The organism is Neptuniibacter halophilus, from assembly GCF_030295765.1.
Lineage (GTDB): Bacteria > Pseudomonadota > Gammaproteobacteria > Pseudomonadales > Balneatricaceae > Neptuniibacter > Neptuniibacter halophilus.
The window spans coordinates 3108449-3568538 of sequence record NZ_AP027292.1; the positions used below are offsets into that span (position 1 = coordinate 3108449).

Below are 460090 nucleotides of genomic sequence, written 5' to 3' on the forward strand. Positions count from 1 at the left end.
CCAACGTCAATCTGCTGCATAAACACTACCACGCACCCATTTCTAATACCGGTGCAGGCGTGCTGCTGATGACGGATGGTACCGATTAAACGTAAAAGGTTCCTCTGGTTTTTCTGTCGATTGCCCCTGTTCTGCAGGGGCTTTTTTGTTTTTGCTCTTTTCCGCTGAAGGCGTTTGGCCCGCTAACCCGGCTTACCCCAGAGCGGCTTCGATAAACCTGATGCCATTATCACTGATCAGCCAGCTCAGGCCCGCCAGATTCAAAATGACCGTAATCCAGAAGGTGAAGATAAACTCCCGTTTACTGGATTTGTGTCTCAGGGTTTGCCGGGCGAGGTAGGCACCGGGCCAGCCTCCCAGTAGCGAGAAAAGATGTAAGGTGCTTTCCTGCGTTCGCCATTGGCCTTTTTGTGCAGCGGATTTATCCAGAGCGTAGGCCAGAAATGCGATCAGGCTGGCAGCAAAATAGATGCTCAGAATGATGCCGGGTATTTGCCCAAGCAAGCTGCTGATTAGCAGAGCGGAGCAAAAAAGTGCGGTAAAGAGCAGGCCCGGCCGGTTACTTGTTCTGGGCTTTGACTTTGCTGTTTTCAGCCGGTCGGAAGCATAACGGATATTTTTCGCTGTATGCCGGCCATCAGATCCTCTGACTGATTCGTAGACGATGATATCGCCATCTACAGGGCGTCTTCCGGATGAGCGGAAGGCTTTGATATGGACAAAAGAGCGGGTTCCCCCGCCATGGGGTTCAACGAAACCGTATCCTTTAGCGTCATTCCAGTTAGCTATCTTTCCCTGATGCTTCACACTGCTTCCTTAGTTTTGTGTCTGAACCTGAACTTGTGAAGAGTTTTAAAGTTCGCTCTTAAGAAAGGAGATTCTGAAGCAGATGGGTTGTGATTGCCAGTTAACGGAGAGAGTGTGGCTTTATTTACTCCCGGGCCTCACATTCGATTTCGACCAGCGCGTTACTGAGCTTACGGATGGTGCGGGCCATATCCCGGGCGAGGTTGAGAAGCAGGATGCCGAATGCTTCGGGGTGTTGTTGCTGAAGGTCGGCAAACAGGTTGCAACTGATCTTCAGAATCAGGCTGGGTTCACTGGCGCAGGCGTAACCCACATGGTCATGCAGGGCGATCATGGAGACAAAACCAATCTCTTCGCCAAAGCCGATATCGCGGGTATGCAGCAGTTCAGACTGATGTTGTTTATAAAACGCCAACTGGCCGGTGAGGACGATAAAGAAAGCATCGCCGCGCTGGCCCACATCAAACAGCTTTTCGCCGGTTTTAAGTTGCAGAATCTCACCCTGCTGCAGCAAAAAACTGACGCAGTCCAGATCCAGAGCGCCGAAAAGGGAGCCCTGAGCGAGGTAAGCCGGGGTGATCTCCGCCGGGAGCTCCGCCACTGTGATGCATTGCATGGTCTTTACCTTGGCCTTAATTATTATGAAACCTGCGTTCTGTTATCAGCCTAGTACAGAATGGCGGTGTTGCGTTCAACCAGGAAGAAACATCTCTGTTTTCAGTGGCTTGCTCTCACCGAGCCAGACAACGTGCTCAGTATGGTCAGCCAGATTGTCGCCGGTTTCAGGATGCAGAAACACCGTCAGACCGTTGCGGTTGAGGATCAGCCAAGGCAGCATCTCAGCGATTTTTTCAGGCGGGAAGGTGAGCAGGCAGCTCCATTCGGTGTGAGGGCCAACCGGCTTCTGATGCACGGTACCCATGGTGGTCCCCATCTCAGTTTTGGCACGCAGGCAGAGGGCTTCGGCCTGTTTAAGCGTGGTGGAATCAAAGTAGATATGGGCGTGGTAGCCGGTAATGTTTGCTAGTTCTGACATAGGATCTCCTTGCTGGCATCAGGGTAGCTTAAGCGAGGGCACACAGACAGGTGTGTTCGCAAAAAATATTCACGTCTGAGGGATTTTTCATAAGTGATTTCTGTCAGGGCAGAGGATACTGTGTTGCCAGTAACCGATCAGGAGAGTGCATTGTTCGCAAAATGGTTTCGCCGTGGGCGCAGTGATGAGCGTCGCAGGCTGATACTCACCGGCACCGGGCCGGCCAGCTATTCGTTGTTGCGTGAGCTGCAGGAGAGTGGTCGGTTTGACGTGGTGGCCCTGATTAACGAGGAACCCTGGCAACATAAAACGCGGATCCTGAATGTGCTTCTGCATTATCCGAGCGAGCTGCTGGCGTTATGTGCCAAACATCAGGTGGCGGCGGTGGTCAGTATCGAAGGGGAGGGCTGGCAGGTAGACAGCAACAGTGCTGATGCGCTGCAAGCTGACGGGATTAAGCTAATCCGCTTTTCTGAGCAGGAAACGACGCAGCAGAGGCTGGCTCTGCTGCGTGATCAGTTTCAGCTTTCCCAGTAGAGGCGCATCGGGTTGTCGATCAGCAGTTTGCGCTGCAGCTCTTCTGTTGGCGCGATCAACGGGATCACATCGACCAGTTGGCCGTCATCCGGTGTGTGGGATTTCATATTTGGGTGTGGCCAGTCGGTGCCCCAGAGAACCCGGTCCGGGAACCGTTCTACCAGCGTGCGGGCGAACGGTACCACATCGCTGTAATCCGGTGGCGTCAGGGTCAGACGCTCCGGGCAGCTTACTTTCGTCCAGATGTTTTCGTTTTCAGCCATCAGGTTGATAAAGCGCTGGAACTCTTCATGCTCAACGCCTTTAGCGATATCCGGGCGGCCCATGTGGTCGACCACAATGGTGGTGTTGAGCTGTTTCAGGAACGGGATCAGGTCTTCCAGATCCGGTGCCTCGAAGTAGACCACGATATGCCAGTCCAGCTTGCGGATCTTTTCTGCAATCCCCAGAAACACCTCTCTTGGTGTGCTGTCTACCAGACGCTTCACAAAGTTAAAGCGCACTGCACGGACCCCGGCGATATGCATCGCTTCCAACGCCTGCATGCTGATCTCCGGGTCGACGACTGCGACACCGCGAGCCAGACTGCCGGCTGTTTGCAGGGCATCGATCAGTGCTGCGTTATCGGTGCCGTGGCAGGATGCCTGCACGATCACGTTGCGGCTGAAACCGAGGTAATCACGCAGGGCAAACAGTTGCTGTTTGGACGCGTCGCAGGGGGTGTATTTACGCTTTGGATGGTAGGGAAACTTGTCTGCCGGACCGAACACATGACAGTGGGCATCGACGGCACCCACCGGTGCGCGGAAAGTCGGTTTGCTCGGGTTGGCATGAAAAGGTAAGTAATCTGGATCCATTGGGGTACCTATCAAAATCAGTCGGCGAACACGTCGCCATCAAACAGTTTACGGGCTGTGCGCAGAATTGCAGCGTTTTCCGCTTCACCCCGATCATTCAGGGTCAGGATTACGGTCATCTCGCCAATCGGATGTTCTACCGGCATGGTCTTCTGCTGACCTTGCGGCAGGTCAGCCACTGCATTGGCCGGAGAGCCGGGCAGAATGCAGGCGGTTGCGACACTGACCGCACCGAGTACGCCAATTGATGCGTGACAGCGATGGGGAATAAAGGTGCGGGTCGAAACGCTACCGCCGCTCCGCGGGGCACTGACCATGGTCATTTTTGGCACGGATTTGTGGGTCACATCGCCCAGATTCATCATCGGTCCGGCCTGCAGACGGATCGACTCAAGCCGGGTTTTCAGGGCTTCGTTCTGCTCAAGCTGTTCGCGGGATTCCATGCCGGTGATGCCCATATCTTCGGCGCGCATTACCACCACGGGCATGCCGTTGTCGATGCAGGTCACTTCAACCCCATCGATGGTGTCCACCGCATTACCGGTGGGCAGCAGGGCACCGCAACTGGAGCCGGCGGTATCGGTAAAGGTCACCGGAATGGCGGAAGCCGTTCCGGGCACGCCGTCGATGCGGGCATCGCCCTGATAGCTCACCACGCCGCCGGGGGTGGGCACCTCCTCAATGGCGATCTGGCCGGTGTTCTGCATATAGATGCTGACCCGGGTGTTCTCCTGTCCGGCCTGCACCAGTCCGCGCTCAATCGCGAAAGGGCCAATACCAGCGAGGATGTTGCCGCAGTTCTGGGCATCGGTGACGATTGCCTGATCAACAAACACCTGCAGAAACAGGTAATCCACATCCACTCCCTTACGTTGGGATTTCTTGACCACCGCAACTTTTGAGGTGAGCGGATCAGCGCCGCCGATTCCGTCGATCTGGCGCGTGTCCGGTGAACCCATCACCCGTAGCAGGAAGCGATCGCGCCCGGCCGTGTCCGCAGGCAGATCTTCAGCAAGGAAGTAGGCGCCTTTAGACGTGCCGCCGCGCATCCACATGCAGCGGGCTTTATTAGACATATTTCAGTCCTTTCTCTTTCAGACGCGGGCGCATGTTGTAGATATCCAGACCCAGTTCGCCGTTGGCCATGCGTACCCGTTTCTCCTCTTCACGGGCTTCGCGGGCCAGTGCTTCGGCCAGTACTTCTTCGGCTTCTTCACGACGGACGACCACTACGCCATCATCGTCGGCGACAATAATGTCACCCGGATGGATCAGCTCATCGGCGCAGACCAGAGGTACGTTGACCGAGCCCAGCGTCTCTTTGATGGTGCCCTGGGCGAAGATATGCTTCGACCAGACCGGGAAGTTCATTTCGCGCAGAATCCGGGTATCACGGACGCCACCTTCAATGATCAGACCGGCCACACCGCGAGCCTGAGCGGAGGTGGCCAGCAGATCACCGAAAAAACCGAAGTTTGAAGGGGAGGTGGGGGCAAATACCATGATGTCGCCGGCCTGACACTGCTCAATGGCTACATGCATCATCCAGTTATCTCCCGCCGCGCCGGAGATGGTCACGGCGGAACCGGCCACACTGACATCCTGCTGGATCGGGCGCATATAATCGGCCAGCAGGCCACGACGACCCTGGGCTTCATGCACGGTGGCAACACCACATCTGGCCAGCCCGGCAATCACCTCCGGGTCAGCCCGTTTGATAGTCTGTACTACGATATTCTCCTGCATCGGAGGCTCCTGTCTCTCTTATTATTCTGCGATTTTCAGGCGGCTGAAGACACGACGGGCGTTGCCCTCAAAGATCATCTGCTTCTGCTCAGCGCTGAGTTTGCTGTTGTTGTCGATGTAACGCTTGGTGTCATCGAAATAGTGTCCGGTTTCCGGATCGATCCCGCGTACCGCACCGATCATTTCGGAAGCGAACAGAATGTTCTCGGTCGGGATAATATCCAGCAGCAGGTCGATCCCTTTCTGGTGGTAAACACAGGTGTCGAAGTAGATGTTCTTCAGTGCGGAGATCTCCAGCGGTTCGTAACCCTGATCCTGCATCAGGCCGCGGAAACGACCCCAGTGATAAGGCACAGCACCGCCGCCATGGGGGATGATGATCTTCAGATCCGGAAAATCTTTAAACACGTCTGACATCACCAGTTGCTGAAAACCGGTGGTATCGGCACCCAGATAGTGGGAGCCGGTGGTGTGGAAGCAATCGTTACAGGCGGCACTGACGTGAATCATGGCCGGTACGTCCAGTTCGCACATCTTTTCATAAATCGGGTAGAAGGATCGATCGGCCAGTGAGGCATCCTGCCAGTGTCCGCCGGACGGGTCCGGGTTCAGGTTACAGCCGATAAAGCCCATCTCCTCAACGCAGCGCACCAGTTCAGGTACAGATTTAGCCGGATCAACGCCCGGTGACTGGGGCAGTTGTGCTACCGGTGCAAAGTTTTTCGGAAACAGGTCGCATACCCGGCGGATCAGATCGTTCTGATGCTCGGTCCAGTACTGGCTGGTGTATTCGTTCCCGATATGATGGCCCATCCAACTGGCGCGCGGGGAGAAGATAGTCAGGTCGGTGCCGCGTTCCTGCTGCAGGCGCAGTTGGTTGCCTTCAATGCTTTCGATAATCTCGTCATCAGAGACAACAACCTTGCCTTTGCTACCTTTGAAAGAAGGGTCTCTGGCCACAGCAGCCTTCTGTTGATCGCGGTATTCGCCAACGCCGGGTGGGGTGGTGGTGTAGTGTCCATGACAATCGATAATCATCTTCGGAGATCTCCTGTTACCTGTGAAGCCTGTCAGCGGTGTGCTGAACCGGTTGCTTTATGCTCATCAGTATCTGCCTCAATTTGCCTTGCTGGCTATTCAGTTTTTAAAGTGTTGGTATTAGTTTTTGAGATAGGCTATGTTTTTTTAAAGCATTTTCCGGAGCGGTATCATGGCGTTTGAAGTCCCGAATATCAGGCATCTCAGGGTATTTCTTGAGGTGGTTGACTGTAAGAGTATTAGTAAAGCCTCGGAAAAAGTGTTTCTGTCACAGCCCGCGATTACTCAGGCGATCGCGAAACTGGAAGCGGCGTTGGGCACTTCATTGTTCCAGCGTCGCAGTGATGGGATGTTTGCCAGTGAGTCCGGTGAAATCTTTGCCGTGAGGGTGAAGCGGGCCATGGAGATGTTACAGGCCGGGCTGAAAGGTGCCGTCCGTCTGGGAGGGAGTAAGGCTCAGCCGGGGCACCTGCTGCAACAACTCACCACCACCCAGCTCAGGGCGCTGGTGGCCGTCACCGAAGCACATAACTTCAGTATTGCCGGACGTAATCTGGGTATCTCTCAGTCCTCACTGCACCGTGCTGCCCGCGAGCTTGAGGGGGTTCTGGAGGTGGTCCTGTTCGAGAAAACCAGTACCGGTATCAGCTCAAGTAAGGCGGCCCGCGCTTTGGCTAAAGCCTGTAAGCTGGCCTTTGCCGAGATTCGTCAGGGCAAAGATGAGGTGGATGCACTGCATAACCGTGAGATCGGTCGACTGGTGATCGGCAGTATGCCGCTGGCGCGAACCTCGTTATTGCCGGAAGCGATTATCGGTTTCTCGGAGCAGTTCCCGGATTTTCGTATCAAGGTGAACGATGGCCCTTATGATGATCTGCTCTATCACCTGCGTCACGGTGATATCGATATCCTGCTCGGTGCGTTGCGCTTCCCGGCGCCCGCTGATGATGTACAGCAGGAGGAGCTATTCTCCTCGCCGGTTGCGGTGGTGGCGCGGCCTGATCACCCCCTGTCCCAAATGAAACAGGTCGATATCCAGACCCTGCAGAAATACCCCTGGGTGGTGCCGCACAGCGGTACGCCGACCCGGGCGATTTTTGAATCGCTGTTCAGCGAAGCCGGAACAGAGGCGCCGCAACGGTTAGTCGAGAGTGGCTCTCAGGTGCTGATCCGCTCCCTGCTGCTGGGCAGCGACCGACTCACCCTGATCTCTGAACACCAGATTCAGCATGAATTATCACTCGGTATTCTTAAGCCTGTTCCTTATGAGCTTCCGCATGCTTATCGGCCTATTGGACTTACCGTAAGACGTAGCTGGAGGCCAACAAATACGCAGCTTTCGTTTATGGAGCGATTGCGTGGTGCGAGTCAGGCAGGGGATTTAGATGACCAGTAAAAAATATCTGTCTATATAAAAATTGAATAGCCGTCCCGGTTATTTAATTATCCAGCCCCGGATGCCAGTGATAGCTTTTAGGGAAAGATCGACCAGCTATGGCGGGTCAGCGTGACCAATTACGGAGTGAACAAACCATGATGAGAGTATGTATTGCAGGCGCTGCTGGCGCATTTGGTATGAAGCACCTGGAAGCGATCAGCGCGATTGAAGACGCTGAAGTGGTTTCCGTGGTCGGTACCAATGCCGAAAAAATGCAGGCGTTTGCTGCTGAACATAACATCCCTCATTACACCACTGATCTGGCAGAAAGCCTGGCGCGTGATGATGTGGATTGTGTGATTCTGGCAACGCCGACCCAGATGCATGCCGCTCAGGTCGCACAGTGTCTGCAGGCGGGTAAGCATGTCCAGACAGAAATTCCGATGGCCGATAACATCGAAGACGCGAAGAAGATCGTCGCGTTGCAGAAAGAAACCGGGCTGGTCGCGATGGCGGGTCACACCCGTCGCTTTAACCCGAGTCATCAGTGGATTCACGACAAAATTCAGGCGGGTGAGCTGAAAGTCCAGCAGATGGATGTACAGACCTATTTCTTCCGCCGCACGAATACCAATGCCAAGGGCGAAGCACGTAGTTGGACTGACCATCTGCTGTGGCACCACGCCTGTCACACGGTTGACCTGTTCCAGTATCAGACCGGCGAAACCGCCAGCCAGATTCAGGCGATGCAGGGCCCGATTCATCCCGATCTGGGAATCGCCATGGATATGAGCATCGGCATGAAAACGCCGGGTGGCGCACTCTGCACACTGTCGCTGTCATTCAATAACGATGGCCCGTTCGGCACCTTCTTCCGATACATCTGTGACAAAGGCACCTACATCGCCCGTTATGATGATCTGGAAGACGGTCACGGTAATCCGGTCGATCTGTCTGGTGTTGCTGTTTCCTTTAACGGCATTGAGCTGCAGGATCGTGAGTTTTTCGCCGCGATCCGCGAAGGCCGTGAACCGAACAGTAGCCTGTCACAGTGCTTCCCGGCGATGGATACGCTGGATCGTCTGGAACAGTGCCTCAACGCGGCTGAATAAATTATCAAGGAGTTCTTCGAATGATGACACGTAAGTTGGGTTCTTTCACTTCTGCTCCGGTAGGACTGGGTTGCATGAACCTGTCCCACGCCTACGGGGTTCCGCCATCGGAAAAAGAGGCGGGAGAGCTGCTGAACAACGCGCTGGATCTGGGCTACAACCTGCTCGATACCGCTGCGCTTTACGGTTTCGGTCATAACGAGGAACTACTGGGCAAGTTTGTTAAAGCACGTCGCAGTGAGTTTGTCCTCGCCAGCAAGTGCGGCATGTTCCGTAACGCTGAAGGGGTCAGAGAGATCAACGGGCATCCGGATATGATCCGGCAGACCTGCGAAGACAGTCTGCGTCGTCTGCAGACCGACGTGATCGATCTCTACTATCTGCATCGCTGGGATAAAAATGTACCGATCGAGGAGAGCGTGGGTGCGCTGTCTGATCTGGTTGCAGAGGGCAAAATCCGCGATATAGGCCTCTCGGAAATCTCAGCAGACACGCTGCGCAAGGCGCATGCGGTACATCCGATTGCGGCGGTTCAGACCGAATACTCACTCTGGACCCGTAACCCGGAGATCGCGGTGCTGGATGCCTGCGCTGATTTGGGCGTGACCTTTGTTGCGTTCAGTCCGCTGGCCCGGGCTTTTCTGGCCGGTAAGCTGCGTGATGTGTCACTGCTCGCAGAGAAAGATCTGCGTCGCAATATGCCGCGCTTCTACCCGCAGAATTATGCCCGCAACCTGCAATTGCTCGATCAGGTAGCTGTGGTGGCAGAACAGGAAAATTGCAGTCTGGCGCAACTGGCGCTGGCCTGGGTGCTGGGTCGCAGCGACAACATTGTTGCCATCCCCGGCACCACCAACCTGAACCATCTGGAAGAGAACTTCAGTGCCGGGGCGATCAGCCTCAGTGACGAAGCCTTTACCCGGCTGGATCAGATTATCAATCAGCACACTGTGGTGGGCGGACGTTACAACGACGTCACCCAGGCGGAGATTGATACGGAAGAATTTGCCTGAATCTCAGGCTGATTAGACAGACAGAGTTCAAGAGAAAAGAAACTTAACCTGAAAATAGTAATAATAATAATTCTGAGGAGCTTTCTAATGAAAAAGCCAATGCTGAAATCCGCTCTGGCGCTGACGGCCGCCATGATGGTTCAGGCACCTGCTCAGGCTGCCGAGTACACCCTGCGACTGGCGCACTTTTTCCCACCTGTGGCGGGTCAGCATAAAGTGATTGCTGAGGGTTGGGCTGAAAAAATTGAAAAGGATTCCAATGGGCGTATCGAGGTTGAGGTGTATCCCTCTTCCACGCTGGCTAAACCGCCGGCGCAGTACGACGCAGTCAAAAACCGCATCGCCGATGTGACGCTGACCGTTCAGGGTTACACCGCCAACCGTTTCCCGCTGACTCAGGTCGTTGAACTGCCGGGTATTGTAAAAACGGCGGCGCAGGGCTCCTGTGTTTTGCAGAGCCTGTATGACGAAGGCCTGATCAGCGATGAGTATAAAGAGACTAAACCGCTGTTCATGTTCACCCACGGTCAGGGTCATATCCATACCACTGAGAAGCAGATTACAGTCCCTGAAGACTTTGAGGGCCTGCGCATCCGTCGCCCGACGGCGGTGGTGGCAAAACTGCTCGAAGGTCTGGGTGCTCAGCCGGTTGGTATGCCAGCACCACAGGCCTATCAGTCCGTACAGCGTGGCGTGATTGATGGTGTATCCCTGCCATGGGAAGGTCAGTTAGTGTTCCGTATTAACGATCTGACTTCACATCACACGGAGGTAGGCGGTCTGTATGCACTCTCCTTTGTGGTAACCATGAATAAAGATGTATACAACAGCATGCCTGCTGACCTGCAGAAAGTGATCGATGATAACTCCGGTAGTGAGTGGTCTCAGATCTCTGCAAAAGTGTTTGATGATCAGGACGTGAAAGGTCGTGCTCAGGCGGTTGAAGCCGGTCACGAGATCTACACCGTTGAGGGTGGCGGTGAAAACCCTGCCTGGAAACCGGTGCTTGAGAAGGCTACCGAAGAATACCTGACAGAACTGGAAGGCAAAGGTCTGCCAGCCCGTAAAGTTTACGCCCGCGCCCAGGAACTGGCTGCGAGTTGTAACTAATCTACACCGGAGCCCCGGCTAAGGCTGAGGCTCCCGGTCTGGCCCGGCAGGGTCTGCTAAGCTGCTACCGTGCCGGGTATCTGAGATACCGGCTCAGCCCTGCCTGCTATTTGCTGACTGGAGAGAGTTATGAAGGCGTTCAGCCAGCTGTTTGATCGTTTGACCTACACCATGCATGTGATCAGCGGCGTAATCCTTGTTTCTATGATGTTTATCACTCTTGCCGATGTGGTGACCCGAACGCTGTTCAAAATGACAGATGGTTCGCTGGATCTGACCTTTATCGGTGGGGTGGAGCTGATCAAATATGGTCTTCTGATCATGGTGCTGTTTGCACTGCCGTTCTCGGTAGGGCGCTCACAGGTGATTGTTGATCTGTTTACTGAAGCGCTGCCATCGCGGGGTAAAGCGATCCTCGAAGGGTTGTTTATGCTCGGATTTGTCGCGCTGGGTGCCGGAATGAGCTATCGCTTCTGGCATGCGGTCGGACAGGCACAGATGAGCGGTGAAACCACTCAGGATCTGTTGATTCCGCTGTACTACTTCTACGCGATCAGTTCTTTTGCCACCGCCATGCTGGCGCTGGCGGCGCTGCTGATCTCTCTGCGTTGTCTGTTTTTCTGGAGAGGGGATAAAGTCGCATGAGTGCTTCACTGATCGGTCTTATCTGCATACTGGGGATGCTCGGTATGATTGCAGTCCGGATGCCGATCGCTATGGCGATGGCGGCGACCGGGTTTATTGGATTCACAGCCATTGTGGCATTTCAGCCGGCGATGGCGATTCTGGAAAGCGGTCCGTTTGAGACCCTCTCCAACTACAGTTTCAGCCCGATTCCTATGTTTATCCTGATGGGGGTGTTTGCCTCCAAAGCACGGATGTCACAGGAATTGTTTGAGGGGGCACGCAAGCTGTTTGGCAGTTGGCGTGGCGGCATGGCGCTGGCGGGCGTAACCTCCTGCGGTATATTTTCGGCGATCTCCGGCTCCTCTATGGCGACGGCGGCGAGTATGTGTCCCGTGTGGCGCTGCCGGAGATGGAGAAGAACGGCTATGCCCAGTCACTGGCGTCCGGTACGCTGGCGGCGGGCGGTACGCTGGGGATTATGATCCCGCCGTCTATCGCTTTGCTGCTGTATGCGCTGATCACTGAGCAATCGGTCGGTGAGATGTTTATCGCCGGTGTGATTCCGGGCCTGCTGGGGCTGGCGCTCTACTGCGTCACCATTGCGATTGTGGTGTCCCTGAAACCGGAACTGGCGCAGCCGGGTGAACGCACCAGCTTTATCGAAAAGATGGTGGGCCTGAAAGGTCTGGTACCCTTTACCGGTGTCTTCGCGCTGATCATCGGCGGTATCTATGCCGGTTTATTTACACCGACTGAGGCGGCCTCTGTGGGAGCGGCGGGTACCTTCTTTATCGCGCTGTTCCGGGGTATGAACTTTGCCCAGTTTGTCGATGCGGTGCAGGAAACCCTGTTTATGTCGGCGATGATCTTCTTCATGATCATCGGTGCTGAGATATTCGGTTACTTCCTCTCGGTATCGCGCATCTCGTTCAGTCTGGTGGAGCTGGTCGACAGCCTGCAACTGAGCCCTTACATGGTGCTGTTCTGCGTACTGCTGTTGTTTGTCCTGCTCGGCTGTGTGATGGACAGTATCGCGATGCTGCTGCTGACCGTGCCGGTGGTGTACCCGCTGGTTCAGGCGGCGGGCTTTGATCCGATCTGGTTTGGTATTATTGCGGTCATTACCGTTGAGCTGGGTCTGATTACGCCGCCGGTGGGGATGAACGTGTTTGTGATCAAGTCGGTAGCGCCGAGCATCCCGATCAAAGAGATCTTTAAGGGCGTGTTCCCCTTTGTACTGTCAGATCTTGTGCGTCTGGCGTTGATCATTATCTTCCCAAGCCTGGCTCTGGGCCTGCTTTAAGGAGGCAGCGTAAATGGAAACGGTAAAGTGGACCCATGATCTCAGCGTCGGCGATGAAGCGATTGATGATGATCATAAGGATCTGTTCCAGTTAGTTGAGGAGCTGGATCATGCCAACATGAGCCATGACTATATCAACCTGATTCTGGATCGGCTGAAACGCTACACCAAAGAGCATTTCAGCCGGGAAGAGGAGTATATGCTGGCCTGTGGTTATCCCGGGCTGGCCGAGCACCAGCAGCGCCATGCGGAGTTTAACGAATGGCTGGAAACTATTCGTTCAACCTACGCCCGGTTTCCGCAAAGCCCCTTTATTATCGGGGATTCGGTGAACAGCTATCTGAACCGCTGGTGGCGCCAGCATATTCTCAGCGAGGATATGAAATACCGCGACTTTATACTGGCGCAGAAAAAGGCTTAGCGGGTTAACCCGGCGACCAGCTCATCAATATCTTTCTGCGCCCGGCGCAGAGAGTCCTGATGGCGCTGATCGCCGAACTCCTGATATTCCACCCGTACTTCATAAAACTGTTCTACTCCCAGGTACTTGCCCAGCACCTGAATATGCGTGCCGAGATGGTTCATCTCTTCGCGGATACCGCCGGGCTCAAAGCCAAACTCGCCGCTGGAACTGATCAGCACCAGCGTTTTGCCAGACATAATGGGTTCCAGCGGAAAGTCACCACGGGCCAGATCAAATGAGAATGTTTTGTTGATGCGTACCACCTGATCAAACCAGGCTTTGAGCACAGCGGGCATGCCGTAGTTATACATCGGTGCGGTGAGCAGAATCAGGTCGGCCTGATCCAGCTCTTCTATGTACCGATCGGACTCTTCGAGCAGGGCCTGTTGCGCAGCGCTGCGTTGCGCCGGCGGGGTAAATACCGAGGCGATCCAGTCCTGACTGATAAACCCCGGCGGGTTGAGGCCTAGATCCCGTTGCAGCAGTCGCCCGGGCTGATCTGAATTCATCCATTGCTGGATGAATCTGTCACCCATTTGCTTAGAGATTGAATTATGTCCAGCCACGGGGTTATCAGTACGGCGCACGCTTGAATCAATTCTTAACAGGGTTTTCATCGCTATCTCCTTAGTCATCAGTGAGCTCAGTGTGCGCCGGCTGGACTTGACTGACAAAAGGTTATATTTTTCTCATAGATAACTTAAATTCATCTATAGGTTGGCTATGTTTGCACGCTTACCCTCCCTGACCAGTATCCGGACATTTGAGGCCGCTGCCCGCCTGCTGAGCTTTAAAGCCGCCGCAGCGGAGCTGAATGTTTCCCCGACGGCGGTCTCGCACCAGATACGTAGTCTTGAGGAGCGGTTACAGGTGAAACTGTTTCAGCGTCAGACCCGGGCCGTTTCCTTAACCCGGGAGGGGGAGAAACTGGCTGCGGTCAGCCATAACCTGATGCAGGAACTGTTGCTGGCAGTGAACGCGCTCAGCGACACGCCAAATCGGCTTACCCTGAGCACGACCAGTTCTTTTGCTGCCATGTGGCTGGTGCCACAACTGGCTGACTTCCAGCGGCAACACCCGCAGATCGATCTGCAGATAAAAGCCGATGACCGGATCAGCGATCTGGAGCGAGACCGAAGCATCGATCTGGCGATCCGTTACGGTCGTTTTACTCCTCAGCCGGGGCACAGCTTACTGCTGCACGAAGCGCTGGGGTGCTTTGCCACCGCTGACTACTGGACGTCGCTTTCCGGGCGCAGCAATCTGGATTTTTTTGTCACGACCTGGAAAAACCCGAACCTGCCGGCGATAGAGATTGCCCCGCTGTTACGCCAGCAGTTTGAGGGTAAAGCGGGTATCAACCTGCGCAGTTTCGATGATGAAAATCAGGTACTGCAGGCGGCGCTGGCAGGGCAGGGGATTGCCATTCTCAGCCGTGCGTTGCTGCATAACCCGTTGCACAATGGCTGGCTCCAACCGGGGCTGGATAATCTGAGTGCGCAACTGCAGGGGCTCGACTACTATCTGGTAACGCCCCGCCGCAGTCGTGAGAATCCGGCGGCAGAAACGTTTTCTGGCTGGCTGCAGCAGCGTCTGGCAAAGGGCTGCGAATAACAACACCCGGAACCGCGCGTTCCGGCTCAGTATTTTGATGAAGGAGAATCATAACCATGACAGATAAGGCGATTGGTGCCGGTGAAACCACCCGGCGTGAAGTAATGGGTGATGAGTTTGTTGATCGGGCGCTGACCCAGGTGACACCGCTTACCGAACCATTGCAGGAGTGGATCAATGGCCACGCCTGGGGTTCGGTGTGGCAGCGTGATCAGCTCAGTCGCAAAGAGCGCTCACTGGTAACGGTGGCGATGCTGGTGGCGCTGCGGGCAGAAACGGAGCTCAAAGGCCATCTGCGCGGTGCGCTGAATAATGGCTGCACGCCGGAAGAGTTGCGTGAAGTTCTGCTGCAGAGCACTGTGTATTGCGGCGCACCGGCAGCGCAGGAAGCTTTTCGTGCAGCGGCTGAAATCCTGACACCGTTGTTGCACGGAGATGAACCGGCTGTTTCATAGCGCTGTTAGTGCGCTGAACTGACTGGGCTATGCTTTGACTGATGGTATTAATTAACAGCACACCCGATCTGCACCTGTTATGTCTGACTCGTTGAAAAGAGGGCAGAGCCTTGCCGGGGCGGCTGCCGGTTCCCGGATCTCGACCTACTCACTCTACAGTGAGGATACATCCCGTTCTGACCCGGAATTTATTCATATCGAGGATATCCGCACCCGGGCGGAGCTGTTTGACTGGACCATCAATATCCATACCCACCCGAAGATGTTCCAGCTTATCTATGTCCGCTATGGCGAAGTCAGGATTCATCTGGACGGGCTGGAGCAGATCGAACAGGGCCCCTGTCTGATCACCATTCCCAGTGGCGTGGTGCACGGCTTTCAATTCAGTCGTGAGCAAACCAGAGGCTCGGTGATTACCGTTTCTCAGTTGCTGGTGCTGGATGAGCAGTTTCAGCACCGTTTCCCGTTTTACGATGAGCTGTTCAGCCGGGCTCTGGTGATACCGTTGCAGGAACAGGACGCGGACCTTGAGCTGATTGATCAGCAGATCGCCGATCTGAAACGGGAATACCGCGACGATCTTGCGGGAAAAACAGTGATGTTTGAGTGGTTGCTCTACTCATTGCTGATCCGCATCGGTCGCAAGCTGAAAAGTGCTTACGCCAGTCACGACAGCGGCAGCCGCTACGAACAGCGTTACAAAGCGCTGTGTCAGTTGATTGAGCAGCACTACCGCGAACATCGTCCGGCCAGTTGGTACGCAGAACAACTCAATACCACGCCGATGGGGCTGAGTCGTGCCTGCAATGCCGTATCAGGTAAAAAGGTCAGCGAACTGCTGCAGGACCGGCTGGTACTCGAAGCCCAGCGTTATCTGATCTACACCGCCGCGCCCGCCTCACTGATCGCCTACGATCTGGGGTTTCAGGACCCGGCCTATTTCTCACGCTTCTTTAAACGCCGGGTCGGACTCTCACCGGGTGCATTCCGCAAACAGCGTGATAGTGGTTAGTTTCAGATCTGTTCACATAATTCGCGCAGGAATTCGAGAAATACCCGGCAGTTTTTCGACATCAAACGGCGTTGCGGATAGACCGCCGAAAGTACCGCCGCGCTCGCTTCAAACTGAACCTCGGGATACACCTCAACCAGTTCGCCCGAGGCGAGGCAGGGTTTGCAATACTGATCCGGCAGCAAAGAAACGCCGCCACCATTGAGCAGCGCCTCACGAACGGCAATCGGGTCATTTACATGGATGATCCCCCGGCTGAGGTTGATGGTTTTGCGACTCTCTGCCTGACGCACCGGAAAGCGGCTATGGCGGTAGCGCTGTTCACAGATCTGGATATGACCTTGCAGGGCTTCGGTACTGCTGCCCAGTTCATGGCTGTCGCGGTAAGCGGGTGTGGTAACCCAGAGCAGGCGGCTCTGGTAGAGCGGTGTGGCAATCAGTTCCGAATCTGCCAGTTCGCCGATCACCACCGCCAGATCGATCTGATCGCGGATAATATCCACCGGGTGGCTGGTAATGATGATCTCCAGTTCAATTTTCGGAAACTGGCGGCGAAAGCGGGGCAGGTGCCGGGCGACTATTTCCCGGCCAAATGCCATGGGCAGGGCAACCACCAGACGACCGCCGGGCTCCGCCTGCAGACCAGACATAGCGGCCTCGGTTTCCTCAACCTGTTGCATGATCTGCAGGCAGTGACGGTAGAAGGTTTCGCCCTCGGCGGTGATCCTGATATTGCGTGAATTGCGTTCCAGCAGGCGTAAGCCCAGCGCCTGTTCCAGCCGGTTAAGGCCTTTGCTGACGGTGGATTTTGCCAGTTGCAGATGTGCCGCTGCCGCCGACACGCCTTTGTGCTCCACCGTGGCAATAAACAGCGGGATGTCGTCGATGTTCCAGTTCATATGATGTCTGCCTGATGGTGTTTCTGAATAGAAACGAATCGTTCTATTTTAGCGGATTGTTTCTAAAATACTGCGATTTTAAGCTGCTGTTATTCAGGAAATAACAACCGGAGTCGAGTATGGCCAGAATCGTTGGTGGCATTGGTGCCTCCCATTCCCCCACCATTGCCTTTGCAAAAGATACCAATAAACAGAACGACCCAGCCTGGGCGCCTATCTTTGAGGGCTTTTCGGTGGTTCAGACGTGGGTCCGCGAAAAGCAGGTTGATGTGCTGTTTATGATCTTTAACGATCACATTACCTCCTTTTTCTTTGATCATTATTCTGCTTTTGCTCTGGGGATTGATGACCGTTATGAGACCGCCGATGAAGGGGGCGGGGCGCGTGACTATCCGCCGGTGGAGGGGCATCTGGCGCTTTCACAGCATATTGGTCAGGCGCTGGTGGCAGACGAGTTTGATATGTCCTTCTTTCAGAAGAAACCGCTGGATCATGGCTTTTTCTCACCGCTTTCGATGATTGCCGAAGATACGCAGCAAGGCTGGGCCGGTACGGTGGTGCCGTTGCAGGTGGGTGTGTTGCAGTTCCCTGTACCCAGCGCGCGGCGCTGCTACAAATTGGGACGCTCTCTGCGTAAGGCGATACAGAGCTTCCCGGAAGATCTTAATGTGGCGATTGTAGCGACCGGCGGTTTATCGCATCAGGTGCATGGCGAACGCTGCGGTTTTACCAGTGAAGCCTGGGATAACGAGTTTCTCGAACTGCTGCAGCACAAGCCGGAGCAACTGACCGGGATGCGTCTGGCTGAATACGCTGAAAAGGGCGGTATGGAAGGTGCCGAAGTGATCATGTGGCTGATTATGCGCGGTGCCCTGTCAGATAAGGTGAACAAAGTACATCAGACCAGCTATCTGCCCTCGATGTGCAATATCGCCACGCTGATTTATGAGGATCTCGGGGATGCCCCGGATGAAGCCGATCTTGAGGTTTACCGGGAACATATTGGCTCTGAGCTGGCCGGTGTCGAAAAGCTCTCCGGCACCCATCCATTTACGCTGGCGCGCAGTCATAAGGCGTATCGTATCAATGATTTTCTGCACCGGATTGTGATTCCTGAACACCGCGCGCGTTTTGTCAGCGATCTGGAAGGGCTGATGCAGGAATACAACCTCACCACAGAAGAGCAGACCATGATTCGTAACCAGCAGTGGATCGAGATGATTCACTACGGTGTTACTTTCTTTGTACTGGAAAAGATGGCCCCGGTGGTGGGAGTTTCCAATATCGAGGTGTATGCCAGCATGCGCGGCGAGAGCGTGGAGGATTTTCTGAAAACACGTAACGCCCCGATCCGTTATTCGGTTGCCGGAGGCGATAAAGCCAGCGAACTCGACCAGAGCCCGCAATGAGGGCAGATAAGTGGTTGTGCTTCAGCGGCTGCGGCCGCTGACCCTTTGCGGCTTTACAGCGTGGCGTTGCCTGTTCGACCGGATTCAGCGCTGCACGGGTTAACGATCTGTAAAGGGCGTAAAGATGTGTAAAACCGCTTTCACTTTCACCCTGTAGCTTTAGCATTACTGTTAATAAATAAGACTCATGGTGAGAGTTAAGTGGACAATAATTCGTATTACCTTTTGTCTGGTGCTGTTGCTCAGCCCGGCAGAGGCAGGCAGGAAACGCCTCTCTGGCGCTCGCGCCTTCTGACAACGATGCTGCTGAGTTTGATGCTGACCGGCTGTGTCACTCCCCAGACGCTTAAGGTCGATCCTGTCAGCCATATGCCGGAACAGTGGAGCCGGACTGATAACCGCAGTTCGCAGCTATCAGGATGGCTGACAGAACTGAATGATCCGCAACTGACACAACTGGTGGCTGAGGCTTTGCAGTCTAATCCGGAGCTGGCTGCGGCACAGGCGCGTCTGGAGCAGGCCCGGCAGGCTCTGCGTATTTCGGATGCTGATCGCTATCCCGATCTGGCGCTGAGCCTCGGCGCTGAGCGCGCGGAGAATGCAGACGGATCACTCACCCTGAATAGCGAATTAAGCTGGGACCCGGACCTGTGGGGTGAACTGGGGGCGCGGCAACGCCAGACGCAACTGGAATTTGTCGCTGCAACGGCAGAGCTGCGTCAGGCGGAAGAGGAGCTGGCGGTCTCTGTCGCGAACCGTTGGTTTGAGTTACAGGAAGCACAGCTCTTGCTGCAACTTTACACCGAGCGCAGCGCAACTCTGGAAAGTGATCTGGCGGTGATCGAATCGGGTTACCGTCAGGGGCTGTATGAAGCGCTTGATCTGTTTCTGGCGCGCAATGATCTGAATGCGCAGAACTCAACCGTAGCGGAACAGCAGCAGACGCTGGCGGAAAGTCGCCGGGCACTGGAGCAGCTATTGGGGCGCTATCCGCAGGCTGCGCTGATTACAGAAGCGAGTCTGGCGCTGACCGAAGAGGAGCAGATGCCGCTGTTGTCTTCCGGGATGCTGCTGCGTCGTCCCGATCTGCAGGCCAGTTGGCTCAGCCTGCTGGCCGCCGATCAGGCCCTTGCCGCGGCGCATAGTGCGCGTTATCCCTCGTTCAGTCTGAGTGCTGCCTATGGGGGTAGCAGCAGTGCCCTGTCGGAGCTGGTCAGCGGGGGCGGTCTGGCCTGGAGTCTGGGCGCATCGCTGGTTCAGACTCTGTTTGATGCGGGGCGTCTGGAAGCGACGGAAGCTCAGCAACTGGCCGTGCGCCAGGAGCTGGAAAGCAGCTATCTGAATGACCTCTACAGCGCCTTTACTGAGGTGGAGAACGCCCTCGATCAGCGTGCAACACTGAAACAACGCCATGCACTGTATCTGGCAGCCCGCAGCAATGCTGATCAGGCTGAACAGTTGGCGTTTGAGCGCTATCAGCGTGGCCTTGAAACCTATACCACCGTGCTGGAGGCACGGCGTCGATCGCTGGACGCCCAGACCGAAATCATCTCCCTGCGCCGGACCATGCTGCAAAACCGCATCGGTCTGGCTCAGGCGCTGGGCGGCAGCTTTCAGCCTGAATCCGCTAACACTATCTCCCTCGCCGAATCGGAGGCGTCAGACTCATGATCAGAAAATTATTGCCACTGCTGGTGATCAGCGTGCTGGGTGGCGCCAGTTACTTTGTCTTCAGTCACCCACCGGAAGCGCCGCGCATGGCGGTTAAACGCAGTGCGGCGATCAGTGTGGAGGTGGAAACGGTGACGCCTGAGGACTTTCCGATCTGGGTGGAGAGTTATGGCCGGGTACAGCCGCGGACTCAGAGCGAACTGCTGCCGCAGGTGGCCGGGGAGATTGTCTGGATCAACCCGGATCTGCGTGCCGGTGGCTTCTTTGAAGCCGGCGATGAGCTGTTGCGGATCGACGACCGGGATTATCAGGTCGCATTGAGTGAAGCCCGCGCAGCACTGGCCAGTGCCCGCCAGACCCTGAGTGAAGAGCAGGCCCAGAGTGAACAGGCAAAAGCGGACTGGAAACGGCTGGGGTACAGCGGCAATGCCCCGGACCGGGTCGCACGCGTGCCTCAGTTGCAGGCTGCGAAAGCCAGTCTGGCCTCGGCGCAGGCCGCGGTTACTCAGGCTGAGCTGAATCTGGAGCGCACCCATATCCGCGCACCTTATGCCGGCCGGGTACTGGAAAAGTCTGTGGATCGCGGGCAGGTCGTGGCGACTGGCACCACACTGGCAACACTTTACGCAGTGGATTATGTCGAAGTCCGGTTGCCGATTCAGAGCCGTGATCTGGCCTATGTCGAGCTGCCAGAACGTTACCGCTACAGCGACCCGGTTACCGAATCTCTGCCTCAGGTGAGCTTTATCTCTGACCTGATCGGCCATGAAGCGTGGCAGGGGCAGGTGGTGCAGACTGAGGGAGCGATCGATGAAGACAGCCGTCAGCTCTATGTTCTGGCGCAGATTAATGACCCCTATGGCAGTCGCGCTGAAGGGCGGGTGCCGTTGAAGATTGGTCAGTATGTGCAGGCCCGGATTCAGGGCCGCACCCTGAGCAATGCCATTGTTATCTCTAATCGGGTGATCTATCAGGGCAGCTATGTCTACGTGGTTGCTGAGGGTGTTGTACAGCGCCGGGATATCCGGATCGGCTGGCAGGATGAACAGCAGGCACTGATCAGTGAAGGATTGCAGGCCGGGGATCAACTGGTACTGACCACACTGGGACAGGTGGTCTCGGGAACACCGGTCAGTATCCGCCAGCCCGCGCTGGCAGAACAGGGTAAAGTGCCGCAGGCTGCGGCTAAGAAGGCAGGAGACCCGTCATGATCGCCTGGTTTGCCCGAAATCATGTGGCCGCTAATCTTCTGATGCTTGGCATTGTGCTGGCGGGCCTGATCTCGCTTAACTACCGGATTCCGCTGGAGGTATTTCCCAGTGTTGAAGCGGACACGATCAGTGTCAGTGTCAGCCTGCGTGGTGCCAGCCCGGAAGATGCAGAAAGCGGTCTGGCCACCCGGATTGAGGATGCAGTGTCTGATCTGGAAGGGATCGAAGAGCTGACCAGCCGCTCGGTTGAGGGCGGCACCACCGTCACCATCGAGGTGGAAGATGGCTATGATCCGCGTGACCTGCTGGCCGATGTAAAAGCCCGGGTCGATGAGATCAGCTCCTTTCCGGAACAGGCAGAGAAACCGGTGGTGGCACTGGCGACCCGCACCCGTGAGGTCATTACGGTTGCCCTGTCGGGTGATCTGACTGAGCGCGAGCTGCGCAGTTATGCCGAAGGGGTGCGTGATGACCTGTTGCGAATAGACGGTATCAGCCAGTTGGAGCTGGCGGGTATCCGGGATTATGAGATCGCTATCGAGATCTCCAAAGATCGCCTGCGTGAATACGACCTGACACTGGAAGAAGTGGCAGACCGAATCGCCGAGAGCTCGCTGGATCTCTCCGCCGGGAATGTAAAAACCATCGGCGGTGACATTCTGATTCGCGCCAAAGGTCAGGCGTATCAGCGCGATGAATTTGAGTCGGTGGTGGTTAAAACGCAGGCCGATGGTGGATTGCTGCACCTGAGTGATATTGCCAGCGTCAGCGATGGCTTTGAAGAGACTGCACTGCGCAGCCGGTTCAACGGCGAGCTGGCGGTGATGCTGGAGGTGTACCGGGTTGGCAGCCAGAGTGCCATTGGTGTGGCAGATAAAGTGAAGGCCTACGTGGAGTCGCGTCAGGATGATCTGCCGCGAGGCCTGCAGATGCAGTACTGGGATGACGACTCAGAGATCGTTAAGGGCCGTCTGAATCTGCTGATCAGCAACGCGGCTCAGGGCGGTATTCTGGTATTGCTGCTACTGACTCTGTTTCTGCGTCCGTCGATCGCCTTCTGGGTATTTCTTGGTATCCCGGTGAGCTTTATGGGCGCGTTTATGCTGCTGCCGATGTTTGGTGTCAGCCTGAACATTATGTCCCTGTTTGGTTTTATTCTGGTGCTGGGAATCGTGGTCGATGATGCGATTGTTACCGGAGAAAATGTCTATACCCATATGCAATCGGCCGAGAACAGCCTGCAGGCAGCCATTCGCGGCACTCAGGAGGTCTCGGTACCGGTTACTTTCGGTGTGCTGACTACGGTGGCCGCGTTTCTGCCGATTGCCTTTATCGAGGGGGCCCGCGGGCCCATTTTCTCGCAGATCCCCTTTGTGGTGATTCCGGTTCTGTTGTTCTCCCTGATCGAGTCGAAACTGGTATTGCCATCCCATCTCAAGCATATCCGTTTGCGCAAAGAGCAACAGAGCAGCGGATTTTCGCGCTGGCAGAAAAGTTTTGCCGATGGTTTTGAACGCTCGGTTCTGCGTTATTACCAGCCGTTACTGGCGCTGGCGCTGAAACACCGGCTGACCACCCTGTCGCTGTTCAGTGGCACCTTTGTGCTGATTCTGGCGATGATCTTCAGTGGCTGGAGCCAGTTTGTCTTTTTCCCGCGCATTCAGAGCGACACGGCGCGTGCCACGCTGACTATGCCTTCCGGTACGCCGTTTGAGGTGACCGACAGAACGATCGTCAGGATGGTCGCCGCGGCCCGTACCCTGCAGGAGCGTTACCGTAATCAGGAAACCGGCGAGAGCGTGGTACAGAATATCTACTCCACCACCGGCGATGGTGGCAGCGCAGAAGAGGGGCGGGTGCGGTTTGAACTGACCCCTTCTGAGAAGCGTGATCCGGAACTGAGTACTGCACGTCTGGTGCAGGAATGGCGTGAGATGATCGGCGAGGTGCCGGGAGCTGAATCCCTGATCTATCGCGCTGAGCTCGGACGTGGCGGAGACCCGGTGGATATCCGTCTCAGTTCCGGCAGCGTCGCTGACCTGACGGCGATGGCGGAACAGGTGAAGCAGCGTCTGGCGGAGTATCCGAGCCTGTTCGATATCAGTGACAACCTGTCTGACGGTAAAGAAGAGTTGCAGATCGAACTCAAACCGCAGGCGTATGCGCTGGGTCTGACGCGCGATGCGATTATCAGTCAGGTACGGAATAACTTCTTTGGTATTGAGGTGCAGCGGATTCAGCGTGGCCGGGATGAGGTCCGGGTGATGGTTCGCCTGCCGGATACAGAGCGTCAGGCGATCAGTAACCTGCGCAACGTGCAGATCGAAACCGACACCGGTCTGGTGCCGCTGGATGAGGTAGCGCAACTGGTACCGGGTCGGGGCGCTTCGGCGATCTACCGGATCAATCAGCAGCGTACTGTGAGTGTGGTCGCTGATCTGGATAAAGAGAGCACCAATACCACCGTATTGTACCGGGATCTGGCCAGCTATCTGGATGAGCTGATGCTGCAGTATCCGGGGGCCGGCTACAGCCTCGAAGGTGAAGCGCGTGAACAGGAAGAATCGTTCTCCTCCATGGGGCTGGGTCTGGTGTTTGTATTCTTTGCCATCTACAGCTTGCTGGCGATTCCGTTCCGCTCCTATCTGCAGCCGCTGATCGTGATGTCGATCATTCCTTTCGGCGCGATCGGTGCGGTGGTCGGGCACTGGATTATGGGAATGGATCTGACCATTATGAGCCTGCTGGGGCTGATGGCGCTGATCGGTGTGGTGGTGAACGACAGTCTGGTACTGGTGGAGTTTACCAATCGTCGTCAGGCAGAATTAAAATCGCGTCTGGGTTCACACGATGCGGCGTATCAGGCGGTACTCATGGCCGGTGCTGCGCGGTTCCGACCGGTAATACTGACATCGCTGACGACCTTCCTAGGTTTGCTGCCGTTGCTGTTTGAGAAAGCGGTACAGGCGCAGTTCCTGATTCCTATGGCGGTTTCGCTGGGTTTTGGTATTTTGTTTGCCACCCTGATCACGCTGATCATGGTGCCGGTAAATCTGATGCTGCTGGAGGACCTTAAATCTCTGTTTCTGCCATCGCGGGAGGGAGATCAACCCACGGCCGATGCGGAACCGGCGCTGCCTTCGGTGCAGAGTGAGCCCGGTTAATCTGCTGTGCATCGGGCCGCTCAGGAAGCCTGCCCGATGCTGGCCAGAAAGCGGTCGCACCACGTCTGTATATTCTGCTTGCAGAAGGGGATAAAACTGTCCGGGTTGACCTGATGCAGCGCCTCTACCTGCTGAACAAGTCTGTCGATATGGCGCAGACAGCGATGCTGTAGCGCCAGTTCTTCCGGGCTGGCCGGGCTGAAATGGTTTTGCCGGTACGCCCAGTCATCATATGTGGCATCCCAGGCCTCAAAGACCAGATTGTACTGAGGGTCTGTGGTTTCGTCGTAGTCATCCCACGCCTCATCGCTGGCGTTGTGATCCGGGCGCAGGCTGTTAAATGCTGCGGCCCGGATCTTGCCCTCCGGGCTGAACTCCAGAACGATTAATCCCGGTGGCCAGAGTACGCACTGGTAGAGCTTGTCTTCACAAAGCACATAGCTCCAGCGTGCATGGGTTTCCTTGAAGATAGAAAAACTCTGGATGTAGCGTTGATCACTGACAGGGGTTAAGCAGGGTAAAACCTGCGTGTGAAAGTATTCGCATTCAGACTTCTCAAGCGGGGCGCTGTGGTAGAGCCTGCCCTGAGCTTCAAGTTCCTTGGAGATTATATATTTCATCCTGCGATCCTCCGGGTAATAGGGCATGGGCTGGATAAGCCGGTCTGATGGTTACGACACAGGATGTGAACACGCGAAGTGGATTCACCGCATCAGAATCAGGTTAAGAAGAGCCCTGATTAAGCTCTGTAACAACAATTTATTGTAGTCTCTAGGGTATTAGTAACGCATTGTTAGTTAAGGATAAAGCCCTGAAACGCATAATTTAGACTTATGTCGTGCACTAAATTTGAACAATTGTTCTCTGGTAGGTGCTACAGCCCATGCAGGCGCTTCGGCGGGTACTCTGATGAGCGAAGGTAAGCATGTGAGGGGGCTGTTTAAACACAGCCCCCACCCTGAGATCAGGGAGGCGGGCCAGAATCAGATGGGCAGCGTAAACAGATAATAACTGAGGGCGCTGCCGCTGCCTGCCGCCAGTGACAGCTTGATCCAGCTAATGCCTTCATGCGGTTGGGCGCTTTCGGCGTGGGACTTTTTACCGTGAAGCATTGCCGGTGCCAGCGATTCCTTAAAGCGAACCTTGTGGTAGATAATCGCGAAAATATGCAGTCCGACCAGCAGTTGCAGAATCAGTTGCAGTTCGTGATGTATATAGCCGGCCAGTCCGGCGGTTTCCTCATCGACCAGATTGTACAGCGGGCCGTACCAGATAATATCGTCGGTGGACATCATGCCGGTAACGGACTGAACCGCCAGTAATAGCAGCAGGGCAAACACCATCAGCCCGCCGATCGGATTGTGTCCGGCATAAGCCCGGTGTTCTGAACTGAACAGGCTTTTCAGATAGCTGAGGGTCTCTCCCGGATGGAAGACAAAGGAGCTGAAGCGGGCGTAGCGGGTACCCAGCAGGCCCCAGAGCACCCGGAACAGCAGAAGCCCTGAAAGCAGGTAGCCAGCATAAAAATGCCACTCCACCATATCATCACTGTTACCGCTGACGATCATAAAGACAAACAGCGAGGCGAGTGACCAGTGAAACAGACGGGTGGGCAGATCCCAGATTTTAATCATTGAAGACATAAATTGTGCTGCCTGTGGAATAGAGGCCTCAGCATGACGCCTGAGGCCGGATAGTCATGACAACTTACTTGGCGCGGTAATCATCGTGGCAGGATTTGCAGGATTTACCGACCGGGCCAAAGCTCTTCTTCAGCGCATCGGCACCCTGACCTGCATTCGCAGCCAGTTGCTCGGCGGCGGTATTCAGTGCTTTGAACTTCTCCTGTACGTCGGCGCCGTTCTGCCAGATTTCAGGTTTGGCTTTAGTTTCTGCCTGTTCCAGATCGGACCCGGCTGGCCACATCAGGGTGTTGTTAAGCTGGCTCAGCAGATAGATATCCTTAGCAGCGGCGTCGGCGATGGCCGGGTCATAATCCCGTTTTCCTTTCACCATCGAGCCGAGCAGGCCCATGTTGTGCTTCAGAACCTGAAAATAGGACTGGCGGGCTTCAATCTGGTCTTCAAAGGGTGTTTCGGCCACGGCAGGCAGCGCGATGGTTGCGGTGAACAGAGTACATAGTGCGGCTTTTGTCAGGTGCTTCATTGCGAAAATCTCCTTGTTTTCTTGTTCCGAAGATCATGCCATTAATTTATTTAACTCACTACATCTCCTCAGCCCGGAGATTGTAAAGAAAGGTAAATAGCGCCTGAGAAGGCGGTGTAATGGTTTCCTTTTCTCCCGCGCAGATTATCGATCATATGTCGCTTTCGGATAAACGTTGATCAATTTTGCGAGTTAGTCTTGCTCTGAATCTGAAGTGCCCGATGAAGTGTCCGGCACTGAATGCAAAGATCAGATCCGTCGCAGAGGTCAATTTTAGATGCAACAGCTAAGCAGTGTTCGTAGTTTTGGTGGATGGCAGCAGCAGTATCAGCATGCGTCTGAAGTGCTGGGATGTGATATGCAGTTTTCGGTTTATCTGCCGCCTCAGTATGAAGAGTGTCAGGCGGTGCCGGTTTTGTACTGGCTCTCCGGCCTGACCTGCACCGATCAGAACTTTGTGCAGAAAGCCGGTGCCCAGCGGGTTGCCGCTGAACTGGGTATCGCCATTGTTGTTCCGGATACCAGCCCGCGCGGTGAAGCGGTTGCAGACGATGAGTCTTATGATCTGGGGCAGGGGGCAGGCTTCTACCTGAACGCCACTCAGGAGCCCTGGGCGAAAAACTACCGGATGTACGATTACATTGTTAATGAGCTGACGACGATTGTTCAGCAGCATTTTCAGGTGACCGGAAAAGCAGCGATCAGCGGCCACTCCATGGGTGGGCACGGCGCATTGACCATCGCACTGAAAAATCCGGACAAGTTCGTATCGGTTTCCGCATTCAGCCCGATCTGCAATCCGACCCGGGTGCCCTGGGGGCAGAAAGCCTTTGCTGCTTATCTGGGTAATGACCCGGCGACCTGGGAAGAATATGACACCTGCAAACTGATTCAGTACGCGAAGGAAGTGCCGCCGGTACTGATCGATCAGGGTTCACTGGATGAGTATCTGACCACCCAGCTACGCCCGGATGAACTGGTACGTACCGTGGCTTCCAGCGATATCGTGTTTGAGATGCGGATGCAGCCCGGTTATGACCACAGCTACTTTTTTATCGCATCCTTCATAGAACAGCATCTCCGCTTCCATAGCCGGTACCTGTTCTGAAGGCTCAGGTACGGATGCCCGGCTGCTGTCCCGGATAGTCGCAGCCCGATTCCGTGCCCCCACCTCACCCCAGGAAACCCCTGGCATGCCTCGCTCTAGCTCGTTACTACGGGTCTTTTTTACCACCCTCCGGGGTGGTTTTTTTTGTCTGAAAATCAGCGGGGGGCAGGGTGCAATAGCAAGCCTATTGCACCGGCATTGTTCATGTCTTCAATCGTATGCGTGCCACCCGAATCGACGAACTGCCGTGTCAGGCTGCGCTAACCCGGCCGCATGCTTAATTCAAAGGGCGTTCAATCCGTAGGATGCAATAGCAGAGCGTATTGCACCGCCAGATCTGGCTTAATAGGCGCCGGCACTGTAGATCAGCTCATAGCTGTGGCTGTAGATCTCCAGAATGTTTCCAAACGGATCTTCCATGTAGATCATACGGTAAGGCTTTTCACCCGGATAATAGTATCGGGGTTTCTCCATGCGTCGTTTGCCTCCCGCTGCAACGATACGATCTGCCAGTTCTTCCACATTGGGATCCTGTACGCAGAAATGAAAGATCCCGGTTTTCCAGTATTCAAAGTTGTCTTCCGGATTGGTCTGGTTATCGAACTGAAAGAGTTCCACACCTATTCTGTCCCCGGTGGACAGGTGTGCAATTCTGAAACGTTTCCAGCCGGCACCGAAAACATCGGTACACATCTCGCCGATGGCGCTGTCATCTTCAGTAATCTCTGTGGGGCTCATAATGAGATACCAGCCCAGCACTTCAGTATAAAACTTAACGGCTTTCTCAAGATCCGGTACAGAGATACCGATGTGTGAAAAACTTCTTGGGTAGGTGTTGCTCATGTTTATCTCCTCCTCTTATCGGGTTGAGCACAGGTTACAAACATCCATTCATTAGATAAAATTATCATTTATTATTTTTATGATAATTAAGCGTGATGATTAATGTTAATTGCCTGCGCAGCTTCTGCACATTGGTGGAAGTAGGCCACTTTACCCGCACCGCCGAACGTCTTCATATGACTCAGTCCGGCGTCAGTCAGCATGTGCGTAAACTGGAGGAGCAGTTGGGCACTGAACTGCTGTTAAGAGAGGGTAAGCAATTCTCTTTGACAGGGGCGGGGCAAAAGCTCTACAGGGAATCCAGGGAGATTCTGCAGGCGTTATCCAATCTGGAGCAAAAGGTGCGTGAAGATGCACCCTATGAAGGGGTTGTGCGACTGATGTCGCCGGGCAGTGTCGGGCTTAAACTGTATCCGCATCTCCTTGCATTACAGAGCAGGCATCCGGGTCTTGCTATCGATTATCGGTTTGCTCCCAATTCGGATGTTGAGCGAGCGATTGTAGAATCGGCGATTGATATTGGCTTCATGACATCCAAGTCGATGCAGGCCGGGGTCTGCAGCAGAGTCATAGCGCATGAGCCTCTGTTGCTGGTAACGCCAGATACTGTAGAGCATCCGGATTGGGCGCGTCTGCTGGAAATGGGGTTTATCGGTCACCCGGATGGTGAGCATCATGCTGGTCTGTTACTGGCGGCCAATTATCCGGAGTTTCAGCACGTTCAGCAGTTTCCTTTCAGGGGCTTCTCAAATCAGGTTGGACTGATTCTGAAGCCGGTCAGTCTGGGGTTGGGCTTTACGGTATTACCGGCCCACGCGGTTGAAGCCTTTGACTGCCCTGATCAGATACGGGTTCATCAGCTCCCCGAGCCGGTCAGCGAAACGCTCTATCTCTGCAGTCGCTACAACCGGGTGCTGGAGAAACGAATGGACACGGTTATCGAAGCAGCGTTGCGCTGGCTCTGAATGACGTGCGCCGGCCCGGTGAGCTACCGGGTTAGTGCGTTTAATTCAAAGAGGCGCTCAATCCGTAGGGTGCAATAGCAGAGCGTATTGCACCGCATTGTTAATGTTTTAAATCGTATGCATGCCACCGGAACCGACGAACTACCGGGTCAGGCTGCGCTAACCCGGCCTGCGCGTTTAATTCAAATAGGCGCTCAATCCGTAGGGTGCAATAGCGAAGCGTATTGCACCTGTCTGGTCCTCTAATTTCTGGCCTTGGTCTGACTGCGTAGCAGAATCAGGGTTGCCATCACCACCAGGCAACCACCGAACAGCACATTATTGCTCAGCGGTTCGCCGATCAGAGTAACCGCAATGATGATCGCCACCACCGGCTCCAGCGTGGAGATAATCGATGCATTGGCGGCGCCGGTTTTGGGTGAGCCGACGATGAAGGTGGCAATGGGCAGAATCGTGCCGAACAGGGCCAGACCGATAATGGCGTTCCAGCCTACCTGTGTGGCGGGCCAGCTCACCTCCTGAAGAGTGCTGGCCACGGCAAAGGTCAGCATGCACCCCAGCAGTACCAGACAAGCAGACTGAAGCGGGTAGCCGGGACCTGCCTTATGCGAACCGTAAATAATCGCGCTGCCGTAGCTGAATGCGGCAAACAGCGCCCAGAGAATCCCTTTCATATCGCCCTGCAGATCCATACCGGCGGTGACCGCCACGCCGCTGAGTGCCAATGCAATACAAAGGATGTTGCTGCGGGTCAGCGGCTCTTTGAGTACCACGACAGAAAACAGCACCACAAATGCCGGAAACGAGAACATCAGAATCACCGCCAGGCTGAATGAGGTGCTGTAGCTGGCGTTGTAGTAACCCATCGCCGCACCGGAGTAGCCGAGGCCAACCAACAGATATTGCAGGCAATGTTTCAGCGGCGGCATGGGCAGGCGACGCAGGCTGATCCAGCCCAGCATCAGGGCGCTGGCAATGGTGAAACGCAGAAACAGTAAACCGATCGGGTCGGCCTGATCGGCATAGGCAACCTGAGTAAAGAAAGGCTGCAGACCGTATCCGACAGCGGAGCAGAGCACAAACAGAAAGCCGGTCAGTTTCTCCCGGGGTGGAATTACCTGTGTTGCCATAGCGGCGATCTCACGCAAATGAATTTGCCGCACATTAGCAAGGACAAAATATAACCAGCAATCAGAGAATGCTGCGCTGTCGCAGGCAGAATAATGGATGCCGTTTCTATATAAGTGGATTCAGGCTGGAGGCTGGCTGATTGCCTGTAACTTATTGTTATTTTTGGGTTTAGTCTGATTTTTTTGCGTTATTAAAGCGGTCTTTCAGGCCCTTTTCAGGGTATCTGAATGGCCTGTCGTAAATTGACATTAGCAAGACGTATACGAGCATAGTGCCGCATCAGAGACTGGTTACTATGGCTGATATGGGAGTTGTTTAGCAAAACCTTAGGGTAATGAAGTCAGGGCTCTGTGTCGCAGATGCACCAAACGGCGTTTACCTCCCGGACCGTTGCTCACTGCTTTAAGCAGGATCAACAGGAAACAATAACTACAACCCGATTAGATCTCGCCTGTTGGGTGAGGAGGTTTAAATGTTTACGAAGAATGATCAGATTCAGGGCTACGATGACGCACTTTGGGCGGCTATCGGTAAAGAAGAAGTGCGTCAGGAAGAGCATATTGAGCTTATTGCCTCTGAAAACTACACCAGCCCGCGTGTCATGCAGGCGCAGGGTTCGGCGCTGACCAACAAGTACGCAGAGGGTTATCCGGAGAAGCGTTATTACGGTGGTTGCGAGTACGTCGACGTTGTAGAGCAGTTGGCGATTGATCGTGCAAAAGAGCTGTTTGGTGCTGAGTACGCCAACGTACAGCCACACTCCGGTTCTCAGGCTAACGCAGCGGTTTACATGTCTCTGTGTGAGCCGGGCGATACGGTGCTGGGTATGAGTCTGGCCCACGGTGGTCACCTGACTCACGGTTCCCACGTTAACTTCTCCGGCAAGATTTACAACGCGGTTCAGTACGGTCTGAACGAAACAACCGGTGAGATTGATTACGATCAGGTTGAAGCGCTGGCGCTGGAACACAAACCAAAAATGATCGTTGCTGGCTTCTCTGCTTACTCCCGTGTGGTTGACTGGCAGCGGTTCCGCGATATCGCCGACAAAGTAGGCGCTTACCTGTTTGTTGATATGGCTCACGTGGCAGGTCTGGTAGCGGCGGGTCTTTACCCGAACCCGGTTCCGGTTGCTGATGTTGTTACCACCACCACCCATAAAACCCTGCGTGGTCCACGTGGTGGTCTGATTCTTTCCCGCGACAATGAGCTGGAGAAGAAACTGAATTCTGCCGTATTCCCGGGCGGTCAGGGCGGTCCTCTGATGCACGTGATTGCAGCGAAAGCGGTAGCGTTTAAAGAAGCGCTGGATCCTGAATTTAAACAGTACCAGGCGCAGGTTGTTAAAAACGCCAATGCGATGGCTGAAGTGCTGGTGGAGCGCGGTTTTGAAATCGTTTCCGGCGGTACCGATAACCACCTGTTCCTGCTGAGCCTGATCAAGCAGGGTCTGACCGGTAAAGATGCGGATGCGGCACTGGGTCGCGCCAACATCACTGTGAACAAGAACGCGGTACCGGGCGATCCGCAGTCTCCGTTTGTGACCTCTGGTCTGCGTATCGGTTCTCCGGTTGTAACCACTCGTGGCTTTAAAGAAGCGCAGTGTCAGACACTGGCGGGCTGGATCGCTGACATTCTGGATGTGCTGAATCAGCCAGAAGCGCTGGAAGCCAGGATCGCTGAAGTCAAAGAGCAGGTGAAGGCGCTGTGTGCTGATTACCCAGTATACCGCTAAGCCAGTTATCAGAAATTAGAGAACAATAGGGCGGCTGGTGAGGCCGGTCGCCCCAGAACGGGAGCTGATATTATGCAGCACTATTCAGGTTTCGGACTGTTCAAGCACAGTCTGAGTCATCATGAAAACTGGCAGCGCGCCTGGCGTAACCCAACGCCAAAGAAAAAGTATGACGTCATTATTGTCGGTGGCGGTGGCCACGGTCTGGCGACAGCATACTATCTGGCGAAGCAGTTTGGTGTGACCAACGTAGCGGTAATCGAGAAGGGTTATCTGGGCGGTGGTAACACAGCACGTAACACCACTATCGTACGTTCTAACTACCTCTGGGATGAAGCAGCTCACCTGTATGAGCACGCGATGAAGTTGTGGGAAGGCCTGTCTCAGGACCTGAACTACAACGTCATGTTCTCCCAGCGCGGAGTGCTCAACCTGGGCCACACCCTGCAGGATATGCGTGATATCGAGCGTCGTGTAAACGCTAACCGTCTGAACGGTATCGACGGCGAAGTGCTGGATGCCAAACAGGTTCAGGAACTGGTGCCACACATGGATTGTTCTGCGAATACCCGTTACCCGGTCATGGGTGCATCCTGGCAGCCACGTGCGGGTGTTGCCCGTCACGATGCGGTAGCCTGGGGCTTTGCCCGTGGTGCGGATGCGCATGGTGTTGACCTGATTCAGCAGACCGAAGTGACTGACCTGATCATTGAAGATGGCACCATTACCGGCGTTAAAACCAACCGTTACGGCGAGATCAAAGCGGATCGCGTAGGTTGTGTTGTGGCCGGTAACTCCAGTGTGCTGGCGAATATGGCTGGTTTTGAACTGCCGCTGGAATCTCACCCGCTGCAGGCGCTGGTATCTGAGCCAATCAAACCGATTCTGGACACCGTTGTGATGTCCAACCACGTACACGGCTACGTCAGTCAGTCCGATAAGGGCGATCTGGTTATCGGTGCCGGTATCGATGGCTACAACGGTTACGGCCAGCGCGGTTCCTACCCGACGATTGAGCACACCGTGCAGGCGATTGTAGAGCTGTTCCCGATCTTCAGTCGTGTGCGCATGAACCGTCAGTGGGGCGGTATTGTAGATACCTGCCCGGATGCCTGTCCGATTATCAGTGACACCCCGGTTAAGAACCTGTTCTTCAACTGTGGTTGGGGTACCGGTGGCTTTAAAGCGACGCCGGGTTCCGGCAACGTTTTCGCCGCATCTCTGGCGAAAGGTGAAATGCATGAGCTGGCTAAGCCATTCTCCATGTTCCGATTCCACAATGGCGCGCTGATCGATGAGCACGGCGCTGCTGGTGTAGCACACTAAGGGGAGGTTATCCGATGTTTCATATCTACTGCCCGCATTGTGGCGAATACCGTGAAGAAGAAGAGTTCCACGCGGCTGGTCAGGCGCACATTGCGCGTCCACTGGACCCGGAAGCCTGCTCCGACAAAGAGTGGGGCGAATACATGTTCTTTCGTAAAAACCCGCGTGGTATCCACCATGAGCTTTGGGTACACGCTGCCGGTTGTCGCAAGTTTTTCAATATGACCCGCGACACCCAGACTTACGAAATCAAAGAAGTTTACAAGATTGGGGAACAGCCAACCGTGGTTGCCCAGTCTGCTGCTAAGTAAAGGAGCGGCGAGATGACACAGCAAAACCGCCTCCAGAACGGAGGTCGAATTGACCGTTCCAAGCCACTGAAATTCAGCTACAACGGCAAAAATTACAGCGGCTTTCAGGGTGATACGCTGGCCTCAGCGATGCTGGCAAACGGCATCGATATTGTAGGTCGTAGTTTTAAATACAGCCGTCCACGCGGCATCGTTGCGGCGGGTGCAGAAGAACCGAATGCGGTACTGCAGCTCGGTGCGACTGAAGCGACTCAGGTACCGAACGTCCGTGCGACCCAGCAGGAGCTGTTCGACGGTCTGGTATCGCAGTCCACTAACGGCTGGCCGAGCGTTGAAACTGACGTGATGAGCATGGTCGGTAAAGTGGGTGGCAGCATGATGCCACCGGGCTTCTACTACAAAACCTTTATGTTTCCGCAGTCTTTGTGGGATACCTACGAGTCGATGATTCGTAAGGCCGCGGGCCTTGGTCGTTCGCCTCTGGAAAATGATCCGGATACCTACGACAAGGTAAACCAGCACTGTGACGTACTGGTAGTCGGTGCAGGCCCTGCGGGTCTGGCAGCAGCGCTGACCGTAGCGCGCAGCGGTGCCCGTGTGATTATTGCCGATGAGCAGAGCGAATTCGGCGGTAGCCTGCTGAGCAGCAAAGAAACCCTGGATGGCAAGCCTGCCTCCGATTGGGTTAACTCGGTAGTTGAAGAGCTGAGCAGTTACAACGATGTTCAGATGCTGCCGCGTTCTACCGTAAATGGTTACCACGACCACAACTTTGTGACGATCCATCAGCGTTGCACCGATCACTTTGCGGATCGCGCACCGGACGGCCAGGTGCGTCAGCGCCTGCACCGGGTACGTGCCAAGTGGGTTGTGCTGGCGACCGGCGCGCATGAGCGTCCACTGGTTTACGCCAACAACGACGTACCGGGCTGCATGGTCTCTAACGCGGTTTCTACCTACATCAACCGTTACGGTGTGGTGCCGGGTAATGAACTGGTGGTGATGACTACCAACGATTATGGCTATCAGGCCGCACTGGACTGGCACGATGCGGGTCGTAAAGTGGTGGCGGTTGTTGATACCCGTACCAACCCAACCGGTGACCGGGTGGCGGCAGCGCGTCAGCGAGGCCTGAATCTGGTAACAGGTGCGGCGGTAATCGAGGTTAAGGGCAGCAAGCGTGTTAACTCCGTTATGATCGCTCCGATCAGCCCTGAAGGCGATCGTGTTACAGGCTCTGTGGTTAAACTGAATGCCGATACTGTAGCTTCCTCCGGTGGCTGGAGCCCGGTCATTCACCTGTCATGCCACACCGGCAGTCGTCCGGTATGGAATGAAGATGTCGTGGGTTTCCTGCCGGGACCTACCGTGCAGAAACAACTGACTGCAGGTGGCATTAACGGTAGCTATACCACCAGTAAAGCCCTGTTTGAAGGTATGAACGCAGGTCTGCAGGCGATCAATGAGCTGGGCCTCAGCGCATCTGAAGTGTCTCTGCCGGCAGCGGAAGCGGTGAAAGAGGGTGCACCAATGACCCTGTTCCACATTCCGCACCTGAAACCGACTTCACAGGCGCCTAAGCAGTTTGTGGATTATCAGACAGACGTAACCGCAGCGGGCATTGAAGTGGCGTGCCGCGAAGGTTATGAGTCGATTGAGCACGTTAAGCGTTACACCGCGATGGGCTTCGGTACCGATCAGGGTAAGCTGGGTAACATCAATGGTATGGCGATTGCTGCGGCGGCGCTGAACAAGTCGATTCCGGAAACCGGTACCACAATCTTCCGCCCGAACTACACGCCGATTACGTTCGGTGCGATTGCCGGTCGTGACTGTGGTGAGCTGTTCGATCCTAAGCGTTACACCGCGATGCACAAGTGGCATGTGGAGCAGGGTGCCAAGTTTGAGGATGTAGGCCAGTGGAAACGTCCATGGTACTACCCGAAAGCAGGCGAGAGCATGCAGGACGCGCTGAACCGTGAGTGTCTGGCGACCCGTGAGTCCGTTGGCATTCTGGATGCATCCACACTGGGTAAAATCGATATTCAGGGCCGTGATGCACGTGAATTCCTGGGCCGTGTTTACACCAACGCATGGGCTAAACTGGCGGTGGGCAAATGCCGCTACGGTCTGATGTGTGGTGAAGATGGTATGGTCTTCGACGACGGCGTGACCTCATGCCTCGGCGAGAACCACTTCCTGATGACAACCACATCGGGCGGTGCTGCCCGTGTACTGGAATGGCTGGAGCTTTATCACCAGACTGAATGGCCGGAAATGGAGGTGTACTTCAACACCGTGACCGATCACTGGTCTACGCTGACCATCTCTGGTCCGAATAGCCGCAAACTGCTGTCTGAACTGACTGACTGTGATCTGGCGAATGAAAACTTTGCCTTCATGGACTGGAAACAGACCAGGGTTGCAGGGGTTCCGGCGCGTGTATTCCGGATCTCCTTTACCGGTGAGCTGTCTTACGAGATCAACGTTCAGGCTAACTACGGTCTGCATGTATGGGAAAAACTGTTCGAACACGGTGAGAAATACAACCTGACCCCATACGGTACCGAAACGATGCACATTCTGCGTGCTGAGAAAGGTTTCATCATCGCCGGTCAGGACACCGATGGTTCGGTTCACCCTTACGATCTGGGCATGGGCTGGTGTGTATCCAACCAGAAACCGTTCAGCTTTATCGGTAAGCGCGGTATGTCCCGTGAGGACTGTGTACGTGAAGACCGTAAGCAACTGGTCGGCCTGAAAACCACCGATCCTAAAGTGGTGATCCCGGAAGGTGCACAGGGTGTATTTGATCCGAAAGCACCGATCCCGATGCCGATGGTAGGGCATGTCACTTCCAGCTACTGGAGTGCCAACCTGGGCCACAGCGTGGCGATGGGATTTGTTAAAGGCGGCCTCAACCGCATGGGTGAAAAAGTTTACTACCCACTGGCGAATGGCACTGTAATTGAGGCTGAAATTTGCAGCCCGATCTTCCTGGATCCAAAAGGGGAGCGTCAAAATGTCTGATATGAATGTACTGACACCAGAACAGATTGCAGCCACGAAAGCGGCGATCATGAATCAGGTCCCCGGAGCTGAGATTCAGGGGCAGTCTCCGCTGCACCACGCTGATCTGGAAGGCTTGGCTAAGCTGGGCCCGACTCAGGGCGGCGTGACCCTGCGTGAACAGAAGCTGCTGGGTCATCTGACCCTGCGCTGCAACCCACAAAACCCAGAGCAGGTTGCTGCTGTTGAGAAGGTGCTGGGCGTGGCGCTGCCACTGCAGCCACTGACATCGGCAGAAAATGGCGACTATGCTATTCGTTGGATGTCACCGGATGAGTGGCTGATCACGGTACCGGGTCTGGAGACCTTTGATATCGAGACTCAGTTCCGCGACGTGATGACCGGCCACTACTCGCTGGTTAATGGCAGCGGCGGTTCCACCGTACTTGAGCTGTCCGGCCCGAACGTGGTGGATCTGCTGAAGAAATGTGTCCCGGTGGATCTGCACGCGTCTGAGTTCCCGGTAGGCAAAGTGGTTTCCACGGTGTTTGCCAAGAGCACAGCGACCGTTCGACGCAAGTCTGAACAGCAGTTTGAGCTGGTGATTCGTCGCAGCTTTGCTGACTACATCTGGCTCTGGATTCAGGATGCCAGCCGTGAATACGGCCTGGTGGTAGAAGCCTGATACCCGGATAACGCGCACGTGTCTGGCCCGGCAACGGGCCAGCACACAGAATAATAATGAGGTTGCTATGAACAGCCAAAGCAAACCCTGGATCTTTACCGCCAGTTGTCCGAGCCGGCTGGGTACCGTTGATGTGGTAACCCGGTTTATGGCCGAAAGCGGTAACTATGTTGATGAGATCCACTCATTCGACGACCGCGAAGCGGGACGTTTCTTTATCCGCATTGAATTTCAGCCGAAGGAAGAATCCTTCAGTGCCGAGTCTTTTGCGGCGGATTTTACACCACGGGCAAAACCGTTTGAGATGGAGTGGGAGCTGACCCCTCCGCAATACCGCCCGCGGGTCGCGATTCTGGTGTCGAAGTATGATCACTGTCTGAATGATCTGCTTTATCGCCATCGTACCGGCCAGCTTAATATCGAAGTGCCGGTGATTATCTCCAACCACCCGGATCTGGAACATCTGGCCGAGTGGCACGATATTCCGTATTACCACCTGCCGATCAGCGCTGAAACTAAGCCTTATCAGGAAGCGGAGATCGTTAAACTGCTGGAGCAGTACGATATCGATCTGGTCGTGCTGGCGCGTTACATGCAGGTGCTCTCGCCCTGGTTGTGTGAGCGGCTGGATGGCAAGGCGATCAACATTCACCACTCGCTGCTGCCGGGCTTTAAAGGCGCACGACCTTACCATCAGGCCTGGGAGAAGGGCGTGAAAATGGTGGGTGCAACGGCCCATTATGTGAACAACGATCTGGATGAAGGCCCGATCATTGCTCAGGGCCTGCAGCAGGTAGATCATGCCCATTACCCGGAAGATCTGATCTCCAAAGGGCAGGATGTTGAGCGTATTACGCTGTTTAACGCGGTGCGTTACCACGTTGAAAAGCGCGTGTTTCTCAATGGAAGCCGCACGGTTGTTTTCAGCAACTAAACCGGTTTTCTGAGTCCCTGTTTGAACCCGACCGGGCGTTTGCCGCAACTCCCAGAATAGCGGTTATTACCCGATCCGCCCGGTCTGGTTCATCCTTTCTGGTACTGCCCGAATCTCATAGGGCAGCGCTGAGGTCAGCGTGTTCCGCTTCAGCCATGAGCGCTGTTTGGGCTTGTGAATTTTCCAGCTCCGCTTCAAAGCACGCTCTCGCGAGTGGTTTACTGAGCAGGTACCCCTGATAAAAGTCGCAGCGCTGCTGACTCAGGTAATGCAGTTGCCCGCTGGTTTCTACACCCTCTGCGATCACTTTGAGGGACAGCCCGTGCGCCATCAGGATACAGGCTTTGACCAGTTGCTGATGGCTGTCATCCTGCTCCATATCCATAACAAAGCTGCGATCGATTTTCAGGTAATCAAACGGATAGCGCTTAAGGTAGGACAGCGACGAATAACCGGTGCCAAAATCATCAATTGCCAGATGCACGCCTGATGCTTTGATCTGGCTGAGTATCTGGCCCGCGAACAGATCATCTTCAATCAGCATCCCTTCGGTAATCTCGAGACAGAGCCGGTTGGGGGGAAAGCCGCTCTCTTTAAGAATCTGTTTCAGGGCATCGATAAACTGTTTCTGCTGTAGTTGTCTGGGTGAGATATTGACCGCCAGACGGAAGTCAGTGTGGCCCTGTGCGGCCCAGATTGCACCCTGATGGCAGGCTTCACGCAGAATCCAGTTGCCAATCTCCACAATCAGCCCTGAGCTTTCGGCAATCGGAATAAACTGATCGGGCCCAACCATGCCCAGTTCTTTGCTGTGCCAGCGAACCAGCACTTCGGCGGCGCACAGCCGGGGTTGCTGATGCAGGTAACTGTATACGGGCTGGTAGTGCAGGCTGAGCTCATCTTCTTCCAATGCATGACGTAACTGCTGTTCAAGATTGAGCCGATACTTTGCCTGCGCGCTCATCTCGTTATTGTAAAAAGCATAGAAACCCTGTCCGCCCATCTCCCGGCAGCGGTACATCGCCAGTTCCGCATTTTGTAACAACGCCTTAGGGGTGGAGCCGTGCTCAGGATAGGTGGCGATGCCAAAGGTCGCCGACAGGCTGATATTGCGGTCATCGATCAGGCAATCTTCATTAAGAATGCGTATGAGCTGCTCGATGCGGGTGAGTGCGGGATTATGCTGGTCGACGTGTTGGAGTATCACCACAAACTCGTCGCCACCAAAGCGGATCAGGCTGTCTTTGTCAGAAAGCGCAGCGCGGAATTTCTGGGTGATAACGGTAAGCAGGCGATCCCCGAAATCATGTCCCCAACTGTCGTTGAAGCGTTTGAAATTATCCAGATCGATGTAGAGTATGCTGAGCTGATGGTGATCCTCACGGGCGATATGGATCGCCTGAGAGAGCCGGTCGGTCACCTGTTTCTGGCTCTGGGTCAGGTCACGTATACAACAGACCCGGATCCCTTTACCCCGTAACAGGCTGTCACGGGCGCAGATCTGCATCGGGAATATTTCACCATCCCGGCGCCGGCCTTCAATATCGTATGGCCGTTCATAACCGCTCTGCATATTGTGTACCGCTGTAGCGACGCTCTCGGGCGCCATCAGTTGCCAGATATCGGTATCGATCAACTCCTCACGGGAGAGGCCGAAGATCTGCTCCGCCGCATGGTTACTGTCGATTATCGTGCCCTGATGGTGGATCAGAATACCTTCGCTGGTCAGCTCTGTGAGCTGGCGCAGACGGATCTCACTGTTCTTCAGCTCCTCCTCAGCCGTAACCCGGCGTTTCAGATCACCCATGCCGACCCGGAAGAGCAGTAACGAAGTGATGCAGGCGACCAGAAACAGCAGGCTGACCACTGCGATAATGGAACCGGAAAAGGGGCTGGCCTGGTGCGGGTCCTGCAGGTGCATCACCTGCCAGCCGGGCAGGTTTTGCAGCGGTGCGGCACCGATATAGTAGGCCTGTTCTTTGTTGTTCAGCAGATAGTGGCGGTCGGGGTTGAAGCGGAATCCCAGATCGGCGATGTGCAGTCCGGCATATTGCAGGTTGGTTTTCTTTTCTGCCTGTTCCTGTGCAGACAGGGGCCAGAGGCTGCTGAGTACCCACTCGGACCGGTTAGCGGCAAAAATCACACCCTCCGGGTCCAGCAGAAGGGAAGCACCGGAGAGCCCTGCCAGTGATCGCTCAAAGTTCTCCATCGGGACTTTAACGACCGCCACCCCCAGTGTCTGATTATTCTGATCGGTGATGCGATGACCAAAATAGATACCCCGCTGGCGGGTGGTAATACCGAAGGCGGCGTACACGGTTTCCTCTGCTTTCAGTGAGTGGCTGAAATAAGGCCGAAAGGCATAGTTCTTACCCTCAAGGCTCTGTTCAGGGCTGGCACGGTTCTCGACAATCACCTCGCCAAGAGGCGACATCAGGTAACAGAGGCTTGCCATATTATTGATGCAGAATTTGTTCAGCAGGGCTTTGGCCTGCGCATAATGGTGCTGACTTGTTCGGTTCTCGGGGGCCATCACCGAGAGTGTGGCCGACATCGCGGCCATGGTTGAGGTGACCTTGCGGTAGTTGTTAAGTGCGGTTTCCAGCTCAACTGCCAGCAGCTTGGCGGTGGTGTTGATGTTGTTCTCCTCCCGCGCCAGCACGGTCATCTGTGATTGATGATAGGAGAACAGCACGCTGAGCCCGGCCACAAGGCAGCAGAACAGGGTCAGTGTCAGAAGAATGGTTCGGATCTGCATCAGCGTACCCTCGTATCCGGAGATGAAAGTACCGCAGAGTAGGGGGCGGCATAGCACTGCATAGTCTTGCTCTTTGTTTTTGTTATAGGAGACGGTAAAAGCAAGATGAGGGCCAGTTGTAAGACTAAAGTCGCAATCCCCTGAATCGCAACGGTATTTCCATTTATCTCTGTCGCGGGCTTTGTAAAGGACTGTTCTATTTGGGTGTAATTTCGCCGAGGCGGCTGGCTGAAATGGGTGGTTTCCGGCAACTTTTGAGGTTTTCAGGCTGGGGGTGTGACCAGAGCATCATTGCAGATCGAGAGGGTCCTACGGGCACTGAGTTTGAAGTTGTCGTTTCTTATAATGAATCGAGCAGCAGATCCGGGACGACCGCAGTGTGCCAAAAGCGGACATTCATGCATCTTGCCTGAGGCGGGGTAACGCTTTTCGTAGTCCTTCTAATATTCGGCTCCAGCCAATACGCTCTTTCCAAAGCTTGCCGTCAATCCAAACACTGTAGCAATCAATCCGCGAGGTACGATATAGTTCAAAGCGGTGGGTAACCGGAGTACCCGAATAAAAGTCTGTGATTTCGATCAACCTGCGCAGTGTAGGTAGTTCAGGCGGATTTATCAGGATGATGACCACACTTCTTAAGTCTTTTCCTTTCTTTTGCCGCCCGCGCGCTCGCCATGCGATCGAGTTGATTCTGGTACATCCGTGTTCTTTGGTTCATAAAAGTTGCCCACTCTGGGTCGCGATTGTGGGTAATGCATTTGCATTTAAGAATGGTCGACAACTTTCAGCATGGTTAGGCCTAGTACCACGACAGCACTCCAGTGGCGGTAAAACTGTGCTCAGAGAAATCAATAATCGCGGTGACGGGTACATCCGAAGGATGTTGATTCATTGTGCGCGCGCAGTGCTTAGGCATTCAACGACCAGGAAAAATGTCACAAGTAACTGGTTACATGCGTTATCACTGCGAGCAAATAAGAACGTGGTCATTGTTGCAATGGCGAATAAGTTGGCCCGAATAGCATGGGCGCTACTGAATAAAGGGCAGCGGTATATAGAACCGGCTGTAGGATAAAACGATAACAGGGCACGCTGAGGTTTGCGTGGGCAAAACTGTTTGATGACAGACAGGTAAAACCTTGACGGGGTAATGCTGCGACTAACATCGTTCGTAATAGAGGACGTTAAAATGATTAGCACCCAGTCAGCGGAATTCATCAGGGGTAGAGGTAAGCACCTCATTTAAAACCCGGATAGATGGCTGAAATGCCTTTATGTCATGAAAAATTTTGCTTGCATAAAACGGGGTGTCCATAGATGGTTTTTAGGAGATGTATATGGAAATAATTCAAATAAAAAGCTTGTCTGGGTATTTAAATGCTATTAAAAAAGTGAAGAGATATCTCCTAAATAATGGTGCAGAAATATGGTTTAGAGGGGTATCGGATAAATCCTATGAACTATTGCCTGGCGCAATATGGAGAGGTATAGAAGAAGGTAGGCATCAAGCAATTATAGAAGAGTGGGTTAATGAATATCTTTTGTACTCTTCTGAAGAGTTAAGCGATGGATTTGATGTCTATGCTCTTGCGCAACATTATGGATTGCCAACTAGATTATTAGATTGGACTACATCGCCTTTAATAGCATTGTTCTTTGCTTTGGAAAAAGATGAGGTGAATGAGAATAGGGTTATATGGGCGATTGATCCTTTCGAATTAAATAAAAAATCGGTCGAATGGGAAGGGCATATTTCTATTTCAGATCGGTATTTGCGGAAAAAATTTGATTTAGATAAGTATCTACCAGAACCATTAGGTGGCTATGAAGATAGTGAGATGTTGGAGGGCCCTATTGCAATAAGGGTTCAGCCAAGAAATAGAAGGCTTGTTTCTCAGAAAGGCTGCTTTACACTTCATGGAACATCTACTGAAAAAATAGATCATGTTTTGTCTCCAGTTAAAAAAGGTATAGTGAAATTGGAATTAAATGGTAAAAGAACGCGAGAAAAGATACTTGACGAACTATACATACTTGGTGTTTCAGAAGATACCATTTTTCAGGACTTGGATGCTTTTTCGAAAAGGTTGAAAAGGGTTTGGGGAATAAACAACTAACAAGTTTCAGTATTTGGTCGCTATGCGGATTTTACCTTTACAGGATGTTTTCATTTCGGGCGGTTTGCTAATTGTTATGTACTTAAACTCACATTGCCTTAGTCGAGGTTAATAGTGGACGAGAAATCTTCGGAATATTATCCGTCAGGGATAAGAGAAATAGTTTTTATAGTTGTTGGTATTGTAGTGACAGCTATTTCCGTTTTTTTGGATCAAGCAGGCTTCATGTCCCCTACATCTTGGTTCCAACGGTCTGGATCAATTCTAGTAGTTTTGGGGGTTATAAGTGAATCTAAGTATGTAGCCAAGATTATTACTGACGAGTTAGTTGAGCTAGAGAGCATTTCTACTCGGCAAAAGCTATCAATTCACTCTGGCTTTTTGATGGCAATACTCGGAACCATCATATGGGGTTACGGTGACCTTATCAGTCATACATAACAAGTGACTGTTGTTGTCGCTTCGTGGCGGGACTGTCTTTTAAGCGCTCCGCAGCAAAAATTTGTCCCAGTTCATGGCAGCTAAGTGTCGATCTGAGACGTTGAAATAAGAGTAAGCCCGCTGCTGCATGGAGGCTAATTGTTGATGGCAGAAACAATACTTTTTTTATTTATCGGGCTTGTGGTTTACCTCAACATTGTTGCCACTTACCACCTCAACCAAAGTGAGCTGTATAGCTTAGGTCAGAAACGAGCACAGTTTTTTCTTATTTGGTTAATACCCTTAGTTGGTGCTTCACTCGTCATAATGATGCTCATGGAGGAGATTAAAGCGAAGAGGCACCCTAAAGGTCAAACATTTATCATGCGTTTCTTAATGCTATCGTTCATATTTGCAGATGCATCAAGTAATGGCTCTAGCCCTTCTGACTCAAATAAAGTGGAAAGTACAGGAGGCGACGGAGGTGGCGGTGATTGAATGGTGTCCGCTAAGTGTCGTTAGAAGACCTCAGGTCAGATGGGCATAGCCTGGGTGGTCTACACCGTGTCACGCACCGACATGTGCCCATTTCCACAAGCGATACCTCAATAATCAAGCAGCCTTAGGGCTGCTTTTTTATGTTCGTTTCTTTTGTTTTATACGTCGTTTATTGCTTTTCAGAAACGGCGCAGGTTGTCGCCGTTGCGGGGTGATCGGCCTCCGGCAACAGGTTTTTTCAGCAAACTACAGGTCGTAATCTGACATACGTGATTCTGGGGGGAGCGCATAATCCGTTCTTTATCACAACAAGAATCAGCGCACCCCTGCGCGGCGGAGTCAGTATGTCTATCAGTGTTTTTGATCTTTTTAAAATAGGCGTAGGCCCATCCAGTTCTCATACGGTGGGACCGATGTTGGCTGCAGCGGAGTTTGCCGCAGAGCTGGAAACCCGTGGAGTTGCGGCGGATGTCAGCCGGGTTGAGGTGGCGCTGTATGGCTCCCTGAGTGCAACCGGTGTGGGTCACGGTACTGATAATTCGGTGATTGTTGGTCTGATGGGGGAGCGCCCTAACAGTATCGACCCGGAGATGATTCTGCCGGAGGTGGAAGCGCTTAAGGCCAACCATAAGCTGAAGCTGCTGAACCGTTTTGAGATCGATTTTGTCTGGGAACGTGATATGCGTTTCCTCGAAGAGAATCTGGATTATCACCCGAATGCGATGCGCCTGAGTGCGTTTGCAGCAGAAGGGCAGATCCTGTTCGAAAATACCTACTACTCCATCGGCGGCGGGTTTGTTATCGATGAGAGTCAGGCTACAGCGGATGCGCATCTGGTGCCGCAGGTGGAGCTGCCTTACGAATTCAACAATGCGGTTGAGCTGCTGAATCTCTGTCAGGATAACGGCCTGCGTATCAGTGAGCTGATGATGGAGAACGAAAAGGTCTGGCGCACTGAGCAGGAGATTCGCGACGGGCTGATGGATATCTGGGCGGCGATGAAAGAGTGTATCGCCAACGGCCTGCACAAAGAGGGTACGCTGCCGGGTGGTCTGTTTGTAAAACGTCGGGCCATGGGGCTGCATAAATCCCTGATCCGCTCGACCAAGCCGAATGTTATCAGCTCCACACTGGGCGCAATGGACTGGGTTAACCTTTATGCGCTGGCGGTGAATGAAGAGAACGCCGGTGGCGGCCGGATGGTCACAGCACCCACCAACGGTGCGGCGGGCATTATTCCGGCGGTACTGATGTATTACATGGAGTTCACCCCGAATCCGAGCGAGGAGAATGTGGTGGATTTTCTGTTGGCAGCGGCGGCCATTGGTGCCCTGTGTAAGAAAAATGCCTCTATCTCCGGCGCTGAAGTGGGCTGTCAGGGCGAGGTGGGTTCTGCCTGTGCCATGGCGGCAGCAGGTCTTTGCGAAGTGCTGGGCGGCACACCGGCTCAGGTTGAAAATGCGGCTGAGATCGGGCTTGAGCACAATCTGGGGCTGACCTGTGACCCGGTGGGCGGTCTGGTGCAGGTGCCGTGCATCGAGCGCAACGCGATTGCTGCGATGAAGGCGATCAATGCCACGCAGATGTCCCTGCGCGGTGACGGCGAGCACTTTATCTCGCTGGATAAGGTGATTAAGACCATGCGTGATACGGGCATGGATATGCAGGATAAGTACAAGGAAACATCGCGCGGTGGCCTGGCGGTCAACGCGATCGAGTGTTAACCCGAGACAGGCGACAAGGCTGATTAATCCGGCTAAACTCGTTGTTTAAAGCACTGCCACCCCGCGTCCTGTGGGCTGGCAGTGTGTCTGTTTCTGGTTTGGGTTAGATGTTAATGGCTCACAATATCGACGATGCGCAGCGTCAGCCTGCGCGGCATATCGGCTTTCTGCTTCTGAATAATTTCACCATGATCTCGCTCGCTTCGGCGGTCGAGGCGTTGCGTATGGCTAATCAGCTCAGTGGCGAGCAGCTTTATGCCTGGTCTACCCTGAGTGTCGGTGGTCAGCCTGTCAGGGCCAGTGATGGCATTCTGATCACCCCGGATTCATCGGTTGATGAGGTCTCTGATCTGGATACTGTTTTTGTCGCCGGTGGGGTGAATGTATCCAAGGCCTATAACAAATCCCATGTGCGCTGGTTAACCGAGATGGACCGTAAAGGGTGTAACCTCGGCGGGCTCTGCACCGGTTCTTACCTGCTGGCGGATGCGGGGCTGATGAACGGGTATGAATGCAGTATTCACTGGGAGTATCTGGCGGGTATGCAGGAGCGCTTCCCTCTGGTGAAGTGTACAAACCGGCTGTTCAGTCTTGATCGTAATCGTTTTACCTGCAGTGGCGGTACCGTGCCGTTAGATATGATGCTCACGCTTATTAAGCAGGAGCATGGTCACCGTCTCTCCGCCGCGATATCCGAGATGTTTATCTGCGAACGGGTGCGAGACACCAGCGATCAGCAGCGTGTCCCGCTGCGTCATGTGCTGGGTACTGCGCAGCCTAAGCTGCTGGAAGTAGTGGCGCTGATGGAGGCGAATATCGAAGAGGTGATCGAGATGGATGAGCTGGCCAGCTACGTCGGTTTGTCCCGCCGTCAGCTTGAGCGCCTGTTTCAGAAATATCTGGAGTGTTCGCCGTCTAAATATTATCTGCGTCTGCGCCTGCTGCGTGCGCGACAGTTGCTGATGCAGAGCAGTATGCCGATTATCGATATCGCAGCCGCCTGCGGTTTTGTCTCAACGCCGCACTTCAGTAAATGTTATCGCGAGCAGATGGGTGTTCCTCCGAGCGAGGAGCGGGCAACGGTGAAAAAGCAGCAATCTGCACTGCCGGATCAGCCTGAAGCGATTACCGAAAAACCGGTGTATGGCGCCCTTAAACCGGTGCTGGATGAACAGTCTAAAGAGGTATTCAGCGCCGCGAAGCAGGAATCCACCTTCGGTTCGGTTAACCTTAAAGACAAGTAATTTCGGGCCCCGTTCGGGGCCTGTTTCAGTCTTTCTCTCTCTTCTTATTGTCCTCTTCTTTTCAGGTCTGTGCCGCCACCTGTGTGGCTTTGCGCCCTTTCTTTCTGTTTGCGCCGTCGGTTTTGGTAATGAGCTAGTCGTTTCCAGCCTCTAATGGTTTTTTTTGAAAAATTACACTGAAGGAAATCTGGGGGAACTCCAATATCACCCCAGCCTGTCCCCTGAGCCGTATGGCAAAGGGCGTTGTGGTGAAAACCCCGAGTAACAGAACAAAGGATCGGAAAGATGAACGCAGCTGAACTGCATAAAGATGCCATCGTGATCGATGGTTTGATCTGCGCGAAGTGGAATCGTGAACTGTTTGAAGATATGGCAAAGGGTGGCCTGACGGCTGCTAACTGCACGGTTTCATTCTGGGAAAATTTTGAAGGTACGGTGCGCAACATCGTCGAGATGAATGAGCTGATCGAAGAGAGCAGCGACCTGTTGATGAAGGTGCGCACGACTGCAGATATTCAGCGTGCTAAAGACGCCGGTAAAACCGGTGTGATGATGGGCTTCCAGAATGCCCACGCATTTGAAGATCAGATCGGTTACGTCAAAGTCTTTAAAGATCTGGGCGTGGGTATTGTGCAGATGTGCTACAACACCCAGAACCTGGTCGGCACCGGCTGCTATGAGCGTGACGGCGGCCTGTCCGGTTTTGGTCGTGAGATCGTGGCCGAGATGAACAAAGTCGGCATGCTCTGCGACCTGTCCCATGTGGGCCCTAACACCGCGAAGGAGGTGATCGATGAATCCTCCAAGCCGGTTGCCTACTCCCACTGCCTGCCGGCCGGTCTGAAAGAGCATCCGCGTAACCGTTCCGATGAAGAGCTGAAATATATCGCCGACAACGGCGGTTTTGTCGGCGTCACTATGTTTACTCCGTTCCTGCGCGCGGGCGTAAACGCCACCATCGATGACTATGTAGAAGCGATTCAGTATGTCTACAACATCGTCGGTGAAGATGCGATCGGTATCGGTACTGACTTCACTCAGGGCCACGGCCACGATTTCTTTGAATACCTGACCCACGACAAAGGCTATGCCCGTCGTCTGACCCGCTTTGGCGAGATCATTAATCCAAAAGGTATCCGCACGGTGGGTGAGTTCCCGAACCTGACCGAAGCGCTGCTGCGCCACGGGTTCTCCGAGACTCAGGTTCGCAAAATCATGGGTGAAAACTGGGTCAGTCTGCTGAAAGAGGTATGGGGCGAGTAACCCGTATAAGCAGGACACTAACTAATTTAGCAATAACAAGAACAGGTTTGAGGAAAGAGATATGGGTGTACATGCGCCAGAAATGCCAATTGAAGTAGATGATGTAACCGGCGTTTGGACCACAGACGCACTGCCGATGCTTTACGTACCGCGCCACTTCTTCGTAAACAACCATATGGGTATCGAAGAGGAGATTGGTGCTGAGCGTTACGCAGAGATTCTCTACAAAGCCGGCTACAAGTCAGCTCACTACTGGTGTGAGAAAGAAGCGGAAGAGCACGGCTTTACCGGTGAAGAGGTGTGGCATCACTACATGAAGCGTCTGTCCCAGCGTGGTTGGGGTTTCTTCATTACTGAAGAGCTGGATATCGAAAAGGGTACCGCAAAAGTACGTCTGGAAAACTCCGCGTTTGTTTACCAGTACGGTCAGGTTAACCGCAAAGTGGATTACATGTTCACAGGCTGGTTTGCCGGTGCCATGGATCAGATCGCTGAAAGCCTGGGTTACGACGTGCGTACCAAAGCTGAGCAGACTCAGTGCGCCGCCGAAGAGGGCTGTGAGGTTGGTTACTTTGAGGTAACCCCGCTCTGAGCCGAATGGCGCAGAGCCGACAAGAGTATCTGCGGGCGGTCAGGGGCCGCCTGCACATAAAGAATAATTAAATACAGGTCTATGCCTGTTAAGCAATGATGGGGTCTATGACTATGTCCCAGTTTGACGTTCTGTTTGAGCCGCTCAAAATCAATAACCTGACCATTCGTAACCGTATTGTCAGTACTGCTCACGCTGAGGTGTATGCCACCGATGGCGGTATGACCACGGATCGCTACGTAAAATACTATGAAGAGAAAGCCAAGGGTGGTTGTGGTCTCTGTATTTGTGGTGGTTCCAGTGTGGTATCTATCGACAGTCCACAGAGCTGGTGGAGTTCGGTTAACCTGTCAACTGACCGCATCATTCCTCATTTTCAGAATCTTGCTGATGCTGTTCACAAGCATGGCGGCAAGATCATGATTCAGATCACTCACATGGGCCGTCGCTCCCGCTGGGATGGCGAAAACTGGCCGAACCTGATGTCGCCATCCGGTATCCGTGAGCCGGTTCACCGCGCAACCTGTAAAACCATCGAAGAGGAAGAGATCTGGCGCGTTATTGCTGATTTCGCTCAGGCGGCACGCCGTGCCAAAGAGGGCGGTCTGGACGGTGTGGAACTGTCTGCGGTTCACCAGCATATGATCGATCAGTTCTGGTCTCCACGTGTAAACAAGCGTACTGATCAGTGGGGCGGTTCCTTCGAAAACCGTATGCGTTTCGGTATGGAAGTCCTGAAAGCGGTACGTGAAGAGGTGGGTCGTGATTTCGTGGTTGGCCTGCGTATTACCGGTGACGAGTTCCACCCGGACGGTCTGAACCACGATGATATGAAAGAGATCGCCGCCTACTACAACGCTACCGGCCTGCTCGACTTCTTTGGTGTGGTGGGTTCCGGTTGTGACACCCACAACACGCTGGCCAACGTTATTCCTAACATGAGCTACCCACCTGAGCCGTTCCTGCATCTGGCAGCGGGCATCAAAGAGGTGGTGGATGTGCCGGTTATTCACGCTCAGAACATTAAAGATCCGAACCAGGCTAAACGTATTATCGAAGCCGGTTACGTTGATTTTGTCGGCATGACCCGTGCGCATATTGCTGATCCGCACCTGATCGCCAAGATCAAGATGGATCAGGTAGACCAGATCCGTCAGTGTGTCGGTGCCAACTACTGTATCGACCGTCAGTATCAGGGTCTGGATGTACTCTGTATCCAGAACGCGGCGACCTCCCGTGAGTACATGGGGCTGCCACACATTATTGAGAAAACCACCGGTCCGGTGCGCAAGGTTGTCATCGTCGGCGGTGGCCCGGGTGGTCTGGAAGCTGCGCGTGTTGCGGCTGAACGTGGTCACGAAGTGATCCTGCTGGAGAAAGCTGAAGAGCTGGGTGGTCAGATCACACTGGCCGCTAAAGCGCCACAGCGTGATCAGATCGCCGGTATCACCCGCTGGCTGGTGATGGAACTGGAACGTCTGGGTGTGGATATCCGTCTGGGTACGGAAGCCAACGAAGAGCTGGTTCGTGAACTGAAGCCGGATGTCTGCATCATCGCAACCGGCGGTCGTCCGTTTATCGACCAGAACCCGGAATGGGGTGCGGCCGAAGGTCTGGTGGTGTCTAGCTGGGATATCCTCAGCGGCAAGGCGGAGCCGGGCAAAAACGTACTGATCTACGACACCATCTGTGAGTTCTCCGGTATGTCTGCGGCGGATTATCTGGCGTCTAAAGGCTCACTGGTTGAGCTGGTGACCGACGATATCAAACCGGGTGTAGGTATCGGTGGTACAACATTCCCGACCTACTACCGCTCTCTGTATGAGAAAGAGGTGATCATGACCTCGGACTTCCTGCTGGAGAAGGTATACCGCGAAGGCGACAATCTGGTCGCCGTGCTGGAGAACGAATACACCGGTCAGCGTGAGGAGCGTGTGGTTGATCAGGTGGTGGTTGAGAACGGTGTGCGTCCGAATGAAGAGCTTTACTACGGCCTGAAAGCGGAGTCCCGCAACAAAGGTCAGATCGACAACGACACCCTGTTCGATATCAAGCCACAGCCGGTTCTGGCTGAATCCGGTGACGGGATGATCCTGTGGCGTCTGGGCGACTGTGTTTCCCAGCGCAACACCCATGCAGCAATGTACGACGCGCTGCGTCTCTGCATGTTCCTGTAAACCGCCTGTGCCTGCGCACTCCGGCACTCGCCGGGGTGCAGAGCAGGCGCTTAGCTGGCTTTTATTAAGAATAACAGGGCAGGTTCACTGCCCGTCCACCTGTGTTATGAGGGTGAATTATGAACTTGGAATGGTTACACCCGTTGCTGATCTCTGTTGTGCTGGTGCTCGCAGTGATCGGTGCTGTACGTCGGGTTAATCTCTGGCGTGCCGGTCAACCGGAGCCGGTTAATCTCATCGCCGGCCTGATGGCGATGCCTAAACGCTACCTGCATGACCTTCATGATGTGGTTGAGCGCGACAAGTATATGTCGAAAACCCACGCCGCAACCGGCGGTGGTTTTGTCCTTTCTGCAGTGCTGCTGATTCTGGTTCATCTGTTCGGCATCGACAGCCAGATTCTGGCCTGGGCATTACTGGCATCTCTGGCACTGATGTTTGTCGGTGCAATTTTTGTCTACAAACGTCGTCTTAACCCGCCAAGCCGGATCTCCAAAGGCCCGTGGATGCGTCTGCCTAAGAGCCTGCTCTCCTTTGCGTCCGGCTTTTTCATTCTGACCCTGCCCGCCGCAGGCATCCTGCCAGAAGGCACGGGCGGTATCGCTCTGACACTGGTGCTGAGCGCACTGATCGTCTGGGGTATGGGTGAGCTGTTCTTCGGTATGACCTGGGGCGGTCCGATGAAGCACGCCTTTGCCGGTGCGCTGCATCTGGCGTTTCATCGTCGTCCGGAGCGTTTTGGTGGCGGTCGTTCTACCGGCCTCAAGCCGGTGGATCTGGCAAAAGCCGAGCGTGGTGAAGGGGTACTGGGTGTCTCTAAGCCCAGCGAATTTAAGTGGAACCAGTTGCTCGGCTTCGATGCCTGTGTTCAGTGTGGTAAGTGCGAGGCGATGTGCCCGGCGTATGCTGCAGGACAGCCGCTGAACCCGAAAAAGCTGATTCAGGATATGGTGGTCGGTCTGGCTGGCGGTACGGATGCCAACTACGCTGGCAGCCCTTATCCGGGTAAAGAGGTGGGCTACGCTCAGGGCGGTCCGAATCAGGTAATCACCGAAGGTCTGGTCGATCCTGAAACCCTCTGGTCGTGCACTACCTGTCGTGCCTGTGTGGAAGAGTGCCCGATGATGATTGAGCACGTGGATGCGATTGTTGATATGCGTCGTTTCCTGACCATGGAGAAGGGTAATACGCCAAACAAAGGTGCTGAGGTACTGGATAACATTATCGCCACAGATAACCCGAACGGTTACTCACCGGCGAGCGGTACCAACTGGGCAGCGGATCAGAACCTGCCGCTGATGAGCGATGTGAAAGAAGCGGACGTGCTGTTCTGGGTATCTGACGGTGCCTTCGATATGCGTAGCCAGCGTATTTTGCGCTCTTTTGTTAAGTTGCTGAAAGCCGCGAAAGTGGACTTTGCAGTACTCGGTGATGAGGAGCTGGACAGCGGTGATGTGGCCCGTCGTCTGGGTGATGATGCGGCGTTCCAGAATCTGGCGAAACGCAATCTGGAAGTGCTGTCGCAGTACAAGTTCAGCAAGATTGTTACTACCGATCCCCATGCGTATCACTGCCTGCGCAATGAGTATGGTGACTTCAACAGCCGTGCGCTGGAAGGTGTTGAGGTCTTGCACCACACCACCTACCTGAACCAGTTGGTGCAGGAAAAACGCCTCAATCTGGAAGCGTTCAGTGGTGGTACGGTGACCTACCATGACCCGTGCTATCTGGGGCGTTACAACGGCGAATACGAAGCGCCGCGTGAGCTGCTGCGCAGCCTGGGTATTGAGATTGCCGAGATGGAACGTTCCGGTTTCCGCTCCCGCTGCTGCGGTGGTGGTGGCGGTGCGCCGATCACGGATATTCCGGGTGAGCGCCGTATTGCGGATATGCGTATGGAAGATGTCAACACAACCGGTGCCGAACTGGTAGCGGTGGGCTGTCAGCAGTGTACAGCGATGCTGGAGGGTGTGGTTGAACCGCGTCCGGAAGTGAAAGATATCGCTGAAATTCTGGCCGGCCAACTGATTGAGGAGGTTCACTGATGTCTGATCTGTTTCGACGTGATCCCCGTGCCGAATGGATCGCCCGTAACCGTTTGCATCCGCTGCACGGTACGGTCAATCCGGCCGGTGAACAGGCTGAAGTACGTGGCCCGAGCGGTCTGCTGCGCAAGAACCCGCATAAGGTCGGTTTTATCGGCCCTAACGGCATCAAGCGTATTGACCGGCTGAAAGGCAACGCCACTGTGAGCATGGTGGGTCGTCGCGGTGCTGCGGCTCAGGAGGTGCAGTTGCCACTGCATCAGGTTGAGCAGCCCGATTTCTACATTATGGTGGTGCCGGATATGGTGGGCGGTCGTCTTACCAGCCAGGATAAAGATATCCTTGGTCAGGCACACCAACTGGTTAAACAGTACGAAGGTGAAGGTGCTGTAGTGGCTGTTGTGATGGGCAGTTGCAAAGAGGAACACTTTGATACCGCCGGTGTTGATCGCCTGATCCTGCTGCAGGATGAACAGTACGAAGGCTTCTGCCCTGAGCAGAAACTGGCTGCACTGGAAGCGATCGAAGCCGGGTATCAGCCGAAACACTGGTTGTTCCCGGACAGCGTCAATGGCGGTACGGATCTGGGCTGCCGCCTGTCGGCGCGTCTGGGCGAGCGGGCGGCAACGCAGGTCTGGCAGATTAATGGTGATACCAGTGTCAGCCGGGCAGCGGGCAGCAGTGTCGATATCAGCCGTACAACACCACGCCTGCTGATTCTGATGGAAGAGTGTGCAGATCCGATCGACGAAACCCGCCATGAAGCAACCGAACTGAGCCTTACTGCGGTGCCGGTGATTGCGGCACAGTTGCAGGATCAGGGCGAAGTGGCGGTGGATCCGAATGCGATTCCGCTGGCTGAGGCTGAATTTATTCTCTCGGCCGGTAACGGTATCCGCAACTGGGATCAGTTCCATGAGACAGCCGCTACGCTGGGGGCGACCGAAGGTGCCAGCCGTGTGGCGGTGGATGATGGCTTTATGCCACGCTTCCGTCAGGTGGGTGCTACCGGTACCTGGGTTACTGCACGGGTCTATCTGGCGGTGGGTATCTCGGGTGCGATCCAGCATATGCAGGGTATCGGCCAGTGCGACAAGGTGATAGCCATTAATACCGATGCCGGTTGTGACATGGTTAAACGGGCCGCGCTGAGTGTGATCGCTGACAGTGAAGAGGTATTGGGCGCCTTGCAACAACTGGCTCAGGAATACCGTGAACAACAAGCGCAGGGGGAGGAGCAGCATGCAGCCTGATAACGCTAATCTGAATATCGTCTCTCTGGTTTCCGTGGGACGCCATCCGCAGTCTGGCCGTCAGCGCCGGGCCGAGCAGGATGCCCGTGCGGTAGAGCTGGGCATGACGCTGAACGCCGAACGTCTGACCGTGCTTCATGCCGGTGACCCGCAGGAACCGTCACTGCGTAGCTACGCCGGAGTCGGGCTCAGTGCCATGCAGGTACTGAAGATCGGTGCCAAAGATGATGCGGTGATCTCCATTGCGGATTACCTGCAGGGCAACAAACCGGATATTCTGCTGACCGGTGTGCGTGCCGAGAGTGGTGAATCTTCCGGCATGATGCCGTATCTGCTGGCTGAGAAACTGGGCTGGCCTGTAGTACCACGCATTGCAGATATCGTCTCGGTAGAGAAGGGTGTGGCTGAAGTCCTGCTGGCGTTGCCTCGCGGTCAGCGACGTGCGCTTAAAGTAGCGCTGCCGTTTGTAGCCAGCGTTGATAACGCGGCGCCGGAAGCACGTCAGAGTGCTTATGGCCCCGGTATGCGCGCCGAGATCAAGGCTCAAACCGTAGCTGCGGTAGCAGACACCGCGCGCAGCGAATGGATTGAAGCGCCGGCTAAACCGAAGCCAAAACGCCTGAAGGTGGTGAAAGCAAAAACCGCGGCTGACCGATTCAAAGCGGCGACCGCGAAACCACAGGGGGCCTCCGGTAAGGTGGTTAAAGAGGGGTCTGCCCGTGAGATGGCGCAGGAGATCTTTAATCTGCTGCTGGAAGAGAAAGTAATCAAGTAATAACCTGTAAGGCCCGGAACCTGTCTCCGGGCCTTTTTTTACAGGGGAGTGATGGCGATGATGATTGTTGAGCTGATCGATGAAATCGATCTGATTGAGAAACTGAAAGCGTGCGGCGTACCGCTCAAATCGGATGAATCTCTGGCGGAGAATCTGGACGCGGTGATCGCCTGGTGTGAAGCTGATTCAGCACAGTCTGCGTTGGTTGAAGCGCAGTTCAGTACGCTGGAGAAGGGTGAAATTACCCTGTTACCTGAAGTTCAGCAGTTTATTGATCAGATCCGGGAAACGACCCATGCAGGCTAAAGGCTCCGGCCCGCAGCGAGCCCGCCCTGTGTGGAAGAAACGCATCGGCGAGCTGTTGCTGCTTTATATCAGCCTGAGTATGGCCTGGCTCGCCTGGATGGATCTGCAGCCCCTCTGACCGCTTCGGCCGGCTGCTGATTTTCCTCAAAAAAGCGCCTCTTTTTGGCGCAAACCTCTGCACTTCTCCGCTTCTGTTGCCCTGTTTTGCGGCACTTTTCCTGTTGGTTTTTTTCTCTCTATCTTCCTGTTTATATTGGATTTTATTTTTCAAGTTTGTCTGTTTTGCCAATGTCGATTTTAGACAGAAGCGGCGCTTATCTGTCGCAACCAGTCAGCATGGCCGGGACAGGGGCTCGTATGATAGATCAGGCCTGATCAGTTTCTGTTCAGGTTTCGCAGAATGGCAAGACTCACAAGTGGTAACTCTTTAATAGTGACCTGAGATCGGGAAGGGACGGAAAGAGCTATCTAATACAAGGAAGCGATACCTGCGCCGCGAAGGCAATGCAGTGCTTCTAATAATAAAAACCGGAGGAGTTCTATGAACCAACAAGTTCTAAACCGCCCTAAGTCGTCTGAGTATACCTCTGACTATAAGGCCGGACAGGACAATGTGCAGGTAATGGGGATGGATATCCATAACCCCGTCTTTACTACCAGCGCGCTGGCAATTCTCACCTTTATTATTCTCGCTCTTATGTTTCCCGCCGATGCCAAAGATATGCTGGTGGGTGCGCGGACCTGGTCGATCGAAACCTTTGACTGGTTGTTTATGATCGGCGGCAATATCTTCGTCCTGTTCTGTCTCGCCCTGATTGTACTGCCCGTGGGTAAAGTACGCCTCGGCGGTGCAGCAGCCAAACCCGATTTCAGTCGTCTCTCTTGGTTCTCAATGCTGTTCGCAGCAGGTATGGGTATCGGCCTGATGTTCTGGAGTGTCGCCGAGCCTGTGGCTTACTACACCGACTGGTGGGGTACGCCTCTGAACGCGGCAGCGAAGACACCGGCGGGTGCGGATGCGGCCATGGCGGCGACCATGTTCCACTGGGGCCTGCACCCCTGGGCAATCTACGGTGTGGTCGCGCTCGCACTGGGTTTCTTCACCTACAACAAGGGCCTGCCACTGACCATCCGTTCTGCTTTCTATCCGCTGTTGGGTGAGCGGGTCTGGGGTCTGACCGGTCATATCATTGATATTGTTGCGGTACTGGCGACGATCTTCGGTCTGGCGACTTCACTGGGTCTGGGTGCTTCTCAGGCGGCCAGTGGTCTGAACTTCCTGTTTGGCGTTGATAACAACATCTCCACACAGATTGCGGTTATCGTGGCGGTGTCTGCGATTGCGATCTTCTCCGTGGTACGTGGTCTGGATGGTGGCGTTAAAGTGTTGAGTAACATCAACATGCTGATCGCTGCTGCACTGCTGCTGTTTGTAGTGATTGCCGGCGGGCTGACAGGTTTCTTCGGTCACCTCTTCAATACGGTGGGTAACTACGCGACAGACATTCTGCCGCTGAGTAACTGGATGGGCCGTGAAGACGAGAAGTTCTACACCGGCTGGACCGTGTTCTACTGGGCATGGTGGGTATCCTGGTCACCGTTCGTTGGTATGTTTATCGCACGTGTCTCCAAAGGCCGTACTGTACGTGAGTTTATGACCGCTGTTCTGCTGATTCCGACACTGGTATCCGCAGTCTGGATGTCTGCTTTCGGTGCACAGGCGCTGGATCAGGTACAGGGTGGTGTAGGTCAGTTGGCGAATGGTCTGGGTGATGTATCACTGGCGATGTTCCAGATGCTGGAAAACCTGCCTCTGGCTCAGATCACTTCAGCGATGGCGATTATTCTGGTACTGGTGTTCTTTATTACCTCCTCCGACTCCGGTTCTCTGGTAATCGATTCCATCACCGCAGGCGGTAAAGTGGATGCGCCAGTTCCGCAGCGTATCTTCTGGGCGGTTCTGCAGGGTGTGATTGCCGGTGTACTGCTTTACGGTGGTGGCTCTGAAGCACTGACTGCACTGCAGGCGGGAGCGATCACAACCGGTCTGCCGTTCACTGCAATTCTGCTGCTGATGTGTGTCAGTATCTACAAAGGTCTGAAAACCGAGATCTGATCGGCTCAGCCACTGAAACAGCGAAAACCCGGCCTCTGTGCCGGGTTTTTTATTGTTTTAAAGTCCATTATTTCTGATTGTGCTCAGGGTAGCAGCGCTGTCTCAGCGCGAATTATTTACGTGGATATCGCGGTGAGACACCGCTCCTACATCCAAACCCAGGCAGCGAGTAAGTAAAAAAACCGCCATGCGGGCGGTTTTTTAATGGCGCTTACGCGCCTGTCAGGTGCTCTCTGAAGAATCTATCCAGCTTATCAAATGGGATCAGCTCTACCCGGTCATACAGATCCACATGACCGGCACCCTCCACCAGATACAGCTCTTTTGGCTCAACCGCTTTTTCATAAGCGCTCTGGCTGAATTCAATCGAATGTGCCTGATCACCGCTGATAAACAGCAGTGGGCGGGGAGAGATCGAGTCCATATCGTTGAACGGGTAGAAGTTCATAAACTTACTGTTGCTGCTCAGGGTTGGCTTGGTGGTCAACTCCGGTTGCGCACCTTCCGGGGTAAACTTGCCTCGTGGGGTGCGGTAGAAGTCGAAAAACTCTTTGGCGATCGGATGAGAATCTTCGTCGATCTCGTTGGGTGTTCCGCCGGTGTACCGGGTTTCACCGCCGTTGAACTCGATATAACGCTGGGCTGCTGATTCAGCGATCATCTGCTGGCGCTGTTCCATGGTCAGGCTGTTGCCGTAAAGGTGACGGCTGAAGGCGCCCATATCATACATGCTGACGGTAGCAACCGCCTTCAGGCGCGGGTCTATCTTCGCTGCGCTGATCGCAAAACCGCCGCTGCCACAGATGCCCAGTGCGGCAATTGCTTCGCGTTCGACAAAGTCGCGGGTGCCCAGGAAATCGACGGCAGCGCTGAAGGCTTCGGCATACATATCAGGCAGTACGGCCTGACGCGGTTTACCCTCGCTTGCGCCCCAGAAGGAGAGGTCGATCGCCAGGGTGATAAAGCCGCGGGCGGCGAGTTGTTCGGCATAGATAACTGAACTCTGTTCTTTTACGGCACCCATCGGGTGGCCGATAATAATTGCGCCTCGTTTCTCGCCCTCTGCCATATCTGCGGGCAGATAGAGATTACCGGCGACTTTCATCTGGTACTGATTGTTAAAGCTGACTTTCTGCATCATGTTTCGGGTATTCCTGTGTCTGGGCATTGTTCGCGGACAGTGTTTGGCTGAAGGGGAAATACAGCAACGGTTGTCTTAGTACTGAATGCCAGATAGTTAAAGGTAGAGTTTGCGCCAACTTATTCAGCGAGACGGAAGGTGACTTCGAACTCACTGTGTTCGGTCAGAGCGCTGATCTCGCCGTTCAGTTGGCCGAGCCTGAGAAGCCCGGTTGAGTAGCTGAACGGTTTATAAAAGATCGCCAGATTGCCCCAGGGAGCGTAGTAGGTGATATCACCTGCTTCGGGTTTATATCCCCTGGCTGAGCCTTGCTGGCTCAGGCTTTTTGGCAGGTCGGCAATTTTTTCGGTTTGATGGTAATCCTTCAGCCGGAGTGTCAGTGGCAGCAGAGCGCAGAAATCCGATGCTGCCGGGGTGTTGTCCAGCGTTCCGGGGATGATCTGCTGACCTATCACCAGTTCTATCTTCATGGGAGTCTTTCTGCCTGAGGTTTGTGCTGTTCCGCAACGGGATAACTGCGGGTCGGCCTGAAGGGGGAGGGCCGTGCTGAGTATCAGGACCGGTAGCCAATGGGGTCGGTGCAGGCTCATCGACGTTTCCTCCCAGTAATAAGAACGGATTAACCCGCGAACGCGGCCTTGAATGCGTCTGCTGCTGTGGTGCCCTGCTTATTACCGATCATAGCCTGAATAACAGCGATGACTTCCTTCAACTGGGCTTCTGTCAGGCCGGCATTGGTGGCGATATGCATATGGGCTTTCAACTGTGCTTCAGCACCTGCGATGCCAGACAGTGCTCCCAGTGTGGCCAGTTCGCGATCTTTGTAGTCGAGCAGGTCACGGGCAAAAAGGTCGCCAAACAGATGGGCCTGCAGGAAGGTGTTGATCGCCGGCGCAAAATCGAACAGGGGGCCGGTTACCGGACGGCCTGCCATCTGTGTCTGCACCGCGAGACCCTTCTCCAGGCTGCCGAGGTTAGCCTGTGTCGTCACAAATTCAGGGCCCAGCTCATCTTTAATGCCCTGTGCCTGACGCGTTTCCATCAGTTGCATAAAACTGTAAAGCCCATTCAGGGCACGCGGGAAGCCGCTGTAGGCATAAAGATGGATCTGGATCTCTTTGATCTCATTCACGCTGAGTCCGGCTGCAAGCCCTTCAGTGATCGCCTGTTTCAACTGAGGAAGATTACCGCTGGCAGTGTGTGCCGCGATCGGAATAATCCACTGCTGACGCTCAGTCAGGGTGGTTGCTGCAGGCATGACCGGGCGCTGGCTTTCTGCGGCTGCGGCGTAGGTTGCGTCGTCAACCAGCTCTTTCCAGATCACATTTTTTTCATCTTTACTGCCGGTGATCACCAGATGGGTCATCGCAGAATGGGGTGTGGCACCATGCCAGTGATCGATATCCGGTGGGCACCAGATCGCGTCTCCCTCCTGCGCCGCAATCACTTTGCCATCGCGGGTACCGGTCAGGGCGGTGCCTTTGGTGACTACCAGATGCTGGCCTGCCGGGTGCAGGTGCCAGGCGGAACGGGCGCCGGGTTCAAAGTGAACGTAGGCGCCGGAAAATGGTGTATTAGGGGTTTCCGGGAAGAGCAGATCCACATCGACCTGACCGGTAAACAGGTGATCAGGTCCGGCAAAGGACTTCTGGGTGGCAACCGGGTAAAAAGATTGTTCTTCTGCTTCTGTCGCCTGTGCCGGGCCAATCAGGGCCAGGCTGCTGCTCAGGGTCATCAGCAGTTTTTTCAAAAACGGACGGTCCTTGGTTTTCATATTCTATGCTCCAGTACAGTGAGTTTAAAAATGACCTTTGAATTCCTCTGCCGGTGTCTCGGTATCTGGGGGCAGAGCTGACTGTTTTTTTTGCTTTATCTAAGATAATCACCGGCGGTGAAAAATCATTAGAACGATCATTTTGATTTCTTGCCTATTTATCTAAGGGGACAGGGGGAGTGGAGGGCGTGACTGCAAGCACTGATTGTGACGATATTGTGACTGTCACAATACTCTGTGATTCTTGCCTGATTCTGTTTTTAGGTCGTGCTTTGATTGTTGCCATCCGAATGGCAGTGCTAGTCTTGGAAAGGTATATGTCTTTCTTTTGAGACCAATAAACGCAGTAATTACGGGGATAGTTAAGATGCCAGACGAGCAGAAAATGTTGGATTCCGGTGATTCTCTGCTGGCAGACAGAATTGCCCGATGGACTGCCGGGCAGGAGCGGTTTGATACCCCGATTGCGGGCTTGTCGCTGCACCACTGGCGACATAAAACCGAGCCGGAGAGCTACATGCTTCCGCCGAGTATTTGCCTGATCGGCCAGGGCCGCAAGCGTCTGCTCTTAGGGGAGGAGGAGTTCTGTTATGACAAACACCAGTTTCTGATCACTTCGGTCGACCTGCCGGTGATGACTCATATCACTGAAGCCAGTGAAGAGGCTCCCTATCTCGGGCTGACCATGGAGATGAATACCCGGGTGATCACCCAGATGCTGGTGGAACAGAAAATGGCCGATAGCCGGGTCGGTAAAGGCCAGCCGGGTGTTGCTGTGAGTCAGATTACGCCCTCGTTGCTGGCCGCCTTTATTCGTTTGCTGGATCTTCTGGAGGAACCTGAAAATCTGGCGGGACTGGCACCTTTGATTCAGCAGGAAATTTACTATCGTTTGTTGGTGGGAGAGCAGGGCCCGTGGCTGCGGCAGATTGTGTCTGCTGGTCATCACGGTTATCGGATGTCGCGGGCGATAGAGTGGCTGAAAAGTAACTTTAAAAAGCCGGTTAAGGTTGAAGAGCTGGCGGAGAAAGCGGGTCTGAGTTTGTCGGCATTTCACAGTCATTTCCGTTCCACTACGGCGATGAGCCCGCTGCAGTTTCAGAAACGGATGCGCCTGAATGAAGCGCGGAGGCTGATGCTGACAGAACATCTGGATGCTTCAAGTGCGGCCTTCGAGGTGGGTTATGAGAGTCCGTCACAATTCAGCCGCGAGTACAGTCGGCTTTTTGGCGCACCGCCAAAACGGGATATCAGCCGGTTAAGTCAGGCGAGCTCTGGTTGAGAGCATGGTCTGGCAAAAATGAGCAATAAAAAAGGCCCCTGTTGAGCAAGCAGGGGCCTTTGATGTTATGAAGGCTTAGCGGTTTTTCAGGTTCTTCTGAACGGTTTCGCCGTACCACTCCAGGAAGTTGATAATGCCGAACTCGAAAGTCTCAGAGTAAGGGCCCGGCTGGTAACCCACGGAGTTGATGCCCAACTGGTTTTCTTCACCCAGAATGCGGTCCTGATCGTTGGTGGCATCCCATACCTGACGCAGGCGTTCCGGATCGTAGTCGACACCTTCTACCGCATCTTTGTGGACGAACCACTTAGTGGTTACCAGTGATTCCTGAGCGGAGATCGGCAGTACGCGGAACACGATAAAGTGATCGGACTGCATGTGGTTCCAGGAGTTTGGCAGGTGCAGGATACGCATGGAGCCCAGGCTTGGGTTCTTGATCCGGCCCAGCAGTTTTTTACAGCCTGCTTCGCCGTCGATGGTCATGACGCTGGTACCTTTCTTCAGCGGCATACGGACAATGCGGTTACGCAGGCCCGGGCCGAAGCTGCGGTGCTCGTGAGGAATGCCTTCTGCATCCCACTCGGCAGCCTGTGCAGCATAGTGTTCTTTAAACTCGTCTGAAGCACGTGGGTCGTTGGTGTCGTCCCATTCCAGCAGGGTGTTCAGCAGTTCCGGGTGGTTACCGGCACAGTGGTAGCACTCGCGGTTGTTTTCGATTACCAGTTTCCAGTTGGCTTTTTCGTACATGTTGGATTCCACCGCCAGCTTGGTGTTCTCCACATCGTACGGTTCCATGTACTCTTCCAGCGTGGCCAGAAACTCATCGAAATCGCCCTGCGGTTCTTCTTTGCCCAGGCTGACAAAGATAAAACCACCGGCGGTTTTGCAGTGAGCTTTTTTCAGGCCGTGTTCTTTCATATCGAAGCCATCGCCCATCTCGGTACCGGCGAACAGCAGGTTGCCTTTCAGGTCGTAGGTCCACTGATGGTAAGGGCAAACCAGATTCGCCACTTTGCCGCGGTGTTCGGTGCAGACACGGGAGCCACGGTGACGGCAGGTGTTATGGAAAGCATTTACGCTGCCATCAGCGTCACGCACGATCAGTACCGGGTTCTGACCGATCTCAACAGTGAAGTAGTCGCCACGTGCAGGGATCTCGCTGGTCATACCCACAAACAACCACTCTTTCTGGAAGACCTCTTCCATGTCGACGCGGAACATCTGTGGATCGTTATACAGAGGCTGTGGCAGAGAGTAGTTTTGCGGGCGTGCTTCAAGCAGTTCCGCCATCTCTTTGCGGGCATCTTCAATGGTGGCGCTGGTGGTATTCAGCAGGTCATTCAGGTTCATTTATTCGTCCTCACAAGCACACATGTGCTGCTAATCGTTGTTATGCGCGTTGCTCTGTTGGGTTGGTTGACCCGGGTAAAACCTTATAAATCGTGACGGCATTGCCGATGGGGCTATGCTCGCCCAAGTTGGCTGTCGCGGAATGACCATTTGCGACATCTGCGCGTACTCAAATCGACCTATGCCGCCGTAGTTCTGAGGCTTGACTGCAATAAGCAAGTTTTTGTCGCGAAAAGCCAACTTTGCAAAAGAGGTTGGGATAACAATGCAGCCAATAGGTGATGAGATGCACTCGCAGCTCCTGTTTCACTGAGTGACAGGGAGCCTGCCGGCGCAGAATAATGAGAGATGAGCTATGACTAATTCCGTTCCTGTGGCTGTTAATAGCGACAGCTTTATTCCGGTAAATACCCAGACCTGGACCAATGGTCGTCACAATGTGCGTTGCGTAAAAGTGATTCAGGAAACCTGGGATGTGCGCACCTTCTGCTTTATGTCTGAGCAGCCGGTGATGTACTTCTTTAAACCGGGTCAGTTTGTCACCCTGGAGCTGGAGATCGACGGTAATCAGGTGATGCGTTCCTACACCATCTCCAGTTCTCCTTCTGTGCCTTACAGCTTCTCGATTACGGTTAAACGTAATCCGGGTGGTCTGGTGTCTAACTGGCTGCACGATAATATGAAAGAGGGCGATGATCTGGCGGTGCACGGCCCGGTAGGTCTGTTTAACTGCATCGATTTTCCGTCTGAAAAAGTGTTGCTGCTCTCCGGTGGTGTGGGTATCACTCCGGTGATGTCCATGGCGCGCTGGTGGTTTGATACCAATGCGGATGTAGATATGGTGTTTGCCCACAGTGCACGGACACCGGGCGACATCGTGTTCCAGCGTGAGCTGGATCATATGGCGTCGCGTATTGGCAACTTCAGCCTGCATCTGATCTGTGAGCGGATCGAAAACGGTCAGGCGTGGCACGGTTACCGTGGCTATCTGGATCTGCCGAAACTGCAGTTGATTGCGCCGGACTTCCTCGAGCGCGAAGTGTATTGCTGTGGCCCCGAGCCGTATATGGCTGCTGTTCGCAACCTGCTCAAGGATAACGGTTTCGATATGAGCCGTTACCACGAAGAGTCCTTCGGTGAGACGCCGGCGGGTGTCGAAGAGGAAGCGATTGAAAACGCCGAACAGGCACAGGAAGAAGCGGATGCGCTGACCCTGTCCGATATGAACCGGGTAGAATTTGCCAATAACGGCAAGAGCGTCCAGATCGCACCGGGCGAGACTCTGCATGCGGCGGCGGCCAAGCTGGATCTGCATATTCCTAAGGCCTGTGGTATGGGGATCTGTGGTACTTGTAAGGTACTGGTTAAAGAGGGTGACACGACCATGAGTCACAATGGCGGTATCACCGACGATGATGTGGCCGCAGGTTACGTGCTCTCCTGTTGTAGTGTTCCTAATGGCGATGTCGTCGTAGAATACTGAGCGACATGATTTCACTGCAAAAAATCGTCTTCGGGCGATTTTTTGCTCTCTGCCTTTAGTTGTGTGTGGAGTGCCGAGTTAGCTGATGGAAGCTGAACAGATCGAAATTGCAGGGTTTCTTGCCCAGTACCCGCCGTTTAACGACCTGCCGAAAGAGGCGGTGCAGGAGGTGGCCTGTCAGGTAGAGATCAGTTACTACCGTGCCGGCACAGACATCTTTAAATTTGGTGATGAAATCCACGAACTCTGCGTGATTCGCAGCGGTGCGGTGGAGATCTACCGACGTAACGGCGAGCTCTATAACCGTCTGAGTGAAGGGGATCTGTTCGGTCAGCTCGGTATGCTGATGAACAACCGGGTGCGTCTGCCGGCCCGAACGCTGGAAGACTCCCTTATCTACTTTATTCCGGAAAATGTGTTTACCGAACTCTGTGACCGGTTTGAGAGTTTTGCCTACTTTGTCGAGATGGATGACAACAGCCGTCTCAGCCATGCCGTGTCCAGCCAGAACGCCAGCAATGACCTGATGATCTCTAAAGTCACCGCGTTGTTCAGTCGCGGCCCGGTGGCGCTGGATGAATCGGCGACTATCCGCGAAGCCGCACAGAAGATGACCGAGGAGGGGGTTTCCTCGCTGCTGATCATGCGTCGAAACCCTGAAGATGAGGGGCCAGAGGAGCTGCTGGCGGGGATTATTACCGACCGCGATCTGCGTACCCGTGTGGTAGCAACCGGCATCGATCTGGATACTTCGGTAACAGAAGTCATGACCCGCAACCCGGTAACGCTGGATGATGATGCCTACGCCTTTGAGGCGATGCTGACCATGCTGCGTTATAACCTGCACCATCTGCCGATTCTGGATAACCAGCGGCCGATCGGGGTGCTGGCGACCTCGGATATTGTGCGTTACGAATCCCAGAGCAGTCTGCATCTGGTCAGCACCATTTTGCGTCAGAACAGTGTTGAAGAGCTGGCGATGCTGCAGCCCCAGGTGAATGCCTGCTTTGTCCGGCTGGTGAACGAGGATGCCAATTCGCATATGATCGGCAGTGCCATGTCGGTGATTGGCAGAACCTTTAAGCAGCGCCTGCTGGAGCTGGCCGAGGAGAAGCTGGGCCCGCCGCCGATTCCGTATTGTTTCCTCGCGCTGGGTTCCATGGCGCGGGATGAGCAACTGGTGATTACCGATCAGGATAACGCCCTGATTCTGGATAACCGCTATCAGCCGGAGAAACACGGCGACTATTTTGAAGAGCTGGCAGCCTTTGTCAGCGATGCCCTGAACACCTGTGGTTACAGTTACTGTACCGGTCTGATTATGGCGACCAACCCGCGCTGGCGTAAAACCCGCGATGAGTGGGAGGCCTGCTTTGCCGACTGGATTGATAACCCGGACCCGGAAGCGTTGCTCAACTGCTCAATTTTCTTCGATCTGGATGGGGTCTGGGGCAAAACCGAATGGGCAGATCAACTGAACACCTATATTGTCCGTAAAACCCGGCGTTCACCCTACTTCCTCGCCTGTCTGGCGCGTAACGCCCTCAGCCGGACACCGCCACTGGGCTTCTTTAAAAGCTTTGTGATGGAGCAGGACGGGCAGCACCGTAAGTCGATCAACCTGAAACGTCGTGGCACCGCCCCGACTGCCGATCTGATCCGGGTTCATGCGCTGGCGGTAGGCTCGCGGGCACAGAACTCCTTTGAGCGGCTGGATGATGTGATTAAAGCGGATATTCTGCCCAAGGGGCGTGAAACCGACCTGCGTGATGCGCTGGAGTTTATCTCCATGGTGCGTATCCGTCATCAGGCGCAAGATCTGGAAGCGGGACGCGAACCGGATAACCGGATCGAGCCTGAAGACCTCTCCGACTTTGAACGGCGCAACCTGAAAGAAGCATTTCAGGTGCTGAGTAACAGTCAGCGCTTCCTCAAATTCCGTTACCCCTACACCCGGAAGTGATCGATGAGCGTGAATCTGAGTGATGCAATGGACTGGCAGGCGTTCTTCCGGGATCAGGCGCTGGTCTGTGATGATGACCGCCTGCGGCTGTTCTATGAGACCGGCTGTGTCGCACCGCAAACGCCACTCAGCGAAACGCCTTTTATCGCGCTGGATTTTGAAACCACCGGGCTGGATGCCGATAAAGATGAGATTATCAGCATCGGTGCGGTGCCGTTCGATCTGAATCGAATCCGGGTGCGTGAAGCGCGCCATTGGCTGCTCAAACCCCGGCGTAAACTGACGGAGGAATCGGTCGTCATCCACGGTATTACCCATTCCGCCATTAATGAAGCACCGGATCTGGAATCTGTTCTCGGTTCGCTGCTGGAAGCGATCGCCGGCCGGGTGGTTGTGGTTCATTACCGCTACATCGAACGTGAATTCCTTGATGCGGGCCTGCAGCGCCGACTGGGTGAGGGGATTCGCTTTCCGCTGGTGGATACCATGGAGCTGGAAGCCCTGCTGCATCGCAAAGGGTTCTCGAAATTCTGTAATCGGGTATTGGGTCGAAAACTCACCTCAATTCGCCTTGCCGACAGCCGCAGTCGCTACAGCCTGCCACACTACGCCCAGCACGATGCGCTGGTCGATGCGATCGCCACTGCTGAGCTGTTGCAGGCCCAGATCCGCCACCGTTACCGGCCACACACACCGATCTCCTATCTCTGGCTCTGAGCCCTGAGCTCTATAGGCGCTTGGCGCCTGTTTGCGATAGAATTTTGCCAATTCAATCGCTGCGCTCGCACCCCGCTGCGCGCAGGTGTGAGGCTGGCAGGCTGGAAGGAAATCATGCGAAAAACCGATAAGAAGTTAGAGAGAAGCATCGTCTTAGCGCTCACCGATGCATGCGAAGAGGATCTAAAGGCATATGAGGGATTTCAATGGCTTACGCATCTGGTTAATTTCCATGCGTTTCCGGAAAGCTTAACGGTTATCTGCGTTTTTGATACGCAGGATAATTTGAAAAAAACCATTGGAAATGAAGCTGTAGAGCAATTCAAAGCCGCGATTGAAACCAGACTTTTATCACAGCAGATCAGGGTAAAGGACATTAAAAAGCGTATCCTGTTTGATACCGAAGAAGCATGTGATGCTGAGCATGAGGGTAATTGGAATAAGAGGCTGGAGGGGCTGCAAAGCGCCCGTCATGTCTGAAATTCTGCAACGCTTATCATACGCTTGTTTGAACTTCTGCTTATGAAGCCTGTTTATTTACTTTTATATTTAGCCTCATAGGCAGTGACAGCAAAAAAAGGAGGCAATCGCCTCCTTTCATTTCATTAATCGCTATTCAATCAGGCAGCCACGCTACCGTGCGGGTCGATAACGTATTTCTTCGCGGCGCCGCCGTCGAAGTCAGCGTAGCCATCCGGTGCCTGATCCAGTGAGATCATCTGCACGTTTACGGCTTTGGCGATATCGACTTTATCGAACAGGATCGCCTGCATCAGGGCGCGGTGGTATTTCATTACCGGGCACTGGCCGGTGTGGAAGGAGTGGGATTTCGCCCAGCCCAGACCAAAGCGCATGCTCAGGGCACCCTGTTTAGCGGCATCGTCTACTGCACCCGGATCTTCTGTTACGTACAGACCCGGAATGCCGATCTGACCGCCGGCGCGGGTGATGCTCATGGCAGAGTTGAGTACCGTTGCCGGGGCTTCTTTACCGTGGTTGCAGCCACAGGCGTGGGCTTCAAAGCCTACGCAGTCAACGAAGGCATCAACTTCACGCTCGCCCAGAATCACCTCCAGCTTATCTTCCATATCGCCATCCTGACGCAGGTCGATGGTCTCACAGCCAAAGCTGCGGGCCTGTTCCAGACGCTCTTCGATCATATCGCCGACGATGACGCAGGCGGCACCCAGCAACTGGGCAGAGACCGCAGCCGCCAGACCCACAGGGCCGGCACCGGCGATGTAAACGGTGGAGCCCGGGCCTACGCCTGCGGTAACGCAGCCGTGGAAACCGGTCGGGAAGATATCAGACAGCAGGGTCAGACTCTGGATCTTCTCCATTGCCTGATCGGAATCCGGGAACTTCAGCAGGTTGAAGTCGGCATAAGGCACCATAACGTATTCCGCCTGGCCGCCAACCCAGCCACCCATGTCAACGTAACCGTAAGCGGCACCCGGACGGGCAGGGTTAACATTCAGACAGATACCGGTTTTGCCTTCTTTACAGTTACGGCAGCGGCCGCAGGCGATGTTGAAAGGCACGGAAACAATGTCGCCCGGCTTGAGGAACTCTACATCGTTACCGCATTCGATGATCTGGCCGGTGATTTCGTGGCCCAGTACCAGACCTGACGGGGCGGTGGTTCGGCCGCGCACCATATGCTGGTCGGAACCGCAGATGTTGGTAGTGAGTACACGCAGAATAACGCCGTGATTGCATTTGCGGTTGCCGAGCGCCAGTTCCGGGAAGGCGATTGACTCGACTGCGACCTGGCCTGGTCCTTTATAAACAACACCGCGATTGGCATGGTTGCTACACATGGTAACTACTCCTGTTATTGTTGTTGTCCGGCTACGACAGTAGCGTGCGCAGCCGCAAGTCACTCTAACCTGCACGTTTTTTGTGCGGCTGCCTCAGGCCGCACCAGAATTGATCATCCGCGACATCTCTGGCGCTTTGATGCTGCTGTGGGTGGAACTGGCAGCGGTGATTTCTGGCGGCATAAAAAGGGCCGGTTCTGGTCGTTTTTGCTGCCGGTTCGGATGAGACCAAAAACGTCGTTTTTGTTGCGATAAATCAATTTTTAACGGGTGGGCTGTCGCAAACAGGTATGCCTGAATTCATATGTGTCGTTTTTGTGGTGATCCGGATTTTCCAATTAGCTTATTGTTAGGCTCATGTTAGTGTCGTTAAAAGGCACGGCATTTCAGCAGCTTAGAACTGTGAGGTGGGGTGGTGAACACCGTCCGGTGCACCATCTCAGTAGTAGTCCTACATAATAAAAAATAGCGTTTTTCGGTGAGTGGCATGCAGGTTGCAATGCAGGGAAAAAACGCGATAGAGGGCATCTCAATGCTAAAAGTAGTATCTCAGCCAGCCGCACAGGCAGGCAAAAAAGTAACCCGTGTCGGTTTCCTCCTTCTGGATAATTTCACCATGATGGCCCTGGCTTCTGCCGTGGAGCCTTTACGTATGGCTAATCAGCTCTCGGGTGAAGAGCTGTATAGCTGGCATATGGTGTCGGAAACGGGTGCAGCCGTGAGCGCCAGTGACGGGCTCAGTTTTGCTACAGACTATTCGATTAAAGATGCGGCCGATCTGGATATAGTGATCGTTGCCGGTGGTGTCGATATTACTCGCAGTTACACGCCAAAACAGACCAGTTGGCTCCAGTCTATGGCGCGCCGTGGGGTCACGCTGGGGGGCATCTGCACCGGTGCTTATGTGCTGGCTAGTGCCGGGCTTCTGGATGATCACGATTGCAGTGCGCACTGGGAGTGTATGGCAGCGTTGCAGGAGCGTTATCCGAAAGTACGTTGCAATAACCGTCTGTTTACCATGGATCGTAAGCGCATGACCTCCTCAGGTGGTAACGCACCACTGGATATGTTCCTGCAGATGGTGTCACGCGACCATGGCCCTAAATTGTCGAATGCGGTATCCGATATGTTTATCTGCGACCGTATCCGCAGTGAATTTGATCAGCAGCGTGTTCCACTGCGTCAGTTGCATAATGGTGGCGAGTCTAAACCTAAGCTGGTCGATGCGATTGAGCTGATGGAAAATAATCTGGAGGAGCCGATCTGTCTTGATGAGCTGGCGACCTTTGTGGGGGTCTCCCGCCGTCAGCTTGAGCGGATGTTCCTGAAATATCTGAACTGTTCACCTTCCCGTTACTACCTGCGACTGCGGCTGGATCGCGCGCGCCAGTTACTGAAACAGTCCAGTATGTCGATTGTTGAGATCTCTGCGGCCTGTGGCTTTATATCCACGCCGCATTTCAGCCGCTGCTACCGCAAGCATATCGGTATTACGCCGCGGGATGAGCGTAAGGTGGCCTGGAGCCCGGGGGCAGATCAGTCCCATATCCGCGAGCCGTTGCAGGAAGAGGGCCTGATCTCCAGTATCGCGCGTTCAGCGGCGGCACTGAGCAGTGCAAAAGTAGAGCCAAGCTTTGGGTCGATTGCTGTTTAATTAATTGTTTTTGCACTAAAAAAGCGCATCGTCCGCACAGGTCTGATGCGCTTTTTTTTGGTTTGAAAATCCCACCCAAAAGCTCGGTTTTTTCATTCTCATCTGCACCACTTCAGCGAGTATTTCAGAAACGACACTTGCCCCTACTGTTTGCGAACTCCTGCTATTGGCGGGAAAAGTCGATGGAATTACCGCACAGAAATTAAGTGTAATATAGGCCTGTTTTTGCGCTGCAAAATAGTGTTATTAGCTGGTTGAATTGCGTTTTTGTGGTGTTTAATGCTTTTTTATTGGTTTTTGACCGAGTATTCATAGTTTTGTTACTTATTCACCATCGTCCGATAAAAACAAAATCCTGAGGTGGTAACCATGGCAAAACATAAACTCGGAATGAAATCCCTACTGGCAGGACTGGTCACAGCCTGCGCATTAATGACAGCCCCGCTGCACGCTGAAACCCTGAAAATGGCGACGGACTCCGGTGCCAAAGGTTCGCCTGCTGGCGACACGCTGGAGCGCTGGGCTGAGCTGATTGAGAAGAACTCGGGTGGCGACATCGACGTTAAGGTGTTTTACCAGAATGAGCTGGGCAGCCAGAATGAGGTCTTTGACCTGCACGTGGCAGGTGATGTAGATGTGATGCTGAACTGGCCGATGACCTCTTATGACAAACGTATCGGCGTGATCTACACCCCGTATATGACGTTGTCCTGGGATGAAGCGCTGAAAGCCTACAGCCCGGGCGGCTGGGTCAACAACATGCTGGGTGATATCTACGCGGATATCGGTTTAAAGTTCTTCGGCCCATGGCCAGAAGGTTTTAACGGTGTAGCTACCCGGGGTAAATACGCGACTAACATCGCTGAAGCTGAGGGGCTGAAAGTACGTACCATGACTGTATTCCCGGCTCCGCAGACAATGCAGGCACTGGGCTATCAGACGGCTGCAATCGACTGGGGTGAGGTCTACACCGCACTGCAGACCGGCGTTGTTGATGGTGAAGCGGGCAACGTCATCTACTGGGATTACGAATACTTCCGCGATCAACTGGACTACTACGTGCGCAGCAAGCATTTCTTTATGACTGGCGTTCTGAGTATGAACGCAGAGTCGTTTGAATCCCTCTCCGAAGCGCACCAGAAAGTGGTAGCTGATGCGGCGAAAGAGGTGATGATGCAGCAGTTCAGCGCGGCTAAGGCGCAGGACGAGCATTACGTTAAAGAAGCGGAAAAAGCCGGCATGAAGTATTTCGAGCTGTCTGATGAGCAGATTAAAGAGTTCGCCCGTGCTGCCCGTGAAAAAGTTTGGCCTCTGATGGACGCAGAGGTAGGCACCGAGATTATGGATACCATTCGCGGTAACGCTACACAGCTTTAAAACCGTATGACTGGCGAACGGCGGCTGCTCTCAGGTTGTCGCCGTTCTTTCCTTTAAGGTGTTCAAGATGCGTTTATTACTCTCACTTGATAAAAAATTTGGTTGGTTACTGGATGCCACCGCTCTGATCAGCAGTCTGATGCTGGTGGGGCTGATGCTGTTTCTGGTGGTGGCCCGCTATGTGTTTGGCTGGTCGATTATCGGCCTGCTGGAACTGATCATGGTGTTTGGCATGTGGCTTTATATGGTGGGCGGCCTGATTGCCAGCCGCAAGCGTGAGCATCTGGTTGTTGATTTTGTGCAGAGTAATCTGCAAGACCAGATGATCCGTCGTATCCATCAAAGTTTTCTTTCTCTGATCACGCTGGTGATCACCCTGTTTTTTGTTTATCTCTCTTACCGGATGCTGAAGTGGGGTATGCGGCGCCCGCAGCACACGCCGGGGCTTTCTATCCCGTTATGGGTGCCACAGAGTGCCATTATGTTCGCCAGCGTCGGCTGTGCCCTCTATGCGCTGCGTGACTTTATTCAGAGTGTACTGGGTTACGCCTTCAGTACGTCCGCTGATGCAACATCCGATAAGGAGGGGAACTGATGGAAGGATTAATTGCGGTTGGCATCCTGCTGTTCCTGATGATTGTCGGGGTGCCGGTTGCCTGGTCATTTGCCGGGGTGCTGGCTTATCTGACGTTCGCTTACGACGCGAACTTTAATACCCTGATGTTGCAGGGGTACCGTTCGATCGATTCAGTGATCCTGATTGCGCTGCCCCTGTTTGTGTTAACCGGTTACCTGATGCAGAGCGGGGGGATCGCCCACCGGCTGGTCGATTTTATCGAGGTGCTGGTCGGCAAGCGTAAGGGCGGTATGGGTGCCTCTATGGTGCTTGCTTCCGGTATCTTCGGTGCGATTGCCGGAACGGCAACCGCGGCGGTGGCATCGATCGGTACCATTATGATCGATCCGCTGGAGAAACGTGGCTATCCACGGGGCTACTCATCGGCGCTGTTGGGAATCTCCTCTTTGCTGGGGATTCTGATTCCTCCATCAATCACCATGATCCTGTTCGCGGTAGTCACCCGTCAGTCTGTGGCGGCCTGCTTTGCGGCGTCTATTGGCCCTGCGCTGTTGCTGATTGCCGGTCTGATTCTGGCGAACCGTTTCAGTGTCAGCCGGGTGTTCAGCGAGGCCTCTGCCGGTGCCAAAGACGGGCTGGAAAACCTCCCCGGTAAGGGCCAGGCGACCCTGAAGGCGCTGCCTGCGCTCTCATTACCGGTGGTGATTCTGGGCGGCATTTATGGCGGTATCTGTACACCAACCGAAGCGGCAGCGATCGCAGCATTTGTGGCGATTGTGATCGGCTTTTTTGTTTATCGTGATTTGACCATTAAGCGCCTTAGCAGCAGTGTCATTGCGGCAGCAGAAACCACCGGCACGGTGATTCTTATTTTGCTGTTCAGCTTTATGATCGGGCGTATTCTGGCCTCTGAGCGAATTCCCCAGGAGCTGACCGAGACGATCACGGCGCTGGTGAAAGACCCGTTGATGATTCTGATTGCGGTGAACCTGTTCCTGATTGTCACCGGGATGATCATGGACGATGTGTCGGTCACGGTGGTGGTGGCTCCGCTGTTTATGCCACTGATGGTCGCCAGCGGGGTAGACCCGATCCACTACGCGTCGATTGTTGCCTGTTCGGTGGTGATTGGTGCTAACAGTCCACCGGTTGCGCCGATCCTCTATATGGCCTGCCGGATTGGCAAGGTGGGTATTCATCATGCGGTGATGCCGGCGATCTATCTGATTCTGTTTGTCGGCCTGCCGGTGATGGCGCTGACCAGTTTCGTGCCGGAGATTTCGCTGTTCCTGCCACGATTATTCGGTTTGATCTGATTGCTTTTATACAGCAAAGCGGGGCCTTCATGGCCCCTTTTTGATATCTGATCTCAATCTGCTTTCGCCCTGAGGCGAGTTAAGACTTTTGTTCGGCCAAAAGTCTTAACAATCTAAAGGCCGCCCCGCATCTTGTCCTGCTGCGCAGGATTCCCTGCGTGTTTCGCTTAAAAAGGGGGCTGCGGAACTCGGCCTGACAGCGGCCTCAGACAGTCCTCGCCCTTGATCCTTTTTTAGCTCCAATACTCGGCTACGCTGAGGGGGTAAAGGTTCGTGCCACTCGAACTGATGTCGATGTAACTACCTGTTATGTCCTGGAATTAAATTATCAAATGACAGATTTTGGTGCTCAAATATAAGACGTTACCGTTCTTCGTTTTTTAGTCGCCTAAGTGTAAGTTTCTGTCGTGTTCGCAACATCAGTCATATGCGCAAAGCACGAGAATAACGGTGTGTCCTGTGCTCATGGTGTGCAAGCTTAAGGTGTCAGGATATGGTAGCGACTAGGCGTTACCGCTGATCTTCTGTTACAGGGATCAGGTCGGGGTGTTACAGGTATGCGCGTTCCTGTAACACCCCGGCAACTTCTTTTTCCCGTTCTCTGCCCATACTCACTGCGGCAAATTTCCGATACTCTAAGCTCAGTTTTTCTAATCCACGGTTGGAGCTGACCATGTCGATCACTGTTTACGGTTCATACCCTTCGCCTTTTGTGCGTCGTGTGCGTATGACGCTGGAAGGAATTGAACACCACTTTGAGCCGGTTGATGTCTATAACGATCAGGGGCGGGCGGAGTACGCCAGAATCACGCCGATCCGCAAACTGCCGGTACTGGTTGAGGATGACCAGACGATCTTTGATTCGCATGTGATCTGTGAATATCTCCGGCAGAAAAAGGACCTGCCGCCGCTGAGTCTGGATCAGCATAACCTGATCAGTGCGATTGATGCGGTGACCGATTCGCTGATTGTGCTGTTTATGGCAACCCGTTCTGGTCTGGAGCCGAGCGCCGGGCAGTTGATGTTTAAACTCCAGTTGGAGCGGATTCCCGACAGTCTGAACTGGCTGAATCAGCAGGCAGAGCAGGGGGCTTTCGCTGACTGGGATATGCCGGTGATCGCCCTGATCGCGACGCTGGACTGGGTTGAGTTCCGGTCACTCTATGATTTCAGCCCCTATCCGGCGCTGCTAGCTGCACGTGAGCAGTTCCGTGATCGCCCGGTAGTATCTGAAACTTACCCGAAGTAACCGGGCGCTGATCTGATGTTGGATGTCAGGGTCTGTCCTTCCTGCCTGACTCGTCGTGCTAATGGCTTCAGCCGGGTCTCAGAGAAGATCTGGCAAGCCTGTCTGGCATACCTGCCGGTGAACTATCCGGATGCCCTGATTGAGCAGGATGACTTTATTGAGGTCTATCTCAGTGCGCAGTGCCGTCAGTTGCTGATGAGCAGCGAGGAGGGGTTTAACGTTGAGGATGGCTTGCTGCAGGAGGTGATCCGGCAGGGGTTTGTCAGTTATCGTATGAGCGATCCGAAACAGCGTGATGCGCCCACCGGCCAGTGTCGGGGGCGCCTTGAATGACTGCAGCGTGATTACTTCAGTAACAGTACGGCAGACTGAGCTTCCGGGCTCAGTTCGTTGCCTTCGGTGGTTTCCTCCAGGTAGCTGCGGATCTGCTGCTTCATGGAGCGGGCCCAGAACTTCTGCATATGGCCGGCGATAATCTTCGCGACTTCATCGTCAGAACCCACATGGGCATTGTTGGCGGCAATCTGGTTCGCCATTTTAATCAGGCTGGCCAATTGATGGTTTGCCATAACAGTTCCTCTTACTCTGAAAGGTCAGCGTCGGGCTGACTTGCATGATAAACAACGTGGCGGCCGCTGCGGGCGAAACCGATCAGGTTGAGACCGGACTCTTCCGCCATATCGATCGCCAACTGGCTGGCGGCGGAAACCGCAACCAGCGTTGAAACACCGCAACTGCTGGATTTATGAACCATCTCATAGCTGGCGCGGCTGGAAACCAGCACAAAGCCATCACTCAGGTCCTGATCGCTGAGGCAGAGGGTGCCCAGCAGTTTATCCAGTGCGTTATGCCGGCCGATATCTTCGCGCACTAACTGAATATTACCGTCCCGGTCACACCAGGCGGCGCCGTGACAGGCGCCGGTCAGTTGTTGCAGTGGTTGGTGATCAGCCAGAGAAGCGACCGCTTTTTCGATGCTTTGTGCTGCCACCAGTGGGGTCGGTTTAACCGCTGCCAGGGGGCGAATCGCCTGATGCAGGGATTCGGCGCCGCAAAGGCCACAACCGGTACGGCCGGTGAGATTGCGGCGGCGCTCCTTCAGCGCCATTGCCCGCTGGCTGGTGATCGAAATATGGATCTCAACACCCTGATGTACCCGGCCCGGGTCGGCGACCAGCTCCAGCTCATAGATCTCATCCGCTTTCTGAATGATCCCTTCACTGAGGCTGAAACCGATGGCAAAGGCTTCCAGATCGCTGGGGCTGGCCATCATCACCGCATGGGAGATGCCATTGTAGACCATTGCCACCGGTACTTCGGCGGCAATCTGATCCAGCGTACTGATCTGGTTGCCCTGATAGCGACGTTCAACCCGGGTCTGGGCATGGCAATGCTCCAGACCCAGATTCAGTTCGTCACTGCTGCTTTTTTCCATGGAAATCAGTGCCATTTTAGCCTCCTGAATTACGCGGGTGCTTTGTCCCGGGCTTGTTTCAGCAGGCCCAGTTGCTGCTCCTTGAATGCGTTGTAGCGTTGTTGCCACTCAGAAGGCGCATTCACTTTCACGGCCTGTACCGCGGTTACCTTGTACTCAGGGCAGTTGGTTGCCCAGTCTGAGTTATCGGTGGTGACCACATTGGCACCGCTGGCCGGATGATGGAAGGTAGTATAAACCACCCCCGGCTGCATCCGGTCGGAGATCCGTGCCCGCATGACGGTTTCACCGGCGCGGCTGGCGATGCCAACCCAGTCGCCGTCAACGATACCGCGATCTTCCGCATCCTGTGGGTGCAATTCCAGTACATCTTCGTCATGCCAGACCTGATTGTCGGTACGGCGTGTCTGAGCACCTACGTTGTATTGCGACAGGATTCGGCCGGTCGTCAGCAGCAGTGGGTACTTGCGGGTGGAGCGTTCTTCGGTGGCCACGTACTCCGTGATCGCAAAGTGACCTTTGCCAATCGGGAAACTTTCCAGATGCATGGTCGGCGTGCCTTCCGGTGCCAGGTCATTACATGGCCACTGGATGCTGCCGAGCTCGTCCAGACGGTCGTAGCTGACTCCGCTGAAGGTAGGCGTCAGGCTGGCGATCTCATCCATGATTTCGGATGGGTGCTGGTAGTTCATTTCATAGCCCAGTGCATTGGAGAGCGCCACAGTAACCTCCCAGTCCTGCAGGCCGGCCAGTGGTGGCATCACTTTGCGAACCCGGTTGATACGGCGTTCGGCATTGGTGAAGGTGCCATCTTTCTCAAGGAAGGAGGAACCCGGCAGGAAGACATGGGCAAACTTCGCGGTTTCGTTGAGGAAGATATCCTGTACTACCAGACATTCCAGTGAGCGCAGAGCGGCTTCCACATGGTTGGTGTTCGGGTCAGACTGAGCGATATCTTCGCCCTGACAGTACATGCCCTTGTAGGTGCCATCGAGTGCGGCATCAAACATGTTCGGGATACGCAGGCCCGGCTCGTTATCCAGTTTTACACCCCAGACGGATTCAAAGCGTGCCCGCACTGCATCGTCAGAGACATGCTGGTAGCCCGGCAGTTCGTGCGGGAAGGAACCCATGTCGCAGGAGCCCTGCACGTTGTTCTGACCACGCAGCGGGTTAACACCTACGCCTTCACGACCGATGTTTCCTGTGGCCAGCGCCAGATTGGCGATACCCATGACCATGCTGGAGCCCTGACTGTGTTCGGTGACGCCCAGACCGTAGTAGATCGCCGCGTTTTTCGCACGGGCATAGATCCGCGCAGCGCTGCGCAGTTCGGCTGCCGGGATACCGGTGATCTCTTCGGTGCTTTCAGGAGAGTGGCGCTCTTCTGAGATGAAGGTGCGCCATGCCTGATAGGCCTGCTCTTCGCAGCGATCAGCGATAAAGGCCTGATCTTCCAGCCCTTCGGTAATGACCACGTGGGCCATCGCATTGATAAAGGCGACGTTGCTGCCCGGACGCAGTTTAAGGTGGTGCTGGGTTTCTACATGAGGGCTTTTTACCAGATCGATACGCCGTGGATCAGCAACGATCAGGCTGGCACCCTGACGCAGACGTTTTTTCAGCAATGAGCCGAATACCGGATGGGCATCGGTCGGGTTAGCGCCGATTACCATAATCGCATGGGCCTGCATCACCGAATCGAAAGTCTGGGTACCTGCTGACTCACCCAGCGTGGTCTTCAGGCCATAACCGGTGGGTGAGTGGCAGACCCGGGCACAGGTATCGGTATTGTTGTTACCGAACGCGGCACGGATCAGTTTCTGCACCAGATAGGTCTCTTCGTTGGTACAGCGGGAGGAGGTGATACCCCCCACACTTTCGCGGCCGTATCTTTCCTGAATACCCTTCAGTTTTGAGGCGGCGAAACTCAGTGCTTCCTCCCAGGAGACCTCCTGCCATGGCTGATCGATGGAGTCACGGATCATCGGCTGAGTGATGCGGTCAGTATGGGTGGCGTAGCCAAAGGCAAAGCGGCCCTTAACACACGAGTGGCCATGGTTAGCCTGACCATCTTTATACGGCACCATGCGAACCACTTCGCTGCCTTTCATCTCGGCCTTGAACTGGCAGCCAACGCCGCAGTAGGCGCAGGTGGTCACGACGGAGTGTTCTGGCTGACCTTTGTCGATAACGCTTTTCTCCATCAGGGTCGCGGTCGGGCAGGCCTGTACGCAGGCGCCACAGGAGACACATTCGGAGTCGAGGAAATCTTCTTTCTGACCCGGCGATACCGTGGATTTGAAACCCCGGTTATCGATGGTCAGGGCAAAGGTGCCCTGAACCTCTTCACAGGCACGAACACAACGGGAGCAGACGATACATTTGCTCGGATCGAAGGTGAAGTAAGGGTTGGACTCATCCTTCTCGGCGTGGAGGTGGTTGTTGCCCTCAAAGCCGTAACGCACTTCACGCAGACCAACCGCACCGGCCACATCCTGCAGTTCGCAGTTGCCGTTGGCGGGGCAGGTGAGGCAATCCAGTGGGTGATCGGAGATATACAGCTCCATGATATTGCGGCGCAGGCGGGCCAGCTTGTCATTTTGCGTGGTAACCTGCATCCCCTCTTCAACCGGGGTGGTGCAGGAAGCCGGCGTTCCGCGACGGCCGCTGATCTCTACCGCACAGATCCGGCAGGAACCAAAGGCTTCCAGATTATCTGAGGCGCAGAGCTTGGGAATATTGATGTCTGCTTCGGCTGCGGCACGCAGCACCGAGGTACCTTCCGGTACGGTAACTGAAACGCCGTCGATCTCCAGAGTGATCAGGTTTTCTGACAACTGGGCCGGGGTGCCGTAATCTTTGTTCGGATCGAAATACTGCAGCATGATCAGGCTCCTTGCTCAGTCTTAGGTTGGAAATCTTCCGGGAAGTGCTTAACCGCGCTGTTCACCGGGAACGGGGTCATGCCGCCCATGGCGCAGAGTGAGCCGTCGATCATGGTGTCGCACAGATCGCTGAGCAGTTCTAGATTGGCTTCACGGTTTTCGTTGTTGCGGATACGGTCGATCACCTCGACACCACGGGTAGAGCCGATTCGGCATGGGGTGCATTTACCGCAGGATTCTTCAACGCAGAACTCCATGGAAAAACGTGCCTGTTCCGACATGTCTACGCTTTCATCGAAAGCCACTACGCCACCGTGGCCGAGTACCGCACCGATGGCGGCAAAAGCTTCGTAATCCAGCGGGGTATCCCACTGGCTTTCCGGCATATAAGCGCCCAGCGGGCCACCGACCTGTACTGCACGCATCGGCCGGCCGCTGAAGGTGCCGTCGCCGAAATCTTCCAGCAGCTCGCGAAGGGTAAGGCCAAACGCCAGCTCAATCAGGCCACCGCGTTTAATATTGCCAGCCAGTTGGAACGGCAGAGTACCCAGCGAGCGGCCCATGCCGTAGTCAGCATAGGCCTGACCGCCCTGAGAGAGAATAAACGGAATCGCCGCCAGAGAGAGGACGTTATTGACTACTGTTGGCTGGCCAAACAGGCCGACAATTGCGGGCAGGGGAGGCTTCGCCCGTACCAGTCCGCGCTTGCCCTCAAGGCTTTCCAGCAGGGAGGTTTCCTCGCCACAGATGTAGGCTTTGGCGCCGAGGCGTACTTCCAGATGGAAACGTTGACCGCTGCCGAGAATATTATCGCCGAGGAATCCGGCTGCTTCGGCTTTTTCGATCGCCTCGTTGAGAATCTGGTGTGCCACCGGATATTCCGAGCGCAGGTAGATGTAACCCTGAGTTGCGCCGACCGCCAGACCGGCGATGGTCATCCCCTCAATCAGCATATACGGGTCGGCTTCCATTACCATGCGGTCGGCAAAGGTGCCGGAGTCGCCTTCGTCGGCGTTGCAGACGATATATTTCTGATCCTGTCCGGACACCGCATCAAGCACGGTCTGCCACTTAATACCGGTTGGGAAGGCGGCACCACCGCGACCACGCAGGCCGGAGCTTTTGACCTCATCGACAATGGCCTGAGGATCCATCTGCAGCGCTTTTTTCAGGCCGTTGAAGCCATCCAGTGACTGGTAGTCTGCAAGGGACACCGGATCGGTGATCCCGGCACGAGCGAAGGTCAGGCGCTGCTGTTTCTTCAGATAAGGGATCGCTTCGGTCAGACCCTGACATAGCGGATGATCGGTTGAGCCCTGCAGAAAGCCGGAATTGAACAGGCTGTCGATATCGGTGCGCTCAACCGGGCCATAAGCGATACGCCCGTTCGCGGTTTCCACCTCGATCATCGGTTCCAGCCAGAACAGGCCGCGTGAACCGTTACGCACGATCTCTACGGGCTCGCCGCGCTGTTCTGCTTCGGCGGCGATCTCTGCGGCAATCTGGTTGGCGCCCATCGCCAGTGCTGTTGTATCGCGGGGGATATAGATCTTGCTCATGACAGCACCTCCAGCTTCTGGGTCTGCAATTCGCTGACCAGTTGATCAAACTTATCGGCGGTGACCCGGCCGACGATCTCGTCATTCACTCTGACCGAAGGCGCGCAGGCACAGTTGCCGAGGCAGTAAACCGGTTCCAGTGTCAGAGTGCGGTCTCCAGTGGTCTGGTGATAATCGATCCCCAGACTGGATTTTGCATGAGCCTCTAACTGGCGTGCGCCCATCGCCTGACAGGCTTCGGCACGGCATATCTCGACCTGATGCTTGCCCGGCGGGGTGGTGCGGAACTGATGGTAAAAGCTGATCACACCGTGAATTTCAGCACGGGACTGGTTCAGGGCTTCGGCGATGCTGCCGACAGACTCCGGCGGAATGTAGCCGAGGCGCTCCTGAATGGCATGAAGGATCGGTAGCAATGCACCGGGCTTATGCTTCAGTTCAGAAATTACTTCGGATACTTGCTGCTGCAAAGGCTCATGGAAGACGGTCATGTTTATTCTCACTTTAAATATGAACTTTCGTGCATATTTGGTGGCTCTGGTAGCCAAAAGCGCGCTACCTGTACTTTTATTATGGATTTAAAGTAGCATTTAGTGTCTTTTTTAAAAATATGAAATGTCGTGCATATGAAAAGGGTTCAGGTCGTTCCAACATGGTCGTTCCGTGATTCAGAGGGTAACCGTCTGAATCCTCAGCTATTTTCGCTGCTGGGGGCGATCCATGAATACGGAAAACTCACCGAGGCAACGTCGCAAACAGGCATTTCCTACCGTCATGGCTGGAATCTGCTGAATACTTGGGCCGCTTTTTTCGGCTTGCCGCTGGTTGAGATGCAAAAGGGCAAGGGAGCACGGCTGACCGCACTGGGCGAGAAACTGCTCTGGGCGGAACAGCGTGTTGTTGCACGTCTGGAACCGCAATTGGAAAGCCTGGCTTCGGAGCTGAATCTTGAGATTCATCGGGCGCTGGAAGGGGTTAATCCTTTGTTGCGCTTACACGCCAGTCACGGTTATGCGGTGGCGCTGTTACCGGATTTCACCGATGAAATACAGCTTGATCTGCAATACAAAAGTGCTGAAGAGGCGCTGGCCTCGCTGAGCCGCGGCGCCTGTGATGTGGCGGGCTTTCACCTGCCGATGGAGGGGATGAGCGAATCCCTGCATGAAACCTACAGCCGCTACCTCAAACCCCGGGTACATCGGGTGATTAAATTTATTACCCGGCGGCAGGGGCTGATGGTAAAGCCGGACAACCCGAAAGGCATTGAAGGGTTGCAGGATCTGATCCGACCCGAGATTAAGTTCATTAACCGGCAGAAAGACTCCGGTACGCGGGCGCTGCTCGATCACCTGCTGAAGCGCAATAAAGTCAGCCCGTCCAAGATCAGCGGCTATAACGATGAAGAGTTTACCCACTCTGCGGTTGCTGCTTTTGTTGCCGCCGGCATGGCCGATGTGGGCATGGGCGTTGAAGCCGCCGCACGGCAGTTTGGTCTTCATTTTATACCGTTATCTTGTGAGCGGTATCTGTTGGTTTGCCACAACAAAACCCTTAAACAGGAGTCGGTGGTGCGGTTGCTCACGGCAATCCGGCAGCCTGAGTTCCATGAAGCAGTCCTGCGTTTACCGGGCTATACACCGGATGATTGCGGCAGTGTGGTGGGGTTAAGTGAGGTCTTTTCGCAGGGATAGCACCGTGGTTTGATTGACGGTGCAATACGCTGCGCTATTGCACCCTACGGTGATCCCGAGCTCGAAGGCATGCAGGTTGGGTTAGCGTAGCGTAACCCGACAAAAAGTTGGTGTGGAAAGAGGTTTGGTGCAATACGCTGTGCTATTGCACCCTACGGTAAATGCCAGTTTGGCAGGTATGTAGGTTGGGTTAGCGCAGCGTAACCCGACGAAAAGGTTGGTGTGGAAAGGGATTGGGTGCAATACGCTGCGCTATTGCACCCTACGGTGATCCCTAGCTCGAAGGCATGCAGGTTAGCGTAGCGTAACCCGACAAAAAGGTGGGTGTGGAAAGGGATTGGGTGCAATATGCCACGCTATTGCACCCTACATTACTGCCATATCAGGTGGGGCTGGTTTACGTTGTTAAATCTCACTGGCCGCGGGGATTTCAGCGAAGACGCTGTTATCCATCCAGTCGGTGACGTTGCTGGTCAGCTCCCGGGGGCCAATGATCTGTAGCTTCTGTTCGCGGATGGCAGCTTTATAGCTGAGATCGCCCATCCAGATTTCGATCATGGTTCTGAGATCGGTGTTGAACCAGATATCCACCTCGCGGCCCGGATCCAGCGTGCACATATCCAGTTGTTTCTCTTCGACCACAATCCACCACTTACTCAGTTGTTCCAGATCGCTGAAGTTAAAGCAGATTGTGGTGGTACCGCCGGGGAGTTTATCGGCATTGATGCTACGTTCGAGATAGAGCATCAACAGTTCCACATCCAGTTCCGCATCGGAGATCTGGCCCCGGGTACAGCGCATTCCCCACTCGCCGATCTGCTGGATGATGGGCGCCAGTTCTTTACCTCGCTGGGTGAGGAAGTATTCGTAGCCGCGCTGGCCGGGTATTTTTTTGCGGATAATCAGCCCGTGCTCGCAGAGTTCACTCAGGCGTTTGCTGAGCATGGTCGGGGAAATAGTCGCCATGCCGCGCTGAAAATCGTTAAACCGCCTGCCGCCCATGATCAGCTCTCTGATAATCAGCAGAGTCCACTTTTCACCCAGAATTTCCGCCGCTTTGGCCACCGGGCAGAATTGTAAATATTGCATATAACACTCTGTATTTTCTTGGTTTTTATTCTTACTACAGATTCTGTAGTGAGCTGCTACGGATTAGGAATAAACCCTGCCGCAGGCTTCGTACTAGCATCGGGGCCTCAAACAAAAATAAGAGGGAGTAAACCACTATGCCTAAATTCATCATTGAGCGTGACATCCCGGAAATCGGCTCTGCAGATCAGGCGGCTTTAAGTGCCGCGGCTGAGAAGTCCAATTCTGTGCTGTCGGCGATGCAGGCAGAGCAGAAGGCTATTGAGTGGCAGCACAGCTATGTGGCAGGGGATAAAACCTACTGCGTTTATGAGTGTGCTTCTGAGGATCTGATTCATGAACATGCCCGACGCAGCGGGTTTCCCGCCAGCACGGTAACTGAGGTCAGAAATCAGATTGATCCTTCCACCGCAGATCGCTGATTCAGCCAAAGCCGGTTTGTGACCCAGACTCACATTAGCACCGGTAACAAGGGCCTTAATACTGTACTTAAGGCCCCTGTATTTAGAACTTTCATATAGTTATGGCGGAGTGGAAACCGCTCTAGCATAGAAAATTAAGCCAGCGTCGATCTCATGGTTATGTGCTATCTGAATTCCTTTCTGTTGCGTCTTTACGCTTTCCTGCTTCTGTTGATGGCTTCTATCCTGATTCTGTTGATGAGTCCTCTCTCGCTTCAGGCGGGAGTCATGGATAAAGCGATGATGGAAAAGGCTTTTCCCTCGCCCTACATTGTGGGTGACAAAGACAGCGTTCTGCCGATCTGGCCGCTTTATCAGCAGATTTCTACCGACACACCGCTGGTGGGCTATGCCTTTGAGTCAATCGATATGGCGGCCGTACCGGGTTTTGCGGGTGTTCCATATAACCTGTTGGTGGCGATCGATCCGGACGGGGTGTTTCTGGATGTGAAGGTGCTCTCTCATCATGAGCCGGTGTTTCTTGAAGGGCTGGGTGAGAAGCCGCTGGTAGATTTTGCCAGACAGTATCAGGGCATCTCGTTGATGCAGAATATCAAGATTGATGCGAATCCCTCGGCTGCGGCACGTGCCAATACCGCAAATGCTTATATAGACGGCGTGACCAAGGCGACCGCCTCGGTGCGTATCTTCAATCAGTCTGTGCTGTCGTCGGCGCTGGTTGTGGCGCGTGAAAAGCTGGGTTTTGCCAAGGGGCGGGATCCGGAACTGATCGCCCGGCTTAACCGAGATCTTTACAAACCGATGGCGTGGCAGACACTGCTGGATGAAGGGCTGATCAGACGTTTCCGCTTCGCTAACCAGGATGTGGAGAAGCTGTTTATCGACACCATTGGTGAAGGTCAGGATGAGGTGGCGCTGGAGGCGCCGGATGAGACTTTTATCGAGCTTTATGTGGCTAATCTGGCGTTGCCGGCGGTCGGACGTAATCTCCTTACCGAGAGGGCATGGCAGTATTTGCGCGAAAATATCGGCGCAAATGATCAGGTTCTGCTGGTGATTGGTAACGGGCGTTACTCTTTTGTCGGTGAGGATTTTGTTCGTGGCAAAGTACCTGAGCGGATCAGTCTGCAGCAGGCGGGGCTGCCTATTGAGATGCGTGACTTTGATCTGAGTGATCGTCTGGATCTGTTCGATCTGGCGTATCAGATTAAGCTACCGGAGGCGCTTGAAGACTATGAGTGGAAGGCGTTTCATGTGATCGCGCAGGCGGGACTGGATCCGGCTTTTCCTTACGAATATCAGTTGCATGTCACCCGGCAGAAGGGCTGGCTTTATCCGGATAGTGTCAGCAAAACGCTGGATTTTGAAACCCGGTTACCGGATGAGTATTACATTGCCGCTGAAACCGATAACAAAACCTGGCACAGCCTCTGGTCGGGCCGTACTGCAGATATCGTGGTTCTGCTGGGTGGATTACTGCTGCTGACGCTGGTGCTGATCCGCCAGCCGCTGCTGACCCGTGGCAAACAGCATCTGAGCTGGTTTCGCCCGGTGTATCTGGTTTTCACGCTGGTATTTATCGGCTGGTACGCTCAGGGGCAGCTTTCAATCGTCAATATCACCGGCATTTTGCAGGCATGGCTGGCGGATCGCAGTCTGGAGTTTTTCCTCTACGATCCGATGACCGTGATTCTCTGGGCGTATATCGGTGTGACGTTCTTTATCTGGGGACGCGGCACCTTCTGCGGCTGGTTGTGCCCGTTCGGCGCTTTGCAGGAGTTGATCGGTAAGCTGCTGGCATTTCTTAAACTGCCGCAACTGAAGGTATCCGACAAACTCGATGCCCGCCTTAAATGGATCAAGTATGTTGTTCTGTTCGGCATTCTGCTGACGGCCGTGCTCTCAGTGCCTCTGACCGGATCGGTGGTGGAGATTGAGCCGTTCAAAACCAGTATCACACTGATCTTTGACCGATCATGGCCCTTTGTCCTCTGGGCGGTGACGCTGCTGGTACTGAGCCTGTTTGTCTATAAAGGCTACTGCCGGTATATCTGTCCGCTGGGTGCGGCAATGGCTATCTTCGGAAAACTGCGCATCGTTAACTGGCTGCCCCGTCGGCAGGAGTGTGGCTCTCCCTGTCAGTTGTGTAACAAACGCTGCGAGTATCAGTCTATCGAGCCAGACGGCAAAATTGATTACGACGAATGCTTCCAGTGTCTGGATTGTGTGGTGATCTACGAAGACAGCCAGCAATGCGTTCCCTTGATTGTTGAGCAGCGCGGCGGACGCAAGCTGAAGGTGAAGAATGTGGCTTAGAAGGATGTGATGTTTTGTTGCTATATGCGACAAATTGTTGCATTCTTCGTTCTGGTAAGTGCTAAGTTGCAGAGAGGTGTTATCTATAATCTCTGCTGAAACACGCGCAATAAACGAGTGGCAGAATGGAGTATGTGCTGATGGCTACAAGTGTCCGTTTAGACGATGCGTTCGTAGAAGACGTAAAAATTTACTCTGAAGTCTCAAGCCGGTCGGTGCCAAAGCAAATTGAACACTGGGCAAAAATTGGCAAGATCGCTGAAGAAAACCCCGAGCTATCCTATGCGTTCATAAAAGATGCGTTGCTGGCTCGTGAAGAGATGACTGCGGGTAAGGTGACCAGATATGTCAGGAGATCATCAAAGGATTGAGGTTTATGAATCCAGGCTCTTCAAAAGGGTCATGGACTCATTGGATGAAAAAACGCTTACAAGGGTGGAAGATGAGATCGAGAAAATCATCGAAAACCCGGAAATCGGCATCCGGAAAAAAGCTGATCTGAAGTTTCTCTGGGTTCACAAATTCAAAATAGATGGGCGGGAGATGCTGCTCGGTTACCACTGGAACGAGGGGCGTCTGGAGCTTTATCTGCTTAATATCGGCCCACATGAGAATTTTTACCGGGATGCGAAGAAGCGACGGAAATCGGATTTAAAGCTGCTAAGATGATCCGCAACCTTCTGGTATTCAGAGCCCGCCATTGTGCGGGTTTTTTATGACTGGTGGGGGAAAGTAAAACGGCTGCACAGAGCAGCCGTTTAGTCGGATCGAGCTTAGTCTTTTTGACAGTGTCTGAATTGCACTAGCTTTACTGTGAGCACTATTTGTGAATTACTTACCAAGTACTTTATGAAAATAGTGACTATGCTTCCTCCGTCACTGTAGGTGAAGTCTGATCTTGGCTTTCCCTGATCATTTGTAACAGGCTGCTCATGAAGGGAAGAACATCTTCATCAATGGTTTTATCGATGGAAAGTATCAGGTCTTCCTCTAGTGATAGAGCAGGTTGCCAAAGCCCAACGATCTTAGTCTTAGCCCAGTTTGTAATGCTGCATAGCCTTAATACTCTTAGAATGTCTTTCGAAAGGGTATCAAGCATTTCTGCCTTGGTGTCCCCCAGCTTTTTTTCGAGTGCATCGGAGACAATCTGCTGGTTATCTGATTCAAGACTCGTGTTTTCCATAACTGTTTCTAGATGAGATTCCATCAGCTCGAAAGTTTTATCCCAATTAGCTCTGCTACTGATTTCATACGCCAGCATGGGTTCAACTTTAGCTAGATCCTCAATTGCAGTTGAATACAGTATTTTGTAGTTGCTGTTTATCACTCCATCAACAATTTTTGTACCGAGTCCGCTTAGTAATACCTCCCATTCAGAATTGTAGCTTTCTTCTACGGCTTTTCGAAAGCCAGGTAATTTCAGCTCTATTCTTTCGGTAAGAATTCTAGGTATATCCAGAGCTTGGAATTGAGTTGCTCTTTGTGCCGCCCATCTGCATTCGAGTAAACTAAATAGTACTCTGTTTAATGCTTCCTTACGTTGGTAATCACGCTTAGCAAAGAGGGTATATCTGGCAAGAATGAACGTTGCAAACAAACTTACTGTTGTTGTGACAATAGCGCTGAATTCAATCGGAGCTTCAAAGTTAATTTCCAACATAGTAATCCTTTACCGAAGGGAGCATCGTTACTTACATTTTTAGGAGGGTATTTATTATGATGGTATCCTGCCCAATCAATTATGACCAATGCAGAGTTTGGGACGTTGTGTAAATGCGTGTGAATTTTTGGAAATATAGAGGCAAGCAATAGAAAGAGGAGGAAAGCGGCTGTAGAACACAACCGCTTGATTTGAAAGGTCTATCTCTTTCTATTTCTTTCTGAGCTTACAAACCCAGTTTGTCCGCAACGTAGTCGGCGTCTTTGTCTCTGGTTAATTTAACTTATTGAATTTTCTTGTTTATTTTAGGTACTTATTTTATTTGTGTGATAATCGTGTGAATTTGATACCACTTTTTCCCAATTGCCCTTAGCCTCGTAGCGGCTCTTATTGTTGTCCTGTATCCACTGACCGTAAACGCGGTTGATCATATCGACGCCTTTGTGTCCGAGCTGCTGAGCCAGCCACCATATGTCATTTCCTTCGGTGAGCATCTGGCTGGCAAAGGTGTGTCGAGCTTGATACTGGTTACGGTATCGAATTTTAGCTCTTGCTATCGTTGGCTTCCAAACATACCGCCCGAGATTGCGATGATCCAGAAAGCAGGTTTTGCTTTTTTTGGTTCGAAAGACCTGCCCGTCCTCACCATTCAAAAAGAGTGTTTTCTTTCGCTGTTCTATTAGAGCGTCATAAACGGGTGGGAGCATATCAATCAACCGGACGGAGCTTTCGGTCTTTGGTGTCTGTCGGTCACCCAGTACGTGCCCCTTATTAACATCAATAAAGCGATCCTCCAGATTGATATCTTTCCAGGTCAAGGCGATCAGTTCACTGGGGCGCATGCCGGTAAATAGCCAGGTGATGAGCATGGGGCGGTACCATTCGTCAGCGGCTGCGATGATCTTGCTGATCTCCTCCTTGTTAAATGGGTCTGGCTTGTAATCAGATTTCTGCCGCTTCTTTGGCAGTATATGCTCTAATCGAAGCGACTCCGTTGGGTTGCGCGATATAATTCCATCTTGGACCGCCATGTTCAGTGCCATATCCAGCAGAATGCGATGATTGCGCAGCGTTTTTGCGGATAGGCCGCTCTCAACGAACCAGTCCCTGACTATGGCTGGCGTAACCAGATCAACACGAAGATGACCGAAAGCCGGCATTAAATGAGTAGTTAAACTGGTATGGTAGGCCTTGATAGATGACGGCTTGACCTGATCTTTTTTGATTCCAAAAGCTCTGGTTAGCTGATCTTTCATCAAGGGTTTTTGGGTGTTAAAGCCAAACTTGGCGGCTCGCTTACTGTCAGGAAACTTCTCAATATAGCTGAACGTGCCTCGCTCTATCTCAGCTAATATTTCATGCCTCAGATTGGCTGCATACTTCAAATTGCCAGCCGTAGCTGGCATCTGAAGCAACTCTCTACACTGAACGCCTTTATAGGTAAAAGCTATCTGAATACTTTCTGATGTCTTGCCCTTGCGAATCTTTATGCCGCGCGGGAGTTTGATTTTCCTTCCAGCCATCGTTTTGCTGCCTTTAAGTTAACCATTGATCGCCCGCCTCTGGGTTTCACAACATGAACTCCTTTCTGCCAAATTCCTTTGGATAGACGAACGGTGATTGCGTTTGTTGTAACACCTTCAAATTCACACCAATCTGCCAAGGGGATATACCCGATTGCTTCCGCTATATCACTTTTCATGCTGCGCCTCCCATTTCAGTTACCGCTTCAGCGTTGCTTGAAGAAGGCTCAGTGGTTTTATGAACTACTTCACATCGTGTCTTATGCATCTTTCCATCCTTTTTATGAGGCGGGTGTCCAGGCCGCCTTTGTTGCTTTTGTGCTACGCAGCTGCTTCTTCAATGAGCTTGATGGGTACAACCTTCCATCCACCAAGCTTTTCAAAAATTTCGGATGCCTGGCCCTCATCCCACTCAATAGGGAAGGGCGAAGAGATCCAGCCGACGTTGATAATATGCTTGTCATTGCAGGCCTTAATCAGGTCAAAGTGCATATCATTTAAGTGCAGAGCTAATTCGTTTTGCTTTAGCGGGATATCAATGTCGACGTGCTCTGACTTCATGTAATGTTGACCGAATTCATCACAGCACATCACGGCGATCAAAGTAGACCACTTAAAGCTTAATTCGGTCATGACATCGATGAGAGTTTGATCGGGAGTGATGGTTAGCCTGGATTTGTGGTTAACCATATGGGAATACCCATTGTTCCCGCCTACAAAGGCTGCAGCTACATGATTATGCCTCAGCACTGCAGCAGCAGTTCTTCTGAGCCGCTTCTGCTTGTTGTACTTGCTTCTACGCATGGCGCTTCTTCCTGTTCAAATAGCGTGAAACCGCTCTCCAATCCCAATAATTCGGGTTCATGCGCCCTCCTCAACTTCTACATAGTCAGAAACCTTGACAGTGATCGGGTCGCCAGTGCGTTCACAGCCCCAAACCGGATATTCAGCAGCAACCTGTTTGGCAAACTCATTGAATAGCGCTTTCGCTTTTTCTGACAGGTCATAATCAGCATCACCGTCAGGGGCGCCATAGTTTTCATTGAGGCATTCGATAAGGTGTTCAACTGCAAATTCAAAGCAGCTGCTTTCTGTCAGGCAAGCTGGATCCCAGCCCTGAACCTTAACATGCTCAGAAATTGGCGAATCCCAATCAGTTCGGTCATCCACATATTCCTGAACTGCTTCGGCGATACTGGTGGCGGTCAAAATGTCTTTTTCGCCTACCGAGTAAAATTTTGCGGTTTCGATCTGTGCTTGCTGGTTCATGCTGCCTCCTCGATTACTCGATCCACATTGGCTTGAATTACCTCAAACTCGACAACCCAGACCCAAGGGTTGGATGCCCAGTTGTCCTCGCTATAAGTGCTTTCCCATAGCCTTTGAAAGGCTCTGACTGGCTTTTCGTACCAACCAGTAGAATTAGCGGCGGCGCTTTCGGAGCTGTCGCAACCTTCTGCAATTGCATCTTTCTGGCTGATGTCCTGTAGGCGCTCTACTCGAACGGAAGTGATGCGAAGAGTCAGGCGGCTAGCCCAGCGCGGCATGTGAATGGAGGGCTTCCATGCACTCTCCCCATCATCATGAGTGGCGCGGAATATAGGTGCACCATTAGTCGGACAGGAGCACGGAAAATCCATGTGGTCGCATTCATCAGCAGAATCGAATTGGCGCCATGTTTCCCGCACGTAAAGCAGGTCGCCGGCGCGCGCAGGTGGGCGGGCATAAACAGCATCACTAAGCGAGGTTCTACCAATCCCATCGGAAGACCAGCGTGCGCAGCCTATCTCTTTGCGGCTTGTGCTTTCCATTACCCAGCCTGACCACTCCTGATGAGGCAATGGCTGCGGTTTGATAATTCGCCGAGTTTGCGTTTTCTGTCCATTCAGAAGGGCGCGGACCATATCGGCTGAAAATAAAATTGGTTTTGCATTCATGCTGCCTTCTCCTGTTCGGCGGTTGAGTTGCAGATTGACCAAATTTTTAATGGTCGATTATTGCGTTTGGCTGTACCTACCACCTTCGCTTTTCCTTGCTTATTGAGTAGGTAGAGAATGGTGCAGACCTGAACCTGCTTTATACCTGTACGCTCTGCGATGTCGCGAGAGGTTCCCGGGATCATGATTGATTCCAGCACAAGATCTTTCTGTGATTTACTGCCGTCTGACAGCTCAAGGCCTATGGTTTTAGCCTCAAGGACCACCAAGGCCCAGATCGCGCCTTTCAGCTCGTTAGGCGCATTAAAATAATCCCGGATATTGAGCAATGAGAGTTGGCGGCGAGTGATTGCAACCAGATTCTCCGGATCAAAGTTACGACGGTCCCCATCTTTGAAAACGACTGTTTTCCCTTTGGGGATCTCGCCATGGTGTTGTTCGTATACCCATCGATGCTTTGCCAGGTATCGGGTAGCACGCCCTGTATAAGGGTCATTCTGTGGAATTTTGATTTCTACATAGCCGTCTCTGTTTATTCGTTCTGTGTACAGAGGCTTCTTGTTGACTGGCTCGGAACCGGGTTTAAAGCTACCACTGTTTGGTTTGCAGATTCCTTTGCCGGCAGTTCCCGCGTTCCAGCCTGGCTTGGTACCCCAATGCCCTGTGCGACCACTTTTGATTTTATTGTTTTTCAGAAACCCAATAATCTGGCTCAGCTTCAAATTGGTACCGAAATTTTCATTAAACGCACTGCATATCTCTTTGCGAGACAGATGCAAGTAATGATCGCGCAACCACTGAGCTTGCTCAGAGGTCATTAGCTTGTATCTCTGTTTAAGTAAATCACCAGGACTTCGTCCACAACGAAAGCCATATCGTTTTAATATCCCTCGAATCTGGCCCTCAGTTTTATCGGTATCAAACGTCTCATTGAACATCATCGTAAGCTCTGGAATACCATGTTCTTTGTATCCAGCTTCAAGATATTCGAGCTCTTCTTTTGTGTAGGCTCGCTTTTTCATTGTGATGTACCCGACGTGAGCAACGCTGGAATATCATTAGCCTGCAATCCCTGATATTCAGCTTTCAGTTTGATGGCATCCAGCTGGAGAGAGGCGTTGCTAATGATCTCTTTGGCTACACCTGTGACGGCCCGCGAGCGATCAATCTCTGCTGACAGCGCTTCGCCTTCGAGGGATTCATCGTTCAGGCGCTCAAGCTGTGCGAAGAGGTGGTTATTGAGATCGGTCATTTTGTTTTTCATTGTTTCGTCCTTTTTGTGGGCGCGCGTGCCGAGAAATGCACCCGGAGGTGCAGATCCCGTCTATGCAGGTTGGGCAGGGCATTAGGCTGCCCTGTCTTCCATTTCAGGAAGATCTGGCTGATCAGCGTCAGCGCCAGGTTTCATCTCTTCGCTGGATTCGTACTGCTCCAGATCCGGAAGTATGATCATCACCATCTGGCCCTGCTGGTCAGCTAATTCGTGTGCACCGGATGGTGCGCCATCTTCATGCGGGTTTTTATCCAGCTTCAACTTGGCTTCGATACCGCCTTTAAAAACCACTTGGTCCACTTTGGCGAAAACATAAGGGCGGCCATCAGCTGCGATAAGCTTCACGCACTTTTCAACGGTGCTTTTAACCTGGCGATCAATGGATTCCAGAAAGTCACTCTGGGTCTCTTCCGACATTTTCTGCCAGACATCCGGCATTGCCTTGCAGGTGTTCACGATAATGCCCATGATGTCGGCCTGCATGGTGTGGCAAGAGGTCACAAGAATGTCATCCTCTGGCATCTCTACCATGGCTTCTTGAAGCGCTTCGCTCAGAGCTTCTGTTACTTCTTCTTTGCTAATTAGATCTGTCATCGATTTGTCCTATCTGTCCGATTGGGTGGGGATTAAGCTGCTTGATCTAACATTTCCATTGCCACTTCATAGCCCTGCCAGTTGTTCACGCCGGCAGCACGAAGGGCGGCGAGTACTGCGCTGTCTGCTTGCAGCTGCTGATACTCTGATTTAGGGATGGTGACGCTTTTCTGCGTCTTCTGAGCCGGAGGCGTAAACCGTGGCGCTTCCTGAGTTGCTTCTTGGCGAGCCTCTACTGAACGCTGTTGAGTTTCACCCCGGGCGGCAGCATCGGCTTTAGCCTGGGCCTTGGCTTTTTCTTCCTGACGGATGCGCTCGCGTTCTTGCTCTTGGCGCTGGCGTTCCTGCTCTTTATGGTCAGAAATGCGGGATTTTATCTCTGCTTTGAGGTGGCCGGCGTCGAGCAGTACCAACTGCTCACGATCGCTGAAGAGGAATTCATAACCGGTGCTATCTTTGGTCAGCAGGTTGATGTTGTCGGTCATGCTTTCAGCAAAACGATTGGCTTCAATCTTTGCCCGGGCCAGTTCGTCATCTGCAGCAGACTGCAGGCTGGTGACCGTGCGTTTACCTTTGATGGCTCCCGCGAAGTCAGCCGCAACCGTCGGGAGGTGATAGCCACCCATGTGTTGCTCAATGAAGCTGATATGCTCCGCCAACTCCTGCTTAGCTTTCAGGATGATGCTGGTTTTGATCTCTTCCTTACGGGATTTGACCAACTTATTCAGCGACAGGCGCTTGGTACGCATCGCTTCCTTCAGTTCATCGATCGTCCGGAACATCTCATCGATAGAGGCGGTTTTAGCCAGAGCCTGTTTCTTCGTGGCTTCAAGCTCCTTTTCACCCTTATCAAAGAATTTCACCGCGGCTTCAGCATCAGCAAAATCCTGATCAGTGGTGAGATCGGTATTCACGGATTCAATGCGCGCCAGAATGATCTGCTTTGCGGGTCCAAGGTTTGAGCTGCGCACTTCGCCTACCAGGTCGACGACCAGAGCAGGGAGGTCAGCTTGTTGAGCCGCGACAACCTCAGCCTTTGGTGCTTCGGGCTGATAGCCTGCCAGATCGTCAGCAAACTGGTTCCAGCCTGCCAGCAGCTCTTCGCGCCGCCCATCAACCGGGTAGTACCACATCCACGCCATGTTCTCTTCAGTGCCGTCGGAGCACATAAACAGGCAACGTTCAGCTCCGGATACCAGTAACTGCTGCTCCAACTGCCAGAAGTAATGTGGCTCCAGTTCATCGGCGGTGATGCTTGCAGCCAGACTCTTATTCCAAAGCTTATGTTCCCAGCAGACGTCTTCCATCATAGTGATGCCATCGAAGGAGGCCAGCAGGTTGAGCGCCTGATCATCAGGTGTTGCGGTAGCCGGGAACAGCTCCTCGCCGATAATGCGCTCAGCCAGTGGGCGCGCCTTCGCTTCGGCCTCGTGGCCATTGTCGAAGATACGTTGCTGATGCTCAGATACATCCGGGGTGATACCGGTGGCTTTCTGCTTCAGCAGGTCAGAACGAGTCTGGTATTTCGATGCACCCATCATGGCTGGCGCTTCTGAAGCGGTGAAGCGGGATGCTCTGGCCTGATGCCACTCTGGCGATCCCTGTACTAAATCGAGAATAATCATGCTGCAACCTCCATGATCTGTTGTTTTTGCTCATCGCTGAGCAGGGCTTTACTGCTCACCATCTGAATGATCTGCTCCGGGGTTTTCTTGCCGGATTCAATGGCATCACGCCATTTGGGGAAGTTCTCGCCAAAGCTCTCTGCCGGGTAGTATTCAAGGGCAGGGCGGGCGGCTGGTTGAGGGTTAATCTCTTTCTCCTCGGCATTACCCTGCTTGATGCGTTCAGCTTCGTCTGGGTCCACGATGCCGGACAGGCCAAAGGCATATCGCGCTGCCTGAATAGTGGCCTTGTGGCGAAGCATGCGAGCAGGCCATTTCTTCCAAGGTTCTGAGCTGCCCATGCATTCCGACAGGTACTCGGTTACCTCTGTAGGGCGATTCCGGTCCTTGCGATGAATACGGCAGGTGATCGCTGAGAGGTTGCCGCTGCCGTCCAGCGTGTCTTCAAACTCCATGCCGTCGAAATGAGGATTGGAGTTAATGATGGTTAGCCAGCCATCAATGGAGACAATCGGCTGAATGGCTCCGCGATTCGAGAAGGCATAGATCTCTTTCGAAAGAGGATTCAAGCCGTATTCGTTGGCGATCGCCAGAAAGGTTACGAACTCCTCATTGGTGACCTGAGCGTTATTGCCTTTGGCCTTCATAAGCGTGTTCATCACAATGCCCTGCATCTGCTCCTCATCAATGCTGAGGCGTGATGCCATGGCTGCAATCGGTGATTGCTGTACTGTTGCTGGTGCGTTCATCTTTCCCGTCCTGTCAGGTTAATGAGTTGAGCGGATCTCCGGTTCGATCAGTGGAGCTGGGCCACGTTCCTGTAAGCCTTGGCTCCGATGTGAATAATCTCTGCAGTGCGTCGCTTACCCCGGCGCACGTAGTAAAAGGCTTTGCCGGTGCCGTGTAGGGCGCTCATGATCTCGCCCTGAGTCTTGGCTTTGATGTAACGGTCGAGTTTCATGATCAGGCTGCCTCTTGGTTACCGGCTGACTGTTCCAGATACTCAATGCGTTCAATCAGCTCCAGCACCTGCTGAGGGGTGGCAATGGCCGCCCACATTTCCTGCTCACTACGGTTCTGCTCTGGCTTGCTGGCCAGATACTCAGCAGCCGCTTTGATTCGCTGTAATGGCATCATCAGAAGCCCTCCGCTGCAGTGATCTCGGCTGCCAGTACGTCTGCCGCAATTTCAGAAGCCAATTCCACCCGGGTAATCTTCATCTGCGCTACGTATTCTTTGCTGATCTGCATGCGCTGAATGTCCGTTCCTGCCATCTGGTACCGTGTGGCAAAGCGATCGATATGACCGGCTTCCTGCATCAGGGCCAGCACATCGTTGTCGTCGTACCATTTGCTTCCGTCCCAGACGCGGCCACTCGCTTCCAGTGTTTCAGCGATCTGCTCGGCTTTACGCTCCAGCTCAATTTCCTCTGCCATCTCGCGGCCTTGGTCATCAGCATGAAGGCCAATCAGCCGGTCAACGTAATTGTGAAGTGATGCACTCATTGCCGTGTCCTCAGATTTGTCCGTTTGCGATTTGATAAAGCATTAGCGCCAACAGTGCTGCCGGTGTCAGTAGTGCAATGAAGGCGCATATCTTTTCAGTCATGTCTAAATAGAGGTTTAGTTAATTTAAACAAAGTTTAGAAAGGTTAAATTTATCAGTCAAGAATAAGTTTAAAAAAAATAAACTTTTGAGAGGGCTGATATTTAGGCGTGTGCAGTCAGATCGCAACGGGGGTTGTAATTCGCTCTCATTGGAGCGCAGAAAATGAGGTTAAGCAGAAGGAGAGGGTGGGGGGCGAATTGCAGGCACAAAAAACCCGGCAGAAGCCGGGTTACTGAGTCACGGTGATCGATCAATCTTGTTGTGAGTACCTATGGTACGAAAGACTGCTACATCACCTTGTATTTCAAAGGAAGCTTTGTAATTACCATCCAAGTGTATTGTATATATGTCGGGCCTTCGGTAACCCTGAAGCTTTTCGAACCTGAGCCCTGGAGGACGAGGGTCCTTCAGGAGGTCTTTAAGCTTTGCAGCGAATATAGATTGATAATGCGGGGTCAGCTTTTTGAAGTCTTTTTCAAACTTCTTGGTTTTATCAAATCGTTTGATTGCTACCCCGCCGCTTCCTACGACAGTCATACTAGTGAGTTTATGAAATCATCCGCTGTTTCATACGGTCCACCTTCAGACAAGCCTGCAGCGTCCGCGTTATGCTCATTAATCCACACTAGTGTATCGTTGTGTAGGTGGTTTAGTGCAATAAGTTCTTTATTTAGACGGGAGGAGAAGAATCCGTTGCGCTTATTAGCGCGCTCTGGGCTGCACAACTCGTAAGTGGTGACAGCGATCTTCTCCAAAGCTTCCGTTAGCTCGCCGGAAGGATCGATTATCTCGTCCTCAGGTACTTCCTTGACTGCTTTCAGTGTCTTTTCAGCAATACGCTTGGCTAATTTGCACATCACTAATGCAATTGAGCCATAGAAAGCGACACATGCAGATACCCGAGCAAGCTCAATATAACTGATTGCACCGCTGGAGGCGCTACTTGAAGCCTCCAATTGTCTTACAGTCATAGTTGCCATGTTAGTCCCTTCTTAACTAGGGTGTTGCAATAAAAAAGATACCTTTAGCGGTATCTTGGGTGCAGTTTAGTAAATTAAAGGTCCGCTTGTATAGGCTACGGCAAGGATTTTTAGTCGTATTGTGTATTTATCCAGTAGTTTAAACTACACGTAACTTACAGACAGAGCTGTCCTTATATAGCCTATTCACTCCCTTAGACTATCTATCGGCAGCAAGTTCACCAGGATAAGCCTAGCAATGAAATCGTCTGCAATTTCGATACTTAATTACTAATCATCTGCCATTGTCCGTTGACGCATGGACCAACGGAATAGCCAATAGGGGGTAAGGGCTTTAGCCCGCAATTTGTTGTGTCCATCCAGCCATTACTTACCATCTGCCATTGGCCATTTACACAGCCTCCGATGGAATAACCCGCAGGCGGAACCGGTTTAACGCCGCAATTATGAAGCTCGATACCGCGATCACTCACCATTTGCCATTGCCCGTTTATGCAACTGCCAACGTTATAGCCAGGTGCCGGAATAGGTTTTACTCCGCAGTTGAATGCGCTTAGGTCGCCACCTTTTCTCTGAGGGCTTTCATAATCGTAAATTTTCGGTGAAGAGTATGCAGGTGGGCGGTAATAAGGTGAGTTACCGGTGTATCCCTGGACAAACGCGCTGAACATTCCTGCAACAATTTCAGCATCTCTTTTGGCTTGTTCAGCAGAAGCGCGTTGTTTGGCGTTATATAAGTCTGGCGCTGGAACCTCGTAGCCAAAGTGTTTAAGGTTTTTAACGGCAAGAGGATGCCCGTTTCTTGCTGCTAGATTGAGCCATGATCGGCCAGCCTCTTTGTTCCCCGCTTCGATCTGTAAAACGCCAAGGTTATTCATGGCGCTAAGGTGGCCTTGTTTGGCAGCCTTGAGAAACCAGCCGGCGGCTTCGTTTTTATTGATTGGAGTATTACTGAGGCCTTCGAGCCATGCGAGCCCAAGCCCGTATTGGCTATCCGGATGATTCTTGCTTTTATTCCAGTATGTAATTGCCTCAGCATGCTTGCCTGCGTTATACATATCATTTCCCAGTTTGGGATTAGATGCGTAACAGCCGGCAAGGGCTACCGAAAGAAAAATTAAAGCTGCACTCCTTAGCATGATTGAATTCCTTGTGGTCTCAATTCCATGAAGCGATTAGATCTGTTCTTTGCCTGCTTTAATTCTTAATGCCTGAACAACCATGAGCCACTTGTCATAGAATTTTGCCGCTTCAGGGGGCTCATCTGCGCCATACTCTTCATAGATCCACCAAGGTGCTTCGTTATTAAGAACGAGTTCTACAAAACGTTCGTACCTGGTTTTTGGGGTGTTCTTTTCGCTTGCCTTCCAGTCTCCCGAAAGGGATATTGTCCAATCCGTATTGCTTAAACGGTCGATATCATCGCTATCTATTTCAATCGTGTCCTTTATTTGGGAAAACGATCCCTTCAGAACTTTTCCGCTTTTGCTGCTACCTGCGATTTTAAAGCCATCACGATCAGTTAAATCTAACGAAATGGTAGCTACGTAATTTGTTTTTGGAGAAGTATTCATAACTTCGTACTGCCAGCCAACTAAGGCCTTACCATCTTTTACCTTTAGTACCTTGTAGCCCGATCTCATCAGCACCATGGGGTAGCGCTCATCAGATACCGCGACATCATTGTAGGCCAGCCACTTCCACTTCTTCGTTAACTCCAAGCTGACCCGATCATGCTGTTGCTGCTTTAGGTCTAGGTCTGATCGTATAATGTGATTGAACTGAGGGTCTGTAGCAGTAAGGTAACCAAGCCCCCCAATCACTGCTGCAAGGGTAAGAAAAAGCAACGCCAGGGAAAGGCGCATGATTGATTCGGTCTTCACGGTGTAGCCTCCTTGCTAAATATCTCCCATCAGGACTTTAACCGCTCGTCCAATGATGCGGAGGTTGTTGAGTTCATAAGGCGGAATAATTTCGTCTTGGTATGCCGGATCCATCTTGTTATCCGAACTAATTACCCAGCTTCCATCCGTTCTTTTAAGCAATCGCTTTACTCTTAGGTCTTCATCAGTAGCGATCGCATAGACCTTTCCGCTTACCGGGCGCTTATCTGATGTGTCGACCAGGATGAGTGAGCCATCAGATAACGTGCTTGCCATCGAGTCACCTACAACTTTCACGATAGCCAAGTCACCAGCAAAAAGGTTGTTTTGAAATAGCCAGTCAACCGAAATCGGCAGGTGCTCTTTTACTCGTTCGCAATCGATATGCATGCCACTCCCTGCTGCCAATTCAACATCAAGTACTGGGATGCTTACAAAGCGATCTGCATATCCATCATCATCACCTACACCGAACTGCAGCCACTCAGGGGTACAGCGAAGTACCTCTGCAAGCAGATCTAGGTTTTTTCCTCGGGGCTTGGTGTGACCATTGAGCCATTGGCTTATCGCGCCTTTCGATAATTGCGTTCGGTTCACAATATCAACGGACTTCAAGCCAAGCTCTGCCATGCGTTGCTGTATACGTTCGTACATTTCCATATTTAAGGATTCTAAACTTTAGTTGTTTAAAGTTCCTTGACCTGATTGTTTAAAGTTTCTAAACTCTGTTTATGATTTAGGAGATCACCATGACTTTCGAAGAAGCAATAGGTTTTTACAAAACCAACCGAGCTATCGGGAAAGCGCTGGAGCTATCTGATGCGCGGATTTCGCAAATTAAAAGCGATGGGGGATTTGCTTATCCGGAACAGTGCGTTCTTGAGAAAGATAGCAAAGGGGAGCTGATTGCTCGTAAGCAGGATGCTCCAACAACCCCGTCTAAAGCTGCTTAGCAAAGGACTCAAAACCATGACTAAACCCTACGACACCGCAGAAAAGAAGCTTGCCCATAAAACCGTCCATTTGACTTTGGATGAAGAGCGTCAGCTGTGTGCGATCGCTCAAGAACAGGGCTACCCATCGGCCTCTGCTTATCTTCGCTACCTGGTATGCAGTGATATTGAAGAGAAGCGTCGGCACTTCTTGAAGTTATCTGAGGTTTTTTCGGTAGACGAGCGTGCGGTCCGTGCGGATAGCTCAGATGACATGGGGATGACCAGTTTTATGCGAGTGCTAAAGCATCAGATTGGGGATCGAATTCACTAGTAGGGGATGCGTGGCCGTTCGCCATGCTGACCTGTTAGCGGGAAGCACCTATTCCCCGTTCTTTTAACTCCAAGGAGCGTCAAAGCGCAGGTTAGTGAATAAACGGCAAGCTCACAGGTTTGAATTCCTGCATTGATGGTTGCCTCCCACCTAATGAGCGAAACGGGAGGGCATATACGTGAGAGCGTTGAGTTTGGTTCCGATTGCCCAAACAGACAATCACCCTTCAACGGCAGCAGCACTTTCCCGGCCACGCGCCGGGCTTTTTAAAGCCTATTCCCGAGTGGGCTTCAAAAAGTAAGTGGACGAACTGAGGACGAGATCATGAAGAAAAGCATGGTGACATTAGGTATTTCTGGTGCGCTTGCGGCACTGATGGGGCATCAGGCAGTGCCTGCTGAAGTAACAAATAGCAATCCACGCCCGCTGCATCTTACTCGCCGGCAACGGAGACAGGCAGCGAGCAATCGAAAGAACCCGCACTGCAAAAGAAATACCGGCCGCACCAAGGGCTGCAGGAACGTCACCGCCGTATTGTCCAGTTCAAGCTGGATCAGTTTAAAGCGGCAGCATAAAGAACCAGTGACTGAGCACACAGTAAAGCCGATTCACTGCCGTAAGCAGTGCGTAACGCAAAAGCAGAGAGTGATCAGGTTGCCAGTGTGCGTAATTCGCCTGATTAACAAGGGACAAACCCTATAGGCTCTCTGCTTCTGGTTGCGATGAATGCGCAGGCTGATGCGTAACGTGTTCACGGTTGGACTGAGAGTAATCAGGCGCACAGATAGCGATAGGCGCACCTATAAAGGCCAGCTACATGCCGGAGATCAGCACCGGCCATCGCAACATCTTTTTCAGCATCTTTTGCACGAGGGCAAAAGACTTCACAGAGAGGATGGTGTGATGATCCATAGCAATGACAAACAGAACCAGCGCAAGCACCGGAAAATGAATCGCCGCAAGAGTGGTGATCAGTCGTTTGGTGGTAAAGGTGAACTTAACCCTCGCAGTGCCTGGGCTAAGAAAAACGGATAGAAAAGTTGGCCCCTCACATCTTGCCGGAAGGAAGGGGCCTTCCCAGATCGGACAAATCTGAGTGCCGAATGGAAGGATAGGCAAACCATTCAGCGGCACCAAAAGAAAACCCGCCTCAAACGGTGTTAGCGCACCATCGGCGGGTCATCAGATGATGGAGTAAGTATGAATCAGGTCAATCACGCTTGCAAGGAAACCGCGCGTGCGCGCCGCTCTGAGCGCCCTTGCAAGCTACAAACTAACGCTGTGAAGCGTGAGGAGGGGGCAATATGAGCTCGTCTACCGCGCAAGTTCTGAAGTTCCCTGAGGGGCAGTCTGTGAACTACGAGGCCAAAGGTGGCTTCATCTCTCTACACCGCTGTCTGGAGGATGAGCCGTGGGCTAAATGTCCGGTAAAGCGTGTCATCTGGGAGCACCTACTGCTCAATGCTACTCATAAACCCTACAAGACAAAGCTGGGGGCTCGCAATGTCATTCTGCAGCCTGGCCAGTTGATCTCAGGACGCACTCAAATATTGAAGAATTGCTTTGATCAGAAGCTGATTCGGGTTACTGAGGATATGGTTCGTGGTGCACTCAATTTCTTCAAAAAAGAAGGAATGATTTCTGTAACTGGCACACGGTTTGGCTCTGTCATCACCATCGTAAAGTGGAGTAAATATCAGACAAAACCGGGTGAAAAATCTCCCCAATACACTCCCCAACAAACTCCCCAGCAGAAACCCAGTAACCACGGGGCTTACAGCGAAGGCCTCCCCAGCAAAACCCCCAACTCATCCCCCACTATACAAGAAGATAAAACCTTATATAGAGATACTAACGTATCTCTTGATTCATCTGACGATGAAACCCCTTCTGTAAAAAAAGTACCTATGAAATCTTCGTTTGTATATCCGAAAGAATTTGAGTGGATTTGGAAGCATAAGCCTGAGCGTGAAGGAGCTAATCCAAAGCGTAGGGCGCTCTCTGCTTGCAACGCCCGAATCAAGCAAGGAAGCACTTGGCGAGAATTGGCTGAAGGCATGATGCGTTATCAGCAGTACTGTCAAGCCAAGGGCATCCTGAACACCGAATACGTCAAGCAGATGGCCTCATTTTTTGGCCCTGATGAGCACTTCAAAAACAGCTGGGAGATCAATCATGCACCCCAAGTCAATTCAGCAGGTCTTACCGGACAACCCCGAAAGCTTTCAACGGTCGATCGCCAGCACGCAGCCGCAGCAGAGTACATCGCGCGACTCGAATGTGAAGCTGGAAGTGCGCCAGACGCTAGCTCAGTTGTGGCTTCGCATGAGTGAGATCTACGGCGCTCAGTTTGCCAACCAGTATGGTGAAGTTGGCGGGGAAGCTTTTCAGACATGGGGCTTGGGTCTGCGGGGTATGACGGCGGAGCAGATCAAGCACGGGTTTACGAAGCTGCTGGAGCGTGAGCGCACTTTTGTGCCGAACTTGAACGAGTTCAGAAAGCTGTGCCAGGTCTCGCCAGAAGAACTGGGTATGCCTGATCTGGAAGCCGCTTATCAGGAAGCTGCAAGCAAATGCCGATCTCCGTCAAAGAAGCCATGGAGTCATCCCGGTGTGTATCACGCTGGCAAGGCTGTTGGCTGGTTCGAGTTGGGATCGAATACCCGTGAAAAAACATTCCCGGCATTCAAGACAGCTTACAACGACATTTGTGATCGGATAACCAAAGGCGAGCAGTTGGAGCTACCCGATCGTCTTGATCGAACCAAGCTTGAACAGCACCAGCATGGTGACCGGGTTGCTACCGAAGAGAACAAGGCTGCAGCCCGGAAGGCGCTGGCTGAAATGAAGGAGGCGATGGGACTGTAATGAGCGAAGTATCAGCGGAAGTTCAGAGCTTTTTCAATGCCTGCCGGTTTTGCGATACGCAGGATATTTCTGTGCGTCAGAAGTTCAGTGTGCTCTCTGAACTACTGGATATCCCGGTGGGGTATGTACCGGTCATGCTCAAGGTTCGTTCAGCGGCTAAGGGTGGGAAACATGCTACGCCGCGGATTGATGCCGTAGGTGTGTTTGTAAAGCTTTTCCCTCGCTCAGCAGGCAGTCGCACTGAATTGGCGAACTACTTAGGCATTGATGTGAATACGGTCCACGCCTACGCAACCAAGTACCGCAAGCTGATAGAGGTTCACGGTGAGGCACCGCTTAAGACCTCGAAGGAGGAATTTGAACGCAAGCAGATGCGCGAATCTTCTCTGTGGCAAAAGCAGGGCCTGAGTCTGGATCTGCTAAGACTGCCGTTCAGTGAGTTTGGTTCTGCGCTTCAGGCGCTGAAGGCGGCAGAGCAGTGATTTGCTTTGCAGGGACATTAACCATTATCGCGCTATCTGTAGCGCTATGGAGGCTGTGATGCCCGCTAACCTCATGCTGGTAAAAGGCCAAGGCAATACGCTCATGCCAATGACCGCAGCTGATTTTGAAACGGTTCAGAAGATCAAGATCGGCCGGCCTGTTGCTGCAAGTATCACTCAGCCGCGTAACCCGGTATTTCATCGCCGGTTCTTCGCGTTACTCAACCTAGCTTTTGATTACTGGGAGCCAGAGGTGCAGGAGTGGAAAGGCATTAAGGCGGAGAAGTCGTTCGAGGTATTCAGGGAACAGGTCACCATATTGGCCGGTTACCGTGAGGTCACTTACAACCTGGACGGCTCAGTCAAGGTAACAGCGAAAAGCATCAGCTTTGGCCGCATGGAAGAGCAAGAGTTCCAGAAGCTCTACAAGGCTGTATTCAACGTGTTATGGCGGATGGTGCTCAGCAAAACCGATATGAATGAGCCGCAGATTGAAACCATCCTTGCTCAGATGCTGGAGTTTGATTCATGAGCCTATTTCAGTGCCCTAAATGCGGCTGTAGAGAGAACACAGCAACCGGTTACTACTGGGAGGCTGAGCTGGATGATAAAGAGCCATTGTGTTCCGCCTGTCACACAGGTGAATGGCATAACAAGTTCCCTCGAGTCTTTTATCCGAAAGGCATACTGAAAACCAATGAGGTCGGAAACCTTCAGCATATCCAGACAGGTGTGGGCGGTCGGCAACTGGAGCAGTACGAATCTGAGGAAGAGCAGGCATGATCAAAAGCAAAGCGCTTAGAGATTCAGCCCGGGGAGAAAACTGCACCATGCGCCTGCCGGGCGTCTGCAACTTCAATCCTGAAACTACGGTACTGGCGCACGTCCCTTGCGGTATGGGCGGTATGGGTATGAAAGGCCCGGACCAGATTTCAGTTTATGCCTGCTCTTCATGCCATGACGCTCTCGACAACCGTCAGCCCGGCCATCACATCAGCGGCTGGCACATGATTCACGCCATAGCTGAAACGCAGGGCAAGATGATTGAGAAAGGTCTGGTGACCGTGAAGGGGGTGAAGCCGTGATCGAGCTTCTGAACGTGGACTGCATGGAGTACATGCGATCGCTTGAGGATAACGCTTTCGATCTTGCGATAGTGGATCCGCCCTATGGTCTTGGCGAGGCAGGCAAGCGCAGCGGTACCAGATCCTCTAAAAGTGGTGCTCAGAAGTTTTGGGGTACAAAGAACACTCGCGGCACAGCGATTAAGAGTACTCCGTTTGCTGATAAAGACTGGGATAATGAGCCGCCTTCTGCTGAGTATTTTGAAGAACTGAAGCGAGTGAGCCGTAACCAAATTATCTGGGGAGCAAATCATTTCGCCGATCGCTTCAATAGCGCCTCATCATCTTGGCTGGTTTGGGACAAAGATAACGGTACCAGCAACTTTGCAGATTGCGAGCTTGCTTACACCAGCTTTCCGACAGCGGTTCGCATGTTCAAGTATCGCTGGTCGGGCATGCTTCAGGGGGACATGAGGAACAAAGAGAAGCGGATCCATCCGACCCAGAAACCTGTGAAGCTGTATCAGTGGCTTCTGTCCAAGTACGCCAAGCCGGGTGACCGAATTCTGGATACGCATTTGGGGAGCGGTTCCAGCGCGATCGCAGCTCACATTGAGGGTTTGGATTTCGTTGGCACTGAATTGGATAGTGATTACTTCAAGGTAACGAAGGAGCGAGTGGAGAAAGAGACAATGCAAGCAGAGCTAATGCTGGCTTACGGCAACTCTACGGCATGAACCAACTCGGTAACAAAACAGGCAATTGCAGCAAAGACCATCTGCTCGATTGCCTGGCAGTGCACTTACAACGCCAGTGGTCGAAGAATTGCCGTTCTATCGATCTGCTGGCCAAACATATGTTGACCAACTGGACATTGGATCAGCGAAGGGAATACCTCGCAGGGCTGCCGGACACAGCTCGCGGGGATTTACAGAAGCGATTGCTGGATGCGCACAAAGCACTGAAGGCGGCATAACTGAAAGGATAGGGCAAATAATGAGTAAGCGATTTGGCAGAAATCAGAAACGAAAGATGAGGCAGGAGTTTCAGCACCTCCAAACCAGATTCGATGAGCAGGGGAAGAAGGCAAAGAATCTGGAAAATAATTTAATCAGCAGCGAGCTTCAGCTTCGTCGATTTGCGGAGGTTGTAGATGAGCGATTTATTGGCTTAGAGCCGCAAGTCATAAATATTCGTCATGCCTCCCAAAGGGTGCGTGTTGAGCGTATTGAAAGCCTTGGCATGCCGGTTATTGGTGATGGCTCGCCACTCAGAATGATGCCGTATTACGTAGATGAGCTCGGGATTATGGAAACCCGGGTAAAGATGGGAATGGATCAAATGATTCATCTTCGGGTTTGTCACCCTGACACCGGTGAATATGGATACGCCATCTCTCGCTTCACAATGGAGCAGGCGCCTAAAGAGTACATGGTAGAGCGAATTGCTATTGAGTTGGCTGAACAAATTATGAGAGGCCTTACATCGGTGGGTGTGGAGGATGCCGCTCAATGAAAATGACCGAGAAGGAATATCAGGATCTGATGGTCAACCGTACCCGCTGGAATGCAAAGCTGGGGCATAAGGGTAAGCCAAAGCCTGCACCAATGAGAAAGCCAAGCGGGAAGCCAGAGGTTCAGTTGGATCTGAACATGGGAGCTGCTGATTTTGGTATTGAAGACGATAAACCGCAGTTCTTATGCGGCGTTCTTCCTTCAGCTCAACTGGCGGCTGAGGAGCAAGAGCATCAAATTCCCCGAACAGAAAGCTTTTTTGTTCCATACATGGCGCCCAGCCTTAATGCGATCTATGCCGGGATTCATTGGGCTAAACGGAAAAAGCATGCAGACGCCGGCCACCAGGCTTGTGAGCCATTACGTATTACTCCGTTTTATAAGCCTGTGCACATCATCTTTCTGCCAATTGTTGGTAAACGAGCGATTGCCAGAGACTGTAGCAACTACGCCTACGCAGCCAAGGTGGTTGAGGACGGTTTGGTGCAAGCAGGGATTTTGCAGGATGACACGAATGAATTCGTGAAATCGATCACCATTGAAGAGCCTGTGAAAGATCGGTCGGTTGAGTCCGGCATGTGGGTTCACATTCAGGAAGTGGGAGAGTGGAGCGGACAGCGCTGGATGGAAGGCGGGAAGTATCCTTGGCAACAGGAGATAGCGTGATGAATGAACAAATGAAAGATCGGATTGAAGACCTGGTGGGGGTATACGTCGGCTTTCTTTACAGCACAGATCGCGAAGCCGGCTGGCATCAGCCTTCTCAAACTGAGTGGTGCAAGGACAAAAACAACAAGAAAGTCCCGTCCTTCAGGAAGAAGCAGCTCACAGCAGGCTTTGCTGCAGATGACTCCGGCGGCTCTACGCGGTTGCCTGAGGACAAGATGCTTATGGAGACGAGCTTCCTGCGAAAACAGAGCAGTAGACTCCCGCTGGCCAAATGGCTTCTGGGTGAGGTCGCTCTTAAGCATGAGAAGTACTATGCCGCACTCATAGCTGAACGCTGGTACCAGACCGTTTACAAAGCAACGCAGACCGATCGTGATTGTGCTGCCCGAATGGGTATCAATTTGCGTCAGTATCGGCACAATAAGAAGCTTGCGATGCTCAAGGCGCAGGAGCTACTTGAGTCAGAAGACAGGAAAAAGGAATACCAGAGAGAGGTGGCATGAAGGGAGATCAGGAGGTTGTGCTATGGGTTGCTGTGTCGTTATTCACTTTTGTTATGGGTGGTGCAGTCATGTCTGAGATAGATTGGACGCTTATTAAGGATTTGATCACGACCGTGTGCGCCATTGGAGCGCTCTTGATTGCTGTCAGCGGTCTGTCGACATGGAAGTCTCAGCTCAAAGGTACCAGTGAGTATGAGCTGGCAAAGAAAATAATGCTTCTTACTTACGAATTACAACAGGAGTTCGGGAGTGTTCGGAATCCGATGTTGAGGTATTCCTGGGACAAAAGCCAAGGACTCGATGCTCAAATTAATGCCGAGATGGAAATTTACCAAAATAGATTGAATTCCATGCACGGTAAATGGGCAGAGCTTCAATCAGCGCGACTTGAGGCTAAGGTGATTTGGGGGGAAGAGTCTTATGCATCATTCAAGGGCCTTGAAACTGTTGTAAGAGAGCTCCATGTGGCTGTGACAAAGCATTTTCGCCTCATGCGTAAGACAGGGGAGCGCTGGGTTGACCAGAGAATAGAGAACGAGAAGATTCTTTATACCCATTATGATGATAACGAGACATTTGCTAAAACCATTTATAAAGCTGTTTCTGATATTGAAAGTTACTTTCAAACTAGGATGCGTTAACAGTTTGACGTGACGCGAATTTGTGTTATTTTTTAACCCAAGTTAGATACATTGGCCTCAGTGCCTCAGGAAAAAACCTCGCTCTCAGCAGCGGGGTTTTTTTATGCCTGAAATTTGGGGCTATCGGCGAGCATGCCGCTGTTAACTGTTTCTGTCCTGTCTCAGTTGACCTCTGTCTGCGGCGGTATGCTCACCTATAGCTCTCGATTTCCTCTCTTTGACAAGCCAGCTGTGAAGCTCGTTGCGTCGAACCTCTGCCGGTCAAGCCAGCTGTGAAGCTCGTAAACATCGGCCCCTATGGATGATCATCATGCTTGATAAACAAGACGTGACCGTATCGGTGCTGAAGCATGCATGCGAACGGAAGGGTTACCAGTTCTTCGAGCGTGGTGACTATAACCTCAACTTGATCGGTATCCGCAGCAGCGATCTGGAAGCAAATAGCTTCAATGACCTGCTGTGCGTTGCATTTAGGCAGAAAGGGCACTGGGTGCTCTTCACTTTTGACTGCACGACTGACCCGGGCGTGTATTGGCGCAAGCATCCAATGAACCCGCTCGGTACAGCGGTACTGGTCCCTGGTCAGTATTCCGGAGCTTATGTGTTGGGTATGCACAAGGGCCGGTTTAAGGCGCTGACACAGTCCAAGGCGCTGCCGGTTTACCGGGATGCTGATTTGGATGCTGAGGTTGATTTAAGCGGCACCATTGATAACGGCTGGCATGGCATCAACATCCATTCTCGAATGGAAGGTTTGAAGTCTGATGACATTGGCAAGTGGTCAGCAGGATGCCAAGTGCTGAAGAATTACGATGAGCATATGCTGCTGATGCAGCTGTGTGAGATTGCTCAACCAAACTGGGGCAATCGCTTCACTTACACGCTTTTGGAAGAGGGTGATTTGTGGTGAAGCAACAAGTTGAATCGGATAACTACCAAGGCCCCGACCGCAGGGCTCAGCAGGGATGGCATGTGGATAAGACAGTATCAATCAGTCACATTCTGACCACGCTGACCATCGTTGTGGCCGGCATCCTCTACTTGGCAGATCAGGATAAGCGGATCTCTCAGAACACTACGGCGATTCAGCACAATACGACCAGTATTGAGCGGCAAGAAAACCGCAATAGTCGCAGCCTGGATTCAATCAACCAAAAGCTGGATAGGCTTACAGAGCTTTTGATCCAGAGGAAGTGATGTATGGACTGGCTTAAGAAAATAGCGGCGTATGCCCCGGATATCGCAGCAGCGATCGCAACGGGTGGCGGTAGTGTTATCGCATCCACTGCGTTGAGAATCGCAGCGAAAGAACTGACCGGTGATGAAGGGGCTGATGTACATCGCCTGGCAATTGCGGCCAATGATGCGACTACCGAGCAACTGACCGCGCTGGCCCGGGCTAATAATGAGTTTCTGATCGCCCTTGAGGAGCTGGATGTTGAGCGACTGAAGGCAGTGAATCGCACCATGCAGGTTGAATCTCAGTCAGAGCACTGGTGGCAATCAGCTTGGCGCCCGTTTTGGGGATTTATTTCTGCGCTCGCTTTTCTGGGGCTAGTAATTGCTGTCGGCTTTCTGGCTTTCGAAGCGATCGAAAAAGGGAATCAGAACGCCATGGTCATGATTCCTCAGCTTATCTCATCGGCAACCATGCTGTTTGGTATTCCCGCTGCCATTCTTGGCGTTGCCTCTTGGCATCGCGGTAAGGAAAAGCGCATCAAAGCTGGCGAACATCAACTGAATTCAAGTTCTGTAGAGCAACATAAATAAAGCGCTGATAAGCGTCCTGGAGTACATCATGTCAGTTAATTACACTGCCGCTGTGAAAACAGCACGAATGACAGCAACCAGAGACCACTTTGCTGATGGTATTTTGGAAATCGGCACTGCTGGTATGGGCACGGTGCTGGCTACCTTTGGTCTGTCTGTAGCCGGTGGCAGCATTTCAACTGATACATGGACGCTAGCGTTTGATAACAACACGGTGTCTGCGTCAGCCGCTGGGGTCGCTGCTGAAGCCCGAATCAAGACCAGTGGTGCAGCGAGTGATTTAACTGGTTTAACGGTCGGCACTTCTGGAACCGATGTGGTGCTGGATAATACCAATATAGCAAACGGTCAGGATGTGACGCTGACCTCAGCCGCAATCCAGCACGCATGATGGAGCTTATCGGGCTGGTGCCTGCAGAGAATGGCGGCATGCGCTGTCAAGTTGAGATCTGCAAAGCAGCCTGCTGTCGGTGCTCATCCTTTCGCCCAGATAAGCCGGGCCCTTGTGAGTATCTTACTGAGCGCCACACCTGTGAGCTTCATGAGGTAGGCGGTGATGCCTGCAAGCCAAAAGGGTGCGCCGACTATCCGCAAACTCAGTCAGATATTGACGGCATGAATCAGCAACTGGAGTCGGCCGGAATTCAGGAGCGCTGCTTACTGCAATTCAAATGAGGTAAGCCATGGCTCAGTCATTACAATCGGTCTCGCTTACTTCGCCAGCCTCAGACCCGAATATCGATACGGGCAACTCGTTCACCATGTCGGCTGCAATGACCTGGGGTGGCGGTCACGGTGGTAATGAGACGGTAGAGCTGCATTTCGAGTACTCGAGTACTTCGGGCGGCCCTTATGCAGATATACCGGTCAGCGGTTCGGAATTAACCACTTCAAGCACCAACCCGGTGTCGGTCACCAGTTCACCTGCATCGATCACCGTTAGTGGTTCTGGCGCAGGCACCTACTACGTTCGCGCCCGAGGCATTGGCGGCAGCACTTTTAGTTCAGCAGAGCAGGTAGTCACAGTTAACCAAGGAGCCATAACCGGTTCTTTGAATGCTCAGGAGAGCGGTTCAGATACCGCTTCTGCTTCAGGCTCAGTCTTGTTGAATGGGTCACTAGCAGTGCAGGAAAGTGGTGCTGATACGGCATTAATGCCTGGTACCGTGCTCATTGATGGAAGTCTTGCAGCTCAAGAGAATGGAGCGGACATAGCAAGTTTTAATGGCACGGTATCGGATCCTGCGATCACAGGGGCCCTTTCTGCTCAAGAGTCGGGCACTGATGCTGCAGCGTTCTCTGGATCTGCAACAGTTACCGGAACATTCAGTGTACAAGATGGCCCTGCTGATTCAGCTTCATTGAGCGGATCGGTTGATATTACCGGTGGTCTGTCTGCACAGGAATCAGGTGGAGATAGCGCCAGTATTACCGGCGGTGTATCTAATCCTGGTCTTAATGGAGCGCTGTTAGCCCAAGAAAGCGGGAGTGATACAGCAGGCCTGTCAGGCAGTGTAGAAGCCTCAGGCTCGGTAGCCGTCCAAGAAAGCGGTTCTGATATCGCGATTATTGCTGCCACGGTCACAGTGTCAGGCACACTTTCCGCACAAGGCGAAGGCTCGGACGCGGCTTCCATTAATGGCTCAACCAACCCGGGAGTTTCCGGCGGCTTATCTGTTCAGGAGTCGGGATCTGATATCGCGAACCTTACGGGTAGCGTAACAGTAAACGGAGCATTCTCTGCGCAAGAATCAGGAGGTCTACCACCAGGTAACTGGGTAGATATTGATGATCCCGTGACTATTCAGCAGATAGCAGATGAGGTCGTGAGCCGGTTCAACTTCAATGGCCAGGGTGATGTATTGGCCACGCTGGATGACGAGCAGGTTAATGTAAAAGGTGTCGTTGGTAACAGTGGCGGCGCTGGCTTAACCCTCCAGACTGGCGGCGTTAGTAAGGAGATGGAGAAGCAACTCAAGTCGATCGGTGAGCAACTGGCTCAATTGAGCACTCTGAAGCCCGATGAACGTATTGATGCGATTCAGCAGGCCATCAAAGCACTCTCCTTTGACTTAACACCCGCTATTGATGCTGTCAGTGTGACTGAGCGCCGAGTAGAAGGTCGAATTACAGAGGCTGTTAATGACATCACTCGAAGTCTGAAAGCGCTGCCTCAGCCAGCAGATCAACTCCAGTCCATTGAGCAAGTGCTTGCTGGGGTGACTGAGCGGCTGGAAGATGTGGGTCAGGCGGTTGCCAGCATTGAAATCCCCGAGATGCCGGAAGCTCCATCCATCGATCATCTGGCAACGAGTGACCAAGTAGATGACGTTGGGGAGCTGGTTTACAAGCTGCACAACTTTGACGATTCCGGTCTTAGAAAACAGCTAAAAGCAGTCTTGGCAGCGCAAGGGACTATTAACGAACAGCTTCAAATTATTAAGCGGCTGCAGGTCTCTGGGCAGCTGAATCAGGATTATCAGTAACTACCTGACCAGGGGGTGATCTGATCTCCCGGGGGCTGAGCCGGGTCAACAAGGGCAGCAGGAATACGAGGAGTCCTAATGAGCAATAAGTTGACCCCTAAGCAGGAGGGATTCTGTCAAGACTTTCTGGTGCTGCAGGATAAGACTGAGGCGTACAAGAAGAACTATAACTGCGCCAAAATGAAGCCTGCAACGATCAACCGAAAGGCTGTTGAGGTGTCAGAGCATCCCGCAGTGATGGCCCGTATTGCTGAGCTGATGGAAGCAAGAATGGAGCGTACCCGGGTGGATGCAGATTATGTCCTGAATCGTCTCACTGAGATCGATAGGATGGATTTTGCTGACATTCTGAATGATGACTTTTCTTTCAAACCAATCAGTAAGTGGCCGAAGATCTGGCGGCAATTTATCACCGGTTTGGATCTGGCAGAGCTATACGAGGGTCGCGGGGACGATCGCAAGATTGCCGGCGTTCTCAAGAAAATTAAATGGCCAGATAAGGTTAGGAACCTTGAGCTCATCGGCAAGCACGTCAATGTTCAGGCATTTAAAGACAAGCTAGACGTAGAGGTAGGGGCCAAAAAGTCTCTGCAGGAGTTGCTGAAAGAAGTGCGTCAAGATGGATAGAGCGGAAGAGGTTTCACTGGCTGATAAGTACATTGAACTCTACGACAGCGGCCAGCTACAGGATAAGCGTGATCTAATCTATGCGCTCAGCTTTAAGTGGTTTCGCCTAAACGTCCTGTACAAAATTAAGGTTAAGACCTCATCCAGCAAAGACGGCAAAGAGATTTCTCGGGTAGAGCGCTTCAGGCCTAACAAGGCGCAGAGAAAGCGATATATCGAGGGCTGGTCTAGAAACATCATATTGAAGGCCCGGCAGTTGGGATTCACCACGTTCGAGATGATCGACTCGCTGGATGATTGTCTTTTTAACGCCAACTTCGCAGCAGGCTGTATTGCTCACAAGCTGGACTCAGCAAAGGATATCTTCCGAAACAAGATTAAATTCGCTTACGAGCACATCCCTGCTGTGTGGATGCAGATCTTTGAAGAGATTGAGCTGGATTTCCCGACGCCGGTGAACGATAAGGGTGAGGGGTATGTGTTCTCGAATGGCTCATCCATACAGGTTGGCACCTCATATCGAGGCGACACCCTGCAGCGCCTGCATGTCTCTGAGTTCGGTAAGATCTGCGCGAAGTTTCCGGATAAGGCTGAGGAGATTGTAACCGGTGCCTTTGAGGCGGTGCCACTGGACGGCCAGCTTACGCTGGAATCAACCGCCGAAGGCAACGAAGGGTATTTTTTTGATTACTGTCAGGAAGCTCAGAAACTGGTTGAGATGGGTATTCCGCTCACCGATCTGGATTTCCGGTTCCACTTCTTTCCTTGGTGGGATGAGCCAGATTACACGCTGCCGCCGGATGCGGTCATTATCACGGCGAAGGATAAAGAGTACTTCGAAAAGCTCGAGATCAAAATTGACCGCAAGCTGACAGCCGGACAGAAAGCCTGGTATGTGAAAAAGGCTTCGGTGCTCAAAGACAAAATGAAGCGGGAGTATCCATCCACGCCGAAAGAAGCCTTTGAGCAAGCAATCGAGGGGGCTTACTACGGATCAGAGATGGCCCTGGTTCGTCAGCAAAGCCGGATTCGTAGCATCCCCTATGATCCAAGACTGCCAGTACATACCTTCTGGGATTTGGGCCGCAATGACTCGACCTCAATTTGGTTCATGCAGCACGTCCATATGGAATACCGGTTCATTCGCTATTACGAGAACAATGGCGAAGCAATCCAGTTCTATCTGAAACGGCTGCGTGAATTCGGGTATGTGTTTGGGACGATGTACCTTCCACATGATGCGGAAATTGTCGATCTGACCCGAGAGGATAATAAAAGCCGGAAGATGATCGCGCAGGACGCTGGCTTTGATGTGCGTGTCGTGCCCAGAGTGCAATCCAAGGGCGAGGCTATTCAGGCGGTGCGCGATATTTTGAATCTGTGCTGGTTTGATGAAGAGAACGCAGCGCAGGGCATTAAGTGCCTGGATCACTACCGGAAAGAATGGGATGACAAGTTAGGTGCGTTTAAGGACTCACCGCGGCATGACTGGGCATCCCACGGCAACGATGCTTTTGAGCAGTTTGCCCGCGGGTATGTTGAGCACACGATGCCTGAATCATTTGAGCCGGAGGTATGGGGATGAGTACGGCACGAACCGTTAGTTTCAAAACGTTGGTAAACCTCGCAGAGAAAGGGCGTAAGGAAGATAAAGAGCCTGCCTATGAGTTCTCAAAACGTAACTTCCAGAAAAAAACCGCCAAGCCTGGCAAGCATGTGAAGACGTATCCATGACAGATGAATTTATGCCTCAAGAGTATCAGGGGGAGTTCCTGACCCAGGCTGATGCTCAGCGCGCGATTATTGATATGGAAAAAGCCAAACAGATTGCCGAGAAGCTTTGGAAGCATTATCCGGGACATCTGTGGGCGGTTCATGCGGACACCGTAAACAATGTCGCGACGGTTCAGCTGCTGGGCGTTAGTGGCCAATGGGGTTTTTATCTTCATCTGGATAAGCTGGATCCCGGTTTGCGTAAAGTCATGCAGGCCGGCGGAGAGATCTTGGAGCGTTTTAACCTTCATCGCGGCCAGCGCCGAGATGATGAATATGCCGGGCTGGTAAGGGATTTTGCAGGACGAGTACAGCATGCAGAGTGATGAGCAGAAACAAACAGATAGTGGAGAGAACTACTGGCTGCAAAGAGCTCGGCAGATCTATTCCAACTCATCTGATTTCTTGGATGCCGATATCCGTCGCCAGGTTGAGAAGAACTTGGCGCACTTCAACAATGAGCACGCCCGTGATTCGAAGTTTAATAGCCCGAATTACCGTAACCGAAACCGTTTGTTCCATCCAAAGAGCCGTCAAGGGGTTACCAACAACGAGGCTGCATTTGCGGCAGCGATGTTCTCAACCGCTGATCTGGTATCGGTATCTGCCGGAGATGATGGTGATCCGCGCCAGCAAGCCTCAGCAGAGATTAATCAGGAGCTTTTGAATTACCGGTTAGCCCACAGTATTCCGTGGTTCTTGACCTCTGTAGGGGCTTATCAGGCGGCTCAGGTCTATGGCATCGTTGCTTCCTACAACTACTGGCGGTACGAAGAAAAGGCATATGTTGAAAGGGTTCCTCTGGTTGATGCATATACCCGACAGCCCGTTCTGGATGATCAAGGCCAGCCGGCTTATCAGGAGATAGAGCACGCGGAAGTGCTTCATGATAAGCCGTGTGTTGACCTGATTCCTTTTGAAAATTTGCGTTTTGATCCTGCTGCTGACTGGCGAGACCCAATCAGTACCAGCCCTTACGTGATACGTGAAGTACCAATGTTTGCGTGTGATGTGTTGGCGCGAATGGGAAGCGAAGATAGCAAAACAGGGCGTCAGGATTGGAAGAACTACACCATTGAGCAACTGATTTCGGCATCACAGGAAGACAATTCCAATGATGCGACACGTAAGGCGCGAGAAGGTGAGAAGCGCAATGACTCCACGGAAGTCACTGATTATGGCGATTACACAATCATTTGGCTGCGTGAGAACTTTGTTCGCATACAAGGCGAAGAGTTTGTTTACTGGACCGTGGGAGACATGCTTCTGCTGTCGGACCCTGAGCCGCTTGAGGACGTGTACTTGCATGGTATGCGCCCGATTACTCTGGGCATCTGCAACCTTGAAGCGTTCAAAAACTATCCCAAATCCCCCGTAGAATTGGCGTCAGGCCTTCAGGAGCGCGTGAACAGTGTTATCAACCAGCGTGCTGATAACGTCGATTTGGTTCTGAATAAACGTTATTACATTCGCCGTGGTGCCAAGATTGATACAGCTGCCCTGGTGCGTAACACCCCGGGCGGCGGTGTCATGATGGATGACATTATCAAGGAGATCCGGACAGAGAGTACGCCGGATGTTACCAGTTCCAGTTATGCAGAGCAGGACCGGCTTGATGTACTGATGGATGAAGCAGCAGGTGCTTTCAGCCAGGCGAGCGTGCAAAACAACCGAGCCCTGAATGAAACCGTTGGCGGGATGGAGTTGATGAATGGCAGCGCTTCTGCAGTCAGCGAGTACCGTATCCGGACGTTTGTTGAAACTTGGGTGGAGCCAACTCTGCGACAGCTCGTTCAGCTCGAACAGAAGTATGAAACAGACGAAACCATCATGGCGCTGTGTGCCCGCAAGGCAGGCATGTATCAGAAGTATGGTGAAAACCTGCCGTTGGATCAGCTGCTTGAGGCTGAGCTCACGGTTCGCGTTAACGTAGGAATAGGGGCAACCAATCCACAGCAGAAACTGGATCGCATGATTACCGGTTTCGGCGCACTGGGTCAGATCGCTCCAAACTACTTGGTCCGAGTGAAGCCTGAAGAGGTGGTAAACGAGATCTTTGGTGCCGTGGGATACAAGGACGGTCAGCGTTTCTTTATGAACGAGCAGGAGTTTGCTGAGTTTCAGGAGCAGAATGCGCCGCCTCCGGATCCTGAATTTGAAATTAAGCGCATGGAGCTGGAGCAGAAGGGGCAAAAAATTGCTCAAGAAGGCCAGAAGCTTCAGTTCGATATGCAGTTTGCCCTGCAAGAGCTTAACCAGATAGCACAGCTCAAGCGTGAGGAACTGCAGTATAAGCGCACGGACAAGGCTGAAGACTTGCAACGCAAGGCGCTAATTGAAGAGCGTCGTATCCAGACTACCCGAGATATCGCAGCAGGCCGTAACCTGAATGATCAGACACGGATACAACTGCAGGCTCAAAACCTTTCACAGGGGAATGATACGTTCTGATGAATGAGATTGATCGCCAGATGGACTTCCTGTTTGCTGAGGCAAAGCTGGGTGTTGAAGTTGAAACATTTCTGTCCTCGAATGTGGGGCGCTATATTACCGGTCGGGCCAAGGCGGAGCTTGAAGAAATTCAGCATGAAATGCTTTCGATGCCAGCATGGCGGGAACAGTCAGTCAAAGAACTGCAGATAAAAGCCAAGGGATTGCAGCAATTGATGACCTGGCTGGATGAAGCCATTAATAACGGGCGCCAGTCAGAGCAGAGCCTGCACGAACTGGAAGAGATTGATCGGCGCTAACCCACCCTTTTAAAACCTCGCTACGGCGGGGTTTTTTATTAATCACAGCAACCAAGAGAGATATATCATGGGCGAGAAAGATGACTCTATCATCACCGACGAGTCTGCTCAGCATGATGCGGCAGGCAATCCATCATCTACCGACCAGCAACATGATGTTGTAGAAGATGAAATCAATGATGAACCTGCTGAAGCGCCGGCGGACCCGCGGGCGGCACGTCTGGCAGAGATAGCGGGTAACGTTCGCCGCGGGCGCCAAGAGGAAAATCAGGAAGAATTATCGGGTGAAGAAGACGAAAGCTCAGACCCTAATAATGACCTTGGCGATAATTCTGATCCGGAACCACTTCCTCAGGCGGCCCAGTCTCCTGTATATGAGCGTGATGGTCAGTATTTTGTGAAGGCCAAAGTGAATGGGGAAGAGAAGGAAATTCCTTGGGATAAAGCTCTTCGCAACATTCAGATCAATGAGTCGGCTGATCAGCGCATGCAATCAGTTGCGGCTCGGGAAAAGCAGCTTACAGATATGGAAATGAAGCTGAGCGAGCGTGCACAGGCTCAGCAATCTTCGTTATCGCCAGCGCCGCCATCCCCAGGGGACGCGGACATCAGGGCGAAGCAGAAGGAACTGGCTGCGCAGTATCGAGAAGCGATGCTGCATGGTGAAGATGAAAAGGCTGATGAGATTCTTGTCGAAATGAGCACATTGGGGCGCACTCCAGCCACCCCAGCCGTCGATGTGAATCAGATAGCTCAGTCCGCTGCAGAGCAGGTAGCACTGCAGAATGAACGTGCGCGACGCAGGGATGAAGCCAGCAAGGCTAATGACGATTTCAGGAATGATTTTCCAGATATTGTCGGTGACCCTAATCTTTATGCCCTGGCTAAAAACCACGCAAGGGACTTGTGGAATGAAAATCCTAATCTGACGCCTGAACAGGTCATGCGACAGACAGGAGAAAACATTCGGGACTGGAAAAAGAAGATGACAACACCGGCACCAAAGGATCAGCGAACGAATCGCAAGCGTCAGGCTGCTGGAAAAATCGCTGCTGGTAATAATCAGTCAGCAAGTTTAGGGCAAGACCCTGCGCCACCTAAAACACGGTCGCAAACCATTGCGGATATGCGCTCTCAGCGACCGGGTGCCGCAGGTTAATAATCTTATTGAACTAACGTTGTGAAACGTAAGGAGAAGTAAAATGGCTGGACAAGTATGGGAAACCGATGTTCTCGGTGGATACATGTACTCAGACGAGCTTTCCGACACTCTGCGCCAGGCGCTGCAGCCAAACTGCCGCTTCCGTCAGGCGTGCGACATCGAGGAAGGTAAGGGCCTGAACGCAGGCGATAAGCTTTACTGGAACGTCTATTCTGACGTGAAGGAAGCGGGCGGTGAACTGGATGAAAACACCGCTATGCCTGAAACCAACTATGAGATTCGTCAGGAATCCATGACCGTGACCGAGTACGGTAACTCTGTACCTTACACCGGTAAGCTGGATAACCTGTCGAAACACCCGGTTGAAAAGATCATCAAGAAGGTGATGAAGAACGATGCGCGCAAGGTGCTGGATGGCGCGGCGCACGCACAGTTCAATGCTACACCGCTGCGTGTGGCGCCAACCGGTGGTAACAATGCGAGTGCGGTAACCGTAGAAACCGGCGGCACTTCAAGTATCACCAACGATATCGCTATGAGCAAAGAGCATATCAAGTCCATTGTGGATGAGATGAAAGAGCGCGATATCATCCCGTTTGACGGTGATAACTACTGCTCCATTGGCCGCCCAAGTACGTTCCGTAATTTCAAGAACGAACTGGAAACGATTCACCAGTATGTTGAGGCTGGCTTTGGCATGATCATGAACGGAGAAATTGGCCGTTATGAAGGCTGCCGCTTCATTGAGCAGACCAACGTCGGCTCCTCAAGCTGGTCCAACGGCAAATCCGATGCTGCATACTTCTTCGGCGGCGATACCGTGTGTGAAGGTATCGTTATCCCTGAAGAGGTGCGCGGTAAGATCCCGACCGATTACGGTCGCTCCAAAGGCGTTGCTTGGTACTTCCTGGGTGGTTTTGGCATCAGCCACACTGACCCGGCTCAGGCACGCATCCTGAAGTGGGATAGCGCGGCATAAGCCGTGCTTTTCCTTTAACAGCCAGTAAAGAGGGCATGACTCATGGCTAAAGCTAAAAAAGGCACCTCTGGTGGCCTGCAAAAAGGCGTATCTTTCTGCGAATCAGCTTCTCAGAAAAGTACTGAAACCCACAACAAGGGTGGCAACCAGCGCCCCAAGAAAGGATCTGACCGCATTTAAGCGGCTGGATCTCAGATGAAATAAGGCTCCTTGATGGGGCCTTTTTTATTGGGAGATTAAAGCGATGTATGACAATCCACAGCGTGATACCTATGTGCTGCCAGCACAGAACTTTGTGAGCGGTAAGACGCTGCGCATCAAAGCACCGAAAGGCAAGCGCGGCCGTGTCGTTGATATGCAAGTGTCTGCAACCACGACATTTACTGCGGTGACCACACCTGCCTATCTTCAGGCCGGTTTGAGTTCCGACGCTGATAAGTTTGGCAATATGAATATGGGGACGCTGGCGGCGGGTTCAGCCAAGTCTGCGACCGATACCGCTGGCGAGCTGACCGGCGTGGAGATTGAGAAGGGTGAGACCCTTGAGATCTCTCAGGTTGCACCTACTGGAGGTTCTCCAGCTGGCGTGGGTGATATTCACGTAGCAGTCGAGTGGTTCTGATCTAAGGGGGCATTTGCCCCCTTATTCTTTGGGAGGCGTGTTATGCGCAAGAACCAAGATTATCGCTGGGCTGAGGAAGGCTGGGGCGAGCAAATGGAGCGTGAAGGGGTGAATAAGCTTCCTGAGCGTGATTCTGAATCAGATGGTGTTGTCGGCCGGGAACGCCTGCACCCTCATCACCGTATTGGTCGTGATACCGACCGTGCACCAGGGGATTACTACGATGATTGATCCGAAGACAGCAACCTTTGACGAAATGAAAAAGTTCGCTGAGGAGACGCTGAATGTGCGTGTCGCTCACAACATCAGCGAAGACAAGTTGCGAGCAAAGTTGACGGAAGCTATCGCCGCCATGCGGAAGGAGCCAGAGGGTGAATCCGATCCTGTTGCAGCAGCTGAAGCTGTGAGCTCAACGGCCGAATCGAGCGACCTCGATCCTGACGCAGAGCCAGATGATGGCAATGACGAAGAAGGTGATATTGAGCAGGATCCGGAGCTGCCGTTGCAACTGAACCGTTCCAAGGCCTTTGGCACGGTGCGGGGTCTGCCGGGCGTTGCTTTCTATCAGGATGGTGAGTACTTCGACAATCACGGCAATCAGGTTGAACTGGAGAGTTAATCCGTGAATTTCCTCGAGCTCTGCCAGGATGTGCGCCGCGAGTGCGGCGTTACTGGTACCGGTCCTGCAGCCGTGACCAGCCAAACCGGCGAAATGCAAAATATCGTTAAGTGGACCAACAAGGCCTACATCGATATTTGCAATCGTTGGTTTAACTGGAAATTCCTTTGGGCGCAGAAAACGATTGCGGTTCAGCAAGGGATTGCACTGTACTCTGAGGCTGATATTGGCATCTGGGATAAGCGAACCTTTTATTTGAATGGCGAACCACTCAACGTCATCGAGTATGAGCAGGCGGTGCGAGATGGGTGGACCGTGGACACCAACGAATCTACACCGGATACCGTGGTGCTGATGCCAGATGGGCAGTTAAAACTGAGCCCGGTACCGGATGCGAGTTATTCGCTGACTGCTGATTGCTTTATTGAGGCGTCAGAGATGGCTTCCAATAATGACCAGCCACTGATCCCTGCACGCTTCCATGAAGTGATCGTAGCGCGTGCGATGATCTACTACGGATCATTCGAAGACGCGCCAGAAGTGAAACAGGAAGGCGCTGAACGGTTTTCTATTGCGATCGAGCAGTTGGAAAGTCATCAGTTACCAGATGATGGTAATTCAAGTCAGGTTAACACCGGCGGTGATGCCATTGTGGTGGTGCCTCAATGACCACGCGCAACAAATACACTGCTCTATCCGGCGGGTTGGATCTTATCTCGCCGCCCATTGAAATGAATCCGGAGAGAGCGCTACTGGCGCTGAATTATGAACTGGATGCCAATGGCAAATTTGTGTCCCTTGAGGGGTATTCCCAGATAGGCGGAAGCACACTTGCAGGTTCTGGTGATGTGCTTGGATTGGAGGTTTATAAAGGAGAGCTCTACGGAATTCGAGAAGATGCTGGAGCTGCCAAACTTTATAAGAATAACGCTGGCACCTGGAGCGAAATAGCACCCGCTGCCGGCACAATGCCGATCGGCCCTTATGAACTGGATACGGCGACGTTTAAAGCGCTGGCCAACGCTCAGGTCATGATGATGCAATGCCGAAATAGCGGCAAGCCATGGCAGTATGACGGGACAACCTTGTCTGAACTGACAAATGCGCCTGCAGGAGGGCGATTCCTCAAGGAGCACTCAAACCACTTATTCATTGGTTTTGAAGCGGGCTCGGTTCAATTTTCAGCACTGGGTGACCCGAGCGACTGGCAAACAGCCAATGGAGCCGGTGAGTTTGGCGTATCGGATAGCTTGACGGGTTTTGCTCCCCTGAAGAAAGCGCTGGCTATTGCATGCGAGAAGTCTGTCCAAATCCTTTACGGAACCATTAGCGCTGATTTTCAGCGTGAATATCACAGTGGCACTGGCGTTATCTCGGGCACTACCCAGAGTCTGGGCGGGTCTGCTTTATTTCTGGCAGAAGCAGGCCTATCGAGCCTCGATACAATTGATGACTTCGGTGACTTTGCGCTTGGTAATTGGGGGGAACGGGTTAAGCCTCTGCTGGACCTGACTGCCACGCCCACCTGTTCCGCAATATTGAAACGTAAAAATCAGTACTGGCTTTTTTACAGCGATGGTACCGCGCTGATTTGCCGATGGTACGGCGGGGCGACATGGGGTATTACCACGGCAAAACTGCCTGTTGTTGTTAAGGCAGCCTGCTCTGGTGTCGTTGCCGGACAAGAAGAAATGTTCATTGGAACGGATCAAGGTGATGTCTTCCAAATGAACAGCGGCACTTCGTTTAATGGCGCTGATATCCAGACAACGCTGGCAGTTGCATACAACCATCTCGGAAACCCGGATATCCGTAAGCGTTTTCGGCGAGTCTTCCTTGATATCCAGGCCGAAAGCACAGTTCAGATTTCAGCGCTTCCACAGTTCGATTATGGCGATAACGAAATAGCCCGACACTTGGTGCTCTTCAAGGATGCACTGGCGCAAGGCGGTCAGTGGGGAATTTCCAACTGGAGCGAGTTTGCTTGGGGATCACCTATCGTGGATCGCTTCAAGATCGATACGATCGGTACCGCAACGGCCATCAACTTCATCATTAATACCAAATCTGCACTTGCAAAGCCGCACCGCATTGCTGGCTATTCAACCCATTTTTCAGCTCGGAGATTGAAGCGTGGCTAACGAATATTTTGACAACTCAGAACTCGGTCAGCGGTTTGTTGAAGGCGAAACTGCCCGTGGTTCTGATGTCGATAACAAGCTCGATTCTGTGGAGGCTGGCTTTGATAAGCTGCCAACCGAAACCCAGTTAAAAGAAGGCCGGGTAACGTTAGGTATCGACACCGGAACGGCTAACAACTACTTGATTGCGATGCCTTATGCACCTACCGCTTATTCTGCGGGCATGACGCTGCGGTTTAAGGTGGTAAATGCAAACACCGGTCCTTCTACAGTAAACGTGGATAGTCTTGGCGCCAAAACCATTAAACGACCTGATGGCACGGCACTCAAATCCGGAGACCTGTCAGCAGCAGCAACTGTCACACTTACTTATGATGGAGTTAATTTCCGTCTTGATAGTCCATCCATGAATTCAGTAGCAGATGCAGAGGCTTCAGCTGCTAGCGCAGCAAATAGCGCATCTGCAGCTGTAACCAGTGAATCTAATGCAGCAAGCAGCGCATCGGCATCAGCTTCCAGTGCTTCTGCTGCAGGCAGCTCAGAAACCAATGCAGCGGCCTCCGCAGCGTCTGCCTCATCTTCGGCAAGCAGTGCCGCAACCTCAGCCGCGAGCGCCTCCAGCTCTGCTAATGCAGCGAGTAGCTCTGCCGCTAACGCATCCACATCAGCAACTGCTGCAGACACCTCGAAGTCAAATGCTGCCATTTCCGCGAATGCGGCAGCGGCATCAGCTTCCAACGCAGCAAGCTCTGAGACAGTGGCATCTGCTTCTGAGATAAATGCAGCCGCCTCTGAGATTAACGCGGCTGCTTCGGAAACTGCCGCAGCAGGCTCCGCTACTGCCGCAGCTAACTCGGCTGCCAGCATTAACAAGGTTCCATACTCTGCGCGCAACTGCGTACTGAATCAGGCGGCTGTTTCTCAAGATGACTCTACGCGAGTAGGCCAAAGCTCTACCCTGTTTACAGGCGCGCCCGATTTAATTGTTAACACTGGTGTCGATATGACAAGCCAATGGGGGGTGGCCGGTGAACAGTTCGGCGGTTTGACTTGGATTAAGTCCCGTACTGGTACAACAGGGCATTACTTATTTGACACCGTGCGAGGTGGGGATAATCGACTTCGTTCGGATTCAACGCTTGATGAGGCTGCAGTTGACGGTGTTGCGTTCCTTAATAATGGTATTTCTCTTGGAACTGAAACCGGCATAAACAGCACAGGCGTAGCGCATGTAGTGTGGTCATTTCAAACTTCGCACCGTACTAAAGGTGTCACCAATCGAAATAAACCATATACCTGTCACTACAACCCTCAAACTGGCTTCTCTATGGTCGGATATGAGGCGGACGGGATTGCTGGCCATGAGCTACCATATCACCTCCCTATACCACCAGAGCTGAGCATTTATAAAAACGAGGCAAGCGGGTACAACTGGCTGGTTAAGATTCCTGAGTGGGACGGCACTTTGAACGCCATATTGCTAAACACCACAGGGGCTTTGACCACCAATACCGGGAGTGATTGCGTTACAACTGATAGCGTTATCTCATTAGGATCTTCCGGACATCTCAATGCCAGCGGCGCTCAATACATGTCCTACCACTTCGCCTCTGTTCCGGGGGTGTCTAAAGTGGGTCAGTACATTGGTACAGGGCTGCCGGGTAACTACGTAGATTGTGACTTTGGTGATGATACTGCTGGTTGGCTTTTGATTAAAAACCTGACTACAGGGACTACGCAATGGGTTCTTATTGATGCAGTTCGCACGGATAAGTACCTGTTAGGGGGTGTTGATGCTGAAACTAGCGGCACTCCGGTGGAGTTTGTGCCGGGAGGTTTTGTTGCCACCTCTACAGGCTCTTGGTATAACACGCTGGACAATAAATACCTGTTCCTGGCATTCGCAAAAACCTCCTCAGACGGCACTAAAGCATGGGCCGAGTACTCTTACCCGGTAGCTCCTGACACCGTATCAATCAAAGAGAACAGCTTAATTAGCTACGCTGGCGGTTTCGATGCGCTAGGCCCTGTTGATTACGTTGAGCAAGTAGGTGCAGGGGCTACATTCAAGACGCGATCCAATCAACTGACTAACGGTTCTTTTGATACGGATGCTACCGGGTGGAATGTAGCTAACAACGCAACTGTTACAGTTGATGCAAACGGCGTTACCGTAACCAACACTGAGGCTAATGGTTATATATACCAATCCTTTGCAGCAGAGGTAGGTCGGAATTACGTACTACAGTTTGATATTACTGATGATGTTGGCCCTGTAGGTGCCCGTGTGCGGGTGGGTGAGTCTACCAGTGGTACAGAAATGTATACAAACACCACGGCGCTACCTGTTGGATACTACAACATAGAGTTCACAGCGACCTCTAGCACAGTGTTTGTCCGGCTGGGGTGTCATGGTGGTACTGCAGGCGAGTCCATGACCTTTGACAATGTTAGTGTTCTTGAAGCAGATCAACTGTCCCGCCCCGTGTATCTCTATAAAGATCGGAACGGCTCATATGGAACCACTGAGCATCGTCCACTTATCGGAACCTCCCGCGACAGCGCTGATGAATGGGGCGTAGAGTCTCCGCTTGATCCAAGCCTGAGGACTACCGCCAAGCATAGTGGTTATGAGAGTTCCACAGGTGTTGTTAGTGCGAGCGGGGAGACTTCTACTAACTATGCTTGGAAGGCGTTTAATAAAGACCCTAACAATATGCTAACCAGTTCTTTCTGGACGGTTGGCTCTCAAGTTTCTCAGCTTCAATATAAGCTTACTGAGAAGCGAATCCTCAAGTCATGGCGCTTACGTGAGTACAATGCCATAACCGAGACACCTCAACGCTTTACTATTGAAGGCTCTAATGATGGGCTGAATTGGGTAGTTATTGATGGTAGTTACTCAACCGCTAATTATACAGGTAATGGCGCATACTTATGGGGAGATCTACAAGATACCTCTTATAATACAACACCCTACCTATATCACCGTATAAATGTAACTCAAACTTCTAGTGGTACTGTCACAGCTCTAGCCGAACTAGAATTTAACACCGTCCTACCGTCTGACTATTACAACATCTCTGAGGGGGTGATGTATGAATCAGCTACTGAAAAGCAGACAAATGGTGGCTTCGATACGGACACTGTTTGGACTAAAGGGGATGGTTGGTCTATCTCAGGCGGTGAGGCGCATAGTGACGGCTCTCAAACCAATACCTCTACCCTTGGCTATGACATGGCTCTTACCGTAGGTGATTCCTATCTGATTGAGTGGGAGGTAACTGCATATACTTCAGGTTCTATCCGTGGACGGTGCGGGGGTGTGAATGGTGCGCTCCTGAATGGATTAGGGGTTAAGCAGCAGATCATTGTAGCAGGCGCTGGTGCCAATACAGGCGTTAACTGTAGCGCAGACTTCGTGGGTAGTATTGATAATATCCGCGTGATTCCAATCAACCACTTGGAGCACACGGCTACCGAGCGAGTCTACCTCGCCAAGCTGATTCTTGATGCCGGGGGAGGCATCTCCTCTATTGAAAACTTCCCGATTTCCAAGGGAATGCTACAGGACACTGAGGTGCATGGTGATCTGAAGGTAAGGGGAGGCATTGAAAGCGATCAGGTGCTTCGGGCGTGGGTGTCATTTGACGGTACCCAAAGCCCTGCTCTGATCAAGTCCAGCTATAACGTAGACGACATTGTTAGAACCTCTGCAGGTATCTATAAAATCATCTTCTCCGAACCTCAGCCGGACAGGGACTATTTAGCTCTAGGAAGTGGTGGCAACGAGGGTCTATCAGCAGGTGACTTGAGTCGCGGACTATCTACCGAGAAGGAATGCACGGTCGTTGTCTATAACTCCGCAGGGGCGGCTGTAGATCGAGAGCATACAGATATCATCTTTATCGGGAGGGCTAAGTAATGGGCTTTGCATATATGCAAGACGGTCTATTCCAGACCTGTGCTAAACAGTCCAGTGTCCCTGGTGGTGTTGAGCGTGTGGAGTTTGAAAGGGGTAGCCTACCGGCTGCTCCTGAGTTCCTGACAATCGTAGATGGTGTGATCGTTGTTGATAATGATAAGGCTAACGCTGCATCGATTGAAACTGTAAAGCGGGCTGTTCAGGCCCTGCATGACAAAGAGGCGCGTGATCGCGGCTACGACAATATCAATAGCTGCGGGAAATACTGCGGTTACGAGAATGGCTACCGCGCCGAGTGCGAGGCGCTTGGTGCCTGGGTGGCTGCGTGCTGGGATCTTTGTTACTCAATGCTGGCTGATTGGCAGGCTGGCAATATTCCCGATCCAACCCTTGAAACCGTGATGGAGGCTATGCCTGATGCGCCTGCTTAAGTATGTGTTGCAGTTGATCTTTATCGACTGCATTTTGCTAAACCTGCTGCCCGCCCTGATTCTGATCCCGGCGGGCTTTTTTTTGATACCTATTGCCATGTGCTGGCGCTACGAGGCTGAGCCAAAAGCCGGCCATCCGGTTCACCAGGCGCACTGGCGCTATATCCGGCTGCCTAAGTGGGCGCTGATCTGGGAAGGAGAGAATGGTTTGATGGGCGATGGTACCCGGATTCATTCCGCCCCTGATATCGATGGTGATGATATTCCGGATCCGGGTTCATGGTGGGCAATGTATTGCTGGGCTGCTTTCAGGAATCCATTAGGTGGCTGGGATAGGCTGGTTTCAGGTTTCCATCTGAATGCGACAGATATGATTAAGTATTATGGAGCCTTTGAGGTTGATGATGTATCTGGCCGGTACGGTTGGCAAATGGTGATCACTCACGGCCAGCGCCGAACGGTAACTGGTTTTTACTGGGTGGTGCGGATCTCCTCGGGGAAATGCTTTCGGTTGAGAATGGGGTATAAAGTGAAGCCATCCTACAAAGGGAAGGCCCGACTAATAGATGCCACACCGATGAGCGTTTCTATCAAGAGTGTGAGCCGAGCATTTAGCTGATAAATCAATCCACACACTCAAGAAAAATCGGTTACACTTTGATCAAACCACTGTTGTGATAACAGAGGAATCGTATTATGACGACCACCGCAACACCTGGGTATTCTATCGACCCGCAAAAGCAAACAGTATCCGGTCAGTTAACGGATCTGCTTGATCAAGACAACCCCTATATGAACCAAGCTCGTAAGCAGGGTGAATCCTATGCTGCGCAGCGAGGTATGCTTAACAGCTCCATGGCTGCAGGTGCATCTCAGGATGCGGCAATCAAAGCTGCTTTACCTATTGCGCAAGCTGATGCAGCGACCCATAACCAGTTTGCCTCTCAAAAATATGGAACTGAGCTTCAGAAAGATCTCAATACTCAGAAAAACTTATTTGACCACGGTTTATTAGATCGTGAGCAGGCGTTTGCAGCTGATCAAAATAATGCAAAGTTTGATCAAGAGTGGCGCTTGGCATTGGCTGATAGCGCGACTCAGCGTGAAGTGGAAGCGCTGAAGCAGCAAGCTGGCTTGTATGCACAGTTCACCAAAGGGGTGGCAGACATCAATGCGGCGGATATGACGGGATCTGAAAAATCAGCAGCGGTCGCTTCGCTATGGGAGCAGTTTCAGAAAGGCTCCGAGATTTCTAATACGCTGCGAAACATCCAAATCAACTCAGATGGCAGTGTTACTCGAACCGGCGGAACCACAAGTTCCACAGATGGATCTGGATCTTATCAAGAGCCTTCTATCCAGCCTACAACTCCATCATATACGTTTGGTGATGGCGGTATGTATATCTCAGGCATTACAACCGACAGTAGTGGCAATCTGGTGAATAAGTACGGTGAAACCAAGCCAGCAGATAAGCAGGCCAGCTTCAATGAAGAGGGGTACACCTGGTCGCTTAAAGCAGGCGAGTGGGTTAAAGAGCCAACACCGGTGATACCTATATGGCGTCCCGGTGGGGGAGATGGTGGTAACTAATGATTCGTCACGCATGCATGGCTGATATTGAGGCTGTCATTGAGTTGTGCAAAGAAGGCCGAGATACCTCGGCAACCTTGGGCGTAATTGATGGGTGCCGAGAGACAATTACTGCCAATCTGAAGTCCGCTGTGTTGAGTCCGTATCAGCTTTTCTTAGTCAAGGACGTCGAAGGGAAACTGGTTGGTATGCTGCTCGGTTTTCTTGCACCTGGTTGGTGGCATCAGGGTTTTGTGGCTTCAGAGCAGTTCTTTTACATCCAGCCCGGCTTCCGCGGGGACGGTGTCAGAATGCTGGATCGATTCATTGAATGGGCCTGGGGCTTTCCGGAGACCAAACAAATTTTCTTATCAATATCCTATGGTGGCGAAGAAGGACGGCGCACAGAAAAACTGTACGACCGACGCTTTCCGGGTGCCCGGGTAGGTGCAAGTTACTCAATCGTGAAGGAGTGAGTTATGAGCGTTCAAGCTGTAGTGCCGTTGCTGAAAGTAGTTGGCGGCGTAATGGCGGCGAAGACTGCCGTTGAGGGCATCAAAGAAGGGAACTTGCTGAAAGCTGCCCTGGGTGGAGTAGGGGCCTACATGTCTTTTACTGGTCTCTCTGCTGGGGCTGAAAGTGCTGGCGCTGGGGCAGGAACAGCTACTGTCCAAGAAACGGTAACCGGTGGAGCAACAGCTAGCGCGTCAGGTGCTGAAGGCGTTACAGCGCTTACAGAGATGCAGAATGGTATTGCTGATGCTATGGCAGGCAAGGCGGCAAGTGGGACATTTACTGAAGCTGTATCAACAGGGATATCAAATGCGAACAACGGGATTGTCACCAATGGCTTTCTTGATTCCGTAGGTGGAGCAATTGGAGATAACAAGCTGGGTAATTTTGTTGGGTCTTTGAATGACAAAGGAAACCTCTTTGGTGATGAGGGGCTTTTGGATTTCTCAGGCGGTGCGGCCTCTTCAGCGGGCTCTGATTCCGGTTTGTTTGATGGCTTGCTGGGCAGTGATTACGTCAAAGGCCAAATGGTCTCAGGCGGCTTGCAGCTATATGGCGGCAAGATGGCAGGAGATGGCTTACAGGAAAGAGCGGAATGGGAACTGGAGCAGCAGCGTAAGGACTACGAAGAACAAAGGGCGCGAAGAGCCTCCGTTGCAGACACCTCTTTCTTGAAGGGGCTGCGATGGGATGAAGCACAAGGCCGGTACGTGCCGGTAATGACCGCATAAGGAGCATTTATGAATGATATGAATCCACAGCAGGGGCAGCCTCAGGCGGATGGTGGGCTGCTGAGTCTTGCTGAAGATCTGAACCCCGGCCAGGTTGAGATGATGAAGAAAGGCTTCCAGATCGCCCAGCAAATCATGTATGACGAGCAGGTGTTTGGCTCCATGATGCAAGAGGCGATGCAGGGCGGTGAACCTGCGGAAGCGCTCGGCAACATGGTTGTCCAGGTTGTGATGAAGCTACAGGAGCACTTTGGCAAAGTGGACTTTGTAGTGCTGTTGGCACTGGGCATTAAGGTCATTGATGATCTCGCGGATGCCATTAATCAAACCGGGCGCCTGCAGATTGAAGAGCAGGATATTCAGCAGGCCATGAGCCTTGCGGTTCAGATGTGGTTGACCGCAAATCAAGGAAGTTATGACCCTGCGGAAGTGCAAAGTTTGGCTGGCCAAGCAAAGCAAGGAGGGCTGTAATGGGTTGGGGATCCGCTATTGGGATGGGCCAAGCCATTCAGGGCATTGGCCAAAATGTGCAGGATGATCTGAAGCAGCAGCGCGTACAGCAGTGGCGCCAGCAAGAAGCGCAGAACGATCGCCAGTTCCGTAGAGAGCTTTCTGACAATGAGCAGGCGAGGGCTGATGAACGACTTGACCAGGAAATGCAATTTAAAACTGAGCAGAGTCAGCTGGATCGACAGTCGGCAGAGAAGATAGCAAGCATGCGAACCGGTGTCAGTGGCGGGAAGGTTGGCCGTTTTAAACCGGTAACCAATGACGCAACTGGCGAGACTCGCATATTGGATACGATGACCGGGCGCTACATGGATGGTGGTGAGGGCGGCGAGCAAGCTCCTTTTGATCCCGATGCTTTCATCCAAAAGTACCAGCAAAGCAAGGCTTCCGATGGAGCTGCTGCCCCGTCAGAGCCTGGTAAGCACATCCCTCTTTCTGACCAGCACCAGAATGAACAATCCACGCAACAAGCGGCGCAGAATAATGCCAAGCAGATCCGGTATTTTGATGCTCAGCTTGCCAATGTGGCTAACCGGGTTGACGATCTGGCAGGTCTGGCATTGCCAGACAATAGCGGTCTTTTTAATTCGGCATCGGCAGGCACAAACGATCAGAATGCGAAAAAGCATTTCATGACAATGCTTGAAGATATTTACCGCAACGGCACAGATACGCAAAAGCAACAAGCAAAGGCGCTTTACAGTAGATTGATGGGCGCTAATTAATACTATCCCGGCCTGTCGAGAGGACACCCGTGAGCTACATTGAAGATCTCCGAAATGAGTTTCCCGAGCTGAATCAGATCTCTGATGATCAGCTTATTTCTATCTTGCCTCGCCTTGAGCCTGAGCAGTTTGGCAGCCTTTCCCAGGAGCAGTTGGTTTATGCTGCGACAAATAATGACTCCCAATTTACAAAGGGTGTAAAGGCTGGGGTGGATCAGATCCAAGCGATGGGCGCCGGCGCCGCTGCTGCACTGGGTGACCTGGCTGGTGCAACTGATCTGAAATCCTGGGGTATAGGTACCTATCAGAAAAATACCGCTGAAGCCGGCCAGTATGCCCCGAATGTTGAGGGCTTTACGGAAATAGAGGGTGTTGAGGACGCGCTTGATTGGGCGGGCTATACGCTGGGCAACCTGGTACCGACCATGGCCACCGCTATTGCGGGCGGTGGTATCGGAGGTTTGGTTGGTAAGCAAGTCGCCAAAAAAGCAGCAGCTGAGATCATGGCCAAGGAGTTGGCTAAAGGCACGGCCAAGGATGTTGCCGCTAAGCTAGCCGGCAAAGCGATTGCACAGCGTGTGGCTGCCGGGCAGGGCATAGGTGCATTTGGTGCATCGGCCGGTATGGAAACGGGCTCGATTTACGGCGAAACCGAAGATGCAGGGGTGTCGCTGGCACATGGTGCTATAGCAGGTGCATTTGATGCCCTGCCTGTGGCTCGCATACTGGGTAAGTTTGGCATTGCGGGCGCGGCAAAAGAGCAGGTGAAGCGCTCTGTTGCAGGTGAGCTGCTTAAGCAGGGGGGATTTGAAGCCGGTACCGAAGCACTGCAGACGCTTGTTGAACAACATGCGAAGCATTGGGTGGAGACAAATGGTAAATCCTTGCTGGTCAATCTGGGAGAGGTAAACACCAAGGAAATCATTAACGCCGCCGCAGCTGGCGCACTGGGTGGTGGGGCAATGGGCGGTGCTGCAGGCCTTATCACCCGTAATCCGATGGCAAATGCAGACGAAAAAATCAGACAGGCTGGTGAACAAGCGGCCGCTCAGGGTGGCGATATACTGGACCAGTCGCTTGCTCAAGCTGAAGTGCAAAGCAAAGTTACCCCGGAAGCGGTCGGGGAAACTCGAGCCCGGCAGGCTCAAGTGCAGACAGCCGAAGATCTGGGCGTTACGTTTGAGCAGTATGAGACACCGTTGGTCGATGAACAGCATAGCAGTCGAGACATGTCGGGCATTGATGGGCTGATTATTGCTGCCGAGCGCATGGGGTTTGATGAGGAGTCGGCCCGGCTTCGCAATGCCAAGAAATTGTATGAGCGCGCAGACGGGTTCCGTAACCGCGGGGAGCATGATTTTGCCAATCGACTTTTCCAGAATGCCAATAAAATTTACCGTGATGTCACTGAGGCGAGTGAGCCGCTAAAGCAGGAGGCAGCTAATTACCCTGTTGCTTATGTGGCGCAGGGCGAGGTGCTGGGAGGGGATGTTGTACCAACTGCCCCCCACCCTGAAGGCAGTGTATACGATCAGGCCCCAAGCCCGGCTGGTGTAGGAAACCCAACTCAGCGCATTACGGCCCAAGGCCCTGTTAATCGCCTTGAAGACGGGAAGATTATTTATGGCGATATACCTGCAGATGTTCGTGCAGCTAAAGCGCAAGCAGAGGCCAACACGTTTGGGGCTCTTTACGGGCAAGAAGGGCAGACGCCTTATGCCCCGAGTGCGATTGAAGGTGAACTGGATCGAAGCGGTGAGCTTCCGGACAACCGCGTTAAGCAGCTTCCACCGGGGACAGGTCAGATCAACATGCCGTATATGGCACCTGAGGCGGAGCCGTTAAACCCGCTTTATGAGGGAGTGGGAGAAAGCATTGTAAAGCGTCAGGCGCCGGGTACAGCCCTGCCACAGCCGGGCATTTCTCAAGAACAGATGATCGATATCCAGCAGCAGGCGCGCGAGCCAGCTCAGGATATGGCCGGTGTACCTCTCAACAGTGAATGGACGGCTTTCTCAAATGAGACGGGAACCAAGGGTGTTCCGCGTGCAGAAATGCCGCAAATCAAAGCGGAGCATCGCGGGGCTATGACGAACTTCATGAATGCTCGAGGCGTATCGCATCAGCAGATGGAATTGCCGGCGAACAGTCTGAAGCCAACCCAGGCTGAATTTTCGCCTGAGAAAGTGAGGAAGGCCATGGAATATGAGGGGGGAGACCGCTCAATCCTGGTCTCCTCTGATAACTTTGTGTTGGATGGGCATCATCAGTGGCTGGCTAAAAGAGAGGTTGGCGCACCGATCAAAGTGATACGCCTTAATGCGCCTATTGATGAGTTGATTCCGTTAGCGCGCGAGTTTCCAAGCTCTGAAGCGGCGGGTGGCATCACTCAGGTTAGTACTTCAACCCTTGCTGAATCTGAGACACAAGCCGATTTGAGCCTCAAAGATGAGGCGCAAGGTTCCGATCAGGCAAAAAGGATCCTGCACCCTGAAAAGGTTACGACTCCCCCTAATGAGCAAGAACGTCAGGCGCAGTCAGCGATAGACCTGGATGACTTTGGGCAAAAACTGGGGCGCGCACGGAAGGATGAGATGCCAGCGGTTCGTGAGCGCCTGGATAACATGGATGACGATGCGATAGCTGCCAGTTCGCTGAGTAAAATTTGGCCCAAGGCAGAAATTGATGGAATCGAAGATACTGGCCAGGCGGCCGTTGCCTTTGTTGCACGTGATCTTATCCCTGCAAAACCACGCAAAAAATACCGCTTGCAGCGCTGGGTTGAATCGGTACGTAGCGCCCGGGATATGCTGGTGATGTTGGATGAATCCGGTGCTTCCGTGGAACGATTTCTCGAGCACCTTCGCAAAAGCAAAAGCCGTCAGTTGGGTGCAATCGCCAATCGGATTGAATTGCTAACCATGCTGGACCGCACGAACTGGTCCCGTATCGGTGAAGTACAGGTGATCGAGGCAAATGAATCCATTGGTACTGAAGATCAGATCTGGGTGCGTATTGATTATCGCAGCCACCCATTCAAAGGAGCAGCAGAGCTGGATCAGATCCTTGATCAGGTGAACGAAAAGTTGGGAGAAAGTGCTGTCAATCTGAAGATGAAGTTTGAAATCCGCAGTACACGCGGTGAGTACTTCATTAATAAGACCGGAGATAAAGAGCAGCGAAGGCTGAAAACCTTTGATGAGCTTGGGGCTGCGCGCAAGTACCTACGGAATCATCATGAGGCACTTGTTTCTGAATGGGAACGTGTAAAAGAGCGCGATAATGTCAAAAAGGCCGATGTTCGCTCCAAAGAAAATCGTCCTCGGACCGGCCAGGATTATCGTCAGGGGAAGGACATAACGGTTGATGAATTTCAGGATGCATTTGGTTTCCGTGGTGTTGAGTTTGGAAACTGGGTAAAACAGGGCGCAGGTGGTAAAGAGCGCCAGGGTATGTTGAATCAGGCATATGATGCCTTGATGGATCTAGCCGGCATCCTCGATGTGCCTTCTCAAGCGATCTCTCTTGAGGGACGCCTGGGGCTCGGCTTTGGCTCTCGGGGTAAGGGAGGAGCTTCTGCGCACTATGAGCCTGACTTGCTGGTTATCAATCTCACCAAAACTAAAGGGGCGGGTGCGCTTGCTCATGAGTGGTTCCATGCACTTGATAACTACTTTGCTCATAAGCGCGGCGGCGTTGATCTGAGCGATCAGACTGCAGACGGCTACCGAAAAAACAATTATGTAACCTACAAGCCTGAACAGCTGTTGATTCATAAAGATCATCGCCAGTACAAAATGAGTGCAGCGGATCTCAAGCGACGGCGTGAGCAACATCCTGATTCGGGCTACCTGGACCCCAAGAATTGGATTCCAGATCCTGATCACAAAGCAGGTGTGCGCCCTGTTGTGGAGAAGGCATTTGCGAACTTGGTGGAAGTTTTGAACCAGTCGCCAATGAAGCAGCGCGCAGAGGTTATTGATAAAGGAAAGGTAGATGGGTATTGGTCACGCATCATAGAACGCGGAGCGCGGGCATTCGAAAACTATGTCATTACCAAAATGGATCAATCTGGTTTTGATAATGATTATCTGGCCAATGTGATTAGTGAGGATAAATTCCCGAGAGATTCCGGGCGCTACCCCTACCTGAAGAACGAAGAAATTGAGCCAGTTGAACGAGCCTTTGATGAGCTGTTTAGCACGCTTGAGTCCAAGGAAACCGAATCAGGTGTCGCGCTTTTCTCCCGTTCGGCGGGTCATGGTGCTGATAACAGTACCGTCCTCACAGTGGATGCAACGGAAGCCGTAGCTCGTAGAATCGCTGCCCGACTTCGGTTGAGCGATGGTGTCGGTATCCGGGTTGTCGCTACTGAGGCTGACCTGCCGGCTGCGATTCTTGAACAAGCGGCCGAGCATGGAGCGGAAGGCGAGGTACATGCTGTTCTTCATAAAGGCGACATCTTCCTTGTTGCTGATCGAATGGCAGATGAAACAGCAGTTGAGACTGCAATCCTGCATGAATCTGCCCACTACGGTGGGCGCGCGGCTTTCGGAAAGAATATCACAAAAGCCTACCGCAAGGTGATGTTGGGGTTGGGTGGCATTAATGGAATGAAAGCGAAGGCCAAAGAACTCGGTTTTTATGAAGATATGCAGCCCTATTTTGAGACAGCAGCAGGTTATGCTGCCTCTCAGGGTGAGCCATATCTGGTTGATGAATTCCTGTCTCATGCCAATCAGCAACGAACCGATGAAAAGCTCGGCGCTAAAGTTAAGCGGATCCTGAATGAGTTCTACGGCGCCATCAGGGATATGCTACGACGCTACAATTTTAAGTCGCTTGAAAAGCTGACGAATGCAGATATAGCGTTCCTGTTGAAGCAGATTAACAAGGCGGCCAGAGAGGGAGATGGAAAGGTAGATACGCCTCATTTTATGCGTGTAACCGACGGTGATGAGCTGGCCATGTTTTTTGCCGACCTTGCTGAAGGGATTGAAGAGGGTGACAGTCATATCGAGGATGCTCCTGCATTCTCACGTAAAGCCGCTCCTGACAATGAGAGCGGCTTTGCAGCGCCAGATGAAACACTAAAGCGTCAGGCCATGTCTTGGCTGGCTGATAAATTCCATGTCCTGAAACAGCTGCAGCAGAACATCAAGGATGCGGGCGGAAAAATTAATGAAACCTCTGATGCTTATCTGGCAGAAGAGCTCTTTCATGGTAAAGCGGAAAACGATCTGCGCTTGATGCGGGAGAACTTCGTAGAACCACTGGCTAAAAAAATGGCGGAGTTTGGTATTACCCAGAAGGCATTGGATGAATACCTGTATGCTCTGCACGCCCCAGAACGAAATGCTCATATTGCTGAGATAAATCCTGATATGCCGGATGGCGGCTCGGGCATGACTAACCTGGAGGCGGCTGAGGTTGTCGCCAAGGTGAATGCATCTGGTAAGCAGGATAAGTTTGATCAGGTGGCTGCCATTGTTTATGACATGCTGGCGGCACGCCGTGATGCTATCAGCAACGGCGGGCTTGAAGAGGGCGGGATGATTGATGCATGGGAGGAGACGTATAAACATTACGTTCCTCTCAAAGGGTACGCTGATAATGAGCAGGATGACACCCTTCCTCGATCCGGAAAAGGCTTTACCATCGGTGGCAAGGAGAGCAAACGCGCTATGGGTCGCCAGTCAGAGGCCGCTAGTCCCTCTTCTTATGCCATTCAGGATCTGACCGAAACGCTCGTGCGGAAGCGAAAAAACCAGGTCGGGAATGCTTTTCTAGAGTTGGTTGAAAACAACCCGAATCCCGGCTACTGGGAGGTATTCACCGACGAAAACCCAGAGATGGATCGTCGTATTGTGAAGCGGAAGGATGCTGAGGGTGAAGTGTATGAAGAGGTTGTAGAGCAGCCTATTCCTATGGCGATGATGCAGGATCGCTACTTCACTACCAAGCGGGATGGCATTACCCACTACATTAAACTGGAAGATCCGCGTTTAATGAAGGCGATGAAGAATCTGGGACCGGACACCTCCAACTTCATTATTCAAGGGCTGGCTAAGGTTAGTCGGTTCCTGTCTGCTGTGAACACTTCCTACAACCCTGAATTCGTAATAGGTAACTTTGCTCGAGATATCCAGACTGCTATTTTGAACCTGCAGGCAGAGCAGTCCGCCGCGGACGGCAAGGCCAAGGGAGAGAAGGTAGCTGCAAAAACGGTGCAAGATGTCCCAGCTGCGATGCGTGCCATTTATCGCTCTTTACGGGGCAAAGAAAAAGGCAGTGAGTGGAGCAATTGGTTTGATGAGTTCAGGGAGCAAGGGGGTAAAACTGGCTACTTCGACATGAAGGACATTGATGGCCAGGCGGAAGATGTTCAGAACCTTGTGGATATAGCTCAAGGGGGATTTAAAGGTAGTTTCTTTAAATGGACTCGGGCAAGCGCTCAACTGGTTGAGGATATTAACCAGTCAGTGGAAAATGCCGTGCGACTGTCAGCTTATGTTAACGCTCGAAAAGCTGGTGTGAGTAAAGCACAGGCAGCATCGCTGGCGAAAAACATGACAGTAAACTTCAACCGTAAGGGTGAAGCGGGTACGACACTGAACGCTTTGTATATGTTCGCCAATGCATCTATTCAGGGAACGATGAACTTCGCTCGGACGATGGGAAGCATGAAAGGTCAGCCCGGGGATCCAGTTTGGGAGCGATTGAACACGGCACAGAAAATAAGTATCGGTTTAATGGCTGGCTCTTATGCACTCTCAATGGCTAATCGCAATGGCGCTGGCGAGGATGATGACGGCGAGAACTGGTATGACAAAGTCCCTCAATACGTTAAAGAGCGAAACCTGGTCATCATGAAGTCCTTGCTCGGCGGGGAACAGGATGGTTCATATTGGAAGATTCCTCTGCCATATGGTTACAACATTTTCCATGTGGTTGGTTCCTCAACGGAAGCGGTGACCAGCGGAAGTACTGGGCCCGGACAGGGCGCAGTAGATCTCACCCTTGCGGCACTCGGAAGTTTTTCACCGATCGGCTTTCAGGACAGCAATACAGCTACTGGGACGGTGTTGAAGAATATTGCGCCTACCCTTACCAAACCAATTGTTGATGTGGTTGCTAACGAGAACTTCATGGGAGGCAGTATCTACAATGATAACTTCCCGTTTGGTACACCTAAGCCAGATAGCAGTCTGGCGCGGCGCTCTACACCGGAAGGTTACCGTGTTATTGCCGAGTTTCTGAACGAGGTCTCCGGCGGTTCAAAGTACCGATCTGGTGCGATCGACATTAACCCAGATGTAATGCGTTACTTTGTCGATTATTTCGCAGGCGGCGCTGGAAAATTCGCATTCAGCAAGATGCCTGATAATGCATTCAAGCTTATGAATGATGTTGAACTGCCAGCACATCGAACCGTGTTCCTTAGCCGAATCAATGGGCAGGTTTTACCTTACGAGGACCAGACGAAGTTTTATGATCGTAGGGATGAAGTTGATCAGATTAAAGCTGAGCTGGAGTCTCTAAAGGGAGGAGATAGGCAGGCTTTCTACCGTGAAAACTACAAGCTGCTTAAGCTAAAGCCATTGATCAAACAGACTGAGAAACGATTAAAGTGGCTGAGGAAACAGCGAAATGCAGTTTATGCAGCTGATCTAAATCCTGCTGAAAGGGATGAGAAGCTGAAGCGGATCGAACTGGAAATGAAACAGGCCGTTGATCGATTCAACAAGGCTTATAGCAAGGCCTCTAGCTGAGCACCTTAGAGATCGTTTTGATGATAGGGCCAAGGATGGCCGCCGCAACGCAGAGCATAAAGGGAACGATAGCGAGGCCAGCCAGGCCAGCAAATACATGCCAATCCGTCAGGCCGTATAAAATGGCGAATACGATGGACCCAATGAATCCACCTGCAACGGAATCGCCAAGCCAGTCTCGCTTAATCTGATTCATCGATCCATGTCCAAAGTGCGATATTCCCCTTTGTCGTAGTCGTACACCTCTATCTCTACCGAAGACCCGTAACTTTGAACGGATTGAACTTCGACGTCTTTATAACTCCCGTCACCATAGTCATATATCTCTATGGTTTCCCCGGAGCGAACCAGATTGCCATCCTGAATTTCAACATGGGATCCACTGTCATAGTCATAGCCATCCCATGAATGCACGGAGGCAGATAGAGCTGCGAAAGCAATGGCCAAAATGTACTTCATAATCTCTCCTTGTACCGGACTTTCCTTGTTGTGAGATTCAGTATACGTCCTCATATGCAGCATTCAAGCAGTGTGCGCAGCGCACGAAATTGCTATTTTTTATTATTCTTTAGTCTAATGCCTTGCCGATATTGTAATTAATAAATTAGTGGCTTTAATTGAGATGCTTTAGAAAACCCTATCAATTCAAGCTTGAAAACCTATGGGAACTAGGAAGGTTGGAGGGATTTGAGTGAGGTTTATGTCAAATTAATTAGACGCTTTCTTACTTGAATTTCCTAGCGATTTTGCGTTTGTTTGCCTAGGTTGATTGATGGAAAACGCATGGTTTTGACTGATTTTTTTTAGCTATCCTGTTGTTTTGTTTAATTTTTATGCTTTGTTTTTGTCCATTTTTGAGAATCAATTTTTTAATTGATTAATTATAATGGTAATTAAATGTCTTGCTTTAATGTTTTAAATAATAAGGGTTTATTGACAAAGTGATTAGACGGTTAAAATTAATATAACTGGAGTTATTGCTAAGTGGGCTTAAACTGAAAATGCAAAATTTTTTCAGGCTTCTCAAAAGGAAAATTCGCTGATATTCTTCGCTGACACTTAACAACTGAGGTAAGAAAAATGGAAGGGACGAAGCAGCAACAAGTAGGAGTGAAGTCCGAGGCAGTTTTGGCGGCCACCTCGAACTCCAGTGCTTATTCGCAAAGAATTCGCAAAAACAGTGTACCACACAGCGAGGCAGAGATGGATAGAAGTCTTTTGAGGATTGGTGTTATCGCCTGCTCTGGCTGGCAATATTCTGTGGATCTCTGCAATGGGGATCAGTTCGCTGAGAAAAGCCGTGATGAGTTAGCTTCTATTCTGGATGATCTGCAAGGGAAGTTCCGTAAGATACAGATGCTTGCTTGGGGCCATCACTAAATAAGCCTCGCTAAGGGGGTTTATGGGGCGCCGTGAACCTCCTTGGCTGCCTGGCGTTATTTGCATCAACTGATAGCGGGTTTGCATAGGCTGGTAAGCCCTGGAGTCTTTAGGGGAAGCTTTATTGACTCTATGAGCGCTGAATTTGTTCGACCTCTGAAGTGGAGAGAGGTAAGGGATCAAAGGAAAGGATTTGTGTGATATTTGTGTGAATTGTGTGAAATATTTAGAATGGCTCTAGAAAGGTTTAGAAATGATGAGCTTGCGCAAACCTCATAAAAAACAATAACTAAACCTTTCTAGATGTTTCTAAATCACAATCCAAGCTTCTCTTGTACGTAGTCGGCGTCTTTGTCACCGCGGCCGGACAGGTTGACCAGAATGGTCTGGTCTTTGGACAGCTCAGGTGCCTTGCGCATCGCCCAGGCTACTGCGTGGGAGCTTTCCAGTGCCGGGATAATGCCTTCAACCTGAGACAGGGTCATAAAGGCGTTGAGGCACTCTTCATCAGATGCGGTTTCGTACTGAACACGGCCCAGTTCTTTCAGGTAGCAGTGCTGCGGGCCAACGCCCGGGTAGTCCAGACCGGAAGCGATGGAGTGAACCGGCATCGGCTCGCCATCTTCGGTTTCCAGTACGTAGCACTTCATACCGTGAATCGCACTTGGCTTACCCAGGGTCAGGGTAGCGGAGTGATCCGGGGTATCCAGACCTTTACCGGCCGGCTCTACGCCAACAATGTTCACGCTGTCGTCGTTGAGGAAGGCGGTAAACAGGCCCATGGCATTGGAGCCACCACCGACACAGGCAGTGATGTAGTCCGGCAGTTTGTTATGACGGGACTGGAACTGTTCACGGGCTTCTGTGCCGATGATGCTCTGGAAGTCGCGGACCATTTTCGGGAACGGGTGCGGGCCTACCACAGAACCGATCGCGTAGATGAAGTTGACCGGATCTTTCAGATACTCTTCAAACGCACTGTCAACGGCGTCTTTCAGGGTCGCGGTGCCGCGGGTAACCGGTACCAGCTTGCAACCCAGAATCTTCATTTTGGTGACGTTCGGGTGCTCTTTTTCGATATCAACCTGACCCATGTGGATCTCGCAGGGGATACCTACCAGAGCGCAGGCGGTGGCCAGGGCAACACCGTGCTGACCGGCACCGGTTTCGGCGATGACTTTGGTTTTACCCATGTATTTCGCCAGCAGGGCTTCGCCCAGACAGTGGTTGATCTTATGCGCACCGGTGTGGTTCAGGTCTTCACGCTTGAGATAGATCTGCGCGCCGCCGAGTTTGTCACTCAGGCGTTTGGCATGGTAGATCGGGCTCGGACGGCCAACATAATCGGCGAACAGGGCGTCCAGTTCCTGCTGGAACTCCGGCTTGCTGCGGATCTCTTCGTAGGCGTTGTTGATTTCATCCATGATCTGCTTCAGTTCAGGTGGTATTTCCTGACCACCAAATTCACCAAAGAAACCATCCCGGTTGGGCATCTCAGCGTATTCAAATTTACTCATCGTTTATCCTGTCGAATCAAAGTGGCTGCGGCTTTTTCCTCCGTTTTGAGTGGCGAAGGCTGGCCTGACCGCAGGCAGCGAACGGGCTTTTTCAACGCCCGTTTTTATTAATATGTGAATCGATTATATCGATTTGCCCGGATATTCAAACCCGGGCGAACGGAAAATAAGTTCTGAGAGAATAACGGCTTAGTTCTGATCCGGCCAGTAGCCGATACGCAGGCCACCCCAGTGACGGCCGTTAACGTAGATAGGCACAGAGAGGTCATGCATGATTTCGCCCGTATCACGCTTGTAGGTCTGCAGCAGCATGGTCTGGGTGTGGCAGCCGCAGCGTGCACCGGTACGGTCGTTGAACAGACGCTTACTGCGGCTCTTCACCAGATCCACTTCATAGTCACCGCAGGGCGGTGCGGCAAACTGGTTGTTATGGGTCGGGATATAGCCGTTAGGGTCGGTGGTAATCGCATATACCAGTTTGTCATGCAGGCTGAGTACCGGTTCCTGAAGACCCGGTAGTATACGGTCGGCAAAGCTGTCGTAACGGGTGCTGTATTTCTGCGGGTTGGTGCCTTCAATTGGCACGTAGTTGCGGTCAAACAGGTTGCTCTCGCTGATCTGGCCGCTGCTGATGGCCTGCTCATAGGCACGCCCGATCCGGTCAGCCGCTTCGCGGGCAATCTTAAAGAATGGCTGGTGGTAGTTGTCTTCAGAGGCGGAGGCGAGAATCGCATTGGAATCTTCCGCGGCTTCCATCAGGGCGGAGGCCTGACGCGCCAGTTGGCTGACCTCTTCATCGCTCTGTTCCAGCTCACCACGCACTGTCTGCAGGGAGTTAAAGATCACCTCAAGATTCTGACGATTGGCCAGCGCGCCTTCGGCAATCACCGAAATCTGGGCTTCTACTTCAGCGGACTGATGGCTGATTCCGCCAAGCTGTTCGCTGATCTGTTCCATGGCCGCCGTGCCGGATTCTACATCTGCAGAGAGGGACTGAATGCGCTGGACAACCTGCTGGGTTTCGGTGCGAATCTCTTCAACGATGGTTTCCACCTCGCCGGTAGCGCTCGCGGTGCGGGAAGCGAGCATGCGTACTTCGTCGGCTACCACGGCAAAGCCGCGACCATGATCGCCGGCGCGGGCGGCTTCGATAGCTGCATTCAAAGCCAGCAGGTTGGTCTGTTCGGCGATCTCTTCAATCACCTGAGTGACATTCTGAATCTTCAGGGATTTTTCATTTAACTGCTCGATCAGACTGAGGGTCTCTGCGGCCTGAGAGTTAAGTTCGCGGATCGTGGCCATAGCACCGGTCAGGGCCTGCTGGCCGTCAGCGCTTGTATTTTTTGCGCTGATCGCCATTTCGGCGGCGATCTCGGCCTGCTGAGCCGACTGTTGCACGGTCACCGTCATCTGTTCAGAGTTCTCGGCGATCGCGCTGATCTCCTGAACCTGAGTGTCCAGTTTGGTCTTCAGTGTATCTGCAGAAAAGGAGACTTCAGCAGCGGCAACGGCATTGGCATTGGCGCTGGAGGAGAGGCGTTTACTGGTGTCGTCTGCGCGTTTGCTGCTGAGTTTATCGCCCAGAAGTGCCGGCAGAAGTTCCAGTTGATCGTTCTCAACAGAGCCGAGATGCTGGAAATCGCGCCTGAGCTTGCCCAGCAGACTCTGGTGCAGCACGCCTAAGGCGATCAGCGCTGCGATCAGGCTGGTCACCATGATGATGATCAGCTCGGTGGTACCTGTGCCCATCGAGTAAGCTGCTGCGGCGGCAACAAGGCTCAGTAGCAGAACAAGACAGATTGCTTTGACATAGTAGGCAACAAAATTTCCGCTCATAACTCTTTAATATCTTATTGTTTTATAAAGATTGGCGTGTACACATACACAGTAGCAGCAATCTATCAGAGAGAGGCTTCGAGCGGCTTTGGACTTTGGTCGAAGATGCTGTATAAAGCGGGGGATTATTGATTTAGGTTCGGTGACCGGAAGAGGAGAGGGGACTGCGTACCAGCAGACTGCTCGAGTTCCTGAAGCTGGCAGGGGTCAAATTCGAATCCAAGCTGGGTCTCTTCCCGTACAACGAGACGAAAACCTTCGGATTTCAGATGCTTACGTATTTCTCGCACGAGAACGCGCGCGTCCTGACAGGATGACATAACGGTCTGGCTACAGGCATTTTTCTGCTCCGGTGAGCTGCCCCAGCTTTGGGCGACGATCCAATCGCCAACCAGGTCCTGATACATCCTGACGATGTAGTAGTCCTGATCTTTCTGCCAGCGTATTATCACCTGAAAATCCGTACCTGTTTACGGCGGTTGGGCCGTGGGTTAAATGCGTCGAAAACCGCGCATTGAGCCTGATCTGAGCCTGTTTGTAAAGCCCGGAGAGCGATAAATTGCAGAACAAAAAACTGAAAATTCTGGCCGACGAAAATATGCCGATGGCCCGCGAGATTTTTTCCCGCTTTGGCGAGGTCATACTGCGTCCGGGACGGGAGATCGGCGCGGCTGATCTGGTGGGGATCGATGCCTTGCTGGTCCGCTCCGTGACCCGTGTCGATCAGGCGCTGCTGGCAGACAGCCCGGTGCAGTTTGTGGGCACGGCAACCATCGGCACCGACCATGTGGATCAGGCGTATCTGGCACAGCGTAAGATTTGTTTCAGCAACGCGCCGGGCTGTAATGCTGATGCGGTGGTGGAATATGTACTCAGTTGTATCTTTCTGCTGGCTGCCCAGCAGGGGTTTAACCCGGCAGAGCGGGTTTACGGCATTATCGGTGTCGGTAATGTGGGAGGCCGCTTGCAGCGCCGTTTACAGGCACTCGGATATAAGGTGCTGCTGAATGATCCGCCGCGTGCTGAACAGGAATCTGGTTTTGTTGAGCTGGACAGCTTACTGCAGCAGGCCGATATTATCTGCGCCCATACACCTCTGACCCGTTCCGGTAAGCATCCCAGCTATCATCTGCTCGGTTCTGAGCAACTGGGCCGGTTACGCGAAAACGCGATATTACTCAATGCCGGTCGTGGCCCGGTTATCGACAACACGGCGTTATTGCAGATCGGCCGGCAGCGCTCTGATCTGACCTTTGTACTGGATGTGTGGGAGCACGAGCCTGCGGTCGATCCGGCGCTGGCGCAACGCTGTGCGATCGTCTCGCCACATATTGCCGGTTACAGTCTGGATGGCAAGATTCGTGGCACCTATATGCTCTATCAGGCGCTGTGCCGGCATCTGGGTGAAGCGTGCGGGGAATCACTGAACGACTTCCTGCCCGAAGCGGAGTTGGCCTGGACCCCGGAGGAGGGTCGAAGTCCGCTGGAGATTATGCAACTGATTTATGATCCGCGTGAGGATGATCGCTTGTTGCGTGAAACCCTTAACCTGCCGCTTGATGCACAGAAAAAAGCGTTTGATCAGTTACGCAAAGGCTATCGGGTGCGGCGTGAATTTGCGGCTCTGGAAGTGGCTGATTCCCGGCAGCCTGAGTTGCTCAAGGGGCTCGGGTTTCGGCTCGCAGAGCGCGACTAAATCCCGTAAGCTATAGCACCTTGTTTTACCCCGAATACTGAACCCGCAGATGGCAGAAGCGCTAGAACAATTAAAAACGGTCCGTACACTGGCCGAACTCAACCCCCGTATTGGCGAAAAGGTACAGATAGAGACCCGCAGTCCACGGGGCCGCTACAGCGTTCAACTGCTGGGCTACCGTGAAAACGGCAGCATGATGGTGACGGCACCGCGGATGAATGGCGCTATTAATGAAGGTGCCCGGGTTACGGTGCGTCTGATGAGTGGCAACTTTATCTGCGCTTTCAGCGCCCGCATTCTGAAGATTCAGACCGCGCCTTTCGCCTACTGGCATCTTGAATACCCTGAGGATACTGAGGTACGGCGAATTCGCAGTCATACCCGTGTCCCGGTCAACCTGCTGGTCTCTGTCGATGAATTTGAAACCGGTAAAGGCCTGCGTCTGGACTGGCCGGTCAACGCCTACTGTTCCGATATCAGCCTGAAAGGCGCTTGCATTGATGCCCCGGCAACCCTCGGTAAGCAGGGCGATAAACTGTTTGTGACCACCCGGTTTAAGGTGGCGGGTGTGGATCAGGTGGTGCTGGCACCGGCCCTGATTCGCAGCGTGCAGCCGACCGAGGGCGGGATCACTAAGGTGGTTCGCCACGGCGTTGAATTCCTTGAACTGGATGATGAGACGCATCTGATTCTGGCGGGATTTGTTTATCAGCAATTTTTAATCGAAACCGGACATCTGGAGATTATCGGTGTTTAAGCTTGGCCTGATTATTAACCCCCTGGCGGGGCTCGGTGGCAGTGTGGCACTTAAAGGCAGCGATGGTGAGAACACCGCGCGTCAGGCACTGGCGCTGGGTGCGGAACCCAAAGCCGGCTTGCGAACCCTGCAGGCACTTGAGGTGTTAAAAGGGCTGGAACTGGAACTGGTAACTTATCCGGCCGAGATGGGCGCAGATATCGCCCGTGAGGCCGGTTTCGAGCCGACCGTGATCGGTGAGATTAAAAGCGGCGAAACCACGGCTCAGGACACCCTCAATGCAGCCCATGATCTGGTCAGGGCCGGGGTGGATATCATCCTCTTTGCCGGCGGTGATGGCACAGCGCGGAATATCTGCGAGGCGATCGCTGAAGAGGTTCCGGTGCTGGGGGTTCCCGCCGGGGTTAAGATCCACTCCGGGGTTTATGCGGTCACACCAAAAGCTGCGGGTGAGATTATTGCCATGCTGATAAAAGGTGAGCTGGTCACACTGGGCGATCAGGAGGTGCGGGATATCGATGAAGAAGCCTTCCGCGCCGGTACCGTTCGCGCCAAATATTATGGTGAACTGCGGGTGCCGCAGGAACATCGTTACCTGCAGCATGTTAAAAATGGTGGCCGCGAATCAGAGGAACTGGTGCTGGATGATATCGCAGCCGATATGATCGAGCGGATGGACCCGGAGAGCTATTACATTATGGGTTCCGGCTCTACCGTTGCTGCGGTGATGGAGCAGATGGGGCTGCCAAATACCCTGCTCGGTGTGGATCTGGTGCGTGATGGTGAACTGATCGCTGCGGATTGCACGGCGCAGCAACTTCTCGAACTGACCGACGGTGAGCCCTGCCAGATCGTCATTACACTGATCGGCGGTCAGGGACACATTATTGGTCGTGGCAACCAGCAGCTCAGCCCGGAACTGCTGCAGCGGCTGGGAAAACAGAATATCCATGTGATCGCCACTAAAACCAAGCTGCAGGAACTGGAAGGCCGGCCACTGATCGTGGACAGCGGCGTGCCTGAAGTGAACCAGATGCTCTCAGGTGTGATTGCCGTGACCACCGGTTACCATGATTCCGTGCTCTACCGCGTGGCAGATTACTGATCGATCCCCTATGCTGATAGAAGGTTTTCTGTTTGCGTAGGGGGAGCTTGTGTTCCGACATCTTCTGGCCTTTCTGCTGATGCTGCTTGCTCCGGGCTGGATGCGGGACAGGACCCCTGATGAAAAACACTTTTATCGCCGCTTCTTTACCCGGCGCCATCGTGCCAAGCGCAGTAAGGCCAAACTGTTGTGGATTGCTGCCCTCTGTCTGATGTTGTTTTTCCCCTATCCGCCACTGATGGTGGCGTTGTTGCTGTTTACCACCTTTATCACGTTTAGTTTGATGGATGAGTCAAACTGACATCGTTTTGTAATCTTTGCTCAGTAAAGTGCCTCTGATTTTTATTGATGATTTATGAGGCTTCTCCCATGAAAAAACTGATCGCAGGTGCTGTTGTTGCAGGCGCAATGATCGCGCTGACTGGTTGCCAGTCAAACCAGGCTAAACAGGAAGAGACAAAAGAGGTAGCAGACCTGAACAACCAGGATCTGTACGAAGTACAGCACGAAGGCCGTCACTATGTATTTGACGATTTTGCGACTTACCAGTCTTTCCTGGAAGTGGGTGAAACTTCTTACCGTAAAGTCTTCATCGGCGGTGGCCCAAAAGGCGAGACGCTGGTTTTCGGTCTGACCGGTAAAGACAAGAAGAAAACCTCCGGTATTGCCGGTATCGACATGTACAACGGCAAACTGGAAGCGTCTGAAGCGTTCTACGGCGAAATGCGCGGCGAAGATGGCCGTCTGTACGTATTCAGCACACTGGAAGATATGGAAGACGTACGCACCGTAGGTGAAGCGCCTTACCGTTTCACTCAGATCGCTGCAGGCCCACAGGGTCAGACAGTGGTTTACGTGCTGAACAAAAGCAACAAGAAAAAGCAGCCAGTTGAGCTGATGGCTAAGTTCAAAGCCATGAACAACATGAAATAAGCAGCCCTGATTGAGCAAAACCCGCCCTGATCGTCAGTGCGGGTTTTTTTTGTTTCTGAAGGGCGGGGGAGCAGGTCAGAGACAGGCGCAGAAAATAAATGACGGGGAGAGGGAACTTTCTTAGTCAGCGCTGTTCTACATACTATCCAGCGAATGGATGACTGATCAGTAGCTGTTTGGGGATTTTGGGTTTCTTTCTCTGATTGGTCTTTTTTGCGGCGCTACAGAACACTCTGTAGCGCCGTTTTTATTTGTCCGGTTCCTCAGGAAATATTGCTCAGTCGAGAGGAAATTTTTGCTTTTGGTGGAGTACTCGCATGACGTGGATGTTACCACCGTCAACCCAGTAAGATACGATCATTGAAATTTCAGGGATGATCAGTAGTCGCCCCGGAATTCCTTCTCTCTGCACGCCCATCAATGTTTGCAGAAGCAGATTTTCTACTTTTAACTCAATCAGTTGGTCTGTTCTTTCTGCTGCGTCGGGATTGAAATCGTAGAGAAATTCAAAAATCTTTTCCCGGTCGTTAAGCGATGCTTCCTCCCATAAAATCATTACCTGCTCCGGTTACGGATTCTGGCTTTGCGTGCCTCCATTTGAGCTTTTGCAGATTCATGGTCGACAAAGGTTGTCTCTCCGGCATCCAGCGCTTTGAAAGCCTGGTTTATCTGCTCAGTTAACCAGGCGTCATGAGACAGTGCTTTTCGCTGTTGTTCTGCCAGTTGCTCGGTCAGTTCGCGGCAGGCATCACTCAGAGTTCGACCCTGACTTTCCGCCATCTGCTGAGCCAGTCGCTTGGTTTCTTCATTTACACGGAACTGGATTCGGGTGTCCATGATCGTTACCTCTTGCTGTGCTAACAAATGTTAGCACTGGTATCTGGTGTGGGCAATTCGGGGTCGCCATGGGTTATTCGACCGGACAGGGCCAATAAAAAAGAAACCCCGGGATTAGCCGGGGTTTCTGTTGTTTACTGATCGCGGATCAGACTTCAGCGTTGTGGTAGATGTTCTGCACATCTTCCAGATCGTTCAGCATATCGATGAACTTTTCGAACATCGGCATATCGTCTTCGCTGACCGGAGAGGTGGTCTGCGGTACGAACTGAATCTCATCCACGTCCAGATCCAGACCTTCGATGCTGTCCTGCAGGGCTTTTTTCGCTTTGAAGTAGTCGGTGTGAGGCGCGAATACGGTGATCTTGCCATCTTCACATTCGATATCGCTGACATCCACATCTTCCATCATCAGCGCTTCCAGCACGGCTTCTTCATCGTCACCGTCAAATACGAAGATCGCGCTGTGGTCGAACAGGTGGCTTACGCTGCCCTGAGAACCGATTTTACATTTGGTTTTGTTGAAGCAGTTACGCACATCACCAAAGGTACGGTTCGGGTTGTCGGTCAGACATTCCACAATCACCATGCAGCCGCCGGGGCCAAAACCTTCATAACGGGCCGGGGAGAAGTCTTCACCGCCGCCGCCTTTTGCCTTATCCAGTGCTTTATCAATAACGTGCGCCGGTACCTGGGCTTTCTTGGCACGTTCGATCAGGCTTGCCAGTGCCAGGTTACCTGAGGGATCTCCCCCGCCGGCTTTGGCACATACATAGATTTCGCGGCTGAATTTACTGTAAACCTTGGCCTTGGCGTCAGACGTTTTCGCCATAGACTCTTTACGGTTCTGATAAGCACGACCCATTCTGCTCTTCCATACACTGATAATTTTAGGGTGAAAATTCTACCGTTAAGTGGCCCGAGTTTAAACCTCAAGCGCTATTCAAATGCCGCAGCGCTCGGGAGGCTTAAGCGCAGGCCAAAAAAAGCCCTCCGACAGAGGGAGGGCAAACGGCATCTTGCTTTATACGACGAGCAAGAAATCAACGGGGAATCCTTTCCCCGGGATGTGAAAAAGCCGGTTACAATCAGAGCTGATCAATATCCAGCGCAAAGGTGTGGCGCAAACCGCTCAGCAGCGTTTCTGCATGACCACCTACACGAGGCAGGTAGTAATCGGCGTAGAACGCAGCGGTTGAGATTTTGGCGCTAAGAAACGCCGGACCAAAGTCGTTCTCGCTGCTGTTTAGCTGGTGGGCGAGCAGGGCGCTTTTTGCCAGCAGCCAGCCACCGCAGAGATAGCCCTGCATCATCAGGTTATCGACGCTGACATTACCCATCAGTTGCTTATCGCTTGCGGCACTGTCCAGTATCCAGCGGGTGGCTTGCTGTGCCTGCCCGAGTGCTTTGTTCAACTGTGTAGCAAGGGTGCTGAGGGTCGGGTTGCCGGCTGCGCTGAGTTTCTCAACAGTGGCCTGAATTTCGGTTTCCAGTTGCTGCACCGCGGCACCTTTATCAAAGACCGTTTTCCGACCGATCAGATCGAGTGCCTGAATGCCGGTGGTGCCTTCATAGATCGGCAGAATGCGGGCGTCGCGGTAGTGCTGTGCTGCGCCGGTCTCTTCGATAAAGCCCATGCCGCCATGAACCTGAACATTCAGCGAGGTGAGTTCCTGCGCCAGTTCGGTCATCCAGCCTTTAACAATCGGGGTAAACAGTTCAACCCGGCTCTGGCTTGCAGTATCGCCGTGATGCGCACGGTCAATGTCGGCTGCAGCGGTGAGAGCCAGTGCCCGCATCGCCTCATTACCGGCTTTCATGGCCATCAGCATCCGGCGCACATCCGGGTGGTTGATGATGGCGATTTTGTTGCCATCACGGTCGCTGCCCTGAAAACGTTCCTGACTGTACAAACGGGCCTGCTGGTAGGCGCGTTCAGAGATGGAAAGCCCCTGCAGGCCGACTGACTGACGGGCATGGTTCATCATGGTGAACATGTAGCTCAGGCCTTTGTTGGCTTCGCCTACCAGATAGCCGGTGGCACCGCCGTTATCGCCAAAGCTCATAACGCAGGTCGGGCTGCCGTGAATACCGAGTTTATGTTCCAGTGATATGCACTTCACATCATTTAGCCCGGCGGGCTCTCCCTGCTCATCCAGCAGGAATTTAGGCACGATAAAAAGGGAGATCCCTTTAACCCCGGCCGGTGCATCCGGCAGGCGTGCCAGCACCAGATGAACGATATTGGAAGCCATCTGATGATCACCCCAGGTGATAAAGATCTTCTGACCGCTGATCTTGTAGTGATCGCCTTCTGGCACGGCCTTAGCGGCGACGGCGGCCAGATCGGAACCTGCATTGGGTTCGGTCAGGTTCATGGTGCCGGTCCATTCACCGCTGATCAGGTTGGGCAGATATTGCTGCTGCAGGTTTTCATCGCCGTGCGCAATCAGCGCTTCTACGGCGCCCTGACTGAGCATCGGGCAGAGCGCAAACGACATATTCGCACTGTGCCAGAGTTCGTTTACCGCCGTGCCGAGTACGTTGGGCAGGGCTTGTCCGCCAAATGCTTCGGGGCCGGTCAGTGTGGCCCAGCCGTTCTCTACGTACTGCTGATAGGCATCGGCAAAGCCGGGGCTCTCTTCAACTTTATCGTCGCTCAGAGCGGGCGGGTTCTGATCGCCGGCCAGATTCAGCGGGGCGAGCACATCCGCCGCCAGTTTACCGGCCTCTTCAATCACAACACCGGCCAGTTCACTGTTAACCTCGTCGAGGTTCAGGTCGGCACATAGCTGATCGAGACCGATCAGTTGCTGCAGTACAAAGTTAGAATCCTGTAGTGGTGGCGTGTAGGTGCTCATATTCTTCTCTCTTAAAAGAGGAGCGCGGGCATTATTCCCCTGGCCGTTGCTCCGTAACGGGTTAAAGCGGCTAAAAAGGACGAAGCGAGTCACAGCAGCGCGATCCCGCCTCGCCAAAGCGCTATAAGTCGTAAAGCTATAGTTTCTGTTGCAGCTCCGGTATCAGTTCAAACAGGTCGCCGACCAGACCGTAGTCCGCCACGGAAAAGATCGGGGCTTCCTCATCTTTGTTGATCGCGACGATCACCCCGGAGTCTTTCATGCCCGCCAGATGCTGGATGGCGCCGGAGATACCTACCGCAATATAGAGCTCAGGGGCGACGATCTTGCCGGTCTGGCCCACCTGCATGTCATTGGGTGCAAAGCCTGCGTCTACGGCAGCACGGGATGCGCCCACGGCCGCGCCGAGCTTGTCGGCTACCTGCTCCAGCAAGCGGAAGTTTTCACCGTTACCCATGCCCCGCCCGCCGGAGATTACTACCGGAGCAGAGGTCAGTTCCGGGCGTTCGGATTCAACCAGCTCGCAGCGCACATACTCGGAGAGCCGGGCATCATGGAACGCATGAAGTTCATGGATGGGGGCGGGGCTATCAGCAGAGGCCTCTGCTTCAGTAAAGGCACTGCTGCGTACCGTAATCACTTTGATCGGATCCAGCGACTGCACCGTGGCGATCGCATTACCGGCATAGATAGGCCGCTGAAAAGTATCAGCGGATTCTACGGCAGTGATATCGGAGATCTGAGCCACATTCAGCCGGGCCGCGACCCGGGGCAGAATATCTTTACCGCTGCTGCTGGCAGGGGCAACGATATGGCTGTAGCCCGGCGCCAGTTCCAGAATCAGTTGCGCCATATTTTCTGCAAGATGGTGCTCATAGGTGGTGGCATCGGCCAGCAGAACTTTGGCAACACCTTCTATTTCGGCGGCCCGGGTAGCAATCACCTTACAGTTACAACCGGCCAGCAGCAGGTGCAGCTCTTCGCCCATCTGGCTGGCAGCGGTAACGGTGTTGAGGGTTGCAGTTTTGAGGCTGCGGTTATCATGTTCAGCAATAATCAGAATAGCCATGCAGCCCCCTAAATCACTTTGGCTTCGGTTCTCAGCTTGTCGATCAACTGATCGACGCTGCTGACGGTGATGCCCGCCTGCCGGCTGGCCGGTGCGGTTACTTTTAATAACCGGGTATGGGATTTCAGGGTGATGCCGAGCTGTTCCGGTGTGGTGACACTGAGCGGCTTTTTCTTTGCCTTCATGATATTTGGCAGGGAGGCATAGCGTGGTTCATTCAGGCGAAGATCGGTCGTGACGATGGCTGGCATGCGCAGCTCAATCGTCTGTAAACCCCCGTCTACCTCGCGGATGACCTCAATCCGGTTATCACTGACTTTCAGATCGGAGGCAAAGGTGCCCTGAGGCATATCCAGCAACGCCGCCAGCATCTGACCGGTCTGGTTGTTGTCGGAATCGATCGCCTGTTTTCCACTGATGATCAGATCCGGTTGTTCCTGCCGGATCACTTCCGCCAGCAGTTTGGCAACAGAGAGTGAGTCGAGTGACGCATCGGTCTCAATCTGAATACCGCGATCAGCGCCCAGCGCGAGGGCGGTACGAATCTGTTCCTGACAGGCTTTGGGCCCGACAGAGACAACGATTATCTCGCTGGCAATTCCTTTCTCTTTCAGTCGCACGGCCTCTTCAACGGCGATTTCGCAAAAGGGATTGATCGCCATCTTGGTGTTGCTCAGATCGACATCCGTTTGATCCGCCTTTACCCGCACTTTGGCGTTGTAATCGATAACACGCTTTACGGTGACTATTATTTTCATCCGGGTACCTCGCAGATCCCCGCAGGCCGGAGCAGGCCGGCCGCAGGGAGCGTTGAACGCTGTCAGTTATTGAAGATCAGTTTTCCTCAGGGGCTTCGCCGTTGGCGCGATCCCGCAGCAGGAACTTCTGGATCTTTCCGGTCGAGGTTTTAGGCAGCGGGCCGAAAACAATGTCTTTTGGCGCCTTGAAGTGCGCCATGTGTTCGCGGCAGAAATCGATAATCTCTTTCTCGGTAATATCCCGGTCGGCGCTGTCTTTCAGGGAAACAAAGGCGCAGGGGGTTTCACCCCATTTTTCGTGATTTTTGGCAACCACGGCGGCTTCCTGAATCAGCGGGTGACGGTAGAGCACATCTTCCACCTCAATGGAGGAGATATTTTCGCCACCGGAGATGATGATATCTTTGGAGCGGTCTTTGATCTCGATGTAGCCATCTTCATGCCACACCGCCAGATCACCGGAGTGAAACCAGCCACCGTCAAAGGCTTTGGCGGTGGTGGATGGGTTTTTCAGATAACCCTTCATCACCAGATTGCCCTGCATAAAGATCTCACCCATGGTGGTGCCATCTTTAGGTACCGGTTTCATGGTGACCGGATCGGCGACCATCAGGCCGTCCAGCATCGGTGCACGCACCCCCTGACGGGATTTAAGGCGGGCTTTGTCATCCAGAGACCGGTCATCCCACTCTTCATGCCAGGCGCAAACTACGGAAGGGCCGTAGGTTTCAGTCAGGCCGTAAACGTGGGTTACGCTGAAGCCGAGAGATTCCATACCGGCGATGACTGCGGCCGGTGGTGCTGCGCCGGCGGTCATCACTTTAACCTTATGCTCGATACCGGCTTTGAGTGCATCATCAGCAGAGTTGAGCATGTTCAGAACGATCGGCGCACCACAGAAATAGCCCACTTGCTCGTTTTTGATAGCATTGAAAATATCATCGGCACGGACATGGCGCAGACAAACGCTGACCCCGGCCATCGCTGCGATGGTCCATGGGAAACACCAGCCGTTACAGTGGAACATCGGCAGGGTCCAGAGGTAGACCGGATGCTGTTCCATACCCCAGGAGATCGCATTGCTGACCGCGTTCAGGTAAGCGCCACGGTGGTGATAAACCACCCCTTTAGGGTCACCGGTGGTACCGGAGGTGTAATTCAGGGTGATCGCGTTCCACTCATCCTGAACCCGGTAAGGGGTGAAATCGGCATCGCCCTGTTCAAGGAACTGATCGTAGGTCATCTCGCCGATGAACTCGCCTTCGGTCCAGTAGGGATCATCAATATCGATCACCAGCGGTTTCTGCTCCAGCAGCTCCAGTGCGGCTTTAACTACCGTGCTGAATTCGCGATCGGTAATCAGTACCCGGGTTTCGGCATGGCGGAGAATAAAGGCGACCGCTTCAGCGTCGAGTCGGATATTGATTGAATTCAGTACCGCGCCACACATAGGCACGGCAAAGTGAACTTCAAAGTGTTCCGCCAGATTCGGCGCCATGATAGAGACTGCATCACCCGGCATTACCCCTTGCTTCTGCAGTGCGCTGGCAAGCTGTTTGCAACGGTTGTTGGTTTCCGCCCATGTGCGGCGGATCTCACCGTGAACGGTGGCGGTGCGGTTCGGGTAGACGCTGGCGGCGCGTTCCAGGTAGGTCAGCGGGGTCAGGGCTGAATAGTTCGCCTGATTCTGGTCAAGATCCTTTTCAAACGCTGAATCGGGATTCATGGTCATGCCACTTACTAAAGAGTCGTTCACACTGATTTCCTCATCGCTTCCCCCTTTGGGCTGTTACCCAGCCTGGGGCGTTGTTATTACCTGTCGCCGGGGCCACAGGTGCTCCACTCATTGTTGTGCTGAAATCGGTAACAATTCTGACCGGCATCCTGCCGTTGTGGGCGTTAAGCCAGGAGATCCACCCCGCAATCTGGCACAATGACAAGGTGGATCCCCCGGAACCCGCTGTCTGATTCAGTGCTGCTGGCATGACCTTCTGCGGTCCACACTGCACCACAGGCTGAATCAGAAAAAGCTGAGGAATGGTGCAACAACCCGGGCTGCGACAGCGCAAATGGATGAACAATTGCGGGCAGGGCTGTTTCTATTCCTGTTACAGCGTGGCAGCCGGGCTGACGATCTCGGATCGTGCACCCGCTGAGTCGCTTTGAATTGTTATTTTGTTGGGCCTTACCCTAGGCAGAAACCTTTGCGTAACTGTTTGCCGAATCTAACCAAATGTAACAACCGGCTAGCGGGGGCTTCACTTTGTGATACATTTGAGCGAATACGCAGCGGATTCGGTCATATCGCCAGGCACCGGCCAGTGCTTTTCCGCCTGCCAATAAAGATAAAAATTATAAAAAAAGTAACCGGATGCGCCGTCAATCTTCGATCACCCTCCGTCTCTTTGTTGTATTGCTGGCACTGATCAGCAGTATCTTCGGTGCTATCTACTGGTTCAGCGTTCCCCTGATCAAAGACAACGTTTTCAAGCTGGAACTTAACGCTAACCGGCAGATGCTGAATGTTGTGTATGATCTGGCTAACCGCATGTATGCCAGCACTGAAAACTATGTTGACCGTACCCTGCAGACCCATGAACAGCGCCTGCAGTCGGTGCTGGATCTGGCGCAGCAATATATTGCCCTGAGCCTGCGTGACGGAAGGGCTGCGGGGCTGCCGGACGAACAGATCTGGGAGAAAATATTCGACGATCTGCGCCAGTTCGAGTTTGGTAACGGCAATTACATCTGGGTGGCCAGTTACGATGCCAAGCTGCTGTCCCATCCTGACCCTGATCTGCTGCACAGTGATATGGCGGATATTCGCGATGAAAAGGGTAATCTGATCATCCCCGGCCTGCTGGAACTGGCAAAAAGGGACGGCGAAGGGTTCTATAAATATCGCTGGAACCGCCTCCAGCAGCAGACCATTCTTGATAAATATTCCTACGTGCGGAACTACCCCGAATGGCGTTTTGTGATGGGGGCCGGCGTCTATCTGGATGATGTTGAAGCGGAGGTTGCCGCGCGTAAGCAGCAGGCGATTCTGGAGATCAATCAGGCGCTCAAGGATATCAAGATTGCCCGCAGCGGCTATCTGTTTGTGTTTGATTCTGACGGCAATATGCTGTTCCACCCTAATCCGAATATTCACGGTATTAACTTCAAAACCCAGCGTAATCCGGTTACCGGGCGGCCGATCTATCAGGACCTGATTGATGTGGCGGATACCGGAGCCGAGCTTTATTACAAGTGGGACCGGCCGGATGATCAGGGCAATTACATCTATGAGAAACTCTCGCTGGTCAGGCATCTGTCCGGCTTTGACTGGTATATCAGTTCTTCGGTCTATCTGGATGACCTGCAGAGCAGTTCGGTGCAGTTGAGCCAGCGGATTCTGGCGATGGGCTTTTTCGCCTTGCTGGCGGCGGTGGTCGCGGCATTTCTGTTTGCGGAGTGGCTCACGGCACCGATCAAACGGTTGTCCCTGACTGCGTATAAGATCAGCCGGGGCGATCTGTCGGCAAAAACAGCGATTCAGCGTGATGATGAACTGGGTGTACTGGCTGAATCGTTTGATTTTATGGTCGACCGGCTGCGCGACAATATCCAGACCCTGAACAGCCGGGTGCAGTCCCGGACCCATGAGTTGTCCGAGTCGAACAGTCAGTTGCAGGAGGCGGTGGACTCACTGCAACTGGCGCAGGATGAGTTGCGTGCGGTAGAAACCCGGCAGCGGCTGATTCTGGATGCGCTGCCTGCGCAGGTGGCGTATCTCGATACAGAGCAACGCTATATCTTTGCTAACCGCCCCTACCGCGAGATGTTTGGTCAGACTAAGAGCGGCATCGTTGGCAAAACTTTCAGCGCAGTAGTGGGTGAGAAAATGAGTGCCGACCTGCAGCCCTATCTGCAGAAGGCGATGCAGGGCGAGAGCCCGGTGTATGAGTATCGCCTGAACCATCAGGGTGAGGAGATGATTACCCGGCGAACTGTGCTGCCATTTTATAATCTGCGCAGCGAAGTCGAGGGGATGCTCAGCCTCTCCATCGATATTACTCACGAACGCTTAGCGGAGAAGCGGATGGCTGAGGCCAGTAAGATGAAAGCGGTCGGGCAGATGTCCGGTGGCCTGGCCCATGACTTTAATAATCTGCTGACCATTATTCTCGGTAACCTTCTGGAGCTGCAGCAGAACCGCGAACTGGGTGAAGAGGTACAGCAGAATCTGGTTCCTGCGATCCGTGCAACCCGGCGTGGGGCGGATATGACTAAACGCCTGCTGGCTTTCTCCCGGCGCCAGCCACTGCAGCCCGGTCGTGTTCAACCAGAGCAACTGATCAGTGAACTGGTCGATCTGCTGGCTGCTCCCTTGCCGGATAATATCCGGCTGAAAACTGAGATCAGGCCGAATACACCGGATCTGTTCGCCGATCCGGCACAGATGGAGGATGCACTGGTTAACCTCAGCCTTAATGCGGCGGATGCGATGCCCCGTGGCGGGGAGTTGCTGCTTCAGGTCAGTGGTTTTGACTGCCGGCGAGCGGAAGATCACAGCGCTTTCTGGGGAGATGAGGTCAAACCGGGGCACTACGTACTGATCACTATGCTCGACAGCGGTGAGGGTTTCAGCCCCGAAGCACTGGAAAAAGCCTGTGAGCCTTTCTTTACCACCAAAGCAACTGGTGCTGGTTCAGGCCTCGGGCTGAGTATGGTTTACGGCTTTGTCAGCCAGTCGCACGGGTATCTGCGCATTGGTAACCGCGATCAGTTGGAAAGCGGCGTGCAGGGGGCGCGGATCGATATCCTGCTGCCCGCGGTCGATGTCACGGATGAGCGCAAACCGGTGAGCTTACCGGCACCGGAGCAGACCCTGTCGAAACGACCGGAGAGCGCGCTGGTACTGCTGGTGGAAGACAATGAGGATGTGCGCAAACTGGTACGCCGGCAGATAATGGCTCAGGGCTTTGCGGTGATTGAGGCCGCCAGTGGTGACGAGGCGCTGGCGCTGCTCACCGGGCTGGAGCAACTGGCGGGGGTGGTATCTGATGTCATCATGCCGGGCAGTGCGACCGGCCACGATGTGGTGGGGGCGGTTAAACTGCTTTACCCCGACGCGTTTGCCATTATTATGACCGGCTACAGCGAGACACCCCCCGAGACCGAATTTGGCTATATCCTGCTGCAAAAGCCATTTGATAGCGCCGCGCTGGAACGCGCAATCGCCTCTCAAATGGCTGCGATGAGTGATGAGGGAAACAGATGACATCGGCTATTACTACTCCGTTGATCTATGTAATTGAGGATGAAGAAGATCTGGGTCAGTTGATCTGTTCTACGCTGACCGGTTTTCGTTATCAGGCCCGCTATTTCAGTAACGCAGAAACCGCGCTGCAGGCACTGGAGCGAACCCTGCCATCGGTCTGTATTGTTGATCTTAATCTTCCGGATATGGATGGCATGGAGCTGGTGCGCCGACTGGAGAGTAAAGAGGTCGGGGTGATTATTGTTTCCGGACGGGATGGACTGGCGGATCGCGTGCTGGGCCTTGAGTTTGGCGCCGATGATTACATTACTAAACCGTTTGAACCCCGCGAACTGGTCGCGCGGGTGCAGAGTCTGCTACGCCGGATACGCAAACAGCAAAGCACTCAGACCGATCAGCCCAGAGTGGCCTGTTTTGCCAACTGGACCTTTCAGCCGGAATCGCTCAACCTGAAGCACCCCGAGCGGCCGGACGAGTCTCTCAGCCGTGCCGAAGGCGATATGCTGCTGGCGCTTCTGCGCCATCCCTACCAGATTCTTTCCCGGGATCAGTTGCTGGGCGAGAACTGTGTACCTTATGACCGCAGTATCGATGTACGTATGTCCCGTTTACGCAAGAAGATTGAGTCTGACCCGCAGCACCCGGAGCTGATCAAAACCGTTTATGGTGCCGGGTATATGTTTACCACTGAGGTGCGCTGGGAATAGGGCGTTAATGTCATCAAAAAAGCCGCCCCAATACCCTGACTCGCCAACAAGGCGAACCCGAAAGGACAACCAACAAGGCTAAACGGAAGGGACGAATCAGCAGCGTATGCTTAAGACAACGCCCCGGCTCGAAGATCACTGCTTCCAAAGAAAAGGGTTAAGGCTAACCAGAAAAAAACGGGGCCATCAGGCCCCGTTTCTGAATGCGATGAGTCGGGATTAACCGTAAAACGCCATCTTAACGATAAACAGCACAGGCAGGATCAGCATCGCTGAATTCAGCGCGCTGATACGACCGGTCAGGATCTTCAGAGCTGAGTAAGAGATAAAGCCCAGTGCAATACCGGTAGTAATGGAGAAGGTCAGGGGCATAGTCACTGCCGCAATCACAACCGGTGCCGCTTCGGTGATGTCATCCCAGTCGATCTTAACCAGACTGTGTGTCATCAGTACCGAAACGAAGAACAGCGCAGGCGCCGTTGCGTAAGCCGGAATAGTACCTGCCAGCGGCGACAGGAACAGCGACAGCAGGAACAGCACACCTACCACTACGGCGGTCAGACCGGTACGGCCACCCGCCGCAATACCTGCGCCGGATTCAATATAGCTGGTGGTGGTTGATGTACCCATAACGGCACCGGCCATGGTGGCACCGGAATCCGCCATCAGCGCACGGCCCAGACGTGGCAGCTTGTTATCCTTATCCAGCAGATCACCTTTCTGCGCCACGGCAATCAGCGTACCAGAGGTGTCGAACAGGTCAACAAACAGGAAGGAGAAGACGATCGCGATCAGGCCCACTTCAAGCGCAGCGCCGATATCGAGCTGAGCAAAGGTAGGGGCCAGACTCGGTGGCGCAGAAACCACGCCGTGCAGCTCAACCTGACCCGCCAGAATACTGATGACGGTGATCAGCAGGATACCGATCATCACCGAGCCGGTGACGCGGCGGTGGTAAAGTGCCGCAATAACGACAAAGCCGAGGCAGGCCATGATTGCGCTCCAACTGGTCATATCACCGATATGCACCAGTGTGGCCGGGTTATCAACGACAATACCGGCGTTTTTCAGCGCGATGAACGCCAGGAACAGCCCGATACCGGCACCGATGCCGCCACGCAGTGACAGTGGAATGCTGTGAATGATCCATTCTCGGATGCGGAAGACCGACAGGAGGAAAAAGCATACGCCGGAGAGAAATACCGCTCCCAGCGCGACCTGCCAGCTATAGCCCATCTGGCCGACGACCGTGAAACTGAAGAAGGCGTTAAGACCCATACCCGGTGCCATGGCAACCGGATAGTTGGCCCAGAGACCCATGATCAGACAGCCGATTGCGGCGGCCAGACAGGTGGCAACGAATACGGCGCCCTGATCCATACCGGCTGCTGCCAGCATGCTCGGGTTAACGAAGATGATGTAAGCCATGGTCAGGAAGGTGGTGACTCCGGCAATCACTTCTGTTTTTACATTGGTGTTGTGCTCTTTGAGCTTAAACAGTTTTTCCAGCATGATTAATCAGTGCTCTGTGGGGGAACAAAGCAGTGCATTTTAGCCGTAAATTCGCCAAAAGTCGTACTAAAATCGTTCAGAATTAGCGCAATTTCGGTCAGAACGGAAGGGTGTATATACGCGGAGAGGATGGGCAGAGGCGGACGTGAGGGCTCAACAAAACGGGCCGGATACCCTCCGCCGCAGCGAAAGGTATCCGCAGGGAGATCAGGCTTCGGCCTTCTCTTTCTCTTTGTTCTGCATCTGAGCGGCTTCCTCTTCGCCGTCAGCAAAGATCACCTCATCCTTAGGGTTGTGCTTGCCCAGCAGTTTCGGACGCTCGATCAGGAAGTAAAGAATCAGACCAATCGCTACCGCATATACGGTGGATTTCGGATCCGGCATGGCCAGTGTGACCGCCACAATACCGGCGACACCTCGCTCGACAGAGTTCTTCAACTGTTCCATACCCACCATGATGCAGATATAAGCGGTCAGAACCAGTGTTAGCGACAGGGCAATCGGCAGCACCGGTTTAAACAGGGTCACCAGCGGCAGGATAAACAGCGCGATCATACCGGTCACCCAGAAGGTGCCGCCGCCACTGTAAATTGAGTCCATTGCTTTGCGGCCCATCGCATAACGTTCAGCTACGGTGGCGTGGGCAGCCGTCCAGAGTGGACCCGCCAGACCCGGCCATGGCGCGAAGAAGGCGTGCAGGGCGTTACGCAATGCAGTCACAATGTGTACCCGGTCGACGTTATCTTCAATCACTTCATCGGTACGGATATGGTCAACACGTTTCACCAGCGTAAAGCCGACAATAATGTCACCGAAGGCGATAACGTAAGCGATCAGCGCCGTTGGGATCGCCAGCAGGAATACATCCCAGCCGGGGAAGCCCACCGTGAAGGTCAGGTACTGCCACATCAGGCCGAAGTCAGGCTGCGTGATACCCCACTGGATATCCGGCAGCGGGTATTCGCTGACCATCCAGCCAACGACCATCGCCAGAATCATCCCCGGAACCATACCGAAGTTAGCAATTTTCTTCGCCAGCGGGTTGGATTCAACCACGTTTTTAAAGGAGAGTGAGAACAGCACATAGGCGGAAACCAGTGAGCCGATGATCAGGGAGATCGGGGTCGAGTCGATACGTCCGCCCACTTTCAGCTCGCCCATCATCGCCGCAATACCGGCACCGATGATAATCCCGGATTTAAGCGAGTTCGGGATCACATTCACCAGTTTGGAACCCAGACGGGTAACCCCGAGAAACAGGAAGATGATGGTTACTTCCAGTTGCAGGGCAAACAGTGCCTTGATGGCTTCCGGCCCTGGCTCAAAGCCTTTCAGGTAGAGCAGTACTACCGGAATGGCCGGGGTGATCCAGCCGGGAACCAGCGGTACGCCGAGCAGGGCGGGCAGCATGTAGCCGAGGCCTGCGACAAAGGTGAATGCCAGCGCCGCTTCGTAAGGCATACCCAGGTATTTTTCCAGCAGCGGAATCATGGCCAGGCCAACAACAAACATGACCAGGCCCTGGATCATCTCCGGGGTTTCCCAGCGGTAGTGTACGAACGGCAGACGGATTTTGAATGGGCCGGCTTTCCAGTAGGGTTGCTCGGCGCCAACCTGTCGTTTCAAGAGTTGCATAGGGTCTTCCTTTTCACAGCGTTATTTTTATCGGTGCAGAGTGCAGGAGCAGAATGGCAACTGAGGCAGGGTTAACGGCCGCCCGGAAAACCGGCGGTCAGGCCCGGATTCAACTGCCTTCTTTTTGTGCAGCTTTAGTAGACAGGAAGAGTTTTTCGGAATGTTTTCGAAAAGTTAACCAAATGTAACAAGGGGCTTATGCTTTAGGCTTATGCGCTAAACCTCCCTCAGAGAATCGCCGCGGCCAGTCTGAGAAAGACCGGAAAGCCCAAAATAGTGGGCGGGGTCAGGGACTCAACCCGTGTCAGCTTCGGCGACCGGGCCTGTTTGTGCAGCCAGAGATCGACCTTCTATGACAATAAAGGGACAGTCAGGCGGCGCTGATCAGGTGGCACGGTTACGGCAGAACAGCTTCTGACCCAGTGTTATCAGCAGCACCAGAATGGCACCGGCGAAGACACCGGAGAGGGCTTCCAGCAGAGTGCTGAGCAGTACCGCTGTGATCCCGCTCAGATTGTGAGTCAGCGCCTCTATCGCATGATGAAGAAAAGGCAGGCCATGGGCGAGAATGCCGCCACCGACCATAAACATGGCAATAGTGCCGACTACGGCGAGGGTTTTCATCAACATCGGCGCGGCTTTGAGAATACCCAGACCGACGCGTTTCTGGAGATCAGAGGCATCGGCTTTCTCATACAGATAGAGCCCCAGATCATCCAGTTTGACGATGCCCGCGACCAGTCCATAAACACCGACTGTAATCAGAATTGAAAGGCCGATCAGCACGCCCAACTGGGTGATCAGGCTGGCACCGGCGACGGTTCCGAGGGTGATGACGATGATCTCTGCAGAGAGGATAAAGTCGGTGCGGATCGCACCTTTAATCTTCTGTTTTTCAAAGGCGACCAGATCGACCTGCTCATCACTGATCGCCTGATTCAGTTCGCTATGGTGCTGTTCCCGCTCTTCGCTGCTATGCAGAAATTTATGCGCCAGCTTTTCGGCCCCCTCGAAGCAGAGAAACAGGCCGCCGAGCATCAGCAGCGGGGTGATCAGCCAGGGAATAAAGTAACTGATCGCCAGTGCTGCCGGAACCAGAATTGCCTTGTTCAGCAGGGAGCCTTTGGCCACTGCCCAGACCACCGGCAGTTCCCGGTCGGCCCGCACTCCGGAGACCTGCTCCGCATTCAGGGCCAGATCATCCCCGAGTACACCGGCGGTCTTTCGCGCGGCTACTTTGCTCATCGCAGCCACGTCATCAAGGAGGGTGGCGATATCGTCAATTAAGGCAAGCAGGTTTGAGGCGGCCATGAAAATCCCTGTCTGGTTCCGGTCAGTTAATGGTTCTGATCATACTCAATCCGGGTGATGCTTGTCTTACCTGATTTGACGTTTCAATCCTGATGCAGGCTGCGCTTGCGGCAGGAGAGAATCAGCGCCCAGAATTCAGCAAAGTCATTGACTACCACATCGGGTTTATAAGGGTAGCGCTCGTTACCCGGAAAGATCTTATTCAGCCAGGGCTGATCCCATTGGGCGCCGTTGAAGAAGACGCTGGTGATGCCGGCGGATTTCGCGGCGATCACATCGGTGGTGCTGTCTCCTACATACCAGATATCCGCGTCCGGATTGAAGTTGAGGTTATCGGCGGCCTTGAGAATCTGATCGGTATGGGGTTTGCGGCGCCGGGTGTCATCACCACAGATTTCGGTATCAAACAGATGAGCCCAGCTGCCATCCACCGTATTCAGTTCGTGCAGAAAGAACTCCCGGTCGCGGTTGGTAATGACACCAACGGTCAGGCCGAGTTTGCGCAGCCCTTCCAGCATCTGTTTGACCTTGGCTTCAAAAGGCAGGGCGTTGCCATAGTATTTGCGGTAATGCTCAGTAAAGCCTTTATGCGCCAGTTGTTTGGCTATTTCGTTGTCGGCAAACAGAATTTCGAAGATATCGGTGCGGGAGATCTTACGGTCGAGTTTGATTTTCGGGTGCAGGCTGAGGTTGTCACGAACATACTCGACCAGACGCTGATCGTCCGGTGATTTGCATTGTGCGGAATCCACCAGTTGCTCCAGCAGGCCCATCTGTTTCAGTTCTTTGAGCATATCGTCGACGGCGTGATACATCGCGTCGAGGGTATCTACCAGCGTTGCATGCCAGTCGAACAGCACCACTTTGGGGTAGGTCAGTCGGGCGACAGCCGGATGCCAGTCCGGTTCCTGGCGGGGAGGCTGAAGCTGTCGCGGCGGCAGACGCGGCGGGCGCTGCTGGCGCTGTTCCTCAGTGAAGGGGTTATCCTGACTCTGCAGCACCAGATCGAGCAGCTCATCAAAATCATCGATGATGATGTCCGGGTCACAGCGGTGCTGGCCCTGCTGCGAGAAAGTCTGCTCAAACCAGTGTGGCGTCCACAGGGCGCCGTTATAGAATACCTTGCTGACTCCGGCACGGGTTGCGGTCATCATATCGGTAACACTGTCACCGATATACCAGAGCTGCCGGCTGGCCCGTTCGCCAATCGATTCGGCGGCCTGCTGCATAGAATCCGGCGCGGGTTTGTAGTGCCACATTTCATCTCCGCAGAGGGTGACATCAAACAGCCCCTGCCAGCGCCCCTGCTCGACGCAGGCCAGTTCCGGGTCGAGAAACTCCCGGCTGCGGTTGGTAACTACTCCGAGTTTAATGCCCAGCTCTTTCAGGTAGCAGAGGTATTCGTACATGCCCGCCTGAAACGGTTTTACCTCGCCGTAATGGTTCCGGTAGCAGTCGTTGTAGGCCTTATGTGCAATGGCGTTGGCTTCCGGGTTATCGCCAAACAGTACCTCGAAAACATCGGTGCGCGAGATTCGTTGCTCGGCCAGCACCCGGGGGTGAAGGTGGCGGTAGATACGGATATAGCGGATCAGTTTTTCATCATCTTCGGTGTTGGCGTCCTCTTCCGGCAAAATATGCCGAACCAGATCCAGCTCATCAAGCTGGGCCAGCATCTCTTCAATTGCCTGATACATGGCGCCATGGGTATCGACCAGCGTACCGTGCCAGTCGAACAGCATCACTTTGGGGTAGGGGAGTAAAAGGCTATCCATTACTGATCTCTCCTGAGCCGAAAAAGGGACGGTCCGGGTTTCAGTATAGACAGCAGAAGGGAAGGTCAGCGCCGGAAAAACCAGCGCTGAGTCTTTAGCCGATCAGATATTGGCCAGAAGCTGTTCCAGTTTGATCTGGTCGGCAGCGAAGTTGCGAATACCTTCAGCCAGCTTTTCAGTGGCCATGGCATCTTCGTTCATCATCCAGCGGAACTCCGCTTCGCTCAGGGCCAGTTTGCCCTGCTCAGACTGTGCCGTAGCAGCCGAGAGTTTGGCTGGCAGATCGTCACCGGATTCTTCCAGTTCCTGCATCAGTGCCGGAGCGATGGTCAGGCGGTCACAGCCTGCCAGTTCCTGAATCTCACTGATATTACGGAAGCTGGCACCCATCACGATGGTGTTGTAGCCGTTGGCTTTGTAGTAGTTGTAGATACCGCTGACAGACTGTACACCGGGATCGTTGGCGCCGCTGAAATCACCTTCACGGTTGGCCTTGAACCAGTCCAGAATACGGCCAACAAAAGGTGAGATCAGGTAAACACCGGCATCGGCACAGGCCGCCGCCTGAGCAAAGCTGAACAGCAGAGTCAGGTTACAGTTGATCCCTTCCTGTTCCAGTTCGCGGGCCGCCTGAATGCCTTCCCAGGTAGAAGCGATTTTGATCAGAATGCGTTCACGGCTGATATCGGCTTCTTCATACAGCGCGATCAGTTTACGGGCGCGCTTCAGGGTGGCCTCTTTATCGAACGAGAGGCGGGCATCAACTTCAGTAGAGATGCGGCCCGGAATGATCTTCAGGATCTCTTTACCGATTTCAACCGCCAGACGGTCAGTCATGTTGTCCAACTGATCCTGATCGCTGCCGCCCTGTGCCTGCGCCCAGCTTTTAGCAGCGGGTAGCAGATCTGCGTACTGTGGCAGTTGCGCCGCTTTCAGCAGCAGGGAAGGGTTGGTGGTCGCGTCTACCGGTTTGAACCGGGCAATCGCTTCGATGTCGCCGGTATCAGCAACAACCGTGGTGATCTGTTTTAGCTTCTCTAACTGACTCATCTTTTTCCTAATCCATGACTAATCGGGAACGCGTTCCAGAGCGGCCAGTAATACTTCGCTACCGGCGCCGGGTTTATGGGCGTTCTCGCTGATATACCGACGGAACTGCTTTCCGCCGCGCTGAGCATGAAACAGCCCCAGCATATGACGAACGATATGGTTGATCGGGGTTCCCTTTTCCAGCTCCTGCTCAATGTAGGGCAGCATGGCCAGCGCCGCGGCCTTTCGGCTGATCGGTGCTTCTTCGCAACCGTAGAATTCACGGTCGACCTCTGCCAGCAGGTAGGGATTCTGATAGGCTTCACGCCCCAGCATTACACCATCAACATGTTGCAGGTGTGTGTGACACTCTGCAAGGGTTTTAATCCCGCCGTTGATATGTACTTCCAGCTCAGGGTAAGCCTGCTTAATCCGGTAGACCCACTCATACTTGAGGGGCGGAATGTCGCGGTTCTCTTTTGGGCTGAGTCCCTGCAGGATCGCTTTACGGGCGTGGATGATAAACACCTCACAGCCGGATTCGCGCACGGTTTCAACAAACTGCACCAGCTCTTCGTAGCTGTCCATATCGTCGATACCGAGGCGATGTTTAACCGTGACCGGAATATCCACCCCGGCCTGCATCTGGCGCAGACAGTCGGCCACCTGTTGCGGGTGAGCCATCAGACAGGCACCGATCATGTTGTTCTGCACCCGGTCACTGGGGCAACCCACATTAAGGTTCACCTCGTTGTAACCGTACTCCTGCGCCAGTCTGGTACACTGCGCCAGCTCGGCAGGGTTACTGCCACCCAACTGCAGCGCAACCGGTTGTTCCTCAGGGTTGTAACGCAGGAAACGATCCGCTTCCGCATGGATCAGCGCACCGGTGGTGACCATCTCGGTATACAGCACTGCCTGCTTGCTGAGAATACGGTGAAAATAGCGGCAGTGACGGTCAGTCCAGTCCATCATCGGAGCTACGGTAAAACGGCGGTTGAGATCGGTAGTAACTTGGGTCATTGAAGCTGTGCTGGTGTGGTTAACGGCTTGAACAAAGCGGCGATTATATACTGTCTGGGCCGTTTACGCTGCACCGGGTTGGGCATATTCTGTTTAAGTGATAGCCTTGTGTGCCATCAGGTATCGGAGACGATCAGGAATTGTGAATCTTATGACTGAACAAACAAATGGATACACCACCAAGATTACCGGTTTTAAGCGGTTTTATCTGGCGACCATCTACTCCTGGCAGGGGCTGAAAGCGGCTTATGCGCAGGAGCCTGCTTTCCGCTATGAGGTCTGGGGCAGTGCGGTGCTGATACCGCTGGCGTTTTTTGTCGCCCAGTCGCCGATGCAACTGGCTGCGCTGATCTGTACCTGTCTGTTGGTGATGGCTTTTGAACTGGTCAATACAGCGATTGAAGCGGTGGTAGACCGCGCCGGTACCGAGTTTCATGAACTGGCAGGGTTGGCGAAAGATCTGGGGTCTGCTGTTGTTCTGGTATCGCTGGGTATGGGTGCCCTGATCTGGTGGGCCGTGCTCTGGCAAAACTACGCCTGATTGCTGACATGAGATAGTCTTTTGCTAGTGGCCCCGTAAGGGCCACTGCGTATATAATTCCCGCCACTGTTTTTCATTTCTGATTTCCAAGGACACCAATGACAACCGTTCGTACCCGTGTTGCACCTTCTCCAACAGGTGACCCTCACGTAGGCACCGCCTACATCGCGCTGTTCAACCTCGCATTTGCCCGTCAGCACGGCGGCCAGTTTATTCTGCGAATCGAAGATACCGATCAGACACGCAGCACGGCGGAATCGGAACAGAAGATCCTGGATTCCCTGCGCTGGCTCGGTCTGGAGTGGGATGAGGGGCCGGATGTGGGCGGTCCACACGGTCCTTATCGTCAGAGTGAACGTAAAAACGATTACGCTAAATATGCGCTGCAACTGGTGGAAGAGGGTAAGGCGTTTGTCTGCTACCGTACCGCTGAAGAGCTCGATGAACTGCGTAATGCACGCCGCGCGGCGGGTGGCCACACTGCGCTGAAACAGAGCGATCTGGCGCTGCCGGCTGATGAAGTTGAAAAACGTCAGGCGGCGGGTGCCTCTTATGTGATTCGTATGGTGGTTCCGGAAGAGGAAGGTGCCTGCGAAGTGGAAGATATGCTGCGTGGCACGATCGAGCTGGACTGGGGCATGGTGGATGCACAGATTCTGCTGAAATCCGATGGTATGCCTACCTATCATCTGGCGAACGTGGTCGATGACCACCAGATGCAGATCACCCATGTGATTCGTGGTGAAGAGTGGATCAACTCCGCGCCTAAGCACAAGCTGCTGTACCAGTACTTTGGCTGGGAGATGCCTAAGCTTTGTCATATGCCACTGCTGCGTAACCCGGATAAATCCAAGCTGTCTAAGCGTAAGAACCCGACCAGTATCCTTTACTACCAGCGCATGGGCTTCCTGCCGGAAGCGCTGCTCAACTATCTGGGCCGTATGGGCTGGTCGATGCCGGATGAGAGTGAAAAATTCACCCGTCAGCAGATGTTCGATAACTTTGATATCCAGCGTGTTTCTCTGGGCGGTCCTATTTTTGATCAGGACAAACTGAGTTGGTTGAACGGCCTGTGGTTGCGTGAAGATCTGGATGCGGCGCAGTTTGCCGCTAAGTTTCAGGAGTGGGCGCTGAACCCGGAATACCTGATGCAGATCGTGCCGCTGATTCAGCAGCGGGTTGAAAAACTGTCTGATGTGGCACCGCTGGCGAGCTTCTTCCTGTCTGGCATGCTGGATATCTCTGAAGCTGATTTTGAGCACAAATCACTGGAGAAAGACGATATCCGCCGGATGCTGCAATATGCAGTATGGTTGCTGGATACTGAAAACCAGTGGAATAAGGACCGTTTGTTCTCACAGCTAAAACAACTTGCCGAAGCGATGGGCTTTAAGATTCGTGACTTCCTGTTCCCGTTGTTTATTGCTGTTGCCGGTACAAACCAGACCGTTTCGGTAATGGACTCCATGGCGATTCTCGGCCCGGATATGACCCGTGCCCGTCTGCGTCACGCTGTGAATGTGCTGGGTGGCCCTTCTAAGAAGGAAGCCAAGCGCTGGGAAAAAGAATACCGTGATCTGAGTAGTCAGATCGAAGGCTAACAAGGTCTGGAAGAAACCCGCTACGGCGGGTTTTTTTCTCTGCGGTGCATCAATTAAGCAGAATTTAGTCAAAAAGCAGCCTTGTGTGCTGTACTGAAACTATTATAACTAATGACTGTTGCTGTCTTTTCGAGGTTCTGAGTGGGGTCGTTGCGCAGTTTAGTCTGTTTTCTTGTCTTTATCGGCGTTGCAGCTTCGGGTTGTTACGGCGTTCTCCTGTTCGATTCCGCCTGGAAAAAAGAGCAGAAACTTCATCTGAACCAGATCACTAATGCTCAGGCGAGTGCCATCGAGCGGCGTCTGGGGCGCTCCCTTTCGGCCACCTACCTGCTATCTCTGCAGATCCGTTTTGCCAACGGCAACATGGAAAACTTTAACAGTTTTGCAGATGAAACGATTAAGGCGCTGGGCGGGATATCCAACCTGCAGCTTGCGCCCAATGGCGTGATTGAACGTATTTATCCCTTAGCCGGTAATGAAAAAGCGATTGGCCATAACCTGCTGAAAGATGACAAGCGGCGAGAGGAGGCTGAGCTGGCGATCCGTGAGCGCCGTCTGACGGTGGCGGGGCCTTTTGAACTGGTACAGGGCGGCGTGGCCGTGATCGGGCGCAATCCGGTATTTATCAGCGAAGAGGGTAAAGATAAGTTCTGGGGTTTTGCATCGGCGCTGATCTTTCTCGAAGACCTTCTGGCAGTCACGGATCTTGAGCAACTGGAAAAAGACGGCTACGGCTTCACGCTTGAGCGGGTTCACCCTGATACCGGTTCCTGGGAAATTTTTTCGCAGTCTGAAAAGGCTCTGGATAACCTTCACGTCAGTTTCCCCATTATTGTACCTAACTCCAGTTGGCGCCTGACTCTCAGCCGACCTCTGCCAGACCGGCCTCTGCTGATTGAAGAAGGGTTTGTTCTGAGCATTCTGCTGGCGGCTATGCTGGCTTCTCTGCTGGCTTATATCATGCGCGAGCCGGATCGTTTACGCGCCGTGGTGGCGGATAAGACCGAGCAGCTCAATGAGCTGGCGTTTTATGATGTGCTGACCGGGCTGGTAAACCGGCGCCTGTTTATGGAACAACTGGAATACGAGGTTAAAGTGTTGCAGCGCACCGGTAAAAAGGCAGCACTGATGTACCTTGATCTGGATGATTTCAAGCGCGTTAACGACAGCCTTGGCCATGCCGCAGGGGACCGATTACTGGTAGAGGTTGCGCAACGTCTGCAAGCTACCATGCGTGAGAGCGACATCATCTGCCGGTTGGGTGGCGATGAGTATGCCATTCTGATGATGAACGTCACGTCGGGTGAAGATTGCCAGCACATGGCGGATAAACTGATCAGCAACGTGCGCAATGAAATAGTCATTGAGGGGGTGCCGCTGAGGGTTAGCCTGTCCATCGGCATTACCCTGATTCCGGATGACTCTTCTTCCCTGCAGCAGATGCTGAGTAATGCCGATATTGCCCTGTATGAATCGAAAAAACTGGGTAAAAATCGTGCCACCTTCTTTAACCACGATCTGCAGAAGATGCTGGTTCAGCGCTTGCAGATTGAGCAGGAGCTTAAATTTGCGCTGGAGCACGATGAACTGGAACTCTATTTCCAGCCGATTGTGCGTCTGGATAATCGTCAGATCGTTATGCTGGAAGCCCTGATCCGCTGGAACCATCCTGAAAAAGGTCTGGTGTCGCCGATGGAGTTTATCTGCGTAGCGGAACAGTGCGGCCTGATTATCCCGATAGGCGACTGGGTGCTGGAGGAGGCCTGCCGGCATATTCGTCAGGCTGTCGATCAGGGTGAGCCTCTGGTACCGATTGCGGTAAATATCAGTGCCCACCAGTTTGTTTCCGGGGACTTTGCGGATAAAGCCAAATCCTTGCTGGAAAGCTATCAGGTCGACCCGGCGATGATCGAATTTGAGATTACCGAGACCGTCCTGATGGAGAACCTGGATCTGGCACTTGAGCAGATGAATGAACTGCGTCAGATCGGCTGTCGCTTTGCCATCGATGATTTTGGTATGGGTTACTCCTCGCTGGCCCAGCTTAAACAACTGCCGGTGGATACCCTCAAAGTGGACCGGACCTTTGTCCGTGATATTGAACACGATCATCACGACCGGCAGATCGTCGAAGCGATCATCGCCATGGCCCACCGTCTGGGGTTACATGTGATTGCCGAAGGGGTTGAGAACCAGAGCCAGCTCGAGTTTATTGATCAGGCAGGCGGCGATATGGTGCAGGGGTTCCTGTTCAGTAAACCGGTCCCTTATTCCGAAGTTTACCGCCATGAGTTACTGGTTTAAAAAATAGAAAAACTTTTTTATTCAACGCGTTGACAGCTCTGTAATCGACGATTAATATACGCCCACTTCCTGATGTGGGGCCTTAGCTCAGCTGGGAGAGCGGTTCGCTGGCAGCGAACAGGTCAGCGGTTCGATCCCGCTAGGCTCCACCAAATCCTTACAGGAATGCACTTAGAAACCAGCCTTGAGCTGGTTTTTTTGTGCCTGACTTTCCCCGGTTTAATTCCCGCCATTTTTTCAGGTGATCTCTAATCGGCTTGCCTCTGGCTTTATTCCAGAGGGGCTGTCGGTGCAATGCATTACTCCCTGCTAATGCTCCGGGGAGAAGATACCGGGGGTCATCCAGTTGTAATTGCCGATAAGCTGGGGGCAGATGTTTTCAAAAAACAATCCCTGAAGAGCCTCGTTAATCTGCGTGGGTATTGAGCCCAGTTCCCCTTTACGTGCAATGAGGTAGATACTTCGGGAGTGTTTGCTTTTATCCAGTTCCAGTACTTTGATGCGATCCAGGTTGTAGAACGTTTGTGCCAGACAGAGCGCACTGAGAACGGCCCAGCCGTGGCCATCCCGCACGAAGTTCATCAGGGTGTGGGTGTCATCTGTTTCGTAGCGGATATTGGCCTGAATATGCATTCTGCGCAAAACGACCTCCGAATAGATGCCGATATTCGTTGAGCGGCTGTATTTGATCATCGGTGAATGCTCGGCGAGTCTTTCCAGTGAGGCTTCCTTTTCCGGCAGAAGTCTAGGGGAATAGGCCAGAACCATCGGGTCACGAAAGACCTTCAGCCGGTCCAGCCCCTCTTCACCTGTTAACGGGTCGTCTGAGATCAGTATATCAATCTCCCTGTTCAGGAAAGCTTCAATTAGCTGTGGCGTCAGGCCGCTTTTCAGACTGAGGCGCTCCGCCTTTTCTTTCAGCACCGTGATCAATTTGCTGCCAAAAACCTCGGAGCAGGAGGTTACCAGACCAACACGACACTGGACGACACCTTGCTGAGCAGCTTCCCGTACCGTGGTATTTAAGCGCCTGAGATCTCCCAGAATACTGGCGGCATGTTTACGCAGGACTTCTCCGGCCGGGGTTAGTTGAAGCGGCGTGGTACGACGAACAACCAGTGTAACGCCGGTGTGTGTTTCGAGCTGTTTTAAGCTCTGGGAGATGGCCGATTGAGAGACGCCGAGCCGGTGAGCGGCATCGGTCAGAGAGTCGGATTCAGAGAGGGTGACAAAGGTGTTTAACGCAGCAGTGTCTAAAGGTCGGCGATCCGGTTGAGGCATAACGGGTCTTCTTTTTGAAAATAAGTATTTCTTATATTGAGGCTTAGAATGCCTTAATTATGCCTTGTTGTGTAGAAATAATTATTTATGTAAGCAAATATGCCGCTTCAAGAGGCTGACTGTAGCCCAGTAGAAGAGAAGTTGAGGCTTACAATGATACTACCTGAATACGACAACCAGTGTGGTTGGTATGAGCTGCTTAATAATGTCAGTAGCTTTCCGCCGCTGGAGGATCAAGCAACATTCCATACCGTTGTGATCGGGGGAGGATTTGTAGGTAATGCGGCAGCCAGACGGCTGGCGGAGAACTTACCCGATGAGCCGTTTCTGCTGATCGATGCGCTGAAGATCGGTCAGGGTGCATCCGGGCGTAATTCCGGCTTCGTGATTGATCAGCCGCATAAGCGGGAACTCGAGCTCAGTAGCGATGCACATAAAGCGAAAATTGTTCGCCTGAACAGGACAGCCATCGAGTATTTTGAGACTCAGATCGACAAGTACGGTATTGAGTGCCAATGGTCCAAAGCAGGTAAATATCAGGCTGCGGTAGGGGAGCGTGGTGAAAAGCATCTCGCTAATTACGAGCATCTTCTGAAGCAGGGGAATGAGGTCTACCACCGGCTTTCTGCGGAGGAAATGCGCAATGTGTTCGGAACAGACTATTACAGCGCAGCTATCTATACACCCGGTGGCATGCTGATGCAGCCGGCCGCCTTGATGCGTGGTCTGGCTGATAATATGCCCTCTAATGTAAGGGTCGTGGAAGAGACGCCGATCAGCGAAATTGAACGCACCGGAACGGGTTTTGTCCTGACTGCTAATAATGGTGCTAAAGTCCGCTGCCGGCATATTATTCTGGCGACCAATATCTTTACCCCTGAGCTGGGCTTTATGCGTAACCGGATTCTCCCGGTAATGACCTTTGCCAGTATGACAAGACCGCTGAGTGAGGCCGAAATGTCGGTGTATGGCGGGCAAACTGACTGGGGCCTGACGCCGGCTGATCATGCAGGGACTACGGTCAGAATGACTCAGGACCGCCGTCTGATTATTCGTAACTCCTATCGATATGCTCACGATTACAACACGCCTGCACACTTGTTGCCTAAGATGAAATTACGCCACCGGGAGGGGTTTCTGGCCCGTTACCCGCATCTTAAGGATGTTGAATTTGAGTATACGTGGGGCGGCGCAAGTGGCTTATCAGGAAATTTTGAAACCTTCTTTGGCAAGGTAGAAGAGGGGGTTTATGCATCGTGCTGCGACCAGAGTGTGGGGGCGGCAAGAGGGACGATCTCCGGCATGATGCTGGCCGATATGGTCGCGGGCCGTCATGGGCAGCTATTGCAGGATATGGTCGAGGTATCAGGTAACCCGTCCTGGTTACCCCCCAAAATTTTTCTCAGGGTTGGAGTGCCTCTGCGTATGCAGATGGCTCGTTTTGCTAGTCGTTCAGAGCTGTAAATGTTCTGTCGGTTGATAACTAAAAATAACAGGTGTTCGAATGAAACTAAAAAAACTACATACGTTTCTTTTTTCAGCGGTTGCAGCGTCTGCGCTGAGTTTGTCTGCTCAGGCAGAGCCAGTGGAGTTGAAGCTGGCTACCGATTCCGGTGCCAAGGGGTCTCCGGCTGGCGAAGCGATTGAACATTGGGCTGCTCAGATCGAGCAGCGTACTCAGGGCACTGATGACGAAATTACCGTCGATATTTTCTATCAGGATGAGCTGGGCGATCAGAAAGAGGTATTCGATCTGCTGGTGGTCGGCGAAGTCGATATGATGCTGAACTGGCCTCTGACCTCTTACGATAAAAAAATGGGGCTGCGCAACACTCCTTACCTGTTTCTCAACTGGGAGCAGGCATTTGATGCGTATAAAGATGGCGGCTGGCTGAATAAGATCAACGGCGATATTCATGCTGATCTGGGCCTGAAATACTTTGGTGCATGGCCGGAAGGGTTTGCCGGTGTGGCGTCAAAAGGCCGCTATGCCACCACGATTGAAGGGGCGAAGGGAATGAAGGTTCGTGTGCCTTCGAACTTCCCTAACCCGCAAACTCTGCAGGCCATGGGGTATCAGGCGACCGCCATTACCTGGGGTGAGGTTTATACCTCGATTCAGACCGGCGTAGTTGACGGTGATGCAGGGAATACCATCTATTGGGATTATGAGTATTTCCGTGATGTTCTGGACTATTACGTGCGCACTAAGCACACCTTCGTCACCGGAGCGCTGTCCATGAATATGGAAGTGTGGGATGAGCTGTCTGACAACCAGAAGAGCATTGTTTCCCAGGCGGCGGCTGATGTAATGGCCAAGCAGTTTAAGGAAGCGAGGACGCGGGACCAGTACTACATTGACCAGGCAACGGCTTCCGGTATGGAGTATATCGAGCTGAACGACGAAGAGCTGAGAACTCTGGCGAAAGTTGCGCGTGAAAAGGTATGGCCACTGATGGTGGATGAGCTGGGCGAAGAGATCGTTCAGAAACTGAAGGACCAGGCTCCAGCCCTGTAATGTCAATCGTGCCTGACTCTGGCCCGGTCGGAGTCAGGCGCATCCGGAGAAGTCCTATGAAAGTGTTTTTGACTCAACTGGATAAATGGTTCGCCGCCATCTTTGAAACGCTCACGCTGTTCACCAGTGCGGCAGTGGCCGGACTGGTTTTCTTTCAGGTGATTACACGTTATGTCCTTGAAATATCCATTATTGGTCTGGACGAACTGGCGCTGATCGGTGCGATGTGGCTGTACATGATGGGGGCATTAATCGCCAGCCGTCGGGCGGAGCATCTGGTTGTCGATTTTGTACCGCAACAGATTAAGTCATCGTTCTGGAAGAAGGTTCATCAGCGGGTTATCGCGCTGATTATGGTGGGGACGTGCGCATTTTTTGTTTATCTCTCCTGGCGCATGTTGTCTTTCTCTTTGCGCAGACCGCAGTACACCGAAGGTCTGGATATTCCGCAGTTGGTTGCTCAGTCGGCCATTATTCTGGCGAGTGTGGGGTGTCTTGTATATGCGCTGAGAGATCTGATCAGCGGTCGTGCTTGTCATAATGTTAAAGAAGCAGAGGAAGAGTAATGGCTATCTGGGCTGTGTTTCTGTTGATTTTTTTGATGGCTATCGGGGTTCCTGTAGCCTGGTCCTTTGCCGCTGTGCTTGGATATCTGGTTTTTGTTTTTGATGTAAAAATGACAACTCTGTTGTTGCAGGGGTTTCGCTCGCTAGACCATATCATTCTGCTGGCGCTACCGCTTTTCGTACTTACTGGGTATCTCATGAAGAGTGGCGGTATCGCCCGTCGGCTGGTCGATTTTATTGAATTGATTGTGATGGGGCGCAGAGGCGGTATGGGAGCCTCAATGGTTTTTGCCTCGGGCATCTTCGGCGCAATCTCCGGAACCGCGACCGCAGCCGTGGCGTCCATCGGAACCATTATGGTCGGTCCTCTGGCTCAGCGGGGTTATCCCCGTGGGTATTCCAGTGCGCTGCTGGGTATGTCATCTTTGCTTGGCATTCTCATTCCTCCTTCAATTACGCTGATTCTGTTTGGTGTGGTCACCCGTCAGTCCATTACTGCGTTGTTTGCTGCCACAATCGGGCCAGGCCTGCTCCTGATTATCGGCCTGATTCTGTTTAACCGGTTTTGTGCCGGGCGCTTGTTTAAAGAGGAAGTGACCAACTTTAATCTGGGTGATCGTACCCGTGGCAAGATTTTCAAAAGTGCGATTCCGGCCCTGTCGATGCCGTTTATTATTCTTGGGGGTATCTACGGTGGGATCTTTACACCAACCGAAGCAGCTGCGGTTGCGGTTGTTACGGCAATCTTTATCGGATTCTTTGTCTACAAGGATCTGACACTGCGGCAGTTACGCGAAAGTGTAGTGTCTGCAGGCGAAACCACCGGAACGATTATTCTGATCCTGCTGTTCTCGTTCATGATCGGACGTATTCTGACTGCAGAGCGGGTTCCTCAGGAGCTGACTGAAGCGATTACGACGCTGGTACAAAACCCGATACTGATTTTGCTGATGGTGAACGCCTTTCTGATTTTTACCGGGGCAATTATGGACGATCTGTCGGTAACGGTCGTGATTGCGCCTCTGTTTATGCCATTGATCACCACCATTGGTGTCGATCCGGTGCATTACGCCTCAATTGTCGCCTGTTCAGTCGTTATTGGGGCTAACAGCCCGCCGGTGGCGCCGATTCTTTATATGGCCTGCCGTATAGGTCAGGTGTCGATTCACAAATCGATAATGCCTGCCCTCTACCTGATTGGTGCTGTGGGTATTCCGGTGATGCTGGTAACCACCTTTGTACCTGAACTCTCGCTGTTTATTCCCCGAGCGCTTGGAGTGCTCTGATCGCCTGTTCTCCAGCAGGTTTAACCCGGACAGGGAAGTCCACTTCTTGAGGTTGATATGTCTGTAAAACTAATTAAGTCGAATTCCATCGAGTTTTATCATCGTGGTGGGCCGCCGGGCCATGCTGAAGTGGGCCGTGCAGTGTCTACGGATATCAGTTCCACCATGGGCGCAGGAATCGCCCGATTCGATCAGTGCTCCATCGCCTGGACCGTGCTCTATGATGAGGTTGTCTATGTGGTGGAAGGTTGTTTTCGGCTGGTCACCGCGGATGAGACTTTTGCTGCCGAGGCGGGAGATATTCTCTGGATCCCGGAAGGTACCGAGCTCAAATATGAAGGGGATAGCGCGACAATTTTTTATGCGGTTTATCCGGGTAACTGGAAAGAGATGCTGCAAGGCTGATCGATGATACATATTGTCTGTGATCAACCTCTTTTCAGTTATGGGCTTGCTATGTTGCTGAAGGAGATTGATCCCGGACAGTATTGTAGCCAGCATCGCTGTGTTGACAGCCTGCCAAGGATTGACGCGGGTGATACCCTGATTCTGGTAAGCGTCAGACAGTGCTCCCTTAACTCGCTTAAAAGGCTCTGCGAACATGGTGTTACGCCGGGCCAGTTGATTCTCTTCTCTTCCGTATTCGGACGCTCCCATCAGCAACTGGCTGAATCCGGTGTGCGGGCAATTTTACCTATGTCTATAGGTGTGGCTAAAGCGAGGGTATACCTGAAGGCGTTACTCCGTGAAGAAGCGCCAGAGCCCGCCGTTGCTTCTGAATTAATGCCGCTTTTTTTGCCCGATCTGAAAGATTTAACACGCTCCGAGCAGAAAATTTTGCGACATCTGGGGTGTGGCCGGGGCAATCAGGCGATCGCAGATATCCTTGGTATCAAGAAAAGTACCGTGAAGGTTCATCTGGTTAACATATACAGCAAACTCAAGGTCCGGAACCGCACGGAACTGGTCAGTCGTTTTCTCTCGCTTTCGCTCCTCTAATCACGGTCTGGACAAAGGTCACGTGGCTGCGCTGATGCGACTGGCTTTATACTTTGCGCAACTTTATCCAATCAATCTATCTTGAAACGGTATATAACCTTACTCTGTTTTGAGACGCGTTCAGTTAAGGATTATCTGTGTTTATACCGAAGCGATTCCAGCAGGAAAATACCGCCGAGCTGCTGGCTTTAATGCAGCAGTATTCGTTTGCAACTCTGGTGACACCCACCGAATCAGGGATTGAGGCAACTCATCTGCCGATGCTGGTGGAGTCTGAAGGGGATCAGTTATATCTGCGGGCACACATTGCTAAGGCGAATCCGATCTGGAAGACGGTAGCGGCAGGTGCTGAGGTACTGGCTATATTCAATGGCCCTGACTGCTATATCTCCCCGAGCCATTACCCCACCAAAAAAGAGCATGGTAAAGCGGTGCCCACCTGGAATTACGTGGTGGTGCATGTGAAGGGGGTGATTAAGTTTATCCAGGATGATCAGTGGAAGTACGGACTGGTCGATCGCTTAACCGCTCAGCATGAAGAGGGAGCCGCTGAGCCCTGGGCGATTACGGATGCGCCTGAGGCGTATATTCAGAAGATGTTGCCTGCGATTATCGGGTTGGAGATTGAGGTCGCTGAGATCACAGGGCAGTGGAAACTGAGTCAGAATCAGCCTGAAATGAACCGGCAGGGGGTAGTCGATGGGCTTTCTGTGAGCCCGGATGATGCCGCCAGAGCGATAGCCCGGCTGGTTGATGCGCAAAGGTAATGGGCAGGTTCCTCCCCGGCTCTGAGGGTGAGCCGGAGAGGAGGGGCAGAGGTTACTCCTCGATTTTGCCGCTCTTGATCCGTTTTTCGTAGATCACTTCGAGTTTGTAAAGATCCTGTTGCAGCTCAAAGAAACCATGCCAGTGGGCATAGTCTGCTGCGCCCATCATCGCACCGTGACGTGCGCGACGGCCCTCATGGTGCCAGAGGTGGTAGAAGGTGATCTGGAACTCATCGATCCATGGGTTATCTGTCAGCAGGCCTTTCGCTTTCAGGTCATCCAGCATCTTCTTAGCCGGCGTATAGTACTCTTCGTTATACAGACGGACCGCTTTATCACCCTGAGCGAAGAAACCTTTGGTGTGGGTGCTGCTGTGGCAGGAGCTGCACACCTGTTCCATTTTCTGTCGCCCTGCAGGGCCGTCACCCAGCAGCGGGCTGAGCACATCGGTTGAGTTACGCACCTTGGATTCTTTCGCCCAGAGGTTCCAGAACAGGCGTTCGGTAATGTTATGGGTGGTATTGAGTTTGCCGATTCCGCTCATATGGCAGGTGGCGCAGGTCGGGGCACGGTAATCGCCCGGCTCCCAGCCATCGGACGGGGAATCCCACTTCCAGGTGTAGCCTTCGGCGTTAAAGACGTGGCCATGCTTACTGTTGTTGAACACCTCGATGTCCGGGTGGTCCGGCCCCAGATGGCAAGAGGCGCAGGCCGCGGGCTTACGTGCTTCTGCAATCGAGAACTTATGCCGGGTATGGCAGGTGGTACAGCTACCGGTCGCACCATCAGGGTAGATATTACCCATCCCGGCGTTAGGCCAGGTGGTCGGGTCCGGTTTGCCATCTGCGGTCAGTTTAATCTCGGTGCCGTGACACTGCATGCAGCCGGTTTCATTCGGGGCATTACCCAGCTCTTTGTTGTTGCGTCCTTCATGGACGGCAACCAGTGCATGCAGGCTGTCTTTCGGGATGATCTGACGATAGGCGCGGAAGTGGCCACTCTGGTTAAACTGTTCCTGCTCGGCTGAGTGGCAGCGTCCGCAGACATCCGGAGAGACCAGCGGGCTGATATAAACACCTTTCAGGTCGCCTTCATTGTGAAGCTGGGCATCGGGTGCATCGGCGGTGCGCGCGTGACAGTCATTACAGCCGACCCCCACGTGACTGTGCCGGCTGGCTTTCCAGTCGGCTACCACGCCCGGTTGTTCATCCTGATGGCAGCCGATACAGGTCTTATCCAGTTCGGACAGGCCGCGTTTGAAATCCATCGTCTTAACCGCACTCAGGTCGAGACCTGATTGTTCCTGGGCCTGGCCTGTCAGGGGCAGAAGTATCAGCCCTACCAGCAGCAGGTACCTTTGTAATATCAGCTTATTTATCATTTTGACTTCCCTACTTCCTGTAGATGAAACATCAGGTTTTTGTGCCCGACATCGTGGCAATCGATACAGCTTTTGCTGACCGTTTTCTGAAAATATGGCTTATGTGCAACGAACTGTTTGTTGTCCAGCTCGGAACCCTGCTCCAGGTTGTTATGACACTTCAGGCAACCGGAATCATAAACATAGCGGTTGGCGTGTTTACGTTTCTCAACCCAGTCTACGTCTTCGGCACCGGCGATATACTCCTTGTAAACATCCCAGGCGCCGCTTTTAGCTTTGACGTAAAGGTAGTTAATGTAACTGTCATGGGGGAGGTGGCAATCTGTACACAGTGCCTGAACGCCAACAGTCGATTTCCCGCCATGCACATCATCGAGGAATGATGCCTGCATCGGCTTCATGCTGTGGCAGCTCCCGCAGAACGCCTGTCCGGAGGTCTGGTGAAGTGCAGTGTCCATACCCATCCAGACAAACACCGACCCCAGCCCCAGGAATCCCAGTACAACTACCAGTGCGCAGAGCCTGACTATGACGCTGCGACGTTTGCGCTTTTTAAACTGCATGTTGGTCCCTCATCAATACATCAACCTAGAATAGTCCAAATATCCTGATAGAAAAGAGGGACTTATAAAAAAACACAAAATATTTACAGACCGGGGTGTCGTTTACTCTGGCCCACCGGGGGCAGAGGGAGCCCGCTAAGGTTTAACTAAACACTTTATGCCGATTTGGTTATCATGCGGGGAGAAGCAGCATGGCAGGTGGGAAGGCCTCTCCCGGTTCAATGTTTCCTACAGGGGGCATTTGCGCCACCGTCTGGCGGTTTATGCAGACGGAAATAATTACCATGTGGTAAAATAAGTTTCGAATGTTACTTTTTATTATTGGAATTGTTCAGCATGCCAAATTCAGTGGATGAAGCTGTAGTAAAGAAACCCCGTCGACGCTCCCGTATCCGGGAAGCGCATGAAGAGGGGATTCTCCGTGCCGCAGAGGATCTGTTTTCAGCCAATGGCTATAACGGTACGGCCATCGAAACCATCGCCGAAAGGGCGGGGATGTCGAAGCAGAACCTGCTTTACTACTTTCCTTCAAAAGAGGTGCTTTATCAGCGGGTTCTGGAGAATATCCTGAACCTCTGGGTTGATAAGATGCAGTTACTGGAGCAGCAGGGTAAAGATCCTGCTGAGATGGTGCGCAACTATATCCGCGGAAAAGTGGAGCTCTCGCGCACCAACCCGAATGCATCCAAGGTGTTCGCTATCGAAATTATTAATGGCGCACCTTATCTGAAAAATTATCTGAAGAACCATCTGGTTCCGGTTCTGGAAGAGGATGTAAAGCTGGTTAAAAGCTGGATCAGCGAGGGGTTAATGGATCCGGTTGATCCTTATCATCTGTTCTTCCTGATCTGGTCCTCCACCCAGACCTATGCAGATTTCTCCTCACAGATCAGCCTTTCTCTGGGCAAAAACGGTCTGGAGGATGAAGACTTTGAGAAGGCTACCGAGTTCCTGACCCATATGATCATCAAGGGGCTTGGTCTGCAATAAGACCCGATTTTTACCTTTCTCTGATAAAACCGCTGCCATCTGCGCAGCGGTTTTTTTATGCGCTCGCTTAATCTTTTCAGTCAATCGCGGCGTTTTTTGCCTCGCTCAATTCATCTCTTTTCTAAATTTAATCTTTTTTAAATCAATGGCTTGCCTTGTTTGGTTCTGGGCCGGTATTAGCCGATAAATTCGTTCAGATATTTTTCTTGACCATCTGGTAAAAGTTGATCTAGTATTATTTTACCGTTTGGTAAAAAGTTTGTAGGCGCAAACCTGATACCGAGAATAAGAATAAATACGGAGAATGGATTTGATGGATACGCGGCGTGTTTCCGTACCTCAACCAGCAATCATTTCAGGCTGCTATCGCGGTGGGTTTAAGGCCCCGGCGCTGGATTCTGTAAAGCCTGAGCCCCTGCTTCATTTCCCGATTGATTCAGATTCCCGATCAGTGAGTTCATTGCCAATGCCGCTTCAGGGCGTTGCGACAGGGCAGGAACGTTACGTCTTTTCTTATGGTTCAGCGAAATAGGTTAAGGAAAGAATTATGAATGCTCCGAATATTTTGAGTCTGAAGAGTGATGCAGCGGCCCGCCGGCAGTTGCTGAAAGGGTTTGCTGCGGTCAGCCTGCCGGTGCGGGAGATTCTCAGCGCGGTGGTGGACGGCGAAGAACTGTCAGAAACCGATGCGGTCACGCTGTTTTCGGCCGAAGGGCCGGATCTGGATGCATTGATCGCCACCGCAGACTTTATTCGTGAGCGTGCTGTTGGCAATCAGGCCAGCTTTGTGATTACCCGCAATATCAACTACACCAATGTGTGTTACATGGGCTGTAAGTTCTGCGGTTTTGCTAAACGAAAAGACGATGAAGATGCGGAGTTTCTGCGTCTGGAAGAGATCGCCAAACGGGCCGAGGAAGCCTGGAACCGTGGAGCGACTGAAGTTTGTATTCAGGGCGGTCTGCACCCGGATATCGATGGCACGTTTTACCGTGAAATTCTGAAGGCGATCAAAGCCCGTGTACCGGCGATGCATATCCATGCGTTCTCTCCCTTTGAGATCTGGTTTGGTGCGCTCAAGAGTAAGGTGTCGGTTGCAGAATTTATTCAGGATCTGATCGATCATGGTCTGGGCTCCATGCCGGGAACCGCAGCGGAAATTCTCGATGTAGAGATCCGTCAGCAACTGACCCGCGACAAACTCACCACGGAGCAGTGGGTCGAAATTATCACCACGGCGCATCAACTCGGTCTGCCGACCACCGCCACGATTATGTATGGCCATATCGACAGCCCGGAACACTGGGCGGCGCATATAGGAAAGATCCGCGACATTCAGAAACAGACCGGCGGTTTTACTGAGTTTGTTCCGCTGGGTTTTGTGCATTATGAATCTCCGCTCTATGTCGAAAACGGCGATGTACGTCCCGGTCCGACGCCTGAGGAAAATATTCGCATGCATGCGGTCTCCCGCCTGATGCTGAACGGCTGGGTCGATAACATTCAGGCGTCATGGGTCAAGATGGGCCCTGAATATGCCCAGCAGATGCTGCGCTCCGGCGCCAACGACCTTGGTGGCACGCTGATGAACGAGAGTATCTCGCGTGCGGCGGGGGGCAAAAACGGTCAGGAGATCGTACCGGAAGATATGGTGCGGATGATTGCCGAAGCCGGCCGCCAGCCGGTTCGACGTAACACCCTCTACGATGTGGTGCAGGCCTATGATTATCAGCCAGCCCGGTCAGCACCAAATCTGATTGCCCGCGCTTCAGCCTGTTCGCTGGAGCTGATCGCGACCACGGGAGGGGCTGCATAATGAATGCTCAGACGCCCCTGAAAATCCTGCTCCTCAGCGGTGGAGTAGGTGGCGCCAAAATGGCTGAAGGGTTCGCCTACAGCCGGTATGCCGCAGCGTTCAGTGTGCTCGGTAATGTGGCCGATGATCAGATGTTTCATGGTCTCTGGGTCTCACCGGATATTGATACTCTGACTTACACCCTGTCAGAACAGATCGACCGGGAGAAAGGCTGGGGGCTGAAAGGCGAAACCAATCGTGTGCTGGAGCAGTTAAAGAAACTGGGTTCTGATACCTGGATGTATCTGGGCGATCAGGATTTTGCCACCCATATCTTCCGCACTGAATTACGTCAGCAGGGGGTGCGAGCCAGCGAGATTGCCCGGAAAATCGCGGCTTCGTTCGGTCTTGAACTGCCCATCCTGTTACCCACCGATGACACCATTCAGACCCGTGTGCGCACAACGGATGGTTGGATTCCCTTCCAGGACTACTTTGTTAAACAGGGCTGTCAGCCCGAGGTACTCGAGGTGCGGATCGAAGGGATCAATGAGGCCCGGCCTACACCCGAAGCGATCAGCGCGATTGCCGAAGCCGATCTGATTGTGATTGCGCCGAGTAACCCGATCGTCAGTATCAACCCGATTCTCTCGGTTCCCGGCATCGCCGATGCACTGCTTGATTCGACTGCGTTTAAAGTGGCGGTATCGCCCATTGTTGCCGGTAAAACCGTTAAAGGGCCCGCAGACCGGATGATGCAGGTGGCCGGTCACAGCGCCGATGTGCTCGGCGTGGCGGATTATTACCGGGGCCTGATCGATGCGCTGATCATCGATCAGCAGGATCTGGAACATCTGCCCGCTCTGGATGAAAAAATCGCCAACGTGCTGGCCACCGATACGCTGATGTTCAGCCGGACCAACAAGGTGCGTCTGGCAGAAACCATCGTTCACCTGTATGAGGCGGTGGCGCAGCGTAAAGCGGCTAAGGCCCGGCAGCGACAGGCTGAAGTCACTCCATCTTTAATTGATGCGGTCGGCAGTCTCAATCCGGCTTTTCGGGAGGCGTGACCATGAAACTGTCTATCGTGATTCCTATGAAAAGCCCGGAGCGCTCGAAGAAGCGGCTTTCCAAGGTACTGAACCGGCGTGAACGCAAAAAACTGGCAATCTCGCTGTTTGAGAAGAACCTGCACTTTTTCCGCGAGCATTACCCCCAGCATAACCTGCTGGTAATCACCGGCTCCACGGTAATCAAAGAGATCTCGGAAGCCGCCGGCGCAGAGGTGCTGACTGAACATCGTGAGATGGCGGGGCTGAATAACGTCGCGCGAATTGCTGCGGAATATAACGCCGCTCGGGGGTACGACTCTCAGTTAATCGTCCCCGGCGATATTGAAACCCTGGAAAAGCATGAGGTTGAGCAACTGCTGAACCATCCGCGGGGTGAGCGCTCGGCGATTGTCTGTCCCTCATACGATGGCGGCACCAACGCTATTCTGACCACGCCGCCGGATGTGATGCCGTTCAGCTATGGCCCGAACTCCTGCCAGATTCATCTACTGACTGCGTTTCAGTTGGGGTTGCAGACCAAGCGCCTGTATCTGGAGAAGCTCTCCTTTGATATCGACCGCCCCGGGGATCTGTTCCGGGTCGATTGCGGCTTAGACAAAAAATTTGCATAGGGGATATGAGCATGGCTACGCAGGACGTTGTAATCAAAGTGCTGGAGGGGATTCCCGATATTAAACCGGGCGATCCGCTGGCACAGATCATCCTTCAGTCTCTCGATCAGAACCGGGTCTCACTGGATGACGGTGACATTATCGTGATCGCCCACAAAGTGGTCTCCAAAGCGGAAGGCCGGATTGTTGATCTGGCAGACGTAACCCCTTCGGCAGAAGCCGGAAAGCTGGCAGCGGAGCTGCATAAAGACCCGCGCAAAGTAGAAGTCGTGTTGTCTGAATCCAACCGTCTGGTGCGTACCTCAAAGCGTCCTGAGCAGGCCGAAGGCACCATCATTGCTGAGCATCGTCTGGGCTTTATCTGCGCCAATGCGGCGGTGGATGAATCCAATGTCGACGCAGCAGGCAAAGTGATTCTGCTGCCGGAAGACCCGGATCGCAGTGCCCGGCAGATCTGCGCTGAACTGGAACAGGCCAGCACGAAACGCCTTGGCGTAATTATTACCGACACCTTTGGTCGCCCCTGGCGCATGGGGCTGGTCAATGTCGCGGTCGGTCTGGCCCATGTGCCGAGCAAGATCGATCTGGCCGGCGAAACCGATGCTTATGGCCGTCCGCTGATGGTGACCGTTCCGGCGCTGGCCGATGAGATCGCAGCGGCGTCCGGTCTGCTGATGAGTAAAGAGGGTAAGAAACCCGTACTGATTTTTAAAGGCGTTGATTGGCAGAAGAGCGACAGCTCAGCACGCGATCTCGTCCGTCCACAACATGAGGATCTTTTCAGATGAAAATAGCAATTTTAGGTGGTACAGGCCCACAGGGTAAGGGGCTGGCTTTACGTTTCGCTGCGGCGGGTGTGGATGTGGTTCTGGGTTCCCGTGACGGTGCCCGTGCAGAGGAGATCGCTCAGGAACTGAATGGCCTGCAGCCGGATGTGAGCGGTGTGATCAGTGGAACAGATAACTCCGCTGCGACCTCGGCCGCAGATGAGCTGGTGATTCTCGCGGTACCGTTCTCTGCCCACAACGCCACGCTGGAAGCGATCAAGCCGGATCTGGCCGGCAAAGTGCTGGTGGATATTGTGGTTCCACTGGCAGATGGCGATCCGAAAGCGCTGAACATGCCACCTGAAGGCTCTGCCACTGAGGCCGCACAGGCCCTGCTGGGTGAAGAGATTCCGGTGGTGGGCGCACTGCACAACGTATCGGCCACCACGCTGAATAATCTGGAGCATTCCATTAACTGCGACATTCTGGTGTGTGGTAACGATCTGGCGGCGAAAGAGAAGGTGATCGACCTGATCAATATGCTGGATATCAAAGCCTATAACGCGGGCCCGGCGGTTAATGCCCGCTGTATCGAGGCGATCACCCCGATTCTGATTCGACTGAATATTTCCAAGAAGGTGCCTTTCTCCCATGCGGGAGTGAAGATCTGGGCACCTGACCACTGAACGACCCCCCGACTCAATACTGAAGATTAGGAGAATAATTATGGATTTCGGTATTACTTTTAAAGGCTTCATCAGCCCTGAGCGTGCGCGTAATCTGGCCAAACAGGCTGAAGAAGCGGGTTTCACCCACTGCTGGTTCTACGACTCCCATGTACTGTGGCGTGAGTGCTACCCGGCGATCGCTATGTGTATGGAGCACACCTCAAAAATCAGTTTCGGTCCCTGCGTAACGCACCCGAATGCCCGTGACTGGTCACAGGCGGCGAGCCTGTTTGGTAGCCTGGCGTTGCAGAGTAATGGTCGTTTCCACATCGGTCTGGGACGTGGTGACAGTGGCGTGCGTGTACTGGGTAAAAAACCGGCCAACCTGGCGCGTGTGGCGGAGTTCACCGAAAAAGTTAAAGCCATGGTTCGCGGTGAAGAAGTGATGTACGGCGATTGCCCGGCTCCGGTTAAATTCCCATGGGCAGAGGGTTATGACCTGCCGGTTTACATCGGTGCTTATGGCCCGAAAGCACTGCAGACTGCCGGTGAATACGGTGATGGTGTAGTGCTGCAGATCGCCTCACCATCGCTGGTGAAATGGTTCACCGATCAGGCGCTGGAAGCGGGTAAGGCTGCGGGTCGCGACATGAGTAACTATCAGGTAATCGCCTCAGCACCGGCTTACTTCGGTACCAAAGAGCGTTGTATCGAAGCCACTCGCTGGTTCCCGGCGATGGTCGGTAACCATGTGGCAGATATCGTTGAAAAATACGGTGCCCATAGCGGTCTGGTGCCGGAGAGTCTGACCTCTTATATCGAGAACCGTAAAGGCTACGACTACTCCAAACACGGTCAGAGCGATAACCCGTATTTGGACTTTATCACCGAAGATATTGTGAAAGACTTCTGTGTACTGGGCGGCGTAGATGAGCACATCGCTAAACTGCGTCATCTGGAAGAAGCAGGCACAACCCAGTTCAACATCTATCTGGACAGTGGAGATGAAGAGAGCATCGTAGAGAAGTACGGCAAGCACATTATTCCTCACTTCACCAAGTAATCCCCTTTCAGCACTCCGGCAGTAATGCCGGGGTGCTGACTTTTCAACCGCAGACTGCTCAGGGGGAACGCTGTCATGTCTGATCAAAATCAACAGCAACAACCCGAACTGATCCGATCCGTAACCGTCCCTATGCCCACCGATTACGGTGACTTTGCCATGACCGTGTTTACAGAAGCCGAAACCGGTAAAGAGCACATGTTGCTGGTATTGGGTGATGTGGCCAGTGAAACCGCTCCGATGGTAAGAATCCACTCAGAATGTGCCACCGGCGATCTGTTTGCCTCCGAGCGCTGCGATTGTGGCGAGCAGTTGCAAGCCTCTTTGCGCATGATGAGCGAGCAGGGAAGCGGCGTGCTGCTCTACCTTCGGCAGGAGGGGCGGGGTATCGGTCTGGCGAATAAACTCAGGGCCTATCAGTTGCAGGATCAGGGGCTGGATACGGTGGATGCCAATCTGGCGCTGGGATTACCCGCAGACGGCCGGGATTACCGGATAGCAGCGATCATGCTGGAAGAGCTCGGGATCAGCGAAATCCGCCTGCTGACCAACAACCCGGCTAAGCTGACCGGATTACAGGCACTGGGTATCAGGGTACGACAACGCCTGCCATTGCAGGTGCGCTACCGGACAAGAAACCTCGGATATATGAAAACCAAGCAGCAGCGAATGGGGCACCGGGTTCTGCTGTGAGCGAATGATACGCCGAATTTATTCGGATCAGCCTCGGATAAATAGCATTAACATACTCAAATTAAACGGGTTTTAAACGGCACAGTATTAATTTGAAATATTATTTGACCATATGGTAAAAATATTCTAATTTTTACCATGTGGTTAATTTTTGGTCCTCCTTATTAGGCCATTGCCAAAACAACAAAACAGGAGCTTATCGGCGATGAAAAATATAAAAACGAATCAGCAGAGACTCTGGGACAGCCTGATGCAGATGGGTGAGATCGGTGGCACGGAGAAGGGCGGTTGTTGCCGTCTGGCGCTGACCGACCTGGATAAGCAAGCCCGTGATCTGTTTATCAAGTGGTGTGAGGATGCCGGTTGCAGCATCCGTATCGATAAAATCGGCAATGTGTTCGCGCGTCGTCCGGGCAAAAACAATGACCTGCCACCGGTGGTGATGGGCAGCCACATCGACACCCAGCCAACCGGCGGTAAATTTGATGGTGTCTACGGTGTGCTTGCGGGTCTTGAAGTGATTCGTACCCTGAACGATAACAACATCGAAACCGAGCATCCTGTTGAAGCTTCTATCTGGACTAACGAAGAGGGTTCCCGTTTTGCGCCGGCAATGGTGGCTTCGGGTGTGTTTGCCGGGGTGTTCGATCTGGAATATGGCCTCAGCCGTGCCGATCTGGATGGCAAAACCATGGGCGAAGAGCTGGAGCGGATCGGTTATGCCGGTGAGCATGAAGTAGGCAGCCCGGTGAAAGCGTTCTTTGAAGCGCACATTGAGCAGGGGCCGATCCTTGAAGAGGAAGAGACCACGATTGGCGTAGTGACCGATGCTCAGGGCCAGCGCTGGTATGAAGTGACTCTGACCGGTCAGGAAGCACATGCAGGCCCTACGCCAATGCTGCGACGTAAAGATGCGCTGGTCGGTGCCGCGCAGATTATTGATGAAGTGAATCAGATCGGCCTGACTAACCAGCCAAACGCCTGTGCCACTGTAGGTTTGCTGCAGGTATTCCCGAACTCCCGTAACGTGATTCCGGGTGAAGTGTTCTTTACCGTTGATTTTCGTCATCCGGATGATGCGGTGCTGTCGAAAATGGATCATCAGCTGCGTGAGATCAGCGCCAAGATCGCCGATGAGCTGCAGTTAGAGATGAAATTTGAGCAGATCTGGTACTCGCCACCGGTTCCATTCAATAAAGGCTGCGTGGAGTCAGTGCGTCAGGCGGCGATCGATGCAGGTTACAGCCATCGCGATATCGTCAGTGGTGCCGGACACGATGCCTGCTACATCTCGCGGGTAGCGCCGACCGGCATGGTATTTGTGCCCTGTGAAAACGGCATCAGCCACAATGAAGAGGAAAATGCTAAACCGGAACATCTGCACGCCGGATGTAACGTGCTGCTGCAGGCTGTGATCAACCAGGCCTGCAACTGATCCCATTCCATAACGACTCTGAGGCCCCGGCAAACACGTCTGCAACACACCCTGTGTTCACTGTAAGTCCTGGACAGGTTTGCGGGGCCTGACAATAAATCTAAAAAAAGCTGAGTCCGTTCCTCACATAGTTTCAGTCAGTCATTCCTGTCTGTGCGTGATTTTCACGCGCATGGACAGCTATTGCCTGAAATAAGGACGGCTCGGGGAGTGTAAAAATGAAAATAGGACTACCTAAAGCGCGTCAGGCCGGTGAAAACCGGGTGGCGCTGATTCCGGAAAATGTACAGCGCCTGACAGAGCGCGGCATTGATATTGTGGTTGAACGCGGAGCCGGTAGCTCTGCCGGGTTCAGCGATGAAGCCTATCAGCAGGCGGGAGCAGAACTGGTCGGTTCTGCCGGTGCCTGCTGTGCCAGCGCAGATATTGTCGTGGCTGTGAATCTGGCGGGTGAGGCCCTCACCGAAACCGCTTCCTTGCTTGACGAGGGGCAACTGCTGCTCGGCATGATGGACCCGTTGAGTGATCAGGAACGCTTCACGGCACTGGCGCAACAGGGGATTACCAGTGTGGCTCTCGAGCTTGTGCCGCGGATCAGCCGGGCTCAAAGCATGGATGTGCTCTCTTCAATGGCAACACTGGCCGGATATAAGGCAGTCCTGCTGGCGGCCAATGCCAGCAAACGAATCTATCCGATGATGATGACGGCCGCCGGTAATCTCAGCCCGGCGCGGGTCTTCATTATGGGGGCGGGGGTTGCGGGCCTGCAGGCGGCGGCCACCGCAAAACGCATGGGTGCGGTGGTTGAAGCCTACGATGTGCGACCTGCCGCGCGGGAACAGATTCTCTCGGTCGGGGCTAAACCGGTGGAGCTGGAACTGGAGGCTGAAGCCACGGAAGGTCAGGGCGGGTACGCCCGGCAGCAGAGCGAGGCGTTTTTGCAGCGCCAGCGGGAGCAGATGACGAACATACTGGCTGAACAGGATATCGTGATCACCACAGCCGCGGTGCCGGGGGCAAAATCGCCGGTGCTGATCACCGCCGATATGCTGGCGCAGATGAAACCGGGGGCAGTGATTGTTGATCTGGCATCTGAACGGGGCGGTAACTGCGAGCTGACCTGTCACGGTGAAACCCGTGTGGTCAACGAAGTCACTCTGATCGGCCCGGACAATATCGCCTCAACGCTGGCAAATCATGCCAGCCAGATGTTCGCGAATAATATCGAGAACTTCCTCAACAACATCCTCAACGAAGAGGGCGGTTATCAGCTCGACTTTGATGACGAGATCATTCAGGCCTCGGTGATCACCCATCAGGGGGAACTGGTTAACAGCCGTATTCGCGATCAGCTTGGATTGTCTCCGTTGCTGAATGAGCCGGTTATGGAGGAGGTCGCCTGATGGAAAGTTTCGTGATTTTACTGTCGCTGTTTGCGCTGGCAGTGTTCCTCGGCGTTGAGCTGATTACCAAAGTACCACCGACATTGCATACGCCGCTGATGTCCGGCAGTAACGCAATTTCCGGTATCACCGTGGTGGGTGCGATCCTTGCTGCCGGCTCCGGGCCGGATTCCGGTGCATTGGTACAGGCACTGGGTTTTATCGCCATTGTCTTTGCCACCATCAACGTGGTCGGCGGATTCTGGGTGACCAACCGCATGCTCAGTATGTTTAAGCGGAGGGGCTGAAGATGAATAGTATGGTAATCAATCTGTTCTACCTGCTTTCCGCACTGCTGTTTGTGGTGGGCATTAAAGGGCTGACCCGGCCAAAAACCGCCACGCGGGGGAACCGTCTTGCGGCACTGGGTATGTTGCTGGCGATTGTGGTCACCCTGCTGGATAAGCAGGTGATTCGTTATGAACTGGTCGCTGCTGGCCTGCTGTTGGGCGCTGTGATCGGTGGTGTACTGGCGGTTAAAGTCCAGATGACCTCGATGCCACAGATGGTGGCCATCCTTAACGGTCTGGGTGGGGGCGCGTCACTTGGCGTGGCGGCTGCCAGTTATTTCAGCCTGCTGGCGCAGGGCAGTGAACTCTCCGGTTCAGCCATGCTGGTGGCCAACGCATCTATGATGCTGACGGTACTGATCGGCACCCTTACCTTCTCCGGCAGCGCGGTAGCCTTCGGCAAGCTTCAGGAAATTCTGCCCGGGCAGCCGATGGGCTTCAGCGGCATAAAGTACATCAACCTGATGCTGCTGGTTGTTGCAGTCGCTACAGGCTGGATGCTGACCACCGGCCAGCTTGGCAGCGGGGGTTTTGTGTTGCTGGTGGCTGTGGCGCTGGTGCTGGGCGTCACGCTGGTAATGCCGATTGGTGGTGCGGATATGCCGGTGGTAATCGCCCTGCTGAACTCCTACTCAGGTATTGCGGCAGCCGCGGCCGGTTTCATCATGGGCAACAATGTCCTGATCGTTTCCGGCGCACTGGTCGGAGCCTCCGGAATTATCCTGACCCGGATTATGTGTGTGGCGATGAACCGGTCACTGGCCAATGTACTGTTTGGCAAAATGGCCGAAGCGGATGGCAATACGATCGACGCCGATGAGGTCTACGCCGGAAAGGTGACCTCCTCAACACCGGATGAGGTGAGCATGCTGCTGGAAGATGCCGGGCGGGTGGTTATTGTACCGGGCTTTGGCATGGCGATGGCGCAGGCGCAGCACGCGGTGCGTGAACTGGCGGACACCCTGCAGAGTCGCGGTACGGTGGTGGAGTTTGCTATTCACCCGGTGGCCGGACGCATGCCGGGCCATATGAACGTACTGCTCGCGGAAGCAGAGGTGGAATATGACGCCATGAAGACCATGGAACAGTCCAACCCCAACTTCAGCAAAACCGATGTGGCGATCGTCATTGGTGCTAACGACGTGACCAATCCAATGGCGCGCGAGGATAAAGGCAGCCCGATCTATGGTATGCCGATACTCGATGTGGATCAGGCGAGGAATGTAGTGATCGTCAAACGCAGCCTCAGCCCCGGCTTTGCCGGCCTGCCCAATCCGCTGTTCGCCAGAGATAATGCAGTGATGCTGTTTGGCGATGGTAAGCAGGCGATTATGGATCTGACTGCAGCGCTGCACGAAGCGGCCTGAACAGGCAGAACGCAACTGCCCGGTTGGTGTGTACCGGCCGGGCTTTCCTGTTTTTAAAATGGGCAGATAAGACCATGGAAACGCAGCAGATCCGCGGAATCATCTACATGCTTCTGGCCATGCTACTGATCTCTGTGCAGGAAGCACTGGCGAAATATCTGGGTGAGCGTCTCCCGGTAGGGCAGGTGGTCTGGGCGCGCTACGTGGGGCACCTGTTTTTGATCTTCTGCTGGCTATGGCCCCGCTATGGCCGCAGTCTGATCCGCGCCGTTCAGCACCGGGTGCAGATCGGCCGCTCGCTGATCCTGCTGTTAGATACCTTACTGTTTTTCTATGGGCTGACGCTGCTCGGGCTGGCCGAAGCGACCGCGATCTTCTTTACGGTTCCACTGCTGGTACTGCTGTTATCTGTCCCGCTGCTGGGAGAGCGTGTTACTGGCGGCGCGTTGCTGGCGATCCTGATCGGATTCGCCGGCACACTGATCATTGTCCGGCCCGGCGGTTCCGCTACGCTGGATTCAACAGCATTGTCAGGCGCGCTCTGTATCTTCGGCTCTGCCTGCTGTGCTGCACTTTATAACGTGACCACCCGTAAACTGGCCGAGCAGGACCCGGTGCAGGTTACGCTGTTTTTTACGGCGCTGGTAGGCACGCTGGCAACCACGCTTTATGTCCCTTTCATCTGGGTGACGCCAACAGGAACCCTTGTCTGGTTGGCACTGACCTGCATCGGTTTTTTTGGTGGTATGGCCCATAGCCTGATGATTATCGCCCACAAACACGCCCGCGCTACCGCACTGGCCCCGTTTATGTATTCACAGATTATCTGGGCGCTGGCGCTCGGCTGGCTGCTGTTTAATGAACTACCCGATAAGCTCGCCTGGCTCGGTGGCAGCATCGTGATTCTCAGTGGTCTCTACCTGTTCTGGCAGGACTGGAGGCGGGTGAGGAAACAGCATGCTTAACCCCCACTGTTTATTGACCTTTAAATAACCCTTGATGCGCCGGACGTATGGTAGGCGAGGGATTGATGAAGACGGTTCGTTAACTGACAAACCTGTTGGAAACGGTGTGGGGTAGAAGAATAAAAAAACAGCCCGGAGGCTGTTTGAGATAAACCTGTGGTGAAGAACCCGGTCGTTAAGGGTTCTCGGCCACTAGCTGACTGCGCTCAACGGAATAAGGTACGGTGCGGGTGCTGAGCCAGTAGATCAGCCCGCCGAGCAGTGAGCCGGTGAACCAGCCGTACTGGTAGAACCAGTTGAGTTCGCCGGTGAGCAGGGCAAACAGGGTCAGGGTGACCGGAACAAAGAACGCAGTCAGGCCGTGACGGTTAAAACCGCTGTAGGCACCGTGAGTCGAGTAGAGTTCGACCAGTTCAAACTGCTGTCGGCGTACCACAAAATAATCGGTAATCATAATGCCCGCGATGGGGCCCAGCAGCGAGGAGTAGCCCAGCAGCCAGCCACTGTACATCGCTTCTACACTGACATCGGATTCGATCATGCCCAGCTTTTTGAGCAGCTCCCAGCCCATCAGCAGAATACCGATCAGGCCGGTCAGCAATACACCACGGGTCTGGTTGATCTTCCTGGGCGCAATATTCTGAAAGTCATTGGTGGGGGAAACGATATTCGCCGCTGTGTTGGTCGAGAGGGTCGCAACAATGATGATCAGCATAGCGATCACCACCCAGACCGGGCTGTCGATTTTGCCGATCAGGGTAACCGGATCAGAGATGGTCTCGCCAACCAGTGCCGGGGACGCGGCAGTCATTACTACACCCAGTGCCGCAAAAAAGAACATGGTCAGAGGCAGACCGATGGTCTGGCCGATAATCTGGTCTTTCTGCGAACGAACGTAACGGCTGAAATCAGGAATGTTCAGCGAGAGGGTCGCCCAGAACCCCACCATCGCGGTCACACCGGCAAAGAAGTAACCCCAGAAGGAGGCTTCTTCCGGGCGGTTGGCGGGAATTGCCAACAGCGCTTCGTAGGAGATTTTCGGGCTGGCCCAGAGCATCAGGCCGATACCGACACCCAGTAAGAGCGGGGCGGCCAGGGTTTCCATCAGTTTGATCGACTCAGCTCCGCGGATCACGATATACAGGTTGAGTGCCAGAAACAGAAAGAAACCGATCACCTCGCCGGTGCCTCCGAGACTTTCCCAGCCCGGCAGGATATTCGACAGCAGGATATGGATCGCCAGCCCGCCAAACAGGGTCTGAATACCAAACCAGCCGCAGGCAACCAGCGCCCTGATCAGACAGGGGATATTCGAGCCCAGAACGCCGAAAGAGGAGCGAAGAACCACCGGGAACGGCACGCCAAATTTGGTGCCGGGAAAAGCGTTCAGGGTCAGAGGAATCAGAACAATAATGTTGGCAATCAGAATTGCCATCAACGCTTCCATGACTGACAGGCCGAAATAGGCAGTCAGCACGCCTCCCAGCGTGTAAGTCGGGACACAGATCGCCATGCCAACCCAGAGGGCCGCGACATTCCACAGGTTCCAGTTCCGTTCTTGTACCCGCGTCGGGGCGATATCCGCATTATAGTGCTGGCTCTGTTCCAGATCGGAGCCGGGGCTGAGTTCGTAGAACTCACCCATCTTCAGCATGGTTGAGGGTTGGTTAGTGGCGTGCGTCATAAATGATCCTCTGAAGCAGTCTCAACAAAGTTTCCTTAGCATCTGCAGGGGATATGCCAAAATTTTACCTAATGGAAAAATTAATGATCTTTATGAAGTTAATTCATTGTTTTATATGGGTTAATAAAATTGGTTAGGGTGGGGTGGAGCTGAAGTATGCTCCCGGAGCCGGTAGCAGATGAACCGTTTAAGGGCGAAATGCATCAGGCTGGTGCGTGCAGTATTGTTAATTGTATCCTTTGGGATACAATTGATGTATGTCTGACCTGATGATTACAGTGAATGAATACGTTGATGAAAATGGCAGAAGCCCTTATGCCGATTGGTTGGGGAGCTTACGCGATGTCAGAGCCAAGGCTCGTATCATTCTGCAGATAGATAAAATGGAGCTCGGTTTATTCGGAGATGTGCAGCCTGTTGGTGATGGGCTTAGTGAGTTACGTATTCACTATGGCCCGGGCTACAGGGTGTACTTCGCCAAAGAAGGTCAAACAATTTATTTGTTACTCTGTGGCGGTAATAAATCCAGCCAGTCCAGAGATATAAAGTAAGCCAAAAAGTTCTGGAAAGACCATAAACGGAGAAGTAGGTATGGCGCGTAATGTGAGAACTACACACAATGAGCAGTTGCGTGACCCGGATATTGCGGCTGAATATTTAAACGAAGCCCTGCGTGATGGGGATGCTGCTGTCATTCTGATGGCACTTAGAAATCTGGCAGAGGCTCAGGAAGATGGTATTTCAGGTCTCGCAAAGCGCTCGAGTTTAGGGCGTGAAAGTATGTATAAGATGCTTTCGGCTAACGGAAATCCGAAGCTGTCTAGTTTTACTCAGTTAATACATGGGCTGGGGCTTCGTCTGAAGGTTGAATCAATTAGCGATCAAAGAACGGTGAGCTGAAAACCAGCCTGTGTTGTTGATGTTACTTCCCCCCGACAATACCGGGGGAAGCCCAGGGATGAGTTCATATAGAGCTGTCTGATCAGAACCGGTGGGTCAGATACGCGCCGACGCCGACCAGAACCAGCCCGGCAATGCGCGTCAGGCTGGTTTCGGACACTTCATAACCCGCCAGACCGAAGTGATCCAGCAGGACTGCTGTGACCAGTTGACCGCCGATCACCAGCGCGACCAGCGTGGAGGCACCGAGTTTTGGCGCGAACATCGCCATGGCGGTAACAAAGAATGCGCCCAGCAGGCCGCCTATCCAGGCCCAGGCGGGTGCGTCTTTCAACTGAATCATGCTGGGTGTGGTGGTACGCAGGGCCATGTTCACGGCGATCAGAGCCACACAACCAATCATAAACGAGATAGCGGAGGCCCAGAGTGCGCTGCCGCTGAATCGTGCGAGGTGGGAGTTGATACCCGCCTGCAGTGGCAGCATTGCACCTGCCAGAAGAACCACACAGACACCGATCAGATACATTATCCCACTCCTTGAATTTAAAAAGGGGTCAGCGTAGACCCCTTTATCTTGCTTATGTCAGAACATTCAGCCCCGTTTTACCGGCTGTGGTGCATTCAGCTCAGCCTGCTTATTCAGAGCATCGAATACCGGGTTGAAGGCGGGCCGGTCGATGTAGCGTCCTGCGCCTTTCTCGACATTCAACTGGCCATTTGCCCAGACAATTTTACCACGGCTGACCGTGTGGGATGGGATACCTTTAACGGTACGGCCCTCAAAAATATTAAAGTCCACGTTCTGATGATGGGTCTTGGCAGAGATCGTCCGGCTGCCTTCCGGGTCCCAGACCACAATATCCGCATCCGCACCGACCGAGACAGAGCCTTTACGCGGGTAAATATTAAAGATCTTGGCGGCGTTAGTGGAGGTGGCTGCGACAAACTCGTTCATGGTCAGTTTGCCGCTGTTAACGCCGGCATCCCAAAGCACAGCCATCCGGTCTTCAACGCCGGCGGTGCCGTTCGGGATTTTGGTGAAGTCATCTTTACCGGCGGCTTTCTGTTCTGCACAGAAGGCGCAGTGGTCAGTAGCGGTGGTGTGCAGGTTACCGCCCTGCAGGCCTTTCCACAGCGCCGACTGGTGCTCTTTGGAGCGGAACGGCGGGCTCATCACATGGGCCGCGGCAAACTCGAAGTCCTCATTGCGGTATACACTGTCATCGATCACCAGATGACCGGCGAGACACTCACCATACACACGCTGACCGTCATTGCGGGCCCGGGTAATTGCATCCAGCGCTTCCTTACAGGAAACGTGTACCAGATAGATCGGGACATCCATTACCTGAGCGATCTGGATGGCACGGTTGGCGGCTTCACCTTCTACAATCGGTGGCCGGGAGAGCGGGTGGCCTTCAGGCCCGGTGATCCCTTGCGCCAGCAGCTCCTGCTGTAACTGGAATACCAGCTCGCCGTTTTCGGCATGTACGGTAGGCATCGCGCCCAGCTCCATGCAGCGGCGGAAGCTTTTTACCAGCGTTTCATCGTCTGCCATGATGGCGTTCTTGTACGCCATAAAGTGTTTAAAGCTGTTAACCCCGTGCTTTTTGACCAGAGTTTCCATATCTGCCGAAACGGTTTCATCCCACCAGGTGATGGCGACGTGGAAGCTGTAATCACCGGCAGATTTTTCTGCCCAGTCGCGCCATTTGTGATAGGCCTCCAGCAGCGGCTCCTGTGGTGCGGGAATCACAAAATCGATGATCGAGGTATTTCCCCCAGCGAGACCTGCTGCGGTACCGGTGAAGAAATCATCGGTGGCAACCGTGCCCATAAATGGCAACTGCATATGGGTGTGCGGGTCGATACCGCCGGGCATGACATACTGGCCGGACGCGTCGATTACTTCGGCGCTGGAAGGTACCTCCAGGTTTTCGCCAATGGCAACGATCTTGCCGTCTTCACAATAGATGTCTGCACTAAACGTCTGGTCAGCGTTAACGATAGTGCCATTACGGATAACAATGGACATAGGCACGACTCCTTTAATCATGTCAGAAGGTGCAGATCACTGTCTGCAGATAGGGTAATTAACAGGGTATGGGCCCCGTGCTGGCACGGGGCCGGGCAGAGCGGTCAGTCGTTCTGCGGTACCAGTTGAGACACCGGTACGCTGCTGGTGCGGGCGATCAGCCAGTAGATCAGGCCACCGGCAATGGAACCGGTAAACCAGCCATACTGATAGAACCAGTTCAGTTCACCGGTCAGCAGGGAAAAGACGGTCAGGGCAACCGGCAGGGCGAAGGCGATCATGCCGTTCATATTAAAGCCGGAATAGCAGCCGTTGGTCAGATACAGGTCGGGCAGACTCAGGTGCTGACGTTTGATAACAAAGTAATCGACGATCATGATTCCGGCGATCGGCCCCAGCAGGGAGGAATAGCCAAGTAACCAGCCGCTGTACATCGCTTCAACACTGACATCGGATTCGATCATGCCCAGCTTTTTCAGCAGCTCCCAGCCCATCAGCAGGACACCGATCAGACCGGTGAGCAAAACACCACGGGTCTGGTTGATCTTTTTCGGTGCGATGTTCTGGAAGTCATTGGTAGGGGAAACGATGTTCGCTGCGGTGTTGGTGGAGAGGGTCGCGATGATAATCAGGATCATAGCGATCACTACCCAGAACGGGCTGTCGATCTTACCGATCAGCGTGACCGGATCAGAAATCGTTTCACCAACCAGCGAGGTCGATGCGGCGGTCAGCACGACACCCAGCGCAGCAAAGAAAAACATGGTCAGGGGCAGGCCGATGATCTGTCCGGAGATCTGATCTTTCTGCGAACGCACGTAACGGCTGAAGTCGGGAATATTCAGGGACAACGTTGCCCAGAAGCCGACCATCGCGGTAACGCCAGCGGCAAAGTAGCCGAAGAATGAAGCGCCTTCCGGACGGTTAGCCGGCATGGCCAGCAGGGCTTCGTAGGAGATTTTCGGGCTGGCCCACATCATCAGGCCAATACCGACTGCCAGCAGCAGAGGGGCGGCCAGTGTCTCCAGAATCTTGATCGATTCTGCACCCTTGATCACGATATACAGGTTCAGGACGAGGAAGATGAAGAAACCGATCACCTCGCCGGTACCGCCGAGGGATTCCCATCCCGGCAGCAGATTAGAGAACAGTATATGAATCGCCAGACCACCAAACATGGTCTGAATACCAAACCAGCCGCAGGCGACCAGCGCACGGATCAGACAGGGGATATTGGAGCCGATCATGCCAAAGGATGAGCGCAGCAATACCGGGAAGGGGATACCAAATTTAGTGCCAGGGAAGGCGTTCAGCGTGAGGGGGATAAGGACGATGATATTGGCGATCAGAATCGCCATCAGGGCTTCAACAACCGATAATCCGAAGTAGGCGGTCAGTACACCACCAAGGGTGTAGGTCGGTACGCAGATGGCCATGCCCACCCAAAGGGCTGCTACGTTCCATACATTCCAGGTTCGCTCTTTTACTTGGGTAGGCGCGATGTCATCGTTGTAATGACTGCTGTTCTGTATGGTTGAATCGGTTCTGAGTTCGTAGAACTCCCCCACTTTCACCGCGGATGCAGAGTCTGCTGATCCAGTCTTCATTTTACTTCCTCTTATTCTTATTCTGGCGAAGCTCGGTGAGAACTTCTGAGTTTATTAAGAGTGCTGTTAACGGTTTATTAAATTTTTACCGTGTGGTCAATATAAAGCGACATTTTTGCCTTGGCAAATATTTTTGTCCATTTGGTAAAAATAAATTCATTCTCCTTTTACATAAATAATTCGGGCATAAATGTTGCTATTTTCTATAAAAGTGGCGCATTCCGTAATGGGCGAATAAGTCAGGGTGCGCTGTCAGTTTTATTCAGGCGGCCTGTAGCTGGATCTGCAATACATCAAGAAAATTCGCCAGAATCAGGTTCGGTGCCAGGTCTTTCCGGGTGATGGCCGCGTAGGGCGTGACAAAATTAAACCGTTCCGGCTGAAGCGGTTTCATCATCCCGCGGTCGACCCACTTCTGTGCAAAATGAGTGGGCAGATAGCCGATATAACAGCCTGTTAAAATCAGAAATGCGACCCCTTCCCGGTCGGAGGCTTTGGCCCCTTTCTGAAACGGCTGGAAGTGACTTTTGACCTCCGCTGATTGCTGGTAGGAGGGGAATACCACATCACACTGGGCGATCAGTTCTTCGGAGAGCTCATCAGGGGTGTAGTGGAAGAGGGGATGTTCGCGGCTGCAGTAGAGGTGAGATTGTTCGTCGTAGAGGTGTATGTAGCGGAGGTTGGGATTATGGCCGACCACCGGGGCGACGCCGGTTTGTATTCTGCCATCGAGCGTGGCTTTGATGACATCGATCGCTGGTATCATCTCGATGTTGATATTTACCTCCGGCGCCCGGGCTTTAAGCTGCTTCAGTGAATCGGTGATAAACATACCGGGCAGGGTCACCAGGCAATCGGTGATGCCGATATCGAGATCGCCTTTCAGCTCCGAGTGAATACTGTTGATCTGCCGCTGAAACTCCTGATGGGAGGAGAGCAGTTGCAGCGTGGCCAGATAGACCTGCTCGCCCTCATCGGTCAGTGAAAAGCCACTGCGCCCCCGGTTACAGAGTTTGAGCGACAGTCTTTGCTCCAGATCTGATATCGCCAGACTGATCGCTGCGCGGCTGATGTTGAGTTCTGACTCGGCAGCCGAGAACCCCCCACAACTGACCACCGCTCTGAATATTTTCAGCATGCGGATATCAGCGCCCGCAATATGTCCCACAATCTTTTTTTTCGTCATATGCACCTCACTCGCCCGTTCGGGCCGGAATTACAAACTGATCACAGAATATACTTAATTTTACCGTTTGGTAAGTATTTGCTTGACTGAAGGTAAGATCTTTTGGATTTATTCACCCTGAGGCGTAACCGAAGATGAAATTCATGAATGCTCATTAGCGAACACTGAAAACCGCCACGGGCATACCTGACATCGACTGAGGAACAAGCCATGTTTGATTTAGATAAACCTGATTTTGCCGGCATGAGCCGGGAGCAACTGGAAGCCTACTGGATGCCTTACACGGCTAACCGCCAGTTCAAGGATGATCCGCGCATCTTCACCGAGGCGAGTGGTGCCTACCTGACAGACAGCCGCGGGCGTAAAGTGTTTGATGGTCTGTCCGGTCTGTGGACCTGTGGTGCCGGTCACTGCCGGCCTGAAATTGCAGAAGCGGTGGCGCAACAGCTTAAACAACTCGATTACGCCCCGGCCTTCCAGTACGGGCACCCTAAAGCGTTTGAGCTGGCAAACCGGATCAAATCCGTGACGCCTGAAGGTCTCGACTATGTGTTCTTCACCGGTTCCGGCTCAGAGAGTGCCGACACCTCGCTGAAGCTGGCCCGTGCCTATTGGCGCAAGAAGGGGATGCCGGGCAAAACTAAACTGATCGGCCGCAGCAAAGGCTATCACGGGGTCAACTTCGGTGGTTTCAGTCTGGGTGGTATCGGTGCCAACCGGGCACTTTATGGTCAGGGTGTGGATGCGGATCACCTGCCGCACACACTGCTGAAAGAGAATGCCTTCTCTCAGGGGATGCCGGAGAACGGCATTGAGAAAGCGGACGAGCTGCTGGAGCTGATTGCACTGCACGATGCCTCGAATATTGCTGCGGTCATTGTCGAGCCGATGGCGGGTTCTGCCGGGGTGATCCCACCACCGAAAGGCTACCTGCAGCGTCTGCGTGAGATCTGTGATCAGCACAATATCCTGCTGATTTTTGATGAGGTGATCACCGGTTTTGGTCGCATGGGCTCCTGGACCGGAGCTGAAGAGTTTGGCGTAACGCCAGATATGATCAACGTGGCTAAACAGCTCACCAACGGTGCTGTGCCAATGGGCGCAGTGATTGCCAAAGGCGAGATCTACCAGACCTTTATGGAAAACGGCGGCCCGGATTACATGATGGAGATTCCGCACGGCTACACCTATTCCGGTCACCCGGTAGCCTGCGCGGCGGCGCTGGCGTCTCTGGATATTCTGGAAAACGACAAGCTGATTCCCCGGGTTAAAGAGATGAGTCCGATCTTCGAGCAGGCGTTCCACGGCCTGAAAGGCACGAAGTATGTGAGTGATATCCGTAACTACGGTCTGGCCGGAGGTATCACCATCGAGTCTGCACCGGGTGAGCCTGCGTTGCGTCCTTACCAGATTGCGATGAAGTGCTGGGAGAAAGGCTTCTACGTGCGTTACGGCGGAGACACGATTCAGCTTGGCCTGCCATTTATCGTTGAGCGTGAAGAGATCGATAACGTGGTTAACGCGATAGGCGAATCCATCATGGAGCTGGACTGATCCGGCTCCACACAGATTAAACATTCCTTTTGAATAAGAATAATGAGAGGTCACCCATGACAATGATCGGACATCTGATTAATGGCGAGATCCGCACTGATGCGGCGCGCACCCAGGACGTTTTTAACCCATCTACCGGTGCCGCAGATAAGCAGGTTGCACTGGCAAGCGTTGCAACCGTAGAAGAGGCGATTGCAGCAGCAGAAGCCGCTTTCCCGGCATGGCGCAACACGCCACCGGCGAAACGTGCACAGGTGATGTACCGCTTCAAACACCTGCTGGAACAGCATGCAGACAAAATCTGCGAATTGATCGGTGAAGAACACGGTAAGATCCACCACGATGCGATGGGCGAACTGCAGCGCGGTATCGAAAACGTTGAGTATGCCTGCGGTGCGCCTGAGCTGCTCAAAGGCGAGCACAGCCGTAACGTCGGTCCGGGTATCGATTCCTGGAGTGAGTTCCAGCCACTGGGTGTGGTGGCCGGTATTACGCCGTTCAACTTCCCGGCGATGGTACCGCTGTGGATGTACCCGATGGCGATCGTTTGCGGTAACACGTTCGTTCTGAAACCATCTGAGCGTGATCCTTCCTCCACTATGTTCATTGCTGAACTGCTGGAAGAAGCGGGTCTGCCAAAAGGCGTGATCAACGTCGTTAACGGTGACAAAGAAGCAGTTGATGTACTGCTGACCGACGAGCGTGTTAAAGCGGTCAGCTTTGTTGGTTCTACACCGATTGCTGAGTACATCTACAGCACGGCGAACGCGCACGGTAAGCGTTGTCAGGCACTGGGTGGCGCGAAAAACCACGCCATCGTGATGCCGGATGCGGATATGGATAACGCCGTAAACCAACTGCTCGGTGCGGCTTTCGGCTCCTCCGGTGAGCGCTGCATGGCCCTGTCTGTTGCCGTTGCCGTGGGTGATGAAGCCGCGGATACGCTGGTCGCTAAGTTGAAAGAAGCGATGGCACCACTGAAAGTAGGTGCGTTCAGCAACCGCGAAAACGACTTTGGCCCGGTGATCACCCGTGCTCATCAGGAGAAAGTGAACGGTTATATCAGCAGTGCGGAAGCCGATGGTGCGAGCGTGGTGGTTGATGGCCGTAACCCGCAGGTTGCCGGCTATGAAGAAGGTTTCTATGTGGGCGCAACGCTGATCGACAACGTCACAGCAGAGATGCAGAGCTATCAGGAAGAGATCTTCGGCCCGGTGCTGCAGGTAGTGCGTGCTGATTCAATGGAGGCGGCGATGCAACTGATCAACGATCACGAATACGGTAACGGTACCTGTATCTTTACCCGTGACGGCGAAGCGGCGCGTTACTTCTCTGATCACATTCAGGTGGGCATGGTCGGTATCAACGTACCGCTGCCAGTACCGGTTTCCTACCACAGCTTTGGTGGCTGGAAGCGCTCCCTGTTCGGTGACCTGCATGCGTATGGCCCTGACTCAGTTCGCTTCTACACCAAGCGCAAGACGATTACCCAGCGCTGGCCATCCAGCGGTGTGCGTGAAGGGGTAAGCTTCTCCTTCCCGAGTTAATCTCTTTGCATAACCCCCGGTCACCGACCGGGGGTTATGCTTTCAGCAGTAGAGGAATGATCTTATGCGGTTTAAGAAAGTTCTGCTCGCTGATCCCAGCGGGTTGTCCCGGGAGGGGCTGAAATCAATTCTCGGCGGGCTGGATCTCTCATTGGTATTTTCCGAAGCAGCCAATGAAGAGCAGTTTGCCAAAGCGATTCGTCAAAGACAGTGTTTTGATCTGATTCTGGTTCATGAAAGCCTGTTGTCTGTCGGCGAGTGCCCGCAGGTGACCTCCTACCTGTACAGCACATCCAGCCCGATTCTCATCCTCTGCGGTGAACTGACACCGGGCCTTAATCTTAAAATTAAATGTTTTGGCGCAGAGGGAGTGATTCGTTGTAACGACCCGTTGCGGCAGATTGAAGCGCGTCTGTTCACCGCATTAGCGCCAGATGGGATTGCCGGCGTGGAATCACTCTCCGGCGTGGATATGAGTGATGCGCAGGATCTGAAGTCGGGTGCACAAACCCGGATGGAATACCTGACCGATAAACAGAGCGCGGTGCTGCACTATCTCAGGGCGGGTCTGATGAATAAAGAGATTGCCTATGAGATGGGAATCCAGGAGTGCACAGTGAAACGGCACGTTTCGGATATCCTGAAAAAACTCCAGATGAAGAACCGCATTCAACTAATAGCGTCGTTAACTTATTGATAAAAATGCCTAAAATTATTTATTTGACCGTTTGGTAAAATAAACATATATTGAATATCAACGCTTCAACGCGGCAGTAAGACACGTATACCGAACAGAAAAATAAATAACCGGGAGGCTGAGCGATGTTGTCAGTTGAGCAAGCATACAAACTGGAAAATGCCGACAGTGATCAGATACTGGCGCTGCGCAGACAAGCGTCTGCACTGCGCGATATGCACTGGGGCGATGTGGTGACCTATTCACGTAAGGTCTTTGTACCCCTGACCAATATGTGTCGGGATACCTGCGGCTACTGCACCTTTGTTAAAGCACCGGGTTCGCCTGACGCGCATATCATGAGCCCGGAAGAGGTGATGGATGTGGTGCGTAAGGGGGAGGCGCTGGGCTGCAAAGAGGTGCTGTTCAGCCTCGGTGAAAAGCCGGAGAAAAAATACCCGGAAGCGCGTCAGCGTCTTGCTGAACTGGGTTACAGCACTATGGTCGATTACCTGCAGGCCATGTGTCAGATGGTAATTGAACACACCTCCATGCTGCCCCATGTCAATGCCGGGACACTCTCGGAGGAGGACGTCATTAAATTGCGTCCGGTATCTGCCAGCATGGGGATGATGCTGGAGAACGTCAGCCGGCGTCTGATGGAGAAAGGGCAGGCGCACTATGCCTGTCCGGACAAAGTCCCGGTACAGCGTCTGCGAACGCTGGAGCTGACCGGCAAACACAATGTGCCTTTTACCACCGGTATCCTGATCGGTATTGGCGAGACCTGGCAGGAGCGTGTCGACAGCCTGCTGGCGATCAACGAAATCCATCAGCGCTACGGCCATATTCAGGAGGTCATTGTGCAGAACTTCCGCGCCAAACCGGGTACGGCGATGGCAGACTGGCCGGAGCCGGATCAGCAGGATATGCTGAAGACGCTGGCGGTTGCCCGCCTGATTCTCGACCCTACCATCAGCCTGCAGGCACCGCCGAATCTGCAGGAGCATTATAAGGACTACATCTTCTCCGGGATCAATGACTGGGGTGGGGTATCGCCACTGACCATCGATCATATTAATCCGGAGCGGGCCTGGCCAAAGATCAAGGCACTGGAGTTTAAAACCTCTGAGTCCGGGTATCGCTTGCAGGAGCGGCTGGCGATCTACCCGCAATATAAAAACCTGCCGGAGAAATATCTGGCCCAGCAGATTGCAACCCGGGTGGATTCTATCGAGTCCCAGCTTTTCTCCAACTTTATATAAGGGAACCTGCGCATAAGTCCTGTTAGTGCTCTGTAAGCCAGAGGGCTACACGACTGATTCGCAGATTCCAGAGTTTCTTCTTAGTTCTCTTCGGAAGCTATAAACCTCTTACCGCCTTATTAAAGGCGGTTTTTTTATGCACTTAAAAAGGTCATAAATAATAAACGGATGCACCGCTTTGAATCAGTTTTTTAACGTTAGTTAAATAAATTCAAAACTAAATGTTTTTTATAGATAAAGACTGGGTATAAGGTTTAGTTGACCATATGGTAAAAAAATTTAATATCCTTAGGAGCGGCATTAACGCTAACACTTGTGGGTTATTAAAACAGAGGTCGACAATGAATATAAAAACAAAACATATGGTTTGCGCACTCAGTCTTGCTCTTGCCTCTTCTGCTGCCAGTGCAAAGCAGGAGTGGAGTGATTTCAGTATCAGTTATCTTAACGGTACTGACTACGAGCTGGGCGACGAAGACCGGCAGTACTTCACCTTTGAACATGCCAGCGGTCATAGCTGGGGCGACACCTTCTTCTTCATCGATCGTGAGATGGGAGAAAACGATACCGATTCGCTGTACTTCGAGTTCTCTCCGCGTCTGAGTCTGGGTAAGCTCACCGGCAATGATCTCTCCTTCGGTCCGGTGAAGGATGTCCTGATTGCCGGTACCTGGGAGGGTGGAGACGGCTTTGACAACGTCATGGCGGGTATTGGTTTTGCCCTCGATGTACCGGGTTTCCAGTACTTCAATGCTAACCTCTACCGGGTTAAGAACGAGCTCTGGGATGACGATACCATGGTCACTCTGACCTGGGGTCTGCCATTCAATATCGGCAATGCTGAATTCCTTTACGATGGTTTTGTTGACTGGTCTACATCCACCTCGACTAACAATGAAGAGGTTAACTTCACTTCGCAGTTGAAGTGGAACGCCGGCAAACTGATGGGTACCTCGTCTCCGCTGTATGTGGGCATCGAGTATGCGCACTGGACTAACAAGTTTGGTACCGATGTAGATGAGCGCAGCCCGTCACTGCTGGTTAAGTGGCACTTCTGATATCTGGCTGTGGCAGCATTGCCCGGTCTGAGTTCCCCTTCACTGACCGGGTAGTCGCTGCTGAGTCACATTGTTTGTGAAGGTGCTGAGCGCCACCATTCAGGCCACTTTGAGCTTCAGTCTAAAGTGGCTTTTTTAATTCTGAAATGAACGATAAATAATTTGACCTGACGGTAAAATGGCCTATATTTTACCTAATGGTAAAATAAACATAACAACATCAGGTTCAGGCCTATGTCTGCGATTCATCAATCAGCCCGGTTACTCAGGGAAAACCAGGTGTATGCTGCCAGCGGAGGCGTCAGTGCCGGCAACCGGCATTGCGGTTTTCGCCCGGCCTTCATGGATTCACTGACCGGTGAGACAGTGCTCTGCTGCTTTGCTGACGGGCGTCCATCGCCTTGCCACTATCTTGAGACGGTGCCCGCTGACTGGGTGACCCGGCGCGATGAACAGGGCAGGGTGACTGAAATAAGGGAGAGTATTGTTTCTGGCTTTGTCAGTCAGGGGCAGTTTTACACCCGGCAGGAAGCGGCTGATTTCGTGGCCGCCACAGAGTCACAGTAAACGGAAAAAAGTGTTGACCTTAAACCCGCCTGAGCGTAGTTTTTAAACAGGTATTTAACCCTGATAAATGACGAGCAGGGTATTAATAATAATTCCGGTATCCGGCAATGCAGATTAAATTAATCAGACAGCAGGTTTTATCAGGCTTAACCATGGCGGAGCACATCATTGCTCTGTTCTGGATGAGCTTCCTCTGTTTAATTAAATCAAAACTGCACTCTCTGAAAATGTTTTTTAATATATCGGCTGTTCGATCCGGATCGTTTAAATACCCTCCCTGTCTGCCTTCTATCTACCTTTATAACCTTAAGCAAACCAAAATCTTTGCGTTTGTGATCATCTGATATCTCTTCTGTTTTTCTCAATAACAGGCTGTTCGTCTGTCTGAGAACGCTTATCTGTAACCGACATTAGTGCCTTTAATCAGTGCCGTCAGGTGTGGGTTATGTCAGCTATTTCATCTTCCAGATAATTCAGGAGCGTAGCATGTTAGATATGCTGGTTCGTAATGCCACTCTGCCCGATGGCCGTAAAGGGATCGATATTGCGGTAGAGAACGGCAAAATCAGTGCCATTGGTGAGTCGATTCAGACGCCGGCAAAACAACAGATCGACGCGGCGGGCTGTTTGGTCACTCCGCCTTTTGTCGACAGCCACTTTCATATGGATTCTGCCCTCAGCCTCGGACAACCGAGACTGAACCAGTCCGGCACTTTGCTGGAGGGGATTCAGATCTGGGGCGAGCTCAAGCCCGATCTGACGGTGGAAGCGATCAAACAGCGGGCATTGCAGATGTGTCGCTGGTCAATTGCCCGCGGCACACTCTGTATCCGCAGTCACGTGGATATCTGCGATGACCGGTTACTGGCGGTACAGGCATTGCTGGAAGTACGTGAAGAGATGAAGCCCTACCTTGATCTGCAACTGGTGGCCTTCCCTCAGGATGGTTTCCTGCGTTATGGCCGCTCCCGCGAAAACCTGCTCAGAGCGCTGGATATGGGCGTTGATGTGGTGGGGGGCATCCCGCATTTTGAGCGCACTATGGACGAGGGTGCCAGTGCTGTACGCCAGTTATGTGAGATCGCCGAACAGCGTGGGTTGCAGGTTGATATGCACTGCGATGAAAGTGATGACCCGCACTCCCGGCATATCGAAACCCTGGCGTTTGAGACTCAGCGCCTCGGATTACAGGGCCGGGTTACTGGCTCCCACCTGACTTCAATGCACTCCATGGATAATTACTATGTCAGTAAGCTGCTGCCGCTGATGCGTGAGGCGGGTCTTCATGTGGTGGCTAATCCACTGATCAATATCACCTTGCAGGGACGGCATGACAGCTATCCGAAACGCCGCGGTATGACCCGGGTTCCTGAACTGATCCAGGCCGGGATCAATGTAGCCTTTGGCCATGATTGTGTGATGGACCCCTGGTACAGCCTGGGCAGCCACGACATGCTGGAGGTGGCGAATATGGGGCTGCATGTGGCACAGATGACCGGACTTGAGCAGATGCGACAGGCCTTTGCTGCGGTCACAGAAAATGGTGCCCGGGTACTGGGGCTGGAAGGCTATGGACTCGACGTTGGCTGCCATGCGGATTTTGTGGTGCTGCAGGCGCAGAGCCCGGTGGAGGCACTGCAACTGAAACCAAACCGGCTGTTTGTGGTGCGGCGTGGTCAGGTGATCGCGCGAACCCCGGCTCAGGAAAACTTTGTCTCGCTGGGCGCGGGAGAGGAATCACTGAGCTTCTCTACCGGGCGCTTCTGAGCCCGGAAATTTTCTCAATACGAATAAAAACAAGACAGGAGAAATACAATGTCTGACCGGCAAAACTCTGAGAACTACGCTGCTGTGCACGAGGACTATGCGCTATCCCCGGTCCCCGAAAGCGCACGGCGTGGTCTGCTTTCCATGTCTGCGGTGATGCTTGGCTTTACCTTTTTTGCCGCCAGTATGTGGACCGGAGGCACATTGGGTCAGGGCTTCAGGCTGTGGCCGGATCTGTTTATCGTGATCTTTGGTGGTAACCTGATTCTCGGGCTGTATGGCGCGTTGCTGGGCTACGCCGCAGCCAAAACCAACCTTTCCACGCATATTCTGGCGCGTTACGCCTTTGGTAAAAATGGCTCTAAGTTACCCTCGATGATGCTGGCGATTACCCAGATCGGCTGGTTTGGTGTGGGGGTGGCGATGTTTGCCTATCCGATCAACAAGTTTCTCGATATTCCCAATCTGCCACTGATTATCGGCGGCGGGATTCTGATGACCTACACCGTAGTCATCGGCTTCAAAGCGATCGAATGGCTGAGTACGATTGCAGTGCCGGCCATCCTGATACTGGGGTGTATGTCGGTGTACACCGCAATCTCTGATACTCAGGGGGGGCTGGATGCACTGTTGGCGGTGGCGCCGGCTGAACAGCTCACCTTTGCGGTAGGGATCTCGCTGGCGGTTGGTTCGTTTATCAGTGGTGCTACATTGACGCCGGATTTCGTTCGCTATGCGAAAAGCCGCAAAGTCGGGGTCTGGGCAACCATCATCGGTTTTACTTTTGGTAACAGCCTGATGTTTATCTTCGGTGCATTCGGCGCGGCGTCTACCGGGCTTTCAGATATTGCCGAGGTGTTGGCACAACAGGGGCTGCTGGGCGCAGGGATCGCACTGCTGGTGCTGAATATCTGGACTACCAATGATAATGCGCTGTATGCCTCGGGTCTGGGGCTGGCAAACATCACCGGTCTGAAGCGGGTACACTTGGTGATTGTCGCCGGTGCGATCGGGACGATTTTCGCGGAGTTCCTCTACAACAACTTTGTCAGTTGGCTGGTGTTTCTCAGCGTGTCGCTGCCGCCAATCGGCGGGGTGATCATTGCTGATTTCTATCTGCGCTGTAAAACCTGTTACGCGCAGCCGGATCAGCATCAGTTCAAATCAGTTAACTGGGCGGCGATTATCGCCTGGGCAATCGCCATCGGTGTTTCGTTTGCATCACCGGAGCGTGGTCTGTTCAGCGTCGCACCCCTGAACGCCATTATCAGTGCGATGCTGGGTTACTGCCTGCTGTATCGTCTGATCTACGGTGCCAATCAGCAAGAGCAGTCTGCCGTAGCCTGATCTGTAAAAAATAGCCTCTGAGTGCTGTAAACCTTGCCGCTACCTGTTCAGGTGGCGGCTTTTTTTTGGCGCAACGGGTGTGCATGGAATAGGCTGAAGGGCAGGCAAACATAAAGGAGTATTCAATATGCCGGTTTATGCCCTGAACCTTTTTGATATTTCAGATCGTGATGAATATCTTGCTTATGCTAGGCGCTCGGTTGATGCGGTGGCACGGCATGGTGGCAAGGTGATCTCGCTGGGTAAATTCCGTGAGTCCGTGCAGGGGGATATGCTGCCGCGCACGGTGATGATTCTGGTGGAGTGGAAATCTAAGGAGTCGTTCGAAAGCTATCGTTTTGATCCTGAACTGGCGGATCTGCACCCCCACCGGGAGAACGGTACTGAACATTATATCTGGCATCTGTTTGATAAACTGGATGACCTGCGGCCGATTTTGAAAGAAGATTGAGCCTTAACATGACAGTTTAAGGACAAAATAGTGGTTACCTGTTATCTGCGTTACGTGATTGACCCTTACAAACTGGCCGAGTTTGAACAGTATGCTCAGATGTGGATTCCGCTGGTGAACAAGTTCGGCGGTCAGCATCATGGCTACTTCCTGCCTTCTGAAGGGGCCAGTAATATCGCGCTGGCGCTGTTCAGCTTTCCGTCACTGGCTGAATATGAACAATACCGCAAAGACTCCATGCAGGATGAGGCTTGCCTTGCGGCTTTTCGCTTCGCAGAAGAAACCCGTTGTGTAATCAGCTACGAACGTAGCTTTATGCGTCCGCTGTTACCGGCCTGAACGGTTCCGGGCCATTGATATACAGGCTTCGTCACACGATGAGACGTTATTCAGTCGTTCTGTGCATCCTCCTGATGCTGCCTCTTTCAGTGCTGGCAGACCCGATCCGTCTGACGGCGGATGTCTGGCCGCCATACACCATGGACCCGCGACAGGGACGCGAAGGCTACCTGATTGAACTGGCCCGGGCGGTGTTTGAGGTGGCGGGTTATCAGGTGAGTTATGAGATCCGGCCCTATGCCCGGGGCATCCAGCAGACTCAGAATGGACAGATGGACGGGGTCGTGGGCATCTACCGCGAGGATGCACTGGCACGTGATCTTCTGGTGCCGGGCGAAATACTCGGCGTCAGCGAGAATGTGTTTTTTGTCAGAAAGGGGGACCGCTGGCAATATGATCCTGATGATTCAGAACGCTCTCTGCAGCGGCGTAAAATAGGCGTGATCAAAGATTACGTGTTTGCCGAGATTCAGACTTATCTGCAGCAGCATAAACACAGTCCGAAGGTTCAGTATGTTCATGGCGAAGCGCCGCTGGAAAAAAACCTGAAAAAACTGCGTAAAGATCGTATCGATACCCTGATTGATGACCGGATTGTGGTGTTATACACCGCCACAAAGCTGGGAATGGCGCAGGAGATTGCAGCAGCAGGGAGTCTGCATGCGCTCAACCCGGTGGTCATCGGCTTCTCCAGAGCCAACCCGGATAGCCCGGATTATGCCCGGATTCTTTCTGAAGGAATCCGCGCGATGCGGGCAAACGGGCAGTTGCAGTTGATACTGGATCGCTATGCTATTGACGACTGGCAGGGCGCTGTGAGCGAATAGCCGGGTAACAAAAGCGGGAATGGGCCTCGGTTAAGAAACGCCATCCCCGCTGTTTCGGTTGTGCAGAATCAGTTCAGATCGAAGCGATCCGCGTTCATCACTTTGACCCAGGCTTTAACGAAGTCATGGACAAACTTTTCACGGTTATCATCCTGCGCATAAACCTCAGCGTAAGCGCGGAGTATGGAGTTGGAACCGAACACCAGATCCACACGTGTTGCTGTCCACTTCACAGAGCCGGACTGACGTTCGCAGATCTCGTACAGGTTTTTACCGGCCGGTTTCCAGGTGTAATTCATATCCGTCAGGTTGACGAAAAAGTCATTACTCAGCACACCTTCGCGATCGGTTAAGACGCCCCGCTGGCTGCCACCATGGTTAGCGCCGAGCACCCGCATACCGCCGATCAGTACCGTCATCTCCGGAGCGGTCAGGCCCATTAACTGGGCGCGATCCAATAACATCTCCTCGGCTGAAACCACATAATCATCCTGCTTCATCCAGTTGCGGAAGCCATCATGCAACGGCTCCAGCACCTCAAAGGATTCTTCGTCGGTCATTGCCTGAGTCGCATCACCGCGACCCGGGGTGAAAGGCACATCGATATTCACGCCGCCGTCGCGGGCTGCTTTCTCCAGTGCTGCACAGCCGCCAAGTACAATCAGGTCTGCCATTGACACCGGTTTATCCAGACTGGTCTGAAGGGTTTCCAGTGCGCTCAGCACCTTCTGTAACCGGGCGGGTTCGTTGCCCTCCCAGTCCTTTTGCGGAGCCAGACGAATCCGACCACCGTTCGCGCCGCCACGGTAGTCCGAACCACGGAAGGTACGGGCGCTGTCCCAGGCGGTGGCGATCAGTTCTGAAACGCTGAGGCCGCTGGCCATAATCTGCTGTTTCAGGTCGGCAATTTCAGTGTCGCTCAGATGATAATCCACGGTCGGGATCGGGTCCTGCCAGATCAGATCTTCAGCGGGTACGTCGGCGCCCAGATAGCGGCTTTTCGGCCCCATATCCCGGTGTGTCAGTTTGAACCAGGCGCGGGCAAAGGTTTCCGAGAAGTAGGCCTGATCCTGATGGAAGCGCTCGGAGATTTTGCGGTAATCCGGGTCCATCTTCATCGCCATGTCCGCATCGGTCATGATCGGGTTATAGCGGATTGAAGGATCTTCCACGTCAACCGGTTTGTCTTCCTCTTTAATAGCTACCGGTTCCCACTGCCAGGCGCCGGCAGGGCTTTTCTTCAGTTCCCACTCATGGTTCAGCAGCAGGTTAAAATAGCCGTTATCCCACTGGGTCGGATGAGTGGTCCATGCGCCTTCGAGACCACTGGTCACCGTGTCCCGACCGACGCCGCGACCCACTTTATTGTTCCAGCCAAGGCCCTGTTCTTCGACATCTGCAGCTTCCGGTTCAGGCCCCAGATTGTCGGCGTTGCCGTTACCGTGTGCTTTACCCACGGTGTGGCCACCGGCGGTGAGGGCCACGGTTTCTTCATCATCCATACCCATGCGGGCGAAGGTGACGCGTACATCCTGCGCGGTTTTAAGCGGATCCGGCTTACCATCAACCCCTTCAGGGTTAACGTAGATCAGGCCCATCATCACCGCCGCCAGCGGGTTCTGCAGGTCGCGCTCGCCCGAATAACGGCTGTTCGGGTTTTCCGTGGGTGCCAGCCACTCTTTCTCGGCACCCCAGAACGTATCTTTCTCAGGATGCCAGATGTCAGGGCGGCCGCCGCCGAAGCCAAAGGTTTTCAGGCCCATGGATTCATAAGCCATATTACCGGCGAGGATGATCAGATCTGCCCAGGAGAGGTTGTTGCCATATTTCTTTTTAATGGGCCAGAGCAGACGACGGGCTTTATCCAGATTGGCGTTATCCGGCCAACTGTTCAGTGGAGCGAAACGCTGGTTACCGGTGCCACCGCCACCACGGCCGTCGGCAATACGGTAACTACCCGCTGCGTGCCAGGTCATGCGGATCATCAGGCCGCCGTAGTGCCCCCAGTCGGCAGGCCACCATGCCTGGCTGTCAGTCATCAGGCTTTTCAGGTCCTGTTTAACCGCTTCCAGATCAAGCTTTTTGAACGCCTCGGCGTAGTCGAAACTCTCGCCTAGCGGGTCGGTTTTATGATCGTGCTGATGCAGGATGTCCAGATTGAGGGTTTTGGGCCACCAGTCGACATTGGTGCTGTCCGAGGTGGTATTACCACCATGCATAAACGGGCATTTTCCTGCGCTTTGATTACTCTGGCTCACGGCGTATTCCTTTCGTTGGTTGGCATCTCTTATCAGTAGGTACTGCTCTGTTTTGCTGATATGTTTTCCGGTCCTTTCAGCCTAGTCTCACCGGTTCACTTATAGAAATATCAATTTCCAATACCGTTGATAGTGACTGGCAATCACAGCCGTTACGCAGTTAGCCCCATTTCAGATGTGTATGGATGCACCGGGATAGGGCAGGCTCGGCTGCGCAGGCCCATAAATATAGCGGTCGCTGTGCGCAAAAATGGCAATTCTTTAGCTAACCATCTGATTAATAAGGTTTTTTCATAGTTGGTACGATTCTTCGATATTCCTATTAAGAAATAAATATTCTTAACGGGAGTTTCAAAGATGAAGTTGATAAGCGCGATCATACGCCCCCACAAGCTGGAGGACGTTCGTGAAGCCCTGCAGGAGGTGGGGGTCAAAGGAATTACGGTGTCTGAGGTCAGGGGTTATGGCCGCCAGTCAGGCCACACCGAGCTTTATCGTGGTGCCGAGTACAAGATTGAGTTCCAGCCCAAGATAAAACTTGAGGTAGCCGTTTCCGGGGATCAGGAAGAGGCTGTTGCAGAGGCGATCTGCAATGCAGGCGCCACCGGCAAGGTGGGCGATGGAAAGATTTTTGTTTTTGATCTGGAACAGGTCGTCCGTATCAGAACGGCAGAATCCGGCGAAATGGCGTTGTAAGGAGTAAACCATGGAAAACCTTTCTTTAGAGCTGGCCTATGCGCTGGACACCTTTTACTTTCTGATGTGCACCGTACTGGTGATGTGGATGGCCGCAGGCTTTGCCATGCTCGAGGCCGGTCTGGTTCGGGCTAAAAACACCGTTGAGATTCTCAACAAGAATGCGCTGCTTTACGGTATCGCCTGTATTGTTTATCTGCTGGTCGGCTACAACGTCATGTACCCGGCTAATCCGGTGAGCAGTTTTATTCCGGGCCTCGACTTTATGCTGGGCGCGGATAACAGTGCGGAATCTGTGCTGGCGGGCGGTGACGATGCGCCGTACTACTCCGGTATGGCTGACTTTATCTTCCAGGCAGTATTCGCGGCAGCGACCATGTCGATTGTATCCGGCGCGGTGGCTGAGCGGATGCGCCTCTGGCCGTTCCTCACCTTCGCCATCTTTATGGTCGCTTTTATCTACCCGGTAGAGGGTTACTGGAAGTGGGGCGGTGGTTTCCTCGACCAGTTGGGCTTCCAGGATTTTGCCGGATCTGTTGTGGTGCATATGGCGGGTGCTGCGGCGGCGCTGGCGGCTGTGATTCTGGTGGGGCCACGTAAAGGCCGTTACGGAAAACAGGGCGAAGTGAATGCAATTCCGGGTGCGAACCTGCCCATGGCGACACTGGGCATGTTTATCCTCTGGATGGGCTGGTTTGGCTTCAACGGTGGCTCTGAGCTCAAGATCGCCAACGTGGATGAAGCCAATGCGGTTGCGAAAATCTTTGTCAATACCAATGCGGCCGCGGCTGCGGGTATGGTGGCTGCGGCGCTGCTGGCTCGGGCACTGTTTGGCAAAACCGACCTGACTATGACCATTAACGGTGCGTTGGCAGGTCTGGTGGCGATCACCGCTGAACCGCTGGCACCTACGGCGGGGCTGGCGACCGTTATAGGCGCTATTGGCGGCCTGGTTGTGGTGGGTTCTGTGCTGATGCTGGATAAGCTGAAGCTCGATGACCCGGTCGGGGCGATCTCCGTTCATGGCTCTGCCGGTATCTGGGGGATCTTCGCGGTACTGTTAAGTAACCCCGATGCGACCTTTGCCGGTCAGTTGATCGGTACGGTGGCGACCTTTGTCTGGATGTTTGCCGCTTCCTTTGTGGTGCTGCTGATCATTAAAAAGACCATGGGTCTGCGGGTCAGTGATGAGGAAGAGATGGAAGGTATGGATGTGTACGAATGTGGTATGACGGCTTATCCGGAATTCACCAAAGATAAATAAACACCTTCGCCGACAAAAAAACACCGGCCCTGTGCCGGTGTTTTTTTTGTGCCGTGGCGCTGAACAGTGAGCGTTTTATTCGTTGTCGTAGTGAATGATCGAGAGCAGCTTGATAGGGACTTCAACCAGCCGCTCCGGGCCGTGAGGAACTTCGGCATCGAAGGTCAGGCTGTCGCCGGCTTCCATCTCATAAAGGTGGTTGCCGTGGCGGTAAACCAGACTACCGGAAACCAGATAGATAAACTCCTCACCCGGATGGGAGAAGGTGGGAAATACCTCTGAGAGATCGTCCATGCTCACCATAAACGGCTCAAAGTTGGTTTTTCCGCCGCGTTTGTATGTGAGTAGCTGGTAGGTGTGACCCTTCTCGGTGCCGCGCCGGACCACTTCCAGCCCTTCACCGGCCTTGGTGAACTGGGCTCCGCCATCGGGACGATCATAGTCGGTAAACAGTTTCGAAATCGGCAGGCCAATCGCGTTACACAGTCGGCTCAGGGTTTCCAGACTGGTTGAGACCTGAGCGTTCTCTATCTTACTCACCATCCCCTGACTGATACCGGATATCCGTGCTACATCGACCAGTTTCAGCCCCTCATCAAGACGGGCTTTTTTGACCTTCATGCCGATGTACTGGTCAAGATCAAACTTGGTGTCCTTTGTGTCGTTCATCGCGAAACGTGCCTCTATCTGGTGCCATGTGTGCTAAACCGGTGCGCTTTATCGGTGTGCAAACGGGTGTCGCTGAATCCTCATAATATTCCCACAAAGAAAATAATTTTACCAATTCTTTGTAAATCAACGGCTTATCGCATTGGGAAATAAATATTCCCAATAGGAAATTCGTTGGCACGCTCTGTGCTTTCCTATTAGGTAAATAAATTTACTGAAATGAAAGTGCCTGATTCTGGCCCAGCAAGCGGCAGGTACGAAAAGCATGGAGTAAGGAAATGTCCAAAGATATAGATAAGTTCATCAGTGACAATGAGATCAAATATATCCTGGCTCAATTTGTGGATATTCATGGTGTTGCCAAGACTAAATCAGTGCCGGCTCACTGTCTGATGGACGTGGTTGAAAGCGGTGCGGGTTTTGCCGGGTTTGCGGTCTGGGGTCTGGGAATGGAGCCGCATGGTCCTGACTTCATGGCACGCGGTGATCTGGATACCCTGTCGATTGTTCCCTGGCAGCCGGGTTATGCACGTATTGTCTGCGATGGTCATGTGAATGGCGAACCCTACCCATATGACAGCCGGGTGGTTCTGAAGAAGCAGTTGAAAAAGCTGGCCGATAAAGGCTGGACTCTGAACACCGGTCTGGAACCTGAGTTCTCTCTGTTCAGCCGCGCCGAAGATGGCAGTCTGGCCCCGGTTGATGAGACCGACCAACTCGATAAGCCCTGCTACGACTATAAAGGCCTGTCCCGTTCCCGCGAGTTTCTGGAAACGCTGGTGGAGTCTCTGCAGAAGCTGGACTTCGATGTCTATCAGATCGATCACGAGGACGCTAACGGCCAGTTCGAGATCAACTACACCTACGGAAATGCGCTGGAGTCTGCGGACCGTTTCACCATGGTGCGGATGGCGGCCGGTGAGATCGCCAATGATCTGGGCATGATCTGCTCCTTTATGCCTAAACCGGCTTCCGACCGCACCGGTAACGGCATGCACTTCCATCTCTCCATTACCGATAAAGATGGCAAAAACCTGTTTAACGATGACAGTGATGTGAACGGTATGGGCCTGTCGAAGATGGCGTACCACTTCACCGCCGGTCTGCTGCATCACGCCAAAGCGCTGTGCGCCTTCTCTGCACCGACCGTGAATTCATATAAACGACTGGTTGTTGGCGGTTCGGCTTCCGGCGCCACCTGGGCACCGGCCTATATCGCTTACGGTGACAATAACCGTTCCGCCATGGTGCGGGTGCCTTATGGCCGACTCGAGTTCCGCCTGCCGGATTCCGGCTGCAACCCGTATCTGGTTCACGCTGCGCTGATTGCGGCCGGTCTGGACGGGATCGAGCGGGAGCTGGACCCGGGCGCGCCGAAAAATATCAATCTCTATGCCCTGAGCGAAGCGGAACGCGAAGCCGAAGGGATCGAAATTCTGCCGCAGAACCTGAACGAAGCACTGGATGCGCTGGAAGCAGACAGCGTACTTAAAGAGCGTCTGGGCAGTGAAATTGTTGATGAGTTCCTGAAAGTGAAACGCGCGGAGTGGATCGATTACAGCCGCCATGTTTCCGACTGGGAACTGAAGCGTTACGCCGAATTTTTCTAATTTACCTGGCTGAGAAGAGTTGAGGTTTTTATGTGTGGAATAGTGGGTCTTTATCTTAAAAACAAAGCACTGGAGAGCCAGCTGGGTGAACTATTTACTCCCATGCTGATTGCGATGACGGACCGTGGTCCTGACAGTGCCGGGTTCGCCATTTATGGTGATGAAGTGGCAGAGGATGCAACCAAGCTGACCCTGCGCCATAGCGATGAATCTTATGACTGGGATCAGTTGGCGATCGCACTGCAGGACAGCCTTGGCTGCGGTGTTGAGTGGTTCAAGAACAGCAAAGTCGCTGTGTTTAAAGTACAGACCGATGCGGATCAGGCGCTGGCAATGGTGCGCTCGGTAGCACCGGATGTGCTGGTGCTGAGTGCCGGCCAGTCGATCGAAATCCTCAAAGAGGTGGGGCTGCCGGAGAATATCGCCGGAACCTTTAACCTCTCTGGAATGAAGGGCAGCCATATCATCGGCCATACCCGCATGGCGACAGAATCTGCGGTCACCATGGAGGGCAGTCACCCGTTCTCAACCGGAATGGATCTGTGTCTGGTGCACAACGGCTCCCTCTCTAATCACAACCGACTGCGTGAAGAGCTGAAACGTGCAGGTGTTGAGTTCCAGACTGAGAACGATTCCGAAGTTGCAGCAGGTTACCTGACCTGGCGTCTGCAGGAAGGCGACACGCTGAATCAGGCACTGGAAAACGCGCTTAAGGATCTGGATGGTTTCTTTACCTTCACCATCGGCACCCGCGACGGCTTTGCCGTGGTACGCGATCCGATCGCCTGTAAGCCTGCGGTTCTGGCGGAAACGGATGACTACGTGGCGATGGCTTCAGAGTATCAGGCGCTGACAACCCTGCCGGGAATCGAGAATGCCAGAGTCTGGGAGCCGGAGCCGGCCACCATCTATGTCTGGGAACGTGATCAGTAAGAGCTTAGTGAAGGATAGAACGATGAAATCGATCAATTTAGCAGAAAAGACAGTTCGTGACCTGAATCAGGCTCTGCATGAACAGGCAGTTGAGTGTACCGAACGGGAGTGGGAAGTGCTGGAGCCGAAAGGGCAGCACAACCTGGCCTGCGGTCTTGACCAGAATCTGTCCGTCGATATTAAGGGGCACGCCGGTTACTTCTGTGCCGGTATGAACAAAAAAGCCCATGTTACGGTGCACGGCAATGCCGGTCAGGGTGTGGCAGAGAACATGATGTCCGGTACCGTCCGGGTCAAAGGCGATGCGTCTCAGGCGGCAGGTGCTACCGCTCACGGTGGCCTGCTGGTCATCGAAGGCAATGCCGGTGCGCGCTGCGGTATCTCCATGAAAGGGGTCGATATCGTGGTTAAAGGCAACGTCGGTCATATGAGCTGCTTTATGGGCCAGGCGGGTTCGCTGGTGGTTTGCGGCGATGCGGGTGATGCGCTGGGCGATTCCCTCTACGAGGTGCATATCTACGTGAAGGGCAGCGTGAAATCACTGGGTGCCGACTGCGTTGAGAAAGAGATGCGCGATGAGCACATTGAGGAGCTGACCGCATTGCTGAACCGCGCCGGGGTCGATGAAGATCCGGCTCAGTTCAAGCGCTACGGCTCCGCCCGTGGTCTCTATAACTTTAAAGTTGATAACGCATCAGCCTATTAATGCTGGATCTTGAGGACAGAACAATGAGTGAAGATATTAATGTGAAAGATGGCCTGCGGGAATCAGCAACCTTTGACCGCACAACGATGGCCGAAATCCGTCGCGCTGCCGACACCGGTATTTACGATATCCGTGGCTTTGGTGCAAAACGTAAACTGCCGCACTTTGATGACCTGCTGTTTCTGGGCGCAAGCATGTCGCGCTACCCGCTGGAGGGTTACCGCGAGAAGTGCAACACCTCCGTTACACTGGGTACCCGCTTCGCGAAGAAGCCGATTGTGCTGGATATTCCGGTCACTATCGCCGGCATGAGTTTTGGTGCGCTGTCGGCAAACGCCAAAGAGGCGCTGGGGCGTGGCGCCTCTCTGATGGGCACCTCCACCACCACCGGTGATGGTGGTATGACACCGGAAGAGCGCGGTCAGTCGAGCAAACTGGTGTATCAGTACCTGCCATCGCGCTACGGCATGAACCCGGATGATCTGCGCAAAGCGGATGCGATCGAAGTCGTACTCGGACAGGGCGCGAAACCCGGTGGCGGCGGCATGCTGCTGGGGCAGAAGATCACCGATCGTGTGGCACAGATGCGTACCCTGCCAAAAGGCGTGGATCAGCGTTCTGCCTGCCGTCACCCGGACTGGACCGGCCCGGATGATCTGGCGATCAAAATTCAGGAACTGCGCGAAATTACCGACTGGCAGGTACCGATCTACATTAAAGTCGGTGCTACCCGTACCTACTACGATGTGAAGCTGGCGGTGAAAGCCGGTGCCGATGTGATCGTGGTGGATGGTATGCAGGGCGGTACTGCCGCGACTCAGGATGTGTTTATCGAACACGTGGGTATTCCAACGCTGGCCGCGATTCCTCAGGCGGTACAGGCACTGCAGGAGATGGGCATGCACCGTAAGGTACAGCTTATTGTCTCCGGTGGTATCCGTAACGGTGCCGATGTAGCCAAGTGTATGGCACTGGGAGCCGATGCGGTGGCGATTGGTACCGCAGCGCTGGTGGCGCTGGGTTGTAACCACCCGATGTACGATGAAGAGTTCAAAAAGATCGGTTCCGCCGCAGGTTTTTACGATGATTACCACGAAGGTAAAGACCCGGCCGGTATCTCCACGCAGGACCCGGAGCTGATGAAACGGCTCGATCCGGTGGTGGCGGGTCGTAAACTGGCAAACTACCTGAATGTACTGACGCTGGAAGCACAGACCCTGGCCCGCGCCTGCGGTAAAAATGATCTGCGTAACCTGGAACCGGAAGATCTGGTCGCGCTGACGGTTGAATCCGCAGCGATGGCGCGTGTGCCACTGGCCGGTACTACCTGGATTCCCGGTCAGCAATTCTAATTAATTAATCGAATCAATATGTTACGCGAGGTGCGTGGCGCCTCGCCGGGGTTCTTTTGTCTCGAAAAACCCGGACATAGCCAATCAGGGGGGCCGTAGGGGCTGCTGTTATGACAAACGAGAGTACAAACAAAGAATACATTCTGAAGGTGAGCTGCCCGGCGCGCAGCGGCATTGTGTCAGCTATGAGCGTGTTTCTGGCGGATCGGGGCTGCTACATCAGTGAGATGAGCCAGTACGATGATCCGGACAGCCATACCTTCTTTACCCGTTGCCGCTTTCATGTGGAGCAGGGCGCCTATGGTCTGAGTGACCTGCGCGGCGAGTTCGAAGCGATCGCGGAACAGTTTGATATGGACTGGAAACTGGTGGCAGCCGATCAGCCGACCAAAGTGCTGATCATGGTCAGCAAGTTCGACCACTGTCTGGATGATCTTCTGTACCGCCTGCACAAAGGCGAAATCAACATGGAGATCACCGCGATTGTCTCCAACCACAAAGATCTGCGGCCCATGGCCGAGCGTGAGGGGATTCGCTTTATCCACCTGCCGGTGAATAAAGAGAACAAACGCGATCAGGAAAACGCGCTGCTGGAGATTGTTGAGGAATCCGGTACCGAGCTGGTGGTGCTGGCGCGCTACATGCAGATCCTCTCCGACAACCTGTGTGCTGAGTTGAGCGGTCGTGCGATCAATATTCACCACTCCTTCCTGCCCGGTTTCAAAGGTGCCAAGCCTTACCATCAGGCCCATGAGCGCGGTGTGAAACTGATCGGTGCCACGTCGCACTATGTGACCTCCGATCTGGATGAAGGCCCGATCATCGAGCAGGCGGTTCAGCCGGTGGATCACACCTACAGCCCTGAAGCGCTGGTTGCGGTGGGCCGGGATACTGAAACCGTGGCGCTGGCCAAGGCGGTGAAGATGCATGTGGAGCACAGGGTATTTCTCGACGGCAACAAGACGGTTGTCTTCAAGTAGGGGTGATTGCAATGGCATCGTTAATAGACGGCAAGCAGATATCACAGCAGGTGATCGATGAGGTGGCCCTTGGGGTCACCGCATTCAGACAACACTATGCACGTACACCGGGCCTCGCCGTGGTGCTGGTGGGGGAAGACCCCGCCAGCCAGGTGTATGTCCGTAACAAGGTGAAGCGGGCCGGTGAAGTGGGGATGAACTCCATCGAGCACAAGCTGCCGGCGGACTGCTCGCAGGAGACACTTAACCAACTGATTGCTGAGCTGAATGCGAACCCGGCAGTCGACGGCATTCTGGTGCAGTTGCCTCTGCCAGATCATCTCAACGAGGCGGAAGTGATCGCAGCGATCTCACCACAGAAAGATGTGGATGGCTTTCACCCGATGAATGTCGGTGCGCTGGCCTGTGGCGAACCTGCGCTGGTGCCCTGCACCCCACTGGGTTGCATGATCATGCTGCGTCAGGTCTGTGACGATCTGAGTGGAAAACATGCCGTGGTGATCGGTCGTTCCAACATCGTCGGTAAACCGATGGCGGCACTGCTGCTGCAGGCGAACTGCAGTGTCACGGTGGTGCACTCCCGCACCCGCAATATCGAAGCGATCTGTTCTCAGGCGGATATCGTCGTTGCGGCAATCGGTCGCCCGGAGCAGGTCAAATCGAGCTGGATCAAACCGGGCGCGATTGTGATTGATGTGGGTATCAATGCCATCGAGCGGGACGGTCGCCGGCGTCTGGTCGGGGATGTGGACTTTGCCAACGCAGAGCCACTTGCCAGCGCGATTACCCCGGTTCCGGGGGGCGTGGGGCCAATGACCATCGCCTGCCTTATGCAGAACACACTGACCGCAGCCCGGGCAATCGAAGCACAACGGGAAGCCCGGCTGAAAGCCGGTTAATCATTCAGTTTTATCTATCTGAAATAGATTATGGAGGCAGGGCTTATGCCTTTCTCATTACTTAAGTATGGTCTGAATAAAGACTATCCATTTGAAAAACACGCCGATCTGCCGGCGCCTGCGGAGCTGAAATCCAGCTACGATGTGGTCATCATCGGTGCTGGCGGCCACGGGGTTGCCACCGCCTACTATCTGGCAAAGTACCATGGCATTACCAATGTTGCGGTGTTAGAGAAAGGCTATCTGGGCGGCGGCAACACCGCACGTAACACGGCGGTGATCCGTTCCAACTACCTGACTCCGGAAGGGGTAAAGTTCTATACCGAATCGGTCAGACTGTTTGAAGGCTTATCCAACGAGTTTGATTTCAACATCATGTATTCGAAGCGGGGTCAGCTTACGCTGGCGCATACCGATGCGGCAGTGCGCGGATTCCGCCAGCGGGCGGAGATCAACCGTCACTATGGCGGTAAAACCGAGCTGATCGATCCGCAGCAGATCAAAGAGCTGGTGCCAACGCTGAATATGAACCCGGGGCATCTGCCGGTTCTGGCCGGGCTATGGCACATGGACGGGGCGACCGCACGGCATGATGCGGTGGCCTGGGGCTACGCCAAAGGCGCTACCCAGCGCGGGGTTGAGCTGCACCAACTGACCGAAGTCACGGATATTGTGGTGACCAATAACCGGGTAACGGCGGTGAAAACCAACCGTGGCACGATTCAGTGTGGCTGCGCCATTCAGGCCGTGGCCGGACACAGTTCACTGCTGGCAGCTAAAGCCGGATTCCGCATGCCGATTCAGTCCTATCCGCTGCAGGCGATGGTGACCCAGCCGGTGAAACCCTTCCTTGATCCACTGGTCAGCTCGCCCTCGCTGCACTGCTATGTGCAGCAGACCGGGCGCGGAGAGCTGGTGTTTGGCGGCGGCTCTGATCCCTATCCGCTGTATAACACCCGCTCCACCATGGATCTGAAAGAGAGCCTGCTGGCCCATGCGATTGAGCTGTTCCCGTTTATGGCGAACATGCGCCTGATGCGGCAGTGGGCGGGCCTGACCGACATGACCTCGGACTACAGTCCGATTATGGGGCTGAGCCCGGTTGAAAATTACTATCTGGATGCCGGCTGGGGCACCTGGGGCTTTAAGTCCACCCCAATCTGCGGCAAGACCATGGCTGAACTGGTCTCCAGCGGGGGCAAGGTGCCTGAGCTGATCCAGCCGTTCTCTATGGCCCGCTTTGACAGTTTCCGTCAGGTCAACGAGATGGGCGCTACGGCTGCCAGTCACTAAGGGGGATGTGATGAAAATTATGAACTGTCCGATGAACGGACCCCGCAATATCAGTGAATTTGTCCACGGGGGTGAGGTGCGTGAAATGCCTGATCCGAATCGCTGCAGCGATAAAGAGTGGGCGGAGTATGTGTTTTATCACGATAACGCCGTTACGGTGATGCGCGAATGGTGGCTGCATGCACCCTCCGGTTACTGGTTTATTGCCGAGCGGCATACCGCGACCGACGAGATTATCCGTACCTATGACCCAGCAGAGATTTTCAGCCAACGGGTTGAGTTCAGTTCGCCAGTCGAGGAGTCTGTGGCATGAAACAGTCAAGGTTAAACGCCCCGATGGGGCTGCTGATCGATCGCGATAAACCGGTCAGCTTCAGTTTTGAGGGCCAGCGCTTCAGCGGTTATGAGGGCGATTCCATCGCCAGTGCACTGCTGGCCAATGAGCAGTGGTTGCTCTCCCGTTCTTTTAAATATCACCGTCCCCGCGGGCCGCTGACTATGGCGGGTCAGGATGCCAACACGCTGGTACAGCTGGGTGGCGAGCCGAATGTGCTGGCCGACCGGGAGAACATCCGTGAAGGGATTCAGGTTGAGGGCCAGAACTACAACGGCTCACTGGAAAACGATCGCGATGCCTATCTGGGCTACTTTGGCCGCTTTATGCCGGTCGGTTTCTACTACCGCTCCTTCTTTAAACCGATGGGGGTGTGGGATAAGTGGGAAGGCTTTATCCGCGAGAAAGCGGGGCTCGGTAAACTGGATCTGGAATTCACACCGGAATACTACGACAAGCAGTACCGTTTTTATGATCTGGTGGTGGTCGGCAGTGGCCCTGCCGGGCTGAGTGCGGCACTGACCGCTGCCGAAGCCGGAGCCAGTGTGCTGATTGTTGAGGAGCAGCCGATTGCCGGTGGGGCGCTGAGCTATCATCGCTTTGACCGTAGCGGCCGACAGGCCAGCGAACTGCGTGAGGATTTGCTGGCCCGTGTTGAGGCAGAACCCAGAATTGAGCTGATGACGGAGGCGGTGTGTAACGCCTGGTTCAGTGATAACTACCTGCCGGTGATTAAGGGCAAACGGATGTACAAAGTTCGTGCTGCCGAGTGCATTGTGGCATCGGGCGCCTTCGAACAGCATGTGGTGTTCCGCAATAACGACCTGCCGGGCATTATGCTCTGCAGTGCGGCGCAGCGTCTGATGAAGTGGTACGCGGTCAAACCGGGGAACCGGGCGGTGGTCCTGACCGGTAACGATGAGGGTTACCTGACGGCACTGGATCTGCTGGAACAGGGAGTGAAGCTGGAAGCACTGGTGGATATGCGCAGCGATGGCGCTGCACCGGAGCTGGCAGCGGCCCTGCGCGATCATGGAGTACGGATTATCGAAGGCAGCACCGTTTATGAAGCGCTGCCGACCCGGGGTAACCGCAAGCTGCGCGGTGTGGAAGTTCGTCGAATTGCCGGGCAGGGCAAGGTGGCGGAACACGCCCAGCAGATCGACTGTGATCTGCTCTGCATGAGTTCAGGTTTTATGCCGGCTTACCAGTTACTTTGTCAGGCGGGGGCACAACTCAGTTACAGCGATGAGGCAGCAGCCTTCAGCCTAAGCGGTTTGCCTGAGCACCTGCACATCGCCGGTTCGGTTAACGGGGTTTATGAGCTTGAAGCGGTGCTGGCCGATGGTCAGCGTGCCGCACTGCGCGCACTGAAAAATCTGGGGCATCCGGTCGATGAACCCGGCAAGGTGAGCTGTCAGCGTCAGGTGAACTATCACTGGCCGATCTTCAGCCACCCGAAAGGCAAAGATTTTGTCGACTACGATGAGGATCTGCAGGCCAAAGATATCGTTAACGCCACCCGTCTGGGTTACCGCGATGTGCAGTTGGTGAAGCGTTTTTCTACGGTCGGTATGGGGCCTTCTCAGGGGCGTCACTCGGCGCTGCCAACCGCGCGTCTGGTGGCGAATGCAACCGATCGCAGCGTGACCGAAACCGGTGTAACCACAGCACGACCACCCTTTGCGCCGGAAAAACTCGCCCATGTGGCCGGTCGTATCTTTGATCCGTACCGACGCACCGCGATGCATCGTCGTCACCTGGCGCTGGGTGCAAAAATGATACCTGCCGGTAACTGGCAGCGCCCGGCGTTTTACGGCCCGGCCGATCAGCGGGATCAGTGTATTCATGCCGAAGCCAGCCATGTGCGCAACAAGGTCGGTCTGATAGACGTCAGTACCCTGGGCGGCATCGAGATTCGTGGCCCGGATGCGGCCGAGTTTATGAACCGTATCTACACCTTTGCGTTTCTGAAACAGCCGGTGGGTAAAACTCGTTACGCCGTGCTGACCAATGATCACGGGGTGGTGATTGACGACGGGGTGGCCTGCCGGATCAGCGATGATCATTTTTATGTCACCGCGACCACCAGTGGCGTTGACCGGGTTTACCGCGATATGACTCAGTGGAATGCCCAGTGGCGTCTTGATGTTGATATCTACAACGTGACTTCGGCGTTTGCGGCGGTCAATCTCGCCGGACCGGACGCGCGTAAGGTATTAGAGAAACTGATCAATGATCTGGATCTCAGCTCGGAAGGGTTCCCTTATCTTGCTTATCGCGAAGGGCAGTTGCACGGCATACCGGTGCGCCTGCTGCGGGTCGGTTTTGTTGGCGAGCTGGGTTATGAGCTGCATGTGCCATCCTCCTATGGCGAAGCCCTCTGGGATCTGCTGATGGAGGCGGGCGCAGAGTTTGATATCCGGCCGTTTGGGGTTGAAACCCAGCGTCTGCTGCGGCTGGAAAAGGGGCATATTATCGTCAGTCAGGATACCGATGGCATGAGTCATCCCGGCGAGCTGGATCTGGGCTGGGCGATCAACCGCAAGAAGCCGTTTTTCGTCGGCTGCCGCTCGGTGGATATCATGATGGCACAACCTCTGAGCCGCAAGCTGGTGGGCTTTACTCTGCCGGCCGAAAGCCGCAAACCGGAGGAGGGGCATCTGGTGATCAAAGGTGATGATGTCAGTGGCAACGTCACCTCATGTGAGTATTCGCCGGCGGCGGGCTGCATTATCGGAATGGCCTACGCTGCGGCCGATGATGCCGAGCCCGGCAAGCAGATTTCGATTCGGGTAGATGGCGGTGAAATGGTACAGGCCGATGTGGTCAGCCTGCCATTCTATGATCCGGATAACCTCAGACAGGAGTTGTGAAGATGAACCCAAATAGACCTGAGTCCTATGCCCGGCGCAGCCAGACCTATCACCTGCACCCGGCCACAGCGTATGAAGTGCACGAAGATGCGGCCGTAATTACGCAGTATTCAGCACAGGACAGTCTGCAGCAACTGCAGGCGTGTGCGCTGCTCGATCTGTCTGAGCTGAGTCGGTTCGGTGTTCGTGGCCCGCAGGCGGAAAAAATCCTGACGAGCGAGGGGCTGCCGTTTCCTGCCGCGATCAATCAGGCGGTGGTGAGTGAGCCGCGCAGTCTGGTGGCCCGGTTGGGTAAAACCGAATGCTGGGTGCTGGCAGACCCGCTGGCCGATAAGCCGGCACAGGGGATGCTGGATATCCGGGTGATGAACGAATCCGGGTGTTATCCGCTTTATTGTCAGGATTCCCATGCCTGGTTTGCCCTGACAGGACGGCATCTGCCGGACCTGATGGCCAAACTCTGTGGTGTCGATCTGCGACCGGATCAGTTCCCGCCGGGAGCCGTAGTGCAGAGCTCGGTGGCCAGAGTCAGTGCCATTATCATCCACCATGAGCTGGAAGGTATTCCGGTGTTCTATCTGCTGAGTGACAGCAGCAGCGCCGAGTATCTGTGGAAGGCACTGCAGGATGCGATGCAGGAGTATGCCGGGCAACCGTCCGGGCTTGCCGCTTTCACCTCCTGAACCGTCTGAATCTGTACCCGTCCGGGTTCTACCCGGGCCTAATCAAGCCAGCTACCCGAAGGTAGCTGGCTTTTTTACGCGTTATGTTCTTACGGGTTTCGTAGGAGCGGTGTCCTCACCGCGATTGTCCGGTTGGTTCATAAGGAGTTCGCAGGGTCGGTATCCCCACCGCGATTGGCTGTGCTCAATAATTCGCGGTGAGACACCGCTCCTACAACAGACAGGCGCAGGATGAATTACTCCATTCCTGAACGCACATCAGGCGATACCATCGCTCAGGTTGCCTGTTTCAATGCATTACCCAAAACAGGGTACCCCTTCCAGAGGATTGTTAATAAAACCTCAGGAAATAGTATTTCTCTATAGGAATTTTTTGATCAGGCAAAGTGATCTGAACGCTTAGGAGGGGTGCTATGCAACCTGAAGATATATCTGCGGTGATGAGCCGCCCGGTTTACCAGCCCGTGGTTAAAAACAGCCGTGCTGCCCGGCATCTGTTTATCGTACAGGCGCAGATGACGGAGGAGCTGGCGCTGGCTTTTGAGAGCTGCCGGGAGGAGCAGCGCTCGCTGCTGACGCTGGCCGATCAGGCCGAGGTCGAAACCCGACTGAATGGGCAGATCAGCGAGCTGCCACTCTCCAGTATGGTCTATGTGGCGGGTGATGAAGCCTATCTCTGGGGCGTGTTTGAGTACCTGCGCAGTGCCGGCATGCTGGCGGAACAGATTCGTCTGAGCCAGCCAGTGGTATCAGCACGACAGATTTTCTGCTGCCACTGCTACAGCATTACCGGAGGCGTTACGCGCAGCCCGGCAGTATGCGTTGGGTGTCAGCGGCATCTTGCGGTGACTGATCATTTTGCGCGAAAACACGGGGCTTACTTTGCCTATCAGGCGAACGCTGAAGATCCTCAGGATCTTCCTGAACAGATGGAGTTGAGCTAATGAATATTGAACAGATCAGTGTTCGGGTCAGCGCAGTGGAGCAGGTAGCACCGACCATCCGCGAGTTTACCCTGCGTCCGCTCTCAGGTGAGTTACCGCCTTTTTCTTCGGGCTCCCATGTGGTGGTGGAGATGCCAGGTGCGCAGAAAATACATCGCAATGCCTACTCCCTGATGAGCGATCCCTGGGATACCTCGGAATACCGCATTGCGGTGCGCCTGCAAGAGGATTCGCGGGGCGGTTCGCGGTTTATGCATCAATCGGTTGCGGTGGGTGATCGGCTGAACATTACCCCGCCGGCGAATATGTTCGCGCCACAGTGGGAAGCGAAGAAACATATTCTGATCGCCGGTGGTGTGGGGATCACGCCATTCCTCTCGTACCTGCCGGAGCTGATGCGCCGCGATGCGGACTTCGAACTGCACTATCTCTATCGGGGCAGTCAGACCGGTGCTTACCGCAAGGAGCTGGCGGCTGAATTAGGCGCGCGTTACTTCGCCTATGACTCCGATGCCGCTGAGCGCTGTGAACTGACCGAGCTGTTTCAGCAGCGCCCGTTAGGCACCCATTTTTATATCTGCGGGCCGCTGTCTCTGATCGAGGGGATGACCGGTCTGGCAGCAGAATTCGGCATCCCGGCCAGCGCGATCCATTACGAGGAGTTCGCTGCACCGCAGCCGGGCAAACCGTTTGAGATTGAGATCCGGCACAGCGGTCAGGTGATCCGGGTCGGCGAAGAGGAAAGCATGCTGGAAGCGCTGGAAGCGGCGCAGATCAACGTGCCAAACCTCTGTCGCGGCGGTGTATGTGGCCAGTGTGTCTGCAGTGTAGAGAGCGGTGAAGTCGATCACCGGGATAATTTCCTGTCGGCAGAAGAAAAAGCCTCAGGACGGGTCGTTATGCCTTGTGTATCACGGGCGAAATCCGAACGACTGATTGTTGATATTCAGGAGTAGAGCCATGCGAGTAGCACCTAAAGAGATTCAGACATTCCGAAACGATTTTACCTACAGCAACAGTCCCGATGCGATAAAGCGCTTCCCGTTTCCCTTTCCGGAAGATGACTACCGATACTCGGTGAACATGGAGCCGCACCTGCCCAAAGGCGGCGAAGGCTCGGCCTATGAGAAGTTCCTCGATATTGATGAACACTACCTCTCGGAGATGGAAGAGCGGGCGCTGGTGCTGAAAGATATGCCGCACCGCTGTCTGGCCATGGAGCATATGGATCTGGCCTGCTGGGATATGATCGAGCGGTGTATGGTCTCGTTGGCAGAAGACTACCCGGAGCATTTCAGCCTGACCCGGGAGGGCGACCAATGGCGCTGGCAGAACCACCTGCTGGATATTGATGATCAGTTTACCTTTGCCGACAGCAGCTCACTGCCGATGCCGCCACTGGAATACATGGGCCGTCAGTTGCAGGGGGATTTTGCCCTGCTCGATCAGCGGGATGGTGACCTGTTTCTGGATGCCGGCATTATCACCTGTCCGGCAGACTGGTCGCTGGCGTTCGATGCCGGCATGAGCTTCACCGAGTGGCACGGCCCGGTACCGATGGCTCACAGCGAAGGGATCTTCGAGCGGGCACTGAAGTACCTGACCGCCATTCCGGTGGGCAAACCGGTACGCCGTCTCAACTGGACGCTGACGGTGAATGCCCGGATGGACACCTCCCCCGAGACCTACCACGAATGGGGCCATGAGCGGACATCCGTAACCCCGGAGAATGTTGGCAGCAAGGTGTACCTGCGGGTTGAATTACAGGTGCTGGACCGGATGCCACGCAGTAATGCGCTGATGTTCAGTATCCGTACCTACCTGATGAGTCTGGAAGATATAGTAACCAACCCGGAGTGGGCGAAACGGATGCACCGGGTGATGAAAACCCTGCCCGCACCCTTGATCGACTATAAAGGCTTAACCCGCTATCACAGCACGGTGGTGGATTATCTGGCCCAGTTCGATCCGGCTAACTGAAACCGCGTAGTGAGGTGAAACCATGGGTTGGATCTATCTCTGCATCGCCGGGGTTCTGGAGTGTTTCTGGGCCATAGGCCTGAAATACAGCGACGGTTTTACCCGGCTCTGGCCGTCGCTGATCAGCGGGGTGTTGATTGTCGTCAGTCTGGGCCTCCTCTCGCTGGCGATGCGTACCATCCCGGTCGGCACCGCTTACGCGATCTGGACCGGCATCGGCGCGGCCATGCTGGCCAGTTACGGCATCCTGTTTCTCGGTGAATCCGCAGCACTGCTGCGGATCAGCTGTATCTTTCTGATTATTGCCGGTGTGGCGGGGCTTAAGTATTTTGCTTAGAGGGTAATAGCTATTCTATTGATGGAGAGGTTCTTAGTGATTCGTTATGGACGTGCTCAGTCTTTGTCGAACGACAATGTGCCAATAGCAGACTTGCCTGAGCTGGAGCAGTGCTTTTTGTAGACAGACTTAAATACCTTTTCTGGGGTGATTAGCGTTTAATCGAGGTTATGCCGCAGAGTGAGGTCTTATTTTTCGATTCCGCTTTCGCCTTGCTGGCGAGTCAGGGTATTTGGGCGTCCAAATACCCTGACAACCCAAAACCGCCCAAAACCGCCCCTGCTGTTTGGTTGGCTGCGCCAACTTCCCTGCGCGTTTCAGTTTTCAAATGGCGCTGTGACAAGCTTTGCTTGAACAGCTTCAGCTGGCCCGGAGGGCCGACACACAGTGTCGGTAAACTCGGTCGCAAGCGACCTCAAACAGTGCTCGCGCTTTTTCATTTGAAATCTGAAATGCTCGGCTGCACAGAAGGGGAATGGGGTGCCACTTTCACCTCAGTGCCAGTTGATTCGGTAATCCTTCCACGATCCGGGGCCAGTAAATGCAGCCATTTCAATGCTCACCGTCAGCTTATACGCTGTAGCAATCAATCCGCGAGGGCGATATAGTTCAAGGCGGTGGGTAACTGGAGTACCCGAATAAAAGTCTGTGATTTCGATCACCCTGCAAAGTGCAGGTAGTTCAGGCGGATAAATCAGGATGATGACCACACTCCTAAATTCTTTTCCTTTCTTTTGCCGTCCGTGCTCTCGCCATGTGATCGATTTGATCCAGATACTTCCGTTCTTCGGTAAATAAAAATTACCCACCCTTGGATAAAAAAACTGGAAGCTTGCAGGGCCCGATTATTAAAATCTTATAAGTCTTAATCAGCATGGAGCACAAAATGACAGAATCATGTATTTGCGGTGACAAAGCTGAAGTCGGTGCAACAGTCGAATTTCAATGTAAGACCTGTGAAAATGTTATAGAGAAATTTACTGTTAAGAAACCACTTAAAGCAGCTGGTATAGCCGCCATACTAGCTTATGGTGGAAGTCAATTTATAGACTACGCAATCACCGATAATCGTTATCCGTTGGCCGTCGAATATGCAGTTTTGGAAGCGTGCTCTAGCTCATATGAGGAACCATTATCGTATAGCAGTTATGGCTCTAAGAAGAAACTGTGTCTTTGTGCCCTAGAAGACACGATGAACGAAATTTCGTATATACGTTATAAGATAAATGAAGAAGGTTTTTTGAAAGCCTTTGAGCAGAATGCAAAGTCATGTAAGTAGCTTGGGCAAGCCCAAGCTACTTTTGGGTTAATCCTCCAAATAATCGTCGTTGTTTGGATTATGGGCATCGGCCCAGTCATCCATATCCGCATCATTATTCGGATTGTTGATGTCTGACCAAAGATCTAACTCATCATCAGACATTGTAGAGGTATCAGGCATAAATCCTCCTATTTACTTTTTGGTGGATTGTTGCCTCGACCACCACCAGACGGATTGCCGGTTTTACTTGGCCCATTAGGCGGTGGTGTTGATCCCGATTGACTTGCTGCGGATTGCGCTCTTGCGGCAAATGATCCTTTAGGGACAGCTCCACCGTTTGCTTTTGCTGTAGCTGACTGAATTCGAGCAGCAGCGGCTTTTGACATTGAGTTTTTAGACATAATTTACTCCAATTGAATTTAAAATTACTGTCCCCGCTGGGACAGCAAATTAAAGGTAACAGAGGTATAAGAGACAAATGGGGACAGCGGAGCTTCAGGAAGAGATTAAAAGGGTGCTAGGTAAGTTAAAGTGGTCGCAAAAAAGGCTTGGCCGTGAATTTTATTATGCAAAACATGATGACGATGACTCTGTTGAAATTAGTCGTTATGAAGAAAAGGCGAAAAAAGACCTTTCACGACAAAGTACAAGGCCTGAGGTGTTGCAATCCTATCTAGATCTCATTGTGCAGCATAATGAATTTAAGAAACTTGATATTATTGTCCCTATATACCGAAGAAGTGATGTACTAAGTGAAGGCATGGAGCGTGGTATGGTAAAAATATCAAAGCTTATTAGCGAGCTAGCTTCTGAGTAAGCGACTTATTAACAAGGCGCTGTTGCCGGGCAGTTTTTCCGCTGCGCTTCAAGTTTGCCGCAGAGCTAGGCGTTCAAATTTTAAGGGAGTACTATGCCATACCCAATTGAAAGAAAGCTGGTTGTAGCGGTATCCTCAAGCGCCTTATTTAATTTGTCTGAGTCACATTCGGTTTTTGTCGAGCAAGGGCCGAATGCTTATAAGAAATTTCAAGAAGAGAATCTGGATAAGGTGCTTGAAAAAGGCGTTGCCTTTCCTTTTATTAAGAAGTTCTTGAAAATTAATCAGCGTTTTCCTGAAAAACTACCAGTCGAAGTAGTGTTATTGTCAAGGAACTCGGCGGCTACGGGTAAAAGGGTTTTTAGGTCAATAAAACATTATGATCTTGATATTTCCCGAGCCGCATTTGTGGAGGGAAAGTCGCCATTTGAGTATATCCCGGCATTTAACGCATCATTATTTTTATCGGCAAACGAGGAAGATGTTCAAAATGCAATTGACGCTGGTTATCCTGGTGGATTGGTTTTACCTAGCAAGAATATTAGTGATGATGAAAGCGATGAACTAAGAATTGCATTCGACTTTGACGGAGTTATCGCTGATGACGAAGCCGAGGCAGTATTCAAGGGGGGAGACCTTCCAGAGTTTCACGCTTATGAGGTGGCAAATTCTGAAATACCTCACAAGCCCGGGCCATTAGCAGATCTTTTTAAAAAGCTCGCTTTCCTCCAAAAACTTGAAGATCGTGAAATAGAAAGAGATCGGGATTATAAACGGGTTCTAACTACCGCAATCGTTACGGCTAGAAATGCACCAGCTCATGAGCGTGTTATCACAACCCTTGAGGACTGGGGTGTAAGTGCAAATGAGATGTTTTTTCTAGGAGGAATGGAAAAAAATAGGATATTGTCGAAGCTGAAGCCTCATATGTTTTTTGATGACCAGAGAAGCCATTTGGAATCAAAAGCAGGTGATATTCCAATGGTACACATACCATTTGGTATCGCGAACAAATAAACTGAGCAAGCGAAGGCACCGGCAGCTAACGCTGCGTGTTGCTTTGGGAGTTAATGACCGCTGAGCGTCGTTAGCCACCCCAGCAACAGACACAAAGATACAAAAAAACGCCGCATTGAGCGGCGTTTTTCATTGGGGCAAAGCGGCTTAGCCGTCGGCTGTGATTTTGTCGATGAGTTGTTGCAGGCTTGCTTCGGCTTTGTCGTTTTCAACTTGGCAGGTGCCGGCTGCGTGGTGTCCGCCGCCGCCGTATTGCAGCATCAGTTCGCCGACGTTGGTTTTGGAGCTGCGATCGAAGATCGACTTACCGGTGGCGAATACGGTGTTTTGCTGTTTCAGGCCCCAGAGTACGTGGATGGAGATGTTGCACTCAGGGAACATGGCGTAGATCACGAAGCGGTTGCCGGCGTAGATGACCTCTTCGTTGCGCAGGTCGAGGACGACCAGATTGCCGTGTACGGTGGCGCAGCGTTTGATCTGGTCTTTGAATTTCACTTCCTGTTCAAAGTAGAGTTCTACACGCTCCTGTACATCCGGCAGTTGCAGGATCTCTTCGATGCTGTGGTTTTTACAGTAATCGATCAGATCCATCATCAGGTTGTAGTTGGAGATGCGGAACTCGCGGAAACGGCCCAGACCGGTTCGAGCATCCATCAGGAAGTTGAGCAGTTCCCAGTTTTTCGGGTTCAGCACTTCTTCGCGGTTGTACTGGGCGGAGTCGCCTTTGTCGACCGCCTCCATCATCTCATCCCACTCGGCCGGGAAGGCATCGTGGCCGCCGTAGTGGCGCCATACCACACGTGCCGCTGAGGGTGCGTCCGGGTCGATAATATGGTTGTCAGGCTGGCCGCTGTTACGCAGGGTTTCAGACAGGTGGTGGTCGAACACCAGATGGGCACTGGCTACGTAGGGCAGGTTGGTGGTGATATCGGCAGATGTGATGTCGATCGAGCCATCCTGCATATCCTTGGGATGGACAAACTTGATGTCGTCGATCAGATCAAGGTGTTTCAATAAGACCGCACACACCAGGCCATCAAAGTCGCTTCGGGTAACCAGGCGGAATTTTTCTACTGACATACATCTATTCCTTTAATTCTGAATTCTGAGGGTCTTCCAGCGCTACTGCATAGATAGAAAAGTATAGTAGAGAGAGGACAAGGGCAAGGGCAATTGACCGGTGACAATGGATGGTCTGATTCAGTGGCGTCGTGCGGGCACAGAAAAGGTGCAGGGCGCGCGGGCCCTGCCTCTGGTTACTTCAGTTTGATGGCAAAATGCTTAAAGATTTTTTGTTTAATCTCCCAGGTGCCAACAAAGTCCGCTTCCAGCATCAGCGCATCGCCGGCTTTGATGGTTTTGGGCTCGCCGCCATCGGGGGTGATGACCGCTTCACCTTCAATAATATGGATAAACTCCCAACTGGCGTAGGTGGCATGGTAGGTGCCGGGGGTGGCTTCCCAGCAACCGGTGATCATCGATTCGTCGGGGCTGGTGTACTCAATCCAGGTTTTCATGCCGGGGTTACCGGCGATGACTTTCCAGCCATCCAGATCGGCAGTCATGGGTTCAACAGAACAGTCTGTCATTGTGGTGAGTGTAGTCATTAGGTTCAGTGCTCCTGAAAGTAAACGCTCCCGCCGGGTGACGGGAGCGTGAGGCATTTAACCGGCTGCGGAAATTTCGCTTTTATCGGAGAGGTAGGCTTCCAGTGAGTCGTCCAGCGCATCGATCCATGGCGTGTGGTGCGGTGGCGACATGGTGCCGGTCATCAGTGAGCGGTAGGAGTGATCACGGAAGGTCATAATGTTTTCCTTCTTGTGATGTTTCCACTCAAGGAAGGTCTGGTTAACGGCGGCGATATCGAAGCTCGGGTAATCGGTGGCATCAATCAGTTCCTGAATGTAATCACCCTGATAGGTGTACATCTCTTCCGCGGTTTCCAGCTCCAGTTCACGTTCGCGCCACTGCATGCTGTGAGCGGTCATCTCGGCTTTGGTCTCGGGTAATTGAATCCGGCCGAGGATGATGTCGCGCACATACCAGGCCTGAGCATCAAACATGTTGAAGGTGTACCACTGATCCTGCATGCCCAGATAGAACAGTTTAGGGTTGTGCTCCCAGACTACCCCTTTGTAGAGGTCGAGCGGCCAGAGGCGGTTATCGGTCTTCAGGCGCAGGCTCTCGTCAAGGAACGGGAAGTGGTGCAAGTAACCGGTGCAGAGAATGATGGCGTCGACTTTGCGGCTGGTGCCATCGGCAAAGTAGGCGGTGTCGGTATCCACCCGCAGCAGGTTGGGTTTTTCATCCCAGTTTTCCGGCCATTTGTAGCCCATCGGGCTGCTGCGATAACAGCTGATCAGGCTGCGTGCGCCGTATTTATAACACTGGGAACCGATATCTTCCGCCGAATAGCTGCTGCCAACCAGCAACACGTCTTTATCTTTAAACTCCAGCGCATCGCGGAAATCATGGGCATGCAGAATGCGCCCGCCAAAGCCTTCGAAGCCTTCAAAGTAAGGGACGTTGGGGGTGGAGAAGTGGCCGGAGGCGCAGATAACGTAATCAAACTCTTCGGCGTATACGGTGTCGTTGCTGTGATCGTGTACGGTTACGGTGAACATCTCAGTGTCGGCATCGTACTCCACATTTCGCACCGGGGTGTTGAAGCGGATGTAATCGCGGACACCGGCTTTCTCTACCCGGCCCTTGATGTAATCCCAGAGCACTTCGCGAGGCGGGTAGGAGGCGATCGGTTTACCGAAATGTTCATCGAAACTGTAATCTGCAAACTCCAGACACTCTTTAGGTCCGTTGGACCAGAGGTAGCGGTACATGCTGCAATGAACCGGTTCGCCGTTTTCATCCAGCCCGGTGCGCCAGGTATAGTTCCACAGGCCGCCCCAGTCCGATTGTTTTTCAAAGCAGACCAGTTCAGGAATTTCAGCGCCTTTAGCCTGGGCTGACTGGAAAGCGCGCAGTTGAGCAAGCCCGCTGGGGCCGGCACCGATAATCGCGATACGTGTAGTCATAGGTCACTCCATAATTGTTTTTCTAAATCAATCAGGAAGCTGCGTATAGCAGCGTTATGACCTAACGGTAGAGGGCTTTACCCGGTAGAAAAATTCCCATGATTGGGTAAGCAAAACGGGGTAATCCGGTTACCCCGGGCTTAATGACACTCCAGAATGATGCCTTCAACGCCAAGCACCATGCCGCTTTCAGAGTAGAGGCCGCAGCCTTTATCACGCACCCGGATCTGTACCCCGTCTGCTCGGGTCAGGCGATATTCCAGATCAAAACTCTGTTGTGATTGCAGCGCGGCCTGTACCGCTTCCCAGACATAATCGGCATCGTTCGGGTGAATCATGGAACCGAGGCTGATCTGAGACTGATTCAGCAGGCTTTCTGCCGGGTAGCCGGTGAGCAGTTCGCAGCCGCTGCTGACATATTCCATAGTCCAACTGGCGTTATTACGTGAGCGATAGAGCATCGCCGGGAGACGATCGACCAGGCTCTGCAGGCTGCGGTGGCTGGCATCACGGGTCTGCTCATTACGTACCTGAGGCGTTATATCGCAAAGGGTGGCTGATAGAGGGTAGGGCTCAGGCGGGTTGATGGGTTGTAAGCGCATTTCGCACCAGCGTATCTCGCCGGAATGATGCAGCAGGCGCAGCCAGCCCGGGCCGGGGACTGTTCGGGTATCTGCGGTAAACAGCCGGTTCCAGAGGGGAATGTCTTCAGGGTGGAGAAAATCGGCAAAGGTACGCTGCAGTGTGTCGTTGCGCGGGTAGCCGGTAATCCTTTCCCAACTGGCATTAACGCTGCTGATCTGCTGCGCGTGGTCGATTACCATCACCACATCACTGAGACTGTCCAGCAGGGTTTGCAGTTGGCTGCTGTCCTCTGCCGGAACTTTTCTGCCGGGCCACTTAAGCAGGTTCATAATGAGTCTCCTCAGTTCAACTGGTCTTGCGGCAGGTTCTGGTGTGCCCAGGCTGCCAGCTCCAGTCGGGAGTGCATGTTCAGTTTGCGCAGCAGGTTCTTTACGTACACCTTAACGGTGCCGTCACTGATGCCCAGTTCGCGGGCGATCAGTTTATTGTTGAGTCCCCGGGCGATCAGGAACAGGGTTTCCCGCTCGCGCTCAGTCATCTCTTCAAACACGGCGTTCTTCTGGCTCGATTCTTCGGCGTGGTGCTGCCGTATATGGGTGGCAATTGAGGTAATGGCATCGGCATTGAGCGCAGTCTTGCCCTCGGCAACGGCGAGCAGGTGGTCGAGAATCTCATCCGGTGGGGTATCTTTCTGCAGGTAGCCATTGGCACCAAAGCGCAGCGCTTCGAGCAGCTTATCCTGATCATTGCAGGCGGTGATAATAATGATTTTAAGGTCGTCGTCGCATTCGCGGATCTGCTGCAATAGTTCCAGACCGGTCTGATCCGGCATCTGCAGATCCAGCAGGAGGATATCCGGGTCATCCGTTTGCAGATTGTCCAGCAGGCTGAAGCCATTGTCATATTCGGCGGTGACGCGCATCTGGTCACTGTCGTTTACCAGCTCAACCACACCACGGCGGAAAAGAGGGTGGTCATCCACCACTACAATCGAGATCGGCTTGTCACTCATTTTCCTCTCCAGCATCTAAATTCAGTAAGGTCCGGGTGCCGCCGCCGGGACGGGGTTCTATGCGCAGTTCGGCATTTATCCGTTCGGCCCGTTCATGCATGATCTGGATGCCGAAGCTGTCGTTACGGGCGGCATCAGGGTTAATGCCCTGTCCGTTGTCTTCGATCAGAATCTGCAGATAACGGTTGTTACGCAGCGTCATGCTGACCCGGGCGTGAGAAGCGTGGGAGTGGCGGACTATATTGCTCAGGCTCTCGCGGATGATATAAAGCACCTGCATCGACTGTCTGGCCGTCAGCAGGTTCAGTTGTACCCGGTTGTCCAGTTCAAAGACGATCCCCGATTGCTGTTCAAACTCGCGAATCGAGTTGATCACCCCTTCAGACAGGCTTTCCGATTGCAGGGTCAGGCGGGAGGAGGTGATCAGCTCCCGCGCCTGACGGTAAGCGCAGTGGGTGTAGGCGGCCAGATCTTCGGTAATCGGTTTCAGCTCCGCATAGTCGGGCTGCTGGCAGAGTTTATCGAGCCGGGCGCTTTTCAGGCGCAGATAGCCGAGTACCTGAGCCAGAGAGTCGTGCAGTTCGGCTGCGTAAATGGCGCGTTCGGCTTTAAGTGCCGCCTGAACTTTTTCTTCACGCTGATACCAGGCGCCAATCCCTCTCTTCAGCGCCTGCTCTATGGGGCTGGTTCGCCAGATCAGTTGCTGCTCGCCCGGCGCTTCACCACGAAAGGTATAGAGCAGCCAGATCTCCTGATTGCCGGTTTTCAGCAGCGGCTGTGGGTCAACGGTCAACTCAGAATCCTGCAGGGGAAGTTTGAAACGTGTGGCCGGCGTGGTCTTGCTCAGGGTAAAGGTGCGATGTAACTGCTGAATCAACCTCGCGGCTGGTGGTTGTTCATCGGCATGGTGGAGAAAGGATTCTGCGGTCAGTGAATTACTGAACAGCACCAGCAGGCGGGCATCGGGCTGCGCCGGTAATCGCTGTTGTAACTGTTGCTGGCAGCGGCGAATCACCCCGGGCAGGGTTTCGCTGATCTCATTGGCCGTTGCCAGTTCAAATGCCAGATCATCCAGCGTTGATTCCTGCGCCGCAGGAGATCCCGTCGGTTGTGAGCGGCTTAAACCAAACAGGCCTGCGATGCCCGGCCAGCTCCTGAAGTTAATCCCCATCTTGCGGTTGTCTCCTGTTAACGGAACATTCACTGCATTTGAAGAAGTTAAAACCTGTTCAGCAGTTTTCATGCCATTTTCCGTGCCAGATAACGACTTATCCCTAATGGGGTATCTCTGATGGAGGATTGTCCCAAAAATACTGATGGTAAATATTTATTAGCAACAGGAAAGTCTGTGAGTCACTAATAAAACAGACAGAAGTTGTGCACATAAATGGAACATCAGATTTGTGTTTGCACTAACTCAGAACAGTTCCGGGCTCTGTATTCAGGGTCTGACATCGGGGTGAGTGATGCTGAAAAAGACGAATGTGGAGCGGACAGAGAGCTGCTATCTCAATATGAAGACGGGGGGCGACGCGCACTGTTTTCGTGTTGAGGGGCAGCAGATTGAGTCCTTCGCACTTGATGCCGGCGACCGGCTGGAACTGGAAGCGGCGGATGGCGTACAGGTGTCTGAGTTGCTGATTATGGATGCTCAGAACCGGCCTGCACCGCATCTGCTGGATGGGTTCTTTCCGGTCGAAGCGGCGGAGATCACCAATCAGTTGCAGGGGGAAGGGCAGTCTGCTGCGCTGCTGCAACAGCGGCTGGATGCCTTAGGGGTTACCCCGGCACATCTGCGCAATGCGCTGCGGATTCCGGGAGAAGCCCGGATCACGCTGCAGGCTCCTGAGCCGGTCACTGTGATTGTCTCTGCAGCCGGTCCCGATATGTTAGTCGATGAGCATCAGCCAGCCACAGAGGTGGTGGTGCGCATTACACGGCTGCTGGCACCACAAGAGCGGCTCCCGGCGCCGCTGGCTGAGGTCAGGCAGGAGTTGCGGATTCCCCGGGCAACGGCGAGAACCTATGAGGTGAAAGCCGGCGAGTGGATTCAGATTATCGATGTGGCCGGCAAGCAGTGTTCTGACTTTCTGGCGTTTGACCGGGCGGCGCTGGAACAGCAGGTTGAGGTCGGGCTGGATGCCACAGCGACGCGCACCGTGCAGGGTTTAGATAACCCGCAGCCGGGGCTGCACTCCCGCTTTCTGGCTGCTGATATGCAGCCGATGGTGGAGCTGGTGCAGGACACCGTTGGCCGGCACGACAGTTTTCTGATGGCCTGCTCGCCCAAATACTACGAGGACAGCGGCTACTTTGGCCATATCAGTTGCAGTGACAATTTTAATCGTGCGCTGACCCGCTATGGCATCCAGCCACGGGCTGCCTGGCCGGCGATCAATTTCTTTTTTAATACCGGCGTAGAGCCCTGCGGCAGCATCTATATGGACGAGCCCTGGTCACGTCCCGGCGACTATGTGTTGCTGCGCGCGAACCGGGATCTGATCTGTGCCTCTTCTGCCTGCCCGGATGATATCGATCCGGCCAACGGCTGGAACCCCACGGATATTCATGTCCGCATCTACGATTCTGAACTGGAATTTCCCCGGGCTATCGCTCACCGAATCACACCTGAGGAGCTACCTCGCATGACTAAAACTTCCGGCTTCCATCCAAAAATTGCAGCACTCACCAAGCGATTGATTGAATACCGGGGCTACTGGGTGGCAGCCGAATATGAGGGCTGGGGCGCGCAGGCAGAGTATCTGGCCTGCCGCGAGCGGGTGGCGATGATTGACCTGTCACCGTTGCGCAAATTTGAGGTAACGGGGCCCGATGCAGAAGCGTTTCTGCAGTATGTCCTGACCCGCAACGTGCGGCGTCTGGCGGTGGGAGAGATCGCCTATTCGGCGATCTGTCTGGAGACCGGAGGGATGATCGACGATGGCACCGTGTTCCGCATGGGCGAGCAGGCTTATCGCTGGGTCTGTGGTGACCCTTACACCGGCAACTGGATGCGTCAGCAGGCCGGGGAGAAATGCTTCCGCGTGAGTATCCGTAATTCAACCGATCAACTCCACAACCTTGCGGTACAGGGGCCACAGAGCCGCAACCTGCTGCGGGAGCTGATCTGGACACCTGAGTCGCAGCCGGATATGGATTCGCTGGCCTGGTTCCATTTTCTGATCGGCAAGCTCGGCGGCCCGGACGGGATTCCGCTGATGGTTTCCCGCACAGGCTATACCGGCGAGCTGGGGTTTGAGGTCTGGTGTCATCCGGACAACGCGACGGAAGTCTGGGAGCAGATCTGGCAGGCAGGGCAGGTTCACGACATCGCACCGATGGGGTTCGATGCGCTGGATATGCTGCGCATCGAAGCGGGGCTGATCTTTGCGGAGCATGAGTTTTGTCCTGAAACCAATCCATTTGAAGCGGGTATCGGTTTTACCGTGCCACTGAAAACCAAAGAGGAAACGTTTATTGGCCGCGAGGCGATTGCGCGTCAGGCACCCGAGAGCCGGAAAAAGCTGGTCGGGCTGGTGCTTGAAAAGAACGAGGCGGCGGCTCACGGAGATCCGGTGTTTCACGGTCGCTATCCGGTGGGTGTTGTGACCAGTGCTACCGCATCACCCCTGATGGGCAAACAGATAGCACTGTGCCGGGTGGCACCTGAATTTGCCGAAAAGGGCACCTGTCTTGAGGTAGGCAAACTGGACGGTCAGCAGAAACGGCTGGCCGGTGAGGTGGTGAGCCTGCCTTTTTATGATCCTGAGCGCACCCGGGTGCGCGCCTGAAATACACCTTATTTAACTCTCATAAATCGAGGAACTTAACTATGTCTTCTGCAATGACTTACTACAAACAGGCGATCAAAACAGATCTGCCAAGCATGGGCCAGCCGGGTATTAATGCTTTTCTCGGCGATGTGGCGGTCTCTGATGATGCGGAGAAAACCATCGTTGCAGGCTTTTACCGGATGGAGAAATCCGATGAGCCGCTGGTATACGAGTACACCTACCACGAAATGAAGATCATCGTGGAAGGGGAGATGATCATTAAGGATCAGACCGGCAACGAGGTCCATGCCACGGTGGGCGATGTGTTCTATTTCCCGAAGGGCAGCGTGATCACCTTTCAGTCACCCACCTATGGCGTTGGCTTCTTTTGCGGTCAGCGTAAAGAGGGTGAAGCCTGATCAGTAAACAGGGGGCGTATCAAAGTGGGCCGGGGCAGTGCAAGCGGAACCACTTTGGTGCTTTGTTTAAGCATCAGGAAACCCGTCTTGATTCTAGTTGATTGAAATATAAAGGGATTTGTTTTTAGGTACGATGATTGCATTTCCTGAAGAGAAAATTTTATTACTGTAGGTGTTGTTTTTAAGGGGTATGAAAGCTTCGCCTGCAGTCAATACAGACAGTTCTTATCACAATAGGGGGTCGTTATGGACCAGGCACAAGTAGCAGAGAAACTCGCGGAGTTGCAAACTCTGATCGAGATGTCCGGCACTATCAATATGGAAGTGTTCTATTGGTGGTGTACCGGTTTGATGGTGATCATCCACGCAGGCTTTCTGGCCTACGAGATGGGGGCATCACGTCTGAAAAACGCGTTGGCATCCGGGGTGAAAAATATTCTGGCGTTCGCGTTCATTATTCCCACCTTCTTCTTTTTCGGCTGGTGGATCTACCTGGCAATGTACAACGGTTTTGTACCCGATTTTGCTGCAGCGGAAGCGGGCCTGCCCTGGTCATCTGCAATGGGGCCGAACCTGACCGATAATGCCAGCGGTATCTTCTGGGGTGCGTTTGTACTGTTCGCCGCGACCACGGCATCGATCTTTTCCGGTGCGGTGATTGAGCGTATCCGAATGAGCTCCTTTATTATTCTGGCGATTATTCTCGGTTCGGTGGTCTGGATTCTGGGCGCCGCCTGGGGCTGGCATCCACAGGGCTGGCTGACCGTAGAGTGGGGCTTCCATGACTTTGGTGCAGCGGGTGCAGTGCATATGGTCGCGGGCTTCTTCGCGCTGGGTGTAACCATTAACCTGGGTGCACGTATCGGTCGCTTTGCGCCGGACGGCACACCGCAGCCGATTACCGGTCACAGTGTACCGATGAGTATTATCGGCCTGATGCTGATTATTGTTGGTTTCTTCGGTTTCCTCGGCGGCTGTATCATCTACAGCACCGGTGCACAGTGGACCACGATCTTCGGTACACCGACTACCCTGTCTTCCATCAGCTTTAACACCCTGATGGCATTCTCCGGCGGTATTATCGGTTCTTATGTGATTACCCGTCAGCCATTCTGGATGATGTCCGGTGCACTGGCCGGTATCTTCTCTGCGGCTCCCGGTCTTGATCTGTACTACCCGCCACTGGCGTTCCTGATGGGTATCACCGGCGGTGTGGTTGCACCTCTGGCAGACAAGTTCATTACTGAAAAATTCAAAATCGACGATGCGGTGGGCGCCTTTGCGGTACATGGTGTGGGCGGCCTGATCGGTATTATCGGTCTGGGCGTATTCAGTGGTTTCCCGAATGTGATCGAGGGTGCGCCGGCGATCAGCTTCTTCGGTCAGCTTAAGAGTGCCGTCGTCATGGCACTGCTGGGCTTTGTTCCGGGCTTTGGACTCTCCTTCCTGATGGCAAAAGCCGGCTTCCTGCGGGTACCGCCGAAAGCGGAAGAAGCGGGTCTGGATCTGGTTGAAGTACCTCTGGCCGCTTACCCGGAATCGGTTCCGGCAACAGCGGATCACTCAACAACACCTGGTAATGCAGTGACTGCATAAGGAGCAATACGATGAATGTAAGTCCAATTACAACCTGGGAAGGGACAGAAGCGGTATTCACCTTTGCGGACAGCCCGCTGGCGATTACGGTGATTCTGTCGCTGTCGATTGCAGTGACCATCGGCACGGTGATCGCGTCGATCAAGCATGAGAATGACACCTATATTGACTATAAATAGATAACGGCCCTGAGTGGCTCACTCTGAACAACGCCGGCACGGTGGTGTTGTGTAACAACCGGATCAGCTGCTTCGGTTTAACACAGGCCTCTCTGCTGGCGTTTTCTGTTAAGGAAAGTCTATGGCGTATTCAATTATTGCCGGGGGGAATCGCTGGCAGTTTGCCGATCTTAAAACGGTCATGGCCAAAGCCAGCCCGGAGCGTTCCGGTGATCGGCTGGCAGGGGTGGCGGCGGACACGGCGCAGGAGCGGGTGGCGGCGCAGATGGTACTCGCCGATCTGCCGCTGAAGCAGTTTCTTAATGAAGCACTGATTCCCTATGAATCCGATGAGGTTACCCGCCTGATTATCGACCGCCATGATGCGGGTGCGTTTGCGCCGGTAGCTTCACTGACCGTAGGTGAGTTTCGCAACTGGCTGTTGAGTGAGCAGGCCGATACGCAGACGCTGAGCAAGCTGGCACCGGGCCTGACACCGGAGATGACTGCGGCGGTGAGTAAAATCATGCGCTTGCAGGATCTGATTAAGGTGGCCGCTAAATGCAGCAACACCAGTGCATTTCGAAACACACTGGGTCTTCCCGGACGCATGGCAACACGTTTGCAGCCGAATCACCCGACAGATGACCCGACCGGCATCGCTGCCAGTGTGCTCGATGGGTTGCTCTACGGTAGTGGTGATGCGGTGATCGGGATTAATCCGGCCAGTGACAATATCAGTGCTGTAGTCACGCTGATGAAGATGCTGGATGAGGTGATTCAGCGCTATGAAATTCCCACTCAATCCTGTGTGCTGACCCACGTGACTACCCATATTGAAGCGATTAATCGGGGGGCGCCGGTTGATCTGGTTTTCCAGTCGATTGCCGGAACCGAGCAGGCCAATGCAGGCTTCGGGGTCGATCTGGCTATCCTGAAAGAAGCTCACAGTGCAGCGCGTTCTCTGAATCGCGGTAGCTGTGGTCAGGATTGTATGTATTTTGAAACCGGGCAGGGCAGTGCGCTGTCATCTGGTGCGCACTTCGGGGTCGATCAGCAGACCTGCGAGGCCCGTGCCTATGCGGTTGCCCGTGAATTTTCTCCGCTGCTGGTGAATACCGTGGTGGGGTTTATCGGCCCGGAGTATCTCTATAACGGTAAGCAGATTATCCGGGCGGGTCTGGAAGATCACTTCTGCGCCAAGCTGCTGGGCCTGCCGATGGGTTGTGATATCTGCTACACCAACCATGCGGAAGCGGATCAGGACGATATGGATAACCTGCTGACCCTATTGGGCAGCGCCGGAGTCAACTTTATTATGGGGATTCCGGGCTCCGATGACATTATGCTCAACTATCAGACCACCTCTTTCCATGATGCACTGTATCTGCGTGACCTGCTGGGGCTCCGGCCGAGTCCTGAGTTTGAGCAGTGGCTGGTAAAGATGCAGATCTTCAACGAACAGGGCAGGTTGATGGTAGGCGATCAGCTACCGCCGGCCCTGCAGCATATTCAAAGCCGGTTGGGAGGTTGATATGGCGGAGAAACCATTGCAGCAACCATTCGGGCAACAAGCCGGTACCGGCACGGAAAATAGCTGGTCTGGCCTGCGTCGCTTTACCGATGCCCGCATCGGTCTGGGGCGAACCGGCTCCAGCCTGACGACGCAGCAGATGCTGGCGTTTCAGATGGATCATGCCAATGCCCGCGATGCGGTGCATATACCGCTTGATCTGAACAGACTGCAGGCGGAACTGCCTGCTGAAACGGAACGGTTGCTGCTTAACAGTCAGGCAGTGAACCGGCAAACCTATCTGCAGCGACCCGATCTTGGACGTGCACTGAGTGCTGAATCCCGGCAGTGCCTGCAGCAACTATACAGCGCTGATGCGCCGGTTTATAACGCGGCGATTGTGATTGCCGATGGCCTTTCATCGACGGCGGTTCAGGCCCATGCGGCCCGTATGACCCGTCATATCGTGGATGCACTGAGTGAGCGGGATTTCAGGATTGCGCCCTTGTGTCTGGTGAATCAGGGCCGGGTGGCGATCGGCGATGAGATTGGCCAGCTACTGGGGGTGGAACTGCTGATTCTGATGATTGGTGAACGGCCGGGGCTCAGTTCACCGGACAGTCTGGGGATCTATTACACTTACCAGCCGCGGGTCGGGCTGCAGGATTCAAGCCGTAACTGTATCTCTAATATTCGCCCGGCCGGTCTGTCATTTCAGGATGCGACCGACAAGCTGATCTGGCTGATCGGACAGTCGATCCGCATCCGCCAGTCAGGGGTCATGCTGAAAGATGAGTCTGAGCCGGTGGAGGCGCTGTCAGAGACTGAGAGGCCCTGTTTTCTGCTCGATGGATGAGTCTGCGCTGCAAGGTCATAAAGGCCATTCAGCAGGGTGAATTTTCTTCTTTCCCGGAGTAAGCTTGTCGGGCTGATCCTATACTGTATCTCAGCCCGAGCGCAGATTCGGGCGAACAGACCATTGACCGGGAACATCCCCAGATGAGTGAACTGACCAGGCTGTCCAAAGCCAATTCCCTTAAGCTGATTAAGAAAATCACCTTTTTCGACACACTGGATTCAACGGAGCGGTATTTTCTCTCGAATCTGGATTGGTGTTTCGAGAGTTATCAGAAGGGAGAGTTGCTGACCCGTGAGGGGGAGAAAGATGGCCGTATCTTTGTTCTGATCAGCGGCCGGGTGAACGTGATTAAGGGCACGCCGGCTGCGGTTATCACCCAACTGGTGCCGGGTGAGGTTTTTGGTGAGGTGAACTACCTCACCGGTGATCCCCGCACTGCGGGGGTGGTGGCTGCCAGTCAGTGTTCGGCGCTGGTGCTGGATCAGGATATGATGGCGGAACTGCCGATAGAGATCCGGGAAAAACTCAAAGATAAAATTATCTCGATTCTGATCAAGCGGCTTCAGTTAATGAACATTAAATTCAGCCTGCTCCCGGCGCCAGATGGGGTGGTTGACTAACCGGGCTGGCAGCCCCGGCACTCCGCCGACTGGTCTATAATCCGCATAGGCCCGGCCTGCATTATTCAGGCTGGAGGAGCTCAGAATGCGTTTGTTGTTAGCCCTCTTGCTATTAACCACCGCTCCGTTACTGGCCGCCAGTCCGGTGATCAGAATAGCGGTGATCGACTGGTGTCCCCAGCTCTGTCCTCAGCAGGAGCGTGAAGGCTATATTCTTGATCTGGTGCGGGAGGTCTACCGGCCTACCGAGTACCGCTTGCAGTTGGATGTCTACCCCTGGAGCAGGGCGCTGGCGATGGTGCGTCAGGGAAAGGTGGATGCGGTACTTTCGCCGGCCAGAGCCGAAGCACCGGATCTGCGTTTTCCGCGACAGGAGGTCGGCGTGCAGCGGATGTGCTTTTTTGTCAGCCGAAGCGATGACTGGCATTATCAGACACCGCAGGATCTTGAGGGCAAGCAGTTCGGGCTCGCCCGGGATACCTCGCTTGAAGAGCTGAACCCCTATGTGCAGAGCAATCCGCAACAGTTCCAGTATCAACCCTACAGCGAACGCTTTATTGCCCAGCAGGTACGCAAGGTGCTTAAAGGCCGGATTGATGCCTTTCTCTTTACTTATAACAGTACCCTGTTTGAGCTGAATAAAATTGGCGCGGCCCGGCAGTTAAAGAGTGCAGGCTGCGTTACGAGTGCAGACGTTTATATGGCGTTCTCTCCGGCGGCCGGACTGGAGCCGAGGGTGAACCGGATGATGACGATATTTGATCAGCGGATGCAGCAGATTAAACAGACTGACCTGATTGGCCGGGTGATGGGACGTTATGGATTGCAGGATTGGCGGCTGAGCGAGCAGCCTGATCCGATCGGAATGCAATAAAGCAGGAGGGTATCGATTATGAAGATTGAATACGCATCAGATATCAGTGTCATTATTCTCCAGCCGGAAGGGCCGCTGACAGAGCAGGATTTCAGAGAGGCGGCGGCACGTATCGATCCGATCATCGAAGCCAGCGGTATGCTCAAGGGCATTATTATCCGCACCGAAAGCTTTCCCGGATGGCACTCCTTTTCCGCCTTGCTGGAACACCTCCGGTTCGTCAATGATCACCACCACCTGATTCGCCGGGTAGCGCTGGTCACTGATTCTTCGGTGGTTTCACTGGCGGAGCATGTCGCGGCACACTTTATCTCGGCGGAGATTAAAGCCTTTGCTTATCCGGAGCTGGAGCAGGCGCGGGCCTGGACAGGCAGGCCCGACTGAATCAGCGGCGCAGCTCTGCGCTCAGACTCTTATGCAGACTGAAACAGATCAGCAGAATCACCAGACAGAAAGGCAGCCCGCTGGAAACCGTGGCTGCCTGCAATGCCGCCAGCCCGCCGCCAAGTAGTAATGCGATAGCCACCAGACCCTCAAAAGAACACCAGAACACCCGCTGTGGTACTGGCGGGTTGATGATGCCCCCGGCGGTAATGGTATCGATCACCAGAGAACCGCTGTCAGATGAGGTCACAAAGAAGGTCAGAATCAGCAGCAATGACATGGCCGATAGCCAGGTGCTGAAGGGCAGGGCCTCAAGCATCTGGAATAACGCCTGCTCAGGGGACTGGCTGAGGACGATCTCTTCCACGTCGCTGTAGCCGGTGCTGATCTGTTCCAGTGCCGTTCCGCCAAACACCACCATCCACAGCAGGCAGCACAAGGTTGGAATCAGCAGTACGCTGATGACAAATTCACGAATAGTGCGGCCACGGCTGATGCGGGCGATAAACATGCCGACAAACGGTGACCAGGCGATCCACCAGGCCCAGTAGAAGGTGGTCCAGCCATGGAAATAATCGGTGTCTTCGCGGCCAAACGGATTCGACAGTGGAATCAGATAGCGACCATAGTCGAGCAGGGCATCCAGATAACGCTCTGCAACCGCTGGCAGCGAATTATTAAACAGCACAAGCAACAGCAGAAGCAGCGCCAGAGCGATATTGATCAGACTGAGGCGCTTGATCCCCGCATCCATTCCGGCAACCACCGAGATGATCGCGATCAGGGTGATGCCGAGAATCAGCCCGACTTTGAGCAGATTAGATTCGGGCAGGGCAAACAGTTGTTGCAGACCGGCAGCGATCTGTTCGGCGCCATAGCCCAGCGAGGTGGCCAGCCCGAATATGGTGGCAAAGACCGCGAGGATGTCTATCAGATCACCGGGCGTGCCCCAGACCCGGTCTCCCAGCAGCGGGAAGAACGCCGAGCGCAGCGTCATAGGCAGCTCATGGTTATAGCAGAAGTAAGCCAGAGCGAGGCCAATAATTGCGTATACCGCCCAGGCATGCAGGCCCCAGTGGTAGAGGGTTGCAGCAATGCCAATGCTGGCAGCATCCGGGCTTTGCGGGCTGATCCCCAGCGGCGGCTGAAGGCTGTGATTGACCGGTTCCAGTACGCCGAAAAACATCAGGCCGATTCCGATGCCGCAGGAGAGCAGCATCGCCATCCAGCTCAGATAACTGTAGTCCGGACGGGCTTTTTTACCGCCGATCCGGATTCGACCCAGTGGCGAGAAGGCCAGATACAGACAGAACAGCAGAAACAGGTTCATGCTGCTGACAAACAGCCAGTCCAGATGGGTGGTCAGCCAGGGGCGCAGGGATTGAAAAAACGGCGCGGCCTGATCCTGAAATATCAGAGTCAGGGTAACAAAGATAATGATGCAGCAGGCGGAAACAGGGAACACCGCGTTATGGATATCCAGACCAAAAGGCTGAACGTTGTCCTGACCTATCTGGTAGTCGGTGGTGTCGGCTAGTTTTCTGCGTGATTGTTGCTTACTGGAGTAAGACATGGGGTTCCTGCTTTAAATCCTGTTGCCAGCTTGTTTCAGCCGAAAACCGCCCATGATAGGACAGATAACCGCTTACTGCAGCAGTCCGGCCGCCGATAACGAAAAAAGAAACAATAAATGTCGTAAAACGGAACAGTCAGGCGGTTTAAATTACTGCAAAGGCCCTGCTATGCTGTTTCAGACGAGTTGAACGTAAAGGCTGGTAACAGCCCGGACAACCGGCGTGACAGATCGCTGGCGCTTCCCCCGTCAGACAGGGAATTGTAGTGTGAAGTCATATTGGTATGTTTATTCGTTAACTCCGGCATAAATACTAATGTTTAGTGGTTGAAAACGGGTTTTTATTCTGAAAATAAACGGATATCCGGTTTTTGTGACTTTGGCTTTTCTTCGCTCCGGCAGTATGATCTGACAGTCGGACACACAGATGGATTTGATTTAATGATCGCAGTTGTTGCTCCTTTGTCTTCCCTTTTTATCAGTTGTTTCGTGATGATGCTTGGCTTCGGTCTGGCAGGCCTGTTAATGCCCGTACGAATGACTGCGGAGGGTGTTCCGACCGAAAGCATGGGTATGATCCTGGCGATGTATGCCGTAGGTATGCTGATCGGCGGAAACTACAGTCGTTTGCTGATTGGGCGGGTCGGTCATATCAGGATATTTGCCGCCTCCGCAGCCCTTGCGGGCATAGCCGTTTTGGTCTGCAGCCTGACCATGAACCCCTGGGTCTGGGGGGGCATGCGTATGCTGATGGGGTTGAGCATTGCCTGCAGCCTTGCGGTTATTGACGGCTGGCTGAGTGATGTTGCTGACGAGAGCAACCGGGGACGGATACTGGCGACCAATCAGGTGGTCATCACCCTTGGTTTTTTTGTCAGTCAGTTCCTGCTCAATCTGGCACCGGTCAAAGAGATGACGCTGTTTGTGCTGGGCGGGATTCTGATGGCTCTGGCGCTGTTACCGCTGGTGATGAGCCGACGGACCGGTCCGGTTATTGCCGAGATGAGTTCGATGAGTTACCGCCAGTTGATACAGGCCTCGCCTCTGGGGGTTGCCTGTACAGCCTTCTGTGGTGTGCTCTACGGCGCCTTGATCAACATGCTGCCGGTCTACGCGGATCACTATGAGATCAGTGGTCTGGCGCTGTCGGTATTCATGGCTTCCGCGATGCTGGGGGCGTTTATTCTGCAATATCCAATCGGATTATTGTCCGACCGTTTTGACCGTCGAACCATTCTCCTCTACCTGTTGCTGGTCTGTTTCGGTGTCACCCTGCTGACCCCTATGCTGGCTGAGGGTGGCCTGATCTATCCGATGATGGCCGGGGTGGCGATTATTACCGGGATTATCAGTTGCCTGTATCCAATGGGTATATCTGAAACGTTTGACCGTATTCAGCGCTCTCAGGCCGCATCGGCCATGGGCGGTCTGCTGACCATCTATGCCCTGGGATATATTGTCGGCCCGCTGTCATCCTCCTATTTTATGGGTGTGTTCGGTACCGAATCGCTGTTTAACTTTATCCTGCTGGCGCAGGTACTGTTGCTGCTGTTTGTAATCTACCGGATGCAGGCCCGTTCGGCGCTGCCGGTGGACGAACAGGAGCCTTACGTACCGCAGCAGGCGATTGTGGTTGATTCGGCGGTTGAACTGGATCCGCGTACGCAGGCCAGTGTTGAGCTGAATGAAGAGGACGAAGAAGCCAGCGCGCTGGTTGAGCTGGCCGAAGATAACCCGGCTCACGCGATGAATATGCTGAAAGATCTGGCGGACACCAGTATCGAAGATCTGCCGGCTTACTGCGCCACGCTGGCTCAGGTGGAAGGGGTAGATATTGTTCGCCTGTATAAAGCGATCAGTGCTGAGATCGACAGTGCCGAGCTGGAAGAGGAGATTCTCTATCAGTTGATGGTGCAGTTGCCGACTCAGATGCAGCCCATGATCGACTGGTTGCTGGATGAGCAGCCTGCGCGTCTGGGACGGGTCACTAACCGCTTGCTGGATGATCGGACCCGACAGCCGGATGAATAACCTGAATGCTGCTGAATTTAAGCTAAGCTTATGATTCAAAGGCTGGTTGTACTGAAATTATAAAACGATGGCGACTGTATCTCTGGCAGATCAGTCAGCCATTGGCCAAAAGTAAAGAAGATGGATGCTTGTCCTCAGTAAAACGCTGTGGATGCCAATAACTAACCCTGGATTTGAGGTTAAAAAATAACAACATGTCTGACCGAGTCTGCGACAGCAGTGAGTTGCTGTCACCCTTGTACGAAATGTTCCAGCAACGACTGCCTGCCGATGTGGCCACGCAGGTGACCGATTTTTCCCGTCATTACTTTCAAACCGCGACCCCGGAAGAACTCGCAGAGCGCAGCGTAGATAACCTCTACGGTTCGACCCTCTCGTGCTGGCAGTTCCTTGAGCAGTTCGAGCCGGGTAAACCGAAGATTCGTGTGTATAACCCGGATCTGGAGCAGCATGGCTGGCGGGCCAACCACACCGTTATCGAAATTCTGCAGCAGGATATGCCGTTCCTGGTGGATTCTGTGCGGATGGCCCTGAACCTGAAAGGGCTGGTGATCCATACCATTCACAATGCGATTATCTGGACGCAGCGTGACGCTGAAGAGCTGAAGGCGGTAGTCGGGCGTGATGCTGATCAGGCCAGTGCCGAATCCGTGATCTACCTTGAGGTGGATCGCACCAGTGATGATGCGGACCTGAAAGCATTGCAGAGTGAGCTGGCCAATGTGCTTAAGCATGTGCACGCGGCGGTTGGTGATCATGCGGCGATGCGGGCCCGGGCAGAGGATATTCTGCAGGGGCTGGAGCAGGATCAGAATCAGACTGAAATTCAGGCGTTCCTGCGCTGGATGCTGGACGATCACTTCACCTTCCTCGGTTACGATGAAGTAAATGTTGAAGGCGATAAGCTGGTGCCGGTGTCCGGTGCTGAGCTGGGTATCTTAAAGCTGGAGAAGAAAAAGCGCACGGTCACGATTGATTCCCTGCGTGAGGTGGAGCGAGAGTTCCTGCTCGAACCGTCAACGCTGATGTTCTCTAAGGACTCGCGCTACTCGCTGGTGCATCGTCCGGCCTACATGGACCGGATTGTGTTCAAGCGTTTTGATGCAGAGGGCAATGTAATCGCCAAACTGCGTTTTCACGGTCTGTACACCTCGTCGGTTTATACCGAGTCACTGCTGTCGATTCCTGTGATCCGGGATAAGGCGCGTCAGGTACTGGCACGAACCTGCTTTGACCCGCACAGCCATAACGGCAAGCACCTGCTGCAGATTATGAATGACCTGCCCCGGGATGAGCTGCTGCTGTCGACTGAGGATGAGCTGCATGAGATCGCGATGGGGATCTTCAGCCTGAACGAGCGGCGTAAAGCGCGTCTGTTGCAGCGTCGTGATCGATGTAACCGCTTTATGACCTTCCTCTATTTTGTACCGCGGGATATTTTCAATACTGAGCTGCGTCTGCAGGTACAGGATCTGCTGGTAAAAGCGACCAACGCCAGTGAAGTTGAGTTTACGACTACCTTCAGCGAGTCGGTGCTGGCGCGGGTACAGTATGTGCTGCGGATCGACCCGGACAATCCGCCGCAGGTGGATATGGCTGCGCTGGAACATGATGTGGTCAAAGTCTCCCGCGACTGGAGTGAGGAGCTGTTTGCTGCGCTGAATGAAACCGTCGGTGAAGAGCAGGGCAACCGCTTGCTGCGTCAGTATCGTTACGCGTTTACCAGTGCGTATCGCGAACACTTCACGCCGGCTAACTCGGTCTACGATATTCAGAAGATTGAAGCGCTGGGTGAGGCTACGCCTATCACCATGAGTTTCTACCGGGTTCTGGAGCAGAGCGCCGAGCTGTTGCGCTTCAAACTGTTCAATGCGGGCAAGCCGCTGGTGCTGTCCGATGTGATTCCGGTACTGGAAAACCTCGGTATGCGGGTAGTGGGTGAGCATCCCTACTCGGTGCGTCGGGCAGATGGTGCACAGTTCTGGATTCATGACTTCACCCTGATCTACCGTGGCGGCGAGCCGGTGGTACTTGAAGAGGTGCAGGATGTTTTCCAGGAGGCCTTTGCCAATATCTGGAGTGGTCGTGCCGAGAACGATGAATTTAACCAGTTGGTGATCGGCGCTAACCTGAACTGGCGTGAGGTGGCAATGCTGCGTGCCTACGCCCGTTACAGTCAGCAGATCCGCTTTGGTTTCTCTCAGCCGTATATTGCCGGTGCGCTGTCTGCTCACATTCAGGTGACACGGCTGCTGGTGGCGCTGTTCCGGGCCCGATTTGAGCCGGGTCGTCAGAGCAGTGATAAAGTCGCTGCGCTGGCTGATCGGATCGAAACCAGCATTATCGATGCGCTGGATAAGGTGAATAACCTTAACGAAGACCAGATTCTGCGCCGTTTTCTGGAGCTGATCAAAGCTACTTTGCGTACCAGCTTTTTCCAGCGTGACGGGCAGGGCGAGCTGAAAGATTACTTCTCCTTCAAACTGAGCCCGAAAGCGATCACAGGGATTCCGCTGCCGCGGCCGATGTTTGAGATCTTTGTTTACTCAGCCCGGGTTGAAGGTGTGCATCTGCGAGGTGGTAAGGTGGCCCGCGGTGGTCTGCGCTGGTCTGACCGCCTTGAGGATTACCGTACCGAAGTGCTGGGTCTGGTAAAAGCGCAGCAGGTGAAGAACTCGGTGATTGTGCCGGTGGGTGCAAAGGGCGGCTTCGTCGCCAAGCAACTGCCTGCTACCGGCGGCCGGGAAGCCTGGCTGAATGAGGGTATCGCCAGCTACAAGATCTTTATCAGTGCACTGCTGGATGTCACCGATAATCTGGTTGCCGGTGAAGTGGTACCTCCGGTGGATGTGGTGCGTCAGGATGAAGATGATCCTTACTTTGTTGTAGCGGCGGATAAGGGCACCGCCACCTTCTCTGATATTGCGAACGAAATTGCTGAAAGCCGTGGTTTCTGGCTGGGCGATGCCTTTGCCTCGGGTGGTTCTCAGGGCTACGACCATAAAGGGATGGGGATTACAGCGCGGGGTGCCTGGGAGTCGGTCAAGCTGCACTTCCGTGAACTGGGCCTTGATACGCAAACGCAGCCGTTTTCTGTGATTGGTATCGGTGACATGGCGGGCGACGTGTTTGGTAACGGCATGCTGCTGTCTGAGCACATTCAGCTCTGCGCGGCGTTTAACCATATGCATATCTTTATCGACCCGAATCCGGATGAAGCCAGCAGTTTTGTTGAGCGCAAGCGGATGTTCGAACTGCCGCGTTCTACCTGGGAAGATTACAATCAGGAGCTGATCTCTGCCGGTGGCGGTATCTTCTCCCGTGCTGCGAAGTGGATTGAGATCAGCCCGGAAATGAAAGCGCGGTTTGAGATCAGCGCGGATCGTATGGCTCCGAATGACCTGATCAACGCACTGCTGAAAGCACCGGTTGATCTGATCTGGAACGGCGGTATCGGTACCTATGTGAAAGCCAGCCACGAAACCCATGCGGATGTGGGTGACAAGGCGAATGACGGCCTGCGCGTTAACGGTAACGAGCTGCGCTGTAAGGTGCTGGGTGAGGGCGGTAACCTTGGTTTTACCCAGCAGGGCCGTATGGAGTTCTGTGCTAAGGGCGGTAAATCGAATACCGACTTTATTGATAACGCCGGTGGCGTGGATTGCTCCGACCATGAAGTTAACATCAAAATTCTGCTGAATGAGGTGGTAGCTAACGGTGATCTGACTGTTAAGCAGCGTAATGCGCTGTTGCGTGAGATGACCGATGAAGTGGCCGATCTGGTGCTGCAGAACAACTACAAACAGGCTCAGGCAATCAGTATTGCGCATGCCCAGGCGAAGCGTTCGATGGATGAATATATCCGTCTGATCGATCGTCTTGAGGCGGATGGTAAGCTGGATCGGGCGCTGGAATTTATTCCGCCTTCCGATCAGTTACTGGAGCGCAAGAGCAAAGGGCTGGGTCTGACCCGTCCGGAGCTGTCGGTGCTGATCTCCTACGTTAAGGCCGAATTGAAGGAGAAGTTGATCAACTCCTGGATTACCGGCGATGAGTACCTCAGTCAGGAGGTGATGACAGCCTTCCCGCAACGCCTGATCAAGGATTACCGGACGCAGATTCAGCAGCATCGTCTGCATCGCGAAATCATTGCGACTCAGGTTGCGAACGGGCTGGTTAACACCATGGGGATCACTTTCGCAGAGCGGCTGATGCAGATGGGCGGCGCAAGCTGTGCGGATGTGGCAGCAGCCTACGTGATTGCCCGTGACGTCTTTGATATTCCGCAACTGTGGAACGATATCGAAGCACTGGATAATCAGGTTCAGGCGGAACTGCAGCAGCAGATGATGGCCGATATGGTGCGGATGATGCGTCGTGCAACCTACTGGTTTATGCGTCATCAGCGCAATGAGCGAAATGCGGCGCTGACGGTGGAGAAATTCCGCCCTGCTGTGCAGCAGATCAGTCGTCAGTTGGAGCATCTGCTGGAAGGTGAGCATCTGGAGCGCTGGGAAGGTCAGCATTCCGATCTGGCCCGTGTCGGTGTGCCGAAAGGGCTGGCAGATATCGTGGCGGCCTCCGACAGCCTCTATACCCTGCTCAGCGTGATTGAAGCGTCAGAACAAACCGGAGAATCACTGGATCGGGTTTCCCGTGTCCACTTCGGTCTCAGCGATCGTCTCAATCTGCACTGGTTTGATCACCAGATCAAACAGCTTGAGATTGCCAATCACTGGGAGATGATGGCGCGTGACGGCTTCCGTGAAGACCTGACCCGGCATCAGCAGTCGATTACCATCGCCGTGTTGCGGGCCCGGGATACCCAGGCTGAAGCTACCGAGCAGGAGAGCGATCCGTTGCTGGATCGTTGGTTAGAAGCCAACTCGGCTCTGCTGAAACGCTGGCAGAACCTGTTGCTGGATATAAAAAACAGCGACCAGCAGGATTTTGCGATCTACACCGTGGCGATCCGCGGTCTGATGGAGCTGGCTCAGGCCAAAGGCGCTGTATGAGTGTCAGGTTAGCCTGATTATAAAACCCGCCTGACTGGCGGGTTTTTTGTGGGCTGTAACCATAGGTCGACGGGTTGCGGTTGGATGGCGTTGAATCATGTGATTATCAGAGGACAAAGGATTGCTCACGTACGTCTTGACGTACGTTGGCTTAGGCGTACAATTTGTATGATATTTAAACAGATGTGAGGCCGTTTATGAGCGGAATTACAGCCACTGAAGCTCGCAGTAATCTTTACCGGCTGATTGATGAAACCGCAGAGTCACATCAGCCTATTCACATAACGGGTAAGCGCAATAAAGCGGTGCTGGTATCTGAGGAGGACTGGTCGGCGATTCAGGAAACGCTCTATCTGCTGTCTGTGCCCGGTATGCGTGAATCGATTCGGGATGGGATGGATACCCCGGCAGCCGACTGCGATGAGGACCTTGATTGGTGACATGGACGTTGGTTTATACCAGGCACGCTCAGAAAGATGCGAAAAAGCTTGCTTCTGCGGGCCTGAAACAGAAAGCGCAGGCTTTGTTGGCGGTATTGGCTGAAGACCCTTTCCGCAAGCCGCCGCCTTTTGAAAAACTCGTTGGAGATCTGGCCGGGGCTTACTCGCGGCGCATCAATATTCAACACCGGTTGGTCTATCAGGTGCTTGAAGCCGAGCGTGTAGTGAAGGTGCTTCGGCTGTGGAGTCACTATGAGTAACCCAGAATCTTTTTAGCCGCAACAAAAAAGGCCGTCAGGTTTCCCTGACGGCCTTTCTGTAAGGTCTGTCTAAACTCAGAAGTCGAATTTAGATGCAGTGTAGATGCGGAACGCCTGTTCCCAGATTTCGCCTACTTTGCCATCGCCTACAGGCTGGCCGTCCAGTTTGGTCACAGGGGCGATCTCTTTGGAGGAGCTGGTGATCCAGATCTCGTCAGCGTTGCGTGCTTCTTCCAGCGTGATGTTACGCTCTTCCAACTTGAGGGAACCGTCAGCTTTGATGCTGTCGATGATAATGCGGCGGGTGATACCCGGCAGAATCTGGTTGTCCTGAATCGGTGTTGCGATAACGCCATCTTTTACGATGAATACGTTGCAGGAGCTGCCTTCGGTCAGGTCGCCTTTGGCGTTGTACAGCAGCGCTTCGTCGTTGCCGCTGGAGTAGCCTTCCTGGAAGTGGATGACGTTGCCCAGCAGAGCAGTAGATTTGATGTGGCAACGCTGCCAGCGCAGATCTTCAGTGCTGATCAGGCTGTACTGAGATACCTGTGTACGGTCTACCGGCTCCGGATCTTTGATCTTGAAGCAGAATGCAAAAATTGTCGGCTCAACATTTTCCGGGTAAGCGTGGTAACGCTTAACATCGGTGCCGCGGGAAACGTGAACGTATACACCCAGGTTGTCGCCCAGATCGCTGTTGCGTGCTACCAGATCGTCCAGCAGGGTTTTCCACTCGTCTGCTGTTTTGGTGCTTTTGATCTCAATCGCTGCCAGGCCGTTGATCATACGTTCAATGTGAGGCATCAGGCCGACAGATTTGCCACCGTAGTACGGGATCACTTCGTAGATACCGTCACCGAACAGGAAGCCGCGGTCCAGAGGAGAGATGCGTGCTTCTTCCAGTGGCATGTAGTCGCCATTCAGGTATGAGATGCTCATAGATATTTACCTTCCACTCGTGTTATTTGGAAACCGGATGCCAGTGTTGCTGCCAGCCAGCGACTGACCGCGTTGGCCGTTTGGTTTCGCGTATGCCTAAGTGTAATTCAGTTCCCAGGCTTATGGTGTTCCGGCTTGCTTGTTTGTGCATTCAACATCATGGGGATGTTACACAGCCGGAAATTTGGTCGCCTGAAGTTTCCTTAAAAAGTGGATTGCTTGCAATAGCTCCTGAGATTTAACGATATAATCCTGAAATAGGCTGCAAAACAGATTTATCATCTGAATATTGTGTATATAACAGGGCTATCTTCTGCTTTAAATGGGTGCGTGAGGTGCTCAGGCCCTGATCAGGTGATGATCTCTCTGCCGCTGTCAGCGAGCAGTTTTGGCAGAATTCGCTCATCATTCAGGCGCCAGCAGAAGGCGAAATTCAGTGCGGGTGGTTCAGTGCTGATGTGTAACTCCCTGAGTTCGCCGGTGGCGATCGCATCTTCAACCAGGGGGGCCGGGAGCAGGGCGACCCCGACACTCTGATGGGTCAGTGCGAGCAGATTGGTGACCGAACCACAGGTGTGGAACTGCGGGGTCTGGGTTTGCTGCCGGAACAGCTCCTGCAAGTAGTCCCAGGGTTTGGTGTCCCGCGGGAAACTGAGAATCGGATAGCCGGCCAGATCATCAACGTTCTCAATCTTTGCATCTCCGATCAGCGCAGGTGATACCACCCATTTTTGCGGGTAGCTGCAGATGGGTTCAGACACCAGTTGCGGATGGCTGTGGTAGTGCTCGACGACCAGTGCCAGATCCAGTTCATGTTGTTGCAACTGGTCGAGCAGGCGCTGGGTCACGTCACTGGTGAGTTCAAAGGAGATCAGCGGATGTTGTGTCTGCCAGTGTTTCAGCAGGGCGGTCAGCCAGAGGTGGGCCAGGGTGTCGGTGACGCCGATGCGGATACTGCCTTTTTGCGGTTGCGGATCACAGATCTGTTCCTTCATCTCCTGGCTGATTGCCAGCATCTTCTCCGCGTAGGGAAGTAGCTGAACTCCTTTGGCCGAGAGACGGGTGCCGCTTTTATCTCGCAGAAACAGGGTGACGCCAAGTTCCTCTTCAAGCGCATTGATGCGCGCAGATACACCGGGTTGGGTGGTATGCAGTTGCTGGGCAGCGGCATGAAAACTACCCAAGCGGGCAACTTTGACAAAGGTGTTCAGGTTTCTCAGGCGCATATCGGGCTCTTTTGTTCAGCGTGGCACCACTATAGCCGAGAGAGCCGGGCGGGGAAAAGGGAAACAAAGCAGGGCAGGCCCGATCAGGCCTGCCCCTGAGGATCAGGCGAAGCCAGTCAGCTTGCGCAGTTCGGCGATAATGCTGTCGCCCTCTTCAACCGGCAGACCATCTTCGGTCAGTTCGTTGATTCGGGTTACGCCATCAACGCTGCCCAGTTTAGACAGGTAGCGCAGGATTTCGATCGGCTTGATCTCATCCAGCAGATCACGCTCGTTCCACAGGCTGAGCAGGGCGATGATGCCATACGCGCCCCAGTTGGATACGTCTGCGATCAGCAGTTCATCAACCGTTGTGGCTGAGGCCATGATATCCAGATCTTTCAGGGCGTCCTGAATGTTACCCATGCCGATCTCGTTGCCACCGTCGCCGATGCCGATCGTCGGGCACTTAGCGTTGCGGACGAAAGTGTCGAAACAGGCGGTACGTGCGCTGATGCTCTCGCCGCGCATGTTGTAGTAACCGCCATCAGCAGCCTGACCCGGGCGCTCGATAGAGAGAACGGCATCCGGGTTGTAGTGGTACAGCGCCTGGAATGCTTCCAGAGTCCGTTCCTGATGTTCACCAACACGGATCTCGTGTACCCGGTAGTCATCCATCAGTGCCTGAGAGACCGGCGGGCCGCAGACGATAACCGGTGTTGCGCCCAGTGCTTCCAGTGCATTGTAAAGCGCAATCGCACCCACCGGGCCATCGGTTTCAAAGGTGTCGACTACCGGGAAACCGGTGCCGATCAGTACATGGCCTTTGCATTTGTTCAGGATGCGCGCTGCGCGCAGGTAGTAGCCGGGAGACAATGCGGGCTGCACGGTTTTCATGCCCCGCAGGTTGCGGGCTACCAGCAGGTCTTCAATCTGCTTACTCAGTTCTGCTTCGTTAATTTGCGTCTGCATATAATTTTCCACTTGTATATTCGCCGGCGGGGCCAGCGAAGCGTTATTCTTGAGCGCTGTTGTTAATCAACCGAATCGGGTTCGGTGCGCTGGAATTTGACGTGCGCCAGACAGTGCAGATTGTGGGCATCATCAATGGTGATCTCTTCAAACGACACTTTTGCACCCGGCAGGCGTTGTGCCATACGTGCCGTGTCCTGAGCGATCATGGAGCCGATCTTCGGATAGCCGCCAATGGTCTGGCGGTCATTCAGCAGGACAATAGGCTGGCCATCCGCCGGAATCTGGATGGCTCCGTGACAGATGCCCTCAGAAAGAATGCCATCGACCGAGGCGTTGACTTCCGGCCCGGAGAGGCGGTAGCCCATGCGGTCGGCACGATCGGTTACCTCATACTCGCTGCTGAAGAAGCGTCGTTTGTCCAGATCACTGAAGGCCTGTTGCTGGTATCCGGTGATCACCCTCAGGCTGATATCGTCGCTGTAGGTCGGACGGTGTTGCTCGGCGAGCCGGAATGCTTTGCGCTCAGTGATCTCTGCGCAACTCAGGTAGTCGCCCTGCTGCAGCTTTTCACCGCTGAGGCCACCCAGCGCTTCACGGGTTACGGTCGCGCTGCTGGAGAACATGTGCTCCACATGAAAGCCGCCGCTGACAGCCAGATAGGCGCGTGCGCCGGAGCTGGAAAAGCCGACCTCGATCCGGTCGCCTTCGCGTACCTGATGAGCGTGCCAGCGATCCTGCTCAACGCCGTTAATTTTCAACGGCATCTCGGCACCGGTCAGGACCAGACAGGTGTTGACCTGGGATTCCAGTACCAGTCCGCCGATACTGATCTCCAGTGCGGTGCTGTGCAGCGGGTTATCGACCAGACGGTTGGCCCATTTAAACGCCTCTGCGTCCAGCGGGCCGCCTGTGGTCAGGCCAATACGGTGGTGACCGTAACGACCGGCATCCTGAATCAGGGTCAGCAGGCCGGGCTGGAGTACTTTAAAGCCGCTCATAGCTCACCTCCCAGTTCAAGGAACTCGTCCCGGGTGATCGGCCGGAACTTAACCCGGTCACCCACCTGAACCGGCATGGTCGGGGTGGCTGCGGGATCAAACATACGGGTCGGGCAGAGGCCAATCAGGTTCCAGCCACCGGGGGAGACGGCCGGATAAACAGCCGTCTGGCGGTCGGCTATAGCAACAGCACCACGAGGTACTTTCTGTCGCGGCGTGGCCAGACGGGGAGCGGCGATGCGTGGATCCACTTCACCCAGATAAGCGAAGCCCGGAGCAAAGCCGATGGCATAGACCCGGTACTCCATCTCGCTGTGAATCTTAATCACTTCATCCGTGCTCAGTTGGGCGCGTTCCGCCAGTGCTTCCAGATCCGGGCCGGATTCTGTGCTGTAATAGGCGGGCAGGGTAACCAGCACGCCTTCGCTTGCGCTTGCCTGATCCAGCTGACCGAGCAGTGCGCGGATTTTGCTGCGCACATGCAGGTGGTCGCAGGCCAGCATATCGAAAATCACCAGCAGGGAGGCGTAGGAGGGCACCATATCGATCAGGCAATCGGCCAGCTCGGTTTCCAGCATGGTGACCGCCTGTTGCACCTGGGCTGAAACCCGCGGGTCAGTCTGCTCGCCAAAATAGATAATCAGGGCGTTTTCGCCCGCTACTTCAACCCGCATTAGCTGATCAGCTCCCGTATCTCCTGAATGGCGTTAACGCCGTCCATGTTGTCTCCGTGAACGCAGAGGGTGTCTGCACGCAGGTTCAGGGTGTGACCGCTGACCGTTGTCACCGTACCCTGTTCCTGCAGTTGTTTAACCTGAGCCAGCATCTTCTCTTTGCTGTGGACAGCACCCGGTTTGGTGCGCGCCAGCAGTTTGCCGTCATCGTCATAGCAGCGGTCGGCGAAGATTTCGAACCACAGGCTGATACCCGCCTGTTCGGCTTCGGCCAGATGTTCTTCCGCCTGAGGTGTGCTCTGCAGCATCAGCACCAGTGGGCGGTGATATTCGGCAATACCCTGCATAATAGCGCTGCGCACCTCTGCGTTGGCCATCATGTCGTTGTACATTGCGCCATGGGGCTTTACGTATTCCAGTGTCAGCCCCTGTGACGCGGCCATGCCATCCATGGCCGCGATCTGGTATTGCAGCATTGCTTTGATTTCAGCGGCGCTGGCTTTGATGCTGCGACGGCCAAATCCAACCAGATCCGGATAACCCGGGTGCGCACCAACGGTGACGTTATTCTGTTTTGCCAGAGTCAGGGTTTTCTGCATGACCAGTGGATCGCCGGCGTGGAAACCGCAGGCGATGTTGGCCTGATCGATATGCGGCATAACCGCTTCATCCAGACCCATTTTCCAGGAACCGAAGCTTTCACCCAGATCACAATTTAAACGTAGAGACATGCTTCCTCCTTACAGAATAGCCAGACGGCTGTTTGGCAGATCGGTAACCAGCATGTGGCCCGGGCTGTGGGTGATGCAGAATGGAGGTTTGGCCTGTTCAATCGCTGCTTGCGGGGTGACGCCGCAGGCCCAGAAGACAGGCAGTTCACCCGGCTTGATGGTGACAGCATCACCAAAATCCGGTGTGTTAATGTCGCTGATGCCAATCTCCGCCGGATCGCCCAGATGCAGAGGCGCGCCGTGGACTGACGGGAAGCGGGTGCAGATCTGGATGGCACGGATCGCGTCGGCGGCTTTCATCGGACGCATACTGACCACAGTGTTACCACTGAAACGGCCCGCAGGTTTGCAGGCGATGTTGGTGCGGTACATCGGTACGTTGACGCCTTCAGTAATGTTACGGACTTCCAGACCGTCAGCGATCAGCGCTTCTTCGAAGGAGAAGGAGCAACCAAGGACGAAGGTCACCAGATCGTCGCGCCAAACCTCTTTTACATCATTCAGCTCACGGATCAGTTCGCCGTTTTCGTAGATCCGGTATTTGGGTACATCGGAACGGATATCAATATCTTCGCCCAGATCAGGCAGCATAAAGTCACCGGGCTCGCGGGACATGCCGACAATTGGGCAGGGTTTAGGGTTCTGCTGGCAGAACAACAGGAAATCGTTAGCCCACTCTTTTGGCATGATCGCCAGATTACCCTGGACAAAGCCCTGGGCCAGACCGGAAGTGTTGGTGCTGAACTCGCCGCTGCGAATCTGCTGGCGAATTTCACGAGGTGTCAGATTTAAATCCATAATCGCGCCTTATCTATGTTGCTCAGGCTATAGCGCTTGTGTGCGCAGTAGTATTGATAATAGAAGCTCTCGCCTGATATCCCAGATTTCTGCAGAACTGAGGAGCCTGTGAACCGCGTTCCGCCTCTGCATGAAAAGGGTGTGCAGCGCATTAACTGCTCTGGTTGGCCGCTTCTCTAATAAAAAAGTGTGATTAACCGATCATCTAACAGGGGCTGTTAATCTGTCTAATGATTTATTTTTGCTTCATCTGATAATTTTTTGTTATCAGTGGTTGGCTAAGGTCATTACCGGATTTGTCTCTGCGGCCGGCCTGGCGGCTAACGATGGCGCGAATCGGCAGTGGGGTTATCAGTGCAGGCTGGGGGTTATCATGTCTTTGGAAGGTCTGATTGTAAGGCCGGGAGGCGGGCTGCCGGGGGCGGGTTGGTTGGGGTTTTATCTGCTACTTTGTTAGTATTGCAAAATATTAATTATTCAAAGTAATACCACAAGTGCAAAACCATGGAGCAATTTTATGACGGAGATGGCCAGAAAACGCCATAAGTCGTCAGAGTATACCTCTGACTATAAAGCCGGACAGGATAATGTTCAGGTGCTGGGTATGGATGTTCATAACCCGGTTTTTACCACCAGTGCGATAGCCGTTGTCACCTTTATCGTTCTGGCGCTGATTTTCCCCGCGCAGGCTAAAGAGATTCTGGTCGGGGCGCGTACCTGGTCAATCGAAACCTTCGACTGGCTGTTTATGATTGGCGGCAATGTATTTGTTCTGTTCTGCCTGCTGCTGATTCTTTTGCCGGTAGGTAAGGTGCGTCTTGGTGGTGCGGACAGTCAGGCAGAGTTCTCGACGCTTTCCTGGTTCTCCATGTTGTTTGCGGCAGGTATGGGTATCGGCCTGATGTTCTGGAGTGTTGCTGAGCCGGTGGCTTACTATACCGACTGGTGGGGCACGCCTCTGAACGTGGCGGCGAACACCCCGAAGCGGCTGCTGCAGCGATGGGGGCTACGATGTTCCACTGGGGGCTGCACCCCTGGGCTATCTACGGTGTCGTGGCGCTGGCATTGGGCTTTTTCACCTATAACAAAGGGCTTCCGCTGACCATCCGATCAGCTTTCTATCCTATTCTCGGCGAGCGCTGCTGGGGGCCGATCGGTCATGTTATCGATATTATTGCGGTGCTGGCGACGATCTTTGGTCTGGCGACTTCGCTGGGGCTGGGGGCTTCACAGGCTGCGGGTGGTCTCAACTTCCTGTTTGGCATTGAGAATAACATTTCTACTCAGATCGGCATTATTGTCGGCGTGACTTCAATTGCCGTGTTCTCCGTTGTTCGTGGCCTTGAGGGTGGTGTTAAGGTGCTGAGTAACATCAATATGCTGGTGGCTGCAGCCCTGCTGATATTTGTAATTCTGGCCGGTTCTGTCAGCGGTTTCTTCGGCAATTTTTTCACAACGGTAACCGCGTATGCCACGGATATTGTACCGCTGAGTAACTGGGTTGGCCGTGAAGATGAGAAGTTCTATACCGGCTGGACGGTGTTTTACTGGGCCTGGTGGGTTTCCTGGTCGCCTTTTGTCGGTATGTTTATTGCCCGGGTATCCAAGGGGCGCACGGTTCGTGAATTTATGATTGCGGTACTGCTGGTGCCAACGCTGGTTTCTGCGGTCTGGATGTCGGCTTTTGGTGGTCTGGCGCTGGATCAGGTACAGGGCGGTGTAGGTCAGTTGAGTAATGGTCTGGGTGAAGTATCCTCAGCTATGTTCCAGATGCTGGAGAACCTGCCATTTGTTGAACTGACTGCGGCGCTGGCGATTCTGCTGGTGCTGGTGTTCTTTATTACGTCCTCAGACTCCGGTTCGCTGGTGATCGATTCAATCACGGCGGGTGGTAAAGTGGATACGCCTGTTCCGCAGCGTATTTTCTGGGCGACGATGGAAGGCCTGATTGCCGGGGTGCTGCTGTTTGGGGGCGGTGCTGAAGCGCTGACTGCACTGCAGGCCGGTGCGATCACGACGGGCTTGCCGTTCACCGTTATCCTGTTGCTGATGTGTTTCAGTATCTATAAGGGTCTCAAGACCGAACTCTGAGTCCTGTCGTTCAAGCCGGTCCCTGACCGGCTTGTGTCTTTTAAAGCGTGACAAGGCAATAGGGTTAGAGCCCGGTTGGCTTTATAACGCTGGTTTGATAAGAAAAATATTTAGATTAACTAAATAAATTATCGAACCTCTGCAGCGAGATCATTTCTGTGGAGGATGGAGCAATATGCACGCAGAACAAGTTGAGATCGCTGGCTTTCTGGCACAGTTTCCCCCCTTTGATGAGCTACCGGAAGCGGTGGTCAATGAGATCGCCTGCCAACTGGAGATCGCCTATTACCGTGCCGGCAGTCAGATTCTTGAGTTTGGTTCCGAAATTCATGATCTGTGTATCATTCGCAGCGGTGCGGTTGAGATCTACCGCCGAAATGGCGAGTTGTATAACCGTTTAAGTGAAGGCGATCTGTTTGGGCAACTGGGCTTGCTGATGAATAATCGGGTTCGTCTTCCGGCGCGTGCGCTGGAAGATTCGCTGATCTACTTCTTACCAGAGAGCCTGTTTACTGAGCTTTGTGATAACTACGAGCACTTTGCCTATTACGTCGAAATGGACGAAAAAAGTGCGCTCAGCCGGGCGGTATCGACCCAGAAAGAGAGTAATGACCTGATGGTATCCAAGGTCACTGCGCTGATCAGCCGTGAACCGGTTGCGCTGGATGATACCGCGACAGTACGAGAAGCCGCCCAGAAAATGTCGGCAGAATCGGTTTCCTCACTGTTGATCATGCGATCAGAGTGGGATGAAAGCTCCATCGAGCCTTTGCTGGCTGGCATTATCTCCGACAGGGACCTGCGTAACCGGGTGGTGGCAACCGGGCTTGATCTGGAAACGCCGGTCAGTGAAGTAATGACCCGTGATCCGGTGACACTGGATGATGATGCTTATGCCTTTGAGGCGATGCTGACCATGTTGCGGTTTAACCTGCATCACCTGCCGATTATCGAAAAGCAGCGCCCGATCGGGGTGCTGGTGACGTCGGATATTGTTCGCTATGAATCCCAGAACAGCCTCTATATGGTGAGCAACATTATGCGCCAGCAGAGTGTAGAGGAGCTGGCGCAACTGGTGCCTGAAGTGCAGGCCTGCTTTGTAAGAATGGTCAATGAAGATGCCAACTCGCATATGATCGGCAGTGCCATGTCGGTGATCGGGCGCAGTTTTAAGCAGCGTCTGCTGGAGCTGGCAGAAGAAGCGCTGGGCGCGCCACCTTTGCCTTACTGTTTTCTCGCGCTGGGCTCAATGGCACGGGATGAGCAACTGGTGGTGACGGATCAGGATAATGCACTGATTCTGGATGATCGCTATCAGCCCGATTTACACGGAGAGTATTTTGCCCGGCTGGCTGAGTTTGTCAGCGACGGCCTGAATGCCTGCGGCTATAGCTATTGCAATGGCGATATCATGGCCACAAACCCGCAATGGCGTAAGACCCGTTCTGAGTGGGATGCCTGTTTTGCCGACTGGATCGATAACCCGGACCCGGAGGCGTTGCTGCACTGTTCGATCTTTTTCGATCTGGAAGGGGTCTGGGGTAAGACCGAGTGGGCGGATAAGCTGAACGCCGGTATTCTGCGGCGGGCGGGCCGATCTCCTTATTTTCTCGCCTGCATGGCGCGTAATGCGCTGAACCGGACGCCGCCACTGGGTTTCTTTAAAAGCTTTGTCATGGAGCAGGATGGCCAGCATCGTAACTCGATCAACCTGAAACGGCGCGGAACGGCACCGACAGCAGATCTGATCCGTGTGCATGCGCTGGCGGTAGGCTCTCGCGCGCAGAACTCTTTCGAACGTCTGGATGATATTGCTGAAGCCAATCTGCTGCCAAAAGGCCGTGAGGCGGATCTGCGGGATGCGCTGGAATTTATTGCCATGGTGAGAATCCGGCATCAGGCGCTGGATATTCAGGAGGGCAGGGAACCGGATAATAATATCGAGCCTGAAAATCTCTCGGATTTCGAGCGACGTAATCTGAAAGAGGCGTTTCAGGTGCTGAGTAACAGTCAGCGTTTTCTCAAATTCCGATACCCCCAGACACGTAAATAACCCGACCGGAGAGCACGATGCCTGAAAGTAACATGCGCGCCCCGGATGACTGGAACCTGTTCTTCAGAGAGCAGGCGCTCTCTGTCGCAGACCCCCGGTTGCAACTGTTTTATGCCAATGGTGTGATTGCCGCAGATACCCCTCTGGCTGAGGTGCCCTTTGTGGCGCTGGATTTTGAGACCACCGGTCTGGATTTCGCCCGGGACGAAATTGTCAGCATTGGCTTAGTTCCATTTGATCTGCAGCGTATTCGTCTGCGAGAGGCACGTCACTGGTTGCTGACACCCCGTAAGGCGCTGGCCGAGGATTCGGTGGTGATCCATGGAATTACCCACTCGGATATCGCCGGAGCGCCGGATCTTTCAGAACGGCTGGCCCCCTTGCTGGAGGCGCTGGCGGGGCGGGTCGCGGTGGTACATTATCACACTCTGGAGCGAACTTTCCTGAATGCGGCTTTGCAGCGCAGGGTGGGCGAAGGCATCTGTTTCCCGCTGGTTGATACCATGGAAATTGAAGCGCGCCAGCACCGGCAGGGTTTCAGTGCTGGTCTGCGGCGCTTTTTTGGGCGTAAACCGGCCTCGATCCGTCTGGCTGACAGCCGTAGCCGGTATCACCTGCCGCAGTATCCGCTGCATGATGCGCTGGCGGATGCGCTGGCAACTGCGGAGTTGCTGCAGGCGCAGATTCGCTATCATTTCTCCGCGGATACGCCGATCTCAGAGCTGTGGCTGTAAATTGCAATTTTTTACAAGGCAGCGGTTATCGTAACCGGGCATACTGACGCGGATTGATGAAGGAGAATCCGATGTTGGCGACCAATCAACGGCTGTCCCGGCCGATCAGTTTCAGCAGTGATAATGTAACGGGTGTTCAGCCTCAGATCCTGCAGGCATTGCAGGATTGCAACAGTGGCATGGCTGCGCCCTATGGGCATGATGACTATACCGCTGCGTGTGAAGCCCGTTTGTCGGCACTGTTTGAGTGTGATGTATCATTGTTTCTTGTGCCGACCGGTACCGCAGCCAATGCGCTGAGCCTGAGTGTGCTGTGCCCTCCCTGGGGTGCGGTATTGTGCCACCCTGACAGTCATATCAATAACGATGAATGCGGTGCGCCAGAGTTTTATACCCACGGCGCGAAGATCATCGGGATTGGCGGTGCCGATTCTAAAATCGACCCGCAGCAACTGGCCCTGCGTGCCGGAGTAAAAAAACAGGATGTGCATTCGGTTCAGCCTGCGGTGGTCAGTGTTACTCAGGCAACAGAAACCGGCAGTGTTTACACCTTAGATGAGTTACAGCAGATCAGCGGCGTGTGCCGGGAGCACGGGCTGCGCCTGCATATGGATGGCGCACGCTTTGCCAATGCGCTGGTTGCACTGGACTGCACGCCGGCGGAGATGACCTGGAAGCTGGGCGTAGATGCGCTTTCATTCGGCGCGACTAAAAACGGTGTACTGGCGGCAGAAGCGATTCTGTTGTTCGATGCCGGGCTGGCTCAGGAGATGGGTTATCGACGCAAGCGGGCGGGCCACCTGTTCTCAAAGATGCGTTTTATGTCAGCACAGATGCTGGCGTATCTGGAAGAGGATCTATGGCTGAATAATGCCCGCCACAGTAATGCGATGGCCGCCCGCCTCGGGGCTGAGCTGGGCGCTATTGAGGGGATTGAGCTGTGTGGTGAGGTGGCGGCGAATATCCTTTTCTGCAAGATGCCGCAGGCGTTGAGTGCTGCCCTGATTGAGCAGGGGTTCCAGTTCTATTCTGACCGTTGGGCGCCTGGCGTCGTGCGTCTGGTGACCTCGTTTATGACCCGGGAGGAGGAGGTTACGGCGCTGGTTGAAGCCTGTAGGTGCTGGTTTGATAATCAGGCTATACTGGGCAGCTCCTGAACGGGTATCTGAGGCCGGATTTTGAACGCAGAAGTGCAGTACCACAGGGTAGCGGATACGCCGGAGCTGATTCTGGCCGAGGCCCGCTATCACGATCACTGTTTTAATCCCCATTATCATCTTGATTACCATATCGGGCTGGTGGTGGACGGGGTGCAGAAACAGTCATGCCGTGGTCAGTCTGAACTGCTCGGGCCGGGGCGGGTGGCAATTATGCCGCCGGGTCAGGTGCATGATGGAGCTTCGCATCAGGCTCGTCCCTACCGGCTGAAAACTTTCCGCATCTCTGAGGCAATGATGCAGAGAGAGTTTGCAGAGATATTTCAGCGTGGCGGTGAGCTGTCGTTTGCTGCCAGTGTCGTTGAAAGCCCGCAGTTGTCGGTCCGGTTGCAGCAACTCTACACCATGATCAGCCATCAGGGTTCGTTGTCTGTACTGGGGGTGGAGCAGCAGTGGCTGTCGATTCTGCAGCAGTTGTTACCGCAACTGACGCCGCTACGTGCTCAGTCGCTTAAGGGGCAGTTGTCCGAACCCGACTGGCAGCGGGTTCAGGAGTATTGTCGCGAACACCTGGCGGATAAGGTCAGTCTTGAGGCGCTGGCCGGTTTGTGTGGTCTGAGCCGGTATCAGTTTCTGCGCCGCTTTGAGAAGCGGGTAGGATTGACACCGCATGCCTGGCTGACCCGGTTCCGGCTGGAGCAGGCTTGCGCTTTGCTGCGTCAGCCGGGGCAGATGATTGCAAACGTAGCGGCTGATGTGGGCTTTTATGATCAGAGCCATTTTAACCGCGCTTTTCGTCAGGCCTACGGGGTGGCCCCTTCGCATTATTAACGGTACGGCTGTTAACGGCAGGCATAAAAAACCGGCCGTGAAGGCCGGTTGATCAGCAAGCTGAAGTGATCAGCCGCCCAGATAGGCTTTACGCACATCGTCATTGACCAGAAGCGCAGCGCCGCTGTCTTCCATAACCACGCGGCCGTTTTCCAGAACGTAGCCACGATCGGCGATTCGCAGTGCCTGGTTGGCGTTCTGTTCCACCAGAAAGATGGTTACGCCCTCATCACGCAGCTTTTCGATAATGTCGAAAATCTGCTGGATGATGATCGGTGCCAGACCCAGTGATGGCTCATCGAGCAGGATCATGCGCGGCTTCGACATCATTGCCCGGCCGATCGCCAGCATCTGCTGCTCACCACCGGACATGGTGCCAGCGCGCTGGTTAAAGCGCTCGCCCAGACGGGGAAACAGCTCCAGTACGTGATCGGCAGTGGCTTTGGCATCGGCCTTATCGCGGAAGTAGGAACCCATGTACAGGTTTTCTTCCACGGTCATGCCGCTGAATACACGCCGGCCTTCCGGCACAATGGCCAGACCTTTACGCATAATCTCCGGGGTGTGCAGGCCGGTAATCTCTTCGCCATCAAAAGTGATGGTGCCGGAGGAGGCCTGTGGATCACCGCAGATGGTCATCATCAGGGTGGTTTTACCTGCACCATTGGCGCCGATCAGGGTGACGATTTCGCCCGGATTCACTTCCAGAGAGATGTCGTGCAGCGCCTGAATCTGGCCGTAATGGGTATTAACCTTGTTTACGCTCAGCATCATCAGTCTTCTCCCAGGTAAGCTTTGATCACGTCCGGGTTGTTCTTGATCTCATCCGGGGTGCCGTTGGCCAGAGGGGTGCCCTGGGCGATAACGTAGATATGATCAGAGATTCCCATTACCAGACCCATGTCGTGCTCGATCAGCAGTACGGAGATCTCATGCTCATCCCGCAGTTTGATGATCAGCTCGTCGAGCTCTTTGGTTTCATTCGGGTTCAGACCGGCTGCCGGTTCATCCAGCATCAGCAGTTCCGGCTGGGTCACCATACAGCGGGCGATCTCCAGGCGGCGTTGCTGGCCATAGGAAAGGTTACCCGCCTGACGGTTCGCTACATCGAGCAAGCCTACTTCTTCCAGCCAGTGTGCGGCCTGATCCATCGCCTCACGCTCCTTACGACGGTAGGAGGGGGTTTTGAACAAGCCGGAGAACAGGTTGGTGTTCAGGTGACGGTGCTGGGCAACCAGCATATTTTCCACCACGGTCATGTTGGAGAACAGGCGCACGTGCTGGAAAGTACGTACCAGGCCCTTGCGGGATATCTGGTAATCCTTCAGGCCGGCGATCTGCTGATTGCCAAACATAACACTGCCGCCGGAAGGGATATAGAAACCGGACAGGCAGTTAAACACTGTGGTCTTGCCTGCACCGTTGGGGCCGATAATCGAAACGATCTGGCGGTTTTTAACCTTCAGGTCTACGCCGTTGACCGCAACCAGCCCACCAAAACGCATGGTCAGTGCGTTCACATCAAGTAGTAACTGACTCATCGATTCAACTCCAGGTGTGGGCGTTTCATTGGTACCAGACCCTGTGGGCGCCAGCGCATCATGATCACCATCAGCAGTCCGAACAGCAGCATGCGGTATTCAGAGAATTCGCGCGCCAGTTCCGGCAGGATGGTCATAATAATAGCGGCAAGGATGACCCCGACCTGTGAGCCCATGCCGCCCAGAACCACGATGGCGAGGATGATGGCAGACTCGATGAAGATAAAGGATTCCGGGCTGATAAAGCCCTGACGTGCAGCGAAGAAAGCGCCGGCAAACCCTGCGGTAGATGCACCCAGCGTAAAGGCTGACAGCTTGATCACTGTGCGGTTCAGGCCCAGTGAGCGACAGGCGATTTCATCTTCGCGCAGTGCTTCCCAGGCGCGACCTACCGGCATCCGGATCAGACGGTTGATGACGTAGATAACGAACAGCGTCAGGATTACCGCGATCAGATACAGGAAGATCACCTTGTAGGAGCTGGAGTAGTCGATACCGAAAAACTCATGGAAAGGTACGGTCCCTTCCTCTTTAGCACGACGGCTGAATTCCAGGCCAAACAGGGTTGGCTTATCGATACCGGAGATGCCGTTAGGGCCACCGGTAACGCTGGTCCAGTTGTTCAGCAGGATACGAATGATCTCGCCGAAGCCCAGCGTCACAATCGCCAGATAGTCGCCGCGCAGCCGCAGTACCGGGAAGCCGAGGATGAAGCCAAACAGTGCAGCGAGACCTGCTGAGATCGGCAGGCAAGCCCAGAAAGACATGCCAAAGTACTGAGAGAGCAGGGCGTAGGTGTAGGCGCCGACCGCATAGAATGCAACGAAACCCAGATCGAGCAGACCCGCCAGACCCACCACAATATTCAGGCCCAGACCCAGCATGATGTAGATCAGCGCCAGAGTGGCCAGATCCACTGAGCCACGGGAGACCATAAACGGCCAGACCAGCATGGCGACAATGACCAGAGCCATCATCCATGGTTTAAGCGTGGCCATTTTCTGCTCTTGTGGCAGCAGTGTAGCCAGATCCGGCTTAGGCACTTTACTGAAAAGTGCATCGATCTTGTCAGCGAAAAGCTGGGAGAGAAATACCAGACCGATACCCAGACCGATCCAGAGCCACTGCTCCTGAGTTGCGCCTTTAATCGCAAGCTGCGTGCCTTCGGTATCCAGTTTGATACCGATCATCATGCAGCTGAGAATCAGTGCGATACCGGCAGCGAAGATAGCGTTGTAAAACTTGCCAGTCATTACACTTTCTCCACTTCAGGTTTACCCAGCAGGCCGCTTGGGCGGAACAGGAGAATCAGTACCAGCAGACCGAAGGCCACCACATCTTTATATTCAGACGGGAAGAACGCGGCAGTCATCGCTTCAGTCACACCCAGTACCAGACCGCCAAGCATCGCACCGGGAATCGAACCGATACCGCCGAGTACGGCTGCAGTGAAGGCTTTCAGGCCGGCAATAAAGCCCACAAACGGGTTAACTACGCCGTAGTAAAGACCCAGAAGGAGACCGGCAATAGCCGCCAGCGCAGCGCCGACCACGAAGGTCAGGGCGATGATCCGGTTGGTATCGATACCGAGCAGATTGGTCATGCCCAGATCTTCAGAACAGGCACGGCAGGCACGACCCATCCGGGAACGGGAGATGAACAGGGTTAGCGCGGTCATGGTGGCCAGTGTCGCGATCCAGATCATAAGCTGCATGTAAGAGACGGTGACTTCAAATACAGAGGGATCACCGAAGGTCCAGCCGCCAACGACCTGTGGTGGCAGAGCAACGTCACGGTAACCCTGAGAGATACCGACAAAGTTCTGCAGGAAGATCGACATGCCAATCGCAGAGATCAGCGGGATCAGGCGGTTAGAGCCACGCAGAGGCCGGTAGGCCACCCGTTCCACCGTCCAGCCGTAGGTACTGGAGATGACGACGGCAACGATCAGCGCGACGATAAGGATAATGGGAAGACTGACAAGGCCCATGCCGAGCAGGCCGGCAATTACGATAAAGGCGACATAGGAGCCGATCATATAGATCTCGCCGTGGGCAAAGTTGATCATACCGATAATGCCGTACACCATGGTGTAACCGATGGCGATCAGAGCATAGGTAGATCCGATGGTCAGTCCGTTGATTAGCTGTTGTAGCAGATAAAGAGAAAATTCTGACATTTACAGGGACCAGATAGCATGACCCCCCGACCCCGGATCACAGGGTAGGGGGGTAAGGATCTCTCCGCGGCGTTCTGGTAGATAGCCGCAGAGTAATCCGCAATGTGATTAAAAATTACTGCGCAGGGGTTTTAGAACCATCTTTGTGCAGCTGGTAAACCAGGAAGGTAGACTCAGTCAGGTCACCTTTCTCGTCATACTTCACTTTACCGATGGCAGTATCCAGCTCAGTAGCGCGGATGTGGTCAGCCAGTTCGAAAGGATCGGTTTTACCGGTTTCCTTAATCGCATTGGTCATTACCTCAACCGCAGCATACGCGGTGAATACAAATGGGCCAGTCGGATCTTCGCCTTTGGCTTTGATCGCTTCTACACGGGCCTGGTTAACTGCATTCTGGTCAAAGCTTTTCGGTGCTGTTGCCAGTACGCCTTCAACTGCTTCACCGGCAATTTTGGCCAGGTCGGAGTTGACGATACCTTCAGGGCCCATGAACTGTGCATCGAAGCCTTTCTCTTTAGACTGACGCAGGATCAGACCCAGTTCCGGGTGGTAACCGCCGTAGTAAACGAAGTCGATGTTGTTTTTCTTCAGTTTGGCAATCAGGGCAGAGAAGTCTTTGTCGCCCGGTGTTACACCTTCGAACATAACCGGAGTCAGCTTGTTCTCTTCCAGTTTGCCCTTAACCGCAGTTGCCAGACCTTCACCGTACTGCTGTTTATCGTGGATCACGGCAACGCGCTGAGGCTTAACGCTACCCAGAATGTGATCCGCTGCCAGACTGCCCTGCAGGCTGTCCAGACCGATGGTACGGAATACCAGTTTGAAACCTTTTTCAGTGATGGTCGGAGAGGTTGAGGCTGCGGTGATCATCAGAACACCTTCCTCTTCGTAGATATCTGCAGCAGGCTCAGTAGAGGAGGAGCAGAGGTGACCTACAACATGCTGTACGCCGTCATTAACGATTTTGTTGGCTACGGCTACTGCCTGTTTCGGGTCGCAGGCATCGTCATAGATTACGCCTTCAAGCTGCATGCCGTTGATGCCGCCCGCTTTGTTGATGTCTTCAATAGCGGCCATAACACCAATTTTCTGCATGTCACCATACTGGGCAACAGGGCCGGTTGCAGGTCCGGCCAGACCAATTTTCAGAGTTTCCGCATTCGCAATGGAAACGGCACCAGCCAGTGCAGCTACAGTGCCGATTGTCATCAGCTTCTTGGCGAATTTATTCATTATATGCCTCGAATTTTTATTATTTGAAATCCCTTGTGGGGATAGGAAATATTTGGGGTTATTTCTAAATCGGGCTCAAAGATACCCTCTGCATCAAAATGACACAATGATCTGATACAGGAACTTGAGGTTAATCCCAGATGAAAGCTAGGCGATGTGACCTCAATTAGCAATTTTAACCTTCGTTATTTCGTGGAATAGTTAAAAAATCAGTCATCAAGCGATTTTAGCCAGTGAAAACACATTTTTTGAGCCAGTGTGACAGTATTTCATGTCGGGGAGGCTGTGACCTCCCCGACCGCTGTATGTCCCGTGAAATCAGAGCGTGAAGCGTTGTAGCAGGTCTTGTTGTTGCTGCGAAATGTTGAGCAATTGTTCGCTACTGCGTGAAGCCTGCTCAGCACCTTCGGCTGTCTCGCTGGCCGAACAGTTGATGCTGTTCAGTTGGGTACTGACCTCCTCAACCGCGAGCCGTTGTTGCTGGGCTGCGTCTTCGATCTGTATATTCAGCGAGCGGATGTTCGCAATGGACTGGTTCATGCTCGCCAGCGACTGCTGAGAATCGTTGGCATGGCCGACACAGGCCTGAGCCTGATCGTAGCTGCTCTGCATCACGGCAACGACTTCCTGAATGCTGGTCTTCATATTCTCGACCATCTCCTGGATTTCATCGGTGGAGTTACGTGTACGGCTGGCCAGGCCACGTACCTCATCGGCAACCACGGCAAAGCCGCGACCATGATCGCCGGCGCGTGCAGCCTCGATGGCGGCATTCAGCGCCAGCAGATTGGTTTGTTCAGCAATGGCATGAATCGTTTCCAGAATGGCATCGATCTCAGTGCTGTAGTTGGCCAGGCCATTGCTGACATCAACTGCATTGTTGATCGCTTCAGCCTGAGCCTGAATGCTGCTCAGGGTGCGGTTCACATTCAGGTTCACGGTCTGGCTTAAGTCTTCGCACTGATGCACGGCATCCAGTGTGGTGGCACTGTGGCCGGCCACTTCTGTGACGCTGCTTTCCATCTCAACGGCAGCGGATGAGGCCAGCTCAAGTTGCTCACTCTGGTTGCGCATAGCGCGGGTGGTCTGATGACTGATTGCAGAGTTCTGTTGTGCTACATCGGAGAGGTTTTCTGATCCGTTAGCTACTTCCTGCAGAATATCCCGCTGGCTGGAGACCACGGTATTGAGTGAAGCAGCGAGGGTGCCGAACTCATCTTTGCGGCTTTCATCAAAGCTTACGGTCAGATCACCGTTGCGCAGCTTGTTCAGCTCCGCAGTGAACTGGGCCAGTGGCTTGCGGATACTGCGCACGGTGACGTAGGCGATCAGCAGGGCAAACAGTGTCGCGCCGGCAACCAGCAATATGATCAGGCTCCGGCTCAGGCTATGGGTGTTCTGTGCTTTACTTTCGGCAGCGGCAGCCTCTGACTGGGCATACTCGATAAATTGATTGGCTGCTGCGCTGACAGCTTTCAGGGTCTCATGGGTCTGTTGCAGTTGCTGTTGCAACTGGCTCAGTGTCTGCTGCTGGCGGTTGTAGAGATCGAGCAGGCCGTCTTCTTTATAAAAATGGTTATTCAGCGCGGGAATCAGGCTGGTGATCTGATTGGCTTTCAGGTCAGCCTGCTCAAAGGCGGCATATTTATCGGTCAGATCCCCTTTGAAACCGGTGATCCGTTTATTCAGGCTATCGAGATCGCCATTACGTTTAAAATTGCTTACCTGAATGCGCAGCTTGTTCACACTGCGGATCAGGTTACGCGCTGCAATGACCCCATCGCTGTTGTCACTGTTGCTGATATAGCGTTGGGTCCAGGCGGATACTGAGTCTCCTTTTCCCTGCAAGTCGAGTTCCTGCTCGGTGACCCGCTGGTTGAGTTCGAGACGCTGGCTGTGCAGCAATAAAACCTCGCCTGCGAGATTACGATAGCCCTGGCTCAGGCTGTTGATCTGATTGAGCTGCTCGCTCAACTGCGGATTGCTTTCCAGCCGGGGGGCGAGCTCCTGCAGTTTGCTTTCAAACAGGTCCAGACTGCTGAGAAACGTCTGGCTGCTCTGTTCCACCAGTTCGCTGTCACTTTCGGCCAGTGTGATGTAAAGCTGCTGATTGGCCTGTTGCAGCGCAATCATCTGGTTAAAACTGTCCTTCAGAATGGGCAGGGTGTCGCTGGTGATTTGATTGAGGCGATCATAAATATTGCTGTTACCCAGCAATCCGCCACCGCCGACGATCAGGATCGAGAGGACCAGTGCGGCGAAACCCAACATGATTTTGTGGGTGAGATTTAAACTCATCTGACTACTCCAGTGCAGTACGACTTGTTGTTTTTATTCTGCTCCCTTCTCTTTATACAGATGCAGATAGGGGAATGTACTTACTTTAACTGTAACGGCATTACACACTGAATTTCAACAAAAAGTTGGGTTTTTCTACGACCTTAGAACTAGAGCTGGTGGGACGGTAAGGTAAGGGGAAAGGGCAAAAAAAATCCCCGGCTATTGCCGGGGATTCAAACAAAACTCTGGAGTTTACTGGTTTCGTAGCGCTTCGATGCGCTGATCCAGCGGCGGGTGCGTGGCGAACAGTTCGCTGACCCGGCCACCGGAGATGCCAAAGGCGGTCAGGGTGCTTGGCATCTGGTTCGGCATCTCTGACTCTGCCTTCAGGCGCTGCAGGGCGCCGATCATGGCATGGCTGGATGCCAGGCTGGCGCCGGCGTGGTCTGCGCGGTATTCGCGGTAGCGGGAGAACCAGGCAACAATCGCGTGGGCGATAATGCCGAACACCATATCCAGAACGAAAGTCAGGGCCATCTGAGCGATAAAGCCAAGACCGCCTTCGCCTTCTTCGTTACGGGTGAACTGATCGATGGCGTAAACCACGATGCGGGTCAGGAACAGAACGAAGGTGTTCATCACCCCCTGAATCAGGGTCATGGTGACCATATCGCCGTTGGCAACATGACCTATCTCATGCGCCATTACTGCTTTGATCTCTTCTTTCTTGAAGCGCTGCAGCAGACCAAGGCTGACGGCAACCAGAGCATCGTTTTTATTCCAGCCGGTGGCAAACGCGTTTGCCTGCTGAGCCGGGAAGATACCCACCTCAGGCATTTTGATTCCGGCGGCTTGTGCCAGTTCGGCCACGGTATCCAGCAGCCACTGCTCATCTGCATTGCGTGCCCGGGTGATGATCTCGGTGCCGGTCGACATCTTAGCCATCTTTTTAGACAGGAACAGTGAGATCAGCGAGCCGCTGAAACCAAATACCGCACAGTAGATCAGAAGAACCGGCAGGTTGAGGCCTGCACTGGTGATGTAGCTCCCAAACAAAAAGTTGAGAGAGATACCTGCGACAAGCAATACCGCAAAGTTTGTCGCCAGAAGTAAACCGATACGCATCATAAGTGTCGTTTTCCTGTAAATGATACCTATAAAAAAACTGGAGCCTGTTGTGCTGCTCAACTGACGCAGTGTGCCGTTATTTGCGCCGGCGCTCAATAAAAATAAAGGCCTGTTGGCAGCCATTTTGCCCCGGTTCTGAAATGAGTATTCATTGCCCGGCAGGCTGGCTCAGGAATTAGATGAGGGTGGACGCAAAAAGTTTCAAGGGGCGTCGCATGTTGACTGGTTTCCTTAAGAGCCCCTCTCTATAATCTGACCCCCGATTTACACCTTTAGTACAGGTATCTGAATGCAGCAGGTTATTGCAGAAGTGAACAGGCAGCTGGCGCTGTCCCATGGCGAGTCGCGAAGGATTTTTCATGGTCGTGGGCACTGTTTTCCCGGTTTTGAACATCTGGTAATCGATTGGTTTCCACCGGTTGCGGTGGTGCGTCTGTATAAAGAGGTTGAGGAGAGCTGGGTTACTGAGCTGAGTGATTCACTGAAGACCCTGAATGCTATTCAGGGGTTAGTGGTTCAGCGCCGTTCACGGGGGCAGGAAGCTCAGCAGAGTCTTGCCTGGGGCGAGGTGCCTGAACAGATGAATACGATGGAACTGGGGTTGTTCTATCAGGTCAAACCTCAGCGGAATCAGAACAGTGGTCTGTTTCTGGATATGCGTGAAGGGCGGCGCTGGGTGATGCACAACGCCGGCGGCAAGCGGGTGCTTAATCTGTTTTCCTATACCTGTGCGTTTTCAGTGGCTGCCCTGGCCGGTGGCGCTGAACAGGTGGTCAATGTCGATATGTCGCGTGGCGCGATTAACGTGGGTCGTGAAAACCATCGGCTGAATGGGCTGGCAGATGAGCGGGCTAAGTTTCTCGCCTATGATCTGTTCCGTTCCTGGAAGCGGGTACGCCAGTATGGCCCCTATGATCTGATTGTGATTGATCCGCCAAGTTTTCAGCCGGGCAGTTTTGTTGCAGAAAAAGACTACCGCAAGGTGATCCGGCGTCTGAATGAGCTGACCCGGACGGGTAGTGAGGTGCTGGCCTGCCATAACGATCCGAAAAACAGTACCGGGTTTTTACGCCAGCTGATGCAGGAGGAGTGTCCGGATTTTCGCTTTATCGAGCGACTGTCTAACCCGGATGATTTTCCCGAGGCTGAGGCGGAAAAAGGGTTAAAAGTATTGCGTTACGTCAGGGAGAACTGAGTGGAGCTTATCTGTATCGATCTGGAAGCGAGCGGTCTGGGTGCTGAGTCTTACCCTATTGAGGTGGCCTGGGTGAATGATCAGACCGGGGAGCGTGACAGCTTTCTGATTAATCCCGAATCAGCGGATGACTGGCATCATTGGGATGATCATGCTGAGGAGATTCATGGCATTGAGCGTTCGACTCTGCTGCAGAAAGGGCTGGATATTGGTAAAGCCTGCCTGCGTCTGAATCAGAAGCTTAAAGGTAAAACTCTGATCAGTGATGCGTTTGAGTTTGATCTGTTCTGGATCACCCGGTTGTTTGAGGCGACGGGGATTCAGCCCAGTTTCCGGGTGGCCGGTCTCGACAGAATTCTGAATAAAGAGCAGCGGATTCAGTTTGGCTTTCTGGCCCGGGCGCAGTTCCGGCGTCACCGGGCGTTGCAGGATGTCGAGGATATTATTCAGTGTATTAAAGCGGTTCAGACCGAGCCGGGTGGGTGTTAGGGGCCGAGGTCAGCCCCTGTCAGTCACATTAATCATTCAGTCCGTCGAGGCCTGATTCCATATTTAATGCTTCGTCCAGATTGCCAATCGTATCCGGCGAGGTTCCGGCCAGCTCTGCTATATCGGCCGGGAATTTACTCTGCAGGGTCGCCAGATCATCGCCGCGGCGGATGGAGGCGTTGACTACACAGGCCAGATTAACCACGGCAGCAAGGGCGGATGGGTCTTCGAAGCTGGCGGGTTGTTTGTGCTGGCGTACAGCAAGACCCAGCTCGGACGGGAATTTCCACATATCGAGCAGTGCCTGTCCTGCTTCCGGTGTGGTAAAGCCGAGGCGCTCTGTCTCGGCGTCGCTGCGGCTGCAGCCTTTTTCTTCGATCAGGGTCTGAATTGCCTGCGCCCGCATCGGCTGCGCCAGATGCAGCAGTAATCGACCGATGTTATGGATCAGCCCTGCGGTAAACGCCATATCCGGCTCCACCTGAGTGCTGCGTTCTGCAAACCATTTGGCCAGTGCGGCAACGCGAAAGGATTCGCTCCAGAATTTTTTCAGGTCCAGTCCTTCAACCTCTTTCACAGAACCGGAAAGCCCTGAGGCGATTACCAGCGTTTTCAGACGTGACATGCCGAGCAGCACAACAGCCTGATCGATCGATGAGACTTTGTTACTGAGGCCAAAATGTGCGGAATTAACAAGACGTAAAATTTTCAGAGAGAGGGTTTGGTCTTTGCCAACTTTTTCGGCAATTTCACCGTAATCAGCGGCTGGATTGTTGAGCTGCTGTATAAGCTGGCGGACGACTTCAGGAACATTCGGTAAGCGGTCAGTTTGTTCTAATAACGCTTGAATCTCCATATCTACTCCTTAGAGATCAGATTCCGAGGGTCAGGCCTGCTGCGCCGTACCGGCACTGACAATGCCTGTATAGGATAACTAGATTCTGTGCGACTGTTTTTCAAGCACTTTTTGATTCGCGGGCAAAAAAAAGCGGCCAGTGTGGCCGCTTCAGAATGCTAGTCCTGGTTAATTACCAAGCCTTCAATATGGCTGCGAATCGCTTCGTACTGGCCCATCTCTTCAGGCATGAAGTAGAGCTTATAGTAGCAGCGGTCTACCAGGCGGCCTTTCTTGTCGCCTACGGTTTCTTTGTAGGAGCCGAACAGGTAGCTCATCTGCAGGTGGATCACGCGAGTATGAGGCGGAACCGTAACGGCGTGATGCTCAAGATCATAGCGGGTTTTGCTCTCCTTGATTGTGTAGAAGGAGACCTCTGCCACCTGATTCAGGTTGATCAGGAAGTTGGACGTGACGGGAACCAGATGGCCCTGTTCCAGGCCGTTATGTTCCATGTAGATGCCGCAGTTTTTTCTTACCTTGATAAACATTTATGAGTTCCGTTGTTGCATAGGGCGAAATGATTCTGCTTTTGAGTATAAGACGGTTTGATGACGTTGTCTTGACAAAAAGGCCACTGAAATCAGTGGCCTTTTTGGGGGGAGGGTTACTGCTCGTATGTTTTGAGGAAGATGCGGATCCGTTCAATGGCATCGCGCAGTTCATCTTCCCGTGGCAGGAATACCAGACGGAAGTGCTGGGTATCCGGCATGTTGAAGCCGCTGCCCTGAACGATAAGCACTTTCTGCTGCAGCAGCAGGTCCAGAGCCATCTTCTCGTCGTTTTTGATCGGGTAGACTTCCGGGTCCAGTTTCGGGAACAGGTAGAGGGCTCCCTCGGGTTTGGTGCAACTCACGCCGGGGATTTCGTTGAGCATCTCCCAGGCCAGATTGCGCTGCTCATAAAGGCGTCCGCCTGGCACAATCAGTTCATTGATACTCTGATAACCGCCAAGCGCCGTCTGAATCGCGTGCTGGGTGGGTACATTGGAGCAGAGACGCATGCTGGAAAGCATCTCCAGCCCTTCGATGTAATCGCGGGCATTATGTTTCGGGCCGCTGACAATCATCCAGCCGGAGCGGAAGCCCGCAGCACGGTAGCTTTTAGAAAGTCCGTTGAAGGAGATGCAGAGTACATCGTCAGCCAGTGAGGCCAGCGCGGTATGCCGGGCTTCATCGTAGAGGATCTTGTCGTAGATCTCATCTGCGAAGATGATCAGGTTGTGTTCCCGCGCCAGTTCGATGATCTGCTTTAGCACCGCATCCGGGTAGACTGCTCCGGTTGGGTTGTTCGGGTTGATGACGACAATGCCCTTGGTGCGTTCAGTGATCTTGCTGCGCATATCTTCGATATCGGGGGCCCAGTCCTGTTCTTCGTCGCAGCGGTAATGGATCGGGTTGCCGCCACTGAGGCTGACAGCGGCTGTCCATAGCGGGTAATCAGGCGCCGGGATGAGCATCTCATCGGTATCATTGAGCAGGCCCTGCATTGCCATAACGATCAGCTCAGACACGCCGTTGCCGATGTAGATATCCTCGATGCCGACATTGCGAATGCCTTTTTTCTGGCACTCCTGCATCACCGCCTTACGGGCGGAAAACAAGCCTTTCGAGTCGCAGTAACCCTGCGAGGCAGGCAGGTTCAGGATAACATCCTGAACGATCTCCTCGGGTGCCTCGAAGCCCCAGGGGGCCGGGTTACCAATGTTCAGTTTCAGAATTCGCTGGCCTTCCTCTTCGAGCCGTTTGGCTTCCTGAAGCACGGGACCACGAATGTCATAACATACATTGATCAGCTTGTTTGATTTACGGATAACTGGCATTTTTATGTCCTGCTGGTGGCCGCGGGGAATTAACCCGAAGTGGCCTTGTCCTATTGCAATGAAACCCTTGGTTTATGATGTTTCGCCTTGAAAAAAAGGACACAATCATACGCCGATTATTATATGAAACCTAGAGAAATAGCGTTCTGCAGGCTTTTTTCTTGTTTTGGAGGAATTATGAGTGGAAACAACCAGAAGTTTGTTCGCTCCGAACAGGAGTGGCGTGATCAGTTGACCGCGGAAGAGTACCGGATCTGCCGTGAAAAAGGCACCGAAAGGGCCTTTAGCGGAGAGTACTATGAGAATCACAAAACGGGATTGTATCGTTGCCGTTGTTGTGGCGAGCCGTTGTTTCAGTCTGAGCATAAATATGATTCCGGTAGCGGCTGGCCAAGTTTCTGGCAGCCGGCAGAAGGGGATATCATTGACGAACATCGTGACAGTACCCACGGTATGATCCGCACAGAAATTACCTGTGCCCGTTGTGATGCCCATCTCGGGCATGTATTTCCTGACGGCCCGCAGCCTACGGGGCTGCGCTACTGTGTTAACTCCGCCTCACTGAATTTTGAAGAGAGTGAATGACCCTTTATGAAAAGCTTTAAGTGGCTGTATGAACATGTTCAGGCACACCGGTCCGGTGAGGATATCGAGTTATTGTTGCCGCAGCCCTTAGTGCCGGAGGTGCTGGCAGAGCAGGCGGATGACCGGTTGTTAAGTGATATGGCACGACGGGTATTCAGAGCCGGACTCAAGCACTCCCTTGTGGATGCAAAGTGGCCGGCCTTTGAAGAAGCGTTTTTTGGTTTTGACCCGGAAAAGATCAGCCTGATGAGTGATGAACGGCTGGAAAACCTGATGCAGAATGACAAGCTGATCCGTCACTGGGGAAAGATCAAGTCCGTAAGGATCAATGCCATGATGGTGCATGAACTGGCAGGGCAGCATGGCAGTTTTGCCCGCTTTCTGGCGGACTGGCCACAGAGCGATATTATTGGTCTCTGGGCGCTGCTGAAAAAGCAGGGTAACCAGTTGGGTGGGAACTCCGGTGCGTATTTTCTGCGTATGATTGGCAAGGATACGTTTATTCTGACCGATGATGTCGTTGCGGCTTTGAAGGCACAGGGAATTGTTGAGAAAAAGCCAACGGCTAAACGTGATCTGCAGCGGGTGCAGGATAGCTTTAATCAGTGGCAGGAGGAGTCTGGCAGGCCGCTCTGTCAGATCAGCCGGCTGTTGTCATATACCGTAGGCTGGTAGCTGTTGCTGCCGGGAGTGATTCAGCCACTCCCGGCAACGGTTTACTTAAACTGGAGAAAATCCAGAAGCTGCTGGTCGTTCATTGCCAGTGTGAGTGTCTGGCCTGCCAGCTCCGCAATCAGTTTTTCATTTTCTGCCTCGGACGGTGTGCCAAGGAATATCTGGCTCTGTTCGGCTGCGTAGTCGCCGCGATAGCTGTCATTTTCTTTCTCCAGCTCCACGCGTAATTTCATGTTGACCTTCACCTCTTGCTTCAGAGCTGATTTCTGTACCTGATAAGTCAGGTCGATAAGGCTGACCGTCATTTTGAATTCTCCGGCATACAGGCGGCTGATGCCCATATCCTGAAGTGCATGCTCAGTACTGTGCTTCAGTAGCTGCAGGCTGTCCTTGAGACGGATTTCGGGATAGGGGAGCTGATTGGTCAGGCGCAGGCCGATCACCTCTGAAGTTCTCAGGTCTTTTGCCTGGACATCAACCCTGGTGGTGGGCTTCAGTTGGCGGCTGACTGAAATTTCAGGATGCAGATCAAGCACCTGAGTATTGAGTGGGGCGCAGCCGGCAACGGCAGCAAGCAGCAGTGTCAGGCAGGTGGTTTTAAAGCTAATGGGTCGCAAAGGCATCTAATTTACTCCATATCCATTATGGGGCGGGGCTGTAATGTATTCAGAAAGTCGCTCAGGTTGTCGGCCAGTTTACGTAACGGTGGTTTGCCGGGGGCTTCCAGCCAGACTTCGCCGCTGAAGTTATCGAGGCTGATAAAAAAGTTTTCGTCAGGCTCCGGGCAGGCAAAGAAAAAGGTCAGGGGGCGTTTCTGCTGACGCTTTGAAAGGGCGTGGCCGATCAGGTTGCTGCGAAGGCGTTCCATATCTTCCGGGTTCCATACCTGTAGAAGGCTCAGGTCACCGTCACTACAATGTGCTGGCAGCGGGTCTGACCAGAAATGGGTATAAAAAGCGACGAGGTCCGGGTGGACATCTTCTTCGAGTGCTTCGCTCAGGCGCTGAAACATATCCTGTGGCTGCGTCTGCAATGCGGGGCGCCAGCCGACGGGCGTGCCTGCTGACACAGTATGCAGATAGCAGTCAGAAGGCCAGTCGCTGTTATAGGGGATCAGCGGAGCTTCGGGCTGTAGCTGCTTTAGGCGGCTGACAAACTGTTCCAGTGCCTGATGAACACTTTCTGCGGACATGTAATGGCTCTCTTATTTCAATATCAAATACAGTTAAGGATTCTACCTGATCTGTGCCTGGGCTGTATTGTGCCCGGAGTAATTGTTATCGGCTTGTATTCGGGAGAAAAAAGAGCCGGTTCGACAAGGGGTTAAGCGGGTCTTGAATAAAGGGCTGTATGAAACATAACCTACTGATTTTGTACAAAGAATGGCCAGTGAAAATAATTTAACTTTTTTTATTTAAACGTTTGACATGCCCATTAAAACCCGTAAAATTCGCACTCCGTTTGGGGCGGTAAGCAAATCGCAGCAGACGAATGGAAAGGGTAGTCAATTTGATGATTGCCTGGCTGTCTTCTCTCAGTAGAAGGTAGTTGCGGGTTAGAGTCCCGTATATATGTGGAGCGGTAGTTCAGTTGGTTAGAATACCTGCCTGTCACGCAGGGGGTCGCGGGTTCGAGTCCCGTCCGTTCCGCCACTATCTTAACGTGCTGAGATAGTGAGATAAGCCACTTGATTGGGCGTGTAGCTCAGTTGGGAGAGCGTCGCCCTTACAAGGCGAATGTCGGGAGTTCGAGCCTCTCCACGCCCACCACTCAAGTGCAGCCCCGGTCGCGGTTACGAATGGAAAGGGTAGTTAATGAGTTGGCTGCCTGACTGTCACCTCTCAGGAGAGGATGGTCGCGGGTTAGAGTCCCGTATATATGTGGAGCGGTAGTTCAGTTGGTTAGAATACCTGCCTGTCACGCAGGGGGTCGCGGGTTCGAGTCCCGTCCGTTCCGCCACTATCTTAACGTGCTGAGATAGTGAGATAAGCCACTTGATTGGGCGTGTAGCTCAGTTGGGAGAGCGTCGCCCTTACAAGGCGAATGTCGGGAGTTCGAGCCTCTCCACGCCCACCACTCAAGTGCAGCCCCGGTCGCGGTTACGAATGGAAAGGGTAGTTAATGAGTTGGCTGCCTGACTGTCACCTCTCAGGAGAGGATGGTCGCGGGTTAGAGTCCCGTATATATGTGGAGCGGTAGTTCAGTTGGTTAGAATACCTGCCTGTCACGCAGGGGGTCGCGGGTTCGAGTCCCGTCCGTTCCGCCACTATCTTAACGTGCTGAGATAGTGAGATAAGCCACTTGATTGGGCGTGTAGCTCAGTTGGGAGAGCGTCGCCCTTACAAGGCGAATGTCGGGAGTTCGAGCCTCTCCACGCCCACCACTCAAGTGCAGCCCCGGTCGCGGTTACGAATGGAAAGGGTAGTTAATGAGTTGGCTGCCTGACTGTCACCTCTCAGGAGAGGATGGTCGCGGGTTAGAGTCCCGTATATATGTGGAGCGGTAGTTCAGTTGGTTAGAATACCTGCCTGTCACGCAGGGGGTCGCGGGTTCGAGTCCCGTCCGTTCCGCCACTATCTTAACGTGCTGAGATAGTGAGATAAGCCACTTGATTGGGCGTGTAGCTCAGTTGGGAGAGCGTCGCCCTTACAAGGCGAATGTCGGGAGTTCGAGCCTCTCCACGCCCACCACTCAAGTGCAGCCCCGGTCGCGGTTACGAATGGAAAGGGTAGTTAATGAGTTGGCTGCCTGACTGTCACCTCTCAGGAGAAGATGGTCGCGGGTTAGAGTCCCGTATACATGTGGAGCGGTAGTTCAGTTGGTTAGAATACCTGCCTGTCACGCAGGGGGTCGCGGGTTCGAGTCCCGTCCGTTCCGCCACTTTCCCTTAAGGGATGCCTTTCAAATTTGCCGGAAAGGTTCTAGAATTGGCACTTCTGAAGTGGGCGTGTAGCTCAGTTGGGAGAGCGTCGCCCTTACAAGGCGAATGTCGGGAGTTCGAGCCTCTCCACGCCCACCACTTCATATCATCTCTCCTCAATTTAAGTTATCTGATATTTGACTGGCTACCTGAAAGGGTGAAGGCTTCTGCTTGCATCAATACATGTTGTTTTGCGTAACCCTAATAGGATTCTTTCGTGAATAGTGTCGATGAAACAGTTCTGGTATCGCTCTGTCCTGACCCGGTGATCGGCGTCGATGGGAAGGGAGTCGTGCGTCTGTTCAATGCGGCGGCAGAAAGATTGCTCGGTTATGCGGCAGCGGAGGTGATTGGCCTCAAAAGTATTGCGGAGATCTATCCCAGCCTTGAAGAGGCCAGAGCGATCAAGCGAATGATTCACTCGGACCAGCAGGGTGCGCCCGGCAGTCTCGAAGGCTATGGAACCAATCTGGTTCGTAAAGACGGGCAGGAAGTACCGATTCGTTTGTCGGCAGCCATTGTTGACCCGGACGAGGGAAGTAGCATTGGCTTCTTTCATGATCTGACCGAGCGGAAAAAGCTGGAGCAGCAACTGCACCGCCTTTCTGTTACCGACGAGTTGACCGGTCTTTTTAATCAGCGCTATTTCTATCAGGTGATGGGTGGTGAGCTGGAGCGGGCTAAGCGTTACCGGCACCCGCTGAGTCTGATCTGTTTCGACCTGGATCACTTTAAGAAGGTCAATGACCTGTACGGCCACCTCGAGGGTGACCGGGTTTTGAAAATCATCGGTGATATTCTTTCGGAAACGCTGCGTAGCTGTGATGTGCCGGTGCGTTACGGTGGTGATGAATTTATGATTCTGTTGCCTGAAACCGGTATCAGTTCAGCGGCGAAAACGGCAGAACGGATACGGCATAAGTTTAATCAGCGTTGCCCCTATGCGGCTGACAATGCGGACGGTGCTGTGGTCAGTGTCTCGATCAGTCTGGGTGTTACAGAGAGTAATGGTACCGAGAATCCCGATCAGATTGTTCAGCGCGCTGATCTGGCGATGTACGAGTCGAAAAACTCAGGCGGTAACAGCACTGTGCTGATTAAGCAGCATCTGGGCAGTAAGTTGCGCTCGGACTGAAAGCGTTAGTCAGAGCTCTTCCGCATCATCGGGATAATCTTCATCCTCATACTCGTCACGGTTCAGGCAGAGTAGTTCTTCGTTATAATCTTCCATTCTTCATTCCTTAATTATTCAGGTGCGGCGGTAGCATAGAGCTGTTTGGTGTGCGCCCGATGACAAAATGATGACTGTTTTATGACTGCCTCACCTTCTCTGTTCGACGCCTGCCCCCGCGTGCCTTTGCAGCACCTGCAGCATCCTGTTTTGTTGCAAGCCGGCGTATCGGTGGCACTGTTGCGTCTGGATCAGACGGATGCAGTGGTCAGTGGTAACAAGTGGTACAAGCTTAAATATAACCTTGAGTGGGCCTGTGAGCAGGGTTTCAGGCGTGTGCTCAGTTTTGGCGGGGCGTACTCTAACCATATTCATGCGCTGGCAGATGCCGGCAGGGCGATGGGGTTAGAAACCATCGGCATGATCCGGGGGGAGCCGGCTTATGCCGCTAATCCTACGCTGCGGGATGCTGCGCAGTGGGGGATGCAGCTTCATTTTGTCAGTCGGGATGAATATCGTCGGCGACATGACCGGGCTTATATTGAGGAGCTCGCTGAGCGATTTCCCGATGCCTGCATAGTGCCTGAGGGCGGGAGCAATGCGCTGGCCGTAAAGGGGGCGATGGAGATAGTTACGCCTGATCTGCTGGACAGTGTCCGGCCCGATCAGATTGTACTGGCCTGCGGGACGGGCGGCACACTGGCAGGGGTGGCGTTGAGCTGTCCGCAAGTTGAGGTGCTGGGTATCCCTGTACTGAAAAATGCCGGTTTCTTACGCCAGGATATTGCTGACCTGATGGCTCAGGTTACTCCGCAGCCTGCAGGTAACTGGCGGCTGGATCTTGAGGGGCATGGTGGTGGCTACGCCCGGACTTCGGCAGAGCTGCTGCAGTTTATCCGGGAGACAGAGCGGTTGTGTGCCGTGCCACTTGATCAGGTGTATACCGGGAAGATGCTGATGCGTCTGTTTCAGTTGATTGGTCAGGGGGTGTATCCCCGGGGCAGCCGGATTCTGGCGGTGCACACGGGTGGTCTGCAGGGGCGCAGAACGCTTCCTCATACTTGAGTCGCTTCTCTTTGCATACAATTACTTATTGAAATGACTGTAAAAAATCAGTTAGATGGACTCAATCACAGACAGTGTTAATCCGGAGAAAAAATGGATTACTTTCGTAATATTGGCCTGATTGGCCGCCTGGGCAGTAAATCAGTTATTGATACTCTGAAGCACCTTATTCGTTTTCTTAACGACCGGGGGCTGAATACGATTCTGGATGAGCGTATTGCTGAAGTGATGCCCGGCCATGGTCAGCAGACCAGTACCCAGAAAATGATGGGGGAGATCTGTGATCTGGTCATCGTCGTTGGCGGCGATGGCAGTCTGTTGGGCGCCGCCCGCTCTCTGGCGCAGTATCATGTTCCGGTACTCGGTGTGAACCGGGGTAACCTGGGTTTCCTGACCGATATCTCACCGAACGAGATCGAAGAGAAGGTCACTGAGGTGCTGGAAGGAAAATATACCGTCGACAGCCGCTTTCTGCTGGATGTGATTGTTAAGCGTGACGGTGTACCGATTGCAGAATCCACCGCGTTGAATGATTGTGTGCTTCATCCGGGTAAAGCCGCGCGAATGATTGAGTTCGAGCTGTATATCGAAGGGCAGTTTGTTTACACCCAGAAATCTGACGGTCTGATTGTTTCGACCCCAACCGGCTCTACCGCGTACTCGCTTTCCGGTGGCGGGCCGATTATGCATCCGAAACTGGATGCGCTGGTGCTGGTGCCGATGTTCCCTCACACCCTGTCCAGCAGGCCTATTGTGGTAAACGGAAACAGTGAGCTGAAACTGGTGATCAGTCCGAATAACAGCGCTTATCCGACGGTTTCCTGTGACGGTCAGACCGATATTGCCTGTGCACCGGGTGATACGATAACGGTGCATAAAAAGCCGCATAAGCTGAAGCTGCTGCATCCACTTAACTACGATTTTTATACCACCTGCCGTGAAAAACTTGGCTGGGGTACCAAGCTCGGAGATTAAGGTGACGCGTAGATACCAGGGATATGATCTGATTGGTGATGTTCACGGCTGCTGCCTGAGTCTGGAGCTGTTGCTGGAAAAGCTCGGCTACAGCAAGAAAAATGGCGTTTACCAGCACCCTCAGCGGCAGGTGATCTTTCTCGGGGATATAGTCGACCGCGGCCCGCGGATCCGTGAAGCCCTCCATCTGGTTTATGATATGGTTGCCAGTGGCGCAGCCCAGATCGTCATGGGTAACCATGAATTCAACTTCCTCAGTTACTGTACCCGCGGCCGTGAGGGCAGTGGGCTGAGCTTTCTGCGTGAACATAACCCCCGTCATCACCGTATTCTTGCTGAGACGCTGGAGCAACTGGCGAACTATCCGCAGGAGCAGGCAAAGTTTATGCAGTGGATCCGGGAGATGCCGGTCTACCTCGAATTTGAGCATTTCCGGGTGGTGCATGCCTGCTGGCATCAGCGTCTGATCGATCGGTTTGAGGCGGAATACCCCAATCATGTGATCGATGATCGTTTTCTGCATCGCTCTTCACAGCGCGGTACCTTCGAGTGGGCGTTGATGGACCGGCTGTTGCGCGGTACTCATCTGCGCCTGCCGGAAGGCGAAGTGATGGTGAGTAAAGATGGCTTTGAGCGGCGTTTCTTCCGGACAAAATTCTGGGCAGAGGAGCCGGAGCTCTATGGTGATGTGGTATTCCAGCCCGATCCGCTGCCGGAGCATATTGCGCTGATGCAGCTCACAGAGCAGGACTATAATGATCTGCTCTATTACGGGCCGGAGCAGAAAATGCTGTTTATCGGGCACTACTGGCGCGAAGGGGAGCCTGCCCCGATTACCTCAAATATCGCATGCTTAGACTACAGTGCGGTTAAATATGGCAAGTTGGTGGCTTACCGGCTTGATGATGAAACCACGATCCAGCCGGATAAGTTTGTCTGGGTTGATGTCCGCAAGGAGATTGCGGACGAGTTGGCTCTCTGATGATTAAGCTGCTCACTGTGCCACTGGATGAAGACCTGACGGAGTTCACCCGTCTGCTGTGGCGCTATGAGGTGCCGCATCGGGTGGTTGAGCTGGAAACGACACAGGAGCTGTGGGTTGCCCGCAGCGTAGACGCAGAGCAGTTGATTCTGCTGTATGAGCACTGGCGCAATGGCGCTGACCTGAGTCGGATAGAGCTGGTCGTGAACCGCCCCGTCAGTGCCCGGCCGGGGTTTCTTGAGATGGCTCGCCGGGCCTGGTTCAGTGTGGTGCTGATTGCGACGGCGATTATGCTCTCGCTCCTGATCGGCTTTGGTGAGAACCTGAATCTGTTGCGTCATCTGACCCTGTCGGATCTGATCCTGCGCAACGGCAATATTTACAGTTCCGGTCTTGGGGCAACGCTTGAATCGATGCAATGGTGGCGCCTGGTCACCCCGGTGTTCCTGCATTTCAGTATGCCACACCTGTTATTCAATGTGCTCTGGGTCTGGGTTGTAGGTTGCCGGATAGAGATTGAGCAGGGGCGCGGTCTGCTGATTCTGCTGGCGCTGTTTTCCGGCTTGAGTTCTAATCTTGCGCAATACTGGGTCAGCGGGCCACGGTTTGGTGGATTGTCCGGTATCGTGTTTGCCCTGCTGGGCTATGCCTGGTGCTGGGATAAGTTTAACCGGGAGAGGCAGATCGGTCTGCCGCCGGCGCTGATGGGATTGATGCTGTTCTGGCTGGCGCTTGGCTACACCGGGGTGCTGACCGCACTCGGCTTTGGTGAGATTGCTAACACGGCCCATCTGGTTGGGTTGATTGCCGGGGTCGTTTTTGTGCCCGTGGCCAGAATGGTTCTGAAAAGGCGTGACTGACGATGGAGATTGACTGGCTCAGTGCCGAGCTCAAGCAGCGTTATCAGGCTCAGTGGCAAAGGCTGCAAGGCTTTGAAGGTGCCCGGGTGGATGGTCGATACCTGCAGACCAGTATGGGGCCGGTGTGGGTGCTTGAGGCAGGGCCTGAGGATGCGCCGCCGCTGTTTGCTGTTCATGGCCTGCATACCCCTGCGCCGTTTACTCTTGAGTTGTTCTGGCCGTTGACACAGCATTATCGGGTGATCTGTGCGGATATACCCGGTCAGGCCGGGAGAACGCCCGGCGTGGCCCCGCTCCCTAACACACCGGGCTATGGTCTCTGGCTCGATCAGCTACTTAGTGCGCTGGATATTCCGCGCTGCCCGATGGTGGGGCTCTCTTTTGGTTCTGCGGTTCTGCTGGATCTGGCTGCACAGCAACCTGAGCGTATCAGTGCTGCATCGCTGGTCGTACCTGCCGGGTTTTTCCGGCCACTGTTGCGGCCGATGAAGCGACTGGTGCTACCGTTGCTGAGTTTCAAACTGCACACTGATCAACTCCATTTCGATCAGTTGATGAAACCACTGATGGGGGATAACTGGCCGGAGCTCGAGGCGTATTACTTTGCTGTCTTTCAGGCAGGCATGCCGATGACTCTGATTCCGCCGGGGCCTTTTGCCATCGAGCATCTGTCTCGTTTCAAGGCTCCGGTACAACTGATCTATGCCCTCGATGATCTGTATTTTGATCCGGAAAAATTACAGCGAAAAGCGCAACAGGCCCTGCCTGATCTGGAGCAGCAGATCGCCATCGATGATCTGCATATACCCAATGCGCAAAACCGCCGTCAGATTCAGGATCAGGTACTACAGTTCATGCGGAATAAAAACCGGTTGTGGTAAACTCTCTGCTATTCCGGGTTGGAGCTTAAGCCAACCCTCTGGTTAGGAAGCGCAGATGACATACGAAGAACTGATCCAGGCGATGACGCCGGATATGCACCAGTCCCTGAAACGTGCAGTAGAACTGGGCAAATGGCCTGACGGTCGCCGCCTTACCCCCGAACAGCGTGATATCTGCATGCGTGCAGTGATCGCCTATGACCTCGAACATAAACCGGCCGAAGAACGTGTCGGGTTTATCGACCGCACCAAACAGGATGGAAGCCAGCACGGTAAAGACCCGTTGGCAGCCGATACCATCCGTATTCTGACTGACGATAAAAACTGATGCAGCAGTTAGGTTGTGGCGCGTTGCATAAAATGCGCACTGAACTGTCTGCAGAGGGTGTTCGTTACTACCTGCCACTGGGTGAACAGGAAGTTTCGATGAATGAGCTGCTGGGGCAGCCGATCAGTCTGGAATACCTGGGGGCAATCAACTGCACCCACTGTGGGCGCAAAACCAATAAAAGCTTCAATCAGGGTTATTGTTACCCCTGCTTTAAAAAACTACCCCAGTGCGATCAGTGCATTGTTAAGCCCGAACTGTGTCATTTCCACGAAGGCAGTTGCCGGGATGCGACCTGGGGCGAGCAGTTCTGTTTTCAGGACCACTACGTTTATCTGGCTAACTCTTCCGGCGTAAAAGTCGGCATTACCCGTGGCACGCAGATTCCGACCCGGTGGATGGATCAGGGGGCGGTTCAGGCTTTGCCGATTCTCAAAGTGTCGACCCGTCTGCAGTCCGGCAAGGTAGAGCGTCTGCTGGGTGAGCACGTGGCAGACAAAACCAACTGGCGCAAAATGTTGAAGAATGAGGTCGACGATCTCAATCTGGCGGAAATTCGCGACCAGTTGTTTGCCCAGTGCAATACCGGGTTGATGGCGCTGGAGCAGGAGTACGGTCTGGAAGCGATCCAGCGAATCTTTGATGCGGAACAGGTCGAAATTAATTACCCGGTTTTGAACTATCCGCAGAAAGTCGGCTCTTTAAACTTTGATAAAACGCCACAGGTGAGTGGGGTTTTGCAGGGTATCAAAGGTCAGTACCTGATTCTCGACAGTGGCGTGATCAACATGCGTAAATTTACCGCTTATCAGGTAGCGTTATCTGCCTGACAGGCCAGCAAGGTGTAGTTATGTCCCAGGAACCGAAAGTAATCTATCTAAAGGACTATCAGGTCCCTTCCTATCTGATTGAAGCCACAGAGCTGCGCTTTGAATTGTTTGAGCAGGAAACCCGGGTGTCTGCGGAACTCAGGGGCCGGCGTAACCCTGAGTGCAAATCACAGGCACCGGAGCTGGTGCTGTTCGGCCATGAAGAGGTGGAGTTGCTGAGCCTGAAGATCGACGGCCGCACCCTGGCTGAAAGCGAATATCAGCAGCAGGCAGAAACCCTGACGCTCTCATCGCTCCCGGAGCAGTTTGTGCTGCACAGCGAAACCCGGATTCATCCGGAGAGCAACACCGCACTGGAAGGGTTGTATAAGTCTGACGGAATGTTCTGTACCCAGTGTGAAGCGGAAGGCTTTCGTCGTATCACCTTCTTCCCGGATCGCCCGGACGTAATGTCGGTTTATCGCACCACGATTGAAGCGGACCGTGATAACTATCCGGTGCTGCTCTCCAACGGCAATCTGGTCGCTTCCGGTGAGGCCGAAAATGGGCGTCACTGGGTAACCTGGGAAGATCCGTTTCCTAAGCCTTCTTACCTGTTTGCACTGGTCGCCGGTGATCTGCAGTACATTGAAGACAGCTACACTACGCTTTCCGGACGGGATGTGCGTCTGTTGATCTACGCGGAAGAGAAGGATCTGGATAAGCTCGACTACGCCATGCAGTCGCTGAAGAAAGCGATGCAGTGGGATGAAGAGGTGTATGGGCGCGAATACGATCTGGATATCTATATGATCGTTGCGGTCGACTTCTTCAATATGGGCGCAATGGAAAACAAAGGCCTGAATATCTTCAACACCTCCTGCGTTCTGGCAAATCCGAAAACCACCACGGATGCCGCTTTTCAGCGGGTGGAAGGGGTGGTTGCCCATGAGTATTTCCATAACTGGTCGGGTAACCGGGTGACGTGTCGTGACTGGTTTCAGTTAAGCCTGAAAGAGGGTTTTACCGTCTTCCGCGACGCGGAATTCTCTGCCGATATGAACTCACGCACGGTAAAACGGGTTGAAGATGTCGGTGTGATGCGTACCGCGCAGTTTGCCGAAGATGCCGGCCCGATGGCACACCCGATCCGCCCGGATTCCTTTATCGAAATTTCCAACTTCTACACTCTGACCATCTACGAGAAAGGGGCAGAAGTGGTGCGCATGGTTCACACCCTGCTGGGGCCGGAACTGTTCCGCAAAGGCAGTGATCTCTATTTCGAGCGGCATGACGGTCAGGCGGTTACAACGGAAGACTTTATTCAGGCGATGGAAGACGCTTCGGGCCGTGACCTGAGTCAGTTCCGTGCCTGGTATCATCAGGCCGGAACGCCACAGCTTGAAGTCAGTGATCAGTTTGATCCCGAAAGCGGCGAGTATCAGCTTACCGTCCGGCAGAGCTGCCCGCCAACGCCCGGACAAGAGAAAAAAACAGCCTTCCATATACCGCTGGCGATCGGACTGATCGATCCATCCGGTGCCGAGCTTCCGCTTGCCGAAGGGCAGGGGACACAGGTTCTGAATCTGACCGAAACGGAACAGGTGTTCTGTTTTACCGGTTTAAGCCAGAAACCAGTACCTTCTCTGCTGCGCGGTTTCTCTGCGCCGGTCAAGCTCTCCTACCCCTACACCCGTGATGAGCTGATGTTTCTGATGGCCCATGACAGCGATGGTTTCTGTCGCTGGGATGCGGCGCAGAAACTGGCGGTGGATATCATGCAGGAACTGATTGCGGCTTATAAGCCGGATCAGACGATGCAGTTGGATGAGCGTCTGATCACCGCCTACCGCGCAGTGCTCGAGGCTGAAGGGCTGGATCAGGCGATGGTCAGCAAGGTTCTGAGCCTGCCTTCTGAAGCCTACCTCTCTGAACTGGCTGAGGTGGTGGATGTGGATGCAATCCATCAGGTGCGCAATTTCGTGCGCCGCACGCTCGCGGCTGCACTGGAAACGCTGTTGCTGCAACGTTATCAGGAGACGGACATTGCTGAAGAGTACTCTCCTGAAGCGGATGCGATTGCGCGTCGCAGCCTGAAAAATCTCTGCCTCTCTTACCTGATCAGTCTCGAGAAGGAGGAGTACCTTGAGCTGGCTAAAGCTCAATATGCCAAAGCAGACAATATGACCGATATGCAGGCGGCGTTGTCACTGGTGGTGCACTCGGTATTTGCTGCTGACGCCGAAGCCATGCTGGCTGATTTCTATGAGCGCTGGTCAGGCGAGAGTCTGGTGGTGAACCTCTGGCTGTCGATTCAGGCATCGGATCCGAAGCCTGGTGCATTACAGCGGGTTGAAGCGCTGATGCAGCATCCGGCTTTTGATGCGAAAAACCCTAACAAGCTGCGTTCGGTGATCTCGGTGTTCTGTGCGCAGAACCCGGTTAACTTCCACGCCGCGGATGGTTCAGGTTATCGTTTTCTGGCGCAGCAGATTATTCAGCTTAATAAGCAGAATCCGCAGATCGCTTCACGTATGCTGACACCGCTGACCCGTTGGAAAAAATTCCCGCAACAGCGTCAGAAACTGATGATTGAAGCGCTGGAGTCGGTTCGCGATTGTGGTGAGCTGTCTAAGGATGTGTTTGAAGTAATTAGCAAAAGTCTGGCATAAAAAGTCGTTTTTAGCCTTTCGCCGGGGGGACGTTTAAAGTTCCCTCGGCTATACTCGCAAAGAAGTCAGAGAATATTGTCCGAACTTTTTCTGCGGGGAGTGTTCTCAGGCTAAGCCAATGGTCGGGTGATAAGGTAGGGCCCGACAGGATAACCAAAAGAATAAGTATACGTTTTACCAAGGATGCAACATGTCACAATTACTGTCTGCAGAAGATAAGTTCGACATTCAACAAAACTTCCGCCGTTACATGCGCCTCAAGGACAGCCACGAATCGGCGACTGATGCTTTCAAAAATGCCAAAGCTAACCGGATATGGATTGCCGGGATTGTCCTGATGCTGTTTGCGCTGGCCTCTGATTTCTTCCTCGGCGCTGCCGCAGGTTTGTTCGGGGTGTATTTCTACAATGTAATTACCAGTTGGCTGGATGCTAACTCCAGTGACGAGCGGCTCGAAGAGCTGGATCGCTGGTTCTCCTCCAAATCTCTGAAATTCGAAGGTCGTATTCTGTATTTCAAACAGGATGACCTGCTGGAAAACCCAATCGACCCTTTTAATGAGGGTTGTTACGCAACTGCAGAGTAAGCTGTAGTTTTCTGTTTTCATCTCTGATGCCGGAAGCCTTGGCTTTCCGGCATTTTTGTATCGGTTACGCTGATGACTGCTCTGCGCGACAAACAAGCCTGGATATTTGACCTTGATGGCACCCTGACTGAGCCGGTGCATGATTTCGCTCATATCCGTCAGGCGCTGGGTATGGCGCCGGAAGCTGATATCCTGGCGACTATCGCCGCTCAACCAGAGCCGATCAGGCGCACCACAATGAAGCGGTTAGATGAGCTGGAGCGCCATTATGCGGCGCAGGCGCGGCCTGCAATGGGTTTATTGCCCTGTTTACAGCGCTTACAGGCGCAGGGGTGTCGCCTCGGTATACTGACCCGGAACAGCCGGGAGCTGGCGTTGTTATCTCTCGATGCCATTGGTGCCGCGCAGTTTTTTGACCCAAAAGATGTGCTGGGTCGGGATGAAGTAGACCCTAAACCTGCGCCTGATGGTATAAAATATCTTTTAAATCAATGGGATATTGGTTTTCGTAAGGCGGTTATGGTCGGAGATTTCCACTTTGATCTGCTCTCCGGGCGTGCTGCGGGTGTGACTACGGTGCATGTGGATCCTGCGGACAGACACTGGCCGGAGGTGACCGACTATCGATTACAGCGGCTGGATGAGCTTTTGCGACTGCTGGATTAAAAGTTGGCCCGGCAGTTGCTATATACAGGTTGAGGAAGCGTTTGCTTTACTCTTGGCCTAAGCACCGGGCAGAAACCGCAGGTTTCTTCCAAGTGTGAATCTTCAGACCAAAGAGCGTGGCTCTTTGGTCTTTTTTTTGCCTGCACAGAACCGGCGCAATGCCGAGTTTTTTCTTCGCGGCTGCTGTCAGCGGGATAACGGGTTGCTGATTTGAGCGACCTTATGGTTTTTGATTTTCCTAAAGCATGCCTTGCTTGATCCTCATCAAAATGTGCCTGCGCTGTTTCTCTATATATTAAGCAGAAATGTTTCCGTGGAGGTATCAGAATGACGATTCTTACTGAGTTACACCAGGACCATGTCAATCTGAATAAATTGTTGCTGATGCTTCAGCAGCAGGTCGACAAGCTTCGCAAGGGCGAACAGCCCAGTTTCAGTTTGATGGGGGATGTGGTTGAGTATATCGCCAGTTACGCAGATGGCTTTCATCACCCCCGGGAAGATAAGTTGTACGAGGCTCTGGCGCAGCGCAGCCACGGGTTAGACGAGAAACTGCAGGCCTGCCGGGAGGAGCATGACGCGCTGAAAATCGCCAGTACTCATCTGAGCGACGCCATTGACGGGGTGCTGCATGATGCGGTTATGCCGATGGCAGAGTTTGCTGATCTGCTGGAGGAGTTTGTTACGCTGCAGGTTCGTCATCTGAACTATGAAGAGGGTGAACTGTTTCCGCTGATTGCCGCGCAGGTGAGCGATGAAGAGCTGGCAGTGCTGAGTCAGCAGCTCCCCATGCCATCCGACCCGCTCTTCAGTGAGAAGCGGGCACATGAATATAACGATCTTTACCGTGAGTTGATTGAAGAGCTGAATCGAAGCTGAGCCAGACAGGGCTCCGGGCCGGGTCAGGCTTGTCTGATCCGGCTGATGTTCTGTTCAGAAAAAGGGCTGAAGCTGATACGATCCCGGCCGTTGCGTTTCGAGTTGTAAACCGCCTTGTCTGCGGCCTGAATCAACTGATAGGCAATATCTTCGAGTTTGGCCTGAGGGAATTTGTCCGGGTTGCAAAGCGATACACCAACGGAGGTGGTCATGCGGAATGGTTTGGCATCCTCATTGCGGAATACCAGCCCGGCCAGTTTCTGACGCAGGTTATCAGCAATTTCCAGTGCGCGTTCCTGATCGCAGTTGGGCAGCAGAATGGCAAACTCTTCACCGCCGTAGCGGGCGACAATATCGGTCTTGCGTAACTGCTTGTTCAGGAACAGGCCAACGGTTCGCAGTACCCGGTCACCGGTCTGGTGGCCGAAGGTGTCATTGACCATTTTAAAGTGGTCGAGATCGATAAACAGGCAGGCCAGCGCATAGTTGCCTCGACTGGCCCGGGAAAGCTCCCGGACGATCTCCTGCTCAAAAGAGCGGCGGTTATGCACTTTGGTCAGCATATCGATACTGCTGAGGCGGTGCAGATTTTCCTGATTGATGCAGTTCTCGATACAGACGGAGATCACCTGCGCGAGGTGCTGCAGATAATCGTAACGCACGTGCTCGGTATACCGGCTGGCGTCATGGCTGCCCAGATGCAGGCTGCCAATCAGACAGTTCTGACGGATCAGCGGTAGCAGGGCGCAGGATTGCACCGGGCTCTCGGATACCGGGAAAGCCTCCTGTCGCAGTTCTTCGCGCGGTGTGCCGATGATCATGTTCTGGTTGGGGTAGATGGATTTCAGTAAGCGCTGGCTCTGGACAAAACGCAGCGTGTTGCCGGGCGGAGGAGGTACGTAATCATCCAGCAGAGTGCGGGCTGCGTGTTCGGGGTCAAACAGGATCAGGTTGACATGGCTGAGACGAAACAGGGATTTGAATTCAACCAGTATCAGATCGAGCAGTTCAGACAAACGCGAACATGAGAGCAGACGCAGTTCTACCTCAAAAAAACTGTTCAGGACTGACTCGTTGCGTTCGGCTTTGTTGATCAACAGTCGCAGAGTACGCTTAAGTTCCTGATTTTCCTTTTCCAGTTCGTCAGATCCCATATTCAACTTAGCAGCCGGATGTTATCCGTTATTATCGGCAGATACGCTTAACTATAAAGGATTGTTTGCATTTTTCTGTGAGAAATTTTAATGACAATTTTAATTAAAATGTCAGCTCTCACGATTATTCATATAACGCTCTACCGTATCCACGACGGCCTGAGTGTGAGAGTCCACTTCCATATTCACTTTAGCGCCCACCTCCAGTTGCCCGAAGGTTGTGACCGACAGGGTTTCGGGAATCAGGAAGACGTTAAAACGATTACCCTTCACTTCGCCTATGGTGAGGCTGCAGCCATTCAGCGCAATAAAGCCTTTTGCAAAGAGGTAGTGGCGCCACTGTTCGGAGGTTTCAAACCAGATAACCCGGTTGTTCTCGGGTGTCTCGATGTTGACGATCTCCACCTGCTGGTGGATATGCCCGGAGAGCAGGTGACCGCCGATCTCATCGCCAAAACGTGCGGCGCGCTCAAAATTGACCGGGTCTCCTTCTTTGAGCAGGCCGAGATTGGTTACCCGCAGTGTCTCCATGATCAGGTCAAAACTGATCAGATTGCCCTCAAAAGCGGTGACGGTCAGGCAGGTACCATTAATAGCAATGCTGGCACCGAGTTGCAGATTCTGGCTGTATTCCTCGGGAAAGCGAGCCTGCAAACGCATGAAGTCGGTTTTTCTTTCAATGGAATGGACAACCGCCTGACCCTGAACAATTCCGGTAAACATAAGTGCACTCTTACAAATTTTCACTAATCTAACTGTATTCGGGGATCGTACCAATAATCGTTAAGCGGCGCAGTCACAATTTAAGGATAAAACGATGAAAATATTGATCACAGGTGGAACGGGTTTTATCGGTCAGGCGCTGATCCGGGAGCGGCTGAACGCGGGCGATGAGGTGGTCTGCCTGAGTCGTCAGCCCGCTAAGGTAAAGAGCCTGTTCGCTGATCGGGTCAAAGGGATCAGTGAGTTGCCGCCTGCCGGCAGTGACCGGTTCGATGCCGTGGTTAACCTTGCTGGTGCAGGCATCGTTGATCAGCGCTGGAGTGATACACGCAAGGCACTGCTGCGCGACAGCCGGATAAGCCTGACCCGCCAGTTGGTAGAATGGATCAGCCAGCAACCGGAAAAGCCCGAAGTGCTGGTCAGTGGTTCGGCCATCGGGTTTTACGGCAGTCAGGATGATCAGCCGCTGAATGAGGAAAGCCCGGCGGTGGAATGTTTTACGCATCGTCTCTGTGCTGACTGGGAAGCGGAAGCACTTCAGGCAGAAGCGCTGGGTGTCCGGGTCTGCCTGATCCGGACCGGGGTTGTACTCGGAGCGGGGGGAGGCGCGCTGGCTAAGATGCTGCTGCCGTTTAAGCTGGGACTGGGCGGCCCGGTGGCCAGTGGCCGGCAGTGGATGTCCTGGGTGCATCTGGATGATGAAGTGGATGTAATCAGCATGCTGCTGACCCACAATCAGTTGAGTGGTGTCTTTAATCTGACGGCGCCGGGGGCGGTCACAAACCGGGAATTTTCAAAAACACTGGGGCAGGTGTTGCATCGGCCCGCCTGTCTGCCTATGCCGGGTTTTGCCTTGCAACTGATGCTGGGGGAGGGGGCGGAATTACTGACCGAAGGGCAGCGGGTCTGCCCGCAGCGCCTGCTCGATCTGGGGTTCAAATTTAAATACCCCGAATTAAAACCGGCGATGCAGGCCTGCGTTTCAGCAGGCCAATAGCGGGTTCAGGAAACGGACCGCCTACGGGGCTTCATCTTCTTTTTTGGCTGAATGGGGTGCGGCTGCGTTTACCGGGTCTTGCGGGGTACGGCTCGTGCAGTCCAGCTTATTAAGGACTTCGAGGGCCTTGTCGAGCTGGTTTTCAATGCGCTCCAGTCGGTTTTCGAGCTGTTCAATGCGGAGGATGTTTTCCTCCTCTTTTTCGGTAATTTCACGTTCATCCTGTTCGATAAAGAACACTGAGAAGCTGGCGGTGAGCATGGAGAACATGCCCAGCCCCATGAGAATCAGCAGCGAACCGAAAATACGGCCTTCGGTGGTTTCCGGGACCAGATCCCCGTAACCAACTGTTGTCACCGTCACCCACGCCCACCAGAGGCCGTCCATCGGGCTTTCAAACGCGGGGTCTATCCCGGAGATCAGCAGACCCGAGATCACCAGAATGATAAAGCAGATAAACAGGGTGATGCCCAGGTTGTGGCGTGACAGCAGATCGCGGGTGTCTTTGGATACCCGCAGAAATACACCGATGGTCAGGGCCAGACGCAGGGAGCGGATAATGCCCGCGTAAAAAGTGTTAACGCCCCACAATACCGGAAGACCGCCCAGTACAATCAGCGGACTCATCCAGTTCTGTTTCAGATAGCGGAGTCGGTCATCTACCAGACTGAGCATCAGGGCAAGTTCTGATGCAAACAGTAACCAGATCAGCCAGTCAGAAGCAAAAGAGGCGTAAGGGTTACTCAGGTTTTTCGATTGCAGGTACCATTCAACCAGTATCCATACGGCAGCAATCACCATGGGGCCTTCAAAGCGCCGTCCCCAGCGCAGAGCGCGTTCATTTTCGCTCTCATCGACCCCACCCAGGCCAAACAGACGCATAAAGGCGGCGTGTTTCTGGTATTCCATGGTGATTCCTTTTTTTGGCTGACCGGCCACCGGGCCGGTTTCTGTTCGACTGACTAGGTTCGATGTTGCTGGCGCTGACGTATCCGGCTGAGTGCTTCAAACAGCAGGTCTCCCTGCCAGAGCTCCGGGGTGGCGCTGTACAGATGTTGCTCCAGATCCAGAATCAGCACATTAATGGTTTTATTATTTGCCAACTGACAGAACTGCTCAACACTGTTCAGTGATTCATCCTGCCAGAAGCGCTGCGCCCAGGCGATCAGGTTGATCCGGGTCTCAGCGGGATTGTTCTGGTTACAGGCTTCAGCCAGCGCAGAAAAGTAGCGCTCCTCTGTACGGTCATATACCTGATTCAGGCCGGGCTGTAACAGAGGGGGATCGATCTCCCGGTTTGGCGGGTGTGTAGCCGGGCTCCCTTTGCGTAACTGTTTCAGCTTATGCCATGAGTAGATAAAACCCAGTGTGGTGAGCATGGTGATGGCCGTCAGTAGCCAGATCAGCAGGGAAGAGGAGTCGCTGTCGCTGCTTGCTTCAGCCATGGAAGGCCGAGATGCGGCTGCGGCGTTGAGGACATTCAGGCTACGTTGCGGAATCTGGGCGTGCTGGCCCTGCTCTTTCTCAATATCCCACCAGGGAATGTCGATTGCGGGCAGGTTAATCTCGCCGGCAGCATGGGGGGTAATCAGCAGCTCTTCAACCCGTTGGCTGACCAGTCCGGTTTCGCTGACCCGCTCTTCAAGCACCACGTTGATCAACTGGATCTGCGCAGAGTCGTGCAACAACCCGGACATGGAAGGCAGGTCTGCGGCAGGCAGTCCCTCCGCTTCCATGCTGATGATCCGGCGCAGGGACTGTCCCTGATTTAACTGGCTGCGTTGCTGCAGGTTGTCTTCGATGTACAGGGAGTTGGCAGGAAGCCAGTTGCCCTGGCTGCTGGTATAGGCGGCGGGTAACACTGAGAGCAGGCGTGGTTCACTCTGCAGTTCAAGTAAGTTTCCGCCGGGCAGGGTGGCAGAGAAAAACAGCGGAGATATCTCGACCTCACCGGGCTCGCGGGGAAAGATAGCATAGCTGGATTCTGTCACGGTATAGCTTTGACCGCGTACTTCCTGAGTGTACTGCCTCTGCTCATCGAGAGGCTTAACCAGAGCATCCTGCGATTGCGGGGCGCTCAGGCTGGCGTCGGTTGGAAGCGTGCTCAGATGATACAGTTTGGCTTTCAGGATCAACTGGCTGTTGAGGTAGAGCTCATCCCGGTCTGTTTCTACTTCGAGAAAAATAGCCCGGTCTGTTTCACCCAGACCGGGGTTCTGGGTCGCCGGCAGTACGGTGAAGTTCAGTGCCGGGCTGAGTTCGCCGGCGACTTCCAGTGCCGGGATTCTGATTTCGCCCTCACGTTTAGGCCGTAGCTGCACGACCCAGCGAGTGGTCGTGGTGACAGCGCCGGTAGAGTGGCTGGATACAGTGACCTGACGGGTGCTGAGAATCAGATGATCGCGCTGCAACTGCTGCAAGTCTGGCCGGCTGGCATTTTGCTGATCAGTTTCCAGTGTCAGGGTGAGTTTTTGCCCCTGGAATAACTCCGTTTTATCCAGTTCAGCCGTGACGGCTGCCATCAGAGGAAGAGGCAGGAATAAGATCAGAAACAGGTAGCATGGGTTCATCAGCAATCGAAGGTCTCACTTTGCCGGCCGCTGAGCGCAATGGCGGGGCCGTACTCCAAAGATAGGCCATTATGGGTAATGTTAACGACCTTAGCAATTGCCTGTGTCTCAGGTTTTTATGCCTACGTATTGATTTCACACAATAATTTCTGCTTTTCAAGACAAACACAGAGAAGGGTGGGGGCGGTTTGCCGCAAGGCGAAACCGGAACCCGGCAGGCTCAACAAGATTATCTATACTGTTGAATAGTCGGTAAATAAATCAGTCGCTTAGGTTGGTTTCGCCCGTCAGGTGAGCATTCGGCTGGCCCTTTCTGCTACCGCTGAGGAGATCGCATGGAATATATAGGTCTGGAGAACAAAGACAGCCTGCTGCAGGCGCTGCATCAGGAGCTGCGTAATCGTCTGGCCGAAAAGCGGGCCGAGGAGCTGGTTGAGTTTGCCTCTTTGTATTATGCCTCTGCATCGGCTGCGGATCTGCTGGAGTGGCAACTGGAAGATCTGTACGGCTCCACGATCGCCTGCTGGCAGTTTATTCAGCAACGTAAAGCAGAACAGGCCAAAGTCAGGGTTTTTAATCCTGATATCGAGCAGCACGGCTGGCAATCGACCCATACCATCATCGAAGTATTGCAGGAGGATATGCCGTTTCTGGTGGATTCCCTGAGGATGGAACTTAACCGCCGTAACCTGACGATACATGCCATCCATAATGCCGTGGTTTGCCTTAAACGGGATTCTGAGGGTGGGCTGGTTTCTCTGTTAAGGAAAGACAGCCGGTCGCGGCAGGCCCAGCGTGAATCGATGGTGGCCATCGAGGTGGATCGTCATACCGATAGCGAAGACCTTAAAGAGCTGGAGCAATCCCTGCATGGGGTGCTCGAAGATGTCTCCATGGTGGTGCAGGATTTTGAGCCGATGGTGGCCCGTTGTGACCATCTGACTGAGGTATTCGCCAGTCCGGTTGCAGGGATAGAGCCGTCACTGGTGACCGAAGTGCATGATTTTATCCGCTGGCTCAAGGAGCATTTTACTTTTCTCGGATACGATGAATATAAACTGGTTGAAAAGGACGGTAAACAATCGCTCGAAGCCATTCCGGGCAGCCAGTTAGGCTTACTTAAATTCTGTGATGAGCACTGCCGGTCGGCGCTGGTCAGTGAGAATAACCGCGACGCCGGGGGCTTTGTACTGATCCCGGATATCCTCTCCTTTACCAAGTCTGTCCGCCCCTCCAGTGTGCACCGCCCGACCTATCCGGACTACATCAGCATCAAACGCTACGATGAGCAGGGGAAGGTCACCGGTGAATGCCGTTTTCTCGGTCTCTATACCTCCAATGTTTATGTTCAGAGTTCGCGCCAGATACCGATCGTGAGGCGTAAAGTGGATGCGGTGATGGAGAAGTCCGGGCTGCATCGTTATGGCCATGACTGGAAAGAGTTACTGCAGATTCTTGAGATCCATCCGCGCGATGATCTGTTTCAGGTCAGTATCGACGAGTTGTATCAGACGGTGATTGGTATTCTGCAGATACATGAGCGGCGTCAGATCCGCCTGTTTATGCGACGTGATCACTTTGGTCAGTTCTATTCCTGTCTGGTGTATTCGCCCCGGGATATCTACAGCACGGATTTCCGCAACAAGGTACAGTCGCTTTTGCTGGAACAGCTGGGCTGTGATCAGGCGGACTTTACCACGTATTTTTCGGAATCTATCCTCACCCGAACCCAATTCATTCTGCGCGGCGAAAATATTCAGGAAGCGTTTGATCAGACCCGGCTGGAAGCGCTGGTGCGTCAGGCTGCCCGCAGCTGGAGCGACGATCTGCGCGATGCGCTGGTGGAGGCGCTGGGTGAAGAGGTCGGAACCTCGACCTTCAACCGTTTCGGACATGGTTTTCCGCCCAGTTACAGCTCAGATTTTTCGGCCCGCACAGCGGTGGTGGATCTGCAGCATATGGGATGCCTGAATGAACAGGAGCCGCTGCAACTGAGTTTTTATCAGGCGCTGGACCGGGAGGCGGGGGATTTTAACCTGAAGCTTTTCAGTTACGGTGCTTCGCTGCCGCTGTCAGATGTGATCCCTATTCTGGAAAACCTCGGACTCAGGGTGATCGATGAGCACCCCTACCGGATTAACAGTAAGCGGGAATCTATCTGGATTCACAATTTTAAACTGCACTATACCGGCGCGGCGGCCCTTGAAATTGAGTTGCTGAAAGAGCTTTTCGAAAGTGCCTTTATGAGTATCTGGCAGGGTCGGGCCGCCAGTGATGATTTTAATCGTCTGGTACTCGCGGCACGCATCAACTGGCGTGAGGTGGCGATGCTCAGAGCTTATGCCGCTTATATGAAGCAGATCCGTTTTCCGATCAGTCAGGAAGCGATCAGTGCGACACTGAATACGCATGTGGAGATCACTGCGCTGTTGGTGAAGCTGTTCCAGGCCCGTTTTCAGCCGGACAGCGAATTGCAGCAGAAACAGCAGGAACAGCGGCTGATGGAAAGTCTCGATCAGGTGAACAGCCTGAATGATGACCGGGTTATCAGGCAGTACCTGATTCTGATCAAGGCAACGATGCGGACTAATTTTTATCAGACCTGTAAGGGGCAGCCGAAGCCGTATTACGCGTATAAACTGGCGCCCCGTAAGATCCCGGAGATTCCTCTGCCGCGGCCTGAGTTTGAGATATTTGTCTTTTCACCCCGGGTAGAGGGGGTGCACCTGCGGGGCGGCCGTGTGGCCCGGGGTGGATTGCGCTGGTCTGACCGGCTGGAAGATTTCCGCACCGAGGTGCTGGGGCTGGTTAAGGCGCAGCAGGTGAAAAATGCAGTGATTGTGCCGGTAGGTGCTAAGGGTGGTTTTGTGGCCAAACTGCTGCACGAAGGGATGAGCCGGGAGGAGATCCTCGAAGAGGGAATCAGTTGCTATAAAACGTTTATCAGTGGTCTGCTGGATCTGACGGACAATCTGGTAGACGCACAGGTGGTACCACCTGAACAGGTGGTGCGTCACGATGATGATGACAGTTATCTGGTGGTGGCGGCAGACAAAGGCACAGCGACGTTCTCAGACACCGCCAATGAGATTGCTAAGGCTTATGGCTTCTGGCTGGGTGACGCATTCGCCTCGGGTGGCAGTCAGGGTTACGACCACAAGAAGATGGGTATTACAGCGCGCGGCGCCTGGGTTTCAGTGCAGCGTCATTTTCGTGAAATGGGCATCCATACGGAGCGCGACCCCTTCACAGTGGTGGGGATTGGCGATATGTCAGGGGATGTGTTTGGTAACGGAATGTTGTTATCGAACCGGATTAAGCTGGTGGCTGCATTTAACCATATGCATATCTTTATCGATCCGGAACCCGATCCGGAGCAGAGCTGGCAGGAGCGCCAGCGGCTGTTTAATCTGCCGCGCTCCTCATGGAGTGATTATGATCCGGCACTGATCTCTGAAGGGGGCGGAGTATTCGAGCGTCGGGTGAAATCGATCAGGCTGACCCCGCAAATGAAGCGTCTCACCGGTCTCAGGCAGGATCAGGTCACGCCCAATGAGATGATTCAGGCACTGTTGCGCGCCGAGGTGGATCTGATCTGGAACGGGGGGATTGGCACATACGTCAAAGCCAGTGATGAGAGTGATGCGGATATCGGTGATAAAGCCAATGACGGGGTGCGGGTAAATGCCAGTGAGCTGCGCTGCAAAGTCGTGGGTGAGGGCGGTAATCTTGGCTGGAGCCAGAAAGCGCGTATGCAATATGCACTGCTTGGCGGCCGTATTAATACCGACTTTATCGATAACGCAGGGGGGGTGGACTGTTCCGACCATGAGGTGAATATCAAAATTCTGCTCAGCCAGATTGTTGCAGCAGGGGATATGACGGAGAAACAGCGTAACCAGCTATTACAACAGATGACCGATGCTGTTGCAGAACTGGTGTTGCGTAATAACTATCGTCAGGTACAGGCGATCTCGATGGTTGAGGCGCGAAGCCTGGAGAGTATGGCCGAATTTCAGCGCTATATCAGTGGCATGGAGGGCTGCGGCAAGCTGAACCGGGAGCTGGAATTCCTGCCTTCCGATGAGGTGCTGAATGAGCGCCGGGGGCAGCAGAAAGGTCTGACCCGGCCAGAATTGTCGGTGCTGATCTCCTACAGTAAGGCCGAGCTGAAGGAGACCCTGAGTCGCTCGGCGGTTCCGGATGACCCCTATCTGTCAAAAGAGCTGTATACGGCTTTTCCTGCCAATCTGGTGCGTGATTATCCGCAGCAACTGGAATCCCATCGTCTGCGCCGGGAGATTGTGGGGACACAGATTGCCAACCATATAGTGAATATCATGGGGATCAATTTCGTTGACCGGTTGCGTGTCTCTACCGGTGCTGATGAAGTGGCAATTACCCGCGCGTTTGTACTGGCAAGGGAGATCTTTGCACTGGAAGCCTATTGGCGTCAGTTGGAAAAGCTGGATCATAAAGTTGATAGCCGCCTGCAGATAGAGATGATGCATGAGCTGCAACATATGATGCGTCGGGCAACACGATGGCTGGTGCGTAACCGGCGTTCAGAGCTGGATATCGACAAAGAGGTGAAGCGCTTCAGTTCGGCGCTGAGCAAAGTCACGGCAAAACCAGAGTCGTTGTTACGGGGGGAGCCGTTGCAGCGTTGGGAGAAAGCACTGAGCCGTTATCAGGAGGCGGGGGTGCCATTGCGCCTGGCAAAAATGGTGGCGGGAGCCCGCAGCCTGTATGCGGCACTGGGGATTATTGAAGTGGCAGGGGATGCCGGGGTACCGGTCGATAAAGTCGCACAAATCTACTTCGGTCTGGGGGAGCGGCTGGAGCTGGACTGGTTAGCACAACGCCTCAATCGGCTCAGTGTGGACAATAACTGGCAGGCACTGGCCCGTGAGGCATTTCGTGATGACCTTGACTGGCAGCAGCGAGCCGCAGTTGCAGGCGCGATTCACGGGCGAGTAAAAGGCTGTAGCGTTGATGATGTGATCGACAAGTGGTGTGATGAAAACCGCTGGCTGTTGCAGCGCTGGAAAACCGTATTATCCGAGTTGAAAAGTGCAAAAAAACAGGAATATGCGATGTATACTGTGGCGCTGAGAGAGTTATTCGATCTGGCTAAGTCCAGTCAGTTCAGTCGCTGAGGTTAGAACAGGGCCGATTTGGCCCATGCAACATCTATGAAGACGATTATTGTTGATCTGCATATCAGTCCGGAAAAATACAAGCTGATGTATCAGGGGGTGGCGCAAAGCGTCATCACCCGCGCCATTGACGGGCGCAAAGTCCGTTTTCCTGCCAATATTCTTCAGCCTTTTCTGCTGCGGGATGGTATACGGGGCCGCTTTTGTATCCGCTTTACGGATCAGGGCAAATATCAGTCTATCGAGAAGATAGCTTAACGCGGCAGCCGCTATTTCTGCACCCTGATGGTGCGTGATGGTGCGAGTTGAAGCTTGCCCCTGTTATTCATGTTTGGCCTCGCCTATAATCGGGCAAATTTTTCCACCAGGAACCGATATGTTGTATTCACTGACGCGATCTCTGATGTTTCAGCTTGATCCGGAGCTTTCCCATAACGTAGCCCTGCATTCTATGAATCTGGCGGCTGCTCTGGGAGTTAACAAGCTGCTGGGCGCTGAAAGTCTGTCAGATCCGGTTCGGGTTATGGGAATCAACTTCCCTAACCGTGTAGGTCTGGCTGCAGGTCTGGATAAGAATGGCATCGCGGTGGATGGCATGGCCGCTATGGGGTTTGGCTTTGTTGAAGTGGGCACCGTGACACCAAGACCACAGGCCGGTAACCCGAAACCACGTATCTTCCGTCTGCCGGAGCAGCAGGCGATTATTAACCGCATGGGCTTCAATAATGACGGTGTGGATACGTTGCTGGCCAATCTGGAAAAGAGCCGCTACAAAGGTGTTCTGGGCATCAATATCGGAAAAAATAAAGATACGCCTAATGAGCAGGCAAACGACGATTATCTTTACTGCCTGCGTAAAGTCTATGGTCGTGCTTCCTACATTACGGTGAATGTGTCTTCACCGAACACGCCGGGGCTGCGAACCCTGCAATACGGTGAGTCTCTTAACAGTCTGCTGGATGCCCTGAAAGCAGAGCAGGCTAAGCTGGCTAAATACCATGATCGTTATGTGCCGATTGCCGTGAAGATTGCACCGGATATGACGGATGAGGAACTGGCGCTGGTGGCAGCTTCCCTGAAGGCCTACGAGATGGATGCGGTGATCGCAACTAATACCACGCTATCCCGCGACGGAGTAGAAGGCCTGCCTTATGCCGACGAGCAGGGCGGCCTGTCCGGTGCGCCGGTACGCAATAAATCGACTAAAGTGATTCGCACTCTGGCGCAGGAGCTCGATGGTGCGTTGCCTATTATTGGTGTGGGCGGAATTACCGAAGGTTTTGATGCGGCCGAGAAAATTGAAGCGGGCGCCAGTCTGGTTCAGATCTACTCGGGTTTCATCTATCGGGGGCCACAGTTGGTAACCGATTCAGTGAAAGCCATTATGCAGATTCCGGCGAGCTGATCGCCTGAGCAATAAAAAGGCTCCCCGAGGGGAGCCTGCTTATTTAAGTAATTCGGTCAGTGAAGTGCTGGATCGGATTGAATGGCAGAAACACCGTCCATACCATTCCAGTGCGCCTCTCGCCCCTGGCGCCAGCCACTCATCCAGTGGCTTCTGAGATCTGATGTGTTAACTGGGCAGTTGTCCCGGGATTTTCCACTTAGTCCGGCCTGAAAGCCGCGGTTGAAAAGTGTGCTGGTACGATCACGCTTTTGTCTCTTCATGTAGTTGAGCCTCTCTTGATGCATTAGTTTTGAGAGCAGCGGTTCCTTGAGACGTGGTATCCGCTTAAAATCAGTCTGCTTGTTGTTTTTGTTACAGAGCAGACTTCTATAAATATCGGAAAACAGGCCCGGGTGCGATTGAATATGACTATCAGGTTACAGGTTATAGTAAATCCAGTTAGTGTGTGCCTGCAAAAAAACGATTGCTTTCATTAAGTTACTTTGGTGCTGTAATTTATTACACGGCATTGAATTGTTTTCATGTTTTTGCGATTTAATTGAATCTAAAGCGAGTTGAATACCCTATGAAACTGTTTCTGACCTGCCCTAAAGGCCTTGAGTTGCTGCTTGAAGAGGAGCTGCATCAGTTGGGGATCACTGAGACCCGGCAAACCGTTGCGGGGGTTCAGTGCGAGGCAGAGCTGGAACAGGCCTATCGGGTTTGCCTCTGGTCGCGGCTGGCGAATCGGGTGCTGATGCCGCTGCATGAAGCCGAAGCGGAAACCGCTGACGATCTTTATCGTGAAGTCCAGCAGGTTGACTGGCTGCAGCATATGCGCAGTGAAGGCACGCTGTTGATCGATTTCTCCGGTCAGACCCGTGAAATCAATAATACCCATTTTGGGGCGCTGAAGGTTAAGGATGCGATCGTTGATCAGATCCGGGATACCACCGGTGCCCGGCCCAGCATCGATAAAGTAGCGCCGGACCTGCGAATCAATGTGCGTATGCATCGTGGCAAGCTGACCGTAGCGCTGGATCTGTCGGGTGACAGTCTGCATCGTCGTGCTTACCGCTTACAGGCGGGCGAGGCGCCGATGAAAGAAAACCTGGCGGCTGCGGTACTGATACGTGCCGGCTGGCCACAGCAGATGCAGGAGAACGGGGTATTGCTGGATCCGATGTGCGGTTCCGGTACCTTGCTGATCGAGGCGGCGCTGATGGCAGCAGATATTGCACCGGGGCTGCAGCGTAAACGGTTTGGTTTCTCACGCTGGACCGGACACCAGCGTGAATTGTGGGAGAACCTGCTGGCTGAAGCCAAAGCACGTAAAGCTAAAGCGCTGTCTGAGCTGGATATCTGCCTGACAGGCTTTGATCAGGATGGCAAGGTGCTGCGGGCTGCGCGGCAGAACGCTGAACGTGCAGGTGTAGCCGATCTGATCGAATTCACTACCCAGCGACTGGAAGATCTGGGGGCGGAGCAGATTCCGCAGGCACAGGGCTTGCTGGTCACCAATCCGCCTTATGGTGAACGCCTGGGTGAAACGCAGCAGTTGATGTTCCTTTACCGCCATCTCGGAGACAAGCTTAAATCGCAGTTTGCCGGCTGGACGGCTGCGATCTTTACGTCTAACCCGGACCTTTGCAAGGTCACCGGGCTGCGTGCTGACAAACAGTACAAGCTGTTTAATGGAGCGCTGGAGAGTCGTCTGTTTATCTATCCGATAGCGGAGCAGCGTGCAGAGCCGGTTGCTGAAGAGAGCGGTGAGGTGAGTCTCAGCGAGGGTGCGCAGATGTTTGCCAACCGTCTGCTGAAAAACCGTAAACAACTGGGTAAATGGGTCAGGCGTGAAGAGATTGAATGCTACCGTCTGTATGATGCTGATATCCCGGAGTATGCCGTGGCGGTTGATGTTTACGGTGATGAAATTCATGTTCAGGAGTATGCCGCGCCTAAGAAGATCGATCCGGTGAAAACCTTCTCCCGGTTGCAGGAAGTTATGACAGCGCTGCCGGTGGCGCTGGAGTTGCCGGCTTCGCGCATTATTCTGAAGCAGCGGAAAAAGCAGCAGGGCAAAAATCAGTACGAGAAACATTCTGAAACCCATCGCTATAAAGAGGTGGTCGAGCACGGTTGTCGTTTGCTGGTTAACCTGCATGATTATCTCGATACAGGTCTGTTTCTGGATCATCGTCCGATTCGGCGCCGGATTCAGGAAGAGGCGGCCGGCAAGGATATGCTCAACCTGTTCTGTTATACCGGCACTGCTTCGGTGCACGCTGCAGTGGGCGGGGCGCGTTCTACCACCAGTGTTGATATGTCTGCTACATATCTCAACTGGGCGCAGCGTAATATGGCGCTGAATGGTCTGGATAATCAGTCGAATCAGCAGGTGCAGGCGGACTGTCTGAAATGGCTGAGGATGCAGCGTGGTGCCAGCTATGATCTGATCTTTATGGACCCGCCGACCTTCTCCAATTCAAAGCGGATGGCCGGTGTGCTTGATGTACAGCGTGATCACGTGGATATGATTGAGGGGGCAATGCGCCTGTTGCGTCCGGAAGGTGTACTCTACTTTTCCAACAACTACCGACGTTTCAAGCTGGATTATGAAGCGCTGTCAGAATTTGAGATTAAGGATATCAGCGCGGCCACGCTGGACCCTGATTTCCGTCGGAATAATCGAATACACTGCTGCTTCGAAATCCGTCACAAAGGCTGATGAGCCTTTTAAGTGCGCGAGCACTGTTTTTTGGCATGCTATGTGCTTCTAATTGACGCACATGTCAGGCCGGGCTGCACCGCTTTGGCGCCTTAGCCCCTGCAGGCCCCATGTTATCAGGGTTTTTACTTTGAGCATGCGGGTCATGTTGCCTGACTATAATAATGAGCACATCAAAAATGCACCATATTGGTGCCGATCTTCCGGGGTCGGTCTGATCTGGTGCATCAGGCCAAGAAACAGGAGACTGCAGTGGAAAACGTCAATAGCGCAGTAGAGACGCTTATCCAGAGTTCGAATACTCTATTTATTCTGATGGGTGCCATCATGGTGTTTGCCATGCATGCCGGATTTGCTTTTCTGGAAGTGGGTACCGTAAGGCACAAAAACCAGGTTAATGCTCTGGTAAAAATTCTCACCGACTTTGGCTTTTCTGCCATGGCTTACTTCTTTGTCGGTTACTGGGTCGCTTATGGCGTGACCTTCTTCTCGCCCGCGGCTGAGCTGGCTGCAAGTAACGGATATGAGCTGGTTAAATTCTTCTTTCTGATGACATTTGCGGCTGCGATTCCGGCAATTGTTTCAGGCGGTATTGCGGAGCGCGCTAAGTTCTGGCCGTTTCTGGTCGCTTCATCGCTGGTGGTGGCGCTGGTCTACCCGTTCTTCGAAGGTATTATCTGGAACGGTAACTACGGTTTCCAGGCCTGGCTTGAAGAGAGTTTTGGTGCAGGTTTCCATGACTTTGCCGGCTCTGTTGTGGTGCATGGTGTAGGTGGCTGGCTGGCGTTGGTGGCCGTTATTATGCTGGGTATTCGTAACGGGCGATACAAAGGCGGCAAGCTGGTAGCGTTTCCACCGTCTAACATTCCTTTTCTGGCGCTCGGTGCATGGATCCTCTGCATAGGCTGGTTTGGTTTCAACGTGATGTCTGCGCAGACGATGGATGGTATTTCAGGTCTGGTTGCGGTGAATACACTGATGGCGATGGTCGGCGGTATTATCACCGCATTGATCTTTGGTAAAAATGACCCGGGCTTTATCCATAACGGCCCGCTGGCAGGCCTGGTTGCTGTCTGTGCGGGTTCTGATGTGATGCACCCGATGGGTTCGCTGGTTGTTGGTGCAGTGGCGGGTGCGATCTTCGTTATTCTGTTCACCATCCAGCAGAACAAGTGGAAGATCGATGATGTACTGGGCGTCTGGCCGTTACACGGTGTTTGTGGTGCCTGGGGCGGTATTGCGTGCGGTATTTTCGGCAGTGAGATGCTGGGTGGTCTGGGTGGTGTCAGCCTGACTTCACAGTTGATCGGTACTCTGGCGGGTATCGCTGTTGCGCTTATCGGCGGTGCCATCGTCTATGGTGGGGTCAAGGCTGTGTCAGGTTTACGTCTCTCTCAGGAAGAGGAGTACAACGGTGCTGACCTGTCCATCCACAAAATTGAAGCGACCTGCGATAACTGAGCGTTGCTTTTGATCTGAGAGCCGGGCTTTTGCCCGGCTTTTTTATTCTGCTCAGGATGGCAGCCTTCTATAGGCTCTAGCTATCAGCTCTGTTGTGATAATTAAATTTAGTTAATGATAACTATTATCGATAATGACTTAACTGAATGATTTGACGTATAGAGGGCAGGGCATGAAGAAGACGCTGAATTTCGCTGCGATCCATTTCACAATCGCATTTACGCTGAGTTATCTGCTGACCGGAGACTTGCTGATCGGTAGTCTGATTGCGCTGCTGGAACCTGCTGTGAATACTCTGGCCTTCTATCTGCATGAGAGGATGTGGCTTAAGGCGGCTGTGGTAAATACACGAAACAAGACACTGAGCTTTGCTCTGTTGCACTTCAGTGTGGCCTGGGGTGTTGGCTTTGCCTTGTCGGGTGATCTGTTCGTAGGTGGTCTGCTGGCGATCATAGAGCCCTGCTGTAACAGTGTGGCTTATTACTTTTTTGAAAAGCGCTGGAGGGAAGGTGGCACCACCGCGTGGGTTGCTGCCTGAGGTATAGGGAGCACGCCTGATCGTGGCTGACAGGCGTGCTCTGTGCTGTATCAGCGGAAAAGCTGGCCGAACCGCGGCAGTATTTCAGAGCGCAGTCGGCGTCCTTTATGCAGATAATGATCGGTATCTACTGCGCCGCTGGCCGTGCGTTTTAGCTTTCTCTCATATTGAGTCTTACCATCGTAACCCCAGTCGGTAGCGGGAATCTCGGTCAGTGCTGCGTAACTGATCGGATTTATATGGCCGAGTGTGGTTTCAAGTAAGCGGTGGAGTGCGGCTATTGCGTTGCGTTTCTCTTCTTCTGTATTACTGCCTGCGCTGATCCGTGCGTCAATAAATGCGCTCATGCCGGAGCTGGCTGTGATCTGTTCAGCGTTGATGCTCCAGTGTGATGAGCCTTGCGTGGTGATATGTACGGCCGTCAGTTTGGTTTCCTTGCCGAGAATCTCTCCCATGATGTGGGTAATGCCCCGGCTGAGGCGGGATTTCTGATCGGCTGAAATGTCTGCTGAAAGTTGAACTGAGATGTAAGGCATGATCCGGCTCCTCTGAATAAGTGCTTGTTGTCAGCTTAGCCTTGGTTTATCTTTTAAAATAACGATTAGTTTTTATTGATTTGATCGTTAAATGCGATCAAAGGGGCGGAAGATGGCACAGCCTAATCTCAGTAGTGATCTTTTACGGACCTATATTGCGGTGATCGAGCATGAGGGCTTTATCAGGGCGGCCGAGGTGTTGCATAAGACTCAGTCGACCGTGAGTCAGCAGATAAAGAAACTGGAATCTGAGGTGGGCGTTGATCTGTTTCGCAGTGCGGGTCGCAAGCGGGTGCTGACCGGGGAGGGTGAGATGCTGCTGGGTTACGCACGCAGAATGCTGGCGTTGCAGGATGATGCTATAGCCTCTTTGCAGGTCAGTGATGCATCCGGAGAGCTGCGGCTGGGTGTGTCTCAGGGAATGTCTGAGGGTATTTTGCCGGGCTTGCTGGCCAATTACAGCCGTTCTCATCCTGCTATCCGGTTCAACGTTGAAACGGCTTACAGTCCCGATCTGAACGCCGGTTTCGAGCGGGGTGAGTATGATCTGGTGCTGACGTTGTCGATGTCGGAAAGTGATGGTCTGGGATGTTTACTGGGGGCAGAGCCGCTGGCATGGATTGGCGCTGAGGGATGGCAATGGAGTGGGCATCGTGAAGTACCGCTGGCGATGTATAGCAGTCAGTGCCAGTTTCGGCGGGTGGCGATGCGGGCGCTTGAGAAAGCCGGTATACCGAGCCGGTTGATGTATACCACCAGTAGTTATCAGGGGCTGATGGCTGCCGTAAAAAGCGGGCTGGCCATTACAGCCCGGCCGCAGAGTGCGGCAACGGAAGGGACTGAATTTGTCGGTTCCAGGCTGGGGTTGCCTGAGCTGCCTAATGTTTACAGTTGGTTGCGTTATGCCCCCGGGCTGGCGGCAGGGCCGGAGCTTGAAGAGTTGTTCCGGTCATCGGCGCTGAAGGCGCATTAGCTACAAAAAAAGCCGCGTTAAGCGGCTTTTTTGCTGATAACCCGGAGGTTATTTCGGGTAGCTGCGCTGAGTAGGACCGGTGTATAGCTGACGCGGACGACCGATCTTGTTCGGGCTGCTGTGGAATTCATTCCAGTGAGAGATCCAGCCGATTGTACGGGACAGGGCGAAGATCACAGTGAACATGTTGGTCGGAATGCCGATCGCTTTCAGGATGATACCGGAGTAGAAGTCTACGTTCGGGTAGAGTTTACGCTCTACGAAGTATTCGTCTTCCAGTGCAATCTGTTCCAGGCGCTTGGCAATGCGCAGCAGAGGTTCGTCCTCTACGCCCAGTTCAGCCAGCACTTCGTCACAGGTTTTCTTCATAACTTTGGCGCGTGGGTCAAAGTTACGGTAAACACGGTGACCAAAGCCCATCAGGCGGAACGGATCTTCCGGATCTTTTGCTTTGGCAACAAACTCTTCGATGTTGGATTCGTCACCGATCTCTTCCAGCATGGTCAGTACGGCTTCGTTTGCACCACCGTGGGCAGGTCCCCACAGGGCTGCGATACCGGAAGCGATACATGCGAACGGGTTGGCGCCTGAGGAGCCGGCCAGACGTACAGTAGAGGTGGAAGCGTTCTGTTCGTGGTCAGCGTGCAGGACAAAGATACGGTCCATGGCGCGTTCCAGTACCGGATTCACCTGGTACTCTTCACAAGGTGTGCCGAACATCATCTGCAGGAAGTTACCCGCGTAGCTCAGGCCGTTGCGTGGGTACATGAACGGCTGGCCGCAGGAGTATTTGAAACACATGGCAGCGATGGTAGGCATCTTTGCGATCAGGCGGTATGCGCATACTTCACGGTGGTGGGCATCATTGATGTCCAGAGAGTCGTGATAGAACGCGGACAGGGCGCCGACCACACCACACATAATAGCCATCGGGTGCGCATCGCGACGGAAGCCATTAAAGAAATGGCTGATCTGCTCATGCACCATGGTGTGGTTTTTAACAGTGTTTACGAAGGTTTCTTTTTGTTCCGGAGTTGGCAGTTCGCCGTTCAGCAGCAGGTAGCACACTTCCATGTAGTCTGATTTCTCTGCCAGCTCATCGATTGCGTAGCCGCCATGTAGCAGCACACCCTTGCCGCCGTCGATGAATGTAATACCTGAGTCGCAGGCTGCTGTGGAGACAAAGCCCGGATCGTATGTGAACAGGCCTTTGCCGGTCAGAGGGCGCACATCAATTACGTCTGGACCCATGGTGCCGGAATAAACTGGCAGCTCAATGGATTCATCCAGACCGTCGACCGTTAAACGTGCTTTCTTATCAGCCATTAAAAGGCTCCTATCATTATGTTTTAGTTCTGTATATGACTTTTTATAGTCAGATCTAAGAGTCTTGGCCCGATAAATTGGACCCACCCAATATAGAGACTGGGAAAAGTTTGTCAATCAGACTAAATGGGTTAATTACCGCATTGCAGCAATTAGAATTTTTTCTAACAGGATTGTACAAATGACTGAATAATCATTTGGTTGTACGACTTTTGATATGCCGCGTAGTGCTAGACAAAAGGCGAACTGCGCTGTGTTTGCGTTGTATTGTAAAGGTTAAATGCTTATACTCTCGCCCCGAAGTTCACCTCCCGTGACTACCTATCTTAGTAGAAAGTCAGGGGAAGTGAGCTTGAGGAGCGAGGTACTTATCTTCAACACTTCCGAACAACTGAGCCCTGCAAAGGGGCCGAAAAAAGTGTGAACAAGAGCCGTGAATAAGAAAAGACCTGTAAACTTAGATCTTCGAACTATCAAGCAGCCGCTTCCGGCGATTACATCCATTCTGCATCGTGCGACAGGTGTAGCACTCTTCTTTGGTGCTGTATTTGCGCTCTATGCTCTGGGTTTGTCCCTGGAGTCTGAAGCTGGCTTTAATGCCGCTGTTGATATGTTTGAAAATGGCTTCTTTGCGAAGCTTATTGCGTGGGGATCTGTGTCAGCACTGCTGTATCATTTCTTCGCGGGTATCAAACACCTGGTAATGGATTTTGGCCACTGCGAAGAACTCGAGAGTGGTCAGAAGGCAGCTAAAGTAACAGTCGCACTGGCTGTTGTTGCAGTCCTGATTTCGGGAGTATGGATATGGTAACTAGTATCACTAGCTTTGGCCGTAGCGGCCTGTATGACTGGATGATTCAGCGTGTAACCGCTGTTATTCTGGCAGTCTACACAATCTTTATGATTGGTTATCTGGCGTTTGGCGCAGAACTGACCTACGAAATGTGGGCGGGTCTGTTCCAGGGAACCGCCATGCGTATCTTTACCCTGCTGGCACTGCTTTCCTTTGCTGCACACGTCTGGATCGGTATGTGGTCTGTTTCTACTGACTATATCAAACCAACCGGTCTTCGTTTCGTGTTCCAGTCTGCTTGTGGTCTGCTGACGTTTATCTACGTTGTGTGGGGCATCCAGATTCTGTGGGGTATTTAATCTATGTCTAAACTACGTACGCTTACTTTCGACGCAATTGTAGTCGGTGGCGGTGGTGCAGGCATGCGTGCTGCACTTCAGCTGGCACAGAGTGGTCTGAACACTGCCTGTGTAACTAAAGTATTCCCAACTCGTTCTCACACTGTATCTGCGCAGGGTGGTATTACCTGTGCGATTGCGAGTGCTGATCCGAATGATGACTGGCGCTGGCACATGTACGATACCGTTAAAGGTTCCGACTATATCGGTGACCAGGACGCTATCGAATACATGTGTTCTGTAGGCCCTCAGGCGGTATTTGAACTGGACCATATGGGTCTGCCGTTCTCCCGTACTGAAACAGGCCGTATCTATCAGCGTCCTTTCGGTGGTCAGTCGAAGAATTTTGGTGAAGGTGGTCAGGCTGCACGTACGTGTGCTGCTGCTGACCGTACCGGTCACGCGCTGCTGCATGCTCTGTATCAGGGCAACATGAAAGCGGGTACTACCTTCCTTAACGAGTGGTACGCTGTAGATCTGGTTAAGAACGATGATGGCGCAGTTGTAGGCTGTATTGCTATCTGCATCGAAACCGGTGAGACCGTATACATCAAAGCGAAAGCGACGGTTCTGGCAACCGGTGGTGCGGGTCGTATCTACTCTTCTACTACCAACGCTCTGATCAATACCGGTGACGGTATGGGTATGTCTCTGCGTGCAGGTGTTCCTGCGCAGGATATGGAGATGTGGCAGTTCCACCCAACCGGTATCGCCGGTGCGGGTGTTCTGGTAACAGAAGGTTGTCGTGGTGAAGGTGGTTACCTGATCAACAAAGACGGCGAGCGCTTCATGGAGCGTTACGCGCCGAACGCTAAAGATCTGGCGGGTCGTGACGTTGTTGCGCGCTCCATGATTCTGGAAATTCTGGAAGGTCGTGGTTGTGGTGAAGACGGTGATCACGTTTACCTGAAGATGGATCACCTCGGTGAAGAGGTTCTGCATTCTCGTCTGCCGGGTATCTGTGAACTGTCCAAGACCTTTGCGGCGACTGATCCGGTTGTTAAACCGATTCCGGTTGTTCCGACCTGTCACTACATGATGGGTGGTATTGCGACCAATATCGGCGGTCAGGCAATCGCTCCGGATGCAGATGGCAACGATAACATCGTTGATGGTCTGTACGCTTGTGGTGAAGTGGCCTGTGTATCGGTACACGGTGCTAACCGTCTGGGCGGTAACTCTCTGCTTGACCTGGTGGTATTTGGTCGTGCGGCAGGTATGCAGATCGAACAGCAGATGCGTGAAGGTTACGAAGTTAAAGACGCAACCGAAGCTAACATCGAACAGGCTATGACGCGTCTGAATCGTCTGAATACATCTACCGGTGGTGAAAGTGTTGCTGAAGTTCGTAAAGAACTGCAGAGCACCATGCAGCTGTACTTCGGTGTATTCCGTGATGGCGAAAGCATGCAGAAAGGTCTGGAGCTGCTGAAAGGTATTCGTGCCAAAGTTGAAAACCTGCATCTGGAAGACAAGAGCCAGGCATTCAATACTGCGCGTATTGAAGCGCTGGAGCTTGAAAACCTGATGGAAGTTGCTGAAGCAACTGCGATTGCTGCGGAAGTACGTAAAGAATCTCGTGGTGCGCATGCACGTAACGACTTTACTGAGCGTGATGACGAGAACTGGCTGTGCCACTCTGTCTTCTTCCCGGGTGAAAAACGTATTGGTAAGCGTGCGGTTAACTTCGCGCCTAAAACCATGGAACCGTTCCCACCTAAAGTTCGTAGCTACTAATTTAAGGAGCTTCTATCATGTTGGTTAGTGTATATCGCTACAATCCTGAAACTGACGATGCTCCTTACATGCAGGATATCCATATCGATATTCCTGGTGGTAAGGACATCATGGTGCTGGATCTGCTGCAGCTTCTGAAGGACAAAGATCCGTCTATGGCGTATCGTCGTTCCTGTCGTGAGGGTGTCTGTGGTTCTGACGGTATGAACATGAACGGCCTGAATGGTCTGGCGTGTATCACTCCGTTGTCTGCTGTTGTTAAAGATGACAAGCTGGTTCTGCGTCCACTGCCTGGTCTGCCGGTTATCCGCGACCTGGTGGTTGATATGACTCAGTTCTACAAGGCTTATGAGAAGATCAAACCGTTCCTGATTAACGACACGCCGCCACCGGCAATCGAGCGTCTGCAGTCACCTGAAGATCGTGCTGAGCTGGATGGCCTGTACGAGTGTATTCTCTGTGCATGCTGTTCTACTTCTTGCCCGTCTTTCTGGTGGAATCCGGACAAGTTCATCGGACCATCTGGTCTGCTGCAGGCATACCGCTTCCTGGCGGACAGCCGTGACACCGCTACCCGCGAGCGTCTGGCTGATCTGGATGACCCGTTCAGTGTCTTCCGTTGCCACGGCATCATGAACTGCGTCAACGTTTGCCCTAAAGGTCTTAACCCGACCAAGGCAATCGGCAAAATTCGCAACATGCTGTTGTCTCAAGCGACCTGATGAAATGCAAAAAGCGGTGCCTCTGGCGCCGCTTTTTTTTGTCCGTAAGAAAAAAATAGTATTTTTGTAAAAAAATTACGGTATTCGCATAAAGACTTATTAAAGCTTGCGAATAAAAGCTTTAAGATAGCACTCCCGAGACAGTTAAAGCTGTTTTGATCGGGTAATGAAGGTAACTCAAAGAGGGGCGATGCTGGCCGGAGATCCCGGCAGAATCGACTAAGCTCCCAGAGCCAGGGTGATCAAGAATGCAAGAAAGCATCATGGATCTCATGTGGAAGAACGCTCACCTCTATGGTGGCAACCTTTCATACGTTGAAGAACTGTACGAAACATACCTGATGGATCCGAATGCGATTCCTCAGGAGTGGCGAGAAGAATTCGACCGACTGCCTAAAGTTGGCGAAAACCTGACACAGGACGTGCCACATTCCGCAATCAGAGAACATTTTCTCTATCTCTCCAAAAACCAGAAGCGCGCGGCCCCTGTAGCGGTCAGCTCAGTCAGCTCTGAGCATGAGAAGAAACAGGTCCGTGTTCTGCGTATGATCAACGCGTACCGCGTACGTGGCCATCAGGTTGCGCAGATCGATCCGCTGGGTCTGATGGAGCGCGAACAGGTCCCTGACCTCGATCTGCGTTTCCATGAGCTTTCAGAAGCGGATTACGACACCGTGTTCCAGCTGGGCTCTCTGTTCTTTGGCCCGGAAGAAGCACCGCTTCGCGATATCATGGCGGATCTGAAGAAAACCTACTGCACCACCGTTGGCGCTGAGTACATGCACATTGTAGATACTCAGGAAAAACGCTGGATTCAGTCACGCCTTGAGCCGGTACGTTCCCATCCTGAAGCGCCGGTTGAGAAGAAAAAGATGATCCTTGAGCGTCTGACTGCCGCTGAAGGTCTGGAAAAATACCTGGGTTCACGTTATGCCGGTGCCAAGCGTTTCGGCCTTGAAGGTGGTGAATCCATGATCGTGTGCCTGAACACGCTGATTCAGCGTGCGGGTAAGCAGGGCGCGAAAGAAGTTGTGATCGGTATGGCACACCGTGGCCGACTGAACACGCTGGTTAATATCTTCGGTAAAAATCCGGCTGACCTGTTTGACGAATTTGAAGGTAAGCGGGTTGTTGATACTTCCGGTGACGTTAAGTATCACCAGGGTTTCTCTTCCAACGTTGAAACCGCCGGTGGTGAAGTGCATATCGCCATGGCCTTCAACCCGTCTCACCTGGAGATTGCAGCGCCGGTAGTTGAGGGTTCTGTACGTGCCCGTCAGGATCGTCGTGGAGATTATGTCGGCGATACTGTTGTTCCGGTCAACATCCACGGTGATCAGGCGTTCTGTGGTCAGGGTGTGGTGATGGAGACATTCCAGATGTCCCAGACCCGTGCTTATAAGACCGGCGGAACCATTCACCTGGTGGTGAACAACCAGGTCGGCTTCACCACATCCAAGCAGGAAGACTCACGTTCTACTGAGTACTCCACTGATGTGGCCAAAATGATTCAGGCACCTATCTTCCATGTTAATGGTGATGATCCTGAAGCGGTGCGTTTCGTTACGCAACTGGCGGTCGACTACCGTAATGAATTCAAGAAAGACGTGGTAATCGATCTGTTCTGTTACCGTCGTCGCGGCCATAACGAGGCGGATGAACCATCCGGTACTCAGCCGCTGATGTACGCGCAGATCAAGAAACAGAAAACCACGCGTGAACTCTACGCTCAGAAACTGATTGAAGAAGGTGTAATCAGTGCTGAAGAGAGCAAAGAGATGGAGAAAGAGTACCGCAAGCTGCTGGAAAACGGTGAGCATGTGGTTAAATCTCTGGTTCACGAACCTAATGCTGAGCTGTTTGTAGACTGGAAGCCGTATCTGGGCCATGAGTGGTCGTTCGACTGCCCTGAAACCAAGGTCGACTTCAAGCTTCTGCAGGAGCTGGGTAACAAAATCTGTGAAGTGCCTGAAGGTTTCGCAGTACAGCGTCAGGTTCAGAAAATTATCGATGACCGTAAGCGAATGGCTCACGGCGCGATGGAGCTGAACTGGGGCATGGCAGAGTCTTTGGCTTATGCCTCGATTCTGGCGGAAGGTCATCCGGTACGTATCACCGGTCAGGACGTGGGCCGTGGTACATTCTCTCACCGTCATGCTGTGCTGCATGACCAGAAAACCGCAGAAACCTTCGTTCCGCTGCAGAATCTGTCTGATGAGCAGCCGGCTATGACGATCCATGACTCCTTCCTGTCTGAGGAAGCAGTACTGGCATTCGAATATGGTTATGCGACGACTACACCAAACGCGCTGGTCATCTGGGAAGCTCAGTTCGGTGACTTTGCCAACGGAGCTCAGGTTGTAATCGACCAGTTCATTACCTCCGGTGAGCATAAGTGGCAGCGTCTCTGCGGTCTGACTATGCTGTTGCCGCACGGCTTCGAAGGTCAGGGGCCAGAGCACTCCTCTGCGCGTCTGGAGCGTTACCTGCAGTTGTGTGCTGAACATAATATTCAGGTTTGTACACCGACCACGCCAGCGCAGATCTTCCATCTGCTGCGTCGTCAGGTTGTACGTCCATTGCGTAAACCACTGGTTGTCATGTCGCCGAAGAGCCTGCTGCGTCATAAGCAGGCTATCTCCACACTGGAAGAGCTGGCAGAAGGTTCATTCCAGCCGGTGATCAGTGAAGTAGATCAGCTTGATCCGAAGAAGGTGAAGCGACTGGTTCTCTGTGGCGGTAAGGTTTATTACGACCTGTACAACCGTCGTGCCGAGCTGGAGAAAGAGGATGTGGCTATTGTTCGTATTGAACAGCTTTATCCGTTCCCTGAAGTAGAGCTCGCAGACGCGATTGCTGAATACACCAACCTGGAAACGGTGGTCTGGTGTCAGGAAGAGCCAATGAACCAGGGGGCGTGGTACTCCATGCAGCATCATATGCGTAATGTTATGCATAAACATGACAGCAAGCTGTACCTTGAAGGCGTTGCCCGCCCGGCATCTGCTGCACCAGCGGTCGGATATATCTCCGTCCACGCTGAACAGCAGGAAACCTTAGTAAATGAAGCACTCAACGGTTGATCAGGCGATTAACCAGAAAAAATGAATTTAATCGCCTGACGGTGATAACGATAAAGGAAAAAACATGTCTATCGAAATCAAAGCGCCGACGTTCCCGGAATCTGTAGCAGACGGCACCATCGCAACCTGGCACAAACAACCTGGCGAAGCTTGTTCTGCCGACGAACTGATTGTTGATATCGAAACCGACAAAGTAGTACTGGAAGTAGTAGCACCGGAAGATGGTGTGATTGCTGAGATCCTGAAAGGGGAAGGCGATACAGTACTGAGTGATGAAGTGATCGCTAAATTTGAAGCGGGTGCTGCAGGTTCTGCTGCTGCGCCGGCTGCTGAAGCAGCGGCTGCCCCTGTAGGTGATGCCGACAAAGTTGGCCCGGCTGCGCGTAAGCTGATCGAAGAGAACGGTCTGGATGCTTCCCAGATCCCGGGTACCGGCAAAAACGGCGGTATCACCAAAGAAGACGTACAGAACTTCATGAAGAGTGGCGCTACGGCTGCACCTGCTCCGGCGGCTGCGCCTGCAGCGGCAGCTCCGGCTCCGGCGGCTGCGGCTCCTGTGAACGTTGCGGCGGGTGAGCGTGTTGAAAAACGTGTTCCAATGACCCGTCTGCGTGCCACTATTGCTAAGCGTCTGGTTGAAGCACAGCAGAACGCTGCGATGCTGACCACTTACAACGAAGTTAACATGAAGCCGGTAATGGAGCTGCGTAAGCAGTACAAAGACCTGTTTGAGAAAACTCACAACGGTACCCGTCTGGGCTTTATGTCTTTCTTCGTAAAAGCTGCGACCGAAGCGCTGAAGAAATTCCCGGCTGTGAATGCGTCTATTGACGGTAATGACATGGTTTATCACGGTTACCAGGATATCGGTGTGGCTGTATCTACCGACCGCGGTCTGATGGTACCGGTTCTGCGTGATACTGATGCGATGAGCCTGGCTGATGTTGAAGCGACTATTGCTGACTTCGGTAAGCGTGGTCGTGAAGGCAAGCTGGGTATGGACGATATGCAGGGTGGTACCTTCACTATTACTAACGGTGGTGTGTTCGGTTCCCTGATGTCTACGCCTATCCTGAACCCGCCACAGACTGCGATCCTGGGTATGCACAAAATCCAGGAACGTCCTATGGCTGTTAACGGTCAGGTTGAGATTCTGCCGATGATGTACCTGGCTCTGTCATACGACCACCGTATGATTGATGGTAAGGAAGCGGTACAATTCCTCGTGACTATCAAAGATCTTCTGGAAGATCCTGCACGTATGCTCCTGGAAGTCTAAGTCGACCCTCAACAAAAAACAGAGTGAAGATAGGATAAAACATGTCTGATAAATTTGACGTTATTGTCATCGGTGCAGGCCCTGGCGGCTACGTTGCGGCGATTCGCGCAGCTCAGCTGGGTCTGAAAACTGCATGTGTTGAGAAGTGGGTAGACGACAAGGGCGCTGCGGTACTGGGTGGTACCTGTCTGAATGTTGGTTGTATCCCTTCCAAGGCACTGCTTGAGTCTACTCATCAGTTCCATAACGCTCAGCATGCCGACGTGCACGGCATTCAGGTTGCAGGTGATGTGACCATGGATGTTAAGGCGATGGTTGCCCGTAAGAACAAAATTGTTGGCAACCTGACCGGCGGTATTACCGGCCTGTTCAAGGCGAACGGCGTCACATTGCTGCAGGGTGCGGGTAAACTGCACGGCGGTAAAAAAGTTGAAGTGACGGCTGCTGATGGCAGTTCTGCAACTTACGAAGCTGAAAACGTGATCCTGGCGTCCGGTTCTGTACCGGTTGAAATTCCGCCAGCACCGCTGACTGAAGGTCTGATTCTGGACAATGCGGGTGCACTGGATATCGATGAAACGCCAAAACGTCTGGGTGTTATCGGTGCCGGTGTTATCGGTCTGGAGATGGGTTCTGTATGGGCGCGTCTGGGGACTGAAGTTACTGTACTGGAAGCGATGGATGACTTCCTGGCTGCTGCTGATAAAGACGTAGCCAAAGAAGCGGCCAAGCTGTTCAAGAAACAGAATCTGGATATCAAACTGGGTGCCCGTTGTACTGGCACTGAGATCATCGACGGAAAAGAAGTGAAGGTTAAGTTCGCTGATTCCGAAGGTGATAAAGAGATCATCGTAGACAAGCTGATTGTGGCGGTAGGTCGTAAGCCTCAGACTCAGGGTCTGCTGGCTGATGATTCCGGTGTATCTCTGGATGAGCGTGGCTTCATCTTCGTCAACGAGCAGTGCCAGACCGGTGTACCGGGTGTATACGCAATTGGTGACTCTGTTCGTGGCCCGATGCTGGCGCATAAGGCTTCCGAAGAGGGTATTATGGTTGCTGACATTATTGCCGGCCACCACGCACAGCTTAACTATGATGTTATTCCAAGCATCATCTACACCCACCCTGAACTGGCGTGGGTAGGTAAAACTGAGCAGGAACTGAAAGCCGAAGGCGTTAAGATCAAAGTGGGTAAATTCCCATTTGCTGCATCTGGCCGTGCAATGGCTGCTAACGAAACCGAAGGTTTTGTTAAGATGATTGCCTGCGAAGAGACCGACCGAATTCTGGGCGTTCATATGGTTGGCGCAATCGCGTCCGAACTGATCGGCCAGGCTGCAATTGCCATGGAATTCTGCTCTAGTGCAGAAGACCTGCAGATGACTGTATTTGCTCACCCGACTGTGAGTGAAGCGGTACATGAAGCTGCACTGGCAGTTGATGGTCACGCCATTCACATGGCGAACCGCAAAAAACGCTAATTTGTAGCGTATCGATTCGACCGGCTGCCTAAGGGCTGCCGGTCGTTTAGTAAGACTTGTTGTTGACCCAACAGGGCTGCTACAGGGGCACACTTAGACTCCTGATGCAGAAAACATTAGTGACAACACAACGGATTAGAGCATGAACCTTCACGAGTACCAGGGTAAACAACTGTTTGCCGAATATGGTCTTCCGGTTTCCCAAGGTAAAGCGGTAGATACTCCGGAAGCAGCTGCTGAAGCAGCTAAAGAGATTGGCGGTGACAAGTGGGTAGTTAAAGCCCAGGTCCACGCCGGTGGCCGCGGTAAAGCAGGTGGCGTTAAGCTGGTTGATTCTCCGGCTGAAGCGCAGGAATTTGCTGCAAACTGGCTGGGCAAAAATCTGGTAACTTACCAGACAGATGCAAACGGTCAGCCTGTTTCTAAAATTCTGGTTGAAACCTGCACGGATATCGCTTCTGAGCTGTATCTGGGTGCGGTTGTAGACCGTTCCACCCGCCGCATCGTTTTCATGGCATCCACCGAAGGTGGTGTTGAGATCGAGAAGGTAGCTGAAGAAACTCCGGAAAAAATTCTGAAAGCGACCATCGATCCACTGACTGGCGCACAGCCATATCAGGGCCGTGAACTGGCATTCAAACTGGGTCTGGAAGGCGATCAGATCAAGCAGTTCGTTAAGATCTTTATGGGCCTGGCGCAGATGTTCCAGGAGAAGGATTTGGCGCTGCTGGAGATCAACCCGCTGGTTATCACTGACGCTGGCAACCTGCACTGTCTGGATGCCAAAGTTGTGATCGATGGTAACGCGGTTTACCGTCACAAAGACCTGCAGGCAATGCACGATCCATCTCAGGAAGATGAGCGCGAAGCGCACGCTGCTGAGTGGGATCTGAACTACGTTGCTCTGGATGGCACGATCGGCTGCATGGTTAACGGTGCGGGTCTGGCAATGGGTACAATGGACATCGTTGCTCTGCACGGTGGCTTCCCTGCAAACTTCCTGGACGTAGGTGGTGGCGCGACTAAAGAGCGTGTAACTGAAGCGTTCAAACTGATCCTGGCTGACGAAAAAGTTAAGACCGTACTGGTTAACATTTTCGGTGGTATCGTACGCTGCGACCTGATCGCAGAAGGTATCATTGGTGCCGTTAAGGAAGTAGGTGTAAACGTACCGGTTGTTGTACGTCTGGAAGGTAACAATGCTGACCTTGGTTCCAAGCTGCTGGACGAGTCTGGCCTGGATATCATCGCAGCAACCAGTCTGACTGACGCTGCTCAGCAGGCGGTAAAAGCAGCGGAGGGTAAATAATGTCCGTTCTGATTAACAAAGACACCAAAGTAATCTGTCAGGGTTTCACTGGTGGTCAGGGTACCTTCCACTCTGAGCAGGCGATTGCATACGGCACCAAAATGGTTGGTGGTGTAACTCCGGGCAAAGGTGGTACTACTCACCTGGGTCTGCCTGTATTCAACACTGTAGCTGAAGCGGTTGCTGAAACCGGTGCTGAAGCTTCTGTTATCTACGTTCCTGCTCCTTTCTGTAAGGATTCTATCCTGGAAGCAGCAAACGCAGGTATCAAACTGATCGTTTGTATCACTGAGCACATTCCGGTTATGGATATGCTGGAGTGTAAAGTTAAGTGTGACGAGCTGGGCGTTCGCCTGATCGGTCCTAACTGCCCGGGTGTTATCACTCCGGGTGAGTGCAAGATCGGTATCATGCCAGGTCACATCCACCTGCCAGGTAAAGTGGGCATCGTTTCCCGTTCCGGTACTCTGACTTACGAAGCTGTTAAGCAGACTACAGACGCTGGCTTCGGTCAGTCTACTTGTGTTGGTATCGGTGGTGACCCGATTCCGGGTTCTAACTTCATCGACATTCTGGAAATGTTCGAGAAGGATCCTCAGACTGAAGCGATCGTTATGATCGGTGAGATCGGTGGTACTGCGGAAGAGGAAGCGGCTGCTTACATCAAAGCAAACGTAACCAAGCCTGTTGTTTCTTACATTGCGGGTGTAACTGCACCGGCTGGTAAGCGTATGGGTCACGCAGGTGCGATCATCTCTGGCGGTAAAGGTACTGCTGATGAGAAGTTCGCTGCTCTGGAAGATGCAGGCGTTAAGACTGTACGTTCTCTGGCGCAGATCGGCGATGCACTGAAAGAGCTGACTGGCTGGTAAGCTGACACTCTTTCGGTTTAAGAAAAAGGCAGCCACGGCTGCCTTTTTTTGTACCCGCTGACCTGACATCCCGGTTATACGCTTGCCGCGACTTGTATTTGCCGGGATTAAATGTGATGGTTTTTAGTAACGGATTCTTTTGCGGAACGATGGGTTGTTATGAAAAATATGCTGTTAATTGGTGGTGTCGTCGGCGTATTACTGGTGCTGATAGGCCTGGGCGGCTTTTTTGGTTTTAAGTTCTATTCTGAGCTCGCCGCATACCGTGAACTTGGCCCGTTACAGTCGATGCAGAATTTCAGTCAGGAAAACTTTGACCTGCAGAAAGAAAATAAGCGGCTGAAGCAGGATATGGCAATGATCCAGAGTGGCTTTGCCAATTACCGTAAAGCCCGTCTCGAGCAGGCTGAAAAACGTGCAGAGCGACGTGTAGCAACGGCTGTGGCGTCGTTTACACCGTTGTCTGGCCCTTATGTGCTTGCAGCCACGACTACGCTGGATCAGCAGGAGTTGTGTCAGGATACTCAGGATCTGATAGAGCTTGAGGCTGAGCTGTTTACTACGTCAGATCCGACTGTGGTAATGCAGCAGGATAAGATCTGCGGTACCTATATTGAGCGCAAGCTCATTCCGTTGTTTAAGTATCAGATGCTCAGGGCCCGGGTCAGTATGTCTGGCTCACTGGGTCATTTGCGCGATGATGCAGAAAAAAAGTTTGAGGATGCACGATCCTTGCTACAGCGTTGGCAGGTACCGGTGGCGCCTGAGCTGGATTCTTATACGCAATTCTGAATTTTCAACGCTGTTTAGCTATGCTTTTCGGGTGGGATCAGGGAGTAGAGGCCTGTGTTTGTAATTGATGGCTATCTGTTTTGTTATCAATCTGTTGAGGTTTCAGGGAGATGATGCGCAGGCGTCTTGCAGCTCATTCGCGCAGTAAGCTATGGCTGACGCTTTCTATATGCCTCTTTTTGGTGCTCGACTGCACTATTTTAGGGATTAATTACTCTATAACCCGTCAGGTAGAAGAGGATGCCCTGTCAATCAATGTTGCCGGCCGGCAAAGGATGCTTTCACAACGTCTGACCAAGGTGTTGTTGCTGATGGCACAGGACGCTTCGTATATTCATCCCGGCAGGGAGGAGCTCGCTGAGGTATATCATCTGTTTGTCAGTACGCTGGATGCGTTTGAGTCAGGTGGTTCAGTGATCGACGGTCATGGTGTGTCGCAACCTTTTTCTGCATCTGATGATATGCGGGTGCTCTTTTTGATAAATAAGGCCCGAGTATTGCTTACTGATATGCAGCCTGATCTTGAGCGCGTGTTGCAACAGCCCGATGACCGACTGGCGCTGCAGTCCGCGCTTAATTTCGCGAAAGAGAATAATCTGGCGCTGCTTAATCTGATGAATGAGCTGACTTCACGTACAGAGATGTTGTCACAGCAGAAAACGCAGAGCTTACGCTGGATTCAGACGCTGGCTTTTGGCCTTGCGCTGTTTAATTTTCTGGTGATTATCCGTCAGTTTCAGCAGCGCTCACGACAGGCCGAATCGCAGGTTCAGGACTTTATCAATCTGGTGGATACAGCAGCAACGAGCCTTATCCTGCTGAATCAGCGGAGACAGGTTTTGTTGGCCAATAAAATGAGCCAGGAGTTGTTTGGTTATACTGAACAGGAGTTTCTCCGGCTGACTGAAGGGCAGTTGTTTAGTCAGAAAAACAATGGGCTGGTCGCGCTCAGCCGGGGGCGGGGACCGACCCGGGTCGAGGTGACTGAGCGTCAACTGACCCTCAATGAACAGGATTTTATCATCCTTACCGTGAGTGATATCAGCCGCTATGCCGAACAGCAGGCTCAGCTCTCTCATCTGGCCAATCATGATGCGCTGACCGGGCTGGTTAATCGCCGGGCACTGTTTGATCGTCTTGATATGGAGCTGGCGAGGGCAGAGCGTAGTGGTACCGGTCTGGCGGTTATGTTTATCGATCTTGATCGTTTTAAACCGGTCAATGACAGTCTAGGTCATGCGGCGGGTGATGAGGTTCTGGTTCAGTTTTCCCGGCGTCTTATAGCCGTATTCAGGGCTTCGGATACTTTGTGTCGCTTTGGTGGTGATGAATTTGTTCTGCTCCTGCCGGGTGTTACAGAAAAGGAGCAATTGCTGGCATTCAGGAATTCCATTTGTGCTTTGCTGGATGAGCCGTTCTGCTACGAAAATGAGACGATCAGTCTGGGGGCAAGCATCGGCGAGGCTGTCTATCCCGAGGATGCAACCACCGCGGCAAAACTTATTGAACTGGCTGACCAGCAGATGTATCAGAATAAGCAGAGCAGGCAGGAACAGGTATAGTCTGCAAGCTATAGAACCGCTTACCCACGGGCGTTGAGTCAGGCGCTCTGAATTAACTGAGTTATCGAAATATGAATGTTAACGTTTTTCCCTATTTTCAACCGATCGTAGAAACAGCAACAGGTCGGATTGCCGGTTATGAAGCATTGGCACGTATGCAGGATGATGAGGGCAATGTGGTTTCTGCTGGTCATCTTTTTTCAGACCAGACTCTGGCGGTCAGTGAGCGTATGGAGCTGGATCGTTCAGTGCGTATGCTGGCGCTGGAGCAGGTCAGTCAGTTGCCTGATGATACATTCCTCAGTATTAACATCTCTCCCGAGTGGATGCAGTACCTTGATTCAGAGGATGATATCCCGACGCTGTCTATGATTCGTCAGTTGGGAGTTGATCCGGGCAGAGTAGTGGTTGAGATTACCGAACTGGATGGTGACCTGTCGATTATTGAGCGAGTGGTTGAGCGTTATCGCAAACACGGTTTTCGTATCGCTATTGATGATTTTGGTACCGGTTTCTCCCAGCTTGACCGGATTGCACTGCTGAAGCCGGATATTATTAAGCTGGATATGACACTGCTGAAAAATGCCAGTCGTGACAGCCGGGGCTCGTCGATGGTGCAAATGCTCGGTGAGCTGGCATCTAAGCTGGGCAGCAAGGTGCTTTGTGAAGGGGTTGAGGATGAGCAGGAGTATTATCTGGCGCTGAGTTGTAATGCGGTGTACGTTCAGGGCTTCCTGTTTTCACCTGCGGTGGCAGAGATGGAAGCGCCTGAGGTGACTACAACTACGGTGCGTAATCTGCTGAGTCACTTCCGTGATATGGCCATCAACGCGACCTCCTTGAGTCACTGGCGGGCAGAGAAGGTTAAGGCTGAGCTGCTGGCTTTACGCGAGGTGTTGCGTGCTTCGGGCAGTGATGAGGATCTGCAGCATTTTGCCGCGGCTGATCATCTGTTACGTTTTTATATCTGCGACCGGTTGGGTAACCAGACTTCACCAAACTATGAAAACAGTGACAGGGGCTGGATTCTGAACGAGCGTCATCGCGGTTATAACTGGAGCTGGCGGCCTTATTTTTTCGAGCTGCTGGGCTCTGCGGATACGGAAAACCGGTTGGTGTTTTCTGAGCCTTATCAGGATATTCATACCGGTCAGCGGGCGCAGACTGCCGTGCTGTTTATCGATGAAAACAGGATTCTGCTGGCTGACCTCAGCGACGATCACAAAGGTGAGGATCTGTTCAGTGGTTTCCGGCGGATGCCGGCAAGCTGGATACCGGATCTGGATTAAGGAGCGAGTTCTCTGAGGAGAAGGGTATAGGCTTTATCCTTCTTCTCAATCTGCTTCAGCTTGATGATCTGATAGTCCAGTTCGGGGGCAAACCAGATATAGGTCTGGCGATTGCTGTCTTCATCTCTTACCCGGATAACACGGATGGCTTCATAGCTGCCGATCGGTGCTTCAATCTGCTCCCGTCCATCTACCTTAAAACGGTATTCTTTCAGATGCCCGCCATCGGCGACGCTGTAGTTGAAATCCTGCTTGCCGGCAGCGACTTCCTGTTGCAGTAGCAGTTGGTAGCTGATCTTGTCCTGAACCCCCTCGCTGATCTCCATTTTCCAGGGCTTGTTTTCAACCTTGTTAGTTACCAGGCTGTTCTGCCAGTCGAAATGAACTTCGGCCAGACGTTTTTTGCCCAGTACGCTGCGTTTAAAGTTGTATTCAAGGGGTTGGGGGATCTGGTTGTGCCAGGTGAATCGGCTGGATTCGTAGATGCTGGCAAACATTGCAGAAGCTTTGGATTCGAACTGCCACTGCTGCTCCGGGCCCTGCTTGAGCTGGCGTACTGTGTCGCCACTCAGGGAGATGCTGCCATCCCAGTCGATCTCATATGAGGCAGTAAACGGTGCCAGCCCCGGGCTCGGTTGCCCGGCTTGAACGGCGCTCGAGAGCAATGCTGTACTGAGTGTTGTAAGCAGCAGTTTTCGCATTATTCCGGGCATGACTGGCTCCTGAATTATTCCTGATCTAGCTGGTAGCCCTGTGCGGGAAGTGGTGCGCCATCAAGCAGAACGCCATCGGCGCTCCAGCTCAGTCGGTCAGCACAGAACCAGGCTACAGCAAGAGGATAAAGGATGTGCTCGACCCTGTGAACCTTCTGTTGCAGGCTGTCTGCAGTGTCCTCAGCAGAGACAGAGACACGGCCCTGCATTGCCAGTGGGCCACCGTCCAGTTCTTCGGTCACGAAATGGACGGTGCAACCGTGTTCGGTGTCGCCGGCATCCAGTGCCCGTTGGTGGGTGTTCAGGCCTTTATATTTCGGCAGCAGGGAGGGGTGGATGTTAACCATGCGTCCCTGATAGTGACGAACAAAGTCTGCGGTGAGAATGCGCATGAAACCGGCCAGTACCAGCAGGTCGGGCTGGTAGCGATCGATCTGTTCGATCATCGCCTGGTCAAACTGTTCGCGGCTTTCAAAGTCCCGGTGGTTGATGCTCAGGGCAGGGATGCCTGCCTGACGCGCCCGTTCCAGGCCGTAGGCCTCTGCTTTGTTGCTCAGAACCGCTTCGATGCGGCCATTAATCTGGCCGGCATCGATCGCGTCGATAATCGCCTGCAGGTTGCTTCCGCTGCCTGAGATCAGAACGACAATACGTTTACTCATACTGCGGGTTAAGCTCCGAGGCCAGCCAGTTCAACCTGTTCTTCATCGGCGGCTGCGGCGGCGATAGAGCCGATTACCCAGGCATTTTCGCCCGCGTCTGCCAGAAGTTTAAGTGCTTCATCCTGTTTTTCAGCAGGCACGCAGATAACCATGCCCACACCGCAGTTAAAGGTGCGGTACATTTCAGTTGCATCCACATTGCCCTGTTGCTGCAGCCACTGGAATACGGCTGGCATTTCCCAGGACTGGGTGTCGATCACAGCTTTGGCATCGGCAGGCAGAACGCGAGGAATGTTTTCCAGCAGGCCGCCACCGGTAATGTGGGAGAGGGCGTTTACCTGAGATTTTTTAATCAGTTTCAGCAGAGACTTCACGTAGATCCGGGTCGGTGCCATCAGTGCGTCGGCAAGTGGCTTGCCGTCAACTTCTTCGCTCAGCTCGGCGCCGCGCACTTCAATGATCTTGCGGATCAGGGAGTAGCCGTTAGAGTGTGGGCCGGAAGAGGCGAGACCGATCAGACAGTCGCCAACCTTCACCTGACTGCCATCAATAATTTCATCTTCTTCTACTACGCCTGTGCAGAAACCTGCCAGGTCGTAATCTTCACCTTCGTACATGCCTGGCATTTCAGCGGTTTCACCGCCCACCAGTGCTGCACCTGCCTGTTTGCAGCCTTCACCGATCCCGGTTACTACATCGGCGGCTGTTTCAACATTCAGCTTGCCGGTGGCGTAATAGTCGAGGAAGAACAGCGGCTCTGCGCCCGCAACAACCAGATCGTTTACGCACATGGCCACCAGGTCGATACCGATCGTGTCATGTTTGCCCAGATCCATAGCCAGACGCAGTTTGGTGCCTACACCGTCGGTACCGGATACCAGTACCGGCTTACGGTAACCTTCCGGGATACGGCAGAGTGCGCCAAAACCACCCAAGCCACCCATAACTTCAGGACGGGATGTGCTTTTCGCAACACCTTTAATACGATCAACCAGGGCGTTACCCGCGTCAATATCAACGCCGGCGTCTTTGTAGCTCAGGGAGCTGTTGTCAGAACCAGTAGACATGGAACAGTAAACCTTTCATGTACAAGGAAAGAGGGAAGAAAAATAATTCGCGTATTCTACCGTTTCTTGCGTCTGTAATACACTCATCTGGGCAATGAATATGAAATATTTATGTGTGATGTTACAGTTACCCTCTTTATTATTGAGCAACATTTCGGGCGATCTAATGGACTTGATGCGGACCTTTTTTACAGCGCTTCTGATTATCTTATCCCTGCCATTAAATGCAGCGACGGTCACTGATCTGTATCGGGCCACGCTGCCGGTCAGCCAGCAGAGTGCGGCACCGGATCAGGCTGCGTTGCAGCAGGGGCTTCGTCAGGTTCTGGTGAAGGTCTCCGGCAACAAGGCGTTGCTGGGCAACCCGTTGATTCAGAGCCAGCTTTCGGCTGCGCCCGGATTTCTGCAGCAATTCAGCTATCAGGGTACGGTTGATGCTCAGAAACTGGTACTGGATTTCAGCCCGGCTGCGGTAAATGAACTGCTCTCGCGCAGCGGATTTAAACCGCTCGGTGAATCAAGGCCTGCCGTTCTGGTCTGGCTCGCAACAGAGCTGCAAGGGGAGCGGGACTTCGTCCTTGCCGAAGATTCATTGCAGGATCAGTTGTCTGATAAGGCAGCACTGCGCGGTTTGCCATTGCAGTTTCCTTTGCTCGATCTGACGGATCAGGCTGCGTTGCCAGTGAGCGATCTCTGGGGCCTGTTTGCTGAGCCTGTCGCTCAGGCATCAAAGCGTTATCGCCCTGATGCCGTTGTTGCCGGGCGTATTACCCCAACCCCGGCAGGCAAGGTACAACTCGACTGGAGCCTGTCCGGTAGCAGCGATCCGCAGCGCTTTTCCAGCACGGGGACGCTGGATGAGGTGTTAACTGAACTGGTTGAAACCACGGCTGACCAGATCCTGCAGCCGGTGGTAACCCATGGTCTCAGTTATTATCAAAAGGGCATCGCTGTTCGGGTCAGTAACGTGAACAGTCTGGCGGCTTATATTCAACTGAATGATTTCCTGAAAAGCTTGCCGGTTGTGCGTGAAGTGAATACAGAGCGTGCCCGGGGCAGTGATCTGGTGCTGCGTGTGCAACTGGATGGCAGCGAAGCGCGTTTGCAGCAGGCGATCAGTGTTGATCAGCGGTTGCAGCCTGCTGACCTGATCGCTAATCCGGATGGTAGCCGCTCACTGAGCTACCGCTGGCAGGAATAGATGACCTGTTACAGGAGCTCACTAGGATGACTGAGTCACAGCGCTGGTTTTTTCTGATTGTTGCACTGGTACTGGGCGGGCTGGTTTACCTGTTAGCGCCGATTCTCTCGCCATTTCTGGTGGGGGCGCTGCTGGCTTATCTGGCTGATCCGATCGCAGACCGGCTTGAAGCGGCAGGCCTGTCACGGACTCATTCAGTCGTGATTGTGTTTATTGCCATGACCACAGCGCTGGTCCTGTTGATCCTTTTACTGCTGCCGAAACTGGGCTATCAGATTCAGGTGCTGATAGAGAGTGTCCCGCGGGTGGTGGAGTTGTTTGAAACTGTGATAATGCCCTGGTTGCAGGTGACGCTGGGTCTGGCACCGGATGCATTTGATTTTGCGCATATTAAGCAGTTGCTGATCGGCGACTGGCAGAAAACCGGCGATATTATGGGGCGCCTGCTGGGTGGGATTACCCGCTCCAGTATGGCGGTGGTCGCCTGGATTGCCAATCTGGTGTTGATTCCGGTCGTCACCTTTTATCTGCTGCGCGACTGGGATGTGATGATGGATCAGGTAAAACACCTGTTGCCACGGAATATTGAACCCAGAATCTCACTCTGGGCGCGGGAGTGTGACGAGGTGCTGGGCGCATTTATGAAAGGCCAGTTGCTGGTCATGATGGCGCTGGGTGCTGTTTACGCGATCGGTTTATGGATACTGGGGCTTGATCTGGCGCTATTGGTTGGTATGATCGCGGGCCTTGCCAGTATTGTTCCTTATATGGGCTTCTTTGTTGGCATTGTAGTGGCTGGCGTGGCCGCCTTTATGCAGTTTCAGGATCCGGTAGTACTGGCTTACGTAGGCGTGGTCTTTATGATTGGTCAGGCCCTTGAAGGGATGTTATTTACTCCGCTTCTGGTTGGCGATCGGATCGGCCTGCATCCTGTTGCGGTTATTTTTGCTATTATGGCCGGCGGCCAGCTTTTTGGCTTTGTTGGCGTGCTGTTAGCACTGCCGGTGGCCGCTGTGATTATGGTACTGCTGAGGCACCTGCATGATGGTTATAAAACCAGTAAATTGTATGCCTCTGAGCAGCCTGAAGACCCTGAACAACCCGAACCATTGATGAATGACAACTGATCACCCATTTCAGATTCCGCTTTCCGTTGGACTGCGTGATGATGCCCGCTTCGAAAACTTCTATGCCCAGGGTAATGAGCTGCTCTGCGCCAGCCTGAAGGCGGCTGCGTGTGGTCAGGGCGAGCAGTTTGTGTATATCTGGGGAGGCGCCGGTGTCGGCTGTACACATCTTCTGCAGGCCGTGTGTCACGAAGCAGAACCGGTGGGACGCAGCGCCGGTTATATTCCTCTGGATGAGCTGAAGCATCTGGGTAGTGGCATTCTCGAGGGGATGGAGTTTCTGGATCTGGTCTGCATTGATGGTGTTGATGCAGTTGCCGGAGATAAAGTCTGGGAAGAGGGGTTATTCCACTTCTTTAACCGCATTCGGGAACAGGGCAACACCCTGATCATTGCCGCTTCAGCCGCGCCACGCCAGTTGGGAATTCTGTTGCCGGATCTGGCTTCACGTCTGAGCTGGGGAATCGTGTTTCAGGTACAGGCACTGGATGATGAAACCAAACTCAAGGCGATTCAGATGCGGGCCAGCGCGCGCGGACTTGAATTTTCGGATGAGGTTGCCCGTTTTCTGCTGCACCATGCCAGCCGCAATATGAATGATCTTACCTTCCTGCTGGATACACTGGATCAGGCGTCACTGAGCGCCAAGCGCAAGGTCACTATCCCGTTTATCAAGGAAGTGACAGGCCTCTGAGCACTTTCAGGCGCTGAGGCTTTTTCGGCTTCTGGCGCTATCTCTTCTGCCGGTCTACCCTGACCTTTGTTATCCATTCTTCATGGTTTTGTCATGTTTTTTTGCAATTGCGTAAAGCAGAATGGAGGGCATCTGGAAAGCCCGGTTTAAGGAGCGATTATGTATGAGTAAGAAACACATGACCGACAAACTACAGGCCAGGATCGACAAGGAAGGGCTTGTATTCATGGAAGAGTCTGTGCGTTTTACTGTGACCCATACCAGTCCTAAAGGTAAGCTTTTAGGCCGTGACTGGCATAAAGGTGATCTTGTGGTGACGTCAAAACGTCTGCTGCTGGTGTCTGAAAAGGTTAAATACCTTAATATTAAATCCAGCGATGAGCGTTTTTCGGCGACTAAGTTTTTCGAAGATAATGTTGCCTGTCTCGAAGTGGACTTTATGAAAGATCCGGACAGCAAGCGCAGTCTGGTGTTCCATATCTATACCCCCGGCGTTGATAAACTGATTAAGCTGATCGAGGCGCTTTAGTCGGCGTCTGTTTCTGTAACCCTGGCACCTGATACGGCCGGGGTCTGTCACTTGAATTATCCCGTCATCTGCCGCATCATGCCGCTTTTTTGCGGAAGATCGTGTGTACCGTATTGTTGAACAAAATGACCAGTTCATCCTGATTAACAAATCGGCAGGTATTGCCGTACATAAGGATCAGGAAGAGGCGGGTCTGGCGATGCTGCTGAAGCAGAATCTGGGGCTGGATGCTCTGTTTCCGGTGCACCGGCTGGATAAGGTCACCTCGGGGTTGATGCTGTTTGCCAGACAGGCATCGGCTGCGGCTGAGTTGTCGGAGCAGTTTCGACTGCGTCAGGTCGAGAAATACTATCTGGCGATTTCAGCTACGAAGCCTCAGCGTAAGCAGGGCCTGATTGTCGGTGATATGGTTAAAGCGCGCAGGGGGAGCTGGAAGCTGCTTAAAACCCGGGAAAACCCGGCTGTGACGCAGTTTCTCAGCCGCTCACTGAAGCCGGGCTATCGCCTGTTTTTGCTCAAACCTGCAACCGGAAAAACCCACCAGATCCGGGTGGCTCTGAAAAGTGAAGGGGCTCCGATTCTGGGGGATCCGGCCTATAATGGAGCGACGGCAGATCGCACCTATCTGCATGCATATGCCCTGCGATTTCAGCTTAACGGGCATGAGTACTATTTTACCTGTTTACCGGATCAGGGTGAGCATTTTGATGCGCCCTGTCGCGATCTGGTCTGCACTGAGTTCGCTGACCCCGGTTCCCTGAACTGGCCCGGGCTGCCAAATAATCTGATTAAGGTTACATCATGACTGAAGAAAACGAACGTATCGAACGTGACTTTAACCTCCGGGACGCGGATGAAAAGCATGCATTTCTGAATGAGACCTGGTGCGACAATTGCCAGGAGGTCAATCTGGGGATGGTTGATCCGGTGGAGTATGAGTTGAATTCAATTATCTTCATTGAAGGTAAGTGTGCTAAATGCGGTTCAGTGATTCTGACTGAACTGACTGATGATGAATTCTGAGCGGAGTGTCTGAGTTGTCTGCGGATTACGATAATCGTTTTGGCGGTACCCGCCGGCTCTACGGTGTGGATACAGTGGATCGGTTTCAGCAGAGCCATATCTGTGTTATCGGCATAGGCGGAGTCGGTTCCTGGGCGGCCGAAGCGCTGGCCAGAACCGGTATAGGTAAGATCACTCTGATCGATCTGGACGATGTCTGTATCACCAATACCAACCGGCAGATTCATGCGCTGGACGGCAATGTAGGTCGGGCTAAAACCGAGGCGATGGCGGAGCGTATCCGGCTGATCAATCCGCAGTGCGAAGTGCATGAGATTGAAGATTTTATCACCCGGGAGAACATTCCTGAGCTGATTACTGATGCCTTTGATTATGTCATTGATGCGATCGACAGCGTCAAAGAGAAGGCCGCGCTGATCGCTCACTGCAGCTATCGAAAAATTCCGGTCATTACGGTGGGTGGGGCCGGTGGTCAGACAGATCCTACCAAAATAGAGATTTGTGATCTGGCGAAAACCAGCCATGACCCGCTGGCGGCTAAAGTGCGCTCATTTTTGCGCAGGCACTATCGCTTCAGCAAAAGTGGCCGGCGTTTTGCGGTGGACTGTGTTTACTCCACCGAGCAACTGGTCTATCCGCAACCGGATGGTTCGGTCTGCGCGCAGAAAAGCATAACTGACGGAAATACCCGGCTGGATTGTGCCGGCGGTTTCGGTGCCTCTACCTGTGTTACCGCCAGTTTTGGTTTTGCTGCGGTTGCGCGGGTGCTGGAGAAGTTGCAGCAGCGTTGGCAGAGAGAGGCTGAGCGCGCAGCAGGGCAATAAAGACACAAAGACGGAAAAGGGAGCCAATGGCTCCCTTTTTTAATTGTTTTACAGGCGGTGCGGTTACTGGGTGTTGTAACCGGGGCGCCCGATCATGATAGAGATCAGTGCGGCCAGACCAAGGAACCAGCAGTACTGGACAGAGGTCACCAGTTCCAGTGGCGAGACCCCGGCAATGGATGAAGCCAGCAGAATCTGTGCACCCCATGGGATCATGCCCTGCACAACGCAGGAGAAGATATCCAGCAGGCTGGCGGAGCGTTTAGGGTTCACGCCATAACGCTCTGCGATATCTTTCGCCAGTGATCCGGTAATCACAATGGATACTGTGTTATTGGCGGTACAGAGGTTAGTTGCAGACACGCTGGCAGCAATGCTCAGTTCGCCTGCACGACGGCCGTTGTTGCTGCGGGTCAGCTTTTCAATGCAGGCCGCGATAAAACTCAGGCCTCCCTGATGTTTAATCAGTGCACCCAGACCACCGATCAGCATCGACAGGATCATAATCTCCTGCATGCCGGTGTAACCGTCATAAATCTGCTTGGACAGTTGCGCCACGCTGTAATCCGCTACACTGATAAAACCAACGCCGCCTGCCAGCAAAATACCGCTGAGCAGCACCAGCATGACATTTACCCCGGCTACCGCCAGTACCAGTACGGTCAGATAGGGCAGTACTTTGATCAGCTCATAGTCGGTCTGACTGACTTCGCCGGTGTTGCTCTGGAAGGCGAGGAGGATCATGGTCAGAATGGCGGCTGGCAGGGCGATCATCAGGTTCAGTTTGAATTTATCGCGCATCTCACAGCCCTGAGTTCGGGTGGCTGCAATCGTAGTGTCTGAGATAATTGACAGGTTATCGCCGAACATTGCACCGCCGACAACAGCGCCTACAGTCAGCAGCAGCGGCAGTTCACTGGCTTCGGTGATCCCGACAGCCACCGGCGCTACCGCGGCGATGGTTCCCATTGAGGTTCCCATTGAGGTAGCAATAAAGGCGGCAATCGCAAAAATGCCCGGCAGCAGAAGCCACTCAGGGATGATGCTCAGGCCCAGATTGACCGTGGCATCCACGCCGCCGATCGCTTTGACGACAGAAGCAAAAGCACCGGCCAGCAGAAAGACCACGACCATGGTGATGATAGTGGAATCACCAATGCCGCGAATAAAGTGTTCGAGGCGCTCGTTGAGACTGCCTTTGGCTAACAGAAGAGAGAGTGCAACCGCAGGCAGAATCGCTACCGGTGCGGAGATCTGGTAAAACGCAAACTCAGTCCCCTGAGCCTGATAGTAAAGACCGCTGCCAATAAACAGGGCCAGAAACAGCGCCAGCGGTAGCAGCGCCAAGGGATTGGAGGTGTTCATGGTTGGTGTTCCTAAACAGTCGACCCGGGATAGCAGGTCTGCTTTGGGTGCTGTGCCGGGATCGTCCGGCAGCAGCCTGATAAAGGTCGCCAACGATACCGTTTTAAGCCGCTAAAATAAATCAAATTTAGCTCATATTGATATTAATAAAATTTCTTTAATTCTGTTTAGTTATAACGAGAGAGGGAGCTCAGAACAGCTCAATATCGCCTTCGAAGGTGTTGGCGAGCTGCACCTTGCCGGAACTGGCCAGGGCCTCAAAGCTGTGCACCTGATTGCGACCATTTTCTTTGGCAAAGTAGAGTGCCTGATCGGCCCGGTCGATGAGCAGGGGTAAGGATACGCCGTCTTCTATGGCGGTATAGCCGATGCTGACGGTTACCTGTCCCAGTTGCGGGAATTCAGCCTGAGCAACCACTTCGCGAAAGCGGTTCAGGACCTGATCGGCAGTGTCCAGCGAAATGCCCCGCAGGGCAACGGCAAACTCTTCGCCGCCATAGCGGAACAGCAGGTCATCTTCACGGAAGGTAGACTGCATCAGTTGGGCAAAAATCAGCAGCACTTCATCGCCAAACAGGTGGCCATAGTCGTCATTAACCCGCTTGAAATGGTCAATATCCAGCAGGGCAAAGCACCACAGATCCGGTAATTTGTCGCTGCTGCGTCGTTTTGCGCTGTTCTGTTGCAGTAGGTGGCTGATCTGCTGATCAAAGGCCTGTCGGTTGCTCAGCCCGGTAAGTGCATCATTCAGGGCGGAGAACATAAAGAAGCGCTGGTTGGAGTAGACCCGTACCAGCTTTTGCATAATCGGGTGTAGTTCACTGGATTGCTCCACCCGATCACAGACCAGTACACCGCTGAGGGAGTGGAGAATACCAAAACCGTAATAGGAAAATTTCTCATCCTGCGAAAAGAAAAAACGTGCTTCCTGTTGTGGCAGAAGTCGGTGATTGAGGTCTGGTGCAGCGTCGGATAAGGGTTCCGTACTTTTTATCAGACGGGGCGCACTCTGGTCTGCTTCCTGATAATCATACAGCCAGTATCGGCTGTCGGGATTCAGTTTTCGCGCAGTATCCACCAGACAGTCAGCCAGTGAGTTCTGGTCCCGCTGTTCGGTGAGTGCCACAAGCAAGTCGCAGTAGTCAGAATCAGTGACAGCGGCTGATGACATGTAAAGGCGCCCGTAAGAATAAAAACATAATATTAGCCTTTTTTGCCTGATATTTTAAGCGTGTGTAGCCGGTTGTCGGCTTGTACGGATAAGCGGTGGGCGGAAAGTACCCGGCAGGGACATTCGGTTAGTTATGTTGTCGCTGCTGTGGTACCCGGCGGATAAAAAAAGCCCCTCACGCAGAGGGGCTGAAAAATGCGTTAACTCGTGGCGAGGCCAGAGTTGAAGATGGGATGCAGATGAGCTTCAGAACTGCCCCATGTCCCGGGCAGATCAAGCCGCAATTGCCATTTTAGTATGGCACGCAATTGTGCGGTGCAGCATTGAACTTTAGTGTCTTTTTTGAATGATCCTTCTGGTACTAAAGTTCTGTCATTAATATTTACTCGATGATCTGGTCATCCCGGGTACGGAACGGATGCCAGGGGTAGGTGCCCATAATCCGGACATCCTTGGCAAAAAAGTCCAGTTCCTGCAGCGCATACTGCATTGCCTTCTGTTCCGGGTGCCCTTCGACATCAAGATGGAAGCTGGTGGCCGTCATGCTGTCGGATGCCATATAGCTTTCCAGTTTCAGCATGTTGACGCCGTTCGTTGAGAATCCGCCGAGTGCTTTGTACAGCGCCGCAGGAATATTGCGCACGGTGAACATAATTGAGGTCATAAAGCGGATATCTGAAACCAGTTCCGGCATATGGCTGTCGCGGGCCAGAATCAGAAAACGGGTGGTGTTGCCGCTTTTATCCTGAAAGTTATCCTGCAGGATATCCAGATCATAGAGTTCTGCGGCGAGGCTGGAGGCGATAGCGGCATGGCCGTGTTTCGGTTCTGCACTGAGATCGGCCGCGGCGCCTGCGGTGTCGAGGCTGGCCACGGGTTTAATACCCAATTGGTTGATGTTGCCGTCACACTGCGCCAGGGCCTGTGGATGAGAGGCGACGGTGGTGATCTCTTCCAGGCGGCTGCCACGTGGCGCCAGCAGGCAGTGATTAACCGGCTCAAAGTGCTCACCTACAATGTGCAGTTTGGTTTTTGGCATCAGGCGATAGATCTCTTCAACCCGGCCCGCAGTGGAATTTTCCAGAGGAATCATCGCCAGGCGGGCTTTACCGCCTTCAACCATAAACATCGCCTCAGCAAAGGTGGCACAGGCCCGGGCATCCAGTTCCGGATGCGCTTTGCGACAGGATAGATGGGAGTACGCACCGGGTACACCCTGATAGGCGATGATGGCTGGCAGATTGGTCATATTCGTAAGTCTGTTTACTTAAGGGCTGAATTGAGGCGCACATTATTACACAGAGATAAAAACTCTGTTACTGTTCCTGAGTTTAATCAGCGATAAACCCGTATCTATGACCCCCGAACGTACCCAACGCCTGCTTCAGGTGCTGCACCGGCGCCAGCCTGATCTGAGCCTGATCGCGGATCAGGTGAATAAGCCTCGTAATCTCTCTGCCCTGATTCGCAACTGCGATGCGGTGGGGATCCATCAGGTGCACACCGTGGTACCGAAAGAGGGCTACCGTACCTACCGTGGTACCGCCAAAGGCAGTGATTTTTATGTAAAAACCTGCCAGCACGGTGATGTGGAGTCGGCTATTGCCCGGGTTCAGGGCGAGGGTATGCAGGTGGTGGCAGCCCATTTTTCAGACCGGGCGATCGATTACCGTGAATTTGATTACACCCGGCCCTGCGCGCTGCTGATGGGGGCTGAAAAACAGGGTGTCAGTGAGGCAGCAGCGGCGCTGGCAGATGCCCATGTGGTGATCCCCATGATGGGGATGGTTCAGTCGCTGAATGTCTCGACCGCTGCCGGAATTATTCTGGTCGAAGCGCAGCATCAGCGTCAGCAGGCCGGGCTCTATGATCAGCCCCGGTTAGCAGAGGAGGAGATCGTCCGCTCGCTGTTTGAATGGGGCAATCGTGATCTGGCCCGTTACTGTCGTGAAAATGAGCTGGCATATCCTCAGTTAGACGCATGGGGTGATGTGATTGATGCACCGGGTTGGTACCGTTCTGTACGTGAAGGTCGCGCGGCCCGGTTTGACTGGCGCGAGGTTGCGGTTTAATGCGCCAGACCAGGGCTGAAGGCTGACATGGATATCTCCAGACGATTGCTGATCGCCCTGGGCTTCACCCTGTTCAGCATGCTGTTCACCTGGCAGGTGGTTAATCTGACCCGGGACTGGACGCTGCAGCATATTCACCGTCAGGGTTCAGATGAGCTGCTCAATGTGATCTCCCAGCTACGTGCAGCGCTGGATGAGTATCGTTACCTGCCTTTTCTGATCTCGCAGGATACGGATGTGCGCGAGCTGATTCTTTCCTCAACGGAGGAGCGGAGCGAGGAGGTCAGTCTTTATCTTGAGCAGACCAACCTGGTGGCCGGTTCATCATCGCTGTTTCTGCTTAACCGCAATGGCCGTGTGACCGCCTACAGCCATTGGCGTGATGAACAGGATTTTTATCTGCGCAGTCATCAGGATCAGGCCTACTTTCAGCAGGCTAAGAGTGGTCACCGCGGGCGTCAGTTCAGCCTGAATCCGCAAACCCGTAGCCCGGCTTATTACCTTTCTTCTCCGATTTATGATGGCACCCGGTTCAGCGGTGCTGCCGTGGTACGTATTGAGCTGCAGAGGCTGGTGAGCAAGCTCCGCTCGACCGGCGCTTTGCTGTTGCAGGATAACAGCGGTGTGTTGTTTTACAGCTCAGCGGTGTTGTCCCGGTTCAAACCGATGCAGCAGCAGGTACAGATCGAGACAATTCCCCTCAGCGATGGCATCAGCGCAGAGGTGTGGCAGGCGCAGGGGCGACACTGGCTGGCACGGAGCGTACGTCTGGATGATCTGGACTGGCAGGTGACGGTGCTCAACGATGCCAGCATGGTGCAGAAAAATATTCGCCACGCGACCCTGTTTTCGCTCGGTGGCTGCCTTGCCTTTGGATTGCTCGGGCTGTTGCTGCGCGAGCGCCAGCTCAAGCTGCGTTCACAGAACGAAACCCGCGCCGCACTGGCGCGCAGTGAAGCGCAGCAAAAAGCGATTATCAATAATGCTCAGGTAGGCTTGCTGCTGGTTAATGCACAAGGGCGCATTACCTTTGCCAATGAGATGGCGCTGCAACAGTTTGCGGTATCGATGGCGCTGATAATCAATAAGCCGGTGATTGAGTTGCTGGTAGCCGAGGGCGAGACGCCGCTGGCACGGATGCTTGGCCGATTAGGTGAAAAAGGTTTCGCGCCGCTGGTGGGCTACGAGGCGGTGGGTAATCGCGGCGATGGTTCGCAGTTTCCGCTGATGATCTCGGTACGTAAGATGCAGGGGCAGCAACCGCCACAGTTTCTGGTGACCTTAATCGATATTTCACGCCGCAAAGGGCTGGAGCTGGCGCTGCAGAGCGCTAATGAATCGCTGGAGCAGAAAGTAGAGGCCCGCACTCAGGCACTGAAAGAGGCGCAGGAGGAGCTGGTTCAGGCCGGAAAACTGGCGGTGCTGGGGCGTATGTCGACCGCAGTGGTACACGAACTTAACCAGCCGTTGACCGCGATCCGCAACTATGTGGCGATCTGCAAGCAGTTGACCGCGCAGCCGGAGATGCTGGCCGAGAGCCTGCTTGAAATAGAAGATCTGACGCAGCGTATGGCGCAGATTACCAGTCAGCTAAAAACCTATGCATTTAAAAAGCCGGAGCAGACCCGTCCGGTCTCGCTGCAACTGGTTATCGAGCAATCGTTGCAGTTATTCCGCCAGCGGCTGGCCGATGAGGCCGTGCAGTTAGAGCTGAATCTGCCAGCGCAGGGGCTGTATGTCATGGGTGATAATGCCCGCCTTGAACAGGTGCTGGTAAATCTCATTAAAAACGCGCTGGATGCGATGCAGGAACAGCAGCGTAAAGTCCTGACCATCCGTCTTAAGGGTTCGGCCAGACCGGAGCTGGAGGTGATGGATACCGGCAGTGGCATTTCACCGCAGATGCTGCCGCAGCTATTTGATCCCTTCGCCACGTCGAAACCCATTGGTGAAGGGCTGGGACTCGGACTTGCAATTGTGAAATCCATTGTGCGTGATCTGGGGGGCGATATCAGTGCTGAAAACCGTGAAGGGGGAGGCGCCTGTTTCCGTCTCTGGCTGCCGCCTTGTCAGGCGCAGGTTGAGGTAGAGGAGAGTTACAAGTGATTAGCGATTCGAGTCAGTCCCCACGGGGCAAAGTGCTGCTGGTGGATGATGAAGCCGCGGTGCGCCGTTCCACAGAGAAATGGTTGCAGATGGCGGGCTTTGAGGTGATTGGCTGCAGCAGTGCCGCCGAGGCGCTGGCTCAGTTTACCCCGGAATTTCCCGGTGTGGTGGTGAGCGATGTGAAGATGCCGGAGATGACAGGTCAGGCGTTGATGGCTGAGCTGCTGAAGCAGGTTCCCGGCTTCCCTGTGGTGCTGGTCACCGGTCACGGTGATGTGGATATGGCTCTGGCGGCGATGCGTCAGGGCGCTTACGATTTCATTGAAAAGCCATTTAACCCCGAGCGATTAGTGGAAACTATTCAGCGCGCCTGCGAAAAGCGCCGTCTGATGCTGGAAAACCTGCGCCTGCAGCAGCATCTCTCTTCATCCAGCGGTATTGATCGTCGGCTGATCGGTATGTCGCCGGCGATTCAGCGTCTGAAACAGGAGATCCTGACCCAGGCAGAGCTGGATACCAACGTGATTATTTATGGTGAAACCGGTACCGGCAAGGAGCTGGTCGCGCAGTCTCTGCATGAGTTCAGTCCCCGCAGCAGTAAAAACTTTGTGCCGATTAACTGCGGCGCGATACCGGAGTCGCTGATCGAGAGTGAGTTGTTCGGGCATGAGGCCGGTGCATTTACCGGTGCCAATAAGCGCCGGATCGGTAAGTTTGAATACGCCAGTGGCGGCACCTTGTTTCTTGATGAGATCGAGAGCATGCCACAGCACCTGCAGATAAAATTGTTACGGGCTTTGCAGGAGGGCGTAATCGAACGCCTCGGTGGCAACACCCCGATCAGTGTCGATCTGCGGGTAATTGCTGCTGCGAAAACCGATCTGCGGGAAGAGGAGAGCTTCCGTGAAGATCTGTTCTACCGCTTGAATGTCGCTCAGTTGCATATCGCACCGTTGCGCGAGCGGCTGGAAGATGTGCCATTGCTGTTTGAGCATTATGTGCGAATGACCTCCGAGGAGCATGCCCGCGAACAGCGGCTGTTGCCGGATCAGGATATCCGCACCCTGCAGAGCTATGCCTGGCCGGGTAACGTACGGGAGCTGAAAAATATCGCCATGCGCTATGCACTGGACCGGCGCATGAGCGTGGCGGATATTCTGTTCCCGGAAGAAAAACCGCTACAGCTTTCTGCGCTGAACGACGATCCCGGTCAGCCACTGGCGGTGCAGGTGGCTGCCTTCGAAGCGGAGGTAATCAAGCGTTCACTGGAACTCCATCAGGGCAACATTAAAGCCGTGATGGAAACCCTGGATCTGCCACGCCGTACGCTGAACCAGAAGATGGCCCGCTACGGCATCAACCGCTCCGATTTCACCTCAACACCGGATTGATCCTCTCTGTCTGACGGCGCCTGCAGTGATCATTGGACGGCATAGGCAATTTTTTGCTTACCGCCGATTTCCCGCTGCAGTCGCGGCTGATATGGCCCCGAAACAGCTTATCTCCCGTTTTCTTTTCCGGGTTTTGGCAGCGAAAAACCGGGGATGAGCTATATTTTGCCTATGTTTTTTCTGGCCGATCGGCAATTTTTTGCTTATGGCGTTGTCGGTGTTTCTGTTCTGCTCATGTAACTTGCTGTTTCTTAAGGGATAAAATTAATTTTTGTCGTTGGCACCTGCTTTGCTATACCAGTGGGTAACAATCTGAAAATGAAAAACCTCAAACTGCAGAAGGATAAGAGGATGACAATAACAAAACGCACTTTTATCAAAGGGATGGGTCTGGCACTGGCGATGGGTACCGCAATCGGTAGCGCCGGACTGGTACAGGCGGACGAAAAACGCTCCTACATTCTGGCGACCGCTTCAACCGGTGGTACCTACTATCCGGTAGGTGTAGCACTGGCAACGCTGACCAAGGTGAAACTGGAGCCTCAGCACAAAATTTCTATGTCCGCGATTAACTCCGCAGGTTCCGGGGAAAACGTCAAACTGCTGGGTGAAAATGAAGCACAGTTTGCCATCCTGCAGGGCCTTTACGGTGCCTGGGCCTGGAACGGTGAAGGTCGTCTGAAAGAGAGCGGCGCGAATAAAAACCTGCGTTCTGTGACCATGTTATGGCAGAACGTAGAACAGTTTGTTGTGAAGAGCGACTATGCCAAGACCGGCACTATCTCCGATATCAACGGTTTTGCCGGGAAGAAGTTTTCCATCGGTAAGAAAAACTCTGGTACAGAGGGTTCAGGCAGAACCATTCTGAGCAATCTGGGTGTTGATGCTGATGGCTTTAATCTGGCACACATGGGCTATGGTGCCTCTGCCGATGCCCTGCAGAACGGTACTATCGACGGCATGAATATCCCGTCCGGTGTGCCGACCTCGGCTATTACCCGCGCGCATGCCGCACTGGGCAGTGACATTACGGTACTGGATTTTACCGATAAGCAGATCGAACAGGCCAATGGTGGCTATAAGCTGTGGACCCGTTATGTGATTCCGGCCAATACCTATCCGGGTCAGACCAAAGAGATTCAGACCATGGCGCAGCCAAACTTCCTGGCGGTGCGTGATGATATCTCCGAGGAAGATGTTTATCTGCTGACTAAGACTGTGTACGAGAATCTGGCTTTCCTCAACGGCATTCACAAAGCCACCAAAGCGATGGCGCTGGATAAAGCGATCGCCGGTCTGCCGGTTCCTCTGCACCCGGGTGCGGCACGTTTTTACAAAGAAAAGGGCATTCAGATACCCGATCACCTGATTGCCGACTAAACTGGAGTGACGGTTGCCGGATTTTCTTCTCAAAGATGTCCGGTGCCAGGCAGGGCCTGCTGGTCTGAGACCGGCAGCGCCGTCCCTCTCCTGAACCGTGTTCAAACCGGCGCGGTCTGGCTACCAGCGAGGCCAGGCCCGCGCCAATCTTCAGCTCTCCTTTTGCACACTGCTATTCTTTAACCGGAAGAGGCTGAGCTGTCTGTTATCTGATAAGTGAAAAACCTATGGCTACTGATACCCCGGCAACGGATCAAGAACTGAGTGATAAGCTGAAAAGTCTGGAACTGGCCAAACGCCCTGACCAGTCACTGACAGGAAAGCTGATCTACTGGATTGGTGTGGTTTTCGCACTGGCTCACATTTATTTCAATACTCTGGGAACCTGGTCGGAACTCTATGTTTCGGCGTTGCATTTCGGTGGCTTTGCGCTGATCTGTGCGCTGATGGTCCCGATGTTCAGTGGACAGAGCGCGGCCAGCCAGAAGCTGGCACTGGTGCTGGATATACTTCTGGGCCTGGCGGCTATCATCTGCGCACTTTACCTAATCGGATTTGAGGATGCGCTCTATGACCGGGGGGTGAAATTTGCCGGTCTGGACTGGGTATTCTCGATCAGTGCAATCTTTATCGCACTGGAGATGGCAAGGCGCACGACCGGCTGGTTCATTCCCTGTCTGATACTGGTTGCCCTGACCTATGTGTTCTGGTGGGGTAAGTATGTAGACGGGATCTTTGGTTTTGCCGGGCTGAGTCTGGAAACACTGCTCTACCGCTCCTATTTCTCGTCTGAAGGGATGTTTGGGCAGATCGCCCGAATCTCCTGGACCTATGTTTTCATGTTTATTCTGTTCGGTGCTTTTCTGGTCAAATCCGGCGCCGGTGATTTTATCATCGAGCTGTCGCGCTGTGCGGCAGGGCGTTTTGTCGGCGGTCCGGGGTTTGTCGCAGTGCTGGGCTCTGGCCTGATGGGGTCTGTATCGGGATCCTCAGTAGCGAATACCGTTTCAACCGGGGTGATCACCATCCCCCTGATGCGCCGGGCCGGTTTTCCGGCACGTTTTGCCGCAGGGGTCGAGGCTGCGGCGTCCACCGGTGGTCAGTTGATGCCACCGGTGATGGGCGCGGGCGCTTTTATCATGGCGTCTTACACGCAGATCCCCTATCTGGATATTATCGCTATCGCGGCGTTGCCTGCGCTGCTGTACTTCCTCTCGGTGGGCTTCTTTGTCCGGGTCGAAGCCAAACGTAGCCATGCGCATGCGGTTGAGATGGACACCCGGCCGATTGGCGAGGTATTTCGCGAAGGCTGGCACTTCCTGTTGCCACTGGTGGTGCTGGTCGGGTTGCTGATCTATGGGTTTACGCCAACCTATGCGGCTGGTCTGTCGATTATCTCCGTGGTGGTCTCCTCCTGGTTGTCGAAGCATCCGATGGGGGTGAGTGATATTCTTGATGCGCTGGCGCAGGGTTCTAAAAATATGGCAACCACGGCCATGTTGCTGATCTCTGTTGGGCTGGTGGTGAATGTGGTAGCGATGACCGGTATCGGCAACACCTTCTCACTGATGGTGACCGACTGGGCCGGAGGCAGCCTGCTGGTAACGCTGGTTCTGGTGGCGCTGGCTTCGTTGATTCTGGGTATGGGGTTGCCGGTAACGGCGGCTTATATCGTACTGGCAACCCTGTCTGCACCGGCGCTGTATGGTCTGATGGCCGAAAGTCGCCTGCTGGATATGCTGGTGTCCGGTACGCTGCCTGAGGCTGCTAAAACCATCTTTATGCTGGTGGACATGGAAAAGGTGGCGCTGTTGTCAGCCCCGATGAGTGCGGTGGATGCTCAGGCGTTACTGGCTATTGTGCCGGCTGATTTCAAAGGGCAACTGCTTGAGCAGGCGATGGCGCCGGAAACGCTGGCGATGATCCTGCTTTCCGCGCATATGATTATCTTCTGGCTGTCGCAGGATTCTAACGTGACGCCACCGGTGTGTCTGACGGCCTTTGCGGCTGCAGCGATTGCTAAAACCCCGCCCATGGCTACCGGCTTTACCGCCTGGAAAGTGGCAAAAGGCCTGTATATCGTTCCCTTGCTGTTTGCCTATACCAACTTTATTGGTGGTACAGCGATAGAGGTCTTCAGCATCTTTATCTTTGCTGTGTTCGGTCTTTATGCCTTTGTCGGTTTTATGGAAGGTTATCTGGAAGGGCGTCTGAATCTGGTGCTGCGTATCTTGTGCGGCGTGTTAGCCGTGGCGCTGCTCTGGCCACATGGGCTGTTGTTACTGAATCTGCTGGCCAGTGCTGCGTTTGTTGGCATTTTCATATACAGCCGCAAGTTCTTCGTCGAACAGGCTGAACCGGCTGAATAAGCCATCTCAACACAGCCACCGTCTGAAAGGTATCAGCGGTGGCTGTTCAGATTGACCCCCTTTGGTCGTCGGGCCGTCCAGTAGGTCTGATTCCAGTAGGGGTTGCTTAATCGACTCAGGGTGACGCCGCGGCTGGTGGAGGCGTGAAGAAATACGCCCTGTTCCAGATAAACGCCGACGTGGCGTTGTTTGCTGCCGGTTCTGAAAAAGACCAGATCGCCGGGCCGCAGGTCTGCGCGGGCAACACTGACTCCGCTATTAAGCTGATCCTGCGTCGTTCGTGGCAGATCAACAGCAAACTGTTCATTAAACGTGATCTGTGTGAAGGCAGAACAGTCGATGCCCTCACGGCTGGTGCCTCCTAACTGATAGCGGGTTCCCTGCCAGCGGCTGTGTTGCTGCATTAACGCCTGGCTTACGGGCGAGTCAAAGCGGGGCAGAGGCGGGCTGGCCGGTCCGGTAGCGCTGCTGCAACCAAACAGCAGGCCGCTGAGTAATATAAGGCTTAAACCGTTGTGACTGGTCATACTGACCTCCTGCGGAAAAACTCACCTCGTTTGCGCTTAGTATAACCCCAACTAATATTTACTGAAGGCTAAGAAACCTGCGAACAAATCGGGCAGAGCGCTATCGGGACGGATTCGCAGGTTGCTTAAGTGAACGATAGCCGGGCAGGGCCGGGTGAATTGAGGTTTGTCAGCAGAATTTTGCCAAAAGCGTTTGGCTTTCCGGGCCTAACTGCCTATCATGCCCAGCTCTTTTTTTTCAGCCAGAGTAAGCGATTTTATTAATGACCGAAGAATTTCAGATCGGCCAGCGCTGGTACAGCTATACCGAAGCAGAACTCGGCCTGGGTGTTGTTACCGGGTTGGTCAATCGACGCGTAACCCTGATGTTTCCGGCAACCGGAGAAGAACGAACCTACGCGCAGAGTAATGCGCCTCTGAGTCGAATCGTATACCCCCTGGGGGACATGATTACCGATGAGGATGGTTTGAGCATGACCGTAACCCGGCATGAACAGAGCAACGGCTGCGTGATCTACCTCGGTGATGATGAAGCGGGTAATGAACAGGTTATCCATGAAGCTTCTCTGGAAAGTTCCGTACACTTCAGTAAACCCTACGAGCGTCTGTTTGCCGGACAGATCGATAAGCTGCGTCATTATGAACTGCGTCAGGAAACGCTGAAGCTTGTGCATCAGCATCGCAACTCTGACGCTTACGGTTTGCTTGGCCCCCGGGTCGAGCTGTTACCGCACCAGTTTTATATCGCCTCTGAGGTGGGTAAGCGTGAGGCACCGCGGGTACTGCTGGCGGATGAAGTAGGTTTGGGTAAAACCATTGAGGCGGGGTTGATCCTGCATCAGCAGTTGGTTCTGGGGCTGGCACGTCGGGTGCTGATTGTTGTGCCTGACAGCCTGATTCACCAGTGGCTGGTGGAGATGCTGCGCCGTTTCAATCTGCTGTTTACGATCCTTGATGAGGGACGATGTGTTGATGCTGAGGGCAATCCGTTTGAATCTGCGCAACTGGTTCTGAGCCCGCTTTCTCTGTTCAGCCGTGATGAAACCTATCTGCAACAGGCGGTGGCAGCCGGTTGGGATCTGATGGTGGTGGATGAAGCGCACCATCTGGGCTGGAGTGAAACCGGCGCGAGCCATGCCTATCAGTGTGTTGAGCGTCTCGCTGAGCACAGTCGCGGATTACTGCTGTTGACCGCGACACCGGAGCAACTGGGCGTAGAGAGCCACTTTGCCCGGCTCCGGCTGCTGGATCCGGACCGCTACTACGATCTGGAAAAATTTATTGCTGAAGAGCAGGCGTTCAGTTGTGTGAATCAACTGATTGAAACCCTGCAGCAGCCTGAATCCTGGGAGCGCTCATTGAGCGATCCTGAATTTACCCGTTTACTGCATCAGTATCTTGGCGATGAGATGGCGGGTCAGTTAGAGCAGCATAAGAATGATGATTCAGAAGCCCGTGATCAACTGATTCAGGCGACGGTTGACCGTCTGCTGGATCAGCATGGTACCGGGCGGGTGCTGTTCCGTAACACCCGCGACAGTGTGTCCGGTTTTCCGCAGCGTATCCTGCATACCTATGAACTGACGATGCCGGAGGCGTATCGCCCTCTGGTGGCGGATGCACCGATGGAGCAGCGCCTGCATCCGGAAACCCTGATCGGCGATGGTCAGGGTTCGGCCTGGTTGCTAGAAGATAACCGGGCAGACTGGCTGATTCGCTGGCTTGATGATTATCGTAACAGCAAAGTGCTGGTGATCTGTGCCCATGCGCAGACAGCGATCACACTGGAGAAACAGCTGCGCCTGTTCGAGGGCAAACGTACCGCACTGTTCCATGAGGGGATGAGCCTGCTGGAACGAGACCGGGCTGCTGCCTATTTTGCTGAGCCGGAAGAGGGCGCCCAGTTGCTGATCTGTTCTGAGATCGGCAGTGAAGGCCGTAACTTCCAGTTTGCCCAGCATATGGTGATGTTCGATCTGCCACTGAATCCGGATCTTCTGGAGCAGCGGATCGGGCGTCTGGACCGTATCGGTCAGTTGCGTGATGTGAACATTCATGTGCCGTACTTTACGGACAGTGCTCAGGCGGTGCTGTTACGCTGGTTTGCAGAAGGGCTCGGTGCGTTCGAGCAGGTCTGCCCGACAGGACAGACCCTGATGCGTGACTTTGCGCCAGCGTTGCACCAGTGTATGGAGCAGCCTGAAGATCAGGTTCAACTGGAGCAGCTAATCGGTGAAACCGCATCTGCCCAGCAGGCTTTACTGCAGCAGTTGCAGGAAGGGCGTGACCGGTTGCTGGAGCTTAACTCCTGCAAACCGGAAGTGGCCGAAAGTCTGCTGGACGCTGTCAAAGAGGATAGTCAGGCCGGTCAGCTAAGCTCCTACATGGGCCGGGTATTTGATCACTTTGGTGTTGAGCAGGAGACAACCGGTGCCGCCGGGGTAATCCTGCATCCGGGAGATCACATGCTGAATGCACATTTTCCGGGATTACCGGAAGATGGTATGACCGGCACCTTCCTGCGGTCTGAGGCTCTTTCGCGAGAGGATATGCATTTCCTGAGCTGGGAGCATCCGATGGTCAGTGGTGCCATGGAGATGATGCTGGAAGGCAGTTACGGCAGTTCAACACTCTGTACAATGAAGCTGTTACCGCTCAAGGCCGGCAGTCTGCTGATTGAAGCGATCTTCCGTATTCACTGTATTACCGACAGCACACTGCAACTGCAGCGTTATCTGCCGGAAGCATTTGTGCGCCGGGTAATCGACAGCAGTGGTAACGATCTCAGTGGCGTGATTACAGAACAGCACTTTGCAACGCTGGGTAAACGGGTTGGTAAAAACGTTGCCTATAATCTGGTGAAGCATACCCGGGAAGAGATCAGTCAGTTGGTTGACAAGCTGGAGTCCGGTTTGCTGGATACCGAGCAGACCCTGCTGGATGAGGCCCGGGAAAAAGTTACCCGGCATCTTCAGGCGGAACGTTCCCGTCTAGAAGCGCTGGCGGCGGTGAACCCGAATATCCGGGACGAAGAGATCAGCGCTCTGCAGCGGCAGGAAGATGATCTGTTGCAGGCGTTGGCCGGAGCCAGCCTGAAGATGGATGCAATCCGCGTTGCCGTGGTGACTCACGACTGAATATAAGTGGCAGATCAGCATTCGCTCAGAATCCGCAGAGGGCGGTGCTGATCTGCTAATTTTCAGGTTTAGATATAAATACCAATACCCCTTTTGCGGATTTTCCTCCATTATTAAGCCTTACGTGGGGCTTTCTGGCTCCTGACCTGTCGAATACGGTTCTGTTCTCGTGACTCATGGAGGGAGTATGTTCCAGTCACTATCCGGTGTAGCTGATAAGCTGTTGCGCAGTCTCGGCTTTAAAACCATTAATAGTCAGTTAACCCTTTCTTACGCGCTCATCTTTCTGCTGGCTGCTGCCTCGGGCATCAGTCTTTATTTCAGCATGGCGATAAACCCGCAGACCATTAACGTGGCCGGACGACAGCGTATGCTGAGCCAGAAGATTGCCAAAGAGGCGTTGCTGGTTGCGGCGAATGTGGAACAGAGGACAACGCTGGAAAAGACCATGCAGTTGTTTGAAAGCTCGCATCAGGCGATTCTTAAAGGGGATGCTAAGTTAGGCATGAACGCCCTGAAAAATCCGGCGATCATCAGCCAGATGCAACACGTCGGTGACCTCTGGGTCGGCTATAAAAAGCTGATACTGGGTCATATTCAGACGCCCGGGGAGCAGAGTCTGGCGGAGATCACCAAACAATCTCCGGTGATTCTGAAAGAGATGAACAAAGCTGTGGTGATGATGACGAACGAGGCCAGTGAGCGAAATCAGAACCAACTGATGGTTGCACTGATCTGTATCACCGGCATTCTGATTCTGGTTATCTTCAGCCGTATTTTCAGTCTGAGTGCGCTGATGGCCAATATTTCACGTCTTAATGCACGGATGTCGGAAGTCGGTCAGGGGGATTTCTCGCACCGCTTCAATGTCACCCATACCGATAATGAGATCGGTCAGATGTTTTATGCCTATAACCAGATGCTTGACCATGTGGGGCAGTTGCTGAACACGGTGCAGACGGTGGCGCAGAATACTGAGCAACACATTAACAGCGTGGCAGAAGCGACTGCCGATGCCAGCAATGGTGTCAGCCAGCAGTATGAGGATATAGAGCTGGTCGCCGCCGCTATGACAGAGATGAGTGCCACGGTGCAGGAAGTGGCGAACAATGCAGTGGAAGCTGAAAGGGCTGCTCAGGAAGCCGACAATCATGCCAAGCGAGGCGGGGAAGTGGTCAGCCAGTCGGGCGCACAGGCTCAGGAGATGCTGGCGACCCTGAATCAGACGGCCACGATTCTGAAAGAGCTTGAGGAAGAGAGCCTTTCGGTTGGTAATGTTACTTCGGTCATCAATGGTATTGCTGATCAGACCAACCTGCTGGCTCTGAACGCGGCGATTGAGGCAGCGCGAGCCGGTGATCAGGGCCGTGGTTTTGCTGTGGTTGCAGATGAAGTACGCACCCTGGCACAACGCACCCAGCAGTCGACGCAGGAGATTCAGCAGATCATCGAACGTTTGCAGAATAAAGCGCAGACGGCAGTTAATTCGATGGACTCAAGTATGGGAATGGCGGATCGCAGTAGTGAGCTTGCGCGTTCTGCGGCCGAGGTGCTGGAGCAGATCATCGAGTCTGCCAACACCATATCCTCGATGAATACCATGATCTCCACAGCCGCGGAAGAACAGTCTTCGGTGGCATCAGATATTGATAACCGGGTAGTGAGTATTTCGGATGTGGCCGCTCAAACCAAGCAGGATACAGATCGGGTTGTGATGGCGACGGATCAGATCCGGCAGGAAGCTCATCAACTGACCCAACTGGTTAAACAGTTCCGCCTCTGACGCTGATCTACAAGATAAAAAACCACCTTTATTAAGGTGGTTTTTTTTGTTTCAGTAACCGGGCTGTTTTTCCGCTGCTGGAATTAACGCGGCGGGTGGCGCTTGGTTTTTGCTGTGGGCAGTGCCTGCAGGGGGTCATCCGGCCAGGGATGTTTCGGGTAGCGCCCCTTCATCTCCTTTTTTATTTCCGGGTAGCCATTTTGCCAGAAAGTGGTCAGATCCTGAGTGACCTGTAAAGGTCTCCGGGCCGGGGAGAGCAGATGCAATTGCAAAGCGATACCGTGACCGATCGTGGGCGTCGTTATGCAGCCAAACATCTCCTGAAGCTTAACCGCCAGAACCGGCGGGTTGCTGCTGTAGTCTATCCGGATGCGCGAGCCTGAAGGCACCTGAAAACGCTCCGGAGCCAGTTTATCGAGTTGCTGTGGCAGTGGCCAGGGCAGCAGTGCCTGCAGAATCTGGCCCAGATTTAACCGGTTCAGATCATTGAGCTCCCGCACCTGACCCAGATACGGCCCCAGCCAGTGCTCAAGGTTTTGCTCCAGCCAGGTATCGCTGAGGTCGGGCCATTCGGGGTTGTCAGTGGCCTGATTGCGGATAAAAACCACCCGTTGCTGCCATTGCCGGAGTTCATCCGACCAGGGCAGCAGGTTAAGACCGCGTTGCCGTATCATCGCGATGATTGCCTTGACGACACTCTCCTCCGATGGACTGGGCAACGGTTTTTCAAGGTACACCAGATCACCAATACAGCGCTGCTGTCGGGCGATGAGGCGGTCGCTCTGACGATCCCAGCGAACCTGCTCCCGTTCACTGCATAGTTCTGGGATGTGGGTCTCCAGCAACGCAGGGTTGAGCGCTGCCGCCAGGCTGATAAAGTCGTTCCTCTGACCCTGTTTACCGCGTAGTTGCGCAATACTGATCCATTGATGCCGGGTCAGGGAATCGTAGGCTTGCATCTCGGCTGCACGTCCCTGATTGAGGCGGTAAGTGGCAGCGCCTTCACTGCGTTGAGAGGCGATCCGGTCCGGATACGCCAGTGCCAGCAGTAGCCCCGGTTGCTCCGGCGGAGGAATGTTGCTCTCCGTGCCCGGAGGCAGGGTTTGACACTGGCGCAGGTATTGTTCGGCTTGTTTGTGCAAACGCTGGTGCAGTGCCCGGTGCTGACCGGGCTTATGATCCAGCCAGTCGAGTCGATGCTGCAGGTCAGCGCCCTGATCAGAAAACGGGTCACGCTCGAGTAACAGAGCAGCAATGCGGCAGGCTAATCGTTCCAGATTCAGCTCGCGAGCCCTGATCAGCATATGGCTGATGCGTGGATGGGCAGCGAAAGCCGCCATCGCTTCCCCCTGTGCTGTTGTCGCGCCCTGAGGGGTAATGGCGCCCAATTGCAGTAACAGATCTCTGGCCTGCTGGCAGTGCGCAGCTGGGGGTGGGTCCAGCCAGATCAGACTGGCCGGATCTGTCACTCCCCAGCAACTGAGCTGTAGCATTAACTGACAAAGATCTGCCTGCAGAATTTCCGGTGGAGCAAAGGGGCGAAGCTGTTGTTGCTGGCTCTCGTTCCACAGCCGATAGCAGACCCCGGCGCCGAGACGCCCGGCACGGCCCTGACGCTGCGTGGCTTCAGCCAGCGCTACCCGACGGGTGTGCAGACGGCTCATGGCACTGTTAGGGTCAAAGCGTGCCTCACGGCTGAGGCCGCTGTCTATCACCACGCTGATGCCCTGAATTGTCAGGCTGGTCTCGGCAATGCTGGTGGCCAGTACCAGCTTTCTCTGACCCTCCGGTGCGGGTTGAATCGCTGCCTGCTGCTGGTTGAGGTTGAGATCGCCGTACAGCGGAGTCAGCATGACTGATGGCCAGGAACCCGCATCAATCTGCTCCCGGATGCGGGATTCAACACGCCGGATTTCGCCGATACCGGGGAGAAAACAGAGAATGCTGCCACTGTGTTCAGTGAGCGCCTGTTGCACAACCTGCATGACTTTATCTTCCAGCCATTGTTGACGATCCGGTTCGCCGGCATAGATTGTCCTGACCGGATAACTGCGTCCCTCGCTGCGAACAACCGGTGCCTGATTCAGCAGCGCAGAAAGCATCGCTCCATCCAGAGTGGCCGACATCAACAGCAATCTCAGGGGGGCCTCCTCACGAAAGATCGCCCGGGCTTCGAGCGTCAGTGCGAGGCCTAAGTCCGCATCAAGGCTGCGCTCATGAAATTCATCGAAAATAACCAGCGCATAATCTTCGAGGCTGGGGTCATCCTGAAGTAAACGGATCAGGACCCCTTCGGTAACAATTTCAATTCGGGTTGCGGCGCTGATCCGGCTATCGAGTCGTACCCGATAGCCGACACGCTGACCTACTTTTTCGCCCAGCAGGTCCGCCATATGCTGGGCCGCCGTTCGTGCTGCCAGCCGGCGGGGCTCCAGCAGGAGTATCTTTTTACCCTCCAGCCAGGGCTGATCGAGCAGGGCCAGGGGCACCCGGGTGGTTTTACCGGCACCCGGTGGTGCTTCCAGAATGACTTCATGGTGTTGGCTGAGGGTGTGGATCAGTTCCGGCAGAGCGGATTCGATGGGCAAAGAGGTCATAATCCGGATGAATAGTTCAGAGCGATAAAGAGTGAAGCAGTTTAACAGTATTTTGCTGATTGTTTGGCGCAGCTCCACAGGAAAGCTACAATGACAGAGCTGTCGGCACTGTCTGGCAGCAATGAGTCTGAAATGAAGTTAACTGCTAAGGAGCCTTAATGGCTGGTAATTTTGCAGGTCGCCGGGGCGGCTATAAAAAAACACCCAAACTGTCAGGTCGTGGTGTACTGGAAAAAGTAGAAACTGACGGACCTCACGTAGAGTGGGTGGGAATGCCTCCGTACTATATCCACCTGATTACCGTGGATGGTGAGGAGTACTCCTATATGTCAGGGGATAAAGAGCTGGAGATTGAACTGGGTAAAAAAGTGACCTTCCGTTACAAAGAAACCAGCAAAGGTAAGTTTGTCGATAAGCGCTCCTTAGGGGTGGTGATTGATCCCAGTGAACTGGGTTATTAATCCGCAACCACGATAGGGCAGCCCAAGGGCTGCTTTTTTTGTGCCTGAAGTTTGCCTGCAACAGAATTAAGATGTATTTATAATATATCTTAATGATTTCAACGTCGGGAGGCCGCCATGCTGATCAATCAGAAAATCAGGCTCACGCTGAGCAGCAAACGTTATCTGACGCCCCGATCACTTGAGCTGACTTATGATGCGCAGGAGGCTGTTCGCTATCTGCCCGGACAGTTCTTTTCGCTGACCTTCCCGCTTCAGGGAGGCAGCAAAACTCGCAGTTACAGCATCGTCAATCAGGCTCTGGATGTCCGGGAAAATCGGACCTTCAGTTTTGTGATCACTCTGCTCGAAGGAGGGCAGGCCAGTGAATATTTTCGTGATGCATCAGTGGGGAGTCAGGTTGAGCTGGCCGGACCTTTTGGTAATCTGATTCTGCCGCGGCAGGATCCCGACCGGTATCTGCTGATTGCCACCGGCGCCGGGGTTGCGCCTTACCGCTCCATGTTGCCGGAGCTTGAGCGCAGAATGAATACGCAGCCCGGGCTCAGCATTGAACTCTTACTCGGGGTTCGTGACCGGGAAGATCTGCTTTACGAAGATGAGTTTCTGGCATTTGCCGAACAGCATTCGCAATTCAGTTTTTCTGCCTGCTATAGCCGGCAGAGCCGTGTGCATCACGCCTTTGAACACGCGGGATATGTCTCCTCCCGGTTTGATGCGTTAAAGCCTGATGCTGAACAGGATATGGTTTATCTCTGTGGCCATCCGCAGATGGTAGACCAGTCAGTAACCTATTTTGAGGCACTAGGGTTTACCCCGGCACGGTTGAAACGGGAAAAATATCTGCACAGCGCCATGTAAAGCGCGGGTTCAACGTGCGCGGGTAGAATCCCTGTCTATACTTTTCTGTATACAGAGTATGGCGTATCAGGAGATACCAGCATGTTAGAAGCATTCAGGCATATCAGACTACAGGACACGGCTGATGTGGATTATGTTTTCACCCCGGAGTTAGCTGATTCCAGAACAACGCTGAACAGTCCTGCGATAGATGTGTTCACTGATTTCCATCAGGTCAGACCGGTAACTGTTTCTGAGTCGATCTCGGTTCAGGAAGCGCTGGAATATATGAAAAGTCAGCATGTGCGTTTGCTGTTTGCCATAGACAGTCACGATAACTTTACCGGTATCGTCACTTCGGCAGATATTCTCGGGCGCAAAGTGATGGCCTTTATGCAAAAAGACGGGATCAGTCGTGAACAGGTTCAGGTGCGGCATATCATGCTGGGTAAGCTGAGTATAAGGGCGTTGACCTATGATCAGTTGGTTGATGCCCGGGTGGGAGATGTGATGCTGACCCTGAAAAACTCCGGCGATCAGCATGTGGTGGTCGTAGAGCAGAATCGGGAAGGTAATTCAGGTATTCGGGGTATTATTTCGGCCAGTGATATTTCGCGCTGTCTGCGCATCGGATTTAACGTGATGTATGAGGCTAAGAGCTTCGCAGATATCGAAAAAGTTATCGCCGGTGATGGCGAAATGTAGCGGTCATTGTAACGCTGGACTTGCGCATATTTTACTGACTATACTTCGCCCGCTTCACATACCCTGCTTCTCTGGCGGGGTATGAACTTAACCTTCATTTTTTCTGGTGAATAGTGGCATGATCTTACCGCAGCATTTCTCTGAGGGTGCCGAGTCTCGTCTCAAGACGCTGACTGACCAATATCCTACGCCGTTTCTGGCGCTTGATCTCTCCGTAGTGAAAACACGCTACGATGAACTGGCCGGGGGCTTCCCCGAGGCAGATATCTACTATGCGGTAAAAGCAAATCCGGCGGACGAAATTATTGAGCTGCTGGCTGCATCAGGCTCCAGTTTTGATATTGCCTCCCCGCAGGAGCTCGACAAGGTGCTGAAATACGGCGTAGAGCCAGGTCGTATCAGTTACGGTAATACGATCAAAAAAGCCTCAGCGATTGAGTACTTTTACACGCAGGGTGTGCGCATGTTTGCCACCGACTCTGAAGCGGATCTGAGAAATATTGCGCGCTGTGCTCCGGGTTCTGATATCTATATCCGGGTGCTGACAGATGGTTCCGAAGGTGCGGACTGGCCGCTGTCGAGGAAGTTCGGCTGCAATCCGGAGATGGCAGTGGAATTAGCGGTCCTTGCCAGAGAGCTGGGCCTGAACCCATACGGTGTCTCATTTCACGTCGGTTCTCAGCAGCGGGATATTGACGTCTGGGACGGGGCGATTGCCAAAGTTAAGGTCATCTTTGAACGTCTCCTTCAGGAATACGATATCCGCCTGGAAATGATCAATATGGGTGGTGGTTTTCCGGCAATGTATCTGCAGAAAACCAATGAGTTCAGCACCTATGCAGAAGAGATTACCCGCTTCCTGCAGGAGGATTTCAGCGACGAAGTTCCGCGGATTATTCTTGAGCCGGGCCGGTCGCTGGTCGGGGATGCCGGTGTCATTGTTTCTGAAGTGGTGCTGATTTCAAGGAAGTCATCCACCGCACTTGAACGTTGGGTTTACACCGACGTTGGGATGTTCAACGGACTGATCGAAACCCTGGGTGAGGCCATTAAATACCCGCTGGCGACCAGTCGCAGTGGGCCTGAAGAGGAGGTGATCCTTGCCGGGCCTACGTGTGACAGTCTCGACATTATGTATGAACAGCATAAATATGAGCTGCCGTTATCGCTTGAGATTGGCGATCATATTTACTGGTTATCTACCGGTGCCTATACCACCAGCTACAGCTCCATAGAGTTTAATGGCTTTCCTCCGCTTGACTACTACATATTGTAAGTCAGTGAGAATAGTCGTTGTGAATCAATAAACTGCATAGAAAAATCTGCAAACAGGTTGTTCATAGCGTGGCAAACGGCTATCTTTTTGTTAAGCCATTTTTTTGTCTGGTTAATTGGAGAATAGTGGATGTCCGATAAACAGATTCAAGCGCGCTATGACGCACTGCTGAATGCAACCGCAGATGTCGTAATGGTTCTCGAACCCTCGGGTCTGGTATTGTCCTGCTCGACCGGGACCGCCAACTGGATTGATGCGGATGCAGTTGCTGGCAGGCAGCTCAGTGATCTGTTGCCAGCGGATATCAGTGGCGAGATTGTTGCCGCAGCCGTTAAAGCATCGGAACAGGGTAAAACCACCAAGGCTGATCTGCAGTTACGTCCTGAACATGTACCTGTTCTGCGGGAGCAGGGCCTGTCTGAAACCAAGTGGCTGGAGCTGCGTTGCAGTCCGGCAGCGGGTCAGGTGGTTGCGGTGTTCCGTGATACGTCTGCGAAAAGGCGCCTCGAGCGTCAGGTCACCAGTCAGGCACAACGTGATCCACTGACCGGTGCTTATAACCGCCGCGCACTGCGACCGGTACTGGAGCAGGCAATAGCGCAGGCACAGCGTTATGACTGGGTCTGCAGTCTGATGGTCATCGATGTGGATCATTTCAGTGACCTCAACGACAACTATTCCTGGGATTGTGGCGATCAGGTATTACAGCAACTGGTTACCTCCATTCATGGTATGAAGCGAACATCCGATTTTCTGGCCCGTTACGGTGACGATCAGTTTGTGATGTTCATGCCGGAAACCAACCACGAGCAGGGTATGGCTGCGGGAAACCGCGTGCGTAAATTGATGGAGGAGATGGAGATCCCCTATGCAGCAGGTGATGTGCATTTCACGGTCAGTGTCGGCGTTGCTGCCCTGAACGGACCTGATGACGATTCCGATAACATGCTGCGCCGCGCGAGTGAAAATCTGTTTATTGCCAAGCAGAGCGGGTACAACCGTGTTGAGGGTGAAGCTTGATTCCGACCGGATCAGCACCTGATTACAGCTAAGGGAGCCGGTGCTCCCTTTTTTAATTCCGGGCCCCGGCGGGCCCGGTATCAAAGAGTATAAAATGAACTATTTACCAATGGAGCAGTACAGCAAAGCCTGGATCTTCCGTCATCGCGACCTGCCGGTTCCGGCCGAGGCGCTGGAACAGATTCGGCCGCTAACCGAACAGCGCGCAGAGCAGATCTGGGCCGAGCATATCAGTCGGGGCTGCTCTCACCCTGAGCATTTTTCAGCGGAAGATTGGGCCGGTAAAGACAGCAGTTGGGCTGAAGGGGATTACTGGCAGTCTGCGTGGGATTCGAATAAGCCGGATCTGCCGGGCCTGCTGGCTGAGTATCTGCAAGACTGGGATGATAACACCCGGGTTTTTTTCTGTTATCACAGTGATCATATTATCGAAACCAGTTGGGGTGTATGGCGACGTTACTGGAAAAACTTCCTGTTCTTTGACAATGGCCCGCTACTGATAGGGCGTAAGCGCAAAAAGGTCGTTCAGTTTTTTGATAACGGTAATTACCGTATCGGCGAACGGAACTGATCTGTTTGCAGGCGGTGCGATGGCGCTCTTAACAGGGCCCGGCATGTCGGGTTGTAAAGCGATCCTGGGTTAAGACCTCAACCCGCCTGAGATCTGTTGTTTCATCTCCACGTATATATGTCGACGCAACAGGGGGTATTAGCCTGTTGATTGTTGCGTATTACGGCTGGTCTGATTTACGTCTGAACACTACGTAACAGCGATTTTTTCAGCGTTCTGTAAAGGTCATGTGAGGAGAGGGAAATAATAGCCCTTACATGGCTATGGTTTATTTTATGCTGCGAGGAAGAGTTATTTAGTTTTTTTTCAAAAATATTATTTGTTTACCGAAAAATAACCTATCATACTATAGGTTTTGGTACTACTTCATATTAAGAATAGGCTTATTATTAGTATGAAGATAGGGATGTTTTGGTGGTAAATGATAAGGATCGCTGCCTGCGACGTCTCTCTGTATGAATGTTGAATCAGCCACTTCTTTGGGCTGCTTTGTTTCCAAAGTTGATCTTTTCCCGAAGAAACCCGGCGTACATTGCTATGGAGTGTTTTAGTGCAAGATATGGAGAGCCTGATTCTACAGCTAAAGCAGCAGCCTGATTTTAAGGAAGCGCCCGTTCTTGCTGTAGAGTGCACATGGGATAAGCTGCTCAAAGAGCTTGATGAATTGTTGAATCAGCTCGATTTTCCTTATTTCACCTATTCGGTGCTGACCCGCAAACCGGTGGCCAATACTCTGAGCAGCGAAAGCTACCGCCAGCGTTGGGAAAATGGTTCGGATATTATCGGTTCCTTACCGGACTCAGTGGTCAAAGCTTACTACAGTGATGTGGTTCAGCATGATCTTATCTGGGATTATCTGCCGGGTATTACCAAGCCTTTCCTCGCTGATGATATGGCAGGTGGTCAGGGCAGTTATGCTGAAACCTTCTGGCAGAAGCAGGGTGTGAATTCCAGGGTATTTATTCCGGTTCCCGGCAATGCAGATGCCTACTGGTTTCACTATTTTGGCCTGTACCATAAACTGCCGGCCGATGAGTTCCGTGAGTTTTTCAGTCGTGTTAGTGAATGGCTGGTGCCTATTCTCTGCCGATACCATGCGTTGCTGCAGGCCGTCGCTGAAAAGCCGCAAAACCCTTACCTGACTCAGGAAATTCTCTCACCTACCTGTCTGCATATCATCCGTATGACAGCACACGGTATGCCGGTTAAAAGTATTGCGGATAAACTGGCGCTGACCGAAGAGGGGATTACCTATCATATTACCCGTGCTAAAAAGCTGTTCGGAGCCAGAAATAAAACTCAGCTCATCTCCATTATGTATGAGGTCGGTTTGTTCTGATCGGAATGAATCGGCTCAGGCAGCCTGCAAATAACCCCTTTTAGTGCTCTGTATCTCCTGAAGCTTGCAGATGCACGACTTATTCGCAGGTCTTTCGCAGGATTCTTAACTTGCCTGTTGGCTGAGCGGATAGAGGTGTTGTTCGCCGTTGCTGCATGGTTCTGAGTCGTTCCGGATCTTCTGCTCGCGCTGTTCCGGCGTTCCGCAAAATTCCCCTGCGCTGATAATCTCCCATTCGCCGCGTTGCTTATGCAGATACGCGTTGCAACAACAGCACTTATACAATTCGCTGTCTCGCAGTTCGCTGATTTTTTTAAGCTCGGAATGGGGCTGGTAATGCAGTACCAGGTTGTAGCAAAGGTTGCAGGCGTTCTCCATGTTACAAATCCTCCCTGATTGTGTTTTAACACAGGCCTTAATCTATCACAGAACGGGCAGGATTAGCTTAGGAATATTTCCTATTTTGCCGGAGGCGAAATGAATTTTTTTTGGGCAGCGAGGTTGAAAACTGTTAGGCTTTGCCCCTCGGAACGATTTAAAAGCTAACCGGGCTGACGTTTGTTTTTTGTTTGCTGTTTTCGGCATTCCCTTTTCAGCGCCTCCCTCAATCAATGAGTATTCCCCATGCAGATTGCAGAAAATCTAGTAGCACTGATTCACTATACCCTGAAGAACGAGGAGGGCCAGGTACTGGATTCCTCTGAAGGCCAGGAGCCTTTACCTTTTCTGTGCGGCGCTAACAATATTGTTTCCGGTCTTGAAAATGCTCTGATTGGTAAGGTTGCAGGCGACAAACTGGATGTGCTGGTTAAGCCGGAAGAGGGTTATGGCGAAGTGCGTGCAGAGCTGATCCAGAAAGTTGACCGTAACAACTTCCAGGGCATTGATGATATTCAGGTGGGCATGCAGTTTATGGCTGAAGCGCCATGGGGTCAGCAGCCGGTGACTGTGGTAGCGGTCGAGGAAGATGGTGTCACTCTGGATGGTAATCACCCGTTGGCCGGTCAGGCGCTGCAGTTCAGTGTTGAAGTGACTGAAGTGCGTGCTGCTACAGAAGATGAACTGGCACACGGTCATGTTCATGGTGAAGGTTGCAACCACGACCACTAAGCCTGAAAAATAGTGATTAAGCCCGCCTGTCTGTGCGGGCTTTTTTGTGCCTTAAATATACGCCTGAAAAATTTATTAGCGTTCATTAACGCCATAAATGGTCTGTGTGTGTCTTTATTACGTATATTTTTTAACTATCCTTTATGGGTGTCTGTTTACTGCAGTGATCGTCGTCGGGGGTGTTGAAATGAATATTGAGCAACTGGATCATCTTAATCAGCAGCATAAGTTGAAGGCGGTAAATTTTATCGAATCTGGTCATGGTCCCATGGTCATTGAGGTTGAGTTTACTCAGGACGAAGCGGTTCAGAAAGAGTTGATTAAAGACCGAAGCGGTAATGTGGTGACGTGCCAGAATGTAAAAGAGGGTTACCAGATCTGCCTGAAGGCCGGTGTGCATGAAGCCAATCTGGTTCAGATCGAAACCCATGATGAGGCCTGTCGATCTGATTTTGCCGATTACCATAAGGAATCAATCCCGCTGAAATTCTGAGCAGGTTTTTAACTCAGCTCTTTTGGGTTCTGGGGCTAGGCAGCCCCTTCATTTTGCTGGCATAGTTAATCCTCATGCTGACATGAGGTTAGGGAGTTATGCGTAACAAGCTGGATCAGGTCATCGGGTCGGTTGGGCAGGTGCTGTATGGCAAGGAGTTGCAGATCAGGCAGGCGTTAACCTGCCTGATTGCAGGTGGTCATCTGCTGATAGAAGACCTGCCGGGTATGGGGAAAACAACCCTGGCACATGCGCTGGCTCAGGTGCTGGGCATGGATTATCAGCGGATACAGTTCACCAGTGATATGTTACCGGCGGATATACTCGGTGCGGCGATCTTTGATAGCAGTAACGGCCGGTTTGTTTTTCACAAAGGCCCGGTATTTACACAGCTATTGCTGGCCGACGAAATTAACCGTACCAGCCCGAAAACCCAGAGTGCGCTGCTTGAGGCGATGGAGGAGCGTCAGGTCAGTATTGAAGGGGAAACCTATCCGCTGGTCGATCCCTTTTTTGTCATTGCCACGCAGAATCCTGTCTCTCAATATGGCACCTTTCCGTTGCCCGAATCACAGCTAGACCGGTTTTTGATGAGAATCCGGTTGGGTTATCCCTCTAAGGAGGCGGAGCGGGATCTGCTGTGCGGCGGCGATGCGCGACAAAAAATTCCTCAGCTATCGGTTGGCCTGAGCGTTGCAGAACTGCAGCAGTGCCGTCAGGAGGCGGCCGGAGTCTCAGCGTCGTCCAGTTTAATTGATTATCTGTTGCGGCTGGTGCGATACAGCCGTGAATCTGCTGATTTCGATTACGGTATCTCGCCCCGCGGTAGTCTTGCTTTGCTGAATACGGCAAAAGTGTGGGCCTACCTCAGTGGGCGGGAATATGTTGTGCCGGAGGATATACAGACGCTGCTGGAGCCGGTATTCGCCCACCGTCTGCGTGCCGCCGAGGATTACACTGAACAGGGTGGCACCGCGCTGATTCGCAAGCTGCTCAGTGACGTTGACGTGGTTGGCTAAGATGCTGACCGGGTTGATCACTCCTCTGCGGGAGGTTGTAAACCGCTGGGCGGCCTCGCGCCGTCCCAGTGGGCGCTCAATCCTGCTGAATCAGAAACGGATCTTCATTTTCCCCAGTGCGGCCGGGTGGGCCTATCTGCTGCTTATTGTGGTGTTGTTTCTGATTGCGGTGAACTACCAGAATAATCTGATCTACGGGGTCAGTTTCATGCTGGTGGCGCTGGGTATTCTTACCATCCATTACACCTTCCTCAATCTTTCCGGCCTTCGGGTGCAGGTACTCAGAGGGGAGAACTGTTATGCCGGCGATATGGCAGAGTTTTACCTTAGTCTGGATTCAGATAATCAGCGTCATTACGAGAGTATCCGTCTGAACTGGCAGGGCCAGCCTGCGGAACAGGTTTATCTGAGTAAGGGCAGCAGTCAGCAGGTGATGCTCAACGTAAAAGCCCGCCAGCGAGGTATTCTCAGGCCGGGTCTGTTGCGCATCGAAACCCGCTATCCGTTTGGTCTGGTCTGTGCGTGGAGCTGGCTGGAGCCGGATATCAGCGCACTGGTGTTTCCTAAACCACACCCGGGCAGGGTTCCGCAATCACAAGGGGGAGATGGCGAGGGCGAGCTGGGCAATGACAGTAGCGGAGAAGATTTTTCCGGGCTGGATGAGTATCAGCCTGGTATCTCCAGCCGGCATATCGCCTGGAAACAGTATGCTCAGGGGCGTGGCCTGCTGATTAAACGCTTCCTCGGGCAGCAGAGCCGTAAGGTATGGCTGAACTGGGAATCATGGCCGGAACTGGCTACAGAGCAACGACTCTCGGTGCTTTGCTACTGGGCTATCCAGCTTGAACATGAAGGCGTTGAGTATGGCGTGCTGTTGCCGGGTCAGAAGATTCTGCCAGCCAGGGGGCCGCAACAACTTGAGCGGGTTTTGACTGCGGCTGCACTCTTTCCCGGAGGTGCGGGCCGTGATCAGTAATCTGCAACTGAGCCGTACCGCGCTGCTCTGGCAGATGCTCAGCGTGCTGCTGGTGATTCTGCCGCATCTGGGCCATTTACCACTCTGGATTCCGCCACTGGTACTGGGGGCATTGTTCTGGCGGTTTCTGGTGTTTACCGGGCGCGCATCGTTCCCGCCACGCTGGGTTAAATTGATCATTGTTGTGGCGGCCGGGCTGGGGGTTTTAATCAGTTTTCGCTCCGGTGGGGGAATCAGTTCTACCGTATCGCTACTGATCATCGGCTTTGGCCTGAAAATGCTCGAGATCTATAAACACCGGGATGCACTGGTTGTCCTCTACGTGGCTTATCTGGTTACGGCGATGACCTTTCTTTTCAGCCAGACCATGTTGATGGGGCTTTATGTGCTCCTGACCCTGCTGGTGATCAGTACCGCCTTGCTCTGTGTTTATCTTCCCCGTAACTGTGCATTCTGGCTGCCCTTCAAACGTGTCTGCCTGATGTTTGTGCCTGCACTGCCACTGATGGTGGTGTTGTTCCTGGGGATGCCCCGGATTGGCCCTCTTTGGGAGATGGGGCTTGACCAGTCGGCTGCAAAAACCGGTCTGGCTGAAGAGATGTCACCGGGGGATATCAGTCGTCTGACCCGTTCTGCCGAGGTTGCATTTCGGGTCGAGTTCGATAAGGCGCCGCCGCCCCAGTCTGAACTATACTGGCGTGCACTGGTACTCAACGATTTCGATGGGCGGCGCTGGAAAAATCTGCAGGCACCGGCACTGGCCGTTGAGCAGAGAACCCGTACAGCCGGGTCAGGCTATCGCTATCAGTTAATTCTTGAGGCCACAGGAAAGCGCTATCTGCCAGCACTGGATTACCCGGGTCAATGGCCCTCAGAGGTACAACTGAATGCTGATCAGACGTTGCAGAGTCGCCGGATTATCAATGAGCGGCGGCAGTGGAGGTTAAGTTCTGTTACCGGCGTTGCTATTGATGCAGATCTGGAGATATTTGATCTGCAACGACAGTTGGTTGTACCGGACGGGAATCCGCAGACCCGTGAACTGGCTGCACGCTGGTGGCGTGAAACCGGCAGCTATGAGGCTTATCTCGACAGAATTCTGAGTTATTACAATCAGCGTTTCACTTATTCGTTGCAGCCGCCTCTGCTTGGGCGGCAAATGGTTGATCAGTTCCTGTTTCAGACGCAAACCGGGTTTTGTGGCCACTTTGCCGGCGCAACGGCGCTCATGTTGCGTCTGGCGGGGATTCCAGCCCGGGTTGTAACCGGCTATCAGGGAGGAGAGTGGAATCCTTATGATCAGTATCTGCTCGTGCGCCAGTATGATGCTCATGCCTGGGTAGAAGCCTGGCAGCCGGGTAAGGGCTGGCAACGTATCGACCCGACAGCGGCTGTCGCGCCGCAGCGCGTAGAGCAGCCGGCTGAGGGTACCTTGTCCCTGGAAGCAGGGTTTCTGGCCGATAATCCGCTGGTAGGCTGGACCCTGAAGCGCAGCGGTGTGATCAGTAGCCTGCGCCTGCGACTGGAAGCACTCAACTACGGATGGCATCAGTGGGTACTCAACTATCACCATAATCAGGCTTCATTACTCAGTTCGCTGCTGGGGCAGATTTCCTACCTGAAACTGGCGTTGTTTCTGTTGCTGCCATTCACACTGGTTATCGGTGTGACTACGTTACTGATGATGCGCAGCAACCGTCCGAAATCCAGACATAAAGATGATCTGGAGATTATCCGGTTTTCTGAAGCACTGGGCCGGCACGGACTGTCCCGTGCGCCGGGCGAGACAGTGCAGCACTATTGCCGGCGGCTGGCTGAGATTCGCCCGGAACTGCAGAGCAAGCTGACTCAGTTGGCGCAGCGTTACGAACAGTTGCGTTATGCGCCAGTGCCGGTACAGGGGGCTCAGGCATCCCTTAAACCGCTGGTTGATGATTGTCTGGCTGGTTTTCGTTAGTCATGGAGCTTCAGTTCGGCTATCCGTTGTTGTAGTAGCGGAAGCGTTTCCAGCTCAAACCATCGGTTTCGCTGCAGCCATAGCTGATTTCTGGGTGAGGGATGGGGCAGCAGAAAATACCCGGCAGGCCACAGCGTATGATGACGAACTCTCTCGGTCAGTGTTTTATGCTGCTTCAGCAGATCTGTTCCGGCGAGATAGTATTGCTGTGCGTACTGCCCGATCAGCAGCGTGAGTTTAACCTCAGGAAGATGTGCCAGCAGTTGCGAATGCCAGGCCGGTGCGCATTCCGGGCGTGGTGGCAGATCACCGGAGCGGCCTTTTCCGGGGTAACAAAAACCCATAGGCATAATCGCGACCCTGGCCGGGTCGTAGAATGTTTCTGTATCTGTATTCAGCCACTGGCGCAATCGATTGCCGCTGGCATCATTCCACGGAACGCCCGATTCATGGACACGGGTACCCGGTGCCTGACCAATAATCAGCAGCCGGGCAGACGGCGAAGCCTGAATCACCGGGTTAGGCCCCAGCGGTAAGTGGCTTTCGCAGAGGCGGCAGGCCCTGATTTGAGTGAGTAGTTTCTGCATTATTCTCCCACCTGCTGCCTGATCCAGTATCATAGGCACTCTTCAGTTTACAGCTTCGGAAAGATAATTGTGGATTTTGATTACACCATCGTTCGCAGCCGCCGGCGCAAAACCGCAGCGATTCATGTTGGCAGTGAGGGTGTCGTTGTCAGAGTGCCTGTATGGGTGACGGATCAGTGGGTTGCTTCGTTCGTCGCTTCACGGTCTGACTGGATCAGTAAGCACGAGCAGGCTGTGCGGGAGAACCTGCAGGCGCATGCTATAACGCTTAAACCCGGTGCAATGTTGCCCTATATGGGGGACAGTTTTCGACTGAGCTGGGAAAAGGGCAGGGCCCGCGCGGTGAGTAGGGTGGCTGATAAGATCCATGTGACAATCGGTGGGCGTTCACGGAAACCTGAGCTCGAGCAGGTCGAGGCCTGCCTGAAAAGCTGGTACCGCGATCAGGCGCGTACCCAGTTGCAACAGCGCGTTGAATACTGGCAGCAGGTAATGGGCCTCAGGCCGAAAAGTTTAACGGTTAAGAGCTTCCGGCGCCGCTGGGGAAGTTGCAGTGCAGGCGGTGATATTCAGCTTAACTGGCGTTTGATTTTTGCATCTCAGGCACTGCAGGATTATGTGGTGATACACGAGTTAGCACATCTGGTTCATCTGAATCACAGCCCCGATTTCTGGCAGTTGGTGGGTGAATATTGCACAGAATGGAAAACTAAACGTAAAGAACTACAAAACCGAACGGGATGGGTACTTTGGTAGAGCTTTGTTTGAAAGTAAAACGTGTTATGTTCCTTTATGAGCAATTTCATAGTGTTATAGGGCATTGAATCCATGGAACGGAAAACGCCTGTTCGGGAGGCTGCCAGGTAAGCTGGCCCGGACTCAAAGGAGGAACACTATACTTGCGTGACGGCGGCTAAGCATAACAATAACGAGAGTGAAGATGAGCCTTTATACAAGTATCGAAAAAACATTTTTCAATACATTGACCAAAAAGATCACCGGTAACGTGATTTTTTTGTTGTTACCCCACATTGCACTTTTGATTCTGGGTTACGACCATTTCCGTAATTTAGAAGCCAGTCTGACCGCGGCAGGACCCGATGCCGTTCCGGTAGAGATCCTGCAGTCAGAGTTACAGTCTTTTGGGCTTTATGGGCTGATTACTGTCAGCTTTGCCCTGATCTCCGGTTTCTTCTCAATATTCTTTATGCGCCATTTGTTCCTGCGCCCGATCCGTGCGATGACGGATGTGCTGCAGGCGATCAAAGATAAGGATGGTGATATCTCCGCGACGCTGCCTGAATATACCCATGATGAAATTTCCGAAATGGCAGAGAGCTACAATGGATTCTCTGACAGCCTGAAGGCGATGATTGCCGAGAGTCGTCGTCGTAGTGTCAGTGTCGCTCTGAGTTCGACACGCCTGCAGAAGGTGCTGATTGAAGCGCAGGACTCAGCGGTAAAACAGGAGGAGCAGGCGCAGAAGGTGTTCCAGTCTTCCTCTGAAGCCACTCAGGCGATCGATAATATTGCTGGCAGTACACTGGAGATCTCCGAGCGTAACTCGCGCAATCTGGATGAGATTCGCAGCTCCAGTGAGGAGTTGGGTCGGGTTAAAACGCAGGTGGAAGCGATTCGCGAGCAGGTGACAGACTTTCAGGATACCGTGCATAAACTGGAGGTAAACTCGAAAAACATCACCGACATTCTCGGTATGGTCAAAGACTTCTCTGATCAGACCAATCTGCTGGCGTTGAATGCATCCATCGAAGCGGCACGTGCCGGTGAGGCCGGGCGGGGTTTCTCGGTGGTTGCTGATGAGGTGCGTAATCTGTCGCAGAAGGTGAGTACCGCAACCAGTGAAATCGATCAGAATATCGGCGAGATGTTTTCGCTGGTGGGCAGTACCCGATCCAGCGCATCAACCATTCTTGAATATGTAGGCTCCACGGAGGAGTTTATTGGTAACACCAATCAACAGTTCCGTAGTCTGGTCGGCGACTTCGAAGACCTGAACAGCCAACTGAGCAGTATCAGTGCGGCGATTGATGAGCTGGCGTATACCAACCGCGAATCCCATACACATGTGTCTGAAATCACCAATATCTCTACCGCCATGCATGGTGAGATTGAACAGTCACGACGCTTCTCAGAAGAGCTGGAGCATTCTACTGAAGAGACTCAGGAGCTGCTGTCGCGCTTTATTATCGGTTACGGTGGTTTTGAAGGAATGATTCAGACCGGAAGACAGTGGGGGCAGCAGGTGCAGGATGCACTGGAGCAGCTTGCATCGCGCGGCTGTAATCTGTTTGATACTAACTATGTACGTAGCAATGACGGACAGCGCCCGGAGAAGTATGACACCAGTTATGCGGATCAGTATGAAGCGCTGTTACGGCCAATGTTCGATGGCTTCATTGCGCAGCGCCCTGAGTTTATCTACGCCATCGCGGTGGATCGTAACGGTTATGCTCCGGCGCATCACAGTAAAGTGTCTGAGCGCCTGACCGGTAACTTTGAGATCGATAACCTGCGTAGCCGCCACCGTCGGATCTTTGCCGGAAACCGTGCTGAGGTACGCCGTGCATCGTCTACAGCGCCTTTCCTGTTACAGACCTTTATTCGTGATACCGGTGAGGTGCTGAATGATCTGTCTATCCCGCTGTATATCAATGGTCAGCACTGGGGAGCGCTGATTATGGGGTTTGCACCGGAAAACCTGCTTGATGATAAAAATTGAGTGCTCAGCGAGCAGATATAAAAAAAGCGGCAGGTGCCGCTTTTTTTATATCTGACGTTTTGCTCAGAGGTCGTAATCGGTGACCAGTTGTTCAATCAACTGCTTGACCGTGTCATAGGAGAGCGGTTTGCTGCAGATTGCTGATACCCCGGCGCTCTGAACCGCAGCCAGGCGGCTCTCATTCTGCTCACTGGTAACCATCAGAATCGGTACGGTTGGTTGCTCGCTGTGGTTGCGGATATGTTCAGTGAGTTCCTGGCCGTCTACATTCGGCATATTGTAGTCGGTAATAATCAGATCGTAGCGGCGGCCGTCATCGATCATCTGCAAGGCTTCTGCACCGTCTTTGGCGGTGTCTACCGAACTGATGGAAAGTGAATCCAGCATCTGCTGTATATATTTTCGTGACAGTGTGCTGTCGTCGACAATCAACACTCGCAGGGCATCGTATTCGTCGCTGTCGCTGTCGGACTCAAAGTCAGAGATATAGTCCAGCGTACTGCGCAGTGCGGTTCTCATCTCTTCGCGGCTGAATGGTTTGGGGAGTATGGCAATGGCGCCCGCCTGACGGATCGGCTCCAGATAACGATAATGGGTTTCGGAGGAGATCAGCAGAAAAGTGATGTTCTCCAGCGAGTCCAGACCACGCATCTGGGTGACCAGGTCGGTCCCGGTCATATCTGGCAGGTGCATGGCGGAGAGAACCAGATCAGGAGGGGTGCTAAGCATATGCTCCAGGGCGGGCTTGCCCTCCTCAAACTCTTCTACCTTCTCGATACCGAAGCTGTTGAGCTGATTGATAATGATATGTCGCTGAACTTTGGAGGGTTCAATGACAGTGACATAAAGGTTGCTTAGTTCCATATCCTGAGATCCATACCTATAAATCGGGTCGGGATAAATGATGAGGTCTTTTGAATACCTATTCAGCTTAGATCATGACAGAGAAAAAGTGCTCAGAAAAGCTAAAACCCGGTTTTTTAAGACCTTTATCGGTGTATTGATCAGAGAGTGAACAGTGCAGCGAATAATCCGTGTCTGGCTTCGTTACTGTTTGATCACCTGTTTGAATTTTAGACACATTTTCAGCGGAGCGAAGTGACATTAGTGAGGAATATGACAGGCTAACTTCTGTGCCGGGATGACAAACGGTCAGAGTGATCTCTTTTGATGCAGCGCAGAAAGGAGTTTGCCAGCGTTTGACTTGTGTCAGTTAAAGGTTGAGCCGTTGGGCGTAGCATAAGATTGAAGAGGGAATAAAGCTGAGTAGTGACTTGTTTGAATCTCTCAATAAGTTCACAAATATAAGGTATTTACGCATGTGCCCAAATGGAAATGCAGATCTTACACGTAGTTTAATCTTACATGCGGCTACAGCAATCATCAGCAAGGACGGCTTAGAAGCGCTCACGGCGGGTCGTCTCATCGCTGAAGCTTCGATCAGCAAAGGGGGCTTGTACCATCATTTCCGGACGATGTCTGAGGTTGAGATGGAGGTGCTGGATCTTCTGGCTGAGAACCTGCTGATCAGGCTGAGTGCTTTACCCGTTCCCCGGGATCGGGAGGACTACCTGCAGAGGATTGAGCAGGAATTGTTTGAAAACTTTGCGGCTGATACCGAATCGGCACGGGCGTTGTATGGTTTTATGTCCTCTGCCGCGCACAGTGCCCGGGTGAGAGTCAGGCTAAGGTTGCTGGTCGAGGATGTTTCTCTGCTGCGGCTGAAACTGCTCACCGCGATCTCGCCAGGGGTTTCTCAGGCTGAATTGAATAATACAGTGCAATTGATCGCTACTTTGCAGATGGGGCTGATGTTCCGCTCATTTGTAACGGAAGACCGTACCAGCCTGCAGCAGTACTGGAATGGCTGTCGTTCAGTGCTGGAAGGGATGCTGGGCCTTGCAGGATTACCCGGCTCGGTTGAGACGGCGGGTGTACAGACTAAAATCATAACGCCTCTGAAGCAGGCCTGAAAAAGCGCTCAGCTCTGGTTGCTGTTGCGGTCTTCAATGGCCTGCTGTAACTGCCGCAACAACTGATCCTGTTGCTGCATACCTCTGATAAGCACCGGGCCCTTGTCATCGCGCATGACAAGGGCAAAGGTGTCCAGACCCTCCCGTTTATCCGTTTCGAGATGACTGATCTCACGAAACGTAATCCGTTGCTCCTGATTGTTCAGCGTGCGCTTCAGTAGCAGAGATTTCGGTGCAAGACTGATCTGCAGGCCACTGACTTCCCGACGGATTCGATCCAGCCGTTGTTTCTGCCAACTGATCCACATCAGGCCGCCAGCCAGCGGTAGCAGAAAATACCAGCGGGAAAGGTCCATCATCAGTAACATCAAAGCCGCACCAACAAAACCAAGTTGCAGATTTGTCAGCAAACCCAGTTTACGTTCGAAAAACGCCTGATCCCAGTGAAAGGTAGAATCCGAAAGGCTCACAACGGGTCTCCAGTAAATTTACCCGGAGTCTCTCTTTATAGAGGCTATTTTGCAACACCCTTAGCGGGGTGGTGTTGTTTAATCAGTGAAAACGCAATGTTGGTGTGCATCGGTTGTACGCTTTAGAATAGGCCTGAGCGACAGAGTGAGGTGTTTATGAAACGGCTAATCCCGGCCATGGCGCTGGCCAGCCTGATGTTGGTTCATCCGGCGCAGGCTGCAGATCCGGTTTGGGCTGAAGGGGCGACTTCAGTTCAGTATGAGATTGATGTTTACCACAGCCCGACCTGCGGCTGCTGCAAAGGGTGGATCGAGCATCTGCAAGATCATCACTTTAAGGTCAACAGTATTGAGATGAATGATCTCAGTGCGGTAAAGCAGAAATACGGGGTTCCTCCTCAGGGGGCATCCTGTCATACCGCTGTGGTTAATGGCCGGGTTGTAGAAGGGCATGTACCTGCGCAGGATATCAAACGGTTATTAACGGATGAGGGGTATCGGAACATTCGTTTGCTGACGGTGCCGGGCATGCCATCCGGCGGGCCGGGGATGGATATGCCGGGTGCCAGAAAGGATGATTTTTCGGTGTTTGCGGTATCGAAGGATGATCAGATCAGCGAGTTCAGCCGTTACAGCGATTATTAGACAGGGCTGAAGACACAAAAAAAGCGAGCGCCAGTGCTCGCTTTTTTTGTGGGAAGCGGATCTCTTACTGACGAATACCTTCGATATTCAGATCCAGATAAACCGTTTCAGCCGCCGGGCCCAGATTGTAGTTCAGACCGAAATCCTTCGCTTTAATCTCGGTTGTGCCTGAGAAACCTGCGCGGTAATTACCCCATGGGTCCTGACCTTCACCCACTTTTGCCACCTGAATGGCAATCTCCTGAGTGTTGCCGTAAAGGGTCAGCATACCCTTCATCACGCCACCGCCATTAGCGTCAGGGGTGAAAGAGGTGCTCTCAAACTTAGCTGCAGGAAAATCACCGGTATTGAGGTATTTATCACCGCGCAGATGTTTGTCGCGTTCTGCGTGGTTGGAGTCGATTGAGGTTACATCAACGTCCACTTTAACCTGAGAGGCTTCCGGATTCTCAGCATCGTAGCTGAATGTGCCGTTGAACGTGTTGAAACGACCGATTAACCAGCTGGTGCCCAGGTGGCTGATGCGGAACTGGATGGAAGCGTGGGCTCCCTGGGTATCAATCACATAATCAGCCGCCTGCAGCGGAGCCGCGCTAATGGCAGTAGCCAGGGCAAGACCGGTAATAAATTTAGCTTTCATGAATGTTCCTCGCGTAGCGCCAGCATGCGCTTAAGGGTTGAGTCTTTATCAATAAAATGGTGTTTAATCGCGGCACCCGCATGGAGTGTCGCCAGAGAGATCAGTGTGGTGGCCGTTATGAAATGTACTTCGCCTGCAATATCTTCCTGATTTTCAAAAGCAAAAGGTAAGGCTGGGATACTGAACCAGGAAAAAAGTTCAATTGCCCGGCCATCGGCTGTTGATATCAGGTAACCGCTGATCAGTGTGGTAGCCAGCAGGAGATAGAGCAGATGATGGGTCACGTGAGCAATCTGTTGCAGTCTGACCGGTTGCGGTAGGGGCCGGGGTGGTTTGTTGGCCAGGCGCCAGACAAATCGCATCAGCAGGGCTGCCGCGACCAGCAGGCCGATGCTTTTGTGCCAGACAGGTACGGTTCGGTAGGCCGGATCGTAGTAATCGAGTGCTTCTATATACAGACCAAGCGGGTAAAGCCCAATGATGGCAAAGGCCATCAGCCAGTGCATGAGTACAGGCCCCCAGCCGTAATTTGTTTCATCGTTCAGTAGCTTATGGTTCAGTGCCATGACTCAAGATCTCGTTAATGACCGCATATCTGTTATGGGCCTTCAGGCACCGTGCCTGCCTGGTTACAGATAAAACTGGGTTAATCGCCATTAAGGCTGGGTTTTCGGCACTTTAAGGTTTATGCTTTCATGCGTCTAATGCATATTAATTATTATCACGATGCGTGAAGTGAATTTAAGGTCGGTAGATCTGAATCTTCTGGTGGTGCTAAATGCCCTGATTCAGGAACGGCATGTTTCTAAGGCAGCGGAACGGCTGCAGATGAGCCAGCCTGCGGTGAGCCGGGCTTTGCAGCGGTTGCGACAGACGCTGGATGATCCTGTGCTGGTGCGGGTGGGCACGGGCTATGATCTCAGCGCCAGAGCGGAGACACTGAGGCCTCAACTGGCCAGCCTGTTGCGCAATGTTGAGCAGATCATGCAGGCCGATCAGTTTGATCCGAAACAGTACCGGGGTGTTCTGCGACTGACCGGGCTCGATCTTGAGCTGATTCTGCTGATGCCTGAAGTGTTACAGCGGTTGCGACAAAAAGCGCCACAACTCAGAGTGGAGATCGTACCGCAGATTCCTGAGCATTTTGAGCTGCTGGAGCAAGGGGATGTGCATTTTTCGATTACCGGCCTCAACCCGCAGACCGGACAGGATCAGTTTCGACGCTTTGAGATTGCACGTACCGGGCAGATCTGCCTGATGGATCGGGATAACCCGCTTGCTGCAAAAGAGATGAGCCTTGAAGCTTATGCTAAGGCGTCTCACGGCTTGGTATCGATCACCGGTAAAGGCCCCGGTTTTATGGACGATGAGCTCCAGAAAATGGGGTTGAAACGGCAGGTGATGTTACGGCTTGCTAATTTTCTGTCGGTCGCCAACTTCTGTCAGGGAACCGATCTGGTCTTTACCCTGCCTGAGATCATCGGCCGTTATCTGGTGAAAGACAGCCGGTTGGTACTGCGTCCCTTGCCGGGTGAGTTTCGTTTACCGCAGGTGGTGCTTTATCTTTACTGGCACGAACGTTTTCACCATGATCCTATGTGTCGTTGGGTAAGAGGCGAGTTAAATCAGGCGCTTACCCGGGTCTCACAGGTTTGAGCCCTGCATGATCTGCATGGTTTCATTACTCCAGCGCAGCGCTTCGTAATACCCTTCAGAGTAGATCTCCTGCACTTCTGGTGGCAGCCTGAAAGAGGATTGGCCGATCATATAAAAATTTACCGCCTGGAGTAGCTTTCCGGCTTTACCTTCATAACCGGTGATGGCTTCCGCAATTTCGTCTGCAACGGATATCTGGGCCAGCAGACTGGACTGATCTACCCCCAGCAGTGCATCCAGCAGGGACATAACCCCACAGATAAAAGCCATCTCGGGCGCAACTTCACGGGTTCTGGAAGCCACATATTCGCACATTCTGGCAGTGATCAGGATCTGCCGGATCAGTTCATTGGGTTTATCCTGATTACTGGAAAGCGCGAGCAAAGTGGCCCATTTGTTAACTTCGACCAGTCCCAGCGCGATGATGGCCTGAGTCAGGCTATCTATCTTCTGGGCCGGGTTGTAACGCGCTGAGTTCACGATTCGCAGCAGTTTGAATGTTAATTGCGGATCTCGGGAAGCCACCGATGCAAGTTCATCCGGTGTTACATCCGGGTTTTGCAGGGCGGCCAGCAGGTGGATGAGAATCGCCTGATTTGAGGTGAATTGCCGCCCTTCAAGCAGAGTAGGGCGGGAGAGGAACTCGCCCTGAAACAATCTGAAGCCGAGTTTGTGACAAAATTCATACTGTGTGTAGTTATCAATATGCTCGGCCAGCGGAGTGACTTTGAATTTATGCAGCGTTTCCAGATGTGGCTGTAGTTCTGATTCTGTTCGCTTGCGGATATCTACCCGGACAATTTTGGCCAGATTCAGCAGCGCGTCATACTCCGGGGCGTAGTCAAAATCATCCAGCACCAGGCGATAGCCGGCTTCAACGTAGCGTTCAAGGGAGTGCAGCAGCGCAGGTGAAACCTGATGCAGTTGTTTGATATCCACGACCAGATTATGCCGTGACAGTTTAGGCAGACTGTCACTGCGAAGAAAACCTTCACTGACGTTAATAAATGCAGGGAGCGCACGGAGCGAGCCGGAGTCATAGATGCTGGTAAAATTATTAATCAGGGCATCACAGGCATCCTGATCTGTCTGCAGAAATTTATGCGCAATCTCCGAGTCTTTATCTGAGAGGTAGAGTAGCTCATAAGCGACAACATTAAGGTCACGGTCGAAAATCGGAGACCGGGCCAGGCCCAGATGCTTGAGATGCGCTTGCATAAGTGTGCACTCGGTCAGAAGAGTAGTCTCATTGTAGGCAGCCGGATATTGATACTGCAACCAATGCGTTGTGTGTCAGGTCAACTGAAGAGAATAATGGTTCACATCTGGAACTGAATCCATTGATTACTATAAGTTTTAATGATTAAACCTTAGTATATATCAAACCAGTCCAGCCATCGGGAAGTCCGTTAATGCAGAATCACCCCCTGCGCCAGCAAATTTCAACTGAGGTACATGCCAGACCGTTCCAGAAACTCGAGCCTGAGCTGGGACTTTTACATATTGCAGCCAGTTACGGGCAGGGTGGCCGGGAAGCGTTGGCAGAGGCCGTTGGACGATTGCTCAGGCAGATGGATATCAACTGTCCTCCCAGCCTGACAAAGTTTTTCTTTACCCGTAACCAGCATCTGGCCTTGCGATACGAGCCACATAACGAATTTTATACACTCACGCTATATCAACTGGATAAAGCCGACACCCGTTACCTGAAAACTCTGTGGCAACAACTGCCCGGCGAGTTTCTCTGTGGTGTGGAGATTCTTTTCAGTAAGCATCGGGGCGCCACTCCGGACCTGTTACAGCAGTTTGATGACCGGCAGGTCTCCGGTTCATTTGTTATGGGGCGTGCCGCCAAAGTATGGACCGATTTCTGTCCGCGTGGGGAAGATGGCTTCGTGCGTATGATCGTGCATGATGATTCGCTGAAATCGTTTCAGGCCGGACGACTGCTGCAGCGGCTCTGTGAAATAGAAACATACCGGCACACGGCGTTGCTTGCGCTGCCGATTGCGCAGAACTCCATGCCACGTCTCACGGAAATGGACAGGGAGCTTGCTGAGATAACACACCAGATCTCTGTCAGCCCTAACGAACCGGACCTGCTGAAGAAACTGATGAACCTCGCCGCGCAGGTGGAAGAGCTTTCGGCGGATACCGCCAATCGTTTTTCAGCATCCCAGGCTTATTTCGCGCTGCTTGAAAGCCGCATTGATGAACTGCGTGAAGAGCGTATTGAAGGATTACAGACACTGGATCAGTTTATGGAGCGGCGTCTGGATCCTGCCAAGCGAACCTGTCTGGCTGCGAATGACCGTATTGAGCGTTTATCGCGCCGGATTGCCCGTGCTACCGATCTGATCCGCTCTCAGGTTGATCTGTCGATTGAGAAGCAGAACCAGCAACTGCTGGAAGGGCTGAACAACCGGTCACGCAGGCAGCTACGCTTACAGGCTAAACTGGAGAGTTTCACGATTATCGTGGTGACCTACTATGCTTTTGACCTGCTGGAGCGCTCTATCCGAAATATGGTGCCGGGTGATGAGATGCGTGATCAGTATCTGATGTGGGTGAGTTTTTCGGTGCCGCTGATTGCAGGTGTACTGTGGTGGTATGTGCGTCGCCTGCTGAAACATTACAGTGAAGATTAACGCCCCGGAACTGTCTGAATTTTAAACAGAACCGATAAAAAACAGCGACTTAACATAATTGCATTTGCATCTGTAAACAGCGCTGGTATACTGCGCGCCTGTCCTGAGAGATCACTCTTACGGACTGAGGCTGACAAGCCGCGTAATGGTGGCCCTGCTGGTCCTCCCGCAATGATACATCGTGAACCTGGTCAGGCCCGGAAGGGAGCAGCCACAGCGGTCGACTCATGTGCCGGGATGTGGCTGGTGGGGTCATCTCCAACTTCTCGTATCACATCGCTTTTTCCCTGATTTCTTGCTCTGCTGGCGCCAAGTGCGACACAAAGTGAGACACATAGCATCCTCCAGAACTACTGCTTACATCGAACCGTCCCGGCACGACGTCTTTTACGTCCGTATCTGTTTGTCACTTGCGCTGATACAGGCGTTTCCATAGCTTTATTACAGGCGTTTATCTGAAGCTAATAAACTATGGCCTGCAGCCTTTCGGGTACTTGATGAGTGCGTCAAATAGAGTTCAGGCAATACGTTGCAGTAGGTTGGGGTAACGAAATTTAAGTCGGTCAAAAGCCCCTTAACGCTTGTCAGTTCATGAGCTGGTGTATCGAAAACAACAGGATTGTCTGACGAACGTTACATGACACTTACGCCCTGCACCTTCTGCGATAATATGCGGGGTGACTCACGGTGAGCGGACAGAGCATACACCGGTGACGGGGGATGCCTGAGGCGGATGTAAATGAGGGTCGTTAAACGACCCTCATGCTCAGAGCGATCTTCAAGGAGCGGAATGGGTTACTGACAGTGTGTTGCCTAGTTCATCCAGAACCATGTAAAGAGACCGTTTACTGGCATCTTGTTCTGCATCGTTGAGGTACTCAATAACCCACACTTTTCCCTGGCTGGTGTCGCGCTGTGCAGTTTCGACACGTTTCGCGTTTGACCAGGACTCATCGAGCCCGCCTTGCTGAATCAGGCTGTGAACGAATTTCCGGGTTTTTGTTTCGACCTGTTCCTGTGCTATTGGCCCCTTTGGTCCGTGGTTGGAATGTGCATGGGTTCCTGCTGAAAAGGTCAGTGAAAGCAGCGCGATCACAAACAGCTTTTTGATATTCATTAAATTATTTTCCTGATTGTATTCTGTAAAAGTAACCTGATACCGCTTGGGTGTTACGGCATGTAAAGATCGCCATAAAAGCCGGTGGTCGTGAGCTTGATTGTTACCGGTTCGGTACCGGTATTTTGCCAGTACCAGCCATGTGTTCCGGCAAAGGGTGCCGTGAAGTTACCACTGGCTTGCTGTTGTTCCTTGCCGATCCAGTAACTGGTGAACTCGTCTTTACCTGCACTGGGTGGTTCTCCGTGCATGTCAAAGTAAACGGTTCCACCTTCTGCCTTCCAGTGAAAGATGAAGTTATCTCCCTGTTCCATCGGTGACTTGATTTCAGCGCCTTGCCGGGGCAGCAGAGTCAGCGTCATAGTATCGGAACGGGGCTGTTCCTGGCCTTTCCATACCGGGGCAGCACTGCCGAGAATGAGATTTTCCAGATCAGCTTTCACGGGGAGTTCTTCCAGTTCGGCGTCATTGGCCTCGTTCAGGACTGTCAGGCCCAAAGCCTTGCCAATACCGGTTGGGTCAATGCCGTACTCGGCCGGCAACACAGTGGTCAGCAGAATGACTGAAGCCGCTGCACCGGCTGCTACTGTAGCTTTGATCAGGCTTTTCGTGGACGGCAGTCCATCTTTATTGATATGGGTAATATTAGTCATGGTATAGCTCTCCTATGCCGTAACCCAGTAGCCGGTTAACTGATAGCCGATAAGTAAGAAACCTGCTGCCATCAGGATGACATTGGTTGTAAATGCGTGGTAATCAAACGAATTCGATTTACGCCAGAAGTTCATCAGAATCAAAATGCCTGCGAGTGCGAGCAGTTGTCCTATCTCGACCCCGACGTTGAAGGCCAGAATGTTAGCCACCAGACCGTCTTCGGAGAGGGTGAAATCCTGTAGTTTGGTCGCTAAACCGAACCCATGGAAAAAACCAAAGATCAGTACCGCTGCTTTTGTGCTTGGCTGAAATCCGAACCAGCGACGGAAGGCGCCGAGATTATCAAGGGCCTTATAGACCACTGACAGGCCAATGATTGCATCGACGATATAAGGATTAACATGGGTCTCGCTCAGTACGCCGTAGAGCAGCGTTACACTATGACCCACAGCAAACAGGGTTACGTAGATCGCCACATCTTTCATGCGAAACAGAAAGAAGATAACGCCGAAGAGAAACAGCAGGTGATCGTAGCCGGTCACCATGTGTTTTGCTCCCAGATAGACGAACGGCAGCAGTTGCATACCACTGGCCGATTCGATGAAAACGGCATCACCCTCGGCTACACCGTGTGCTAAGGCTTGTATTGGAAAAACCATCGCTAAAAGTACGATAAAAAACTTGCCCGCGCCCACGAGAGCTGCTTTGAAAGCAGGCGTGTTGGCAGGCGAATACACTGGATTCATACCAGTTTCTCCATTCGTATTTTATTAACTTGATTGCGCAATGCGCTGTGTCGTGGTTAAGCGAGTGGCGCGCGCGGAGGCCTGTAAGGCCCCTTGAGGTAAGGAGGCGTGGGGGTAATGATCCGTGACGCAAAATAAATATCATGAAGCGCGTCAGGGCGTTCGGGGAAAGGCATCAGAAAAGAATGATGATCCAGTGCAAGTACAGTATGCACAAGGGGGTGTTCATCGTCGGAGAGGCCTGAAGACTCATCGTGCAGGTGATCAAGTTTCGGCGCATGGTAATGCCCGTGCGCTATCGCTATCTCTTCAGGGTCAACCAGAGGCGCAATATCATGCTGGGCCAACTCGGCAGCCCAGATTCCGCGGAACAGCGAGGCAATAAGCAGTAACGCAGTAATTGCGATACGTAGCGCTTTTCGGGCGTGGTTTCTCTGCCGCATTATATAGAATATGTCCGGTGACGTTTAACTAACACGCCCGATTCTAGCTGAGCCGGCATCGGAAAGAAATGATCCTCAAGTTGCGTTCTGTTGACCTGAAGTCGTATGCGGTTGGGTTACTCAGAGCGCTGAACCGGTTTGCGCAGGAATGAATAATTGTGGAATGCCTTCCTCGTGTAACGTCCGTGAACACGACCATCGCCCTGATGGGAGGAAGGGGTTTCCAGCGAGGAACTAAAAAACTTATATAACCCCGGTGAGTTTGGCTACTTTACCGACAGACAGGTCCAGATCGACGGCGACAGGTCGGTCTGTTGAGCGCCGGCCAGAGGAAACGGGGTTTCGTTTGGAGCTGATGCTGTCACGCATTGGCCCGTTAGGGTGCCTGCGATCATAACGGGTTTTACGTCGCTCAGTGCCTTCATGCTGGTCGTGATGATAAGTGACCAGCCATTCATGGGCATGGCTCAGGGTGGGCAGGTTTGGGCTGATCTGTTGATTACTGTCATCAATCCAGTAATAGGTAAACTGATAATCACCGAAATCTTTAACTAGCTTTGACATGACTACAACCTGAAATGTCTCTGCACCAGAGTCTCTTTATAAGGCTAGTTTATTTAATTATCTGATCGGTGTTTATAGGAAAAATTCTTAATTTTGTTGCGCTGCACACTAAAGTGTATAACGGGCTAAAACAACACCCTCACAGCAGCAGTGTTACGTAAACACGCTGTGGAGAATCGGAGGCGGGTTATTGGTCAGGGTTTATGTTGATTGAGTAAGATAGACCGATAGTTTGTCTGCTGCCAGATCAATATCCACCGTTACCGGGATATCAGTGATGCGCCGGCCCTGGGGGCGTATTCTGGCGACGTAAAGGGCAATGTCCATCGCGCGTCGTGAGCTCTCATCCTGACGTCTGTCGATAACTGAACGCCTTCTTTCTTCGCCTGCATAAAGTGAAAACAGGTAGGTGTCGCGCCACTCTTTGGCAAGATTAAGGTTTGCAAGGTGCGGGCTGATCATTACGTCATCGGTGTCATTCCAGTAGTAGACAATACTGGACCGATGCAGATCTTTAACCAGTCTCATCTTTACCTCCGTGAGTCAGGATAAAAGAGACCCTCCGTGGTCAGAGTATTCGCTGGTTAGTTACTGAAGGATGGTTCAATAAAGGGAGCTGTCAAAATCTGATCAGGGCTCCGGGGTATCTGACAGGGGAGCGGAGGCGCGATTCGTTGGTTTACCATTGTTTGTCAGGCGGTTTTAACCTGATTCTTCAGGACCTGAATTTTCTGTATGGCAAGATCGACATCGACTTTGTTTAACTGGTCTGTGAGACGACGCCCTTCATTGGAACTGTAGCGGCGGCAAAAAAATGCGGCTTCGGGGGAGGCTGGTTTTTGTAAGGCTCTTCGATCGTTGCGATATCGTCGGCGTTCAGTGAAAGTATAAAGCGAATAGTGGTAGTCGATAATCCATTCTCTGGCATGAATGATGGTTTTCATCTCAGGGCTGATTTTCTCCTGTTGGCCATCAATCCAGTAAAAAATGACCTCGTACTCTTTGAGATCCCTGACCAATTGATACATAGCATCCCACCTGAACATACTGAAAATATTGATGCGGTTTGTGCAAGCTCAGTAGTTTCAGTATAGAAAAGCCTGATTAAATGGGTGCCCGGGAATGGGCAGGGCAGAAAAACGGGGCGGAGCAGGTTCAGAGGAGATATGGCCTGAGCCCCCGGAATATCGGCTTTCAGGGCTCAGACAGGATGAGTAAGATTACGCGGATTCTGAAGTGTCTATACAATTTTTCAATTTATCGGCCGACAGATCCAGGTCAATTTTAATGGGACGGTCACTGGCCCGACGGCCAACCGATGTGGTGATTCGACGTGAGCTGGGCTGCCCCTCTTTTTTACTGTCGGTCAGCATCCGTCTGTCCGCTTTGCGCTGTCTTCTCTCAGTGCCGGAGCGTTGCTTAAAGTCGTACTCAACCAGCCACTCTTTGGCGTGTATCAGGGTGCGCAGGTTGGGGCTGACTTTATTGGCATCATCATCAATCCAGTAAAAAACAAACTGGAATTCTTCAAAATCTTTTACAAGTCGGAACATTACAGGTGGACCTAACGGATACAGCTTAGAGAACTTAATACATGGGTGATCTGTATGATCACGCTTCTTATATTTTTGAATGGGCGATTATAGGGATAAATCAGGAAAAATTCCTTATTTCTGTGCTGTTGACTAAGCTATAAGTGACAGGTTCTGGATTGTAGCCAGAAGTATCCTCCCACCCTGTGGGTGTATTGGAACTATTTGCCATAGCGTAAGACTAAAAATCAGGTGTCCCGGTCGGCGAAAATGTCGCTCTGTACAGAGAAAAACGGCTGTTTCCGACTGTTGGGCCAGGCTAGAGGCAGGGAGGTTTATCCAAATTACGTTCGAGCGTAACGGAGTGAATGGTGAGACTTGTTAAAGATCTAATCGATTCGGGTATTGTTTACTTCTGGGTAGACAATGATTCGGAAAAGTTAAGCCCGGATATAGCCACATTGGCACTGGCTGAAGAGTGGCGCACCCGGTATGTACACTCGCAGTACCCGGGTGATGAGCGTCGAAAATCTCATATTGACCGGCGTAAAAACAGGGATAAGCGTATGGAGCTGGATGAGACCCTTTTCGCATCCCGCCTGTTACCTCATGGACGGCGTAAAACTGATGTGCCAGTTGAAGTGGATATCGATCAGGCAGCAGAAAAGTTGAAGGTGTTCTACTGCTGATGGAGTAAGTCAGCGTCCGTTCTGACGGCTTAACCCGGTCTATCAATCCTTCCGCTGTAAGGCGGGATCTCTTCACTTGTCTTCGATCTTTGCCCCTTTCCGATTCTCATATTTCCCCCTGTTTCTGCTATCTGTTTTCCCCTGCTGCTTTTCAGTCACTCAGTACATTAGTCGTTCAGAGCCCCGGCCAGCATCATCAGCCCGGTGTAGGTGAGCAGGCATCCCATCGCCAGATTAATCACTCTGAACAGGTACAGGGCCTGTAGCTTCTTGCCGAGTAATTGCCCCAGCAATAGATAGGTGCCCGGCGCACCGAAAGCCAGAATGCTCAGTATCAGTGACCAGAAAGCAATGCCGCTGCCACTGATATTGGCTTCTGGAAACTGGATGGTAACGATGGGCAGGATCGCGACCGGTGCCTTGGGGTTTAACAGTTGCAACAGCAAGCCGTGGTGAAAACGATGTGAAACCTGACGTGACTCATCCTGCCGGGCGGTCAGCGCTGATTGCCGCCAACTGGCGTGGAGTATTTTACCGGCGAGATAGAGTACATAAGCACTGCCGAGAATCGCGATCGGTTGCTGCCATTGGGGTGATATGAGCCACACACCGGCGTAGCCAAAGAGCAGAAACAGAACCAGCATCGCGCTGCCGACACCGAGGCAGAACCCAAGATACTGGCGCGCCTGCCCGTTGAGGCCGGCATTCATGCTCAGCAGGTTAACCGGGCCAGGGGTATACATAATGCCGAAGGCATAGAGCAATATCTCCACCATCGTGAATTCCTTTTTCGTTGTGAGGTGAGCGTTGTGTCAGCGACCGAGAACCAGTTGCTGATACCTTTTCGGGGTCATGCCGTATACCGGCTTGAAGCGCCGGTTAAAGTGGCTGAGGTCGGTAAATCCGTAATCGAACACCACATCGTTCAGGTCAGCACCGTTCGCCAGTGCCTCACGGGCACGGTTAATACGGCTGTTGAGCACATACTGGTGTGGGGTGATACCAAATTGTTGCCGGAACAGGCGCAGAAAATGGTATTTAGACAGGTTTGCTGCGTCGCTGATCTGGTCAAGCGAGAGTTCATCTTTAAGGTGGGCTTCTATATAGTCCCGTGCCTGCAGCAACAAGCGGTCAGTTTTACTGCGGCGGATATCCCCGTTCCAGCGGGCAAAGCGTTGGGCAATCCGGCTGGCTATCTGGTAGAGCTCGCACTCCTGCTGCAAGGGATCAGCGCCCGGGCTGTCAATCATTGCCGCCAGATTAAGCAGGGTCTGTTGCAGTGGCTGATCCTGCAACAATGTGTCAGGCACCTGAAAATCTTCGCTGTTGGCAATGCCGGCTGCCTGCAGCATCGGTTGCAACTGAGTTGGATGAATATAAAGCATCCGGTACTGCAGCGGTGTGCTGTCACCGGAGTGGCCATCATGAATCTGTCCGGGGTTGAACAGCATAATGTTACCGGGTTGGCTGCTGTGGAAAGCGCCTCCGGAGAAAAAATTCTGCCGGCCTTTTAGGGTAACCCCTAAGGCATATTCCTCATGGGCGTGTTTGCCATAAGAGAAATCGGCCATCTCCGCCTGAAGCAGGGTGACCTGATCCAGGTGTGGGCTTTTCTGATAGTGGAAGTTATTACTGGAATCCATCCGCTTACGACTCTGTTCAACAGGCTTAATTTAACCGACTTTGAGTCTTAAGTTTAGGGCCTTACCGGGAACAGGAATTGGACAAAATTGCTCGATTGAGGGGAATCACTCAGTCAGCACAGCTAAAGGCCCTGTCATTCGCGCAGACGATGGCAGTTTTCAGGCCTCAATTGGGCAGCAGTCAGATCCGTTCTCCTCTGCGTTACCTGCGAAAACACACTTACAGCGAAGAGTTACTTGCAATTTTGCAGGCAGCAATTATTATTCTCGCAAATGAGAATCGTTATCATTCAATTGTAAATCCCTAATGTAGCTGGTTGTAATTAAGATGAACAAGATAAGCGGGTTAAGTTTAAAGAGTAAGGTGGGACTGAGTTTTGGCTTTGTATTACTGCTGTTAGTAGCTGCGTCGTTCTCTGGCATCTCCGGATTGCAGCATTCGGAAAGCGGTTTTATCCAGTACCGGGAGCTGGCAAGAGATACAAACCTTGCCGGGCGCTTGCAGGCCAATATGCTGGAGGTTCAGATGGAGGTAAAAAGCTACCTTATTCATCACGATGAGGAGAGTCTGGCGCGCTACCAGCAGCGAAAAGCTGCCATGAATACGTTTCTTGAACAGGCACGGGTGGAGATTACTCATCCCGAGCGTAAATCGCTGATCCGGGAAACAAGTGACCTCTGGCAGGCCTATGAAAACACCTTTACTGCCATGATTGATCTGGTGAATAAGGAAGATCAGCTCTATTACAACGTACTGGCCCAGCAGGGGCCGGTGATGCGAAAAAATATCACCCAGTTACGTGAGTACCTGAAACAGCAGGGCGAAACTGAAAACGTTTATATTGTTGCTGATCTGCAGGAAGACCTGTTGCTGGCTCGCCTGTATCTGGTTCGCTTTATGGAAAAAAACCATCAGGAAGATTTCGATATCGCAATCAACAAGCTTGAAGGGGCCTTACCGGCTCATAGTATCCGTCTGCAGGAGAGGGGGCTGGATACTCAGGCTAATACCTATCTGCAACAGTTCAATCAGGCGAGTCGACAGTATGCTGAGGCAACACGCCAGATTCATGAGGTGATCAACCAGCAGAATCTGATGATCAGCAAAAAGCTGGAAACGATCGGTCCGCAGGTGGCGGATAATGTTGAGGAGGTCAAACTCTCTGTTATGGCGCAGCAGGATGAACTGGGGCCACAACTGCAGGCGCGGAATCATCAGGATCTGGTATTGGTCAGCAGCATTTCAGCTCTGGCGGTGGTACTCGGTGTGATATTTGCGTTTGCTATTACGCGTATGATTACCCGGCCGATACTGCGTGTGGTTGAGTTTGCCAATGTACTGGCATCGGGAGATCTGACCCAGCAACTGAATATCACCAGTCGGGATGAGGTTGGTAAATTGCAGGGTTCGCTGGGTGAGACCAGTGCCAGCCTGCGGGATATGCTGCAGGAGATCAGCAGCGCCAGCTTCAATATGAGCTCATCAGCGGAGGAGCTGGCGGTACTGACCGAACAGGCCCGCACCGGCACTCTGCAGCAGCAGGAGGAGACTGATCAGGTGGCTACCGCCGTGACGGAGATGGCGTATACCGCTCAGCATGTATCAGATAATGCCGCCGCGGCTGCTTCTTCTGCTGACAGTGCCAATCATCAGGTAGATCAGGGGCGGATGAAAATGCGTACCGCCACTGAGGGGATGACCCGACTCTCTTCCAGCCTGAACCGGACGTCCCAGGAGGTGGAGCACCTGCAGCAGAAAACCCGGGATATTAACGCCATTCTGGATGTGATCCGGGAGATTGCCGAGCAGACTAATCTGCTGGCACTGAACGCTGCGATCGAGGCTGCACGGGCCGGTGAGCAGGGCAGAGGCTTTGCGGTGGTGGCTGACGAAGTGCGCGGCCTGGCTCAGCGTACACAGCAATCTACAGAGATGATCCATCAACTGATCGGTGATCTGCAGGAAAGGGCCAACCTCAGCGTATCGGTGATGAGTGAGGGTACCCGTGAGGCTAGTGAATGTATCATTCTGGTGGATCAGGCGGATTCTGCACTGAACCAGATCAGTCTGGCGGTGAAACAGATGAATGATGTGAACGCCCAGATTGCCAGCTCTGCCGAGCAGCAGAGCGTAGTCGCGGAGCAGATTAGCAACAGTATCAGTAATGTCAGGGTCATTGCCGAACAAAGCCGGGCGGCAGCGGACGAAACAGCCAATTCCAGTATCGCACTGAGTGATGTGGCTAACCGTCTGCGAGAGATGGTACAGCGCTTCAGATTAAGCGCTTAATCGCTGGCATAACAATACATTATTAAGAATCATCAGCGCGGTCAGACGGGTTAAGGCGTTTCAGCCAGTCTGGCCGCCAGGTGGTCAATCAGCATTCTTACCTTGGGCGAGACAAAACGGTTGTTGGGAAACAACGCCCAGATGCCTTCATCTGAGGGTTGGTAATTAGCCAGTACGGCGATCAGCTCCCGGCTATCGAGGTAGGGCTGTACGTAGTAATCAGGCAACTGAACCAACCCAATTCCTTTTAAAGCGGCGTCCGTCAATGCCTGTCCGCTGTTATAGCGCAGGCTTCCTTTAATCTTGACGTTACGTTCCATCCCATGTTGCTGAAAACGCCAGAACTCAAGTGTCCCCTGCAGACAGTTGTGCTGATCCAGCTCTTCGAGCAGGTGGGGTTCACCGCGGGTTGCCAGATAATGCGGGCTGGCACAGACATAAAGCCGGCGTGAAGAGAGACGTTTGGCCATCAGACTGGAATCCTCCAGCCGGCCCAGACGAATAGCCAGATCATAACCGGAATCCACCAGATCGAGTTTCTGATTGGTGAAATGGATCTCTATCTCGACCGCCGGATAATTGACCGAAAATTCGTTTATCAGCGGGGCTATCCGGCTTTCGCCGAAGGTAGTGGGAGCGGTCAGCCGCAGCCGACCCCGGGGGGCGCTCTGGTACTGGGTGACGGCCCGCTCAGCTTCCTCCAGCCCATCGACCAGTTGCCGGCAATGCTGGTAATAAAGGTCGCCGGCTTCTGTGATCGATACTTTGCGGGTGGTTCGATAAAACAGTTTGGTGGCAAGGCGATCTTCCAGCGCGCTGATCTGGCGGCTGACCTGTGCAGTCGAGATCCCAAGTTGACGGGCAGCCTGGGTGAAACTGCTGGTTTCTGCAACGGCAACAAACTCAGTTATTCCATCCCATTGAATCATTGTTACACCACAGAAAAAGTAATTTGCAGAAGCGTCATATTATCACTTGTGAGTAATTAACTACAATGAATGCATCTGAAGGAGTGACCTGTCTGGCAGAACCGCCGGGCGGTGTGCCCCGAAACGAAATCTGTGTTTAAAGCGTCTGAGGTTGTTATGAGTGAAGGAATGATCAAATCAAAAGCGGCGATTGCCTGGGGCCCAAACCAGCCACTGTCGATTGAAGAAGTGGATGTGATGCCACCGCAGAAAGGCGAAGTGCGGGTGCGTATCGTGGCTACCGGTGTCTGCCATACGGATGCTTTCACCCTTTCCGGTGAAGATCCGGAAGGTATCTTCCCGGCGATTCTGGGACATGAAGGTGGTGGTATCGTTGAAGCGGTGGGTGAAGGTGTGACCAGCCTGGAAGTAGGTGATCACGTGATCCCCCTGTATACGCCGGAGTGTGGTGAATGTAAGTTCTGTCTGTCAGGTAAAACCAACCTCTGTCAGAAGATTCGTGAAACGCAGGGTAAAGGCCTGATGCCGGATGGCACGACCCGTTTTTATAAAGACGGTCAGCCGATCTATCACTACATGGGTTGCTCCACGTTCTCTGAATATACCGTGCTGCCGGAGATCTCTCTGGCCAAGGTTAACAAATCTGCGCCGCTTGAAGAGGTCTGTCTGCTGGGTTGTGGTGTGACCACCGGTATGGGTGCGGTAATGAACACGGCTAAGGTGGAAGAGGGGGCAACCGTTGCGATCTTCGGTATGGGAGGTATCGGCCTTTCTGCGGTGATTGGTGCGGTAATGGCCAAAGCCAGTCGTATCATTGCGGTAGATATTAATGACAGCAAATTCGAACTGGCCAAACAGTTGGGTGCGACAGACTGCATCAACCCGAAAGAGTACGACAAACCGATTCAGGAAGTGATTGTAGAGCTGACCGATGGCGGCGTTGATTACTCTTTTGAATGTATTGGCAATGTTGATGTGATGCGCTCCGCGCTTGAGTGCTGCCATAAAGGCTGGGGCGAGTCGGTGATCATCGGTGTAGCGGGCGCGGGTCAGGAGATCTCTACCCGTCCGTTCCAACTGGTTACAGGTCGTGTATGGCGCGGTACCGCTTTTGGGGGTGTTAAAGGCCGTTCAGAACTGCCGCAGATCGTTGAGCGCTACCTCGATGGTGAGTTTAAGCTGAGCGACTTTATTACGCATACCATGGGACTTGAGCAGATCAACGAAGCGTTTGACCTGATGCATGAGGGTAAGAGTATTCGTAGTGTGATTCACTTCGACAAGTAATCCCAGCGCGCAGCCCCGCCCTGTGCGGGGCTGCAGGAGTGCTTATGAGTGTAGAAAATCTGACCCAGAACCGCTGTTTTGGCGGCTGGATGAAGCAGTATCAGCATCAGTCTGCAGTGCTGAATTGCAGTATGCGATTCAGTATCTATCTGCCACCTCAGGTCAATGAGGGGGAGCGGGTGCCGGTACTTTACTGGCTATCGGGGCTGACCTGCACCGATGAAAACTTTATGCAGAAAGCCGGGGCGCAGCGCATTGCGGCCGAGCTCGGTATCGCCGTAGTTGCACCCGACACCAGTCCACGTGGCGAAACCGTCGCCGACGATGCAGACGGTGCGTATGACCTGGGTCTGGGGGCAGGGTTCTATCTCAATGCCACAGAGCAACCCTGGTCAGAGCACTATCAGATGTATGATTACATCACCCGGGAGTTACCTGCGCTGGTGGAGGAGTTGTTTCCGGTGACGGATAAGCGTGCCATCTCCGGACACTCCATGGGCGGTCACGGTGCGATTACGATTGCACTGAAGAACCCGGCAGCTTACTGCTCGGTTTCTGCGTTCAGTCCGATCTGTAATCCGATGCAATGTCCGTGGGGGCAGAAAGCGTTCACGGCCTATCTGGGGGCCGATAAGCGTCTCTGGCAGGCGTATGATGCCTGTTATCTGCTGCGTGAGAGCCAGGATCAACTGCCGATGCTGGTCGATCAGGGCAATGCGGATCAGTTCCTTGAAGAGCAGTTGCGTCCTGAAACACTGGTAGCTGCGGCAGAAAGTCGTGATTATCCGCTGCAGATGCGTCAGCACGATGGCTATGATCACAGTTATTACTTTATCGCCAGCTTCATCGAAGATCATCTGCGTTTCCATGCGCAGTATCTGAATCAGGCCTGAGCCTGCCAAACCCCAGCCGGTGGTCGATTTGCTGGCTGGTGTTGTCGCCGAATCACTCCGGGCGACTCTCTGCGGGGCTTACCTGCCTCCAGTTTCCAACCGCACAAGCCTCATCTATGCTTAACTGAGTTACCTCAGCCGGGCCCGGGTCCGCATGCATACAGGGTATTTCGGTCATAAAGCCGCAGTTTGGCGAGCCTCTGTTTTTGAACGCTTAATAGGGACGGAACCATGATTCCAGCGCAAAAACCAGCTACAGAACAGCAGCGACTGGCTGCCTTGCAGAGTTATCATATTCTGGATACTCCTGAGGAACAGGAGTTTAATGACCTCGCACGGCTTGCATCAGAAATCTGTGAAGCTCCCATTGCACTGGTCAGCCTGATTGATGCAGAAAGGCAGTGGTTCAAGGCGCATATCGGTTTAGACAGTTGCCGTGAAACACCCCGGGACTGGGCTTTTTGTGCCCACGCGATTCTTCAGGATGGGCTGTTTGAAGTCGAAGACGCCAGCAGTGACCCACGTTTTACAGACAACCCGCTGGTACAGGGCGAGCCGAACATTCGTTTCTATGCCGGTGCCCCTCTGATCACTCCCGATGGAGAGTCACTGGGAACCCTATGTGCCATCAGCGACCAGCCAAAACAGCTCGATGATTTTCAGCGCCGGGCTTTGCAGGTGCTCAGTCGGGAGGTGGTTGCCCGGCTGGAACTGCGCAAAAAGGTGGTTCAACTGGCGCAGGCTGATGAATTCAAATCGATCTTTCTTGCAAATGTCAGTCATGAGATCCGCACCCCGCTGAACGGTGTGATGGGGTTAACCAATCTGCTGCTGACGACCCCTTTATCGGAACAGCAAACGCAGTATACCCACTCGATTAAACGCAGTGGTGAAGCCCTGCTGCGAATCATCAATGATGTGCTGGATCTGTCGAAGGTGGAATCAGGCAAACTGGCGATTGAATCGATTCCGTTCGACCTGAATCAGTTGCTGGACGATGTGGTGGACTGTTTCAGCCAACTGGCAGCAGAGAAAGGCATCAGGCTGATTAACCGGGTCAGCACCCGAGATCACATGTTGCGTGGTGACCCCCACAGGATCCGCCAGATTCTGAGTAATCTGGTCAGTAATGCGATTAAATTTACGGAAACCGGCAGCGTCGAAATCAGTGATACCAGTCGCCACCCAAAAGAAGGGCTGGAGCTGCTGAAGCTGACTGTCACCGACACCGGCATTGGCTTAACCGTGGAGCAGCAGCAACGGCTGTTTAAGCGGTTTGAACAGGCAGATTCCTCTGCCAGCCGCGAATATGGTGGCAGCGGTTTGGGTTTAAGTATCAGTAAGCATCTTTGTGAACTGATGCGGGGTGAGATGGGAGTGCACAGTGCCCCGGGAAAGGGCTCGGCCTTCTGGATTGCACTGCCTCTGCATACTACGGATGAGGAGGTTATCAGGCAGGCACCTCAGCCGGATAACCCGACGCAGCAGTTTATGGGGCGGGTGCTGGTGGCGGAAGATAACCGGGTCAATCAGATCGTTATCCGCGGTTTGCTGACACAGTTCGGGCTGGATGTGGAGTGTGTCGAAAATGGCGCACTGGCGCTCAGTAAACTTAAAACGAATTTCTACGATATGGTGATGATGGATTGCCAGATGCCCGTTATGGATGGGTTTGAAGCGGTGCGAAATATCCATGACGTCAACACCTCGGTGCTGAACCCCCATGCACCGATTGTAGCGATGACCGCCAATGCCATGGAGTCTGACCGGCAAGCCTGCCGGGAGGCCGGAATGGAGGAGTTCCTGCCTAAACCGATCGAGCCTGAGGCATTGCGAGATGTGTTATCCCGCTGGCTGACACCGGCACCGGCTCAGGTCTCGCAACCGGCACCGGCCCGGCCTGAACCTGATCCTACGCCGGTGCAGAGCCCTTTAGATGCACCAACCGAACTGCACAAAGTCCTGAATTACGCCGCCTACCGACCTGAGTGGGTAGAGCCGCTTAAGGGACAGGGCGATAATCTTGAAAACATCTATCGGGTGTTCTGGAATAACGCGCCGCAGGAGATAAACGAGTTGAGTCAGGCGCTGATCCGGCAGGATCTGGTTGCGGCGGGCCGGGTAGCTCATTCGATCAAAGGCAGCGCCCGTATCCTTGGCGGCGAGCGACTCTGGGCACTGGCACACTTCATCGAGCAGCAGGCCAGCGCCGGGGTTGAAATGTCTCCCCGGCAGTTAGTCGGTTATCTGGAAAACTGCCTGGATGATTTCAAAACTGCGGTTAATGACGCGAAATAAGATAAGCCCCTGCCGCGGCCATAATTGAGCCCGCGCTGCGGTTGAGACGTTGCATGGCCCGTTCTGATTTGAACCAGTTACGGGCTTTGCTGGCAAACAGGGCGATCATCATCAGACCCAGCATCAGGCCGATCAGAGTGAGCAGGGCGGCCAGCCCGATATCGCTGTTGTCCAGTACGCTCAGATCCATAAAAGTGGGCAGGAAAGCGATATAGAACAGAATGACTTTCGGGTTGGAAGCTGAGATCAGAAAACCCTGAAGAAATCCCAGCAGTGCGCCACGACGGCCCTGCTGGTGCTGTTCTGCACTTTCAAGATCCAGTGGGGCTGTCCACATCTTCCAGCCCAGATAGACCAGATAGATAGCACCGACCACCCGGATCAGGGTAAACAGTTCACTCCAGTTGCTGGCGATTACTGCCAGACCATAGCAGGCCGCAATCAGGTAGAGAATATCGCTGATTGTCATACCCAGCGCCAGAAACAGGCAGGAACCTGCACCTTGCATCAGGGCACGGGCGAGGATCGCGAACACCCCGGGACCGGGCGTGATGCCAAAGATAAAAATAGCAATGAAAAATGAGATCGCACTTTCTACGCTCATGATCAGTATCCGGTCAGCATTGAACGTTACATAAGAACAGGAAGTGTGAATTTAACTCCCCAGCAGGGAAAGTACCAGCCCCCGGTTGGCATTGGCCTGAGCCTGAACGGCAATGCCGGCCTGCTCCTGTATCTGGGCTGCGGAGCGCTCAGACAGCGCTTTGGCATAATCCGTATCACCAATCCGGGAGGCGGATTCAGCCTGACTTAGATTGGATTCGGTGAGACGGTTGATACCGGATTCAAGCCGGCTCTGGCTGGCGCCGATCTCACCACTGACGGTACTGAGGTAGCTCTGGCTCTGGTCGATAATATCCAGTGCACCGGGGTCACTGATATTCAGACTTAACAAACCCAGATCGCCCAGCTCGCCGGCAACATTAAACCGCTGTATATCCTGACCATCGTCGGCGGAAGACCCGGTCTGCAGACGCACGGATCCCTCTTCACTGAGTAATGACTGGTTATTGAACTGGCTCTGGGAAAGGGTGTCGCTGATGCCGGAGAGGAGGGCATCGGCTTCTTTCTGCAAAGCTGCGCGGTCGCTGTCGTTGAGAATGCCATTCTGAGCCTGCACCGACAGCTCCCGTATCCTCTGCAGGGAGTCATTAACCTGATTAACCCCGCCATCGGCAATCTGCAGGGCAGAGATGCCGTCCATGCTATTGCGGATTGCACTGCTGTTGCTGAGGATATCGCTCTGCAGATTGATCAGAACCTGTAGTCCGGCCGGATCCACAGCCGCATTGTTGATGCGCTGCCCTGAGATGAGCTGTTTCTCATTCTCTTCGATGCGGTTTCGCACCTGATTAAACAGAGAATAGGATTGGCTGCTGCTTACACCTGTTGGATTAATCGGCATGGGGGACTCCTGAACAACTGCCTACAGTATAGTGCGCGAATCTTCTGCCGAAGTTGATTAATCTTCATACGTGCCGTAATCATAATGGCGCGCAGGAACCCTTACAGCCAGCCCAGAAGCTGCCACCACAGATAGTCCAGCGGAAACAGTATCAGCAGGGTAACCGGGGTCATCGCCAGACAAAGTCGCAGGGCGTGACGCAGGGGCACTTTTGCCAGCGACATACCGACAATCAGCGGCGCCGACTGAAACGGCAGAACGATGGTCGAGAAGCCCAGTACCTGTGTCATCAGTACTGCCTGCAAACTAAAACCGCTGTTCTGGCTGAACTGTTCGGCAAAAGGCGTCAGCACGGCCGGTACGCCGGCCAACGTGGTGAAAATACTGGTAACAAAGGCCGTCAGCGAGAGCGAGAAGAAGCTCAGCAGACTGTTTTCAGGTGACAGGGGCAGCCATTGATTAAGCTGACTACCGACCAGATCGCCGAGTCCGCTATGGTTGAACAGGGTGCCAAGGCCGAGAATACCGGCCACAAAGATCAGTGAGCTGATATTAAACTGGTTGTTGAAGCTCTGCTGACTGACCAGACCGATCCCCGGCATTAACAGAATACAGGCGGTTGCCAGCCCGATCCAGGCAGCGGAGATATGGTGCAGTGAATCACTCAGCCAGAAAAGCAGTGTGATGGTCAGCAGTACCAGCAGCCGCCACTCCGGTGCTGACAGGGTTTGCGCTGCGCTGGTGTCGTCATTGCGTCTGGGATGATCCGGGTAGAGCCAGAGAATGGCCGCAACAATCAGGATGCCTTTGAGCAGGCCCAGCACCGGGAAATGCAGCAGCAGGTATTCACCGTAAAGCGGAGTCCACTGGTGGATGGTCTCGGCCGCGCCGATCATCACCATATTCGGGACGTTAGCCGGGAGAATTGCAAAAGTAGGGATATGGCAGCCGAAAATAGCCGCCAGAGCGACGCCAATATACCCATTACTGCCCGCTGCAAACCCGCAACGCTGAGCAATGGCCATCGCAATCGGAATACACAGCACCGCCCGGCCCATGGAGGAGGGCATCAGGAAGCCGAGCAGGGTCGTCATCAGCACGATGCCGCCAATCAGTTTCAGGTAACTACTGTCGAGATGGCTGGAAAATCCGGCAGCAATCCGTTTTGCCAGCCCGGTTTCATTGATGGCGATTCCAATAATTAAACCGGCAAAAATCAACCAGCAGGCAGTAGAGGCAAACCCGGAAAACACGACATTGGCAGGCGCTGCTGCTGTGAGCATGGCCAGAGCCATAAAGATCAGCGCGGTCAGATGTTCCGGCAGGGCGCTGGTGGCAAAGAGAATGATGGCACCGAGGATAAGCGCGGCTGAGAGTTGTTGCTGCAGAGTCAGCGAACCGGTCAGAGGGCTGAAGAAAATACCCAGCAGCATCAAGACAAGGCTCAGCAGGGCAAACAGATGGGAGCGGCTAAGGGACATGGTGATCACTCTCTTGGGTCAGTACCGGATCATTGTGCCAAGAAACGGAACTATATATAGTCGATAAAAAGACAAAAAGTATCGAATATAGGACAGGCTTGTGTCACCCAGTCATGCATCAAAGCGTCTGCCTTCACAGATAGGCCAGCGAATCGATCCGGACCGGCCCATCATCGGTTTACGGGGTCGTCTGGCGGCGAATGTGGACATGGATCCACACGCCCATCCGCGGGCGCAGCTTGCCTATGCGGCTGAAGGCATTATCCGGGTCTATACCAATGCCGGTGTCTGGGTGGTGCCGCCGAGTCAGGCGGTATGGATACCGGGAGGGATTGAACACCGCACCACGGCAGATGTCAGTGCTGAGCTGCGTCATCTGTTTATTGATCCGGCCTATCAGCAGGCGCTGTCATCGCAGTGCAGTGTGGTTGAAGTGTCACCCCTGTTACGGGAATTGATACTGCGGGTGGCGGACTTTGGGGAGGACTACGCTGCTGATAGCCCTGCGCGGCGGATCTGTGCCGTGATTCTGGATGAACTGCAGGCACTGAAACCCTCTCTGCTGCATCTGCCGGGAGCATCTGACCGGCGTTTGCAGCGGGTGATGCAGGCGATGATTGCAGCACCCAATGCGGAGCTGGGGCTGGATTACTGGGCCGGACGCAGTGGCGCCAGTGCGCGGACTATCAGTCGTTTATTTACTAAGGAGACCGGAATGAGTTTTCAGCAATGGCGACGTCAGTTGCTCTTGCAGGAGGCGGTTGATCGGCTGGGTAAAGGGCAGGCGGTAACGGATATTGCACTGGAACTGGGTTATCGCAGCCCCAGTGCATTTGTCGCCATGTTTCGTAAGGCTCTGGGCAGGCCTCCGGGGCAGTATTTTCGTGAATCCCCGGTTTAACGGGGATCCATAGAGAAAATGTCCGGATGCTGTGACAGGGTATCGACCAGTAGTTGCATCTCTGCATCGGTACCGATACTGATACGCAGGTAGTTATCGATGCCTGGTTTACTGAAATGGCGAACCAGCACGTTCTTGCTGCGCAGAAAACCCATCAGCTCAGCGGCTTCGATAAAACGGTGGCGGCTGAACAGGAAGTTGGTTTTTGAAGGCAGGCTGACAAAGCCCAGTTCTGCCAGACGGTCGCAGGTCCATTCACGGCTGGCAATAATCTTATTGCAGCTCTCCTCGAAGTACTCCTGATCTTCAATCGCTGCCACGGCGGACTCGATTGCCAGCATATCCAGCGGATAGGAGTTAAAACTGTTTTTAACCCGTTCCAGACCCTCGATCAGGGTTTCGTGCCCGATGGCAAAACCCACCCGCATACCGGCCAGTGAGCGTGATTTAGAGAAGGTCTGAATAACCAGCAGGTTGTCGTATTGACGGGTCAGTTCAACAGCAGAGCTAGCACCGAAGTCGACGTATGCTTCATCGACGACCACAACGGACTCGGTATTACGCTGCAGCAGGGTTTCGATCTCACCCAGTTCAATCGCCCGACTGGTGGGCGCGTTGGGGTTGGCAAAAATAATACCGCCGTTAGGCTGGTCATAATCACTCAACTCCAGCGTAAATTCATCCCGCAATGGGATCTGCCGGAACTCCACATCATAGAGATTGCAGTACACCGGATAAAAGCTGTAGGTGAACTCTGGCATCAGCAGCGGCTGAGGTTGCTGGAAGAACGCTGCAAAGGTATGTGCCAGCACCTCATCAGAACCATTACCTACAAAAACCTGACCGCGCTCAACCGCAAAATGGCTGGCAATGGCGTCTTTCAGCCGGGTGCAGTCCGGATCGGAGTAGAGACGCAGACGGTCGGTGTCGAACTCCCGAATAACCGCTGCGGCTTTGGGCGAAGGCGGGTAGGGGTTTTCATTGGTATTGAGTTTGGTGATACCCGCCTGTTTTGGCTGCTCGCCGGGGACATAGGGGGTAAGGCGCTTAATTGCGTCACTCCAGTATTTGCTCATTATCTTATCCGTTGTCATGGTCGTAGCGCGGGCGCCGGACCTTAGGTACTTAAGCGGTGCCCAGCATAGCAAAAAAGCGGAAACGGCATAAGCCTGAACTTGTACGGATAGATTTAATTATACCGTTATCTTATTGAGTTTTTTTACTTAGTAAAAACCGGTCGACAGGGGCGGGGGCACCTGTCGATCCCGCCACTTATGCGCGCTGGCTATCGATATAATGTGCAGTAACGCTGTCCATGGTGCTGACGTGATTGATAAACCAGGGGACGAGGGTGTCCTGCAGATAGTGCTGAAGCGCTTCAGCATCAGCGAGTTCATGCCAGCGCAGAATAACCCCGGAGAGTTCTTCAATTACCCGTTCATGTTCCCCTTTATGGCATGCATAAGGCGGGAAACCCACTGCACGCATCTGTTCCTCTTCACGGGCGAAGTGATCCTGATTGTGCTGGAGGAACTTATCGAGCGTATGGCTGATTTTCTCCTGATCCGCATCACTGAGGGCCGCTTCGATCTGGTTCAGCAGATCTACGGCTTCATGGTGATCATCATTCATAAAATCGACCTTAACCCGGGGGACGGTCTGGGGTTCAATCATCGGCATAGCAGCCACTCCGTACAAAATGAGGAAGGCTATCTTAGCCTCATGTGGGGGGGAGCCGTGTTGACCCGTGTCAAATAAGGTATATTCAAAATACATCTTAATGTTTGCAGGTAACTGCAATATCCCGCTGCGACGTCAATAAGATCATCAAGGGTGCAGACAGCCCTCAGACTGGCAGTTTCATTCACAAAAAAACCGATGTTCAGGCTGGAAAAACAACCGTTTTGGGGGATTTATGCGCAGAGCCGCCTGCCGAGGTGAAAGGACTGGTAGGTGCAGTCCGGGCTTTCAGCGCCAGTTTATCCAGTAGCTGTAATCGACCCGGCTGGATTGTTGCAGGGTTTGCCAGAAGGTTGTGCTGGGCTTGCCTGCACATTCAACGCCGCTGAACTCAGGTTCTGCCCAGCCTGTCTGACCACCCATATATTCACGCTGATAACCCCAGCTTCCGCAGGCCAGTACGCTGTCATAGCCTCTGTCCCGCTCACATACTGCACAGGTTTCAAAGCTGACCTGAATATCTTTTCCTTCTACCCCGTAGGCATCGGAGACGTAAGGGGTGTCGTAGATTGACACATCGGAGCGGCGTAAAGGCTGCCCCTGCCAGGGTTTGTCTGTGTCATCGGTCGGCGTATTGTGCCAGCCGTAGCCGTGTTCGAGCGGCGCGTTATCGTAAAACGGATTACTGAAGTTGTCGGGTACATCCACCTGAACCCGGCTTTCTCCGGGCATCAGGCGAGCGCTGGTTTTACGAATCTGAAGAATACGGTAGCGATCACAATCCGCCAGATTCAGTCCCTCGACCTGACCGCTGTAACTGTTCTGGAGGTGGATCTCGATGCCGATACCGGTGGCATTATCGCCGGGGATGTAGCGCGCATCAGAGCGGCTGCTGTGATACCACTCCCGGGAGAAAATCAGGATTCCGATCGGTTCCTGCTGGTAAAGTACCGGGCAGACTTTGCCGATCTTCAGCGCTTCTGCACTCGCAGAGCTGAAAGTAAGCAGGGAAAATAGTGTGGCGATGACTATTCTGTAATACATCCGGTCTCCCATTGCTGGTTTAAAGCGCGGGATTTCTGGTTAAATGTATAGTCAAAGCCTAGTCAATATTGATGATTAATCCAGTTGGGAGTCGAGGAGGGATCCGATGACACAGCACCATAAAATCGATTACGTGGAATTACCCGCTGCCGATCTGAGCGCCACTAAGCGCTTTTACAGCAGCGTATTTGGCTGGAAGTTTACGGAATACGGTGAGGGTTACTCAGCGTTCAGCAGTGCCGGACTGCTCGGTGGTTTCTATCAGTCTGAACAGACCTCAAGCAGTGAGCAGGGGGCGGCGCTGGTGGTGATCTACAGCGATGATCTGGCGACCACACAGGCCCAGATCGAGGCTGCCGGAGGCCGCATCTGCCGGCCGCTGTTCGAATTTCCCGGCGGTCGCCGATTTCACTTTAAGGATCCTTGCGGCAATGAGCTGGCGGTCTGGTCAGATCAGTAGATAGCGCTGCGGGTTATAGCTGATTGGCTTTACGGTAGCGCCCCTGATAATCAAACAGCCGGGTCTGCACCCGCCAGAAGCGATTTTTCTGGCGGGCAATCACAAAGTCCGGAGCGGTCAGGAAGGCCGCAAATGACACGGCCTCTTCTGCTGTGTTGAATGTCTGTGGAGCGCGCCCCTGTGCAAACCGTCTGGCGAACAGGCGGTTGAAAAGGCGACGCTGAGCCTGTTTGGAAAAATCAAATTGCTCCCTGAGCTCTTCTCCATCTTCACCGTGATAATTGACAATCAGTTTGCTGCCCTGATTTTCAAGACTGATCCCGGCGCAACGCATGACCATGGCATCCTTCAGCTTAAGTGCATCTCTGAGCTGATCATCCGGGTCAATGATTGCCTCGCTGCACTGGTGACAGTTGCGCGCGGCGATATCATTTTCTGCATTGCAATGGGGGCACTCCTTAAAGCGGAACCGGTAGTCGCACTGCATCGGCTTGATGTTAGCTGTCTCTGAGTCCAGCAGACCCTGACAACGGCGGCCGAAGTGCTCGAGCACGTTGCCCTGATCATCGCTGCGTCCCCAGAACACATTGGCGAATCCACAAGCGGGGCAGAACACCTGTACCGGTTTGGTATCTTTGGCCGGACGTTTCTCACCCACTTCGGGATGGTGCAGATTAAACTGGTTGCCGGCGTAATCAATCACCAGACAATTCTCTTTACCTTCAGCCAGCCGCAAACCCCGGCCGACAATCTGTTGATACAGGCTGACTGACTGGGTTGGCCGGAGAATAGCAATAAAATCCACATGGGGCGCATCGAATCCGGTCGTGAGCACCGCCACGTTGACCAGATACTTAAGCTGTTTGCGTTTAAAGCGTGAGATCAGATCATCGCGCTCCTGCTGGGGCGTGTCCCCGGTAATCAACGCACACTGACCGGCGGGCAGATAGTCGGCTATCTCGGCCGCATGCCGGCGCGTGGCTGCAAAGATCATGACGCCCTGTCTTGCCGCCGCCTGTTCTTCTACCTGCTCGATGATCGCCCGGGTTACCCGAGTGTACTTACCCAGCAACTGGTTGATATCGGCTTCGCTGTATTCGCCGAAACGGTTCTCCGGCAGCACCGAAAAGTCATATTGGGTGACCGTGGCATCGATCAGAGTGGGTTCCGTCAGGAAGCCGTGGCGAATCATATAACTCAGCGGAAGCTCGTAGATACAGTGCTGGAAGGGCTTATCCTGTTCGCTGCGGACAAACCCCCGGTAGTGGTATCGATAGATCCAGCCCATAGCCATACGGTAGGGTGTTGCGGTCAGGCCAAGCACTTTCAGCGTCGGGTTGGCCTGTTTCAGCTTTGCAATGATTTTGCCGTACTGACTGTCATCGTTGTCGCTGATACGGTGGCACTCATCAACAATCAGCAGAGAGTACTCGTCGGTAAAGTGCTCAAGATTAGCGGCCACAGACTGGACGCTGGCAAAGGTAACCTGCTGCTGCACCTCTTTACGCTGCAGGCCTGCGGAGAAAATCCCACCACTCAGGCCATAGCTTTCGTACTTGGCGTGATTCTGTTCAACCAGCTCCTTAACGTGGGCCAGTACCAGTATCTTACGCCGTGCAAGACGCGCCAGTTCAGCAATCACCAGACTTTTTCCGGCCCCGGTGGGGAGGACAATCACGGCGGCTTCGTCACTGCGGCGAAAATGTTTCAGGGTGGCGTCAACGGCATCCTGTTGATAGGGGCGGAGTTGGAATCGACTGCTCATGGCGCGGGATTATATAAAAATTACGCTGCAATAGGGCAGAGATTGCTGAGCTGTTACCTGGCATAAAAAAACCGGCCTGGGGAGGCCGGTTTAAAGTAATCAGCAGCGATTAAGAAGGGGGATTAATCGTCTGCTTCGTCCTGATCAAACCGGGTCATAAGGTCGCGTAATACACCGAAGTTATCATCCAGTCTGGTCTGGGATTCTTCATCTGCGTCCTTGTAGCGAATATCCTGGTGGATCAGATTATCCAGCAGGTCGGCACCAAAGTCGGTGCTGTTCTGCAGGAAGCCAAGGGCTGGGCTGCTGGCAAACCGGTCAAAGTTGTTCATCAACTGACCCAGATGCCGGCCATTGTTACCCAATGGCTGCTCCATCTGCTGGACCTGTTCATATGCCGCAACGGCCGAGTAACTCATCGACTGGGACATAGTTACATTCAAGTTCATTAACTGAGATTTGTCCATCTCAAGTTCCGTTGCCTGCTCAAAAGCGTCCTGTATATCACCGCCGTAAAAATCGTCGGCGATCAGGCTCAGATCCTGCATCAGTTCTGTCAGTGCATCCAGCTCCTCTTCGTTGAGATCACCTTTGACGCTGAAGCTGTAGTTGCTGCTTGCGCTGCGCTCCATACCGAAAGCGATGGCGCTGCCATTTTCATCGGAATAGGCGCCCAGCGAGGCAGTTTCACTGGCCCGGGCAGAGAAGCGAATAGACACTTTGTCACCTTCCCGGGTCATGACATCCATGGAGAAGGATTCAGCACGGGAGAAGCGTTCTGCAGCGGCAATGGAGGTCTGACGGGCGGGCGCTGTTTGATTAGCAGGCTCCAGGCCAGCCAGCGCTTCAAAGGTCAGATCCTGAGTTTGTTCCAGAGTGGAGTTCAGCTCCGGGGTCAGGGCTCCCAGCCCGTCCAGAATTTCAGTGGCTTCTTTAAAGCCTTTTTCTACGCCACTCAGGGCGTCCTGGTACATGCGGTTAAGTTCTGCATCAGATGCACCGCGGGAGCGGGCCTGTTCAAGGCCCTGAGCGACAAAACCGGCAATCCGGGAGGCTACTTTTTCCGGTGAATAGTCATCAGCATTCAGGCCCTTCATTTCTGAAAGGCTCATGCCCGGAATATTTTCAGCCAGTTTGGAGAGCATCTGGTCGGTCGCTGATGCAGAATTACCGCCGCTTTCCTTGCCGTCAGCAAACCCACCGCTCACCAGCGTATCCTGGCGCATCTGGGAATAGGCTGTATGGCTGCTCAATAATACTTGCACGGGATTCCTCCAGACAAAGCAGATCAGTCAGATCTCCATTGTCGAAATAAGTTACTGTAGGCGGGTTATCGACCCGGCCTGAAAACACTTTAATAAAATTCCCTGCAGTTGAAATTGTTTCAACTGCAGCCAAAAAGAGCGGGAGAAATTTTGTGTGTCGGTCAGGGGCCGTCCTGAAGCAGCGCTTCAACCGTTTCGACCTGATCCGCAGGCCCCTGAAGCACCAGAATATCACCACTTTGCAGGCGCACTTTCGGCCCGGGATTTTGTTCGGAGCGGGAATCACGGCGAATCATGACAACTCTGACCTGATAGCGCCTGAGTGCCACAGCCTGCAGGCTTCGGCCCTGAGCGTAACTGTGCGGGCCAAGGCTGACTGGATGGAGAATTTCTTTCATATTGCCGCTGCTGTCAAACTTTTCAGATGTCTGGCCATGATAATAACCATGCAGTAACTGGTAATGCTCAGCTCGTATCTGATCGAGCTGCTGCCGGATCTTTTCCGGTTCGACATCGAGCAGCGTTAACGCCTGAGAGCAGATGATCAGGCTGGCTTCGAGCGTTTCCGGAATCACCATACTCGCGCCCGCCTGCTGAAGTTCCTCCAGTTGCCGGTCATCGCGGGTTCTGACCAGTACCGGCAGTTCCGGATAGCGACGGCGGATATTCTGCAGCGCAGTCAGTGAAATATCCGGGTCGGGAAAGCTGAGGACAACCATCCGTGCATCGGCTGCGCTCAGGGTGTCGAGCAGGTCATCGCGACGGGCATCACCAAAACAGATATGTTCGCCCGCGGTTGCGGCTTCCGACACTCTGAGCGGATCACTGTCAACAATGATATAGGCAATTCCTGATCGATTCAGGAACCGGGCGATCACCTGTCCGACCCGGCCGAAACCACAGATGATCACATGCCCGCTGAGCGGCGCAGTGGTCTGGGGTGTATTGGAAAGGGTATTCGTTTTCGGACTGATGGCCGGTTTACGGTGCAGCAGGCGGCTGAGTTGCTCGGTATGATTCATCAGGATCGGTGTAATGATCATACTGCTGATAATAGTGGAGACGATGATTGCATTGATTTCAGAGCTGATCAGATCACTGCTCAGCGCCAGCGCCAGCAGGGCAAAACCAAATTCGCCCCCCTGACTCAGGCTCAGGCCAGCACGTAGTGAGCTGGCCGGGTCTTTATGCATTAAACTGCCCAGTAGCGTGATGATCAGGGTTTTCAGCAAAATCAGGCCCACTGTAAAGATCAGCACCCAGTGTCCGTTGAGCAGCAGCGCCTGCAGGTCGAGTTGCATCCCTACGGAGACGAAAAAAAGCCCCAGCAGAACATCGCGGAACGGACGTATATCCGCTTCCAACTGATACCGGTAGTGGCTCTCACCCAGCATCATGCCAGCAATAAACCCGCCCAGTGCCATCGATAATCCGGCGGTGTGGGTCAGCCAGGCCGCAAGCAGTGTGGCTGCCAGAGATGTCAGCACAAACACATCGCTGGAGCCACTTCTGGCTGACTCGTGAAACAGTATGGGCATCAGGATATGCCCGACCAGCAACAGCACAATAAGCAGGGTTGAACCTTCGAGCAGCAGCAGGGCTAGCTGGGTGCTGTCAGCCGGAAATTCACTGCTGTTCCCCATGGTCGGTACGATGATCAGAAAGAACACCGCCGCCAGATCCTGAAAGATCAGGATGCCGACGGAAAGCTGGCCGTGGGTACTGCCCAGTTCATCACGCCGGATCAGCTCGCGGCTGACGATCGCCGTGGAGGAGAGCGAGAGCGCGCCGGCAATGACGATGGTCGTGATTAAAGGCAGATCGAAAAGAAAGCCGATTCCGATCAGACAGCAGGCAGTGATGATCACCTGCAGACTGCCCAGCCCGAATACCGTGCGACGCATGGCGATCATGCGCGAGGCAGAAAACTCAAGCCCGAGCATAAACAGCAGGAACACAACCCCAAGCTCACTGAGCAGAGCGATACTGTCGCTGTCTTCAACCAGCGCGAAGCTGTATGGACCGAGCAGGGCGCCTACGCCGAGATAGGCGAGCAAAGGCGGAAGGCCAATGCGGCGAAACAGGGTGGTGGCGATCACAGCACAGCAGAGGATAATCAGAAACTGCTCAAAGAAACCCTGTGACATCGCCGCTCCCTTGTTACGGTTGTGACCGGATTACCACATCAGGTCGTCCGGAATCTTATAATCCGCGTATGGATCATCCTCATCCGGTTCTTCTTCCGGTTGTACCCGGATCACATACTCCGGAAGCCGCTGCTCGATCTTTTCGGCAAATTTATCCGGTATCAGATAGAACTTGTCCTCGAGCACGGCAATGGCCACCTGACCCCGTATCAACTGGGCCTGAAGCTTATCGGTGACATAGAGGGTTTTCACCTTCTTCTCATAAACAAAATTGTAGGCGACCTCGGCATCGGCGGGTAATGTCAATTGCTGCTGAGTGATCATCTGGCGGCACTGTGCTTCGATTTCGCGATTACGACGCTCTTCGTCACGCTGCTTATTCAGTTCACGGTCCCTGGCCTGTTTTTCCTGACGCTGCTGCTCCAGCGCCTGCTGCTTGACTGCGCGCTCATCAACGACGGACTGACCGGATTTACGGGCCTTATTCGCCTGCTTTTTCTGTTTTCGTTTTTCTGTATCTGCCTGTTTGGCCTTCTTCTTGTCGACCAGGCCGATGTTGAGTAGCTGGTCTTTCAGTGAACCTGACATAATGTTCTCGTGCTGCTAAAGGTATAAAAGAGATGATGGCCGCCACTATACCAAAACCGAGCCCCGGACCGGAATGATTCGCCCGATTTCAGTCAGCCATTTTTGTCGGCTTGCAGCCGGGAGAGCTTAGGCGTACTCTGCACGGCCCGTTGAATTAAGGATGACACCTTCATGTCTGAACAGCAGCTCAGCCACCCGTTTGAACGCCTGACCCCGTCTTTTCTGATGGATGCGGTTGAGACACAGGGTTTTTGGTGCGATGGCAGGACGTTTCCCCTCAACAGCTACGAGAACCGGGTCTATCAGGTCGGAATCGAAGAGCAGGAGCCGCTGATCGCCAAGTTCTACCGGCCACAACGCTGGAGCCGGGAGCAGATACTGGAGGAGCACCAGTTCAGTATGGAACTGGCGGAACAGGAGTTGCCGGTGGTGACACCGCTGAGTAATTCTGCAGGCGAGACCCTGTTTGACTATGAAGGGTTTATGTTTGCACTGTTTCCGCGTCGCGGGGGGCATGCCCCTGAACTGGATAATATGGATAACCTGTTTATCCTCGGTCGTTTGCTGGGACGGATGCACAGGGTGGGCAGCAGTCGGCCTTTCGAGCATCGGCCCGCGCTGACCAGTCAGAGCTTCGGCCATGATAGTTTTGCCCTGCTCAGTGAGCAGTTTATACCCAAAGCGCTGAAACCCGCATATGATTCGGTAGCAAAGGATCTGCTGCAGGCGGTGGACGAGATTCTCCACAGTTGTCGTGACCTGCCGATGATCCGGGTTCACGGCGATTGCCATTCCGGGAATATGTTATGGCGGGATGATGCCCCTCATTTTGTCGACTTTGATGACGCCAGAATGGCGCCTGCGATGCAGGATATCTGGATGTTGCTCTCCGGGAACCGCCATGATCAGACCTGTCAGTTGGCGGAGATTGTCGATGGCTACAATGAATTTCACGATTTCCCGGTACGCGAACTTCGCCTGATTGAGGTACTGCGCAGTCTGCGGATTATGCACTACAGTGCCTGGCTGGCACGGCGCTGGGATGACCCGGCTTTTCCGCACAGTTTCAGTTGGTTTAATACCGAACGCTACTGGGGTGAGCATGTACTGGAGTTGCGCGAGCAGATGGCACTGCTGGATGAGCCCGTTCTCAACCTGATCTAGAGATTAGCTCTCAGGGGCTGGATCAGCACTACGGATTGCTTTAGTCTATCTACTGTTTATTTATACAGCTTATTCTGACTCTCATCGGTCGATGATGTCAGAAGGTGTTCTTTACAGCAGGTTGATCCATGATTTTGTATATCGCCGAAAAGCCCAGTGTCGCCAGAGCCGTCGCGGATGTGCTGCCCAAGCCACATAAAAAGGGCGATGGTTTTATCACTCTGGCTAACGGCGATGTGGTGACCTGGTGTATCGGGCACCTGCTGGAACAGGCAGAACCCGAAGCTTATGATCCCGAATACAAAAAATGGCGCCGGGAGCACCTGCCGATTATTCCGCTTGAGTGGAAGCAACAGATCAAGCCGAAAACCCGGAAACAGTTCAATACCGTCAAGAAGCTGATTAAACAGGCCGATCAACTGGTGAATATGGGCGACCCCGACCGGGTCGGTCAGATTCTGGTCGACGAAGTGCTTAACTACGCCGGAATCAGCAAAGCAAAACGGGACGCAGCCCGGCGTTGTCTGGTGAATGATATGAACCCGGCCGCGATTCGCAAAGCCCTGAATGACCTGCGTCCGAATACGGATTTTATCCCGCTTGCCACGTCTGCACTGGCAAGGGCGCGGGCAGACTGGCTCTATGGCATCAACATGACCCGGCTCTGTACTCTCTCCGGGCAGCGTTCAGGGTACAACGGGGTGCTGTCGATTGGCCGGGTACAGACCCCGGTGCTGGGTCTGGTAGTGCACCGTGATCAGGAGATCGAACATTTCGTTGCCAAACCTTTTTATGAGGTTTTTGTCACGCTGGTGTCCGCCTCGGGAGAATCGTTCAGTGCCAAATGGAAGCCGAGTGAGGCCTGTGAGCCTTACATGGATGAAAATGGCAGGGTGTTGTCCCGAAAGCTGGCCGAGATGGTTCAGCAGAAAGTGCAGGGCAGGCAGGGGTGTGTGAAGGCAGTCAGTAAAGATAAAAAACAACAGAAAGCGCCACTGCCCTATAACCTGTCGGCGCTGCAGATCGATGCTTCCAAACGCTTTAACCTGAATGCGCAGAAGACACTCGATATCTGTCAGCAGCTCTATGAGCGCCATAAACTGATCACTTATCCGCGTTCGGATTGCCGCTATCTGCCCGCGGGCCATTTCGATGAGCGGGCGCAGGTGGTTACAGCTATTGCAGATACCTGCCCGGATCTGAAAGCGGCAGCAGCCGGTGCTGATCTGAGTATCCGTGGGAAAGTATGGAACGATAAACAGGTCGGTGCGCATCATGCCATTATACCAACCTCTCGGCGTATGGATCTCAGTCGCCTGTCTAAGGATGAGCAGCACATCTATGAGCTGGTGGCCCGGCAATACCTGATACAGTTCTATCCAGCATTTGAGTATCTGGTGCATCAGATAGACTGTGAGGTGGAAGGGGGGCTGTTTATCGCCAGACAGAAGCAGGTGCTCAATCCGGGCTGGAAAGCATTGTTTCCTGCCAGTCAGCAAACCGATCAGGAGGGTTTCTCTGCCACGCCGCTACCGCAACTGACACAGGGAGACACCGTTGATTGTCGGGAGGCGCGACTGGATGAAAAGCAAACCAGCCCGCCAAAACATTTCACCGATGCAACGTTGTTGGCGGCGATGACCGGTATCGCCCGGTTTGTGGTCGATAAAGATATTAAAAAAGTCCTGCGCGAAACCGATGGTCTGGGCACTGAAGCCACCCGTGCCGGAATCATTGAACTGTTGTTTAAACGCCAGTTTCTCAGCCGCAAAGGTAAAGAGATTCGCGCCACTGAGATCGGCCGCTCGCTGATTAATACCTTGCCTGAGCGCATGGTCGTGCCCGATATGACCGCCCACTGGGAATCGCAACTGGAAGCGATCAGCGAGAAGAAACTACGTTATCAGGAGTTTATGCTGCCCCTCTCTGAAGGGCTGAACCAATTGATTGCAGAGCTGGATACCGCCGACTTTCAGCAACTTAACGGGTTAGGTAAAAGGCCTGCACCGCGTCGGGGAAAACGCCGTTCGCCGGGCACCAGAAAGCGCCGGGTTACGGATCAACAGGCTGCCAATTAAAGCCCGCAGCCGGCCTCGTTCTGAACTAGAAAAATAACGTATTAACAATGGGTTGTTATAACTCACTGGTCTGATCTACATTTGTTGTTACACTGGGGTATATTCAGTAACTGAATTGGGCAATGAATGATCGGACTTGAATCAATACCGCTGTTAGTCCTGCTGTACCTGCTCACCTCAGGTATGTTGCTTTATGCAACAATGCATGCGCTGACTCTGGGCCTGCTCGGGGTGCAACGGGGCGTGATGATCTCGCTGGCTGCTATGGCGCTGGTGATTTCTGTCTATCAGGCTGCCTGTGCATATATCATCAGCAGTGCAGAGATCAATCAGGTCGTTGCCGGGCTGAAGATACAAACCACAGCGATCTACCTGGCCTTTCCCTCTTTTGTCCTGTTTGTCGGTTTATATTCGCGACAGTCACGGGTCACGATCTGGTTTGCTCTGGTATTGCTGGTCAGCACGCTTCTCTGTTATCTCACCCTGAACGAGCCTTATTCACTGCGTTACACCGAGATTACCGGGTTACGCCCGGTCACGACCGCCTGGGGGGAAACCATTTATTCGGTGGAAGGTGCGCACAGTCGCACCGGTCAGGTTGTTCACCTGCTGGGGCTGGGCATGATGATATGGGCGGGTTACCGCTGTTACTGTATCTGGCAACAGCAGCGTATTGCCACCGCCATTCTGTTTGCGATCTATCTGTTATTCCAGTTGTTATCCATCTGGGTCGGCTGGCAGATCGACAAGGGCGATATTCAGGGTGGCTATGTAGCAGGCTTCAGCTTTATGGTGCTGATTGGCCTGATGAGTCTGAGCCTGGCGCTTGATCGGCGCAAAGTCACCGAGTCGATCCTGCGCAAGAAAAACCAGCTTCGTGAAGAGATCAGTCACAGAATTAAGATCGAGAAGTTTCAGGATCGTCTAATTCAGATTATTGATCAGGCTCCGACCTGCATTCAGTTACTGGACCTCTCCGGGCGCGTAGTCAAAGCCAATCAGACCAGCCATCGTTTCTGGGGGCGCGATCTGAGTCAGGATATGAGTATCAACCTGTTTGCGCTCTTAGGCCTGCAGAATGTGGATTTCGATGAGTATTTCAGCGAACTGCAGCCCGGTCAGCAGCGCGAAATCTGTGTACGTAAGTTTGAGCCGGAGGTTGAAGTGCTCGGCCTGGCGTTACCACAGACGAGCTGGATTTTATTTCAGGCGTTTCCGTTGCGGGATAAAGAGGGCCTGATTGGTGAGGTGGTGATCACCAATCAGGATATTACGGCACTGCGTGCTGCTGAAAATGCGATCAAACAGATCTCTCAGGGGGTCAGTAGCAGCTATGATAACCAGTTTTTCAATAATCTGGTGGTCACGCTGGCTGAGCTGTTTGGCGCCCGCTATGCCTTTATTGGCTTACACCCTGAGCTGGAACAGCGTTATGAGGTGATGACCCATTCGGTTTGTGTGGATGGTGAGATCAGCGACAACTTCAGTTACAGCCTGAAAGGCACCCCGTGCGCCGAAGTGGCAGGGCAGTCGACCTGTGTTTACGAGTGTGGCGTGCAGGGTTTATTTCCTGATGATCATCTGTTGCAGGAAATGGGGGTCGAGTCCTACATCGGCTCCCCCGTGACCGATAGTCAGGGCCGGGCGATCGGCATACTGGTGGTGCTCGATACTAAGCCACTGAGGCACAGTAGTCAGGGTCAGGAAATCATGGAAATCTTTGCCGCCAGAGCCGGTGCTGAACTGCAGCGTCTGAATGCTGAGGCAGAGATTCGTAAAATGGCTTACGAAGACTATCTGACCCAGCTACCTAACCGGGCCCTTATGCATGAACGACTCAGTGCCAGTTTGCGCCAGAGTCTGTTAAATAATCAGAATGCAGCCATGGTGCTGTTGGATCTGGATCACTTTAAGGCGATCAATGACAGCCTCGGCCATGATGTGGGTGATGAAGTCATTCGCAGTATCGGTCATCGTTTGCGCCACCGGTTAGACGAAGAGATCTTTCTTGCACGGATGGGCGGCGATGAATTTGTCCTGATCGATAGCCGGCCCACCGGGAATATCCAGCAGCAGGTCGAATCGCTGGCGAAACAGTTGTGTAAGTTGATGGCGCAACCGATTCAGGTAGGTGACAGGTTACTGAATGTCAGTTTCAGTATGGGTATTGTGATCTATCCGCAGCAACTGCCAACGGACACGCCTAATGAGCTGGATCTGCTGCGATATGCTGAAATCGCCCTGTATAAAGCGAAGAGCGGCGGGCGCAATCAGTTTGTTATTTTTGAACCGGTATTGCAGCAGCATGTTGAAAAACGGGCGAAGATCGAACGTGGCTTGCGTCTTGCGCTCAGCGAAAATCATCTGCAGCTCTACTATCAGCCCCAGGTAAATTCGGAAGGTGAACTGATCGGTGCTGAAGCGCTGCTGCGCTGGACCGATCCTGAGTCAGGCCCGGTTTCACCGGCGGTGTTCATTCCGGTAGCGGAGGAGACCGGTCTGATTCTGAAGATCGGCGAGTGGGTCTTTGATGCGGCTTTCAGGCAGATTGCTGAGTGGGAGCGGCAGGGCTGTTGTCCTGAACGGGTTTCCGTGAATGTTTCCGCCTGGCAGTTTGCCCAGAAGGGGTTTGTCAGCCAGTTACTGCAGCAACTGCATGCGGTCGGGGTCAGCCCGCAACGGTTTATTCTGGAGCTGACGGAAAGCGCACTGTTACAGGATGTTGACGTCACCATCCGCAAACTTAAACGCCTGCGTGAGGAAGGGTTTAAGGTCTCGCTGGATGATTTCGGCACCGGATATTCTTCACTGGCTTATCTTAAAGATCTGCCGCTGGATGAGCTTAAGATCGACAAGACCTTCATTGATGAGCTGCGTGAGGACGGGCAGCAGCCGTTGGTTGAGTCGATGATCTCCATCGGCCAGCATATGCAGTTGCAGGTGGTGGCTGAAGGAATCGAGCAGGCATGGCAGAAACAGCGCCTTGAAAAGCTGGGATGTCAGGCTTATCAAGGCTATCTGTTTGCCCGGCCTATGCCGGCCAGTGAATTTGAGAGCTGGGCAGCGTCAGCGTTGTGCGACTAGCACAGGGTGTTCGCTGTCCCGTTCCAGAGCGATCAGACACAGCATCACGGCAGCACCCAAAACCACCACGCCTGCGGCAATCCATAAGCCCAGATCAAAGTTACCGCTGGCCTCAGCCAGATTACCGGTAATGGCCGGAGCAACAATCTGAGCCACACCGTAGGTCAGCGTCAGTTTACCCATCAGTTTGGCAGGTTTGCTGGGGTAGAAGCGTCCCGCCATGGTCAGAACCAGACTGACAATCCCGATAAAGGTACTGCCGAAGAGTACGGCGCTGAAAACCACGGCATAAGGGGAGTCAGACAAAGCGGGCAGGAGTATACCCGGAATCTGAGTGATCAGTGACAACAACAGCGCCATCAGCATGCCGGTTTTACGGGCGATTCTGTCCCAGACAATACAGGCCGGTGCGGTCGCAAGCCCCAGTAGCAGAAACACCATGGGGCCGAGCCCTTCAAGCGAGGGTTCACGCTCGACGATGGCGACAATAAATGTGGCAGTGATCACGTAGCCCCAACCCGCGCAGAAATAAGCGACCAGCATCATCCGTATAAACACCGGGCCGGGTGGATTATCCTGCATCTGTGACTGTGTGCCCGCTGCGGGTAAAGTGTTTGGTCGCGGTAGCCAGTACCAGGCAGGAATGGCAAGCAGAAGCGCCAGCAGTGAGAACAGCCACCAGAGCTCACGCCAGTCAAATAAAGGGCTGCCCCATTCGACCACCACGGCAGTCAGCGCAATGCCCAGGCCAATGCCGGAAAAATGGATGCCCAGTTCACTCCTGAACTGATGGCGAAGCAGCCAGTTCAGCACCAGAGCCGAGCCCAGCAGCATGCCGCCAGCGGTGGTCAGGCCGGCGACAAAGCGGAGCAGAGACCAGATCAGATAATGATCGGTCAGGCCCATGCCCAGTGTCGTGAGTACGGCCAGTATCAGGCCGGTGCGGTAGAGCCGGTCCTTCAGTTCCAGGCTGCTGACGCTGGCAGCAATAATGGCGCCGCAGAGGTATCCGATATAGTTGAATGAAGCCAGCCAGCCGCTGGCAGCATCCCCCAGCGTGGTCTGGCTTTGCATGACCGGTAGCAGGGGGGTATAGGCAAAGCGGGCGACGCCCATCACCAGCATCAGGCTGAAAACCCCGGATGCCAGCACTTTGTATCTGTTTATTGTCTTTGTCATTGCGCGTTTACTCAGAAAGATCTGGTATTTAGCATCCTAAGCGGCTTAAATGTTCACTACAAATGAATATTTCAGAAAAAATAATCTCTAAAACAGAACTGTTGTGGTTGGCTGATTGATGGAACTCCTTTCCCTGAAAACCTTTAAGGCTGTTGTAGACTGTGGTGGGGTGCATGCGGCTTCGAAACACCTGCACACCGTACAGTCCAATGTGACTGCGCGCATCAAACGTCTCGAAGATGAGCTGGAAGCGCCGCTGTTTTATCGCAAAGGGCGTAAGCTGGAACTGACCCCGGCGGGCCAGACACTTATGGATTACGCCAATAAACTGTTGCAGCTCGCCCATCAGGCGGCGGTTGCCGTGAAGCAGGTGGGCGAGGCGGCCGGAGAGATCCGTATTGGCAGCATGGAATCGTTTGCTGCGGTTCGTATGCCGGGTGTGTTACAGGCATTGCGTCGCCAGCATCCTCAGTTGTTACCTAAGGTACAGTCCGCAACAACAGGCCAGTTGATTCAGGATCTGCTGGATTACAAGCTGGACTGCGCCTTTGTGGGTGGCCCTGTGCATCATCCGGATCTGGACTGCCATCAGGTACTGGTTGAAGAGCTGGTAATGGTCAGTGCTAAAACCCTGCCGCCTGCGGATGCGCTGATCATGTTCCGGGAGGGCTGTGCCTACCGGGAGAGGGCGCTGCGCTGGTTAAGCGATAATGGCCGGACCGAAACGGAGATTCTGCACATGGGAACCCAGGAGGGGATTCTGGGTTGTGTGGCCGTTGGCTTAGGTTTTACGCTGGTGCCGCGGCAGGTGGCCGAAAACTGCCGGTATGCTAATGATCTGAAACTTGAAACACTGGATGAGCAGTATAGTCAGGTGCCGACGTTGCTGATTACCCATAAACAGGCGATGCCGATGGCGGGGATCGATACCCTGCTGCAACTATTCCGTAAGACACCCCCGGAGTGGGAGTCCGCCGCATAGGTTGCAGGCCCATCAGCTCTGATCAGGCTTATACCGGCTCAGTGAGCAGCACCGTGCTGCTCAGGCCTTCAATCATAAAATCGATAAACAGCCGGACTTTGGGGTTAAGGTGGCGGCGACTTGGATAGAGCGCATGGATGCCGACCATCGGAACTTTATAGTCCGACAGCACCTGCTTAATCCGGCCACTGCTCACATCATCCGCACAGAAACTGGGTGGCAGGCGTCCTATGCCCATATCCTGAAGAATGATCTCGCGGCAGAAGCTCAGACTATTCGCCCGCAGGCGGAAATTAACCGGGAAGGGTTTGCCGTCGTTCCAGTTTTCAAAACTCCATTCATTGGCTGAGAGGTTGGTGCCAATACACTGGTGCTGGATCAGATCCGCCGGTGTTTGCGGCTCACCATACTCGCGGATGTAAGCGGCGCTGGCATAGAGGTTGGCTTTGGCAACAGCAATTTTTCGCCCGATCAGACTGGAATCGTCCAGTTCGCCGACCCGTAATGCAAGATCAATCCCTTCCTCAACCAGATCGACCAGCCGTGGGCTGAGCTCGATATCCAGATGAATCAGCGGATATCGTTTCATGAAACCGGCGATGATCTCGTTCATGATAAAGATACCGATCTCCGGCGGCATGGTAATGCGCAGACGGCCTTTCGGTTCCTCCTGACGGGAGGTCAGGTCGTCCTGAATACCATCCAGCTCATCCAGCAATGGCTGACAGCGATGATAAAGGTCACTGCCCTCATCGGTAAGGCTCAGCTTACGTGTGGTACGTTGCAGAAGACGGACGCCAAGATCATCCTCAAGCTGGGCGATACGTCGGCTGATGGTGGATTTCTGAATACCCAGCTTATCCGCCGCCGAGGTAAAGCTGTTGTGCTCAACTACCTGAATAAACAGGCGTACGTCGTTAAGGTTCATAGTGCGCGTAACAAATAGCCGGGGTTTAGTCTGGCTAAGCCCCGGAGACAGTCGGGTGGGTTATGAGCAGCGGCCACGTGTTGTCAGGGTGACATCCGGCGTGGTGGTTTTAATGCTTTCAAAGCTCATATCGGTTTTATTGATGGTCAGTACGGTACTGTCCATACCACCCATAATCGGATCGCGGGCAGTGCGGCTGAGCTTAAGCATAGTTTCGGATTGCTCAAGCATGAAACCGACGACACCATTGATGCTCGCCTGACCGTTACTGATCATAACCTGATAGCTGCAGTGGCTTTCAGGGCATTTGCGGACAGCCGGGTTTTTCATAAAGGGTGCGGTGTAACTGGCCTCGGTATAACTGCACGTATAGTGCTGATCTTCAGCCTGGGCCAGTGCAGGGAGCAGCAGAGCTGTACTCAGAGCCAGGCCAGACAGCGAAAGATGGCGTATCGTCTTCATATTCCTTCCCCAAAGTTTCCTTATCTAAGTCTAAGGTAAAATTCCCCGGGCCGAAACCTTTGCTTGCCCGCCTTTGGTCATACTCTGGCGGGCATCATCAGATTCCGCAACCGCCACCCGGGCAGCCACCGCCACTCATGCAGGGCGGTGCTTCCGGGTTTTTCAGGGTCGAGCTTTTAACCACACCTGCTGCAGTCAGCAGTTTGGTCACCGGGCTCTCTGGCGGAATATCCTGTGCCTGCAGGTTACCCAGCAAACAGAGTTCCTCCCATGTTTTCGGGGTCAGGGCCATGGTGTGCCTGACTTCAATGACTTCGCCGGTCGCTTCGATGCGGTAATCGTAAGTAGGCATAATCAGTCCAGTTTTGGTTCGTGCCAGTTGATTGACTTCAGGAATTTATGCGCCGGGTAGAATTTACCATCGCTGCCTTCCTGATCCATGGAAGATTTAATATAAGCTTCTGGCAGTTCGCCGCCGGCATATACATCCAGACCTTTTTCATTGCGGTAAAACGCCAGTGTCTGGTCGATCTCATCCTGAGTTTTGCAAAGCTTAGACAGGTTGCTGGCCTGTACGGCGGCCATATCCTTGTCGGCATCGATGCCCATAATATGTGCCATGCCGTAAGTTACAACCAGAATGTCAGCTACGGCATCACGTACTTCAGAAATATCCTTTTTATCGATCCCTTCGACCAGCTCTGCCAGCTCTTCCTGAATCAGGTGCAGTTGTTTGCCTGCTTTCTCCCAGTTTGGCTGATCCATATCGCCCTGGGCATTGCCAAACACGGTATTAAGATAGGATACGTCGGTAAAATTGCTCATATTTATTTCCTGATAATTAAAGCTCAGGCCGGGAGCACCCGGCAATCTGATAAATTCGTTCGATGACGGCCCGTAATCCGTTGCCACGTGAGGGGCTGAGGTGGCGCTGCAGTTCCAGTTGGCGGAAAATATCGCCGATATCAGTATCACCTATCTCTTCAGCGCTGCGGTTGTTGAACAGATCCAGAACCAGAGCCAGTAAGCCCCGGATAATACGGGCCTCAGAGTCCGCCGCAAAGTGGAATTTTCCGTCGTTGTCGGTTTCGGCATGCAGCCAGGTGTTGCTTTCGCAACCCTTAACCAGCGCCTGCTCAGTTTTCATCTCCGCGGGCAGAGAGGGCAGTGCTTTTCCTGCCAGCATAATCTCCCGGTAGCGGGCGTTCCAGCCCGACTGCTGTAACAGCTTCTGATACAGAGACGTTTCGCTCACTGAGCTCACTGAGCTCACAGCAAGCGGTGCGACTGCAGCAGGTCGGGTCAGTCTGTCGAGGGCATCAACAAACTGTGCAACCTCGGTCAGGGTGTTATAGAACGCGAAGGATGCGCGGGTTGTGCCGGGCAGGCCCAGTGCCTGCATCAGAGGCATGGCGCAATGATGGCCTGTGCGAACGGCGATTCCCTCCTGATCCAGCAGTAAGCCCAGATCCTGCTGATGAACACCGTCCAGCATAAACGACAGCAGGCTGACACTTTCAGCGGGACAACCGATGCGGCGAAAACCACGAACGGACTGGCAACCTTCCAGCGCAGCAGATAGCAAAGCCTGCTCCTGCTCTGCCAGCAGGGTATGATCCTGTGCCTGCAGCCATTTTACCGCTTCGGCCAGACCAAGCACCCCGGCAATATTCGGCGTACCGGCTTCAAAGCGAAAGGGGATATCGTTATAGGTGGTGTGTTCAAAGCTGACCTGACGGATCATCTCGCCGCCCCCTTGCCAGGGTGGCATATTTTCGAGCAGTGCCCGTTTGCCATAAAGCACGCCGATTCCGGTGGGGGCAAACAGTTTGTGCCCGGAGAGGGCGTAAAAGTCTGCGTCCAGTGCCTGCAGGTCAACCCGGAAGTGCGGTGTGGCCTGAGCCCCGTCAACCAGCACCAGAGCGCCGGCAGCATGGGCCATATCGATGATCTTCTTTACCGGGTTGATCGTTCCCAGCGCGTTGGAGACATGGCCGACCGCAACCAGACGGGTGCGATCATTGAGGAGGCCGGCATAGGCTTCCAGATCCAGATCGCCATTATCCAGAAGCGGAATCACCCGCAGTGTGAGTTGCTGACGCCGGGCCAGCATCTGCCAGGGCACTATATTAGCGTGATGCTCAAGCGTGCTGAGGATGATCTCATCGCCGGGTTGCAGTGAGCTGCCCCAGCTATTGGCGACCAGATTAATGGCTTCGGTGGTGCTTCGTGTCCAGATAATTTCGTCGCTGGAGGAGGCGTTAAGATAACTGGCCAGCGTGCGCCGGGCCTGTTCAAAGGCGGCTGTGGCATCAGCGCTCAGGGCGTGGCTGGCACGATGTACGTTAGCGTTGTACTGACGGTAGTAACGCTGTACAGACTCGATCACTGCCCGGGGTTTCTGGGTGGTGGCCGCGTTATCAAAATACACCAGCGGTTTGCCATTCACCCGTTGGCTGAGGATGGGAAACTGCTGGCGTATCCGGCTGATTGCCGCCTGATGGTCAGTCATTGTTGCTAAGATCAGCCTGTTTCTGCTCAGCCCGGTGTGCCAGTTGCTTGTTATACCGGGCCTGCCAGCGGGCGAACATCATCGCGCTGGTAAACAACAGGCTTACCAGCAGGGTATAGCCGAGGCCATAAACCAGTGTGTTCGGGTTAGAAGCGGCTAAGACGGCCTGTATAAACAGCAGCAGCAGGACAAAGCATAACCAGGCATGCCCGCGCGGGTTGCCCCGGATGATAACGTGGGCAAAGGCAAGTAATGGAGCCATATGAATCATCCAGATCACCCACGGGTTAGCGGTGGGAACCGGAATCAGAAACAGATGCCAGAGGCTGAACCAGAACATCAGGCCCAGATAACTACCAATGCAGACGATGCGCCCGAATCGGGCTTTGCTGCGGTAATCATGATCGTCGGGAACGTATGCTTTCAATGTGCTTACTCGGATAAATCGTCGGCGGTTATTGTTCTATGGGTCGCTGCGCAGTTTCAGTGCCAGCTCACCCAGGCGTTTGCCCTGAGCGATACAGAGATTGATTTCAGTTTCATCCAGCGGTCTCTGATCCTGACCAGACAGATGGCTGGGGCCGTAGGGCGTGCCGCCGCTGCGGGTCTTGAGGAGCTCTGATTCGCTGTAGGGCAGCCCTGCGAGTACCATACCGTGGTGCAGCAGGGGGATCATCATGGTGAGCAGTGTGCTTTCCTGACCACCATGCAGGCTGGAACTGGAACTGAAAACGGCCGCCGGTTTATTGATCAGGGCGCCGGATAGCCAGAGACTGCTGGTGCCATCGATAAAATATTTCAGCGGAGCTGCCATATTACCAAACCGGGTCGGACTACCGAGAGCAAGACCGGCGCATTCGGCCAGATCCGCTTCGCTGCAGTAGAGAGCACCTGAATCGGGAATCCCCGGCTCAGTGGCTTCGCAGTTTGCTGATATCGCGGGTACGGTACGCAGGCGAGCTTCAATGCCCGCCTGCTCTACGCCACGGGCGATGTACTGCGCCATACTCCGGGTGGAGCCATGGCGACTGTAATAGAGAACCAGAACGTAGGGCTGATTCATATTCAGAGGATTTCCAGCACTGACTCAGGTGGACGGCCAATCCGGGCCTGATCCCCTTTGATGACGATCGGGCGTTCAATCAGTTTCGGCACCCGGGTCATCACATCAATGATCTGTGCTTCGCTGAGGGAAGTATCGTCGAGACCGTTTTCCTTGTATTCCGCTTCTTTATTACGCAGCAACTGGCGGGCGGTAATGCCTAACTGGCTCAGTACCTGGCGCAGCTCATCAGCAGAAGGCGCATCTTCAAGGTATTTACGGATCTGTGGCTCAACACCATTCTCTTCAAGCAGGGCCAGAGTCTGGCGAGACTTGGAGCAGCGCGGGTTGTGGTAGATAATCACTTCACTCATTGTGCTATACCGTACTATAGGATTACCGGTTACAGGTAATCGGTTGTCAGTGTGGGTTTTGTTGCGACATTGTATACGCCCGCCGCTGATTTTTCATGAGAGTATTGATTTTTTCCGGCCCGCCAACCAAGGATGCTTATGGATAAGTTGCTCAACCACCCGTCAGTCAGATTTCTCAGCTATCTGGTGCGCCAGTTTCTGGCTAATCAGGGCGTACTTAACGGTGCTGCACTGACCTACACCACCTTATTCGCGGTAGTGCCGCTGATGACGGTGTCCTACGCGATGCTGGCCGCGGTGCCTTCGTTTCAGGGAGCCGGCGAAGCATTACAGAGCTGGGTCTTTGAGAATTTCGTGCCTACCACGGGCTCGGTGGTTCAGGGTTATCTGAATGATTTCTCATCTCAGGCCCGGCAACTGACCGGGATCGGTGTGGCCCTGCTGGCTGTGACATCGATCATGATGATGAAAAACATTGAGGCTGCGTTTAACCGAATCTGGCGAGTGGCTGAACCACGCAAGGGGCTTTCCAGTTTTCTTCTCTACTGGGCTATCCTAAGTCTGGGCCCCATTCTGATCGGTCTGGGGCTGCTCCTCACCTCCTATATCGCCTCGCTGCCCTTTATCAGTGAAGCGGCCGATGCCGTGGGTCGGGCGAGGTTGCTGGGTCTGTTACCGATGCTGCTCTCTGCCGCCGCATTCACTTTGATGTACGTGGCAGTACCTAATTGCCGGGTGCCTTTCCGGAACGCCCTGATTGGCGGTGTTGTGGTGTCGCTGCTGATTGAGGGAGCCAAGCGGGGGTTTGCATTATTTGTAACTCAGTTTCCCTCCTACGAGCTGATTTATGGCGCGTTTGCTGCCGTGCCGCTGTTTCTGCTGTGGATCTTTATCAGTTGGGTCATCATCCTGATGGGGGCCGAGCTGACGCGTTGCCTGACCGTGTATCGTCAGGCCGATCGTGATGGAAAGCTACCTCATCTGTATGCCATTCTGGCGGTGCTGTACCGGTTGCGGGAGGCGCAGAAAGCCGGGCAGAGCATGTCTGATCGCAGGCTTTTACGAGAGGTAGAAGAGCTCGATCAGGGACGCTGGGATACGTATCTCGGGCTGCTTATGGAGGGCGGTATTATCAAGCGTACTGATCAGGGTGAGTATCTGCTGAGCCGGGATCTTGATGATCTGACGCTTTATCAGCTCAATCAGTTGTTGCCCTGGCCAACGCCCGGGGCTGCTGAGTTCAGTACTCTGGTTCCATGGCAGCGAGCGCTGAGCCGTAAACTTAAACGCATCAACGAACGTCAGCGAGAGGTCATGGAAGCGCCGCTGGAACAGTTATTTACTGTGCAGGAATCAACAGCACCTGCGCAGGATGAATCTGAGCAATAGGAGTGGAGGTTTTTTATGGCACAGATCTGTATTCATGCCTGGGTCAGCGGCAGGGTTCAGGGGGTCTGGTTTCGGCAGTCAACCAAAGAAAAGGCGATTTCACTTGGCCTGTCTGGCTGGGTTAAGAACTTACCGGATGGCCGGGTCGAACTGATTGCGGCGGGAGAGGAAAAGGCGGTCTGGCAACTGGAGGCCTGGTTAAGCAGGGGGCCAGAGCTGGCCAATGTGGCCGATGTGAAGCGCGAGTTGATCGAAATCTGTGACCTGCCTGAGTCGTTCAGTATCGTCTGAAGTGAGAATATAAAATAGCGCATAAAAAAACGGGCTTAGCGCCCGTTTCTTTATACAAGATAAACGACTTACAGCTTGATACGTTCTGCCAGCAGCGGCATCAGGTCATCAATGCTGATATCCTGCTTCTCGGCATCACGACGGCCTTTGTATTCCAGAGTGCCAGCTTCGATACCGCGTGGTGATACCACAACCCGGTGTGGGATACCCATCAGTTCCATATCCGCAAACTTAACGCCCGGGCTGGTTTTCTTGTCGCGGTCGTCGACAATAACCTCGTAGCCGGCCTGCTGAAGCTCCTGATAGAGACGGTCAGTCAGTTCACGAACATCATCCGATTTGTCATACTGCATCGGAATCAGGGCGATATGGAAAGGCGCGATCGCGTCGGGCCAGATAATGCCGCCTTCATCGTTGTTCTGCTCGATTGCTGCAGCGATGACGCGGGTGATACCGATACCGTAGCAACCCATCTCCATGACAACGTTCTTACCGTTCTGGTCCAGCACTTCAGCCTTAAGGGCTGAGGAGTACTTGTTACCAAGCTGGAAGATGTGACCCACTTCAATACCACGCTTGATCTCCAGCGTACCTTCACCGCAAGGGCTTGGGTCGCCTTCAACCACATTACGGATATCTGCTACCTCTGGCAGCGCTACATCGCGGTCCCAGTTGATACCAAAATAGTGTTTGCCATCAATATTGGCGCCAGCGCCGAAGTCAGACATTTTCGAAACGGTACGGTCGATAATGCACGGAATCGCCAGATTAACCGGGCCCAGAGAACCGGCACCGGCACCGATGATGCTGCGGAAATCGTCTTCGGAGGCCATCTCCAACGGAGCCGAGACCTGCGGCAGTTTTTCCGCTTTGATCTCGTTCAGCTCGTGATCGCCACGGACCAGTAGGGCGACAAAGTCTGCGTCGCACTCTTCTGAAGCGCGAACGATCAGGGTCTTGATGGTTTTTTCAATCGGCAGGTTATGCTGCTCAACCAGTTGGGCGATGGTTTTTGCATCCGGGGTATCGACCAGTGTCATCTCCTGCGTCGGCGCAGGGCGCTCACCGGCCGGCATCAGCGCTTCAGCCAGCTCAACGTTAGCGGCAAAGTCGCTGACATTGGAGAATGCGATATCGTCTTCGCCGGACTCTGCCAGCACGTGGAATTCGTGAGACGTAGCGCCACCGATAGAACCGGTGTCAGCCAGTACCGGACGGAAATCCAGGCCCAGACGGTTAAAGATATTGGTGTAGGTCTGGTGCATCACATCGTAAGTCTGCTGCAGAGACTCAGGTTCAGCATGAAAAGAATAGGCGTCTTTCATGATGAACTCGCGCGAGCGCATAACACCGAAACGTGGGCGAATTTCATCGCGGAACTTAGTCTGAATCTGATAGAAGTTTGCCGGCAGTTGCTTATAGCTTTTGATCTCGCGGCGGATCAGGTCTGTGATCACCTCTTCGTGGGTCGGGCCTACGCAGAATTCACGATTATGACGATCGTTAACGCGCAGCAGCTCAGGCCCATACTGTTCCCAGCGGCCGGATTCCTGCCACAGCTCTGCAGGCTGGATGGCTGGCATCAGTACTTCCATAGCACCGGAGCGATCCATCTCTTCGCGCACAATCCGCTCAACTTTACGCAGTGTCCGCAGACCCAGCGGCAACCAGTTGTATAGACCGGAGGCAACTTTACGGATCATACCTGCACGCAGCATCAGCTGGTGGCTGATCACTTCTGCGTCAGAGGGAGTTTCCTTAACGGTGGAGATGAGGTACTGGCTTGTGCGCATACTATTTCTCAATCAATTTAAAAACGGTTTTAAAATCGCCACATTGTAGGGGGCAGCCCGGAAGCTGCCAAGCTTTAACTGGCATTTTTCAGCAGGACTTCCCGCTGCGGGAACGGAATTTCGATGCCTGACTGCTGCAGGGCTTTGAACACGGCCAGATTGATCTGGTACTGCAGTTCAAAATATCGCTCGGTGGGCACCCAGTAACGGTAAGCAATATCAATCGAGGAATCACCAAACCCCTCAATGCCGATCTGTGCAGCCGGCTCCTGCGGAAGATGCTCAGCTTCGGCAAGCACCTGACGAATCTGTTCGATTGCCTGTTCCGGGTCCGCACTGTAGCTGATACCCACGGACGCCTCGACCACCTTGTACTCGAACGAGTTGGTGATGACCTCGCCGACGATGTGTTTGTTAGGGATGGTGATGATCTCACCATCTTCGGTCAGAAGCAGGGTGTAAGCCAGTTTTATCTCTTTAACAATCCCGGATATCTCGTTGATTGTTATGGTGTTTCCAACTACGAATGGGCGGGTCAGGATGATCGTGAAACCGGCACCGTAGTTGGAGAAAACGCCCTGCAGTGCCAAGCCGGCGCTAAGAGAAATCGCACCGATTGCGGCGACAAAAGGGGCGACGCTGATGCCAAATTTACCGAGGCACACCACCAGAATCATCGCCATGACCAGCAGTTTAATGCTGCTGGCAATAAACAGACTCAGGGTGATATCAACGTGGTTGCGCTCGCAAAGACGCAGTGTGACTTTGCCAAGCCAGCGCGCGACCAGCAGTCCCAACAGAAAAATGATGATGGCGCCGATTACCTGAAAGCTGTAATTGACGAAAAAATCGATCACGGTGGTGCTGAGCTGGGTGATTGCTGCCAGCTCGTTTTGAATATCCTGTTCCATTATTGGCCTCTTGATAAGGAACCTGCGAATAAATCGTGTAGCCTGTACAGGACTTATTCGCGGGTTTCATGACAGCTCAGGCCGATATCCTTTCAGAATCTTCAATAAATGCAAAGAGCTCCGGCAGCTCTTTTTCACTGAATACGGCAATCCCATTTCGCATCAGTTCGGCAGCGGCCACACCTGCGCCGTCGGTCAGGTTGCCGGTAAAGCTGCCGTCATAGATTCGCTTATTGCCGCAGGAGGGGCTTTTCGCTTTCATCAGGGCGCAGACCACGCCTTCGCGTCGGGCCAGTTCAACGGTTTTCTCAGCGCCGGAAAGGTACTCAGGTGTCAGGTCTTCACCGTCACGTGTGGTAATCAGAATGGGGTATTTATTCTGGATTTCGGAAGGGGGACGAGGGGTACTCAGGCCACCGGCTACTTCCGGACAGAAGGGAACCAGCAGTCCGCGCTCGTTCCAGGCTTTAAGAATAGGGTGGTCAATCAGGTGGTTACCGCCATCATAGCGGACGTTTGCGCCAAGCAGACAAGCGCTTACTAAAATTTTGTTCATGCTGTGCCAGTAATTGTTGTTATTTTGATGCCGGCCATTCTACCCATGGGTAAAAATATCGCAATTGACTTAAGTCGCAGTTGGCCTGGTGGTTTTTTGATCGAGATCAGTTTTAAGCGGATGAGGCTGAGCCTGCACCGGGTTTCCGTGCGGTAGCAGGCTCAGGTAAGAATCAGGCTTCGCGCTTATCGACCATAAAGGTCGCATTACCGGTCGCTACCAGCTTGTCGCCAACGGTAACATCGGTTTTGCATTTGACCCGGCCGCGACGGGTGTCGATCTCTTCAACGGTGAGGGTGGCCTTGGCGGTATCGCCAATAAAGACCGGAGCACGGAACTTGATCTGCTGGTCGATATAGATAGCACCCGGTCCAGGCAATTTGGTACCGGCAACGGTAGAGATCAGTGCGGCGCTGAACATGCCGTGGACGATACGTTTTTCAAACTGAGTGGTTTTGGCGTAGTCGTCGTTGATGTGTACCGGGTTAGTGTCACCGGAAACACCGGCAAACAGGCAAACGTCAGCATCGGTGATGGTTTTAGCAAAGCTGTCGCTCATGCCGACTTCGAGGTCTTCGAGATAGTATCCGTGGAGTTCTTGCATGGTGTTTAATCCTTAATAATCTGCCTGGTGGCATGATACCGAAAAGCGACCGGGTATGGCTAACCCTGAATCAGACCGGCAGGGGATTTTTCTATTGTAACCTGCGAATGTTTCGCATTTCTTGCAGTACACCGCCGATAACTGTCAACTTGGTATGAATTCCTGTATCTTACGGGGCTGATTTTTTCTGAAGATTTGAGACCCGTCTGACCATGATTATCAAACCAAAAATTCGCGGTTTTATTTGTACAACTACGCACCCAACCGGCTGTGCGGCCAACGTGCGTGAACAGATCGAATACACCCAGAAACAGGGACAGATTGAGAACGGTCCCAAGCGGGTACTGGTTATTGGTGCTTCAAGTGGTTACGGCATGTCTTCCCGCATTGCTGCAGCCTTTGGTTCCGGTGCTGCAACGATCGGTGTTTTCTTTGAAAAGCCGGGCACTGAGCGTAAAGCCGGTACTGCGGGCTGGTACAACGCGGCAGCGTTCGATGCTGAAGCCAAGGCTGCTGGCCTGTACTCAAAAAGCCTGAATGGCGATGCGTTCTCCCACGACGCTAAAGCTAAAGCAATCGAGCTGATCAAAGAGGATATGGGTCAGGTTGATCTGGTGGTTTACTCGCTGGCTTCTCCGGTACGGAAGATGCCGGACAGCGGTGAAGTGGTACGTTCCTGCCTGAAACCGATTGGCGAGCCTTACAAGTCCACAGCAATCGACACCAACAAAGATGTGATTATTGAAGCGGAAGTTGAACCGGCGACCGAAGAAGAGATCGCAGCTACCGTTACCGTAATGGGTGGTGAAGACTGGGAACTGTGGATGAACGCGCTGGATGATGCAGGCGTTCTGGCTGAAGGCTGCAAGTCAGTGGCTTATTCCTACATTGGTTCTGATATTACCTGGCCAATCTACTGGGATGGTGCGCTGGGCAAAGCGAAGCAGGATCTTGACCGCGCTGCGGCAGAGATCAACGCCAAACTGGAAGCGAAAGGCGGTCAGGCCAATATCGGTGTACTGAAGTCGGTTGTTACTCAGGCAAGCTCGGCAATTCCGGTAATGCCGCTGTACCTGGCCATGTGCTTCAAAGTGATGCGTGAGCAGGGTCTGCATGAGGGTTGTATGGAGCAGGTTTACCGTCTGTTCGCGACCGGCCTCTACGGCAGCAGTGCAGAGATGGACGACAGTAACCGTTTCCGTATGGATGACTGGGAACTGAAAGAGGAAGTTCAGGATGCCTGTCGCAAGATCTGGCCACAGGTGACAAGCGAGAACCTGTTCGATCTGACTGATTACCAGTTGTATAAGGATGAATTCCTCAAGCTGTTTGGTTTTGGTATCGAAGGGATCGATTACGAGGCCGATGTTGATACCGTAGCCGACTTCGACGTCGCAGATATCTGACAGACTCCGGGAGCTGCAAACTGCAGCTCCCATCTCTGCTTCAGCGGCGCTTCTGCTGGCTGAGGTATCAAGATTCCCCCCCCAATAGTGTTTTTCTGCCGGTATATAGCCTATAGTTAGTCGCAGGCTAGTTTTTGAATGGATTTTCATAATCGGGTTTAACCCGGTACTGCTTCAAAGGAACTGAAGAGATGTCTCCCAAGCTGTGTGTTTTTCTGCCTTCTGTTGCCGCACTGGCCGTCCTCACGGGTTGCCAGAGCGCTGCGATCAAATCCAATGACTCTGAATCACTGTTAATTGAGCACTTAAACCTGTCGCATCTCTCTGCTGCTGCCCGGGTTGAGATCACGATAAGTCAGGGGTCATCTGTGCTGTATAAAGAAACGGTTCAGGGGCTGGCAGACCTTCCCTACCCATTTCCGTTGAAAGCACTGGATGCGCTGGATAACAGCCAGGCTGAGGTCACGGTCATGCTCGGTGCTGAAACGGTTCTGCAGGGGCAGACCACACTGCGCAGCGGTCAGCCGAACCGGCTGTTGTTACGTGATGCCAGCAGTGCTCAGTTGTCCCGTTCTTACTGGCGTGGTGTCGATATGGCAGGGCGCGGTGTACCGCCCGGTGTAGAGACGACGCTGGCGTTTGATGATGCCGGTCAACTGACCGGTTATGCGGGGTGTAACTATTACAGTAGTGCTTACGAAAGCTCTGCGCGGTTTATCGAGGTTAAGCCGGCCCGTCTCACCCGGCAGATCTGTTCGCCTCCGGTGATGTACCATGAGAACCGCTATCTGCAGTTACTCACCGGAGCGGATTATTATCAGATTGATGGCGAGGGGCGTCTGCGCCTTTATGTTGATGGCCGGGATAAGCCCCTGCTGTTTGCGCCGAGTACCGCGGAAAACCTGAAAATATCCCTCAACGCCGGGCAATAAGCCGGGCTGAGGAATTTTCACTGGGCCTGACCGGGCCTTTCTGGGAAAATGTGGCCACTATAATCAAATTAAGTAGCCACAGTTTCTATGATCCGTACAGCTCCTGAACTTTTTTCATACCCAAAATACTGGGCTGAGTGTTATTCGCCGGCACCCTTTCTACCGACTACGCGGGAGGAGATGGAAGCGCTGGGCTGGGATAGCTGTGATGTGATTGTCGTCACCGGCGATGCCTATGTGGATCATCCGTCATTCGGTATGGCGGTGATCGGTCGGGTACTGGAGGCGCAGGGCTACCGGGTGGGTATTATCAGCCAGCCAGACTGGACCTCTGCTGAGCCGTTTAAGGCGCTGGGTCAGCCGAATCTGTATTTCGGAATCACGGCCGGCAACATGGATTCCCTGATCAATCGTTACACCGCGGATAAACGTATGCGTCACGATGATGCCTATACACCCGGCGGCAAGGGCGGTAAGCGTCCGGATCGTGCGGTGATCGTTTACAGCCAGCGTTGTAAGGAGGCGTACCGGGACACCCCGGTGGTTCTGGGTGGGATTGAAGCCAGTCTTCGGCGTATCGCTCAGTATGATTACTGGAGTGACAAGGTGCGTCGTTCGGTACTGTTGGATGCGACCGCTGATCTGCTGCTTTATGGTAATGCGGAGCGGGCAATCGTCGAACTGACTCACCGCCTGGCTGCCGGTGAGCCGATTGAAGCGATTGATGATCTGCGCGGCACCGCGATTCTGCGTAACGCGCTGCCGGGTGAATATACCGAAGTTGATTCAACGAGGATCGACTGGCCCGGCTATATCGATCAGTTACCTAACCCTTACGAATACCACGACGCTGCCACCTGCGATAAAAAAGAGCAGGCAGAAGATGAGCCAAAGCCGCTGCGGATTATTCCCGCCCCCCTGAAAGGTAAAGAGAAACTGCCGGAAACCACCTATATTCGTCTGCCATCTTTCGAGAAGGTATCTAAAGACCCGGCGCTTTATGCTCATGCTTCGCGGGTACTGCATCAGGAATCGAATCCGCACAATGCACGGGTACTGGTACAGAAACACGGTAATCGCGAACTGTGGGTGAATCCGCCGCCGATTCCACTGGATACGGCGGAGATGGATAAAGTGTTCGGTCTGCCTTACCAGCGTATACCGCACCCGGTTTATGGTCAGGAAAAAATTCCTGCCTACGATATGATCAAATTCTCGATCAATATCATGCGCGGTTGTTTTGGTGGTTGCACATTCTGTTCGATCACCGAGCATGAGGGGCGGATTATCCAGAGTCGTTCCCATGAATCCGTAATCCATGAAATAGAAGAGATCCGCGATAAGGTGCCGGGGTTCACAGGGGCGATCTCTGATCTGGGCGGCCCGACTTCGAACATGTACCACCTGAACTGTAATGATCCTGATATTCAGGCCTCTTGCCGTAAGCTCTCCTGTGTTTATCCGACCATCTGTAAGAATCTGGACACCGATCACAGCCCAACCACTGAGCTGTATCGTAAAGCACGTAAGGTCGAGGGGGTGCACACGGTGTCGATCTCCTCTGGATTACGTTACGACCTTGCTGTGGAGGATCCGGAATATGTGCGTGAACTGGTGACCTACCATGTGGGCGGTTATCTGAAAATTGCACCGGAACACAGTGAGGAGGGTACCCTGTCGAAGATGATGAAACCGGGCATGGGTACCTATGACGCGTTTAAGAAAATGTTTGATCGTTTCTCCCGGGAGGCGGGCAAAAAACAGTACCTGATCCCTTATTTCATCGCCGCCCATCCGGGGTGTGAAGATGAGGATATGGTCAAACTGGCTCAGTGGCTGAATAAGAATGAATTCAAGGTAGATCAGGTGCAGACTTTCTACCCGTCGCCCATGTCGCTGGCGACGGCGATGTATCATTCGGATCGAAATCCACTGAAGCAGGTCAGCTATAAAAGCGATAAGCTTTATACACCGAAAAACGTTGAACAGCGCAAAGTTCAGAAGGCATTGTTGCGTTACCACGATCCGGAAAACTGGCCGTTGCTGCGTCAGGTGCTGCCTCAGATGGGGCATTCAGATCTGATCGGTTATTCGGTCGACTGTCTGCTGCCACCGGAGGAGCCGGAAGCAACCAGATCCCGTTTCGGTAACGGTAAACGTAATGCCACGAGCGGTAACCGCTCTTCCGCACGCCCTGCAAAAGCCGGCACCCAGAAACGAGGCGCCAGCGCAGGGCGGGGTAAAACCAAGCCTAAGGGTAAGCCACGCCAGCGTTCACTGAAGCCCCGTTAGGCTCAGATCCTTCCGGCGCGTTTCAGCGCCATGTACTGATTAACCAGAGACAGATGAAGGGTGGCCGGACTGGCGTCTACCACCCGAATTCCACTGGCTTTCAGGCTATCCAGCAGATGCTGCCGCTGCTCCGAATAGAGCAGTCGGGCGGTGTCAGTCAGGGCGTTGTCCAGATTGTCGGTGTTAATTTCTCCCGCCTGATTCAGGTAGTTCTCGCGCAGGCAGGCGACCATCACCAGATGCTTACGTGAGAGCAGCTTAACCGCTCTGCTCAGATCATAGCTGTCGTCATCCCGGACATTGGAGATAATTATCACCAGTGATCGCTTCTGATGTTGCAGCATCAGTTTTTCAGCGGCATAGCCCAGATCGCTCGCTTCAGGGCTGCTATGCAGGTCGTAGAGTTGATTCAGCAGGGTGTTGATGGCGGCTTTGCCTTTAACCGGTTTAAGCCAGCGCTCGGTTCCGGCGTAACTCATAAAGCCCACGGCATCGCCCGCAGACAGTGCGATATATGAGGTTAATAACAGGGCGTTGATACTGTGGTCGAAATGGCTCAGTTCATCATCCATCGCCCGCATCCGTCGACCGCAGTCCAGCAGGAAAATCACCTCCTGATCCCGTTCATCCTGATATTCGCGCGAGATAAGACGGTGCTGTCTGGAGGTAGCCTTCCAGTCGATCTGGCGTACTTCGTCACCGCGCTGGTATTCGCGTAACTGCTTAAAGCTCTGCCCTGACCCACGCCGTTGCGACAGGTGCGCACCTATATGAGCAAGGCGTTGTTCGTAATCCAGAAAATTAAGCTTCGCCAGTGCCATAAAATTTGGGTACACCTTGGTCTGTTGTTCTGCGGGGGTAGAGTGCTGGCGGCGCCAGAGTTTCCAGGGGGAGCGAAGCCGGATGCAGATATCGCCAAACCTGACTTCACCACGACGGGTGGCGCGGACACTGTACCTGGCAATAGCCGTTTCACCGGCGGGAAGAGTCAACTGGCCGGGAAGTTGCCGGCAACTGATCGAATCCGGGAAGTGATCCTGATAGCTGAACTCCAGATCTCGCCGGGTCGGGTTGTCGAATCGCAGGCTGATCTGGGTGGCACTGCCAAGCGGCAGATTGCCGGGTAGCTTGCGCCGACACTCAGGCAGCTCACTCCAGCGGCAACGTGCGCCGTCAAAAGCTGCCAGTGCTGCACCGATCGAGAACAGCCACCACCACCCCTGACTGAGCGCTTCACTCTGTGGTTGCTCTGTTACACGCAGCAACAGTATGCCCAGCCCTGCAAACAGCAGCAGGCCGAGGTATTTAAACAGGTTGCGATCAGGCAATATCATGGTTGCTTTCAGGTCCGTGGCGCATCGGTGGTTTCGATTAACTGTTTAAGCAGTTGATCCGGGCTGAAGCCCTCAATCTCGCTTTCCGGCGAAAGCAGAATACGGTGACGCATCACCGGCAGGGCGACCTGTTTAATATCATCCGGCAGGACGAAGTTTCGCTGGTTGATCAGCGCCCAGGCCTTGGCGGCATTTACCAGCCCGATACTGGCACGGGGGCCTGCGCCTTTAAGCAGCGTGCTGGTATTACGTGTGGCCTGAACCAGACGCACCGCATAGGCCAGTACCTGATCATCGAGTGCGACGGCTTCTGCCTGTGCCTGCAGTTTGAGGATATCTTCAGCACTCAGATCGGCTGTTACCGGGAAGCTGTCGCTATCCATGCTCAGCTTGCCACTGGTCACGTTCCGTACCAGTGTCAGTTCATCACTGAAGCTCGGGTAGTCGATAAATACCTTCAGCAGAAAACGGTCGAGCTCGGCTTCTGGCAGTGGGTAGGTGCCTTCCTGTTCAATGGGGTTCTGCGTGGCGAGTACCATAAAGGGCGGATTCAGAGGAAAAGGCTTGCCTTCAATTGTGACCTGTTTCTCCTGCATTACTTCAAGCAGTGCGGCCTGAGTCTTGGCCGGGGAGCGGTTGATCTCGTCTGCCAGCAACAGGTTAGTAAAGATCGGGCCGCGACGAATATTAAAGCGGTTGTTCTGCATGTCATATACCGCGTGGCCGGTCATATCTGCGGGCATCAGGTCAGGGGTAAACTGAATGCGTTTGAACTGGCCGGAAAAGCAACTGGCCAGCGCTTTCACCAGCAGGGTTTTACCGAGGCCTGGCAGGCCTTCAAGTAACACGTGTCCACGACAAAGCAGAGCGATCAGTACCTGATCAATCACGTCATCCTGGCCAATCAGTACCTGTTTGATGCTGTTGCGCAGAAATTCAATCTTGCGGGTGGTTTCTGCGGTTACCTCTGGAGTAGGGCTGACGGTAGTCATAGGGCATTCCTGATAGTCACAAGTAGCTTAATAAGGGTCAGTAACTGAGGATCGTTATAATCCCCGGCGGTATTCAATGCGGTTCTGACCTGATCCGGGTCGATTTTGCTACAGCGGGCAATCAGAGCGATCTGCTCTGATTCGCTGAGTTGATTAAAGTCGCTGTGATTGCGTTGCATCTGGCGAACGATCGCCCGGCGCAGCGGTGCCAGCAGGTAATCGTGCTGGCGAAAGCGGTGATGGAAGCGGGCGGTAGCGCGAATATGCTCGCTGATTGCGCGGCGCCGGTTACCCTCAGGTTGTCTGAGCGGGCCAAAGCGCACGGCCCGATTCAGTATCCCGGCCAGCATCAGTAAGCCGAATATCAACAGTGCTTCAGGGGCATAGCTCAACGCCAGTTGGCTGAGCGAAGGCCAGTGAACAAAGCGCTGGATATATACCTTTTCGTGGTCCTGTGTCAGTTGCCAGAGCAGGTGAGCATGATCAAACTGACCGATTCTGCTGTTGCTCCAGAGTGAGCTGTCGGTGACTACGCTGACCCGGCCCCGACCCAGAGTGAAGCTGAGCAATTGAGTTACATATTCGGAGCGGCCCACTGCATCCAGTCGGAAATCGAGCTCACCGGGAGCCGCGTCGAGCTGAGGCTGAAACAGGGTCGCTGTTGTGGCGATGTAAAATTCCAGAGCCTGGCTGGAGTCGCGATAGCTGAAACGACCCAGCGCCGCAGGGTTGATTCGTTGTTCCAGACGACGAATGTCGTGCCGTACTTTCTCTCTTGGGCTGAGCGCTTCCACCGGTTCAGCAGGGCGTTCGATTTTGATCAGCCGGGAGAACTGCTCGTCGGTGTAGGTCAGGTTGACTGCCAGCAGGCGTGCGAGGGGGTGATCATCGTCAGATTCAGAATATTCCCAGATCAGGTTGCCACCGCGCCGAACCCAGTTAAGCAATTCAGCGGCGGATTGATGGTCGAGAATCTCCCGGGTATTGGTCAGTAGCAGTGTATCCCGGGCGCCGAGCTGCTTACTGGTCATCGGAGCGCTGCGATGCTGCACGACCATACCCTGCTGCTCAAGAAACTGCCCTGCGGCATAAAAATTATTCCGCAGTACACTCAGGCCCGGGCCTTCATTGACGATCCGCTCAACCTTTTCCAGCTTGCTGATCAGTAACGCGCCCAGTAGGCAGATCAGTGCTGCAATGGCTAGTTTAAAACCTTTATTCATGCCTGAAACAACCTCCCGACCTGATCACACATTGCTCTGATCCGGGTGTCTGAGGGTGCCTGATGGGCATAGGCCTGCTGCTGCCAGAGTCGGGTCAGCTCGGAAAAACACAGACTGATATCCTGCGGTGCAGTGCGTTTTGCAAGCTCGGCACATTCACCTTCTGTGTGCCAGCGCTTTAAGGGAATCTGATGAAGGCTCACCAACTGACTCAGGCTGTATCGGTAGAGTAACGACAGCGCTAAGCGCTGGTCGCCCTGCTGCAGTGCTGCTTCAACCGCTGCCGGAATGTCCTCTGGCAGGCTGGCGCGGCTAATCTGCATGCCCATAATCAACTCCGGCGGGAGAGCGTGATCGCGGACTCGCTCTGGACGAGGGGTGGCATTCTGGCGTACCTGAGTATAAAGCTGCTTGCCGATGTAGAGGAGCAGCAGCCCGATCGCGATCCAGACACAGACTTCAATCAGCAATGCGATACTTTCGATAAATTCCGCCAGCCCTCGAAAATCGCCGAGGTTTTTCAGCCAGTCAGGTACATCCGCAGGAGGGGCGTCGCTCTGGTTGTCGGGCCAGCTCCATTCACTGACTTTTTTCTCGATGACAAAGGGCGGCGATTCCAGTGTCTGCAAAATGCTCTCTTTAGCGAGCTCTCGCTGACTTTGATCCATCGTGGCTGCCAGAAGTGGTTGCGGCTGCAACAGGGTAAACAGGCCGAAGACACCGAAAATCAGGAGCGTAGCGGCAGAGCGTTGGTTGCTGCTGCGTTTCTGCATATTGTGGCGGAAAATCAGTTCCAGATCCCAGGCTTCAAGTTCAATCCGGCGATTGATATAGAGGCTGAAGCCGCAGGCCGTGTAGATCGGAGCGATCAGTGCGATTGCACTGAAATAGAGGGCGTTGTAGATATGCTCAAACAGCAGGGGGTGATCAAGAAGGGGTTCCATGAAAGCCCAGTCGTAGTGCTGGGGCATCAGCATCACCAGCAAGACAATGAAGCCTATGCAGAGCACGGCTTCAAGGTGTACCAGTGCGATGGTAAGCCACCCGGCGCTGCTGCCACAGCCTGATTGCAGGACCGTGCAGCGTTTGCTTCGGGCGCTGCCTTTTTGTTGCTCCAAAACGGTCACGGCGAGGTTGAAAGAGCGCTTCAGATCGAGCCTGCGCCAGGTCAGGGCAGAGAACATATCGAACCAGTACAGCCTGTGTAGCGACCGGTAGCCCGATTGCTTCAGCGGGTCATCATTAAACAGATAGCGGCTGAGCAGGAAGAGTGGGGCACGTTCCAGCAGCGGCTTGCACCACCAGACGACCAGCATCGCGATCCAGGGCGATTCATAAAACCAGACACTCAGGGGGATGAACAGGATCAAGGCCGGAATGAGCCAGGAAAGCAGCAGGGGCCGATACCAGCGTTTTGCCATCAGCACGCCCAGATCGATGGCCTGCCAGTTGCTGCGGTGCTCAGCAGTAATCTGCAGTTTATCAAGATTCACAGTGACTCCCTCCCGCTGTGTCGCCCGAGAGGTGAGAAAAAGCAGAACCAGAACACAAATAGCCAGAGTGCACCACCGACAGCATATTTAACCGTGTCCGGAAGCTCGGTACTGGAGGACCAGAACGCTTCGATAAAAGCAGCAATGAGCAGCATAAATGCCGCACCGTACATGATTTTTACCGCCTCACGGGCGGAGTATTTCAGGGCCTGAAGTCGGCTGTAAGGGCCGGGGTTGATCAGTGCATAGCCTAGCATCAGGCCTGCTGCGCCACTGAAAACAATAGCGGTCAGCTCCAGCGCGCCATGGCCGATCACAAACGGATAAAAAGTCACCCCATAGCCGATGCTGCTGAGGCGGCCGGCAATGGCTCCCATAAACAGGCCGTTGTAACAGAGGAAAAATACGGAGCCCAGACCGAAGAAAATTCCCCCGGCAAATGTGCGGAAAGCGATCCCGATATTGTTGTTGATGTAATGGCCAAACATGGCCAGATCAGTGTCCGAACCGCGTTCCCGGCCTATTTTGTTCAGGGATGGGTCGTACATAGCCTCAAACTCTTTTACCTGCTCGGGACTGATCAGGCTGTAAATGAGGCTGTCGCTGTAATAGCTGCTGAAACCGGCGAGCAGGGTCGGCAGCAGAAATAGCAGGGCAGCGAAGATAACAAACTTGCGCTGAGCTCTGAGGGTGGCGACAAAACTGTTCAGCGCGTTGCTCACCGAGTGAATTCGAAAACGGTTGTCCTGCTGATACAGCAGGTGATGGCCACTCATCACCAGATTATTCAAGCGGGTAATCGTATGCTCTGAATAGTGCCGCTGCCGGGCGAGCGAGAGGTGATTGCATATCTGGCGATATTGCTCTGGAAACTCAGGCGGTGGTGGCTGGCGTTTATTCTGAAAGGCATCAAGTGTTTCCTGAAACCGGAGCCACTGTTCTGTATAGAGGGTTTCAAATTCCTGTTGTTTCATGGTCTGGTCGCCTGTCTCCTGCCCTGAAGCCAGGCACCGATCGCTTTAACCCGTTGCAGACCCACATCACCGTGCGCACCGGTCACTGGCTCGAGAATATCGCTCAGTTCGATCTGTCGGGATTCACTGATTACATCGCTGCGACTGAGAAAGTTAGTAATAGCCTGACGCTCAGTTCGGGTGAGCGGGTGCAGGGGAGGCATGGGGCTGGCCGTTGATGTTGCAGCAGGTGTTAACTCCCTGTCCTGATAGATCACCAGTGTGCCTGCGGCCATATCGCCGAGGCGCTGAAATTTACCACTTAAGGTGATGCTGATCAGACCAAACAGGTAGAGCAGAGGAAAGAAATCTGCGCTGCGAAGCAAGTTGCGGATTAACGATCCGCCCCAGCGAACGGGAGTCAGATCGTCGTTAACCACACGCAGGCCCATGGCTTTCTTGCCGGGGGTCTGGCCCTGTTTTAGCAGTTCAAAAAATACCGGATAAAACCATTCCAGCAAAAACGCTGAGATCAGAAACAGGCCGGTGCCTACATCGCCGCTGAAAGCACTGGCAAGGCCGATGAGCAGATAAACCAGACAGCGCCAGCCAAAATCGATGCAATAAGCGAGCAGGCGCGGTACCGGGCCCGCGATGGCGGCGCTGAAATCGATGCCTTCCGGGGTTTCGACCCGGTAGCGGGTATCGAGTAAAGGGCGATCGTTCACGGTAAATGCGGACAACTAATAATCAGGCAGGAAACTGTCACAGGGTGGCATAAACGTAAAGAGAGGGGATGTACTGCGACCTGATTCATTTTTCATCCTTAAAAATGGGGATTGGCCTGCCGGTAGGTTCAGAGGTCGATGCTAGCAGGAAACCCGGTCCGGTGCCAAACCACGTTGCCAGGCTGGACTATACTCAATCCTGTTTCCGAGCACAGACAGCAGGGTATGTTGATGTACTATTTTGCTTATGGGTCGAATATGAGTCGCCCGCGGTTACTGGCAAGGATACCTGATGCTCAACTGCAGACTGTCGCGATTCTGCCACAGCATCAGTTCAGGCTGCATAAAAAAGGTGCCGATGGTTCGGCTAAAGCTGATGCGTATCTGACATCTGATCCTGAAGATCGGGTTTATGGTGCCTTATATCAGATAGCTGAACATGAGCGGGAGATTCTTGATCAGATCGAAGGTGCAGGTCACGGCTATGAAGCTAAAGCGGTTGAGGTGATCACCGCCGATGGGGAGCGGGTTACAGCGTTTGTTTATGTGGCATTACAGATCGACTGTGGCCTGGAGGCATTTGACTGGTATCTTCAGCATATCCTGCATGGGGCTGAAACGCTGGCGCTGCCGGAGGGTTATCTGGAGTTTCTCTGTCGATTCAAAACCCGGGCCGATCCTGATCTCGGCCGCAGTCGCTGGGAAAAGTCACTGTATCCGGCAGATCTGCTCTCCGATATAGAGGGGTTGTTCCACTGAATAACCGACCGGTACTCAGGTTCGGCAGAGGATGTGCAGAAGATTTTATATTTTTATGCTGTTCTCCGTGGTCTGCATTGATAGAATGAGGCTGAACAGAGCTTATTGCTGTTTTTATCCAACCCTATCCCTGCCTGAGCAGGGGGTAAAAGGAGGGCTCGCCATGACTGGTACCGACAAAATCCATCCTAAATTTAAAGAAGCCATGGAAAAGCTCACCGCAATGAGCGAAGAGGAGCGTCTCTCTGAAGAGAATAAAGAGCTGTTCGAGCAGGCTATGAATTACGCCCCTCTGGATATACAGCCGAAGCTGGTGGCGATCAGAAAAAAATATGATGAGCTGCACTAAGCATAAAAAATGCCGCTGAAAAGCGGCATTTTTTTCGCGTAAAATACATTACATTAACAGGCGATCCAGTGTTTCTTCATCCAGCAGTTCATCCTCTTCTGCGGTGACATATTCATCTGCCTCTGCTCCGTCAGGGTCATAGCAATCATAACCAAAGTTCTGACTAAAGCTCTCCAGACACTCTTCAAGCTGTTCGTGCAGGGTTTCGAGCTGGGTGTTGCGTTCATCATCCAGCAGGCCCTGGCTGTCGAGCAGAACCGTGGCCTCTTCAAGCCCCTGATGCAGCCCTTCGTAGCTCAGGTTCAGAAACCGTTCCAGCGCAATATCTTCCAGCATCTCCGGGTGATGATCGGTAAAGCTGACATATAATCCTGAGATCATATCGGTGAACCGGTTAATCAGATCCTCTGCGGATAACTCACTTCCCACATCAGGGCTGGTGTCCAGCGCAGGGCGATCTAACTCAGGTTCAAACATTTCATTAAACTGTTCACTGAGTTTGGTGAACAGAAGCGTGTAGAGGCCTACCCGCCTTTTACGTTTCTGGATATGTGGCTGCGCGAAAACATGCATGGTTAGTTCAAATGTGGCTTTGGCACTAGGCCCGGCCGTGGCGATTGAAGCGTGGTGTAACGCAGAGCGGTCTGCTTCCATTGGTGCCTCCATACAGTCTATGTTTCCATAGCCTAAGTATCGGACATATTGCTGGCGGCTGACTGATTTTTATTCAACCCGAACAGTTGTTTGATAGAAATATTTCAGTTTCGCGGCGGTGCGGCACACAGTGTAACAGAGGCTGTTATGGGTAAGCGGTGCAGGTCGGCGGGCTTTAGTAATTGAGAGAGGGTGTTGCAAGTGAAGCTAAAATCCCGGGTGGGGCTGTTGGGTGTTGCGTTGATGCTGGCTGGCTGTGGTGGCTATCCAACAAGGGAGGCGACTGTGGCACAGAGTTGGTCGGGCGATGTGGCTGGCTATCGGGTCTGGCCGGGGGAGGTGCAGGAGACCTCCGGGCTGGCGATGCGGGCAGGATTGTTCTGGACGTTGAACGACAGTGGTGACGGGCCCTATCTCTATGCCATCGATGAACAGGATAACCTGACTAAAAAGGTTGCGCTTAAAGGCGCAGAAAATATTGATTGGGAGGAGCTGGCGCAGGATGACCGCTATCTCTACGTCGCTGATTGCGGAAACAACCGGGGGCGTCGCAAGCATTTGCAGATCTATAAAATCGCCTGGGATAAGCTGGACAGATCAGATCACGGCGACAGTGTTGAGGTTACGACGCTGGAGTTCAGCTATGCCAACCGTCCGGATGTCGTCGACAGCAAAGCGCATAATCTGGATTGCGAGGCGCTGACTGTAGTCGGCGATGAGTTATGGTTGTTCAGTAAGAATCGCCGGGATGAGCAGACTACTTTATACAAACTGGATAAACATAAACCTGTTCAGGTGCTTCAGCCGGTTGCCAGTTACCCGGTAAACGGGTTGATCACCGCAGCAGATTATCACGCATCGTCACAGCGCCTGATATTACTCGGCTACAGTAAACAGCGTATATTTGGCAGTTCCTTTGTCTGGGTTGTACCGGTGCAGGGGGCGCCACAGTGGTCTGCAGCGCGGCGACTGAATATGACCCCGTACGCACAATGGGAAGCGCTGGTCTGGGATCGTAATGATACCAGCGGAAGAGTCTGGCTGAGCGCAGAGCGCAGTCCTTTACTGGAAGTCGGGCTGGGAAGTCTTACATTACCCGAGTAATCGGTAGCGGATGGCAGACCCAGTCATATCGAATACGCGGATTCCTTAACAGTGAAGGCTTAATTCCTTTATAATGACGCTCCTTTTGGCTTTGGAATTATCAAGTTAGGCAACCATGCTGCAAATCTACAACACACTGAGCAAAGAGAAAGCACCCTTCCAGCCTCTGCAAGAGGGCAAAATTAAGATGTACGTGTGTGGCGTGACAGTATATGACCTCTGTCATATTGGTCATGCGCGGGTCATGGTTGCTTTTGACGTCATTACACGTTTTCTGCGATCCCAGGGTTGGGATGTTGAGTATGTGCGTAACATTACCGATGTCGATGACAAAATCATCAGGCGTGCTGCCGAGAACGGTGAGGCGCCGCACGAGCTGACCGAGCGCATGATTGCAGCTATGCATGAGGATGAAACGGCTCTGTCTGTACTGCGCCCCGATCAGGAACCCCGGGCAACGGCGCATATCGGCGATATTATTGCGCTGGTGGAGACGCTGGTCGAGAAGGGCTTCGCTTATGCGGCGAGTAACGGCGATGTTTATTATCGTGTAGAGAAGTTTGCGGAATACGGCAAGCTGACCAATAAGAATGTTGATGAACTTCGCTCTGGCGCACGGGTCGAGGTGGGTGAAGCTAAAGAGAGCCCGCTGGATTTCGTTCTCTGGAAAGCAGCAAAAAAGGGTGAAGTAAGCTGGGATTCGCCATGGGGTAAAGGGCGTCCGGGTTGGCACATTGAGTGCTCCGCGATGTCAAAATGCTGTCTGGGTGATACCTTTGATATCCATGGTGGCGGACCGGATCTGCCATTCCCGCACCATGAGAATGAAATTGCTCAGTCAGAAGCCGCTAACGGTTGCACCTACGTGAATACCTGGATGCATGCTGGCCCGGTTCGGGTAAATTCTGAGAAAATGTCGAAATCACTCGGCAACTTTTTCACGATCCGTGACGTGCTGGAAAAATATAATGCGGAAGTGGTGCGATTCTTCCTCGCCCGTGTCCATTACCGTACTTATATCGATTACAGCGAAGACAGCCTGAAAGAGGCGCGGGTAATGCTGGAGCGTTTCTATCAGGCGCTGCGCGGTGTTGAGGCGGTTGACGCTGAGCTTGATAATGATTTCGATGCCCGTTTTATCGCGGCAATGAATGATGACTTCAATACACCTAAAGCCGTCTCTGTTCTGTTTGAACTGGTTAATGAACTGAACAAGGCAACCCGTGAGGGTGCTGAATCAGCAGCGGCCCTGGCCGGCCAGTTAAAGCGTCTGGGTGGTATTCTCGGGTTGCTGCAGCAGGACGCGGATGCTTTCCTCAAAGGGGAAGATAAGGCGGGTGAGCTGAGTTCGGACGAAATCGAGGCGTTGATCGAGCAGCGAGCTGAAGCTAAAAAAGCGAAAAACTTCGCTGAATCGGATCGTATTCGTGATGAGCTGGCAGCGCAGGGAGTTATCCTCAAGGATAGTCGCGAAGGAACCAGTTGGTACCGCGAAGCCTGATTAACAGTCAGACATAAAAAAGGCAGCCAATGGCTGCCTTTTTTAATGCTCGGATCCCGCAGGTTTTATCTGGCGTCCTGCTTGTTAGCGGCTTCCAGTGTGTTTTCCATCAGAGTGGCCACGGTCATTGGGCCCACGCCGCCCGGTACCGGAGTAATAAAGCCCGCACGTTCTGCTGCGGCTTCATAGCCAACGTCGCCAACAAGGCGGCCATCATCGAGACGGTTGATGCCTACATCAATCACAGTGGCACCCGGTTTGATCCATTCTCCCTTGACCAGATTGGGGATACCAACACCGACGACCACCAGGTCAGCACGGCGAACATGCGCTTCCAGATCACGGGTGAAGCGGTGAGTCGTGGTGACGGTGCAGCCGGCAAGTAGCAGCTCAAGTGTCATGGGACGGCCGACGATATTGGAGGCACCAACAACGACAGCTTCCATACCATGCAGATCCTGACCGGTTGATTCAAGAAGGGTCATCACGCCTTTAGGTGTGCACGGGCGCAGGACTGGCATGCGCTGTGCCAGGCGTCCCAGGTTAAAGGCATGGAAACCATCAACGTCTTTGTCAGGACGGATACGCTCGAGAATTTCGTTACTGTCGAGATGCTCAGGCAGGGGAAGCTGAACCAGAATGCCGTTGACGGAGGTGTCGTTGTTCAGTTCATCTACCAGATCCAGCAGCTCCTGCTGGCTGGTTTCTGCAGGCAGATCAAAAGAGCGGGATTCAAACCCCACTTCACTGCATGCATTTTTCTTGTTACGTACATAGACCTGTGATGCCGGGTCCATGCCTACCAGAATTACAGCCAGGCAGGGGGCTGGTTTACCGCTGTCGATTCGTTGCTGTACACCTTCAGCAACCTGACGGCGTACGTCTGCGGCAATCTGTTTGCCGTCGATTATTTGCGCGCTCATATTAAAGGGAGATTCCTTTAGTAATTTTATCTGGTGTGAATTCTCTCATGGTTGGGTTTTTGCGCCAAGCGGGTTTTAGAAATTGGGTTATGCCGCTGCCGGATAATTGCATATTGCCGGTTTTGCCCTGTGGCAGGGGGCTGCTGATTGGCAGGGCAGGGAGCTGCTATACTAACGGTCTGGTTGTGATATAAGCGCGATTGCACAGATGTTGTTCAATCTAACTCTTTTATTTTAAAAGATAAAAAAAAGTGTTGACGACCAAAAATGAGCTGTATATTATGCGCACCTCCTTAGGGCGAGGCACTCAAATAGCTGCTAAACAGCACTGTTTAAGTGTAAGCTTTAAGAGACTGGCAATGAGTCGGGCGCCTATAGCTCAACTGGATAGAGCAACGCCCTTCTAAGGCGTAGGTTCCAGGTTCGAGTCCTGGTGGGCGTGCCATTTGTCAGTATGAGAAAGTAGTGGTGGGTATAGCTCAGTTGGTAGAGCTCCGGATTGTGATTCCGGCGGTCGTGGGTTCGAGCCCCATTATCCACCCCATTTCTCAGTCTCTATGCGGACGTGGTGGAATTGGTAGACACGCCAGATTTAGGTTCTGGTGCCTCACGGTGTGAGAGTTCGAGTCTCTCCGTCCGCACCATTTGCAAGTTCTGCAGTGGTGGGTATAGCTCAGTTGGTAGAGCTCCGGATTGTGATTCCGGCGGTCGTGGGTTCGAGCCCCATTATCCACCCCATTCCCCTTTGTCTTTCTTTGCTTTTTCCTGTTTGTTGCATCTCTTTGCGCATATTCTGTTTTTGCGCGAGTTAATTTCAGTTCCTGAATTTTATTTTGCCCGGTAAACTTGACTAATTTAGCCGCTTGCCGGAAAATTTCGCGCTTTGATTTTACCCGTTTGCGCGGGTCGCTGTGCAGATCAAGGGGCGTTTTGATTCGCCGGTCTGTGGAAGATTATTCAGTACAAGTAATTTTATTTGTGAGGCATTACATGCAAGTTTCCGTTGAAACGACTTCTGGCCTAGAGCGCCTGATGACGGTTTCCGTACCAGCAGAGCGCATCGATCAGGATGTTAACAAGCGCATCCAGCAGACTGCACGCACAGTACGCATCGATGGTTTCCGTCCAGGTAAGGTACCAGCGAAAGTAGTTAAACAGCGCTACGGCAAAGGTATCCGTGAAGAGGTTCTGGGTCAGGTGGTTCAGGAAACCTTCTACCAGGCACTGCAGCAGGAAGAGATTAATCCGGCAGGTACACCAGCGATCGAATTCACTAAAGATGCTGAAGGCGAGAACCTGGAATACACCGCTAAGTTCGAAGTTTACCCGCAGATCGAACTGGCTGATTTCTCTTCTGCTGAAGTAGAAAAGAAAACTGCAGAAGTTAAAGATGCCGATCTGGATCAGATGATCGACACGCTGCGTAAGCAGCAGGCAGACTGGGCTGAAGTTGAGCGTGAAGCTGCGCAGACTGACCGTGTTCGCATCGACTTCGAAGGCTTTGTAGATGGCGAAGCATTCGACGGCGGTAAAGGCGAAGGCATGGATCTGGTGCTGGGTTCCAACACCATGATCCCGGGTTTCGAAACCGGTCTGGTTGGCGCTAAAGCAGGCGATGATGTTGAGCTGAACGTTACTTTCCCTGAATACTATCAGGCTGAAAACCTGAAAGGTAAAGACGCTGTATTTAAGGTTAAGGTACACACGGTTTCTGAGCAGATCCCGGCTGAACTGAACGAAGAGTTCTTCGAAAAATTCGGTCTGGAAGAGAAAACTGAAGAAGCCTTCCGTTCTGAAGTTCGCAAGAACATGGAGCGCGAGCTGAAGCAGGCTCTGAAAATGAAGCTGAAAGATCAGGTATTCAGCAAGCTGCTGGAAGTTAACCCGGTAGATGTACCAGCAGCACTGGTAGACAACGAGATTGATGCGCTGCGTCGTCAGGCGATCACTCAGTTCGCAGGTCCTGACTCTGACATGGATCCTAACATGCTGCCTAAAGAGATGTTCAGCGAGCAGGCTGAGCGTCGCGTTAAGATCGGTCTGCTGATGCAGGAAGTGATCAAGTCCGGTGAACTGGAAGCTGACGAAGATCGCGTTCGCAGCACGCTGGAAGAGATGGCTGAGACTTACCAGGATCCACAGCAGGTAATCGACTGGTACATGGGCAACGAAGAGATGCTGGGTCAGATCAAAGGTCTGGTTCTGGAAGAGCAGGTTGTAGACCAGCTTCTGGCTTCTGCTAAGGTGTCCGAAGTTGAAGTCAGCTACGAAGATGCGATCAAGCCAGAGCAGCAGGCTCAGGCTGAAGAGGAAGCTGCTGAGTAATCAGCGACGCATCTTTTGCTTACACGAAACGACAGTCAGCCGCTGCTGGCTGTCGTTTTTTGCTATTTGGCGGCCGATAAACCCGGTTGGTGCTTTCAGCCCTTGTCTGAACCGGTCAACGTAGTATTATCGGTAGCCTGAATTAAGGTAATTTCCGTTTTAAGGAGTGATACATGGCGGAATTTGGTAAAGGTGGCTCAGATATCCTGAGTAGTCTGGTACCTATGGTAGTAGAGCAGTCTGCGCGTGGTGAACGTGCTTATGACATCTACTCCCGTCTGTTAAAAGAGCGGGTGATCTTTCTGGTAGGACCGGTCGAAGATCACATGGCGAATCTGGTTGTGGCTCAGTTGCTGTTCCTCGAAGCGGAAAATCCAGATAAAGATATTCATCTGTATATCAATTCACCGGGTGGTTCTGTGACTGCCGGTATGTCGATCTATGACACCATGCAGTTCATCAAGCCGGATGTCAGCACGATGTGTCTGGGTCAGGCGGCGAGTATGGGTGCGTTCCTGCTTGCCGGTGGTGCAGAAGGTAAGCGTTTTGCGCTGCCAAACTCACGGGTTATGATTCATCAGCCGCTGGGTGGCTATCAGGGTCAGGCTACGGATATCGAGATCCATACAAAAGAGATTCTCAGCATCCGCCATAAACTGAATACCCTGCTGGCAGAGCATACCGGTCAGGATCTGGAGACCATCTCCCGGGATACCGACCGTGATAACTTTATGGACCCTTATGCGGCCAAAGAGTACGGTCTGATTGACGACGTACTGGATCGTCGTAACGCGGAATAAGTCAGAGAGTAAATTGTTACTATACTGAAAGAAGTTTGCCTGGCTTCGTACCTTCGGGGTTGAAAGGGCGCTTCTAAGTAACAATATACCGGGTATAGCCCGGAGTAAGAGATACGAGGAAGTCGAATGACCGACGAAATCAACGGAAAAGACGGAGATGACAGCGGCAAGCTGCTCTATTGCTCATTCTGCGGTAAGAGCCAGGATGAAGTACGTAAGCTGATCGCCGGCCCTTCCGTTTTTATCTGTGACGAATGTGTTGATTTGTGTAACGACATCATTCGGGAAGAGATTCAGGACGCAGAGCCTCAGGAGGATTCTGACCACCTGCCAACGCCTGCGGAGCTGAGCGCTGCGCTTGATGAATATGTCATCGGCCAGGAGCAGGCGAAGAAAGTGTTGGCAGTGGCCGTTTACAACCACTATAAGCGCCTGCGTTTCCAGAAGAGCAGTAAAAGTGGTGTGGAACTTGGCAAGAGTAATATTCTGCTGATCGGTCCAACCGGTAGCGGCAAGACTCTGCTGGCACAGACGCTGGCTCGTTTGCTGAATGTACCTTTCACCATTGCCGATGCAACCACGCTGACCGAAGCCGGTTATGTGGGTGAAGATGTCGAAAACATCATTCAGAAGCTCCTGCAGAAGTGTGATTATGATGTGGAGAAGGCCCAGTTGGGCATTGTTTACATTGATGAGATCGACAAGATTTCCCGTAAATCTGATAATCCATCAATCACCCGTGACGTGTCCGGTGAGGGTGTTCAGCAGGCTCTGCTGAAACTGATTGAGGGTACGGTTGCTTCGGTACCGCCTCAGGGTGGCCGTAAGCACCCGCAGCAGGAGTTCCTGCAGGTTGATACCTCTAACATCCTGTTTATCTGTGGCGGCGCCTTTGCCGGCCTTGAGCAGATTATCCGCGATCGTTCTGAGAAAAGCTCTATTGGCTTCAGTGCGGTGGTTAAGAGCAAGGATGAAGAAAAAACCGTGTCTGACAGCTTGCGTGAACTCGAAGCCGAAGACCTGGTTAAATATGGTCTGATTCCTGAGTTTGTGGGTCGTCTGCCCATGATTGCTACGCTGGCTGAGCTGGATGAGGATGCGCTGATTCAGATTCTGACTGAGCCTAAGAACAGCCTGACTAAGCAGTATGCTGCGCTGTTTGATATGGAAGGTGCTGAGGTTGATTTCCGCGAAGGTGCATTGCATGCTGTTGCCCGTAAGGCGCTGGAGCGCAAGACCGGTGCCCGTGGCCTGCGTTCCATCATGGAAGCGACCCTGCTGGATATTATGTACCAGCTCCCGTCCATGGATAACATCAGCAAGGTGGTGATTGATGAGGGTGTTATTAACGCCGAAAACGATCCGATCCTGATTTATGAGAATGCGGAACAGCAAAAAGCGGTACCTGAAGACTAATTGCTGATCGATTAGTGGTTTTAAAAAAGGATAGCTTTGCTATCCTTTTTTTATTTATGCTCAATAACTTATTTATAGAAGCGGTGGTCCATGGGAAGGGATAACAGCAGTGCATTCCAGGGGTTAAACCAGGAGCTGAAAACAGAGTTTTACAGCAGTTTTAAGGAGGCGATGGAGGAGCTTGATCACTGCTTCAGCACCCTTAACTGTCGTTACGATGAGTCAGTGGTGCATGAGATGTTCCGTGCTGTTCATTCGGTGAAGGGCAACTGTCATATGGTTTTTCTCGATGGCATTGCCGATGTCTGTCACCTGCTGGAAGATATTGTGGCAGAGATCCGTAAAGGGGGCGCTGCTTACACGCCACCGCTTGGTGAATTCATCACGCTGATATTTGCCCGGCTTGAGCAGTTGGTGGCCCAGGTCGTTGCCGGTGATGAGATTCGTGAAGCGGACATTCTGGTGCTGGAAAAAGGCGTATCCCGGGTATATGACGCTAAAGACAAGCTCAGAGATCAGGAGATACAGCACGCGCTGGACAGCTTCAGTGGTTTGCTCTCAAGCGCTGAGAGTCTCAGTGATAAGGTAATGCAGCGTCTTGATGAGCAGCCATTAAGAGATGACTTTGCTGCACTTGAGTTTATGCAGCGTATTGCCCACATCATGCAGGCTAAGTCTGTCCAGCACCGTGGTGATCTGGCTAAGCTTCAGGCGCTGGCCTTGCGCCTTAATGCTCTGCATGCTCAGGAAGAGGAACCGGATCAGTTATCTGCCGCTTTGAGTATGCTTAATCTTGGCAGCAAATTTGTTGCTTCACCGGTGTTTGACCTCAGCCCTGATTCACCCCAATGGGAACGACAGAAAGCGGAAGAACAGCTCGAGATTTCTGCGGGGTTCCTTCGGATTGGTGAGGGCTGGCAGCGCGCGGCAGTGATGATTGTTTATTCCCACGAGCGGTTTGATGGTAAAGGACCTAAGGGGCTGAAAGCTGAGCGGGTGCCCGCTGGCAGCATGATTCTGTCAATCTTGCGCTTCTATCAGCAGAGCTATCTGCGGTTGAAACGGGATTTTCGTGAGAAAATCGCAGTCGCCAAAAGCGTCAGCCTGGTACACGCTGAAATCGGTGCCCGGTTTGACCCGCAACTGGTTGAGGCGCTGGTTCAGATCGCCCGGGATGACCCTGCAGCGTTGATGCTGTAATGGCACAAAAAAAACGCAGCCCGGGCTGCGTTTTTTAATGTCTGTTGTGCTCTGCTCAGGGTTTAGCGCTGTGGCAGAACCCCTTTGAGTTTATCATTCATATCCAGCAGGCATTTCTCGGTGGTTTCCCAGTCGATGCAGGCATCAGTAACAGAAACGCCGTAGGCCAGATCATCCAGATTTTCAGGGATGGACTGATTGCCCCAGTTCAGGTGGCTCTCAATCATCAGGCCAACGATGGACTGGTTGCCCTCAAGAATCTGGTTGGCTGCGTTTTCGGCGACCAGTGGCTGCAGAGCAGGGTCTTTGCTGGAGTTTGCGTGGCTGCAGTCGATCATGATGTTGTTAGCCAGACCGGCTTTTTCCAGCGCCTGTTCACAGATCGCCACATTCACCGAATCATAGTTAGGTTTACCGCCGCCACCGCGCAGTACGACGTGACCGTACTGGTTACCTTTGGTGTGGACGATGGAAACCTGACCTTCAGCGTTAATTCCCAGGAAGCGGTGTGGAGCGCTGACAGATTTCAAAGCGTTGGTTGCTACGTCGAGGCCGCCATCGGTTCCGTTTTTGAAACCCACGGCACAGGAGAGGCCGGAAGACATCTCGCGGTGAGTCTGTGATTCTGTGGTGCGGGCAC

Annotated in this window: 432 protein-coding genes, 15 tRNA genes, 1 other RNA gene and 3 pseudogenes (2 of these 451 cut by a window edge); 286 read left to right on the plus strand and 165 right to left on the minus strand. The window is 53.3% G+C overall.

All coding sequences use genetic code 11. The annotated features are described in order from the left end of the window. On the plus strand, positions 1–89 hold the 3' portion of the coding sequence (locus QUD59_RS14495; protein ID WP_286237846.1) for a class III extradiol dioxygenase family protein. The gene continues 757 nt to the left of window position 1, outside the view; the window shows 89 of its 846 coding nt (coding positions 758–846); its start codon lies beyond the left edge, outside the window; it ends in the stop codon at positions 87–89. Between the two features lie 103 nt (positions 90–192). Here QUD59_RS14495 and QUD59_RS14500 read toward each other — a convergent pair whose 3' ends face one another. From QUD59_RS14500 to QUD59_RS14510, 3 genes are all read right to left on the minus strand, one after another. After that, positions 193–807 carry a DUF1294 domain-containing protein gene (locus tag QUD59_RS14500; protein ID WP_286237847.1) on the minus strand — a complete coding sequence of 205 codons (615 nt, stop codon included), beginning with the start codon at positions 805–807 and terminating at the stop codon, positions 193–195. A gap of 124 nt (positions 808–931) precedes the next feature. Beyond that, positions 932–1423, minus strand: a complete 492-nt coding sequence (locus QUD59_RS14505; RefSeq protein ID WP_286237848.1) for a Crp/Fnr family transcriptional regulator — start codon at positions 1421–1423, stop codon at positions 932–934. A 75-nt stretch (positions 1424–1498) separates the two neighbouring features. After that, positions 1499–1843 carry a DOPA 4,5-dioxygenase family protein gene (locus tag QUD59_RS14510; RefSeq protein WP_286237849.1) on the minus strand — a complete coding sequence of 115 codons (345 nt, stop codon included), beginning with the start codon at positions 1841–1843 and terminating at the stop codon, positions 1499–1501. 123 nt (positions 1844–1966) lie between these two features. On the opposite strand from QUD59_RS14510, the gene QUD59_RS14515 reads away from it, so the two are divergent. Further along, positions 1967–2380 carry a nucleoside-diphosphate sugar epimerase/dehydratase gene (locus QUD59_RS14515; protein WP_286237850.1) on the plus strand — a complete coding sequence of 138 codons (414 nt, stop codon included), beginning with the start codon at positions 1967–1969 and terminating at the stop codon, positions 2378–2380. On the opposite strand, the gene QUD59_RS14520 is transcribed toward QUD59_RS14515, so the two are convergent. The 4 genes from QUD59_RS14520 to QUD59_RS14535 are packed head-to-tail and all read right to left on the minus strand — an operon-like array spanning position 2365 to position 6021. Beyond that, entirely contained in the window at positions 2365–3237 is an 873-nt protein-coding gene (locus QUD59_RS14520; protein ID WP_286237851.1) for an amidohydrolase family protein, read from the minus strand. The two genes, QUD59_RS14515 and QUD59_RS14520, sit on opposite strands and share 16 nt — an antisense overlap. Before the next feature lie 17 nt (positions 3238–3254). Next, a complete protein-coding gene (locus QUD59_RS14525) occupies positions 3255–4313 on the minus strand; it encodes a 4-oxalomesaconate tautomerase (protein ID WP_286237852.1) in 1059 nt (352 codons plus the stop codon). Further along, positions 4306–4983: a 4-carboxy-4-hydroxy-2-oxoadipate aldolase/oxaloacetate decarboxylase gene (locus tag QUD59_RS14530; RefSeq protein WP_286237853.1), complete on the minus strand. Its 678-nt coding sequence runs from the start codon at positions 4981–4983 to the stop codon at positions 4306–4308. Before QUD59_RS14530 ends, QUD59_RS14525 begins: the two co-directional genes overlap by 8 nt. A 21-nt stretch (positions 4984–5004) precedes the next feature. Then, a complete protein-coding gene (locus tag QUD59_RS14535) occupies positions 5005–6021 on the minus strand; it encodes an amidohydrolase family protein (RefSeq protein ID WP_286237854.1) in 1017 nt (338 codons plus the stop codon). Between the two features lie 172 nt (positions 6022–6193). Between QUD59_RS14535 and QUD59_RS14540 the strand changes: the two genes are divergently transcribed. The 7 genes and pseudogenes from QUD59_RS14540 to QUD59_RS14570 all read left to right on the plus strand — a co-directional run bounded on the left by QUD59_RS14540 (position 6194) and on the right by QUD59_RS14570 (position 12985). Then, positions 6194–7417: a LysR family transcriptional regulator gene (locus tag QUD59_RS14540; RefSeq protein WP_286237855.1), complete on the plus strand. Its 1224-nt coding sequence runs from the start codon at positions 6194–6196 to the stop codon at positions 7415–7417. A 140-nt stretch (positions 7418–7557) separates the two neighbouring features. Beyond that, positions 7558–8511, plus strand: a complete 954-nt coding sequence (locus QUD59_RS14545) for a Gfo/Idh/MocA family oxidoreductase (RefSeq protein ID WP_286241037.1) — start codon at positions 7558–7560, stop codon at positions 8509–8511. 20 nt (positions 8512–8531) lie between these two features. Next, complete coding sequence (locus tag QUD59_RS14550; protein WP_286237857.1) at positions 8532–9524, plus strand: aldo/keto reductase; 993 nt, start codon at positions 8532–8534, stop codon at positions 9522–9524. Positions 9525–9611: 87 nt separating this feature from the next. Then, on the plus strand, positions 9612–10634 hold the full coding sequence (locus QUD59_RS14555) for a TRAP transporter substrate-binding protein (protein WP_286237859.1): 1023 nt from the start codon (positions 9612–9614) through the stop codon (positions 10632–10634). Between the two features lie 129 nt (positions 10635–10763). Continuing rightward, the gene (locus tag QUD59_RS14560; RefSeq protein ID WP_286237860.1) at positions 10764–11279 is read left to right on the plus strand and encodes a TRAP transporter small permease; all 516 of its coding nucleotides are present in this window, start codon (positions 10764–10766) and stop codon (positions 11277–11279) included. After that, positions 11276–12564: pseudogene (locus tag QUD59_RS14565) on the plus strand (TRAP transporter large permease). Before QUD59_RS14560 ends, QUD59_RS14565 begins: the two are co-directional and overlap by 4 nt. Before the next feature lie 13 nt (positions 12565–12577). Next, entirely contained in the window at positions 12578–12985 is a 408-nt protein-coding gene (locus QUD59_RS14570) for a bacteriohemerythrin (RefSeq protein WP_286237862.1), read from the plus strand. Here the strand turns inward: QUD59_RS14570 and QUD59_RS14575 are convergent. Beyond that, the gene (locus QUD59_RS14575; protein WP_286237864.1) at positions 12982–13662 is read right to left on the minus strand and encodes an FMN-dependent NADH-azoreductase; all 681 of its coding nucleotides are present in this window, start codon (positions 13660–13662) and stop codon (positions 12982–12984) included. The genes QUD59_RS14570 and QUD59_RS14575 overlap by 4 nt on opposite strands. Before the next feature lie 88 nt (positions 13663–13750). Between QUD59_RS14575 and QUD59_RS14580 the strand changes: the two genes are divergently transcribed. The 3 genes from QUD59_RS14580 (at position 13751) to QUD59_RS14590 (ending at position 16108) form a co-directional block, all read left to right on the plus strand. Further along, a complete protein-coding gene (locus QUD59_RS14580) occupies positions 13751–14641 on the plus strand; it encodes a LysR substrate-binding domain-containing protein (RefSeq protein ID WP_286237865.1) in 891 nt (296 codons plus the stop codon). A 56-nt stretch (positions 14642–14697) separates the two neighbouring features. Further along, positions 14698–15096, plus strand: a complete 399-nt coding sequence (locus QUD59_RS14585) for a carboxymuconolactone decarboxylase family protein (protein WP_286237866.1) — start codon at positions 14698–14700, stop codon at positions 15094–15096. A 79-nt stretch (positions 15097–15175) separates the two neighbouring features. Then, positions 15176–16108, plus strand: a complete 933-nt coding sequence (locus QUD59_RS14590) for a helix-turn-helix domain-containing protein (protein ID WP_286237867.1) — start codon at positions 15176–15178, stop codon at positions 16106–16108. A 2-nt stretch (positions 16109–16110) separates the two neighbouring features. Here the strand turns inward: QUD59_RS14590 and QUD59_RS14595 are convergent, their stop codons facing one another. Further along, positions 16111–17007: a LysR family transcriptional regulator gene (locus QUD59_RS14595; protein ID WP_286237868.1), complete on the minus strand. Its 897-nt coding sequence runs from the start codon at positions 17005–17007 to the stop codon at positions 16111–16113. A gap of 119 nt (positions 17008–17126) precedes the next feature. Between QUD59_RS14595 and QUD59_RS14600 the strand changes: the two genes are divergently transcribed. The 4 genes from QUD59_RS14600 to QUD59_RS14615 all read left to right on the plus strand — a co-directional run bounded on the left by QUD59_RS14600 (position 17127) and on the right by QUD59_RS14615 (position 24462). Continuing rightward, positions 17127–18416: a gallate dioxygenase gene (locus tag QUD59_RS14600; RefSeq protein WP_286237870.1), complete on the plus strand. Its 1290-nt coding sequence runs from the start codon at positions 17127–17129 to the stop codon at positions 18414–18416. Positions 18417–18617: 201 nt separating this feature from the next. Beyond that, positions 18618–20087 carry an efflux transporter outer membrane subunit gene (locus tag QUD59_RS14605; protein WP_286237871.1) on the plus strand — a complete coding sequence of 490 codons (1470 nt, stop codon included), beginning with the start codon at positions 18618–18620 and terminating at the stop codon, positions 20085–20087. After that, the gene (locus QUD59_RS14610) at positions 20084–21298 is read left to right on the plus strand and encodes an efflux RND transporter periplasmic adaptor subunit (protein WP_286237872.1); all 1215 of its coding nucleotides are present in this window, start codon (positions 20084–20086) and stop codon (positions 21296–21298) included. Before QUD59_RS14605 ends, QUD59_RS14610 begins: the two co-directional genes overlap by 4 nt. Continuing rightward, complete coding sequence (locus QUD59_RS14615; RefSeq protein WP_286237873.1) at positions 21295–24462, plus strand: efflux RND transporter permease subunit; 3168 nt, start codon at positions 21295–21297, stop codon at positions 24460–24462. Before QUD59_RS14610 ends, QUD59_RS14615 begins: the two co-directional genes overlap by 4 nt. Before the next feature lie 20 nt (positions 24463–24482). Here QUD59_RS14615 and QUD59_RS14620 read toward each other — a convergent pair whose 3' ends face one another. The 3 genes from QUD59_RS14620 to QUD59_RS14630 all read right to left on the minus strand — a co-directional run bounded on the left by QUD59_RS14620 (position 24483) and on the right by QUD59_RS14630 (position 26628). Then, positions 24483–25082: a hypothetical protein gene (locus QUD59_RS14620; RefSeq protein ID WP_286237874.1), complete on the minus strand. Its 600-nt coding sequence runs from the start codon at positions 25080–25082 to the stop codon at positions 24483–24485. 363 nt (positions 25083–25445) lie between these two features. After that, positions 25446–26105: a cytochrome b/b6 domain-containing protein gene (locus tag QUD59_RS14625; RefSeq protein WP_286237875.1), complete on the minus strand. Its 660-nt coding sequence runs from the start codon at positions 26103–26105 to the stop codon at positions 25446–25448. Positions 26106–26169: 64 nt separating this feature from the next. Continuing rightward, the gene (locus QUD59_RS14630; RefSeq protein ID WP_286237876.1) at positions 26170–26628 is read right to left on the minus strand and encodes a c-type cytochrome; all 459 of its coding nucleotides are present in this window, start codon (positions 26626–26628) and stop codon (positions 26170–26172) included. A 277-nt stretch (positions 26629–26905) separates the two neighbouring features. Between QUD59_RS14630 and fghA (QUD59_RS14635) the strand changes: the two genes are divergently transcribed. Continuing rightward, on the plus strand, positions 26906–27736 hold the full coding sequence (fghA, locus tag QUD59_RS14635) for an S-formylglutathione hydrolase (RefSeq protein ID WP_286237877.1): 831 nt from the start codon (positions 26906–26908) through the stop codon (positions 27734–27736). A gap of 342 nt (positions 27737–28078) precedes the next feature. On the opposite strand, the gene QUD59_RS14640 is transcribed toward fghA (QUD59_RS14635), so the two are convergent. Beyond that, positions 28079–28579, minus strand: a complete 501-nt coding sequence (locus tag QUD59_RS14640) for a lactoylglutathione lyase family protein (RefSeq protein ID WP_286237878.1) — start codon at positions 28577–28579, stop codon at positions 28079–28081. A gap of 95 nt (positions 28580–28674) precedes the next feature. On the opposite strand from QUD59_RS14640, the gene QUD59_RS14645 reads away from it, so the two are divergent. Then, on the plus strand, positions 28675–29544 hold the full coding sequence (locus tag QUD59_RS14645) for a LysR family transcriptional regulator (protein WP_286237879.1): 870 nt from the start codon (positions 28675–28677) through the stop codon (positions 29542–29544). A 242-nt stretch (positions 29545–29786) separates the two neighbouring features. Here QUD59_RS14645 and QUD59_RS14650 read toward each other — a convergent pair whose 3' ends face one another. After that, positions 29787–30674, minus strand: coding sequence for a DMT family transporter (locus tag QUD59_RS14650; RefSeq protein ID WP_286237881.1), 888 nt, complete (start codon positions 30672–30674; stop codon positions 29787–29789). Positions 30675–31147: 473 nt separating this feature from the next. Here QUD59_RS14650 and glyA point away from each other — a divergent pair, with 473 nt between their 5' ends. From glyA to purU (QUD59_RS14680), 6 genes are all read left to right on the plus strand, one after another. After that, entirely contained in the window at positions 31148–32410 is a 1263-nt protein-coding gene (gene glyA / locus QUD59_RS14655; protein WP_286237882.1) for a serine hydroxymethyltransferase, read from the plus strand. Positions 32411–32482: 72 nt separating this feature from the next. Next, the gene (locus QUD59_RS14660) at positions 32483–33736 is read left to right on the plus strand and encodes a sarcosine oxidase subunit beta family protein (protein WP_286237884.1); all 1254 of its coding nucleotides are present in this window, start codon (positions 32483–32485) and stop codon (positions 33734–33736) included. Between the two features lie 14 nt (positions 33737–33750). Beyond that, a complete protein-coding gene (locus QUD59_RS14665; protein WP_286237885.1) occupies positions 33751–34047 on the plus strand; it encodes a sarcosine oxidase subunit delta in 297 nt (98 codons plus the stop codon). Positions 34048–34059: 12 nt separating this feature from the next. Further along, on the plus strand, positions 34060–37077 hold the full coding sequence (locus QUD59_RS14670) for a sarcosine oxidase subunit alpha (protein WP_286237886.1): 3018 nt from the start codon (positions 34060–34062) through the stop codon (positions 37075–37077). Next, on the plus strand, positions 37070–37741 hold the full coding sequence (locus QUD59_RS14675) for a sarcosine oxidase subunit gamma (RefSeq protein ID WP_286237887.1): 672 nt from the start codon (positions 37070–37072) through the stop codon (positions 37739–37741). The genes QUD59_RS14670 and QUD59_RS14675 overlap by 8 nt, the downstream gene beginning before the upstream one ends. Positions 37742–37808: 67 nt before the next feature. Further along, entirely contained in the window at positions 37809–38675 is an 867-nt protein-coding gene (gene purU, locus QUD59_RS14680; protein WP_286237888.1) for a formyltetrahydrofolate deformylase, read from the plus strand. A 115-nt stretch (positions 38676–38790) separates the two neighbouring features. Here purU (QUD59_RS14680) and QUD59_RS14685 read toward each other — a convergent pair whose 3' ends face one another. Then, positions 38791–41433, minus strand: a complete 2643-nt coding sequence (locus tag QUD59_RS14685) for a bifunctional diguanylate cyclase/phosphodiesterase (protein WP_286237889.1) — start codon at positions 41431–41433, stop codon at positions 38791–38793. A 622-nt stretch (positions 41434–42055) separates the two neighbouring features. On the opposite strand from QUD59_RS14685, the gene QUD59_RS14690 reads away from it, so the two are divergent. The 14 genes from QUD59_RS14690 (at position 42056) to QUD59_RS14755 (ending at position 57963) form a co-directional block, all read left to right on the plus strand. Beyond that, positions 42056–42508, plus strand: a complete 453-nt coding sequence (locus QUD59_RS14690; protein WP_286241039.1) for a transposase — start codon at positions 42056–42058, stop codon at positions 42506–42508. A 262-nt stretch (positions 42509–42770) separates the two neighbouring features. Then, complete coding sequence (locus tag QUD59_RS14695; RefSeq protein ID WP_286237890.1) at positions 42771–43550, plus strand: FRG domain-containing protein; 780 nt, start codon at positions 42771–42773, stop codon at positions 43548–43550. Positions 43551–44135: 585 nt separating this feature from the next. Then, positions 44136–44468, plus strand: a complete 333-nt coding sequence (locus QUD59_RS14700) for a hypothetical protein (RefSeq protein ID WP_286237891.1) — start codon at positions 44136–44138, stop codon at positions 44466–44468. Positions 44469–44812: 344 nt separating this feature from the next. Next, entirely contained in the window at positions 44813–46192 is a 1380-nt protein-coding gene (locus QUD59_RS14705; protein ID WP_286237892.1) for an L-serine ammonia-lyase, read from the plus strand. Positions 46193–46305: 113 nt separating this feature from the next. Further along, positions 46306–47436, plus strand: a complete 1131-nt coding sequence (gene gbdR / locus QUD59_RS14710; RefSeq protein WP_286237894.1) for a choline metabolism transcriptional regulator GbdR — start codon at positions 46306–46308, stop codon at positions 47434–47436. A 285-nt stretch (positions 47437–47721) separates the two neighbouring features. Then, positions 47722–48699, plus strand: coding sequence for a dipeptidase (locus tag QUD59_RS14715; protein ID WP_286237895.1), 978 nt, complete (start codon positions 47722–47724; stop codon positions 48697–48699). A gap of 61 nt (positions 48700–48760) precedes the next feature. Then, positions 48761–49291, plus strand: coding sequence for a 4-vinyl reductase (locus QUD59_RS14720; RefSeq protein WP_286237897.1), 531 nt, complete (start codon positions 48761–48763; stop codon positions 49289–49291). A 113-nt stretch (positions 49292–49404) separates the two neighbouring features. Beyond that, positions 49405–51468: a dimethylglycine demethylation protein DgcA gene (dgcA, locus tag QUD59_RS14725; protein ID WP_286241040.1), complete on the plus strand. Its 2064-nt coding sequence runs from the start codon at positions 49405–49407 to the stop codon at positions 51466–51468. 119 nt (positions 51469–51587) lie between these two features. Next, on the plus strand, positions 51588–53513 hold the full coding sequence (locus QUD59_RS14730) for a (Fe-S)-binding protein (protein ID WP_286237899.1): 1926 nt from the start codon (positions 51588–51590) through the stop codon (positions 53511–53513). Then, complete coding sequence (gene etfA / locus QUD59_RS14735; RefSeq protein WP_286237901.1) at positions 53513–54766, plus strand: electron transfer flavoprotein subunit alpha; 1254 nt, start codon at positions 53513–53515, stop codon at positions 54764–54766. Before QUD59_RS14730 ends, etfA begins: the two co-directional genes overlap by 1 nt. Continuing rightward, positions 54756–55541 (plus strand): electron transfer flavoprotein subunit beta, encoded by a 786-nt coding sequence (etfB, locus tag QUD59_RS14740; RefSeq protein WP_286237902.1) that lies wholly within the window; start codon positions 54756–54758, stop codon positions 55539–55541. Before etfA ends, etfB begins: the two co-directional genes overlap by 11 nt. Before the next feature lie 51 nt (positions 55542–55592). After that, positions 55593–55847, plus strand: a complete 255-nt coding sequence (locus QUD59_RS14745) for a hypothetical protein (RefSeq protein ID WP_286237903.1) — start codon at positions 55593–55595, stop codon at positions 55845–55847. Continuing rightward, the gene (locus QUD59_RS14750; protein ID WP_286237904.1) at positions 55837–55965 is read left to right on the plus strand and encodes a hypothetical protein; all 129 of its coding nucleotides are present in this window, start codon (positions 55837–55839) and stop codon (positions 55963–55965) included. The genes QUD59_RS14745 and QUD59_RS14750 overlap by 11 nt, the downstream gene beginning before the upstream one ends. A 423-nt stretch (positions 55966–56388) precedes the next feature. Next, a complete protein-coding gene (locus QUD59_RS14755; protein ID WP_286237906.1) occupies positions 56389–57963 on the plus strand; it encodes a BCCT family transporter in 1575 nt (524 codons plus the stop codon). A 211-nt stretch (positions 57964–58174) separates the two neighbouring features. Here QUD59_RS14755 and QUD59_RS14760 read toward each other — a convergent pair whose 3' ends face one another. From QUD59_RS14760 to QUD59_RS14770, 3 genes are all read right to left on the minus strand, one after another. Next, positions 58175–59104, minus strand: coding sequence for an alpha/beta hydrolase (locus tag QUD59_RS14760; protein ID WP_286237907.1), 930 nt, complete (start codon positions 59102–59104; stop codon positions 58175–58177). A gap of 119 nt (positions 59105–59223) precedes the next feature. After that, positions 59224–59574: a cyclophilin-like fold protein gene (locus QUD59_RS14765; RefSeq protein ID WP_286237908.1), complete on the minus strand. Its 351-nt coding sequence runs from the start codon at positions 59572–59574 to the stop codon at positions 59224–59226. 149 nt (positions 59575–59723) lie between these two features. Next, a complete protein-coding gene (locus tag QUD59_RS14770; RefSeq protein WP_286237909.1) occupies positions 59724–60878 on the minus strand; it encodes a cupin domain-containing carboxymuconolactone decarboxylase family protein in 1155 nt (384 codons plus the stop codon). Positions 60879–61245: 367 nt separating this feature from the next. On the opposite strand from QUD59_RS14770, the gene QUD59_RS14775 reads away from it, so the two are divergent. Beyond that, positions 61246–62160 carry an AraC family transcriptional regulator gene (locus tag QUD59_RS14775; protein ID WP_286237910.1) on the plus strand — a complete coding sequence of 305 codons (915 nt, stop codon included), beginning with the start codon at positions 61246–61248 and terminating at the stop codon, positions 62158–62160. Positions 62161–62235: 75 nt separating this feature from the next. Here QUD59_RS14775 and gbca read toward each other — a convergent pair whose 3' ends face one another. Next, positions 62236–63510: a glycine betaine monooxygenase oxygenase subunit gene (gene gbca / locus QUD59_RS14780; protein ID WP_286237911.1), complete on the minus strand. Its 1275-nt coding sequence runs from the start codon at positions 63508–63510 to the stop codon at positions 62236–62238. Between the two features lie 355 nt (positions 63511–63865). Here gbca and gbcB point away from each other — a divergent pair, with 355 nt between their 5' ends. The 4 genes from gbcB to QUD59_RS14800 all read left to right on the plus strand — a co-directional run bounded on the left by gbcB (position 63866) and on the right by QUD59_RS14800 (position 68153). After that, the gene (gene gbcB / locus QUD59_RS14785; RefSeq protein ID WP_286237912.1) at positions 63866–64993 is read left to right on the plus strand and encodes a glycine betaine monooxygenase reductase subunit; all 1128 of its coding nucleotides are present in this window, start codon (positions 63866–63868) and stop codon (positions 64991–64993) included. An 85-nt stretch (positions 64994–65078) separates the two neighbouring features. Continuing rightward, the gene (locus QUD59_RS14790; protein WP_286237913.1) at positions 65079–66956 is read left to right on the plus strand and encodes a DUF294 nucleotidyltransferase-like domain-containing protein; all 1878 of its coding nucleotides are present in this window, start codon (positions 65079–65081) and stop codon (positions 66954–66956) included. 3 nt (positions 66957–66959) lie between these two features. Then, positions 66960–67673, plus strand: a complete 714-nt coding sequence (locus tag QUD59_RS14795; RefSeq protein ID WP_286237914.1) for a 3'-5' exonuclease — start codon at positions 66960–66962, stop codon at positions 67671–67673. A 114-nt stretch (positions 67674–67787) separates the two neighbouring features. After that, complete coding sequence (locus QUD59_RS14800) at positions 67788–68153, plus strand: Fis family transcriptional regulator (protein ID WP_286237915.1); 366 nt, start codon at positions 67788–67790, stop codon at positions 68151–68153. 140 nt (positions 68154–68293) lie between these two features. Here the strand turns inward: QUD59_RS14800 and fdhA are convergent, their stop codons facing one another. Then, on the minus strand, positions 68294–69493 hold the full coding sequence (gene fdhA / locus QUD59_RS14805) for a formaldehyde dehydrogenase, glutathione-independent (RefSeq protein ID WP_286237916.1): 1200 nt from the start codon (positions 69491–69493) through the stop codon (positions 68294–68296). Positions 69494–70025: 532 nt separating this feature from the next. Here fdhA and gbdR (QUD59_RS14810) point away from each other — a divergent pair. The 6 genes from gbdR (QUD59_RS14810) to QUD59_RS14835 all read left to right on the plus strand — a co-directional run bounded on the left by gbdR (QUD59_RS14810) (position 70026) and on the right by QUD59_RS14835 (position 75999). Further along, on the plus strand, positions 70026–71147 hold the full coding sequence (gene gbdR / locus QUD59_RS14810) for a choline metabolism transcriptional regulator GbdR (protein ID WP_286237917.1): 1122 nt from the start codon (positions 70026–70028) through the stop codon (positions 71145–71147). Between the two features lie 369 nt (positions 71148–71516). Further along, positions 71517–72524, plus strand: coding sequence for a TRAP transporter substrate-binding protein DctP (dctP, locus tag QUD59_RS14815; RefSeq protein ID WP_286237918.1), 1008 nt, complete (start codon positions 71517–71519; stop codon positions 72522–72524). A 67-nt stretch (positions 72525–72591) separates the two neighbouring features. Continuing rightward, positions 72592–73119: a TRAP transporter small permease gene (locus QUD59_RS14820; protein ID WP_286237919.1), complete on the plus strand. Its 528-nt coding sequence runs from the start codon at positions 72592–72594 to the stop codon at positions 73117–73119. Then, the gene (locus QUD59_RS14825; RefSeq protein WP_286237920.1) at positions 73119–74417 is read left to right on the plus strand and encodes a TRAP transporter large permease; all 1299 of its coding nucleotides are present in this window, start codon (positions 73119–73121) and stop codon (positions 74415–74417) included. Before QUD59_RS14820 ends, QUD59_RS14825 begins: the two co-directional genes overlap by 1 nt. Before the next feature lie 673 nt (positions 74418–75090). Then, positions 75091–75666, plus strand: coding sequence for a glutathione S-transferase family protein (locus QUD59_RS14830; protein WP_286237921.1), 576 nt, complete (start codon positions 75091–75093; stop codon positions 75664–75666). A gap of 15 nt (positions 75667–75681) precedes the next feature. Then, the gene (locus tag QUD59_RS14835; protein WP_286237923.1) at positions 75682–75999 is read left to right on the plus strand and encodes a hypothetical protein; all 318 of its coding nucleotides are present in this window, start codon (positions 75682–75684) and stop codon (positions 75997–75999) included. 11 nt (positions 76000–76010) lie between these two features. On the opposite strand, the gene QUD59_RS14840 is transcribed toward QUD59_RS14835, so the two are convergent. From QUD59_RS14840 to QUD59_RS14860, 5 genes are read right to left on the minus strand one after another with little or no spacing between them, the layout of a single operon-like run. Beyond that, positions 76011–76235, minus strand: a complete 225-nt coding sequence (locus tag QUD59_RS14840; protein WP_286237924.1) for a formate dehydrogenase subunit delta — start codon at positions 76233–76235, stop codon at positions 76011–76013. Positions 76236–76246: 11 nt separating this feature from the next. After that, on the minus strand, positions 76247–77116 hold the full coding sequence (fdhD, locus tag QUD59_RS14845; protein ID WP_286237925.1) for a formate dehydrogenase accessory sulfurtransferase FdhD: 870 nt from the start codon (positions 77114–77116) through the stop codon (positions 76247–76249). Between the two features lie 14 nt (positions 77117–77130). Then, on the minus strand, positions 77131–79989 hold the full coding sequence (gene fdhF / locus QUD59_RS14850; protein WP_286237926.1) for a formate dehydrogenase subunit alpha: 2859 nt from the start codon (positions 79987–79989) through the stop codon (positions 77131–77133). A 2-nt stretch (positions 79990–79991) separates the two neighbouring features. After that, entirely contained in the window at positions 79992–81548 is a 1557-nt protein-coding gene (locus tag QUD59_RS14855; protein ID WP_286237927.1) for a formate dehydrogenase beta subunit, read from the minus strand. After that, complete coding sequence (locus QUD59_RS14860) at positions 81545–82039, minus strand: formate dehydrogenase subunit gamma (RefSeq protein ID WP_286237928.1); 495 nt, start codon at positions 82037–82039, stop codon at positions 81545–81547. The genes QUD59_RS14855 and QUD59_RS14860 overlap by 4 nt, the downstream gene beginning before the upstream one ends. 135 nt (positions 82040–82174) lie before the next feature. Here QUD59_RS14860 and QUD59_RS14865 point away from each other — a divergent pair, with 135 nt between their 5' ends. Next, positions 82175–83239 carry a substrate-binding domain-containing protein gene (locus QUD59_RS14865; RefSeq protein ID WP_286237929.1) on the plus strand — a complete coding sequence of 355 codons (1065 nt, stop codon included), beginning with the start codon at positions 82175–82177 and terminating at the stop codon, positions 83237–83239. Between the two features lie 405 nt (positions 83240–83644). Here QUD59_RS14865 and QUD59_RS14870 read toward each other — a convergent pair whose 3' ends face one another. Beyond that, complete coding sequence (locus tag QUD59_RS14870; RefSeq protein WP_286237930.1) at positions 83645–84328, minus strand: winged helix-turn-helix transcriptional regulator; 684 nt, start codon at positions 84326–84328, stop codon at positions 83645–83647. Positions 84329–84465: 137 nt separating this feature from the next. Between QUD59_RS14870 and QUD59_RS14875 the strand changes: the two genes are divergently transcribed. The 4 genes from QUD59_RS14875 (at position 84466) to QUD59_RS14890 (ending at position 87735) form a co-directional block, all read left to right on the plus strand. After that, positions 84466–84750: a nickel-binding protein gene (locus QUD59_RS14875; RefSeq protein ID WP_286237931.1), complete on the plus strand. Its 285-nt coding sequence runs from the start codon at positions 84466–84468 to the stop codon at positions 84748–84750. Between the two features lie 159 nt (positions 84751–84909). Then, positions 84910–87066, plus strand: coding sequence for a 4Fe-4S binding protein (locus tag QUD59_RS14880; RefSeq protein ID WP_286237932.1), 2157 nt, complete (start codon positions 84910–84912; stop codon positions 87064–87066). A gap of 140 nt (positions 87067–87206) precedes the next feature. Beyond that, entirely contained in the window at positions 87207–87437 is a 231-nt protein-coding gene (locus QUD59_RS14885; protein ID WP_286237933.1) for a TA system antitoxin ParD family protein, read from the plus strand. Continuing rightward, a complete protein-coding gene (locus QUD59_RS14890; protein ID WP_286237935.1) occupies positions 87412–87735 on the plus strand; it encodes a type II toxin-antitoxin system RelE/ParE family toxin in 324 nt (107 codons plus the stop codon). The genes QUD59_RS14885 and QUD59_RS14890 overlap by 26 nt, the downstream gene beginning before the upstream one ends. A gap of 193 nt (positions 87736–87928) precedes the next feature. Here QUD59_RS14890 and QUD59_RS14895 read toward each other — a convergent pair whose 3' ends face one another. From QUD59_RS14895 to QUD59_RS14980, 18 genes are all read right to left on the minus strand, one after another. Further along, complete coding sequence (locus QUD59_RS14895; protein WP_286237936.1) at positions 87929–88726, minus strand: hypothetical protein; 798 nt, start codon at positions 88724–88726, stop codon at positions 87929–87931. Positions 88727–89031: 305 nt separating this feature from the next. Next, positions 89032–90249: a site-specific integrase gene (locus tag QUD59_RS14900; protein WP_286237937.1), complete on the minus strand. Its 1218-nt coding sequence runs from the start codon at positions 90247–90249 to the stop codon at positions 89032–89034. Continuing rightward, positions 90213–90428 carry a hypothetical protein gene (locus QUD59_RS14905; RefSeq protein WP_286237938.1) on the minus strand — a complete coding sequence of 72 codons (216 nt, stop codon included), beginning with the start codon at positions 90426–90428 and terminating at the stop codon, positions 90213–90215. Before QUD59_RS14905 ends, QUD59_RS14900 begins: the two co-directional genes overlap by 37 nt. Positions 90429–90570: 142 nt before the next feature. Then, a complete protein-coding gene (locus QUD59_RS14910; RefSeq protein WP_286237939.1) occupies positions 90571–91053 on the minus strand; it encodes a hypothetical protein in 483 nt (160 codons plus the stop codon). 57 nt (positions 91054–91110) lie between these two features. Then, positions 91111–91518 (minus strand): hypothetical protein, encoded by a 408-nt coding sequence (locus QUD59_RS14915; protein WP_286237940.1) that lies wholly within the window; start codon positions 91516–91518, stop codon positions 91111–91113. Then, positions 91515–92186, minus strand: a complete 672-nt coding sequence (locus QUD59_RS14920) for an ASCH domain-containing protein (RefSeq protein WP_286237941.1) — start codon at positions 92184–92186, stop codon at positions 91515–91517. The genes QUD59_RS14915 and QUD59_RS14920 overlap by 4 nt, the downstream gene beginning before the upstream one ends. Next, a complete protein-coding gene (locus QUD59_RS14925; protein WP_286237942.1) occupies positions 92183–93208 on the minus strand; it encodes an HNH endonuclease signature motif containing protein in 1026 nt (341 codons plus the stop codon). Before QUD59_RS14925 ends, QUD59_RS14920 begins: the two co-directional genes overlap by 4 nt. Next, complete coding sequence (locus QUD59_RS14930) at positions 93205–93450, minus strand: hypothetical protein (RefSeq protein ID WP_286237943.1); 246 nt, start codon at positions 93448–93450, stop codon at positions 93205–93207. The genes QUD59_RS14925 and QUD59_RS14930 overlap by 4 nt, the downstream gene beginning before the upstream one ends. An 81-nt stretch (positions 93451–93531) precedes the next feature. Beyond that, entirely contained in the window at positions 93532–94053 is a 522-nt protein-coding gene (locus tag QUD59_RS14935) for a hypothetical protein (RefSeq protein ID WP_286237944.1), read from the minus strand. A gap of 32 nt (positions 94054–94085) precedes the next feature. Continuing rightward, a complete protein-coding gene (locus tag QUD59_RS14940) occupies positions 94086–95678 on the minus strand; it encodes a lambda-exonuclease family protein (RefSeq protein WP_286237945.1) in 1593 nt (530 codons plus the stop codon). Then, on the minus strand, positions 95675–96427 hold the full coding sequence (locus QUD59_RS14945) for a RecT family recombinase (RefSeq protein ID WP_286237946.1): 753 nt from the start codon (positions 96425–96427) through the stop codon (positions 95675–95677). Before QUD59_RS14945 ends, QUD59_RS14940 begins: the two co-directional genes overlap by 4 nt. A 47-nt stretch (positions 96428–96474) precedes the next feature. Beyond that, positions 96475–96639, minus strand: a complete 165-nt coding sequence (locus QUD59_RS14950; protein WP_286237947.1) for a hypothetical protein — start codon at positions 96637–96639, stop codon at positions 96475–96477. 2 nt (positions 96640–96641) lie between these two features. Next, positions 96642–96815, minus strand: coding sequence for a ubiquitin family protein (locus QUD59_RS14955; protein WP_286237948.1), 174 nt, complete (start codon positions 96813–96815; stop codon positions 96642–96644). Then, positions 96815–97183, minus strand: a complete 369-nt coding sequence (locus tag QUD59_RS14960) for a hypothetical protein (protein ID WP_286237949.1) — start codon at positions 97181–97183, stop codon at positions 96815–96817. Before QUD59_RS14960 ends, QUD59_RS14955 begins: the two co-directional genes overlap by 1 nt. Positions 97184–97819: 636 nt before the next feature. Next, positions 97820–98266 carry a hypothetical protein gene (locus QUD59_RS14965; protein ID WP_286237950.1) on the minus strand — a complete coding sequence of 149 codons (447 nt, stop codon included), beginning with the start codon at positions 98264–98266 and terminating at the stop codon, positions 97820–97822. A gap of 263 nt (positions 98267–98529) precedes the next feature. Continuing rightward, complete coding sequence (locus QUD59_RS14970; RefSeq protein ID WP_286237951.1) at positions 98530–99405, minus strand: tetratricopeptide repeat protein; 876 nt, start codon at positions 99403–99405, stop codon at positions 98530–98532. 36 nt (positions 99406–99441) lie between these two features. Beyond that, positions 99442–100149 carry a hypothetical protein gene (locus QUD59_RS14975; RefSeq protein ID WP_286237952.1) on the minus strand — a complete coding sequence of 236 codons (708 nt, stop codon included), beginning with the start codon at positions 100147–100149 and terminating at the stop codon, positions 99442–99444. Between the two features lie 15 nt (positions 100150–100164). Further along, positions 100165–100809, minus strand: a complete 645-nt coding sequence (locus tag QUD59_RS14980) for a S24 family peptidase (RefSeq protein WP_286237953.1) — start codon at positions 100807–100809, stop codon at positions 100165–100167. Positions 100810–100898: 89 nt separating this feature from the next. On the opposite strand from QUD59_RS14980, the gene QUD59_RS14985 reads away from it, so the two are divergent. The 3 genes from QUD59_RS14985 (at position 100899) to QUD59_RS14995 (ending at position 102117) form a co-directional block, all read left to right on the plus strand. Beyond that, positions 100899–101102, plus strand: coding sequence for a hypothetical protein (locus QUD59_RS14985; protein WP_286237954.1), 204 nt, complete (start codon positions 100899–100901; stop codon positions 101100–101102). A 16-nt stretch (positions 101103–101118) separates the two neighbouring features. Then, complete coding sequence (locus QUD59_RS14990) at positions 101119–101415, plus strand: hypothetical protein (RefSeq protein ID WP_286237955.1); 297 nt, start codon at positions 101119–101121, stop codon at positions 101413–101415. A gap of 324 nt (positions 101416–101739) precedes the next feature. Next, positions 101740–102117 carry a hypothetical protein gene (locus QUD59_RS14995; RefSeq protein WP_286237956.1) on the plus strand — a complete coding sequence of 126 codons (378 nt, stop codon included), beginning with the start codon at positions 101740–101742 and terminating at the stop codon, positions 102115–102117. 111 nt (positions 102118–102228) lie between these two features. Here QUD59_RS14995 and QUD59_RS15000 read toward each other — a convergent pair whose 3' ends face one another. Next, positions 102229–102549, minus strand: a complete 321-nt coding sequence (locus QUD59_RS15000; protein ID WP_286237957.1) for a hypothetical protein — start codon at positions 102547–102549, stop codon at positions 102229–102231. A gap of 170 nt (positions 102550–102719) precedes the next feature. On the opposite strand from QUD59_RS15000, the gene QUD59_RS15005 reads away from it, so the two are divergent. The 39 genes from QUD59_RS15005 to QUD59_RS15195 all read left to right on the plus strand — a co-directional run bounded on the left by QUD59_RS15005 (position 102720) and on the right by QUD59_RS15195 (position 140264). Beyond that, the gene (locus QUD59_RS15005) at positions 102720–103748 is read left to right on the plus strand and encodes a hypothetical protein (protein ID WP_286237959.1); all 1029 of its coding nucleotides are present in this window, start codon (positions 102720–102722) and stop codon (positions 103746–103748) included. After that, the gene (locus tag QUD59_RS15010) at positions 103741–104283 is read left to right on the plus strand and encodes a replication protein P (protein ID WP_286237961.1); all 543 of its coding nucleotides are present in this window, start codon (positions 103741–103743) and stop codon (positions 104281–104283) included. The genes QUD59_RS15005 and QUD59_RS15010 overlap by 8 nt, the downstream gene beginning before the upstream one ends. Further along, positions 104283–104765, plus strand: a complete 483-nt coding sequence (locus QUD59_RS15015; RefSeq protein WP_286237962.1) for a hypothetical protein — start codon at positions 104283–104285, stop codon at positions 104763–104765. The genes QUD59_RS15010 and QUD59_RS15015 overlap by 1 nt, the downstream gene beginning before the upstream one ends. Before the next feature lie 46 nt (positions 104766–104811). Then, positions 104812–105297, plus strand: a complete 486-nt coding sequence (locus tag QUD59_RS15020; protein WP_286237963.1) for a DUF1367 family protein — start codon at positions 104812–104814, stop codon at positions 105295–105297. After that, a complete protein-coding gene (locus tag QUD59_RS15025) occupies positions 105294–105548 on the plus strand; it encodes a hypothetical protein (RefSeq protein ID WP_286237965.1) in 255 nt (84 codons plus the stop codon). Before QUD59_RS15020 ends, QUD59_RS15025 begins: the two co-directional genes overlap by 4 nt. After that, a complete protein-coding gene (locus QUD59_RS15030; RefSeq protein WP_286237966.1) occupies positions 105545–105850 on the plus strand; it encodes a nuclease domain-containing protein in 306 nt (101 codons plus the stop codon). Before QUD59_RS15025 ends, QUD59_RS15030 begins: the two co-directional genes overlap by 4 nt. Beyond that, positions 105847–106566 (plus strand): DNA-methyltransferase, encoded by a 720-nt coding sequence (locus tag QUD59_RS15035; protein WP_286237967.1) that lies wholly within the window; start codon positions 105847–105849, stop codon positions 106564–106566. Before QUD59_RS15030 ends, QUD59_RS15035 begins: the two co-directional genes overlap by 4 nt. Beyond that, positions 106563–106805, plus strand: a complete 243-nt coding sequence (locus QUD59_RS15040) for a hypothetical protein (RefSeq protein WP_286237968.1) — start codon at positions 106563–106565, stop codon at positions 106803–106805. Before QUD59_RS15035 ends, QUD59_RS15040 begins: the two co-directional genes overlap by 4 nt. A gap of 20 nt (positions 106806–106825) precedes the next feature. Then, complete coding sequence (locus QUD59_RS15045; protein ID WP_286237969.1) at positions 106826–107344, plus strand: hypothetical protein; 519 nt, start codon at positions 106826–106828, stop codon at positions 107342–107344. Then, on the plus strand, positions 107341–108009 hold the full coding sequence (locus QUD59_RS15050) for a hypothetical protein (RefSeq protein ID WP_286237970.1): 669 nt from the start codon (positions 107341–107343) through the stop codon (positions 108007–108009). The genes QUD59_RS15045 and QUD59_RS15050 overlap by 4 nt, the downstream gene beginning before the upstream one ends. After that, complete coding sequence (locus QUD59_RS15055) at positions 108009–108515, plus strand: hypothetical protein (RefSeq protein WP_286237971.1); 507 nt, start codon at positions 108009–108011, stop codon at positions 108513–108515. The genes QUD59_RS15050 and QUD59_RS15055 overlap by 1 nt, the downstream gene beginning before the upstream one ends. After that, a complete protein-coding gene (locus QUD59_RS15060; RefSeq protein ID WP_286237973.1) occupies positions 108512–109156 on the plus strand; it encodes a hypothetical protein in 645 nt (214 codons plus the stop codon). The genes QUD59_RS15055 and QUD59_RS15060 overlap by 4 nt, the downstream gene beginning before the upstream one ends. A 310-nt stretch (positions 109157–109466) precedes the next feature. Further along, the gene (locus tag QUD59_RS15065) at positions 109467–110066 is read left to right on the plus strand and encodes a hypothetical protein (protein WP_286237975.1); all 600 of its coding nucleotides are present in this window, start codon (positions 109467–109469) and stop codon (positions 110064–110066) included. Next, a complete protein-coding gene (locus QUD59_RS15070) occupies positions 110063–110353 on the plus strand; it encodes a hypothetical protein (RefSeq protein WP_286237976.1) in 291 nt (96 codons plus the stop codon). The genes QUD59_RS15065 and QUD59_RS15070 overlap by 4 nt, the downstream gene beginning before the upstream one ends. Before the next feature lie 3 nt (positions 110354–110356). Next, positions 110357–110926: a 3TM-type holin gene (locus tag QUD59_RS15075; RefSeq protein ID WP_286237977.1), complete on the plus strand. Its 570-nt coding sequence runs from the start codon at positions 110357–110359 to the stop codon at positions 110924–110926. 28 nt (positions 110927–110954) lie between these two features. Further along, positions 110955–111317, plus strand: a complete 363-nt coding sequence (locus QUD59_RS15080) for a hypothetical protein (RefSeq protein WP_286237978.1) — start codon at positions 110955–110957, stop codon at positions 111315–111317. 292 nt (positions 111318–111609) lie between these two features. Next, positions 111610–113412, plus strand: a complete 1803-nt coding sequence (locus QUD59_RS15085; RefSeq protein ID WP_286237979.1) for an autotransporter outer membrane beta-barrel domain-containing protein — start codon at positions 111610–111612, stop codon at positions 113410–113412. A 78-nt stretch (positions 113413–113490) separates the two neighbouring features. Continuing rightward, positions 113491–114039: a terminase small subunit gene (locus QUD59_RS15090; RefSeq protein WP_286237980.1), complete on the plus strand. Its 549-nt coding sequence runs from the start codon at positions 113491–113493 to the stop codon at positions 114037–114039. Then, positions 114032–115624 carry a terminase gene (locus QUD59_RS15095; RefSeq protein WP_286237981.1) on the plus strand — a complete coding sequence of 531 codons (1593 nt, stop codon included), beginning with the start codon at positions 114032–114034 and terminating at the stop codon, positions 115622–115624. The genes QUD59_RS15090 and QUD59_RS15095 overlap by 8 nt, the downstream gene beginning before the upstream one ends. 145 nt (positions 115625–115769) lie before the next feature. After that, complete coding sequence (locus QUD59_RS15100) at positions 115770–116138, plus strand: hypothetical protein (RefSeq protein WP_286237982.1); 369 nt, start codon at positions 115770–115772, stop codon at positions 116136–116138. Next, positions 116128–118263: a portal protein gene (locus QUD59_RS15105; RefSeq protein WP_286237983.1), complete on the plus strand. Its 2136-nt coding sequence runs from the start codon at positions 116128–116130 to the stop codon at positions 118261–118263. Before QUD59_RS15100 ends, QUD59_RS15105 begins: the two co-directional genes overlap by 11 nt. Next, positions 118263–118562 (plus strand): hypothetical protein, encoded by a 300-nt coding sequence (locus QUD59_RS15110; protein ID WP_286237984.1) that lies wholly within the window; start codon positions 118263–118265, stop codon positions 118560–118562. The genes QUD59_RS15105 and QUD59_RS15110 overlap by 1 nt, the downstream gene beginning before the upstream one ends. 67 nt (positions 118563–118629) lie before the next feature. Beyond that, positions 118630–119721: a hypothetical protein gene (locus QUD59_RS15115; protein ID WP_286237985.1), complete on the plus strand. Its 1092-nt coding sequence runs from the start codon at positions 118630–118632 to the stop codon at positions 119719–119721. A 43-nt stretch (positions 119722–119764) separates the two neighbouring features. Continuing rightward, entirely contained in the window at positions 119765–120703 is a 939-nt protein-coding gene (locus tag QUD59_RS15120) for a major capsid protein (protein WP_286237986.1), read from the plus strand. A gap of 42 nt (positions 120704–120745) precedes the next feature. Further along, entirely contained in the window at positions 120746–120883 is a 138-nt protein-coding gene (locus tag QUD59_RS15125) for a hypothetical protein (RefSeq protein WP_286237987.1), read from the plus strand. A 64-nt stretch (positions 120884–120947) separates the two neighbouring features. Then, positions 120948–121325: a hypothetical protein gene (locus tag QUD59_RS15130; protein ID WP_286237988.1), complete on the plus strand. Its 378-nt coding sequence runs from the start codon at positions 120948–120950 to the stop codon at positions 121323–121325. Positions 121326–121367: 42 nt separating this feature from the next. Then, a complete protein-coding gene (locus tag QUD59_RS15135) occupies positions 121368–121556 on the plus strand; it encodes a hypothetical protein (protein ID WP_286237989.1) in 189 nt (62 codons plus the stop codon). Then, complete coding sequence (locus tag QUD59_RS15140; RefSeq protein WP_286237990.1) at positions 121549–121944, plus strand: hypothetical protein; 396 nt, start codon at positions 121549–121551, stop codon at positions 121942–121944. The genes QUD59_RS15135 and QUD59_RS15140 overlap by 8 nt, the downstream gene beginning before the upstream one ends. A 3-nt stretch (positions 121945–121947) precedes the next feature. Continuing rightward, on the plus strand, positions 121948–122613 hold the full coding sequence (locus QUD59_RS15145; protein ID WP_286237992.1) for a phage adaptor protein: 666 nt from the start codon (positions 121948–121950) through the stop codon (positions 122611–122613). Beyond that, positions 122610–124085 (plus strand): hypothetical protein, encoded by a 1476-nt coding sequence (locus QUD59_RS15150; RefSeq protein ID WP_286237993.1) that lies wholly within the window; start codon positions 122610–122612, stop codon positions 124083–124085. Before QUD59_RS15145 ends, QUD59_RS15150 begins: the two co-directional genes overlap by 4 nt. Next, positions 124078–128010: a discoidin domain-containing protein gene (locus tag QUD59_RS15155; protein ID WP_286237994.1), complete on the plus strand. Its 3933-nt coding sequence runs from the start codon at positions 124078–124080 to the stop codon at positions 128008–128010. Before QUD59_RS15150 ends, QUD59_RS15155 begins: the two co-directional genes overlap by 8 nt. Next, positions 128010–128441, plus strand: a complete 432-nt coding sequence (locus QUD59_RS15160) for a hypothetical protein (protein ID WP_286237995.1) — start codon at positions 128010–128012, stop codon at positions 128439–128441. Before QUD59_RS15155 ends, QUD59_RS15160 begins: the two co-directional genes overlap by 1 nt. After that, on the plus strand, positions 128428–129060 hold the full coding sequence (locus QUD59_RS15165; protein WP_286237996.1) for a DUF7338 family protein: 633 nt from the start codon (positions 128428–128430) through the stop codon (positions 129058–129060). The genes QUD59_RS15160 and QUD59_RS15165 overlap by 14 nt, the downstream gene beginning before the upstream one ends. A gap of 77 nt (positions 129061–129137) precedes the next feature. After that, a complete protein-coding gene (locus QUD59_RS15170) occupies positions 129138–130034 on the plus strand; it encodes a hypothetical protein (protein ID WP_286237998.1) in 897 nt (298 codons plus the stop codon). Next, a complete protein-coding gene (locus QUD59_RS15175) occupies positions 130034–130489 on the plus strand; it encodes a GNAT family N-acetyltransferase (RefSeq protein ID WP_286237999.1) in 456 nt (151 codons plus the stop codon). The genes QUD59_RS15170 and QUD59_RS15175 overlap by 1 nt, the downstream gene beginning before the upstream one ends. 3 nt (positions 130490–130492) lie before the next feature. Next, on the plus strand, positions 130493–131257 hold the full coding sequence (locus tag QUD59_RS15180) for a hypothetical protein (protein ID WP_286238000.1): 765 nt from the start codon (positions 130493–130495) through the stop codon (positions 131255–131257). A gap of 9 nt (positions 131258–131266) precedes the next feature. Continuing rightward, positions 131267–131728: a hypothetical protein gene (locus QUD59_RS15185; protein ID WP_286238001.1), complete on the plus strand. Its 462-nt coding sequence runs from the start codon at positions 131267–131269 to the stop codon at positions 131726–131728. After that, positions 131728–132492 carry a hypothetical protein gene (locus QUD59_RS15190; protein ID WP_286238002.1) on the plus strand — a complete coding sequence of 255 codons (765 nt, stop codon included), beginning with the start codon at positions 131728–131730 and terminating at the stop codon, positions 132490–132492. Before QUD59_RS15185 ends, QUD59_RS15190 begins: the two co-directional genes overlap by 1 nt. Positions 132493–132521: 29 nt before the next feature. Beyond that, complete coding sequence (locus QUD59_RS15195; protein WP_286238004.1) at positions 132522–140264, plus strand: LPD38 domain-containing protein; 7743 nt, start codon at positions 132522–132524, stop codon at positions 140262–140264. Here the strand turns inward: QUD59_RS15195 and QUD59_RS15200 are convergent. Continuing rightward, entirely contained in the window at positions 140257–140460 is a 204-nt protein-coding gene (locus QUD59_RS15200; RefSeq protein ID WP_286238005.1) for a hypothetical protein, read from the minus strand. The genes QUD59_RS15195 and QUD59_RS15200 overlap by 8 nt on opposite strands. Beyond that, a complete protein-coding gene (locus QUD59_RS15205; protein ID WP_286238006.1) occupies positions 140457–140723 on the minus strand; it encodes a DUF5334 family protein in 267 nt (88 codons plus the stop codon). The genes QUD59_RS15200 and QUD59_RS15205 overlap by 4 nt, the downstream gene beginning before the upstream one ends. Positions 140724–141344: 621 nt before the next feature. Between QUD59_RS15205 and QUD59_RS15210 the strand changes: the two genes are divergently transcribed. Next, positions 141345–141644 carry a hypothetical protein gene (locus QUD59_RS15210; protein ID WP_286238007.1) on the plus strand — a complete coding sequence of 100 codons (300 nt, stop codon included), beginning with the start codon at positions 141345–141347 and terminating at the stop codon, positions 141642–141644. A gap of 314 nt (positions 141645–141958) precedes the next feature. Here QUD59_RS15210 and trpB read toward each other — a convergent pair whose 3' ends face one another. Further along, positions 141959–143161, minus strand: a complete 1203-nt coding sequence (gene trpB, locus QUD59_RS15215) for a tryptophan synthase subunit beta (protein ID WP_286238009.1) — start codon at positions 143159–143161, stop codon at positions 141959–141961. Positions 143162–143350: 189 nt separating this feature from the next. Further along, the gene (locus tag QUD59_RS15220; RefSeq protein WP_286238011.1) at positions 143351–144997 is read right to left on the minus strand and encodes a methyl-accepting chemotaxis protein; all 1647 of its coding nucleotides are present in this window, start codon (positions 144995–144997) and stop codon (positions 143351–143353) included. Positions 144998–145556: 559 nt separating this feature from the next. Between QUD59_RS15220 and pdxB the strand changes: the two genes are divergently transcribed. From pdxB to QUD59_RS15245, 5 genes are all read left to right on the plus strand, one after another. Further along, a complete protein-coding gene (gene pdxB, locus QUD59_RS15225) occupies positions 145557–146693 on the plus strand; it encodes a 4-phosphoerythronate dehydrogenase PdxB (RefSeq protein WP_286238012.1) in 1137 nt (378 codons plus the stop codon). A 49-nt stretch (positions 146694–146742) separates the two neighbouring features. Continuing rightward, a complete protein-coding gene (locus QUD59_RS15230) occupies positions 146743–147450 on the plus strand; it encodes a flagellar brake protein (protein ID WP_286238014.1) in 708 nt (235 codons plus the stop codon). Continuing rightward, entirely contained in the window at positions 147443–148555 is a 1113-nt protein-coding gene (locus tag QUD59_RS15235; RefSeq protein WP_286238015.1) for an ATP-NAD kinase family protein, read from the plus strand. Before QUD59_RS15230 ends, QUD59_RS15235 begins: the two co-directional genes overlap by 8 nt. 49 nt (positions 148556–148604) lie before the next feature. Next, positions 148605–148856: a hypothetical protein gene (locus QUD59_RS15240; protein WP_286238016.1), complete on the plus strand. Its 252-nt coding sequence runs from the start codon at positions 148605–148607 to the stop codon at positions 148854–148856. Positions 148857–148924: 68 nt separating this feature from the next. After that, complete coding sequence (locus QUD59_RS15245; RefSeq protein ID WP_286238017.1) at positions 148925–149488, plus strand: hypothetical protein; 564 nt, start codon at positions 148925–148927, stop codon at positions 149486–149488. 277 nt (positions 149489–149765) lie between these two features. On the opposite strand, the gene QUD59_RS15250 is transcribed toward QUD59_RS15245, so the two are convergent. From QUD59_RS15250 to QUD59_RS15280, 7 genes are all read right to left on the minus strand, one after another. Further along, on the minus strand, positions 149766–150044 hold the full coding sequence (locus tag QUD59_RS15250; RefSeq protein WP_286238020.1) for a type II toxin-antitoxin system RelE/ParE family toxin: 279 nt from the start codon (positions 150042–150044) through the stop codon (positions 149766–149768). Next, positions 150044–150325, minus strand: a complete 282-nt coding sequence (locus tag QUD59_RS15255) for a damage-inducible protein J (protein WP_286238021.1) — start codon at positions 150323–150325, stop codon at positions 150044–150046. Before QUD59_RS15255 ends, QUD59_RS15250 begins: the two co-directional genes overlap by 1 nt. A gap of 148 nt (positions 150326–150473) precedes the next feature. After that, on the minus strand, positions 150474–151190 hold the full coding sequence (locus QUD59_RS15260) for a YebC/PmpR family DNA-binding transcriptional regulator (protein WP_286238022.1): 717 nt from the start codon (positions 151188–151190) through the stop codon (positions 150474–150476). Positions 151191–151413: 223 nt separating this feature from the next. Then, positions 151414–153186 carry an acyl-CoA dehydrogenase family protein gene (locus QUD59_RS15265; protein ID WP_286238023.1) on the minus strand — a complete coding sequence of 591 codons (1773 nt, stop codon included), beginning with the start codon at positions 153184–153186 and terminating at the stop codon, positions 151414–151416. 136 nt (positions 153187–153322) lie between these two features. After that, the gene (locus tag QUD59_RS15270; protein WP_286238024.1) at positions 153323–154255 is read right to left on the minus strand and encodes an electron transfer flavoprotein subunit alpha/FixB family protein; all 933 of its coding nucleotides are present in this window, start codon (positions 154253–154255) and stop codon (positions 153323–153325) included. Between the two features lie 8 nt (positions 154256–154263). Further along, a complete protein-coding gene (locus tag QUD59_RS15275) occupies positions 154264–155013 on the minus strand; it encodes an electron transfer flavoprotein subunit beta/FixA family protein (protein ID WP_286238026.1) in 750 nt (249 codons plus the stop codon). A gap of 76 nt (positions 155014–155089) precedes the next feature. Beyond that, positions 155090–156745, minus strand: a complete 1656-nt coding sequence (locus QUD59_RS15280) for an acyl-CoA synthetase (protein WP_434025559.1) — start codon at positions 156743–156745, stop codon at positions 155090–155092. 639 nt (positions 156746–157384) lie between these two features. On the opposite strand from QUD59_RS15280, the gene QUD59_RS15285 reads away from it, so the two are divergent. Next, positions 157385–160279, plus strand: coding sequence for a cache domain-containing protein (locus tag QUD59_RS15285; protein WP_286238027.1), 2895 nt, complete (start codon positions 157385–157387; stop codon positions 160277–160279). Next, on the plus strand, positions 160276–160986 hold the full coding sequence (locus tag QUD59_RS15290; RefSeq protein WP_286238034.1) for a response regulator transcription factor: 711 nt from the start codon (positions 160276–160278) through the stop codon (positions 160984–160986). The genes QUD59_RS15285 and QUD59_RS15290 overlap by 4 nt, the downstream gene beginning before the upstream one ends. A 219-nt stretch (positions 160987–161205) precedes the next feature. On the opposite strand, the gene QUD59_RS15295 is transcribed toward QUD59_RS15290, so the two are convergent. From QUD59_RS15295 to dusA, 6 genes are all read right to left on the minus strand, one after another. Beyond that, the gene (locus QUD59_RS15295; protein ID WP_286238035.1) at positions 161206–162498 is read right to left on the minus strand and encodes an NCS2 family permease; all 1293 of its coding nucleotides are present in this window, start codon (positions 162496–162498) and stop codon (positions 161206–161208) included. 207 nt (positions 162499–162705) lie between these two features. Continuing rightward, positions 162706–164133: a xanthine/uracil/vitamin C permease gene (locus QUD59_RS15300; RefSeq protein WP_286238036.1), complete on the minus strand. Its 1428-nt coding sequence runs from the start codon at positions 164131–164133 to the stop codon at positions 162706–162708. 384 nt (positions 164134–164517) lie between these two features. Beyond that, positions 164518–165444, minus strand: a complete 927-nt coding sequence (locus QUD59_RS15305) for a DUF808 domain-containing protein (protein WP_286238037.1) — start codon at positions 165442–165444, stop codon at positions 164518–164520. A gap of 83 nt (positions 165445–165527) precedes the next feature. Next, positions 165528–167219, minus strand: coding sequence for an HAD family hydrolase (locus tag QUD59_RS15310; protein ID WP_286238038.1), 1692 nt, complete (start codon positions 167217–167219; stop codon positions 165528–165530). Between the two features lie 102 nt (positions 167220–167321). Beyond that, positions 167322–168269, minus strand: a complete 948-nt coding sequence (gene tal, locus QUD59_RS15315; RefSeq protein WP_286238039.1) for a transaldolase — start codon at positions 168267–168269, stop codon at positions 167322–167324. An 18-nt stretch (positions 168270–168287) separates the two neighbouring features. Further along, positions 168288–169271: a tRNA dihydrouridine(20/20a) synthase DusA gene (gene dusA, locus QUD59_RS15320; protein ID WP_286238040.1), complete on the minus strand. Its 984-nt coding sequence runs from the start codon at positions 169269–169271 to the stop codon at positions 168288–168290. A gap of 151 nt (positions 169272–169422) precedes the next feature. Here dusA and QUD59_RS15325 point away from each other — a divergent pair, with 151 nt between their 5' ends. From QUD59_RS15325 to QUD59_RS15340, 4 genes are all read left to right on the plus strand, one after another. Continuing rightward, positions 169423–169812, plus strand: a complete 390-nt coding sequence (locus QUD59_RS15325; RefSeq protein ID WP_286238041.1) for a diacylglycerol kinase — start codon at positions 169423–169425, stop codon at positions 169810–169812. A 98-nt stretch (positions 169813–169910) separates the two neighbouring features. Continuing rightward, positions 169911–171413 (plus strand): glutamate--tRNA ligase, encoded by a 1503-nt coding sequence (gene gltX, locus QUD59_RS15330; protein ID WP_286238044.1) that lies wholly within the window; start codon positions 169911–169913, stop codon positions 171411–171413. A 150-nt stretch (positions 171414–171563) separates the two neighbouring features. Then, positions 171564–173717, plus strand: a complete 2154-nt coding sequence (locus QUD59_RS15335) for a bifunctional diguanylate cyclase/phosphodiesterase (RefSeq protein ID WP_286238045.1) — start codon at positions 171564–171566, stop codon at positions 173715–173717. A 76-nt stretch (positions 173718–173793) separates the two neighbouring features. Beyond that, a tRNA-Ala gene (locus tag QUD59_RS15340) sits at positions 173794–173869 on the plus strand. Between the two features lie 157 nt (positions 173870–174026). Here QUD59_RS15340 and QUD59_RS15345 read toward each other — a convergent pair. Next, on the minus strand, positions 174027–174998 hold the full coding sequence (locus QUD59_RS15345; RefSeq protein WP_286238046.1) for a LysR family transcriptional regulator: 972 nt from the start codon (positions 174996–174998) through the stop codon (positions 174027–174029). A gap of 153 nt (positions 174999–175151) precedes the next feature. Between QUD59_RS15345 and QUD59_RS15350 the strand changes: the two genes are divergently transcribed. The 7 genes from QUD59_RS15350 (at position 175152) to QUD59_RS15380 (ending at position 181134) form a co-directional block, all read left to right on the plus strand. After that, positions 175152–176462 carry an NAD(P)/FAD-dependent oxidoreductase gene (locus QUD59_RS15350; RefSeq protein WP_286238047.1) on the plus strand — a complete coding sequence of 437 codons (1311 nt, stop codon included), beginning with the start codon at positions 175152–175154 and terminating at the stop codon, positions 176460–176462. Between the two features lie 40 nt (positions 176463–176502). Continuing rightward, the gene (gene dctP / locus QUD59_RS15355) at positions 176503–177516 is read left to right on the plus strand and encodes a TRAP transporter substrate-binding protein DctP (RefSeq protein WP_286238048.1); all 1014 of its coding nucleotides are present in this window, start codon (positions 176503–176505) and stop codon (positions 177514–177516) included. Positions 177517–177572: 56 nt separating this feature from the next. Beyond that, positions 177573–178082 carry a TRAP transporter small permease gene (locus QUD59_RS15360; RefSeq protein WP_286238049.1) on the plus strand — a complete coding sequence of 170 codons (510 nt, stop codon included), beginning with the start codon at positions 177573–177575 and terminating at the stop codon, positions 178080–178082. Continuing rightward, positions 178082–179368: a TRAP transporter large permease gene (locus tag QUD59_RS15365; RefSeq protein ID WP_286238050.1), complete on the plus strand. Its 1287-nt coding sequence runs from the start codon at positions 178082–178084 to the stop codon at positions 179366–179368. Before QUD59_RS15360 ends, QUD59_RS15365 begins: the two co-directional genes overlap by 1 nt. Before the next feature lie 57 nt (positions 179369–179425). Beyond that, positions 179426–179773 carry a cupin domain-containing protein gene (locus tag QUD59_RS15370; protein ID WP_286238051.1) on the plus strand — a complete coding sequence of 116 codons (348 nt, stop codon included), beginning with the start codon at positions 179426–179428 and terminating at the stop codon, positions 179771–179773. Positions 179774–179824: 51 nt separating this feature from the next. After that, the gene (locus QUD59_RS15375; protein ID WP_286238053.1) at positions 179825–180367 is read left to right on the plus strand and encodes a response regulator transcription factor; all 543 of its coding nucleotides are present in this window, start codon (positions 179825–179827) and stop codon (positions 180365–180367) included. 137 nt (positions 180368–180504) lie between these two features. Continuing rightward, a complete protein-coding gene (locus tag QUD59_RS15380; protein WP_286238054.1) occupies positions 180505–181134 on the plus strand; it encodes an FMN-binding negative transcriptional regulator in 630 nt (209 codons plus the stop codon). Positions 181135–181186: 52 nt separating this feature from the next. Here QUD59_RS15380 and QUD59_RS15385 read toward each other — a convergent pair whose 3' ends face one another. After that, positions 181187–182515 carry a multiheme c-type cytochrome gene (locus QUD59_RS15385; RefSeq protein ID WP_286238055.1) on the minus strand — a complete coding sequence of 443 codons (1329 nt, stop codon included), beginning with the start codon at positions 182513–182515 and terminating at the stop codon, positions 181187–181189. Continuing rightward, positions 182512–183078, minus strand: coding sequence for a cytochrome c3 family protein (locus tag QUD59_RS15390; RefSeq protein WP_286238056.1), 567 nt, complete (start codon positions 183076–183078; stop codon positions 182512–182514). The genes QUD59_RS15385 and QUD59_RS15390 overlap by 4 nt, the downstream gene beginning before the upstream one ends. 336 nt (positions 183079–183414) lie before the next feature. Here QUD59_RS15390 and QUD59_RS15395 point away from each other — a divergent pair, with 336 nt between their 5' ends. The 13 genes from QUD59_RS15395 to QUD59_RS15455 all read left to right on the plus strand — a co-directional run bounded on the left by QUD59_RS15395 (position 183415) and on the right by QUD59_RS15455 (position 196237). Further along, on the plus strand, positions 183415–184068 hold the full coding sequence (locus QUD59_RS15395; protein WP_286238057.1) for a TetR family transcriptional regulator C-terminal domain-containing protein: 654 nt from the start codon (positions 183415–183417) through the stop codon (positions 184066–184068). A 547-nt stretch (positions 184069–184615) separates the two neighbouring features. Beyond that, positions 184616–185884: a 5-amino-6-(D-ribitylamino)uracil--L-tyrosine 4-hydroxyphenyl transferase CofH gene (gene cofH, locus QUD59_RS15400; RefSeq protein ID WP_286238058.1), complete on the plus strand. Its 1269-nt coding sequence runs from the start codon at positions 184616–184618 to the stop codon at positions 185882–185884. Next, positions 185884–186933 (plus strand): 2-phospho-L-lactate transferase, encoded by a 1050-nt coding sequence (gene cofD / locus QUD59_RS15405; RefSeq protein WP_286238059.1) that lies wholly within the window; start codon positions 185884–185886, stop codon positions 186931–186933. Before cofH ends, cofD begins: the two co-directional genes overlap by 1 nt. A gap of 2 nt (positions 186934–186935) precedes the next feature. Continuing rightward, a complete protein-coding gene (cofC, locus tag QUD59_RS15410; protein WP_286238060.1) occupies positions 186936–187547 on the plus strand; it encodes a 2-phospho-L-lactate guanylyltransferase in 612 nt (203 codons plus the stop codon). Between the two features lie 11 nt (positions 187548–187558). After that, positions 187559–188335 carry a coenzyme F420-0:L-glutamate ligase gene (gene cofE, locus QUD59_RS15415; RefSeq protein ID WP_286238061.1) on the plus strand — a complete coding sequence of 259 codons (777 nt, stop codon included), beginning with the start codon at positions 187559–187561 and terminating at the stop codon, positions 188333–188335. After that, positions 188332–189000, plus strand: a complete 669-nt coding sequence (gene npdG, locus QUD59_RS15420; RefSeq protein ID WP_286238062.1) for an NADPH-dependent F420 reductase — start codon at positions 188332–188334, stop codon at positions 188998–189000. The genes cofE and npdG overlap by 4 nt, the downstream gene beginning before the upstream one ends. A gap of 40 nt (positions 189001–189040) precedes the next feature. Next, a complete protein-coding gene (locus QUD59_RS15425) occupies positions 189041–190045 on the plus strand; it encodes a TIGR03842 family LLM class F420-dependent oxidoreductase (protein ID WP_286238064.1) in 1005 nt (334 codons plus the stop codon). Between the two features lie 75 nt (positions 190046–190120). Beyond that, on the plus strand, positions 190121–190738 hold the full coding sequence (gene ribA / locus QUD59_RS15430) for a GTP cyclohydrolase II (protein ID WP_286238065.1): 618 nt from the start codon (positions 190121–190123) through the stop codon (positions 190736–190738). 205 nt (positions 190739–190943) lie between these two features. Beyond that, a complete protein-coding gene (locus QUD59_RS15435; RefSeq protein WP_286238066.1) occupies positions 190944–192173 on the plus strand; it encodes a Zn-dependent hydrolase in 1230 nt (409 codons plus the stop codon). Between the two features lie 218 nt (positions 192174–192391). Further along, positions 192392–193576 (plus strand): Re/Si-specific NAD(P)(+) transhydrogenase subunit alpha, encoded by a 1185-nt coding sequence (locus QUD59_RS15440; protein WP_286238067.1) that lies wholly within the window; start codon positions 192392–192394, stop codon positions 193574–193576. After that, entirely contained in the window at positions 193576–193863 is a 288-nt protein-coding gene (locus QUD59_RS15445) for an NAD(P) transhydrogenase subunit alpha part 2 (RefSeq protein WP_286238068.1), read from the plus strand. The genes QUD59_RS15440 and QUD59_RS15445 overlap by 1 nt, the downstream gene beginning before the upstream one ends. Before the next feature lie 2 nt (positions 193864–193865). Next, positions 193866–195272 carry an NAD(P)(+) transhydrogenase (Re/Si-specific) subunit beta gene (locus tag QUD59_RS15450; RefSeq protein ID WP_286238069.1) on the plus strand — a complete coding sequence of 469 codons (1407 nt, stop codon included), beginning with the start codon at positions 193866–193868 and terminating at the stop codon, positions 195270–195272. A gap of 74 nt (positions 195273–195346) precedes the next feature. Continuing rightward, entirely contained in the window at positions 195347–196237 is an 891-nt protein-coding gene (locus tag QUD59_RS15455) for a DMT family transporter (RefSeq protein WP_286238070.1), read from the plus strand. A gap of 175 nt (positions 196238–196412) precedes the next feature. Here QUD59_RS15455 and QUD59_RS15460 read toward each other — a convergent pair whose 3' ends face one another. Further along, positions 196413–197921, minus strand: coding sequence for an NCS1 family nucleobase:cation symporter-1 (locus QUD59_RS15460; RefSeq protein WP_286238071.1), 1509 nt, complete (start codon positions 197919–197921; stop codon positions 196413–196415). 257 nt (positions 197922–198178) lie between these two features. Between QUD59_RS15460 and QUD59_RS15465 the strand changes: the two genes are divergently transcribed. Next, positions 198179–198472 carry a type II toxin-antitoxin system RelE/ParE family toxin gene (locus QUD59_RS15465; protein ID WP_286238072.1) on the plus strand — a complete coding sequence of 98 codons (294 nt, stop codon included), beginning with the start codon at positions 198179–198181 and terminating at the stop codon, positions 198470–198472. Between the two features lie 40 nt (positions 198473–198512). Continuing rightward, positions 198513–198821 (plus strand): addiction module antidote protein, encoded by a 309-nt coding sequence (locus QUD59_RS15470; RefSeq protein WP_286238073.1) that lies wholly within the window; start codon positions 198513–198515, stop codon positions 198819–198821. Positions 198822–198903: 82 nt separating this feature from the next. Here the strand turns inward: QUD59_RS15470 and QUD59_RS15475 are convergent, their stop codons facing one another. From QUD59_RS15475 to QUD59_RS15490, 4 genes are all read right to left on the minus strand, one after another. Continuing rightward, positions 198904–199347, minus strand: a complete 444-nt coding sequence (locus tag QUD59_RS15475; protein ID WP_286238075.1) for a DMT family transporter — start codon at positions 199345–199347, stop codon at positions 198904–198906. 66 nt (positions 199348–199413) lie between these two features. Next, positions 199414–200856 (minus strand): dihydropyrimidinase, encoded by a 1443-nt coding sequence (gene hydA / locus QUD59_RS15480; RefSeq protein WP_286238076.1) that lies wholly within the window; start codon positions 200854–200856, stop codon positions 199414–199416. A gap of 104 nt (positions 200857–200960) precedes the next feature. Further along, a complete protein-coding gene (locus tag QUD59_RS15485) occupies positions 200961–202463 on the minus strand; it encodes an NCS1 family nucleobase:cation symporter-1 (RefSeq protein ID WP_286238077.1) in 1503 nt (500 codons plus the stop codon). Positions 202464–202725: 262 nt separating this feature from the next. After that, a complete protein-coding gene (locus tag QUD59_RS15490) occupies positions 202726–203649 on the minus strand; it encodes a LysR family transcriptional regulator (protein ID WP_286238078.1) in 924 nt (307 codons plus the stop codon). A gap of 210 nt (positions 203650–203859) precedes the next feature. Here QUD59_RS15490 and aptA point away from each other — a divergent pair, with 210 nt between their 5' ends. The 11 genes from aptA (at position 203860) to QUD59_RS15545 (ending at position 215047) form a co-directional block, all read left to right on the plus strand. Further along, positions 203860–205203 (plus strand): omega-aminotransferase AptA, encoded by a 1344-nt coding sequence (aptA, locus tag QUD59_RS15495; protein ID WP_286238079.1) that lies wholly within the window; start codon positions 203860–203862, stop codon positions 205201–205203. A 56-nt stretch (positions 205204–205259) separates the two neighbouring features. Next, on the plus strand, positions 205260–206750 hold the full coding sequence (locus QUD59_RS15500) for a CoA-acylating methylmalonate-semialdehyde dehydrogenase (protein ID WP_286238080.1): 1491 nt from the start codon (positions 205260–205262) through the stop codon (positions 206748–206750). Between the two features lie 64 nt (positions 206751–206814). Continuing rightward, on the plus strand, positions 206815–207447 hold the full coding sequence (locus QUD59_RS15505) for a helix-turn-helix domain-containing protein (RefSeq protein WP_286238081.1): 633 nt from the start codon (positions 206815–206817) through the stop codon (positions 207445–207447). Between the two features lie 125 nt (positions 207448–207572). Beyond that, positions 207573–208691, plus strand: a complete 1119-nt coding sequence (gene cofG / locus QUD59_RS15510) for a 7,8-didemethyl-8-hydroxy-5-deazariboflavin synthase CofG (RefSeq protein WP_286238082.1) — start codon at positions 207573–207575, stop codon at positions 208689–208691. A 341-nt stretch (positions 208692–209032) separates the two neighbouring features. Next, complete coding sequence (locus tag QUD59_RS15515) at positions 209033–209749, plus strand: outer membrane protein OmpK (protein ID WP_286238084.1); 717 nt, start codon at positions 209033–209035, stop codon at positions 209747–209749. A gap of 234 nt (positions 209750–209983) precedes the next feature. Beyond that, positions 209984–210316 carry a hypothetical protein gene (locus tag QUD59_RS15520; RefSeq protein ID WP_286238085.1) on the plus strand — a complete coding sequence of 111 codons (333 nt, stop codon included), beginning with the start codon at positions 209984–209986 and terminating at the stop codon, positions 210314–210316. 486 nt (positions 210317–210802) lie between these two features. Then, entirely contained in the window at positions 210803–212083 is a 1281-nt protein-coding gene (locus QUD59_RS15525; RefSeq protein ID WP_286238087.1) for an amidohydrolase family protein, read from the plus strand. A 48-nt stretch (positions 212084–212131) separates the two neighbouring features. Next, a complete protein-coding gene (gene codB, locus QUD59_RS15530) occupies positions 212132–213430 on the plus strand; it encodes a cytosine permease (protein WP_286238088.1) in 1299 nt (432 codons plus the stop codon). Between the two features lie 127 nt (positions 213431–213557). Then, positions 213558–213881 carry a DUF1330 domain-containing protein gene (locus tag QUD59_RS15535; RefSeq protein WP_286238089.1) on the plus strand — a complete coding sequence of 108 codons (324 nt, stop codon included), beginning with the start codon at positions 213558–213560 and terminating at the stop codon, positions 213879–213881. Between the two features lie 30 nt (positions 213882–213911). Then, positions 213912–214220, plus strand: coding sequence for an NIPSNAP family protein (locus QUD59_RS15540; RefSeq protein WP_286238090.1), 309 nt, complete (start codon positions 213912–213914; stop codon positions 214218–214220). Between the two features lie 38 nt (positions 214221–214258). Beyond that, positions 214259–215047 (plus strand): substrate-binding periplasmic protein, encoded by a 789-nt coding sequence (locus QUD59_RS15545; RefSeq protein WP_286238091.1) that lies wholly within the window; start codon positions 214259–214261, stop codon positions 215045–215047. A 68-nt stretch (positions 215048–215115) separates the two neighbouring features. Here the strand turns inward: QUD59_RS15545 and katG are convergent, their stop codons facing one another. After that, positions 215116–217266, minus strand: coding sequence for a catalase/peroxidase HPI (gene katG / locus QUD59_RS15550; protein WP_286241043.1), 2151 nt, complete (start codon positions 217264–217266; stop codon positions 215116–215118). A 396-nt stretch (positions 217267–217662) separates the two neighbouring features. Here katG and QUD59_RS15555 point away from each other — a divergent pair, with 396 nt between their 5' ends. Further along, positions 217663–218001 (plus strand): P-II family nitrogen regulator, encoded by a 339-nt coding sequence (locus tag QUD59_RS15555; RefSeq protein ID WP_286238092.1) that lies wholly within the window; start codon positions 217663–217665, stop codon positions 217999–218001. Positions 218002–218011: 10 nt separating this feature from the next. After that, entirely contained in the window at positions 218012–219265 is a 1254-nt protein-coding gene (locus QUD59_RS15560; RefSeq protein WP_286238093.1) for an ammonium transporter, read from the plus strand. A gap of 75 nt (positions 219266–219340) precedes the next feature. Here the strand turns inward: QUD59_RS15560 and QUD59_RS15565 are convergent, their stop codons facing one another. Next, positions 219341–219934 carry a helix-turn-helix domain-containing protein gene (locus QUD59_RS15565; RefSeq protein WP_286238094.1) on the minus strand — a complete coding sequence of 198 codons (594 nt, stop codon included), beginning with the start codon at positions 219932–219934 and terminating at the stop codon, positions 219341–219343. A 278-nt stretch (positions 219935–220212) separates the two neighbouring features. On the opposite strand from QUD59_RS15565, the gene glnT reads away from it, so the two are divergent. The 15 genes from glnT (at position 220213) to QUD59_RS15640 (ending at position 236140) form a co-directional block, all read left to right on the plus strand. Beyond that, positions 220213–221544 (plus strand): type III glutamate--ammonia ligase, encoded by a 1332-nt coding sequence (glnT, locus tag QUD59_RS15570; protein WP_286238096.1) that lies wholly within the window; start codon positions 220213–220215, stop codon positions 221542–221544. A 30-nt stretch (positions 221545–221574) separates the two neighbouring features. Further along, entirely contained in the window at positions 221575–222477 is a 903-nt protein-coding gene (locus QUD59_RS15575; RefSeq protein WP_286238097.1) for a class II glutamine amidotransferase, read from the plus strand. Between the two features lie 22 nt (positions 222478–222499). Next, complete coding sequence (locus QUD59_RS15580; protein ID WP_286238098.1) at positions 222500–223183, plus strand: GltB/FmdC/FwdC-like GXGXG domain-containing protein; 684 nt, start codon at positions 222500–222502, stop codon at positions 223181–223183. Between the two features lie 23 nt (positions 223184–223206). After that, positions 223207–224535, plus strand: a complete 1329-nt coding sequence (locus tag QUD59_RS15585; protein ID WP_286238099.1) for an FMN-binding glutamate synthase family protein — start codon at positions 223207–223209, stop codon at positions 224533–224535. A 110-nt stretch (positions 224536–224645) separates the two neighbouring features. Further along, on the plus strand, positions 224646–225515 hold the full coding sequence (gene purU / locus QUD59_RS15590) for a formyltetrahydrofolate deformylase (protein WP_286238101.1): 870 nt from the start codon (positions 224646–224648) through the stop codon (positions 225513–225515). 11 nt (positions 225516–225526) lie between these two features. Continuing rightward, positions 225527–226414 (plus strand): bifunctional methylenetetrahydrofolate dehydrogenase/methenyltetrahydrofolate cyclohydrolase FolD, encoded by an 888-nt coding sequence (gene folD, locus QUD59_RS15595; protein WP_286238102.1) that lies wholly within the window; start codon positions 225527–225529, stop codon positions 226412–226414. Between the two features lie 45 nt (positions 226415–226459). Further along, positions 226460–227707 carry an FAD-dependent oxidoreductase gene (locus tag QUD59_RS15600; protein WP_286238104.1) on the plus strand — a complete coding sequence of 416 codons (1248 nt, stop codon included), beginning with the start codon at positions 226460–226462 and terminating at the stop codon, positions 227705–227707. A 10-nt stretch (positions 227708–227717) separates the two neighbouring features. Continuing rightward, a complete protein-coding gene (locus QUD59_RS15605) occupies positions 227718–228020 on the plus strand; it encodes a sarcosine oxidase subunit delta (protein ID WP_286238106.1) in 303 nt (100 codons plus the stop codon). After that, entirely contained in the window at positions 228017–230917 is a 2901-nt protein-coding gene (locus tag QUD59_RS15610) for an FAD-dependent oxidoreductase (RefSeq protein ID WP_286238108.1), read from the plus strand. The genes QUD59_RS15605 and QUD59_RS15610 overlap by 4 nt, the downstream gene beginning before the upstream one ends. Positions 230918–230919: 2 nt before the next feature. Beyond that, positions 230920–231600 (plus strand): sarcosine oxidase subunit gamma, encoded by a 681-nt coding sequence (locus tag QUD59_RS15615; protein WP_286238110.1) that lies wholly within the window; start codon positions 230920–230922, stop codon positions 231598–231600. Between the two features lie 413 nt (positions 231601–232013). Further along, positions 232014–232544 carry a dimethylamine monooxygenase subunit DmmA family protein gene (locus QUD59_RS15620; protein WP_286238111.1) on the plus strand — a complete coding sequence of 177 codons (531 nt, stop codon included), beginning with the start codon at positions 232014–232016 and terminating at the stop codon, positions 232542–232544. Next, positions 232544–233500: a PDR/VanB family oxidoreductase gene (locus QUD59_RS15625; RefSeq protein WP_286238113.1), complete on the plus strand. Its 957-nt coding sequence runs from the start codon at positions 232544–232546 to the stop codon at positions 233498–233500. The genes QUD59_RS15620 and QUD59_RS15625 overlap by 1 nt, the downstream gene beginning before the upstream one ends. Positions 233501–233504: 4 nt before the next feature. After that, a complete protein-coding gene (locus QUD59_RS15630; RefSeq protein WP_286238114.1) occupies positions 233505–234524 on the plus strand; it encodes a heme-dependent oxidative N-demethylase family protein in 1020 nt (339 codons plus the stop codon). A 22-nt stretch (positions 234525–234546) separates the two neighbouring features. Continuing rightward, on the plus strand, positions 234547–234861 hold the full coding sequence (locus QUD59_RS15635; protein WP_286238116.1) for a DMT family transporter: 315 nt from the start codon (positions 234547–234549) through the stop codon (positions 234859–234861). Positions 234862–235747: 886 nt separating this feature from the next. Then, positions 235748–236140, plus strand: a complete 393-nt coding sequence (locus tag QUD59_RS15640; protein WP_286238118.1) for a hypothetical protein — start codon at positions 235748–235750, stop codon at positions 236138–236140. Positions 236141–236167: 27 nt separating this feature from the next. Here the strand turns inward: QUD59_RS15640 and QUD59_RS15645 are convergent, their stop codons facing one another. Continuing rightward, positions 236168–236302 (minus strand): hypothetical protein, encoded by a 135-nt coding sequence (locus tag QUD59_RS15645; protein ID WP_286238120.1) that lies wholly within the window; start codon positions 236300–236302, stop codon positions 236168–236170. A gap of 8 nt (positions 236303–236310) precedes the next feature. Further along, positions 236311–236523: a hypothetical protein gene (locus tag QUD59_RS15650; protein WP_206558322.1), complete on the minus strand. Its 213-nt coding sequence runs from the start codon at positions 236521–236523 to the stop codon at positions 236311–236313. A 77-nt stretch (positions 236524–236600) separates the two neighbouring features. Between QUD59_RS15650 and QUD59_RS15655 the strand changes: the two genes are divergently transcribed. Both QUD59_RS15655 and QUD59_RS15660 read left to right on the plus strand, forming a co-directional pair. Next, positions 236601–236939, plus strand: coding sequence for a hypothetical protein (locus QUD59_RS15655; protein ID WP_286238121.1), 339 nt, complete (start codon positions 236601–236603; stop codon positions 236937–236939). A gap of 93 nt (positions 236940–237032) precedes the next feature. Further along, positions 237033–237956, plus strand: coding sequence for a 5'-nucleotidase (locus QUD59_RS15660; protein ID WP_286238122.1), 924 nt, complete (start codon positions 237033–237035; stop codon positions 237954–237956). 147 nt (positions 237957–238103) lie between these two features. On the opposite strand, the gene QUD59_RS15665 is transcribed toward QUD59_RS15660, so the two are convergent. The 6 genes from QUD59_RS15665 to QUD59_RS15690 all read right to left on the minus strand — a co-directional run bounded on the left by QUD59_RS15665 (position 238104) and on the right by QUD59_RS15690 (position 243828). Next, entirely contained in the window at positions 238104–239036 is a 933-nt protein-coding gene (locus QUD59_RS15665) for an exopolyphosphatase (protein WP_286238123.1), read from the minus strand. A 176-nt stretch (positions 239037–239212) separates the two neighbouring features. Further along, positions 239213–239563: a cupin domain-containing protein gene (locus tag QUD59_RS15670; RefSeq protein WP_286238124.1), complete on the minus strand. Its 351-nt coding sequence runs from the start codon at positions 239561–239563 to the stop codon at positions 239213–239215. 57 nt (positions 239564–239620) lie between these two features. Further along, a complete protein-coding gene (locus QUD59_RS15675; protein ID WP_286238126.1) occupies positions 239621–240988 on the minus strand; it encodes a trimethylamine monooxygenase in 1368 nt (455 codons plus the stop codon). Between the two features lie 140 nt (positions 240989–241128). Next, positions 241129–241902, minus strand: a complete 774-nt coding sequence (locus tag QUD59_RS15680) for a PAS domain-containing protein (RefSeq protein ID WP_286238127.1) — start codon at positions 241900–241902, stop codon at positions 241129–241131. 11 nt (positions 241903–241913) lie between these two features. Beyond that, positions 241914–242585: a response regulator gene (locus QUD59_RS15685; RefSeq protein ID WP_286238128.1), complete on the minus strand. Its 672-nt coding sequence runs from the start codon at positions 242583–242585 to the stop codon at positions 241914–241916. Beyond that, the gene (locus QUD59_RS15690; protein ID WP_286238129.1) at positions 242578–243828 is read right to left on the minus strand and encodes a sensor histidine kinase; all 1251 of its coding nucleotides are present in this window, start codon (positions 243826–243828) and stop codon (positions 242578–242580) included. The genes QUD59_RS15685 and QUD59_RS15690 overlap by 8 nt, the downstream gene beginning before the upstream one ends. A gap of 223 nt (positions 243829–244051) precedes the next feature. Between QUD59_RS15690 and QUD59_RS15695 the strand changes: the two genes are divergently transcribed. From QUD59_RS15695 to QUD59_RS15735, 9 genes are all read left to right on the plus strand, one after another. Then, positions 244052–246376: a DUF1989 domain-containing protein gene (locus tag QUD59_RS15695; protein WP_286238130.1), complete on the plus strand. Its 2325-nt coding sequence runs from the start codon at positions 244052–244054 to the stop codon at positions 246374–246376. Positions 246377–246417: 41 nt separating this feature from the next. Next, the gene (locus QUD59_RS15700; RefSeq protein ID WP_286238131.1) at positions 246418–246777 is read left to right on the plus strand and encodes a cupin domain-containing protein; all 360 of its coding nucleotides are present in this window, start codon (positions 246418–246420) and stop codon (positions 246775–246777) included. 246 nt (positions 246778–247023) lie between these two features. After that, positions 247024–248373 (plus strand): ammonium transporter, encoded by a 1350-nt coding sequence (locus QUD59_RS15705; protein WP_286238132.1) that lies wholly within the window; start codon positions 247024–247026, stop codon positions 248371–248373. An 11-nt stretch (positions 248374–248384) separates the two neighbouring features. After that, positions 248385–248552, plus strand: coding sequence for a hypothetical protein (locus tag QUD59_RS15710; RefSeq protein ID WP_286238133.1), 168 nt, complete (start codon positions 248385–248387; stop codon positions 248550–248552). 121 nt (positions 248553–248673) lie between these two features. Then, a complete protein-coding gene (locus tag QUD59_RS15715; protein WP_286238134.1) occupies positions 248674–250065 on the plus strand; it encodes an ethanolamine ammonia-lyase subunit EutB in 1392 nt (463 codons plus the stop codon). A gap of 1 nt (position 250066) precedes the next feature. Beyond that, entirely contained in the window at positions 250067–250900 is an 834-nt protein-coding gene (gene eutC / locus QUD59_RS15720; RefSeq protein ID WP_286238135.1) for an ethanolamine ammonia-lyase subunit EutC, read from the plus strand. Between the two features lie 143 nt (positions 250901–251043). Further along, entirely contained in the window at positions 251044–251523 is a 480-nt protein-coding gene (locus QUD59_RS15725; RefSeq protein ID WP_286238136.1) for a cyclic nucleotide-binding domain-containing protein, read from the plus strand. An 85-nt stretch (positions 251524–251608) separates the two neighbouring features. Continuing rightward, positions 251609–252397: a substrate-binding periplasmic protein gene (locus QUD59_RS15730; protein ID WP_286238137.1), complete on the plus strand. Its 789-nt coding sequence runs from the start codon at positions 251609–251611 to the stop codon at positions 252395–252397. Positions 252398–252415: 18 nt separating this feature from the next. After that, complete coding sequence (locus QUD59_RS15735) at positions 252416–252781, plus strand: SpoIIAA family protein (RefSeq protein ID WP_286238138.1); 366 nt, start codon at positions 252416–252418, stop codon at positions 252779–252781. A 1-nt stretch (position 252782) separates the two neighbouring features. On the opposite strand, the gene QUD59_RS15740 is transcribed toward QUD59_RS15735, so the two are convergent. Then, positions 252783–254354 carry a BCCT family transporter gene (locus QUD59_RS15740; protein WP_286238139.1) on the minus strand — a complete coding sequence of 524 codons (1572 nt, stop codon included), beginning with the start codon at positions 254352–254354 and terminating at the stop codon, positions 252783–252785. 441 nt (positions 254355–254795) lie between these two features. Between QUD59_RS15740 and QUD59_RS15745 the strand changes: the two genes are divergently transcribed. The 4 genes from QUD59_RS15745 to QUD59_RS15760 all read left to right on the plus strand — a co-directional run bounded on the left by QUD59_RS15745 (position 254796) and on the right by QUD59_RS15760 (position 262100). Continuing rightward, the gene (locus QUD59_RS15745) at positions 254796–256385 is read left to right on the plus strand and encodes an MFS transporter (RefSeq protein WP_286238140.1); all 1590 of its coding nucleotides are present in this window, start codon (positions 254796–254798) and stop codon (positions 256383–256385) included. A 194-nt stretch (positions 256386–256579) separates the two neighbouring features. Beyond that, on the plus strand, positions 256580–261400 hold the full coding sequence (locus QUD59_RS15750) for an NAD-glutamate dehydrogenase (RefSeq protein ID WP_286238141.1): 4821 nt from the start codon (positions 256580–256582) through the stop codon (positions 261398–261400). A gap of 197 nt (positions 261401–261597) precedes the next feature. Further along, the gene (locus QUD59_RS15755; RefSeq protein ID WP_286238143.1) at positions 261598–261840 is read left to right on the plus strand and encodes a type II toxin-antitoxin system Phd/YefM family antitoxin; all 243 of its coding nucleotides are present in this window, start codon (positions 261598–261600) and stop codon (positions 261838–261840) included. Next, the gene (locus QUD59_RS15760) at positions 261837–262100 is read left to right on the plus strand and encodes a Txe/YoeB family addiction module toxin (protein ID WP_286241044.1); all 264 of its coding nucleotides are present in this window, start codon (positions 261837–261839) and stop codon (positions 262098–262100) included. The genes QUD59_RS15755 and QUD59_RS15760 overlap by 4 nt, the downstream gene beginning before the upstream one ends. 75 nt (positions 262101–262175) lie before the next feature. On the opposite strand, the gene QUD59_RS15765 is transcribed toward QUD59_RS15760, so the two are convergent. The 7 genes from QUD59_RS15765 to QUD59_RS15795 all read right to left on the minus strand — a co-directional run bounded on the left by QUD59_RS15765 (position 262176) and on the right by QUD59_RS15795 (position 268420). Next, positions 262176–263039: an aminotransferase class IV gene (locus QUD59_RS15765; protein WP_286238144.1), complete on the minus strand. Its 864-nt coding sequence runs from the start codon at positions 263037–263039 to the stop codon at positions 262176–262178. 350 nt (positions 263040–263389) lie between these two features. Beyond that, the gene (locus QUD59_RS15770) at positions 263390–264265 is read right to left on the minus strand and encodes a LysR family transcriptional regulator (RefSeq protein WP_286238145.1); all 876 of its coding nucleotides are present in this window, start codon (positions 264263–264265) and stop codon (positions 263390–263392) included. 102 nt (positions 264266–264367) lie between these two features. Next, positions 264368–265216, minus strand: a complete 849-nt coding sequence (locus QUD59_RS15775) for a DUF4392 domain-containing protein (RefSeq protein WP_286238146.1) — start codon at positions 265214–265216, stop codon at positions 264368–264370. Positions 265217–265278: 62 nt separating this feature from the next. Further along, positions 265279–266217: a 5-oxoprolinase subunit C family protein gene (locus QUD59_RS15780; RefSeq protein ID WP_286238147.1), complete on the minus strand. Its 939-nt coding sequence runs from the start codon at positions 266215–266217 to the stop codon at positions 265279–265281. After that, positions 266214–266891: a 5-oxoprolinase subunit PxpB gene (gene pxpB, locus QUD59_RS15785; RefSeq protein WP_286238148.1), complete on the minus strand. Its 678-nt coding sequence runs from the start codon at positions 266889–266891 to the stop codon at positions 266214–266216. The genes QUD59_RS15780 and pxpB overlap by 4 nt, the downstream gene beginning before the upstream one ends. After that, a complete protein-coding gene (locus QUD59_RS15790) occupies positions 266891–267622 on the minus strand; it encodes a 5-oxoprolinase subunit PxpA (RefSeq protein ID WP_286238149.1) in 732 nt (243 codons plus the stop codon). Before QUD59_RS15790 ends, pxpB begins: the two co-directional genes overlap by 1 nt. 9 nt (positions 267623–267631) lie before the next feature. After that, positions 267632–268420 (minus strand): putative hydro-lyase, encoded by a 789-nt coding sequence (locus QUD59_RS15795; RefSeq protein ID WP_286238150.1) that lies wholly within the window; start codon positions 268418–268420, stop codon positions 267632–267634. Between the two features lie 517 nt (positions 268421–268937). On the opposite strand from QUD59_RS15795, the pseudogene QUD59_RS15800 reads away from it, so the two are divergent. The 5 genes and pseudogenes from QUD59_RS15800 (at position 268938) to QUD59_RS15820 (ending at position 275286) form a co-directional block, all read left to right on the plus strand. Further along, a pseudogene (locus QUD59_RS15800) lies at positions 268938–270511 on the plus strand (BCCT family transporter). Positions 270512–270686: 175 nt separating this feature from the next. Then, positions 270687–272564 (plus strand): DUF294 nucleotidyltransferase-like domain-containing protein, encoded by a 1878-nt coding sequence (locus QUD59_RS15805; RefSeq protein ID WP_286238152.1) that lies wholly within the window; start codon positions 270687–270689, stop codon positions 272562–272564. 17 nt (positions 272565–272581) lie between these two features. Next, on the plus strand, positions 272582–273298 hold the full coding sequence (locus QUD59_RS15810; protein WP_286238154.1) for a 3'-5' exonuclease: 717 nt from the start codon (positions 272582–272584) through the stop codon (positions 273296–273298). A gap of 71 nt (positions 273299–273369) precedes the next feature. Further along, positions 273370–274455 carry a threonine aldolase family protein gene (locus QUD59_RS15815; protein WP_286238155.1) on the plus strand — a complete coding sequence of 362 codons (1086 nt, stop codon included), beginning with the start codon at positions 273370–273372 and terminating at the stop codon, positions 274453–274455. 21 nt (positions 274456–274476) lie between these two features. Then, a complete protein-coding gene (locus QUD59_RS15820) occupies positions 274477–275286 on the plus strand; it encodes an AraC family transcriptional regulator (protein ID WP_286238156.1) in 810 nt (269 codons plus the stop codon). A 69-nt stretch (positions 275287–275355) separates the two neighbouring features. On the opposite strand, the gene QUD59_RS15825 is transcribed toward QUD59_RS15820, so the two are convergent. The 7 genes from QUD59_RS15825 to htpX form a co-directional block, all read right to left on the minus strand. Next, positions 275356–276057, minus strand: a complete 702-nt coding sequence (locus tag QUD59_RS15825; protein WP_286241045.1) for an ABC transporter ATP-binding protein — start codon at positions 276055–276057, stop codon at positions 275356–275358. A gap of 2 nt (positions 276058–276059) precedes the next feature. Continuing rightward, positions 276060–276827 carry a high-affinity branched-chain amino acid ABC transporter ATP-binding protein LivG gene (livG, locus tag QUD59_RS15830; protein ID WP_286238157.1) on the minus strand — a complete coding sequence of 256 codons (768 nt, stop codon included), beginning with the start codon at positions 276825–276827 and terminating at the stop codon, positions 276060–276062. Then, complete coding sequence (locus QUD59_RS15835) at positions 276824–278080, minus strand: high-affinity branched-chain amino acid ABC transporter permease LivM (protein WP_286238158.1); 1257 nt, start codon at positions 278078–278080, stop codon at positions 276824–276826. The genes livG and QUD59_RS15835 overlap by 4 nt, the downstream gene beginning before the upstream one ends. Beyond that, complete coding sequence (gene livH / locus QUD59_RS15840; protein ID WP_286238159.1) at positions 278080–279006, minus strand: high-affinity branched-chain amino acid ABC transporter permease LivH; 927 nt, start codon at positions 279004–279006, stop codon at positions 278080–278082. The genes QUD59_RS15835 and livH overlap by 1 nt, the downstream gene beginning before the upstream one ends. 115 nt (positions 279007–279121) lie before the next feature. Next, positions 279122–280240, minus strand: coding sequence for a high-affinity branched-chain amino acid ABC transporter substrate-binding protein (locus QUD59_RS15845; protein ID WP_286238160.1), 1119 nt, complete (start codon positions 280238–280240; stop codon positions 279122–279124). A 318-nt stretch (positions 280241–280558) separates the two neighbouring features. Continuing rightward, positions 280559–282538 carry a methyl-accepting chemotaxis protein gene (locus QUD59_RS15850; RefSeq protein ID WP_286238161.1) on the minus strand — a complete coding sequence of 660 codons (1980 nt, stop codon included), beginning with the start codon at positions 282536–282538 and terminating at the stop codon, positions 280559–280561. Positions 282539–282772: 234 nt separating this feature from the next. Beyond that, positions 282773–283648 carry a protease HtpX gene (gene htpX, locus QUD59_RS15855; protein WP_286238162.1) on the minus strand — a complete coding sequence of 292 codons (876 nt, stop codon included), beginning with the start codon at positions 283646–283648 and terminating at the stop codon, positions 282773–282775. 289 nt (positions 283649–283937) lie between these two features. Between htpX and QUD59_RS15860 the strand changes: the two genes are divergently transcribed. Beyond that, on the plus strand, positions 283938–284843 hold the full coding sequence (locus QUD59_RS15860) for a class I SAM-dependent methyltransferase (RefSeq protein WP_286238163.1): 906 nt from the start codon (positions 283938–283940) through the stop codon (positions 284841–284843). Beyond that, complete coding sequence (locus QUD59_RS15865; RefSeq protein ID WP_286238164.1) at positions 284844–285332, plus strand: 3'-5' exonuclease; 489 nt, start codon at positions 284844–284846, stop codon at positions 285330–285332. Positions 285333–285360: 28 nt separating this feature from the next. Here the strand turns inward: QUD59_RS15865 and QUD59_RS15870 are convergent, their stop codons facing one another. The 3 genes from QUD59_RS15870 to QUD59_RS15880 all read right to left on the minus strand — a co-directional run bounded on the left by QUD59_RS15870 (position 285361) and on the right by QUD59_RS15880 (position 288049). Next, on the minus strand, positions 285361–286188 hold the full coding sequence (locus QUD59_RS15870) for an HDOD domain-containing protein (RefSeq protein ID WP_286238167.1): 828 nt from the start codon (positions 286186–286188) through the stop codon (positions 285361–285363). Positions 286189–286346: 158 nt separating this feature from the next. Continuing rightward, positions 286347–286718 (minus strand): hypothetical protein, encoded by a 372-nt coding sequence (locus tag QUD59_RS15875; protein ID WP_286238168.1) that lies wholly within the window; start codon positions 286716–286718, stop codon positions 286347–286349. A gap of 116 nt (positions 286719–286834) precedes the next feature. Next, the gene (locus QUD59_RS15880) at positions 286835–288049 is read right to left on the minus strand and encodes a pyridoxal phosphate-dependent aminotransferase (RefSeq protein ID WP_286238169.1); all 1215 of its coding nucleotides are present in this window, start codon (positions 288047–288049) and stop codon (positions 286835–286837) included. A 177-nt stretch (positions 288050–288226) separates the two neighbouring features. Here QUD59_RS15880 and msrB point away from each other — a divergent pair, with 177 nt between their 5' ends. Both msrB and QUD59_RS15890 read left to right on the plus strand, forming a co-directional pair. Further along, positions 288227–288634, plus strand: coding sequence for a peptide-methionine (R)-S-oxide reductase MsrB (gene msrB, locus QUD59_RS15885; protein WP_286238170.1), 408 nt, complete (start codon positions 288227–288229; stop codon positions 288632–288634). Between the two features lie 6 nt (positions 288635–288640). Next, positions 288641–289309: a DNA-3-methyladenine glycosylase I gene (locus QUD59_RS15890; protein ID WP_286238171.1), complete on the plus strand. Its 669-nt coding sequence runs from the start codon at positions 288641–288643 to the stop codon at positions 289307–289309. Positions 289310–289350: 41 nt separating this feature from the next. Here the strand turns inward: QUD59_RS15890 and QUD59_RS15895 are convergent, their stop codons facing one another. Next, positions 289351–289932 (minus strand): YajG family lipoprotein, encoded by a 582-nt coding sequence (locus QUD59_RS15895; RefSeq protein ID WP_286238172.1) that lies wholly within the window; start codon positions 289930–289932, stop codon positions 289351–289353. 5 nt (positions 289933–289937) lie between these two features. After that, on the minus strand, positions 289938–290501 hold the full coding sequence (gene syd, locus QUD59_RS15900) for a SecY-interacting protein (protein WP_286238173.1): 564 nt from the start codon (positions 290499–290501) through the stop codon (positions 289938–289940). A gap of 383 nt (positions 290502–290884) precedes the next feature. On the opposite strand from syd, the gene QUD59_RS15905 reads away from it, so the two are divergent. From QUD59_RS15905 to QUD59_RS16010, 22 genes are all read left to right on the plus strand, one after another. Next, positions 290885–290961 (plus strand) — tRNA-Asp (locus QUD59_RS15905). A 41-nt stretch (positions 290962–291002) separates the two neighbouring features. Further along, a tRNA-Val gene (locus QUD59_RS15910) sits at positions 291003–291078 on the plus strand. Positions 291079–291191: 113 nt separating this feature from the next. Then, positions 291192–291268, plus strand: a tRNA-Asp gene (locus QUD59_RS15915). A 41-nt stretch (positions 291269–291309) separates the two neighbouring features. Further along, positions 291310–291385: transfer RNA gene (locus QUD59_RS15920), tRNA-Val, on the plus strand. A gap of 113 nt (positions 291386–291498) precedes the next feature. Next, a tRNA-Asp gene (locus QUD59_RS15925) sits at positions 291499–291575 on the plus strand. A 41-nt stretch (positions 291576–291616) separates the two neighbouring features. Continuing rightward, positions 291617–291692: transfer RNA gene (locus QUD59_RS15930), tRNA-Val, on the plus strand. 113 nt (positions 291693–291805) lie between these two features. Further along, positions 291806–291882, plus strand: a tRNA-Asp gene (locus tag QUD59_RS15935). 41 nt (positions 291883–291923) lie between these two features. Beyond that, a tRNA-Val gene (locus tag QUD59_RS15940) sits at positions 291924–291999 on the plus strand. Positions 292000–292112: 113 nt separating this feature from the next. Further along, positions 292113–292189: transfer RNA gene (locus QUD59_RS15945), tRNA-Asp, on the plus strand. A 63-nt stretch (positions 292190–292252) separates the two neighbouring features. Next, positions 292253–292328: transfer RNA gene (locus QUD59_RS15950), tRNA-Val, on the plus strand. A gap of 118 nt (positions 292329–292446) precedes the next feature. Further along, positions 292447–293364: a GGDEF domain-containing protein gene (locus tag QUD59_RS15955; protein WP_286238174.1), complete on the plus strand. Its 918-nt coding sequence runs from the start codon at positions 292447–292449 to the stop codon at positions 293362–293364. Positions 293365–293541: 177 nt separating this feature from the next. Beyond that, a complete protein-coding gene (locus QUD59_RS15960) occupies positions 293542–294465 on the plus strand; it encodes a 1-aminocyclopropane-1-carboxylate deaminase/D-cysteine desulfhydrase (protein ID WP_286238175.1) in 924 nt (307 codons plus the stop codon). 93 nt (positions 294466–294558) lie between these two features. After that, positions 294559–295440 carry an NAD(+) kinase gene (locus tag QUD59_RS15965; RefSeq protein WP_286238176.1) on the plus strand — a complete coding sequence of 294 codons (882 nt, stop codon included), beginning with the start codon at positions 294559–294561 and terminating at the stop codon, positions 295438–295440. Further along, positions 295436–296422 carry a metallophosphoesterase gene (locus tag QUD59_RS15970; RefSeq protein ID WP_434025560.1) on the plus strand — a complete coding sequence of 329 codons (987 nt, stop codon included), beginning with the start codon at positions 295436–295438 and terminating at the stop codon, positions 296420–296422. The genes QUD59_RS15965 and QUD59_RS15970 overlap by 5 nt, the downstream gene beginning before the upstream one ends. Further along, entirely contained in the window at positions 296422–297282 is an 861-nt protein-coding gene (locus tag QUD59_RS15975; protein WP_286238179.1) for a rhomboid family intramembrane serine protease, read from the plus strand. The genes QUD59_RS15970 and QUD59_RS15975 overlap by 1 nt, the downstream gene beginning before the upstream one ends. Positions 297283–297284: 2 nt before the next feature. Then, positions 297285–298163: an alpha/beta fold hydrolase gene (locus QUD59_RS15980; protein WP_286238180.1), complete on the plus strand. Its 879-nt coding sequence runs from the start codon at positions 297285–297287 to the stop codon at positions 298161–298163. A 55-nt stretch (positions 298164–298218) separates the two neighbouring features. Then, positions 298219–298491: a YeaC family protein gene (locus tag QUD59_RS15985; RefSeq protein WP_286238181.1), complete on the plus strand. Its 273-nt coding sequence runs from the start codon at positions 298219–298221 to the stop codon at positions 298489–298491. After that, positions 298491–299321 carry a DUF2797 domain-containing protein gene (locus tag QUD59_RS15990; RefSeq protein WP_286238182.1) on the plus strand — a complete coding sequence of 277 codons (831 nt, stop codon included), beginning with the start codon at positions 298491–298493 and terminating at the stop codon, positions 299319–299321. Before QUD59_RS15985 ends, QUD59_RS15990 begins: the two co-directional genes overlap by 1 nt. Before the next feature lie 20 nt (positions 299322–299341). Then, complete coding sequence (gene pepN, locus QUD59_RS15995; protein WP_286238183.1) at positions 299342–301972, plus strand: aminopeptidase N; 2631 nt, start codon at positions 299342–299344, stop codon at positions 301970–301972. Positions 301973–302162: 190 nt separating this feature from the next. After that, positions 302163–302558: a hypothetical protein gene (locus QUD59_RS16000; protein ID WP_286238185.1), complete on the plus strand. Its 396-nt coding sequence runs from the start codon at positions 302163–302165 to the stop codon at positions 302556–302558. Positions 302559–302630: 72 nt separating this feature from the next. Beyond that, positions 302631–303224, plus strand: coding sequence for an HAD family hydrolase (locus QUD59_RS16005; protein ID WP_286238186.1), 594 nt, complete (start codon positions 302631–302633; stop codon positions 303222–303224). A 327-nt stretch (positions 303225–303551) separates the two neighbouring features. Next, a complete protein-coding gene (locus QUD59_RS16010; protein ID WP_286238187.1) occupies positions 303552–304103 on the plus strand; it encodes a hemerythrin domain-containing protein in 552 nt (183 codons plus the stop codon). A gap of 23 nt (positions 304104–304126) precedes the next feature. On the opposite strand, the gene QUD59_RS16015 is transcribed toward QUD59_RS16010, so the two are convergent. Then, complete coding sequence (locus tag QUD59_RS16015) at positions 304127–305257, minus strand: GGDEF domain-containing protein (protein ID WP_286241046.1); 1131 nt, start codon at positions 305255–305257, stop codon at positions 304127–304129. A 111-nt stretch (positions 305258–305368) separates the two neighbouring features. Then, positions 305369–305980, minus strand: coding sequence for a riboflavin synthase subunit alpha (locus QUD59_RS16020; RefSeq protein ID WP_286238189.1), 612 nt, complete (start codon positions 305978–305980; stop codon positions 305369–305371). A gap of 94 nt (positions 305981–306074) precedes the next feature. Between QUD59_RS16020 and QUD59_RS16025 the strand changes: the two genes are divergently transcribed. Next, positions 306075–306977 carry a TIGR01777 family oxidoreductase gene (locus QUD59_RS16025; protein WP_286238190.1) on the plus strand — a complete coding sequence of 301 codons (903 nt, stop codon included), beginning with the start codon at positions 306075–306077 and terminating at the stop codon, positions 306975–306977. Between the two features lie 21 nt (positions 306978–306998). Here the strand turns inward: QUD59_RS16025 and QUD59_RS16030 are convergent, their stop codons facing one another. Both QUD59_RS16030 and QUD59_RS16035 read right to left on the minus strand, forming a co-directional pair. Continuing rightward, positions 306999–307886 carry a potassium channel family protein gene (locus QUD59_RS16030; protein WP_286238192.1) on the minus strand — a complete coding sequence of 296 codons (888 nt, stop codon included), beginning with the start codon at positions 307884–307886 and terminating at the stop codon, positions 306999–307001. Between the two features lie 53 nt (positions 307887–307939). Next, a complete protein-coding gene (locus tag QUD59_RS16035; RefSeq protein WP_286241047.1) occupies positions 307940–309547 on the minus strand; it encodes a BatD family protein in 1608 nt (535 codons plus the stop codon). A gap of 335 nt (positions 309548–309882) precedes the next feature. Between QUD59_RS16035 and QUD59_RS16040 the strand changes: the two genes are divergently transcribed. The 3 genes from QUD59_RS16040 (at position 309883) to QUD59_RS16050 (ending at position 316111) form a co-directional block, all read left to right on the plus strand. Beyond that, positions 309883–314706 (plus strand): NAD-glutamate dehydrogenase, encoded by a 4824-nt coding sequence (locus QUD59_RS16040; protein WP_286238193.1) that lies wholly within the window; start codon positions 309883–309885, stop codon positions 314704–314706. Between the two features lie 36 nt (positions 314707–314742). Continuing rightward, on the plus strand, positions 314743–314964 hold the full coding sequence (locus QUD59_RS16045; protein ID WP_286238194.1) for a DUF2835 domain-containing protein: 222 nt from the start codon (positions 314743–314745) through the stop codon (positions 314962–314964). A 118-nt stretch (positions 314965–315082) separates the two neighbouring features. Then, positions 315083–316111, plus strand: coding sequence for a quinone-dependent dihydroorotate dehydrogenase (locus tag QUD59_RS16050; protein WP_286238195.1), 1029 nt, complete (start codon positions 315083–315085; stop codon positions 316109–316111). Between the two features lie 56 nt (positions 316112–316167). Here QUD59_RS16050 and rmf read toward each other — a convergent pair whose 3' ends face one another. After that, the gene (rmf, locus tag QUD59_RS16055) at positions 316168–316374 is read right to left on the minus strand and encodes a ribosome modulation factor (RefSeq protein WP_286238196.1); all 207 of its coding nucleotides are present in this window, start codon (positions 316372–316374) and stop codon (positions 316168–316170) included. Positions 316375–316679: 305 nt separating this feature from the next. On the opposite strand from rmf, the gene rlmKL reads away from it, so the two are divergent. The 3 genes from rlmKL to QUD59_RS19265 all read left to right on the plus strand — a co-directional run bounded on the left by rlmKL (position 316680) and on the right by QUD59_RS19265 (position 320820). Next, positions 316680–318821 (plus strand): bifunctional 23S rRNA (guanine(2069)-N(7))-methyltransferase RlmK/23S rRNA (guanine(2445)-N(2))-methyltransferase RlmL, encoded by a 2142-nt coding sequence (gene rlmKL / locus QUD59_RS16060; protein WP_286238197.1) that lies wholly within the window; start codon positions 316680–316682, stop codon positions 318819–318821. A 252-nt stretch (positions 318822–319073) separates the two neighbouring features. Next, entirely contained in the window at positions 319074–320282 is a 1209-nt protein-coding gene (locus QUD59_RS16065; protein WP_286238198.1) for an ammonium transporter, read from the plus strand. Between the two features lie 172 nt (positions 320283–320454). Next, positions 320455–320820: a DUF2061 domain-containing protein gene (locus tag QUD59_RS19265; protein WP_350227786.1), complete on the plus strand. Its 366-nt coding sequence runs from the start codon at positions 320455–320457 to the stop codon at positions 320818–320820. Positions 320821–320870: 50 nt separating this feature from the next. Here QUD59_RS19265 and QUD59_RS16080 read toward each other — a convergent pair whose 3' ends face one another. Then, positions 320871–321356: a tautomerase family protein gene (locus QUD59_RS16080; RefSeq protein WP_286238200.1), complete on the minus strand. Its 486-nt coding sequence runs from the start codon at positions 321354–321356 to the stop codon at positions 320871–320873. A gap of 112 nt (positions 321357–321468) precedes the next feature. On the opposite strand from QUD59_RS16080, the gene QUD59_RS16085 reads away from it, so the two are divergent. Beyond that, complete coding sequence (locus tag QUD59_RS16085) at positions 321469–322329, plus strand: LysR substrate-binding domain-containing protein (protein ID WP_286238201.1); 861 nt, start codon at positions 321469–321471, stop codon at positions 322327–322329. Between the two features lie 48 nt (positions 322330–322377). On the opposite strand, the gene gltA is transcribed toward QUD59_RS16085, so the two are convergent. Continuing rightward, positions 322378–323655, minus strand: coding sequence for a citrate synthase (gene gltA, locus QUD59_RS16090; RefSeq protein ID WP_286238202.1), 1278 nt, complete (start codon positions 323653–323655; stop codon positions 322378–322380). Between the two features lie 433 nt (positions 323656–324088). Between gltA and sdhC the strand changes: the two genes are divergently transcribed. The 12 genes from sdhC (at position 324089) to QUD59_RS16150 (ending at position 338972) form a co-directional block, all read left to right on the plus strand. Then, positions 324089–324466 carry a succinate dehydrogenase, cytochrome b556 subunit gene (gene sdhC / locus QUD59_RS16095; protein ID WP_286238203.1) on the plus strand — a complete coding sequence of 126 codons (378 nt, stop codon included), beginning with the start codon at positions 324089–324091 and terminating at the stop codon, positions 324464–324466. Next, a complete protein-coding gene (gene sdhD, locus QUD59_RS16100) occupies positions 324460–324807 on the plus strand; it encodes a succinate dehydrogenase, hydrophobic membrane anchor protein (RefSeq protein WP_286238204.1) in 348 nt (115 codons plus the stop codon). The genes sdhC and sdhD overlap by 7 nt, the downstream gene beginning before the upstream one ends. Positions 324808–324810: 3 nt before the next feature. After that, positions 324811–326583 (plus strand): succinate dehydrogenase flavoprotein subunit, encoded by a 1773-nt coding sequence (gene sdhA, locus QUD59_RS16105; RefSeq protein ID WP_286238205.1) that lies wholly within the window; start codon positions 324811–324813, stop codon positions 326581–326583. Between the two features lie 17 nt (positions 326584–326600). After that, on the plus strand, positions 326601–327305 hold the full coding sequence (locus QUD59_RS16110) for a succinate dehydrogenase iron-sulfur subunit (protein WP_286238206.1): 705 nt from the start codon (positions 326601–326603) through the stop codon (positions 327303–327305). Between the two features lie 248 nt (positions 327306–327553). Beyond that, positions 327554–330388 (plus strand): 2-oxoglutarate dehydrogenase E1 component, encoded by a 2835-nt coding sequence (locus QUD59_RS16115; RefSeq protein ID WP_286238207.1) that lies wholly within the window; start codon positions 327554–327556, stop codon positions 330386–330388. A gap of 64 nt (positions 330389–330452) precedes the next feature. Continuing rightward, positions 330453–331667: a 2-oxoglutarate dehydrogenase complex dihydrolipoyllysine-residue succinyltransferase gene (gene odhB / locus QUD59_RS16120; protein ID WP_286238208.1), complete on the plus strand. Its 1215-nt coding sequence runs from the start codon at positions 330453–330455 to the stop codon at positions 331665–331667. A 41-nt stretch (positions 331668–331708) separates the two neighbouring features. Next, positions 331709–333148: a dihydrolipoyl dehydrogenase gene (lpdA, locus tag QUD59_RS16125; RefSeq protein WP_286238209.1), complete on the plus strand. Its 1440-nt coding sequence runs from the start codon at positions 331709–331711 to the stop codon at positions 333146–333148. Positions 333149–333290: 142 nt separating this feature from the next. Continuing rightward, positions 333291–334457 carry an ADP-forming succinate--CoA ligase subunit beta gene (gene sucC, locus QUD59_RS16130; protein WP_286238210.1) on the plus strand — a complete coding sequence of 389 codons (1167 nt, stop codon included), beginning with the start codon at positions 333291–333293 and terminating at the stop codon, positions 334455–334457. After that, entirely contained in the window at positions 334457–335329 is an 873-nt protein-coding gene (gene sucD / locus QUD59_RS16135) for a succinate--CoA ligase subunit alpha (RefSeq protein WP_286238211.1), read from the plus strand. The genes sucC and sucD overlap by 1 nt, the downstream gene beginning before the upstream one ends. Positions 335330–335488: 159 nt before the next feature. Continuing rightward, positions 335489–336121 carry a hypothetical protein gene (locus QUD59_RS16140; RefSeq protein WP_286238212.1) on the plus strand — a complete coding sequence of 211 codons (633 nt, stop codon included), beginning with the start codon at positions 335489–335491 and terminating at the stop codon, positions 336119–336121. A 275-nt stretch (positions 336122–336396) separates the two neighbouring features. Further along, the gene (locus QUD59_RS16145; RefSeq protein ID WP_286238213.1) at positions 336397–337683 is read left to right on the plus strand and encodes a diguanylate cyclase domain-containing protein; all 1287 of its coding nucleotides are present in this window, start codon (positions 336397–336399) and stop codon (positions 337681–337683) included. Between the two features lie 71 nt (positions 337684–337754). Further along, positions 337755–338972 (plus strand): EAL domain-containing protein, encoded by a 1218-nt coding sequence (locus QUD59_RS16150; protein WP_286238214.1) that lies wholly within the window; start codon positions 337755–337757, stop codon positions 338970–338972. Here the strand turns inward: QUD59_RS16150 and QUD59_RS16155 are convergent. The 3 genes from QUD59_RS16155 to purM are packed head-to-tail and all read right to left on the minus strand — an operon-like array spanning position 338969 to position 341414. Next, a complete protein-coding gene (locus tag QUD59_RS16155) occupies positions 338969–339685 on the minus strand; it encodes a DUF3108 domain-containing protein (protein WP_286238215.1) in 717 nt (238 codons plus the stop codon). The genes QUD59_RS16150 and QUD59_RS16155 overlap by 4 nt on opposite strands. A gap of 14 nt (positions 339686–339699) precedes the next feature. Then, positions 339700–340347, minus strand: coding sequence for a phosphoribosylglycinamide formyltransferase (gene purN / locus QUD59_RS16160; protein WP_286238216.1), 648 nt, complete (start codon positions 340345–340347; stop codon positions 339700–339702). A gap of 8 nt (positions 340348–340355) precedes the next feature. After that, entirely contained in the window at positions 340356–341414 is a 1059-nt protein-coding gene (purM, locus tag QUD59_RS16165; RefSeq protein WP_286238217.1) for a phosphoribosylformylglycinamidine cyclo-ligase, read from the minus strand. Positions 341415–341580: 166 nt separating this feature from the next. Here purM and QUD59_RS16170 point away from each other — a divergent pair, with 166 nt between their 5' ends. From QUD59_RS16170 to tcdA, 7 genes are all read left to right on the plus strand, one after another. Continuing rightward, on the plus strand, positions 341581–342615 hold the full coding sequence (locus tag QUD59_RS16170) for a DUF2066 domain-containing protein (RefSeq protein WP_286238218.1): 1035 nt from the start codon (positions 341581–341583) through the stop codon (positions 342613–342615). A 26-nt stretch (positions 342616–342641) separates the two neighbouring features. Continuing rightward, on the plus strand, positions 342642–343742 hold the full coding sequence (locus tag QUD59_RS16175) for an AI-2E family transporter (protein WP_286238219.1): 1101 nt from the start codon (positions 342642–342644) through the stop codon (positions 343740–343742). After that, positions 343732–344436 (plus strand): DnaA regulatory inactivator Hda, encoded by a 705-nt coding sequence (hda, locus tag QUD59_RS16180; protein WP_286238221.1) that lies wholly within the window; start codon positions 343732–343734, stop codon positions 344434–344436. Before QUD59_RS16175 ends, hda begins: the two co-directional genes overlap by 11 nt. A gap of 163 nt (positions 344437–344599) precedes the next feature. After that, complete coding sequence (locus QUD59_RS16185) at positions 344600–344965, plus strand: hypothetical protein (RefSeq protein ID WP_286238222.1); 366 nt, start codon at positions 344600–344602, stop codon at positions 344963–344965. Positions 344966–345068: 103 nt separating this feature from the next. After that, entirely contained in the window at positions 345069–345770 is a 702-nt protein-coding gene (locus QUD59_RS16190; protein WP_286238223.1) for a TIGR01621 family pseudouridine synthase, read from the plus strand. After that, entirely contained in the window at positions 345767–345988 is a 222-nt protein-coding gene (locus QUD59_RS16195; RefSeq protein ID WP_286238224.1) for a hypothetical protein, read from the plus strand. The genes QUD59_RS16190 and QUD59_RS16195 overlap by 4 nt, the downstream gene beginning before the upstream one ends. A 14-nt stretch (positions 345989–346002) precedes the next feature. Beyond that, entirely contained in the window at positions 346003–346812 is an 810-nt protein-coding gene (gene tcdA / locus QUD59_RS16200) for a tRNA cyclic N6-threonylcarbamoyladenosine(37) synthase TcdA (RefSeq protein WP_286241050.1), read from the plus strand. Between the two features lie 63 nt (positions 346813–346875). On the opposite strand, the gene QUD59_RS16205 is transcribed toward tcdA, so the two are convergent. From QUD59_RS16205 to QUD59_RS16215, 3 genes are all read right to left on the minus strand, one after another. Next, on the minus strand, positions 346876–348177 hold the full coding sequence (locus tag QUD59_RS16205) for a Na+/H+ antiporter NhaC family protein (protein WP_286238226.1): 1302 nt from the start codon (positions 348175–348177) through the stop codon (positions 346876–346878). A 190-nt stretch (positions 348178–348367) separates the two neighbouring features. Further along, positions 348368–349348, minus strand: a complete 981-nt coding sequence (locus QUD59_RS16210; RefSeq protein ID WP_286238228.1) for a GGDEF domain-containing protein — start codon at positions 349346–349348, stop codon at positions 348368–348370. A 382-nt stretch (positions 349349–349730) separates the two neighbouring features. Beyond that, a complete protein-coding gene (locus tag QUD59_RS16215; RefSeq protein WP_286238229.1) occupies positions 349731–350597 on the minus strand; it encodes a prephenate dehydratase in 867 nt (288 codons plus the stop codon). A 106-nt stretch (positions 350598–350703) separates the two neighbouring features. Here QUD59_RS16215 and trmH point away from each other — a divergent pair, with 106 nt between their 5' ends. The 5 genes from trmH to QUD59_RS16240 all read left to right on the plus strand — a co-directional run bounded on the left by trmH (position 350704) and on the right by QUD59_RS16240 (position 358666). Continuing rightward, the gene (trmH, locus tag QUD59_RS16220; RefSeq protein ID WP_286238230.1) at positions 350704–351420 is read left to right on the plus strand and encodes a tRNA (guanosine(18)-2'-O)-methyltransferase TrmH; all 717 of its coding nucleotides are present in this window, start codon (positions 350704–350706) and stop codon (positions 351418–351420) included. A gap of 27 nt (positions 351421–351447) precedes the next feature. Next, positions 351448–353526: an ATP-binding protein gene (locus tag QUD59_RS16225; protein WP_286238231.1), complete on the plus strand. Its 2079-nt coding sequence runs from the start codon at positions 351448–351450 to the stop codon at positions 353524–353526. Next, positions 353526–354917: a sigma-54-dependent transcriptional regulator gene (locus tag QUD59_RS16230; protein WP_286241051.1), complete on the plus strand. Its 1392-nt coding sequence runs from the start codon at positions 353526–353528 to the stop codon at positions 354915–354917. Before QUD59_RS16225 ends, QUD59_RS16230 begins: the two co-directional genes overlap by 1 nt. Positions 354918–355268: 351 nt before the next feature. Then, positions 355269–356297, plus strand: coding sequence for a TAXI family TRAP transporter solute-binding subunit (locus tag QUD59_RS16235; protein WP_286238232.1), 1029 nt, complete (start codon positions 355269–355271; stop codon positions 356295–356297). A gap of 227 nt (positions 356298–356524) precedes the next feature. Beyond that, positions 356525–358666, plus strand: coding sequence for a TRAP transporter permease (locus QUD59_RS16240; RefSeq protein WP_286238233.1), 2142 nt, complete (start codon positions 356525–356527; stop codon positions 358664–358666). 32 nt (positions 358667–358698) lie between these two features. Here QUD59_RS16240 and QUD59_RS16245 read toward each other — a convergent pair whose 3' ends face one another. Further along, complete coding sequence (locus tag QUD59_RS16245) at positions 358699–359193, minus strand: NlpC/P60 family protein (RefSeq protein ID WP_286238235.1); 495 nt, start codon at positions 359191–359193, stop codon at positions 358699–358701. Positions 359194–359456: 263 nt separating this feature from the next. Here QUD59_RS16245 and rapA point away from each other — a divergent pair, with 263 nt between their 5' ends. Next, the gene (gene rapA, locus QUD59_RS16250; RefSeq protein WP_286238236.1) at positions 359457–362330 is read left to right on the plus strand and encodes an RNA polymerase-associated protein RapA; all 2874 of its coding nucleotides are present in this window, start codon (positions 359457–359459) and stop codon (positions 362328–362330) included. Between the two features lie 187 nt (positions 362331–362517). Next, positions 362518–364113 (plus strand): methyl-accepting chemotaxis protein, encoded by a 1596-nt coding sequence (locus tag QUD59_RS16255; RefSeq protein WP_286238237.1) that lies wholly within the window; start codon positions 362518–362520, stop codon positions 364111–364113. An 83-nt stretch (positions 364114–364196) separates the two neighbouring features. Here QUD59_RS16255 and hrpB read toward each other — a convergent pair whose 3' ends face one another. Beyond that, entirely contained in the window at positions 364197–366710 is a 2514-nt protein-coding gene (gene hrpB / locus QUD59_RS16260) for an ATP-dependent helicase HrpB (RefSeq protein ID WP_286238238.1), read from the minus strand. 158 nt (positions 366711–366868) lie between these two features. Between hrpB and QUD59_RS16265 the strand changes: the two genes are divergently transcribed. From QUD59_RS16265 to QUD59_RS16295, 7 genes are all read left to right on the plus strand, one after another. Further along, positions 366869–367171: a hypothetical protein gene (locus QUD59_RS16265; RefSeq protein ID WP_286238239.1), complete on the plus strand. Its 303-nt coding sequence runs from the start codon at positions 366869–366871 to the stop codon at positions 367169–367171. 117 nt (positions 367172–367288) lie between these two features. Further along, positions 367289–368032: an FAD-binding oxidoreductase gene (locus QUD59_RS16270; RefSeq protein WP_286238240.1), complete on the plus strand. Its 744-nt coding sequence runs from the start codon at positions 367289–367291 to the stop codon at positions 368030–368032. A gap of 81 nt (positions 368033–368113) precedes the next feature. After that, the gene (locus QUD59_RS16275) at positions 368114–368716 is read left to right on the plus strand and encodes a CBS domain-containing protein (RefSeq protein WP_286238242.1); all 603 of its coding nucleotides are present in this window, start codon (positions 368114–368116) and stop codon (positions 368714–368716) included. Between the two features lie 118 nt (positions 368717–368834). Further along, positions 368835–369992 (plus strand): type III PLP-dependent enzyme, encoded by a 1158-nt coding sequence (locus QUD59_RS16280; RefSeq protein ID WP_286238243.1) that lies wholly within the window; start codon positions 368835–368837, stop codon positions 369990–369992. Positions 369993–370121: 129 nt separating this feature from the next. Beyond that, the gene (locus QUD59_RS16285) at positions 370122–371012 is read left to right on the plus strand and encodes a sensor domain-containing diguanylate cyclase (RefSeq protein ID WP_286238244.1); all 891 of its coding nucleotides are present in this window, start codon (positions 370122–370124) and stop codon (positions 371010–371012) included. A 94-nt stretch (positions 371013–371106) separates the two neighbouring features. Beyond that, complete coding sequence (locus tag QUD59_RS16290; RefSeq protein WP_286238245.1) at positions 371107–371583, plus strand: DUF2947 domain-containing protein; 477 nt, start codon at positions 371107–371109, stop codon at positions 371581–371583. A 559-nt stretch (positions 371584–372142) separates the two neighbouring features. Beyond that, complete coding sequence (locus QUD59_RS16295; RefSeq protein ID WP_286241052.1) at positions 372143–372922, plus strand: response regulator transcription factor; 780 nt, start codon at positions 372143–372145, stop codon at positions 372920–372922. 105 nt (positions 372923–373027) lie between these two features. Here the strand turns inward: QUD59_RS16295 and QUD59_RS16300 are convergent, their stop codons facing one another. Then, the gene (locus QUD59_RS16300) at positions 373028–373300 is read right to left on the minus strand and encodes a hypothetical protein (protein WP_286238246.1); all 273 of its coding nucleotides are present in this window, start codon (positions 373298–373300) and stop codon (positions 373028–373030) included. Positions 373301–373546: 246 nt separating this feature from the next. Here QUD59_RS16300 and QUD59_RS16305 point away from each other — a divergent pair, with 246 nt between their 5' ends. The 5 genes from QUD59_RS16305 (at position 373547) to QUD59_RS16325 (ending at position 378477) form a co-directional block, all read left to right on the plus strand. Further along, positions 373547–374032, plus strand: coding sequence for an FKBP-type peptidyl-prolyl cis-trans isomerase (locus tag QUD59_RS16305; protein WP_286238247.1), 486 nt, complete (start codon positions 373547–373549; stop codon positions 374030–374032). Positions 374033–374219: 187 nt separating this feature from the next. Further along, positions 374220–374525, plus strand: coding sequence for a hypothetical protein (locus QUD59_RS16310; protein WP_286238248.1), 306 nt, complete (start codon positions 374220–374222; stop codon positions 374523–374525). Between the two features lie 98 nt (positions 374526–374623). Further along, positions 374624–375544: an AAA family ATPase gene (locus tag QUD59_RS16315; protein WP_286238249.1), complete on the plus strand. Its 921-nt coding sequence runs from the start codon at positions 374624–374626 to the stop codon at positions 375542–375544. Between the two features lies 1 nt (position 375545). Then, positions 375546–376520 carry a DUF58 domain-containing protein gene (locus QUD59_RS16320; RefSeq protein ID WP_286238250.1) on the plus strand — a complete coding sequence of 325 codons (975 nt, stop codon included), beginning with the start codon at positions 375546–375548 and terminating at the stop codon, positions 376518–376520. Further along, positions 376510–378477, plus strand: coding sequence for a transglutaminase TgpA family protein (locus tag QUD59_RS16325; protein ID WP_286238252.1), 1968 nt, complete (start codon positions 376510–376512; stop codon positions 378475–378477). Before QUD59_RS16320 ends, QUD59_RS16325 begins: the two co-directional genes overlap by 11 nt. Here QUD59_RS16325 and QUD59_RS16330 read toward each other — a convergent pair. After that, on the minus strand, positions 378474–379064 hold the full coding sequence (locus QUD59_RS16330) for a uracil-DNA glycosylase family protein (protein ID WP_286238253.1): 591 nt from the start codon (positions 379062–379064) through the stop codon (positions 378474–378476). The genes QUD59_RS16325 and QUD59_RS16330 overlap by 4 nt on opposite strands. 69 nt (positions 379065–379133) lie before the next feature. On the opposite strand from QUD59_RS16330, the gene QUD59_RS16335 reads away from it, so the two are divergent. Together QUD59_RS16335 and QUD59_RS16340 are read left to right on the plus strand one after the other, a co-directional pair. Next, a complete protein-coding gene (locus QUD59_RS16335; protein WP_286238255.1) occupies positions 379134–379820 on the plus strand; it encodes a M48 family metallopeptidase in 687 nt (228 codons plus the stop codon). 184 nt (positions 379821–380004) lie between these two features. Then, positions 380005–381804 (plus strand): methyl-accepting chemotaxis protein, encoded by a 1800-nt coding sequence (locus QUD59_RS16340; RefSeq protein ID WP_286238257.1) that lies wholly within the window; start codon positions 380005–380007, stop codon positions 381802–381804. 63 nt (positions 381805–381867) lie between these two features. On the opposite strand, the gene QUD59_RS16345 is transcribed toward QUD59_RS16340, so the two are convergent. Then, on the minus strand, positions 381868–382668 hold the full coding sequence (locus tag QUD59_RS16345; protein WP_286238259.1) for a response regulator: 801 nt from the start codon (positions 382666–382668) through the stop codon (positions 381868–381870). A gap of 455 nt (positions 382669–383123) precedes the next feature. On the opposite strand from QUD59_RS16345, the pseudogene QUD59_RS19270 reads away from it, so the two are divergent. Next, positions 383124–383228: pseudogene (locus QUD59_RS19270) on the plus strand (hypothetical protein); the annotation flags it as partial. Between the two features lie 51 nt (positions 383229–383279). After that, positions 383280–383777 (plus strand): hypothetical protein, encoded by a 498-nt coding sequence (locus QUD59_RS16350; RefSeq protein ID WP_286238261.1) that lies wholly within the window; start codon positions 383280–383282, stop codon positions 383775–383777. 8 nt (positions 383778–383785) lie between these two features. Here the strand turns inward: QUD59_RS16350 and QUD59_RS16355 are convergent, their stop codons facing one another. Continuing rightward, on the minus strand, positions 383786–384247 hold the full coding sequence (locus QUD59_RS16355; RefSeq protein WP_286238263.1) for a hypothetical protein: 462 nt from the start codon (positions 384245–384247) through the stop codon (positions 383786–383788). 156 nt (positions 384248–384403) lie between these two features. Between QUD59_RS16355 and QUD59_RS16360 the strand changes: the two genes are divergently transcribed. Then, positions 384404–384892: a DUF411 domain-containing protein gene (locus QUD59_RS16360; RefSeq protein WP_286238264.1), complete on the plus strand. Its 489-nt coding sequence runs from the start codon at positions 384404–384406 to the stop codon at positions 384890–384892. Positions 384893–384956: 64 nt separating this feature from the next. Here QUD59_RS16360 and QUD59_RS16365 read toward each other — a convergent pair whose 3' ends face one another. Together QUD59_RS16365 and QUD59_RS16370 are read right to left on the minus strand one after the other, a co-directional pair. Further along, entirely contained in the window at positions 384957–385532 is a 576-nt protein-coding gene (locus QUD59_RS16365; RefSeq protein ID WP_286238265.1) for a YceI family protein, read from the minus strand. Then, positions 385529–386098: a cytochrome b gene (locus QUD59_RS16370; RefSeq protein WP_286238266.1), complete on the minus strand. Its 570-nt coding sequence runs from the start codon at positions 386096–386098 to the stop codon at positions 385529–385531. The genes QUD59_RS16365 and QUD59_RS16370 overlap by 4 nt, the downstream gene beginning before the upstream one ends. 160 nt (positions 386099–386258) lie before the next feature. Between QUD59_RS16370 and QUD59_RS16375 the strand changes: the two genes are divergently transcribed. Then, positions 386259–387188 carry a LysR family transcriptional regulator gene (locus tag QUD59_RS16375; protein ID WP_286238268.1) on the plus strand — a complete coding sequence of 310 codons (930 nt, stop codon included), beginning with the start codon at positions 386259–386261 and terminating at the stop codon, positions 387186–387188. On the opposite strand, the gene QUD59_RS16380 is transcribed toward QUD59_RS16375, so the two are convergent. Continuing rightward, positions 387177–388406 carry an EAL and HDOD domain-containing protein gene (locus tag QUD59_RS16380; RefSeq protein ID WP_286238269.1) on the minus strand — a complete coding sequence of 410 codons (1230 nt, stop codon included), beginning with the start codon at positions 388404–388406 and terminating at the stop codon, positions 387177–387179. The genes QUD59_RS16375 and QUD59_RS16380 overlap by 12 nt on opposite strands. A 194-nt stretch (positions 388407–388600) precedes the next feature. Here QUD59_RS16380 and QUD59_RS16385 point away from each other — a divergent pair, with 194 nt between their 5' ends. Next, positions 388601–389836, plus strand: a complete 1236-nt coding sequence (locus QUD59_RS16385; protein ID WP_286238271.1) for a DUF3422 family protein — start codon at positions 388601–388603, stop codon at positions 389834–389836. Positions 389837–389991: 155 nt separating this feature from the next. Next, an RNA gene (gene ffs, locus QUD59_RS16390) (signal recognition particle sRNA small type) lies at positions 389992–390088 on the plus strand. Positions 390089–390614: 526 nt separating this feature from the next. On the opposite strand, the gene QUD59_RS16395 is transcribed toward ffs, so the two are convergent. The 8 genes from QUD59_RS16395 to QUD59_RS16430 all read right to left on the minus strand — a co-directional run bounded on the left by QUD59_RS16395 (position 390615) and on the right by QUD59_RS16430 (position 394913). After that, positions 390615–390953: a DUF6488 family protein gene (locus QUD59_RS16395; RefSeq protein WP_286238272.1), complete on the minus strand. Its 339-nt coding sequence runs from the start codon at positions 390951–390953 to the stop codon at positions 390615–390617. A gap of 53 nt (positions 390954–391006) precedes the next feature. Continuing rightward, positions 391007–391606 carry a hypothetical protein gene (locus QUD59_RS16400; RefSeq protein ID WP_286238273.1) on the minus strand — a complete coding sequence of 200 codons (600 nt, stop codon included), beginning with the start codon at positions 391604–391606 and terminating at the stop codon, positions 391007–391009. A gap of 12 nt (positions 391607–391618) precedes the next feature. Further along, positions 391619–392266 carry a HupE/UreJ family protein gene (locus tag QUD59_RS16405; protein ID WP_286241053.1) on the minus strand — a complete coding sequence of 216 codons (648 nt, stop codon included), beginning with the start codon at positions 392264–392266 and terminating at the stop codon, positions 391619–391621. 143 nt (positions 392267–392409) lie between these two features. Beyond that, positions 392410–392796 carry a hypothetical protein gene (locus tag QUD59_RS16410; protein WP_286238274.1) on the minus strand — a complete coding sequence of 129 codons (387 nt, stop codon included), beginning with the start codon at positions 392794–392796 and terminating at the stop codon, positions 392410–392412. 243 nt (positions 392797–393039) lie between these two features. Next, positions 393040–393360: a hypothetical protein gene (locus QUD59_RS16415; RefSeq protein WP_286238275.1), complete on the minus strand. Its 321-nt coding sequence runs from the start codon at positions 393358–393360 to the stop codon at positions 393040–393042. Positions 393361–393561: 201 nt separating this feature from the next. Further along, positions 393562–393888 (minus strand): hypothetical protein, encoded by a 327-nt coding sequence (locus QUD59_RS16420; protein ID WP_286238277.1) that lies wholly within the window; start codon positions 393886–393888, stop codon positions 393562–393564. 164 nt (positions 393889–394052) lie between these two features. Continuing rightward, on the minus strand, positions 394053–394388 hold the full coding sequence (locus QUD59_RS16425) for a hypothetical protein (protein WP_286238279.1): 336 nt from the start codon (positions 394386–394388) through the stop codon (positions 394053–394055). A 192-nt stretch (positions 394389–394580) separates the two neighbouring features. Then, positions 394581–394913 (minus strand): hypothetical protein, encoded by a 333-nt coding sequence (locus tag QUD59_RS16430; RefSeq protein WP_286238280.1) that lies wholly within the window; start codon positions 394911–394913, stop codon positions 394581–394583. Between the two features lie 347 nt (positions 394914–395260). On the opposite strand from QUD59_RS16430, the gene QUD59_RS16435 reads away from it, so the two are divergent. Next, entirely contained in the window at positions 395261–395581 is a 321-nt protein-coding gene (locus QUD59_RS16435; protein ID WP_286238281.1) for a hypothetical protein, read from the plus strand. A gap of 167 nt (positions 395582–395748) precedes the next feature. On the opposite strand, the gene QUD59_RS16440 is transcribed toward QUD59_RS16435, so the two are convergent. Together QUD59_RS16440 and QUD59_RS16445 are read right to left on the minus strand one after the other, a co-directional pair. Continuing rightward, positions 395749–396357, minus strand: a complete 609-nt coding sequence (locus QUD59_RS16440) for a LysE family translocator (protein WP_286238282.1) — start codon at positions 396355–396357, stop codon at positions 395749–395751. 36 nt (positions 396358–396393) lie between these two features. Then, positions 396394–397224 (minus strand): AraC family transcriptional regulator, encoded by an 831-nt coding sequence (locus QUD59_RS16445; protein ID WP_286238283.1) that lies wholly within the window; start codon positions 397222–397224, stop codon positions 396394–396396. Between the two features lie 364 nt (positions 397225–397588). Here QUD59_RS16445 and QUD59_RS16450 point away from each other — a divergent pair, with 364 nt between their 5' ends. Further along, on the plus strand, positions 397589–399514 hold the full coding sequence (locus QUD59_RS16450; RefSeq protein ID WP_286238285.1) for a methyl-accepting chemotaxis protein: 1926 nt from the start codon (positions 397589–397591) through the stop codon (positions 399512–399514). A 50-nt stretch (positions 399515–399564) separates the two neighbouring features. Here the strand turns inward: QUD59_RS16450 and QUD59_RS16455 are convergent, their stop codons facing one another. Beyond that, entirely contained in the window at positions 399565–400443 is an 879-nt protein-coding gene (locus tag QUD59_RS16455; protein ID WP_286238286.1) for a LysR family transcriptional regulator, read from the minus strand. 156 nt (positions 400444–400599) lie between these two features. Here QUD59_RS16455 and QUD59_RS16460 point away from each other — a divergent pair, with 156 nt between their 5' ends. From QUD59_RS16460 to QUD59_RS16470, 3 genes are all read left to right on the plus strand, one after another. Then, positions 400600–401730, plus strand: a complete 1131-nt coding sequence (locus tag QUD59_RS16460; RefSeq protein WP_434025353.1) for an S-(hydroxymethyl)glutathione dehydrogenase/class III alcohol dehydrogenase — start codon at positions 400600–400602, stop codon at positions 401728–401730. A 44-nt stretch (positions 401731–401774) separates the two neighbouring features. Continuing rightward, entirely contained in the window at positions 401775–402623 is an 849-nt protein-coding gene (fghA, locus tag QUD59_RS16465; protein WP_286238289.1) for an S-formylglutathione hydrolase, read from the plus strand. Positions 402624–402854: 231 nt separating this feature from the next. Beyond that, positions 402855–404921, plus strand: coding sequence for an ATP-binding protein (locus tag QUD59_RS16470; RefSeq protein ID WP_286238291.1), 2067 nt, complete (start codon positions 402855–402857; stop codon positions 404919–404921). Here QUD59_RS16470 and QUD59_RS16475 read toward each other — a convergent pair. The 3 genes from QUD59_RS16475 to QUD59_RS16485 form a co-directional block, all read right to left on the minus strand. Then, the gene (locus QUD59_RS16475; RefSeq protein ID WP_286238292.1) at positions 404905–405525 is read right to left on the minus strand and encodes a LysE family translocator; all 621 of its coding nucleotides are present in this window, start codon (positions 405523–405525) and stop codon (positions 404905–404907) included. The two genes, QUD59_RS16470 and QUD59_RS16475, sit on opposite strands and share 17 nt — an antisense overlap. Before the next feature lie 51 nt (positions 405526–405576). Then, positions 405577–406386 carry a flagellin gene (locus QUD59_RS16480; RefSeq protein WP_286238294.1) on the minus strand — a complete coding sequence of 270 codons (810 nt, stop codon included), beginning with the start codon at positions 406384–406386 and terminating at the stop codon, positions 405577–405579. A 101-nt stretch (positions 406387–406487) separates the two neighbouring features. Next, positions 406488–407867: an SLC13 family permease gene (locus QUD59_RS16485; RefSeq protein ID WP_286238295.1), complete on the minus strand. Its 1380-nt coding sequence runs from the start codon at positions 407865–407867 to the stop codon at positions 406488–406490. A gap of 100 nt (positions 407868–407967) precedes the next feature. Between QUD59_RS16485 and QUD59_RS16490 the strand changes: the two genes are divergently transcribed. Next, complete coding sequence (locus QUD59_RS16490; RefSeq protein WP_286238296.1) at positions 407968–408768, plus strand: AraC family transcriptional regulator; 801 nt, start codon at positions 407968–407970, stop codon at positions 408766–408768. On the opposite strand, the gene hisC is transcribed toward QUD59_RS16490, so the two are convergent. From hisC to QUD59_RS16505, 3 genes are all read right to left on the minus strand, one after another. Then, positions 408765–409844: a histidinol-phosphate transaminase gene (hisC, locus tag QUD59_RS16495; RefSeq protein ID WP_286238297.1), complete on the minus strand. Its 1080-nt coding sequence runs from the start codon at positions 409842–409844 to the stop codon at positions 408765–408767. The two genes, QUD59_RS16490 and hisC, sit on opposite strands and share 4 nt — an antisense overlap. A gap of 196 nt (positions 409845–410040) precedes the next feature. After that, complete coding sequence (locus tag QUD59_RS16500; protein WP_286238298.1) at positions 410041–410448, minus strand: bacteriohemerythrin; 408 nt, start codon at positions 410446–410448, stop codon at positions 410041–410043. A gap of 288 nt (positions 410449–410736) precedes the next feature. Beyond that, a complete protein-coding gene (locus QUD59_RS16505; RefSeq protein ID WP_286238299.1) occupies positions 410737–411492 on the minus strand; it encodes a hypothetical protein in 756 nt (251 codons plus the stop codon). Positions 411493–411598: 106 nt separating this feature from the next. Between QUD59_RS16505 and QUD59_RS16510 the strand changes: the two genes are divergently transcribed. After that, positions 411599–411952: a VOC family protein gene (locus tag QUD59_RS16510; protein WP_286238300.1), complete on the plus strand. Its 354-nt coding sequence runs from the start codon at positions 411599–411601 to the stop codon at positions 411950–411952. Positions 411953–411965: 13 nt separating this feature from the next. Here the strand turns inward: QUD59_RS16510 and radD are convergent, their stop codons facing one another. From radD to QUD59_RS16530, 4 genes are all read right to left on the minus strand, one after another. Continuing rightward, the gene (gene radD, locus QUD59_RS16515; RefSeq protein ID WP_286238301.1) at positions 411966–413717 is read right to left on the minus strand and encodes a DNA repair helicase RadD; all 1752 of its coding nucleotides are present in this window, start codon (positions 413715–413717) and stop codon (positions 411966–411968) included. A gap of 122 nt (positions 413718–413839) precedes the next feature. Then, on the minus strand, positions 413840–414982 hold the full coding sequence (locus tag QUD59_RS16520) for a DUF5610 domain-containing protein (protein ID WP_286238302.1): 1143 nt from the start codon (positions 414980–414982) through the stop codon (positions 413840–413842). Positions 414983–415143: 161 nt separating this feature from the next. Beyond that, complete coding sequence (locus QUD59_RS16525; RefSeq protein WP_286238303.1) at positions 415144–417129, minus strand: monovalent cation:proton antiporter family protein; 1986 nt, start codon at positions 417127–417129, stop codon at positions 415144–415146. Positions 417130–417159: 30 nt separating this feature from the next. Beyond that, positions 417160–417717, minus strand: a complete 558-nt coding sequence (locus QUD59_RS16530) for a DUF2058 domain-containing protein (RefSeq protein WP_286238304.1) — start codon at positions 417715–417717, stop codon at positions 417160–417162. A 171-nt stretch (positions 417718–417888) separates the two neighbouring features. On the opposite strand from QUD59_RS16530, the gene QUD59_RS16535 reads away from it, so the two are divergent. The 3 genes from QUD59_RS16535 to QUD59_RS16545 all read left to right on the plus strand — a co-directional run bounded on the left by QUD59_RS16535 (position 417889) and on the right by QUD59_RS16545 (position 424043). Then, the gene (locus QUD59_RS16535) at positions 417889–418881 is read left to right on the plus strand and encodes a serine/threonine protein kinase (protein ID WP_286238305.1); all 993 of its coding nucleotides are present in this window, start codon (positions 417889–417891) and stop codon (positions 418879–418881) included. A gap of 128 nt (positions 418882–419009) precedes the next feature. Beyond that, a complete protein-coding gene (locus QUD59_RS16540) occupies positions 419010–420959 on the plus strand; it encodes a DNA topoisomerase III (protein ID WP_286238306.1) in 1950 nt (649 codons plus the stop codon). A gap of 126 nt (positions 420960–421085) precedes the next feature. Next, a complete protein-coding gene (locus tag QUD59_RS16545) occupies positions 421086–424043 on the plus strand; it encodes a bifunctional diguanylate cyclase/phosphodiesterase (RefSeq protein ID WP_286238307.1) in 2958 nt (985 codons plus the stop codon). Here the strand turns inward: QUD59_RS16545 and QUD59_RS16550 are convergent. After that, positions 424026–425222 carry a YbfB/YjiJ family MFS transporter gene (locus tag QUD59_RS16550; protein ID WP_286238309.1) on the minus strand — a complete coding sequence of 399 codons (1197 nt, stop codon included), beginning with the start codon at positions 425220–425222 and terminating at the stop codon, positions 424026–424028. The genes QUD59_RS16545 and QUD59_RS16550 overlap by 18 nt on opposite strands. Positions 425223–425340: 118 nt before the next feature. On the opposite strand from QUD59_RS16550, the gene QUD59_RS16555 reads away from it, so the two are divergent. After that, positions 425341–426204, plus strand: coding sequence for a LysR substrate-binding domain-containing protein (locus QUD59_RS16555; protein ID WP_286238310.1), 864 nt, complete (start codon positions 425341–425343; stop codon positions 426202–426204). 28 nt (positions 426205–426232) lie between these two features. On the opposite strand, the gene QUD59_RS16560 is transcribed toward QUD59_RS16555, so the two are convergent. The 8 genes from QUD59_RS16560 to arsC form a co-directional block, all read right to left on the minus strand. Next, positions 426233–427132 carry a LysR family transcriptional regulator gene (locus QUD59_RS16560; RefSeq protein ID WP_286238312.1) on the minus strand — a complete coding sequence of 300 codons (900 nt, stop codon included), beginning with the start codon at positions 427130–427132 and terminating at the stop codon, positions 426233–426235. A 60-nt stretch (positions 427133–427192) separates the two neighbouring features. Beyond that, positions 427193–427594 carry a hypothetical protein gene (locus QUD59_RS16565; protein WP_286238313.1) on the minus strand — a complete coding sequence of 134 codons (402 nt, stop codon included), beginning with the start codon at positions 427592–427594 and terminating at the stop codon, positions 427193–427195. 97 nt (positions 427595–427691) lie between these two features. Then, entirely contained in the window at positions 427692–427946 is a 255-nt protein-coding gene (locus tag QUD59_RS16570) for an FmdB family zinc ribbon protein (protein ID WP_286238314.1), read from the minus strand. A gap of 2 nt (positions 427947–427948) precedes the next feature. Further along, on the minus strand, positions 427949–428419 hold the full coding sequence (locus QUD59_RS16575; RefSeq protein WP_286238315.1) for a nucleoside triphosphate pyrophosphohydrolase family protein: 471 nt from the start codon (positions 428417–428419) through the stop codon (positions 427949–427951). 16 nt (positions 428420–428435) lie between these two features. Then, positions 428436–430106 (minus strand): SufS family cysteine desulfurase, encoded by a 1671-nt coding sequence (locus QUD59_RS16580; RefSeq protein WP_286238316.1) that lies wholly within the window; start codon positions 430104–430106, stop codon positions 428436–428438. Next, the gene (locus QUD59_RS16585; protein ID WP_286238317.1) at positions 430099–430533 is read right to left on the minus strand and encodes a DUF2069 domain-containing protein; all 435 of its coding nucleotides are present in this window, start codon (positions 430531–430533) and stop codon (positions 430099–430101) included. The genes QUD59_RS16580 and QUD59_RS16585 overlap by 8 nt, the downstream gene beginning before the upstream one ends. Positions 430534–430569: 36 nt before the next feature. Next, complete coding sequence (gene wrbA / locus QUD59_RS16590; RefSeq protein ID WP_286238318.1) at positions 430570–431169, minus strand: NAD(P)H:quinone oxidoreductase; 600 nt, start codon at positions 431167–431169, stop codon at positions 430570–430572. A gap of 2 nt (positions 431170–431171) precedes the next feature. After that, entirely contained in the window at positions 431172–431522 is a 351-nt protein-coding gene (gene arsC, locus QUD59_RS16595; RefSeq protein ID WP_286238319.1) for an arsenate reductase (glutaredoxin), read from the minus strand. A 138-nt stretch (positions 431523–431660) separates the two neighbouring features. Between arsC and QUD59_RS16600 the strand changes: the two genes are divergently transcribed. Both QUD59_RS16600 and QUD59_RS16605 read left to right on the plus strand, forming a co-directional pair. Further along, entirely contained in the window at positions 431661–432911 is a 1251-nt protein-coding gene (locus QUD59_RS16600; protein ID WP_286238320.1) for a YihY family inner membrane protein, read from the plus strand. Positions 432912–432926: 15 nt separating this feature from the next. After that, a complete protein-coding gene (locus QUD59_RS16605; protein WP_286238321.1) occupies positions 432927–433202 on the plus strand; it encodes an acylphosphatase in 276 nt (91 codons plus the stop codon). 68 nt (positions 433203–433270) lie between these two features. Here the strand turns inward: QUD59_RS16605 and QUD59_RS16610 are convergent, their stop codons facing one another. The 4 genes from QUD59_RS16610 to QUD59_RS16625 form a co-directional block, all read right to left on the minus strand. Continuing rightward, positions 433271–434995: a proline--tRNA ligase gene (locus tag QUD59_RS16610; RefSeq protein ID WP_286238322.1), complete on the minus strand. Its 1725-nt coding sequence runs from the start codon at positions 434993–434995 to the stop codon at positions 433271–433273. A 74-nt stretch (positions 434996–435069) separates the two neighbouring features. After that, entirely contained in the window at positions 435070–435906 is an 837-nt protein-coding gene (locus QUD59_RS16615) for a mechanosensitive ion channel family protein (RefSeq protein ID WP_286238325.1), read from the minus strand. Between the two features lie 76 nt (positions 435907–435982). Then, on the minus strand, positions 435983–436462 hold the full coding sequence (locus QUD59_RS16620; protein ID WP_286238327.1) for a 2-thiouracil desulfurase family protein: 480 nt from the start codon (positions 436460–436462) through the stop codon (positions 435983–435985). A 172-nt stretch (positions 436463–436634) separates the two neighbouring features. Beyond that, the gene (locus tag QUD59_RS16625) at positions 436635–437066 is read right to left on the minus strand and encodes a MaoC family dehydratase (protein ID WP_286238329.1); all 432 of its coding nucleotides are present in this window, start codon (positions 437064–437066) and stop codon (positions 436635–436637) included. A 212-nt stretch (positions 437067–437278) separates the two neighbouring features. Here QUD59_RS16625 and fabV point away from each other — a divergent pair, with 212 nt between their 5' ends. From fabV to QUD59_RS16640, 3 genes are all read left to right on the plus strand, one after another. Continuing rightward, complete coding sequence (fabV, locus tag QUD59_RS16630) at positions 437279–438472, plus strand: enoyl-ACP reductase FabV (protein ID WP_286238332.1); 1194 nt, start codon at positions 437279–437281, stop codon at positions 438470–438472. A 191-nt stretch (positions 438473–438663) separates the two neighbouring features. Then, positions 438664–439404, plus strand: coding sequence for an META domain-containing protein (locus QUD59_RS16635; protein ID WP_286238333.1), 741 nt, complete (start codon positions 438664–438666; stop codon positions 439402–439404). An 87-nt stretch (positions 439405–439491) separates the two neighbouring features. Next, the gene (locus tag QUD59_RS16640; protein WP_286238335.1) at positions 439492–441696 is read left to right on the plus strand and encodes a YgiQ family radical SAM protein; all 2205 of its coding nucleotides are present in this window, start codon (positions 439492–439494) and stop codon (positions 441694–441696) included. A gap of 2 nt (positions 441697–441698) precedes the next feature. Here the strand turns inward: QUD59_RS16640 and QUD59_RS16645 are convergent, their stop codons facing one another. Genes QUD59_RS16645 through QUD59_RS16670 form a run of 6 tightly spaced genes read right to left on the minus strand, consistent with a single transcriptional unit; the run spans position 441699 to position 448419 of the window. Beyond that, positions 441699–443030 carry a DUF58 domain-containing protein gene (locus QUD59_RS16645; RefSeq protein ID WP_286238337.1) on the minus strand — a complete coding sequence of 444 codons (1332 nt, stop codon included), beginning with the start codon at positions 443028–443030 and terminating at the stop codon, positions 441699–441701. Between the two features lie 8 nt (positions 443031–443038). Then, positions 443039–444022, minus strand: coding sequence for an AAA family ATPase (locus QUD59_RS16650; protein WP_286238338.1), 984 nt, complete (start codon positions 444020–444022; stop codon positions 443039–443041). Beyond that, positions 444019–445245: a DUF4350 domain-containing protein gene (locus QUD59_RS16655; protein ID WP_286238340.1), complete on the minus strand. Its 1227-nt coding sequence runs from the start codon at positions 445243–445245 to the stop codon at positions 444019–444021. The genes QUD59_RS16650 and QUD59_RS16655 overlap by 4 nt, the downstream gene beginning before the upstream one ends. Further along, positions 445242–446738: a DUF4129 domain-containing protein gene (locus QUD59_RS16660; RefSeq protein WP_286238341.1), complete on the minus strand. Its 1497-nt coding sequence runs from the start codon at positions 446736–446738 to the stop codon at positions 445242–445244. The genes QUD59_RS16655 and QUD59_RS16660 overlap by 4 nt, the downstream gene beginning before the upstream one ends. Then, a complete protein-coding gene (locus QUD59_RS16665; protein WP_286238342.1) occupies positions 446735–447712 on the minus strand; it encodes a stage II sporulation protein M in 978 nt (325 codons plus the stop codon). Before QUD59_RS16665 ends, QUD59_RS16660 begins: the two co-directional genes overlap by 4 nt. Next, complete coding sequence (locus tag QUD59_RS16670; RefSeq protein WP_286238343.1) at positions 447709–448419, minus strand: RDD family protein; 711 nt, start codon at positions 448417–448419, stop codon at positions 447709–447711. The genes QUD59_RS16665 and QUD59_RS16670 overlap by 4 nt, the downstream gene beginning before the upstream one ends. Positions 448420–448650: 231 nt before the next feature. Between QUD59_RS16670 and QUD59_RS16675 the strand changes: the two genes are divergently transcribed. Further along, positions 448651–449178: a gamma-glutamylcyclotransferase family protein gene (locus QUD59_RS16675; protein WP_286238344.1), complete on the plus strand. Its 528-nt coding sequence runs from the start codon at positions 448651–448653 to the stop codon at positions 449176–449178. A gap of 163 nt (positions 449179–449341) precedes the next feature. Further along, positions 449342–449527 (plus strand): hypothetical protein, encoded by a 186-nt coding sequence (locus tag QUD59_RS16680; RefSeq protein WP_286238345.1) that lies wholly within the window; start codon positions 449342–449344, stop codon positions 449525–449527. Positions 449528–449575: 48 nt separating this feature from the next. Here QUD59_RS16680 and QUD59_RS16685 read toward each other — a convergent pair whose 3' ends face one another. After that, a complete protein-coding gene (locus QUD59_RS16685) occupies positions 449576–450181 on the minus strand; it encodes a DUF5610 domain-containing protein (protein ID WP_286238346.1) in 606 nt (201 codons plus the stop codon). A gap of 201 nt (positions 450182–450382) precedes the next feature. Here QUD59_RS16685 and QUD59_RS16690 point away from each other — a divergent pair, with 201 nt between their 5' ends. Continuing rightward, positions 450383–451285 (plus strand): hypothetical protein, encoded by a 903-nt coding sequence (locus QUD59_RS16690; protein ID WP_286238348.1) that lies wholly within the window; start codon positions 450383–450385, stop codon positions 451283–451285. Positions 451286–451400: 115 nt separating this feature from the next. Beyond that, complete coding sequence (gene cysS / locus QUD59_RS16695; protein WP_286238349.1) at positions 451401–452786, plus strand: cysteine--tRNA ligase; 1386 nt, start codon at positions 451401–451403, stop codon at positions 452784–452786. Between the two features lie 65 nt (positions 452787–452851). Here cysS and folD (QUD59_RS16700) read toward each other — a convergent pair whose 3' ends face one another. Continuing rightward, complete coding sequence (gene folD, locus QUD59_RS16700) at positions 452852–453709, minus strand: bifunctional methylenetetrahydrofolate dehydrogenase/methenyltetrahydrofolate cyclohydrolase FolD (protein ID WP_286238352.1); 858 nt, start codon at positions 453707–453709, stop codon at positions 452852–452854. Between the two features lie 368 nt (positions 453710–454077). Between folD (QUD59_RS16700) and QUD59_RS16705 the strand changes: the two genes are divergently transcribed. The 8 genes from QUD59_RS16705 (at position 454078) to QUD59_RS16740 (ending at position 459450) form a co-directional block, all read left to right on the plus strand. Further along, positions 454078–454154 (plus strand) — tRNA-Arg (locus tag QUD59_RS16705). Positions 454155–454177: 23 nt separating this feature from the next. Further along, positions 454178–454253, plus strand: a tRNA-His gene (locus QUD59_RS16710). Between the two features lie 15 nt (positions 454254–454268). After that, positions 454269–454353 (plus strand) — tRNA-Leu (locus QUD59_RS16715). A gap of 18 nt (positions 454354–454371) precedes the next feature. Further along, positions 454372–454447, plus strand: a tRNA-His gene (locus QUD59_RS16720). Positions 454448–454699: 252 nt separating this feature from the next. Beyond that, positions 454700–456034: a trigger factor gene (tig, locus tag QUD59_RS16725; protein ID WP_286238353.1), complete on the plus strand. Its 1335-nt coding sequence runs from the start codon at positions 454700–454702 to the stop codon at positions 456032–456034. A 173-nt stretch (positions 456035–456207) separates the two neighbouring features. Then, on the plus strand, positions 456208–456834 hold the full coding sequence (gene clpP / locus QUD59_RS16730) for an ATP-dependent Clp endopeptidase proteolytic subunit ClpP (RefSeq protein WP_286238354.1): 627 nt from the start codon (positions 456208–456210) through the stop codon (positions 456832–456834). Positions 456835–456960: 126 nt separating this feature from the next. After that, complete coding sequence (clpX, locus tag QUD59_RS16735; RefSeq protein WP_286238356.1) at positions 456961–458250, plus strand: ATP-dependent protease ATP-binding subunit ClpX; 1290 nt, start codon at positions 456961–456963, stop codon at positions 458248–458250. Between the two features lie 171 nt (positions 458251–458421). Further along, complete coding sequence (locus QUD59_RS16740; protein WP_286238358.1) at positions 458422–459450, plus strand: Hpt domain-containing protein; 1029 nt, start codon at positions 458422–458424, stop codon at positions 459448–459450. 62 nt (positions 459451–459512) lie between these two features. Here QUD59_RS16740 and QUD59_RS16745 read toward each other — a convergent pair whose 3' ends face one another. Next, a protein-coding gene (locus QUD59_RS16745) for a 3-deoxy-7-phosphoheptulonate synthase (protein ID WP_286238359.1) crosses the window boundary here: on the minus strand, positions 459513–460090 show its 3' portion. It continues 490 nt past the right edge of the window; only the last 578 of its 1068 coding nucleotides appear in the window; the start codon falls outside the window, past its right edge; its stop codon occupies positions 459513–459515.

Coding starts and splice junctions, on each gene's coding strand:
- QUD59_RS14505 (WP_286237848.1), bottom strand. CDS start 1,423: ATGCAATGCATCACAGTGGCGGAGCTCCCGGCGGAGATCACCCCGGCT.
- QUD59_RS14510 (WP_286237849.1), bottom strand. CDS start 1,843: ATGTCAGAACTAGCAAACATTACCGGCTACCACGCCCATATCTACTTT.
- QUD59_RS14520 (WP_286237851.1), bottom strand. CDS start 3,237: ATGGATCCAGATTACTTACCTTTTCATGCCAACCCGAGCAAACCGACT.
- QUD59_RS14525 (WP_286237852.1), bottom strand. CDS start 4,313: ATGTCTAATAAAGCCCGCTGCATGTGGATGCGCGGCGGCACGTCTAAA.
- QUD59_RS14530 (WP_286237853.1), bottom strand. CDS start 4,983: ATGCAGGAGAATATCGTAGTACAGACTATCAAACGGGCTGACCCGGAG.
- QUD59_RS14535 (WP_286237854.1), bottom strand. CDS start 6,021: ATGATTATCGATTGTCATGGACACTACACCACCACCCCACCCGGCGTT.
- QUD59_RS14540 (WP_286237855.1), top strand. CDS start 6,194: ATGGCGTTTGAAGTCCCGAATATCAGGCATCTCAGGGTATTTCTTGAG.
- QUD59_RS14545 (WP_286241037.1), top strand. CDS start 7,558: ATGAGAGTATGTATTGCAGGCGCTGCTGGCGCATTTGGTATGAAGCAC.
- QUD59_RS14550 (WP_286237857.1), top strand. CDS start 8,532: ATGATGACACGTAAGTTGGGTTCTTTCACTTCTGCTCCGGTAGGACTG.
- QUD59_RS14555 (WP_286237859.1), top strand. CDS start 9,612: ATGAAAAAGCCAATGCTGAAATCCGCTCTGGCGCTGACGGCCGCCATG.
- QUD59_RS14560 (WP_286237860.1), top strand. CDS start 10,764: ATGAAGGCGTTCAGCCAGCTGTTTGATCGTTTGACCTACACCATGCAT.
- QUD59_RS14570 (WP_286237862.1), top strand. CDS start 12,578: ATGGAAACGGTAAAGTGGACCCATGATCTCAGCGTCGGCGATGAAGCG.
- QUD59_RS14575 (WP_286237864.1), bottom strand. CDS start 13,662: ATGACTAAGGAGATAGCGATGAAAACCCTGTTAAGAATTGATTCAAGC.
- QUD59_RS14580 (WP_286237865.1), top strand. CDS start 13,751: ATGTTTGCACGCTTACCCTCCCTGACCAGTATCCGGACATTTGAGGCC.
- QUD59_RS14585 (WP_286237866.1), top strand. CDS start 14,698: ATGACAGATAAGGCGATTGGTGCCGGTGAAACCACCCGGCGTGAAGTA.
- QUD59_RS14590 (WP_286237867.1), top strand. CDS start 15,176: ATGTCTGACTCGTTGAAAAGAGGGCAGAGCCTTGCCGGGGCGGCTGCC.
- QUD59_RS14595 (WP_286237868.1), bottom strand. CDS start 17,007: ATGAACTGGAACATCGACGACATCCCGCTGTTTATTGCCACGGTGGAG.
- QUD59_RS14600 (WP_286237870.1), top strand. CDS start 17,127: ATGGCCAGAATCGTTGGTGGCATTGGTGCCTCCCATTCCCCCACCATT.
- QUD59_RS14610 (WP_286237872.1), top strand. CDS start 20,084: ATGATCAGAAAATTATTGCCACTGCTGGTGATCAGCGTGCTGGGTGGC.
- QUD59_RS14615 (WP_286237873.1), top strand. CDS start 21,295: ATGATCGCCTGGTTTGCCCGAAATCATGTGGCCGCTAATCTTCTGATG.
- QUD59_RS14620 (WP_286237874.1), bottom strand. CDS start 25,082: ATGAAATATATAATCTCCAAGGAACTTGAAGCTCAGGGCAGGCTCTAC.
- QUD59_RS14625 (WP_286237875.1), bottom strand. CDS start 26,105: ATGTCTTCAATGATTAAAATCTGGGATCTGCCCACCCGTCTGTTTCAC.
- QUD59_RS14630 (WP_286237876.1), bottom strand. CDS start 26,628: ATGAAGCACCTGACAAAAGCCGCACTATGTACTCTGTTCACCGCAACC.
- fghA (WP_286237877.1), top strand. CDS start 26,906: ATGCAACAGCTAAGCAGTGTTCGTAGTTTTGGTGGATGGCAGCAGCAG.
- QUD59_RS14640 (WP_286237878.1), bottom strand. CDS start 28,579: ATGAGCAACACCTACCCAAGAAGTTTTTCACACATCGGTATCTCTGTA.
- QUD59_RS14645 (WP_286237879.1), top strand. CDS start 28,675: ATGATTAATGTTAATTGCCTGCGCAGCTTCTGCACATTGGTGGAAGTA.
- QUD59_RS14650 (WP_286237881.1), bottom strand. CDS start 30,674: ATGGCAACACAGGTAATTCCACCCCGGGAGAAACTGACCGGCTTTCTG.
- glyA (WP_286237882.1), top strand. CDS start 31,148: ATGTTTACGAAGAATGATCAGATTCAGGGCTACGATGACGCACTTTGG.
- QUD59_RS14660 (WP_286237884.1), top strand. CDS start 32,483: ATGCAGCACTATTCAGGTTTCGGACTGTTCAAGCACAGTCTGAGTCAT.
- QUD59_RS14665 (WP_286237885.1), top strand. CDS start 33,751: ATGTTTCATATCTACTGCCCGCATTGTGGCGAATACCGTGAAGAAGAA.
- QUD59_RS14670 (WP_286237886.1), top strand. CDS start 34,060: ATGACACAGCAAAACCGCCTCCAGAACGGAGGTCGAATTGACCGTTCC.
- QUD59_RS14675 (WP_286237887.1), top strand. CDS start 37,070: ATGTCTGATATGAATGTACTGACACCAGAACAGATTGCAGCCACGAAA.
- purU (WP_286237888.1), top strand. CDS start 37,809: ATGAACAGCCAAAGCAAACCCTGGATCTTTACCGCCAGTTGTCCGAGC.
- QUD59_RS14685 (WP_286237889.1), bottom strand. CDS start 41,433: ATGCAGATCCGAACCATTCTTCTGACACTGACCCTGTTCTGCTGCCTT.
- QUD59_RS14690 (WP_286241039.1), top strand. CDS start 42,056: ATGACCACACTTCTTAAGTCTTTTCCTTTCTTTTGCCGCCCGCGCGCT.
- QUD59_RS14695 (WP_286237890.1), top strand. CDS start 42,771: ATGGAAATAATTCAAATAAAAAGCTTGTCTGGGTATTTAAATGCTATT.
- QUD59_RS14700 (WP_286237891.1), top strand. CDS start 44,136: ATGGCAGAAACAATACTTTTTTTATTTATCGGGCTTGTGGTTTACCTC.
- QUD59_RS14705 (WP_286237892.1), top strand. CDS start 44,813: ATGTCTATCAGTGTTTTTGATCTTTTTAAAATAGGCGTAGGCCCATCC.
- gbdR (WP_286237894.1), top strand. CDS start 46,306: ATGGCTCACAATATCGACGATGCGCAGCGTCAGCCTGCGCGGCATATC.
- QUD59_RS14715 (WP_286237895.1), top strand. CDS start 47,722: ATGAACGCAGCTGAACTGCATAAAGATGCCATCGTGATCGATGGTTTG.
- QUD59_RS14720 (WP_286237897.1), top strand. CDS start 48,761: ATGGGTGTACATGCGCCAGAAATGCCAATTGAAGTAGATGATGTAACC.
- dgcA (WP_286241040.1), top strand. CDS start 49,405: ATGTCCCAGTTTGACGTTCTGTTTGAGCCGCTCAAAATCAATAACCTG.
- QUD59_RS14730 (WP_286237899.1), top strand. CDS start 51,588: ATGAACTTGGAATGGTTACACCCGTTGCTGATCTCTGTTGTGCTGGTG.
- etfA (WP_286237901.1), top strand. CDS start 53,513: ATGTCTGATCTGTTTCGACGTGATCCCCGTGCCGAATGGATCGCCCGT.
- etfB (WP_286237902.1), top strand. CDS start 54,756: ATGCAGCCTGATAACGCTAATCTGAATATCGTCTCTCTGGTTTCCGTG.
- QUD59_RS14745 (WP_286237903.1), top strand. CDS start 55,593: ATGGCGATGATGATTGTTGAGCTGATCGATGAAATCGATCTGATTGAG.
- QUD59_RS14750 (WP_286237904.1), top strand. CDS start 55,837: ATGCAGGCTAAAGGCTCCGGCCCGCAGCGAGCCCGCCCTGTGTGGAAG.
- QUD59_RS14755 (WP_286237906.1), top strand. CDS start 56,389: ATGAACCAACAAGTTCTAAACCGCCCTAAGTCGTCTGAGTATACCTCT.
- QUD59_RS14760 (WP_286237907.1), bottom strand. CDS start 59,104: ATGATGCAGAAAGTCAGCTTTAACAATCAGTACCAGATGAAAGTCGCC.
- QUD59_RS14765 (WP_286237908.1), bottom strand. CDS start 59,574: ATGAAGATAGAACTGGTGATAGGTCAGCAGATCATCCCCGGAACGCTG.
- QUD59_RS14770 (WP_286237909.1), bottom strand. CDS start 60,878: ATGAAAACCAAGGACCGTCCGTTTTTGAAAAAACTGCTGATGACCCTG.
- QUD59_RS14775 (WP_286237910.1), top strand. CDS start 61,246: ATGCCAGACGAGCAGAAAATGTTGGATTCCGGTGATTCTCTGCTGGCA.
- gbca (WP_286237911.1), bottom strand. CDS start 63,510: ATGAACCTGAATGACCTGCTGAATACCACCAGCGCCACCATTGAAGAT.
- gbcB (WP_286237912.1), top strand. CDS start 63,866: ATGACTAATTCCGTTCCTGTGGCTGTTAATAGCGACAGCTTTATTCCG.
- QUD59_RS14790 (WP_286237913.1), top strand. CDS start 65,079: ATGGAAGCTGAACAGATCGAAATTGCAGGGTTTCTTGCCCAGTACCCG.
- QUD59_RS14795 (WP_286237914.1), top strand. CDS start 66,960: ATGAGCGTGAATCTGAGTGATGCAATGGACTGGCAGGCGTTCTTCCGG.
- QUD59_RS14800 (WP_286237915.1), top strand. CDS start 67,788: ATGCGAAAAACCGATAAGAAGTTAGAGAGAAGCATCGTCTTAGCGCTC.
- fdhA (WP_286237916.1), bottom strand. CDS start 69,493: ATGTGTAGCAACCATGCCAATCGCGGTGTTGTTTATAAAGGACCAGGC.
- gbdR (WP_286237917.1), top strand. CDS start 70,026: ATGCTAAAAGTAGTATCTCAGCCAGCCGCACAGGCAGGCAAAAAAGTA.
- dctP (WP_286237918.1), top strand. CDS start 71,517: ATGGCAAAACATAAACTCGGAATGAAATCCCTACTGGCAGGACTGGTC.
- QUD59_RS14820 (WP_286237919.1), top strand. CDS start 72,592: ATGCGTTTATTACTCTCACTTGATAAAAAATTTGGTTGGTTACTGGAT.
- QUD59_RS14825 (WP_286237920.1), top strand. CDS start 73,119: ATGGAAGGATTAATTGCGGTTGGCATCCTGCTGTTCCTGATGATTGTC.
- QUD59_RS14830 (WP_286237921.1), top strand. CDS start 75,091: ATGTCGATCACTGTTTACGGTTCATACCCTTCGCCTTTTGTGCGTCGT.
- QUD59_RS14835 (WP_286237923.1), top strand. CDS start 75,682: ATGTTGGATGTCAGGGTCTGTCCTTCCTGCCTGACTCGTCGTGCTAAT.
- QUD59_RS14840 (WP_286237924.1), bottom strand. CDS start 76,235: ATGGCAAACCATCAATTGGCCAGCCTGATTAAAATGGCGAACCAGATT.
- fdhD (WP_286237925.1), bottom strand. CDS start 77,116: ATGGCACTGATTTCCATGGAAAAAAGCAGCAGTGACGAACTGAATCTG.
- fdhF (WP_286237926.1), bottom strand. CDS start 79,989: ATGCTGCAGTATTTCGATCCGAACAAAGATTACGGCACCCCGGCCCAG.
- QUD59_RS14855 (WP_286237927.1), bottom strand. CDS start 81,548: ATGAGCAAGATCTATATCCCCCGCGATACAACAGCACTGGCGATGGGC.
- QUD59_RS14860 (WP_286237928.1), bottom strand. CDS start 82,039: ATGACCGTCTTCCATGAGCCTTTGCAGCAGCAAGTATCCGAAGTAATT.
- QUD59_RS14865 (WP_286237929.1), top strand. CDS start 82,175: ATGAAAAGGGTTCAGGTCGTTCCAACATGGTCGTTCCGTGATTCAGAG.
- QUD59_RS14870 (WP_286237930.1), bottom strand. CDS start 84,328: ATGCAATATTTACAATTCTGCCCGGTGGCCAAAGCGGCGGAAATTCTG.
- QUD59_RS14875 (WP_286237931.1), top strand. CDS start 84,466: ATGCCTAAATTCATCATTGAGCGTGACATCCCGGAAATCGGCTCTGCA.
- QUD59_RS14880 (WP_286237932.1), top strand. CDS start 84,910: ATGTGCTATCTGAATTCCTTTCTGTTGCGTCTTTACGCTTTCCTGCTT.
- QUD59_RS14885 (WP_286237933.1), top strand. CDS start 87,207: ATGGCTACAAGTGTCCGTTTAGACGATGCGTTCGTAGAAGACGTAAAA.
- QUD59_RS14890 (WP_286237935.1), top strand. CDS start 87,412: ATGTCAGGAGATCATCAAAGGATTGAGGTTTATGAATCCAGGCTCTTC.
- QUD59_RS14895 (WP_286237936.1), bottom strand. CDS start 88,726: ATGTTGGAAATTAACTTTGAAGCTCCGATTGAATTCAGCGCTATTGTC.
- QUD59_RS14900 (WP_286237937.1), bottom strand. CDS start 90,249: ATGGCTGGAAGGAAAATCAAACTCCCGCGCGGCATAAAGATTCGCAAG.
- QUD59_RS14905 (WP_286237938.1), bottom strand. CDS start 90,428: ATGAAAAGTGATATAGCGGAAGCAATCGGGTATATCCCCTTGGCAGAT.
- QUD59_RS14910 (WP_286237939.1), bottom strand. CDS start 91,053: ATGCGTAGAAGCAAGTACAACAAGCAGAAGCGGCTCAGAAGAACTGCT.
- QUD59_RS14915 (WP_286237940.1), bottom strand. CDS start 91,518: ATGAACCAGCAAGCACAGATCGAAACCGCAAAATTTTACTCGGTAGGC.
- QUD59_RS14920 (WP_286237941.1), bottom strand. CDS start 92,186: ATGAATGCAAAACCAATTTTATTTTCAGCCGATATGGTCCGCGCCCTT.
- QUD59_RS14925 (WP_286237942.1), bottom strand. CDS start 93,208: ATGAAAAAGCGAGCCTACACAAAAGAAGAGCTCGAATATCTTGAAGCT.
- QUD59_RS14930 (WP_286237943.1), bottom strand. CDS start 93,450: ATGAAAAACAAAATGACCGATCTCAATAACCACCTCTTCGCACAGCTT.
- QUD59_RS14935 (WP_286237944.1), bottom strand. CDS start 94,053: ATGACAGATCTAATTAGCAAAGAAGAAGTAACAGAAGCTCTGAGCGAA.
- QUD59_RS14940 (WP_286237945.1), bottom strand. CDS start 95,678: ATGATTATTCTCGATTTAGTACAGGGATCGCCAGAGTGGCATCAGGCC.
- QUD59_RS14945 (WP_286237946.1), bottom strand. CDS start 96,427: ATGAACGCACCAGCAACAGTACAGCAATCACCGATTGCAGCCATGGCA.
- QUD59_RS14950 (WP_286237947.1), bottom strand. CDS start 96,639: ATGAAACTCGACCGTTACATCAAAGCCAAGACTCAGGGCGAGATCATG.
- QUD59_RS14955 (WP_286237948.1), bottom strand. CDS start 96,815: ATGATGCCATTACAGCGAATCAAAGCGGCTGCTGAGTATCTGGCCAGC.
- QUD59_RS14960 (WP_286237949.1), bottom strand. CDS start 97,183: ATGAGTGCATCACTTCACAATTACGTTGACCGGCTGATTGGCCTTCAT.
- QUD59_RS14965 (WP_286237950.1), bottom strand. CDS start 98,266: ATGGCAACTATGACTGTAAGACAATTGGAGGCTTCAAGTAGCGCCTCC.
- QUD59_RS14970 (WP_286237951.1), bottom strand. CDS start 99,405: ATGCTAAGGAGTGCAGCTTTAATTTTTCTTTCGGTAGCCCTTGCCGGC.
- QUD59_RS14980 (WP_286237953.1), bottom strand. CDS start 100,809: ATGGAAATGTACGAACGTATACAGCAACGCATGGCAGAGCTTGGCTTG.
- QUD59_RS14985 (WP_286237954.1), top strand. CDS start 100,899: ATGACTTTCGAAGAAGCAATAGGTTTTTACAAAACCAACCGAGCTATC.
- QUD59_RS14990 (WP_286237955.1), top strand. CDS start 101,119: ATGACTAAACCCTACGACACCGCAGAAAAGAAGCTTGCCCATAAAACC.
- QUD59_RS14995 (WP_286237956.1), top strand. CDS start 101,740: ATGAAGAAAAGCATGGTGACATTAGGTATTTCTGGTGCGCTTGCGGCA.
- QUD59_RS15005 (WP_286237959.1), top strand. CDS start 102,720: ATGAGCTCGTCTACCGCGCAAGTTCTGAAGTTCCCTGAGGGGCAGTCT.
- QUD59_RS15010 (WP_286237961.1), top strand. CDS start 103,741: ATGAGTGAGATCTACGGCGCTCAGTTTGCCAACCAGTATGGTGAAGTT.
- QUD59_RS15015 (WP_286237962.1), top strand. CDS start 104,283: ATGAGCGAAGTATCAGCGGAAGTTCAGAGCTTTTTCAATGCCTGCCGG.
- QUD59_RS15020 (WP_286237963.1), top strand. CDS start 104,812: ATGGAGGCTGTGATGCCCGCTAACCTCATGCTGGTAAAAGGCCAAGGC.
- QUD59_RS15025 (WP_286237965.1), top strand. CDS start 105,294: ATGAGCCTATTTCAGTGCCCTAAATGCGGCTGTAGAGAGAACACAGCA.
- QUD59_RS15030 (WP_286237966.1), top strand. CDS start 105,545: ATGATCAAAAGCAAAGCGCTTAGAGATTCAGCCCGGGGAGAAAACTGC.
- QUD59_RS15040 (WP_286237968.1), top strand. CDS start 106,563: ATGAACCAACTCGGTAACAAAACAGGCAATTGCAGCAAAGACCATCTG.
- QUD59_RS15045 (WP_286237969.1), top strand. CDS start 106,826: ATGAGTAAGCGATTTGGCAGAAATCAGAAACGAAAGATGAGGCAGGAG.
- QUD59_RS15050 (WP_286237970.1), top strand. CDS start 107,341: ATGAAAATGACCGAGAAGGAATATCAGGATCTGATGGTCAACCGTACC.
- QUD59_RS15055 (WP_286237971.1), top strand. CDS start 108,009: ATGAATGAACAAATGAAAGATCGGATTGAAGACCTGGTGGGGGTATAC.
- QUD59_RS15060 (WP_286237973.1), top strand. CDS start 108,512: ATGAAGGGAGATCAGGAGGTTGTGCTATGGGTTGCTGTGTCGTTATTC.
- QUD59_RS15065 (WP_286237975.1), top strand. CDS start 109,467: ATGCTTGATAAACAAGACGTGACCGTATCGGTGCTGAAGCATGCATGC.
- QUD59_RS15075 (WP_286237977.1), top strand. CDS start 110,357: ATGGACTGGCTTAAGAAAATAGCGGCGTATGCCCCGGATATCGCAGCA.
- QUD59_RS15080 (WP_286237978.1), top strand. CDS start 110,955: ATGTCAGTTAATTACACTGCCGCTGTGAAAACAGCACGAATGACAGCA.
- QUD59_RS15085 (WP_286237979.1), top strand. CDS start 111,610: ATGGCTCAGTCATTACAATCGGTCTCGCTTACTTCGCCAGCCTCAGAC.
- QUD59_RS15090 (WP_286237980.1), top strand. CDS start 113,491: ATGAGCAATAAGTTGACCCCTAAGCAGGAGGGATTCTGTCAAGACTTT.
- QUD59_RS15095 (WP_286237981.1), top strand. CDS start 114,032: ATGGATAGAGCGGAAGAGGTTTCACTGGCTGATAAGTACATTGAACTC.
- QUD59_RS15100 (WP_286237982.1), top strand. CDS start 115,770: ATGACAGATGAATTTATGCCTCAAGAGTATCAGGGGGAGTTCCTGACC.
- QUD59_RS15105 (WP_286237983.1), top strand. CDS start 116,128: ATGCAGAGTGATGAGCAGAAACAAACAGATAGTGGAGAGAACTACTGG.
- QUD59_RS15110 (WP_286237984.1), top strand. CDS start 118,263: ATGAATGAGATTGATCGCCAGATGGACTTCCTGTTTGCTGAGGCAAAG.
- QUD59_RS15115 (WP_286237985.1), top strand. CDS start 118,630: ATGGGCGAGAAAGATGACTCTATCATCACCGACGAGTCTGCTCAGCAT.
- QUD59_RS15120 (WP_286237986.1), top strand. CDS start 119,765: ATGGCTGGACAAGTATGGGAAACCGATGTTCTCGGTGGATACATGTAC.
- QUD59_RS15125 (WP_286237987.1), top strand. CDS start 120,746: ATGGCTAAAGCTAAAAAAGGCACCTCTGGTGGCCTGCAAAAAGGCGTA.
- QUD59_RS15130 (WP_286237988.1), top strand. CDS start 120,948: ATGTATGACAATCCACAGCGTGATACCTATGTGCTGCCAGCACAGAAC.
- QUD59_RS15135 (WP_286237989.1), top strand. CDS start 121,368: ATGCGCAAGAACCAAGATTATCGCTGGGCTGAGGAAGGCTGGGGCGAG.
- QUD59_RS15140 (WP_286237990.1), top strand. CDS start 121,549: ATGATTGATCCGAAGACAGCAACCTTTGACGAAATGAAAAAGTTCGCT.
- QUD59_RS15150 (WP_286237993.1), top strand. CDS start 122,610: ATGACCACGCGCAACAAATACACTGCTCTATCCGGCGGGTTGGATCTT.
- QUD59_RS15160 (WP_286237995.1), top strand. CDS start 128,010: ATGGGCTTTGCATATATGCAAGACGGTCTATTCCAGACCTGTGCTAAA.
- QUD59_RS15165 (WP_286237996.1), top strand. CDS start 128,428: ATGCGCCTGCTTAAGTATGTGTTGCAGTTGATCTTTATCGACTGCATT.
- QUD59_RS15170 (WP_286237998.1), top strand. CDS start 129,138: ATGACGACCACCGCAACACCTGGGTATTCTATCGACCCGCAAAAGCAA.
- QUD59_RS15175 (WP_286237999.1), top strand. CDS start 130,034: ATGATTCGTCACGCATGCATGGCTGATATTGAGGCTGTCATTGAGTTG.
- QUD59_RS15180 (WP_286238000.1), top strand. CDS start 130,493: ATGAGCGTTCAAGCTGTAGTGCCGTTGCTGAAAGTAGTTGGCGGCGTA.
- QUD59_RS15185 (WP_286238001.1), top strand. CDS start 131,267: ATGAATGATATGAATCCACAGCAGGGGCAGCCTCAGGCGGATGGTGGG.
- QUD59_RS15190 (WP_286238002.1), top strand. CDS start 131,728: ATGGGTTGGGGATCCGCTATTGGGATGGGCCAAGCCATTCAGGGCATT.
- QUD59_RS15200 (WP_286238005.1), bottom strand. CDS start 140,460: ATGAATCAGATTAAGCGAGACTGGCTTGGCGATTCCGTTGCAGGTGGA.
- QUD59_RS15205 (WP_286238006.1), bottom strand. CDS start 140,723: ATGAAGTACATTTTGGCCATTGCTTTCGCAGCTCTATCTGCCTCCGTG.
- QUD59_RS15210 (WP_286238007.1), top strand. CDS start 141,345: ATGGAAGGGACGAAGCAGCAACAAGTAGGAGTGAAGTCCGAGGCAGTT.
- trpB (WP_286238009.1), bottom strand. CDS start 143,161: ATGAGTAAATTTGAATACGCTGAGATGCCCAACCGGGATGGTTTCTTT.
- QUD59_RS15220 (WP_286238011.1), bottom strand. CDS start 144,997: ATGAGCGGAAATTTTGTTGCCTACTATGTCAAAGCAATCTGTCTTGTT.
- QUD59_RS15230 (WP_286238014.1), top strand. CDS start 146,743: ATGGCAGAAGCGCTAGAACAATTAAAAACGGTCCGTACACTGGCCGAA.
- QUD59_RS15245 (WP_286238017.1), top strand. CDS start 148,925: ATGAAAAAACTGATCGCAGGTGCTGTTGTTGCAGGCGCAATGATCGCG.
- QUD59_RS15250 (WP_286238020.1), bottom strand. CDS start 150,044: ATGATTTTATGGGAGGAAGCATCGCTTAACGACCGGGAAAAGATTTTT.
- QUD59_RS15255 (WP_286238021.1), bottom strand. CDS start 150,325: ATGGACACCCGAATCCAGTTCCGTGTAAATGAAGAAACCAAGCGACTG.
- QUD59_RS15260 (WP_286238022.1), bottom strand. CDS start 151,190: ATGGGTCGTGCTTATCAGAACCGTAAAGAGTCTATGGCGAAAACGTCT.
- QUD59_RS15265 (WP_286238023.1), bottom strand. CDS start 153,186: ATGAGCACCTACACGCCACCACTACAGGATTCTAACTTTGTACTGCAG.
- QUD59_RS15270 (WP_286238024.1), bottom strand. CDS start 154,255: ATGGCTATTCTGATTATTGCTGAACATGATAACCGCAGCCTCAAAACT.
- QUD59_RS15275 (WP_286238026.1), bottom strand. CDS start 155,013: ATGAAAATAATAGTCACCGTAAAGCGTGTTATCGATTACAACGCCAAA.
- QUD59_RS15280 (WP_434025559.1), bottom strand. CDS start 156,745: ATGACCATGAATCCCGATTCAGCGTTTGAAAAGGATCTTGACCAGAAT.
- QUD59_RS15285 (WP_286238027.1), top strand. CDS start 157,385: ATGCGCCGTCAATCTTCGATCACCCTCCGTCTCTTTGTTGTATTGCTG.
- QUD59_RS15290 (WP_286238034.1), top strand. CDS start 160,276: ATGACATCGGCTATTACTACTCCGTTGATCTATGTAATTGAGGATGAA.
- QUD59_RS15295 (WP_286238035.1), bottom strand. CDS start 162,498: ATGCTGGAAAAACTGTTTAAGCTCAAAGAGCACAACACCAATGTAAAA.
- QUD59_RS15300 (WP_286238036.1), bottom strand. CDS start 164,133: ATGCAACTCTTGAAACGACAGGTTGGCGCCGAGCAACCCTACTGGAAA.
- QUD59_RS15305 (WP_286238037.1), bottom strand. CDS start 165,444: ATGGCCGCCTCAAACCTGCTTGCCTTAATTGACGATATCGCCACCCTC.
- QUD59_RS15310 (WP_286238038.1), bottom strand. CDS start 167,219: ATGGATAGCCTTTTACTCCCCTACCCCAAAGTGATGCTGTTCGACTGG.
- tal (WP_286238039.1), bottom strand. CDS start 168,269: ATGAGTCAGTTAGAGAAGCTAAAACAGATCACCACGGTTGTTGCTGAT.
- dusA (WP_286238040.1), bottom strand. CDS start 169,271: ATGACCCAAGTTACTACCGATCTCAACCGCCGTTTTACCGTAGCTCCG.
- QUD59_RS15325 (WP_286238041.1), top strand. CDS start 169,423: ATGACTGAACAAACAAATGGATACACCACCAAGATTACCGGTTTTAAG.
- gltX (WP_286238044.1), top strand. CDS start 169,911: ATGACAACCGTTCGTACCCGTGTTGCACCTTCTCCAACAGGTGACCCT.
- QUD59_RS15345 (WP_286238046.1), bottom strand. CDS start 174,998: ATGCCTCAACCGGATCGCCGACCTTTAGACACTGCTGCGTTAAACACC.
- QUD59_RS15350 (WP_286238047.1), top strand. CDS start 175,152: ATGATACTACCTGAATACGACAACCAGTGTGGTTGGTATGAGCTGCTT.
- dctP (WP_286238048.1), top strand. CDS start 176,503: ATGAAACTAAAAAAACTACATACGTTTCTTTTTTCAGCGGTTGCAGCG.
- QUD59_RS15360 (WP_286238049.1), top strand. CDS start 177,573: ATGAAAGTGTTTTTGACTCAACTGGATAAATGGTTCGCCGCCATCTTT.
- QUD59_RS15365 (WP_286238050.1), top strand. CDS start 178,082: ATGGCTATCTGGGCTGTGTTTCTGTTGATTTTTTTGATGGCTATCGGG.
- QUD59_RS15370 (WP_286238051.1), top strand. CDS start 179,426: ATGTCTGTAAAACTAATTAAGTCGAATTCCATCGAGTTTTATCATCGT.
- QUD59_RS15375 (WP_286238053.1), top strand. CDS start 179,825: ATGTTGCTGAAGGAGATTGATCCCGGACAGTATTGTAGCCAGCATCGC.
- QUD59_RS15385 (WP_286238055.1), bottom strand. CDS start 182,515: ATGATAAATAAGCTGATATTACAAAGGTACCTGCTGCTGGTAGGGCTG.
- QUD59_RS15390 (WP_286238056.1), bottom strand. CDS start 183,078: ATGCAGTTTAAAAAGCGCAAACGTCGCAGCGTCATAGTCAGGCTCTGC.
- QUD59_RS15395 (WP_286238057.1), top strand. CDS start 183,415: ATGCCAAATTCAGTGGATGAAGCTGTAGTAAAGAAACCCCGTCGACGC.
- cofH (WP_286238058.1), top strand. CDS start 184,616: ATGAATGCTCCGAATATTTTGAGTCTGAAGAGTGATGCAGCGGCCCGC.
- cofD (WP_286238059.1), top strand. CDS start 185,884: ATGAATGCTCAGACGCCCCTGAAAATCCTGCTCCTCAGCGGTGGAGTA.
- cofC (WP_286238060.1), top strand. CDS start 186,936: ATGAAACTGTCTATCGTGATTCCTATGAAAAGCCCGGAGCGCTCGAAG.
- cofE (WP_286238061.1), top strand. CDS start 187,559: ATGGCTACGCAGGACGTTGTAATCAAAGTGCTGGAGGGGATTCCCGAT.
- npdG (WP_286238062.1), top strand. CDS start 188,332: ATGAAAATAGCAATTTTAGGTGGTACAGGCCCACAGGGTAAGGGGCTG.
- QUD59_RS15425 (WP_286238064.1), top strand. CDS start 189,041: ATGGATTTCGGTATTACTTTTAAAGGCTTCATCAGCCCTGAGCGTGCG.
- ribA (WP_286238065.1), top strand. CDS start 190,121: ATGTCTGATCAAAATCAACAGCAACAACCCGAACTGATCCGATCCGTA.
- QUD59_RS15435 (WP_286238066.1), top strand. CDS start 190,944: ATGAAAAATATAAAAACGAATCAGCAGAGACTCTGGGACAGCCTGATG.
- QUD59_RS15440 (WP_286238067.1), top strand. CDS start 192,392: ATGAAAATAGGACTACCTAAAGCGCGTCAGGCCGGTGAAAACCGGGTG.
- QUD59_RS15445 (WP_286238068.1), top strand. CDS start 193,576: ATGGAAAGTTTCGTGATTTTACTGTCGCTGTTTGCGCTGGCAGTGTTC.
- QUD59_RS15450 (WP_286238069.1), top strand. CDS start 193,866: ATGAATAGTATGGTAATCAATCTGTTCTACCTGCTTTCCGCACTGCTG.
- QUD59_RS15455 (WP_286238070.1), top strand. CDS start 195,347: ATGGAAACGCAGCAGATCCGCGGAATCATCTACATGCTTCTGGCCATG.
- QUD59_RS15460 (WP_286238071.1), bottom strand. CDS start 197,921: ATGACGCACGCCACTAACCAACCCTCAACCATGCTGAAGATGGGTGAG.
- QUD59_RS15465 (WP_286238072.1), top strand. CDS start 198,179: ATGTCTGACCTGATGATTACAGTGAATGAATACGTTGATGAAAATGGC.
- QUD59_RS15470 (WP_286238073.1), top strand. CDS start 198,513: ATGGCGCGTAATGTGAGAACTACACACAATGAGCAGTTGCGTGACCCG.
- QUD59_RS15475 (WP_286238075.1), bottom strand. CDS start 199,347: ATGTATCTGATCGGTGTCTGTGTGGTTCTTCTGGCAGGTGCAATGCTG.
- hydA (WP_286238076.1), bottom strand. CDS start 200,856: ATGTCCATTGTTATCCGTAATGGCACTATCGTTAACGCTGACCAGACG.
- QUD59_RS15485 (WP_286238077.1), bottom strand. CDS start 202,463: ATGAAGACTGGATCAGCAGACTCTGCATCCGCGGTGAAAGTGGGGGAG.
- QUD59_RS15490 (WP_286238078.1), bottom strand. CDS start 203,649: ATGACGAAAAAAAAGATTGTGGGACATATTGCGGGCGCTGATATCCGC.
- aptA (WP_286238079.1), top strand. CDS start 203,860: ATGTTTGATTTAGATAAACCTGATTTTGCCGGCATGAGCCGGGAGCAA.
- QUD59_RS15500 (WP_286238080.1), top strand. CDS start 205,260: ATGACAATGATCGGACATCTGATTAATGGCGAGATCCGCACTGATGCG.
- QUD59_RS15505 (WP_286238081.1), top strand. CDS start 206,815: ATGCGGTTTAAGAAAGTTCTGCTCGCTGATCCCAGCGGGTTGTCCCGG.
- cofG (WP_286238082.1), top strand. CDS start 207,573: ATGTTGTCAGTTGAGCAAGCATACAAACTGGAAAATGCCGACAGTGAT.
- QUD59_RS15515 (WP_286238084.1), top strand. CDS start 209,033: ATGAATATAAAAACAAAACATATGGTTTGCGCACTCAGTCTTGCTCTT.
- QUD59_RS15520 (WP_286238085.1), top strand. CDS start 209,984: ATGTCTGCGATTCATCAATCAGCCCGGTTACTCAGGGAAAACCAGGTG.
- QUD59_RS15525 (WP_286238087.1), top strand. CDS start 210,803: ATGTTAGATATGCTGGTTCGTAATGCCACTCTGCCCGATGGCCGTAAA.
- codB (WP_286238088.1), top strand. CDS start 212,132: ATGTCTGACCGGCAAAACTCTGAGAACTACGCTGCTGTGCACGAGGAC.
- QUD59_RS15535 (WP_286238089.1), top strand. CDS start 213,558: ATGCCGGTTTATGCCCTGAACCTTTTTGATATTTCAGATCGTGATGAA.
- QUD59_RS15545 (WP_286238091.1), top strand. CDS start 214,259: ATGAGACGTTATTCAGTCGTTCTGTGCATCCTCCTGATGCTGCCTCTT.
- katG (WP_286241043.1), bottom strand. CDS start 217,266: ATGCATGGTGGTAATACCACCTCGGACAGCACCAATGTCGACTGGTGG.
- QUD59_RS15555 (WP_286238092.1), top strand. CDS start 217,663: ATGAAGTTGATAAGCGCGATCATACGCCCCCACAAGCTGGAGGACGTT.
- QUD59_RS15560 (WP_286238093.1), top strand. CDS start 218,012: ATGGAAAACCTTTCTTTAGAGCTGGCCTATGCGCTGGACACCTTTTAC.
- QUD59_RS15565 (WP_286238094.1), bottom strand. CDS start 219,934: ATGAACGACACAAAGGACACCAAGTTTGATCTTGACCAGTACATCGGC.
- glnT (WP_286238096.1), top strand. CDS start 220,213: ATGTCCAAAGATATAGATAAGTTCATCAGTGACAATGAGATCAAATAT.
- QUD59_RS15575 (WP_286238097.1), top strand. CDS start 221,575: ATGTGTGGAATAGTGGGTCTTTATCTTAAAAACAAAGCACTGGAGAGC.
- QUD59_RS15580 (WP_286238098.1), top strand. CDS start 222,500: ATGAAATCGATCAATTTAGCAGAAAAGACAGTTCGTGACCTGAATCAG.
- QUD59_RS15585 (WP_286238099.1), top strand. CDS start 223,207: ATGAGTGAAGATATTAATGTGAAAGATGGCCTGCGGGAATCAGCAACC.
- purU (WP_286238101.1), top strand. CDS start 224,646: ATGACAAACGAGAGTACAAACAAAGAATACATTCTGAAGGTGAGCTGC.
- folD (WP_286238102.1), top strand. CDS start 225,527: ATGGCATCGTTAATAGACGGCAAGCAGATATCACAGCAGGTGATCGAT.
- QUD59_RS15600 (WP_286238104.1), top strand. CDS start 226,460: ATGCCTTTCTCATTACTTAAGTATGGTCTGAATAAAGACTATCCATTT.
- QUD59_RS15605 (WP_286238106.1), top strand. CDS start 227,718: ATGAAAATTATGAACTGTCCGATGAACGGACCCCGCAATATCAGTGAA.
- QUD59_RS15610 (WP_286238108.1), top strand. CDS start 228,017: ATGAAACAGTCAAGGTTAAACGCCCCGATGGGGCTGCTGATCGATCGC.
- QUD59_RS15615 (WP_286238110.1), top strand. CDS start 230,920: ATGAACCCAAATAGACCTGAGTCCTATGCCCGGCGCAGCCAGACCTAT.
- QUD59_RS15620 (WP_286238111.1), top strand. CDS start 232,014: ATGCAACCTGAAGATATATCTGCGGTGATGAGCCGCCCGGTTTACCAG.
- QUD59_RS15625 (WP_286238113.1), top strand. CDS start 232,544: ATGAATATTGAACAGATCAGTGTTCGGGTCAGCGCAGTGGAGCAGGTA.
- QUD59_RS15630 (WP_286238114.1), top strand. CDS start 233,505: ATGCGAGTAGCACCTAAAGAGATTCAGACATTCCGAAACGATTTTACC.
- QUD59_RS15635 (WP_286238116.1), top strand. CDS start 234,547: ATGGGTTGGATCTATCTCTGCATCGCCGGGGTTCTGGAGTGTTTCTGG.
- QUD59_RS15640 (WP_286238118.1), top strand. CDS start 235,748: ATGACAGAATCATGTATTTGCGGTGACAAAGCTGAAGTCGGTGCAACA.
- QUD59_RS15645 (WP_286238120.1), bottom strand. CDS start 236,302: ATGCCTGATACCTCTACAATGTCTGATGATGAGTTAGATCTTTGGTCA.
- QUD59_RS15650 (WP_206558322.1), bottom strand. CDS start 236,523: ATGTCTAAAAACTCAATGTCAAAAGCCGCTGCTGCTCGAATTCAGTCA.
- QUD59_RS15655 (WP_286238121.1), top strand. CDS start 236,601: ATGGGGACAGCGGAGCTTCAGGAAGAGATTAAAAGGGTGCTAGGTAAG.
- QUD59_RS15660 (WP_286238122.1), top strand. CDS start 237,033: ATGCCATACCCAATTGAAAGAAAGCTGGTTGTAGCGGTATCCTCAAGC.
- QUD59_RS15665 (WP_286238123.1), bottom strand. CDS start 239,036: ATGTCAGTAGAAAAATTCCGCCTGGTTACCCGAAGCGACTTTGATGGC.
- QUD59_RS15670 (WP_286238124.1), bottom strand. CDS start 239,563: ATGACTACACTCACCACAATGACAGACTGTTCTGTTGAACCCATGACT.
- QUD59_RS15675 (WP_286238126.1), bottom strand. CDS start 240,988: ATGACTACACGTATCGCGATTATCGGTGCCGGCCCCAGCGGGCTTGCT.
- QUD59_RS15680 (WP_286238127.1), bottom strand. CDS start 241,902: ATGAACCTGCTTAAGTGGCCCGGCAGAAAAGTTCCGGCAGAGGACAGC.
- QUD59_RS15685 (WP_286238128.1), bottom strand. CDS start 242,585: ATGAGTGACAAGCCGATCTCGATTGTAGTGGTGGATGACCACCCTCTT.
- QUD59_RS15690 (WP_286238129.1), bottom strand. CDS start 243,828: ATGAAAACTGCTGAACAGGTTTTAACTTCTTCAAATGCAGTGAATGTT.
- QUD59_RS15695 (WP_286238130.1), top strand. CDS start 244,052: ATGCTGAAAAAGACGAATGTGGAGCGGACAGAGAGCTGCTATCTCAAT.
- QUD59_RS15700 (WP_286238131.1), top strand. CDS start 246,418: ATGTCTTCTGCAATGACTTACTACAAACAGGCGATCAAAACAGATCTG.
- QUD59_RS15705 (WP_286238132.1), top strand. CDS start 247,024: ATGGACCAGGCACAAGTAGCAGAGAAACTCGCGGAGTTGCAAACTCTG.
- QUD59_RS15710 (WP_286238133.1), top strand. CDS start 248,385: ATGAATGTAAGTCCAATTACAACCTGGGAAGGGACAGAAGCGGTATTC.
- QUD59_RS15715 (WP_286238134.1), top strand. CDS start 248,674: ATGGCGTATTCAATTATTGCCGGGGGGAATCGCTGGCAGTTTGCCGAT.
- eutC (WP_286238135.1), top strand. CDS start 250,067: ATGGCGGAGAAACCATTGCAGCAACCATTCGGGCAACAAGCCGGTACC.
- QUD59_RS15725 (WP_286238136.1), top strand. CDS start 251,044: ATGAGTGAACTGACCAGGCTGTCCAAAGCCAATTCCCTTAAGCTGATT.
- QUD59_RS15730 (WP_286238137.1), top strand. CDS start 251,609: ATGCGTTTGTTGTTAGCCCTCTTGCTATTAACCACCGCTCCGTTACTG.
- QUD59_RS15735 (WP_286238138.1), top strand. CDS start 252,416: ATGAAGATTGAATACGCATCAGATATCAGTGTCATTATTCTCCAGCCG.
- QUD59_RS15740 (WP_286238139.1), bottom strand. CDS start 254,354: ATGTCTTACTCCAGTAAGCAACAATCACGCAGAAAACTAGCCGACACC.
- QUD59_RS15745 (WP_286238140.1), top strand. CDS start 254,796: ATGATCGCAGTTGTTGCTCCTTTGTCTTCCCTTTTTATCAGTTGTTTC.
- QUD59_RS15750 (WP_286238141.1), top strand. CDS start 256,580: ATGTCTGACCGAGTCTGCGACAGCAGTGAGTTGCTGTCACCCTTGTAC.
- QUD59_RS15755 (WP_286238143.1), top strand. CDS start 261,598: ATGAGCGGAATTACAGCCACTGAAGCTCGCAGTAATCTTTACCGGCTG.
- QUD59_RS15765 (WP_286238144.1), bottom strand. CDS start 263,039: ATGAGCATCTCATACCTGAATGGCGACTACATGCCACTGGAAGAAGCA.
- QUD59_RS15770 (WP_286238145.1), bottom strand. CDS start 264,265: ATGCGCCTGAGAAACCTGAACACCTTTGTCAAAGTTGCCCGCTTGGGT.
- QUD59_RS15775 (WP_286238146.1), bottom strand. CDS start 265,216: ATGCAGACGCAAATTAACGAAGCAGAACTGAGTAAGCAGATTGAAGAC.
- QUD59_RS15780 (WP_286238147.1), bottom strand. CDS start 266,217: ATGAGCGGCTTTAAAGTACTCCAGCCCGGCCTGCTGACCCTGATTCAG.
- pxpB (WP_286238148.1), bottom strand. CDS start 266,891: ATGCGGGTTGAAGTAGCGGGCGAAAACGCCCTGATTATCTATTTTGGC.
- QUD59_RS15790 (WP_286238149.1), bottom strand. CDS start 267,622: ATGTCTCTACGTTTAAATTGTGATCTGGGTGAAAGCTTCGGTTCCTGG.
- QUD59_RS15795 (WP_286238150.1), bottom strand. CDS start 268,420: ATGGATTTAAATCTGACACCTCGTGAAATTCGCCAGCAGATTCGCAGC.
- QUD59_RS15805 (WP_286238152.1), top strand. CDS start 270,687: ATGCACGCAGAACAAGTTGAGATCGCTGGCTTTCTGGCACAGTTTCCC.
- QUD59_RS15810 (WP_286238154.1), top strand. CDS start 272,582: ATGCCTGAAAGTAACATGCGCGCCCCGGATGACTGGAACCTGTTCTTC.
- QUD59_RS15815 (WP_286238155.1), top strand. CDS start 273,370: ATGTTGGCGACCAATCAACGGCTGTCCCGGCCGATCAGTTTCAGCAGT.
- QUD59_RS15825 (WP_286241045.1), bottom strand. CDS start 276,057: ATGCTGAGCGTAAACAAGGTTAATACCCATTACGGCCAGATTCAGGCG.
- livG (WP_286238157.1), bottom strand. CDS start 276,827: ATGAGTCAGTTACTACTTGATGTGAACGCACTGACCATGCGTTTTGGT.
- QUD59_RS15835 (WP_286238158.1), bottom strand. CDS start 278,080: ATGACTGGCAAGTTTTACAACGCTATCTTCGCTGCCGGTATCGCACTG.
- livH (WP_286238159.1), bottom strand. CDS start 279,006: ATGTCAGAATTTTCTCTTTATCTGCTACAACAGCTAATCAACGGACTG.
- QUD59_RS15845 (WP_286238160.1), bottom strand. CDS start 280,240: ATGAATAAATTCGCCAAGAAGCTGATGACAATCGGCACTGTAGCTGCA.
- QUD59_RS15850 (WP_286238161.1), bottom strand. CDS start 282,538: ATGAGTTTAAATCTCACCCACAAAATCATGTTGGGTTTCGCCGCACTG.
- htpX (WP_286238162.1), bottom strand. CDS start 283,648: ATGATGCGTATCGGTTTACTTCTGGCGACAAACTTTGCGGTATTGCTT.
- QUD59_RS15860 (WP_286238163.1), top strand. CDS start 283,938: ATGCAGCAGGTTATTGCAGAAGTGAACAGGCAGCTGGCGCTGTCCCAT.
- QUD59_RS15870 (WP_286238167.1), bottom strand. CDS start 286,188: ATGGAGATTCAAGCGTTATTAGAACAAACTGACCGCTTACCGAATGTT.
- QUD59_RS15875 (WP_286238168.1), bottom strand. CDS start 286,718: ATGTTTATCAAGGTAAGAAAAAACTGCGGCATCTACATGGAACATAAC.
- QUD59_RS15880 (WP_286238169.1), bottom strand. CDS start 288,049: ATGCCAGTTATCCGTAAATCAAACAAGCTGATCAATGTATGTTATGAC.
- msrB (WP_286238170.1), top strand. CDS start 288,227: ATGAGTGGAAACAACCAGAAGTTTGTTCGCTCCGAACAGGAGTGGCGT.
- QUD59_RS15890 (WP_286238171.1), top strand. CDS start 288,641: ATGAAAAGCTTTAAGTGGCTGTATGAACATGTTCAGGCACACCGGTCC.
- QUD59_RS15895 (WP_286238172.1), bottom strand. CDS start 289,932: ATGCCTTTGCGACCCATTAGCTTTAAAACCACCTGCCTGACACTGCTG.
- syd (WP_286238173.1), bottom strand. CDS start 290,501: ATGTCCGCAGAAAGTGTTCATCAGGCACTGGAACAGTTTGTCAGCCGC.
- QUD59_RS15960 (WP_286238175.1), top strand. CDS start 293,542: ATGACTGCCTCACCTTCTCTGTTCGACGCCTGCCCCCGCGTGCCTTTG.
- QUD59_RS15965 (WP_286238176.1), top strand. CDS start 294,559: ATGGATTACTTTCGTAATATTGGCCTGATTGGCCGCCTGGGCAGTAAA.
- QUD59_RS15975 (WP_286238179.1), top strand. CDS start 296,422: ATGATTAAGCTGCTCACTGTGCCACTGGATGAAGACCTGACGGAGTTC.
- QUD59_RS15980 (WP_286238180.1), top strand. CDS start 297,285: ATGGAGATTGACTGGCTCAGTGCCGAGCTCAAGCAGCGTTATCAGGCT.
- QUD59_RS15985 (WP_286238181.1), top strand. CDS start 298,219: ATGACATACGAAGAACTGATCCAGGCGATGACGCCGGATATGCACCAG.
- QUD59_RS15990 (WP_286238182.1), top strand. CDS start 298,491: ATGCAGCAGTTAGGTTGTGGCGCGTTGCATAAAATGCGCACTGAACTG.
- pepN (WP_286238183.1), top strand. CDS start 299,342: ATGTCCCAGGAACCGAAAGTAATCTATCTAAAGGACTATCAGGTCCCT.
- QUD59_RS16000 (WP_286238185.1), top strand. CDS start 302,163: ATGTCACAATTACTGTCTGCAGAAGATAAGTTCGACATTCAACAAAAC.
- QUD59_RS16005 (WP_286238186.1), top strand. CDS start 302,631: ATGACTGCTCTGCGCGACAAACAAGCCTGGATATTTGACCTTGATGGC.
- QUD59_RS16010 (WP_286238187.1), top strand. CDS start 303,552: ATGACGATTCTTACTGAGTTACACCAGGACCATGTCAATCTGAATAAA.
- QUD59_RS16015 (WP_286241046.1), bottom strand. CDS start 305,257: ATGGGATCTGACGAACTGGAAAAGGAAAATCAGGAACTTAAGCGTACT.
- QUD59_RS16020 (WP_286238189.1), bottom strand. CDS start 305,980: ATGTTTACCGGAATTGTTCAGGGTCAGGCGGTTGTCCATTCCATTGAA.
- QUD59_RS16025 (WP_286238190.1), top strand. CDS start 306,075: ATGAAAATATTGATCACAGGTGGAACGGGTTTTATCGGTCAGGCGCTG.
- QUD59_RS16030 (WP_286238192.1), bottom strand. CDS start 307,886: ATGGAATACCAGAAACACGCCGCCTTTATGCGTCTGTTTGGCCTGGGT.
- QUD59_RS16035 (WP_286241047.1), bottom strand. CDS start 309,547: ATGAACCCATGCTACCTGTTTCTGATCTTATTCCTGCCTCTTCCTCTG.
- QUD59_RS16040 (WP_286238193.1), top strand. CDS start 309,883: ATGGAATATATAGGTCTGGAGAACAAAGACAGCCTGCTGCAGGCGCTG.
- QUD59_RS16045 (WP_286238194.1), top strand. CDS start 314,743: ATGAAGACGATTATTGTTGATCTGCATATCAGTCCGGAAAAATACAAG.
- QUD59_RS16050 (WP_286238195.1), top strand. CDS start 315,083: ATGTTGTATTCACTGACGCGATCTCTGATGTTTCAGCTTGATCCGGAG.
- rmf (WP_286238196.1), bottom strand. CDS start 316,374: ATGAAGAGACAAAAGCGTGATCGTACCAGCACACTTTTCAACCGCGGC.
- rlmKL (WP_286238197.1), top strand. CDS start 316,680: ATGAAACTGTTTCTGACCTGCCCTAAAGGCCTTGAGTTGCTGCTTGAA.
- QUD59_RS19265 (WP_350227786.1), top strand. CDS start 320,455: ATGAAGAAGACGCTGAATTTCGCTGCGATCCATTTCACAATCGCATTT.
- QUD59_RS16080 (WP_286238200.1), bottom strand. CDS start 321,356: ATGCCTTACATCTCAGTTCAACTTTCAGCAGACATTTCAGCCGATCAG.
- QUD59_RS16085 (WP_286238201.1), top strand. CDS start 321,469: ATGGCACAGCCTAATCTCAGTAGTGATCTTTTACGGACCTATATTGCG.
- gltA (WP_286238202.1), bottom strand. CDS start 323,655: ATGGCTGATAAGAAAGCACGTTTAACGGTCGACGGTCTGGATGAATCC.
- sdhD (WP_286238204.1), top strand. CDS start 324,460: ATGGTAACTAGTATCACTAGCTTTGGCCGTAGCGGCCTGTATGACTGG.
- sdhA (WP_286238205.1), top strand. CDS start 324,811: ATGTCTAAACTACGTACGCTTACTTTCGACGCAATTGTAGTCGGTGGC.
- QUD59_RS16110 (WP_286238206.1), top strand. CDS start 326,601: ATGTTGGTTAGTGTATATCGCTACAATCCTGAAACTGACGATGCTCCT.
- QUD59_RS16115 (WP_286238207.1), top strand. CDS start 327,554: ATGCAAGAAAGCATCATGGATCTCATGTGGAAGAACGCTCACCTCTAT.
- odhB (WP_286238208.1), top strand. CDS start 330,453: ATGTCTATCGAAATCAAAGCGCCGACGTTCCCGGAATCTGTAGCAGAC.
- lpdA (WP_286238209.1), top strand. CDS start 331,709: ATGTCTGATAAATTTGACGTTATTGTCATCGGTGCAGGCCCTGGCGGC.
- sucC (WP_286238210.1), top strand. CDS start 333,291: ATGAACCTTCACGAGTACCAGGGTAAACAACTGTTTGCCGAATATGGT.
- sucD (WP_286238211.1), top strand. CDS start 334,457: ATGTCCGTTCTGATTAACAAAGACACCAAAGTAATCTGTCAGGGTTTC.
- QUD59_RS16140 (WP_286238212.1), top strand. CDS start 335,489: ATGAAAAATATGCTGTTAATTGGTGGTGTCGTCGGCGTATTACTGGTG.
- QUD59_RS16145 (WP_286238213.1), top strand. CDS start 336,397: ATGCTTTCACAACGTCTGACCAAGGTGTTGTTGCTGATGGCACAGGAC.
- QUD59_RS16150 (WP_286238214.1), top strand. CDS start 337,755: ATGAATGTTAACGTTTTTCCCTATTTTCAACCGATCGTAGAAACAGCA.
- QUD59_RS16155 (WP_286238215.1), bottom strand. CDS start 339,685: ATGCCCGGAATAATGCGAAAACTGCTGCTTACAACACTCAGTACAGCA.
- purN (WP_286238216.1), bottom strand. CDS start 340,347: ATGAGTAAACGTATTGTCGTTCTGATCTCAGGCAGCGGAAGCAACCTG.
- purM (WP_286238217.1), bottom strand. CDS start 341,414: ATGTCTACTGGTTCTGACAACAGCTCCCTGAGCTACAAAGACGCCGGC.
- QUD59_RS16170 (WP_286238218.1), top strand. CDS start 341,581: ATGGACTTGATGCGGACCTTTTTTACAGCGCTTCTGATTATCTTATCC.
- QUD59_RS16175 (WP_286238219.1), top strand. CDS start 342,642: ATGACTGAGTCACAGCGCTGGTTTTTTCTGATTGTTGCACTGGTACTG.
- hda (WP_286238221.1), top strand. CDS start 343,732: ATGACAACTGATCACCCATTTCAGATTCCGCTTTCCGTTGGACTGCGT.
- QUD59_RS16185 (WP_286238222.1), top strand. CDS start 344,600: ATGAGTAAGAAACACATGACCGACAAACTACAGGCCAGGATCGACAAG.
- QUD59_RS16195 (WP_286238224.1), top strand. CDS start 345,767: ATGACTGAAGAAAACGAACGTATCGAACGTGACTTTAACCTCCGGGAC.
- QUD59_RS16205 (WP_286238226.1), bottom strand. CDS start 348,177: ATGAACACCTCCAATCCCTTGGCGCTGCTACCGCTGGCGCTGTTTCTG.
- QUD59_RS16210 (WP_286238228.1), bottom strand. CDS start 349,348: ATGTCATCAGCCGCTGTCACTGATTCTGACTACTGCGACTTGCTTGTG.
- QUD59_RS16215 (WP_286238229.1), bottom strand. CDS start 350,597: ATGACCAATCTGCCAGCCATCATCGCCTATCAGGGTGTACCCGGTGCG.
- trmH (WP_286238230.1), top strand. CDS start 350,704: ATGACCCCCGAACGTACCCAACGCCTGCTTCAGGTGCTGCACCGGCGC.
- QUD59_RS16225 (WP_286238231.1), top strand. CDS start 351,448: ATGGATATCTCCAGACGATTGCTGATCGCCCTGGGCTTCACCCTGTTC.
- QUD59_RS16235 (WP_286238232.1), top strand. CDS start 355,269: ATGACAATAACAAAACGCACTTTTATCAAAGGGATGGGTCTGGCACTG.
- QUD59_RS16240 (WP_286238233.1), top strand. CDS start 356,525: ATGGCTACTGATACCCCGGCAACGGATCAAGAACTGAGTGATAAGCTG.
- QUD59_RS16245 (WP_286238235.1), bottom strand. CDS start 359,193: ATGACCAGTCACAACGGTTTAAGCCTTATATTACTCAGCGGCCTGCTG.
- rapA (WP_286238236.1), top strand. CDS start 359,457: ATGACCGAAGAATTTCAGATCGGCCAGCGCTGGTACAGCTATACCGAA.
- QUD59_RS16255 (WP_286238237.1), top strand. CDS start 362,518: ATGTTCCAGTCACTATCCGGTGTAGCTGATAAGCTGTTGCGCAGTCTC.
- hrpB (WP_286238238.1), bottom strand. CDS start 366,710: ATGACCTCTTTGCCCATCGAATCCGCTCTGCCGGAACTGATCCACACC.
- QUD59_RS16265 (WP_286238239.1), top strand. CDS start 366,869: ATGGCTGGTAATTTTGCAGGTCGCCGGGGCGGCTATAAAAAAACACCC.
- QUD59_RS16270 (WP_286238240.1), top strand. CDS start 367,289: ATGCTGATCAATCAGAAAATCAGGCTCACGCTGAGCAGCAAACGTTAT.
- QUD59_RS16275 (WP_286238242.1), top strand. CDS start 368,114: ATGTTAGAAGCATTCAGGCATATCAGACTACAGGACACGGCTGATGTG.
- QUD59_RS16280 (WP_286238243.1), top strand. CDS start 368,835: ATGATCTTACCGCAGCATTTCTCTGAGGGTGCCGAGTCTCGTCTCAAG.
- QUD59_RS16285 (WP_286238244.1), top strand. CDS start 370,122: ATGTCCGATAAACAGATTCAAGCGCGCTATGACGCACTGCTGAATGCA.
- QUD59_RS16290 (WP_286238245.1), top strand. CDS start 371,107: ATGAACTATTTACCAATGGAGCAGTACAGCAAAGCCTGGATCTTCCGT.
- QUD59_RS16295 (WP_286241052.1), top strand. CDS start 372,143: ATGGAGAGCCTGATTCTACAGCTAAAGCAGCAGCCTGATTTTAAGGAA.
- QUD59_RS16300 (WP_286238246.1), bottom strand. CDS start 373,300: ATGGAGAACGCCTGCAACCTTTGCTACAACCTGGTACTGCATTACCAG.
- QUD59_RS16305 (WP_286238247.1), top strand. CDS start 373,547: ATGCAGATTGCAGAAAATCTAGTAGCACTGATTCACTATACCCTGAAG.
- QUD59_RS16310 (WP_286238248.1), top strand. CDS start 374,220: ATGAATATTGAGCAACTGGATCATCTTAATCAGCAGCATAAGTTGAAG.
- QUD59_RS16315 (WP_286238249.1), top strand. CDS start 374,624: ATGCGTAACAAGCTGGATCAGGTCATCGGGTCGGTTGGGCAGGTGCTG.
- QUD59_RS16320 (WP_286238250.1), top strand. CDS start 375,546: ATGCTGACCGGGTTGATCACTCCTCTGCGGGAGGTTGTAAACCGCTGG.
- QUD59_RS16330 (WP_286238253.1), bottom strand. CDS start 379,064: ATGCAGAAACTACTCACTCAAATCAGGGCCTGCCGCCTCTGCGAAAGC.
- QUD59_RS16340 (WP_286238257.1), top strand. CDS start 380,005: ATGAGCCTTTATACAAGTATCGAAAAAACATTTTTCAATACATTGACC.
- QUD59_RS16345 (WP_286238259.1), bottom strand. CDS start 382,668: ATGGAACTAAGCAACCTTTATGTCACTGTCATTGAACCCTCCAAAGTT.
- QUD59_RS16350 (WP_286238261.1), top strand. CDS start 383,280: ATGTCTGAGGTTGAGATGGAGGTGCTGGATCTTCTGGCTGAGAACCTG.
- QUD59_RS16360 (WP_286238264.1), top strand. CDS start 384,404: ATGAAACGGCTAATCCCGGCCATGGCGCTGGCCAGCCTGATGTTGGTT.
- QUD59_RS16365 (WP_286238265.1), bottom strand. CDS start 385,532: ATGAAAGCTAAATTTATTACCGGTCTTGCCCTGGCTACTGCCATTAGC.
- QUD59_RS16370 (WP_286238266.1), bottom strand. CDS start 386,098: ATGGCACTGAACCATAAGCTACTGAACGATGAAACAAATTACGGCTGG.
- QUD59_RS16375 (WP_286238268.1), top strand. CDS start 386,259: ATGCGTGAAGTGAATTTAAGGTCGGTAGATCTGAATCTTCTGGTGGTG.
- QUD59_RS16380 (WP_286238269.1), bottom strand. CDS start 388,406: ATGCAAGCGCATCTCAAGCATCTGGGCCTGGCCCGGTCTCCGATTTTC.
- QUD59_RS16385 (WP_286238271.1), top strand. CDS start 388,601: ATGCAGAATCACCCCCTGCGCCAGCAAATTTCAACTGAGGTACATGCC.
- QUD59_RS16395 (WP_286238272.1), bottom strand. CDS start 390,953: ATGAATATCAAAAAGCTGTTTGTGATCGCGCTGCTTTCACTGACCTTT.
- QUD59_RS16400 (WP_286238273.1), bottom strand. CDS start 391,606: ATGACTAATATTACCCATATCAATAAAGATGGACTGCCGTCCACGAAA.
- QUD59_RS16405 (WP_286241053.1), bottom strand. CDS start 392,266: ATGGTTTTTCCAATACAAGCCTTAGCACACGGTGTAGCCGAGGGTGAT.
- QUD59_RS16410 (WP_286238274.1), bottom strand. CDS start 392,796: ATGCGGCAGAGAAACCACGCCCGAAAAGCGCTACGTATCGCAATTACT.
- QUD59_RS16415 (WP_286238275.1), bottom strand. CDS start 393,360: ATGTCAAAGCTAGTTAAAGATTTCGGTGATTATCAGTTTACCTATTAC.
- QUD59_RS16420 (WP_286238277.1), bottom strand. CDS start 393,888: ATGAGACTGGTTAAAGATCTGCATCGGTCCAGTATTGTCTACTACTGG.
- QUD59_RS16425 (WP_286238279.1), bottom strand. CDS start 394,388: ATGTATCAATTGGTCAGGGATCTCAAAGAGTACGAGGTCATTTTTTAC.
- QUD59_RS16430 (WP_286238280.1), bottom strand. CDS start 394,913: ATGTTCCGACTTGTAAAAGATTTTGAAGAATTCCAGTTTGTTTTTTAC.
- QUD59_RS16435 (WP_286238281.1), top strand. CDS start 395,261: ATGGTGAGACTTGTTAAAGATCTAATCGATTCGGGTATTGTTTACTTC.
- QUD59_RS16440 (WP_286238282.1), bottom strand. CDS start 396,357: ATGGTGGAGATATTGCTCTATGCCTTCGGCATTATGTATACCCCTGGC.
- QUD59_RS16445 (WP_286238283.1), bottom strand. CDS start 397,224: ATGGATTCCAGTAATAACTTCCACTATCAGAAAAGCCCACACCTGGAT.
- QUD59_RS16455 (WP_286238286.1), bottom strand. CDS start 400,443: ATGATTCAATGGGATGGAATAACTGAGTTTGTTGCCGTTGCAGAAACC.
- QUD59_RS16460 (WP_434025353.1), top strand. CDS start 400,600: ATGAGTGAAGGAATGATCAAATCAAAAGCGGCGATTGCCTGGGGCCCA.
- fghA (WP_286238289.1), top strand. CDS start 401,775: ATGAGTGTAGAAAATCTGACCCAGAACCGCTGTTTTGGCGGCTGGATG.
- QUD59_RS16470 (WP_286238291.1), top strand. CDS start 402,855: ATGATTCCAGCGCAAAAACCAGCTACAGAACAGCAGCGACTGGCTGCC.
- QUD59_RS16475 (WP_286238292.1), bottom strand. CDS start 405,525: ATGAGCGTAGAAAGTGCGATCTCATTTTTCATTGCTATTTTTATCTTT.
- QUD59_RS16480 (WP_286238294.1), bottom strand. CDS start 406,386: ATGCCGATTAATCCAACAGGTGTAAGCAGCAGCCAATCCTATTCTCTG.
- QUD59_RS16485 (WP_286238295.1), bottom strand. CDS start 407,867: ATGTCCCTTAGCCGCTCCCATCTGTTTGCCCTGCTGAGCCTTGTCTTG.
- hisC (WP_286238297.1), bottom strand. CDS start 409,844: ATGAGCAAATACTGGAGTGACGCAATTAAGCGCCTTACCCCCTATGTC.
- QUD59_RS16500 (WP_286238298.1), bottom strand. CDS start 410,448: ATGCCGATGATTGAACCCCAGACCGTCCCCCGGGTTAAGGTCGATTTT.
- QUD59_RS16505 (WP_286238299.1), bottom strand. CDS start 411,492: ATGTATTACAGAATAGTCATCGCCACACTATTTTCCCTGCTTACTTTC.
- QUD59_RS16510 (WP_286238300.1), top strand. CDS start 411,599: ATGACACAGCACCATAAAATCGATTACGTGGAATTACCCGCTGCCGAT.
- radD (WP_286238301.1), bottom strand. CDS start 413,717: ATGAGCAGTCGATTCCAACTCCGCCCCTATCAACAGGATGCCGTTGAC.
- QUD59_RS16525 (WP_286238303.1), bottom strand. CDS start 417,129: ATGTCACAGGGTTTCTTTGAGCAGTTTCTGATTATCCTCTGCTGTGCT.
- QUD59_RS16530 (WP_286238304.1), bottom strand. CDS start 417,717: ATGTCAGGTTCACTGAAAGACCAGCTACTCAACATCGGCCTGGTCGAC.
- QUD59_RS16535 (WP_286238305.1), top strand. CDS start 417,889: ATGTCTGAACAGCAGCTCAGCCACCCGTTTGAACGCCTGACCCCGTCT.
- QUD59_RS16540 (WP_286238306.1), top strand. CDS start 419,010: ATGATTTTGTATATCGCCGAAAAGCCCAGTGTCGCCAGAGCCGTCGCG.
- QUD59_RS16545 (WP_286238307.1), top strand. CDS start 421,086: ATGATCGGACTTGAATCAATACCGCTGTTAGTCCTGCTGTACCTGCTC.
- QUD59_RS16550 (WP_286238309.1), bottom strand. CDS start 425,222: ATGACAAAGACAATAAACAGATACAAAGTGCTGGCATCCGGGGTTTTC.
- QUD59_RS16555 (WP_286238310.1), top strand. CDS start 425,341: ATGGAACTCCTTTCCCTGAAAACCTTTAAGGCTGTTGTAGACTGTGGT.
- QUD59_RS16560 (WP_286238312.1), bottom strand. CDS start 427,132: ATGAACCTTAACGACGTACGCCTGTTTATTCAGGTAGTTGAGCACAAC.
- QUD59_RS16565 (WP_286238313.1), bottom strand. CDS start 427,594: ATGAAGACGATACGCCATCTTTCGCTGTCTGGCCTGGCTCTGAGTACA.
- QUD59_RS16570 (WP_286238314.1), bottom strand. CDS start 427,946: ATGCCTACTTACGATTACCGCATCGAAGCGACCGGCGAAGTCATTGAA.
- QUD59_RS16575 (WP_286238315.1), bottom strand. CDS start 428,419: ATGAGCAATTTTACCGACGTATCCTATCTTAATACCGTGTTTGGCAAT.
- QUD59_RS16580 (WP_286238316.1), bottom strand. CDS start 430,106: ATGACTGACCATCAGGCGGCAATCAGCCGGATACGCCAGCAGTTTCCC.
- wrbA (WP_286238318.1), bottom strand. CDS start 431,169: ATGAATCAGCCCTACGTTCTGGTTCTCTATTACAGTCGCCATGGCTCC.
- arsC (WP_286238319.1), bottom strand. CDS start 431,522: ATGAGTGAAGTGATTATCTACCACAACCCGCGCTGCTCCAAGTCTCGC.
- QUD59_RS16600 (WP_286238320.1), top strand. CDS start 431,661: ATGGATAAGTTGCTCAACCACCCGTCAGTCAGATTTCTCAGCTATCTG.
- QUD59_RS16605 (WP_286238321.1), top strand. CDS start 432,927: ATGGCACAGATCTGTATTCATGCCTGGGTCAGCGGCAGGGTTCAGGGG.
- QUD59_RS16610 (WP_286238322.1), bottom strand. CDS start 434,995: ATGCGCACAAGCCAGTACCTCATCTCCACCGTTAAGGAAACTCCCTCT.
- QUD59_RS16615 (WP_286238325.1), bottom strand. CDS start 435,906: ATGGAACAGGATATTCAAAACGAGCTGGCAGCAATCACCCAGCTCAGC.
- QUD59_RS16620 (WP_286238327.1), bottom strand. CDS start 436,462: ATGAACAAAATTTTAGTAAGCGCTTGTCTGCTTGGCGCAAACGTCCGC.
- QUD59_RS16625 (WP_286238329.1), bottom strand. CDS start 437,066: ATGCAAGAACTCCACGGATACTATCTCGAAGACCTCGAAGTCGGCATG.
- fabV (WP_286238332.1), top strand. CDS start 437,279: ATGATTATCAAACCAAAAATTCGCGGTTTTATTTGTACAACTACGCAC.
- QUD59_RS16635 (WP_286238333.1), top strand. CDS start 438,664: ATGTCTCCCAAGCTGTGTGTTTTTCTGCCTTCTGTTGCCGCACTGGCC.
- QUD59_RS16640 (WP_286238335.1), top strand. CDS start 439,492: ATGATCCGTACAGCTCCTGAACTTTTTTCATACCCAAAATACTGGGCT.
- QUD59_RS16645 (WP_286238337.1), bottom strand. CDS start 443,030: ATGATATTGCCTGATCGCAACCTGTTTAAATACCTCGGCCTGCTGCTG.
- QUD59_RS16650 (WP_286238338.1), bottom strand. CDS start 444,022: ATGACTACCGTCAGCCCTACTCCAGAGGTAACCGCAGAAACCACCCGC.
- QUD59_RS16655 (WP_286238340.1), bottom strand. CDS start 445,245: ATGAATAAAGGTTTTAAACTAGCCATTGCAGCACTGATCTGCCTACTG.
- QUD59_RS16665 (WP_286238342.1), bottom strand. CDS start 447,712: ATGAAACAACAGGAATTTGAAACCCTCTATACAGAACAGTGGCTCCGG.
- QUD59_RS16675 (WP_286238344.1), top strand. CDS start 448,651: ATGTACTATTTTGCTTATGGGTCGAATATGAGTCGCCCGCGGTTACTG.
- QUD59_RS16680 (WP_286238345.1), top strand. CDS start 449,342: ATGACTGGTACCGACAAAATCCATCCTAAATTTAAAGAAGCCATGGAA.
- QUD59_RS16685 (WP_286238346.1), bottom strand. CDS start 450,181: ATGGAAGCAGACCGCTCTGCGTTACACCACGCTTCAATCGCCACGGCC.
- cysS (WP_286238349.1), top strand. CDS start 451,401: ATGCTGCAAATCTACAACACACTGAGCAAAGAGAAAGCACCCTTCCAG.
- folD (WP_286238352.1), bottom strand. CDS start 453,709: ATGAGCGCGCAAATAATCGACGGCAAACAGATTGCCGCAGACGTACGC.
- tig (WP_286238353.1), top strand. CDS start 454,700: ATGCAAGTTTCCGTTGAAACGACTTCTGGCCTAGAGCGCCTGATGACG.
- clpP (WP_286238354.1), top strand. CDS start 456,208: ATGGCGGAATTTGGTAAAGGTGGCTCAGATATCCTGAGTAGTCTGGTA.
- clpX (WP_286238356.1), top strand. CDS start 456,961: ATGACCGACGAAATCAACGGAAAAGACGGAGATGACAGCGGCAAGCTG.
- QUD59_RS16740 (WP_286238358.1), top strand. CDS start 458,422: ATGGAGGAGCTTGATCACTGCTTCAGCACCCTTAACTGTCGTTACGAT.